The sequence below is a fragment of the Variovorax jilinensis genome, from assembly GCF_030316885.1.
Classification (GTDB): Bacteria; Pseudomonadota; Gammaproteobacteria; order Burkholderiales; family Burkholderiaceae_C; genus Variovorax; species Variovorax jilinensis.
Genome location: NZ_JASZYQ010000001.1, coordinates 668953 through 1115195 on the forward strand (window position 1 = coordinate 668953; position 446243 = coordinate 1115195).

Below are 446243 nucleotides of genomic sequence, written 5' to 3' on the forward strand. Positions count from 1 at the left end.
CCGGGACCAGTTCGCCGAGGCGGCGGAACAGGTGCTCGAGCCGAAGGTAGGTCCGGATGCGCTCGTTGAAGGGGTACTCGTAGAGGATCACGCGTGGTGGCTTCCGGTTGCGAATGATAGCTTCAAGAGTCTTTCGAGGGCGGGGCTGGCTGGGTCTTGCGCACCGCCTCGAGCATGCGCTTGCCGACAGCCAGTTGCCCGTGCATCGACAGGTGCGTGTCGTTGGGGAAATAGTAATCGCGAACCTGCTTCTTCTGCTCCTGCGAGAAGCCGAAAAGGTCGGGTCCCAGGCCGGACGCGCCCAGCGCTGTCACGAAGTCTTTCGAATGTTCCGGCTTGACATAGACCGTGGTCTTGTTGGGAATGACCATCCAGACGAGGGATCGCTTGGGATGCGCCTCGCCGATGGCGCGCATCTGCGCCACGTGCTGCGGCGTGAGTTCGCCGTTCTCGTCGTCCGCGGGCCAGAACGGCGCGCGGTCGCACAGGCGGCTGCTGAACATCGAGCAGCCATCGGCCACAGGGCGCACCAGGATGCGCTTGTTCGAGAGGAAGTCGCCCGTGGCCTTGCGCGCGCGTTCGGTGTTGCGATAGATGTTGAGGCCCGAGGTCAGCTTGCCGTCCCAGTTGACCGCCGGCGGCGGCACGTGGTCGAGCGGCGCGAAGAAGGGCTTGGTGCCGGCCGTGAAGGGCTTCTGCATCTTCTTGCAGTTCTGCGAGTTCGCCAGGCGCTCGGCCAGCAGGCGCTCGACGCTCTCGATCACCACGGTCTTGCCCTTGAAGCCGGCCTTGTCCAGCCATGCATCGAAGTCGCCGCAGAGGGCCTCGGCGATCTGGCCCCAGAAGATCGTGGTCACGCGCAGGCCGCTGCGCACCAGCTCGGACTGCCAGCGGTTGGACATCGAGAAGCTGTCGCCGATCACCAGCACGTCGGCTTCGCTGACCGGCACGGCCGCCAGGTACTGGTCGGGCACCTGTGGCGGCTCGATGGTCCAGCCGAAGGCGTTCTCGGACAGGAGCCCGATGCGGGTCATGTCGCCGAAGAAGGGCGGCGTCCTGAGTGTCACGATCAGGAGTCCGACGATCAGCACGAAGCCGGCCGCGAAGATCTTGAGCCAGAGCCGGGCAGGCCTCGGATCGGTGCCTCCGCGCGGGGCGGTAAACCAGGAAACAGTAGTGCCGCTCATGTCAGAACTGGAAGTAGAGGAAGGGGCTGTAGGAGCCCAGCTTCGAGACGCAGACGCCGAGCAGGATCACGGTGAACAGCGCCATGGCGGCGCTGAACACGAGGCTCAGCCGGGAACGGCCGGCCAGCGCCTGGGCCTGCGGAACCCAGCGCTGCAGCGTGATGGTCGGCGGCAGCGCGAGGCAGATGATCATGCCCACGAGCATCGTGTGGAAGAACTCGGGCTTGCGATAGGGGATGGAGCCGAACTCGCTGAAGATCGACTGCGTCATGCCGTTCATGCCCAGCATGCCCTTGTAGATCTCGGTGGCGGCCGCCATGCTTTCGGCGCGGAACACCACCCACGCGACCATCACGCAGACGAAGGTCAGCAGCCAGCCCAGCACGCGTCCGACCACGCCGGGCTTGGCATTGCGCCGCACCTTGGCATTCCAGAGGTGGTTCACCATCAGGTAGAAGCCGTGCAGCGCGCCCCAGATCACGAAGGTCCAGGCCGCGCCGTGCCACAGGCCGCCCAGCAGCATGGTCAGGAACAGGTTCAGGTAGCGCCGCGCCGGACCCTTGCGGTTGCCGCCCAGCGGCACGTAGAGATAGTCACGCAGGAAGGTCGACAGCGTGATGTGCCAGCGGCGCCAGAACTCGATGATGTTGGTCGACTTGTACGGCGAGTTGAAGTTGAGCGGAAGGTACACGCCCAGGCACAGCGAGAGGCCGATGGCCATGTCGGAGTAGCCCGAGAAGTCGAAATAGATCTGCAGCGTATAGGCCAGCACGCCGAACCAGGCGCTGGCGATGGTCGGGCTCACGCCGTTGTGCACGCCCGTGAACATCAGGTCGGCGTACTGGCCCATGGGGTCGCCGATCAGCAGCTTCTTCGAGAGCCCGAAGACGAAGATCGCGAGCCCGAGCGAGATCTTGTCGAAGTCGACGCGGTAGGTGGCCGGGTTGGCGAACTGCGGCATCATCTGCGCGTGATGCAGCACCGGACCCGCGATCAGGTGCGGGAAGTAGGTCACGAACAGCACGTAGTGCACGAAGCTGCGCTCGTGGACCTTGTCCTGCCAGCAGTCGACCAGGAAGGCGATCTGCGTGAAGGTGTAGAACGAGATGCCGATCGGCAGGGCCACGTGCAGCAGCGGCAGCGGCCCGATGCCGGCGGCCGACAGCCCCTCGTTCACGTTGCCGACGAAGAAGTCGGCGTACTTGAAGGTCGCGAGCGTGCCGAGGTTCACGACCAGCGCGAAGATCAGCATGCGCTTGCGCGCCGCATCGCTGCGGCCCGGGGCCCGCGTGAGCCGCAGGCCGGCCCAGTAGTTGAAGCAAATCGAGCCCACCAGCAGCGGCAGCGCCTGCACGCTCCACCAGCCGTAGAAGAACAGCGAGGCCAGAGCGAGGAAGCCGGCGGCGGCCCGCGTGCTTCGTCTGCCGATCAGGAAGAACCCGAACAGGACGATCGGGAAATAGATGAAGATGAACGCGTACGAATTGAAGAGCATCGAAGGAGGGGCAGCTGTGTCGCAGGGCAGGCCCGCGCCGCATTCTTGTTCTTGGGGCGCACGCACGCGCCGGCGGAGCGGGGATTATCGCGTGTCCGCGTCGACCCAACGTTTCCAAAGACTCCGCACTTCGACGGACAGTTCCGCCAGCGTCATTCGCTCGTTGAATATCAGCGCGTCGGCCGCGGCGCGCCGCAGGCTGCGCTCGGCCTGCTGGGCGATCACGGCGCGCACCGCATCCTCGGCCCAGCCCGAGCGCGCCACCACGCGTTCGAGCTGAACCGCCTCCGAGGCGTCGACCACCAGAACGCGGTCGACGATGGCACGCCAGCGCCTCGACTCGACCAGCAGCGGCACGTCGAAGACGATCGGCTGGCCGGGCGCGGCGCAGGCGGCCTGCCGCTCGCATTCGGCCCCGATCAGCGGATGCAGGATGCCTTCGAGGCGACGCTTGGCGGCCGGGTCGGCGAACACCAGCGTGCGCATGGCGGCCCGGTCCAGGCCACCGTCGGCGCCGATCACCGAGGGTCCGAATTCGGCCGCCAGCGCCGGCATCGCGGCCCCGCCGGGCTGCGCGATGGCGCGCGCGATGGCGTCGGTATCGACCAGCCAGGCGCCGAGCCCGACCAGCATCGACGCGACCGTGCTCTTGCCGCTGCCGATGCCGCCCGTGAGGCCGATGCGCATGGCCCGGCCCGCCCTCAGAGTCCGACCGCCCGCAGGATCGCGTCCGGGCCGAAGAACATGGCCGTGAAGCCCGCTCCGGCCAGGAAGGGCCCGAAGGGCACGTAGCCGCCTTCGCGCAGGCCGCTGTTGAACTTAAGCGCCAGGCCGATCACCACGCCGATCACCGAGGCCATCAGGATGATCGGCACCAGCGCTTGCCAGCCGAACCAGGCGCCCAGCGCCGCGAACAGCTTGAAGTCGCCGTAGCCCATGCCTTCCTTTCCGGTGGCGAGCTTGAACAGCCAGTAGACCGCCCACAGCGAGACGTAACCACCCACCGCGCCCCAGACCGCGTTCGCGAGCGACACGCCGGTGAAGCCCGCGATCGCGGCCAGCAGGCCCGCCCACAGCAACGGCAGCGTGATGTCGTCAGGCAGCAGCGTGGTGTCCCAGTCGATCAGGGCCAGCGCCAGCAGCGCGGCCGCGAAGCCGCACCAGGCCAGCGCGCCGTAGCTGCCCGGCATGCGCCAGACGCACCAGGCAAAGAGCGCACCGGTCGCCAGCTCGACCAGTGGGTAGCGCACGCTGATCGGCGCGCGGCAGGACGAGCATTTGCCGCGCAGCGCGAGCCAGCTGACGACAGGCACGTTCTCGTACCAGCGGATCGCATGGCCGCATCCCTGGCAACGGGAGTGCGGCACCATGAGGTTGAAGGGCTCGACCGGCTTGGCCTCGATGGCAGCGCTCGAGCCCGTGCCGCCTGCTGCGATCGCGCCCTCGGCGCTGGCCGCGAAGTCGGCGCACTCGGCGGCCCACTGCCGCTCGAGCATCTTCGGCAGCCGGTAGATCACCACGTTGAGGAAGCTGCCGATCAAGAGACCCAGCACGCCGGCCAACGCGGCGTCCACTCCCTGCGACACCAGCATCAGACGACCTGGCCGAGCTTGAAGATGGGCAGATACATCGACACCACGATGCCGCCGATGAGCACGCCCAGGAAGACGATGATGATCGGCTCCATCAGGCTCGACAGGCCTGCCACCATCTCGTCGACCTCGGCCTCGTAGAAGTCGGCCGCCTTGCCCAGCATGTGGTCGATCGAGCCCGATTCCTCGCCGATCGCCGTCATCTGGATGACCATCGAGGGGAACAGGTTGGCGTTGGTCATCGCGGTCGTGAGGCTGGTGCCGGTCGACACCTCGGCCTGGATCTTGGACGTCGCGTCGGCGTACACCGAATTGCCCGAGGCGCCACCGACGGAGTCGAGCGCCTCGACCAGCGGCACGCCGGCCGCGAACATCGTGGCCAGGGTACGGGTCCAGCGCGCCACGCAGGATTTCTCGATGAGCGCGCCGAAGATCGGGATTCTCAGCAGCAGGCGGTCCATGACCTTCTGCACCCGCTCGCTGCGCTTCCAGGCCTGCAGGAAGAAGTAGATGCCGCCACCCACCACACTGAAGATCAGCCACCAGTAGGAGACGAAGAATTCGCTGATAGCCATGACGATCAGCGTCGGTGCAGGCAGGTCGGCACCGAAGGACGTGAACACCTGCTTGAAGGCCGGAATCACGAAGATCATGATGATCGCGACCACCACGAAGGCCACCACCACGACCGAGATCGGATACATGAGCGCCGACTTGATCTTGCCCTTGATCGCCTCGGTCTTCTCCATGTATGTGGCGAGGCGATCGAGCAGCTCTTCAAGGATACCGGCGGCTTCACCGGCCTCCACCAGGTTGCAGTAGAGGCTGTCGAAGTACTTGGGAAACTTGCGGAAGGCCGACGACAGCGAGGTGCCGGTCTCGACGTCGCTGCGGATGTCGTTGAGCAGTTTGGCCACGCTCGGGTTGGCGTTGCCGCGGCCGACGATGTCGAACGATTGCAGCAGCGGCACGCCGGCCTTCATCATCGTGGCCAGCTGGCGCGTGAAGATCGCGATGTCCTTGGGCTTGATCGACTTGCCCGAGCGCATCCGCCGCTTCTTGATCTTGGTCGTGAGGATGCCCTGGCGCCGCAGGGCGGCCTGCACCTGGTTCTCGCCGGCCGCGCGCACTTCGCCGCGCACGGCCTTGCCGTTGCGGTCCTTGCCTTCCCACTCGTAGACGAATTCCTTGAGGGTCCGGGACGATGCTGTTGCCGTGGCCATGGGATCTCCGCTTCTGCCTTGCTGCTGCGCGTGCTGCTGCTGCTATTCGTTGGTGACTGCCAGCACTTCCTCGAGCGAGGTCAGTCCCTGCATGACTTTCTTCAGGCCCGACTGGCGCAACGATCGCACGCCCTCGGCCTCCGACTGCTTGGCGATATCGAGCGCGGTGCCGTCGCGCAGGATGATCATCTGGATCGCCTCGGTGATCGGCATGACCTGGTAGATGCCGACCCGGCCCTTGTAGCCGCTGTTGCAGGCCGAGCATCCGACCGGGTGGTAGGGCTTCCAGCTGCCGTCGAGGTCGGCTTCCTTGAAGCCGGCGTCGAGCAGCGCCTGCCGCGGAACCTCGACCGGCGCGCGGCAGACGGTGCACAGGCGCCGGGCCAGCCGCTGGGCCGTGATCAGGATCACGCTGGAGGCGATGTTGAAGGGCGCGATGCCCATGTTGCGCATCCGCGTGAGCGTGGTCGGCGCGTCGTTGGTGTGGAGCGTGGAGAGCACCAGGTGACCGGTCTGCGCCGCCTTGATGGAGATGTCCGCGGTCTCGATGTCGCGGATTTCGCCCACCATGATGATGTCCGGATCCTGCCGCAGGAAGGCGCGCAGCGCGGTCGCGAACGTGAGGCCGGCCTTCTCGTTGACGTTGACCTGGTTGACGCCCGGCAGGTTGATTTCCGACGGGTCCTCGGCGGTCGCGATGTTCACGCCAGGCTTGTTGAGCAGGTTCAGGCAGGTGTAGAGCGACACGGTCTTGCCCGAGCCCGTGGGCCCGGTGACCAGCACCATGCCGTAGGGTCGGCCGATGGCCGTGAGCAGGCGTTCCTTTTCGTCGGCGTCGTAGCCGAGCGCGTCGATGCCGAGGCGGGCGCTGCTCGGATCCAGGATCCGGATCACGATCTTCTCGCCGAACAGGGTCGGCAAGGTGCTGACGCGGAAGTCGATCACGCGGTCGGCGCCGATCTTGAGCTTCATGCGCCCGTCCTGCGGGATGCGCTTCTCCGAGATGTCCAGGCGCGAGATGACCTTGATGCGCGAGGCCAGCTTTTCCTTGATGACCGTGGGCGGGCTGGCGATCTCGCGCAGTTCGCCGTCGATGCGGAAGCGCACCCGGTAGTTGTGCTCGTAAGGCTCGAAGTGGATGTCCGAGGCCCGCATGCTGAAGGCGTCGAGCAGCATCTTGTGCAGGAAGCGAACCACCGGAGCGTCTTCGACCTCGGCAGCCGCCGGGTCGTTGCTTTCGGTCGCGGTATCGGCGGCGACGTCGTCGAATTCGAACTCGGCGCCGATCATGCTGTCGATGGTCTCGGAGGCCGAGACCGCCGCCGCCTCGATCATGCGCGAGAGCTTGTCGTATTCCGCGATGACCCAGTCCACGCCCATCTGCGACGCGAACTTGATCTTCTCGGCGGCCTGCTGGTCGGACGGGTCGGCCGTGGCGACGATGAGACGGTTGTTGCGCTTGCTCAGCACCACCACGCGGTAGGCCTGGCACAGCTTGGGGTCGAGCAGGTCCTTGGGCAGGCGCTGGGGATCGATGGCGTCGAGGTCGAGCAACGGAGCCCCGAATGCGCCCGACAGCGTGTGGGCCAGATCGGCTGCCGAGACGGCGCCGGTGCCGGTCAGTTCGGCGATGAAGCTGGTGCGGCCGCTGAGCGACTTCTGATAGATGTCTTCAGCGCTCTTCGCGGGCAGCTTACCGGCCGAAACCAACGCACGCGCCAGCCCTGGGAGGGCGATCGGCGAGCTTTCTTTGACGAGGGGTTCGGCTGCGGCCATTCAACGAATGTAAGAAACGTGAAAATTTGCTTCACGATCATCGCTGATCGCCCAAGCGCTGTAAACCGCTGCGCGGCAGCGGATCCGCGAAGCATTTGGCAATTACAGCCCTAAAAGGCTGGTCGGGGTGAGAGGATTCGAACCTCCGGCCTCTACGTCCCGAACGTAGCGCTCTACCAGGCTAAGCTACACCCCGATTTGGTGGTTGCAAGTACTGAGAAATCGTCCAAAAGTATCCACTTGCGTGGATTCGTCAGGCGCGTCGCTCAAGCAACTGAGCCGCCAATTGTAGCAAAGCCGCGGAGTGCGGATTTGCAGAAAAACCACGAAGTGCGTCGATGGCGCGTTGTGCTTCGGCTGCGGCAGCGGCGCGCGTGGCGTCGAGGGCGCCGGTTTCGCGCACGATCGCGACGATCTGCGGCAACTGGGCGGTGTCGCCGGCCTCGATCGCGGCCCGGATCAGCGCACTCTGTTCGGGCGTGCCGCGCTGCATCGCGAGGATCAGCGGCAGTGTGGTCTTGCCTTCGCGCAGGTCGTCGCCGACGTTCTTCCCGGTCTCGCTGGCATCGCCTGCGTAGTCGAGCACGTCGTCGATGACCTGGAAGGCGGTGCCCAGGGCCTGGCCGTATGCGCCGCAGGCCTGCTCGACCTCGGGACCGACGCCGGCCAGCACTGCGGCCAGGCGGGTGCTGGCCTCGAACAGCTTGGCGGTCTTGGAGCGGATCACGCGCAGGTACGCTTCCTCGTCGAGCGTGGCGTCGTGCATGTTCATGAGCTGCAGCACCTCGCCCTCGGCGATCACGTTGGTCGCCTCGGCCAGGATCTGCATCACGCGCACGTCGTCGGCGTCCAGCATCATCTGGAAGGCGCGCGAATAGAGGAAGTCGCCGACCAGCACGCTGGCGGGGTTTCCGAAGGACTCGTTTGCGGTCGGTCGGCCGCGCCGCAGGGTGGATTCGTCGACGACGTCGTCGTGCAGCAGGGTGGCGGTATGGATGAACTCCACCACCGCGGCCAGGTTGAAGCGTTGTTCGCCGCGGTAGCCGAGCGCGCCCGCCATCAGCAGCAGCAGGGCCGGCCGCAGCCGCTTGCCGCCGGCCGAGATGATGTACTTGGAGACCTGGGCGACCAGCGGGACGCCGCTGTCGAGCCGGCGCTCGATCACGCGGTCGACGCCAGCCATGTCATCGGCGATCAGATCGAGGGCGGCAGCGGCGGGGGAGGGATCGGCGGCGGGAACTGACAAGGGCGAGGGCGCTTGCGCGCTGCTGGAGGTGCGTCGATGGCGCTGGGGCCGGAATGCGGACAATTATAGGGACGCCGCCGGAGGCACTGCCCGCCGCCTGGCTCGGGGGTAGCCGAAAAGCGCCGGGATGCTATAATCGCGGGCTCTACGGAATTCGCCGTGGAGCTATCTACTTCGAAAGAAGTCTAAGAGGTCAATATGTACGCGGTCATAAAAACCGGTGGCAAGCAGTATCGCGTTGCTTCCGGCGAAAAAATTAAAGTAGAACAGATTGCTGCGGACGTGGGCCAGGAAATCGTGATCGATCAGGTGCTCGCAGTCGGAACCGGCAGCGAAATCAAGGTCGGCACGCCCCTGGTGTCCGGCGCCACAGTGACGGTCACGGTGCTGTCGCACGGCAAGCACGACAAGGTTCGCATCTTCAAGATGCGCCGTCGCAAGCACTATCAGAAACGTCAAGGCCATCGCCAGCAGTTCACGGAACTGCAAATCGGCGCGATCGCCGGCTAAGGAGAACATTCCATGGCACAGAAAAAAGGCGGCGGCTCAACGCGAAACGGGCGCGATTCCAAGCCCAAGATGCTCGGCGTGAAGCGCTTCGGCGGCGAACTGATCAGCGCAGGCTCGATCATCGTGCGCCAGCGCGGTACCCAGTTCCATCCCGGCGTCAACGTCGGCATCGGCAAGGACCACACGCTGTTCGCCCTGGTCGAGGGCCATGTGTCCTTCGGCACCAAGGGTGCACTCAACAAGCACACGGTCAACGTGACGCCGGCGTAAGCCAGTCACTTCGATCTGCTCGAAGCCCCGCTTTGTCGGGGCTTCTTTTTTTGGTGGCCTCCACGGGCGGTGACCCACTCGCGAGTGGGGCCCGTTGGCTTTTTGAATAGACTGGATATCTCATGAAGTTCGTGGACGAAGCCTTCATCGACGTTGCGGCCGGCGACGGCGGCAATGGCTGCGTGTCGTTCCGGCATGAGAAGTACAAGGAATTCGGCGGCCCCAACGGCGGTGACGGCGGTCGCGGCGGCCACGTGTTCGCGGTCGCGGACTCGAACCTCAACACGCTGGTCGACTTCCGCTATTCGCGCCGCCACGATGCCAAGCGCGGCCAGCACGGCATGGGCTCCGACATGTTCGGCGCGGCCGGCGACGACGTCACGCTCAAGATGCCGGTCGGCACCATCATTTCCGACGCCGAGACCGGCGAGGTACTGTTCGAGCTGCTGACGCCGGGCGAGGTGATCACGATCGCCAAGGGCGGCGACGGCGGTTTCGGCAACATGCGCTTCAAGAGCGCGATCAACCGTGCCCCGCGCCAGAAGACGCCCGGCTGGCCCGGCGAGAAGAGAAACCTCAAGCTTGAACTCAAGGTGCTGGCCGACGTCGGCCTGCTGGGCATGCCGAACGCCGGCAAGTCGACCCTGATCAGCGCCATCTCCAATGCGCGGCCGCGCATCGCCGACTACCCGTTCACCACGCTGCATCCGAACCTGGGCGTGGTGCGCGTGGGCCCGGAGCAGAGCTTCGTGGTCGCCGACCTGCCGGGGCTCATCGAGGGCGCGTCGGAAGGCGCGGGCCTGGGCCACCTGTTCCTGCGTCACCTGCAGCGCACGCGACTGCTGCTGCACGTGGTCGACCTGGCGCCCTTCGACGAGGGCGTGGATCCGGTCGCGCAGGCCAAGGCGATCGCGGGCGAACTCAAGAAGTACGACAAGGCGCTCTACGAGAAGCCGCGCTGGCTGGTGCTCAACAAGCTCGACATGGTGGCCGATGACGAGCGCGCCGCGCGCGTCAAGGACTTCGTCAAGCGGATGCGCTTCAAGGGTCCGGTGTTCGAGATCTCGGCGCTCACGCGCGAGGGCTGCGAGCCGCTCGTCCAGGCGATCTACCAGCACATCAAGGCCCAGCAGGTGGCCGAGCAACCGCCGGTCGAGGTCGATCCGCGGTTTCCGGACGCGCAATGACCGGCAGCACCGCATCCACGGCGCTGCGCGATGCACGCCGCATCGTCGTCAAGGTCGGCTCCAGCCTCGTCACCAACGAAGGCCGCGGCCTCGACGCGGCGGCCATCGGCGAGTGGTGCCGGCAACTGGCCACCCTGGTGCGCGACGGCCGCGAGGTCGTGATGGTCTCGAGCGGCGCGATCGCCGAGGGCATGAAGCGCCTGGGCTGGAGCACCCGTCCGCACGAGGTGCATGAGCTGCAGGCGGCCGCTGCGGTGGGCCAGATGGGCCTGGCGCAGATCTACGAGACCAAGCTGCGCGAGAACGGCCTCGGCAGCGCCCAGGTGCTGCTCACGCATGCCGACCTGGCCGACCGCGAGCGCTACCTCAATGCGCGCTCGACGCTGGTCACGCTGCTGCGTCTCGGCGTGGTGCCGGTCATCAACGAGAACGACACGGTGGTCAACGACGAGATCAAGTTCGGCGACAACGACACGCTCGGCGCACTGGTCGCCAATCTGGTCGAGGCCGACGCGCTCGTCATCCTGACCGACCAGAAGGGCCTGTTCAGCGCCGACCCGCGCAAGGACCCGCAAGCGCGCTTCATCCACGAGGCGGCAGCCGGCGAGCCCGAGCTCGAGGCGATGGCCGGCGGCGCGGGCAGCAGCATCGGGCGCGGCGGCATGATCACCAAGATCCTGGCCGCCAAGCGGGCAGCCGGCTCGGGGGCTTCGACCGTGATCGCCTGGGGTCGCGAACCCGATGCGCTGCTGCGTCTGGCGCGCGGCGAAGCGATCGGCACGCTGCTGGTGGCGCAGACCGCCAAGCACCAGGCCCGCAAGCGCTGGATGGCCGACCACCTCCAGTTGCGCGGTGCCGTGACCGTGGACCCGGGCGCGGCGGCCAAGCTGCGCTCGGAGGGCAAGAGCCTGCTGCCGATCGGCATGACCGCGGTGGAAGGCGACTTCTCGCGCGGCGACGTGATCGCGATCCGAGACGACAAGGGCGTGGAACTGGCGCGCGGTCTCGCGAACTATTCGAGTGTCGAGGCCCGCATGCTGTGCCGCAAGCCCTCGAGCGAGTTCGAGCGCCTGCTCGGCTATGCCGCCGAGCCCGAGATGGTCCACCGCGACAACATGGTGCTGCTGCCGGCCTGAGCGGCCGTGCGGCCTATTCGACCTCGCGCACCGGCGCCTTGAGGGAACGCACCATCTCGCCGACCGAGGCGCGCGGTGCATGGCCCCGGCACAGGCCCTGCTGGGCCAGCATCCGGGTGTAGCTCGAGTTGCGATCGGCGAAGCGCTTCCACTCCGGCGCGGGCGACACGTCCCACTTGCCGTTGGTGAAGCGCGCGTAGCTGCGGTATTCGTCGGTGGAGCAGCGCAGCCCCTCGTAGAAGGCATTGAAGCCGCCGCCTTCGCCATGCGTGGCCACCACCACATAGCGAACCACGCCGTCGCCGGTGATCTTGATCGTTGCCGGGTCGATGCCGAACTTGAGCGTCATGTAGCGCGGCATGTCGATCGGGATCAGTTTGTCCTGATCGAAGGAGGGCGGCGGCGGCACGTCGCTTTCCTTCCAGTCGGCGTCGGCGAAGAACTGCGCCTGCGCGAGGCCCCCGGCGCCCAGCAGGCAGGCGACCAGCAGGGCGCGGCTAGCGCGCGACGGGGGGCGGATCGATGGTCGGGAACGTGTCGTTGGCAAGATTGGCATTCGGATTGGGATCGAAGCTGGCGCCGGGCGGCAGCTCGAAGGTCGATTCATGGCCCGCACCGGAGGGATGGCGGTCGAATTCGCGGGCCCGCACATTGCTGCGCAGGAAGCGGTTGCGGAAGTCCTGCCGCGGCAGGTAGCGCGCGAGCTCGGTCAGCGCCATCTCGTAGACGCCACGCTTGAACTCCACCACCACGTCGAGCGGGACCCAGTAGTCGTGCCAGCGCCACGCATCGAATTCCGGATGGTCGGTGGCGCGCAGGTTCAGATCCCAGTCGTGGCCGGTGAGCTGCAGCAGATACCAGATCTGCTTCTGGCCCTTGTAATGGCCCCGTGCGTCACGGCGGATGAACCGATCCGGCACCTCGTAGCGCAACCAGTCGCGGGTACGGGCGACGATCCGCACATGCTCCGGATGGAGACCCACTTCCTCGTGCAGTTCCCGGAACATGGCTTGCTCGGGACTTTCGCCGCGGTCGATGCCGCCCTGCGGGAACTGCCAGGAATGGGTGCGGATGCGTTTGCCCCAGAAAACCTGGTTTCTCTGGTTGAGCAGGATGATGCCGACGTTGGGCCTGAAGCCGTCCCGGTCGAGCATAATCAAACCCCAATTTTTTGAACTGAGTCGATTATGCATGCCGGGTTCCCCACGGCAAGCGACCGGTTCCGGGAACCCTCCAGGCTTCCGTCCTTCCAACCCCCATTCCAGCCATCCCGCGACCGATGAAAGCTTCCAGATTCTTTGTCTCCACCCTCAAGGAAGCGCCTGCCGATGCGGAGGTCGCGAGCCACAGGCTCATGATGCGCGCCGGCATGATCAAGAAGCTTGGCACCGGCATCTATACCTACATGCCCATGGGCCTGCGCGTGATCCGCAAGGTCGAGGCGATCGTGCGGGAAGAGATGAACCGGGCGGGCGCGGTCGAACTCGCGATGCCGGTGGTGCAGCCGGCCGAGTTCTGGCAGGAGACCGGCCGCTTCGAGAAGATGGGTCCCGAGCTGCTGCGCATCAAGGATCGGCATGACCGCGACTTCGTCGTCCAGCCCACCAGCGAAGAGGTGGTGACCGACATCGCCCGCCAGGAGATCCGCAGCTACAAGCAGCTGCCGAAGAACTTCTACCAGATCCAGACCAAGTTCCGCGACGAGCGCCGGCCGCGCTTCGGCCTGATGCGCGGACGCGAGTTCATCATGAAGGACGCCTACAGCTTCGACCGCGACCTCGACGCGGCCAAGTCCAGCTACCAGGTCATGGCGCAGGCGTACCGCAACATCTTCGACCGCTTCGGCCTGCGCTACCGTGCCGTGGCCGCGGACAGCGGCGCCATCGGCGGCGACCTGAGCGAAGAGTTCCAGGTGATCGCCGCCACCGGCGAAGACGCCATCGTGTACTGCCCCGAAAGCGACTACGCCGCCAATATGGAGAAGGCCGAGGCCCTCGCCCCGGCCGGTCCGCGTCCCGCGGCGTCCAACGCGCTCGAGAAGACCCCGACGCCGGCCAAGAGCACCTGCGCCGACGTGGCCGAGCTGCTGGGCATCCCGCTCGCGACCACCGTCAAGTCGCTGGTGCTGGCCACCGACATCGTCGACGAAGGCGGCAACCCGAAGGGTTCGCAGGTCTGGCTGCTGCTGCTGCGCGGCGACCACGACATGAACGAGATCAAGGTCGCCAAGGTGCCGGGCCTGGACAACGGTTTCCGCTTCGCCACGCTCGCCGAGATCGACGACCACTTCGGCTGCAAGCCCGGCTACCTCGGCCCGCTGAACCTGAAGAAGCCCGTCAAACTGATCGCCGACCGCGAAGCTGCGGTTCTGGCCGACTGGGTCACCGGTGCCAACGAGGTCGACTTCCACATGACCGGCGTGAATTGGGGCCGCGACCTGCCCGAGCCCGATCTGGTGGCCGACCTGCGCAATGTCGTCGCGGGCGACGCCTCGCCCGACGGCAAGGGCGCGCTGGCCATCGAACGCGGCATCGAGGTGGGCCATGTCTTCGTGCTCGGCACCAAGTACAGCAAGGCCATGAACGCCACCTACCTGGACGAGGGCGGCAAGCCTCAATTCCTCGAGATGGGCTGCTACGGCATCGGCATCACGCGCCTGCCGGCCGCCGCCATCGAGCAGAACCACGACGAGCGCGGCATCATCTGGCCCGACGCCCTGGCGCCGTTCACCGTGGTGGTCTGCCCGATCGGCATGGACCGCAGCCCGGAGGTCAAGGTCGCGGCCGAGGCGCTCTACGAGCAGCTCCTGGCCAGTGGCGTCGACGTGCTGCTCGACGATCGGGGCGAGCGTCCGGGCGCGATGTTCGCGGACTGGGAGCTGATCGGCGTGCCGCACCGGGTGGTGATCTCCGACCGCGGCCTCAAGGAAGGCCAGCTCGAATACCAGCACCGCCGCGACACCGCAGCGACCAAGGTGCCTGCCGCGGGCATCGCGGAGTTCATCGCGGGCCGGCTGGCCGCGGCCTGAAGCCGTGAGCCTGGGCGCTTCCGGTCCGTCTCGGCGGCTGTGCCTCGGCGGTGCGGCCGCCGGTGCGCTGTCGCTGGCGCTGCCGCGCGCGGCCATGGCCGGCGCCCAGATCGAGGAGCCGCTGATCGACTCGGTGCGCACCGCGCTGAGTTCGGCGATCCAGAACAAGGCGCCGCCGGTGCCGGAGTTCGCGAGCACCGACGCGCGCATGGCCTACCTGCGCTGGCTCGGCGAGATGAGCGAGCGCCTCAAGAAGAAGATGCCCGACTGGCCGACCCGCAAGGAATTCCTGCAGACGGCCTGGTACGAGTCGCGGCGCTCGGGCCTCGACGTGAGCCTGGTGCTGGGCCTGGTCCAGGTCGAGAGCAACTTCCGGAAGTTCGCGGTGTCGAGCGCGGGCGCACGCGGCTACATGCAGGTGATGCCGTTCTGGACCCGCGTGATCGGCGACAGCGATCCGTCCAAGCTGTTCCACATGCAGACCAACATGCGCTTCGGCTGCGTGATCCTGCGCCACTACCTCGACCGCGAGCGCGGTGACCTGTTCATGACCCTCGGCCGCTACAACGGCAGCCGCGGCAAGTCGCCGTATCCGGATGCGGTGTTCGCGAACCAGCGCCTGTGGGTGTTCAAGGATCCCTTCGAAAAGGACCGCAAGGTCGAAGGCTGAGAGGCTCCGGCGCAGCGGAGCTGGGGCGAGTCAAAGCTTCGTCACCATCACCTGATCGATGCGGTAGCTGTCGACGTCCATCACCTCGAAGGTGTAGCCGGCCCAGGTCACGCTGTCGGTGCGCTTGGGCACGCGGCGCAGCATCACCATGAGGAATCCGGCCAGGGTCTCGTATTCGTCCTCGTGCGGCAGGGTCTCGATGTCGAGCGCGCGCTGCACGTCCTGGATCGGCGTGACGCCGTCGATCAGCCAGGAGTTCTCGTCGCGCCGGACGATCTGCTGCTCCTCGTCCTGGTCGCCCACGAGGTCGCCCATCACGGTGCTCATGACGTCGTTGAGCGTGATCACGCCCACCACGAGGCTGTATTCGTTGACCACGATCGCGAAGTCCTCGTGGGCCTGCTGGAACTGCTCGAGCACTTCGGTGAGCGACAGGCGGTCGGGGATCACGAGCGCCTTGTGCAGCGGCAGGCCCTGGTCGAACGCCAGCGGCTGGCCGCTCAGCACGCGCTGGAACATGTCCTTGGCGTCGACGTAGCCCAGCACGTGGTCGATGTCGCCGTCGCACACGGGGTAGGCCGAGAAGGGTTCGGCCACGATGCGCGCGCGCAGCACCGACTCGGGATCGTCGCGCAGGAACCAGGCGACGCGGTCGCGCGAGGTCATGACGCTGCTGACCAGCCGCGTGTCGAGCTCGAAGACGTTGGCGATGACCTGCTGTTCGCGCACCGCCAGCACGCCGGCACGGGCGCCGGCCTCGGTCATGGCGAGGATGTCGGCCGAGGTGATCTTCTCGTCACGCTGCAGGGGCATGCCGAGCAGCTTGAACAGCACGTCCGTGGAGACGGTGAAGAACCACACCAGCGGCTTGAAGGTAGTGATCAGAACCTGCATCGGACCGACCATGCGCACCGCGAGCAGCTCGGGGCTGCTCATGCCCAGGCGCTTGGGGAACAGGTCGGCGAACACCAGGAACACCGAGATGATGGTGACGAAGGAGGCCAGGAAGGCTGCTGTCTGCGCGCCGTCGACCGTCAGCCAGAGCTCGAACAGGCGCGCGAAGTACGGGCTCAGCGCGCCTTCGCCGACGACGCCGCCGAGAATCGCCACCGCATTGAGGCCGATCTGCACCACGGTGAAGTAGTGGCCGGGCTGCTCCTGGATGCGCAGCACGCGCTCGGCGCGCGGGTCGCCCTCGTCGGCCATCTGGCGCAGGCGAAGCCGGCGCGAGGCGGCCAGGGAGATTTCGGCCAGCGAGAAGAAGGCGCTGGTGGCGATCAGCGCGACGATGACGAGGAGGCTTTGGGTGAGGGTCATGGAACGGTCGGGGAAGCCCCCCATCGTGCCATGACCGCGAAGCGCATCGCTACTGGACGAAGCCGATGCGGCTGCGCGCCGCGTTGGCGCGAGGCAGATCCTCGATGCGGACCTCGTCGCGGCCGGCCAGGCGGGCATTGCCGAAGCCGGTCATGAGGGCGCGGCGCATCTCTCGAGGCGCCAGCGTTGCCAGCTGGTCCAGCACGTCGGGGCGCGGCGTTTCGGCCAGCAGCCGGCCCCAGTCGTGGTCGGCGCGGATGGCGCTGTAGAGCTGGTGCGCGATCTGGCGCGCCGCCTCGTGCGTGGGCGCATCGATCTCGAACACGTTCATGCGGTTGAGGATCGGCTCGGGAATGCCGCGTGCGTCGTTGGCCGTCGTGATCCAGATCACCTGGCTGGCATCGATGGCGACTTCGGCGAACTCGTCGACGAAGGCGTGGGCCGTGTCGTGCTCGAGCAGGTTGTAGAGCGCGCCGAGCGGGTCGTACTGGCTGTCGGCGCCGGCCTTGTCGATCTCGTCGATCACCATCACGGGATTGGCGTACTGGCCGTCGACCAGGGCCTCGAACACGCGGCCGGGCTTGGCGCCCTTCCACTGCGAGGAGGCGCCCGAGAGCAGCCAGCCGGCGGTCATGGAGTTCATCGGCACCAGCGACATGCCGGTGCCCAGCAGCTCGGCGAGCTTCTTGGCGAAATGGGTCTTGCCGATGCCGGGCGGGCCGAGCAGCAGCATCGGCGTCACCTCGAGGCCGTCGCGGCTGTCCTGCGCCAGCGCGACATGGCGGCGCACGTCGTCGAGCACCTCGGTGAAGTTGGGCAGCTGTGCATAGAGGGAGGCCATCTCCGGCACCCCGCTGGGCTTGACCTGGAAGCGGTCGGGGCCGCGCTCGAGCATGCGCTCGTAGGTGGTGCGCAGGTGTTCGTGGTCGCGGTCCGGCAGCTTGGCCAGCTTGCGCTCGACGTCGTGCGTCTGGAACACGCTGCGCAGGTTGGCGACCGGCAGCTGGAAGGTCGGCGACGCGGGGACGAGACTGCGGGAATCCATGGACACCTCCGGTTTCGAACACTTGGACACAGCATAAGCCGTGCCCAGGCGCGCCGGATGTCTATGTTTTCTCGTTTTCCGCGCTTTTGCCCGGATGTGGCGGCAGCCTCACACGCCGCCCTGCGGGTGGGTCGGGTCGACCCACAGCACCGATTCGGGCTTTTCGACCGGCTCGATGTCGAGGTTGATGGCCACGGCCTGGCCGTCGCTGCGGCAGAGCACGCATTCGAGCGCTTCGGTCTCGCTGGCGTTGATCTCCTGGTGCGGCACGTAGGGCGGCACGTAGATGAAGTCGCCGGGGCCGGCCTCGGCGGTGAATTCGAGCCGCTCGCCCCAGCGCATGCGCGCCTTGCCACGGACCACGTAGATCACCGATTCGAGATGGCCGTGGTGGTGGGCGCCGGTCTTGGCGTTGGCATGGATGGTCACGGTGCCGGCCCAGAGCTTCTGGGCGCCGACGCGCGCGAAGTCGATGGCGGCGGCCCGGTTCATGCCGGGGGTCTGCGCCGTATGGGTGTCGAGCCGGTCGGCCGGCACGACCCGCACGCCGTCGTGCTTCCAGGCGGGCTCGCCGTCGTGCGCGTGGTCGTGGTCGTGAGCGGCGGGGTCGTGGCTCATGGCCGCGCGGGGCTCAGGCGGGGCTGCTGTTGATCATCTCCTGCAGCTCGCCCGATTCGTACATCTCCATGAGGATGTCCGAGCCGCCGACGAATTCGCCCTTCACGTACAGCTGGGGGATGGTCGGCCAGTTGCTGTATTCCTTGATGCCCTGGCGCACTTCGGCGTCGTCCAGCACGTTGACCGTCTTGAGCGTGCGCGTGTCGACGCCGACGGCCTTGAGGATCTGGATCGCACGGCCCGAGAAGCCGCACATCGGGAAGCTGGCGTTGCCCTTCATGAAGAGCACGAGGTCGTTGGTCTTGACGAGTTCGTCGATGCGTTGCTGGGTGTCGGACATGGGGACTCCTGAAATTGGGCTGGGCGGATTATTTCACTGTGCGCCGAATTCCGCCCGAGCAGCGCGCGATGCCGGCGAGGTCGTCGCGGCTTTGCACCTCGGCGAAGCCCCGGGCAGCCAGCAGGTCGCGCACCGCCGCGGCCTGGTCGTGGCCGTGTTCCAGCAGCAGCCAGCCACCTTCGGCGAGGTGGCCCGGGGCCGCGGCGACGATGCGGCGGATGTCGTCCAGCCCGTCGGCGCCCGAGACCAGCGCCTGCTGCGGCTCGTGGCACAGGGCCTCCAGGTGCGGATCGCCGGCCACGATGTAGGGCGGATTCGAGACGATCAGATCGAAGCCGTGCCCGGCGCCCTCGAGCCAGTCGGCCTCGACGAAGTGCACGGGCAGGCCGAGGCGCTCGGCATTGGCGCGCGCCACGCCCAGCGCGGCGGCGCTGGCATCGACCGCCGTGAGTTCGGCGTCGGGCCGCGCGTGCCGGATCGCGAGCGCGATCGCGCCACTGCCGGTGCCGAGGTCGAGCACGCGCGGCGCGCTGCGTCCTTCCAGGCATTGCAGCGCCCAGTCCACCAGCGTCTCGGTGTCGGGCCGCGGCACCAGCACGCGGGCGTCGACCTGCAGGCCGAGGCCGTGGAACTCCTTCTCGCCGACCAGGTAGGCCACGGGCTCACCGGTCAGGCGACGTGCGCACAGGCGCTCGTAGGCCGGCCAGGCGGCTTCGGGCAGCGGGTCCGTGTCGTGCGCCAGCAGCCAGGCGCGCTCGGCCGAGGACCGGCCCAGCACGTGCAGCAGCAGCAGCTGGGCGTCCAGTCGGTCGACCTTGAGAGCGGCCGCCGCAGCCAGCATCTGGGCTGGGGTCGAATGCGTCATCGGGCGACCTTCGTGCAGCGGCGAGGACCTGGCGCGGCCCAGCCCAGGGATACCGCGGAACCGGCTTTGCCGGGCCGCTGGTATCGCCCCCTCGAGGGGGAGGCGCCGCAGGCGCTTCGGGGGTGTTTGTTCATGCGGGCAGGCTGGCTTCGAGCTCGGCCAGCTGCTCGGCCTCGCGTGCGGCCTGCAGTGCGGCCAGCACGTCGCCGAGGTCGCCTTCCATGATCGCGAGCAGCTTGTAGAGCGTGAGGTTGATCCGGTGGTCGGTCAGCCGGCCCTGGGGGAAGTTGTAGGTGCGGATGCGGTCCGAGCGGTCGCCGGTGCCGATCAGGCCCTTGCGCATGGCCGCATCCTTGGCCGCACGCTCGCTGCGGTCCTTCTCCTGGATGCGGGCCGACAGCACCTGCAGCGCCTTGGCCTTGTTGCGGTGCTGGCTGCGGTCGTCCTGGCATTCGGCGACGATGCCGGTCGGGATGTGCGTGATGCGCACCGCCGAATCGGTCTTGTTGATGTGCTGGCCGCCGGCGCCGCTCGCGCGGTAGGTGTCGATGCGCAGGTCGGCCGGGTTGATCTGCACGGCCTGCGCCTCATCGGGCTCGGCCAGCACCGCGACCGTGCAGGCGCTGGTGTGGATGCGGCCCTGGGTCTCGGTGGCCGGCACGCGCTGCACCCGGTGGCCGCCCGATTCGAAGCGCAGCTTGCCGAACACGTCATCGCCGACGATGCGCACCACGACTTCCTTGTAGCCGCCGAGCTCGCTCTCGCTTTCGCTCACGATCTCGCAGCGCCAGCCGGCGCGCTCGGCGTAGCGCGTGTACATGCGCAGGAGGTCGCCCGCGAACAGCGCCGATTCGTCGCCGCCGGTGCCGGCGCGGATTTCCAGGAAGGCGTTGCGGACGTCCTCCGGATCCTTCGGCAGCAGCAGGCGCTGCAGTTCGTCGTCGAGCTGCAGCAGCTCGGCCTCGGCGCTGGCGATTTCCTCCTGCGCCATCTCGGCCATGTCGGGGTCGTCGAGCATCTCGCGGGCGCTGGCGAGATCGGCCTCGCGCTGCAGGTAGCGCGCGTAGCGGCCCGCGATCTGGGTCACCTCGGCATGCTCGCGCGAGATCGTGCGGTATTGCGCCATGTCGGACATGATGTCCTCGCGCGAGAGCAGGAAGTCGAGTTCGGCCAGGCGTTGCGCGTAGCGCTCGAGTTGGTGACGCAGGAAGGTTTTCACGGGGATCGGCAAGGCCAGTTGGACGGGCCGCGCACGGGCGCGGCGATGGCGAAGGCGGCGCCGGCGGCGCCATGGCGACGGGCGTCGCTAATTCTCGCGCCGCGGCTCGCTGCGCAGGAAGAGTCGCGACACGGTCTGCGCGGTCTGCTCGCGTGCGGCGGCGTCGCCGGCATGCAGCTCGGCCAGCGCGCCGTGCAGCATCTTCTGCGTCAGGCCGCGCGAGAGCGCCTCCAGCACGGCATCGACGCTCTCGCCCTTGGCCAGCAGCTTGCGCGCGCGGGCCAGCTCGGTGGCGCGCCATTCGTCGGTCTGGGCGTTGAGCTGGCGGATCAGCGGCACCGTGCCGCGCTGGTCGAGCCAGTGCATGAAGCTCTGGACGCCGGCATCGATGATGACCTCGGCCTGCGCCACGGCAGCCTGCCGGTTGGCCTGGCCCTGCTGGACCACCTGGGCCAGGTCGTCGACCGTGTAGAGGTAGACGTCCTCGAGCGCCTTGACCTCGGGCTCGATGTCGCGCGGCACTGCGAGGTCGACCATGAACATCGGGCGGTGCTTGCGCGCCTTGAGCGCGCGCTCGACTGCGCCGAGGCCGATCAGCGGCAGCGTGCTCGCGGTGCAGCTCACGACGATGTCGAACTCCGCCAGGCGCGCGGGCAGGTCGGCCAGCCGCATCGCCTCGCCGCCGAAGCGCGAGGCCAGCTTCTCGCCACGCTCGAGCGTGCGGTTGGCGATGACGATCGACTTCGGCTGCCGGGCCGCGAAATGGGTGGCGGCGAGATCGATCATCTCGCCGGCGCCGACGAACAGCACGCGCGTGTGCCGCAGGTCTTCGAACAGCTGGGCGGCCAGGCGCACGGCGGCGGCCGCCATGCTGATCGAATGGGCGCCGATCTCGGTCGCGGTGCGGACTTCCTTGGCGACCGCGAAGGAGCGCTGGAACAGCTGGTTCAGCGTGCTGCCGAGCGCGCCCGCGGTTTCGGCGGCACGCACGGCGTCCTTCATCTGGCCGAGGATCTGGGCCTCGCCGAGCACCATCGAATCCAGGCCGCTGGCGACGCGGAAGGCGTGGCGCGCGGCATGGTCGTCGTGCAGCGTGTAGGCATGCGAGCGCAGCAGGACCGGTGCGACGCCGCCGCTCCTTGCCAGCCAGTCGACCGTGTGGTCGAGCGCGATGTGGTCGGCGGCGCAATAGATCTCGGTGCGGTTGCAGGTGGAGATGATCGCGGCCTCGACGCCGGGATGGCGCTGCGAGCCGAAGGAATGCCGCAGGCTCTGCAGCGTGGGCGCGATCTGGTCGAGGGCGAACGCAAAGCGACCGCGCAGGTCGAGCGGCGCGGTCGTGTGGTTCAACCCGAGGGCCCAGACTGACATAGCCCCTGATTATAAAATGTGCAGCGCCGGGATCGCCCGCGGGTCGAAAAAAGGCCGTGCGGCACGGCTCCACCCCACTCATGGCACCGTCGGATCTCGTCAACCACCTGCTGAACTTCGTCGCCCCGGCCTTCGCGGTCGGGTTCCTGTGCGCATTGCTGGGCCGCTTCTCCATGCGCAGGTCGGCCAGGGCGCCGGCCTTGTGGGTGCAGGGCGCGGTCAATGCGCTGGTCGGCGTCGCGGTGCTGGCAGGCGGCCTCGTCTACTTCGGCCGCGACGGGATGATGGCGACCTACGTCGCGCTGGTGCTTGCCTGCGCCACCAGCCAGTGGCTCGTGGCGGGCGGCTGGCGGTCCGCCTGACCGCTTATCCGGCCAGGCCCGGCAGGACCGGGGGCGGCGGCGGTGCCACCGGTGCCGGAACGCCCGGCGCTCCCGCCGATCCGGGATAGGCCGCGGTGCCGGGATAGGCCGCCATCGGCAGGTCGGCCGCGCGCAGGCCCTCGAGCATCGAGAACAGCACGTCGCTGCGCACGCCGCCGGCCAGCCGCGGGCTCTGGACGTAGGCCACGGCCTGGAAGATCAGGAAGCCGACCTCGACCCCCTCGAGCGTGACCGAAGGCGCCGGCGTCGCCAGCACGCCGGGGTGGTTCGCGAAGGCCGCCAGCATCACCTCGCGAGCCCGTGTCGCGTGCGTGGTGAGTGGCATCGGCAGACGGATCAGCACGCGGCCTTCGGCGTTCGACAGCGTCATGTTGCGCACGGTCTTGGTGATGAACTCCGAGTTCGGCACGATCATGGTCGAGCGGTCGCCGAGCTGGATCTCGGTGGCGCGCACGTTGATGCGGCGCACGTCGCCTTCGGCATTGCCGAGCACCACCCAGTCGCCGACCTTGACCGGCCGCTCCGCCAGCAGGATCAGCCCCGAGATGAAGTTCTGCACGATGGCCTGCAGGCCGAAGCCGATGCCGACCGACAGCGCGCTCGCCACCCAGGCGATGCGCTCGATGCCGATGCCGAGGGCCGAGAGGCCGAGCGCCACCACGAGAATGCCGCCGACGTAGCCGAGCAGCGTGGTGATCGAACTCTGCATGCCCGGCTCGAGCCCGGTGTGCGGCAGCAGGCTCTGCTCGAGCCAGCGCTTGAGCACGCGCAGCGCCAGGAAGCCGATCCCGAGCACCGCGGTGGCCGTGAAGATCGCGGTCGGAACGAGGACGATCTCGCCGACCTTGACGCCGCTGCCGAACTTGCCGCTGCGCTGGAACACCTCGCCGGGGCTGGTGCCGAGCGGCGTCGCCAGCGCGATCAGCATGTAGAAGAAGAGCGCCACGCGCGTCAGCCCCGACAGCACCACCGCCGCCTGGTCGAGGGTGCGCGCCTGCAGGCCGAAGCTCAGCTGCAGCCGCTGGCCGAATGGGCTTCGCGAGGACACGACCGCCGCGAACAGGTCGTCGGCGAACTTGAACAGCACGTAGAAGGCCGCGATCACGATGCCGGCCCAGTTGAGCTGGCTGGCCAGGAAGCTCGCCATCGCGAGATAGCCCGTGGCCACGAGGATCCAGATCGCGATCAGGATCAGCGTGACGACCGCCAGCAGGACGCCGACCCACATGGGGCGCTCGAGCACGCCAGGCGCCGAGGGCGTGGCGGGCGGAGCCAGGCCCGACCCATTGGCTGGCTGTTCCTTGTCGGCCTCGACCGGCGGCGGCTCGGCCACCGGCGTGCCCTGCAGCCGCAGCAGCATCGCGCCGATCATCGCGGTCAGGGCCAGCGCGGTGACCACATGGGTCGCGACCACCGCCGCGAAGCTCGCCTCGACCACCGCGTTGATCTGCGTCGGCGCCCAGACGACCGCCGCCACGATGCCCATGAGCCACGGGAAGGGCGCCAGCCGCGCGGCCAGCGCGTCCGAGATCGGCGGCAGCCGCCACGACGGCCGGGCGTTCGACAGCAGGGCCCGTCCGAGCCCGATGACGAAGGCAAGGAAGACGCTCGACTGCACGACGGCCATGCCGAGCTTGCGGGTCTGCGGGCCCCAGGCGCCGTGGGTCTCGAGCAGCGTGAAGACACCCTGCGCCGCGATCCCCACCAGCAGCACGTTGGTCGTGACGATGGCGATCACGAGCAGCGAACGCCGCAGCCGCCCGGCCGGCAGGAAGCGCACGGCCAGCCGCACCAGCGCCCGTTCGGCCAGCCAGTTGCCGAGCAGCGCGGCGAGCAGCGCGAGAACGACCGCGCCCGCCAGCTTGAGGGCACCGGAGCGCTCGCGAAGCGTCTGCAGTCCGACCTTGAGCTCGGCCGCGAGCTTCTTCAGCCTGTCCATGTCGCCTGGCCAGGCAGCGACGATGTCCTCCCAGAACTCCCCGGCGAGCGGGGTCGGCGCACGCTCCGTGAGCTGGGCCTCGAACAGCGCACGGCGCTTGGACAGCAGGTCCTTGGCGCGCTGCTGTGCGTCGACCGAGACCAGCTTGGCGAGCCGGATGTCGGCGTCGACCGTGTTGCGCTCCTTGGTCAGCGTATCGCGCCGGCGCGTGACGTCGGGGTTCTCGCTGGTGCCGGCAGCAGGCGGCGGGCCGAGTTCGCCGAGCCGCGCGTTGAGGTCGTTGAGATCGCTGCTGCGCTGGGCAATGAGCTTGTCGCTCGAGGCGCTGATCGCGTTGAGCTGCTCGACCACGCCGCGTACGTCGGCGTTGGTCTCGACCTTCTCCGGCAGTCCGTCGACGCGACTGCGCAGCGCGTTGACCGTGGGCAGGGCTTCGGCCCCCGTGGCGCCGCCCTGCGCGATCGCCGGGACGGTGCCGAGCAGGCCGGCCAGCAGCAGCACGGCCGCGCACAGCGGCGGGGTCAGGTGGCGCAGGAGGCGATGCATGGTCTTCATCATAGAAGCCCCGGTTTGCGGGCGGCCCGAGTCCGGTGTCGTGTCGCCGCGGGGCGGCATGCGCCCGTGCTCAGCCCGCGGGACTGAAGCGGTCGACCCGGTCGGTGATGATGCCGTCGGTGCCGAGCGCGATCAGCCGCTCGGCGGCCCATTCGTCGTTCACCGTGTAGCTCAGCGCCCGCAGGCCGGCCGCATGCGCCCGGGCCACGGTGGCGGCGTCCCAGAGCGCGTGGTTGCAGACGATCGCCACGCAGCCGAGCGCGAGCGCGGCCTCGAGCCAGTCGGTGGGCAGCGTGTCGAGAAGCAGGCCGCGCGGCAGCGATGGGGCGGCGCTGCGCGCGGCGTCCAGTGCCTCGCGCGAGAAGGACGTGAGAAACGGCGGCGGCAGGCTTGCGTCGTGCCACAGCGACGCGGCCTCGCGCGCCACCACCTCGCCGGTGGCGCGCTCGTGACCCGGCGTCGGCTTGATCTCGATGTTGAGCGCATGGCGGTTCGCGAGGCAGAAGCGGATCAGCCCTTCCAGGCGCGCGAGCGGTTCGCCGGCATGACGGCGCGAATGCCAGCCGCCGGCATCGAGCCCCGACAGCGTCGACCAGTCGTGTTCGCCGGCGACGCCGTGGCCATTGCTGGTGCGCTCGAGCGTGGCATCGTGCAGCAGGAAGGCGACGCCGTCGGCGCTGAGCTTGGCATCGCACTCGAACATCCGGAAGCCGTGCTCGGCACCGAGGCGAAAGGCCGCCAGCGTGTTCTCGGGCGCGAGCCGGCCGGCACCGCGGTGCGCGATCCAGCGGGGGTAGGGCCAGGGCTCCATGCGAACCGCCGCGTTCAGGCGCTGCGCTTGCCGGAGCCGGCGTCGAACCAGTGCAGCTTGTCCTGACGGGCAGCGATGCGCAGCGTGTCGCCGGCGGTCGGCGGCACATGGCTCTCGTCGACCCGCATGATCAGCTGCTCTTCGCCGATGCGGCCGTAGATCAGCCGCTCGGCGCCCAGCAGCTCCACGTGCTCGATCTGCACCGACCAGCCGTTCGGGTCGAGCGTCAGGTGCTCGGGACGGATGCCGAGGATCATGCCGGGACGCACGCCCGGGGCGTTGCGCAGTAGGTTCATCGGCGGCGAGCCGATGAAGCTCGCGACGAAGGTGGTGGCAGGGCGGGAATACACCTCGTCGGGCGTCGCGAACTGGTCCATCACGCCGCCGTTCATCACGATGATGCGCTGTGCGAGCGTCATCGCCTCGACCTGATCGTGGGTCACGAACAGCGAGGTGATGCCGAGCTCGCGGTGCAGCTTCTGGATCTCGAGCCGGGTCTGGGCGCGCAGCTTGGCGTCGAGGTTCGACAGCGGCTCGTCGAACAGGAACACCTTGGGCTGGCGGACGATGGCCCGCCCCATCGCGACGCGCTGGCGCTGCCCGCCCGACAGCTCGCGCGGCTTGCGCGCGAGCAGGTGGCCGAGCTCGAGGATGCCGGCCGCCTTGTCGACGCGGGTCTTGATCTCGGGCACCGGCACCTTGGCGATCTTCAGCCCGTAGGCCATGTTGTCGAACACCGTCATGTGCGGATAGAGCGCGTAGTTCTGGAACACCATCGCGATGTCGCGCTCGGCCGGTTCGAGGTCGTTGACGACGCGGTCGCCGATGCGGATCTCGCCGGCGCTGATCTCCTCGAGCCCCGCGACCATGCGCAGCAGCGTCGACTTGCCGCAGCCCGAGGGCCCGACGATGACGACGAACTCGTGGTCGGGAATCTCGGCGCTGACGCCGTGGATGACCTGGTTGGCCTTCGGGCCGTGCCCGTAGCGCTTGATGACGTTGCGCAGTGAAAGTGCTGCCATGTTTTTCTTCTCGGTTTTCCAATGGGACGCCTGGATGCGGCGTCACTTCTCCGTATCGACGAGGCCCTTGACGAACCACTTCTGCATCAGGATCACGACCACCGCGGGCGGCAGCATCGCAAGCAGCGCGGTGGCCATCACGATGTTCCATTCGTTCTGGCCGTCACCGCCCGCGATCATCCGCTTGATGCCGATCACGACCGGGTACATGTCCTCCGACGTGGTCGCGAGCAGCGGCCAAAGGTACTGGTTCCAGCCGTAGATGAACTGGATCACGAACAGCGCCGCGACCGACGTCTTCGACAGCGGCAGCAGAACGTCCCAGAAGAAGCGCATCGGCCCTGCCCCGTCCATGCGGGCGGCCTCGATCAGCTCGTCGGGCACCGTCAGGAAGAACTGGCGGAACAGGAAGGTGGCGGTCGCCGAGGCAATGAGCGGAACCGTGAGGCCGGCGTAGCTGTTGAGCATGCCGAGGTCGGAGACGACCTGGTAGGTCGGCCCGATGCGCACTTCCACCGGCAGCATCAGCGTGATGAAGATGGCCCAGAAGCACAGGCCCTTGAACGGAAAGCGGAAGTACACGACCGCGAAGGCCGACAGCAGCGAGATCGAGATCTTGCCGAAGGTGATGACCAGCGCCGACACCAGGCTGACCCACATCATGCGTGCCACGGGTGCGGTCGATCCGGCGCCGGACTCGCGGCCGAACAGCGCAGCCTTGTAGGTTTCCCAGAAATGGCCGCCCGGCAGCAGCGGCATCGGCGACTGCACGATCTCCTGCGCGGTGTGGGTCGAGGCCACGAAGGCCAGGTAGAGCGGGAAGGCGACGATCAGCACGCCGAAGATCATCACGGCGTGCGCGAGGATGCCCAGGGTGGGGTTTCTCTCGACCATGTCAGTGCGCCCCCGGGGGGCAGCGATGCGCGTGGAGGCTGTGCATCAGTAGTTCACTTTCTTTTCTACGTACCGGAACTGGACGACCGTCAGGACCACGACGATCGCCATCAGCACCACCGACTGGGCGGCCGAGCCGCCGAGGTCCATGGCCTTGAAGGCGTCGTAGTACACCTTGTAGACCAGGATGGAGGTCGCACGCCCCGGGCCGCCCTGCGTCGCGGTGTCGACGATCGCGAAGGTGTCGAAGAAGGCGTAGACCACGTTGATCACCAGCAGGAAGAAGGTGGTCGGCGACAGCAGCGGGAACTGCACGGTCCAGAAGCGCCTCCAGGGTCCGGCGCCATCGATGGAGGCAGCCTCGATCAGGGACCTCGGGATCGACTGCAGGCCGGCCAGGAAGAACAGGAAGTTGTAGGAGATCTGCTTCCAGACCGCAGCCATGACGATCAGCGTCATCGCGTGGGTCGAATTGAGCAGGTGGTTCCAGTCGAGGCCGAGCTTGCCGAGCGCATAGGCGACGACGCCGAGCGAGGGCGAGAACATGAAGAGCCACAGCACCGCGGCCACCGCCGGCGCCACCGCGTAGGGCAGGATCAACAGCGTCTTGTAGACCATCGCGCCGCGCACGATGCGGTCGGCAAAGACCGCCAGCACGAGCGAGATCGACAGTCCGAAGAAGGCCACCAGGACCGAGAACAGCGCTGTCGTCTCGAAGGACTGCACGTACTTCGGGTCGGCGAAGAGCTGCTTGAAGTTGTCGAGGCCGACCCATTCGGTCGATGTGCCGAAGGCGTCCTGCATCTGCATCGACTGCATCAGCGCCTGGCTTGCCGGCCAGAAGAAGAACACGCTGATGACGATCAATTGCGGCGCGAGCAGCGCCCACGGCAACCAGCCCGAGCGAAAGACGACGCGTTTTTCCATGGATCCCTCAAAAAGCAAAAAACCCCGCCGATTCTTGCGTCCGGCGGGGCTGCGAGTCTAACTGCCGCGAAGGCCCTCAGAACCCCGGCAGGAACCCTCCCCGCTCGGCGGGGAGGGCAGGCCGGGGTGCCAGCCTGTCAGCGAAGGCTGGCAAGAGCGTCAGCCCTTGTTCGCCTTCTGGAAGCGCTCGAGCTGTTCGTTGCCACGGGTCACGATGGCGTCGAGGGCTTCCTTGGCCGTCTTCTTGCCGCTCCAGACCTGCTCGAGCTCTTCGTCCTCGATGGCGCGGATCTGCACGTAGTTGCCCAGGCGGATGCCGCGGCTCTTGTCGGTCACCTTGCGGATCATCTGCGTCACGGCGACGTCGGTGCCCGGGTGCTCCTTGTAGAAGCCGGACTTGTCGGTGAGCTGGTAGGCGGCCGTGGTGATGGGCAGGTAGCCCGTGCGCTTGTGGCTGGCCGACTGCACTTCGGGCGTCGAGATGAAGTTGAAGAACTTCGCGATGCCCTTGTATTCCTCGGACTTCTTGCCCGCCATCACCCACAGGCTGGCGCCGCCGATGACCGTGTTCTGCGGCGCACCGGGCACGTCCGGGTAGTAGGGCAGTGCGGTCAGGCCGTAGGCGAACTTGGCGTTCTTCGCCACGTTGCCGTAGAAGCCCGACGAGGTCGCGATCATCGCGCACTCGCCCGAGACGAACGAGGCCTCGGGAATGTTCGAGCGGCCCTTGTAGACGAAGAGGCCCTGCTTGGCCATGCTCGCGAGGTTCTCGATATGGCGCTCATGCAGCGGCGAGTTGACCTTCAGGCGGGTGTCGGTGCCCGACAGGCCGTTGTTCTTGGTCGCGAACTCGACGTTGTGCCAGGCCGAGAAGCTCTCGAGCTGCGTCCAGTTCTGCCAGGCGGTCGTGAACGGGCACTTGTGGCCGCTGGCCTTGAGCTTGGCGGCCGCCGCGACCACTTCGGGCCAGGTCGTCGGCGCCTTGTCGGTCGGCAGGCCGGCGGCCTTGAAGGCGTCCTTGTTGAAATAGAAGATGGTGGTCGAGCTGTTGAACGGGAAGCTCAGCATCTGGCCGTTGGGCGCCGTGTAGTAGCCGGCGACCGCCGGGATGTAGCCCGACGGATCGAACTTCTCGCCCGCGTCCTTCATGACCTGGCCGACCGGCACGATCGCGCCCTTGCTGGCCATCATGGTCGCGGTGCCGACCTCGAACACCTGCAGGATGTGCGGGGCGTTGCCGGCGCGGAAGGCGGCGATGGCCGCGGTCATCGATTCGTCGTACTGGCCCTTGTAGGTCGGGACGATCTTGTATTCCTTCTGGCTCTCGTTGAACTGCCGGGCCAGGTCGTTGACCCATTCGCCGTTGACGGCGGTCATCGAATGCCACCATTGGATTTCGGTCTGGGCCAGCGCGGAAGTGGAAAGCGTGGCAGCCAGGGCCGATGCCAAGGCGAGCGTTTTGAATCGCATGAAGACTCCTGAGGGGAAATTGGGAAGCGCCAGAAAAGCGCGCGATGTTAGCTCGCGCACATGACAGGAAGGCGTCGGCCATTCTTGGCGCGCGCCTCGGCGCCGGCCAACCGGGGAAACCCTTTTGGGCGGGGCGCCGGCGGCGATGCTGCAGCGCACCATGCTAGCATCGCCGTCCGTCTTTCGGACACCGGCATGAGCAAGACTTCACTCGACAAAAGCAAGATCAAGTTCCTCCTGCTCGAGGGCATCCACCCTTCGGCCGTCGAGGTGCTGCAGGCCGCCGGCTACACCCAGATCGAATCGCTTGCGGGCGCCTTGCCCGATGCCGAACTCAAGGCCCGCATCGCCGATGTCCACTTCCTGGGCATCCGCTCGCGCACCCAGCTCACGGCCGAGGTCTTCGCCGAGGCCGGCAAGCTGGTCGCGGTGGGCGCCTTCTGCATCGGCACCAATCAGATCGATCTCGATGCCGCGCGCGAGCACGGCGTGGCGGTGTTCAACGCACCGTATTCCAATACGCGCTCGGTGGCCGAACTGGTGCTGGCCGAGGCCATCCTGCTGCTTCGCGGCGTACCCGAGAAGAGCGCGGTGGCGCATCGCGGGGGCTGGCTCAAGTCGGCCGAGAACGCCTTCGAGATCCGCGGCAAGACGCTCGGCATCGTGGGATACGGCTCGATCGGCGCCCAGTTGTCGGTGCTGGCCGAGGCGCTCGGCATGCAGGTCGCCTTCTTCGATGTCGTCACCAAGCTGCCGCTCGGCAACGCACGGCAGGTGCGCCTGCTGCCCGACCTGCTGGCGCAGAGCGACATCGTGAGCCTGCACGTCCCCGAGACGCAGGCCACGCAGTGGATGATCGGCGCCGCCGAGATCGCGGCCATGAAGCCCGGCGCGATCCTGATCAACGCCTCGCGCGGCACCGTGGTCGAGATCGAGTCGCTGGCCGAGGCACTCAAGGCGAAGAAGCTCCTCGGCGCGGCGATCGACGTTTTCCCGGTCGAGCCGCGAAGCAACAAGGACGAGTTCCAGTCACCGCTGCGCGGGCTCGACAACGTCATCCTGACACCCCACATCGGTGGCTCGACGATGGAAGCCCAGGCCAACATCGGCCTCGAGGTGGCAGAAAAGCTGGTCAAGTACAGCGACAACGGCACCTCGACCTCGTCGGTCAATTTCCCCGAGGTCGCGCTGCCGGCGCACCCGGGCAAGCACCGGCTGCTGCACATCCACCGCAACGTGCCCGGCGTGCTGTCGGAGATCAACAGGATCTTCTCGGACAACAGGATCAACATCGCCTCGCAGTTCCTGCAGACCAACGAGAAGGTCGGCTATGTCGTGACCGACATCGATGCCGCCTCGTCCGACCTCGCGCTCGAGAAGCTGGCGAAGGTGCCCGGCACGATCCGCAGCCGCGTGCTGTTCTAGCTCAGCGCACCCTCCGACTGTTGTTCCTGAGACGATTGAAGTCGCCCTTTTGTGAAAGGGTGTAAGGCCGTTGTGGTCTTTTTGACCGCCGTTGGCAACAACTTGGTTGCATTTTTAGCCAGTTGTCCTATCAGTGGCGCTTGAGCTCGGCGGGGAAAACGGTGCCAACTGGTAACCCCATGTACGAGCACAAAATGTAGGAAAAATCCTGCACATGACATGCATAAGCCTGAAAAATCATGTCAAGTGGAGGAATCAATCGTGAAAGTAATATCGAGAGGCCTGTGCCTCGTGGTGGCGGCCGTCCTGGCTGCCTGTGGCGGCGGAAGTGGTTCGGACGGTGGCGCACTCGCAGGTGCCTCCGGCATCGGTGACACGGCCGCGACGGCCACCACGGCCGGAACGACCAAGATGGTCGAGGCCGAATACGCAGGCGACGCAGTCGCCCTGGCCGCAACCGGATCCAAGCAGGCAGCCGCCGAGCAGAAGCTCGACGCCAGCTGGGTCCGGATCGCGTCCGAAGGTCAGTCGTTCACTCTCACCACGGCCACGACCGTGCGCTATGGCGCAGGCTCGAATTGGGTGGAAAAGACGGTGAGGGGGTCGGCGATCTGCAGCAATGCCTACTTCGGCCAGGACCCTTTGCCTGGCGTCATGAAAAAGTGCTTCGCGTCGAGCACCCCGACGACGCCTCCCCCGACGACGCCTCCCCCGACGACGACGCCCCCGACGACGACGGCACCGCCGGCTTCGTCCGCGTTGCTGGCGAATGAAGGAGGTTCATTCACCGTCGCCACGGCCACGGTCGTCAAGTACGGCGCGGGCTCGAAGTGGGTGGAGAAGACGGTCACGGGCACGGCGAGCTGCAGCAACGCCTACTTCGGCCAGGATCCGGTGCCTGGCACGCGCAAGGCCTGCTATTCGCTCGGCGCCGCAAGCGGCGGGGGCACGCCTCCGCCCTCCACGGGTGGCGGCAGCACGGGTGGCGGCAGCACGGGCGGTGGCAGCACCGGCGGTGGCAGCACGGGCGGCGGGTCTGCCGGCACCACCACCGGACCGGCGCTGCCCGGCGACGTGGTCGATGCCGGGGGCAGCGTCTCGGTGCCTGGCTACCAGGCCATGGCGACGCAGCTGAACAAGGCGGCGGGCATCGAGTACCGCTATGGCAAGGGGACCGCCGCGGCGGGGACGTCGACGACCTATGCCGGTCCGGCGGCCAACAAATACCCGGCCAGCTCGCGCTTCACCAACATGGTCTGGCAGGTCGGCTCGTACGACGGCAGCAGCGAGGGCGACTACTCCACCACCATGGGCCAGGTGTCCTGGCTGCCCGACAACCCGACCCAGTACCTGGGCGTGTCGACGTTCGAATTGCTGGCGCAGCGCAGCAACACCTTCTCGGAGTCGCCGCAGCTCAGCTGGGTGCTCGCCCCCGGTCTGGACGATCCGGCCACGAAGGCCTCGTACCGGTCGCTGATCCCGGCCGGCGTGCAGACCAACCCGGTGGCGATGGGCCGCTGCTACGGGCGCCTGACGTGGTGCGCGCAGACGATCATGGCCTTCCAGAACGGTCTGCTCGCCACCACCGGCAGCAACACGGCCGACAACCGCACCACCGCGCAACTGGGCGCCGGCAAGGTGCCGACCGCGGTGGCCGTCACCAACGGTGGTGAGTTCGCGCTGGTCACGGTGTGGGACACGGTGAACCTCAAGGGCCAGGTCGCGCTGGTCGCCCTGGCCGGCGGCTGCAAGCATTGCCCCCCGGGTGGCTCGTACTGGGGCGAGTGGACCTCGATCGTGCCCGGCCTGCCGAACCTGGGCAACATCGCGTTCATGAAGGTCATCGGCTACGTGGACCTGCCGGACATGATCGCGCCGACCGAGATCTCGGTCACCACCGGGATGGACAACGAGCAACTCCAGCGGGTGTACCCGCCGGGCCGTTGTGCCGATCCCTTCACTTCGCACGAGCAGCTGCCGCTGACCGTCGAGGCCAACCGCCAGACCTTCATGGCGGGCGCCTGCAACTACAACACCAATGCCCACGGCGGGGTGGCGGTGGTGGTGTCGAAGTCGGAGGGGAAGGTCTCGTTCGTGAACCTGAAGCCGCTGTTCGACTACTACCAGTCGATGTACTTCGGCACCAGCGCGAACTTCCAGAAGACCCTGACGGTGGGCCAGGAGCCTGCCCAGTGGCCGCTCACCTTCGAGCAGGCGCCGGTGCAGAAGCCGACCGTGATCAAGACGATCGTGCTTGCCGACAAGAAGCGCCCGACGGCGGTGAAGGCGGCGCTGTATTCGACCCAGCGTGCCTGGGTGGCGACCGAGGACGGCACGCTGCAGATCTACAGCCTGGGCAACTACGCGTCGAATGGTTCGGCGGTGCCGGGCGACATCGCGCTCACGGGCTCGGTGCCGATCGGGAAGAACCCGACGGCGCTGGCCTACGTGAAGCACGATCCCGCCGAGCGAACGGTGACGTTGAACAACAACGTGATCGTGGTCTCGCGCGGCGACAAGAAGATCCAGTGGGTGCACTTCAACGCCGACCGCAACAGCGGCTCGATCCGGCGCGAGTTCCAGGACTCGCGGCTCAAGGATCCGGTGTGGGCCGAAGACGCGGACAACCACGGGACCGAATCGTTCGTGCTGACGGTGGCCGACTACGAGGGCAGGCAGGTGTTGAACTACCGCTACGGGCCGGTCATCTTCTATACCAACACCGGTTCCGGCGCCGCCTGCCGGTCGCCGAACGGCTGTGGGATGTCACAGGAATTTGAGTTCGGCGGCGCCTATGCGTTGCCAGGCAAGGCCTACCAGATAACGGGCGCCAACGTGCCCTGACCTGATCGCTCCGGACAGCGATACGAGACGGCCCGCTTCATGCGGGCCGTTCTTCGTTCAGGGCCTGCAGCTGGCCATTGCTGTCGTAGCCCCGTTGCCCTGCGCCGGCACGGCCGGCCGGGCTGACTTAAAATCCACCCCCCGGTTCCAGGGCGCGCAGTGCCCGACCGAGGCGTTTCCCCCGATGAATGCTCCGACCGCGCTGACGGCGTTGTTGTCGCAGGCCGCAGAGCCCGCGCGACTTCGTGAGATCCCCTACAACTACACCAGCTTCTCCGATCGCGAGATCGTCATCCGCCTGCTGGGCGAACGTGGCTGGGAGCTGCTGCAGAGCCTGCGCTCGGAGCGCCGCACCGGCCGTTCGGCGCGCATGCTCTACGAGGTGCTGGGCGACATCTGGGTGGTTCAGCGCAACCCCTACCTGGTCGACGACCTGCTCGACAACCCGCGCCGCCGCGGCCAGCTGGTGGAGGCGCTCAACCATCGCCTGGGCGAGGTGCAGAAGCGCCGCACGCCCGCGAGCGACGCCCAGCGCGACGTCTCGGTCGGCGAGCTGACCGAGCTGGTCGCGCGCGCGGTCGGGGCCTTCGACGGCATGTTCCGCGAGGTGGCTGCACTGCGCCGCAAGGCCACGCGTGCTTTGGGGCGCCTGACCGCCAGGGACAACATCAAGTTCGACGGCCTGTCGCGTGTCTCGCACGTCACGGACGCCACCGACTGGCGCGTCGAATACCCCTTCGTGGTGCTGACGCCCGATACCGAGGCAGAGATGGCCGGCCTGGTCAAGGGCTGCATCGAGCTGGGCCTGACCATCGTGCCGCGTGGCGGCGGTACCGGCTACACCGGCGGCGCCATTCCCCTGACCTGGAACAGCGCGGTCATCAACACCGAGAAGCTCGAAGCCATGACCGAGGTCGAGATGCGTTCGCTTCCGGGGCTCGAGGCGCCGGTGCCGACCATCTGGACCGAGGCCGGCGTGGTCACGCAGCGCGTGGCCGATGCGGCCGAGCGCGGCGGCTTCGTGTTCGCGGTCGATCCCACGTCGGCGGAGGCCTCGTGCGTGGGCGGCAACGTGGCGATGAACGCGGGCGGCAAGAAGGCCGTGCTGTGGGGCACCGCGCTCGACAACCTGGCCTCCTGGCGCATGGTCACGCCCGATGCCGAATGGCTCGAGGTCACGCGCCTCGGCCACAACCTCGGCAAGATCCACGACGCCGAGAGCGCGGTCTTCGAGCTGGCCTACTTTGCCGCCGACGGCAGGACGCCGCTGCGCAGCGAGCGGCTCGAGATCCCCGGCCGCACCTTCCGCAAGGAGGGTCTCGGCAAGGACGTCACCGACAAGTTCCTCTCGGGTCTGCCCGGCATCCAGAAGGAAGGCTGCGACGGCCTGATCACCAGCTGCCGCTGGATCGTGCACCGCATGCCCGCGCACACGCGAACGGTCTGCCTCGAGTTCTTCGGCAATGCCAAGGACGCGGTGCCGAGCATCGTCGAGATCAAGGACTTCATGTTCGCGGAACAGAAGCGCTCGGGGGTCCTGTTGGCAGGCCTCGAACATCTCGACGACCGCTACCTCAAGGCGGTCGGCTACGCCACCAAGTCGAAGCGCCACGGCGGGCTGCCGAAGATGGTGCTGTTCGGCGACATCGCGGGCGACGACGCCGACGCGGTGGCGCGCGTCACCTCCGAGGTGGTGCGCATCGCCAATTCGCGCAGCGGCGAGGGCTTCATCGCGATCAGCCCCGAGGCGCGCAAGAAGTTCTGGCTCGACCGCAAGCGGACCGCCGCCATCAGCCGCCACACCAATGCCTTCAAGATCAACGAGGACGTGGTGATCCCGTTGCCGCGGATGGCCGAATACACCGACGGCATCGAACGCATCAACATCGAGCTGTCGCTTGCCAACAAGATCGCGCTGGCCGATGCGCTCGAGGACTTCCTCGCGCGCGGCAATCTGCCGCTCGGCAAGAGCGACGGCATCACCGAGCTGCCGTCGGCCGAGATGCTCGAGGAGCGCGTGGCCCAGGCCGTGGCGCTCGTGCGCGATGTGCGGGCGTTGTGGCAGGGCTGGCTGGCCGATGTCGACGCGCTGTTCCCCCAGCTGCAGGACCATTCCCTGCGCGCCAGCTGGAAGACCCAGCTGCGCGCGCCGCTGGCCGCGATCTTCACCGGCACCGAGTTCGCGCCGATCCTTGCCGAGTGCAACCAGATCCACCAGCGCGTGCTCAAGGGTCGCGTCTGGGTCGCGCTGCACATGCATGCCGGCGACGGCAACGTGCACACCAACATCCCCGTCAACAGCGACAACTACGAGATGCTGCAGACCGCCCATGCGGCCGTGGTGCGCATCATGGCGCTGGCGCGCCGGCTCGACGGCGTGATCTCTGGCGAGCACGGCATCGGCATCACCAAGCTCGAGTTCCTGAGCGACGCCGAGCTGCAGCCCTTCACCGACTACAAGAAGCGGGTCGACCCCGAAGGCCGCTTCAACAAGGGCAAGCTGCTGCGCGACGGCAGCCACCTGGGGCCCGATGGCCGGCCGCTGCATTCCGACCTGACCGATGCCTACACGCCGAGCTTCGGCCTCATGGGCCACGAGTCGATCATCATGCAGCAGAGCGACATCGGCGCCATTGCCGACAGCGTCAAGGACTGCCTGCGCTGCGGCAAGTGCAAGCCCGTGTGCGCCACGCACGTGCCGCGCGCCAACCTGCTCTATTCGCCGCGCAACAAGATCCTCGCGACCTCGCTGCTCGTTGAGGCCTTCCTGTACGAGGAGCAGACCCGGCGCGGCGTCAGCCTCAAGCATTGGGAGGAATTCGAGGACGTGGCCGACCACTGCACGGTCTGCCACAAGTGCCTGACGCCGTGCCCGGTCAACATCGACTTCGGCGACGTCTCGATGAACATGCGCAACCTGCTGCGCAAGATGGGGCAGAAGTCCTTCCGGCCCGGCAATGCCGCCGCGATGTTCTTCCTCAACGCCACCAGCCCGCAGACCATCAAGCTGATGCGAAGCGGCATGGTCGACATCGGCTTCAAGGCCCAGCGCCTGGCCAACGACCTGCTGCGCGGCCTCGCCAAGAAGCAGACCGCCGCGCCGCCGGCGACGCTGGGCCCGGCGCCGATCAAGGAGCAGGTGATCCACTTCATCAACAAGAAGATGCCGGGCGGCCTGCCCAAGAAGACGGCGCGCGCGCTGCTCGACATCGAGGATGCCGACTACGTGCCGATCATCCGCAACCCCGCGGCCACCACGCCCGAGACCGAGGCGGTGTTCTACTTTCCGGGTTGCGGCTCGGAGCGGCTGTTCTCGCAGGTCGGCCTGGCCACGCAGGCCATGCTGTGGCATGCCGGCGTGCAGACCGTGCTGCCACCGGGCTACCTGTGCTGCGGCTACCCGCAGCGCGGCAGCGGCCAGTTCGACAAGGCCGAGAAGATGATCACCGACAACCGGGTGCTCTTCCACCGCGTCGCCAATACGCTCAACTACCTCGACATCAAGACGGTGGTCGTGAGCTGCGGAACCTGCTACGACCAGTTGCAGGGCTACCAGTTCGACAAGATCTTCCCGGGCTGCCGGATCATCGACATCCACGAATACCTGCTCGAGAAGGGCATCACGCTGGGCGACATGGGCGGTGGCGGCTACCTCTACCACGACCCCTGCCACACGCCGATGAAGCTGCAGGACCCGATGAAGACCGTCAAGGCGCTGGTCGGCGACAACGTCATGAAGAACGACCGCTGCTGCGGCGAATCGGGCACGCTGGGCGTGACCCGGCCCGACATCTCGACCCAGATCCGCTTCCGCAAGGAAGAGGAACTGAAGAAGGGCGAAGCCGCGCTGCGCGCCACGGGCAAGGTCGGGCCCGAGGCCAACGTCAAGATCCTCACCAGCTGCCCGAGCTGCCTGCAGGGCCTGAGCCGCTACGGCAACGACCTCGACAACGGACTGCTCGAGGCCGACTACATCGTGGTCGAGATGGCCAACCGCATCCTCGGCGACGACTGGCTGCCGGCCTACGTGAAGGCCGCCAACCACGGCGGCATCGAGCGCGTGCTGGTATGAGTGCCAGCGTGCATCGGCCCGGTTGTCCGCTGTGCGATTCGGCGGGCGGCCGGCTCGTGTTCCAGGGCCGAAGGCTGCGGGTCATCCATGCCGACGAGGCGGGCTTTCCGGCCTTCTACCGCGTGGTCTGGAACGACCACGTTGCGGAGTGGTCGGACCTGTCGGCCGACGAGCGCGCGCTGTGCATGGAAGCCGTGGCCGTGGTCGAGCGTTGCCTGCGCGATGCGCTGGCGCCGACCAAGATCAACCTCGCCGCGCTCGGCAACATGGTGGCGCACCTGCACTGGCACGTGATCGCGCGCTTCGAGTGGGACAACCGCTTTCCGTCGCCCGTCTGGGCCGCCGAGCAGCGTGCGGGCGATCCGCAGCGCGAGCAGGCCGTCGCATTCGGCCTGCCGGCGCTCGAACGCGAGATGATCCGGCATCTGGCAACCGGAGGTTTCTGATGGCAGGTTTGCAGGCAGGCGCACCGACGCCCGTGTCGATCACGGTACATGGGCAGTCGCGCGTGCTCGAGGTGGGGTTCTCCGACGGCGCGAGCTTTAGGATTCCGTTCGAGCTCATGCGCATCTACTCGCCCTCCGCCGAGGTGCAGGGCCATGGCCCGGGGCAGGAGGTGCTGCAGACCGGCAAGCGCGAGATCGGCCTGGTCGACCTGCAGCCGGTCGGCAACTACGCGGTGCAGCCCCGATTCAGCGACGGCCACGAGAGCGGCATCTTCTCGTGGAACCTGCTCTACGACCTCGGCGCGCGCGAGGCCGAGCTGTGGGCCGACTACGAACGCCGGCTCGCCGCCGCGGGGATCGATCGCGATGCGCCGATGGCCGGCAAGGCCGGCGGTGGCGCAGGCCACGGCGGCCACGGCTGCGCCAGCCACTGAGCAGCGAAAGTCCGGGCCCGGAACGGGGTATCGGACTTGATGCGAGCGCTTCCGGCCTAACATCGGGTCCATGAGTACCACCCACTTCGGATTCGAATCGGTCGAGGAGAAAGACAAGGCGCAGCGCGTGCGCGGTGTCTTCGATTCGGTCGCATCGCGCTACGACCTCATGAACGACCTCATGTCGATGGGGCTGCACCGCGCCTGGAAGGCCTACACCGTGATGGTCGCCAACGTCGGCGAAGGCTCGAAGGTGCTGGACATCGCGGGCGGCACCGGCGACCTCGCGCTCGCGTTCGCGAAGAAGGTCGGCGCGAGCGGTGAGGTGATCCACACCGACATCAACGAGGCCATGCTGCGCACCGGCCGCGACCGCCTGCTGGATGCCGGTGTCGCCCTGCCCACGATGGTCTGCGACGCCGAGAAGCTGCCGTTCCCCGACCACCATTTCGATGTCGTGACCGTGGCCTTCGGGCTGCGCAACATGACGCACAAGGACCTGGCGCTCAAGGAGATGAACCGTGTGCTGAAGCCGCGCGGCAAGCTGCTGGTGCTCGAGTTCTCCAAGGTCGCGAAGCCGCTGCGCCGCGCCTACGACTGGTATTCGTTCAGCGTGCTGCCACGCCTGGGCAAGGTGGTCGCCGGCGACGACGCGAGCTACCGCTACCTGGCCGAATCGATCCGCATGCACCCGGCTCAGGAAGACCTCAAGACCCTCATGAAGGAGGGCGGTTTCGGGCATGTGGACTATCACAACATGACGGGCGGCGTTGTCGCTCTGCATGTTGGAATCAAATGTTGAAGCTTTTTGTTCGCCGTTGAGGAGACGTCATGAAGAATCTTGGTTCCTTGTTACTGGTGTGTGCGTTGGCCGTCGTGAGCATCGACGCCAGCGCGGCCCGCATGGGCGGCGGTAAATCCTTCGGCAAGCAGTCCGGCAACGTGACGCAGCGCCAGGCCACGCCACCCGCGGCCCCGGGCGCCCCTGCGCAGAACGTCAACAGTGCGGCCGCCGCCAAGCCCGCTGCCGCAGCGCCCGCCGCTGCCGCGGCCAAGCGGCCCTGGGCCGGCATGCTCGGCGGCCTCGCGGCCGGCCTGGGCCTGGCCTGGCTCGCGCATTCGCTGGGCCTGGGCGAAGCCTTCGGCAACATCCTGCTGATCGGCCTGCTGGTGCTCGCGGCCGTGGTGGTGTGGCGGATCTTCGCGGCCCGCTCGCGTGGCGCTGCGTCGCCCCGCGCCGGCGGCTTCGCGTTCCAGGGCGCTGGCAGCCCGGCCGACGCCACCGCGCCGCCGCAGTACAGCCCGCGCAACGTCGGCAACGACGCCTCGGCACGTCCCTGGGAAAGCAACACCGCTGCCTTCGACGCCCAGGCCCATCAGGCCGAGCATCCGGCCGCCGAGCGCGCCGGTGGCTCCTCGATGGCCGGCGCCGCTGCCGCTGGCGGCAGCATGATCGGCTCGGCGCTCGCGGGCTCGCAGGCCTGGGGCATTCCGGCCGGCTTCGACGCCGACGGCTTCCTGGCCGCCGCCAAGCGCAACTTCGTGACCCTGCAGGACGCCTGGGACCGCGCCGACATCGGCACCCTGCGCTCGATGATGACCGACGGCATGGTCGGCGAGATCCGCCAGCAGCTGGGCGAGCGCGAGACCCACACGGGCGGCCGGCCGAACAAGACCGAGGTCGTCATGCTCGACGCCAAGCTGCTCGGCATCGAGGAGATGCCCGACGCCTACATGGCCAGCGTGGAGTTCTCGGGCATGATCCGCGAAGACATGTCCGCAGGACCGAGCCCCTTCCGCGAGGTCTGGAACATGACCAAGACCACGGACGGCGGCAGCGGCTGGCTCGTCGCTGGCGTCCAGGCGCTGCAATAGACACCAACTAAGCCGCGTTGCGGTCGCAGGACCGCAGCAAGAGCGGGAATAATGGGGACATGGTTACACCATCGTCCCCTTTTTCGTTCCTGGATGACCTCGTCAACCGCGTCGGCAGCCGTCTGCAGCCGCCGGCATGGGCCGTCCACGAAATCCAGCACCGCGCAGTGCTGTTCCTCAACCACGTGCTGCAGCAGGAGCCCGAGGCCCAGCAGAGGCTGCTGCGGCTGCAGGGCCGCGTGGTGCAGTTCGAGTGGCGCTTCGTCACGATGAAGCTGATCGCGACGCCGGCTGGCCTGCTCGACCTGGCGCCCGAAGGCGCAGCGTCCGAACTGACGCTGGCCGTCACCGACGTCTCGCCGCTGAGCCTGGCCCGTGCCGCCTTCAAGGGCGAGAAGCCCGCGGTGCGCATCGAGGGCGACGTGCAGCTGGCGGCCGAGGTCAACTGGCTGGTCGATCACGTGCGCTGGGACGTCGAGGACGACCTTGCGCGCGCCATCGGCGACGTGCCGGCGCACACCGTCGCCTCTGGCGCCCGCCGCGTCGTCGAGGCGCTGCGGCAGTTCGTTGGCCAGAGTCGGAGCAAGCCCGGCGGGCCTGCAGCCGAATGAGGCGCTTCTACCGAGGCATCTTCATCGTCTGGGTCGCGCTGCGCTACGGCCTCGACGAGCTCGTCCTCACCAGCTTCCAAAAGCCATGGCTGCGCGTGGTCGCGCGCATCGTGTCGGTCGGGCGAAATCTCGACGCGCCGCGCGGCCAGCGGCTGCGCGAGGCACTCGAGCGGCTGGGCCCGATCTTCGTCAAGTTCGGCCAGGTGCTGTCCACCCGGCGCGACCTGCTGCCGCCCGACATCGCGGACGAGCTGGCCTGGCTGCAGGACCGCGTCCCGCCGTTTCCTTCTGCGGTCGCGATCGCCACCATCGAGCGCGCCTTCCGCCGGCCGGTCGGCGACATCTTCGTCCAGTTCGACGAGACCCCGGTGGCCAGCGCCTCGATCGCCCAGGTGCACTTCGCCACCGTGCGGCTGGCCGATGGCTCGGTGCGCGAGGCCGCGGTCAAGGTGCTGCGCCCGGGCATGCGCGGCGTGATCGAGAAGGACCTCGCGCTGATGGCCCTGATGGCCGGCTGGGTCGAGGGCATGTCGGCCGACGGCAAGCGCCTGAAGCCGCGCGAGGTGGTGGCCGAGTTCGACAAGTACCTGCACGACGAGCTCGACCTGGTGCGTGAGGCGGCCAACGCGGCGCAGCTGCGGCGCAACATGGAGAAGCTCGAGCTGGTGCTGATCCCCGAGATGTTCTGGGATTTCTGCCATCCCGAGGTGATGGTGATGGAGCGCATGAAGGGCGTGCCGATCGCGCAGCTCGACCGCCTGCGCGCGGCCGGTGTCGACATCCCGAAGCTGGCTCGCGACGGCGTCACGATCTTCTTCACCCAGGTGTTCCGCGACGGCTTTTTCCACGCCGACATGCACCCGGGCAACATCCAGGTCAGCCTCGAACCCGGGACTTTCGGGCGCTACATATCGCTCGACTTCGGCATCATCGGCACGCTCACCGAGTCGGACAAGGAATACCTGGCGCAGAACTTCGTGGCCTTCTTTCGCCGCGACTACAAGCGCGTCGCCGAGCTGCATCTCGAAAGCGGCTGGGTGCCCGTGGGCACGCGCATCGACGAGCTCGAGGCCGCGATCCGCACCGTCTGCGAGCCCTACTTCGACCGCCCCCTCAAGGAGATCTCGCTCGGCATGGTGCTGATGCGGCTGTTCCAGACCTCGCGCCGCTTCCATGTCGAGATCCAGCCGCAGCTGGTGCTGCTGCAGAAGACGCTGCTCAACATCGAGGGCCTGGGCCGCCAGCTCGACCCCGAGCTCGACCTCTGGCACACCGCCAAGCCCTTCCTCGAGAAGTGGATGAGCGACCAGATCGGGCCGCACAAGCTGTTCGAGCAGCTGCGCGCCGAAGCGCCGCGCTACGCCAAGCTGCTGCCGCAACTGCCGCGCCTCTTCCACGAATTCCTGGAGAATCGCCCGCCGGACCATCGACGCGAACTGCTGGAACTGCTGGCCGCCCAGAAGCGCACCAACCGGCTGCTGCAGGCCATCATCTACGGTGGCATGGGTTTTGTATTGGGATTGATCGTGATGCAGGTGCTGGTGCGCGTGCGTCTGTTCTGACAACAAAGGAATCGCTGCCGTGCTGCTGACGCTGGTCTTCGTCTATCTCCTGATCACCATCGCCATCGGCCTCTACGCGGCCCGGCGCGTCAAGAACACCACCGACTTCGCGATCGCGGGCAGGCACCTGCCGCTGTACATGATCGTGACCACCACCTTCGCGACCTGGTTCGGCTCCGAGACCGTCCTCGGCATTCCGGCCAAGTTCATCGAAGGCGGCCTGAACGGCGTGGTCGAGGACCCGTTCGGTGCCGGCACCTGCCTGATCCTGGTCGGCCTGTTCTTCGCCGGCAAGCTCTACCGCATGACGCTGCTGACCATCAGCGACTACTACCGCGAGCGCTACGGCCGCACCATCGAGGTGGCCTGCTCGCTGATCATCATGCTGAGCTACCTCGGCTGGGTCTCGGCCCAGGTCACGGCGCTGGGGCTGGTGTTCAACGTGCTCTCGGGGGGCGCCATCGGCATCTCGATGGGCATGGTGATCGGGGTGGTCTCGATCCTGGCCTACACGCTGTTCGGCGGCATGTGGTCGGTGGCCGTCACCGACTTCATCCAGGTGATCATCCTGGTGCTGGGCCTGGCCGTGATCGCGGTCTTCGCGGGCAACATGGCGGGCGGCGCCGACAAGGTGGTCGCATTCGCGGTCAGCAAGGACCTGTTCAAGTTCTGGCCCGAGCCCAACTACCGGGACATGGTGTTCTTCTTCGCCGCCGCGATCACCATGATGCTCGGCTCCATTCCGCAGCAGGACGTGTTCCAGCGCGTGATGTCGGCCAACAGCGTGAAGGCGGCCACGCGCGGGCCGGTGATCGGCGGCGCGGCCTACATCCTGTTCGCCTTCGTGCCGATGTTCCTGGTGGCCAGCGCGCTGCTGATCATGCCGACCGAGACCGCCGAGCTGCTCAAGGACGATCCGCAGAAGGTGCTGCCCACGCTGGTGCTGCAGAAGATGCCCTTCGTGATGCAGGTGCTGTTCTTCGGCGCGCTGCTGTCGGCCATCAAGTCGACCGCCTCGGCCACCCTGCTGGCGCCCAGCGTCACCTTCACCGAGAACATCTGGCGCCAGTTCCGCCCCTCGGGCAGCGATCGCGAGAACCTGCTGACCATGCGCATCACGGTGCTGCTGTTCAGCGTCGCGGTGCTGGCTTACGCGATCCGCATGCAGGGCACCCCGATCTACGAGCTGGTCTCGGGCGCCTACCAGGTGCCGCTGGTGGGGGCCTTCGTGCCGCTCGTGTGCGGGCTCTACTGGAAGCGTGCGACCACGCAGGGCGCGATGGCGTCGGTGCTGCTGGGCATCGGCACCTGGCTGCTGTTCCTGGCCCTGCCGTGGGGCGAGGCCTTCCCGGCCCAGCTCGCGGGTGTGCTGGCCTCGTTCGTCGGCATGCTGGCCGGTTCGCTGGCGCCGCAGTGGGTGACCGACACCCACACGCCGCACCGGCCGCTCGCCGTCGACCCGGCCTGAGCGGCCGAGCGGCCCGGCACGATCCGGAGCGAGGCCGCCGGGGCCGGGGCGGCCCTTATAATCGAGGGCTTTGCGAGCGGCCGCCGGCTGCTTCCTGTGCCCCCATCCCCATGCCTATCTACGCCTACAAGTGCGGCGCCTGCGGCTTTGCCAAGGACGCGCTGCAGAAAATGTCCGACGCGCCGCTCACCGTGTGCCCGTCCTGCGGGGCGAGTGCGTTCAGCAAGCAGCTGACCGCGGCCGGCTTCCAGCTCAAGGGCTCGGGCTGGTACGTGACCGACTTCCGCGACGGCAAGAAGGGCGCGGAAGGCGGCAAGAAATCCGAAGGCGGCGATGCCGCGCCGGCCGCCGGCGCCGACTCGGCCGCTGCTCCGGCTGCCGACCCGGCAACGTCCAAGCCCGCAGCGGTCGCACCGGCCAGCGCGCCGGCAGCGGCAGCGCCCGCGCCCGCGTCCTCGGGCGGCAGCAGCGACTGAGGGCAGGCCGATGCTCGCGCTGCGCAAATGGCTGCTCTCCGGCTTGCTGGTCATCGTGCCGCTGGTCATCACGCTGGGCGTGCTGAACTGGATCATCGGCACGCTCGACCAGACGCTGTGGCTGCTGCCGGAAGAATGGCAGAAGTACCTCACCGACCACAAGGTGCGCGGCCTTGGCGTGCTGCTGACGCTCGCCATCCTGCTGGCCGTCGGTGCCATCGCGAGCAACTTCGTCGGCAAGCGCCTGCTCGGCTGGGGCGACGCCGTGGTGCGCCGCATCCCGGTGGTGCGTTCCATCTACTCCAGCGTGAAGCAGGTCTCGGACACGCTGTTCTCCGAGAACGGCAACGCATTCCGCACCGCGGTGCTGATCGAGTGGCCGCGCCCGAACGCCTGGACCATCGCCTTCGTGACCGGCACCCCCGGCCATGAAGTCGTCGACCACCTGGGCGGTGGCGACTACCTCGGCGTCTACGTGCCGACCACGCCGAATCCCACCGGCGGCTATTTCGTGATGCTCAAGCGCAGCGACTGCATCGAACTCCGGATGAGCGTGGACGACGCGCTCAAGTACATCGTGTCGATGGGGGTGGTCGTTCCAGGCGGCCCCGCGGCGATCGCGACCAAGTAAAGAAGACAAGCACGCGCCCCTGCGGCGCCGGAATCCATCTATGGCCATGCGTTCAAACTATTGCGGTCTCGTGACCGAAGCCCTGCTGGGCCAAACCGTCACCCTCTGCGGCTGGGTCAATCGCCGGCGCGACCACGGCGGCGTGATCTTCATCGACCTGCGCGATCGCGAAGGCTACGTGCAGGTGGTGTGCGATCCCGACCGTGCCGCGCAGTTCGCCACCGCGGAAGGCCTGCGCAACGAGTTCTGCCTGCAGATCACGGGGCTGGTGCGCGCGCGTCCGGAAGGCACGGTCAACGACAACCTCAAGAGCGGCAAGATCGAGGTGCTGTGCCACGAGATGAAGGTGCTGAATCCTTCGGTCACGCCGCCCTTCCTGCTCGACGACGACAACCTGTCGGAGACCACGCGCCTCACGCACCGCGTGCTCGACCTGCGCCGTCCCGCGATGCAGCGCAACATGATGCTGCGCTACAAGGTCACGATGGAGGCGCGCAAGTTCCTCGACGCCAACGGCTTCATCGACATCGAGACGCCGATGCTCGGCAAGTCCACGCCCGAGGGCGCGCGCGACTACCTGGTGCCGAGCCGGGTGCACGACGGCAGCTTCTTCGCGCTGCCGCAATCGCCGCAGCTCTTCAAGCAGCTGCTGATGGTGGCGGGCTACGACCGCTACTACCAGATCGTCAAGTGCTTCCGCGACGAGGACCTTCGCGCCGACCGCCAGCCCGAATTCACGCAGATCGACATCGAGACCTCGTTCATGGCCGAGGAAGAGATCCGCGAGATGTTCGAAGGGATGATCCGCAAGGTGTTCCGCGCCGCGGCCGAGGTCGAGCTGCCGCCGTTCCCGGTCATGAGCTACGGCGACGCCATGTTCAAGTACGGCTCCGACAAGCCGGACCTGCGCGTCAAGCTCGAGTTCACCGAGCTCACCGACGTGATGCGCAATGTCGAGTTCAAGGTCTTCGCACAGGCGGCCGGCACGCCCGGCGGCCGCGTGGTCGCGCTGCGGGTTCCCGGTGGCGGTGGTGAAGGCGGACTCTCGCGCGGCGACATCGACGGCTACACCGAGTTCGTCAAGATCTACGGCGCCAAGGGCCTGGCCTACATCAAGGTCAACGACGCGGCGCTGGGCCGCGAGGGCCTGCAGAGCCCGATCGTCAAGAACCTCAACGATGCCTCGCTGGCCGAGATCATCGCCCGCACCGGCGCCCGCAACGGCGACATCCTGTTCTTCGGTGCCGACAAGGAAAAGGTCGTCAACGACGCCATCGGCGCGCTGCGCGTGAAGATCGGCCACAGCGCCTTCGGCAGGAAGAACGGCCTGTTCGACGACCGCTGGGCGCCGCTGTGGGTGGTCGACTTCCCGATGTTCGAGTTCGACGAGGAAGGCCAGCGCTGGTCGGCCGTGCACCATCCCTTCACCGCGCCCAAGGACGGCCATGAGGACCTGATGGACACGGCACCCGAGAAGTGCATCGCCAAGGCCTACGACATGGTGCTCAACGGCATCGAGATGGGCGGCGGCTCGGTCCGTATCCATCGCGAGGAAGTGCAGAGCAAGGTGTTCCGCGCGCTCAAGATCAACGCCGAGGATGCGCAGCACAAGTTCGGCTTCCTGCTCGACGCGCTGCAATACGGCGCGCCGCCACACGGCGGCATCGCGATCGGCCTCGACCGCCTGGTCATGCTGCTGACCGGCGCCGAATCGATCCGCGACGTGATCGCCTTCCCGAAGACCCAGCGCGCGCAGGACCTGCTCACGCAGGCGCCGAGCCCGGTCGACGAGAAGCAGCTGCGCGAGCTGCACATCCGCCTGCGCAACACGCCGCAGGCGGTCTGAGGCCGCCGGGGCGGCGCGGAGAACATGAGCCGCGCGCCCTGGAAGATCCCCGAGTCGGTGCTGGTCGTGATCCACACGCCGGCGCTCGAGGTGCTGCTGATCCGCCGCGCAGACAGCGACGAAGCGCTCTGGCAGTCGGTCACCGGCAGCAAGGACTTCGCCGACGAGGCGCCCGCCGCGACCGCGGCGCGCGAGGTGGCGGAAGAGACCGGCTTCGAATGCGGCCTGGGCGCGCCCCTTGCGCTGCAATTGCGCGACTGGCACGAGCAGCACGCCTTCGAGATCCTGCCGCGCTGGCGATCGCGCTATGCGCCCGACGTCACGCACAACACCGAGCACCTGTTCAGCCTCTGCCTGCCCGAGGTGCGCGAGCCGCGGCTCGATCCTTGCGAGCACACGGACTGGTGCTGGCTGCCGTTTCGCGACGCTGCGGCGCTGGCTTTTTCCTCGACCAACGCCGCAGCCATCCTGCGCCTGCCACAATTTGCGCGATGAATTCACAGGCGACGAACAGCTTCCGCGTGGCCACCTACAACATCCACAAGGGTGTGCAGGGCATCGGGCCCGCGCGGCGCCTCGAGATCCACAACCTCGGGCACGCGATCGAGCAGCTCGATGCCGACATCGTCTGCCTGCAGGAAGTGCGCAAGATGAACCGCCAGGCGGCCGCGCGCTTCAACCGCTGGCCCGAGCTGCCGCAGGCCGACTTCCTCGCGCCCGAGGGCTATACGGCGGTCTACGAGACCAATGCCATCACCAAGCATGGCGAACACGGCAATGCGTTGCTCACGCGCTGGCCCGTGCTGCGCAAGACGCACCTGGACATCTCCGATCACCGCTTCGAGCAGCGCGGGCTGCTGCACGTGGCGATCGACTTCGACGGCCAGCCGGTGCACACCATCGTGGTGCACCTCGGGCTGATCAAGGGCAGCCGCATCCGGCAGATCGCGCAGCTGCGCGAGTTCATCGAGCGCGAGATCCCGGCCGGCGAGGCGCTGGTCGTGGCCGGCGACTTCAACGACTGGGGTGCGCGCATGCGCTATGCGATGAACGCCATGGGCATGCGCGATTCCAGCGACCTGCGCGGGCCCCGCACGCTGACCTATCCCTCGCGGCTGCCCGTGGCACAGCTCGACTTCATCTATGGTCGCCAGGTCCAGCCGCTCTCGAGTTCGGTGCCGCGCGGGCCGGTCTGGGCCCGCATGTCCGACCACCTGCCGCTGGTGACCGACTTTGCGCTATCAAAACAATAGCTGAGTCGGCAGGCGGGGAGGCCCTGGCGGGCGCATGGCCGGAATTGCATTCGCTGATACGATGGGCGGATGCTCAGGACCATCGAAGCCGTACCGCGCCCCGCGCCAGGGGATGAAGACGAGGGCACGCCCGTCTCCCAGAAGATCCGCGAGCGAATCGTCGCCGCCCGCCGCCGCTTCAACGCCAACGACAACATCGCGGAGTTCATCCAGCCCGGCGAACTCGAAGGCCTGCTCGACGAGGTCGAGGTCAAGATGAAGGACGTGCTCGAGAGCCTCGTGATCGACCTCGAGAACGACCACAACACCGGCAACACCGCGCGCCGCGTCGCGAAGATGTATGTCAACGAGGTGTTCAAGGGGCGCTACGTGCCGCCACCCTCGCTGACCGAATTCCCGAACGCGGAGCATCTCAACGAGCTGATGATCGTCGGCCCGATCACGGTGCGCAGCGCCTGCTCGCACCACTTCTGCCCGATCATCGGCAAGCTCTGGATCGGCGTCATGCCGAACGAGAAGACCAACGTGATCGGCCTGTCCAAGTACGCGCGGCTGGCCGAATGGGTCATGGGCCGGCCCCAGATCCAGGAAGAAGCCGTGGTTCAGCTGGCCGACCTGATCCAGGAGAAGACCCAGCCCGACGGACTGGCCCTCGTGATGGAGGCCGAGCATTTCTGCATGCAGTGGCGCGGCGTCAAGGAAATGGACAGCAAGATGATCAACTCGGTCATGCGCGGTGTCTTCCTCAAGGACCCGAACCTGCGCCGCGAATTCCTCTCGCTGCTGCCGCGCAAGCGGGGCTAGCACGCCCCGCGTCGACCTCTCACCTGCACCTCACCTGCACCTCGACTGAGCTGAGCCCACACCATGCTCGTACGCCTTCTCTACGCCAGCCGCGCCGCCGACACCAGCCAGGCCGCCCTCGAGGCGATCCTCGCGCAGGCCCGCTCGCACAACACCGCCTGCGGCATCACGGGCATCCTCTGCCACGGCGCGGGCGTGTTCCTGCAGGCCATCGAAGGCGGGCGCACGGCCATCAGCGAGCTCTACGGCCACATCCAGCGCGACCCGCGGCACAAGGACGTGGTGCTGCTGCACTACGAAGAGATCTCCGAGCGCCGTTTCGGTGGCTGGACCATGGGCCAGGTCAACCTGTCGAAGCTCAACGCATCGACCCTGCTCAAGTATTCCGAGCGACCCGAACTCGATCCCTACGCGGTCTCGGGCAAGGTCTCGCTGGCGCTGCTCGAGGAACTGATGGCCACCGCCGCCATCGTCGGACGCCACTGAAGCCCGAACTGCTGCTCGGCTGCGATTTCTCGAGCGCGCCGAGCCCGCGCAAGCCCATCGTGGTCGCGCTCGGCGCGGCCCGTGGGACGGCCACCATCGCGCTCACGGGCTTCGTCGCCTTCCCCACGCTCGATGCCTGGGGCCGATGGCTCGCCGACACCCCGGCCTGGGTGGGCGGTTTCGACCTGCCGTTCGGACTCCCGCGCGAACTGGTGCTGCAGCTGGGATGGCCGCTCGAATGGGCGCCGCTCATCGACCACTACGCCAGCCTGGGCCGCGACGAGATCCGCGGCCGTTTCGCAGCCTTCTGCGCGGCGCGGCCGACCGGCGGCAAGTTCGCGCACCGGCGCACCGACGGACCGGCCGGTTCCAGCCCCTCGATGAAATGGGTGAATCCGCCGGTGGCGTTCATGCTGCACGCAGGCGTGCCGCGCCTGATCGCCGCCGGCGCCACGCTGCCCGGCCTGCATGCGCCGGCCGAGGGCGGGGCGCGCATTGCGCTCGAGGCCTATCCGGGGCTGCTTGCGCGTGAACTGATCGGGCGGCGCAGCTACAAGAGCGACGCCGGCGCGGCGCAGACCGAGGAGCGGCGGCAGGCACGCGTCGATCTGCTGGCTGCGCTCGAGCGCGGCTCGCCGCGACTGGGCTTGCGCCTCGCGATCGATGACGCTGCGCGCACCCTGTTGCTCGATGACGCGAAGGGCGACTGCCTCGACGCCGCCCTGTGCCTGCTCCAGGCCGGATGGGCGGCGGCGCGGCGGGAAAGCCATCCGGGACCGGGCTGGGGCCTGCCTGCGGACATCGATCCGCTCGAGGGCTGGATCGTGACGGCCTGACCTCCCGCTGTCCTACAGCAGGACAAGATGCTGCCCGCCCTCGGCGATGAGCCGAATCGATAGATTGAAATCAGTGGCTCACCCCGGGTCACGGTTTCATTCAACCTGAGAAGGGAAAGCACCATGAACAAGGATCAAGTGGCAGGCCGCGTCGACGAGGCCAAGGGCAAGATCAAGGAAGTCGCCGGCAAGGTGACCGGCAGCGAGAAGCTGCAGGCGGAAGGTGTCGTCGACCAGGCGAGCGGCAAGGTACAGAAGACCTACGGCGACGCCAAGGAAGACGCGAAGGACGCGATCAAGAAGGGCGCAGACAAGCTTTGACAGCGCGCATGCAAGGTCAGGCCCCGCATTTCGGAGCCCGGCCCTTTTCTTCCGAGAGGAGTACAGAGATGACCGAAACGAAGTTCCAGCTGCGCAGCGTCGCGGTGATCGCGCTGGCGGTTGCCGCATTGGGCATGGCAGGTTGCAACAGGAACGAGACTGCGGGCCAGAAGATGGACTCGGCAGTCGCCAAGACCGGCCAGGCGGCCGATACCGCAAAGGCCAAGACAGAGTCGGCGGCCTCCTCCGTGGCAGGCGCCATGGACGATGCCTCGATCACCGCCGCGGTCTCGACCGGCCTCGCGAAGGATCCGGACCTGAGCGCGATCAAGATCGATGTCGATACCAAGGGCGGGCGCGTGACGCTGACCGGACCGGCACCGAATCCGACCGCGAAGGCGCGTGCGGAGGAGATTGCGAAGTCCGTGCAGGGCGTGAGCGCGGTCGACAACAAGCTCGAAGTCAAGATGTGAGCTTGTCGGCAGGCGCCACGGAGCGCCTCGAAGCAACAAAGCCCGGCTGGTCCGGGCTTTTGCTTTGGGCATGCGGCCCCTGTCGGCGGGGGATCGGATTCAGTGTCTTCGCCGCGCCAGGAGCTGGAGTTTTAGGACACGTCCTTTGGCGGATGGGCATTCTTCTCCATCAGCGTGGTGACCATGTCTGCAACGTCCGAACTCTTGAGCAGGGCCGCCAGCACCGCCGTGATCGATAGCAGGCGCCACGGCTTGATCAGCACCACCAGCGCGCCGGTGGCCGCCGCTGCTGCGACCAGCTTGGCGGGTTCGTCGCGGGCATAGCGGTCGAGCAGCGGCCGCGCGAGCTGGCCTACCGCGTTGGCCGGATGACGGCGCCACCAGCGCCGGGCCACGCCGCGTGCGATCGAAGTCCAGGCGAACGGATGGGCGCCGCGAGGTTCATCGGCGCCATCTCCCGTGGCTTGGGTTTCGCCTTCGTCCGGCGGATAGGCATCGAATTCGTCGTCGCGCCGCGGGCGTCCGCCCTGCAACTGGTCGACCAGGGCCCGTCGGGAACGCGCGAGGCGCTGCTGGGGGGTCAGGACGGGTTCATCAATTGCCATGGCGATCTCCTGCGGCACGCAAGGCGTGCAGGTCGGCGTCGAGCTGCTCCCGCAGGTCGGCGAAACCATGGAAGGGGGATGGACGGGCCGCGATGTAGCCCGCTACGAGTGCGATCAGGACCGCGACACCCGGAACCGCTGCCAGCACCCAGTGAAAGCTCCCGTGCATCACGCCCAGCATCACGGCAACGCCGATGAGTGCCAGCGCGAGCATGGCGCTCACTGCGGCCAGCACGCCGGCAACCGCCCGTGCCACGATGCCGCGACTGGCCTCCTGGGCCTCCTGACGCACCAGGGCACCGTAATTGGCGAGATGCTCGGCGACGAGATCGGGGTGCCCGAGCACCGTTGAGAAGAGGGGATGGATCATGGTGCGGGGCAACCGGTGAAGCAAAGACAAGGCGGCCGTAGCCGCCTGGAATCAAAACGGCTTGGAGGCCGGGCTTCAGTAGTCGTCGCGGCGGCGGCTCGCGAGCACGATCAGCGCCGTGATCACGGCGCCGGCTGCGGCTGCCACCAGCACCGAGCGCACCGGCTGGTCGGAGATGTACTTGCCGGTGACGTCGGCCGCAGCTTCGAGGCGACGCTGCGCGCGGGCGCTGGTCGTCGATGCCGCATCGAGGCCGCGCTGAACTGCCTGCTGGACGCGGGCCGCCAGCTGTTCCACCGTGGGCTCTGCTTCGCGGCGCAGGTCGCGGACCTTCTCGCCGGCAGCGTTCACCGCGTTCTGGGCATAGGCGCGCGTGGCATCGATGGCCTCATGTGCCGTCTGACGTGCATCGTCGGCCAGTTGCGAGGCCGACTTGGTGGTTGTGTTCATGAGTTCAATTCCTTCTTGCTGAAAATTGGGATACCGGCCGCTCCATCGTAGCGGCTACCTGCGTCGCATCAAGCCCGCGATGAAGCTGGCAAGCGCCAGGACCAGGAAGATGACGAACAGGATCTTCGCGATGCCCACCGCACTGGCGGCGATGCCGCCGAAGCCAAACAGGGCGGCGACCAGCGCGATGACCAGGAAGACGACTGCGTAGTGCAACATGCTGATTCTCCTTGCAGATGGGTGGATACCGAGGGCACGCCCTTGTCGGGCGGCTTGGGCTCAACGATAGGAGCGCGGCGGGCGAAGCCCTGTCAGCAGCAGGGCGCGTGGGGCGTAGGAGAGGGCCCAAACCACCCGCGCCCCGTGGACCCCGCTCAGCCGCGCAGCGACGGCAGGATGGCGCTCAGGTGCGTGCCCTGGCCGGGCGTCGACGCAATCGTGAGCTTGCCCTTGGCTGCCTCCACGCGATGGCGCATGCCCGCGAGGCCGTGCGTGGATGGCCGAGCGCGCTGCGTGTCGAAACCCTTGCCGTTGTCCATCACCTCGATGACGGCATGGTTGCCGTAGTTCTTCATCACGATGCTGGCCTCGGTGGCCTGCGCGTACTTGCCGATGTTGGTGAGGCTCTCCTGCACCATGCGGTAGGCCGTGAGCTGGTTCGATTCGTCGAGGTCCACGGGCTCCAGCACCATTTCGACCTCCATGCCCGATTGCTCCGCGAACTCGCGTCCGAGGATCTCCAGCGAAGCCACCAGCCCGAGGTTGGACAGCGAGGACGGTCGCAGGTCCTCGATGATGCGGCGCTTGAGCGCGATGCCGCTGTTGAGGAGTTCGTTGAGATGTTGCAGCCGCTGGGCGGCGTCGGGCGCGTCGTTCAGCCTCGACTTGAGACGCGCCACGTCGAGCTTGGCGGCGGTGAGCAGCGAGCCGAGTTCGTCGTGCAGTTCGCGCGCCAGGAAGCCGCGCTCCGTCTCGCGCACCTGCTGCAGGTGCGTCGCCAGTTCGCCGAGCGTCGCGGTGCGTTCTCGAACCTCGCCTTCGAGCGCATTGCGTTCGCGCTGCAGCGCTTCCTGCTGCCGTTCGCCGATCGACCGCAGCGCGTGGGTCTGGCGCAGATAGAGATAGAAGGCCAGCAGGCCGGCCAGTGCCACCAGCGCGATGCCGATGCGCCCGAAACGCAGCGAGCTCGCGATCTGGGCCTGGCCGCGGTTGAGCTCCTCGTTGCTGCTCGAGATCAGCGCGCCGACCTGGTTGCGGATCGCGTCCATTTCCTCCCGCCCTACATCGGTCGTGATGACGAACTTCCAGGCGTCCTCGCTGCCGGCCTGGCGCAGGCGCACGCTCATCTCCATCTCGGCGAGCTTGCGGCTCACGTGCTTGGCAAGTTCGCCAAGCCGCGCCAGTTCGTTCGGGCGGCCCGCATAAAGCGCCTGCAGCGCCGCGAGGTTTCCGTCCACCTGCTTCACGGCCACGTCGTAGGGCTCGCGGTAGCGGGCTTCCCCGGTCAGCAGGAAGCCGCGCTGACCGGTTTCCGCATCGAGCACGTTCTGCAGCATGAGGTTGAGCACCGTGCGCGCCTGCTGCGCATCGCCGACTTCCTGCAGTGCCTGGTGCGATCGGCTGTAGCCCGCCTCGTTGATGCCGACCAGCGCCAGTGCCGCCAGTGCGGCAAGCGTGAGGCTGAGGGCCATCTTGGGAAAAGCTAACCAGCGCATGAGGTCTCGGAGCAATGCCAGCCGTTCAAATTCGGGAATAATCGGTGCCGATCAGGGACCGGCAATTCGCAACCCCCTCGGCCGCGATGCAACGACGAAGGTAACAGATGATCAAGATCGGAATTGTGGACGACCACGCCATCGTGCGTTCCGGCCTGCGCCAGTTTTTTTCTGAGCATGTCGACCTGCGCGTGGTGGGTGAGGCTGCCAGCGGCCGCGAGGCCATCGAACTCGTGCGCACCACGGAGCTCGACGTGCTCGTCATGGACCTCTCCATGCCGGGCCAGAGCGGTATCGACGCGCTGGCCATGATCCGCGCCAAGGCGCCCGACGTCGGCATCCTGATCCTCAGCGGCTATCCCGAGGAGCACTATGCGATGAACCTGATCCGCCAGGGTGCCAGCGGCTACCTCAACAAGGAATGCGATCCGATCGACATCGTCAACGCGATCCGCACCATTTCGCTGGGCCGGCGCTACATCACGCCCGCAGTGGCCGAGCTGCTGGCGCGGCAGCTCGACCGCAAGGACGACGCGGCGCCTCACGAGCAGTTGTCCGAGCGCGAGTTCCAGGTCTTCCTCAAGCTCGCCAAGGGCGAGACCGCGGGCGACATCGCCAAGACGCTGTCGCTGTCGGTGAAGACCGTGAGCACCTATCGCACGCGGCTCATGGAGAAGATGAATCTCTCGTCCAACAGCGACCTGACCTACTACGCACTCAAGAACAAGCTGATCGATTGAGCTGCAGGCCCCGGGCCTTGGCGGCCATCGGGCTTCAGCCGTGGCTGGGCGAACTGCGCAGGCGCGCTGCCTGCTCGATGCAGAAGTCGATCAGGGCATCGATCTCGTTCGACTTGTCGAACACGGCATCGACGCCGAACTGGGCGCAACGCTTGCGGATGTCGGGCGTGGCGTAGTTGCTCAGCACCACCACCTTCTGGTCGGGACGGCGATCGAGGCAGGCCTGCAGCACACCCAGGCCGCTGCCCTGCTTCAGGAAGAGATCGACGATGGCCAGTTCCCATTCGTCGGCGTGATCGCGCAGCCACAGGCTGGCATCGGCCTCGGTTTCCGCAAATCCGATGGCCGAAATGCAGGTGAGTTCCTCCAAGGTGCCGACGAGATTCTCTCGGATCGTGACGTTGTCTTCGACGATGTAGGTTTTCAATCTTGGGTCCATGAGAACCGCTGCCCCTTGACGAACCTGGCTGCCCGCAAGGAAAGCCGGCATCGCGATGCTAAAAGAATTACAGCCTGGATCATGACGTCTGGGGCGGCCTGAAGCTGTAGGCTGGTTCTTACGCGGACGGGCGATTGCAGCCGTAGGCAGTGCCCCACAGCCAATACGGCCGGTGACCGACCCTGCGATCACGCGGACTTTCCTAGCCTGTGAGGGTCGACGCGACAGTGGGTTGCGTTTCCTCTTCTTCCATCACTCGGGTGCCCGCATGAACTTCGTCTGGAGCTATGTCGCCGTCGGCGCTATCACCTTGGCAGCGGGCGCGGCGGTCGTCGCTGGAGAGCCGGCGATTGCCGAGCTTCGATTGGCCGAGGCCGCGACTTCGGCGGCCGCCTCCGGGGCGTCGATGGCGGTGCTGCTTGCCGAATCGGAACTGGAAGCTCGGCCACTCTCCATCCAGGTCGCCGCCCCGGCCGACTGACGACAGGGATCGCCATGCCGTCGACGACGCCTGCGTTCCTGAGCCACCCTGGCTTCTGGAAGAGATTTGCGGCCGTGGTGGTGGGCCTGCTGGTCGCGATCTGGCTGCTGCTCGCCTTCTTCCCCTGGGATCTGCTGCGTGAACCCATCAACCGCTACGTGAGCGAGCGCACAGGGCGCAAGTTCGAGATCACGCGCAAGCTCGATGTGAAGCTCGGCCTGCGCCAGGCGACCGTGATGTTCGATGGCATCGAGTTCGCCAACCCGGGCTGGGCACGCGAACCCTATCTCGTGCGCGCGCAGGGCGGGGAGTTCGACATCCGCTTCTGGCAACTGATCGCCAATCGCGTGGTTCTGCCGCGCGTCAAGCTCGACTCGCCGGCCATTGGCCTGCAGATGGAAGAGGACGGTCGTCGGACCTGGGCCTTCGACACCGAGGGCGACGGCTCCGGCACGGTGCCGACCATCGGACTGATCCAGGTCGACGGCGGCACCCTCGATTTTCTTGCGCCGGCGAAGCAGATGGACCTGCAGGCCGCCTTCAGCTTCGACAGCAGCCGCGGCGACATGCCGCTCGACTTCGAGATCAAGGGCCGCACTCGGGGCCAGCCGCTTTCGGCCAAGGGGCGGACCGGCAACGTCATGCAGCTGACCTCGGCCGGGCAGCCGCCGTTCCCGCTCGAGATCGACCTCAAGGTGGCGCAGACGCGACTGCAGGCCAAGGGAACCGTGGCCGAGTTGACAGAGCTAGACGGCCTCGATGCCCAGTTCGACATCCGCGGCCCCAATCTCGGACGCCTCTATCCGGCGCTCGGCATCGCGTTGCCGCAGACGCCGCCCTATGCGCTGAGCGGCAACCTGCGCAAGAACGCGGCCCTGTGGGAAGTCCGCGGCATGAAGGGCCGCCTGGGCCTCTCGGACATCGGCGGCGACATGCAGTTCGACAAGTCGCAGAAGATCCCCCACCTCGGCGGCACGCTGAAGTCCAAGGTCATGGACATGGACGACCTCGGCCCGCTGATCGGCCTGCCCCCCACCGAGCGCTCGGCCAACGCCGTCGAGGGGGTGGCGCCGCCGCCCACCATCGAGCAGGCGAAGCGTCCGGGCGGCAAGGTCCTGCCCGATGCCACGCTCGACTTCGAGCGCCTGCGCGCGATGAATGCCGACGTCAGCTACACCGCCGAACGCATCAAGAACGTGCGCGAGCTGCCGCTCGACCGTGGCAGTGTGCAGGTCAAGCTCAAGGACGGCGTACTGACGCTCGACCCGCTCGATCTTGGCGTGGCGAGCGGGAAGATCGCGGGCGCCATCCGCATCGATGCGACGCAGAATCCGGCCGACATCCGCGCCGCGCTCGAAGTGCGTGCGATGCAGCTCAACCGCCTGATTCCCAAGGTCGAGACCCTCAAGACCAGCTTCGGCAAGCTCGACGGTCGCATCCATCTTTCAGGACGGGGCAACTCGGTCGCGACCTGGCTCGGCAACGCCTCGGGAGACGTCGCGGCGATCACGGGGCGGGGCCAGTTCAGCAACCTGCTGCTCGAGTTTCTCGGCCTCGACGGCGGCGAGATCATCAAGTTCCTGCTCGAGGGCGACCACAACGTCGAGTTGCGCTGCGCTGCGCTGGCCTTCGATGTCGAGAAGGGCGTGATGAAAAGCCGCAGCGTGGTGTTCGACACCACCGACACGGTCTTCAATGCCACCGGCAACGTCAACCTCGGCAGCGAGAGCATGGACATCGTGATCCGCCAGCAGCCCAAGGACATGAGCATCCTCGCGCTTCGCACGCCGCTGCGCGTGCACGGCACCTTCGGCTCGCCGAAGGCCGGCGTGGAAGCGGCGCCGCTGGCGGCCCGTGGCGCGGCTGCCGTGGCCCTGGCGGCCATCAACCCGCTGCTGGCGCTGGCCGCGACGATCGAGACCGGTCCGGGCAAGGACGCCGATTGCGCCGCGGTGCTGGCGGAAGCCAGGAAGCCATCGGCCGGTGCGGCCGCAGCGGGTGCCGCCAAGGCCAGGCAGCAGCCGGCCAACGGCGGTTGAAGCAGCTGCGCCTCAGTCGGCAGGTTTGGGCAAGGGCCGGTGCCCGCAGACCCGGCAGCCGGGGTCGCGTGCCACGCCCAGCGTGTCGAATGCGGTGCGCCGGCCGTCGAACATCAGCAGCCGGCCCGCCATCGAGGGACCGATGCCCGCGAGCAGCTTGATCGCCTCGCTGGCCTGCAGCGTGCCGATGGTGCCGACCACCGGTCCCAGCACGCCGAGCACGGCGCAGCGTGTCTCTTCGAAATCGGCCTCGGGCGGGAAGATGCAGGCGTAGCAGGGCGAAACGGCGTCGCGCGTGTCGTAGACGCTCAGCTGGCCGTCGAAACGGATCGCCGCGCCCGCCACCAGCGGAACCGCATGCGCCACGCAGGCGCGATTCACCGCGTGGCGCGTGGCGAAGTTGTCGCTGCAGTCGAGCACCACGTCGGCACTCGCGACCAGCTGGCCGAGCAGGGCGTCGTCGGCGCGCAACCGGTGCGTATCGATGCGGATATCGGGATTGAGCTCGCGCATCGCGACGGCCGCCGAATCGACCTTGGCCAACCCGACCCGCGCCGTCGTGTGCGCCACCTGGCGCTGCAGGTTGGTGAGATCGAGCGTGTCGTCGTCGACCAGCGTGATCTGGCCGACACCGGCCGCGGCGAGGTAGAGCAGGGCCGGCGAGCCGAGTCCGCCGGCACCGATCACCAGCGCATGGGCGGCGCTCACGCGCGCCTGGCCGTCGATGCCGAATTCTTCCAGCAGGATGTGGCGCGAGTAGCGCAGCAGGTCCTGGTCTTCCATGCGCCGCGCGGAACCGATTCGACGGTCGCCCGGGCCGCACGGGCCCGGCGACTGCGCCGGATCAGTTGTCCTTCTTCTCTTCCTTGTTGTCGACGATGACCTGGGTCTTGCTCACGAGCACCGGCTGGCCCTTGAGGCTCTTGACGGCCTGCGCGAGCGCGAAGTCGTCGGTGGCGCCGAACTCGGGCACCTTGCGGTCCTGCGGCGGCTTCTTGGCCTCTTCCTCGAGGCGCTTGCGGGCCTCGTCGCGCGCCTTCTCGCGTTCCGGGTCCTTGCTCTCGGGGCCCTGGCCGCTGGCCAGGTGCTTCTCGAGGTCGGCCTCGCGCATCCGCAGCGCGGCGAAGGGGCTGCCTTCGGCGCTCTCGTCGACCAGCACGTTGGGCACGATGCCCTTGGCCTGGATCGAGGTGCCGCTCGGCGTGTAGTAGCGCGCGGTCGTGATCTTCAGGCCGGTGTCGGGGCCGAGCGGGCGCACGGTCTGCACCGAACCCTTGCCGAAGGTCTGGCTGCCCATGATGGTGGCGCGCTTGTGGTCCTGCAGGGCGCCCGCGACGATCTCGCTGGCCGAGGCCGAGCCTTCGTTCACGAGAACGACCAGCGGCACGGTCTTGAGCGCGGCCGGCAGGTTGCGCAGCGGGTCGCTGCCCGCGCGACGCTGGTAGAACTCGGGCGCGGCCTTGTAGATCGACTTGCTCTCAGCGAGCTGGCCGTCGGTCGACACGACCGTGACGTTCTCGGGCAGGAAGGCGGCCGAGATGGCAACTGCCGCGTCGAGCAGGCCGCCCGGGTCGTTGCGCAGGTCAAGCACCAGACCCTTGAGGTTCGGGTCCTGCTTGTAGATCTCCTCGACCTTCTTCACGAAGTCGTCGACCGTGCGTTCCTGGAACTGCGACAGTCGAATCCACGCGTAGCCCGGCTCCACGACCTTGCCGCGGACCGACTGCGTGCGGATTTCCTCGCGCGTGATGGTGACCGGGAAGGTGCGGTTCTCGTCCTTGCGGAAGATGGTCAGCAGCACCTTGGTGTTGGCCTCGCCGCGCATGCGCTTGACCGCCTCGTTGAGGGACAGGCCGCGCACGGCGGTGTCGTCGATCTTGGTGATCAGGTCGTTCGGCTTGAGGCCGGCACGGAAGGCCGGGGAGCCTTCGATCGGCGACACCAACTTAATCAGGCCGTCTTCCTGCGAGATCTCGATGCCGACGCCGACGAAGCGGCCGGTTGTGCCTTCGCGGAATTCCTTGAAGGACTTCTTGTCGAAATACTGGGAATGCGGATCGAGCCCCGCGACCATGCCGGAGATGGCATCCGAGATGAGCTTCTTCTCGTCCACCGGCTCGACGTAGTCGCTCTTGACCATGCCGAACACGGCAGCGAGTTGCTGCAGTTCCTCGAGCGGCAGGGGAGCCAGCGAGCCGCGAGCGACGGTTTGCAACGAAACGGTAGTCAGCACGCCGGCGCACACGCCTGCGGCAACCCAGCCGGTAATCTTCATTTTCTGGCCCATGTGTAGTGTCCTCAGTCGGCTGTCAAACCAATATACACATCTTGGAAGCAACTTGTCTGCCGGGGTTCCGCGAACCCGACCTGCAATCTCACAATTTCGTTACGCTTTGCCCTGGGAGGCCACGGCTGCAACCGCTTTCTCGGCGGCTTCGGCATCGCCCAGGTAGTAGTGGCGCAGCGGCTTGAGCTCGTCGTCGAGTTCGTAGACCAGCGGAATCCCGTTGGGGATGTTGAGGCCGACGATCTCGTCGTCGGAGATGCCGTCGAGATACTTCACGAGCGCGCGGATCGAATTGCCGTGCGCCGCCACCACCAGCCGGCGGCCGGCGCGGATCGCGGGCGCCATCGACTCGTTCCAGAACGGCAGCACGCGCGCCACCGTGTCCTTGAGGCACTCGGTCAGCGGCACCTGCTCGGGCGACAGCTTGGCATAGCGGACGTCGCCGCGCTCGCTGCGCGGGTCGTTCGGCTCGAGCGGCGGCGGCGGCGTGCCGTAGCTGCGGCGCCAGACCAGCACCTGCTCGTCGCCGTACTTCTTGGCCGTCTCGGCCTTGTTGAGCCCCTGCAGGCCGCCGTAGTGGCGTTCGTTCAGGCGCCAGGAATGGACCACCGGCAGCCAGGTGCGGTCGAGCTCGTCGAGGGTGTGCCACAGCGTGCGGGTGGCGCGCTTGAGCACGCTGGTGTAGGCGACGTCGAAGTCGTAGCCCTCGGCCTTGAGCAGCCGACCGGCCTGCTTGGCCTGCTCGACGCCGGTGGGCGTGAGGTCGACATCGGTCCAGCCGGTGAAGCGGTTTTCGAGATTCCAGGTCGATTCGCCGTGGCGGATCAGTACCAGTTTGTGCATGGGAGAAGCCTTTGGGAACGCGGTCGGAAAGCCGACATTCTAAAATCCAGGGTTTGCCACAGAAGGAACACCGTGAAATTCATTGTCGACAACTGGATGCTGATCCTGATTGCGCTCAGCTCGGGCGGCATGCTCGCCTGGCCGCTGCTGCGCGGCGCCAATGCCGGCTCGCTCACGGCGCAGGGGGCGGTGCAGCTCATCAACCGCGAGCGTGCGGTGGTGGTCGACGTGCGCGCGCCCGAGGAATTCGCTGCCGGCCACGTGACCGGCGCCCGCAACGTGCCGCTGGCCGAGCTCGAGCAGAAGCTGCCCGCCACGGTGAAGAACAAGTCGTTGCCACTGTTGCTTGTCTGCGCGACCGGCTCGCGCGCGCAGCGCGCCGTGGCGACCGCCAAGAAGCTCGGCTACGAACAGGCCCAAGCCGTGGCCGGCGGACTCAAATCCTGGAAAGACGCTAATCTGCCGCTTGAAAAGGCCTGAACCCTCACGAGATAGCCCAGATGCAAGCCGTCAAGATGTACACCACCGCCGTCTGCCCCTACTGCATACGAGCGAAGCAGATCCTCAAGTCCAAGGGCGTCGAGCAGATCCAGGAGATCCGCATCGACACCGATCCCCAGGCGCGCGCCACCATGATGGACCTGACACGCCGCCGCACCGTGCCGCAGATCTTCATCGGCGACACCCATGTCGGCGGCTGCGACGACCTGATCGCGCTCGACGGCCGCGGCGGCCTGGCGCCGCTGCTGCAGGGCGCCTGAAGCTACGGGCCGTCTCCGGCCGGTCTTGCAGCCGGGCGATAATCGCCGGCTACCTTCCCTGAAACCCGCTGCGGGATGTCTCGCGCGGGCCTCGTTTTGATCCTCGAAAGTTAGAGCCATGGCCGACCAGCAAGCACAAGACCCCGTTTTCCAGATCCAGCGCGTCTATCTCAAGGATCTCTCGCTCGAGCAGCCCAATTCGCCGGCCATCCTGCTCGAACAGGAACAACCCACGGTCGACATCCAGCTCGGCGTCGACGCCCAGCCCGTGACCGACGGCATCTACGAGATCACCGTGTCGGCCACCGTGCAGACCAAGATCGGCGACAAGACCGTGTTCCTGGTCGAAGCCAAGCAGGCCGGCATCTTCGAGATCCGCAACCTGCCGGAAGACCAGATGGCCCCGATCCTCGGCATCGCCTGCCCGCAGATCGTGTACCCCTACCTGCGCGGCAACGTGGCCGACGTCATCCAGCGCGGCGGCTTCCCGCCGGTGCACCTGGCTGAAATCAACTTCCAGGCCATGTTCGAGCAGCAGCAGGCCCAGGCCGCCGGCCAGGCCCCGCAGATCGTCACGCAGTAAGCCGGCCGCGCGGGCGCTTCCGATGAAGCTCTGCGTGCTCGGTGCCGGCGCCTGGGGCACGGCGCTGGCGCTCAATGCCGCCGGCCGTCACACGGTCGCGCTCTGGGCGCGCGATTCGGACCAGATCGCCGCCATGCAGGCCGCGCGCGAGAACGTGCGCTACCTGCCCGGTGCGGCGCTTCCCCCCTCTCTTTCGCTCGTTGGCGGCGACGCAACGGCCGCGGTGGCGGACGCCGAGCTCGTCATCGTTGCAACGCCGATGGCGGCGCTGCGCGAGCAATTGCAGCGCTTGAGCGCCCTCGGCTGCCCGGTCGCATGGCTGTCCAAGGGAGTCGAGCCGGCAGCGGCGGCGGCGGATTCCGACATGCCCGCGTTCGGGCTGCTGGCGCACGAAATCCAGGCCCAGGTGGCGCCCGGCCTGCGCGCGGGTGTCCTCAGCGGCCCCAGCTTCGCCCAGGAGGTCGCGCAGGCGCGACCGACCGCACTGGTCGCCGCCAGCGTCCACGCCGATGTGCGCGAGGCGCTGGTCGAGGCTTTCCACGGACCGGCATTGCGTGTCTACGCCAACGATGACATCGTCGGCGTGGAGGTGGGCGGCGCGGTCAAGAACGTGCTGGCGATCGCGACCGGGCTGGCCGACGGCCTCGGCCTGGGCCTCAACGCGCGCGCCGCGCTGATCACGCGTGGCCTGGCCGAGATGACCCGCTTCGGCGTCGCGCTCGGCGCGCGTGCCGAAACCTTCATGGGCCTCTCGGGTCTGGGCGACCTGGTGCTCACCTCGACCGGCGACCTGTCGCGCAACCGCAAGGTCGGGCTCCTGCTTGCCGAGGGCAAGTCCCTCGCGCAGGCGGTCGATTCGCTGGGCCACGTGGCCGAAGGCGTCTATTGCGCACGCACCGTCGTGCAGCGCGCGCGTCACCTGGGCATCGAGATGCCGATCGCCGCCGGCGTGGTGGGCGTGCTCGACGGCCATGTGCGGCCCGCCCAGGCCGTGGCCGAACTGATGGGGCGGGAGCCGGGCGTCGAGCGGGCTTGAGCGGCCATGGCGCCGGCGGTGCCCCGGCGGAGCCGGATTCAGGCCGACGCCGGGCCGCCCCAAGGCGGCCTGCGGCCCCCTCGGGGGGCAGCGACCCACACGGAGTGGGGGAGCGTGGGGGCCAGATCAGGCCGACGCCGGGCCGCCCCAAGGCGGCCTGCGGCCCCCTCGGGGGGCAGCGACCCACACGGAGTGGGGGAGCGTGGGGGCCAGGATCAGGCCGACGCCGGGCCGCCCCAAGGCGGCCTGCGGCCCCCTCGGGGGGCAGCGACCCACACGAAGTGGGGGAGCGTGGGGGCGATTTCAGGCCGGCGCGTAAGCCAGCCGCACGTAGATCGGCGCGAAGGCTTCCGCCTGCGTGATGTCGATCAGGGTTTCCTTGGCGAGCTCGAGCATCGCGATGAAGGTCACGATCAGCACCGGCACGCCGCGCGTGACGTCGAACAGCTTCTCGAACTCGACGAACTGCCGGCCCTGCAGGTGGCGCAGCACGATGCTCATGTGTTCGCGCACGCTGAGTTCCTCGCGCGAGATCTTGTGGTGCTGCACGAGCTTGGCGCGGCGCAGGATGTCGGCCCAGGCGTCGCGCAGATCGACCACGTTCATGTCCGGAAAGCGTGGCTTGAGCGACTGCTCGATGTAGACCTGGGCCTTCCAGAAGTCGCGCCCGGCCAGCGGCGTGGCGCTCAGCGCGGCGGCCTGCAGCTTGGTCTGTTCGTATTCGAGCAGGCGGCGAACGAGTTCGGCGCGCGGGTCCTCGGCTTCCTCGCCGTCGGCCGACTTCTTGGGCGGCAGCAGCATGCGCGACTTGATCTCGATCAGCATCGCGGCCATCAGGAGGTATTCCGCGGCGAGTTCGAGGTTGGTGTGGCGGATCTCCTCGACGTAGCTCAGGTACTGGCGCGTCACGCCCGCCATCGGGATGTCGAGGATGTTGAAGTTCTGCTTGCGGATCAGGTAGAGCAGCAGGTCGAGCGGGCCCTCGAAGGCCTCGAGGAAGACCTGCAGCGCTTCGGGCGGGATGTAGAGGTCGTTGGGCAGCGCGAACAGCGGCTCGCCATAGAGGCGCGCCAGCGCGACCTGGTCGATGACGTCGGGCATCGCGTCCGGGATCTGGCCGGTGCCGTCGTCGACGATGACCTCGTCGGACGTCGACCGGGCATCGTCGACGCTGGGCGAGCCGCCTTCGCCCTGGCGGCGCGCGCCGGAACCCGGGACGGCCCGAATGACCACCTTACTTGGCGCGGGTCTGGTAGACGTAGGGCTGCATCGGGATACGGCCTTCGCTGTATTCCTCGAGCAGGCTGCGGTCGAGGTGCTTGTCCCACAGCAGGGCGCGGCCGGCGCGCTGTTCGGCCTCGAGCGTCGGCTTCTTTTCCTTCATCTCGTCGATGAAGTTCGTGATCTCGGAGGTGTAGTGGGGGCGGGCGAAGAGGGACATGGCGGTGGGGACCTTTTGCCGCATTTTACCGGGTGGATTCCGCCTTGAAGGCGGCATCGGCATGCGTTAGCGTGGCGGCTCCCAACCATTCCAGGAGATTCGCCCATGAAGCGTCGACATTCGATGACCCTTGCTGCAGCGGCCGCTGCCGTCGTCCTGCTGGCGTCCTGCAGCACCAAGGGGCCGGACACGCCGCAGGGCAAGATGGGCTTCTTCGTGACGAGCAGCAACCCGGGCAAGGGCGCCGATTTCGGCGGACTCTCGGGCGCCGACCGCTTCTGCCAGAGCCTCGCGACCGCCGTCGGCGCGGGGGGGCGAACCTGGCGCGCCTACCTGAGCACCACTGCCACGCCCACCGCGCCGGCCGTCAATGCGCGCGACCGCATCGGCACCGGACCCTGGTACAGCGTGACGGGCCAGTTGATCGCCAGCAACGTCGACGGCCTGCATTCCGCCAGCAACGGACTGACCAAGCAGAGCGCCGTGACCGAGAAGGGCGCGACGATCAGCGGCCGCGGCGACCCGGTCAACCTGCACGACATCCTGACCGGCTCGTCGCCCGACGGGCGTGCGGCACCGGGCCCCAAGGACACGACCTGCGCCAACTGGACCTCGAGCGGCGACGGTTCGGCGATCGTCGGCCACCACGACCGCACCGGCCTCGACGAAAGCGCACCGGCCAAGTCCTGGAATTCGTCTCATGCCACGCAGGGCTGCAGCCTCGACGCGCTCAAGAGGACCGGCGGCGGCGGCCTGCTCTACTGTTTCGCTCAGAACTGAAGCCGCGCGGCCGGACCGAACAAATCGGTCGCGGCCTGCCGCCGGCGTGGGGACCTGAACTTCAGTCGTAGGCGACGGTCAGGATCGCGGCGCGGCGTGCACCATCGCCTGGCAGGGCCAGCGCCGCGATCGAGATCGTGCCGCCATTCGAATCGAGTACGCACCCGCCTGCAGCCGTGTGCCTGAGCTCGATGCAGCGCATGCCGATCTCCAACCCGTCTACGCCATCGGCGTGCACGTGCGCGCTCTGGCCGAGGCCGGCCGAGAAGTGCACATGAACGCCCGCCGCCGAAGCTGAATCGCTCGAGTGGGACGCCGCTGGCGCCAGGACAAGCGCATGAGGCGGGGCCACGATGGTCCCTGCGAAGTGGATGGTGCCGATGTTCGTTCCGGCGGCGCTCGCGGCCGCTGCGCCGCAGATCGAGAGCAGTGCGAGCCCTGCCAGCCGGTGGAAAGTTGCGTGATGTCGTGCCATGTCGAACTCCCTGTTGAAGCCGTCGCCGTGGCGGCCGACTGGCTCGTCAACCGACGTCAGGTTTCATTTGGACACGGTATCTAACACATCGAAACCTTGTCAATGACATTGTCTTTTCACGTCGCTTCGGGCGTTGCAAGGCTTGCGCAGCCTGTCAGCGCGGGTCCATCGAGGCACGCTGGCGGGCCGCGGTGAACAGCTGGTTGCGCGTGAGTTGCAGCGCCTGGCCGCGGCGTGCGCTCTCGGGCGAGGCCGCGGAGGTGACCGCCACCACCAGGTCGCCGGGCGGGAACACCCAGACCATCTGGCCGCCGAAGCCGCTCGCGAAGAAGGTGTTGCGCGCCGCCTTGGCATTGTTGGAAGGCACCACCCACCACAGGTAGCCGTAGGGCAGCGACACCGGCAGTCCGCCTGCGTTCTGCGGCTGCGAGGCGGCGGCCACGAACGCCTGCGGGACCAGCTGCCGGTCGCCCCAGCGCCCGTCCTGGAGGTAGAGCTGGCCCAGCTTCGCCATGTCCAGCGTGCGCAGCGAGAGGCCGTTGCGATAGCCCGGCTCGGCGAATCCCAGCGGCGCGACGAGTCGCTCGCGTGCGTAGTCGGCCAAGGGTGTGCCGGTGGCGCTCTCGACCAGCGCCGACAGCAGAGGCACCAGCGCGTTGTCGTAGGCGAAGAATTCGCCGGGCGCATGGCGCAGCGGCCGCGCCCAGGCCTTGGCGGGAGCCATTGCAGGCGCCGTGCCGGTCGGGTCGTTCACCTCGAAGCCAGCCGTCATGGTGAGCAGGTGGCGCAGGGTGATGCGGGCGGCACGCGGGTCGTCGTTGAGCGACGTCCACTCGGGCATCAGCGACAGTACCGGGACGTCGACGTTCGCGATCCTGCCCTCGCCGATGGCAGCGCCGACCAGCGATGCGAGCGCGCTCTTGGCGATCGAGTGCACCGGGCGCAGCGTGTCCGGGTTGCCGTCGCGATGGAAGCTGAACACCGCGCGCCCCCGCAGCACGACGACCGCGCTCTGGACGTCGGGCATGTCCTTCGTGATCGTGTCGCCGATGCCTGCGAACGCGGTGGCGTCCAGGGCCTGCTCGGCGGGCGTCGAGTCGCGCCAGTCGAGGCGGGCCTGCGCGTGGGCACTGGCAAATCCCAGCAGGGCCAGGGCGAGCGTCAGGCAGGGGATCCAGGAACGGCGCATCGGTCTTCCTCGCAGGCGAATCGATGCGGCAGTTTAGCGAGCGAGCGGGCCCTGGCCGCGCAGCGCCGACCGCTCAGTGCGCGGTGCCCGGCGCGGCCTCGGCGGCGCTGCCTTCGAGCTCCGCCGCGAAGCCCGATCGCTCGAACACTTCCTGCGGCTGCGCCTGCAGCGATTCGACCCGTAGCACACCGCCGCGCTCACGCACCGCCTTGTGCAGCTGGCGCAGCGCATCGAGGCCGGTGGCGTCGACCGAGATCAGCTGCATCGCATCGAGCACCACGGTCATGCCGCGAGGCGCACGCTCGACCGCGGTCACGACCGGATCGAGCTTGGCGGCGGCGCCGAAGAACAGCGCGCCATAGAGCCGGTAGGTCAGCACCGGTGGCTGCACTGCGACCAGTTCGATGCTGAACAGCGTGCTCATGCGCCGCACGAACAGCGCGCAGGCCAGCACGATGCCGACCTGTACTGCCACCGTGAGATCGAACACCACCGTGAGGAAGAAGGTGCCGAGCATCAGCAGTCGGTAGTGGCGGCTGAAGCGCCGCAGCATGCCCGGCGAGAACTCGCGCCATTCGCCCATGTTCCAGGCCACGAAGATCAGCACGCCCGCGAGCACCGCGAGCGGCACGTGCCGGGCCAGCGGCGCGGCCAGCAGCACCACCGCGAGCAGGGTGAGCGCATGCACCATGCCCGCGATCGGTGAGCTGGCGCCGGCACGCACGTTGGTCACGGTGCGCGCGATGGTGCCCGTGGCCGGCATGCCGCCGAAGAATGGCGTGACCGCGTTGGCGATGCCCTGCGCCATCAGCTCCTGGTTCGGGTCGTGACGCGGCAGGCCGCCGACCTGGTCGGCCACGCGTGCACACAGCAGCGATTCGATGGCGCCGAGCAGCGCGATCGTGAGCGTGGGCGTCACCAGCTGCTTGACCGTCTCCCACGAGAACGCCGGCAGCGCGAAGGTCGGCAGGCCCTCCGGAATGCCGCCGAAGCGCGTGCCGATGGTTTCCACCGGCAGCGCGAAGCCCCAGGACACCAGCGTCAGCGTGACCAGCGCCACCATCGGCCCCGGCAGGCGGGAGCCGGCCTGCGCTGCGCGCGAGCGGGCAGCGCGTCCGAACAGGCGGTGCACGCCGCGGCCGAGCCGGGTGGTCGCCAGCAGCAGCTGGGGCCAGGCGACGAGTCCGAGCACGCAGGCCAGGCCGAGCGCGAAGGCATTCGGATTGAAGCTGTCGAGGTGGCTGGCCAGCGCGTGCAGCTGCGAGAACATGTCGGCCGGCATCTTGGGGATCGACAGGCCGAGCCAGTCCTTCAACTGCGAGATCAGGATCAGCGCCGCGATGCCGTTGGTGAAGCCGACGACGATCGACAGCGGCACGAAGCGCACCAGCGTGCCGAGGCGGAACAGCCCCATGAGGAACAGCAGCACGCCGGCGCAGGCAGTCGCGATCAGGAGGTTCGCGACGCCGTAGCGCTCGACGATGCCGTAGACGATCACGATGTAGGCCCCGGCCGGGCCGCCGATCTGCACCGCCGAGCCGCCGAGCGCGGAGATCAGGAAGCCCGCGATGATCGCGGTCCAGATGCCGGCCTCGGGCTTGAGGCCCGAAGCGATGGCGAAGGCCATCGCCAGCGGCAGCGCCACGATGCCGACCGTGACGCCGGCGCCCACGTCCTTGAAGAAGCGCGTCCGGTCGTAGCCCGCCAGCGCCTCGATCAGTCGCGGACGGAAGGCTGCGAGCTTGAGCGGCGAGGACATGGGGCTATTGTGTACGCGCCCCCTCGCGGCTCAGTCCGCGTCGCCGGGCAGCACCGCATCGGCCGCTGCGCCGACCGCCTTGCCGGTGATGCGCACGGTGCCGATCGCGGCATCGGCGGCCAGGCCGACCGCGCCGGCGCCGACGCTGACCGCGGTGCTCGCGACACTGACGACCGCGCAGCCGCCGAGCGAGACGAGTGCCGCCAGCGCGGCCAGGCAGGCGAAGCGGTTCATGTCCGGTCCTTCGTTCGGGCGTGGTGCGTTCAGCGCACGCGCATGCCGGGGGTCGCGCCGGCCCAGGGCTCGAGCACGTGGATGCCCGGCTCGGCCTTCTCGTCGGCATGGCTGGCGGCCAGCACCATGCCTTCGGAGATGCCGAACTTCATCTTGCGCGGTGCCAGGTTAGCGACCAGCACCGTGAGCTTGCCCACCAGCTGATCGGGCCGGTAGGCCGAGGCGATGCCCGAGAAGACGTTGCGCGTGCGGCCTTCGCCGGCGTCGAGCGTGAGCTGCAGCAGCTTGGTCGAGCCTTCGACCTTCTGGCAGTCGACGATCTTCGCGATCCGCAGGTCGATCTTCGCGAAGTCGTCGATGGTGATCGTGGGCGCGATGGCTTCGCCGCCCGGCAGCACGGCGGCTGCTTCGGGTGCGGCGGCTTCGGCCACGGCCGGCTCGAACAGCTGGTCGAGCTGCTTGTCGTCGACCCGCTGCATCAGGTGGCTGTAGGCCTGGATCACGTGGCCGGCGCCGAGCAGGCGTCCGGCATCGGCGAACAGCAGCGGCTCGGTCGCGAGGAAGGCCTCGACCTGCTGCGCCAGCACCGGCAGCACCGGCTTCAGGTAGATCGTGAGCAGGCGGAAGGCTTCGATGCAGGTGGTGCAGACATCGTGCAGGCGGGCTTCCATGCCCTCCTTCTTGGCCAGTTCCCAGGGCTTGTTCTGGTCGACGTATTCGTTGACCTTGTCGGCCAGCGCCATGATCTCGCGCTGGGCGCGTGCGTAGTCGCGGCTGTCGTAGAGCGCCTGCATGGAGGCCGACGCCGCCTGCAGTGTGGCCAGCAGCGCCGCACCATCGGCCGTGGGCGCGCCGAGCCGGCCGCCGAAGCGCTTGGCGATGAAGCCCGCCGCGCGGCTCGCGATGTTGATGTACTTGCCGATCAGGTCGGCGTTGACGCGCGCCATGAAATCCTCGGCCGTGAAGTCGACGTCCTCGACCTTGGCGTTGAGCTTGGCCGCGATGTAGTAGCGCAGCCATTCGGGGTTCATGCCGATCGCCAGGTACTTGAGCGGGTCGATGCCGGTGCCGCGGCTCTTGCTCATCTTCTCGCCCGAGACCGTGATGAAGCCGTGCACGTTGACCTGGCTCGGCGTCTTGCGGCCGCTGAACTGCAGCATCGCGGGCCAGAACAGCGTGTGGAAGTAGACGATGTCCTTGCCGATGAAATGCACCTGCTCGACCGCGGGATCGGCGACGAACTCGTCGAAGCTCTGCGGGGTGCGCGAGGGCGCATGCCAATGGTCGGCCGCCTGGCCCTTGTCAAAGTGGTTCTTGAGGCTCGCGAGGTAGCCCACGGGCGCATCGAGCCAGACGTAGAAGTACTTGCCCGGCGCATCGGGAATCTCGATGCCGAAGTAGGGCGCCTCGCGCGAGATGTCCCAGTCGGCCATGCCGGCCTCGAACCATTCGCCGGCCTTGCGTGCCATCTCGGGCTGCAGCTTGCCGTCCTGCGTCCAGGCCTTGAGGAAGTCGACCACCTGCGGGTCGGACAGCTTGAAGAAGAAGTGCTCGGAGCTGCGCAGTTCGGGCGTCGCCCCGGTCAGCGTCGAATAGGGATTGATGAGCTCGGTCGGCGCGTAGACGCTGCTGCAGACCTCGCAGGCATCGCCGTACTGGTCCTTGGCGTGGCAGACGGGGCATTCGCCCTTGATGTAGCGGTCGGGCAGGAACATGCCCTTCACCGGATCGTAGAACTGCTCGATGGTGCGCGTGGCGATCATGCCGCCGGCCTTGAGCCTGCGGTAGATGCCCTGGGCCAGCTCGGTGTTCTCGGGGCTGTCGGTCGAATGCCAGTTGTCGAAGCGGATGTGGAAGCCGTCGAGGTACTCGCGGCGGCCGGCCGCGATCTCGCCGACGAACTGCTGCGGCGTCTTGCCGGCCTTCTCGGCCGCGATCATGATCGGCGCGCCATGCGCATCGTCGGCGCCCACGAAGTGAACCATGTGGCCCTGCATGCGCTGGAACCGCACCCAGATGTCGGCCTGGATGTATTCCATGATGTGGCCGACGTGGAACTTGCCGTTGGCATACGGCAGGGCGGTGGTGACGAAGAGTTTGCGCTGGGACATCGCGAGGGGCGCTTTCGGGAGAGAGACGAAACGGTGACGGAGCTGCCCTGGCGGCCGCGCCGGCGCAGGGAGATGCATTTTAGGCGGCGGGACTATAGTCGCTGCGCCAACCCGACTTCGCCGTGATCACCGAGCACGAAATCACTCTTGCACAGCCGGCCGATGCTGCGGCCATCGCGGTGTTGTCGCGCGATGCCATCGAGCAGGGGCTGTCGTGGCGCTGGACCGAGCGCCGCGTGCTGCGCTGCATGCAGGATGCGGCGTGCAATGTCGTCGTGGTGCGCCAGGCAGGTGCGCTGGCCGGATTCGCGATCATGCAGTACGGCGATACGGAGGCCCACATCTCGCTGTTCGCCGTGCAGGCGGCGCAGCGCCGCGCGGGCCTCGGCTCGGCGCTGCTGGCCTGGCTCGAGACCACGGCCGAGGTTGCCGGCCTGAGCGCGATCAAGCTCGAGGCGCGCGCCGGCAACGCGTCGGCCAAGTCCTTCTACCTGCGTCACGGCTTCACCGAGACCGGTCTCGCGCGCGGCTACTACGAGGATGTCGAGGACGCGGTGCGCATGGTCAAGCGCATCGGCGCGGCACCCGCGGAATGAGGCTCAGTCTCCCGCCGCATCCCAGCCGAAGAAGCGCTCGACCTCGGCACGCTGGCGCAGCGTGTCGGCGCGTCCCAGCGCCATCAGCTCGCGCGTGAAGCGCGATTCGAACAGCAGGTAGCTTGCGAAGGCCGCGCCCTTGACGGTCGCGGACGGGTCGGCGGCGAGTCCGCCGAACAGCCGCCGCACCGCGCCGGGCAGGGCATCGACATGTCGCGCCGCGATCGCGTCGATGCGCTGCGAGGGCGAGATCACGAGCAGGTCTAGCGGCCTCAGTGTGCTGGCATGCCGCGCCTCGGGCGGGATCAGGCTCAGCGTGTGGTTGATGCGGCGCAGGCGCTCGACATCCACCGCGAGTGCGTCGAGGAAGATGCTCGACAGCGCATGCCCCGCGATCTGCGCTACCGAGGGGTAGCCCGTGAGCGCGTTGGGCGGCACCTCGCTGCGCGGCTCGTGCATGCGGCCGGCGCCGATCGCCAGGATGCGCTCGGCACCCAGGTGGATGGCCGCCGCCATCGGTGCCGTCTGTCGCATCGAGCCGTCGCCGAAGTACTCGGCGCGTCCCTGGATGGGCAGCGCGGCCGCCGGGAAGATGAACGGGATCGCCGACGAGGCCATCAGGTGGGCATGCGTGATGCGGTCCGGCACCGCGCTGCGTTGCGAGCGCACCCATGGCGCGATCGGCGCCGCGCTGTCGTAGAAGGTGACGTGCTCGCCCGAGCTGTAGCTCGAGGCCGTGACCGCAAGCGCCCGCAAGTGGCCCGTTGCCATCAGCGAGGGCAGCCGCTCGAGCGGCACCAGGTGCGCGAGCAGCTCGGCCAGCGGCGCGTTGTCGAGCAGCGAACGCGGCCGGATGCGCAGCCAGCGCGTGATCAGCTGGCCGACGCCGAGCAGCAGGCGCCAGCGCGCCGCGGCGTCGAGCATCGCCAGCGAATCGGCGCGATAGACCTGGTCGGCGTGGAAGCGGCGCCAGACCCGGGCCATGCGCAGCACGGCGCGGTCGAAGTCGTCGGCGCCGCAGGCCAGCGCAGCGGCATTGATGGCGCCGGCCGAGGTGCCCGTGATGATCGGAAACGGGGCCGAGGCATCGGCCCGGCCCGGCCGGCGGCTCTGGCGGCGCAGCCGGGCGATCGCCTCGAGCACGCCGACCTGATAAGCGGCGCGCGCGCCGCCACCGGTCAGCACCAGGCCGGTGACGGGTGCGGCCTGGGCAGCGTGGGCTTGGCGGGCGAGCGGCATGCGTTCGAGCGTACCCGGCCCGGGTGGCGGCGTGGGGCCATCGGGCGTGCGCGCGGCACCTTCGCGGCGTCGAACCAGGGCCTGTTCACCCTACTTCCGGGGTCGCGAAGGTATGCCAGGGCGGGCCAATCAAGGCGCGCGACGCCGCATGTGCGTTGGCACATGCAAGCGGTGCAACGCGGAGTGGCCCGCCCTGGCATACCTTCCCTTCGGGTTGCCGAGCAAAGGGGCCGTCCGCGGCGTTGCCCGCGCTTGCAAGGCCAAAGCCTTGCTGCGCGCGGGCGCCTTGCATCCAGCCCCTTTGCTCGACAACGCGACCCCGGAAGTAGGATGAACAGGCCCTAGACTACCTGCCATTCAGGAGTCACCCATGTCCGTCACGCAGGAAGCGCTCGTGCAGGCGCTCGAGGCCGTTCTCGATCCCAACACCGGCCAGAGTTTCGTCGCCACGAAGGCGCTCAGGAACATCCAGATCCATCAAGGCGATGTCTCGTTCGACGTCGAGCTCGGCTACCCGGCGAAGAGCCAGATGCCGGCCATGCGCAGCGCGCTGGTGGCGGCTGCGAAGGCGGTCGCGGGGGTCGGCAACGTCTCGGTCCAGATCACGACCAAGGTCGTCAGCCATGCGGTTCAGCGCGGCGTGCAGCTGATGCCCAACGTCAGGAACATCATCGCGGTGGCCTCGGGCAAGGGCGGCGTCGGCAAGAGCACCACGGCCGCCAACCTCGCGCTCGCGCTGGCCGCCGAGGGCGCCAGCGTCGGCCTGCTCGATGCCGATATCTACGGTCCCAGCCTGCCCACCATGCTCGGCATCGAGGGCAAGCCCGCGAGCGAGGACGGCAAGACCATGGAGCCGATGCGCAACCATGGCGTGCAGGTGATGTCGATCGGGTTCCTGGTCGACCCCGACCAGGCCATGATCTGGCGCGGCCCGATGGCGACGCAGGCGCTCGACCAGCTGCTGCGCCAGACCAACTGGAAGGACCTCGACTACCTCGTGGTCGACATGCCGCCCGGCACCGGCGACATCCAGCTCACGCTGTCGCAGCGCGTGCCCATGACCGGCGCCGTGATCGTCACGACGCCGCAGGACATCGCGCTGCTCGACGCGCGCAAGGGCATCACGATGTTCGAGAAGGTGGGCGTGCCGATCCTCGGCATCGTCGAGAACATGGCGGTGCACGTGTGCTCGAACTGCGGTCACGTCGAGCACATCTTCGGCGCCGACGGCGGCCGCAGGATGGCCGAGCAGTACAAGACCGAATACCTCGGCGCGCTGCCTCTGGACATCCACATCCGGCTGCAGGCCGACAGCGGCAAGCCGACCGTGGCGGCCGAACCCGACGGCGAGCTGGCCGCCCTCTACAAGGCGGTGGCGCGGCGCGTGGCGGTCGGCATCGCCGAGAAGGCAAAGGATTTCTCGGCCAAGTTCCCGACCATCACGGTTTCCAAGGACACCTGATCCGGACATGGACAGCCTCGACCTGATCAAGACCTTCCGCGAGGTGGCCTCCCACGGCAGCTTCTCGCGGGCCGCCACGCGGCTCGATGTCTCGAAGGCCACGGTCAGCAAGTACATCGCCGAGCTCGAGACGCGCCTGGGCGTGCGGCTGCTCAACCGCTCCACGCGCGCCGTGAGCCTGACCGATGCCGGCGCGCTGCTGCTGGAGCGCAGCAAGCCGATGATGGAGCTGTTCGAGCTCACGCAGGCCGAGGTGCAGGAGCGTGCGAGCAAGCCCGCGGGCCGGCTGCGCATCTCGGCACCGGCGGGCGCCGGCCAGGGTGACCTGCCGAAGGCGCTGGGCCAGTTCATGGGCTTCTACCCGGATGTCAGCATCAGCCTCGAACTCACGAACCGCACGATCGACATGGCCGAGGACGGCATCGACCTCGCGCTGCACTTCGGTCCGATCGAGGACGAGAACCTGATCGTGCGCAAGCTGGCAAGGCGCAACCTGCTGGTCTGCGCCTCGCCGATCTACTGGAAGAAGCACGGCAAGCCGACGCATCCGGGCGAGCTGTCGACCCATGACGCGCTGACCCAGTCGCGCCAGGGCCAGCACCCGCACTGGCGCTTCGAGGTCGACGGCAAGCCCTTCGACGTCGCGGTGAAGAGCCGCATGGATGCGACCGAGAGCGCGCCGCTGATCCAGGTCGCGATGCAGGGCTTCGGCGTCATCTACATGGCCGACATGCTGGTGCAGCCGCACATCGACCAGGGCGAACTGGTGCCGGTGCTGCAGGACTTCACGCGCAGCGACATGTGGCTGTCGGTGGCCTACCTGCAGCGCCGCCTGAACAGCGCGGCGCTGCGCGTGCTGCTCGACTTCCTCGAGACCCGCTTCAAGTCCCGCGGGCGCCCGCCGGCCTGACGCCGACCGCTCCGCGGCATTTACGCGCGCGGCGCCCGGCCCTACATTCGGGCCGGCGGAGCACCGCACGACAACAACACGGAGACACCATGACCCTTCGCATTCCTTCGGCGCGCCCGCTCGCGCTCCTTGCCCTGGCCGCCTGCGCGGCGCTCTACGGCTGCAGCAGCACGCCGGGGGGCGGGGGGCAGCGCCAGCTCATGCTCGTCGCCAACGACGAGAAGCAGTCCTGGAACGATGCCGGGGCGGTGCAGCTCGCGCCGCACGGCCGCGACAGCGTGCAGATCCTCGACATCGGCAGCGATCCGCTGGCACCGCGCTCGGTCGGAACCCTGGCGCTCGACAACACGATCGCCGGGCCGCCGACCAACCTCGCGATCACGGCCGACGAGCGGCTGGCGCTGGTCGCCAATTCGCTCAACGTGGTGGAGGAGAACGGCGTGCGCAGGCAGGTGCCCGACAACCGCCTGTTCGTGATCGACCTCGCGGCCACGCCGCCGAAGCTGATCGATACCGTGCTGGTCGGCAAGCAGCCGTCGGGCCTGTCGATCAACCGCGCGGGCACCCTTGCGCTGGTTGCCAACCGGGCCGACAACTCGATCAGCGTGCTGCGCATCGCAGGCCAGAAGGTGACGCTGATCGACACCGTGGCGATGGGCGAATCGGTCTCGCACGTGCGCTTCACGCCCGACGGCCGGCGCGCGCTGGCGACCAAGTTCCCGAACCACAAGGTCGCGCTGCTCGAGGTCGACGGCGAGAAGGTGGTCTACAACAAGGTCGACCTGGCGGCCGGCCTGTGGCCCTACAACGTCGACGTCACGCCCGACGGCAAGCTCGCGCTGACCGCCGACAACGGCAACTCGGGTGCCTCCGACGGCCAGATCGACACCGTCAGCGTGATCGATCTCGAGGCCCAGCCGCCCCGCGTGATCGACAAGGTGGTGGTCGGCGACGGCCCCGAAGGCCTGGCCGTGAGCCCGACCGGCAAGCTGGCCGTGGCGGTGATCCTGCGCGGCAGCAATTCAGCGAAGAACGCCTACTTCTACAACCGCAGCGGCTCGGTGGTGGCGCTCAGGATCGACGGCAAGAAGGTCACGCGCGGCAACGAGGTGATCGTGCGCGGCCTGCCGGAAGGGGCGGTGTTCAGCGCCGACGGCAGGTACCTGTACGTGGGCAACTTCATCGATCAGGACATCTCGATCCTGCGGGTCGACGGCGACACGCTGGTCGACACGGGCAAGTCCTTCAGCCTGGGCGGCCATCCGGCGGCGATGCGAGGCCGGGTCACGCACTGAGTGCGGGCGCGGCCTGCCGGCTCGCGATCAGCCGGGCGGCCAGCTGGGCCGCCATCTCGATCTTCTTGAGATCGCGCGCCTCAAGGGCAGGATCGGGATTGAAGCTGTACGAATAGAAGGTGCCGTAGATGGCGCCATTGCCGAGCAGCACGGGTGCGCTGAGGTAGCAGCCGGCAGGCACCTTGGCGTTGAGCACCTGCTTGCAGAAGGCCAGCTCGAGCGGCTCGGCCTGCTCGTCGATGAACTGGGCCCGTCCCGAGGGCTGCTGGCGATGCGAGACCTGGCGGCCGTCGACGAACTCGCAGGCGAACGCGGCCTCCATCGCATGCTGCTCGCGCAGCAGCTTGAGCACCTGATGCACGGAAGGGTCGAGCAGCGGGTCGCTCATGTCGGGGGTCGCCATCAGCAGCTCCGACACGGTCACCTCGACGGAGGTCGGTGCGAGATCGTGGGGGTAGTAGCTCATGGGTGTCTCCGTTGGAAGGCCTTCATTGGAGCGCACCGAAGCCGGATTCCTGCAAAACGAGAACTATGGTTTCCATTTCATTCGGGACCTTTGTCACACAATCCGACCCCGATTGGCCCCGGACGAAGCCGTCGCGCCGAAATCCTTCCATTTCGCTGGCCGGCACCGGCTCGGCTATCGTCGGGCCATGAATGCTTTTCTCCGCCTCGGCTGGCGCACGCTCTGGCGCGACCTGCGCGCCGGCGAACTCCGTCTCCTGATCCTCGCGGTGGTGCTCGCGGTGGCAGCGCTGACCGCGGTGGGTTTCTTCGCCGACCGGATCAAGGGCGGACTGCACCGCGACGCCCGCCAGCTGATCGGCGGCGACGCCGTGCTCGCCAGCGACAACCCGACCCCGCCCGCGATCGCCGCGCAGGCCAGGGCGCTGGGGCTCGACACCATGAGCATCTACAGCTTTCCGACCATGGCGCGCGCGGACGACGCGCAGGGCGGCGCCAGCAAGCTGGTGGGCCTCAAGGCGGTCGCCCCCGGCTATCCGCTGCGCGGCGACCTGCAGGTGGCGACCGATCCGGAGGCGCCGGGCCAGCCGACGCGCGAGGTGCCGGCCGCAGGCGAGGCCTGGGTCGATCCGCCGCTGCTCGAATCGCTCGGCCTCAAGGTCGGCGACACGGTGCTGCTGGGCGATGCCGCCCTGCGGATTGCGCGCGTGATCAAGGTCGAGCCCGAGCGCGGCGGCGGCTTCATGAGCTTCGCGCCGCGCGTGATGCTGAATCAGGCCGACGTGGCGCGCACCGGCCTCGTGCAGCCGGCCAGCCGCATCAGCTATCGCTTCGCGGTGGCGGGGGAGCCGGCCGCCGTGAAGCGCTTCAGCGACGGCGTCGACGCCGCGATCAAGAAGGGCGAGCTGCGCGGCGTACGGCTCGAGACCTTCGAGGGCAGCCGACCGGAAATGGCGCAGACCCTCGACCGGGCGGAGAAATTCCTGAACCTCGTGGCGCTGCTGGCGGCGCTGCTGTCGGCGGTGGCGGTGGCGCTCGCGGCGCGCGGCTTCGCGGCCAGCCACCTCGACGACTGCGCGATGCTGCGCGTGCTGGGCCAGAGCCAGCGCACCATCGCCGGTGCCTATGCCTTCGAGTTCGCGGTGATCGGCCTGTTCGCGAGCGGTGTCGGCGTGGCGATCGGCTTCGGCGTGCACTATGCCTTCGTGCTGCTGCTCGCCGGGCTGGTCGATGGCTCGCTGCCGGCGCCGACGCTCTGGCCGGTGGCCTTCGGACTCGGCGTTGGCCTCACGCTGCTTTTCGCCTTCGGACTGCCGCCGGTGCTGCAGCTCGCGCGGGTGCCGCCGCTGCGCGTCATCCGGCGCGACGTCGGCAACCTGAAGCCGGCCTCGGCGGCGGTGCTCGGCATCGGCGTGGCGGGCTTCGCGGCGCTGCTGGTGGCGGCCAGCAGCGACCTCAAGCTCGGGCTGATCGCGGTCGGCGGCTTCGCGGTCGCGGTGGCGGTGTTCGCGGCGCTGAGCTGGCTGGCGGTGTGGGTGCTGCGTCGCAGCGTGCGGGAGACCACGGCGCCGCGCTGGCTGGTGCTCGCGACGCGGCAGATCTCGGCCCGCCCGGTCTACGCGGTGGTGCAGGTGAGCGCTCTTGCAGTCGGCCTGCTGGCGCTGATCCTGCTCGTGCTGCTGCGCACCGACCTGGTCTCGAGCTGGCGCAAGGCGACGCCGCCCGACGCGCCGAACCGATTCGTCATCAACGTCATGCCCGATCAGAGCGATGCCTTCCAGAAGAGCCTGCGCGACGGCGGCGTGGCCAAGTTCGACTGGTACCCGATGATCCGCGGCCGCCTGGTGGCGGTGAACGACAAGCCGATCTCGCCCGACGACTTCACCGAGGACCGCGCCAAGCGGCTGGTCGACCGCGAGTTCAACCTCAGCAATGCGGCCGAGGCACCGCCGCACAACACGATCACGGCCGGCGCCTGGAAGCCCGATGCGCCGGGCGAGGTGAGCGTCGAGGAAGGCCTCACCGAGACCCTCGGCCTCAAGCTCGGCGACAAGCTGCGCTTCGACATCGGCGGCATGCCGAGCGAGGCCCGCATCACCTCGCTGCGCAAGGTGGACTGGGCCTCGATGCATGCCAACTTCTTCGTCATGTACACCACCGCGTCGATGGGCGACGTGCCCGTCACCTACATGGGCGCCTTCCGCGCGCCCGAGGTCAAGGGCTTCGACAACGCGCTGGTGCGCAGCTATCCGAACGTCACCAACGTCGACATGAGCGCCACCATCGGCCAGGTGCAGCGCGTGCTCGACCAGGTGATCCGGGCGGTCGAGTTCCTGTTCGCCTTCACGCTCGCGGCCGGGCTGGTGGTGCTGTTCGCGGCCGTCACCGCCACGCGCGAGGAGCGCGCGCGCGAGTTCGCCGTGATGCGCGCGGTCGGCGCGCGGGCCAGCCTGTTGCGCCAGGTGCAGCGCGCGGAGCTGATCGGCGTCGGCCTGCTTGCGGGCTTCCTCGCGAGCGTGGTGGCTTCGGTCATCGGCTGGGCGCTGGCGCGCTGGGTGTTTGCCTTCGCCTGGACCGCCTCGCCGCTGGTGCTCGTGGTGGGAGCGCTCGCGGGGGCGGTGCTGGCGCTGGCCGCGGGCTGGTGGGGGCTGCGCGAAGTGCTGCGACGGCCCGTGGTCGCCACGCTGCGGCAGGCCGCGCAGTAGGGCGCCCAGCGGGCCTCGCGGTGGGCCGCGCAGGCCACCACGGCGCGGCTAGAGCACCTCGTCGCGCAGCTGCGGAAAGACCTTCGACACCTTGGCGAGCAGGTAGTCGCCGTAGCGGCCGTTGAAGGCGTGCACATTGGCGCGGTCCCAGCGCTCGGCGCTGTCGTCGAGCGCCGCGGCGCCCGCCAGGCCCTCGATCGGCCGCACCCGGGCCTCGAAGTCCGGATCGAAGAACAGCGGGAACGACAGCCGGTCGCGGCCCGAGGTGTTGCGCATCACGCGGTGCGGGGTCGACTTGTAGCGGCCGCCGGTCATGCGGTCGAGCATGTCGCCGATGTTGCAGACGAAGGAGCCGGGCACCGGCGGCGCATCGATCCAGCCCTGCGGCGTGCGCACCTGCAGCCCGCCCACCGTGTCCTGGTACAGCAGGGTGAGCAGGCCGTAGTCGGTGTGCTCGCCGACCCCCCAGTGCACGTCCATGCCTTCGGGCACCGGCTGCGTCGGGTAGTTGAAGAGCCGGAACAGGATCAGCGGGTCCGCCGTGTAGCGCTCGGCGAAATAGCCGGCGGGCAGGCCGAGGCTCAGCGCGATGCCTTCCATGACCCGGTGGCCCAGTCGCGTGACCGCGTCCATGTAGGCCAGCACGGTCTCGCGCAGACCTTCGATGTCGGGAAACAGATTGGGCCCGTGCACCGGCGTGCCTGCGCGCACACGCGGATGGTCGGCCGCCAGTTCGGTGCCGAGGTACAGGCCTTCCTTCCAGTCCGGACGGCCCGAGGTCAGCTCGCCTGCGAGCGGGAAGTAGCCGCGCCAGGCACGGCCGCCGAGTGCCATGCGCCAGCGCATCTTGGTCGCTTCGTCCTGGGCGAAGAAGCGACGGCTCAGGTCTTCGAGCCGCTGCACCAGCGCCGCGTCGACGCCGTGGCCGGTGACGTAGAAGAAGCCGTGGGCACGGCAGGCGGCGCCGATCCGGGCGGCGGCGAGTTCGCGATCGGGGCTGCCGGCGACCAGGGCCGAGACGTCGATCACGGGCAGGGCATCGGTCGAGGGGTTGGGGGATGAATCGGCCATGGCCGCGATGGTGCCGCAAGTCTTGGGACAATGACGGCCATGCAGATTTCCGACAAGCCACCCGTCGACACGCCTTTCGAATGGATCGGCGGCGAAGCCGCGGTCCATGCGCTGGTGGAGCGCTTCTACGACCTCATGGATCTCGAGCCGTCCTATGCGCAGCTGCGTTCGGTGCATGGCAGCACGCTCGACAACGCCCGCCAGCGCCTGTTCTGGTTCCTGTGCGGCTGGCTCGGTGGCCCGCAGCACTACACCGACCGTTTCGGCCACCCGATGCTGCGCGCGCGCCATCTGCCGCAGAGCATCGGCGGCCACACGATCGGCATCGCCGAGCGCGATCAGTGGCTGGCATGCATGGACCAGGCGATGGGCGAGACGGGCGTGCCCGAGGCGCTGCGCGAGCGCCTGCGCGCCTCGTTCTTCCAGACCGCCGACTGGATGCGCAATCGCGCGGAAGCGGTCAAGACGGGGCTTTGACTCGCCTCACGCACCTTCCGGTGCGCGCAGCCTTGCGCGCTCGAGGCGGCCATTTTGTAAGTTATGTATCAGTTCGTGTGATTTAGCACGCGGCCTGGAGGTCCGGGCGCGGGAGACTCGAGCGATGTCCATCGTCTGTCCCCAGTGCAACACCGAAAACCGCAGCATCGCCAAGTTCTGCATCGAATGCATCGGGACGCTGCCGCCTCCACGACCCCGCGCACCGATTGCGATGCCCTGGCAGCGCGGCGACGGGGAAGCCGGCGCCGCCGTGCCGTTCTCGAAGGGCCTGTGGGTCAGTGTCGCGGCGCTGACCGTGGCCCTGGTGGTCGGGGCTGCGGGCTGGCTGGTGGCCGGCGCCGGCGGCTGGTACCTGTATTCGGCCGGCAAGGCGCAGGTGCATCCGCTGCCTGAGCCCACCCCGGCCGCGCAGGTTGCGCCGCACTCGATCGCGGCAATGCCCGCGCCTACGCCCACACTCACGCCGACCGTCGAGTCACCGGTGACGCCGGCAGCCCCTCTCGCCCCTGTGGAGCGGGCCGTCGTCGCGCCGACGACAGTCGTCGAGAAGCCCAGCCAGGCCCCTGCAGCGGCAGCGGCACAGGCACCTCACCCCGTGCCGACGCCGATTCGCCGTGAGGCGCCCCCGACGACCCGGCCCCAGGCTGCATCGAGCGCGCCGAGCAGCGCCTGCACGGACAAGGGCTTCTTCGCCGAGTCGCGCTGCATGGCGCAGCAGTGCGAGAAGCCCCAGTTCAAGGCGCACGCCCAATGCGAGGAGGTTCGGCGCCGCCAGCGGCTCGAAGAAGAAAAGCGCAATCCGTACGCGCCGTAGCACGCGCGGGCCGCGGCCCGGCTGCTAGCGCCGCGACGGTGCCAGCAGCACCAGCAGGGCCCCGGCTCCGCCCTCCGCCGGCTTGGCCTGCACGAAGGCCAGGGTCTCGTTCTTCTGGATCAGCCAGCGCTGGACCTTGGCCTTGAGCACCGGCTGCCGGCCGGGCGAGCCCAGGCCCTTGCCGTGCACCACGCGCACGCAGCGCACGCCCTGCTTCCAGGCTTCGCGGATGAAGGCGCCGAGCGCTTCGCGGGCCTCGTCGCTGCGCATGCCGTGCAGGTCGAGCTGGCGCTGGATCGACCATTCGCCCGCGCGCAGCTTGCGCGTGACGTCGGTGCGGATGCCCGGGCGCCGGAAGCTCATCGCGTCGTCGGCATCGAGCAAGGTGGTGACGTCGAATTCGTCTGAAAGCGACTCGTGCAGCACGCGCTGCTCGTCGAGCTGGTGCTGAACGGGAATCGGCGCCGGAGGCTCGGGCGACAGGGCCACGGCGGCCGTCTTGCGCAAGGGCCGTGTGGCGCCGATGGCGCGCGCGAACAGGTCCTGCTCGGCCAGCCGCTTCTTCTCGGCAGCGGCGCGCGCCGCCTCGAGCGCCGCATCGCGCTCGCGCTGCTCGGCCAGGGAGCGCTGCACCTGCTTGAGGTCGGCGAGGCTCTTGAGGGAAGGGGGCTTGGACGGCATGGTCCGGTCGATTGTCCCGGATTGCCGTGGGTCACGATCAGATCAGGCCGGCGCCAGATCAGACCATTCCTCGCTCGGCCATCGACAGCGCGCGGCCAGGCGCCACGATGACGTGGTCGAGCACCCGCACGTCTATCAATGCCAGCGCGGACTTGAGCGCCCTCGTCAGCTGCTCGTCGGCGCGCGAGGGCTCGACCGTGCCGCTCGGATGGTTGTGGGCCAGCACCAGGGCGGCCGCGCCGTGGTGCAGTGCGCGCGTGACCACCTCGCGTGGATAGACGCTGGTCTGCGTGAGCGTGCCGCGGAACAGCTCCTCGAGCACGATCAGCCGGTGCTGGGCATCGAGGAAGAGGGCGGCGAAGACCTCGTGCGGCCGCGCCGCCAGGTGCGACTGCAGGAACTGCATCACGGTGGCGGGCGAATCGAAGACCGGGCGTTCCCTGAGCCGTTCGGCCAGCGCACGACGCGACAGCTCGAGCACCGCCGCCAGTTCGGCGCGCTTGGCGGTGCCGCCCAGGCCCTTGACGCTTCGCAGGTCGTCGGTGTGCGCGTGCAGCAGTCCGGCCACGCCGCCGAAGCGCTCGAGCAGCTCGTGGGCCAGCTGGAGCACGTTCTTGCCGGCGGTGCCGGTGCGCAGCAGCAACGCAAGCAACTCGACGTCGGCCAGCGCCGCGGCGCCGTGCGCGATGAGCTTCTCGCGCGGGCGCGCGCTCTCCGGCAGGTCCTTGAAAGACATGGCGTGCACGGGGTTCTGGCCCCACTCCCTAAAATACGTACCCCAGTCTAAAGGGACGCCACCTTGTCTTCGACCTCCATCGCCGCCGTCACCGCCGGATCCTTCCTCACGCTGCACTACCGTCTGGCCGGCCCTGCGGGCGACATCATCAACACCTTCAGCGACAAGCCCGCCACGCTGTCGCTGGGCACCGGCGAGCTGTCGCCGGCCGTCGAGCAGCGCCTGATCGGACTCGAGGAAGGCGCGCACGCCACCTTCGAACTGCCGGCCGGCGAGGCCTTCGGCGAGCGCAATCCCGAGATGCAGCAATGGGTGGCGCGCAAGCTGCTGCTGCAGATCGGCGATCCGGCCGAGCAGTACGCGGTCGGCGACGTCGTCGAGTTCCCGACGCCCGACGGCACCGGCAGCTACGCGGGCGCCGTGGTCGAGTCGAACGAGACCGCGGTCCGCTTCGACTTCAACCATCCGCTCGCAGGCCAGCCCGTGACCTTCGAGGTCCGCCTGATCGGCGTGTTGTGAAGAGGCTCGAAGAGGTCATCCTGGCCGAGCCGCGCGGCTTCTGCGCCGGCGTCGACCGCGCGATCGAGATCGTCGAGCGCGCCATCGCCAAGTTCGGCGCGCCGATCTACGTGCGCCACGAGATCGTGCACAACACCTACGTCGTCAACGAGCTCAAGGCCAAGGGCGCGATCTTCATCGAGGACCTGGCCGAGGTGCCGCCGGGCGCCACGCTGGTGTTCAGCGCGCACGGCGTCAGCAAGGCGGTGCAGGCCGAGGCACGCGAGCGCGGCTTCGACGTCTTCGACGCCACCTGCCCGCTCGTGACCAAGGTGCATGTCGAGGTGGCGAAGCTGGCCAAGGAGGGCTACGAGTTCATCATGATCGGCCACAAGGGGCATCCCGAGGTCGAAGGCACGATGGGCCAGCTGTCGAGCGGCATCCACCTGGTGGAACAGGTGAGCGATGTCGCCACCGTCGCGCCGGCACAGACCGAGAAGCTCGCGGTCGTGACGCAGACCACGCTGTCGGTCGACGATGCCGCCGAGATCTCGGCCGCCGTGCGGGCGCGCTTTCCCAGCGTGCGCGAGCCCAAGCAGCAGGACATCTGCTATGCAACGCAGAACCGGCAGGACGCCGTCAAGATGCTGAGTCCGCAGGTCGACCTGGTGATCGTGGTCGGCAGCCCCACCAGTTCCAACAGCAACCGGCTGCGCGAGCTCGCGCAGCGCCTGGGCACCGAGAGCTACATGATCGATTCGGCCTCCGAGCTGAAGCCCGAGTGGTTCGAGGGCAAGTCGCGCATCGGCCTCACGGCAGGCGCCTCGGCGCCCGAAGTGCTCGTGCGCGAGGTGATCGACCGCATCAAGGCGCTCGGCGCGGTGTCGATCCGCAAGATGGACGGCATCCAGGAAACCCTCAAGTTCCCGCTGCCCAAGGGCCTCAAGCTCGAGCACGTGCCGCCGCCGGGGCACATCTCTTGAGCCGGGCGACCATCGACTGGCGCGCCGACATCGAAGCCGCGGCGCAGCGCATCGAGGCGCGCGCGCCGGGCTTCCTGCGCGAGACGCCGCTGTGGCGGCTGCCTGGCGCCGCGTTGGGCGTGCAGACGCCCGGTGTCGAGATCTGGCTCAAGCTCGAGCAGTTGCAGACCAGCGGCAGCTTCAAGGCGCGCGGCATGATGAACCGCCTGCTGGCCAACGACATTCCGGCCGGCGGCGTGATCGTGGCTTCCGGCGGCAATGCCGGCATCGCGACCGCGGCCGCCGCCCAGGCGCTCGGCGTGCCCTGCGAGGTCTACCTGCCCGAGGTCTCGCCCGAGGCCAAGCGCGCCCGCCTGCGGGCCCTCGGCGCCACCGTGGTGGTCGGCGGCGCGGCGTACTCCGATGCGCTTGCGGCCTGTCTCGAGCGCCAGCGCACGACCGGCGCGCTGCTCACCCATGCGTACGACCAACCCGAGGTCGTCGCGGGCGCCGGCACGCTCGGGCGCGAGATCGAGCGACAGGCGGGTGGCCTGCCCGATGCGGTGCTGGTGAGCGTGGGCGGCGGCGGCCTGATCGGCGGCGTCGCGGCCTGGTTCGGCCAGCGCAGCCGCGTGGTGGCGCTCGAGCCCGAGCGCGCGCCGACGCTGTGGCGCGCACGCCAGGCCGGCGAACCGGTGGATGTGGACGTCAGTGGCATCGCGGCCGATTCGCTCGGCGCCAGGCGCATCGGCGCCATCGCCTGGGAGATCGCGCAGCGCCATGTGCCCGAGGCATTGCTGCTGACCGACGACGCGATCCGCGCCTCTCAGCAATGGATGTGGAAGGAGCTCAAGCTCGCGGTGGAGCCGGCCGCGGCGCTGCCGCTTGCCGCGCTGCAGTCGGGCGCGCATGTGCCGGGCGCGGGGCAGCGGATATGCCTCATCGTCTGCGGCGCCAACCTCGACCCCGCGACGCTGAACTAGGGCCGATCCGGCTCAGCCCTTGCCGGGCTCCTGCTCGCAGTTGACCATCCACGGCACGCCGAACCTGTCTTCGAGCATGCCGAAGCCCGCCGACCAGAAGGTGGCGGCATACGGCATCGTGACCTTGCCACCTGCGGCGAGCGCGTCGAAGAGCTTCCGGCCCTCGGGCACGTCCTTCGACTGCACCGAGAGCGAGAAGCCCTTGTAGCCCTCGAAGGCCATGCCGGGTGGCAGGTCGGAAGCCATGATCTGGTGGCCGCGCGCCTCGAGCGTGGCGTGCATGATCTTCTGCTTGAAGTCGGCCGGCGTCTGGTCCGCCATCGGGCTCTCGGCAAAGGTCATGCTGTAGAGGATCTTGCCGCCGAGCGCCTGGGCGTAGAAGGCCAGCGCCTCGGCCGCGTTGCCGTTGAATGACAGGTAGGCTTGCATCGCGATTCCTCGGAGTGGGTGAGCGAAAAGCGCGATCCTAGCGCGCACCTAAAATCACGCCATGCTCGATATCACTCTGTTACGCAAGGACCTCGCTTCGGTCGTTGCGCGCCTCGAAACCCGCAAGAAGAACCAGACCTTCCTCGATGTCGCGAGCTTCAGTGCGCTCGAAGCCGAGCGCAAGACGCTGCAGACCCGCACCGAGGAACTGCAGGCACGCCGCAACAGCCTCAACAAGCAGATCGGGCCGTTGAAGGCCAAGGGCGAATCGGTCGATGCGCTGATGACCGAGGTCAACGCGCTCAAGGCCGAGCAGGAATCCTCGGCCACGCGCCTCGATGCCCTGCAGCCCGAACTGCAGGCGCTGCTGCTTGCTGTGCCCAATCTGCCGCACGCCAGCGTGCCGGTGGGCGAGGACGAGCACGGCAACGTCGAGGTGCGGCGCTGGAGCCCGCAGGGCGGCGATGGCGGCTCGGCGTCGACGCTCGGCTTCGCGCCGCGCGACCACGTCGACCTCGGCGCGCCGCTGGGGCTCGACTTCGAGATGGGCGCCAAGCTCTCGGGCTCGCGCTTCACCGTCATGAAGGGCCCGATCGCTCGACTGCACCGTGCGCTCGCACAGTTCATGATCGACCTCCAGACCGGCCAGCACGGCTACACCGAGTGCTACGTGCCCTATGTCGTGAACGCCGATTCGATGCGCGGCACCGGCCAGCTGCCCAAGTTCGAGGGCGACCTGTTCGCCGCCAAGAAGGGCGGCCAGGATGGCGAGCCTGCGCCCGATCACGCGGCGCTCTACCTGATCCCGACCAGCGAGGTGCCGCTCACCAACTTCGTGCGCGATGAAGTGGTGGCCGAGTCGCAACTGCCCATCCGGCTCACGGCCCACACGCCGTGCTTCCGTTCCGAGGCCGGAAGTGCCGGTCGCGACACGCGCGGCATGATCCGCCAGCACCAGTTCGACAAGGTCGAGATGGTGCAGATCACGCATCCCGACCAGAGCTACGAAGCGCTCGAAGCCATGACCGGCCACGCCGAGGCGGTGCTCAAGGCGCTGGAACTGCCGTACCGCGTGGTGCTGCTGTGCACCGGCGACATGGGCTTCGGCTCGACCAAGACCTACGACCTCGAAGTCTGGCTGCCGGCGCAGGACACCTACCGCGAGATCAGCTCGGTCTCGAACTGCGAGGCCTTCCAGGCGCGCCGGCTGCAGGCTCGCTTCAAGAACGCGCAGGGCAAGAACGAACTGGTCCACACGCTCAACGGCTCGGGCCTGGCCGTGGGCCGCGCGCTCGTGGCGGTGCTCGAGAACCACCAGAACGAGGATGGCTCGATCCGCGTGCCGGCAGCGCTGCGGCCGTACCTGGGCGGTATCGAGGTGCTTCGCGGCTGAGAAAGAGCCCGAAATAGTTTGCTATAATCGCTGGCTCGACAGACACCGGAGAGGTGGCAGAGTGGTCGAATGTACCTGACTCGAAATCAGGCGTACTAGCGATAGTACCGAGGGTTCGAATCCCTCCCTCTCCTCCAGACGAAAGCCCAAGTGAGTGATTCACTTGGGCTTTTTTCTTTGGTGGTGTCCGTGCCCGAAGGGCGGTGCGAAATTTCCGATCAAGAAAGAGACGAGTCGGCCGCTCGATTCAGACGTTTCGCATATCGGCCCTGAGTCAGGCCTTTGACACTTCGATGCATCGATCCAATATCTGGAGACAATCATCGTGCAAGTGTCACGGTCGCTCTCTCGTCGTGCGGTCAATGACCGCAGGTTCGATCAGGAGCAGGTCTCCGAGGTGCTGCTGCGCTGGATCGAGGGCGCCACGATGCCGGCCGCCGCGGTGGAAGTCGCCGAGCTTCGCGACATCCAGGCCGATCTGTACAACTACCCCGGCCTCGGTTTCCGCCACATGACCCACGCGCAGTGGACCAGCCTGCCGCCGCGCAACAGGGGGTCATGGCTCGTCGGCGCACATGATGCGGACCGCGTGCCGCATCGGGTTCGCGTGGCGCTGCTCGAAAAGAAAAGCCTGGTGCCGGTCTTCCTGATCGACGCTGCGATCCGCGAGCCTTGCTTGCTGCGTCGCACATCGGCGTGAGCATCCCGTACCAGTGACCGCCCCTGCCGGTTCACCCTGGCATCGCAGCCGGATTGGGCCGTCGCGGTGGCCTCGGTGCACCGGCTCTCACTCGACGCGTGGTAGCCGGCTCGGCAGCAAGACGGATTGCGGCAGACGCGCTGGTGGCGGCTTCGCGGTCGTGCGGCACCACGAGGACGTCGGTCCTGCTGTGTCTGAGGACGCGCTTCGCGACGCTCCCGGCAATGAAGTCCGACATCGCCGACGCCGGATGCTTGCCGACGACGATCAGTTCGGCCCGGCTGTGCTGTTGCTGCACCACGGTCTGTCGGGCGGGGTCGCCATGGCCGATGTCGGACAGCACGCGGTTGCGCCGCGCGTCGTAGCTATCGGTCAGCCAGAACATCCGACCCTGCGCGTAGCGGCGGCACTCGTGCCGGTAGGCCAGGATGGCTTTCTCGGAAACGTCGGCGTACCGAAGCTTGCCCTCGTTGGCGGTGCTGATCGCATGGAAGAGTTCCACCTCGGCCGTCGTGTTGAGCGCGAATCCCAGATCGACCAGCGCGCGCGATGCCGGCGAGAAATCGACGGCAACCAGCAGGCTTGCATAGGGCCTGCTGGCCGGACGCCTCACGACGAGCACGGGACGGCGGCAGGCCCGCAGAAGGCCCTCCACCGGCTGGCCCACGAAGAGGGAGCGCAACCTGCGATCCGGCTCGGTGCCCCACACCACGAGGTCGGCGCAGCGGGTCTCGGCAAGCAGGTGCTCGACGCCGAAGGCAAGCCGGTTCGCGGCACCTGCGCGAATGCCGTGCCGCTGACCGAGCTGCTGTGCGTGGTGCCCGAGCCTGCAGGCGGCGTCCGGCGGCGGGGTGTGGCCAGGCGCCGCAAAGTAGGCGAGCCTGAGCGCGGCGCCATGCTCGGCGCACAGGTGCGCTGCGCGCGCGAGGGCATGGTCGCCCCGGGTGGAGAAGTCGGTGACGGCGAGGATGGTGTGTGGAGTCATGGTCAGGACTTTCGGGAATGGCTGGCGCGCGCCTCCAGGGCCGGTCGTGGACCGTGGGGCAGGCACGTTGGGCAAGACAGGTGCGCCCGCATGGCAAGCGCTCCGGGTCGACGGCTGGGTCGATGCAAGGCGTCGCCCTGGTCGGGCGGCGTCGCTACCGCGCTGGATGCTGGCCCGGCGGTGGATGGTTGCGCTGAAGGGGAGAGCGGACCGCCGGGCCTAGGAAAGTGCTGGCGTCTGATGACGACGAGCCAGCTTTGCGACCGCACGCGCGAAGGTCGCTGCAAGAAGCAGGACGGCCAGGGCGTGGGTGCAAGCAAGGGCGGTGGTCATGCCGACAGTGTAGGCAATCGCGCGCGAATGGCGGTCAATGGCCTCATGCTTCCTGCCAGATTGGCGGCTGTCGAGCAAGGCGGAACTCGATCCGTCTCGGCAAGCGACGCGAGTCAGCGCCGCCGCCCGCGCGGCACCGACGCAGCCGGCCGTTCCACCTGCTCGATCGGCAGCGCCACCTCCGACTTCACCTGCCTGAGCACGATGCTCGAGCGCACGTGGGTCACGCCGGGCAGGCTGAACAGGGTCTGGTGCAGGAAGCGCTCGTAGTGCTTCATGTCCTGCACGAGCACGGTGAGGATGTAGTCGGCCGGCCCGGTCGCCGATACGCAGCTGGTGATCTGCGGACTGGCCGCCACCGCTTCCTCGAAGCGCTGCACCTGCGATTCGCTGTGGCGGTCGAGATTGACCTCGGCCACGGCGGCGACGTGCAGGCCGACCTTCTCGCGGTCGATCACGGCCGTGTAGCCGCGGATCACGCCGGCCGCCTCCATGTCCTTGATGCGCTTCCAGCAAGGCGTCGGCGACAGTCCGACGGCTTCGGAGATCTGCTGCACCGTCTGCCGCGCATCGCGCTGGAGCTCGAAAAGAATCTTCAGGCTGTGCGCGTCAAGAAGAATGGAATCGACGTTCATGGCAATTTTGGAGAGTTTCATTCTCCAATCTGGGGGAATCGATAGTGTATTGAAGAAGCACTTCCTCGCCGCGCAGTGGAAGAATTTTGGAATGAAAGAACAAGATTCCCACGATGCGTCCATCCTGCCTCCCGACTACCGCCTGGCCGACAGCCTCTGGGCCTCCTCGGGCGCCGTCTTCCTGACCGGCACCCAGGCGCTGATCCGCATCCTGCTGATGCAGCGCCAGCGCGATGCGGCGCGTGGCCTCGACACCCAGGGTTTCGTGAGCGGCTACCGCGGCTCGCCGCTGGGCATGGTCGACCAGGCCATCTGGAAAGCCGGCAAGGGCTTCAAGGAATCCGGCATCCGCTTCGTGCCGGCCATCAACGAGGAACTGGCGGCCACGCAGGTGCTCGGCACGCAGCGGGTCGAATCCGATCCCGAGCGCACGGTCGAAGGCGTGTTCGCGATGTGGTACGGCAAGGGGCCGGGCGTCGACCGCGCGGGTGACGCGCTCAAGCACGGCAATGCCTACGGCTCGTCGCCGCACGGCGGCGTGCTGGTGGTCGCGGGCGACGACCACGGCTGCGTCTCGTCGTCGATGCCGCACCAGAGCGACCATGCCTTCGCCGCCTGGAGCATGCCGGTGCTGCAACCGGCCTCGGTGGCCGAATACCTCGAGTTCGGCCTCTACGGCTACGAGCTGTCGCGCTACTCGGGCGCCTGGGTCGGCATGGCGGCATTGTCGGAAGTCGTGGAGAGCGCGAGCACGGTCGATCTCGATCGCGTCGCCGCGCGGGTCGCGGCCTGGGCCGATGCCGACACGGTGCGCGCCGCCACCGGCCATGTCGCACCGGCCGATGGCTTGCACTACCGCTGGCCCGACCTGCCTTCGCTGCGCATCGAGTCGCGGCTGGCCGACAAGCTCGAGGCCGTGGCCGCCTTCACGCGCATCAACAGCGTCGACCGCCACGTGATCGAGAGCCCGCAGGCCCGGGTCGGCATCGTGACCTGCGGCAAGGCGCATTTCGATCTCATGGAGGTGTTGCGCCGGCTCGAGGTCACGCCCGAGGCGCTCGCGCGCGCGGGCGTGCGGCTCTACAAGGTGGGGCTGAGCTTTCCGATCGAGCAGACGCGCATCAAGGCCTTCGCAGAGGGCCTCGACGAGATCCTGATCGTGGAAGAGAAGGGCGCGATCGTCGAGACGCAGCTGCGCGACATCTTCTACAACGCGCCGCCCGGGGCCCGGCCGGCGCTGGTCGGCAAGCAGGACCGCAACGGCCGGCCGCTGGTGTCGGCGCTCGGCGAGCTGCGGCCCTCGCGCCTGATCGAGCTGGTCGCGCACTGGCTCGGCGAGCACTTCCCGAACAACGGCGAGCTCGGGGACCACCTGCAGCACGTGCGCGACTTCACGCCGCCCGAGCTGCTCAGCAACGATGCCGACGCGGTCAAGCGCATGCCGTACTTCTGCGCCGGCTGCCCCCACAACACGAGCACCAGGGTGCCCGCGGGATCGACCGCGCGTGCGGGCATCGGCTGCCACTTCATGGCCAACTGGATGGACCGCGACACGGCCGGCCTGATCCAGATGGGCGGCGAGGGCGTCGACTGGGTTTCGCACTCGATGTTCACGCGCACGCCGCACGTGTTCCAGAACCTCGGCGACGGCACCTACTACCACTCGGGCTACCTTGCGATCCGCCAGGCGGTGGCGGCCAAGGCCACGCTGACCTACAAGATCCTGTTCAACGACGCGGTGGCCATGACCGGCGGCCAGCCGGTCGACGGCATCATCAGCGTCGATGCGATCGCGCGCCAGGTGGAGTCCGAAGGCGTCAAGCAGGTGGTGGTCGTGAGCGACGCGATCGACAAGTACGACGCCATCAAGGGCAGGTTCCCGGCCGGCACCGAGTTCCACGACCGCGCCGAGCTCGACGACGTGCAGCGGCGGCTGCGCGAAGTGCCGGGCGTGACGGTGCTCATCTACGAACAGACTTGCGCGGCCGAGAAGCGGCGCCGCCGCAAGAAGGGCGAGATGGCCGATCCGGCCAGGCGCCTGTTCATCAACGAGGCGGTGTGCGAAGGCTGTGGCGACTGCGGCGTGCAGAGCAACTGCGTGGCGGTGCTGCCGCACGAGACCGCGTTGGGTCGCAAGCGCAAGATCGACCAGACCAGCTGCAACAAGGACTACTCGTGCGCCAAGGGCTTCTGCCCGAGCTTCGTCGGCGTCACGGGCGGCGCCCTGCGCAGGAAGAGTGGCGCGCTCGCGGCCGGCAAGGATGCCTTCCTGGCCCATGTGGCGGCGCTTCCGCGGCCCGCGCCCCATGGCTGGAGCGCGCCCTACGACCTGCTGGTCACCGGTGTCGGCGGCACCGGCGTGGTGACCGTGGGCGCGGTGATTGCCATGGCCGCGCATCTCGAGGGCAAGTCGGCCAGCGTGCTCGACTTCATGGGCTTCGCGCAGAAGGGCGGCGCGGTACTGAGCTTCGTGCGACTGGCCGACACGCCCGAGCGCCTGAATCAGGTGCGCATCGATACCCAGCAGGCCGACGCGATCCTGGCCTGCGACGTGGTGGTCGGTGCCTCGCCAGATGCGCTGCAGACCGTTCGCCACGGCCGCACGCGCATCCTCGCCAACATGCACGAGATTCCGGTGGCCGAATCCCTGCGCAACCCGGACGCCGACCTGAAGACCGCGCTGCTGCTCGAGAAGATGAAGTTCGTCGCCGGACGCGACCAGGTCCAGACCTTCGACGCCCAGACGCTGGCCGAGGAATTCCTCGGCGACACGCTGGCGTCGAACATCCTCGCGGCCGGCTTCGCCTGGCAGCGCGGCCTGATCCCGATCGGGCTGGAAGCCCTCACGCGTGCGATCGAGCTCAACGGCGTCGCGGTGGCCGCCAACCAGATGGCTTTCTCGCTCGGCCGCCTCGCGGCCGCCGATCCGCGAGCGATCGAGACCTTGCGCGATGCGCCGGCGGCCGTGGCCGTGGACGACTCGGCCGATGCGCTGATCGCGCGCGCCGCGGCCTTCCTCGCCGACTATCAGAACGCAGCCTGGGCACGGCGCTTCGAGCTGCGCCTCAAGGCGCTGCAGCAGCGGGAAGCCGCGCTTGCAGGCGGCGACGAGTCGCTGCCGTTGACGCGCAACGCGGCGCGCAGCCTGCAGAAGCTCATGAGCTACAAGGACGAGTACGAGGTGGCGCGTCTCTACAGCGACGGCAGCTTCCGCGAGAAGCTGGCCGAGCAGTTCGAGGGCGACCTGAAGCTCGAATTCCACATGGCGCCGCCGTTCCTTGCACGGCCCCGGAACGGCCAGCCGCCGGCCAAGATCCGGCTGGGTGGCTGGATGCTGCCGGCGATGAAGTGGCTGGCGCGCGGCAAGGTGCTTCGCGGGAGCGCCTTCGACGTCTTCGGCCGCACCGAGGAGCGTCGGCTCGAGCGCGAACTGATCGGCCGCTTCGAGGCCCGGCTCGACGAGCTCGCCGAAGGCCTGACGGTCGGCAACCAGAAGCTCGCAGCCCAGATCGCGGCGGTACCGCTGACCATCCGCGGCTACGGGCACGTCAAGCTCGCCAACCTCGCGCTGGCGCGTGGCCGCGAGGCCGAGCTGCTGCACCGATTCGCGCCCGAGCGCTATCCGCGTCCGGTGGGCGAGGCCAAGGCCGGCCAGATCCGCGGCATCGCGGTGGTTGCGAGCTGACGCGCGGCCACGCGCCGCGTCGCGGGCGTTGTGCGCACGCGACGTGGTGCCGGCTGTTTTGAGGCGCCGCCCTCCGGCACCCCATAAGATCGAGCGCTAGAGCGCCTGCTGCCCCCGGGGGGCGCGTGGCACGAAGCGGCGAGGCCGTCGTGCCGCACATTGCAGGGCCCCCTCGAGGGGCCTTTTTTGCGGCCCGCCAGGGCCTGAAAGACAGGGGCGTTTGAAGCCATGATCGGTAATTCGTCGTTTGCGGGACTGGGCAACTCGTCCTTCGCAAGCCTCACGCCGGCACCCGCCTCGGCGGATGAGGCCGAACCGTGGGTGCGCGGCGAGCTGATCCGCAGCCTCATGCGTGCGTCGCGCGGCTCCTACCTGCTGGCCGCCGCACTGATGCCGGCCATGGTGGGCCTGAGCTGGGGCCACGTGCCTTCCTGGCAGTTGCTGGTCTGGCTCGCGATCGGCCTCGGCGCCACCGGCTGCCGAATCTGGGGCGAGCAGGTCTACGCGCGCCACTATGCCGACCGCGATTCGGCGGCGCAGGAATTCTTCGTCGAGCGCTACCGATGGCTGTGGAGCGCCAGCGGCTTCGCCTGGGGCCTGTCGATCCTGATCTTCTTCGAGCGCGCGCCGCTCGTGAACCAGTTCATGTGCTGGCTGATCGTGGCGGGCGTGGCCACCTTCCCGCTCAACGGGCTGGCGCTGCACCCGCCGCTGCTCAGGCGTTACACCAACACGCTCTTCTTCACCATGCTCGCTTCGGTGGTCGTGCGCATGATCGAGCTGAAGTTCGAGCGGCCGAACTTCCACTTCGGCTTCCTGCTGCTGCCGATCCTGCACTGGTGGCTGCTGCTCAGGGCCGGCCGTCGCATCCACGAGACGGCGCGCAACAGCTTCGAGCTGCTTTTCCACAACCACATCCTGATCAATTCGCTGACCCAGCAGCGGCAGGCGGCGGTCTCGGCCGTGGCGATGAAGAACCGCTTCCTCGCCAGCGCAGCGCACGACATGCGCCAGCCCGTGCTGGCGCTCTCGCTCTACGCCGACTGGCTGCGCAACGAACCCGAACTGGTGGCCGAGATCGCGCCCAAGATCGTGCGCGCCACGCATGCGGTCAACGCGCTCTTCGATTCGCTGTTCGACCTGGCGCGCATCGATTCGGGCCAAGTGCGGCTGCATATCGAGCGGGTCGAGGTGGCCCAGCTGCTGCACGACCTGGAACTGCAGTACCGCCCCGTGGCCGAGGCCAAGGGGCTGGCGTTCAGGATGCACGTGAGCCCGGGCACCGTGCTGACCGACCCGATCCGGGTGCGGCGCATGATCGGCAACCTGCTGGCCAACGCGATCAAGTACACGGCCGAGGGCGGCATCCTGCTGGCCTCGCGCCAGACCCGCGACGGCCTGCGCGTGGAAGTGTGGGACACCGGCATCGGCATCGCGCGCGAGCACCTGCGCGACGTGTTCCTGGAGTTCTACAAGGTGGCCGACCATGCCGGCACCTCGGACGGCTTCGGGCTCGGCCTCGCGATCGTGGCGCGGCTGTCGCACGCGCTCGGTCATCCGGTCAGCGTGCGTTCGCGACTGGGCCGCGGCAGCGTGTTCCGCGTGGCGCTGTTCGACGCCGACGAGTCGCAGGCCCAGGCCCGGATCTCGGGCGCGGTGGGCTGAGCGCAGTTCTAGCGCCGCGCCCGGCGCGGCCGCACCGGGCTCAGTTCGACGACAGCAGGCCGTTGGTGCGCGCGTGGTGCAGCGCCTGCGTGCGGCTCTTGACGCCGAGACGGCGGAACAGGCGCCACAGGTGCACCTTGACCGTGTGCTCGCTGATGTCGAGTTCGGTCGCGATGTCGCGGTTGCTCATGCCCTGGTCGAGCATCGCGATCAGCTGGGTCTGACGCTTCGACAGCTTGCTGTTCGTGGCGGCGGCCGGCTCCTCGGCATCGCTGTCGGCCATCAGCAGGCCGCGCAGCGCGGCCGTGAGTTCGGCCGAGCTGGCCGATTTCTCGATGTAGGTGTCGGCGCCGGCCTCGATGCAGGCCTCTTCCATGTCGGCCGAGGGCGAAGCCGAGTACACCGCGATCGGCACGTCCGGGTAGCCCTGCTTGACCGCCTTCACGCCCGAGACGCCCGTGGTGTCGGGCAGCTTGAGGTCGAGGCAGAACAGGCCCGGCGCGCCGTGCTGCTTGACCGCGGCGGCCAGCTTGTCGAGGCGCTCGAGTTCGACGATGTTCTCGGCCGGACGAAGGCGGCGCAGCACCATCACGATGGCGTCGCGCATCAGGGGGTGGTCGTCGATGACATAGATACTCATGATTTGCTCGTGGTGTCCGCAGTTCGGGCTTCGCCCATCTCCGCGGTTGTCTTTCCTGTGTTGATCCGTTCCTGCTCAGTTGCCCGCGGCCGCTTCGGCCGCCAGCGCCTCGAGCGCGGCCGAGGCCGCGCGCACGCCTTCGTTGTCGAGCGGCTCGAGCTGCGCGGCGATTTCCGCCAGTGCGGCCCCGCGCTGCTGCCGCAGCGCGCCGATCGCCCGGCCTGCCTCCTGCGGCGTTGCGAACCCCCGGCTTTGTACCAGCAGTGACCCGCCCGCGTCGAGCAGCTTGAAGTAGAAGTTGCCGTCGCTCTCGCGGTATTGCTTGAAGCTCGGCTGGGCGACCTTGCTGCCCTTCGCACCCTTGCGCGCGGCGCCATTGTCCTGGCTGGCCAGGTTGCGCAGGCCGACGGCGTGGCGCAGATCGTCGAGGAAGGGCCTGGAGATGGCGCGCGCCTTCTCGGCGCCGGCGCGCAGCGTGAGTTCGATGCGGGACGGATCGTTGATCAGCGCCTCGTAGTGCGCGCGCATGGGCGCCACCTCGCGATCGATGCGCTCGAACAGCAGCTGCTTGGCGTCGCCCCAGCCGATGCCGTCGGCATAGGCCCGGCGCAGGGTCTCGGTTTCCTCGTCGTTGGCGAAGGCCTGGTAGATCTGGAACAGGGCCGAGCCTTCGGTGTCCTTGGGCTCCCCCGGGGCACGCGAGTCGGTCACGATGCCGTTGATCAGCTTCTGCAGCTGGGCGCGCGGGGTGAAGAGCGGGATCGTGTTGTCGTAGCTCTTGCTCATCTTGCGGCCGTCGAGGCCGGGCAGGGTGGCGACCGCCTCGTCGATCTCGGCCTCGGGCAGCGTGAAATGCTCGCCGTAGAGGTGGTTGAAGTGCTGCGCCATGTCGCGCGCCATCTCGATGTGCTGCACCTGGTCGCGGCCCACGGGCACCTTGTGGGCGTTGAACAGGAGGATGTCGGCGCCCATCAGTACCGGGTACATGAACAGCCCGGCGTTGACGTCCGCGTCCGGGTCCTCGCCCTTGGCGTTGTTCTTGTCCACCTGCGCCTTGTAGGCATGGGCGCGATTGAGCAGACCCTTGCCGGTGACGCAGGTCAGGAACCAGGTCAGCTCGGGAATCTCGGGAATGTCGGACTGGCGGTAGAAGGTGACGCGCTCGGGGTCGAGCCCGCAGGCCAGCCAGGTGGCGGCAATCTCGAGCGTCGAGCGCTGGATGCGCGCCGGCTCGCCGACCTTGATCAGGGCGTGGAAGTCGGCCAGGAAATAGAAGCTCTGGACGTCGTCGCGGCGGCTGAAGCGCACCGAATGACGCACCGAGCCGACGTAGTTGCCCAGGTGCGGCGTGCCGCTGGTCGTGATGCCCGTGAGGAAGCGGGTGGGGGTGTCGGGAAGGAGGGCCATGAAAGATTCAGCGAACGAGCGCGGTCAGCGGGCTCAGCAGGAGCGAGATGGCCTGGTAGCCGAAGCCCATCAGCGGGCTGAGCCAATAGGTGCCCACGATGCCGGCGATCACCAGGCCCATGACGATGAAGAAGCCGTAGGGCTCGATGCGGGCCAGCAGCTCCTGGGCACCGCCGCGCGGCAGCAGGCCGGCCAGCACCCGGCCGCCGTCGAGCGGCGGCAGCGGGAACAGGTTGAAGGCCCACATCACGAGGTTCACCAGGATGCCGCCCTGCGCCATCTTGAGGAAGAAGGTCTCGTCGATGCCTGCGCCGACGAGGCCGATCAGCAGCAGCGCCCAAAGAATGGCCTGGAAGAAGTTCGAGGCCGGGCCCGCCAGCGCGACCCAGACCATGTCGCGCTTGGGATGGCGCAGGCGGTTGAAGTTGACCGGCACCGGCTTGGCATAGCCGAAAAGGAAGGCGCCCGAAGTCGCGAAATACAGCAGGATCGGCATCAGGATGGTGCCGATGGGGTCGATGTGCTTGATCGGGTTGAGCGTCACGCGCCCCATGACATAGGCCGTGTTGTCGCCGAAGTAGCGCGCCACGTAGCCGTGGGCGGCTTCGTGGATGGTGATCGCGAAGATCACCGGCAACGCGTAGATCAGGACGGTTTGTACGAGATTTGAAATATCCACCGTGCGGATTGTCTCAGACCGCAACCGAGGCGCTCAGAGGCCCACGGCGGCGAGCGCGCCGCGGCCCTGGCGCACCAGCAGCGGATCGCCGCCGCTGCCCATGGGCGTCAGGTCGACCACGGTGGTGGGCTCGGAAGGGCAGGCGCCGGCGTCGATGACGGCGCCGATCTGCTTTTCGAAGCGCTCGCGGATCTCGGTGGCGTCGTTGAGCGCCTGGGTCTCGCCGGGCGGGATCAGGGTGGTGGCGAGCAGCGGCTCGCCGTGCAGCGCGAGCAGTTCGAGCAGCACGCGGTGGTCGGGCACCCGGAGGCCGATGGTCTTGCGCTGCGGATGGCTGACCCGGCGCGGCACTTCCTTGGTGGCCTCGAGCAGGAAGGTGTAGGGGCCCGGAGTGGCCGCCTTCAACAGCCGGTACTGCTTGTTGTCGACCCGGGCGTAGTTCGAGAGCTCGCTCAGGTCGCGGCAGATCAGCGTCAGATGGTGCTTGTCGTCGACCTGGCGGATGCGGCGCAGCTGGTCGACCGCATCCTTGTCGTCGAGGTGGCAGGCCAGCGCGTAGCTGGAGTCGGTCGGCACGGCGACGATCTCGCCGCGGGCGAGCAGCGCGACCGCCTGCTTGAGCAGCCGTTGCTGGGGGTTGTCGGGGTGGACTTCGAAGAACTGGGCCATGAGGTATTTTGGCAGGTACCAGGCCGTCGCCGGGCCGCCCCAAGGCGGCCTGCGGCCCCCTCGGGGGGCAGCGACCCACACGCAGTGGGGAAGCGTGGGGGCCTTATGACTCCGCGGGCTCGATCGGCACCCGGCGCTCGCGCACGGTCAGCCAGGCCCCGGCGGCGCCGCAGACGGCGATCAGGGCCATCCCGATCAGCGAAATGCGGTCCGGCACGTACGAGAACATGATCCAGCCGCCCAGCATCGCGAAGGCGATCTGGGCATAGAGGTAGGGCGTGAGCGTCGAGGCCGGTGCGCGCTGGTAGGCCAGGATCAGGATGAAATGGCCGACCGTGCCCAGAAAACCCATCAGGCACAGCAGCGCCCACCAGTGCCACGAAGGCAGCGCGGTCCAGACGAAGGGCAGTGCCAGCGAGGCCAGCAGCGCGCCGACCCAGCCGGTATAGAAGTGCATGGTGAGCGGGTCTTCGGTCCGTGCCAGCTTGCTCGTCAGCACCTGGAACCAGGCGTTGGTCATCACCAGGCTGATCGGCAGCAGCATGGCCCAGCTGAAGGCATCGCCACCGGGGCGCAGGATCACGAGCGTGCCGACGAAGCCACCGCCCACCAGCGACCAGCGCAGCGGCGACACGTGCTCCTTGAGCGTGGTGGCGGCCAGCAGCGTGATGACCAGCGGCGCCACCAGCACGATCGAGGTGAATTCCGCCAGCGGCATGTAGCGCAGGCTGAAGAAGGCCAGCGTGCTCGACGCCAGCAGCAGGGCGCCGCGCAGCAGCTGGTAGCGCGGATGGCGCGTGCGCAGCAGCGCGGTTCCGTGCCGCGGCAGCAGCACCAGCGTGGTCGCCACGGCCTGGAAGGCGTAGCGCACCCAGACGCCCATGAGGATCGGGACTGCGGCGGTCGAGAGCTTGGTGGCGGTGTCGAGCGAAGCGAAGCAGGCCACCGCGAGAAGCACCAGCCCGATGCCGGCCAGGATGCGCTCGGACTCGATGTCGCGCGTGCTTTTCTTGCTGGCGTCGGCGTCGGCGTTGGCGTCGGTCCCCGGCGCCATCACTGGATGCGGTGCGCGAGCAGTTCCCAGACCGGGGTCAGCTTGCCCGGCAGAGGCGGCAGGCGGCCGAGGTCGCAGTGGCTTTCGTCGGGGCTGTGGAAATCGCTGCCGCGCGAAGCCGCGAACTCGAACTCGAGGGCCTTGTCGGCATACTCGACGTATTCGGCCGGCGTGTGGCTGCCGGTCACGACCTCGATCGCCTGGCCGCCATGTGCCTTGAATTCGATGAAGAGGGCGTATTCCTCGTTGGCCGTGAACTTGTAGCGGCCGGGGTGCGCGATCACCGCGAGGCCCTTGGCGTTCGTGATCCACTGCACCGCGTCCTTGAGCGAGGCCCAGCGGTGCGGCACGTAGCCCGGCTTGCCTTCGGTCAGGAACTTGCGAAAAACTTCAGGCGTGTCGCGGCAGTGGCCGGCCTCGACCAGGAAGCGTGCGAAGTGGGTTCGCGAGATCAGCTCGGGATTGCCGACGAAGCGCAGCGCGCCTTCGTAGGCGCCATGGATGCCGACGCGGGCCAGGCCTTCGGCCATCTCCTGCGCACGCTTGCCACGCCCGCCGCGGGTCTCGTAGAGGCCTTGGCTGATCGCGGCGTCGTCGGGGTCGAAGCCCAGGCCCACGATGTGCACCGTCTCGCCGGCGAAGGTGACCGAGATCTCGGTGCCCGTGAGGTACTTGAGGCCGTTGGCGCGCGCCGCCTGCGCGGCGCGATGCTGGCCGCCGATCTCGTCGTGGTCCGTGAGGGCCCAGAGCTCGACGCCGTTGGCGGCCGCGCGGGCGGCCAGTTCCTCGGGCGTCAGCGTGCCGTCGGACACCACGGAGTGGCAGTGCAGATCGGCGTTGAGGATGGAGGACACCGCACGATCTTATTCGTTCTCGTTGCAGGGCGTCGGCGGCCCCTTGGGGGCACAGCGACCCACACGCAGTGGGGGAGCGTGGGGTCCCTAGCGCTTCTTGCGCAGGGCGACCCAGGCCGCGACGGCCGTGAAGCTCACCACGATCGCCACCACGACCCAGAAGCCATGGCCGTCCTCGGCGAGCGGAATGCCGCCCACGTTCATGCCGAACAGGCCGGCCAGGATGTTGATCGGCAGCGCCAGCACGGTCACGACCGTGAGCACGAACAGGCTGCGGTTGTTGTCCTCGTTGACGCCGGCCGCGATCTCCTCCTGCAGCAGCTTGATGCGTTCCTGCAGCGCCCCCATGTCGCGCAGCACCACCGAGAAGGCCTCGGTCGAGCCGCGCAGCTCCTGCACGTCGGGCTCGGTCATCCAGCTCGGCGGGCTCTGCAGCAGCCGGAACAACGCCGCCGGTTCGGGCGCCAGCAGTCGCTGCAGCCGCACCAGCACGCGTCGCAGGACGCCGAGCCGCATCCGCTTGTGGTCGAGCCGGCCGGCCAGCAGGTCGTCCTCGATGTCGTCGACCCGCAGGGTGACGCCGCGCACGACATTCACGAGCACGTCGGCCTGCATGCGCAACAGGTGCTCGAGCAGCTCGGTGCTCGAGCGCGGCGCGTCGCCGGCCTTGACCGCGGTGCGCAGCGCGTCGACCGAGCGCAGCGGCTGGGTGCGGGCCGTCACCACGAGACGCGGGCCGACGCTGATCCACAGCGTCGAGATGTCGGACGGCTCGAAGCTGAACTCGAAGTGCACGTCGTTGATCACCGCGATCAGGGAATCGTCGGCACGCTCGATGCGGGTCGAATGCAGGCCTTCGCGCAGCGTCTCGAAGAACAGCGGCGAAAGGCCGGCATGGCGCTGCAGCCAGCGTTCGGCCGGGGCCTGGCTCAGGTTGAAGTGCAGCCACAGGTAGGCGCCCGGCGGCGTGCCCGCGGCCAGCCAGTCGGCCGCCTGGGCGGAATCGACGGCCCGGGTCGGCTCGGGCGCGGCGGCGTCGAACAGCCAGCCGCAGATCAATCCGGCGTCGTCGCTGCCATAGGCGCCAGCGATCGAATTCATGGTGCGACGAGGGGCATGGTGCTTAAGCCGCCGGATGATCGCCGCGCCATGTGTCAGCCGTGTGACGACCCCGGGTCTGCGTACTTCCTGTCACGGGACGGTCATGCGGTGGCGTCAGGATCGCCTTTTGTTCGTCTTTCGAGTGCCACCATGACCCTTCCGAGTAATCTGCATGACCACGAAGACCTGATGGCGCGCCTGGCGCGCGACCTGGTCGACAGCTACGACGAGGAGATCGAACTCGAACTCGAGGACCGCAGCCTCGATGAACTCGACGGCGGCAGAGTCACCGACAAGGCAGCCCGCCAGGCCTATTTCAGGGAGCTGTTCCGGCTCCAGGGCGAACTGGTCGAACTGCAGGACTGGGTCCAGAGCAGCGGGCAGAAGGTCGTGATCCTGTTCGAGGGGCGCGACGCGGCCGGCAAGGGCGGCGTCATCAAGCGCATCACGCAGCGGCTCAATCCGCGCGTGGCGCGGGTGGCGGCGCTGCCCGCACCCAACGACCGCGAGCGCACGCAGTGGTACTTCCAGCGCTATGTGGCACATCTGCCCGCGGCCGGCGAGATGGTGCTGTTCGATCGCAGCTGGTACAACCGCGCCGGCGTCGAGCGCGTGATGGGCTTCTGCTCCGATGAGGAGTACGAGGAGTTCTTCCGCACCGTGCCCGACTTCGAGCGCATGCTGGTGCGTTCGGGCATCAAGCTCATCAAGTACTGGTTCTCGATCACCGACGAGGAGCAGCACATGCGCTTCCTCGGCCGCATTCACGATCCGCTCAAGCAATGGAAGCTGAGCCCGATGGACCTCGAGTCGCGCCGCCGCTGGGAGGAATACACCAAGGCCAAGGAGACGATGCTCGAGCGCACCCACATCCCCGAGGCGCCCTGGTGGGTGGTGCAGGCGGTCGACAAGAAGAAGGCGCGGCTCAACTGCATCAGCCACCTGCTGGATCAGCTGCCCTACCACGACGTGCCGCATCCACCGGTGGAGCTTCCGGCGCGCGTGCGCAACGCCGACTACCTGCGCCATCCGGTGCCGGCCAGCATGTACGTGCCCGAGAAATATTGACTGGCCCCGTGCGCGGGGATCGGGTGGATCGCGGGCGCCTAAGCTGCTACCGTGTCCGGACCCGCTCCCGCGCAAGTCCATGGCCCGCCGCACCCTTTCTTCCACGCTGACGCGCGCCTACAAGCGCAACCTCAAGGCGCTCACGAAAGCGACGCTGGGGAGCGGCAAGCGGATCGCGACCCAGGTGAAGCGCGCGGCGGTGAAGCAGTTGAAGCCGCCACCGGGGCGCGGCGACTGGCTGGCCGGTGCGGCGCTCGGCCCCGCGGGCGCGCGTCGCTGGCACCTCTACCGTCCGCCCGGTCTTCAGTTGGCACCCGGCGAGAAGCTGCCGCTCATGGTGATGCTGCACGGCTGCGGCCAGACCGGGCGCGACTTCGCGGTGAGCACGCGCATGAACCGGCTCGCCGATCGCGAGCGCTTCCTCGTCCTCTACCCTGAGCAGGACCGCATCGCGCACCCACAGGGCTGCTGGAACTGGTATGAGCGTCGTTCGGGCAAGGCCGATGCCGAGGCCTCGACGCTGATGGCCGCGGTCGACCAGGTGCTGCTGCTCTATCCGGCCGACCGCGAGCGCGTCGCGATCTGCGGGCTGTCGGCCGGCGCGAGCATGGCGGCCCTGGTCGCGACCCGCTATCCACTGCGCTTCAAGGCGGTGGCGATGCATTCGGGCGTGGCGCCCGGCGCCGCGAAGTCGCCGGCCACGGCGCTCGGCGCGATGCGGGGGCAGAACGTGCCGCCGATGCCCGCCACCGCGGTCGGCAAGGCGATGGGCGCCGCGGCCCAGTTCACGACGCTGCCGCCGCTGCTGGTGCTCCATGGCGATGCGGATGCCGTGGTGTCGGCCAGCAACGCGACCAGCACCGCCGCGGTCTGGGCCGCCGCGACCGGCGCGCGGCCCGGCGCGCCGAGGGTGCAGCAGCGCGGCAAGCGGCATCCGATGACCGTCACCGACTACACGCGCCGTGGCGCGACCGCGGTCACGTTGTGCGAGATCAAGGGCCTGGGCCATGCCTGGAGCGGCGGTGCGGCCAGCATGCTGTTCAGCGACGCCGCCGGCCCGGATGCCTCGAGGCTGGTGTGGGCCTTTGCGCAGCGGCAGTTCCGACTCGGCCAGGCGATCCTGCCGCCGCCATGAATGCAGGACCTCGCAGATGACCTCCTCGATCCCCTACGACGCCAGCCGCAGCGCCCTCTACACGCCCGAGCGGCGCGACACGGTGTTCGTGGCCGGCCGCAGCCACACGCCTGTCGAGTGGGCGGTCGAGGCGGCTCGGCTCACCTACTACCGGGCCGACGAATCGGCGACCGAGCTGGCGCGCCTGGCCGCGGCGCTTGCAGCCGCGGGCTTCGGTGCGCCCACGCTGTTCGCCGACGGCGCCACCTTCGCTTTCGGCTGCCTGCATGGCGGCGACGGCAGTGCGCTGGTGGCTTTCCGGGGCACGCAGCCGGACGAGATCCGCCACCTCGCGACCAACCTTCAGGCGCAGCAGACCGACTGGAACGAAAGTGGCGGCCGCGTGCACGCCGGCTTCGCCAAGGCCGCCCGCTCGGTGCTGCCGCAGATCGGTGCCTGGCTGGGCGGCCCGGCCCGCGAGCACGCCCGGCTGATCCTCGCCGGCCACAGCCTCGGCGCCGCACTCGCGACGCTGGCCGCGACGGTGCTGCGGCCGGCCCTGCTCGTGACGCTGGGTTCGCCGCGCGTCGGCGATTCGGATTTCGTGGCCGCGCTCGCGAAGCATCACGTGCTGCGCGTGGTCGACGGCTGCGACATCGTCACGCAGCTGCCGCCGGCGCTCTCGTTCTACGCCCACGCAGGCGCCGTCAACTACATCCGCTGTGTCGACGGCGTCTGCGTCGAGGAGCCGAGCCCGGCGGAGATCGACGCCGACCGCCTCGAGGGCCGGGCCCGCTACGCGACAGAGCATGCCTGGCGCAGCGGCTCGGTGCTGCTGCGCGAGCTGGCCGATCACGCGCCGATCAACTACGTGCGCGCCTTCTTCGACTAGCGCGCTTGCGTTGACCGGGCCGGGCGACCACCGTACGCCACCCGGCGTATTTCCGCGCCGACGCCCCATCCGCAGACTCCTTCCCATCGTTCACACCAACAGGAGAAGGTTTCCATGCAACGTCGATTCACACTCAAGGCGCTCACCGCCGCCGTCGCCCTCGCGGGCCTGACCGCCGTTCCTGCGTTCGCGCAGGACACCATCAAGGTCGGCGTGCTGCACTCGCTGTCCGGCACGATGGCGATCTCCGAGACCGTCCTCAAGGACACGGTGCTGATGGCGATCGACGAGATCAATGCCAAGGGCGGCCTGCTCGGCAAGAAGCTCGAGCCCGTGGTGGTCGACCCGGCCTCCAACTGGCCGCTGTTCGCCGAGAAGACCAAGCAGCTGCTGGGCCAGGACAAGGTTGCCGTGATCTTCGGCTGCTGGACCTCGGTGTCGCGCAAGTCGGCGCTGCCGGTGCTCGAGGAAATGAACGGCCTGCTGTTCTACCCCGTGCAGTACGAAGGCGAAGAGCTCAGCAAGAACGTGTTCTACACCGGTGCCGCGCCCAATCAGCAGGCGATTCCCGCGGTCGACTACCTGATGAGCAAGGAAGGTGGCGGCGCCAAGCGCTGGGTGCTGCTGGGCACCGACTACGTCTATCCGCGCACCACCAACAAGATCCTGCGCGCCTACCTCAAGAGCAAGGGCGTGAAGGATTCGGACATCGACGAGAAGTACACGCCCTTCGGCCACAGCGACTACCAGACCATCGTCGCCGACATCAAGAAGTTCTCGGCCGGCGGCAAGACCGCCGTGGTCTCGACCATCAACGGCGACTCCAACGTGCCCTTCTACAAGGAACTCGGCAACGCCGGCCTGAAGGCCAAGGACGTGCCGGTGGTTGCCTTCTCGGTGGGCGAGGAAGAGCTGCGCGGCGTCGACACCAAGCCGCTGGTCGGCCACCTGGCCGCCTGGAACTACTTCATGAGCCTCAAGAACCCGACCAACACGGCGTTCATCAAGCAGTGGAGCGACTACGCCAAGGCCAAGAACATCGCCGGCCACAAGGACAAGCCGCTGACCAACGATCCGATGGAAGCCACCTGGATCGGCGTCCACATGTGGGCGCAGGCGGTCGAGAAGGCCAAGAGCACCGACACCGACAAGGTGATCGCGGCGATGGCCGGCCAGACCTTCACCGCACCTTCGGGCATCGTCTCGAAGATGGACGAGAAGAACCATCACCTGCACAAGAGCGTGTTCATCGGCGAGATCAAGGCCGACGGCCAGTTCAACGTGGTGTGGAAGACGCCGGGCCCGGTCAAGGCCAAGCCGTGGAGCCCGTTCATCGAAGGCAACGACAAGAAGCCCGATCAGCCCGCCGGAAAATCGATGTAACTGGGCTCGCCCCCAGGTTGCCCGGCACTTCGTGTCCGGGCACCCACCCCCTACCGGGGAGGATGCAACCACCCCCGAACTCGCTCACTTCGTGTAGCGAGGTCCCCCTCGAGGGGGTAACACCAGCGGCCCGGCGAAGCCGGTTCCGCGGTGTTCCTGGATCAGATACGGAACGTCGCCAGTCTTCTCATTCCTATGCGCCTTATTCAATTCTGCCTGGCGGCGCTCATGCTGCTGTTGGCCCTTCCGGGTCACGCGCTCACCAACGAGGAAGCCAAGGCCATCGCCTCGGGCGAATCCGAGGAGCGCATCGCGGCCCTCAACAAGGCGGTGACCACTGCCGACGAGAAGACGGCGGCCTTCATCCAGGCGATGGCGGACGACGCGGTCAAGTTCACTGCGACGAAGGTGTTCGTCATCAAGGACGACAAGGCCTACGATCCCGTCACGGGCGCCGAGCAGACGCTGCCGGCCGACGCCGAGGACGTGGTCAACAACAACATGATGCGCGGCGCCCTCGATGCCGCGCAGGCAGCGCTCAAGCTCACGAGCAAGGACGACGCGCAGCGCTCCGAAGCGGCGCTGGCCCTGTTCAAGGAGCCCGACGAGTCGCGGCTGCCGATGGTCGAGAAGGCGCTGGCCGCCGAGACCAACCCGAAGATCAAGGCGCAGCTCGAACTGGTGCGCGCCGCCAGCATGCTCACGAGCACCGACAAGGGCAAGCGCCTCGCCGCCGCCACCGACCTCGGCGCCAGCCGCAGCCCCGACACCAAGCTGCTGCTGAACCAGCGGCTGGCCGACGAGACCGAGGCCGACGTCAAGGCCGCCATCGTGGCCTCGATCGCGAGCATCGACGGCTCGCTGGTCTGGGGCGACCGCATCAACGCCATCTTCAGCGGCATCAGCCTCGGCTCGGTACTGCTGCTGTCCGCGCTCGGCCTCGCCATCACCTACGGCCTGATGGGCGTCATCAACATGGCGCACGGCGAACTGATGATGATCGGCGCCTATGCGACCTACGTGGTGCAGGGCGTGTTCCAGCGCTACTTCCCCGAATCGGCCTTCGGCTGGTACCTGGTGGCGGCGATCCCCGTGGCCTTCATGGCCTCGGCGCTGGTCGGCGCAGTGCTCGAGCGCGGCGTGATCCGCTTCCTGTACGGCCGCCCGCTCGAGACGCTGCTGGCCACCTGGGGCATCTCGCTGGTGCTGCAGCAGCTGGTGCGCTCGATCTTTGGCGCCCAGAACGTCGGCGTCGAGAACCCGTCGTGGATGAGTGGCGGCCTGACCATGCTGAGCAACGTGGTGCTGCCGTGGAACCGCATCGGCATCATCATCTTCGCGGGACTGGTGCTGCTCGCGATGGCCTGGCTGATCGGCCGCACGCGGCTTGGCCTGTTCGTGCGCGGCGTGACGCAGAACCGCCCGATCGCCTCCTGCATGGGCGTCAACACCGCCCGCATCGATACCTATGCCTTCGCTCTCGGCTCGGGCATCGCGGGCCTGGCGGGCTGCGCGCTCTCGCAGATCGGCAACGTCGGCCCCGACCTCGGCCAGAGCTACATCGTCGACTCGTTCATGGTGGTCGTGATGGGCGGCGTCGGCCAGCTCGCGGGCACCGTGTACGCGGCCATGGGCCTGGGCATCCTCAACAAGTTCATCGAAGGCTGGGCCGGCGCGGTGCTCGCGAAGATCGCGGTGCTGGTCTTCATCATCATCTTCATCCAGAAGCGTCCGCAGGGCATCTTCGCCATGAAGGGCCGGAGCGCAGAAGCATGACCAAACTACCCACCAAGGGCCCGCTGCTGAGCGGCAAGGGCTGGACCGCCTTCTTCGTTGCCCTGATCGCGGTCTGCGCGCTGGCGCCGATGCTCAACATGCTGGTGCCCGAGGGCAGCGCGCTGCACATGAGCGACTACGCGGTGGCGCTGGTCGGCAAGATCATGTGCTACGCCATCTGCGCGCTGGCGATGGACCTGATCTGGGGCTACACCGGCATCCTCTCGCTCGGCCACGGCCTGTTCTTCGCGCTCGGCGGCTACGTGATGGGCATGTACCTCATGCGCCAGATCGGCCGCGACGGCAACTACAAGAGCGATCTGCCCGACTTCATGGTGTTCCTCGACTGGAAGACGCTGCCCTGGCACTGGACCTTCAGCGACAGCTTCATTGCCACGCTGATCATGATCGTCGCGGTGCCGGGCCTGATCGCCTTCGTATTCGGCTTCTTCGCCTTCCGCTCGCGCATCAAGGGCGTCTACTTCTCGATCATCACGCAGGCCATGACCTTCGCCGCGATGCTGCTGTTCTTCCGCAACGAGACCGGCTTCGGCGGCAACAACGGCTTCACCGACTTCAAGCGCATCCTGGGCATCCCGATGCAGACGCAGGAGATGCGCATGACGCTGTTTGCGCTCACCGGCCTCACGCTGCTGGGCTTCTTCCTGTTCTCGAAGTGGCTGATCGCGAGCAAGTTCGGCCGCGTGCTGCAGGCCATCCGCGATGCGGAGACCCGCGTCATGTTCTCGGGCTACAGCCCGCTCGGCTACAAGCTCACGATCTGGGTCATCTCGGCCATCATGTGCGGAGTGGCCGGCGCGCTCTACGTGCCGCAGGTCGGCATCATCAACCCGGGCGAGATGAGCGCGGCCAACTCGATCGAGATCGCGATCTGGGCCGCGGTCGGCGGCCGGGCCACGCTGATCGGGCCGATCATCGGCGCCTTCGTCGTCAACGGCGCGAAGAGCTGGCTCACGGTGGCCTATCCCGAGTACTGGCTGTACTTCCTGGGTGCGCTGTTCATCGCGGTCACGCTGTTCCTGCCCGACGGCATCGTCGGCCTGGTGAAGAAATGGAAGGCGCGCATCAAGGCACCGAGCGCGGGGCGGCGCGAGGCGCAGCGCTCGCTGGCGGCCGAACAGGGCGTCGAGGCCTCGGCCCTGGCACCGCTCGCGGTCGACGCCAAGGGAGCCCGCGCATGACGCCCGACCTGATGGAAGCCGGCGCCGAACGCATCGCGCGCCTGTCCGGCGAGCCGGGCCTCGTGCCGCAGACCGAATCGGGAGGCCGCTCGGCCGGCTACGGCCGCCACGCGAGCGGCGAGGTCGACGTCACGCACGGCCGCATCCTCTATCTCGAGGACGTCAGCGTGAGCTTCGACGGCTTCAAGGCCATCAACAAGCTGTCGCTCGACATCGCGCCGGGCGAGCTGCGCTGCATCATCGGCCCGAACGGCGCCGGCAAGACCACCATGATGGACATCATCACGGGCAAGACGCGGCCCGACGAAGGCACGGTGTTCTTCGGCAGCACGATCGACCTGCTGCGCCACAAGGAAAGCGAGATCGCGCAGCTCGGCATCGGACGCAAGTTCCAGAAGCCGACCGTGTTCGAGCATCTCACGGTGTTCGAGAACCTCGAGCTCGCGCTCAAGACCGACAAGGGCGTCAAGGCCTCGATGCTGTTCAGGCTCGACTCGGCCCAGTCCGACCGTCTGGCCGAGGTGCTGCACACGATCCATCTCGCGGACAGCGTGGAGCGGCTGGCGGGCAACCTGAGCCACGGCCAGAAGCAGTGGCTCGAGATCGGCATGCTGCTGATGCAGGACCCCAAGCTGCTGCTGCTGGACGAACCGGTGGCCGGCATGACCGACGAGGAAACCGCGCGCACGGCCGAGCTGTTTCTCACGCTCAAGGGCAAGCATTCGCTGATGGTGGTGGAGCACGACATGAGCTTCATCCGCACCATCTCGGAAATCGTCACGGTGCTGTGCGACGGCTCGGTGCTGGCGCAAGGCACGCTCGACGAGGTCCAGTCCGACGAGCGGGTGATCGAGGTCTACCTCGGCCGCTGATCCAGGGAAGAATGAACATGCTCAGCGTCAAGAACATCCAGCAGTACTACGGCGGCTCCCACATCCTGCGCGACGTGAGCTTCGAGGCCCGTCTCGGCAAGGTCACGGTACTGCTGGGCCGCAACGGCGTCGGCAAGACCACGCTGCTCAAGTCGCTCATGGGCCTGGTGCCGATCAAGAGCGGCAGCATCGAGTTCGACGGCGCGCAGATCCAGAAGTCCACGCCCTACGAGCGCGCCCGCGCCGGCATGGGATTCGTGCCGCAGGGCCGCGAGATCTTCGCGCGCCTCACGGTCGAGGAGAACCTGCGCATGGGGCTGGCCTACCGGTCGGGCTCGACGCCGATCCCGCCCGAGCTCTACGAGCTGTTCCCGGTGCTGAAGCAGATGCTGAACCGTCGCGGCGGCGATCTCTCGGGCGGACAGCAGCAGCAGCTCGCGATCGCGCGGGCCCTGGCGCCCAAGCCGAAGCTGCTGATCCTCGACGAGCCGACCGAGGGCATCCAGCCGAGCATCATCAAGGACATCGGCCGCGTGATCCGCATGCTGGCCGACCGCGGCGACATGGCGATCGTGCTGTGCGAGCAGTACTACGACTTCGCGCAGGAACTGGCCGACGACTACCTCGTCATGGAACGCGGCGAATTCATCGCGCGCGGCCTGGGCAAGGACATGGAAGCCGACGGCGTGCGCCAGCTGGTCGCCATCTGAGCTTCCGTCACAAGGCGGCGATCAACGCGCCGTGGGGTCGTCGCCAGAAGGCACCGATCCAAGCGGCGGCGCCACTTCCTCGAGCGGTCTGCGTTCGGCGTTCACCGCCCAACGCAGCGCCAGCAGGCCCGCGAAGATCACGAGCACCGCGCCCACCGCATAGCCGGCCGCCACCGCGCCGCGGCTGCCGGTCTCGATCAGCGCGCCGAACAGCACCGGCGCCACGAAGCCGCCGGCGCCGGTTCCCACCGCGTAGAAGATCGAGATCGAGATCGCGCGCATCTCGAGCGGAAACACCTCGCTGACCGTGAGGTAGGCCGAGCTGGCCGCCGCCGAGGCCAGGAAGAAGACGGCCGACCAGCACAGGGCCTGGCTGAGGGCATCCAGCCAGCCCTGCATGAAGGCCCAGCCCGTCAGGCCGAGCCCGATGCCCGACAGCACGTAGGTCAGCGCGATCATGCGGCGCCGGCCGATGCGGTCGAACAGCGGCCCCAGCAGCAGCGGCCCCAGCACGTTGCCGAGTGCGAACGGGAAGATGTAGAGCGCGACACGCCCCTCGGGCACGCCGTGGAAGCGCGTCAGCACCAGCGCATAGGTGAAGAAGATCGCGTTGTAGAAGAAGGCCTGCGAGACCATCAGCGCGAGCGCCACCGCGCTGCGTTTCGGATAGCGCCGCAGCAGCACCTGCGCCACCTCGCGCCAGCCTGGGCTTGCACGCTCGTCGAATTGCAGCGAGCCGACCGCCGCGGGCAGGGCGCCGTGTTGTGCGACGGCCTCGGCCTCGATGCGCTGCACGATGCGCTCGGCCTCTTCGGCGCGGCCGTGCGCGATCAGCCAGCGCGGGCTTTCCGGCAGGTCTCGCCGCACCAGCAGGATCGCCACCGCCAGCAGGGCGCCGAGCGCGAAGCCTGCGCGCCAGCCCCAGACCGGCCCAAGCACGCTGGGATCGAGCAGCCACAGGCTCAGGCCGGCGCCGAGCGCGGCACCGATCCAGAAGCTGCCGTTGATCGCGAGGTTCACGCGGCCGCGCACGCGCGCTGGAATCAGCTCGTCGATGGCCGAGTTGATGGCTGCGTACTCGCCGCCGATGCCCAGGCCGGTCGCGAAGCGGCACAGCGCGAAGAAGGCGAAGTCGGTCGAGAAGGCCGTGGCCAGCGTGGCGACTGCATAGACCGCGAGCGTGACGAGGAACAGCCGCTTGCGTCCCAGCCGGTCGGCGAGCCGGCCGAAGACCAGCGCGCCAACCACCGCGCCACCGATGTAGAGCGAGCCGGTCCAGCCGATCTGGGTGGCGCTGAGGCCCAGGGTGTCGGGCCGCTCGAGCACGCCGCCGAGCGAGCCGACCAGCGTCACCTCGAGTCCGTCGAGTACCCAGGCGACGCCCAGCGCGATCACCACGCGCCAGTGCCAGCGCGACCACGGAAGACGGTCCAGCCGGGCCGGTATGTCGGTGCGGGTCATCGGGCGCAGTCTAGGCACCGCGGCGGTGCGTCCCCGTCGGACGAGCGCCCGTTCGGCGGCCTACATCGACCAGATGCGCGGCGGCTCGCTGCTCATCCGCCAGAGCTCGGCGCGCCAGGCCTTCCAGACCTGCCGCAGCAGCCGCATCGCCGGCTCGACCACCGGTGCCAGCACGCGCAGCACGATGATTTCCGCATGCGGGCTGGTCGCTCCGGCGCTCGGCTGCAGTTCGTGCGCCTCGATCAGGGCGCGGGCGGCATCGAGTGCCGCATCGCGCCGCGCGCGCGCCAGCGGCGTCCCGGCGACGAAGAAGATCGACGCCAGGCAACGCTGCCCCGCAAGGCCGATCGGGCTCTGCAGCAGGCGCTGGTCGCTGGCGTCGATGCGGGCGCGCTCGAGCCAGGTGCCGGGCACCTCGATGTGCTGCCGCAGCGTGCCGGTCTCGAAGGGCTTGCCGGCGTTCGGCAGGCCCAGTGCCGTGACGTCCCAGCCGATCAGCTCGGCGTCCGGCGCGAGACGCATCGTGACCCGGTTCTCGGCCAGGCAGCCGTTGAAGCAGATCGCCTCGAGCGGCAGCCATTCGAGGCGGGCGCCGGCCTCGAGCGTGAGCTCGCTGCGCTGCAGTGCCAGTTCGCCGTCCGAGCGGTAGAAGCGCGAGGCGCCCGGCGTGGTGATCAGGCCGTGGCTGCCGGCGGCGGCGTGCACGCGGATGTCGAGCGTGTCGCCGCCGACCAGCCCGCCCGGTGGATGCACCAGCACGTTGTGGCAGACCGCGTCGCCCTCGGGGTAGAGGCTCTGCAGGATGCGCAGCGGTCCGTCGTGACGGAAGCGCGCGACGCTGCGCCGCGCTTCAAGCTGGTAGGAGAGATCGAGTCGGGCGTGCCAGGGCATGGCACGAGTGTAGGCAAAGCCCGCTCAGCTTTTCCAGGCCCCGACATGGGCTGCGCCGGCTTCGTCCACCAGCGCCGGGCCGATGCACTCGATCGCATGCGGCGAGGCACGGAACACGTCGCGGCAGGACAGCTCGGCATCGCGCTGGTCGCCGTGGTCGCCGCGGAACACGCGCAGGCGTTCGGCATCGATGCCGAACACCACGCGGCCGATGTTGGCCCAGAAGATCGCGCCCGCGCACATCACGCAGGGCTCGGCCGAGGAATAGATCGTGGCGCCGGCCAGCTCCTCGCGCGACAGCTTGCGTGTCGCGAGCATGCGGACCGCGTTGGTCTCGGCATGGGCCGTGACGTCGCCGGTCTCGGTCGTGCTGCAGTAGGCCTCGGCCAGCACCTCGCCCGCGGCCGAGACCACGACCGCGCCGAACGGCCGGTTGCCGCGGCGCCGACCGGCATGCGACCAGACGATCGCCTTGCGCAGGTAGCGGCCGTCGCGCTCGTCGAGCGAGGTTTCGGAAGGGAGTTTGGCGCTGGCTTGTGTGTTCATGCCTTGAGGCTGCGTTCGCTGCGCGGGGGCAGCATCGAGGTGTTGAAGATGGCGTCGGCCGAGGGCCTGGTCTTGAGGCCATAGACCTCGGCCACCTCGTCCACCTGCTGCTCGAGCGTGAGCTTGCGGATGTCGCCGAGGCCGTGGCTGCGGGTATCGGCGGCACCGACGTATTGTGCCGTGATGGCCCAGCGGTCCATCTCGATGCGGGCGTCGAGAATGGGTTCGCGCTGCCGCATCGCGGCAATGCTGGGCGCCGGATCGGCGAAGGTCTCGACGATCGCGCGGTTGGTGGCGCGCAGGAAGGCCGCCACCGCCTTCGGGTTCTGCGCGATCAGGTTGCTGCTGGCCAGGATCGCGTTGCCGTAGAGGTTCACGCCCGCATCCGAATACTTGAGCACCGACAGTTCCTCGCTCTTCATGCGGGCGAACAGCGAGACCGCCGAGTCGTGGAAGTAGGTGGCGGCATCGACGTCGCCGCGCACCATCACGTTGTCGCGGGCGCTGAAGTCGGTGGTCTGCCACAGCAGCGCGTCGGCCTTCATGCCCTGCTTGCGCGCCACCATCGGCCAGGCGCGGCGCGTCGATTCCACCGCCGCCGCCGCGACCCTCTTGCCCTGCAGGCTCTTGAAGTCGGCGCCGATGCCGCGGTCCTTGCGACCGATGATCACGAAGGGTGCGCGGTTGTAGTACTGGTAGACCGCCTGCACCACGGGCGTGCCCGGGTGCTGGGCATTGAACTCGACCAGCGAACTGATATCGCCGAGGCCGAGCTGGTAGACGCCGCTCGCGATGCGCGTGATCGAGGCCACCGAGCCGGCGCCGGTGTCGATCGTGACGTCGAGGCCCTCGTCCTTGTAGTAGCCCTTGCTCTCGGCCAGGAAGAAGGGCGCCGTCTGGCCGTTGATGCGGAAGTCGAGCGTGAACTTGAGCGGCGTGAGCTTCGCGCTGCCCTGCGCGAACACGGCGGGCGCGGCAAGCGAGGTGGCGCCGACGGTGGCGGCTGCGAGGAAGGTACGGCGTTGCATGGAAGATATCTCCGGAAGATCGTGGGTCTTGGAACGCCAGCGCCAACGGGCTGGGGCTTCAAGAGCAATTTCCGGGCGGCGCACCAACGGTGTGCGTGCGCTGCTGAACGCTTCTACTCTTGCACTCGTACATGCAGGAGCCATGCCAAGGTGATTCGCTCCGGTTCGCGACGCCGGCCTTGCCATGCATCGCAGGTGCGCGCGACAATCCGGGCGCGCAACTTGCTGCAAGTCTGGCGCAGAGTAGAAGCGTTCAGTCCGGCGTCCTGGTCTTCTCCAGGCCGTCCGCGACGGGAAATTGCTCTTTCATGTCGTTCCCACACGCACAACCGAAGGAGTCTTTTTCATGCTCGTCACGCAACAACCCGTCTTCCGCAAGTTCTGGCATGCCGTCATGCCGCTGGCCGACCTGCAGCAGGGCCCGAAGCCCTTCACGCTGCTCGGCGAGAACATCGTCCTGTTCCTCGATGCCGACGGCCAGCCCGCTGCGCTGCGCGACCGCTGCTGCCACCGCACCGCGAAGCTCTCCAAGGGCTGGTGCGTCGATGGCGAGGGCAAGGCCTGCGGACAGGGCGCGATTCAGTGCGGCTACCACGGCTGGACCTACGACCGCAGCGGCCAGGTGATCCGCATTCCGCAGTACGAACCCGAGCGCAGGATCTCGCCCGAGTACAAGACCACCGCCTACCACTGCAGCGCGCGCTACGGCTATGCCTGGGTCGCACTCGAAGATCCGATCGCCGAGATTCCCGCGATTCCCGAATTCGACGACGCGGGCTACCGCACCATCCACCAGTTCTACGAGGAGTGGCAGACGAGCCCGATGCGCGCGCTCGAGAACTCCTTCGACAACTCGCACTTCAGCTTCGTGCACCGTGCCACCTTCGGCGTTGCGGCCAGCCCCAAGCCGAGCAAGTACGAGCTGATCGAGACCGAGGGCGGCTTCCATGCCGAGACCGTGATCGAGGCGGTGAACCCGGCCAAGTTCCACGCGATCAGCGGCGTCACCGATGCGATCACCACGCGCCACATGCGCAATGCCTACTTCCTGCCGTTCTCGCGCCGGCTCGACATCGAGTACCCCTCGGGCATCCGCCACATCATCATCAACTGCTTCACGCCGATCGACGACGGCCGCATGCAGCTGTGCCAATGGCTGTTCCGCAACGACACCGAGGCCGACTGCCCGGCGCAGATGCTGATCGACTTCGACGAGGAGATCACGCGCGAGGACAAGGACATCCTCGAATCCACTGATCCCGATGCTTTGGTCGACACGCGGCGCCGCGGCGTCGAATACTCGATGGAATCCGACCGGCCCGGCATGCTGATCCGCAAGCACCTGATGCAGCTTCTGGCACGCCACGGCGAGGCCGAGGTGCACCGCGGGATGCGCGTGGTTCCGCTGGCGCAGACCGCCTGAGGTCATGATGCGTGTCGGGCGCCACGTCGGCGCCCGATCACTCGAACTTCAGGAGCAAGCATGAGCATCACGGTCCGACGCGACGGCGTCGCAGGCACCACGCGCCACGTCCTCAGGATTCGCGCCCACGAGATTCCGGTGGACGCCTCGCCCGAAGGCGGCGGCGCCGACGCGGGCCCGACGCCGCACGACCTCTACGACGCCTCGCTGGCGGCGTGCAAGGCGCTGACCGTGCTGCTCTATGCGCGGCGCAAGGGCATGCCGGTCGAGGAGATCGAGGTGGCCGTGGACCGCGACGACAGCGAGGAACGGCATGGCACCTATCGCCTCGACAGCACGCTGCGCGTGAGCGGGGCGCTGACCGAGGCGCAGCGCGCCGAACTGCTGAGGGTGGCCGGCAAATGCCCCATTCACCGGCTCATGACCGAGGTCAAGACCGAGATCGCGACGCGGCTGGCCGACTAGAACTCGTAACGCGCTAGCCGACCACCACTTCGCTGATCTGCATCACGGGCTGGATGTCGGTGTAGTTGGGAATGTCGCCCAGGATCTCCTTCGCATGCGGGCCGAACGCCGCCTGGAAGGACTCCACCGAATCGGCGAACACGTGGCACATGCCGACATAGGTCGGCGGCTGGCCGGGCGCGCCGCCGGCGAGGCCGCGGTCGATCGTGTAGGACTTGCAGGCATCACCCATGCGCGCCTTGAGCAGCGGCATGTGCTTGTCGCGGTAGTAGTCGTGGTCGAACCGGGCGCCGGGCTGGTGGGGGTACATCACGCTGACCTTGATCAAGTTCGTCTCCTTCAGGAAGTGAACCGTCGAGGATAGGCGCAACCGGCCCCCGCCGCCAGATCACTCGCCCTGCGAACCGCGGTGTGCCCAGCCGGTCGTGTGCTTCTCGATCGCGCTGAAGAGCTCGTACATGCCCATTGCCATCGCGCCGACCACCATCAGGCCGGCAAAGGCCAGGCCCATCTGCATCGACGAGCCGGCCGAGATCAGCAGGTAGCCGATGCCCTCGTTCGACGCCGTCATCTCCGACACCGTGGTGCCGACGAAGGCCAGCGTGATCGCGACCTTGAGCGACGCGTAGAAGTAGGGCAGCGAGCGCGGGAAGCCGATCTTCACGAGCACGTCCCAGCGCTTGGCCCCCAGCACGCGCAACACGTCCTCGAGCTCGGGCTCGAGCGTCGCCAGCCCGGTCGAGATGTTGACCATGATCGGGAAGAAGCTGATCAGGAAGGCCGTGAGGATCGCCGGGCCGACGCCGATGCCGAACCACACGACCAGGATCGGGATGAAGGCGGCCTTGGGCAGGGCGTTGAAGGCGGTCATCAGCGGGTACATGGCGGCGTAGGCCAGCCGCGAGCTCCCGATCACGAAGCCCAGCAGCACGCCCACCACGATCGCGAGGCCGAAGCCCGCCATCGTCACCCAGTAGGTGCGCCATGCGTGGCCCGCGATGACTTCCTTGAATTCCCAGAACTGGGTCCAGATGCGCCACGGGCTCGGAAAGATGAATTCCGAGACACCGAAGCCCGAGCAGATGATCTGCCACAGCACCAGGACCGCGATCAGCAGCAGCCAGGGCGACCAGCGTTCGATTTGCTTGTTGTTCTTCATGAATGGCTTATTGCGGGATCGCCACCGGCGCCTTGGCGGCGTCGGCGATGGCATTGCTGCGGATGGCGCCGATGTGGCTGCGCAGCTCAAGCACGATGTCGGTGAATTCCTTGGTGTAGGTGAGCTCGAGCTCGCGCGGGCGCGGCAGCTCGATGTCGCGCTTGACCACGAAGCGGCCCGGGCTCTTGCTCATCACGTACACCGTGTCGGCCAGGAACACCGATTCGCGCAGGTCGTGCGTGACGAGGATCACGTTGAACTGCTGCTCGGTCCAGAGGTCGCGCAGGATGCACCAGAGCTCCTCGCGCGTGAAGGCGTCGAGCGCGCCGAAGGGTTCGTCGAGCAGCAGCATCTTCGGCTCGTGGATCAGCGCGCGGCAGATGCTCGCGCGCTGCTGCATGCCGCCCGAGAGCTGCCACGGGAACTTGTCCTCGTAGCCGCCAAGGCCGACCTTCTGCAGCAGCCGGCGCGCGCGCTCGACGTATTCCTTTCGCTTGGCCTTGAAGGTCGAGCGATAGGGTTCGACGATCTCGAGCGGCAGCAGCACGTTGTCGACCGTGGTGCGCCAGGGCAGCAGCGAAGGCGCCTGGAAGGCCATGCCCGAGATCTTCAGCGGTCCGGTGACCGGTTCGCCGTCGATCCGGATCTTGCCCATCGACGGCATGCGCAGCCCGGTCGTGAGCTTCATGAAGGTCGACTTGCCGCAGCCCGAAGGCCCGACGATGGCAATGAATTCGCCGCGCTTGACCTTCAGGTCGATCGCCTCCACCGCGAAGTGGTTGGCGCGCAGCAGCTCCTCGTTGTAGGCAAGCCAGACGTCCTGGAAGTCGACGAAGGGCCTTTCCTGATCGGGCTGCGCCATCACTTGCGCAGGATGTTCAGTTCGGCTGCGCTCGGCAGCAGCGCGGGCGTCCAGACGGCGTCGGGGTTGACGCGCGTCTTCGTCGCGAAGGCGTCCGACACCTGCGAGGCCATCAGCGACAGGCGGCCGGCATTGACCTGGCCAAAGCCCTCGGCGCGGGCGTCCGGCGTGTTGACGACGGTATCGATCGCAAGCTTCAGGCGACGGGTCTCGAGCTCGCTGTTGACGATGCCGTCGCGCGCCTTGATCGACTCGATCGCGACGGCGGGATTGGCGATCACTTCCTTGGCGCCCTTGCTGAAGGCCTGCAGGAAGGCCTTGACCGCGGCCGGGTTCTCCTTGATGAGCTTGGGCGAGGCGATGATCGCGTTGCCGTACAGCTTCACGCCGAAGTCGGGATAGGGCAGGACCACGATGTCGGCCGCCTTGGCGCCACGCGATTCCAGGTTCAGCAGCGAAGTGAACGTGAAGCCGGTGATCGCATCGATGTCGCCGCGCAGCAGCATGGTCTCGCGCAGGGTCGGGTCCATCGCGGTCCAGTTCACGGCGCCGACGTTGTTGGCCTTGGCAAAGATCGGGAAGGCACGGCGGCCGGCGTCGAACACCGGCGCGCCTAGCTTCTTGCCGGTGAGGTCGGCCGGTTTCGTGATGCCGCTCTTCTTCAGCGCCATCACCGAGGCCGGCGTATTGTTGTAGACCATCATCACCGCGACCGGCTTGTTCGGGCTGTCGGGATTGTTGGCGTGGAATTCCATCAGCGCGGCCAGGTCGGCGAAGCCCATGTCGTAGGCGCCCGAGGCCACGCGCGTGACCGCGCCGCCCGAGCCGTTGCCGGCGTCGACCGTGACGTCGAGGCCGGCCTGCTTGAAGTAGCCCTTGGCGGCCGGATGCGTGAAGAATGCGCCCGGGCCCTCGAAGCGCCAGTCGAGCTGGAACTTGATCGGCGTCGGGGTCTGCGCGTGGGACTGGCCCAGTCCGAAGCACAGAGCAGAGGCGGCGAGGAAGGTCTGGAGCAGATGGCGCTTGTTCATTCGAGAATTCCGTGGATGAGGAGATAAGAGGTGCACGGGATTCAAGCAAAAACGGTGCCCGCACGCACTTGGTGCGAACCCTTCCGTGTGCACCACCCGAAGGCAGATACCGCCCATCCGGGTGCGCGCGCATGCTTCGTTAAAGTGCGTCTGGCGCCGCGAGCCATGAGCGGACGCCGCATTCGAATCCAATGACAGAAAGAGGGCTTGATGAAGAGGAAAACACTCACCGGCGTTGCTGCAGCGGTCGCCGTTCTCGTGGCGGTGTACATCGGCGCGACGGCCTATACCGGGCACAGGGTCGCGGCGGCCTACGAGGCCAGGCTGGACCAGGTCGGGAAGCAGCTGCCCTTTCAGCGCTTCGTCGAACGCACGGTCGACCGGGGACTGCTTTCCTCCACCTTCAGCACCGGCTTGCGTGTCGGCTGCGTCAACGCAGGCGCTGCGAAGGGCGATGGTTCGAACGCGCTCCCATCCTTCGAGGTCCACTTCGTGGACCATGTGCGCAACGGACCCTTCCCGGGGTTCGCGCGGTTCGGTGCGGCCACGATCGATTCGCAGGTCGTGCTTCCGGCGAACGCACCCGAGGCCCTGCGCAAGTATGTCGCGGGCCTGAAGCCCGAGGACATCCACACGCAGGTGGGCTACGGCGGCGACTACCGCACCGCGGTGCGGTTGCCGGCCGGCGAGATTCAGGCAGCCGGCGGCAAGCTGAGCTGGCCCGAGACGCGCCTGTCGAGCGCCGGCCTGGTGAACGGCGAGGCCAATGCGGTCGAGGCGACGCTGCCTGAGCTGGTCTTCCAGAGCGACGAGGCGAAGGGCAGCCGCTTCAGGCTCGCCGACCTGCAGCTGCGCAGCGAGAACCACGGCAGTGGCAGCCTCTGGATGCGTGCCGGCAACGGCGCCGTCAAGATCGGCAGCATCGAGTTGCAGACGCGGCTGGGCGAGCAGCCGATGTCGCTTCGGCTCTCGAAACTCGACTACACGACCGAGGTCGCCAACGACAAGGACCTCATGAGCGGCAGTCTCGCCATGCGAGCCGATGCGGCGCTGAGCCTGGGCGACGAGGCCACGCCGCTGCTGTTCGAGGACATCGAGCTCAAGGAGTCGTTCAAGCGCCTGCACGTGCCGACGATCCAGAAGTGGTTCGAGGGCGCGATGGCCGAGGTGTCGAATTGCGAGACCGATGCCGCACCGCCGGCCGAGCAGGCCGAGCGGGCGCGGCAGCAGGCCGAACAGCTGCTGCCGCTGCTCGCCCACGACCCGGACGTGGCGATCGAGAAGTTCGCCCTGACCCATGAAGGGCGCCGCGGCGAGCTCTCGTACTCGGCGGGCGTGCACGGCTTCAGGCTGGCCGAGGGCGAGGAATTCGCGGCGGCGCTGCCTCGCCTGGCCCAGGCCCTGACGCTGCGCGCCGATGCCCGGCTGCCCGTGGCCTGGGTCGAGAAGATAGGTGCCTTCGGCGCCGGCTCCGACCAGGCGCAACTGCGTGCCGTGCAGACCGAGGCGATGCTCGACCACGCGATCGGCCAGGGCTTCCTGGTGCGCGACGGCGACGACCTGACGGCCGCGCTGGTCTTCGAGCGAGGCACCCCGACCCTGAACGGCAAGCCGCTGGGGCCGCGGATGAAGTGAGCCTGTCGGGCTAGCGGTCGATGTTGGCGTCGGCCACCGCCAGCGCCGTCATGTTGACAACCCGCCGCACGGTTGACGAGGGCGTGAGGATGTGGGCCGAGCCCTTGGCGCCCATGAGGATCGGGCCCACGGTGACGCCGTTGCCGCCGGTCATCTTGAGCACGTTGAAGAGGATGTTCGCGGCATCGAGGTTGGGGCAGATCAGCAGGTTGGCCTCGCCGGTGAGCGAGGTCTCGGGCAGTGCCTTGAGCCGCACGTCCTCGGACAGTGCGGAGTCGCCGTGCATCTCGCCGTCGCACTCGATGTCGGGCGCTATCTTCGCGAACAGGTCGCGCGCGAGCCGCATCTTGCGCGCCGATCCGCGCTCCGACGATCCGAAATTGGAATGCGACAGGAAGGCCACCTTGGGCGGCAGCCCGAAGCGGCGCACCTCTTCGGCCGCCATCAGCGCGATGTTGGCGAGCGTCTCGGCACTCGGGTCTTCATGCACGTTGGTGTCGGCGATGAACAGCGTGTACTTCTCGAGCGTGAGCGCGTTGAGCGTCGCGAAGCCCGGCGCGCCGCGCTTCAGGCCCAGCACCTGGTGCAGGATCTTGAGATGGCTGTCGAAGCGCCCGACCAGGCCGCACAGCATGGCATCGGCATCGCCCAGGTGCAGCATCAGCGATGCGATCGTGGTGTTGGAGCGCCGCACCATGGCCTTGGAGGCTTCCGGCGTGATGCCGCGCCGGCCCATGATCTGGTGATAGGTTTCCCAGTAGGTGCGAAAGCGCGGATCGTCCTCGGGGTCGACGCATTCGACGTCCCTGCCAAGCGCGATGTGCAGCCCGGCCTTCTTGATGCGAGCCTCGATGACGGCGGGGCGGCCGACCAGGATCGGCCGGGCCAGGCCCTCGTCGACCGCGAGCTGGGCCGCGCGCAGCACGCGGTCGTCCTCGCCCTCGGCATAGGCCACGCGCTTGGCGCTGGCCAGCTTGGCGGCCGCGAACACCGGTCGCATGAACATGCCGGTCTGGTAGACGAAGCGCGTGAGGTGCTGGCGATAGGTGTCGAGGTCCTCGATCGGGCGAGTGGCCACGCCCGAGGCTTGCGCCGCCTTGGCGACCGCGGGCGCGATGCGCAGGATCAGGCGCGAGTCGAAGGGCTTGGGAATGATGTAGTCCGGGCCGAACGAAAGCTCCTGGCCGGCGTAGGCGGTGGCCACTTCCTCGCTGATGTCGGCCTTGGTGAGGTCGGCGATCTCGCGCACGCAGGCCAGCTTCATCTCCTCGGTGATCTTGCTGGCGCCGCAGTCGAGCGCGCCGCGGAAGATGTAGGGAAAGCACAGGACGTTGTTGACCTGGTTCGGGTAGTCCGAGCGGCCGGTCGCGATGATGCAGTCGGGACGCACGGCCTTCGCCAGTTCGGGCCGGATCTCCGGTTCGGGATTGGCCAGCGCGAGGATGATCGGCTGGCTGCCCATGCTCTTGACCATGTCCTGAGAGACCACGCCGGGCGCCGAGCAGCCGAGGAAGACGTCGGCATCCTTCATGACATCGGCCAGCGTGCGGGCGCCGGTGTCCTTCTGGGCGTAGCGGGTCTTCGAATCGTCGAAGCCGCCGGGGCGGCCGATGTAGATCAGGCCCTTGGAGTCGACCGCGTGGATGTTGGCCGCCTTGGCGCCGAGGCCCACCATGACGTCGAGGCAGGCGATGGCCGCGGCACCCGCGCCCGAGACCGCGATCTTCACGTCCTCGATCTTCTTGCCGACCAGTTCCAGCCCGTTGAGCAGCGCGGCGGCCGAGATGATGGCCGTGCCGTGCTGGTCGTCGTGGAACACCGGGATGTTCATGCGTTCGCGCAGCTTCTTCTCGATGTAGAAGCACTCGGGCGCCTTGATGTCCTCGAGGTTGATGCCGCCGAGCGTGGGCTCGAGCGCGGCAATGATCTCGACCAGCTTGTCGGGATCGTTCTCGGCCAGCTCGATGTCGAAGACGTCGATGCCCGCGAACTTCTTGAACAGGCAGCCCTTGCCTTCCATGACCGGCTTGCTGGCCAGAGGCCCGATGTTGCCCAGGCCCAGCACCGCCGTGCCGTTGGTGATCACGCCGACCAGGTTGCCGCGCGAGGTGTATTCCGCCGCCAGCGCCGGGTTGGCCTCGATGTCGAGGCAGGGATAGGCAACGCCGGGCGAGTAGGCCAGTGACAGGTCGCGCTGGTTCAGCAGCGGCTTGGTCGGAGAGATCGAGATCTTGCCTCGGACCGGCGAGCGGTGATAGTCGCGTGCGGCATCGCGCAGCGCTTCTTCGGCAGGGGAAAGGGTGGGGGCCATCGTTGTCTCCTTGCTGTCTTGGCTTCAGAGATAGAGGCTACCCCAAAGTGCGCTGTTGCAGGGAAGGTGGCGATCAATCCGTCTCGGGCGCCACCGGGTGCTGCGCCATCGCCTCCAGCGCCCGCACCAGCGCCGAATGGTCCTGCTGGCCATGGCCGAGCGCCACGCAGGCGTTCATGAGCTGGGCCGCGCTCGCCGTCTGCGGCAGCGCGACGCCGAGCGAGCGGGCGCCCTGCAGCGCGAGGTTCAGGTCCTTCTGGTGCAGCGCGATCCGGAAGCCGGGTGCGAAGCTGCGCTTGATCATGCGTTCGCCGTGCACCTCGAGGATGCGCGAGGACGCGAAGCCGCCCATCAGCGCGTTGCGCACCTTGGCCGGATCGGCCCCGGCCTTGGAGGCGAACACCAGCGCCTCGCCGACGGCCGCGATGTTGAGTGCGACGATGATCTGGTTCGCCACCTTGCACACCTGGCCGTCGCCGACGCCACCGACCAGCGTGATGTTCCTGCCCATCTTCTCGAGCAGCGGCCGCACGCGGCCGAAGTCGCCTTCGTCGCCGCCGCACATGATCGTGAGGCTGGCCGCCTTGGCACCCACCTCGCCGCCCGATACCGGCGCATCGACGTAGCCGCAGCCCAGCGCGGCGATCCGCGCGGCGAAGGCCCTGGTCGCGATCGGGTCGATCGAGCTGCAGTCGACCACCAGCTTGCCCCTGGACAGGCCGCCCGCCGCGCCGTCCTCGCCGAACAGCACGGCCTCGACGTCGGGCGTGTCCGGCACCATCACGAAGACGATGTCGGCCTCGCGCGCGACCTCGGCCGCATTCGCGCACACCATCGCCTGCGAGTCGAAGGGCTCGGGCATCTTGCCGCGCGTGTGGACGAACAGCCGATGGCCGGCCTCGAGCAGGTGGCCGGCCATGGGTGCACCCATGATGCCGAGGCCGATGAAGCCGATCTTCTGCTGCTGTTGTTGCGATGCGGTGTTGGAAGGCATTGCCCGGGGTCCCTTTTCGTCGTTGGTGTGTGAGGAAGAAATCTGGATCAGCGCGTGAGCGCCTCGCGCCAGCCCAGCCCTTCGACCGTGGCGCCGCGCGGCTTGTATTCGCAGCCGATCCAGCCTGCATAGCCGAGCGCGTCGATATGCCTGAACAGCCACGGGTAGTTGATCTCGCCGGTGCCGGGTTCGCCGCGGCCCGGGTTGTCGGCGAGCTGGATGTGACCGATTCGAGCGATCTGCTTCGTGAGCGTGGCGCCGAGCTCGCCCTCCATGCGCTGTGCGTGATAGATGTCGTACTGCAGCAGCAGGTTGGCCGAGCCGACCTCGTCGATCAGCGACAACGCCTGGTCGGTGCGCGTGAGGCAGAAGCCCGGGATGTCGAAGCTGTTGACCGGCTCGATCAGCAGGCGGATGCCGGCGGCCTCGAGTTCCTTCGCGGCGAAGCGCAGGTTTTCGACCACCACGCGGCGCGCGTCGCCGGCCGTGACGGCCTCGGGCAGCTTGCCGAGCAGGCAGTTGACCTGCGGGCAGCCGAGCGCGCTGGCGTAGTCGATGGCGCGTGCCACGCCTTCGCGGAACTCGGGCACACGATCGGGATGGCAGGCGATGCCTCGCTCGCCGCCCTCCCAGTTGCCGGCCGGCAGGTTGTGCAGGGCCTGCACCAGGCCGTTGTCGCGCAGCGCTGCGGCCAGCTCCTTCCGGTCGTAGGCATAGGGGAACAGGTATTCGACGGCCTCGAAGCCGGCCTTGGCGGCGGCCTCGAAGCGCTGCATGAACGGTAGCTCGTTGAACAGCATCGTGAGGTTGGCTGCGAACTTGGGCATGGTTGAAGGTCTCTCTGGTCGGTCGCGCAAGTCTCAATCGAGCATCGCCACGGCGATGGAAGTGGGCGCATCCTCGACGCTCTCGGCCAGCGCCTCGAACTCGTTGATGGCGTCGATCTCGGTGCCCATCGCGATGTTGGTGACGCGTTCGAGCATCACCTCGATCACCACCGGCACGCCGAACTCGGCCATGAGCGCTTCGGCGCGCTCGATCGCGGGCGTCATCTGCTCCTGCTTGTGCACGCGGATGGCCTTGCAGCCCAGGCCCTCGACCACCTTCATGTGGTCGACGCCGTAGCTGCGCTCGATGCCGGCGTCCTCGGCGGCGTTGATGTTGTCGAAGCCCAGCTGCACGCAGTAGTCCATCTCGAAGCCGCGCTGCGACTGGCGAATGAGGCCGAGATAGGAGTTGTTCACCACGATGTGGATGTAGGGCAGCTTGAACTGCGCGCCCACGGCGAGCTCCTCGATCATGAACTGGAAGTCGTAGTCGCCCGAGAGCGCGACGATCTTGCGCGTCGGGTCCGCGGCTCGCACCCCGAGCGCGGCCGGAATGGTCCAGCCCAGCGGGCCGGCCTGGCCGCAATTGATCCAGTGGCGCGGGTTGTAGACGTGCAGGAACTGCGCCGCCGCGATCTGCGACAGGCCGATCGTGCTGACGTAGCAGGTATCGTGGTCGAAGTTGTTGTTCATGCACTGGTAGACCCGCTGCGGCTTCATCGGCACGTCCGCGAAGTTGGTCTTGCGCAGCATCGTCTTCTTGCGGTCCCGGCAGTCGGCGGCCCAGCCGCTGCGGTCGGGCAGGCGGCCCGCGGCCTTCATCTCCTCGGCCACCTGGACGAACTGCTCCAGCGCCGCCCTGGCGTCCGAGACGATGCCGAAGTCCGGCGTGAAGACGCGGCCGATCTGCGTCGGTTCGATGTCGACGTGCACGAAGGTGCGGCCCTTGGTGTAGACATCGATCGACCCGGTATGCCGATTGGCCCAGCGGTTGCCGATGCCGAGCACGAAGTCCGAGGCCAGCAGCGTCGCGTTGCCGTAGCGGTGGCTGGTCTGCAGGCCGCACATGCCGGCCATCAGCGGATGGTCGTCGGGGATCGCGCCCCAGGCCATCAGCGTGGGGATCACCGGCACGCCGGTGGCCTCGGCGAAGCGCACCAGCAGGTCGCTCGCGTCGGCGTTGATGACGCCGCCGCCGGCCACGATCAGCGGGCGTTCGGCCGCGTTGAGCATCGTGATGGCCTTCTCGATCTGGGCCCGGGTCGCGGCCGGCTTGTAGGGAACGAGCGGCTGGTAGGTGTCGATGTCGAACTCGATCTGCGCCATCTGCACGTCGAAGGGCAGGTCGATCAGCACCGGGCCCGGGCGGCCCGAGCGCATCAGGTGGAAGGCCTGCTGGAACACCTGCGGCACCTGGCCCGGCTCCCGCACCGTGACCGACCACTTGGTGACGGGCTTGGAGATCGATTCGATGTCGACGGCCTGGAAGTCTTCCTTGTAGAGGCGCGCCCTCGGCGCCTGGCCCGTGATGCACAGGATGGGGATCGAATCGGCCCAGGCCGAGTAGAGGCCCGTGATCATGTCGGTGCCGGCCGGTCCCGAGGTGCCGATGCAGACGCCGATGTTGCCGGCCACGGCGCGCGTGTAGCCCTCGGCCATGTGCGAGGCGCCCTCGACGTGGCGCGCGAGGATGTGTCCGATGCCGCCGTGCTTGCGCAGCGCCGAGTACAGCGGATTGATGGCGGCGCCCGGCACGCCGAAGGCCTGGGTCACGCCTTCCTTTTCCATCACGAGTACGGCGGCCTGGGCCGCGGTCATCTTTGCCATGCGAAATCTCCTTGGGGGTTGGGCTCGACTGTAGGAATTCGAGTCCGTTGCCAGAAGAGGGCGCAGTGCCATATCGCCTATTCCTGCGTGGAATAAGTGACTACCATTCGCCCATGGACAGATTGCTCGCGATGGAGATGTTCGTGCGCGTGGTGGAGACCGGCAGCTTCTCCAAGGCGGCGCGCGAATTCAACACCACACAGCCCACCGTGACCAAGCAGGTGGCGGCCACCGAGACGCGCCTCAAGGCACGGCTGCTCAACCGCAACACGCGCGGCGTGAGCCTCACCGAAGCCGGCGCGCTCTACTACGAGAAGTGCAAGGCCATCGTGCGCGACGCCGAGGAAGCCGAGAGCATCGTCAAGCTGCGCCAGTCGCAGGCCCAGGGCCTGCTGCGCATCGGCACCTCGACCGCGTTCGGCCGCCGCGTGGTTGTTCCGCTGGCGCTCGAATTCATGGCGCGCCATCCCCAGGTGCAGGTCGACCTGAGCTTCGAGGACCGCTATGTCGATCTCGTGGCCCAGGGCATCGACGTCGCGATCCGCATGGGCAAGCTGGCCGATTCATCGCTCGGCGCGCGCTTCCTCGGCATGAATCCCTGGGTCATGGTGGCCGCGCCGGCCTACCTGAAGAAGCACGGCACGCCGAGAAAGGCCCAGGACCTGAGCGCCCACGTGGCGCTGATCTACAGCAGCGTGGTCGGCGACGACGTCTGGCACCTGCATACGCCGAGAGGCGAGGCACTCACGGTGCCGGTGTCGGGCCGGCTGCGCTCGAACAACGTCTCGGCCGTGCTCGCCGCCGCGCGCGCCGGCCTCGGCATCGCGCTGATGCCGCGTTACGTGGCGAGAGATTCGCTGGCGGCCGGGCAGGTGGTCGAGGTGCTGGCCGACCACGCGCTGGCCGAGCAGGAGATCCATGCGGTGTTTCCTTCGCCGAAGCTGGTTCCCGGCAAGGTGTCGGGCTTCGTGGCCTTTCTGCAGGGGCGCTTCGGGGAACAGTGGTGGCTGGGAGCCCGTTGACGGCTCGCCGCGAGCGGCGTTTCAGGGGGGCGGCGGCACGTTCTCACGATCGTCGCCCGATGACGCGAACAGATCCCAGGACGCCATGAACAGCGCGGCGATCAGCGGCCCGATCACGAAGCCGTTGATGCCGAACAGCGCGATGCCGCCGATGGTGGACATCAGCACGATGTAGTCGGGCATCTGCGTGTCCTTGCCCACCAGCAGCGGGCGCAGGATGTTGTCGACCAGGCCGATCACGAAGACCCCGACGAAGATCAGGATCAGCGCGTGGCCGATCTGGCCGACCGCCAGGTAGTAGATCGCCACCGGCCCCCAGATCAGTGCCGCGCCGACTGCGGGCAGCAGGGAGAGGAAGGCCATCAGCACACCCCACAGCAGTGCGCCCTGGAGCCCCATGAGCGAGAACGTGACGCCGCCGATGATGCCCTGCGCCGCCGCGACCGCGATGTTGCCCTTGATGGTGGCGCGGATGACGGTCGTGAACTTGTTCAGCAGGTAGTGCGTGTGCGGCTTGGCCAGCGGCAGCGATTCGCGCACCTTGCGCGACAGCTCGGTCCCGTCGCGCAGCAGGAAGAACAGCAGGTACAGCATGATGCCGAAGCTGATGACGAATTCGAAGGTGTTCTGGCCGATCGCGACCGCATGGGTGGCGATCACCTGGCTGCCGCGCGCCGCTGCCTGCGACAGCTGGTTGATCAGCCCTTCGACGTTGCCGAGTCCGAAGCGGTTGAGCAGGTCGAGCACCCACTTGGGAACCGCGTTGACCACCTGCTGGAAGTAGTTCGAGAAGCTGATGTCACCCGAGCGCACCATCTGCGACACCAGCGAGACTTCGTCGACCAGCGAGACCGTGATGAGGGTGAGCGGAATGACGACCACGATGGTCGCGAGCATCAGCGTCGCGAGCGCCGCGAGGTTGCGCCGGCCGCGCATCTTCTTGAGCAGGCGCCGGTAGATCGGCGTGAAGAGGATGGCCAGCGCGATGCCCCACATCACGGCACCGAAGAACGGCAGCAGCAGCCAGCCGAAGGCGATCGTGACGACTGCCAGCAGGAGAAGAAAGGTGCCGCGCTGGACGCCGGAGGTGTTCATGACCGAGTCGACTTTAGCCGAAACCCGGGCCTGAAAAAGCGCGATTCGTGTCAGCGAATGCCGCGTGGCAATGCCACCGGAGCCAGCGTGGCGCGCAGCCGCTCGTCGGCGTCGGGCGCCTGGGCCACCTCCACCTGCAATGCCTGCTCGACGTTGCCGATGTGGGCCAGCATCAGCGAGCGTGCGCGCCCGGTGTCGCCTGCCTCCAGCGCGGCGACGATCGCTGCATGCTCGTCGCAGGAGGCGGCAGCCTCGTGGCGCGACTGGAACAGCGTGGCGGCCAGCGTGGTGCGTGCCGTCAGGTCGCGCAGCACGTCGCACAGCAGCCGGTGGCCCATCTGCTCGGCCAGGCAGACATGGAAGTCCGCCAGCAGGAAGGCACGCGTGGCGGCATCGGCGCCCGCGATGGCGCGCTGCTCGTCGGCGATGTGCTCGCGCAGCTTGCGGATGACCTTCGAGAGCGGCCGACCGGCCTCGGCCAGGATGCCCGATTCGACGATGCGGCGCGCGGCGAAGGCATCGCGCGCCTCGTCGGCCGAGGGCTCCACCACGAACCAGCCGCGGCGCGACTGCACGGCGACGAAGCCGCGGGCCTGCAACTGCATCAGTGCCTCGCGCACCATGGTGCGGCTGACGTTGAAGTTCTCGGCCAGCGCCTGTTCGCCGAGCCGCTCGCCCGGGGCGAGCTTCTGCGCCAGGATGGCCTCGACCACGCGCTCGGCGATGCGGGTCGGCGAGACGTCGGTCATGGCCGCCTTCAATGGGCCGCCGCCGTGGTCGCCACCTCGGGCTCGGCCAGCGGTTCGTCTTCGGGCGAGTGGGTGCCGTTCAGCACCGCATGGGCACGTTCACGGTCGATGTCGCCTTCCCAGGCTGCGATCGCCACGGTGGCGACGCAGTTGCCGATCAGGTTGCCGAGCGCGCGGGCGATGCCCATGAACCAGTCGACCGACAGCACCAGCACCAGGCCGATGGCCGGGATCGCGGGAATGGCGTGCAGTGTCGCGGCCAGCACCACGATCGCCGAGCCCGGCACGCCGTGCGCGCCCTTCGACGTGACCAGCGCGATCGCGAGGATCGTCATCAGGTCGGCCATTCCGATCGGCGTGTTGGTGGCCTGGGCGATGAAGACCGCCGCCAGCGTGATGTAGATCGAGAAGGCGTCGAGATTGAACGAATAGCCGGTGGGAATCACGAGGCCCACGGTGGAGTCGCGGATGCCCATGTGGCGCAGCTTGGCCATGATCTGCGGCAGCACGCTGTCCGAGGACGTGGTGGCGAAGACGATGGTGAGCTCTTCGCGCAGGTAGCGCAGCAGCTTGATCAGGCTGAAGCCCGAGAGGCGCATCACGAGCCCGAGCACCACGAAGACGAACAGCAGCACCGCGACATAGAACAGTGCCACCAGCATGCCGAGCTGCTTGAGCGAGCCGACGCCGTACTGGCCGACCGTGAAGGCGATGGCACCGAGCACCCCCAGCGGCGCCAGCTTGATGATGATGCCCATGATCTTGAACAGCACCAGCGAGGTGGCGTCGATCACCGCCGCCACCGGGCGGCCGCGCTCGCCGAGCAGGGTGAGCGCACAGCCGAACAGCACCGCGAACAGCAGCACCTGCAGCACGTCCCCGGTGGCGAAGGCGTTCACCACCGTGCTCGGGATCAGCTTCATGAGGAAGTCGACCGTGCCGCCGCTGGTGAGCTTGTCGGCGTTCGATGCGTAGGCGCTCATGGCCGCAGGGTCGAGCTTCGACGGATCGACGTTCATGCCCACGCCGGGCTGGAACACGAAGGCCAGCGCCAGGCCCATCGCGAGCGCGATGGTGGTCAGCACCTCGAAGTAGATCAGCGCCTTGACGCCGACCCGGCCCACCCGCCGGAGGTCGCCGGCGCCGGCGATGCCGTGCACCACGACGCAGAAGACGAGCACCGGAATGATCATCTTGATCAGCTTGATGAAGCCGTCGCCGAGCGGCTTGAGCTTGACGGCGAACTCCGGGAAGAACAGGCCCGCCACGACGCCGAGCACCAGCGCGATGACCACCTGACCGAAGAGTGATTTGGCAAAACGTGGCATGGGACTTCCTTTGTGAAGTTGTATGCAAGCCTCACGTTGTCTTGCATGCAAGCAATGTAGGCAAGATTCACTCAGACGTTTTGAGGGTATTCCCGCGATCGGTGAGGCTTTACAAGTCGTGACGCGGCTGGGGGACCCACGGCGATGAAAGCCGCCCGGCGGCTCTCGAGCCGATGGCCTGCCTGGGAGGCGGCACGCGCGTTCGGCGCCCGCCGTCAGTCGAGCGCGCGATAGAAGAAGGTGGTGGCGCAGAGCCCGCCTGCGGGCAGCAGCGCGTAGCCCGGAACCAGGCCCACGCGCTGCCATCCGAGCCGCGCATAGAGGCGTTCGGCCGAATCGTCCGAGGTGTCGAGCACCAGCAGTGTCCGGCCGCATTCGCGTGCGGTCCGTTCGGCCTGACGCATCAGCGCTTCGCCCCAGCCTCGACGCCGCGCCCGCCGATGGACCAGCATCTTCGCCAGGTCTGCGCGGTGCGGCTGGTTCTCGGGCTGGTCGAGCACCAGTTGCACCGTGCCGCACAGCCCGTGTGCATCTTCGGCCACCAGCAGGGCGCGTTCGCCGCGCGCCACGCCGTCCGCGACGCGGGCCCAGAAGGCCAGGGCGCGCTCGAGCGTGAGCGGCAGCATGAAGCTCACCGAGGCGCCGCCCTCGACGCAGTCGATCAGCAGTTCGGCCAGCGCCTGCTGCTGCGCGGGTGACACGGTGGTCAGCCTTCGGACCTGGTCTTGCCGGTTCATTTCATCCCCATGTGCCGGACAGGGTGGCAATCACCACGGCGTAGCGCGTGAGACGGCGCGTGGGGTTGTGGTAGCTGACCGGGCGGTCCAGCACGTGGGCCAGGCAGTCGCCGGCCGCAAGCCGGTGAATCGCGTCGCCGACCGTGACCTCGATCGCGTTCTCGAGCACCCACACCTGCTGGTGGATGCGCGGCTCGCGCGCGCCGGTCTCGTAGGCCACGCGGGCCTTGGGCGGAAAAGCCACCTCGACGATCTGGATCGGCGACGCCACACCGGACGGCGACACGTTGCGCCGCACGTAGCCCGAGTGCGGATCGCGCCACGACGGCTGGTCGGCGAGCCTGGCCACGGGATCGCCCGCGGCCCGGGGCGGATCGAACAGCGACGCCAGCGCCACGCCGAGCCCGGTCGCGAGCTTCTCGAGCACCACCGCCGTGGGACTGCTCTCGCCGCGCTCGATCAGAGAGATCATCGAACGGCTGACCCCGCAGTGCGTGGCCAGTGCATCGAGCGACATGCCGCTCGAGGCGCGCAACTCGCGCACGCGCTCGGCAATGCGGTGGTTGAGACTGTCGGCCTGTTCCGTCATGGTGGAGTCAGTATCCTATATATTGGATGGATCGTCCAGCCATTGCGCGAAGGCGCGCGCCTTGGCATGGTGGGCGGCGGCCGCACCCCGCTTGCCCCCGACCACAAGGAACCCGCATGCATCAACTCGAACTCCCCGGCGCCGGCCGCATGCCTGCACTCGGACTCGGCACCTGGAAGATGGGCGAGTCGGCCGGCCGTCGCAGCGCCGAGGTCGCGGCCGTGCGCGCGGCGATCGAGATGGGCTACCGGCTCGTCGACACTGCCGAGATGTACGGCGAAGGCGGCGCCGAGGAGGTGGTCGGCCAGGCGCTGGCCGAGGCGCTGCGGGCCGGCGATGTCAGCCGCGAGGAACTCTTCGTGGTCAGCAAGGTGTATCCGCACAATGCGAGCCGCACTGTCACGGCCAAGGCCTGTGCGCGCAGCCTGTCGCGCCTCGGACTGGACCATGTCGACCTCTACCTGCTGCACTGGCGTGGATCGCACCCGCTGGACGCGACCTGCGACGCGCTGCGCGAACTGGTGCTGCAGGGGCGCATCCGCCATTGGGGCGTCAGCAACTTCGACACCGACGACATGGAGGAGCTCGCAGCGCTCGAGGGCGGCGCCGAATGTGCTGCGAACCAGGTCTATTACTCGCTCGCCGAGCGTGGCCCCGAGTTCAGCCTGCTGCCTTGGCAGCGCGAGCGCGGCATCCCGCTCATGGCCTACAGCCCGATCGACCAGGGTGCGCTGGCTGCCGACGCCGGCCTGCAGGCCATCGCCCGCGGTATCGGCATCAGCGCGGCGCAGCTCGCGCTGGCGTGGCTGCTGACGCAGGGCGGCGTCGCCGCCATCCCCAAGGCCATGCGCAAGGAGCACCTGGAAGAAAACCTCGCGGCGGCCGGCTTGCGGCTGTCGCCCGAGGTGCTGGCCGAGATCGATCGGCTGCATCCCGCGCCGCGGCGCAAGATGCCGCTCGCGATGATCTAGTGTGCTTCGGCCTGCTTGGCGGCGGCGATGATCGCCTGCTCGTCATGCTTGGCGCCGTTGAGGAACAGGTTCAGCAGCACCGCGGTGATCGACGCCAGCAGGATGCCCGATTCCACCAGCGAGTGGATCGCATGCGGCATCCACTGCTTGAAGTTGGGGGCGATCAGCGGAATCATGCCGATGCCGATCGCCACGGCGACGATCATCGCGTTATGGCGATTGTTCTTGAAATCCACGCCCGCGAGGATGCGGATGCCGGTGGCGGTCACCATGCCGAACATCACGAGGCCGGCGCCGCCCAGCACCACGGTCGGCAGCGATTCCACCAGCGCCGCCATCTTGGGCAGCAGGCCCAGCACCACCAGGATCACGCCGCCGGCCACGCAGACGTAGCGGCTCTTGATGCCCGTCACGGCCACCAGGCCGACGTTCTGCGAGAAGCTGGTGTACGGGAAGGTGTTGAAGATGCCGCCGATCAGCGTGCCGAGGCCGTCGGTCCGCAGGCCGCGCGCCAGGTCCTGCTGGCTGATCTTGCGGTCGGTCATCTCGCCGAGCGCGAGGAACATGCCGGTCGATTCGATCATCACGACGATCATGATCAGCGACATCGTGAGGATCAGGATCGGATCGAACTTCGGCAGGCCGAAGTGGAAGGGCAGGACGAGATCGAACCAGGCGGCGTTGCCGACCTTCTCGAAGGTCATGAAGCCGAAGATGCTGGCGACCACTGCGCCGATCACGATGCCCAGCAGCACCGAGATGTTGGCGATGAAGCCCTTGGCGTACTTGACGATCAGCAGGATCGAGACCAGCACCAGCGCCGCGATGCCGAGGCCGCCGAGGTCGGCGTAGCGCGGGTTGGGCACCGACGGCACGATCGACATGCCCTTGGGCACCGGCGGCACGGCGGAGCCCGGCGAGGTGACGTCGGCCAGCCACTTGGTATAGACCGGGTCGACCAGCGCGGGAGCGGTCGGGCCGACCGGGTTGCCGAAGATCCAGTTGATGCCCACGCGCATGAGGCTGATGCCGATCACCGCGATGATGGTGCCCGTGACCACCGGTGGAAAGAAGCGCAGCATGCGCGAGATCATCGGTGCGATCAGTATCGAGATGATGCCGGCGCCGATGATGGCGCCGAACAGCAGTTGCGCGCCGGACTGGCCCGGATTGGCGTTCGCGATCGACACCATCGGCGCAACCGAGGCGAAGGTCACGCCCATCATCACCGGCAGGCGAATGCCGAACCACTGGGTGGCACCGAGCGACTGGATGAGCGTAGCGATGCCGCAGCAGAACAGGTCGGCGGAGATCAGCAGTGCGACCTCCTGCGGCGTCAGCTTGAGCGCGCGCCCGACGATCAGCGGCACCGCCACGGCGCCCGCGTACATCACGAGCACGTGCTGAAGGCCCAGCGCCGTGAGCTTGCCGGCGGGCAATCGTTCGTCGACCGGATGGGTGGCGGAAGAGAGGGAAGCAGCCGTCATGTGTCGAATCTCCTGGAGCAGCGGGAGGAAGCTGGGCTGGCGTTCGACGATGTCCCCGTGCATCGTCTACCAAGGTGTACGCGAAACTGTATACAAATCCTATGCAGATTCGTATCGCGGAAAACCCGCGTTTCCTGCTCATGCAACTCGCGGGCCAGGCTCCCGTCGACCCGGCCGGGCACTCAGTGGCTGCTGCGGTCCATGCCTGCGGGTGCCAGCGAGAAGCTGCCCAGCAGTCCGGCGATCGGCTTGGGCAGCGGCCGTGCCAGTTCGCCGCGCTTGCTGGTGGCGAGCCGCAGGTTCACGAGCGACTCGACCAGCTGGATGCCGGCCGCGACGCCATCGATCACCGGCACACCGAGCGCCTGGCCGATGTCGGCGCACAGGTCGGCCATGCCTGCGCATCCGAGCACGATGGCGTCCGAGCCGTCTTCCTCGAGCGCGCGCCGGCATTCCTCGACGATGCGATTGCGCGCCGCCGAGCCCGGCTCCTCGAGCGCGAGCACAGGGATGTCGCAGGCCCTGACGTTGGCGCAGAAGCGCTTCATGCCATACGCCTCGGCCAGATGCCAGGCCTGGCCCACGGTGCGCTGCAGGGTGGTCACCACGCTGAAGCGGGTCGCGACCAGGCTCGCCAGGTGCATCGCGGCCTCGGCGATGCCGACCACCGGCACGCTCGCCAGTTCGCGCGCGGCCTTCAGGCCCGGGTCGCCGAAGCAGGCGATCACGTAGCCCGATGCGCCTTCCTGCTCGCCGAGCGCGATCTCGTGCAGCAGGCCCGGCACCGCCAGAGCCTCGTCGTAGTGACTCTCGATGGAGGCCGGACCCATCGGCGGGTTGACCGCCTCGATGCGGGTGCCGGGGCGTGCCACCGCGCGCGCGCAGGCCCCGATCTTCTCGGTCATGCGCCAGGTGGTGTTGGGGTTGATGATCTTGATGTGCATCTGCTTGATTCCCGGAAGGCCTTGCTCAGCGCCGGCGCGGTTGCAGCGCGATGTAGATCGCGAAGGCGAGCCCGGTGCCGATGAACCAGGCGTAGCTGGCAGCGCCCCGCAGGTCGGGAATCAGAACGCAGAGCATCGGCACCGCGGCGGCCGGCACCATGGCGCCGATGGCGCGGCGGTTGTAGCCGTTGGTGTACCAATAGGCGCCGCGCGGGTCGAGCGTGTAGAGCGCGTCGATGTCGACGCGCTGCTTCTGCACCAGGTAGTAGTCGGCGATCAGGATGCCGAACAGCGGGCCGATGAAGGCCCCCAGCACGTCGAGCGTGTAGTGGATCACCGCGGGGTTGTCGTAGAGGTTCCAGGGCGTGATGAAGATCGATGCGACGGCCGCGATCATGCCGCCCGTGCGCCAGCTGATGTGCTGCGGCGCCACGTTCGAGAAGTCGAAGGCCGGCGAGACGAAATTGGCAACGATGTTGATGCCTACGGTGGCGACGATGAAGGTCAGGGCGCCGATCACCACCGCGGTGCTGCTGTCGATTCGCGCCACGGTGTGGACCGGGTCGGTGATCAGTTCGCCGAACACGGGCAGCGTGGCGGCCGAGGTCACCACGGCCAGCAGCGAGAAGAACAGGAAGTTGACCGGCAGGCCCCAGAAGTTGCCTTTCCTGACCGCCTCGAAGCTGCGTCCGTAGCGCGAGAAGTCACCGAAGTTGAGCATCGGTCCGCTGAAGTAGCTGACCACCAGCGCGGTCGCGCCAAGCATCACGGGCAGTGCGTCCCAGCCTTCGAACCTGACGCCTCCGAGCCGCATGTCGATGTTCTGCCAGCCGGCCTTCCAGACCAGCCAGCCGCAAAGCGCGGCCATCACGACGTAGACCGCAGGGCCGGCCCAGTCGATGAAGCGGCGGATGGCCTCCATGCCGTGCCAGAACACGAAGGCCTGCAGCACCCACATCAGCATGAATGCGACCCAGCCGAGCATCGACAGGCCGAGGAAGCCGTGGCGTGCCACGTCCGCATAGGGTGCGAGGTCCGGCCGGAAGTGCAGGGCCAGAAGCAGGAAGGCGCCCGAGGCCAGATAGGTCTGGATGCCGTACCAGGCGACCGCGATCAGGCCGCGGATGACGGCCGGGATGTTGGCGCCGAGCACGCCGAAGGACGCGCGACAGATCACCGGATAGGGCGTGCCCGTCGCCTGGCTCGGCCTGGCCACCAGGTTGCAGAAGAACTGAACGATCAGGATGCCCGCCAGCAGCGACACCAGGACCTGCCAGCTCGACAGACCCAGCGCGAACAGGCTGCCGGCCGTGATGTAGCCCCCGACGCTGTGCACGTCGGACATCCAGAACGCGAAGATGTTGTACGGGCTCCAGGTCTGGCGCCGCAGGGGCGCGAGGTCTTCGTTGGTGAGCCGGGGGTCGTAGCCAGGCTTGATCAGCGCATTCGGTGCGATGGCCTGCCCGACAGCGGGATGGGGCAGCTCTGCGGCTGCCGTTGGGGCGGTGCTGTACACGGTGTTCTCCTCCTTGTTTCTCGGCGGTCCGGACCCGATGGGCCGGGCCGGTGGCGCCCCGTATTTGCGTGCAATGCAGGGGGCCTAAACAAGGCGAAGATTCCGAGAGTGGGGGCGTGTTTACCCTCGACGCTCGGGCCTCAGCTGCCGCCGAAACGCCCGTGGCGGCCAGCGCCTTGCGCGAAGCGCTCGGCGCCCGAGGCGCCTTCGGCGAAGACGATCGGCACCCCCGCCGCGCCCTCGGCGCGCAGCGCCTGCGCGAGCGACAACGACCACTGGTCGTAGGCCGAACGCCGGTCGGTCAGCATGCATTGCTGCGGGAAGGCTGCGATCTCGCGCGCCAGCGCCTGGGCGGCCGCCGTTGCCTCGCCGGTGGGCACGACGCGGTTGACCAGACCCATTGCCAGCGCCTCGGCCGCGCCCACCGGCCGGCCGGTCAGGATCATGTCGAGCGCGCGTCCCATGCCGATCAGGCGCGGCAGCCGCACCGTTCCGCCATCGATCAGCGGCACGCCCCAGCGGCGGCAGAAGACGCCGAGCACCGCCTCCTCGCCGGCCACGCGGAGGTCGGCCAGGAGGGCGAGCTCGAGGCCGCCGGCCACGGCATGGCCGTCGATGGCAGCGATCAGCGGCTTGCTCAGTGCGAGGCGCGTCGGTCCCATCGGCCCGCTGCCGCCGCCGTCGGGAGCCAGTTCGTTGCGCAGCGCCGGATCCGCCACCGCGGCGAGGTCGGCGCCAGCACAGAAGTGGCCACCCGATCCGGCCAGCACCGCGACCCGCAGGTCGCCATCGGCCTCGAATCGTTCGAAGGCCGATCGCAGCTCGGCCGCCATCGGACCATCGACCGCGTTGCGCTTGCCGGGGCGCTCCAGGCGGATGGTGCAGACCGGGCCGTCGCTCTCGAACGAGACATGGGGCATGACAGGAGCTCCTCGTGATGTCGTACGGCATGAAGAGTCGCGCGCGCATCGACGGTTGCGATCCTAAGCAGGCCGGCCGGGCGGGGTGAGAAAAAGCCGAGTCAATGCACGGAATGGTCGCGGATCGCGGCGTCGCGACGGAAACATCCGATCGATTTTAAGTTTAATCAATTGCAATTAATTCCAGATCAGCATTTTCTTGGGGGAATAATCATGTCGACATTTAATTCAATAAGAATAGTCTGAAATCTGAATAATTATTCGCATCAGGGTTTGCATATTTTGTCGCAATTTCACCGAATGAGATAAACTTTTTCGAGCGAATCATTCTCTGCTTATTCATGAACATCCTTAAAATTGAATTGAATTTGCAATCGAACTGCCCAACCAATTCCCCCACGAAGAAGGACCTGCCATGCACACAGTGATCGTCGTCGACGACCATCCCGCCATTCGACTGGCGGTCCGCTCGGCGCTCGAAGCAACCGGCAACATCAAGGTGATCGGTGAATCGAACGACGGCCCGTCGGCCCTGGCAGCCATCCGCGAACTGCGCCCCGACCTGGTCATCCTCGACCTCGACCTGCCGCGGCTGAGCGGGCTCGACCTGATCGACCGGGTACGCAAGTCCCAGCCTGCCACCCGGCTGCTGGTGCTGTCGGCGCAGCAGGAATCGATATTCGCGTCGCGCACGGTGCAGGCCGGCGCCAACGGATTCATGAGCAAGAGCGAGAACATGGCTGCCGTGGTGCAGGCGGTGCAGACCGTGCTGGCGGGCTACAGCATGTTTCCCTCCTCGGCGCTGTCGGCGCGAGCCGGCTCGGGCACTGCTGCCAGCGGCGACGCCCTGCTCAATACGCTGTCCGATCGGGAACTGACGGTCCTGCAATACCTGGCGCGCGGCCTGAGCAACAAGGAAATCGCCGAGACACTGCTCATCAGCAACAAGACGATCAGCAGCTACAAGACGCGCATCTTCGAGAAGCTCGGCATTTCGACGCTGGTCGAACTCGTCGACTTCACGCGCGCCCGCAATATCGTTTCCTGAGGGCCTGCACCGATGAACTCCGGCAACTGGGCCGTCGCGAGCCCCTGGTTCTTCGTGACCGTCGCAGCCGCGGCCATGTGCCTTGCGCTGGTCTGCCGGAATCGTGCGCTGACCGATGAACTGCGCAGGCGGATGCACATCAAGGCCACGTTGCGCGAGAAGCTGGCCTTCCAGAGCGCGATGCTCGACGGCATTCCCTATGCGGTCTGCGTACGAGACGCCGAGGCGCGGCTGATCTTCTGCAACGCCGCCTTCGAGCGCCTCTTCGACATCCGGCGCAGCGCGATGATCGGCAAGGCGGTCTCCGAAAGCGGCCTCGATTTCGTGGAACCCGCGCGCATGCGCGCTCTGCATCAGTGCTACCTGAAGCTGCTGAACGAGGGCGGCAACATCAGCCAGGACACCAGCGTCTCGCTGCACGGCGAGTCGCGCCGCCTCCTGCATTGGGCGACCTCGATCCCGCAACTCAGTGAGGCCGGCCCGCGCGCCCTGGTTGCGGGCGCGATCGACATCACGGACCGCCACCAGCTGATCCAGCAGATCGCCGAGGCGCTCGCCAAGGCCGAAGAGGCCAACCGCGCGAAGTCCAGCTTCCTCGCCACGATGAGCCACGAGATTCGTACGCCGATGAACGCCGTGATGGGCATGCTCGAACTGCTGGCGCGCCAGGGGCGCCTCGCCAGCCGGGATCAGGATTCGATCGAGGTGGCGCGCACGTCGGCGCGATCGCTGCTCGGGATCATCGACGACATCCTCGACATCTCGAAGATCGACGCCGGAGGCCTCGAGATCCACCCAGCGCCGGCACGGCTGCGCTCCATCGTCGACGAGGTCGTGCGCGTTTTCGCGAGCCTCGCGCAGCAGAGCGGCCTGGCGATCGAGGTCGAGCTCGATCCGGCGCTCGCCGAGTGGCACTCGATCGACGCCGTGCGCTTCAGGCAGATCGCCAGCAACCTGCTGAGCAACGCGATCAAGTACACCGACACCGGCCGGGTCACGGTGCGGTTGCGCAGTGCCGCCCGCGTCGCGGACATCGAGTCGATCGTGCTGGAAGTCGAGGACACCGGCATCGGCATCAAGCCCGACGACCTGGCCAACCTGTTCCGCCCCTTCTTCCAGGCCGAGTCGGCAGGGCCGCGCGCCATTGGCGGTACCGGCCTCGGCCTGCCGATCGTGCAGCGCCTGTGCGTGCTGATGGGCGGCAGCGTCAACGTCGCGAGCGAACTCGGCGTCGGCACGCGGGTGCGCGCAAGTTTCGATGTCCCGGCCGTCCCGGCCCCGCCCGATTGGGCAATCGCCACGCAAGCGGACGACCGTGCGATCGACGCCGCGCCGTCATGGCAAGGGCGCCGTGTGCTTGCGGTCGACGACCATCCTGCCAACCGCTTGCTGATGCAGCGCCAGCTCGAGCACCTGGGCCTCGCGTGCGACCTCGCGGAGAACGGCGAGTCCGCACTCGCGCTCTGGCGTGGAGGTGGCTTCGATCTCGTGATCACCGATTGCTCGATGCCGGTGATGGACGGCTACCGGCTCACGGCGGCGATACGCGAGGCCGAGCGCAGCGAAGGCCTGCAGCGCACGCCGATTCTGGGCTGCACCGCCCACGTGCAGGAGGAGGAAAGGCGCCACGCCCTGCAGGTCGGCATGGACGACTGCCTCATGAAGCCCTTCAGCCTTGGCGCGCTGTTGACGGCGTTGCACCGTCACCTGCCCGATGGTCCGTCGGGTGCGCCGGGGGCGTCTCCCGGCTCGGAAGCTCAGGGGCCGGTCCGGAAGGCGGCCTACGATCCGGCGGCACTGCGCAGCATCTCGGACGGCGACGTGCGGGTCGAGAAGCAATTCCTCCAGACCCTGCTGCGCACCAACCTGAGCGATCTGCGGGCCATCGTCGTCGGGTTCGGCAACGGCCATCGGGCCGAGGTCGCCGCGCTGGCTCACAAGATCAAGGGGGCGGCGCGCATGGTGCAGGCCTGGCGCGTGATCGAAGCCTGCGAGGCGCTCGAGCGCGCGATCGCCGACGAGCCCACGGCACCGCTCGACGAAGCGCTCGCGGAGCTGGTCGACAGCGTCGACGCGTTCGACGAGGCGATCCGCACCCAGCTGGCCGGCATGGACTGACCCCTGCGCCGCTGTGGCGGTGCAGCGGGCGATCGACCCGGCGCCTCAGGCCAGCAGATCGCTGAGCGTCCGAGCGATGACCTTGGTCGCGCGGCGCAGGTCCTCGAGCACCACGCGCTCGTCGTTGCGCTTGGCATGCGATTCGAGCACCGTGCGCGGGCCGGCGCCGTAGATCACGCCCGGGATGCCCGCTTCGCCATAGAGGCGAACGTCGGTGTAGAGCGGCGTTCCCATGGCCTTGATCGGCTCGCCGAACAGCGCTTGGCCATGCTTCTGGATCGCATCGACCAGAGGCTTGTTGCCGGCGAGCGGCTTCATCGAGTTGGCCAGCAGCATGCGCCGGATCTCGACCGTGATGCCGGGCATTTCCGCGGCCGCGTCGGCGATGACCTTGCGGATCGTCGCCTCGACCTCGACCGGGTTCTCTTCGGGAATCATGCGGCGGTCGAGCTTGAACACGACCTTGCCGGGCACGACGTTGGTGTTGGTGCCGCCTTCGATGCGGCCGACGTTGAGATAGGGGTGCGTGATGCCCTCGACCTTCGACGTCACCTGCTGGTAGAGCGTGTTCTGCGCATAGAGCGCGTTGAGGATGCGCACCGCGCCCTGCAGCGCGTCGACGCCGGTGCTAGGGATGGCCGCGTGCGCCATCTTGCCGTGCACGGTGACTTCCATCTGCAGGCAGCCGTTGTGCGCCGTGACCACCTCGTAGCTGAAGCCGGCCGCGATCATCAGGTCGGGCTTCGTCAGGCCGTTCTTGAGCAGCCAGCCCGGGCCCAGGATGCCGCCGAATTCCTCGTCGTAGGTGAAGTGCAGCTCGATGCTTCCCTGCGTGGGCCGGGCCACCGCCTCGAGTGCGCGCACCGCGAAGGTGAAGCTCGCGAAGTCGCTCTTGCTGACGGCGGCGGCGCGGCCATAGAGGCTGCCGTCCTCGATCTCGCCGCCGTAGGGGTCGTGGCTCCAGCCTTCGCCCGGCGGCACCACGTCGCCGTGGGCGTTGAGGGCCACGACCAGGCCTCGGCTGGGTCGTTCTCCTTCCTTGCGGCCGCCGGTTTCGCCGTAGTTGCGGCGCACGATCAGGTTGGTGATCGATTCGAGGCCGTAGTCTTTCACTTCCTGGGCCGGCACCGGGTGCTTCTCGGCTTCGAAGCCGAAGGCCTGGATCAGTTCGGCGGTGCGTTCCGCGTGCGGTGCGTTGTTGCCGGGTGGGGTGTCTGTCGGCACGCGGACGAGTTCCTGCAGGAAGCGCACTTCCTCGTCGAAATGGGCGTCGATCCAGGCGTCGAGTTGCTTGTAGTCGGTCATGGTTGGCTCTGCTCGGTGGCGAGGTTGTCGAGCAACAGCTGGAAGGCCTGCACCGCCAGCTGGATGTCGTCGTTGGTGCTCGATTCGAGCGGGTTGTGGCTGATGCCGGAGTTGATGCCGCGCACGAACAGCATGGCCTGCGGCATCACCTCGTGCAGCTTCATGGCGTCGTGGCCGGCGCCGCTTGGCATGCGGAACAGCGGCACGCCGAGCGCATCGACCGCACGTTCCCAGCGCTGCTGCCAGTCGGGCGCGCTCGGTGCGGCGGCGGCACGCATCGTTTCCTCGAGCACCAGCCGTACGCCGCGGCGCTCGCAGATGGCCTTGAGCGCGCTCAGCACGTCACCGGCCAGCGAATCGCGCTGTGCATTGTTGGGCGCGCGCAGGTCGAGGCTGAACTTGCAGCGGCCCGGCACCACGTTGATCGAGCCGTTCGGCACCTCGAGCATGCCGACGGTGGCGACCGAGTCGCCGTCCCTGGCGGCCCGTTGCTCGGCGAACAGGATCAGCTCGGCTACTGCGGCGGCGGCATCGCGGCGCCGATCCATCGGCGTGGTGCCGGCGTGGCTGGCCATGCCGATCACCTCGCCGACGTAGCGCACGCTGCCGTTGATCGAGGTCACGATGCCGAGCGGCAGGTCGAGCTCGGTGAGCACCGGCCCCTGCTCGATGTGGACCTCGACGAAGCCCAGGTACCTCGCGGGATCGCGCTGCTCGCCCGCGATCGCGTCGTCGTCGAGGCCGGCATTGCGGCGTGCCTCGCGCATCGTGATGCCGTCGGCGTCCTTCTGGTCGAGCCATTGCGGATCGAAGTGGCCGATCAGCGCGCCCGAGCCAAGGAAGGTGGCCTTGTAGCGCTGGCCTTCCTCCTCGGCGAAGCCGACCACCTCGAAGGCGTAGGGCAGGCGGCGATTCCGGCGCTTGAGCTCGCGCACGCAGGCGATCGGCACGAAGATGCCGAGCCGGCCGTCGTACTTGCCGCCGTTGCGAACGGTGTCGTAGTGCGAGCCCGTGAGCAGGGTCCTGGCCTCGGGCGTGGCGCCTTCATAGCGACCGACCACGTTGCCGACCGCGTCGATGCGCACGCTGTCGAAGCCGGCGTCGCGCATGTCCTGGGCGATCTGCGCGGCACAGGCACGGTGCGCGTCGGTCAGGTAGGTGACCGTGAGCTGGCCCTTCTCGGCGTAGCCCGGATCGGTATGGGCCGCGAGCTTCTCGTGCCAGTCCCAGACCTCGTTGCCGAGCGCGGGCTGGGCGTCGAACTTGTCGTCCAGGCGGATCTCGGCGATGCGGTGGATGTTTCGCAATGCCTCGCCGAGCTCGAAGTCGGGATGGTGGTGCAGGCGGCGCTCGAAGGTGTCGATGATCTCGCGCTTGGGCAGGCCGAGTCCGCGCGGGCCGCGGACCGCGAGGATGAAGGGAAAGCCGAACTTGGCGTTGTAGTCGGCATTGAGCTGCTGGATCTTCGCGAATTCGTCCGCCGTGCAGTCGGTCAGGCCGGCCTTGCTCTGCTCGTTGGTGGATTCGGCCGTGAGGCTCTTGCTGACCATCGCCTTGCCCGCGAGTTCGGGGTGGGCGCGGATCAGGCCGAGCTGCTCGTCCTTCGAGGCATGGGCGACGGCCTGCACCAGTGCGTGCTTGAGGTGCGGCAGGCTGCGGAACGGGCGCGCGCTCATCGCGCGAGCCGCGATCCAGGGCGAATGCTCGTAGACGCCGTCGAGCAGCGCGACGGCTGCCTCGGCCTCGGCCGCGTTGACTTGATCGATCGTGAGTGCCATGGAACCTCCGTGATGGCGTCAGGCGGCGGCGTTGGCGCCGAAGGGATGCACCTGCTTCCAGTGCCGGGCAATGTCGATGCGGCGGCAGATCCAGACTCGCTCATGGCCCTGGACGTAGTCCAGGAAGCGGCGCAGCGCGCCGATGCGGCCGGGCTTGCCGAGCAGCCGGCAATGCATGCCGATGCTCATCATCTTCGGTGCTTCCTCGCCTTCGGCGTAGAGGGCGTCGAAGCTGTCCTTCAGGTAGTTGAAGAAGTGCTCGCCCGTATTGAAACCCTGCGCCTGCACGAAGCGCATGTCGTTGCAGTCGAGCGAATAGGGCACGACCAGGTGCGGCGCCTTGCTGCCGTCGGTCTTCTCGACCTCCATCCAGAACGGCAGGTCGTCGCCGTAGTAGTCGCTGTCGTATTCGTAGCCGCCGTGGTCGACCACCAGCCGGCGCGTGTTGGGGCTGTCGCGGCCGGTGTACCAGCCGAGCGGCCACTGGCCGCCGGTCATGTCGCGCAGCACGTGGGTGCCGATGTCGATGTGGCGCTTCTCGGTCGCGATCGGCAGATTCTGGTAGTGGATCCAGCGCAGGCCGTGGTTGGCGATCTCGTAGCCGTTCTTCATGAAGGTCTCGAGCAGCTCGGGATAGCGCTGCAGGGCCATGCCGACGCCGAAGATGGTCATCGGCAGGCCGCGCGACTCGAACTCGCGCAGGATGCGCCAGACGCCGGCGCGCGAGCCGTACTCGTACATCGACTCCATGGTCATGTGTCGGTTCTCGTAGGCCTGCGCCGTGACCAGCTCCGACAGGAAGGTCTCGGAGGTCGGGTCGCCGTGCAGCACGTTGTTCTCGCCGCCTTCCTCGTAGTTGAGGACGAACTGCAGCGCGATCCTGGCCCGGCCGGGCCATTGCGCATGCGGCACATTGCGGCCGTAGCCGACGAGGTCGCGGGGGTAGGGGGTGCTGGCGTTGTCTGTCATGTGCGTGGCCTCATGCGAGGGCGAGGGAGATGTCGCTGGTGGGGACCTTGCGGTCGAAGGTGAGGTTGGCCTCGACGTTGTCGAGGTGTTCGGTCATGAGCTGCACGGCGCGTTCCTCGTCGCGTGCGGCGAGCGCCTTGACGATGTCGGCATGCTCGTCGTTCGAATGCTCGGCGGCCGTGGCGCTCTGGTACATCAGCGTGATGAGCGCGCAGCGCGAGATCAGCTCGCCGAGGATCTGCGCCAGCACCGCGTTGCCCATGAGCTCGGCCATGCGCACGTGGAAGTCGCCGAGCAGCTCGGTGCGGTCGGAGATGTCCTCGCCCGAGACCGCGGCCTTTTCCAGTGCGACGTGTTCCCTGAGCGCCTTGATCTTGGCCGGCGTCACGGTGCGCACGAAGGCGCGCGTCATCTCGGCCTCGAGCATGCGGCGCACCGCGAATACCTGACGCGCCTCGGCAACCTCGGGCGCGGCCACGAAGGCGCCGCGGGCCGGCTCGAGCCGGATCAGCTTGTTCTGCGAAAGCTGGAACAGCGCTTGCCTCACCAGCGTGCGAGAGACGCCGAAGTGATCCGCGAGCTTCTGCTCGGCCAGCTTGCTGCCCGGCTGCAGCCGGTGCTCTACGATGGCTTTCGTGAGTGCGTCGACGATGGCGCGGGTGGTGGTCGAGTCCATGTTTTTCATGATAGACCCAAAGCCAGGAACTGTATACACTTTTGTCGACCAGATTTTCCCCAATGCACCGAAGGAGCAGATCATGGGACTCAGCACCCACGTACTCGACACGATGAACGGCTGTCCGGCCGCCGGCATGGAGGTGGCACTGTTCACCACCGATGGCACCCGCGAGGACGCGCGCGCCACCTTGGTGCGTCGCTTCACGCTCAACGCCGATGGCCGCAGCGACGGGCCGCTCTACGACAACAGCACGATCAAGGCCGGCACCTACCGGCTGGTGTTCGATGTCGCGGGCTACTTCAAGGCGCGCGGTGCCGTGCTGCCCGAGCCCAACTTCCTCAACCGCGTGGCGCTGGATTTCGGCGTGGCCCACACCGACCAGCACTACCACGTGCCGCTGCTCGTGAGCCCCTGGAGCTACTCGACCTACCGCGGGTCCTGAGGCTGCAGTTGCCCTTCGCTGAGCGTGTCGAGCTGGAAATGGCCGCCTTCGTCCCACAGCCAGGTATCGGTCCAGGTCACCTTGCCCAACCGGGCCGGCACCGGGTAGGGCGCGGCCGCCAGCACCGTGCGTTCGATCTCGGCCACCACCTCGGGCGCATGGCTGGGCGCCCGCAGCCAGTTCATGGCCTGCACCTTGCCACCGGCATCGAGGTCGACCTGCAGCGTGCCCACCGCGTACAGCTCCGGCGGCAGCTTGCCTGCGTAGATGCGGTCCTTGTTGAGGTCGTAGACACGGCGCGCGGCGTCGCGCCGATAGTCGCGCGCAGTGGCGGCATCCGATGGCCGCGGCCTGGCGCGGCTGGCGTCGGCCGCCGCGGGCGGCCGGGCGTCGCTGAGCTGGCCCGGCACGGCGCCGCCCGAGGGCAGGCTGCCGCAGGCGGCGAGCAGCAGGCTGGAGACGATCGTTGCCGCGCATGCGATGCGGCGTGGCGTGGTGGAGAAATGCATCGGCGGGTTTATACCGTGCCGGCAAGAGCCCCGTGCGGCCACGGGTCGGCGGTGCCGATGCCAGGGAGCACGCGATGATCGCCGCGCTCGACGAACTGCTCGGGCGCCTTCGGCGCGAAGCCGGCGTGCTGGTGCAGGTGGTCGCCACCGAAGGCTCGGCCCCGCGAGAGGCGGGCACCTGGATGGCGGTCTGGGCGGAAGGCCTCACGGCCACCATCGGCGGCGGCCAGCTGGAGTTCCAGGCCATCGAGGAGGCGCGCGCCTGGCTTGAGGGCGGTACGGCGATCGAGGGTACGCGGCGCTATCCGCTCGGGCCCAGCCTGGGCCAGTGCTGCGGCGGCGTCATGTACCTGCGCTACCGCCGCATCGAGGCCGCCGACGCCGCGGCGCTGCAAGGCGAACTGTCGTCGCGGCTCGCGCCGGTGGCGCTGTTCGGTGGCGGCCACGTGGGTGCGGCGCTTGCGCGGCTCCTGGCCAGCCTGCCTTTCTCGGTGCGCTGGATCGACAGCCGCGACGGTGTCTTTCCGACGGCGCTGCCGGTGCGCATCGAGACCGAGCATTCCGAACCGGTGCAGCAGGCCGTCGCCGATCTCGTCCCCGGCTCGCGCGTGCTGATCATGAGCTTCAGCCATGCCGAGGATCTCGACATCGTGATCGCATGCCTGCGGCGCCTGCGCGAGCGCGACGACCTGCCCTACATCGGCCTGATCGGCAGCAAGACCAAATGGGCCACCTTCCGCCATCGGCTCGAGGCGCGCGGCTTCACGGCCGATGAAATGGCGCGCGTGACCTGCCCGATCGGCGTGCCCGGCATCGGCGGCAAGGAGCCCGAGGTGATCGCGGTCGCGGTGGCGGCACAGTTGTTGCAATCGACTTCGCCCAAGTGAGGGACTCAGGGTTTTCGAGCACGCCGGGTGCCTGCAAAACCCCGAAGGCCGCCGTCAAAAGTGTATACACTCCAGTCCACAAGCCGTAGCGGAGCCGGATTCCTCGCAGGATCTGCGTTCGCGGCACTATCTCTGCTTACAGCGCCCGCAGTGGTGAGCAGGCCGGAACCCCATCAAGGCGTCTCCACGCGCCGACAAGGTTGAGAGCGAATGGAAAGCTACTATCTCGACTGGGCCAACCTGCTGCTGCGCTGGGTCCACGTCATCACCGCCATCGCCTGGATCGGCGCCTCCTTCTACTTCGTGATGCTGGACAACAGCCTCGAGAAGCCGCAGGACCAGGAGTCGCTCGACAAGGGCGTGGGCGGCGAGCAATGGGCGGTGCACGGCGGCGGCTTCTACAACATGCAGAAGTACGCGCTGGCGCCCAAGAAGCTGCCCGACCACCTGCACTGGTCCTACTGGGAGAGCTACTCCACCTGGCTCACGGGCTTCGCGCTGTTCACGATGTCCTATCTGTGGAACGCGAGCACCTACCTGATCGACAAGTCGAAGATGGACTGGCAGCCCGGCGCCGCGATCGGCGTCGCGCTGGCCTTCTTCGTGGTCTTCTGGATGGTCTACGACGGCATCTGCCAGGTCTTCGGCCGGCGCAAGAACGGCGACACCATCGTCGGCGTGCTGATCGCGCTGTTCATCGTCTTCGCGACCTGGCTGGCCTGCCAGTGGTTCGCCGGCCGCGCGGCCTTCCTGCTGGTCGGCGCCATGATGGCCACCACGATGAGCGGCAACGTCTTCTTCTGGATCATTCCCGGCCAGCGCAAGAACGTCCAGGCGCTGCGCGAAGGCCGGCCGGTCGACCCGGTCCACGGCCAGCGCGGCAAGCAGCGCAGCGTGCACAACACCTACTTCACGCTGCCGGTGCTGTTCGCGATGCTGAGCAACCACTACAGCTTCACCTACACGCACAAGTACAACTGGATCGTGCTGCTGCTGATCATGCTCGGCGGCGCGGCGATCCGGCAGTTCTTCGTCGTGCGCCACCGCTTCAAGCTCGGCAATGCCCGCAATCCGATTCCCTATGCGCTGTTCGGCATCGCGGTGCTGGGCCTCACCATCGTCTGGATGAAGCCCGAGCCCGCCGCGGCGCCGGCGCCCGGTGCCGCGGTCCAGAAGGTGTCCTTCGGCGAAGTGCAGAAGGTGCTCGAGCAGCGCTGCTACATGTGCCACGGCGCGCAGGTGCAGATGAAGAACGTGCGGCTCGACACGCCCGATCAGGTCGCCGCCCATGCGCAGGCGGTCTACCAGCAGGTGGTGGTGACCAAGATCATGCCGATGAACAACTCGACCGGCATCACCGATGCCGAACGTGCATTGGTCGGCAAATGGTTCGAGGGTGGCGCTCCGACGAAGTAGACCGGCCCCGGGTTGGCTGTCGCTCGCTGCGTGCAGCCGCCGCCCACCCCCTGCCGAGGAGCAATACCGGCTGGGCGGGCAGACCGGTTCCGCGGTGTTCCACGAACCGCCCGTGCGTCTCGCGGCGCGACGGGCCGACCCGGAGACAATGGCGCAGGAGCCGATATGAACACACCGACACTGCAGCGGGCGCCTGACCCGCGTTTCGCACCGCGCGATTTCCTCGAACACCTCTACCGCGTCGCGGTCGATCGCGCGCTGCCGCTGCAGAGCATGGGCGCCTGCCTGCCCGCGCCCCCGAAGGGCCGCACGCTGGTGCTCGGGGCCGGCAAGGCCGGCGGCTCCATGGCGCAGGCGCTCGAGGCGCTGTGGCCGGCCGATGCACCGCTCGAAGGTCTGGTGGTCACGCGCTATGGGCACATTCCGCCGCGGCCCGAAGGGCTCGCGCAGCGCATCGAGGTGGTCGAGGCGGCCCATCCGGTGCCCGACCAGGCCGGGCTCGATGCCGCGCGCCGCATCCTCGCGCTGACCGAGGGCCTGACGGCCGACGACCTCGTGCTGTGCCTGATCTCGGGCGGCGGATCCTCGCTGCTCACGCTGCCGGCCGAGGGCATGACCCTGGCCGACAAGCAGCGCATCAACACCCAGCTGCTCGAATCGGGCGCCCATATCGGCGAGATGAACTGCGTGCGCAAGCACCTCTCGCGCATCAAGGGCGGCCGGCTCGCGGCTGCCTGTGCCCCGGCGCGGGTCGTGACGCTCACCATCAGCGACGTCCCCGGCGACGACCCGGCGGTCATCGCGAGCGGGCCCACGGTGCCCGATGCCAGCACCTGCGCGGATGCGCTCGCAATCCTCGCGCGCTATCGCATCGAGGTGCCGGCGCCCGTGCGCGCAGCGCTCGAGAACGGCACCCTCGAGACGCCGAAGCCCGGCGACGCCGTGTTCGACGGCCACGTGACGCACGTGATCGCGGCGCCGCAGCAGTCGCTCGAAGCGGCCGCCGACGCCGCCCGCGCAGCCGGCATCGACGCCCATGTGCTGAGCGACGAGATCGAAGGCGAGTCGCGCGAGGTGGGCAAGGTGCATGGTGCTCTGGCGCGCTCGGTGGCCCGGCGCGGCATGCCTTTCTCGAAGCCCTGCGTGATCCTCTCGGGCGGCGAGACCACGGTCACGATCCGGCCGCGCCAGCCCGGCCAGGCCAAGGGACGCGGAGGCCGCGCGGGCGAGTTCTGCATGGGCCTCGCGGGTGCACTCGCCGGCTGCGAGGGCGTCTGGGCGCTGGCCGCGGACACCGACGGCATCGATGGCGTCGAGGACAACGCGGGTGCGGTCGTCACGCCCGATACGCTGGCGCGTGCGGCCGCGGCCGGCGTCAAGCTGGCCGATCATCTCGATCGCAACGATGCCTATGGCTACTTCGAGGCCATCGGCGACCTGTTGATCACCGGGCCGACGCATACCAACGTCAACGATTTCCGTGCGCTGCTGATCCTCTAGGGGCCGGATGCGAGAATCGGCCGCAACGCCGAGCCTCATGCAGCCATCCCAAGATCCGCATCGCCCCGACCGCTGGAAGGCCGAGCTCTGGCTGCGGATGCGTCGCCACTTCCTGCTCAAGGTGATCGGGACCACGGCCTTCACCTGGGTCTTCTTCATCGGCTACTTCCACCTGCTTCGCGAGCCGGTCGGCACGGTGGCCGTGATGCCGCTGACCGCGCTCGACCATCTCGTCGCCTTCCAGCCGCAGATGCTGGTCGCCTACTTCTCGCTCTGGCTCTACGTGGGTGTCGCGCCGGGGCTGCAGCTGACCTTCAAGGCCTTGGTGGTGTACGCGCTCTGGGTCGGCGCGCTGTGCCTGACCGGCCTCTCCATCTTCTATCTGTGGCCGACCCGGATACCACCGCTGACCCTGCCGCCGACCGACTTTCCGGGCTTCGCGATCCTGCAGGGGGTGGATGCCGCCGGCAACGCGTGTCCGTCGATGCACGTGGCGATCGCGATCTTCACTGCGGTGTGGATCGAGCACATCCTGCGCCACGCGGGCGCCCCGATCGTGCTGCGCGTGCTCAACGCGCTGTGGTTCGCGGCCATTGCCTATTCGACGCTGGCGGTCAAGCAGCACGTGGTGCTTGACGTGCTGGCGGGGGCGCTGCTGGGCCTTGCCTTCGTGCCGCCTTCGCTGCGCTGGCGCCCTCGTGCGGGTGCCAGTTCGGCGGCCTGGAGCGGATATCATGAGTCGTCGCTGCCCGTGGGCCGATTCGGCGGCCGCGCCGGGAGGGGCTGAGCGGCGGACATCCATTCACAACATTGCCGTCTGCAGGGAGTGTCGACGGCCAGAAAAGACGACGGACATCGCACGATGAGTTCGCTCAAGGAATTGCAGGACCTGATCCACGAGAAGTACGGCATCGAAGCCTCGGCGCTGGATCCGCAGGCATCCATGCGGGAAAAGGGATTCGATTCGCTGGCGCTGGTCGAATTCGTGTTCGCAATCGAAGACCACTTCGGCATCACCATGCCCGACGACGACCCCGGCATCGACACGCTGGCCCAGCTTGCGGCCGTGGTCGACAAGGTGCGCGCGACGCAGACCACGTGAACACCGTCGTCGTCACGGGCCTCGGCGTCGTGGCGCCGCATGGCGACCAGCCCGATGCGCTGTTCGAGCGGCTGATGCGCGGCGAATCGGCGCTGGCCCCGGTCTTTCCCGAGCTTCCCAAGCCTGCCGTCGCAGCCCTGGCTTCCTTCGACGAATCGCGCTGGTTCACCAAGCTGCAGCTGGCCGGCGTCGACCGCGTGAGCCAGCTCGCGGTGGCGGCCGCCGACCTCGCCATGAAGGATGCGGGCGCGGTCGGCGAGCTCGACCCGGAGCGCATCGGCGTCTACGCGGGTTGCGGCATGGGCGGCGCCGCAGCCCTGGAGACCGCCTACCGCGGCGGCGGCCGCGTGCCGCCGCTGACGATCCCTGCCTTCATGCCGAGCGCGCCGGCCTCGCACGTCGCCATGCGCCAGGGCGTGCAGGGCCCGGTGCTGACCTATTCCGTGGCCTGCGCCTCGTCGTCGATCGCGATCGCCGAGGCCGCGCGCGCGGTGCAGCGCGGCGACGTCGATCTCGCGATCGCGGGCGGCAGCGAAGCCCTGATCGTGCCGGGCGTGGTGCTGGCGTGGCAGGCGATGCAGACACTGGCAGCCGTCAAGCCCGGCGAGGAGTCCAGGGCCGTGCGGCCTTTCGCCACCGATCGCAGCGGCTTTGCGCTCGGCGAGGGCGCGGCCTTCCTGGTGCTCGAGTCGGCCGAGCGCGCGCGTCGGCGCACGGCGCGCTGCTATGCGCAGCTGGCGGGCTGGGGCCTGAGCTGCGACGCCACGCACCTGACCAAGCCCGATGCGCCGGGCCAGGCGCGCGCGCTGCGCCAGGCATTGAAGCAGGCGGGTCTGCGACCGTCCGACATCGGCTACTGCAACGCCCACGGCACCGCCACACGGATCGGCGACGCGGTCGAGCGCGACGCGCTGGCGACGGTCTGGGGCGGCGATCTCGAGCGCCTGCAGGTCAGCTCGACCAAGGCACTGCACGGCCACCTGCTCGGCGCCGCGGGTGCGCTCGAGGCGCTGATCACCGTGCTGGCCGTGCACCGGCGCGAGCTTCCGCCCAACATGCACGGCGGCGCGACCGACCCCGCGTGCAGCCTCGACCTGGTGCCCGCCGGTGGCTGCGCGGCGCCTCGGCTGGAGGCCGCCATAAGCAACTCCTTCGCCTTCGGCGGCACGAATTCGGTGCTGCTGTTCAGCCGCGCCTGAACGCTAAACTGGCTGCATGCCGGCGCGCCGCGATCGGCTTCGAATCACTTGTTCATCGCATCGGGAACACCACCAATGATCGGACGTCGCTATGCTGCCCTGGGCCTCGCACTGCTGCTCGCGGGCTGCGCCACCGTCGGGGGCGCCCCCACGGTCAAGATCAACGTCGATCCGGCCGCCAACTTCTCCAGGGTGCGCACCTACAGCTGGGTCGCGCGGCCCGACGGCGGCACGCCGCTGATGCAGCAGCGCATCGTCGACGGGATCGACGCGCGGCTGCAGGCTCGCGGATGGAGGCCCGCGGCCAACGGCGACGTGCATGTCTCGGCGCACGTCTCGTCGTCCGAGAAGGAAAGCCTCAACAGCTACTACGCGCGCGTCGGCTACGTGGGCTGGGGCGGCTTCGGGCCGGCAACGCCCAACAGCCCGATGCCGCCCGAGACCTTCGAGGTCGGCACGCTGGTGGTCGATCTCGTCGACGCATCGAACAAGCGCTCGATGTGGCGCGGCAGCGCGAGCGGCACCGTGCATGACGATCCCGCACGCATGAACGCGATGCTTCAGACCGCGCTGGACAAGATGTTCGCGGGCCTGCCCCGCTAGTGGTTGTCCCGGGGAATGCCGAAGGTCGCGTGGATCTTCTGGTACTTCACCGCGGGCTTCAGCACCATGCCGGCGGACAGCTCGTCGACGATGCCGCGCTGGATCTCCTGCCACGGCGTCTGGCTCGGTGGATAGGGGTAGCCGCCCGCGGCGGCCAATGCGGCGCGGCGCTTTTCCAGTTCCTCTTCCGGCACCAGCATGTTGGCGGTGCGCTTCTTCAGGTCGATGCGCACGCGGTCGCCGGTCTTCACCAGCGCCAGCCCGCCGCCCGTGGCGGCCTCGGGCGAGGCGTTGAGGATGGACGGTGAGCCCGAGGTGCCCGACTGCCGGCCGTCGCCGATGCAGGGCAGGGCCGTGATGCCCTTCTTGATCAGGTAGGACGGTGCGCGCATGTTCACCACCTCGGCCGCACCCGGATAGCCCACCGGTCCGACACCGCGCATGAACAGCACGCTGTTCGGGCCGATCTTCATGTTCGGATCGTCGATGCGGTGGTGGTAGTCCTCGGGGCCGTCGAACACCACGGCGGTGCCCTCGAAGGCCATCGGGTCGTTCGGGTCCTGCAGGTAGCGGTCGTGGAATTCGGGCGTGATCACGCTGGTCTTCATGATCGCCGAGTCGAACAGGTTGCCCTTGAGGTTGAGGAAGCCGGCGTTCTTCTTCATCGGCTTTGCATAGGGCCAGATCACCTTGCGGTCGCTCGTGAACTGGCCTTCGCAGTTCTCGATCAGCGTCTTGCCGTTGGCCGTGAGCGCGGGCTGGATCTTGCCCCTGGCGATCAGCTCGGCCACCACCGCGGGCACGCCGCCCGCGCGGTAGTAGTCCTCGCCCAGGTACTCGCCGGCCGGCTGCAGGTTGACCAGCAGCGGCACCTTGTAGCCGTGCTTCTCCCAGTCGTCGGGCGTGAGCTCGACGCCGATGTGGCGCGCGATCGCGATCAGGTGCACCGGCGCATTGGTCGAGCCGCCGAGCGCGGAGTTGACCACGATCGCGTTCTCGAAGGCAGCGCGCGTAAGGATGTCGGAGGGCTTGAGGTCCTCGCGCACCATCTCGACGATGCGCTTGCCGGTCATGTAGGCCATCTCCTGGCGGTCCCGGTACGGGGCGGGAATCGCGGCGCTGCCGGGCAGCGTCATGCCGAGCGCCTCGGCCAGCGAATTCATGGTCGAGGCCGTGCCCATGGTGTTGCAGTGGCCGGTCGAGGGTGCCGATGAAGCCACCAGCTTGAGGAACTCCTGATAGCCGATCTCGCCCGCGGCCATCAGTTCGCGCGCCTTCCAGACGATGGTCCCCGAGCCGGTGCGCTCGCCCTGGTACCAGCCGTTGAGCATCGGCCCCGAGTTGAGCGCGATCGCGGGAATGTCGACGGTGGCCGCGGCCATCAGCTGGGCGGGCGTGGTCTTGTCGCAGCCGGTGGTGAGCACGACGCCGTCCAGCGGATAGCCGTAGAGCACCTCGACCAGCGACAGGTATTGCAGATTGCGGTCGAGCGCTGCGGTCGGCCGCTTGCAGGTTTCCTGGATCGGATGGATCGGGAACTCGAAGGCTATGCCGCCGGCGTCGCGGATGCCCTCGCGCACGCGCTCGGCCAGCACCAGGTGATGGCGATTGCAGGGGGCGATGTCGGAGCCCGACTGCGCGATGCCGATGATCGGACGACCCGACTGCAGCTCGTCGAAGCCGAGCCCGAAGTTCATCGTGCGCTCGAGGTAGAGCGCCGTCATGTCGGCGTTGTCGGGGTTGTCGAACCAGGCCTGCGAGCGCAGCGCGAGCGGCTTGGACTTCTGGCTCTTCGGGGTCTTCTTCTTCGCGGGGGCTTTCATCAGGACATTCCCTTCAAGGTCTGGTCGGCGTTCGGCAGGGCTGCGCAGTCGTCGATGTACTGGCGGACGATGTCGGCGAAATTCTCGTGCGGCAGCAGGCCCAGCCGCGCGGCGCGCTCGGCGGTGGCGCCACCCGGCCAGTTGGCGACGATGCCCGCGATCCGCTCGTCGCGCTCGAAGCGCACCAGCGCGCGCACCTTGGGACCGGCCACCTGCTCGAGTGCGTCGAGCATGTCGGCCACGCGCACGTTGAGCGCGGGCAGGTTGAGCGCGGTGCGGCCGCAGAAGGCTTCGCGCGTGGCCTCGTAGACCGCGATCAGGCCGTCGATGGTGCGCGAGGGCGAGGACATCGGATGCGACACCTCGGGCGAGACCGGGCAGATCGATTCGACCCCGGCGAGCGGCTCGCGGATGATGCCGCTGAAGAACGAGGAGGCCGCGCCGTTGGGCCGGCCCGGCCGTACCGTGACCGTCATGAGGCGAGCCGCCCGGCCGTCGACGTAGCCCTTGCGCGTGTAGTCGGCGATCAGGTGCTCGCAGATCAGCTTCTGCGTGCCGTAGGAAGTCTGGGGTGCGGGCAGCGTGGTGTCGCCGACGAGCTTGGGCAGCGGCACCGCGGGGTCCGGGCCGTAGACCGCGACCGAGCTCGAGAAGACCAGCCGTGCGACCTTGCCGCCGCCGTTGACGTGCGCGCGCAGCGCGTCGAGCAGCGCCCGCGTGCTGTCGAGGTTGGAGCGCATGCCGAGATCGAAATCGAGCTCGCATTCGCCCGACACCGCCGAGGCCAGGTGAAAGATGGCGTCGAAGGGCTCCTCTCGCAGCGCTTCGGTCTGGGCCAGCAGCGGCCCGGTGCGGGCCTCGACGCGGGCATCGGCCAGCAGGTCGGCCGGCGGTGGCGCGATGTCGGTCAGCACCATGCGCTCGATGCGCTGGCCGTCGAGGGTGCCGCGGGCCAGCAGGGTGCGCGCGAGGCGGGCGCCCACGAAGCCCCCGCCGCCGGTAATCATCAGTTTCATTCGGGTCTCCTTCAGTGCCTGGGTTTCTTTCGGATCGGTGGCGCAGCCACGCCGCGCGCAGCCCGTGCGGCGGCAAGGCGGCGCCGGCCGGCAATGACGCCGCCCTCGACCAGCCGCTGCTCGCCCCGGATCAGGTGTTCGTTGGCATGCAGCCGCGCTGCCACCGGGTCGCGGGCCGCGATGGCCTCGTAGATCGCGCGATGCTCCTCTTGCACCGCGTTCATGAAGTCGGTGCGCCGGGCCTCGTTGCCGCGCGTGATGCGCATGCCCTCGCGCAGGTATTGCTCGAGGAAGCCCAGCAGCAGCCGGAACTGCGGATTGCCCGTGGCTTCGCCGATCACGCGGTGGAAGGCCAGGTCCTCGGCCACGCCGTCGCGGCCTTCGGCCACGGCGGTGTCGATGGCCTCGAGTGCGCGCCGCAGCGCTGCAACCTGGCTGCGGGTGGCCCGCTCGGCGGCCAGCGCGGCGATCTCGCCTTCGAGCACGCGCCGGACCTCGACCACGTGGACCACGGCCTGCACCGAGGTCAGCACGGCCGGATCGAAGGCCAGCGGCTGGTTCACGGGACGCGCCGCCACGAACACGCCGGAGCCCTGGCGCGACTGCACCAAGGCCCTGGACTTGAGCTGATGCACGGCCTCGCGCACGACGGTGCGCGACACGCCATGGGCGGCCGCCAGCTGCTGCTCGGTGGGGAGCCGGTCGCCGGCCTGCAGAGTGCCGCCCTCGATCTGCGCGCCCAGCAGCGCAGCCAACCGGTCCGACAACCGGTCGACGACCAGCGGCTGCGGTTGGTGTGGGGGCTGGAGTTGGGCTGAGGCCCGCACGGCGTGGGGATGGCTGACGGCAGTTATCTGGTCATCATACAAATCTTTCGCGGGTTAATGCCTAACGGTTTGCCCTGATGCGCCGCGCGGTCGCGATGCCAATACTGCGCCCTGCGGCATGGAGCCCTCCATGGCCCGATGTCGACTTGCGACCTTTCAGGACTTCAGTGCATGGCCAGTGTCACGATCCAGTCAGTCAAGAAGAACTTCGGTGATGTCCCCATCCTCCATGGCGTGGACATCGACATCCAGGACGGTTCCTTCACCGTGCTGGTGGGGCCGTCGGGCTGCGGCAAGTCGACCCTGCTGCGCATGATCGCCGGGCTCGAGGAGATCAACGGCGGCGAGATCCGCATCGGCGACAAGCGGGTCAACGACCTGCCGCCGAAGGAACGCGACATCGCCATGGTGTTCCAGAACTACGCGCTCTATCCGCACATGACGGTGCGCGAGAACATGGCCTTCGCGCTGTCGCTCGCGAAGATGGACAAGTCGGCGATCGAGTCCAAGGTCGGGCGCGCGGCCGAAATCCTCGCGCTGGCACCCCTGCTCGACCGCTATCCGCGCCAGCTCTCGGGCGGCCAGCGGCAGCGCGTCGCGATGGGCCGCGCGATCGTGCGCGACCCCCAGGTGTTCCTGTTCGACGAGCCGCTCTCCAACCTCGACGCCAAGCTGCGCGTCGCGATGCGCAGCGAGATCAAGGAACTGCACCAGCGTCTCAAGACCACCTCGATCTACGTCACGCACGACCAGATCGAGGCCATGACCATGGGCGACAAGATCGTCGTCATGCGCGACGGCCGCATCGAGCAGACCGGCAGCCCGCTCGATCTCTACGACCGGCCGGCGAACCAGTTCGTGGCCGGTTTCATCGGCTCGCCGTCGATGAACTTCCTGCCCGGCACGCTGCACCGCTCGGGGGGCGCGGCGCGGGTCGTGCTGCCCGACGGCACGCAGCTCGATGCGCCGCACTCGGCCGGCGGCGCCGACGGCCAGGCGGTCGTCTACGGCACGCGGCCCGAACATCTGAGCCTGGCGCAGGACGGTGGCATTCCCGCCCGCGTGGCGGTGATGGAGCCGACCGGGATGGACACCTTCGTGGCCTGCCGGCACGAGGGCGTCGAACTGTCGGCCGTATTCCGCGAGCGCCACGACTTCGCGCCCGGAACCACCATCCACCTGCAGCCAGATCTTCAGCGCGCCCATCTGTTCGATGCGGCCTCGGGCCAGCGGCTCGTGGCCTGATTGCTTTCCCGCTGGTCGTTCAACAACAGGAGACAGGAATGAGTGATTTCAATCGCCGCAAGATTCTGAAGAGTTCGGCCGGCCTCGCGGCCGCCTCGATCGGCGTCGGCAGCGCCATCTTCGCGCCGCTCGCGGGCGCGCAGACGATGACCTTCAAGCCCGAGAAGGGCGCCAAGCTGCGCGTGCTGCGCTGGAGCCGCTTCGTGCAGGGCGACATCGATGCCTACATGGTCAACGTCAAGCGCTTCAGCGATGCCACCGGCATCGAGGTGCGCGTGGACAACGAAGGATGGGAGGACGTGCGGCCGAAGGCCGCGGTGGCCGCCAACACGGGCGCCGGTCCCGACATCATCCTGTCGACCAACGACGATGCGAACCTGTATCCGGACAAGCTGCTCGACGTCACCGACGTGGCCGAGTACCTGGGCAAGAAGTACGGCGGCTGGTACCCCGCGGCCGAGCTCTTCATGCGCCCCGACGGCAAGAAGTGGATCGGCCTGCCGCTGGGCGCTTCGGGCTCCCTGATCGTCTATCGGCAGAGCCTGGTCAAGGCCGCGGGCTTCGACACCTTCCCGAAGACCAACGACGACTTCCTCAAGCTCTACAAGGCGCTCAAGGAAAAGGGCACGCCGGGCGGAATGGCGCTCGGCAACGCGACCGGCGACAGCACCTGGACCAACTGGCTCATCTGGTCCTTCGGCGGCAAGCTGGTCGACAAGAACAACAAGGTGGTGATCGACAGCCCCGAGACGCTGAAGGCGCTCGAGTACGCCAAGGAGCTCTACGCCAACTTCATCCCGGGCACCCTGTCGTGGCTCGATCCGAACAACAACAAGGCCTTCCTCGACGGCCAGATCGCCGTCACGAACAACGGCATCTCGGTGTACTACGCGGCCAAGAATTCGCCCGACCCGAAGGTCAAGGAGATGGCGGCGGACATCAACCACGCCGTGTTCCCGGTGGGCCCGGTGGGCGTGCCGACCGAGTCGCACCTGTTCTTCAACCAGATGGCGATGAAGTACACGAAGTACCCGAACGCGGCCAAGGAGTTCCTGCGCTTCATGATGGAGCGGCCGCAGTTCGACGACTGGCTGCAGGGCGCGGGAGGCTACGTGGCACAGCCGCTGCGCGCCTACGAGGCCAATCCGATCTGGACCTCCGATCCGAAGAACACGCCATACCGCGATTCGGTCAAGAACCTGCGGCCGGCCGGCTACGAGGGCAAGCTGGGCTACGCCTCGGCAGGCGCGGCGGCCGACTTCATCATCCCGAACATGGTGGCCGAGGCCGCGAGCGGATCGAAGACGCCGAAGGAAGCCGCGGAGCGGGCGCAGAAGCGCGCCGAGCGCTACTACAAGGTCTGAAATGGAAGCTCTCCCCCAGGTTGGCTCACTTCGTGTAGCCGCCCACCCCCTCACCGGGGGCAACACCAGAGGCCCGGCAAAGCCGGTTCCTCGGTGTTCCTGGAAGGGAGCCCGCAGGGAACCGGCAATGTGCGCTCTATGACGCTGCTCACCCGGCTGCAGAACAGCCGCAACGCCCTCGGCTTCATCTTCATGTTGCCGGCGGCGGTGCTGCTGCTGCTGTTCCTTACCTATCCGCTGGGCCTGGGGACCTGGCTGGGCTTCACCGATACCAAGGTCGGCCGGCCCGGCGAGTGGATCGGCCTGGAGAACTACATCTTCCTGTGGGGCGACTCGGTCACGCGCCTGGCGCTCTTCAACACGCTCTTCTACACGACCGTCGCGAGCGTGTTCAAGTTCTTCCTCGGCCTCTGGCTCGCGGTGCTGCTCAACAAGAACATCCGCTTCAAGACCTTCTTCCGCGCGGTCATCCTGCTGCCCTACATCGTGCCGACCGCACTGTCGGCGATCGCCTTCTGGTGGATCTACGACTCGCAGTTCTCGATCATCAGCTGGGCGCTGGTCAAGATGGGGCTGATCGACACCTACATCGACTTCCTCGGCGAACCGTGGAATGCGCGCTTCGCGGTGATCGCGGCGAACGTCTGGCGCGGCGTGCCTTTCGTGGCGATCACGCTGCTGGCCGGGCTGCAGACCATCTCGCCGTCCTACTACGAGGCCTCGGCGATCGACGGCGCCACGCCGTGGCAGCAGTTCCGCTTTGTCACGCTGCCGCTGCTCACGCCGATCATCGCCGTGGTGATGACCTTCTCGGTGCTGTTCACCTTCACCGACTTCCAGCTGATCTACGTGATCACGCGCGGCGGGCCGCTTAACGCGACGCACCTGATGGCCACGCTGTCGTTCCAGCGCGCGATCTCGGGCGGTGCGCTCGGGGAAGGCGCGGCAATCGCGATCGCGATGGTGCCGTTCCTGCTGGGTTGCATCATGTTCAGCTTCTTCGGGCTGCAACGCAGGGCGTGGCAGAAATGACCGGACGCGAGGAGACTTCATGAGCAATGCCGGACAGGTCGACGTCGTCGGGATGAGCTACCTCGACACCGTGCCGCGCAAGATGGTCACGGTGTATCTGCCGCTGGTGGTGTTCCTGATCGTGCTGCTGTTCCCGTTCTACTGGATGGCGATCACGGCCGTGAAGCCCGAGGCCGAGCTGCTCTCGCGCGAGGGCAATCCGTTCTGGGTGATCGCGCCCACGCTCAACCATTTCCACAAGCTGCTGTTCGAGACCGCCTATCCGCAGTGGCTCTGGAACACGGTGCTGGTGTCGGTGGTGTCGACCTTCGCCTCGCTCGCGGTCTCGGTGCTGGCGGCGTATGCGATCGAGCGCCTGCGCTTCAACGGCTCGCGCCAGACCGGCCTCGCGATCTTCCTGGCCTACCTGGTGCCGCCGTCGATCCTGTTCATCCCGCTGGCCAGCGTGGTGTTCAACCTCGGCCTGTTCGACACGCGCTGGGCACTGATCCTGACCTATCCGACCTTCCTGATCCCGTTCTGCACCTGGCTGCTGATGGGCTACTTCCGCTCGATCCCGGCCGAGCTCGAGGAATGCGCGCTGATCGACGGCGCGAGCCGCTGGCAGATCCTCGTGAAGATCGTGCTGCCGCTTGCGGTGCCTGGCCTGATCTCGGCCGGCATCTTCGCCTTCACGCTGTCGTGGAACGAGTTCATCTACGCGCTGACCTTCATCTCGTCGTCCGAGATCAAGACGCTGCCGGTGGGCGTGGTGACCGAGCTCGTGCAGGGCGACGTCTACCAATGGGGTCCGCTGATGGCCGGCGCCTTGCTGGGCTCGCTGCCGGTGGCCTTCATCTATTCGTTCTTCGTGGAGTACTACGTCTCCGGCCTGACCGGTTCGGTCAAGGAGTGAGCCCGGCCGCGCGGCGAAGCAGCGGGTTGTCGATGTCGGTTGCGGCCAGTCTGGCCGCCGCGCCGCTCGCGCCGTCGCCGAGTGCGGCTGCGTGCAGGCCGGCACGCACTCCGAGTTCGCGCATGCCGGTGCGCGACGCCATGTGGCCCAGCGCCTCGATCCAGCCCGGTGCCTGCGCCAGCCGCTCGTCCACGGCAAGGCCGCACAGGGTCTCGAGCGCATAGGCCTTGCACCACAGGTAGGCGTCGGGCAGGCGCACCGCGCGCGCCATGGTGTCGACCAGGATCTCGACCGCGCGACCGGCCTCGCCACGGGCCAGCGCGATGCGGCCGAGCCCGCGCCCCGCGATGCCCTCCCAGCACGGGTCGCCGAGCTGGCATCCGAGCGCGAACGCGTGCTCGAAGCGCTCGGCCGCGGCGCCGACGTCGCCCCGAGCCAGGTCGACCTCGGCCCGCAGCGACTGCGGCCACGGCAGCAATGCGGTCCAGCCCTGCTCGGCGATCGCGACCGATCGGTCGAGCACGTCGGTGGCGCCCGCCAGATCGCCGCACAGCAGCAGTGCGCGGCCCTGCATCGACAGCGCATAGGCGATCTGCCTGCGGTCGCCGACGCCGCCCGCAAGCGCAGCGGCATGGCGCAGCATGGCGATCGCGTCCGCGTAGTGCGCGGTGTCGCTGAGCACCGCGCCATGCACGGTCGCAATGCGTGCCTGCTCGGCCGGCTCTCCTTCGGCGAGCAGCGCGGCGCGGCGCAGCCAGCCTGCCGCCCGTTCGTAGCGCCCGCGCAGGAACTCGACATAGCCGAGCTCGCGGCAGGCGGCCGCCGCGATCGAGGGCGACGCCCGCTCGCCGACCGCCAGTGCCTCGTGCAGCGCCGTTGCGCCTTCCTCGTCGCGCCCGCGTGCCGCGTGCACCAGGGCGCCGCCGAGCGCGACCCGCGTGCGGCCGCGCAGTTCGACATCGCCGTCGGCATCGGCTTCGGTGACGGCGCGCCGGAGGCAGTGGAGGCCGGCGTCGAGCGCACCCGCTGCGATCGCGGCCTCGCCGGCCTGCAGTTGAGCGACCGCGGCGGCGCGGCCCGTGGCCGGACGCGCGGTCGGTGCCGCCGTGGACGTGCGCAGCGCGGATTCGATCGCCGGCCCGGGCGCGACGCCGAGTTCGCGCAGGAACAGCTCGCGGCAGGCCGCGACCTGGCGCGCTGCAGCGACACCGTCGCCCGCGGCCGCGAGGCTGCGGATCAGCAGCGCCTGGAAATTCTCCTCGAGCGGGTTGAGCCGCACGAGGCGGGCCGCGAGGTCGGCCGCCTCGCCTGCGGCACCGGCGGCAAGGCGGGCCAGCGCGGCCTCGCGCAGCACGGCTTCGGCTGCGGCCTGCAGATGTCGCCGCTCGTTGGCCAGCCAGACCTCGAACGAAGGGCTGCTCGCGAAGCTCATGCCTTCGAGCAGCTCGTGGCCCAGCCCGGGCAGCCGAAGGGCTTCGGTCCAGCTGCCCGAGGCCACCACCGAGACGTCGATCGAGGTGGCGGGGTCGACCGCGGGCCGGGGCGGATCGCCGCGCAGCAGCGCGGGCCCGAGCAGGCGGCGCAGTTCGCTGAGGTTCCAGCGCAGCGCCGCGAGCGGGTCGTCCGCATCCTCGAACAGCAGCGCGGCGAGCTGCCGGCGGCTCGGCGGGCGTTCGCTGCGCAGCAGGCAGGCGAGCAAGGCCCAGGCCTTGTGCCCGCGCGGCGGGGGCAGCGGCAGGCCGTCGCGCAGCACCTGCGGCGCGCCGAGCAGACGGATCGAGAGGCCCATGGCGCGATGGTCGCGCAGGGCGTCACCGCCCGCAAGCAGTGCGCCGCCGCGTTGCGCCACCAAGCTCTCAGGCCTCGGCCGTGACCGGATCGACGATGGCCGTCACGCGGGCCACGCTGTCTGCCGGGAAGCCGCCGCGGCGTGCATGCTCGCGCACCAGCTCCTCGCTGGCGGCGTTGTAGATGCAGTACATCTTGTCGGCCGTGGCGTAGCTCTGCACCCACTGGACCCGGGTGCCCATCTCGTCCAGCACGCTGCAGGATTTCTGCGAAACCGCCTGCAGTTCGGCGGGCTTGAGGGCACCGAGCCCGGGGATGGAACGTTCGATCACATATTTCGGCATGGCGGACTCCTGTGGAGGTTGAAGGAGCCCCGACGATAGGCAGCGGACGTGTGAAGACGCGTGTAAGAATTCGAGAATGCCCGACATCGATTCATTGCCGCCCCAGGGCCTGCGACCCACGCAGGATCAGATGCTGCGCCACCTGCGCCGTTCGAACGAGGTCGCAAGACGCGCGGTCGGCCTCGGCCACCATCCCTTCGGCGCGGTGCTGGTCGGACCCGACCAGGAGACGGTGCTGCTCGAGCAGTGCAACATCGACACCGTCAACCATGCCGAGTCGACGCTGGCGCGCGTGGCCGCCACCAACTTCACGCCCGAGTTCCTCTGGAGCTGCACGCTCTACACCGCGGTCGAGCCCTGCTGCATGTGCGCCGGCACCGCCTACTGGGCCAACATCGGCCGCGTGGTGTTCGGCATGACCGAGGCGCAGCTGCTGGCCGAGACCGGCAGCCATGCCGAGAACCCGACCATGAGCGTGTCCTCGCGCTACGTCTTCGACCATTGCCAGAAGCCGGTCGAGCTGATCGGTCCGGTGCAGGAGATCGCGCAGGAGACCATCGCGATGCAGCGCGAGTTCTGGGCCACGCGCTGAGCGGAATCCGAAGGCAGTGCCGAGTCGCGAGCAGCCGATCACGCGTCATTCGGCCAGCGGCGCCTCCGGCCGCCCGGTGCGTGGCGTGCGGCCCGGCCTGAGCTGGCCGACCAGCGCCAGCAGCGCATCCGCCATGCGGCGGTAGCCGGGTCCGGCGCCGAGCAGGAAGCGGGCATCGAAGAGCACGGCGAGCATCTCCATGTGCTCGACCGTGCGGTCGACGTGGCGCACCTTCGGTCCGAGGTGCTCGATCGCATTGCGATACGCCACGAGCACCTCGTCGAGCGCCGCATCGCCCACCGCGCCGGCGGCGGCCAGGCTGCCGTCGCGCAGCCGCTCGACCAGCACCGCTTCGGGGCTCAGCACCACGTCCCATGGGTCGCCGCCGAGCGCATGCAGGCGCGATACCGCGAGGCCGCATTGCCGCGCGAGCGCCACGCCCGCGGCTGCCTCGTCGGCGAGGTTCCAGTCGTCCAGCACGATGCGCAGCGCCAGGCCGTGCAGCGCGGGGTAGGGCCTGAAGCTGTCGTCGCCGGGCGCGCCCTGGGCCCGTTCGTAGGCCAGCACGCCGGCCTGCGCCGACTCGCCCATGCCCTTGGTCCAGCGCTCGCGCTGCGCGGCGCTGCCGCCCGCGCGCAGGAGCTGCAGCGCGAACACCACGGCGCGCCGCTTGTGGCCGCTGGCCAGCAGCGCATAGCGGTCGCTGTTGACCGCGCTCGACACCCCCGGGGCCCCGAGTCCGGGCCCGGCCACCAGCTTGTCGAGCGACAGCAGCCGCTCGAGCCCCTGCTCGACCAGCGGCAGGCCCTCGGCGCTGCGGAAGTCCTGGCCCGCGCGCTCGGCACCGAGCTCGATCTCGACCGCGGCCAGCTGTTCGATGTCGCGGATCGGCACCCGGCCCTGCAGGTCGACCGCCTGGATCGCGGACATCAGGGCCTGTCGCGCCTGTTCGTGGCAGCCGAGTTCGCGCCAGGTGGCGCCCAACGCCGACTGCAATGCCGGCAGTCGCAGCCAGGCCGGCGGACAGCGCCGATCGCGGGCATCCTCGATCGCCCGGATGCGGGCCTGGCGGTCGCTGTCGAGCGGCCGGTCCGGCCGGCGCGAGGCCTCGACGCGGGCCCGCGCCAGTTCGTCGAGCATCTCGTCGAGCGAGACGAAGGCGCTGCGGCCCTTCGATGCGCCGCCGGCGCCGTCGGCCTCGGCTTCGGCCAGCCAGAGCGGATCGCCGTAGGCCTGGAACGCGCCCCAGGTCACGTTGTCGGGGCGCGCGGCCCAGAGCGCCTGGCGCGCCTCGAAAACCGCGGTGCCGAAGGGCCTGCGGTTCTGCAGCAGCGACTGGTAGAAGACCTCGCCGAACTGCTGGGCGAGCTTGTCGTCGACCGCCCAGCCGGCCACCACGACGCAGCGCACGCCGATGTCCATGAGCTCGCGCGCCACGCTGGCGGCCAGCTTGTTGCCGTCGCGCACGGTCGGGCCTGCCGCGCTGCCCGGATCGATGCGTCCGAGGTGGCAGCAGTTGAGGAACACCAGCTCGGGCACCGACTCCATCGCCGCGATCTCGGCCGCCGTGATCAGCAGGCCGCCCGACAGCACCACGCCGCTGCGGCGCAGGCCGTCGGCGTGCGGCTGCTCGAACACGCCGTGTGCCGACACGTGAAGGATGCGATAGGGCTTGCGGTAGAGCTTGGCCAGCACGTCGGTGGCCAGCTTGTCGGCGCCGATCGCGCGGCTCACGTCGTAGCCCATGTTGGCGAACAGCGTCGCGATCGCGGTGGCCTCGACCTCGGCGCCCGCGAGCGCGTCGGGGTCCTGGCGGCCGGGGTTGGCCGGATCCGGGAAGGCCAGGCCGAAGCCCTGCACCGAGGGATTGCCGATGACGTAGGCGTTGCGAGCCAGGCTCTGGCGCACGTCGCGCCGGAAGGTCGACGAGGACAGCTGCCGCACCACCGGCGTGCACAGCGCGAGCGGCAGCAGCGGGCCGTCGCCCTGGGCCTCGGGCGTGAACAGAGGGTCGGTCAGCATCAGCTCCCACGGCAGGTTCGCCGTGGCGCCGTCGACCACCAGGACGATGCGCTGCAGCTGCCGCGCCGCATCCTTGAAGTCGGGCGGCACGATGAGCTGGAACAGCATGCGGCCGAAGTCGGAATTCCAGCGGGTCTGGCTGATCTGCTGCTGCACCAGGGTCTCGATCAGGCTGGGCTGGCGCTGCTGCACCACGGTCTCGGCGCGCGCGCGCTGGCCCACGTAGAGGAAGCGCAGCCGGTTCGCGAGACGACTCGCGCCCTCGGGCCGGGCCACGCCGGGCTGGTCGTCGGCATCGGTGACCACCAGCCGCGGCCAGTAGCTCGCGCCGCGGGTGTCGAACAGGCGCTGGCGCAGCCCCACGCCCTGCAGCAGCTCGCCGCTGCAGGCCAGCACCGTGTCGCGGGCCGCCGCCGCATCGGCCAGGCGCGGTGCCAGCTGGCGCAGCTCGTAGACCGCGGTGATCGCGGTGTCGAGGTAGAGCTCGACGATGTCGAGCCGTGCCACGCGCACCGAGAGTCCCGTGGTGCGCTTGAACTTCTCGTTGGCATCGACGACGCCGCGCACGATGGCCTCGACCGAAGCCGCGATCGAGAGATTGGCCGACGAGTTGTAGCCCAGCAGCAGCGTGGCCAGCGGCACCTCGCGGTCCTCGCGGCCCATGACGTCGACCACCTGCAGCAGATAGCGCAGCACGCCCGTGCGCACGGCGAGCATCAGCGACTCCTGGCTCAGGTTGCCCTCGTAGCTGCCGAGACCGGTGACCACGGCGCCGGTCAGCACGCCGAGCCGGCGGTCGAGTGCGCTCGGCGCGCGCAGCACGACGGCTGCGGTGCCGAGCGGACCGGCATAGAGGTCGAGCGCCTTGCGTTGCGCGAGCTGGCCGTCCATGAGCTCGGCGTCGATCAGCGCCTCGGTGCCGGCCATCGAGTCGTTCTCGTAGTGGCCGACCATGATCGGGCAGGCCAGGAAGCGCAGGTCCATGGCCTTCATGTTGACCTCGAGCCGGAGCTTGCCGCGTGGCGTGATCCGGCTGCCCGGCGTGCCCCCGATCATCGCGGCCGCGAGGTTGATGTCGTCGATCGCGTTCGGCGGGCCCGGGTCGTAGCTCACGGGGCGCTCGGGCGCGGTCGCGCGCGTGGTCGGCGGATTGCGATCGAGTCGCGCGGTCGCGCCGGTGACCAGCAGCTCGCCGAGCGCGACGAAACCGTCGGGGGTCGAGAGCAGGTCGCCATGCACCGCGGGCAGGTAGTAGGTGCTGCCGACGTTGCCGATGCGGCCCGAGTCCCAGGTCACGGTGCCGTCGCCGCGCGCAGTCGACACCATGCGCAGCCGGGGCTTGCCGCCGCGTTCCTCCAGCCGCAGGCCGCAGGGCGTGTTGGGCGCGATGCCGCACACGTAGATGGCCTTGGGCTGGTAGTCGGCCGGCAGGCTCGGCGGCGTGCCGGCCTTGGCGTCCTCGGTCCAGAGCCAGCCGGCCTGCGCCAGCGTGTCTGCATCGGGCTGGCCGCAGCGCTGGTCGCCGAACCAGAGATCGGTGTTCTGCGACTTGAGCGTGGCCCAGGTGTCGGCCTCCCAGTAGGCGTGCGCCTGGCCGCCCTCGGGCTGGCCCTGGAAAGTGTCGACGAACCAGGGTGCTGGCAGCAGCTGCAGCGCGCCGCGGAATCCCGACACGATGTCGAGCACGTCCTGCATGTCGTGGCGGAAGTCGAGCCGCGCCAGCGAGCGCAGCGAATTGCCCTTGCCGAGCATGTTCTCGACCATCGAGTGCGAGCCCTGGTGCGGCGTGCCGGCCATGACGAGCCGGGCGCCGTCGCGCTTCATGAGCGCGTCCATGACCTCGCGACGGCGGTAGATGCAGGCCCGCACCACCAGCCCGCCCATGCTGTGCGCAAGCAGGCGCACGGGCTGCGCGGTCTGCCGCAGCAACTGCTCGAGGAAGGTGCCGAGCCGCTCGCCGAGCACGTCGAGCGGCTGGCGCCAGTCGTAGGGGAAGGGCAGCACCTGGTGGCTGGCCGAGAGGTGCTCGCAGATGTCGCCATAGGCCTTGCCGAACAGTTCGCCGGCCGTGACCTTGTCGGCGCCGAAGGCGATGTTCCGCAGGCCGCCGGCGGCCAGCGACAGCGGATCGAGCCAGACCCGCCGGCCATCGGCATCGAGGTAGGTGCCCATCACGCCGGGCAGCACGACCACGATCGGGCGGTCTGCTGGCGGCGTGCCCGCGCGCGACTTGCCGATGCCGGCGGCGTCGAGGTTGGTGAAGCCGACCGGGATCGGCCGGAAGGCGTCGAGGCGGTCGGTGTCGTCGTCGACGAGCCAGTCGCGCATCGCGCTGCGGGTCTCGAGATTGCCGAAGTAGTTGAAATGCGAGACATCGGCCGCCCGGTCGAACAGCACGCGGGCGTTGCTCTTCACGGCCACGCCCGCGAGCATGGCCGAGGTGTCGACCACGAGGTCGTTGTCGGTATTCTCGAACAGCAGGAAGTCGGTCAGCAGCACGCCCATGCGCATCAGCAGGTTGCCGCCCTGGATGTCGCCCGCGATCAGTGCCATGCGCAGCCCCGGCTGCACAGCGCCGTCGCGCAGCAGCGCTGCCATCGGCGAATCGGGCAGCATCGCCTCGAGGCCCGGTACCAGGTGCGGGTTGGTGCGGTTGCGGGCGATCTCGACCACCACGCGCTTGAAGGCTGCGTAGAGCGGGTTGCCGAAGAAGTAGGGCACGTGGCCGATCAGCGTCAGCAGGCCCGAGAGGAAGACGTCGAAGTTTCCGCTCGCGAGTTTGGTGCCCTGCGCCGGGCTTGCCACGCGAACGTAGCGATCGATCACGGGCGCCTTGTCGCGCAGCATCGTGAACAGGGCGTGGAGCTGCTCGCGGTGCTCGGCGTGGGCGGTGTCCAGGTCCTTGCGCACTTCGGTCTCGCGCCCTTGCGCATCGCCGACACCCTTGAAGGCGTAGCTGTAGCGGTCGATGTGCTGGTCGATGTCCTGCAGGCACATGAGGTCGCCGACCAGGCCGCCGCGCGAATGCGTCACCAGGCTGATGCGAGCGCCGCGCGGCAGCGCGGTGGCGAGCTGCAGCGCGTTCTCGATCGGGCTCTCGGACAGCGTGCGGTGCTCGAAGCCGTAGATGCCGCCCGGGAAGCGGCTCTCTAGCCGGGCCCAGAGGCCGCGGTCGCTGCGCTGCAGGTCGCCGAAGCTGCCGAGCGTGCTCGAGCCCGTGCCATGGATGAAGACCAGTGCGGGGCGCGGTTTGCCGTCGGCGTCGATCATGCGCGCGGTGTCGTCGGCGGTGCCGCCCTCGAGCTTCGAGGCGCCGTCGTCCCAGCGGTACAGGTGACCTGGCGGGCGCGCGAGCTTCTCCTCGACCGCCCACATCAGCGCCTTGGTTCCGAGCCAGCTCACGCCCAGGCCTTCGAGACCCGCGAGCCTGGCCTTGCCCTTGCTGCCGAGCAGCTCGCCGAGGCGGGTGCGGGCCAGGTCCATCAGCGCGTCCTGGCCCACGGCCAGCGAGATCACCTTGCTGACCAGACTGCCGGCGGTGCTCGTGAAGATGCCGCGCTGCATCACGGCACCCTCGGCATTCATGCGGTCGAACAGCACCCGGCCGTCGGCATCGACCAGATCGGGCCGGTTGCGCAGCAACGCCGCCTGCAGCCGCGCAGGGCTCGTGATCAGCGTGCCGCCGTCGGCCAGTTCGATCACCAGCACCTCGTCGGCATCGGCCTCGAGATCGGCCGTCCCGCCTTCGGGCTGTCCGCGCGCGGCGGCGCTCAGGTCGACGCTGTCCCGGGGCTCCAGCAGGCCCGGCGGCAGGAAGTCGTCGGGCGCAGCGCCGGGCGCACCCGTGCTGCGCGTGGCGCTGCGCAGCAACGAGGGCAGTTCGGGGTGCGCGCTGCGTTGTCCGGTGATGCGCAGGACGATCGCTTCTTCGGCCATCGCTGCGCGCCTCAAGCGAACACCGCGCGACGCACCGAGGCGCTGGCGCCCTGGATCTGCGGCTTCTGCGGATAGCGGGTGGAGGGCAGGTCGTCCGCCAGTGCCGCATGCCAGTCGGCGTAGCTGGCCTTCTCTGGCAACGTGCGCAGGGCCTTCAGTGCATAGAAGGTGAAGGCGCCGTTGGGACGGTTCATGAAATTGGCGTCGTAGCTGAAGTGGCCTTCGCCCTCTTCGCAGCCCGCGAGCAGCACGTCGCCCGCGTCGTCCTTGTCGTTCTTCGGCCTGAAGGCGGAACCGCCGCCGTGCGAGCCGGCCTTCGGCAGCGCCGCACCCTTCGGGCCCGCCGACGCGGCCCGCGCCTCCGGCAGCCAGGCCTGCATCGGCAGGAAGCGCGGCATGCGGTCGGCGTCGCGGTCGGCGGCGCTGGGCGGCGCGCGGTTGACGGTGCCCGAATGGCAGCTGTCGGAAATCAGCACCAGGTGCACGCCCTCGCGCCGGGTCTTGAAGATGGCGTGGATCTCGTCGTCGATCAGTGCGGCGCCGAGCTTGCGGATGTCGTGGGGACAGAGCGCCTCGTCGAGGCCGTCGGCCTCCTCGCCATCGGTGTCGTACTGGTAGGTGCCGTGGCCCGAGTAGGTGATGACCACCAGGTCACCCGCTGCGGCCTGCGAGATCACGCGCCGGAAGCCCTCCACCATGCCGGCCTTGGTGGCCTGTTCGTCGATCAGCTTGCTGACGCTGAAGCCGCGCCTGGCAAGCTCGGCGGCCCAGTCGCCGGCGTCGTTGACACAGCCCCGCAGGTCCATGTCGGTGCCGGGATAGTTGTTGATGCCGATGCACAGGGCGAGCTTCTTCATGCGATGCCTCCAGTCTTCTCCCGGCATTGGACACGCGGGGACCGCGGCTCGCGCCCACCAAAGGAGGTATAGCGCACGGCAGGGGCGCAGGGCGCCGACGGTGCGCGCTATTCGCAGAGGCGCCGGATCTCGGGCGGGATCGGCACCGCGCGGATGCCGCCACCCTCGCGCGCGGCGGCGAAGATGCGGACCTCCTCGCACTCGAGGATCAGGTCATCGCCACGCGTGACGCGATAGGTCTGGACGAAGCTCTTGTCGCGCCATTCGGTGATCGCCACCGCGATCTGCAGCGTGTCGCCGTAGCTCGCGCTCTTGACGAAGCGCGTGTGGGTGTCGACCAGCGGCGTGCCGATGACGCCCAGGGTGCGCGCAGTCTCCTCCCAGCGCGGCACGCCGCGCTCGGCGAAGAAGTGGCGCGAGGCGGCATCGATCCAGCGGAAGAAGTTCGGGAACCAGACGATGCCGGCGGGGTCGCAGTCGCCGAATTCGACCCGGACCGTGTAGGTGACTTGGATGCTCATCAGCCCATTTTCGTCGGCAGCCACAGCGCAATCACCGGGAACGCGATCAGGATCACCAGGCGGATGATGTCGGTCACGATGAAGGGCAGCACGCCCTTGAAGATGGTGGTGAAGCTCACGTCCTTCACCACGCTCTTGATCACGAACACGTTCATGCCCACGGGTGGATGGATCAGGCCAAGTTCCACCGTCATCACGATGATCACGCCGAACCAGATCGGATCGAAGCCCAGCGCCACGATCACCGGGAAGATGATCGGCACCGTGAGGATGATCATCGCCATCGCGTCCATCAGGCAGCCGAGCACCAGGTACATCAGCATGATCAGCGCCAGCACGCCGTAGCGGCCGATGCCCAGGCCGGTGAGGAACTCCGTGAGCTTCTGCGGGCTCTGCGTGATGGTCAGGAAGTAGCCGAACAGCAGCGCGCCGATCAGCACCGTGAAGACCGCGGCGGCGGTGCGCGTGGCCGACAGCAGCGCCTCGCGGATCTTCGGGCCATCGAGCTTGCGCCGCAGCACGCCGAGGATGAAGGCACCACTCGCCCCCACGCCGCCGGCCTCGGTGGGCGTGAAGAAGCCGCCGTAGAGGCCGCCGATGACGAACACGAACAGCACCAGCGGCGCCCAGACGTTCTTGAGGTCGGCCACCCGTTCGGACCACGGCCTGAGCGTGCCACCGGGCAGCCACGCGGGCCGCACGCGCACGATGATCGCGATCGTCAGCACGTACATCCCCATGGCCAGGATGCCGGGCACGATGCCGGCCATGAAGAGCTTGCCGATGTCCTGCTGCGTGAGGATGGCGTACACCGCGAGCACCGTGGAAGGCGGCAGGATGGCGCCCAGCGTGCCGCCGGCGGCGATCACGCCGGTCGAGAAGGACTGCGGGTAGTTGAAGCGGCGCATCTCGGGGTAGGCCACGGCCGAGAAGGTCGCGGCCGTGGCCACCGACGAGCCGCAGATCGCGGCAAAGCCGCCGCAGGCCAGCACCGTGGCCACGCCGAGCCCGCCGCGCAGGTGGCCGATCATCGAATTGGCGGCCTTGAACAGCTCGCGGCTCACGCCCGACACCGACACCAGCGCACCCATCAGCATGAACATCGGGATCACGCCGAAGGTGTAGTCGGTCACCGTGCGCATCGAGGTCTGGCCGACCAGCTTGAGCGCGGGGCCCGGGCCCACGATCCATGCATAGCCGGTGACGCCGACCAGGCCCATCGCCATGCCCACCGGCACGCGCAGCAGCATCAGGGCGAAGAGCACCACGAAGCCCAGTACCGCGATCGCATCGGTGCTCATGGGGCCCCCACGTTCGGCACTGTCGTGTCCTCACTGCCCCCCGAGGGGGCCTTCGCACCTTGGAGCGGTCCGGCGGTGCTCATTCATCAGCCTTCATTTCCGGCTTCTCGTCATGCAGCAGCTCGGGGTGGAAGATCAGCCTGTAGGTGCGGATCGCGATCAGCACCACGGCCGAGACGTCGCCGAGCCAGGCCACTGCGTAGAAGGGCCAGGTCGGGATGTTCATGTCGTAGGTCAGCACGTTATCGACGTAGGTGCTGCGCACCTTGTCGAACAGCATGGCGGTCTGCACCGCGACCACGAACAGCAGCACCAGCGTGGCGAAGACGTCGATCCAGCGCTTCATGCGCGGCCCGGCCGCGGTCCACACCAGGTCGACCGTGATGTGCCCGCCGCGGTAGCTGGTCGCCGCGATGCCCCAGAAGATCAGGATGCCCAGCAGCATGCGGCCGAAGTCGTAGGAATCGGGAATCGAGGTGTCGAAGAACTTGCGCAGCACCACCGCGAGGAAGATGTTGAGCGCGACGATGCCCACGAACATGGCGGCGAGCCACTCGATCGAGTTGATCATGCGGTCCATGAACCCGACGCGCGGCCTCGGCGTCTTCATCGCATCTCCGCTGGCCATCGTTCGTGCCTCGCCCGGGTCAGAGCGCCGACTTGTTCTTCGCCAGGCTGGCCTTGAGCGCGTCCATCACGGCCTTCGGATCCTGCCCGACCTTCTTCACGCCCTCGGCCCACTGGGCCTCGCCGGGGGCGGTGGCCTTGCGCCAGGCGTCGAGCTGCTCGGGCGTGAGCTTGTAGATCTCGTGGCCGGCCTGGCCCGCGATCTTGGCGCGGCCCGCGAACTCGAAATCGGCCCAGGGCGCCGCCACCTTCTCGGCCCATTCGCTGGTGCAGTGGTCGTCGATCACCTTCTTCTGCGCCGGCGACATGCTGTCGTACTTGCTCTGGTTCATGGCCCAGACGAAGGGCGTGACGTAGAGCGGCACGTCCATGTGATAGCTCACGACCTTGTCGATGCCGAACAGGCCGATCGAGCCCCACGGGAAGGTGATCGCATCGGCCACGCCGCGCTCGAGCATGTCGCGCGACTCGGGCGCGGAGGCCTGCACGTTGGTGCCGCCCAGCGAGGTGACCATCTGGCCGATGGTGCTCGTGGCAGGCCGGATCTTCATGCCCTTGATGTCGGTCGGCAGCGTGATCTTCTTGCGTGCGTGGAAGGTGCCGGGGTCGTGCACGAAGGCGAAGCAGAACTTGACGTCCTTCATCTCCTTGGCTGCGTACTGGCGGTACCACTCGTCGATCGCGGCCGAGCCGCCCTTGCCGTTGGCGAACAGGAAGGGCAGCGACGCGCCGGCCATGATCGGGAAGCGGCCCGGCTGGTAGCCGGGGTTGATGTAGGCGAAGTCGGCGATGCCGTCGCGCGCCATGTCGTAGTGGTCGAAGGCCTTGCCGAGCTGCTCGGAGGGGAACAGCGTGGCGGTGATGGTGCCGTTCGATGCCTTCTTGATGTCGTCCGCCCAGGCCTGCAGCGACGGGTTGAGCGGATGCTGCGCGGGCACCCAGCTCGACATCTTGAGGTTGACCGGCTTGTCCTGCGACAGCGCGGGCCCGGCGGCCAGCGCGAGGGCGGCGCAGAGTGCGAGGGCCGCTCGTCCGAGCGGCTGGGCGGAATGCAAAGTCATGGCTGTCTCCTGGCTGTTGTCGTTGAGTCTTCGAACCGGTACGCGCATGCAATCCGGTTATTTTTTATAAGAATCTGCAGCGCGTGCATCGGCATTTACCTTGAGTGGCGTTGCGCGCCCGCTCAACGCGGCGCGGCCTCCGGCCTGCGCTTCATCCAGCGGATCGGCTGTTCCTTCACGGGCCGCGGCGGCGCGCCATGGCGCACCAGTTCGGCATCGAGGGCGTTGCCGGCCTCGTCGGCCAGCGCGGCCTCACGCGCAGCTGCGATCGCGCGCGCTCGCGCCTCGGGCGCGCCGTCGGGCAGCGGCGCGATCGCGAGCTGGTCGATCACGTGCAGCAGGTTGGCCTTGCCGCGTTCGTTGGTGCTGCCGTAGCCCTTGATCAGGCGGCCGCAGAGCGCGATCTCGTGGCCCAGCCGCCAGTCGCTGCGGCAGCCTGCGATCACCGCGTCCAGCCAGCGGGCGATCAGCGCCTGCTCTTCGCCGAAGCGCTGGCCGCGCCTGCGCAGCCAGCGGAGCGACGCCAGCAAGCGCAGCGAGGCCATGCCCGCGACCGAGTGGCTGCCGACCTTGAGCGGCAGCGCCCACGGCGTCGCGCGGCGCCGGTCCCATGCCAGCAGGCGCCGTGCAAGCGCGGGCGGCAGCAGGGCCGCGAACTCGGGGGCGCCGGGCTTGAAGTGGTCCCAGACCTTGACGATGTCCGTCTCGCCGGCCTTGACCTCGGCGTGCACGCGGCGCGTGCGGCTCGCGCGGCTCTTGAGCTCTGCCACCCGCACGATGTCGTCGAAGGCCATCCAGAGCGCGAGCCAGCGCGCCATCTCGTGCGTCACGGCGAAGCCGCGGGCGCCGGCCGGATCGATGCTGCGCTCGGCCTCGAGCACCTGCTGCAGCCGCTCGACGTAGAGCGCGGCATAGGCCGGGTCCTGGTAGTCGAGCACGCGCGCATGGCCGAGCGAAAGCAGGCCGTGCAGCGCGGGAGGAAAGCGCGCGGCGACCTCGGCCGGCAGGGCAGGATTCAAGGGCAGGCCGCCTTCCGCCCGGTGCGCGGTCTCGTCGTCATCGGCCAGCAGGCGCGCGACCATCGCGGCCTGTTCACGCGGCCGTTGCACGGCGTCGAATGCGCTCGCGAAGCCGCGCAGGCTGGCGGCCGCCATCGCGCCGAGCTTCTCGGGCGCCTGCGTGTCGCTGCCACGCACCACGGCCTCGAAAGCCGCGCGCGGAAAAGGAAAGAGACCGCTGCCCGCGATCGCGCCGAGCATCACGGCGCTGACCACGGTGCCGGCCTCGCGCGCCGCGGCGCCCATGTCGAACAGGTGATGCTCGCGGCTGAAGGCCTTGACCACCTCGACGAACCGTGCGGCGTCGGCGCGGCCGTCGCCAGGCTGCATGCGTTCGGCGGTCGTCAGCGTGCGCCCGGTCGAGCTGATCACCAGCGTGCGCTGCGGCGCGCTCATGCCGTTGCCGATCTGGCGCACGGTCTCGAGCAGCTCGGACGAGACGATCGCGTCGAGCGCACCCGGCACCGGGCTCAGGCTGAAGACCGGCTTGCGCCCTGCGAGCCCGGCCAGCGGCAGCGGGAACACCTCGATGTAGTAGGTGGTCGCGCCCGTGCGCTGCGCGACGCCGGGGATCGAGGTGCTCTGCGCCGCGTAGCCCGCATGGCGCGCGATGTCGACCAGCCATTCGCTGAGCACGCCACCGCCTTCGCCGCCGAGCGCGCAGACGAGGAGGGTGATCGGTCGGGTGCCGTTTGCCATCTCAGGCGGGTTGCATGGCGCGCACCACGGCGCCGCGCAGGGCGTGCAGCAGTCGTTCGTGCCACTTCGCGTTCTGCACCACCTCGGCGCGGTAGAAGCTCGGGCACAGCGTGGCCGCATGCGCGTTGGCGCCGCACAGGCCGCAGCCCACGCAGCCGTCGATCACCACGGCCACCGGGTCGACCTTGAGCGGATCGGGGTTGTCCTTCACCGTGAGCGTCGGGCAGCCCGACAGCCGGATGCAGGCATGGTCGCCGTTGCAGACGTCCTCGTCGACGCCGTACCTGACGCGCACCACGCGCTCGCCGCGCCGCAGCAGGCCCGCGATCCAGGGCTTGATGCGGCGCTGCCGCTCGAGCTGGCATTCGCCTTCGGCAATGATCACCTTGAGGCCGTCGAAGTCGCTCGTGAAGGCCTCGTTGAGCGTCTTGCGCATCTTCGCCACGTCGTAGGTGTGGACCGTGCGCAGCCACTGCGCCCCGAGCCCCTTGAGGGTGGCCTCGATGGTCTGGTTCTTGTCGACCAGGCTCTGCTGCCTGTCGGCCGCGCGTTCCTTCACGTCGTCGCCGGGGGTCGAGATGATGTCCTGCGTGCCGGTGGCCGAGGTGTAGCCGTTCTTGAAGATCAGCAGTACCGCATCGTCGCCGTTGAAGAGCGCGCTCTGCACGCCCGTGAGCAGCCCGTTGTGCCAGAAGCCGCCGTCGCCCATGATCGACAGCGCGCGGCGCTGCATCATCGGCGACACGCCCGCGCGGCTCGCGAGGCTCATGCCGTAGCCCAGGATCGAATGCCCCATCGAGAAGGGCTCGAAGGTGCCGAAGGCATGGCAGCCGATGTCGGCCGCGATGTGCACCGGGCCGCTGTCCTGCTGCGCGAGCTTGAGCGCGGCGAACACCGGCCGCTCGGGGCAGCCGATGCAGAAGCTCGGCGGCCGGTTCGGCAGCGGCGCGCCGAGCCTGGCCGCCACCGCGGCGCGGCGCTCGCGGTTGCCATCGAGCCAGGCCTCGGCCGAATCGCGCGCATGGCCCGGCAGGTGGCGCTGCACGAAGAGGCCGAGCCCGGTGGCCAGCACCTCGACGCCGTATTCACCCGCGGGCGGCAGCAGGTCGCAGCCGTGCAGCGCGGTCCGGATGTCGCGGCGGCGCAGCAGCGTGGCGATCTCCTGCTCGATGTATTCGGGCTGGCCTTCCTCCACCACCAGCACGGCGAGCTTGTGCGCGCAGAAGTCCGCGACTTCCTCCGGCACCAGCGGATAGGCGACGTTGAGCACCAGCAGCGGGATGTCGGTGGCGCCGAAGGCGTCGGCCAGGCCCAGCTGCTGCAGGCTGCGGATCAGCGCGTTGTAGAGGCCGCCCTGCACCACGATGCCGAGCGATTCATGGCGCCCGGGGATCTGCTCGTTGAGCCGGTGCTCGGCGATGTAGCGGCGGGCCGCGGGCAGCCGCTCCTCGCCCTTGAGCTTCTCGTGGCGAAAGGTCACGGGCGGATGTGCGAGCCGCATGTAGTCGAAGCCGGCGGGCTCGGCCATCAGCGTGCGCGTGGAGATCGCGGGTGGCTGGTTGTCCTTGCATTCGAAGCTGCCGCGCACGTGGCAGGTGCGGATGCGCAGTTCCATCATGCAGGGCATGCTGGATGCCTCGGACAGCCGGAAGCCGTGCTCGACCATGTCCACCATCACGCCCAGGTCGGGCCGCGGGTCGAGCAGGCACATGCTGGACTTGAGCGCGTAGGCATGGGTGCGCTCCTGGATCACCGAGGCGCCTTCGCCGTAGTCCTCGCCGACCACGATCAGCACGCCGCCGCGCACGCCCGGCGACGACAGGTTCGACAGCGCGTCGGCCGCCACGTTGGTGCCGACGATCGACTTCCACGTCACCGCGCCGCGCAGCGGGTAGTGGATCGAGGCGCCGAGCATCGCGGCGGCCGAGGCTTCGTTCGAGCAGGCCTCCACGTGCACGCCGAGCTGGTCCATGTAGGGCTTGGCCTGGACCATCACGTCGAGCAGGTGCGACACCGGCGCGCCCTGGTAGCCGCCGACGTAGGCCACGCCCGATTGCAGCAGGCCCTTGGTGATCGCGAGGATGCCCTCGCCATGGAAGGTGTCGCCGGCGCCCAGGCGCAGGGCCTCGATCTCCTTGCTGAATGAGACTTCCAAGACCGGGTGCTCCTATTTGCCGCCGGGCGCGCCGCCCGGGCCCGGGAAGCGCGCGAGGTAGTAGGCGAGGGTGTCGAGGTCGGCGACCGGGATGCCGCTGAGTGCCGCGCCCATCGCCTGCGTGTAGCCCGGGCGCTTGCCCGTGCTGAATTCGCGCAGCGTGAGCTGCAGGTAGTCCTCGCGCTGCTGCGCGATGCGCGGCACCTGCTGGCCGCCGCTGAAATCCGCCCCGTGGCAGTTGACGCAGCGGTGCTCCTGCGCCAGCGCCTGGCCGCGCAGCATGCGGGCGGCGTCGGGCGGCGTGGCGGGCGGCGGCGCGGGCACCGGCGGCAGGGTTCCGATGTACTCGGAGAAGCCGCGCAGGTCGGCGTCGCTCATCGTCTTGGCAACGGCCGACATCGCCTCGTTGCCGCGCCGGCCCTCGCGGAACAGGAAGAGTTGCGTGATCGCGTAGAACGAATGCTGGCCTGCGAGCGCCGGCGTGCCCGGCATCTCGCTGCGGCCGTTGGCGCCGTGGCAGGCCGCGCACAGGGAGGCGAAGCGCTGCGCATAGGAAGCGGAGCCGGTGGCCGCGGGTGCGGCCGGTGCGGCCGCTGCAGGCTTGTTCTGGGCCTGCGGCTTCGGCTGCGCCTGGGACTGTGCGGGCAGCGGGATGCCGAGCCCGGCGGACAGCGTGGCCGCAAGCGCGCAGGTGATTGCCGCGGCCCGGCCCACGCGCCTCATTTGCCGCCGTAGCTGATGCGGTAGATGGCGCCTGCGTGGTCGTCGCTGACCAGCATCGAGCCGTCCCTGAGCACCAGGAAGTCGACCGGACGGCCCAGGTAGGCGTTGTTCTCGACGAAGCCGGTCATGAATGGCTCGACCCGCGCGCCGCCCTTGCCGTCGGGCCATGCGACGGCGATGTCGGCGTACTTGACCGAGCGGTTCCAGGGCCCGTGGCGGGCGATGAACATCGCGCCCTGGTACTTGGCCGGGAACATCTTGCCGCGGTAGAAGGTGAGGCCCAGCGCGCCGGCGTGCGGGCCCAGCAGCGCGGCCGGCTTCGCGAACTCGTCGCAGCTCTTGCCCCAGCCGAACTCGCTGTCGAGGATGTTGCCCTGGTGGCAGTACGGGAAGCCGAAGTGCTGGTCCTTGGCCGTGATCTGGTTGAGCTCGTCGTTGGGCAGCGATTCGCTGAACCAGTCGCGGCCGTTGTCGGTGAACCAGAGGTTGCCGGTCTTTGGATCGAAGTCGAAGCCCACCGTGTTGCGCACGCCGCGCGCCACGGTCTCGACGTTGCTGCCGTCGAGGTTCATGCGGAAGATGCGCGCATGCCGCTCGTCGGGGTCGCACAGGTTGCAGGGCGCGCCGACCGCGTAGTAGAGCTTGTCGCCGTGGATGCGCAGGTAGCGCCAGCTGTGGTCCTGGCCGCCCGGCAGCTTGTCGCTGAGCACCACCGGGGCGCCGAGCTTGTCGAGCTTGCCGGCCACGTTGTCGTAGCGCAGGATTTGCTTGTTGGTGGCGACGTACAGCGAGCCCTTGTTGTACTCGATGCCGGTCGCGAACTCCATCTTGTCGATCACGGTCTGCGGCGCGCGCTTGCCCTTCTCCTCGGCGATGGCGTAGACCTTGTTGCCGACGAACAGCGTGCTCACGAGCACGGTGCCGTCCGGGCCCTGGCGCAGCGCGCGTGCGTCCAGCACCCCGGGCGCCCAGGTCTCGACCTTGAAGCCCGGCGGCAGCTTGAACTTTGCGGTGGGCAGCTGGTCGGCCGCGGTCGGGATCGGGAACGCCGGCACCGGCGCCATGCGGCCGGCGGCCTCGGTCTTGGGGCGGCCCTTGGCCCACCCGGGCTCTTCGGCCGGCGGCTGCTGGGCCCACGCGGCAGAGGCCGCGCAAAAGAGGACGGCGAGTGCCGCGCGTTGACGCATCGTGCTCATGTGTTTGTCTCCTTCTCGTGGGTCGGCGCTGGGCCGGGTGCCAGTGTCGCGGCGCCGGATGCGGGCATCAATAAAATAATCGGACTAAGCAATATGAATGTCATGCATATCGATGCCATCGACCTGAACCTGCTGCGGCTCTTCGATGCGGTCTATCGCGCACGCAGCGTGAGCCGGGCCGCGGAGTCGCTCGGCCTGACTCAGCCGGCCGCCAGCCACGGCCTGGGCCGGCTGCGGCTGCTGCTCAACGACGCGCTGTTCACGCGCAGCCCGGGCGGCGTGGCGCCGACCCCGCGCGCCGACCGCCTGGCGGTCGCGGTGCAGGCGGCGCTGGGCACGCTCGAGGAAGCGCTCAACGAGCCCGACCGCTTCGAGCCCTCGGCCTCGCGCAAGGTCTTCCGCATCCACATGAGCGACATCGGCGAAGGCCGCTTCCTGCCGCTGCTGATGGCGCGGCTCGGCGCGCAGGCGCCCGGCGTGCGGCTGGAGACCCAGCCGCTGCAGCCGGCCGACATCGCGCCGGCGCTCGACAACGGGCGCATCGACTTCGCCTTCGGCTTCCTGCCCAAGGTGCGCGACACCCGGCGCGTCCATCTGCTCAAGGACCGCTACATCGTGCTGCTGCGCGAGGGCCATCCCTTCACGCGCGGAAGGCGTGGCAGCCGCGCGCTGCTCGACGCCTTGCAGACCCTGGAATACGTGGCGGTGCGCACCCATGCCGAGACGCTGCGCATCCTGCAGCTGCTCAATCTCGAGGACCGGGTGCGGCTCACGACCGAGCATTTCATGGTGCTGCCGGCGATCGTGCGGGCGACCGACCTGGCGGTGGTGATGCCGCGCAACATCGCGCGCGGCTTCGCGCAGGAGGGCGGCTACGCCATCGTCGAGCCGGCCTTTCCGCTGCGCGACTTCAGCGTCTCGCTGCACTGGAGCCGGCGCTTCGAGGCGGACGCTGCGAACCGCTGGCTGCGCGGGGTCATCCAGGAGCTGTTCGTGCAGGGCTGAGAACCGAGGGTTTTCCCACCCGTTACATACCGCTCGCCACATAGGCCCTATGGGGGCGAACATATGCCTCGGGCCGCGCCAGGCCCTAATGTCCGGTTGGCCCGTTTTTTGAACGTCACCCCGAGTCGCCCCACGAGATTGAGCATGACCCCGAACACCCAACCCATCCGCTTCTTCCACCGCGGCCGGATCGTCGACGTGAGCGGCGTTCACCCGACCCGCTCGGTGCTCGACTGGCTGCGCGAGGATGCGCGCTGCACCGGCACCAAAGAGGGTTGCAACGAGGGCGATTGCGGTGCATGCACCGTGGTGATCGGCGAGCTGGCCGAGCCCGGCGCCAAGGATGCCGTGGGCGGGCTGCGCCTGTCGACCGTCAACGCGTGCATCCAGTTCATGCCCACGCTGCACGGCAAGGCGCTGTTCACGGTGGAAGACCTCAAGCCCCAGTGCGGCAAGGCCAGCGACCCGGCCCAGAACGACAAGCACCCGGTGCAGCGCCTGCATCCGGTGCAGCAGGCACTGGTCGACTGCCACGGCTCGCAGTGCGGCTTCTGCACGCCGGGCTTCGTGATGTCACTGTGGTCCAGCTACGAGCATCACCAGGCCGAAGGCACGCGGCCCACGCGCCAGCAGCTGGCCGACGACCTCTCGGGCAACCTCTGCCGCTGTACCGGCTATCGCCCGATCCTCGACGCTGGCCAGCGGATGTTCGACCTGCCCGGCGTCCGGCTGGCGACCGAGCCGGTGGTGCAGGCGCTCGAGAGCCTGCGCCGCGACCGGACCTTCGAATACGCGGCGCCGCTGGGCCAGCGCATCGATCATTTCCATGCCCCGACCACGCTGGCCGAGCTGGCGGCGCTGCGCGAGGCCAGGCCGGCCGCCCAGCTGCTGGCGGGCTCGACCGACGTCGGCCTGTGGGTCAACAAGCAGTTCCGCGACCTCGGCGAGATCATCTTCGTCGGCGACGTGGCCGAGATGAAGACGATCGAGGAGCGCGCCGACGAGCTCTACATCGGCGCCGGTGCCTCGCTCGAGAGCGCCTTCGCCGCGCTGGTCGCACGCGTGCCCAGCCTGACCGACGTCTGGCTGCGCTTCGCCTCGCCGCCGATCCGCCATGCCGGCACCATGGGCGGCAACGTCGCCAACGGCTCGCCGATCGGCGATTCGCCGCCGGTGCTGATGGCGCTCGACGCCCAGATCGAGCTGCGTCGTGGCGATCGCGTGCGGCGCATGCCGCTGCCTGACTTCTACGTCGACTACATGAAGAACCGGCTCGAGCCCGGCGAGTTCGTGCAGGGCCTCGCACTGCCGCTCTCGGCCCTGCGGCGCCAGGTCCGGGCCTACAAGATCAGCAAGCGCTTCGACTGCGACATCTCGGCGCTGTGCGCGGGCTTCGCGATCGAGTTGGATGGTGACGTGGTCAGGGAAGTGCGCCTGGCCTTCGGCGGCATGGCGGCGACCGTCAAGCGCGGCGTGCAGGCCGAGGCCGCGCTGGTCGGCAAGCCCTGGAGCCAGGGCAGCGTCAATGCCGCCAAGCTCGCGCTGGCGCAGGACTTCAAGCCGCTCAGCGACATGCGCGCCAGTGCCGACTACCGCCTGCAGGTGGCGCAGAACCTGCTGCAGCGCCTGTGGCTCGAGACCCGCACGGCCGATCCGCTGCCCGTGGAAGCCACCAGCGTCTGGAGCGTGATGCCGCACGCCGCGGCCCGAGCCTGAAAAGGAGGCCTGAAATGAACAAACCCCTCGATCCCAGCCTGTTCCAGTCGGCCGAGGCCTTTGCCGACTACGTCGCCAACACGGCCGCGCGCATCGACGCCAAGGCCGAGGCGCGTGCGCACGATGGCGGCGCCCGCGTCGGCATCAGCCGGCCGCACGAATCGGCCCGGCTGCATGTGGCGGGCGAAGCCACCTACATCGACGACATCCCGGAACTCGCGGGCACGCTGCATTGCGCGCTGGGCCTCTCGCCGGTCGCCAACGGCCGGCTCAAGGGCATGGACCTGGCGGCGATCCGCGCGCTGCCGGGCGTGGTGGCGGTGCTGACCGCGAGCGACATCCCGGGCAGCAACGACTGCGGCTCGATCATCCACGACGATCCGATCCTCTGCGCGGGCGACATCCGCTACCTGGGCCAGCCGGTGTTCGCGGTGATCGCCGAGACGCGCGACATCGCGCGCCGGGCCGCGGCGCGTGCGAAGAGCGTGCTCGACATCGAGGCCGCGCCGCCGGTGCTGACGCCGCAGGACGCCCACGCCAGGGGCCAGTACGTGGTGCCGCCGATGCACCTGGTGCGCAGCACCGGCGAGGGCGGCGCCCAGGCCGCGATCGCGCGGGCGCCGCACCGTCACAAGGCGCAGCTCGACGTCGGCGGCCAGGAGCAGTTCTATCTCGAAGGCCAGATCAGCTACGCGATCCCGAAGGAGGGCGGCGCGATGCACGTGCATTGCTCGACCCAGCATCCGAGCGAGATGCAGCACCTGGTCGCGCACGCGCTGCATCTGCACGCCAACGAGGTGCAGGTCGAATGCAGGCGCATGGGCGGCGGCTTCGGCGGCAAGGAATCGCAGTCGGGCCTGTTCGCCTGCGTCGCCGCGGTGGCGGCCCACAAGCTGCAGCGCCCGGTCAAGCTGCGGCTGGACCGCGACGACGACTTCATGATCACGGGCCGCCGCCACTGCTTCTGGTACGAATACGAGGTCGGCTACGACGACGAGGGCCGCATCCTCGGCGCCGAGATCACGATGGTCTCGCGCGCCGGCCACTCGGCCGACCTGTCGGGTCCGGTCATGACGCGCGCGCTGTGCCACTTCGACAACGCCTACTGGCTGCCGGACGTGGCCATGCACGGGTTCTCGGGCAAGACCAACACGCAGAGCAACACCGCCTTCCGCGGCTTCGGCGGCCCCCAGGGCGCGATCGCGATCGAGAACATCCTCGACAGCGTGGCGCGCGAACTGGGCCGTGATCCGCTCGACGTGCGGCGCGCCAACTTCTACGGCAAGGGCGAGAACAACGTGACGCCCTACGGCCAGACGGTCAGCGACAACATCATCCACGAGCTGGTGGCCGAGCTGGAGCAGACCAGCGACTACCGCGCGCGGCGCGAAGAGGCCGCGGCCTTCAATGCCGCAAGCCCGGTGCTCAAGCGCGGCATCGCGCTGGCGCCGCTCAAGTTCGGCATTTCGTTCAACGTCAAGCACTTCAACCAGGCCGGGGCGCTGGTCCATGTCTACACCGACGGCTCGATCCTCGTGAACCACGGCGGCACCGAGATGGGGCAGGGCCTCAACACCAAGGTGGCGCAGGTGGTGGCGCACGAGCTCGGCGTGAGCTTCGACAGTGTCAAGGTGACGGCCACCGACACCCAGAAGGTCGCCAACACATCGGCCACCGCGGCATCGACCGGCGCCGACCTCAACGGCAAGGCGGCGCAGGATGCGGCGCGCCAGATCCGCGAACGGCTGGCCGCCTGCGCTGCCGCGCGCCACGGCGGCACGGCCGAGGAAGTCCGCTTCGCCAACGACAAGGTCGAGGTCGCCGGGCGCAGCCTGAGCTTCGCCACCGTGGTCGGCGAGGCCTACCTCGACCGCGTGCAGCTGTGGTCGGACGGCTTCTACGCCACGCCCGGCCTCTCGTGGGACAAGGACAGGATGTTCGGACGCCCCTTCTACTACTTCGCCTATGGCGCGGCGGTCAGCGAGGTCATCGTGGACACGCTCACGGGCGAATGGAAGCTGCTGCGCGCCGACATTCTGCACGACGCCGGCAAGTCGCTGAATCCCGCGGTCGACATCGGCCAGGTCGAGGGCGCATTCATCCAGGGCATGGGCTGGCTCACGACCGAGGAGCTGGTCTGGCACCCCAAGACCGGGCTGCTCACCACGCACGCGCCGAGCACCTACAAGATCCCGACCGCCAACGACTGCCCGCCGGTCTTCAACGTGCGGCTGTTCGATGGCCAGAACTTCGAGGATTCGATCCACCGCAGCAAGGCGGTCGGAGAGCCGCCGCTGCTGCTGCCGTTCTCGGTCTTCTTCGCCATCCGCGATGCGGTGTCGGCCGCGGGCGAGCACCGCAGCGATCCGCCGCTGTCGGCGCCGGCCACCAGCGAATCGATCCTGCGCGCCATCACCGCGGTGCAGCAGGCGGGCGCCTGAGGGATGGCCCATGTGAATGACGCGACGTGACTGTGTATAACTGCCCGCACTTTTCAGACCACGGTGGGCAGCCATGAGAGACCAGGCACTTCTAGACAAGATCGACCTTCACCTGATCCGGGTACTTCATACCGTGCTGACCGACCGCAGCGTTTCGCGAGCCGCCATCCGACTGGGGATGTACCAGCCCGCCGTCTCGGCCGCCCTCAAGCGGCTGCGCGAGCTGTCGGGCGATCCGCTGCTGGTGCGCTCGGGCTCGGGCATGGTCCCCACCGACGCCGGGCTGCGCATGATCGAGCCCGCGGCCGAGATCCTGCGTTCGGCCGAGGTGCTGTTCAGCGATGCGCGCGGCTTCGACCCGCAGACCGCCGCCACCACCTTCCGCATCGCCGCGAGCGACTACCTCGACCCGCAGTTCCTGCCGATGCTGGTGGCGCAGATCAAGAGCCAGGCGCCGCTGTGCCGCATCGAGATCCATGCGCTGTCTTCCGATTCGGACTACCACACGCACCTGTCGCTGGGGCAGTTCGACCTGGTCATCGGCAACTGGCTCAAGCCGCCCGAGGACCTGCACATGGCGCGGCTGTTCGGCGACGAGATCGTCTCGCTGGTCAACAAGGACCATCCCGCGGTGCGCCGCGGCTGGGACCTGGACAGCTGGCTCGCGGCCGAGCACATCGCGCCGACGCCGATGCATCCGGGCGGCCGCGGCATCATCGACCAGATGCTCGACGAGATGGGCCGGCAGCGAAACATCACGGCGCGCTGCGCGCACTTCGGCCTGATCCCCGACATGGTGGCCTCGAGCCTGCTGGTGCTGGTCACGGGCCGCCAGTATTGCGAGCGCTTTCTCGAGCGCCTGCCGGTGGCGATCCTCGACTGCCCGATCGCGCTGCCGCGGCTCATGTACTACCAGCTCTGGCACGAGCGCACCCATTCCTCGAGCTCGGCGCGCTGGCTGCGCGAGCGCATCAAGTCGGTGGCCGCTTCGCTCAGGCCACCGCCCGCCGCGATCGCATCGGCCGGCGCCGTCGCCCCCGCCGACCCGGGATAGGACGCACTTTTTCTCGCGCCGGCGTCGCGAGCTTCGACAGACACGCCACGGACCCCAAAAAATACGGAGACAAGAGACGATGAACCGGACAGAACAGGTGCTCGACCCGCGCGGGCAAGCCGAACCCGCGCGCGGCTGGATCGAGCGCATCTTCAAGCTCAGGGAGCACGGCACCACGGTGCGAACCGAGCTGGTGGCGGGCCTCACCACCTTCCTGACGATGGCCTACATCATCTTCGTCAACCCGTCGATCCTCGGCGACGCGGGCATGCCGAAGGAGGCGGTGTTCGTCGCCACATGCCTGATCGCCGCGCTCGGCACCGGCATCATGGCCTTCTACGCCAACTACCCGATCGCGCTGGCGCCCGGCATGGGGCTCAACGCCTACTTCGCCTACGTCGTGGTGGGCCAGATGGGCTTCACCTGGCAGGCGGCCCTGGGCGCGGTGTTCGTCTCGGGCTGCCTGTTCCTGCTGGTCACGGTCTTCAAGCTGCGCGAGCTGATCATCCGCGGCATCCCGCATTCGATCCGGATCGCGATCACGGTCGGCATCGGCCTGTTCCTCGCGATCATCGCGCTCAAGAGCGCGGGCATCGTGGCGGCATCGCCGGCCACCTTCGTCACGCTCGGCGACCTGCACACGCCGCAGGCCGTGCTCGCGGTGCTGGGCTTCTTCACCATCGTGGTGCTGGACCGCCTCAAGGTGCCCGGCGCAATCCTGATCGGCATCGTGGCGGTCACGGTGGCCTCGTTCTTCTTCGGCGGCAACATCTTCCGCGGCGTGTTCGCGATGCCGCCGTCGATCGCGCCGACCTTCCTGCAGCTCGACATCAAGGCCGCGCTCACGGGCGGCATCCTGAACGTGATCCTGGTGTTCTTCCTGGTCGAGCTGTTCGATGCCACCGGCACGCTGATGGGCGTGGCGCGGCGTGCCGGCCTGCTGGTGCCGGGCAAGATGGACCGGCTCAACAAGGCGCTGCTGGCCGACAGCGGCGCGATCTTCGCGGGCTCGCTGCTCGGCACCTCGAGCACCACGGCCTACGTGGAGAGCGCGGCCGGCGTGCAGGCCGGCGGCCGCACCGGGCTCACGGCGCTCACCGTGGCGGTGCTCTTCCTCGCCGCGCTGGTGATCTCGCCGCTGGCCGGCGCGGTGCCCGCCTATGCCACGGCGCCCGCGCTGCTGTTCGTGGCCTGTTTGATGCTTAGGGAATTGACCGAGCTCGACTGGAACGAAACCACCGAGGTCATTCCGGCCGCGATCACCGCGCTGGTGATGCCCTTCACGTATTCGATCGCCAACGGCCTGGCCTTCGGCTTCATCACCTACGCGGTGCTGAAGCTGTTCACCGGGCGCGCCCGCGAGGTCCACTGGATGGTGTGGCTGATCGGTGGCGTTTTCCTGTTCAAGTTCATTTACATCGGCGGACACTGACGACAATGCGTCGCTAAAAACGAAAAGGCCAGGCACAGGCATGACAATCCAAAGACTCCAGCTCGCGCACATCACCAAGCGCTACCCCGCGGTGGTCGCCAACAGCGATGTGTCGCTCACGGTTGCGCCGGGCGAGACCCACGCGGTGCTCGGCGAGAACGGCGCCGGCAAATCGACCCTGATGAAGATCATCTACGGCTCGGTCAAGCCCGACGAGGGCAGCGTGATGTTCAACGGCCAGCCGGTGAACGTGCGCAATCCGCAGGAGGCCCGTGCGCTCGGCATCAGCATGGTGTTCCAGCACTTCAGCCTGTTCGACACCCTGACCGTGGCCGAGAACGTATGGCTCGGCCTCGACAAGAGTCTGGCGCTGGCAGAGGTGGCGCGCCGGGTCCAGGCCAAGGCGGCGGAGTACGGCCTCGACATCGATCCCCAGCGGCCGGTGCACACGCTGTCGGTGGGCGAGATGCAGCGGGTCGAGATCATCCGCGCGCTGCTGACCGACCCCAAGCTGCTGATCCTCGACGAGCCGACCTCGGTGCTGACGCCGCAGGCAGTGCAGAAGCTGTTCGTGGTGCTCAAGAAGCTGGCTTCCGAGGGCTGCAGCATCCTCTACATCAGCCACAAGCTGCACGAGATCCGCGAGCTGTGCACCGCCTGCACCGTGCTGCGCGGCGGCAAGGTCACGGGCGTTTGCAATCCGCAGCAGGAATCGAACGAATCGCTGTCGCGGCTCATGATCGGCGCCGAACCGCCGCCGCTGCAGCACCGGCCCTCGAAGGTGGGCGGCGTGGCGCTGCGCGTGCAGGGACTGAGCCTGGCGCGCGAGGACCAGTTCGGTGTCGATCTCGAGGGCATCTCGCTCGACGTCCGGGCCGGCGAGGTGGTGGGCATCGCCGGCGTCTCGGGCAACGGTCAGAAGGAACTGCTCTATGCGCTCTCGGGCGAGGACACACGCGCCGAGGCCCGCATGATCGAGGTCTTCGGCGCACCGGCGGCGCACTTCCGGCCGCGGCGCAGGCGCGCGCTGGGCCTGCACTTCGTGCCCGAGGAACGGCTGGGACGCGGCGCCGTGCCGACGCTCGGTCTCGCGCAGAACATGCTGCTCACGCGCAGCAACGCAGTCGGCCGCGGCGGCTGGATTCGCACCGGCGCGCTGCAGCAGCACGCGAGCGAGATCATCCGCCGCTTCAACGTCAAGGCCGGTGGCCCGGGCGCGGCAGCGCGTTCGCTGTCGGGCGGCAACCTGCAGAAATTCATCGTCGGCCGCGAGATCGATGCGAATCCGAAGATCTTCATCGTCTCGCAGCCCACCTGGGGCGTGGACGTCGGCGCGGCGGCACTGATCCGCGGCGAGATCCTCGCGCTGCGCGATGCCGGCTGCGCGGTGCTGGTGGTCAGCGAGGAGCTCGACGAGCTGTTCGAGATCAGCGACCGGCTGCACGTGATCGCCAAGGGACGGCTGTCGCCCTCGATCGACCGCGCCGCGGCGACGGTGCCGCAGATCGGCGAATGGATGAGCGGCCTCTGGGACACTGCCTCCCACGCCGGCCGCGCAAGCCCGGAGGAGGTGGCCCATGCTTAAGCTCGAACCCCGCCCCCAGCTCTCGCGCTTCTGGAGCTACGGCTCGCCGATCCTCGCGCTGCTGATCACGGTGCTGATCGGCATGGCGCTGTTCGCGCTGCTCGGCAAGGACCCGATCAAGGGCCTCGCGGTCTTCTTCTGGGAGCCGATCAAGAGCGGCTACGCGCTCGGCGAGCTGATGGTCAAGGCGACGCCGCTGCTGATCATCGCGCTCGGCCTTGCGGTGTGCTTCCGCTCCAACGTCTGGAACATCGGCGCCGAAGGGCAGTTCGTGTTCGGCGCCATCGCGGCCGGCGGCGTCGCGCTCCTGGCCGACAAGTCGACCGGCGGCTGGATCGTGGGCGCGATCCTGGTCGCGGGCGTGCTGGGCGGCATGGTCTGGGCCGGCATCGTGGCCTTCCTGCGCGACAAGTTCAATGCCAACGAGATCCTCGTGAGCCTGATGCTGGTCTACGTGGCAGTGCTGCTGCTGGGCTACATGGTCTACGGCCCATGGAAGGACCCGCAGGGCTACAACTTCCCGCAGACCAAGACCTTCGATGCGGTGACGCAGATCCCGCGGCTCATCAAGGGTTCGCGCGTGAGCATCGGCCTCTTGATCGCGCTGGCCGGCTCGGCGGCGCTGTGGGTGTTCCTGTTCCGCACGCGCGCCGGCTTTGCCCAGCAGGTGGGCGGCCTGGCGCCGGCAGCCGCCCGCTACGCGGGCTTCTCGGCCCGGCGCGCGGTGTGGATCGCGCTGCTCACCTCGGGCGGCGCCGCCGGCCTCGCGGGGGCGCTCGAGGTCGCAGGCCCGATCGGCCAGCTCACGCCCTACGTGCCCGCCGGCTACGGCTTCGCCGCGATCATCGTGGCCTTCGTCGGCCGGCTGCATCCGGTCGGCATGATCTTCTCGGCCATCCTCATGAGCATGTTCTACATCGGCGGCGAACTGGCCCAGTCGCGGCTCGGTCTGCCCAAGTCGCTGACCGGCGTGTTCCAGGGCCTGCTGCTGTTCACGCTGCTGGCCTGCGACACGCTGATCGCCTATCGCATCAAGCGCAAGTCGGCGGTGAAGACCGCTGCGGCGGCGTCTTCTTCCGGCACCGGCTCACTTCAAGCGAGTACCCCACTCACCGCACCGGTGGCCCGTCCCACCGAAGGAGCCGCATGACCATGAACCCCCACGCTCATCACTTCGTGTATTCGCTGCCCCCCGAGGGGGCGCATGCCTCCCTAGCGGCGGCCCGTCGGGAGGCATGATGGAAAGCTACGCACTTCTGCTCGGCTCCACGCTGAGCGCCGGCACGGTCCTCGCCATCGCGGCGCTGGGCCTCCTGATCAACGAGAAGGCCGGCATCGTGAACCTCGGGGCCGAGGGCATGATGCTGTGCGCCGCGATCGCGGGGTTCGCCACCGTCGTGGTCACGCGCAACGCCTGGCTCGGCTTCCTGGCCGGCATGCTGGCCGGGGCGCTGCTCGCGGCCTTCTTCGGCGTGCTCGTGATCTGGCTCAACACCAACCAGTACGCGACCGGGCTCGCGCTGAGCCTGTTCGGCGTCGGCTTCTCGGCCTTCGTGGGCATCAACTTCGTGCAGGCCAAGCTGCCCGAGAGCATCTCGTACGCGCTGCCGGTGCTGGGCGACATCCCGCTGCTGGGCCCGGCGCTGTTCCGCCACCATCCGATGGTCTATTTCGCGGTCGTGCTCACGATCGGGCTGATCTGGTTCCTGTACCGCACGCGCTCCGGCCTGGTGCTGCGCTCCGTCGGCGAATCGCCCGAGTCCTCGCATGCGCTGGGCTATCCGGTGCGGCGCATCCGCTTCCTGGCGGTGATCGCGGGCGGCGCGCTATGCGGACTCTCGGGCGCCTACCTGTCGACGGTGTACACGCCGCTGTGGGTCGAGGGGATGGTGGCGGGCCGCGGCTGGATCGCGCTGGCCCTGACCACCTTCGCGACCTGGCGGCCGGTGCGGGTGCTGCTGGGCGCCTACCTGTTCGGCGGCGTCTCGATGCTGGGCTTCCACCTGCAGAGCACCGGTGTCAACATCCCGAGCCAGTTCCTGAGCATGCTGACCTACATCGCGCCGATCGTGGTGCTGGCCCTGATCTCGCGCAACCCGGCATTCATCCGCGTGAACATGCCGGCTTCTATCGGAAAACCGTTCTACCCCGGCTCATAATCTCGCGTTTCGTTTTGTTTCTCCGCCAACCTGTCCTTCGAGGATTCCAAACAATGATCGATCTGAACAAGCGTTCCCTGCTCAAGCTCGCCGCCCTGACCACCGTGGCTTCGGCCGCGCTCATCGGTTGCGGCAAGAAGGAAGAGGCGGCTGCCCCGGCCGCTGCGCCCGCAGCCCCGGCGCCCGCTGCCGCCGCACCGGCTCCGGCCGCGCCGCTCAACATCGCCTTCGCCTACGTCGGCCCGGTGGGCGACGGCGGCTGGTCCTTCGCGCACGACAACGCCCGCAAGGCGATCGAGAAGGAATTCGGCGACAAGATCAAGACCACCTTCGTCGAGAGCGTGCCCGAGAGCGCCGACGCCGAGCGCGTGTTCCGCGACATGGTGGGCCAGGGCAACAAGCTGATCTTCGGCACCACCTTCGGCTACATGGAGCCGATGCTCAAGGTCGCGGCCGACAACAAGGACGTGAAGTTCGAGCACGCCACCGGCTACAAGACGGCCGACAACATGCGCACCTACGACAGCCGCACCTACGAGGGTGCCTACATGGCCGGCGTGATCGCGGGCGCGATGACCAAGAGCAACACGCTCGGCGTAGTCGGCTCGGTGCCGATCCCCGAGGTGCTGCGCAACATCAACAGCTTCACGCTGGGCGCGCAGTCGGTCAACCCGAAGGTCACGACCAAGGTGGTGTGGGTCAACGAATGGTTCAGCCCGCCCAAGGAAACCGAGGCCGCCACGGCCCTGATCAACGGCGGCGCCGACGTGCTGTTCCAGAACACCGATTCCCCGGCCGTGCTCAAGACCGCGCAGGAAAAGGGCAAGCGCGCCTTCGGCTGGGATTCCGACATGACCGCCTACGGTCCCAAGGCCCACCTGGGCTCGGCCATCATCAACTGGACCCCGTACTACACCAAGGCCACGCAGGACATGCTGGACGGCAAGTGGGCCACGGGCCAGACCTGGTGGGGCGTCAAGGAAGGCGCGATCGACCTGGTGTCGATGGCCGAGGACATTCCGGCCGAGACCAAGGCCAAGGTCGAAGAGATCAAGAAGGGCCTGAAGGACGGCAGCTTCTCGATCTGGAAGGGCCCGATCGTCGACCAGGAAGGCAAGGAAGTGGTCGCGGCCGGTGCCGTGGCCGACGACAAGTTCCTCTCCGGCGTCAACTTCTACGTCAAGGGCGTCGAAGGCAAGGTGCCGGGCGGCGACAAGAAGTAAGCCGCGCTCCGGATATATTCCGGCGCAAAGGGTTGCCCCCGGGCAACCCTTTTTCGTTTGGGGCCCCACGATGATCGAAAGACAACTCTGGCACCCGGTGGTGCTGGCCGAGGAAGTCGCGGCGACGCCGCTGCCGGCGCGCCTGCTGGGCGAGAACCTGGTGCTGTGGCGCGACGAGGCCGCCCGGGTGCATGCCTGGGCCGACCGCTGCCCGCACCGCGGCGCGCAGCTCTCGCTCGGGCGCGTCGTCGACTGCAATGGCGCGAAGGCGCTCGAATGCCCGTATCACGGCTGGCGCTTCGAGGCCGGTGGCCGCTGCACCCATGTGCCCGCGCTGCCGGGCTTCGTGCCACCGGCCACGCACCGGGCCGTGGCGCACGAGGCGGTCGAGGCGCAGGGGCTGGTCTGGGTCCGGCTCGAGCCGCCGGCCGAGGCTGCCGCGCCGAGTGCGCTGCCGGCCTTTTCGGCCGAGGACGATGCGCGCATGCGCAAGATCAGCTGCGGCCCGTACGAGGTCGAGACCAGCGCGCCGCGGCTGGTCGAGAACTTCCTCGACATGGCGCACTTCGGCTTCGTGCACGAAGGCTGGCTTGGCGCGCGCCAGATGGCCGTGATCGACGACTACCGCGTCGAGGCCACGCCGGAGGGCCTGCGCGCCACCGGCTGCAAGGCCTGGCAGCCGCGCTCGACCGTTCATTCCACCGCGCCCGCGCAGGTCGAATACGCCTACGAGGTCACGGCGCCCTATGCGGCGGTGCTGACCAAGGTGCCCGAAGCCGCGAGCGTGGGCGGTGTCGATGGCTACCGTGAATCGATCGCGCTGCAGATCTGCCCGGTCGACCCGGAACGCTCGCGCGTCTGGTTCCGCTTCGCGACCTCGGACTTCGAGCGCGACGAGGCCTCGGTGCGCGCCTTCCAGGACACGATCTTCCTGCAGGACCGGCCGGTGCTCGAATCGCAGCGCCCCAGGGCGCTGCCGCTCGACCTGCGTGCCGAACTCCATACCGTGGCCGACAAGGCCTCGTCGACCTACCGCCGCCACCTCAGAATGCGTGGCATCACCTTCGGAGTCTGCTGATGACTACACCACCCACCTTGCCGGAGATCGCGCCCGAGCGGCTGCCGGCGCTGCTGCGCGCCATGCCCAAGGCCGAGCTTCACATCCACATCGAAGGCTCGCTCGAGCCCGAGCTGATCTTCGCGCTGGCGCAGCGCAACGGCGTCGCCATTCCCTATGCGAGCGTCGAGGACCTGCGCGCCGCCTATGCCTTCACCAACCTGCAGACCTTCCTCGACATCTACTACGCGGGCGCCAGCGTGCTGCTGAAGGAGCAGGACTTCTACGACATGGCCTGGGCCTACCTCGAACGCGCAGCGGCCGACAACGTGGTGCGCACCGAGATGTTCTTCGATCCGCAGACCCACACCGAGCGCGGCGTCGCGATGCAGACCGTGATCGACGGCCTGCATCGCGCCTGTGTCGATGCCAAGGCCAGGCTGGGCGTGGATGCCGAGCTGATCCTGTGCTTCCTGCGGCACCTGAGCGAAGAGGACGCCTTCGCCACCCTCGAACAGGCGCTGCCGTTTCGCGACAGCTTCATCGGCGTCGGCCTCGACTCGAGCGAACTCGGCCATCCGCCCGAGAAGTTCGCGCGCGTGTTCGCACGTTGCCGCGAACTGGGCTTCCACCTGGTCGCGCATGCGGGCGAGGAGGGCCCGCCGGCCTACGTGTGGAGCGCACTCGACGTGCTCAAGGTCGAGCGCATCGACCACGGCGTGCAAAGCACGAAGGACGCCGCCCTCATGAAGCGGCTCGCGCAGGACCGCATCCCGCTGACCGTCTGCCCGCTGTCCAATCTCAAGCTCTGCGTGTTCCCGGACCTGGCGCAGCACAACCTGCGCGCGCTGCTCGACGCCGGCCTGGTCGCCACCGTGAACTCGGACGATCCGGCCTACTTCGGCGGCTACATGAACCAGAACTTCACCGAGACCTTCGCCGCCACCGGGCTCAGCGCGCGGCATGCGTGGCAGCTGGCGGCCAACAGCTTCGAGGGCAGCTTCGCCGATGCCGCTGCCAAGCGCGCCTACATGGACCGTCTGAACGCCGCCTTCGCCACCTTCGCCTGAAGGCGGGCCGCCGGCATGCCGAATTCCTCGTTTCTCAGGGCGGCATTCGCAATGCACGGCGCGCGCCGGAGCCGGCAGCTGGTGTGGGTCGCGCTGGCCGCTCTCGTCGCCCTGCTGGCGGGCTGCGCGCAGTTGCCGCCGGTACGGCCCGACGCGCCTTCGTCGGCGATCCAGCCTGGCGCGCAGACCCGGCTGGGCGCCATCGCACGCGACTCGCTGCCCGCAGGCGACGCCGCCGTCATCTCGGGCTTCCGGCTGCTGCCCGAGGGCGGCACCGCCTTCAATGCGCGCATCGCGCTGACGCGCAATGCGCAGCAGTCCGTCGACGCGATGTACTACCTGATCGCCAGCGACCGCGTCGGCCTGCAGTTCCTGCGCGAGCTGCGCGACGCCGCCGCGCGCGGCGTGCGCGTGCGGCTTATCGTCGACGACATCTATGCCGGCGGGGAAGACCCGTTGCTGGCCGGCCTGGCCGCCTTCCCGAACGTCGAGGTGCGGCTGTTCAATCCGCTGCCCTCGCGCTCGTCCTCGCTGGTCTGGCGGGTGCTGCGCTCGGCCGACGATTTCGAACGCATCAACCGCCGCATGCACAACAAGCTCTTCGTGGCCGACAACGCAGTCTCGGTGTCGGGCGGGCGGAACATGGCGAATCCCTATTTCATGCAGAGCAGGGAGGCCAATTTCATCGATCTCGACGTGCTGTCCACGGGCGCCGTGGTGCCGAAGCTCTCGGCCGTCTTCGACAGCTTCTGGAACAGCCCGCAGGTGCGGCCGGTCGACCAACTGGCGGCACCGGCGTCGGCGGCCGAGCGGCGCGCGCGCTTCGATGCACTGGTGGCCCAGGCCGGCGAACCGGTCACCGAGAGGCCACGTGACATCCTCGGTGCGGTGCCGGTGGCGCAGCAGCTCGCGGCCGGGCGCCTGGTGCAGACGATCGCGACCGCGCGCGTCTTCGCGGACAGCCCGGCCAAGGCACTGGGCTTCACGCCCGCGGTGGCCGAGGTCAGCGTCAACCACCAGACCATGGCGCTGTTCGCCGAGGCGCGGGAACAGGTGCGGATCGTGTCGCCGTACTTCATCCCAGGCGAACGCGGCATGGCGATGATGCGCAAGGCCGGCGCGACGCAGGCCAACGGCCGCATCGTGCTGGTCACCAATTCGCTCGGTTCCACCGACGAACCGCTGGCCTATGCCGAATACGCGAAGTACCGCAAGGCCATGCTCGAGGCCGGCGTGCAGATCTTCGAGCTGGGCCCCGAGCTGAGCCGCATGACCGATGACCTGGGCGGGGCCTTCCACCAGTCGATCAGCCGGCTGCACGCCAAGGTGGCGGTGATCGACGAGCGCCTGGTCTTCATCGGGTCGATGAACCTCGATGGCCGCTCGGCGCTCGAGAACACCGAGATCGGCGTGGTCATCGACAGCCACGAGATCGCCTACACGGTCGCCGACCTGCTGGGGCAGCGGCTCGCGGCCGGCGCCTATCGGCTGCGGCTGTCGCCCGAGGGAAATCACACCGAATGGATCGCGACCGAAGCCGACGGCAGCCAGAAGATCCACCGCGTGGAGCCCGGCGACGACTGGCGCTACCGGCTGCAGTTCTGGCTGCTGCTGCCGCTGGTCAACCAGGACCTTTTCTGAGCCTCCGGGCCCTTCGGTAAAATGCGGGCCGGCGCCGCTGCCCCGCGGCGCCTCTTTCATTCCGGGGCCATGTAGAGGACTACCATGTATAAAAACCTCGCTGCCGCGCTCGCGGCCGCCTGTTTCTTCACGCCGACTTTTTCCCAGACTTCCCCGACTGCGCCGGCTCCGGCCGATCCGCTCCAGGTCGGCTTCGTGTACGTCTCGCCGGTCACCGACGCCGGCTGGACGCGCCAGCACGACGACGGCCGCAAGGCGGTCGAGGCCGCGCTCGGCGCCAAGGTCAAGACCACGTTCGTCGAGAACGTCGCCGAGGGTGCCGACGCAGAGCGCGTGATCCGCGACCTGGCACGGCAGGGCCATCGGCTCATCTTCACTTCCAGCTTCGGCTACATGGAGCCCACGCTGAAGGTCGCGCGCGACTTCCCGGACGTGAAGTTCGAGTCGATCACCGGCTACAAGACCGCGCCCAACGTGGCGATCGCCAACGCGCGCTACTACGAGGGCCGCTACCTGGCAGGCGTGGCGGCCGGCCGGATGTCCAAGACCCATGTCGCCGGCTACGTCGCCGGCTTCCCGATCCCCGAGGTGCTGCAGGGCATCAACGCCTTCACGCTGGGCATGCGCTCGGTCGATCCGAAGGCGCAGGTCAAGGTGGTCTGGCTCGACGTCTGGTTCGATCCGTCGAAGGAGCGCGAGGCTGCGATGGCCCTGTTCAACCAGGACGTCGACGTGATCGCCTTCCACACCGGCTCGACCGCCGTCATGGCGGCGGCGCAGGAACGCGGCAAGCTGGCCGTGGCCTACCACTCCGACATGCGCAAGGTGGCGCCCGACGCCCAGATCGCCGCGGTCACGCACCAGTGGGGCGGCTACTACACGCAGCGCGCCCGCGCGGTGCTCGACGGCAGCTGGAAGAGCGGCAGCGTCTGGGGCGGCGTCAAGGAGGGAATGATCCGGGTCGGCGACTTCGGCTCCAAGGTGCCGAAGGCGGTTCAGGACGAGGTGATGGCGCGCCAGCAGGACATCGCGGCAGGCCGGCTCAAGCCCTTCGCCGCGGTTGCTGCCGACGTGCGCGACAACGAGGGCCGGGTCGTGATCGCCAAGGGCCAGGGCCTGACCGACGAGCAGATCCTCAACATGAACTGGCTGGTCGACGGCGTGCAGGGCAAGGTGGCGCGCCGCGCGCCCTGACGCGCATCAGATCGACTGGCCGCCCGAGACCTCGATGCGCTGGCCCGTGACCCAGCGGTTGTCGGGCGCCAGCAGCATCGAGATCGCGCCGCCGATGTCGTCGGGCAGGCCCACCCGGCCGAGCGCGGTCTGCGCGGCGATCTGGCGGTTCATCTGTGCGTTGTCGCGCACGGCACCGCCGCCGAAGTCGGTCTCGACGGCGCCGGGCGCCACCGTGTTGACCGCGATGCCGCGCGGCCCCAGCTCCTTCGCGAGATAGCGCGTCAGCACCTCGATGCCGCCCTTCATGGCCGCATAGGCCGCAAAGCCGGGCAGCGTGAAGCGCGCCAGCCCCGTTGAGATGTTGACGATGCGGCCGCCATCCTCGATCAGCGGCAGCAGGCGCTGGGTCAGGAAGAACGGGCCCTTGAGGTGCGTCGCGACCAGCATGTCGAACTGCTCCTCCGTGGTCTCGGCGAAGGCCGCGTGCACGCCGACGCCCGCGTTGTTGACGAGGTAGTCGAAGCGTTCGCGCTGCCACGTGGCGGCGAGGCCCTCGCGCAGTCGCCCGGCAAAGTCCTCGAAACCCGCGCTGACTGCGACGTCGAGTCGAAGCGCGAGCGCGCGCCGGCCCATGGCCTCGGCGGCGGCCACCACTTCCTGCGCCTGCGCGGCCTGGTCGCGGTAGGTGATGACGAGGTCGACACCGCGTTCCGCGAGGTGCAGTGCGGTGGCCTTGCCGAGGCCGCGGCTGGCGCCGGTGACGAGGGCGATCGGGGTGGTGGCGTGAGGGGCGAAGGTCATGTCGGGCGGTCCTAGAGGGGAGGGAAGACCTGACTTTATTGCTGCATCGGACGGAAATAAATGAGATCATCAATAATCAATTATTTGGTCGAGAGTAATAATTGGTCATGGATCTCGACCTGCTCCGCATCTATGCGCGTGTCGCCACGCTGTCGAGTTTTGTGCGTGCCGCCGAGCAACTGGGCCTGACACCCGCGCGCGTCACGACCGGCGTGCAGCAACTCGAGACGCAGCTCGGCACCCGGCTGCTCCACCGCACCACGCGCAGCGTGCGCATGACGCCCGACGGCGAACAGTTCCTGCAGGCCTGCCAGGGCCTGCTGGCCGACGCCGAGGAACTCGCTTCCATGTTCGAGCGAACGCCGACCAGCCTGCGCGGCCGTCTGCGCGTGGACATGCCCAACGGCATCGCGCAGCTGGCCGTGATCCCGCGCCTGCCCGAGTTCTTCGCCGCGCACCCGCAGGTGGCGCTCGAGCTCAGCACCACCGACCGCCGAGTCGATCTGGTGCACGAGGGCTTCGACTGCGTGCTGCGCGTGGGCCGGCTCGGCGATTCCGAACTGGTCGCGCGGCCGCTCGGCACGATGGCGCTCGTCAATGCAGCCAGCCCTGCCTACCTGGAGCGATGCGGTGTACCGAAGGTGCTGGCCGACCTGGATCGCCACTGGATCGTCAACTATGCGCAGGCGCTCGGCGTCTCGCCGCTGGGCTGGGAATACCACGACGGCAAGCGGTGGCAGCTGCGGCCGATGGCGTCGCTGGTCACCGTGACCAACACCGATGCCTACAAGGCGGCCTGCATCGCGGGCCTGGGGCTGATCCAGTCGCCACGCCTGGGGCTGCGGGATGCACTGGCCGATGGCCGGCTGGTCGAGGTCATGCCCGAACTGCCGGGCGAGCCGATGCCGGTGTCGCTGGTCTATGCGAACCGGCGCCACCAGCCCAAGCGCGTCCTGGCCTTCATGGACTGGGTGGCCGGGGTGCTTCAGCCCTGGCTGCAGGCCTGATCCGGGCCTGTGCCTAGCGGGGCTGGCCGCCGCGCCGTTCCAGCGCGAGGGCGTAGGCCGCCACGTAGGCGGCGGCCATGCGGGACGGCGTGTAATGGGCCGCGTTCTCGAGGCCCAGGCGGCGCATTTCTTCCAGGCGCGGCGCGGCTTCCTCGATGGCCTGCGCCATCGCGACCGGGTCGCGGGCGTCGACATAGACCGCACCTTCGCCGCCGATTTCGTTCATCGGCGCGAAATTCGAGGTGAACACCGGACAGCCGCTGGCCTGGGCTTCGATCACCGGCCAGCCGAAGCCTTCCTGGAGCGAAGGAAAGAGCAGTGCGGTCGCGCCGCCGTAGACCGCGCGCAGCTCGGCGTGCGAAATGCCCTCCAGCGCCACGATGCGATCTGCGACGCCGTGCTTGCGGGCGGCGTCGAGCATCTCGCCTTCGGGCGGCGGGCCGACGAAGACCAGCCGCTCCATCACCGGCGCCCGTCCGGCCGCGGCGGCCCGCGCCTGGAGCGCGATGAAGGCATCGAGCACGCGCTCGCGGTTCTTGCGTGGATGCTGCATGCCCACGTGGAGCAGGTAGGACCCGGCCGGAACGCCGAGCCTGGCGAGGATGCTCGTCCGTTCCTGCGCAGGCATCGGCGCGAAATCGTCGTTGAGCCCGTTGTGGGCGCTGGTCACGCGCGACGGCTCGACGAGATTCAGCGCAAGCAGTTCGCGCCGCGTCAGCTCGGAGACGCAGGCCACGATGTCGGCATGCCCCAGGCCGCGCGCGATCAGCCGCTGGAACACGCGCCCCGTGAAGCCCACTTGCCAGCCTTCGGCATGGCCCTTCGCGGCCTGGATCGCGATCACGTCGTGGCAGGTCGCGACATTGGGCTTGCTCTCGATCCACGGGATGTACATGCCGTTCGAGTGGTCGGTCACGTGCACCACGTCGGCCCATCGCGCCGCGCGCCGGAGCGCGGGAATGAACAGGATGAACTTGTCGACGTAGCCGAACCACTTGCGCCAGCGCGCCGAGGGCGCGAAGCGCAGCACGCGTTCGGCCGGGGCGACCACGCGAACCTCGCAACCCTGGTGCGGCAACTCGCGTTCGAGCACGCGCCGGAAGGCGAGCATGCTGTTCTGCTGGTCGGGCACGTAGTTGGTGACGAGAAGCACTTTCATCGGTGGCGGGCGGGCCTGGCGGTGGCGCAGCGGTTCTTCATTCGGCGGGGTGGTGGAGTGGCGTCGGCGGATTATCGGGGTCGCCGGTCGCGCTGCCGGCACCCACGGCGCCGGCCGTCGCCAGCGTCCGTGACATATAGCCCTCATACGGGCACGCACATTGCGTCGCAGCCGGGCTGCCTTACCCTCGGTGCCATGCAAGCCTACCGCGCCTCCCTTCTGCGATTCGACGACGCCGGCCAGCCGGTCTACGACACCGACGGCCTGCTGGTGGTCGGGCCGGATGCCGACGGCCGGCAGCGCGTGCAGGACGCCGGCGCCCATGCCGAGGTGGCGGCCCGCCATCCGCATGTGGCGGTCACGCACCTGCCCGGACGCATCCTGGCACCGGGTTTCGTCGACATGCACATCCACTTCCCGCAGACGGACATCATCGGCGCGCCCGCCGAGGGGCTCCTGCCCTGGCTCGAGAACTACACCTTCCCTGCGGAGAGCCGCTTTGCCGATCCGGCCCATTCGGCCTCGGTGGCCGAGTTCTTCCTCGACGAGATGCTGCGCAACGGGGTGACGACCTCGCTCACCTTCGCGACCTCGCATCCGCAGTCGGTCGATGCCTTTTTCGAGGCGGCCCGACGCCGCCGGCTGCGCATGATCAGCGGCAAGGTGCTGCAGGACCGCCATTCGCCCGACGGCGTGCGCGATGAGACCGAGCAGAGCCTGGCCGACACCGAATCGCTGATCCGCCGCTGGCACAACCACGATCGCCTGGGCTATGCGATCACGCCGCGCTTCGCGCCCACCAGCACCGATGCGCAGCTGCGCGGGGCCGGCGAGCTGGCGGCGAAGTACCCCGACACCTGGATCCACTCGCACGTGGCGGAGAACCGCGACGAGGTCAAATGGGCGCGCGAACTGTTCCCGCAGGCGCGTTCCTATCTCGATGTCTACGCCGGCTTCGGCCTGATGCGCGAGCGCGCGGTCTATGCCCACTGCATCTGGCTCGACGATGCCGACCGGCAGCTGATGCAGCAGACTGGCACCGCCGCCGCCGTCAGCCCGACCAGCAACCTGTTCCTCGGCAGCGGCTTCTTCGACTTCGAGGGCGCCGATCGCATCGGCAACCGCTACGGCCTGGCCAGCGACGTCGGCGGCGGCACCAGCTTCAGCCCCTTCGCGACCATGATGGCGGCCTACTACGTGGGCCGCGAGGGGCAGACCAAGAAGGGCGTCAGCATCGCGCCGTCGCAGCTGTGGTGGCGCCACACGGGCGGCGCCGCGCGCGCGCTCGGCCTCGACGGCGTGATCGGCAACCTGCAGCCGGGCTGCGAGGCGGATTTCCTGGTGATCGACCCGAAGGCCACGCCGCTGCTGGCGCGCAAGACCGCACTCGCGAACAACCTCGAGGAACTGCTGTTCTCGCTGATCGTGCTGGGCGACGACCGCCTGATCGAGCGTACGGTCATCTCCCAGCAGGCCGGTGCCGCCTGAGCCGGACGGGCGTCGCTTCTAGAATGGCGGCCCCAGCAAGGACCTGAAATGAGCATCAAGAGCGACAAGTGGATCCGGCGCATGGCCGAGAAGAACGGCATGATCGAGCCCTTCGAGCCGGGCCAGATCCGCGAACAGGACGGCCACAAGATCATCAGCTACGGCACCTCGAGCTACGGCTACGACATCCGCTGCGCGCCAGAGTTCAAGGTCTTCACGAACATCCACAGCACGGTGGTCGATCCGAAGAACTTCGACGAGAAGAGCTTCGTCGACTTCCATGGCGACAGCTGCATCATCCCGCCCAACAGCTTCGCGCTGGCGCGCACGGTCGAGTACTTCCGCATCCCGCGCAACGTGCTGACCATCTGCCTGGGCAAGAGCACCTACGCGCGCTGCGGCATCATCGTCAACGTGACTCCCTTCGAGCCCGAATGGGAAGGGTACGTGACGCTCGAGTTCAGCAACACCACGCCGCTGCCGGCCAAGATCTACGCCGGCGAGGGCTGTGCGCAGGTGCTGTTCTTCGAGAGCGACGAGGTCTGCGAGGTCAGCTACAAGGACCGCGGCGGCAAGTACCAGGGCCAGCGCGGCGTCACGCTTCCCAAAGCCTGAGGCGCGGCTTCGGCGCGGTCCTACAGCGTCTCGGGCGCGCCACGGCCTGCGCACCGGCAGGGCCGCCGGCAACATTTCGTTCCATCCCGCGTGCTTCGGCGCGGGCCCAAGGAGCGAGAACATGACGACGCCGATCTTCGACAGCGCACCCGAGACCAGTCCACTGCGGTGGCTGTTGATCGCCACTCTGGCCGCCATCGCGTTGGCCTTGAGCGTATCGATGGCCCTGGTGACGCAATCGCAGGTGCGCAAGGCCGAGGCGCACTACGCCGCGGAACGCACCGCCGCTGCCAGTGCCGCGCCGGCGCCGTCGTCGAAGGCTGCGTCGGTCACGCCGACGGCGCAGCGCGCCACGGCTGGCGGTGTCATGAACGTGGGCTACCTGGTGAACCGTTGACCGCGTACCATTCCGCGACGGCTGCCCATCGGGTGGCGAGGAGCGAGCCATGAGGTGGGAAGGCAACGAGCAGTCCGACAACGTCGAGGACCGCCGCAACGGCGGTGGCAGGGGCATCGGCCTCCCGATCGGGGGCCGCAGCGTCGGCATCGGCACGGTCGCGGTGGCGCTGATCGCGGGCTGGATCTTCGGCATCAACCCGCTCACCATGCTCGGCATGCTGGCCGGCGGAGGCGGCGATCCGTCACCACAGGTGCAGCAGGGTCCGGCACCCAAGCCGCCGCCGGAAGACCGAGAGGCGGCCTTCGTCTCGACCGTGCTCAAGAACACCGAGGTGGTCTGGACCGATGTCTTCCGGCAGAACGGCAGCACCTACCAGCCCTCGCGCCTGGTGCTCTTCCGCGGCGCCACGCCGACCGCCTGCGGCACCGGCCAGTCGGCCATGGGGCCCTTCTATTGCCCGGGCGACCAGAAGGTCTACATCGACCTCGGCTTCTTCGACACCTTGAAGAACCAGCTCGGCGCGCCCGGCGTGTTCGCCCAGGCCTATGTGATCGCCCACGAGATCGGCCATCACGTGCAGGACCAGCTCGGCATCACCGGCAAGGTCGACCAGATGCGCGGGCGCCTGAGCCAGGCCCAGAACAATGCGCTGAGCGTGCGCGTCGAGCTGCAGGCCGACTGCCTGGCCGGCGTCTGGGCCCATCACTCGCAGCAATCGAAGCAGTGGCTGGACCCGGGCGACATCGAGGCCGCGATGAACGCGGCCCAGAAGATCGGCGACGACGCACTGCAGCGTTCGGCCGGCCGCGCCGTGGTGCCCGACAGCTTCACGCACGGCACCAGCGCCCAGCGCCAGCGCTGGTTCGGCGCCGGCTTCAAGTCGGGCAACATGCGCGACTGCGACACCTTCGCGGCCAAGACGCTGTAGCCGGAAACCCGCCCGCCGGGGAGCCGAAGGGCCCCGGCGTGGGCGCGGAAATCCCTCGTCACGGGCCTGTCATGGCCGATTTTCGCCAAAGTGCGACAATCGAGGGCTTCATGACAAGCTCCTTCTCCAATCTTTCCCTGTCCGAACCTCTCGCGCGCGCCGTAGCCGAAATGGGCTACGAGACCATGACGCCGATCCAGGAACAGGCCATTCCGGTGGTTCTTTCGGGCCAGGACGTGATGGGTGCGGCGCAGACCGGCACCGGCAAGACCGCGGCCTTCTCGCTGCCGCTGCTGCAGCGCATGCTCAAGCACGAGAACAGCTCGACCTCCCCGGCGCGCCATCCGGTGCGGGCGCTGGTGCTGCTGCCCACGCGCGAGCTGGCCGACCAGGTCGCGCAGCAGGTCAAGCTCTACGCCAAGTACACCAACCTGCGCAGCGCGGTGGTGTTCGGCGGCATCGACATGAAGCCGCAGACGCTCGAACTCAAGAAGGGCGTCGAGGTGCTGGTTGCCACGCCGGGCCGCCTGCTCGACCACATCGAGGCCAAGAACGCGGTGCTCAACCAGGTCGAGTACGTGGTGCTCGACGAAGCCGACCGCATGCTCGACATCGGCTTCCTGCCCGACCTGCAGCGCATCCTGTCCTACCTGCCCAAGCAGCGCACCACGTTGCTGTTCTCTGCCACCTTCTCGCCCGAGATCAAGCGGCTGGCCGGCAGCTACCTGCAGAACCCGGTGACGATCGAGGTCGCGCGGCCCAACGAGACCGCCTCCACGGTCGAGCAGCGCTTCTTCAGCGTCAGCGACGACGACAAGCGGCGCGCGCTCAAGCAGATCATCCGCCAACGCGGCATCACGCAGGCCTTCGTCTTCGTCAACAGCAAGCTCGGCTGTGCGCGGCTCGCGCGCTCGCTCGAGCGCGAAGGCCTCAAGACCACCGCGCTGCACGGCGACAAGAGCCAGGACGAGCGCCTCAAGGCGCTGGCCGCCTTCAAGGCCGGCGAGGTCGACCTGCTGGTGGCGACCGACGTCGCGGCGCGCGGCCTCGACATCAAGGACGTGCCCGCGGTCTTCAACTTCGACATCCCGTTCAATGCCGAGGACTACGTGCACCGCATCGGCCGCACCGGCCGCGCCGGTGCCTCGGGCCTGGCGGTGAGCTTCGCGAGCGGCGGCAACGACGTCCGACTCGTGGCCGACATCGAGAAGCTGATCAAGAAGAAGATCGAGCTCGAGGCGATCGAGTTCGACGAAGACCGCCCGCGCGGCCGCATCAACGACGGTCGCCGCCACTGGCGCGAAGAGGGAGAGGCCGGCGATGCACGCGACGTGCTCGACACGCTCGACCGTCCGCGCGAGCGCAGCAGCACCGAATCGCGCCCGGTTCGCAGCACGCGGCCGCACCGCGCGCCCGCGGCATCGCGCGACCCCTTCTTCGAGCAGCCTTACGAGGCACCGGTCGAGCGCGAGGCCACGCCGGCCTGGGAATCCGCCGCCAAGGCCGCGCCGGCGCGCGGCATCTCGGCCAACATCAAGACCAAGCGCAAGGTGGCAGCCCTGTTCAAGGCCACCACCCCCGCTGCGCCCAGCACCGAGACCTCGTCGAACTGACGATCAGCCGGGTCGCTGCGCCTGCGGGCAGTCGACCTGGATCAGTTCGCGCTGCTGCAGCGTGGCGCCGATGCGCACCGCGCTGAGGCAGCCGCCCCAGACGCAGCCGGTATCGGTCGACAGCAGATCGGGCCGCGACAGCCAGCCCAGCGTCGACCAGTGGCCGAAGGCCACCGAGGCGGCCGCGGTGCGCCGGCCCGGCACGTCGAACCACGGCATGAAGCCCGCGGGCGGGGCGCCTGCGCTGTCCTTGGTGTCGAACTCCATCACGCCCTCGGCCGAGCAGAAGCGCAGCCGGGTCAGCGCGTTGACGATGACGCGAAGCCGGGCGCTGCCCGTGAGCGCATCGCTCCATTGCGCGGGCTCGTCGCCGTACATCGTCTGAAGGAAATCGCCCAGCGCGGGCCCGCGAAGCACCGACTCGACTTCGTCCGCGCGCGCCCGCACGTCGCCCACGCTCCATTGCGGCAGTACGCCCGCATGCACCATCAGCAGGTCGGCGCCGGCCACGCTGCGATGCAGTGCCATGTGCTGGTGGCGCAGCCAGTCGAGCATGGCCGCGGCATCGGGCGCATCGAGGACGGCCGCCATCGTGTCCTTGCGTCCGCGCCTGCGCACGCCGTGCGCGACCCCGAGCAGGTGCAGGTCGTGGTTGCCGAGCAGGCTGCTCGCGGACGCGCCCAGCCGTTGCACGCGGCGCAGCACGGCGGCCGACGCCGGACCGCGATTGACGAGGTCGCCGAGCAGCACGAGCGTGTCGCGGCTGGCCGAGAAGTCGATGCGGTCGAGCAGACGGCCCAGGGGTTCGTCGCAGCCCTGCACGTCGCCGATCAAGTAAAGTGCCATGTTCCCATTCTCTCCCCCCTTCATGGATGTCTTCCTGCTGGCCTTGCTGACCACGCTCAACGCGTTGTTCGCAATGTCCGAAATGGCCCTCTCGGTCAGCCGCCGCGCGCGCCTCGCGGCCTTGGCCGAAACCGGTGATGCAGGTGCCGCCGCGGCGCTCAAGCTGATGGAGGATCCGACTCAGTTTCTCTCGAGCGTGCAGATCGGCATCACGTCGATCGGCATGCTGAGCGGCATCGTCGGCGAAGCCGCCTTCGCCGAGCCGCTGGCCGTGGTGATGCACGGATGGGGGCTGGGAGAAGGCACCGCGAGCATCGTGTCGACCGCGGTGGTCGTGACCTGCATCACCTTCTTCACGATCATCTTCGGCGAGCTGGTGCCCAAGCGCATCGGCCAGCTCTATCCGGAATCGGTGGCGCGCTACGTGGCGCGGCCGATGCGCGGTCTCGCCACCGCGGCGAAGCCCTTCGTGCTGCTGCTCTCGGGCGTCACCGCGGCCACGCTGAAGCTGCTGCGCATCGACTCGAACACGGCCCGCACCGTGACCGAGGAAGAGATCTCGGCCAGCCTCGAGGAGGGCGTGGACGCCGGCGTGATCGAGATGCACGAGCACCAGATGGTGCGCAACGTGTTCCATCTCGACGACCGTCGCCTGAGCTCGCTGATGATCCCGCGCGCCGACATCGAGTGGCTCGACGCCGCATGGAGCGTGGCCGAGAGCCTGCAGAAGGTGTCGGCAGCCGGCGCCCTGAACCTCGTGCACTCGTGGTACCCCGTGTGCCGCGGATCGCTCGACGACGTGGTCGGCGTGATCAGTGTGGCCCACCTGCTGCGCCTCGGGCCCGCGCACGAGGGCACCATCGAACAGGCGGCCCAGGGGGCCGTGTTCGTGCCCGAGACGCTGACCGGCATGGAGCTGCTCGAACAGTTCCGCTCGCAGGCCGGCCGGCTGGTCTTCGTGGTCGACGAATACGGCGTGGTGCAGGGCCTCATGACGCCGCGCGACCTGCTCGAGGCCATCACGGGCGAACTGCAGGTGGCCACCCATGCCGAGGCCTGGGCGCGCGAGCGGCCCGACGGCGTCTGGGAGCTCGATGGCCTGATGCCGGTGTCGGAGCTGCGCGCGCGCCTCGGCATCCGCGAGCTCCCCGACGAGGACCGCGACCGCTACAACACGGTCGCGGGGCTGCTGATGCTGGTCTCGGGCCATCTGCCCGAGGTCGGCGAGCGCATCGACTGCGCGGGCTGGTGCTTCGAGGTGGCGGCGCTCGAGGGCAAGCGCATCGATCGCGTGCTGGCCTACCCCGACGCCGGCGCGGCCGACCTGGCGCCCTGAGCAGGGCTTTGAAGTCCAGCCGTGTGGCCGGCTGGCTGCTGCCGTTGCCTGACAGCGAAGCGCCCGCGCAGGCCTCCTATACTGGCCCGCCCCAGCCCCCCAGCCTGCCCAGGAGACCGCCATGACCCTTCCCGCCACCACGCTGCAGATCCACTCCCTCGTGAGCCGCCAGGGCGAGCTCACGCTCTCGCTGGCCGAAGTGCCGCTCGCGCCTCCGGGGGCCGACGAGGTGGTCGTGCGCGTCGAGGCAGCGCCGATGAACCCTTCCGACCTCGGCCTGCTGTTCGGCGCCGCCGACCTCGGCACGGTAGTGGCTTCGGGGACCGCGAGCCGCCCGGTGGTGGTCGCGAAGGTTCCGCAAGCGGCGCTGAAGAGCATGGCGGCACGGCTCGACCAGCCGATGCCGGTGGGCAACGAAGGTGCCGGCACCGTGGTGGCAGCCGGCAGCTCGCCCGCGACGCAGGCGCTGCTGGGGCGCACCGTGGCAGTGCTCGGCGGCGCCATGTACACGCAGTACCGCACGATCGCCGCGGCCCAGTGCCTGCCGCTGCCCGAGGGCACGACGGCGGCCGAAGGCGCCTCGGCCTTCGTCAATCCGCTGACCGCGCTCGGCATGGTCGAGACGATGCGGCGCGAAGGACACAAGGCGCTGGTGCACACCGCGGCGGCCTCCAACCTCGGCCAGATGCTCAACCGCATCTGCATCGCCGACGGCGTCGGCCTCGTGAACATCGTGCGCCGCCAGGAGCAGGCCGAACTGCTGCGCGGCCTCGGCGCCGTGCACGTCTGCGATGCCAGTGCGCCCGACTTCATGGCGACGCTGGTCGAGGCCCTGGTCGCCACCGGCGCCACGCTGGCCTTCGATGCCATCGGCGGCGGCAAGCTCGCGGGGCAGATCCTCACGGCGATGGAGGTCGCGCTCAACCGGACCGCCACCGAGTACAGCCGCTATGGATCGACCACCCACAAGCAGGTCTACATCTACGGAGGCCTCGACCGCGGGCCGACCGAGTTCGCGCGCAATTTCGGCATGACCTGGGGCATGGGCGGCTGGCTGCTGTTCCCCTTCCTGCAGAAGATCGGGCCCGAAGGGCAGGCGCGGCTCAGGGCGCGCGTGGCGGCCGAGCTCAAGACCACCTTCGCGAGCCGCTACACGAGCGAGGTCTCGATGGCCGAGGCGCTCACGCCCGAGCGCATCGCGGTGTATTCGCGCCACGCCACGGGCGAAAAGTACCTGCTCAATCCCGCCAGGTAGCGTCGGCCCACCAATCATCCTCCGGCCTGAACCAGGCGTGCCGGCCGGCTACGCGACCTGGGCCTGCGCCTCAGCTTCTGACCGCGCTGTCGGCCGGCCGTGCAGGCAGTCGCGCAGAGAGCGCCGCGAGTTGCCGATCGTGCGGGCGCGAGAGCAGCAACAGCGCCGCGATCGCACCGATCAGCGCCATGAACATGTCCGATTGCGTGTCCCACGGATCGCCCTGGGTGCCGAGGAACTCGTCGGCGCCCTGACCCATTGCGAGGGCGGCGCCCCATTCGATCAGCTCGTAGCTCGCGCTGATCGCCAGCACGATGCACACGACCACGAAGGCCAGCATCCGGCGTCCGCGCACGTAGTCGCCGCGCAGCAGGATCTCGCGTGCCGCGATCGCAGGCACCAGCCCCTGCATGAAGTGGCCGATCTTGTCGTAGGGATTGCGGTGAAGCTGCAGCAGCTCCTGCAGCCAGAAGCCCAGCGGCACGCGGGCATAGCTGTAGGCGCCGCCGAGCATCAGCACGCCGCAGTGGACGAAGACCAGTGCATAGAGCAGCGGCGTGAGCGGATAGCGGCCGTGCGTGAACCACAGCAGCGGCAGCACGATCAGCACCGGCGCCACCTCCATCCACCAGGTGGCGCGGTCGTACGGGCGCAGGCCCGAGAGCACGAGCAGCGCGATGAGCACCGCCGAGGCGAGGAGGAGCGCGGTGGGCGCCGTGTGGCGTTGGACGGGCATGTGGCGGCTGAAGGTGCGGTGGACCCGCGAGTATCGCGGAGCCGGCCGCCCCGCCTCATGCCGCCAGGAAGCGCTCTGCCAGCAAGACCCAGTAGGCCGACCCGATTGCCACGTTGGCATCGTTGAAGTCGTAGCCCGGGTTGTGCACCATGCAGGCGCCGGCACTGTCGCCGTCGCCGTTGCCGATGAAGAGGTAGCTGCCCGGCACGCGCTCGAGCATGAAGGCGAAGTCCTCGCTGCCCGGCAGCGCCGGACCCTGCAGCTCGACCTGGTCGGCGCCGACCAGCTCGAGCGCCACCTTGCGCGCGAAGTCGGTCTCGGCGGGCGTGTTGACCAGCACTGCGTAGCCGGGGCGCCAGTCGATGCGGGCCGTGACGCCGAAGCTCTCGGCCTGCGCAGCAATCACCGTCTTGACGCGCTGTTCCAGCCTGGCGCGCACCTCGCGGTCGAGCGCTCGAATGCTGATCTCGAGCGTCGCGCTCTGCGGGATCACGTTGTTGGCCTTGCCCGCATGCAGCGCGCCGACCGTGACCACCGCCATCTGCAGCGGATCGATGTTGCGCGAGACCACGGTCTGCAGCGCCATCACGATGCTCGCGGCCGCCACCACCGGATCGGCTGCGCGATGCGGCATCGCGCCATGGCCGCCGACGCCCGTGAGCGTGACGGTGGCGTAGTCCGACGAGGCCATCGCCGCACCTTCTCGCAGCACCAGCCGACCCTGCGGCATGCCGGGCATGTTGTGCATGGCAAATACCGCGTCGCAGGGATAGCGCTCGAACAGGCCGTCCTCCATCATGCGCAGCGCGCCGCCGCCGCCTTCCTCGGCCGGCTGGAAGATCAGGTTCAGCGTGCCCGAGAAGCGGCCGTGCTCTGCCAGGTGGTGCGCCGCGGCCAGCAGCATCGCGGTGTGGCCGTCGTGCCCGCAGGCATGCATCACGCCCGCATGGCTGCTTGCGTAGTGCAGGCCGGTGGCTTCGTCGATCGGCAGCGCGTCCATGTCGGCGCGCACGCCGAGCCGCTTCGTGCCGTCGCCGCGCACCAGCTGGCCCACCAGGCCCGTGCCGCCGAGGCCGCGCTGCACCTGGTAGCCCCAGGCCTGCAGCTTCTCGGCCACAAGGGCCGAGGTACGGTGCTCGTCGAAGGCCAGTTCGGGATGGCGGTGGATGTCGCGGCGCAGGTCGATGAACTCGTCGGCCTGGCCATGGAGGCGGTCCAGTAGTGCGCTCATGCGGGGTTCCTCATTGCGGTTGCAGGTTGATCGATTTCGCGATCGCGCGGTAGCGGGCGGTCTCGCTCTCGTAGAACTTTGCCGCCTCGGCCAGCGACATCGGCGGCGCCGCGAGCTGCGTCTGGGCAGCCAGCTGGGCACGGACGTTCGGGTCCTTCAACGTGGCGCCGATGGCATCGTGCAGCCGCTGCACGACCGGCTCGGGCGTGGTCTTCGGCACCATGAAGCCGCTCCAGATCTGGAACGCGAAATCCTTCAGCTCCTTGCCCTCGCTCACGGTCGGCAGGTTCTTGAGCAGCTCCGAGCGCCTGGCGCCGAGCTGGCCGATGACCTTGAGCCGGCCCTGCTCGGCCATGGCGCCCATGCCGGCACTGTAGACCAGCACCGCGAAATCGACCTGGCTGCCGCCGATGTCCTGCAGCAGCGGCGCGTTGCCCTTGTAGGGTGCGTGAATCAGCTGGATGCCGGCGCGGCGCTGCACGTCCTCGAGGATCAGGTGGTAGAGCGAGCCGACGCCGACGCTGCCGTAGGTGAGCGGCTTGTCGGCCGACTTGCGCGCCAGCGCGATCAGCTCGTCCATGCTGTTGGCCGGCAGGTCCTTGCGCGCCACCACCACCATGACCGCATCGGTCACCGGATGCACCAGGCGGAAGTCCTCGGCCTTGAGCTTGACCGCGGCGTTGGCGAGCGGCGCGAGGATGACCTCGTTGGGCGAACCCTGGAACAGGTAGTAGCCGTCCGCCGGCGCCGCCAGCACCTTCTGCGCCGCCAGCGCGCCGGCCACGCCGCCGAGGTTCTCGACGATCACCTGCTGGCCGAGCTCCTTGCCGAGCGGCACCGTGAAGATGCGCGCGGCCGCGTCGGAGGGCCCTCCCGCCGGGTAGGGCACCATCAGCGACACGGGCTTGTTCGGGTAACCCTGGGCACAGGCGGCGGCTGCGGCCAGCAGCAACAGGCCGGCGGCGATCGAACGTTGGATCAGCGGCTTCATGGAGCTCCTCGATGACGTGGGGGTGGATCGCATGCTAGGAGCACCGGCTGCGAACATCCAATGCATTGTTGTGCGCGTTACCATTCTTTCAATGCATGCATGAAAGGCCGCCGCCATGACGCTGGTTCAACTCAGGCACCTCATCTCTCTGGCCGAGAGCGGGTCCTTCAGCAAGTCGGCACAGGCCATGTGCATCACGCAACCGGCCTTCAGCCGCAGCATCCGCGCGCTCGAGGACGAGCTCGGTGCGCCGCTGTTCGATCGCATCGGCCGCCGCAGCGAGCTCACGCCTCTCGGCCGCGACGTGGTGGTGCGCGCAGGCCAGCTGGTGCTGGAGGCCGGCGAGCTGCGCGACAGCGCGCGCCGCATGCACGAGGGGCAGGGCGGTGCGATCCGCATCGGCATGGGCTCGGGCCCCGGCGCGATGCTCATGACCCCGCTGCTGATGCACATGGCGAAGCACCATCCCAAGGTGCGCGTGACGGTGGCGCGCGGTGCCACCGAGCTGCTGACCCAGGCCCTGCGCGCGCGCACGCTCGATGCGCTGGTGGTGGACGCCCGCTCGCTGGTGCCCGGTGTCGATCTGGAGATCGACACCTTCTGCGAGATGCGCGGCGTCTTCATGTGCCGCAAGGGGCATCCGCTGGCTCGCAAGCGCAGCGCCATCCGCTTCGATGCGCTGAAGCCCTATCCGATCGCATCGACGCCCCTGAGCGACGAGGTGGCGCGCAGCCTGGTCGAGGCCTATGGCCCGGACGCCCATCCGGCGCAGTGCGTGACGCTGCAATGCGAGGAACTGGCGAGTCTGGTCGACGTGGCGCGCAGCAGCGATGCGGTGCTGCTCGCGATCAGGGCCGCGGCGCCCGATCTCGTCGAGCTGAAGCTGCAGTCCGCACACCTGCGGGTGGCGCGCTTCGGGCTGGTGACGCTGCGGCGGCGCACGCAGGCACCTGGCCTTGCGATCGTGCGCGAGCTGATGCGGCAGCTGATGCACGACTGAGCGCGTGCGACTCGAAACCGGGCCTGGCCCTAGTCGTGGACCAGCGCCTGGGCCCGCGCCGCGAGCTGGGTGCGGTTCTCGACGCGCAGCTTGCGAAAGGCGTTGGCGAGATGGAAGCGCACGGTGGGCAGGCCGACTGCCATGTTGCGCGCGATCTGCTTGTCGGGGCAGCCCGAGAGCACCAGTGCCACCGCCTCCGCTTCGCGGTGGCTCAAGGCCGAGCGCCGCTGCAGCAGTTCGGTGACGCTCTCGCGCGCCGGTGCCGACAGCAGTGGGTCTGCCTCCCACTGGAAGCGCGCAAGCGCGGCGGCAAAGGCGGGCTCGACCAGGCGCAGCGCATCGATCGCGTTGCTCTCGAAGTTGCCGCGCTCGCGCCGACGCCAGATCCGCATGTCGCCGGTGCACTCGCCCTGCGCGAACACGTAGACGTTGACGCCTCAGTGCATGTGGTCGCGGGCCAGGAAGTCGTTGAAGAACTCGGTGCGCGACAGGTCGCTCTGGCAGAGGATCTGGGTAGCCAGCGTGGGATGGCGGCGCTCCATCATCGGGAAGGTGAGCGGGTCGATGAAGCGGTAGTACTCGTCCCAGCTGCGCAGGTTCTCGACCGACATGTTGAGCGCCTTGACGCGATCGAAGCGATGGGCGGCCTTGTCCCAGGTGAAGGAGACGTAGGTGTCGGCGCGCAGCAGGTCGAGCATGGGCAGCGCGAGATCGCCGCGGAGGGTGTCGGCGGGCGCCGCGTCGCCAGCCCTCGGAAGCTGCGTCTCAGCGCGCGCCTGTCGCCGCCTCGGCCACCCGTCGCGGCACCATCACGGTCGCATCCAGCAGCATCTGCGCCATCCCCTTGCCCAGCGGGTCCATGCGCATCGACGACGGACCGCCGCCGTCGAGTGCATCGTGCAGCAGCAGGTTCATCGAAACGGTGCCGGGCAGGTGGAAGCGCTCGACCTTGCCGTGCACCAGGTGCGCGAAATAGCTGCGCACGAAATCCGGCGTGATGCGCGACCACAGCAGCGACATCCATTCGGGGCGGCGTGCGACGAGGCCGATGTTCGAGAGATTGCCCTTGTCGCCGCTGCGGGCCCAGGCCAGGTCGATGAGGCGCAGCGCCACCTGTTCCTCGTCGTCGCCGGTGAAGGGCTGCGGATCGGCCGCTGCGGCCGCCGGGCCGCTCGAACGCGCCGCGGCCGGCAGCGCCACCGCATGGCGTTCGCCGTCGAGCACGAAGGCGGTCGGCACCTCGGACTTGGCGAGCGTGAAGGCGAAGGGCTTGATCAGCGGCGACACCGCGGGTCGGCCGCCACCCGGGCTCGTGGTGCCGGGTGCCCACGAGGTGCCCGAAGGCGCGATCTCGCGCGCGAACATCGCGAGCGCCGCCTTCTGCGGATGATTGGCGACCACGCGCATCGTCACCTCGCGGACCTGGCGCGTGCGCGAATGCGGGCCGTACAGCCACTCGGAGCCGATGACCTCGATGAAGGTCGAACTGAAGGGCGGCAGGCCCATCTGCTGCAGGATCTCGCCGGTGCGCTCGATGATGGCCTCGGCCGTGCGCACCGCCTTTTTCTCGGCATCGATGCCGATGAAGATCATGCTGCCGGCGCAGCGGAAGCCGTCGAGCTGGGTGGCCGAGACCTTGTAGCTGGCCGGCGGCGCGTAGCCTCGGGCCGGGCCCACGCGCACGCGGTCGGGGCCGACCTGCTCGATCACGACCTCGCGGAAGTCGCAGCTCACGTCGGGCAGCAGGTAGGCGCCGGGGTCGCCGATCTCGTAGAGCAGCTGCTCGATCACGTTGGCGCGGATCACCTTGCCACCGGTGCCTTCGGGCTTGGTGACGACGAAGCTGCCGTCCGCCTGGCATTCGACGATCGGGTAGCCCATGTGGGCCCAGTCGGGAATGTCTTCCCAGTCGGTGTGCAGGCCGCCGGTGGCCTGGCAGCCGCATTCGATGATGTGGCCCGCGAGGCTGCCCGAGGCCAGCAGGTCGAAGTCGTCGCTCGTCCAGCCGAACTCGTGCATGAGCGGGCCCAGCGTCACGGCGCTGTCGACGCAGCGGCCGGTGATGACCACGTCCGCGCCCGCGGCCAGTGCGGCGGCGATCGGCAGTGCGCCCAGGTAGGCGTTGGCGCTCAGCACCTTCTCGGGCAGTGCCTCGCCGGTGAACATGTCGCGCGTGCCGTTCTCGCGCAGCTGCGGCATCTGCGTGCTGACGTCGTCGCCTTCGACCACCGCGATGCGCAGCGCGATGCCCTCGGCCTCTGCCAGCGCCTGCAGAGCGGCGGCACAGCCGTGAGGGTTGATGCCGCCCGCGTTGCTCACGACCTTGACGCCCTGGCGCTTGACCTCGGCCAGCACGGACTTCATGGCGATCTCGACGAAATCGGTGGCGTAGCCCATCTCGGGCTTCCTGGCGCGCGCGGAGGCGAGGATCGACATCGTGGTCTCGGCCAGGAAGTCGAACACCAGGTAGTCGAGCCGGCCCAGCTTCACGAGCTGCGGCGCGGCGACCATGCTGTCGCCCCAGAAGCCCGAGGCGCCTCCGATGCGGACGGTGGTCTTCTTCGGCGCGGGCTGGGGCTCGGAGGTGGTCATGTCGGTTCGCTTCTCGGTCGCAACGGGACTACGAGCTTAGCCACGAGGGGCGCAAAACGCTTGCGCCAAGTCGCTGCCGGCGCCGCGGCCTGGCCTCAGAGCCGGCGTGCCTGCGTCGGCTGGCGCGACCAGTAGATGCCGTCGAGCCGGTCGAGCCGCACCTCGCCGCCTGTCGAGGGCGCATGCACGAAGCGGCCTTCGCCCACGTAGATGCCGGCATGCGAGGGTGTCGCCGCGCCGAACAGCACGAGATCGCCGGTGCGCAGGCTGGCCATGGGCACCGGGCGCCCGAAGCCCGTCATGCGCGCCACCGTGCGCGGCGTGGCCTGGCCGGCCCCCTGGCGGTAGGCGTAGCCGATCAGGCCGCTGCAGTCGAAGCCGCCCTGGGGCGTGTTGCCCCCATAGCGGTACGGCGTGCCGACCAGGCCCAGCGCCTGGATCGCGATGTCGTTCGATTGCTCGGCGGTCAGCGCGCCCGGATAGCTGTCGAACGACGCGGCGGGAGGGCGGGTGGCACAGCCCGCGGTGAGCAGCAGGCCGGCGGCGAGCGGTGCCGAGCACAGCAGACGCCTGCGGGCGGCGCAGGCGGATGAGGCGGCGAGGACGTGATGAGGCATCGAAGCGGTTCGCGCGGTCGGCTGTGGGGACGGCGTGCATTCTGCACCCGCAGGCGGGCAGCCACTAGGCACAAGACCCCGCGCCGGCGCCGGGCTAGCCTCGCGCCCACAGGAGACACCATGGAATTCCTAGAGGCCCCACCGCTGCCGTTCTATTTCACGCCCGAGCACGAGCAGTTCCGCGCCGGCCTGCGCGAGTTCATCGCGCGCGAGATCACGCCCTTCGTCGCCGAGTGGGACGAGGCCGAGACCTTTCCGCGCGAACTCTACGTGCGCGCGGCCGAGATGGGGGTGCAGGGGCTGGGTTATCCCGAGGCCTATGGCGGAACGCCGGCCGACGTGTTCTTCCAGCTCATCGTGGCCGAGGAATTCGCACGCTGCGGCGGCGGCGGGCTGCAGGCCTCGCTCAATTCGCACAGCATCGCGCTGCCGCCGATCCTGCATGCCGGCAGCGACGCGCTCAAGCAACGCGTCATTCCGCCGGTGCTGGCCGGCCGGAAGATCGCGGCGCTGGCGGTCACCGAGCCTTCGGGCGGCTCCGACGTGGCGGCGCTGAAGACCACCGCGATCCGCGACGGCGACCACTACGTGGTCAATGGCGAGAAGACCTTCATCACCTCGGGCATGCGCGCGGACTTCATCACCACCGCGGTGCGGACCGATCCTTCGATCAAGGGCGCGGGCGGCATCTCGGTGCTGTTGATCGACGGCGACACGCCGGGCCTCAGCCGCACCGCGCTCAAGAAGATGGGCTGGTGGAGTTCCGACACCGCCCACCTCCGCTTCGACGACTGCCGCGTGCCGTTGGTCAATCTCGTGGGGGTGGAGAACAAGGGCTTCAAGACCTTCATGAACAACTTCAACACCGAGCGCCTGTTCATGGCCACGCTGGCCTGCGGCTTCGCCGAGGTCTGCCTCGAGGAGGCGGTCGACTGGACGCGCCAGCGCACTTCCTTCGGCATGCCGCTGTCGGAACGCCAGGTGGTGCGCCACAAGGTCATGGACATGACGATGCGCATCGATGCCGCCCGCACGCTGATCTACGACCTGGCCTACCGCATCGAGCACAAGCTGGCCGATCCGGCACGGCTGGTGGCGCGGGTCTGCCTGGCCAAGGTGCAGGCCACGCAGGCGATGCAGTTCTGCGCCGACCAGGCCGTGCAGCTGCTCGGCGGCATGGGCTTCATGCGCGGCACGCGCAGCGAGCGCATCTACCGCGAGGTCAAGGTCATGATGATCGGCGGCGGATCGGAGGAGGTCATGAAGGACCTCGCGGCGCGCCAGCTCGGGCTCTGAACTCGGCGCAGCCACTTCGCGCAAGACCGGCACCGAGCCGGTCCCTAAGCTCGAACCACACCACCTCCAGCGACCATGGCCATCATCGAATCCACCATCTCCCCGGGCAGCGAGGCCTTCAAGTCGAATGCCGATGGCATGCTCGCACTGCTCGAGCGCGTGCGCGGCTACGAACGCCGCAGCGTCGCGACCTCGGCCAGGTCGCGCGAGCGCTTCGAGAAGCGCGGCCAGCTGCTGCCGCGCGAGCGCCTGTCGCTGCTGCTCGATCCGGGCTCACCCTTCCTCGAGATCTCGTCGCTGGCCGGGCTCGGCCTCGACAACCCCGACCTCGAGAAGAGCGTGCCGGGCGGCGGCGTGATCGGCGGCATCGGCTGGGTCTCGGGCGTGCGCGCGATGATCAACGCCTCCGATTCCGGCATCGACGCCGGTGCGCTGCAGCCCATGGGCATTCCCAAGCAGCTGCGCATGCAGGAACTCGCGCTCGAGAACAAGCTGCCCTACATCCAGCTGGTCGAGAGCGCGGGTGCCAACCTCATGACCTACAAGGTCGAGGAGTTCGTCACGGGCGGCAGCCTGTTTCGCAACCTCGCACGCATCTCGGCCGCGGGGCTGCCGGTGGTCACCGTCACGCACGGCTCGTCGACCGCGGGCGGCGCCTACCAGACCGGGCTGTCGGACTACATCGTGATGGTGCGCGGACGCTCGCGGGCCTTCCTCGCGGGCCCGCCGCTGCTGAAGGCCGCGACCGGCGAGATCGCCACCGAGGAGGAACTCGGCGGCGCCGTCATGCACACCTCGATCTCGGGCCTGGGCGACTACCTGGCCGAGGACGACCGCGACGCGATCCGCATCGCGCGCGAGATCCTCGCCAAAATCGACTGGAACCGCGACCTGCGGGTGGAGCCGCCGCGCGCCTTCAAGCCGCCGCGCCACGATGCCGAGGAACTGCTCGGCATCATGCCGATGGACCACAAGCGTCCGGTCGACATGAAGCAGGTCATCGCGCGCATCGCCGACGATTCCGAGTTCCTCGAGTTCGGCGAGAACTACGGCGGCGCGACCGTGGTCGGCCACATCAAGATCGAGGGTCTGCCGCTGGGCGTCATCACCAACAACGGCCCGATCGACCCGGCCGGCGCCACCAAGGCCACGCACTTCATCCAGGCCTGCTGCCAGTCGAGGACGCCGATCCTCTACCTCAACAACACGACCGGCTACATGGTCGGGCGCGATTACGAGGAGGCCGGCATGATCAAGCATGGCTCCAAGATGATCCAGGCCGTGACCAACGCCACGGTGCCGCAGATCACGATCTACTGCGGCGCCTCGTTCGGCGCCGGCAACTACGGCATGTGCGGGCGTGGCTTTCATCCGCGCTTCTGCTTTTCCTGGCCCAACGCCAAGACCGCCGTGATGGGCGGCGAGCAGGCCGCGCAGACCATGGTCAACGTGACCGAGGCTGCCATGAAGCGCAAGGGGGGCGAGGTCGACCGCGAGAAGCTCGACGAGATGGAGCGCCGCATCGTCGAGCGCTTCGACAGCCAGATGAGCGTCTTCACGACCAGCGCGCGCCTGCTCGACGACGGCGTGATCGATCCGCGCGACACGCGCACCGTGCTCTCGAAGGTGCTGTCGATCTGCCGCGACGCCGAGCTGCGCGAGCCGCACCGGATGCAGTTCTCGGTTGCTCGCCCCTGAAGCCGAAAGCGCCTGCAAATGACCCACGACACCATTCCGGCCGGGACCGCCACGCCCTTCCACAAGATCCTGATCGCGAACCGCGGCGAGATCGCGCTGCGCGTGATCCGCAGCGCGCGCGCCATGGGCTACCGCACGGTGGCGGTTCACTCCACGGCCGATGCCGATGCGCGCCATGTGCAGGAGGCCGACCAGGCGGTGTGCATCGGCGAACCGCTGCCTGCGCAGTCCTACCTTCGCATCGAGGCCATCATCGAGGCCGCGCGCCTGAGCGGCGCCGATGCGGTGCACCCGGGCTACGGCTTCCTGGCCGAGAACGAAGATTTCGCGCAGGCCTGCAAGGACGCGGGCCTGGTCTTCATCGGGCCCTCGGCCGAGGCCATCGTCTCGATGGGCAACAAGGCCGGCGCCAAGACCTTGATGCAGGCGGCCGGCGTGCCCTGCATTCCGGGCTACCAGGGTGAGGACCAGGGCGAAGAGCGCCTGGCCCGGGAAGCCGCGCGCATCGGCTTCCCCGTGATGATCAAGGCCACGGCGGGCGGTGGCGGACGCGGCATGCGGCTGGTGCCGTCGGCGGCCGAGTTTGCCGAGCTGCTGCGCAGCGCGCGTTCGGAAGCGCAAAGTGCCTTCGGCGACCCCGAGGTGATCCTCGAGCGTGCGATCGTCGAGCCGCGCCACATCGAGATCCAGATCTTCGCCGACCGCCACGGCAATGCGATCCACCTGGGCGAGCGCGACTGCTCGGTGCAGCGCCGCCACCAGAAGCTGATCGAGGAGGCGCCGTCGCCCGCGGTCGATGCCGCCTTGCGCGAGCGCATGGGCGCGACCGCGGTGGCGGCCGTGAAGGCGATCCGCTACGAAGGTGCGGGCACGCTCGAGTTCCTGCTCGACCGCGAGGGAAACTTCTACTTCATGGAGATGAACACGCGGCTGCAGGTCGAGCATCCCGTGACCGAGGCCGTGACCGGGCTCGATCTGGTCGAGTTGCAGCTGCGCGTGGCGGCCGGCGAGGCCCTGCCGCTGACGCAGGCACAGGTTCGCTTCGAGGGCCATGCGATCGAGGTGCGCCTGTGCGCCGAGGATGCCGACCAGAACTTCATGCCGCAAAGCGGCACGGTGGCGCTGTGGAAGATGCCGACCCGGCTGCGGATCGAGGATGCGCTGTGCTCGGGCGCCGAGATTCCTCCGTACTACGACTCGATGATCGCCAAGCTCATCAGCCACGGCCGCACGCGCGACGAAGCCAGGCGCAAGCTTGCCGCCGGGCTGGAAGACGCCGTGGCGCTCGGCGTCACCACCAACCAGGCCTTCCTGCGCAGTTGCCTCGCGCATCCGGTGTTCGCCGCCGGCGGCGCGACCACGGCCTTCATCGGCCAGCACCAGGCGGAACTGCTGGCATCCGACGATGCGGCCCGTGCCCGCGCGGCAGCGCTGGCCGCGGTGCTGCTCTACGAGACCACGGGAGCGCGCGGGCCTCGCGCGGCGGGCCGGCGGCTCTTGCACAACCTGCCGATCTCGCTGCGCTTCGAGCTCGGCGGCAAGGCGCAGGCCGCAAGCGTGACCCTGCCCCGGCAAGGCCGTTTCGAGGTCGCGCTCGATGAGCGACGCTTCGCGATCGAAGGCCTGGTGCTCGGCGAGGACAGCGTGCGCTTCGTCTGCGACGGATTGCAGGAGCATGCGACCTGGTTCCGCGACGGCGCCACGCTGCTGCTGCAGTACCGCGGCCTGGCGCTGCGCATCGAGGACAAGACCCGGGCGGCCTCCGCGCGCCAGGGCGACTCGGGCGGCGACGGCAAGCTGCGTGCTTCCATGAACGGCCGCGTGGTGGCCGTGCTCGCGGCGGTCGGCGACACCGTCGCGGCCGGCCAGCCCATCGTCACGCTCGAAGCCATGAAGATGGAGCACGTGCACACGGCACCGGTCGCGGGACGCCTGTCGGCGCTGCATGTGTCGATGGGTGAGCAGGTCGGGGCGAGCCGCGTGGTGGCCGAGATCGAGGTGGCGGAGGCGGCGCCTGCGTGACCCTGAGCCCGGCCCTCGGGCCGGCCGCCCGGCGCGCGAAGCCAAGAACGACCCAGCAGCCGAAGGAGACTCATGACCGACCCCACCGACGCCGTTCTCCACGAGAGGCGCGACCACGCCTTCTGGGTCACGATCAACCGCCCCGACAAGCGCAACGCGATCAACAAGGACGTGATCGCGGGCATTCGCGAAGGCTACCGGCAGGCGCACGCGGATCCGCAGATCCGGGTGATCGTGCTGACCGCGGCGGGCGACAAGGCCTTCTGCGCGGGTGGCGACCTGCAGCCGGGCGCGGGCTTCGCGTTCGATCTGTCGCGGCCCAACATCGACTACGCCGACATGCTGCGCGAGGCGCAGGATTCGACCTTGCCGAGCATCGCGCGCATCAACGGCGTGTGCATGGCGGGCGGCCTCGGCCTGCTGTGCATGACCGACATGGCGGTCGCCGCCGATCACGTCCAGTTCGGCCTGCCCGAGGTGAAGATCGGGCTCTTTCCGATGCAGGTGCTGAGCCTGCTGCAGCGCATCGCGCCGCGCCGCGTCGTGCGCGAATGGTGCCTCACGGGCGAGCCCTTCGACGCCGCCGAAGCCAAGCTGCACGGCCTGCTCAACCACGTGGTGCCGGCGTCCGAACTCGACGCCAAGACCCAGTGGCTGATCGACCGGCTGGCCGGCAAGTCGCCGACCGCGATCCGGCGTGGCAAGTACGCGATGCGAGCGCTCGAGGCCATGTCCTTCGACGAAGGCATCGCCTACACCGAGAGCCAGATCGCACTGCTCGCGATGACCGAGGACGCCAGGGAAGGCCTGGCGTCGTTCAACGAGAAGCGCAGGCCCACGTGGACCGGGCGCTGAGGCATCCGCCCCTCAGGGCCGCGCGCGGCGCCTCGCCCTTGGCTTCGGCACCGGCCGGAGGTCCTGCGCGGTCAGCCGGAACTCGTCGTTGTCGGCAAGTCGCTCGGCCGCCAGGTCGATGAAGGCTCGCACGCGCGCGGGCTGCCCGACGCGACTGCCGTAGTAGACGTAGAGCCCCAGGTGGTCCGTCACGTGCTCGACCAGCAGGGGCACCACCTGGCCCGAGCGCACCAGCGGTGCCGCGGTCGCGCCGACCAGCTGTCCGACGACCTGGCCCGCCACCACGGCGCGGGCCTCGAGGTCGACATCGTTGGTGCACAGCGCGGGCGCAACGTTGCGTTGCACGGTCTCTTCGCCGACCTTGAACTCCCACGGCATCACGCGGCCGCTGGTCGGGTGCCGAAAGCAGCTGCAGCGGTGCCGGGCCAGGTCATCGATGGTGGCCGGGGCGCCGTGGCGCGCGAGGTAGGCCGGCGCGGCGCAGACCACCAGCTGCACCGGCATCAGGCGGCGCGCGATCAGGCCTTCCTCGGGCGCGATGCCGACCCGGAATCCGATGTCGACCCGGTCCTCGACCCAGTTCCCGATGCGGTCGTCGAGCTGGACGTCGGGCTCCACCTGCGGATGCAGGCGGCAGAACTCCTCGAGCAGAGGCCACAGCACCTGCAGCATGGTGGCGCGCGGCGCGACGATGCGCAGCGGCCCAGCGATCTCCTCGCGCCCGCGCCGCGCGCCGTGCAGCGCGCGCTGCAGGGAAGCCAGGCCCGGTTGCGCGGCCTCGAGGAAGCGACCGCCTTCCTCGGTCAGGCTCAGGCGCCGCGTGGTGCGGTGGAAGAGCCGCACGCCCAGGTGCGCTTCGAGCTGGCCCAGGGCCTGGCTCGCGGCCTGCGGCGTGATGGCCTGGGCCGCGGCGGCCTGGCGCAGGCTGCCGAGCTCGGCAGCCTGGATGAAGGTGGAGATGGCGCGCAGTTCGTTGAATGCCATGAAGGATTATCACGATCGGCTTGTGAATGAAGCATTGGATTGTGGGCTAGTTGCTTATCAATCGGAAACCTACATTGCCCTCACCGCAACGCATTCATCCACCTCTCCCGAAAGGAATCACCATGGTCACCCCTTCTTCCGAATTCAAGCGCGTCTGGTTCGTCACCGGCGCCTCGCGCGGCATCGGCGCACGCATCGTCGAGGCCGCGCTGGCCCACGGCGATGCCGTGGTCGCGACGGCGCGCGATGCCGCCTCGCTCACCGGGCGCTTCGGCGAAAGTCCGGCGTTGTTGGCTGTTTCTCTCGATGTCACGAACGAGTCTCAGGCTGCCGACGCTGCGCGGGCCGCGATCGCGCGCTTCGGCCGCATCGACGTGCTGGTCAACAACGCCGGCTTCGGTCTGCTCGGAGCGATCGAGGAGGCCACGGCCGACGAGGTGCGCAGGCTCTACGAGACCAACGTCTTCGGCCTGCTCAACGTCACGCGCGCGGTGCTGCCGTCGATGCGCGCGCGGCGCAGCGGCCACGTGGTCAACATCTCGTCGTTGGGCGGCTATCAGTCGGGGCCGGGCTTCGGCGTCTATTGCTCGACCAAGTTCGCGGTCGAGGGCCTGACCGAGGGCCTGCATGCCGAACTGGCACCGCTCGGCATCCACGCCACCGTGGTCGAGCCCGGCTACTTCCGCACCGACTTTCTCGACGGCAGCTCGCTGGGCATCTCGCCGCTCGAGATCGAGGACTACGCCGAGAGCGCTGGCCGCGTGCGCGAGGCCGCAAGGCAGATCAGCCACAACCAGCCCGGAGACCCGGTGCGGCTCGCGCAGGCGCTGATCACGCTGGTGGAGGCGCCGGTGCCGCCGCTGCGGCTGCCGCTCGGCACCGACGCGCTCGCGGTGATCCACAGCAAGCATGCCTTCGTGGAACAGGAAACCGCGGCGTGGCAGGCGCTCGCCGCATCGACGGACTTCCCGATGCGCTGACAGGTCCTAGTAGGTCTGTGTCGGCTTCGACGGGCCGGTACGGCTTTCGGCGGCGGGCGGCATCGCGGTGTCGCCCTCGCGCACCTTGGCCCTGGCCCTGAAGATGTCCGGCGCCTCGAGTCGATCGAGCGAGCTCTCGGTCACCGGTTTGCCGGGATGCTGGCCCACGGTGGGCGCATCGCAGCCGCGGTCGCTCATCGTCACGCGGCCGCGCTCGTCCTTGCACTGGATGAGCCGCTGCTCGGCGTTCGCGGCGGTCATGAGGCCCAGCAGGGCCATGCAAGAAAGTAAGCGAAAGGTATTCATGATGCCGCATGTTACGGCGTCCGGTTTCCGGCGTCCAGCGCCGCGCGGGCGCAAGCGGCGAGGCCTTTGCTAGAGGCCCGGATCGCCGAGCTCGCCGGCCAGGACCTTGCGCCCCTTCGGTGTGATCGCGAGCACCTGGGCCGGGCTGTCGGGATCACCGCCGGCCTGCATCTGTTCGGCCGGCGGAGGCACCCAGGCCGTGACCAGGCCGGCGGTGCGCAACGCACGCAAGCGGTCGATGTCGGCGGCCGCGTAGAGGGTGTAGGGCAGTCGTCGTCCGGCAATCCGGCGCAGAAGCTCCATCGGCATGAGCGCTCCTTTCGAGCAAGGGTTGCACTCGCATACGCAAGTCCCGTGCGCGCTTCGCCCGGCGCGGCCGTTCGCAGCCGGTGCGTGGCGCGGCGCCGTTGCGTTGCTACTTGCGGACCACCGCGGCGCCCCTGGGTCCTGCGCAGCCGGCGCGGTACACGCCGTCGACGCACTTGACGCCGCCGCGGTACACCGGTGGCGGCGGCGGCGGGGGGCGCGCCACGACCGCGGCGCCGTTCGGGCCGACGCAGCCGGCCCGGTAGACGCCCTTGGCGCAGGCGACGGCGCCGGCTTCCAGCGGGACCAGGCCGAGCAGGGCCACCGCGGCCGAAGCGGCCAGCAGGCCGGCCTTCGCGCTCAATGCTTCGAGTGAGGTCACGGGATCATCCTTTCCGGATGGGCACGGAAACCGTGCATCTTCAGGTTGGCGGGGCGTCACGCCGGGCCTGCAGCAGATGCCAGAACCGACGCCGCGAGCGCGATTGTGCGACCGCGCGCCGGCGCTGTCACTGATCCCTCAGCGGCCCATGAAGCCGATCACGAGTGCGTTCACGAGATCGATGAAGAAGCCGCAGACCAGCGGCACCACGATGAAGGCGCGCGGCGCGGCGCCGTGCTCGCGCGTGACTGCGGTCATGTTCGCGATGGCGGTGGCGGTCGAGCCCAGCGCGATGCCTCCGAAGCCGGCGCAGATCACGGCCGACTCGTAGTCGCGCCCCATGACGTAATAGACCACGAAGACCGTGAAGGCGATCGCCATCAGGATCTGCAGGGCCGCCGCGGTCAGCACGAAGAGCGCCACGCCGTTCATCTGCCAGACCTGCAGGCCCATCAGGGCCATGGTCAGGAAGACGCCGAGACAGACGTCCGAGATCAGCGCCACGCCCGGACGCATGCGGTCCCAGTGCCACAGCTGGCCGCGCTGCTTGGTGAATCGGGCGCTGACGTTGCGCAGCACGATGCCGGCGATCAGGCTACCCACGAAGTCGGGCAGGCGCAGGCCGGTCATCGCGATCGCGCTGCTCACGCCGCGGCCCAGGATCAGCGCGAGGTTGAGCCACAGCAGTGCCAGCAGCACGCTGTGGTAGTCGAGCCGCGCATGCGACTCGTCCTCGTGGCGAACGCTGATCTCGAGCGCGCCATCGGTCGACGAGGCCAGGCGGTGTCGGCGCATCAGCCAGGTGGCGATCGGGCCGCCGATCGCGCAGGCGGCGATCAGGCCCGCCATGTTGGCGGCCAGGCCGATGGCCTCGGCATTGAGGATGCCGAGGTCCTTCACGAAATGCGGTGCCCATGCCAGCGTGGTGCCGACCCCGCCCGTGAGCGAGATCGAGCCCACCAGCAGTCCTGCGCGCTCGTCGAGCCCGAAGCTGCGCGCCACGCCCATGCCGAGCAGGTTCTGCATGACCATGAACACGCTGGCGACCACGGCAAGGATCACCAGCGGCCGCCCGCCCTTCGCCAGCGTGCGGATGTCCGAGCCGAGACCGATCGCGGCAAAGAAGTAGAGCAGCAGCACGTCGCGCGCGCCGAGCTGGAAGTCCAGCTTGAGGCCGAACACCAGGTACAGCGTGCTGACCACCGCGATGCATGCCAGGCCGCCGATCACGGGCTCGGGGATGCTGTAGCGGCGCAGCACCTCGAAGCGGCGCGTGCAGGCCTTGCCCACGAACAGCAGCAGGATGGCCAGCGTGAAGCTGACGTAGGCATCGAGATGGAGATCGTGCTGCAAGGCGGGCGGTCCGGTGGTCTGCGGGCCCCGAGCATAGCCGCGCGCGCAGGCAACTCGGGGAAACCCGATACGTAATTTCACTCGCCGGATCGTCAGATTCCCATCAGCGACGCCGCCAGACCATCGCACGGTTCGACAACACCACAGGCGACACCGCGTCCCCGCAAATGAACCGAAATCTAGTCAGAGGCTTCTTCCTCGTGGCGATATCGCTGGCCTTCGGGCTGACGGCGCTGCGCTATCCGATAGGCGATTTCAGCCGCGCGGGCCCGGGCCTGTTTCCAGCGCTGATCAGCGGCTTCCTGCTGATCATCGGCGTCTCGACCGTGATCCGTTCCTTCTACGTGGAGCGCGTGCGGCTCGACATCAATCTCCGGAACATCGCGATCATCCTCGGCAGCCTGTGCGGCCTGGCGCTGATCTCGACCTACCTGAACATGGTCCTCGGGATCGTCTTCATGGTGTTCTTCTCGACGCTGGCGGGGAGCTCCTACTCGTGGTGGCGCAACGTCAAGATCTGCGCCGGCCTGCTGCTCATGGCCCTGGCCCTGCAGAAACTCCTCGGCCTCAACCTGCCGCTCTACTGAGATGTTGGACGTCCTCAACAACCTGGCGTTCGGCTTCTCGCACGCCCTGACCCTGCAGAACCTCATGTTCTGCGCCATCGGCTGCACGGTGGGCACGCTGGTCGGCCTGCTGCCCGGCCTGGGCCCGCTCGCCACCATCAGCCTGCTGCTGCCGCTGACCTACTCGATCCCGACCACCGGCGCGCTGATCATGCTGGCCGGCATCTACTACGGCGCGCAGTACGGCGACAGCGTGAGCGCGATCACGATGAAGATCCCGCATGCGAGCAGCATCGTGGCCTGCATCGACGGCTACCAGATGACGCTCAAGGGGCAGACGGGGCTGGCGCTGTTCACGGCGGGCTTCTCGAGCTTCATCGGCGGCACGGTGGCGATCCTGGTGCTCTCGTTCCTGGCGCCGTCGCTCGGCGAGGTGGCCTTCCTGTTCGGTCCGGCCGACTACGTGGCGATGATGCTCGTGGGCTTCGTCTGCGTGAGCTTCGTGACCACCGGCAGCCTGCTCAACGGCCTGGCGATGTGCATGATCGGCGTGCTGCTCGGCACCATCGGCACCGACGTCAACAGCGGCGCGCAGCGCTTCACGATGGACCTGCCCTTCCTGGCCGACGGCGTCGGCATCGTGAGCATCGCGCTGGGCTGCTTCGGCATCGCCGAGATCACGAAGAACCTCGACTCGCGCGAGGAGCGCTCGCCCTTCAACGGCAAGATCAACCTGATCCCGACCTGGTCCGAGTTCAAGCGCATCATCCCGAGCGCGCTGCGCGGCAGCGTGGTGGGTTCCTTCCTGGGCATCCTGCCCGGCGGTGGACCGACGATCGCGCAGTTCGCGGCCTACGCGCTCGACAAGAAGGTCAGCAAGTACAAGGACGAGATCGGCAGCGGCGTGATCGAGGGCGTGGCGGGCCAGGCCGCAGCCGACGAGGCGGCCGCGCGCACCAGCTTCATTCCGCTGATGAGCATCGGCATCCCCGAGAACGCGGTCATGGCGCTGATGCTCGCCGCCTTCATCATCAAGGGCATCCAGCCGGGGCCGAACATGATCGCGAGCCACCCCGAATTGTTCTGGGGGCTGGTCGCGAGCATGTGGATCGGCAACGTGTTCCTGCTGGTGCTCAACGTGCCGCTGGTGCGCTACTGGCTGTCGGTGTTCAAGATCCCCTACAGCGTGCTGTTCCCGTCGATCCTGTTCTTCTGCTGCATCGGCACCTACAGCGTCAACAACAACATGGAGGACATCTACATCACGGCGGCCTTCGGCTTCCTGGGCTACATGTTCATGAAGCTCGAACTCGATGCCGCGCCATTGATGCTGGGCTTCATCCTCGGGCCGATGCTCGAGGAGAACTTCCGCCGCGCGCTGCTCCTGAGCCGCGGCAGCTTCGGAATCTTCTTCTCGCGGCCGATCAGCGGCAGCCTGATGGCGCTGATCGCCGTCTTCATCACCTGGCAGGTGGTGGCCTTCGTGTTCAGGGCCCACAAGCGGCGCTCGCTCGGCGCATCGCCGGCGCCGGAACCCGTGGCGTTGGCGGAGTGAACGCATAACACATCCGCAACCGCGATCTTCCCGGACGAAGGCGGCTGCTGCTTTGGGAGGCACCGTGTCGGAAGCCGCGCCAGGCAACGATTTCCCGCCCATTCATGGCGGTTGTCCCCAAAGTTTTCCCCAGTAAGCAGGGAGAACTTCGGGCAACTTTTTTTTGCCTGTCCGGGTGGGTCATGCCGCTTCGGGCGACCGGCGGTTCCCCCAGCTACCCGATCTGCGCTACGCGGAGCAGTTCAAGACCCCTCCGATGGCGCATCGCGACCGGGAACTGTTCGACATGGTCCCGGCCGAGCTGCAGCGCCTTGGACGATGTCATCGGATCAGGGACGGCTGGCCGCCGAGATCACGATCTCGACGCGGCGGTTCTTGGCCTTGCCCTGCGGCGTCGCGTTGCTGGCCACGGGGCGCGCTTCGCCGAAGCCCTGGGCCGAGATGGTCGCGGCCGGCACGCCCTTGGCCGTGAGATAGCGCACGACGTCGTCGGCGCGCGCGGACGACAGCTCGAGATTGGACGGGAACCGGCGCCGCAGCTCGGGCCCGATCGGCTCGTTGTCCGTGAAGCCCTGGACGATGATCTGCTGGCCCGGCAGGTTGGCGAGCGTCGGCGCGATCTTCGTGAGCGTCGCTTCGCCCTTGGGGCTCAGGCGCCAGCCGCCCTCGGGGAACAGGATCTCGTTGACCAGCGTCACCTTGAGCTCGTTCTGCAGTTGCGTGATCTGGGCCTGGTCGGCACTCAGTTCGCTCGTCAGTTGCGTGTTGAGCGCAGCGTAGTTGTTCGCCTTCTGGACCTCGGTGTTGTAGGTGCCCTTGGTGACGCATCCGGTCGCGAGGACGAGCGCGCACAGCGCGATGGCGAGCTTGTTGAGTTTCATGATGGATCCTTTGCGTTGAATGAGACGTTGAGACCGCGTTTGGCGAGGCCATCTTGAGCCTGCCGTCCTGCGAAGGGAATCGGGGAGGGGGGCAAGCCGGCTGCCCGAAAGGGCAGTCCATCGCAACGAGACGCGCGTGGCGCAGACGCGCACGCCGTGGTCTTCAGCGGCCGTGCCAACGGCCGTGCAGGATCCGGTTGACGATGCTGCGGAATACCAGGTAGGGCAGCACGGCCAGCAGCATTGCGATCATGAGGGCCTGGAACGGATAGAACCAGTGCAGCTCGATCGCCTGGTAGATGGCATCGGCGAGCAGCGCGACCAGGAACACCTTGCCGATCTGGCGCCAGCCTTCGCGCAGCAGCCGGCGGCGATGGGCCGGGTCGCTGACCAGGGCCCAGAAATAGTAGGGCCGACCGGCGCGGGCGTCAGCGAGTCCGGCGCGCCAGGCGAAGAAGGCCGCGACGCAAGGCTGCAGCACGAACCTGAAGGCCAGCGGCACGTGGCGGCCGCTCGTGATGTCGGCCCAGGTGCGCACGAAGGGCTCGAAGATTTCCATGGCTCAGATGACGCGGCGCAGGATGCTGAAGAACATCACCAGGCCCGCCACCGACATGATCAGCGCGATCACGAGCGAGGGCTGGGCCAGGCGGAATTGCCGGCTCCGGTTGAGCGCCTTGAGCCGGGCCCAGTATTCGATCGTGCCGACGACGATGCTGACCGTGCCGAGCCCGGTCAGGAACAGGCCGACGTTGCGTGCCGTGTTGAGGTTGTGGAGCTGGCCGCCCTGCTGCTGGAAGGCCTCGAGCAACTTGTAGATCGTGAAGCCGAAGCTGATCATCGACAGGCCCGTGCGTACCCAGGCCATGAGCGAGCGGTCGGCGGCCATCAGCGTGCGTTCGACCGCGAGGTCGGTGCGGATCTGCGCCAGCTCGTCGGAGGTCTTGGGGTGCGGCGGCTCGGAGCCGGTCGGGGAAGGGGAAGTCGCAGGGTTCATGGTCTGTCCACCACTATGCATGGCGCGAACGCCGGCGTCCATGCATCGGAGCGAGAAACGACACCGGTTGCCCTTTAGGGCAATCGCCTTGCCCGTTGGCCCTATTTGCAGCGCTGGCCACGGCTGTCAGGATGGGTGGCGCAACTGGACCCAACCCCGGAGAGAAGCCCATGGCTGCGAAAGCCCCCAACATCATCATGATCATGGCCGACGACGTCGGCATCTGGAACCTGAGCGCCTACCACCGCGGCATGATGGGCGGCAGCACGCCCAACATCGACCGCCTCGCGAAGGAGGGCGCGCTGTTCACCGACTACTACGGCCAGCAGTCGTGCACCGCGGGCCGGGCCGCCTTCATCCTCGGACAGACGCCGTTCCGCACCGGCCTGCTCAAGGTCGGCATGCCCGCCGCCAAGCAGGGCCTGCAGGACAAGGACCCGACCATCGCCGAGCTGCTCAAGCCGCTCGGCTACGCCACTGCGCAGATCGGCAAGAACCACCTGGGCGACCGCAACGAATACCTGCCCACCGTGCATGGCTTCGACGAGTTCTACGGCATCCTGTACCACCTCAACGCGATGGAAGAGCCCTACGACGGCGAGTATCCGAAGGTGCCGGGCTTCCACGAGCAGTTCGGCCCGCGCAACGTCATCGAGTCCTTCGCCACCGACGTGGACGACCCGACCGAAGAGCCGCGCTGGGGCCGCGTCGGCAAGCAGAAGATCAACGACTGCGGCCCGCTGCCGCCGCATCCGGGCATGGACCCGGCGGCCAAGTTCAACATGGAGGACGTTGACGCCGAGCTGGTGCGCCGCTCGCTCGACTTCATCGATCGCTCGGTGAAGGCCGACAAGCCCTTCTTCCTGTGGCACAACTCCACGCGCTGCCACGTCTGGACCCACCTGTCCGAGAAATGGAAGGACAAGAGCGGCTTCGGCCTCTATGCCGACGCGATGATGGAGCTCGACTGGATCGTCGGCGAGATCCTGAAGAAGCTCGATGACGAGGGCATCGCCGACAACACGATCGTGATGTTCACGAGCGACAACGGCGCCGAGATCTTCAGCTGGCCCGATGGCGGCAACCATCCGTTCCGCGGCGAGAAGGGCACCGTGTTCGAGGGCGGCTTCCGCGTCCCGATGCTGGCCAAGTGGCCCGGCGTGATCGAGCCCGGCACCATCGTCAACGAGATCATGGCGGCCGAGGACTGGCTGCCGACGCTGGTCGCCGCAGCCGGCGAGCCCGAGGTCAAGGAGAAGCTCCTGACCGGCTACAAGGCCGGCGAGAAGACCTTCAAGAACCATCTCGACGGCTACAACTTCAAGCCCTTCTTCCAGGGCGGTTGCCAGGGCCCGGGCCCGCGCCACGAGTTCTTCTACTTCAGCGACAACGCCGACCTGATGGCGCTGCGCTACAACGCCTGGAAGGTGAGCTTCAAGACCATCGAGGGCAACCTCTTCAATGGCAAGCCCGACTCCACCAACGTGCCGCTCGTGACCAACCTGCGCCAGGACCCGTGGGAGCGTTACCAGAGCGAAAGCCTCTTGTACGGCCGCTGGTGGGGCGAGAAGCTCTGGACCATGATTCCCGCGGTGGGCATCGTCGGGCGCTTCCTCGGCACGTTCAAGGACTACCCGCCGAGCCAGGTCTCGGGCTCGCTGAGCGTGGAGAAGGCGCTGCAGCTGCTGCAGGAAGGCAGCCGAGGCAGCGGCACCTGAGATGGAACCTGCAGCAGCGCCGCCGCCAAAGCCGCCGTGGCGCCGTCGTGCGATCGACGAGGCGCTGGAGATCGGCGTCCTCACGGCCTACCTGTTCATCACGATCGGCGCCGTGAACGTCATGAAGGCCGCCGTGCTGCACGACCACGGCGTGCACGTGGCCTACTGGGGCGTGGCCATCGTCAAGGCAGCACTGCTCGCCAAGTTCGTGCTGCTGGGCAAGGCGCTCAAGGTCGGGGAGCACAACAAGAACAGCCCGCTGATCTGGCCCACGCTGCACAAGGCCTTCGCCTTCCTGGTGCTGCTGTTCGTGCTGACCGTGCTCGAGGAGATCGTCACGGGCTGGTTCCACCATATGACGGTGGCCGAGTCGATGGCAGAGCTGTTCGGCATGCGACTGCCCGAGACGCTGGCCGGCGTGCTCGTGCTGCTGCTGGTGCTGATTCCGTACTTTGCATTCGAGATGCTGGCCGAGACGCTCGGCGAAGGAAGGCTGGTGCGGATGTTCCTCACCGATCGCCACGCCTTCCACGAAACGCGGCCCGGCGGTCCTCCGGCCTGAGGGCGGGCCGCCCGAGCCGGGCCGCCCGAGCCGGGCGCTACGGTGCCGGCACCACCTCGTAGTAGACGCCGCTGGAGCCGAAGTACGGCTTGTACCAGGTCGGTCCGGCCTGGTAGTAGTTGACGCCGTTGACCACCATGCTGCGCGCGCCGCCCGGCAGGGCCGCGATCTGGGTGCCGATGGGCATGCTGCCCTGGACCACGTAGGCCGGCGGCGGCTGCACGATCACGGCCGGCTGCTGCACCACCACGGTGGCGGGCCGGCTTGCATCGGCAATCGCCGCGCCCACGGCCATGCCCGCGACCGCGCCCACGGCGGCGCCGCAGCCATAGCAGCCCGAGGGCCGGTAGTAGGGGTGGTAGCCGCCGACCGCGACCGCGCCGCCGCGCCAGCCACCCGCGGCCGCGACCCAGGCGTTGGCGTTCGCGAGCGGAACGAGTGCGCCAGCCATGACGGCGGCGCCGAGGGCGAGGGACTTGAAATGCTTCATGGCATGGCTCCTGGTCGCGGTCACTTGGAGGGACCCATTGGCTTGAAATCGAGCTTTACGGCGCCCGGCGGGATCGCGGCGACGAAGGTCTTGGCGGGCACCGGCGCATCGAGCTTCCAGTCCGAGAACTCGGCCGTGAAGGTCGGCTGGCGATCGCCCGTGCGGTAGGAGATGACCATCAGGCGCGGCAGCCTGTCGGCCGAGCCGATCCAGACCTCCCAGTCGAGCCCCGGTGCCGTGAAGGCCAGGTGCTCGGTCTTGACGCCGCCGACGGTCGACTGCCCGACCCAGAAGGCGCTGGTGAAGTCCTTCGTGAGGAATGCGTAGGGATCGGTCACGAGCAGATCCAGGAAAGGCGCCGTGGCGTCGGAGCCCGGCTGCACGCTCTTCATCAGCGCCTCGACTGCACTGCCCGCGGCAGCCTGCCGTGTATAGAACCTGCGGTCGGCGCCGATCACGGTCACGTTCTTGCCGTCGTAGTAGCTGTCGCTCGGGAACAGGTCGCCGCGGGCCTCGACGAACAGCTTGTCGGGCCGCTGCATCACCACGCGCGACGAGGCGAACAGGCTCACGTACTGGCCGTTGGGCGCGGGCGTCGGCACGATGCCGCGCACCTTGAAGCTCAGGGTCTTGGCACCCGCGAGCCTGTCGCTCATGCCCTTGAGCAGAGCCAGCGCGCGCTCGTCCTTCACGGGAGCGGCGGCGGTTGCGGGCTTGGAGGCGTCCTGTGCCCATGCAATCCGGTCGGCGCCCAGCAGCGCGGTGGCCACGAGCAGCGTGATCCCGGCCTGGCGGCCGAATCGGTGAAGGGGAAGTTTCATTGGAGATGCTCCATAAGGGAATCCATGGGACGAGGGCGCGCGCTCAGCGCAGCTTACCCTCGGTGCGCTGCCGCGAGAAGACCACGTCGAAGGTCTGCTTCGCGACGGCCTGGTAGTACTCGCCGACCAGCCGATCGCTCGCGGGGTCGTAGCGCAGCGCATAGGTCGAGCCACCATATCCGCCGGCCTGCAGTTCGAAGGCCGCGCGCACGCTGCCGCCCTCCTGCACCGCCTGCGCCTTCGCGAAGGGCAGGGGGTTCGGGTTGAAGTACGAGGCGGTGAGCTCGCCGTTCCTGCCGGCCTCTCGGATCAGGATGATGTAGTTGCCGTCGCTGCGCTTCCATGCACCCACCAGGGCCTCGAGGCCGGCCTTGGCCGGCCCGGTGCCGGAGCCCGTGCCCTGTGCGAAGGCCGGGCCCGCGCCGGCGAGCAGTCCCGCGAGCAGCAGGCCGAGGCCTGTCGATGTCCATGGCTGGCGCATCAGTCGCGGGCCTTGGCGACCATGTGCTCGGTCTGGCGCTGCTCCTCGGCCGTCAACTGCGACTTGCCCAGGGTGACGACGAGCTTGTTGATCTTGCCGTTGAAGGCGAAGGGGAGGGTGTAGTCCTTGGCGTTCAGCTCGGTATACAGGTCGGTGCCCACGTCGAAGGTCTCGTCGGACACCTGCAGGAAGGCGATGGAGTTGGGCTGCTTGCCGGTGGCCACCACCTTGCCATCGACCTTGAGCACCCCGCTGCCGCCCTTGGCAATGCCGGGGCCGTCGTAGGTGTAGTCGAACTCGATCGTGTGCTTGCCGGGCGACAGCGCCTCCTGGCCGACCCAGCGGTAGTGCGCGAGGATCAGCATGTTGTAGTCGAAGATGGGCTTGCCATCGACGATGTACAGGCCCCATCCGCCCCATCGACCACCCAGCGTGGCGAGCACGCCCTTGCCGCCGCCCTGCGGGATGTCGACGTCGGCCGTGATGTTGTACGACTTGCCCAGGATGTTCGGCGCGTTGGCGACCGGAATGCCGGGGTTCATGCCGGTGTAGGTGAACACCGAACGGCCCGCGGTCGTGCTCGGACGGGGCTCGACCGCGCGCGCGAACGAGCGGTTGTCCAGCGGCAGCACCTGGTACTTGGCGGCTTCCTGCACGAACAGGGCCTGCATCTCCTTGAGCTTGTCCGGCATCGCTGCCGCGAGGTCGTTGGCCTGCGAGTAGTCCTCCTTGATGTTGTAGAGCTCCCACTTGTAGTCGGCGATCGGAGGCAGCGGTGCATTCAGGATCCAGGGGCCGTGCGGCGGCGTCGTGTTGGCGTACCAGCCGTCGCTGTAGATACCGCGGTTGGCGATCATCTCGAAGTACTGCGTCTTGCGCGTCGAGGCGACGTTGGCATTGGCCTTGTCCCACGTGTAGGCCATGCTGGTGCCTTCGATCGGCTTCTGCCTGATGCCGTTGACCATCTCGGGGGCCTTGATGCCGGTGGCTTCGAGAATGGTCGGCACGATGTCGATCACGTGGTGGAACTGCGTTCGGATGCCGCCAGCATCCTTGATGCGGTTGGGCCACGAGATGGCGAGGCCCTGGCGCGTGCCGCCGAAGTGCGAGCCGATCTGCTTGGTCCACTTGAAGGGTGTGTCGAAGGCCCAGGACCATGCCACCGCCATGTGCGGATAGGTCGCGGCCGACCCCCAGGCCTCGTAGAACTTCAGCTGCTCGGCCACCGGGAAATCGAGGATGCCGTTGTACGAGGTCCACTGGTTCGGGGTGCCGCTCAACGTGCCCTCGGGGCTGGTGCCGTTGTCGCCGACGATGTAGATGATCAGCGTGTTGTCGAGCTGGCCCATGTCCTCGACCTGCTGGATCACGCGCCCGATCTCGAAGTCGGTGTAGGCCGCGTAGCCCGCGAACACCTCGGCCTGGCGCGCGAACAGCTTCTTCTGGTCGGCGCTGAGGCTTTCCCACTTCGGCAGGCTGTCGGGCCAGTCGGTGAGCTTGGCGTTCTCCGGTATCACACCCAACCGCTTCTGGTTGGCGAAGATTTCCTCGCGCAAGGCATTCCAGCCCTTGTCGAACTTGCCCTTGAACGGGGCCACGAATTCAGGCTTGGGGTTGTGTGGCGAATGGGTGCCGCCCGGCGCGTAGTAGACGAACCATGGCGAGGCGGGGGCCTCGGCCTTGACGCTCTGCATGTAGTTGATCGCCTCGTCCGCCATGTCGGTGATCAGGTTGTAGCCCTGCTTTCCGATCCACGGGAAGATCTGCCGGTTGTTCTGGAACAGGTACGGGGTCCACTGGTCGGTCTCGCCGCCCTGGAAGCCGTAGAAATAGTCGAAGCCCATGCCCGAAGGCCACTGGTCGAAGGGGCCGGCCTTGCTGTACTGGAAGTCCGGCGTGTTGTGGTTCTTGCCGAACCACGAGGTGGCATAGCCGTTGCCCTTGAGCAGGGCGCCGATGGTCGCGTTGTCGGGGCCGATGATCGAGTCGTAGCCCGGGAAGCCGGTAGACAGCTCGGTGATGACGCCGAAGCCCACCGAATGATGGTTGCGTCCGGTGAGCAGCGCGGCCCGCGTGGGGGAGCACAGTGCCGTGGAGTTGAACTGCGTATAGCGCAGGCCGGCCTTGGCCACGCGGTCGAGTGCCGGTGTGGGCACCACGCCGCCGAAGGTGCCGCTGACGCCATAGCCCTGGTCGTCCGTCATGATCAGCAGCACGTTGGGCGCCCCCTTGGGCGGCACGACGCGCGGCGCCCAGAAGGTCTTGGACCCCGCGAGCGTGTCCTTGATGACGCCGCCGAAGGGAAACTCGGGTGCCGGGATCTGATTGCCGGGAATCGTCATGGTCGCGCTCGGCTGGCCGAGGTCGCCGGTGATGACTTGCGCACCGGCAGGCACCGTGACCAGCGCCGCGGCGAGCACCGCGGCCTGCACGCCGCCCAGTGGGAACATTCGAACTTTTTTCATTCGACCTCCATCGATTGTTGAAGTTGACCAGGGAAAAAGCGGTGTTTTGGAATGACTCGCCATCGGGTTCACGGCGGCGGCCGGCCCTTGACTGCGCGCTCGATCGCGTCGAGCAGGTCGGCGCTGCGAAACGGCTTCGCGAGGTAACCGGTGGCGCCGCGGCGCATCGCCTCCTCTCGCAGATCGATGGAATCGTGGGCCGTGACGACGATCGTGGGCGGCTTGAAGCCGCGCGTGCGCAACTCGCTCAGAAGGTCGAGCCCGGACATGCCCGGCAGCTTGTAGTCGCTTACCAGGCAGGCCGCGAAGGCGGCCCGGCCGTCGGCCAGGAGCGCCTCGGCCGAGGCATAGGCCTCGGTCTTGAAGCCGGCCGCGTTGAGCAGCCGCTGGATCGCCTGGCGCATGCTGTCGTCGTCGTCCACCACGAGGATCACACCGGTGAGGGACAGTGGCATGGTGGGCGATCGTTCTTCGGCCGTGGGAGCTTCGTTCATTCCCAGGCGAAGATCCGCTTCCAATCGTTCTTCATGCTGATCACCACCCAGTCGCGCTTCTTCGCCTCGGCGCCGAGGGCGTCGGTGAAGGTGCCGACCTTCGACCTGGGACCGTAGGCGTACTCGCGCGCTGCGTCGTCGTGATGAACCAGCACCATGAGCCGCGCGCCCTCGCCGGCCTGCACGTATTCGAGCATCTGCTGGTCGCCGACCGAATTGCCAAAGGCCGCCACCGGCCGGCGGCCGATCATCTGGTGGATCGCGATCGGCTTGCCGGCCTTGTCGTCCACGTAGAGCATCTTGTGGGTCTTGGTCAGCACGGCCCGGCCGTCCTTCGTGTAGCCGAAGGAGGTGTCGGCGGCCGAGCCGATCACCTGCTCGGGCGGAATGCCGTAGACCTTCTCGGCGTACTCGCGCACGAAGTCCTGGCCTCCGCCGGTGGCGAAATAGGTCTTGTAGCCATTCGCGCGCATGTACTGCATCACCTCGAGCATCGGCTGGAACACGAGCTCGGTGTAGGGCCGCTTGAAGCGCGGGTGCTTCGCACTTGCGAGCCAGTCGCCAACGATCTTGCGGAACTCGTCCACCGTCATGCCGCTGTGCGTGAGCGCGGCCGCGACCTTGAGAAGGTCCTCGTTGGTCAGCTTCGCGATCGCCGCCTGGTTGCCCGACATGATCGTCTTGAAGGGCTCCACAAGCTTGAGCCGGGGGTGCTTGTCGAGCTCGATCGCCACGCGGTCGAAGGCGAACATGGCCTCGGCGTAGTTGGGCTGCTCGACCCAGGTCGTGCCGTCCTGGTCGAATGTGACGATGCGCGCCTCGGGCGCCACGAACTTCGGGCTCGCCTTGTCGGTCGTCTCCTTGACGAAGGCGACGATCGCGCGCTTCGCGGCACCGTCGTTCCACGAGGGCAGCGGATCGGTCTGGGCCCGTGCGAGCGGGGCCACGAACACCAAGAGCGCGCCGAGCGCCCAGCCGCTCAGCCGGCGGCGAACGACCGCGCGCATCGGTGCTGCGGCGCAGGCACTGCGGCTGGGATGGCGGTCGTGCGCTTGCATGGCTTGGTCTGGTCGTGAGTTGCGCCGAGGATGTGTGCAGATCATTGCGCGCGGACCCCTGCAATGAAACCGGGTCGAAGGGCAGAACCGTTGCCCGAAAGGGAAGCGCGCGCGATGGCGACTCAGGGCTCCTGGCGCGCGCTGTGAATCAGCAGCGCCGCAAGCACCGCATGCAGCACGACCGCAGGCCACAGCAGCGGCCCGGCTGGCCCGTGTGCGAAGCCCAGCCACGCGAGGTACAGCGCCGCCGCGGCGTTGTAGGCCAGCATGGCACGCGTGCCGTTGGAGGCGATGAACGAGGCGCGGCGGCCCGGCCAGCAGGACCAGCCGAGCATCGCGAGTGCGATGCCGCACAACCTTGCAATGGCCAGCGTCACGCCTGCGGATGCGGCGCCAAGCAGCAGGGCGATCACGAGCGCGGGCACCAGCAGCAGCGCGAGGCCGGTGGTGATCTCGATGATCGAGGCCACCGCGAGGATCGTGGCAAGCCGGCCGCGCGGGGTGCGCGTCATCCGCCCAGCCCCTCGCGGACCACGCAACGAAATCCCAGGTGCGAGGTCGAGGTGTCGATCGGCTGCGGCATGCGTGCGGCCGGCCGGTAGCGGCGGCAGTAGTTGGGTGCGCACAGGTGCGAGCCGCCCTTCATGACCTTGCGCGGAATCGGCAGCTGCGGCATGCCGGGATCGAAGCTCTGCTCCCTGGCGGCGCCGCGCGGGTTCACGGGAATGCAGCAGGCCTTGGGCTTCTCGTCGGGATGGCGCGGCGCATACCAGCTCCCGGTCCATTCCCATACGTTGCCGGTCATGTCGAAGAGGCCCCAACCGTTGGCCGCGTAGCTGCCGACCGGCGAGGTGCCTTTGAAGCCGTCCTCGGCCAGGTTCTGCCACGGGAACTCGCCCTGCCAGGTGTTGGCCTGGTGCACGCCGCCGGGAGCGAGCTCGTCGCCCCAGGCGTATTCGGCGCCCTCCAGCCCGCCGCGCGCGGCGAACTCCCACTCGGCCTCGGTCGGGATGTCCTTGCCGGCCCATTGCGCATAGGCTTGCACGTCGCTCCAGGCCACGTGCACCACCGGATGATCGTCCTTGCCCTCGATGCTGCTGCCCGGGCCCTGCGGTTGCCGCCAGTGGGCATCGGGGACGAAGCCCCACCAGCGGAAGTGGTCGCGCAGGCTCACGCGTCCGGGCGGCGGCACGAAGACCGAGGACGCGGCCCTGAGCATCTCGGGCAAGGCGCCCGGATAGTCCTTGGGGTCGGGCGGGATCTCGCAGAAGGTGACGTGACCCGTGGCCTCGACGAAGGTCCTGAACTGTGCGTTGGTGACCGGGGTCGCATCCATCCAGAAGCCGTCGACCGTCACGCGATGTGCGGGCTTCTCCTCGGGGTAGTGGTGGTCCGAACCCATGCGGAAGGTGCCGCCGGGTATCCACAGCATGCCGGGATGCGGCGCGGCCGCGGGGGCGGCAGCGATCGCTTCGGAAGTGTCGATCGTCATGCGCGGTGTCAGAACCTGAACCCGGCCCCGAAGTACAGGCCACCCATCGCCACCTTTTCCAGCAGCGCGTCGTCGCGCCGGTAGTCGAGGTAGCGGTAGCCGAACTTCAGCGAGGTGGTGGGCGAGTATTGGTAGCTCGCGCCGGCGATGGCCTGCCAGCTCGAGCTCGAGCCGCCTTCGCCGACGTCGAGGTAGCCCAGCAGCGACCACTTGTCGCCGACAGGCACGATCGCCCGCACGCCGACGATGCCGTTGGCCGCGCCGCCCGACTCATCGAGATAGCGGCTGAAGCCGGGCGGCCTCGGCGTGATCTGGACATTCGTCTTCGCATCGACATAGCGAACACCGGCCAGCAGGTCGACCGCCACCGCCGGGCCTTCGACCACACGGTAGAAGCCCGCGAGGGTCGCGATGGTCTGCTCGAACTTGACGTTGTAGCCGCCCAGCAGGCCACCCGCGTACTGGTTGCCGACGCCCAGCTTGACGTACTGCACATCGAGCATGCCGCCCCAGGCGCCCTTGCGCGCCTCGAGCGTGCCCATGGCGCCGAAGTCCAGCGCCTCGAGGACGTTCTTGGAGCTCACGCTCAGCGTGCTGCCCGGCAAGGGGCCGAGCTTCAGGTCCGACTTGATGCCCGCGAGCCAGAGGTACGGCACGAACTCGAACTGCCAGTCGTTGGTCGAGGCCAGCGTCGTCTGCGCCGCGGCGGGCAGGCAGGCCAGCGCGGTGGCGCAGGCGGCCAGCGTCTTCATGAAGTGCTTCGGGGTGCTCATTGCGGTGATTGGGTCTTGAGTTCGGCCAGTCGGCGCGCGAAGGCGGCCGACCACTTGTTGAAGGCGTCCTGGGCGTAGCTCCAGGCCGTGAAGGAACTGACGTAGCCGTTCATCCAGGCCTCGGCCGCGGTGGTGGCGTCACCCTTGAGGTCGGCCGCGTACTTCAGGCCGATCTGGGTGTCGGCGCATTCGGCCAGCACGTTGCCGGTGGCGCCGTCGCGGAACTGGGCCTCGAGCCCGGTCTTGCCCAGGTAGGGCGTGGAGCCGGGCGGCCGGCCCGTGGCCGCGCCCGAACCCATCTCGGCCACGAAGCCGTAGGGCACCGCGGTGCCCGCCAGGCTGGCCAGCTGGTTGGTCGGCACCAGCGAGGTCAAGGCGAGCCTCACGCGCAGCACGCCGGGGCCGGGCGCATCGACGATCTTGACGGTGGGCGACAGGTTCTTCACCAGCGCGCTGTGGAAGTAGTCGATCAGCGCCTTCAGGTCGCTCGGATCGATCGGGCTCTGATCGCTGGCGGGCGTCACATACACCTTGATGCGCTCGATCATGACCTTGTCGTAGACCCGCCAGTCGACGCCGGCCTGGCGCCAGCACAGGAAGCCGCCGTTGGCGGGCTGCGCACGCAGCTTGCCCGGGTCCGAGAGGAAGCCCACGTTCGACACCTTGGCGACGTTGTTCTCGGAAGCCGTGATGTTGGCGTTGCCCGAACCCGGTGCGGCGCAGCCGGTGGCGAGAAGCGCGAACGCCGCTGCCGCGAGGCAGGCCGGGAGCGAAGCACGCTGGAAGCGGAATTTCATCGAGGTCCTTCGTGGTTGCTGGATGCGACGGTCGCTCGTCATGGTGCACCGACGACCGTGTAGTAGACGCCGTTGGCGCCATAGAAAGGCCGGAACCAGCTGTCGCCGACCTGGTAGTAGTCGGTGCCGTAGCGGTTGACCATCACCGCGCCGGCCGGCACCGTGGCGTAGCTCACACCCATCGGGTAGACGGCGCGGTTGGCGGCGGTCGCGACGGCCGCACCGGCCGCCACGCCGACCACCGCGCCGGCGGCCACCGCGCCCGCGCAGTCGTAGCAGCCCGCGTGGTAGTAGGGCACCGCCACCGGTGCGTGGTAAGGCGCGTAGCCGGCATAGCCGTAGGCCGGGGGGCGGTAGGCGCTGTAGCCGCCCGCGGTGGTGTGGACCGCGCCGTAGCCGGCCACGCCCGTGGTGGTGCCGCCGTACATGTTGGTATGGCTGGTGGCGCCGTCCCAGCTGTGCGATGTGCTGCCGCCCCAGGCGTTGGTGTGCTCGGCGCCGCCCCAGCCGCCCGAGGAATGGCCGCCGAAGCGGTTCGCGCTGGCCCAGGCGTTGGCCTGGCCATGGAAGCCGGCGCCGATCAGCAGCGCGGCCAGCAGCGGCAACAGGGTCTTGCGTGTCGAGGTGTGGGTCATGGTGTTCACCGTGTGGGGGGCTGGTGCGCCTATTTCGCCTTGGCGGCCGCGGGCTTGCTGCCGGCCTTGCGCGCGGGCGCGGCCGGTTTGGGCGCCGCGAAGGCGATCTTCTTCGCGTTGGCCGCGTTCATTGCCGCGAACGCCTCGGCCGCGATCACCGGGTCGAGCTTCCAGTTCGACAGCTCGACCTGGTGGCGCAGCTGCAGCGGGTCGCCGCGGAACACCGCGCGCATCTTGCGCGGCAGCTTGTCCTCGGCGCCGATCCAGATCTGCATGAAGAGCTGGTCGCTCGCGATCGCGACCATGTCGGTGGTGGTGCCGCCGACCACCTTCGACTGGCCGATGTAGAAGGCCTTGCCGAGGCCGTCGGTGAGCAGCCGGTACGGGTCGCTGCCCAGGATGTCGGCGAACGGGAAGTAGATCGCCGCGTCGTCGAAGGCCTGCTTGAGCATGGCGTCGATGGTCGGCGGCGCCGGGGCCACCGCGACCAGGTTCTCGGCCGGCGCGAAGGCCGTGAGGGTCTTGCCGTCGTAGTAGAACTCGGAGGCCGGGCCGTCGCCGAGCGTCACGACGCGCAGCCGGTCGGGGCGCTGCAGCAGCACCTCGGAGGTGGTGGCATAGGCCAGCGCCGGGCCCACGCTGCTCGGGCTCTCGTAGGTGCTGACGGCCGTGAAGGCCAGCGACTTCGCGCCCGTGAGCGTGCTGCCCATCGCGCGCAGCAGTTCCAAGGCGCGGGCCTCGAGCTGCGGTGCCTTGGGCTGGCCCTTGGCGGCCGTGCGCGCGGGCTTCGAGGCTTGCGCAGGCGCGGCGTTCTGGGCGACGGCTCCCGCGGCGAACAGGGTGGCTGCGGCGAGCACCAGCGCGGCAGCGAGACGGGACCGGATCATGAGAGGCTCCTTGGAGTAAGCAACGAAAAGCCGGCGGCCCTGCGGTCACCCTCGGGCGACCATCATCCGCACCGCGGTGCGGAACGTGAATCGGGTGCAGGGGCAACTCGATTGCCCGAAGGGGAAGTGCCGCGGCGGCCGGCCGCGGTTAGAGTGGGCCGACCCGAGAAAGCTGCCCTGGATGGCACCATGACCGAGTCGACGAAGCCGCGCAGTCGTCCGCGCGCCTGGGCGGGCACCTGCCTCGCCGCCTGCGCGGGCCTGTTGCTGGCCGGCTGCGCATCGCGGCCGGTCAATCCGCCGCTGGCCCAGGCCGACCCGCAACGCGGCTATCGATTCGAGACCCGACCGGCCCCCGAGCGCGAGAAGGAAAACCTCGTCATCCTCGCCTTCTCGGGCGGCGGCACGCGCGCCGCCGCCTTCTCGTACGGCGTGCTGGAGTTCCTGCGCCGCACCGAGGTGGTCGGCCCGCGCGGGCAGAAGGGCCGGCTGATCGACCAGGTCGACATCATCACGGGCGTGTCCGGCGGCAGCTTCACGGCGCTGGCCTATGGCCTGTACGGCGATCGGCTGTTCGACGACTACGTGCAGCGCTTCCTCAAGCGCGATGTGCAGGGCGACCTGATCGCGCGCGCCTTCAAGCCCGACTACTGGGTCGATCTGGGCTCGACCGGCTGGGGGCGCTCGGAGCTCGCGGCCCAGCTGTACGACGAGATCCTCTTCAAGGGCGCCACCTTCGGCGATCTGGCTCGCGGCAAGGGTCCGCTGGTTCTGGCCTCGGCCACCGACATCTCGACCGGCGCGCGGCTGGTGTTCCAGCAGGGCGTGTTCGACGTAATGTGCTCGGACCTCGGCGCGGTGTCGCTGTCGCGCGCCGCGGCGGCATCGTCGGCAGTGCCGGTCGTGCTGTCGCCGGTCACGCTGAACAACTACGGCGGCACCTGCGGCTACCGCCTGCCGCCTTGGGCCAGGACCTTCAACGGCGAGGTGGCGCCGCCACGGCCGGCCGCACGTGCGATCCGCTCGATCGACTCGATGGCAGCGCTCGGCGATGGCGCCGAGCGGCCCTTCGTGCACCTGGTGGACGGCGGTGTCTCCGACAACGTCGGCATGCGCGGCGTGCTCGACGCGCTGGAGCTGCTCGAGGCCCTGCACGAGGCCGGCATGCCGACCCCGCTCGATCATGTGCGGCGCGTGGTGGTCTTCATCGTCAACTCGCTGTCGACGCCGCCCACGAACTGGGACCGGTCGGCGACGCCGCCCGGCAGCGTCGAGATCCTGCTGAAGGCGAGCGGCGTGCCGATCGACCACAACTCGTATGAGGCGGTCGAGCTGCTGCGCGACACCGCGGCGCGCTGGCAGACGATGAAGCGTATCCGCGAGTCGACCGCCATGGCCGCCAACAAGGACCCCGCGATCGCCGAGCTCATGCGCATGCCCGATGCCGAGATCTATGCGATCGACGTGTCCTTCGCCGCGCTGAAGGACCGCGCCGAACGCAGCTACCTCAACAGCCAGCCGACCAGCCTTCACCTGCCCGACGAGGCGGTCGACCGGCTGCGCGCGGCCGCCTCGACGCTGATCCTCGAGTCGCCCGAGTTCGCGCGGCTGCTGAAGGACGCAGGCAGCACGCTGGTGCCGCACGCACCCTAGTCCGAGGCGGCCTGGCGCAGCCGCTCGTCGAGCCGGCCGAGTTCGGCCGCGGAATCGGCGCCGAGCTTCTGCATGAGCTGCGAGCGCTGCGTCTTCACGGTGCGCTCGCTGGTGTCGAGCTCGTCGGCGATCTGCTTGTTGAGCTTGCCCGCGACGATGCGGTCGAAAACGTCGCGCTCGCGTGGCGTCAGCGTGGCGAACAGCGCCTTGAGCCGCCGCTGCTCCTCGCGCGCAGCCCGCGACGTGGCGTCGCGCGCGAGGGCCCGCTCGATGGCCGCGATCAGCGCCTCGCTCTGCACCGGCTTCTGCAGGAAGTCGACTGCGCCGGCCTTCATCGCCCGCACGCTGGAGGGGATGTCGGAGCGGCCGCTCAGGAACACCACCGGCAGCAGGCAACCGTGCTGCTGCAGCACCTCCTGCAGCTCGAGGCCCGAAGGGCCGGGCAGGTTGACGTCGAGCAGCAGGCAGCCGGGCCGGTCGGGCAGCGGATGCAGCAGGAACTCGCCGGTGTCGGCGTAGCCTCGCGTCTCGTGGCCCGTGGCGTCGAGCAGCCGGGTCAGCGCCACGCGCAGCGAATGGTCGTCGTCGACGACGTGGATCAGCGGCTTCATGTCCATCGGTATTCCTTCGGTGCCGTGCCGTCGGGCCGGAGCGAGGGCAGATCGACGTGGAAGACGGTGCCCTTGCCGGGCGTGCTCTCGACGCGCAGGCGACCCGCGTGCGCCTCCACGATCGAGCGCGAGATCGACAGGCCGAGCCCCATGCCCCGGCTCTTGGTACTGAAGAAGGAATCGAACAGGCGGGGCAGGTGCTCGGGCGCGATGCCGTGGCCGCGGTCGCTCACGCTCAGCGTGACGTGGTCCGGGTGGCGGTCGGTCGAGACCACGATCGTGCGCCGGCTCTCGGGCAGCTCGCCCACCGCATCCATGGCGTTGAGCACCAGATTGATCAGGACCTGCTGGATCTGGATCTGGTCGCCGACTATCGGCAGCGGACTCGGGCCGGGCCGCACCGCGAGCTCGATCGCGCGCCGGCGTGCCTCGGCGTCGAGCAGTGCGCAACCCTGCGCGATCGCCTCGTTGAGCTCGATCGGCTGGCGCGCGACCGCATGCCTGGCAAGCAGCGAGCGCAGCCGCGCGATGACGTCGCTCGCGCGCAGGTCGTCGCGGCGTATGTCGGCGAGGATGTTGCCGATGACCTCGGGCTTCTGCATGCCCGACTTCATCATGAGCTCGGCCGCTTCGGTGTTGGCCAGGATCGCCGCCAGGGGCTGGTTGATCTCGTGCGCGATCGATGCGGTCAGCTCGCCCGCGATCGCGAGCCGCGAGGCGTGCGCGAGTTCGCTGCCGCGCTGCACCAGCGTGCCCTCGGCCTTGAGGCGGCGCCGGTGCTCGAGCATCAGCGCGGCGATCAGCGCGCTCTGGAGCAGGATCACGCCGCCGCCGATCAGCGCTGCGGTGCGATAGACCTCCCAGAACGTGGGCTGCCTGAACTCCACGTATGCGTCGGCCGGGATGTCGCGGTCGGCGATGCCCCAGCGCCGGGTCTGCCGCTGGTCGACGCTCAGGGTGTTGCGCGTGCGCTCGGGCAGTTCGAGCGATGACGGTACGGTGCCGTCGAGCAGGGCATTGACGATGTCCCCGGCCTGCCGGCCCATCGCTTCGAAGCGGGGCACGACGCCGCCGACCACCCCCGTGCCGAGGAAGGAGCTGAAGGTGCCATACACCGGAACGGCCGATTTCTGCGCGACCAGCGCGGCCGCGTCGCGCGGCGTGAAGCGCAGCGCGTCGCCGCTCTGGTAGAAGCCCGCCGTGAAGACCAGCGTGCGAGCGTCGAGCTCGGCCAGGCGCTGGCTCAGCGCATCGATCGGCAGGCCCGCGAGGAACTCGACCTTGACCTGCGGCGGCAAGGCCGTGGCCGTGGAGCGAAACAGTCTCTCCCACTCGAGGTCTCGCGGCGTGCTGCCGGTCACGAACACCATCCGGTCGGTCTTCGGATGCCATCGCAGCGCCTGGTCGATGGTGCCCGCGATCTCGTAGCCGACCGGCACGCCGACGACGTCGGCGGGCAGCGGCCCTACGGGCTTCGGAAACGAGTTGAACACCGCCGCGTGGACCACCGGCACGCCGGGAAACAGCTCGTCGCGATGGCGCAGCACGAAGTCCAGCGATTCCCGCGCGACCGCGACGATGACCGAAGGCGGGTGGCCGACGTACTTGTCGCGCAGGTAGGTCGTCATCGTGCGCTCGTAGCCGTCGCCCGTGAACTCGGGGTTGTCGAGGAATTCGGTGAAGACCACGACCGGACGCCCGGCGCTGCTCTCGATCGTGCTGCGCAGTCCGGCCTCGACCGAGACGTTGCCGGGCACCAGTCGGCCGTTGGAATACAGCACGAGCACGCTGCGGCTGTCGGCCGCCACGGCGCCGCCGCCGGACAGCGCCAGCAGGCACAACACGAAAAGCGGGAATCGGACCCAGCGGGCGATCGGCGACTTCAAGAACTCTCCGGCTTCGGCATGGCGCTTTCGTTGGTGGCGCGCGAACGTTAATACATTCCGACTCAGGTCGGCTTGACATATTGGGCCACGCACACCAGCATACGGCGTATTTCGAAGGGCGACTCCCGATGGCCGGATCGGTCCCGAGCGCTTGGCTCCCGCCTGTCGCGGGCGCGTCGAGCGACGACCAGGGCAGCGTGCGGATCGCGGCCCTCGCGGGCGTGCCCGAGGTGCTGCGCGAAAGAGGTGTCGACCTGGCGCAGCTGCTCGCCGAGACCGGACTGGCTGCCGCGACCTTCGATCGTCCCGACAACCGCATCAGCTATCGCGCCGGCGGACGGCTGCTGCTGCGCGCGGCGGAAGCCACCGGCTGTCCTCACTTCGGCCTGCTGGCGGGGCAGCACGCGCATCCCGGTTCGCTCGGCCAGCTCGGCGAACTGATCCAGCGTTCGCGCACCGTCGAAGCGGCGCTGCACAGCCTGATCGCGCATCTGCATCTGCAGACCCGCGGCGGCGTGCCCACGCATGCGATCGAGGGGCTGCACGCCACCTTCGGCTATGCGATCTACCTGCGCGACATGCCGGGCACCGCGCAGGCCTACGACCTCGTGGCCGCATTCGAGTTCAACATCCTGCGGGCACTCTGCGGTCCGCGCTGGTCGCCGGTCGAGGTGAGCTTCGCGCACGGCCGGCCCAAGGACATCGGCCCCTACCGCAGGCTGTTCGGATGTCGCCTGGTGTTCGACGCCGACCGCACCGAGCTGCGTTTCGAGCGCCGCTGGCTCGCGCAGCCGCCGCTGGCATCGGACGCCGAACGCCATCGCCATCTGCAGCGCGAGATCCTCGCGCAAGAAAGCGTGGCGCCCCACGCGCTGGTGCACCACATCACGGCCACGCTGCGCCGCATGGTGGCCGAGGGGCGAGCGAGCGAAAGCCTGCTGTGCGACCGGCTCTCGATGCCGCGGCGCACGCTGCACCGCAGGCTGGCCGAGCAGGGCACCAGCATGCGCGTGCTGCTCGAGGATGTGCGCTACGAGTTTGCACGCCAGCTCCTGCTCGACACCGACCTGACGACGGCCGGCGTGGCGGCCGCGCTCGACTACGCGGATGCGAGCGCGTTCAACCGCGCATTCCGGCGCTGGACCGACACCACGCCCGCGGCATGGCGGGCCCAGGCGGCCGCGGCTTCCCCGGCGGCGGCTTCGCGAGCTCAAGGACACCGCATCCGATGAGCCCGATCGCCTCACCGTCGCTCGATGCACTGACCGAGATCAGCCTGGCAGACCTGCTGGATTCGGCCGGGCTGCTGCGGCTGCGCCACACGCCCCTGCGCCGGCTGTTCCGGCCCGCGGCCCGCCGCTTCGCCCTCGCGGCGCACGAGTTCGATCTGCGCGTCGGTGCCGAGGGCCTCGCGCCCGGCAGCGCCTGGCTGGTGAGCCGGATGACGGGCGGCATCGTCACCTCGGGCGCGGAGCACGTCCCGGCCGAAGGGCCGGTCGTGGTGCTCGCCAACCATCCCGGAATGGTGGACACGGTCGCGCTCTTCACCAGCCTTGCCTCGCGCCCCGAATTGCGGGTGATCGCCTCGGACCGCCCGTTCCTTCGTGCCTTGCCCCATGTGGCGCAGCGGCTGATCTTCCTGCCCGACGAGGGCGGCGGGCGCATGGCCGCGATGCGGGCCGCCGCCAGGCATCTGAAGGACGGCGGTGCGCTGCTGACCTTTCCGGCCGGCGAGATCGAACCCGATCCGGCGACCTTCGGCGCACGGCGGGCAACGGATTCGCTGCGGAACTGGTCCGACAGCTATGCCTTGTTCGCGCGGCTCGTTCCCGGGACGCGCTTCGTGCCCGCACTGGTGAGCCACGTCATTTCGCCGGAGGCACAGCGGCATCCGGCGACCCTGCTGCGCCGCACCGCACGCGACAGGGAGAAGCTCGCCGCCGCCTTGCAGGTGGCCCTGCCGCGCTATCGCCGGCTGGTGGCCAGGGTCGCGTTCGGAAGGCCCCCGGAACTCGCGGCGGAAGATGCGCTCGCTGCAGCCGTCACGGCGCGGATGCGCGAACTGATCCTTGCGGATGGTGCGATGCCGGCAGCGCATGCGTCGTCGGCCACGCGTCCGGCGATCCGGGACCTGCCCAACCGGGCGTAGCCGGCGAGGGCAAGCGCCACGAAGGCGCGGCAGCTCACTTCGGGATGCTGATGACCTGCGCCTGCGTGACCGCCTTCAGGCCTTCGGTGCCGAACTCCACGCCCCAGCCCGAGCGCTTGACGCCGCCGAAAGGCACCATCGGATGGATCGCGCCGAGCTGGGTGTGTAGGCGCACCGCTTTTCATCGGGCAGGGCGGCCCAGGCCGGCTGCGCCGACCGGGCGGCGGCCACCGCTTCGGCGATCTGGGCCGGCTCGGAATGCGGCACCAGCCCGATCGTTTCGCCGGTCGACGGATTCTTCGACTCGAAGCTCGTGGCCGATGCGACGGCGCGGCCGTCGAGGGTGTTGGTGAATGTTTTCATTGGCTGCGGATCTCCACCTGCATCTGCGTCTCCACCCACCGGACCAGCTCGCTCACGCTGACGCCCGGACCGCGCGCCAGGCTGGCGGCCTGCCAGAGCTGCTGACCGGCGCTGCTGATCGGCGCCGGCATGCCCTGCTGGCGTGCCAGGTCGACCGCGATGCCCATGTCCTTGAGCATCAGTTCGAGCTTGAAGGGATCGTCGAAGCTGCGGTTCAGCACCCGCTGGTGGATGTGGGTGCGCGTGATCCACGAACCGGCGGTGCTCTCGTTCATGACCTCGGTCATCACGGCCGGATCGAGACCGGCGCGCGTGCCGATCGCCAGGCCTTCGGCCGTGGCGGTGAGCGTGATCGCGGTGACCAGGTTGTTCAGGCACTTCATCGTGTGACCCGCGCCGAGCGGACCCAGATGGAAGGTGGCGCGGCCCATGGCGTCGAGCAGCGGACGCACGCGCTCGACCGCGGCCTGGTCCCCTCCGACCATGAAGACTAGTTCCGCCGCCTGGGCCCCCCAGGCCGCGCCGGAGACCGGGGCGTCGACCATCGCGATGCCGCGTTCCTCCAGGCGCGCGGCCGTCTCGCGCGTGATCCACGGCTCGGCCGACGATGTGTCCAGCAGCAGCGCGCCGGCCTTCCAGCCGGCCAGCAGGCCGTCGTCGTCGAACACCACGTCGCGCACCACGCGCCCGTTCGGGAGCATGGTCACGACGATGTCGCTGTGGCGGGCGACCTCCGCCGGTGTCGGTCGCGCCGTGATGTCGGCTTGTGCGTCGGCAAGCGCCTGCGAAGTACTGGCCAGGGCGTCGAACACGGACACCGCGTAGCCGGCCTTCTCGAGATGGCCGGCCATCGGGCCGCCCATCACGCCGAGACCGATGAAGCCGAGCCTGGGTAGGGAAGACGTGCTCATCTTTAGTCGAGCCTGACGCCGGAGCTCTTGATGACTTCGCCCCAGTGCGCGCTCTCGCTGCGCGCGAGGTCTCGGAATTCCTTCGGTGTGCCGGGCAGCGCCTCGAAGCCCCATTCGCCGAACACCTGCTGGATGCGCGGCGCCTGCATGGCCTTGCGCAGCTCGGCGTTGAGCCGGTCGACGATCTCGGGCGGCATGCCCGCGGGGCCGATCAGGCCGTGGAACGCGAAGGCGTTGACCTGCGGGTAGCCGAGTTCGGCAAAGGTGGGCACATCGGGCAGCGCCTTGGCGCGTTGCGGCAGCGCGATGGCCAGCGCACGCAGCTTGCCGGCCTTGAGGTAGGGCAGCGCGGCCGTGAGGTCGAGCATCATGACCTGCACCTGGCCGCCCATCATGTCCTGCATCGCGGGTGCGCCGCCCTTGTAGGCCACGTGCGTCAGGCCGAGGCCGGCCTTCTGCTTGAACAGCTCCATGGCCATCTGGTGCGGCGTGCCGACACCGGGCGACGCGTAGTTGAGCTTGTCGGGGTTGGCCTTCACGTAGCTCACGAACTCGCCGAGCGACTTCCCGCCCGTGAAGTCGGGCCGCACCACGAGCGCCAGCGGGATCCGGCCGATGGCGCCGATGTAGGTGAAGTCGCTTGCGGGCTTGTACGGCAGCTTGCCGAACATGTGCTCGTTGAAGAGCAGTGCCGCGTTCTCGGCCTGCATGATCGTGTAGCCGTCGGGCTTGGCCTGCATCAGCGTCGCGACCGCGATGTTGGTGGAGGCGCCGGGCTTGTTGTCGATCACGATCGGCTGGCCCAGCGACTGCTGCATGACCTCGGCCAGCTGGCGCGCGATGCTGTCGGTGCCGCCGCCGGCCGAGTAGGGCACCAGCCACTTGATCGGCTGGTTCGGGAAGGCGCCCTGCGCAAGCGCGGTGGTGGCGGCGGCGGCCAGCAGCAGGCCGGACGCCAGCAGGCGGATCAGGTTCTTCATGGGTTCAGTCTCTCGGTCGTTGGTGGATGGATTGATGGGATGGCCGGAAGCCGCTCAGCCGCGCAGCACCTGCCAGAGTTCACGGTCGCGTTCGGCCGTCCAGACGACGGGATGCTCGATGCCGCTGAGCTCGTCGAAGGCGCGCGAGACGTCGAAGGGCAGCACGTGCTGGAACACCGGCCAGCTGCCGAAGCGCGGCGTCATCGCCGCTTCGGCGCGTTCGAAGCAGGCGCGCAGGCCCTCGCCGCGGTCGACGCCGGCCTTCACGCTGTCGAGCAGGGTGGTGATGAAGTCCTTGGTCAGCGCGATCGCCTCGGCGCAGGCGGCCTCGCCGCGCAGCACCGCGCCGCGGCCCGGCACCAGCGTGCGGGGCCGGAGCGCGAGCGTGGCGTCGAGCGTGCCGCGCCAGTCGTGCAGGTAGGCGTCGCCGGCATAGACGCCGCAGTGGTTCTCGACCACGTCGCCCGAGAACAGCACGCCGCAGTCGGGCAGCCAGGCCACCGTGTCGCCGCCCGAGTGGCCGCGGCCCAGGCCCATCAGGCGCAGCTCGCGCTGGCCCAGCCAGAGGCTCATCTCGCTCTCGAAGGTCAGCGTGGGGATCGTGAGGCCCGGCACTTCCTCGACACCCGCGAACAGGCGCGGGAAGCGGCCGACCTCGGAGTCGAAGTCGGCCTGGCCGCGCTCGCGCACCCAGCCCGCCGTGCCGTTGCTGGCGATGATGGCCTGGGCATCGGTGAAGGCGCTGGCGCCCATCACGCGCACTGCGTGGTAGTGCGTCAGAACGATGAAGCGGACCGGCTTGTCGGTCACGGTGCGGATGTCGGCGATGAAGTCGCGCGCCATGCGTGGCGTGGGCCGCGTATCGATCACCACCACGTGGTCGTCGCCGACCACGAAGCCGCAGTTGGGATCGAAGTCGCTGATGTAGCCGAAGACGCCCGAGGCCAGCTCCTGGACCTGGGGTTTCTGTTCGCGGTTGTCGGAGGCGGAAGCGAAGGAGGTCGTGGAAGTCGTGGTCATGTGTTCGATGCTTCTGAGGGGGCGGAATGGATCGGCAGGCCGCTCGCGCGTGCCTCTTCGATGCAGGCCAGCAGCGTGGCCTGATTGCCGCACTGGTTGGCCAGCAGCAGCACCAGCCGTGCGTTGAAGTCGGCGCTGCCCGGGTCGTCGAGGCCTTCCTGCGCCGACAGCCAGGCGCTGTAGAAGCCGTCGGGGTCGGGAATGTTCGCTTCGGTCTTCATGGGGTCTCCGTGGCGCTGATGGCGCGCGCGAGGGCGTGGTCGATGCGCGCTGGGGTAGCGTGGGGCAGCAGCGCGGCGCGGTAGGCGTCGGGCCGGATCAGGCAGAAGCTGCCCGGCGCTTCGAGTCCGAGATGCCGCAGCAGCGTGTCGTCGGCCTGCAGCCTCGGCAATGGGGCGTCCGCAGCATCGCCGCCGACCGCGAGCAGGCGGATCGGCCGTCCGGCCAGCGAATCGGCCGCTGCTGCCGCGTCGGCACGCGAGGGCTCCCGCCAGATGCCGACGAAGTGCGTGCCGCCGGCCAGCCATTGCATCAGCGTGCGCGCTTCTGCGGCTTGCCCGTCGCCGGGCCGCAGCAGCAGGTTCTGCACGGTGCGCGCACCCTCGGGCAGGTGCGGCGCCGGCGGATAGGCGTTGGCGACCGCCATGCGCCCGGTGTTCACGAGGCCGCGCGCAAAGGCATGGCGCGAGGCGAGTGCCACCACGGCGCGGCGCATCGTGTGCTCGGCCGGCGAGCGCGGCGCGAGAAAGCGCGCCGAGCGGCTGGTGACCTCGAGGTTCTCGACCGCCGCGGGGCGGCGCTCGGCGTCGTAGCTGTCGAGCAGGGCATCGGCCGCCTCGCCGCGCACCACCAGCGCCAGCTTCCATGCCAGGTTGGCGGCATCCTGGATGCCGTTGTTGCCGCCGCGCGCGCCGAAGGGGCTGACGACGTGCGCCGAGTCGCCGATGAAGATCACGCGGCCATGCCGGAAGCGCTCGAGCAGGTGGTCGCGGTAGCCGTAGGGCCCGATCCAGACGAACTCGAACTCGACATCCGGGCCGAGCTGCTCGCGCAGGCGGGCGCCGGCCACCTCGGGGCGGCTGATCTCCTCCGGGTCGCAGTCCTCGGGCATCTGGTAGTCGATGCGCCAGACCCCGTCGGCCATCAGGTGCTGCCAGACGCCGCGGCCCTGGTTGAAGGGCGCGTCGACCCAGGTCCAGCGCTCGATCGGCAGCGGCTTCTTGAAGCGCACGTCGCTGATGCACCAGCGGTCGGTGCTGCGCGAGGCATGCGCGGGCACGCCGAGCTGTGCGCGCAACGGGCTGTTGGCACCGGTGGCGTCGATGAGGTGATCGGCTTCCAGGGAGTAGCTGCCGGCCGGCGTCTCGATCTCCAGGCGCACGCCGTCGGCCAGCGCCTCGATGCGGGTCGCCCGGCTCTTCCAGCGCACATCGGTCAGGCCCAGTTCGAGGATGCGGTCGACCAGGAACCACTCGACGTAGAACTGCTGCAGGTTGATGAAGGGCGGCTGCTTCGAGACGCTGTCGGTCTGCAGGTTGAACTGGTAGACCTCCCGCTCGCCCGAGAAGGTGCGTCCGAATGACCAGGTGATGCCCTTCGCGGCGATGCGCTCGTAGATGCCGAGGCGTTCGAAGGTCTCGAGGCTCTTCTGCGCATAGCAGATGCCGCGCGACGATGCGCCGCGGACGCCGACCGTGTCGTCTTCATCGATCAGCACCGAGCGCACGCCCCGGCTCGCGAGATCGCAGGCCAGCGTGAGGCCAGCCGGCCCGGCGCCGACGATCACGATCGGATGACGGGTGCGCGCGCCCTCGGTCAGTTCCGCGGGCGGCTCGAAGGGCCATCGGGGCAGTTCGTAGGCGGGGGCGAAGGTGTAGGTTTCCATCGTTGGTGCTGTCTCTCGTTCTTGTCGCGATGCGCCGCGTGGTGGGCGCCGCCGTCGTGTCTGCGGCCGGCTCTTCAGAGGGCGTGTGCCCATTCGGCGATGGCGTCCGCCGCCTGCTGTACCAGTTGCGGCTGGCCCGCCAGGTAGTGGTTACCGCCCACGATGTCGACATTGCGGATGCGCGGGCCGCCGGCCGCGAGCCATGCATCGCGGGTGCTCGGGAAGGTCGACTGGTCGCCGGTGTAGGTCAGCAGCAGTTGCGGCACGGTGCAACGCGCGAGGTTCGAGGGTCCGTCGGCCTGCGACAGCGACGACCACTGCGACAGGAAGGCGGTCAGCGAGGTGGTACGACCCATCGCGTTGGCCGAGTAGTTGACCTGGCGCGCATCGCCCCAGACGCTGCCGGGCGCGCGGTCGTTGCGATCGATCGTGAGGTCGACGCAGCGCGGATCGGCGTGCGTGCGGTAGACGATGAAGGCCTGGTCGCGGGGCGCGCCCGGCGTGGCGCGCAGCAGGCGCAGCCGGTCGAGCGCCCAGCCCTCGATGCGGTCCAGCCGGGCCTTCTGGGCGGCGCCGAAGCGTGCCAGGAAGTCGGCGTCGTAGGGGCGCGCGTGCCGCAGGTCGTACATGTCGAGCGCGGGATCGACCGCCAGCGGGTCGTGCTCGTCGGTGACCGAGGGATCGATCCAGTCGCGCATCAGCTTCGAGCGCCCCTGGTGCGCGGCGCACAGTGCGATGCCGTCCACGCGCGGCAGGTCGTCCGGATGCAGGTGGGTCGGCTCGCCGTCGGCGAAATGATGGGCCGTGAGGCGCTCGGCCTGCGACTGGTAGAAGCTCGCGAGCGCGGCCCCGCCCGAGTTGCCGATCAGCAGCACGCGCTCGTAGCCGGCCGCACGCAGGAACTTGACGCCCGCGCCCAGGTCCTGGATCGCGCGTTCCATCAGCAGCACCGTGTCGTTGCCCATGTAGCGCGAGTTGAGGCCCATGCAGCAGATGCCCCGCTCGGCCAGCGGGTCGATCAGGTAGTGGCCCATGAAGTTGCTGGTCGGGTGCATCACGATGGCCGCGACCCGCTTCGGGCCTGCGGGCGCGCGCCAGGCGCCGTAGATGCGCGGGCGCAGCATCTGCAGCCCCGACTGGCTCTCGAGCGTGGCGCCGGGCTTGACGTCGATGACCGCGAGTTGCAGATCGCTCATGCGGTATCCCCGGTGCGGGCGGCCTCGGCCGTTCGGGCCGCATCGCGCTGCAGCTGCGCCTTGCGCACGGTCCAGGCGTCGAGGTCTGCGCGCGCATGCAGCGCGTGGGCGTCCATCTCGGCCTGAGGCACCGTGGGCGTGGTCAGTTCGACCCGGATGCCATTGGGGTCGAAGAAATAGATCGACTCGATGATGTGGTGGTCGGTCAGCCCGAGCACCTCGACGCCGGCCGCCTGCAGGCGTGCCTTGGCCGCGAGTAGGTCGGCATGCGAGTCGACCCGCAGCGCGATGTGGTTGACCCACGACGGCGTGTTGGGAGAGGGCAGGGCCGCGATGTCGTCGCCGAGATCGAAGAAGGCGATGTACGAGCCGTCGCGCATCTGGAAGAAGATGTGGACGTAGGGGCAGTACTCGCCGGTGCTCGGCACGTGGTCGCTCTTGATCACGTGCACCAGCGGCAGGCCGAGCAGGTCTTCGTAGAAACGGCGGGTCTCCTCGCTGTCGCGGCAGCGCCAGGCGAAGTGGTGCAGGCCGCGCACCGGGACGGGTGCTGTTGCTGGCGCGATCGGGGAAGCTGGCGTCATGAATGGATGTCTCTGCGTCTTCGGGTGGGACGAGGCGATTGGACGCTGCATGCTCGTATGATTCAATCGAAAAAATTTCATCGATTGATGAGCCATTCATATGAATCTCACATTGCGGCAGCTCCGGGCCTTCGACGCCGTCGCCGAGACCGGCAGCTTCACCGCTGCGGCCAAGGCGCTCCACCTGACGCAGTCGGCGCTCAGCGTGCTGGTGCGGGAACTCGAGCGCGAGACCGGCGTGCAGCTGTTCGATCGCCATACGCGGCGCGTGCTGCTCTCGGACGCGGGGCGCACCTTCCAGCCGCTGATCCAGCGCCTGCTGGCCGACCTGGCTAGCGCCGTCGCCGACCTCGGCGACCTGCGCGACAAGAAGACGGGCCTGCTGCGGCTTGCGGCGCCGCAGCTGATGGCCTGCACGCTGATGCCGCGCGTCATCGCGGCATGGCGCGAGCGCTACCCCGGCGTTGCGGTCAACCTCATCGACACGCTGCCCGAGCACCTGCTGGCCGGCCTGGCGACCGGCGAGGCAGAGCTTGCGGTCGGCCAGGATGTCGAGGTCGATGCCACGATCGACAGGCGCATCCTGTTTCGCGACCGCCACTGGCTGATCTGCCCGGCGGATCACCGCTTCGCGAACCGCCGCAAGGTGCGCTGGAGCGAACTCGCACCCTACACCTTCATCGCCCCCACGCGCGACTTCCGCCAGCGCGTGATGCCCGAGCTCCCGGCCGAGGTGCGCGCCTGGATGCAGCGCAGCGAAACCCTGGAGGTGTCGTACATGACGACCGCGCTCGGCATGGTCGCCAACGGCCTCGGCCTGACCGTCTGCCCCTCGTACTCGGCGTCACTGGTGCGTGCCCACGGCTTGCGCATGGTGCGCCTGGACGCGCCGGATTTCCACCGCGAGGTCTGCGTCTACAGCGCCGCCGACCGATCGCTCTCGCCGGCGGCGGCGAGCTTCGTGGAGATGCTGGAGGGCTTTGCCAGGCGCGAGGGCGGCCGCACCTCCATGGATCGATGAATGCGGAGCGCGCCCCTGCAGGCAGGTGGCGCATTCAGTCCATCAATCCACGCGCTGCAGCTGTGGCGCCTTCCACTTGCCGTTCAAGGCTTCCTGCTTCGGCCAATACAGGCGCATGGCGGCCACGAAGGGGCCCGATGGGGCCGGCAGCCAGTTCGATTCCCTCTCGGCCCCGGGCGATGCGTTCTGCAGATGGAGCGTGACACCGCCGTCGGCGTCCTTCTTCAGCTGCGGAAGCATCGGCGAGTTGACGAGGTAGCGGTGGATCGGGTTGGCCACGAGCAGGCTTTCTGGCATGCGATACATCGTGACCGACCAGAATGCATGGACCGGCGGCAGCTGTCCGGGCGCGAAGCGCAGCGTGTAGGCGTGCGAGCCGTCCAGCCGCCGGCCCTTGGAATCGAGGGCCAGGACGGGGTAGATCGCCTCGTCCTTCGAGTTGCCGTAGATGCCCGCCACGGCGGCGGTCATGCGGTACTGGTAGTTGTTCTTCAGGAAGGCGCGCGTGCCGAAGAGGTCGCCGCTGCTGATCTGATGCGTATCGAGCCGTTGCTTCGTCGCTTCGTTGGACTTCCAGGCGTCGGCGATGCCGTCCCGGACCGCTTGCTTGAGCTCCGGCGACAGCGCCGCGAAGTCGAAGCGCTGTCCCGGGCCGATGCCGAGCTTGGCGAAGCGCGCCATCAGTGCCTTCTCGGACGGGTTGACCGGCGAAAGGCCCAGGATGAAGTTGAGCGTCGAGAAGAGCTCGGGTGAGCTGCGCTCGTCCTGCGCGCCCAGCGGTTTCGGGAAGGCGAGCGCCGGCGCGGCGGCGGGCGCCGGCTTGCCGAGGAAGGCCGACAGCGGCTGCGCCTTGTAGCCGGCCTGGATCTTCTTGACCTTCTCCAGATCGTCCGGCCCGAACAGCTGCGTGCGGTAGATCGCGTTGATGAGCTGCGTCTCGCTGCGGATGACGGCGTCGATTCCGGCCGGCTTGCCGCCCTTCCAGCCCGGACCGGCGACCATGTAGGTGCCACCGCCGTTGCCGGTGGCGCGGCTGCCCAGGTAGGCGAAGTTGAAGGTGTAGGCGTCGATGAGCTGGACCGAGAAATAGCGCCCCTTCTCGATCGGCGGGATGGTCAGCACGATCGGCTCGGCGCGCAGGTCCATGCCGATGAACGAATAGGGCGTGTCGGAGTTGGGCGTCTGGATGGTGGTGTCCGCCGGCGTGAACACGCGCGCGGTGCTGGCGATCTCGTTCCAGGGGGCCTTGAACTCGGGTCCGCTCCGGTCGACGTTGTAGGCGTACTGGATCCGGTAGCTGTCCACCATCGGAAAGCCGTACACGTAGGCCTTCTTGGCGATCGCGCGCGCCTCGGCGGCGCCGGGCGGCTGGGCCGAGGCCGTCGCCGCGAGGATCGACAGCGCGACCACAGGCGCGGCTCGCCGGACGAAGGACAGATGCATCTTCATGAGGTCTCCAGGGTGGACGAACGGGCATGCTGCGACATGGGGCGACCGGCCGCGGCGCATCGCCGTCGGACGCTGGCGGGCTGCCAAATCCTACTAAGCTTCGCCGGTCACCGCTTCACGGACCGGTTTCGACCATGAGCACCTTCGAATGGATCATCGCGCTGCTGCTGGGCGCAGCGCTGCTGGCCGAACTCGCGCGCCGCGTGGGGGCGCCGTATCCGACCTTCCTGGCCCTGGGTGGGGTGCTGCTGGCCTTCGTGCCGTCGAGCCCCCGCTGGACGCTCGATCCGCACCTGGCGCTCACGCTGTTCGTCGCGCCGGTGCTCGGGCGGGCCGCCTATGACACCTCGCTGCGCGACCTGCGCGCCAACTGGCGGCCGATCGCCGGGCTGGTGCTGGCCGCGGTCGGCACCACCGTGCTGGCGGTCGCGGTCGCGGTCCGCTGGCTGGTGCCCGACATGCCGTGGGCGATCGCGATCGCGCTCGGCGCCATCGTCGCGCCGCCGGACGCTGCGGCAGCGACCGCGGTCATGCGCCAGCTCAAGCTGCCGCACCGGCTGCTCAAGATCATCGAAGGCGAGAGCCTGCTCAACGATGCGAGCGCACTGCTGGTCTACAGGCTCGCGATCATGACCGTGCTGGCCGGCCACCTGGGCTTCGCGAGCTTCGCGCCGGTGTTCCTCCTGACCGTGTTCGGCAGCCTCGCGGTGGGCGTGGGGCTGGCCCGCGTGGCGCGGCCGCTCGCGATCGGCGTGCGCGACGTGCCGACCGCGCTGATCATGCAGTTCGTGTTCACCTTCGGCGTCTGGATCGCGGCCGAGGCGGTCGGCCTGTCCGGCATCCTGACGCTGGTCGCCTACGGCATGACGCTCGCGCGGCGCAGCGGCAAGCTCATGCCGGCCCACATGCGGGTGCCGATCTTCGCGGTCTGGGAGACCGCCGTCTTCGTGCTGAACGCCTTCGCCTTCGTGCTGATCGGCATGCAGCTGCGGCCGATCTGGGAGCGCCTGACCATCGACGGCGGCCGCGACACGGCCTTCGTCACCGCGCTGGTCGTTCTGCTCGTCACCATCGCGGCGCGCTTCGTCTGGGTCATGGGCCACAACACCCTGATGCGGTGGCGGATGGCGCGCCGCGGGCCGGCCGACGGCACCGGTCCGGCGCGGCCCCGGATCGCCAACGGCATCCTGCTGTCATGGTCCGGCATGCGCGGCATCGTGACGTTGGCGGCCGCCTTCGCCATTCCCGAGATGCTGCCCGACGGCTCGCCCTTTCCCTACCGGGACCTGATTCTGCTGTGCGCCTTCGCGGTGGTGCTGGGCACGCTGGTGTTGCAGGGCCTGACGCTCAAGCCGCTGATTCGCCGCCTGGACCTTAGCGACGACGACCCGGTGGCGAGCGAGATCCGGCTCGGTCGCACGCATGCCTACGCCGCCTTGCTGGAGGCGATCAAGGACGACGACACGCACGAGGGCAAGCTGCTGCGCAAGCAGTACGGCGCCGTCATCGACCTCAACGCCAGCGCGCCGCGCGATGCGCCGCTGCACGAGGTGCCCGGCGGGCCGTTGCGGCGGCGGGCGATCGCGGTCGCCCGCGAGCGCGCCTTCGAGATGCGGCGCGACGACATCATCGGCGACGACGCCTACTGGGTGCTGATCCAGGAGCTCGACTGGGCGGAACTGAGCGCGGGCGGCGGCCGGTCGCCTTGACGGACGAGGCGAGGGCGGCGGCGCGGCGGTGAATCGCCGCCTTGCGGGCCGGCAGAAGACAAAGAAGCCCGCCATCTTTTGGATGGCGGGCTTCTTCTTGCTGACATTGGTGCCGGAGAGATGAATCGAACACCCGACCTTCTCATTACGAATGAGCTGCTCTACCGACTGAGCTACACCGGCTTAGCCTTCGATTATACCTTATCGTGGTAGCCCGTCAGGCGCTCGACTTCGTTCCTGGATCCGAGCAACACCGCGACGCGCTCGTGCAGCTTGGACGGCTCGAGGTCCATGATGCGCTGGCGCCCGTTGGTGGAGGCGCCGCCGGCCTGCTCGACCAGCCAGCTCATCGGGTTGGCCTCGTACATCAGGCGCAGCTTGCCGGCCTTCTCGGGCTCGCGCTTGTCCCAGGGGTACATGAACACGCCGCCGCGCATCAGGATGCGGTGCACGTCGGCCACCATGCTGGCGATCCAGCGCATGTTGAAGTCCTTGCCGCGCGGGCCTTCCTTGCCCTGCAGGCATTCGTCGATGTAGCGCTTCACCGGCTGGTCCCAGTGACGCATGTTGCTCATGTTGATCGCGAACTCCCGGGTGTCGGCCGGGATCTGGATGTCTTCCTGCGTGAGCATGAACGAGCCCTGTTCGCGGTCGAGCGTGAACATCGCCACGCCGCTGCCCACGGTCAGCACCAGCGTGGTCTGCGGGCCGTAGATGCAGTAGCCGGCCGCGACCTGCCTGTTGCCGGCCTGCAGGAAGTCGGCCTCCTGCACGCCGGGCGTGTCGTCGGGCTTCTTGAGCACGCTGAAGATGGTGCCGATGCTGACGTTGACGTCGATGTTGCTCGAGCCGTCCAGCGGATCGAAAAGCAGCAGGTATTCGCCCTGCGGATAGCGGTTGGGCACCACGTAGATGCTGTCCATCTCCTCGCTGGCCATGGCCGCGAGGTGGCCGCCCCATTCGTTGGCCTCGATCAGCACCTCGTTGGCGATGATGTCGAGTTTCTTCTGCACCTCGCCCTGCACGTTCTCGCTCTCGGCGCTGCCGAGCACGCCGCCGAGCGCGCCCTTGTTGACCGCCTGGCTGATGCTCTTGCAGGCGCGGGCCACCACTTCGAGCAGCAGGCGCAGCTGGCCGGGGATGAGGCCGTCGGCGCGTTGCTGCTCGACCAGGTAGCGGGTGAGGGATATCTTGGATTGGGCCATGTAGAGGGGTCCTTGGATGCTTAGATGGACAGCGCGCGGGTCACGACTTCGAGCGTGTCCTTGCTGAGGTCCGGGCGCGCCGCGACGCGTGCGATCGCCTCGCGGGCCGCGCTGCGATAGGGCTCGGCCAGCTTGCTCCAGCGGTCGAGTGCCCGTGCGAGTCGAGCGGCGACTTGCGGGTTGATGGCGTCGAGCTCGATCACGCGGTCGCTCCAGAACACGTAGCCGGCTGCGTCGGCGCGGTGCAGGGCGCCCGGGTTGCCGCTGCAGTAGCTGAAGATCACGCTGCGCGCGCGGTTCGGGTTCTTGATCGAGAAGTCGGGGTGCTTCATGAGCTGCTTGACCAGCGGCAGGATGTCGCCGCCGCGGTCGGGCGAGCCGGCCTGCAGCGAGAACCACTTGTCGATGACCAGCGCCTCGTCCTTGAAGATCTGGTGGAAGCGTGCGAGCGCCTGCGCCGCGAGCGCATGGCCCGAGGACACCAGCGCGCTCAGCGCGTTGAAGCGGTCGGTCATGTTGCCGGCGTCCTTGAAGCGCTGCAGCGTCTTGCCCGGCCACACGCTGTCGCCCGAGGCGCGAGCCGCCAGGCACAGGTGGGTGAGGGCGATGCCCGCGAGCGCGCGGCGCCCCGACGAGACCGGATCGGGCACGTAGGCGCCGGTGTCCCGGTTCTGCTCGTAGGCCTGCTCCCATTCGGTGAAGAGGGCGGTCGCGAGCTGGGCGCGCATGGCTTCGCGCACCACGTGCACGCGCTGCGGATCGACCGTCTCGAGCTGTTCGGCGATGTAGGTCTCCGAGGGCAGCGTGAGCACCAGTTCCTTGAAGGCCGCATCGAGCTGCGGGTGGCCCAGCACGCTGCGCATCGCGTCGATGAAGGCTGCGCCGAGCGGTTGCTCTCCGGCCGCGGCCGGCTCGGCGATCGCGCGCAGCGCGGCACGCAGCGCCAGGCGCTGGCCCGCTTCCCAGCGGTTGAACGGATCGGGATCGTTCGCGAGCAGCGTGAGCAGCTGGGCGTCGGTGTACTGGTAGTCGAGGATCACCGGCGCGCTGAAGCCGCGCAGGATCGAGGGCACGGGCTCGGCATCGAGGCCGACGAAGGTGAACTGCTCGCCGGCGCGCGTGAGCACCAGCGTGCGCGTGCCCGAGGTGGCCTCAGCCTCGCCTTCGAGCTGTACCGGCAGCTCGCGGCCGTCGGCGCTCAGGAGCCCGAGGTTGACCGGGATCACGAACGGGTCCTTGACCGGCTGGCCCGGGGTCGGCGGGCAGCTCTGCACGAAGCTCAGCGTGTAGCTGCGCGAGGCCGCGTCGTAGACGCCGTGGGCGGCCAGGCGCGGCGTGCCGGCCTGGGCATACCAGCGCTTGAACTGCGGCAGCAGGCGCGCGAGCTCGGTGCCGGGGTTGGCGTCGGCGATCGCCTGCGCGAAGTCGTCGCAGGTCACGGCCTGGCCGTCGTGGCGCTCGAAGTACAGCGTGATGCCGCGCTCGAAGCCCTTGCGGCCGACCAGCGTCTGCATCATGCGCACCACCTCGGCACCCTTCTCGTAGATGGTGACGGTGTAGAAGTTGCTGATCTCGATGTAGCTGTCGGGGCGCACGGGATGCGCCATCGGGCCCGCATCCTCGGGGAACTGGGCGGTGCGCAGAACGCGCACGTCCTCGATGCGCTTGACTGCGCGCGCCGAGGCCTCGGCGCACAGGTCCTGGCTGAACTCCTGGTCGCGGAACACCGTGAGGCCTTCCTTGAGCGAGAGCTGGAACCAGTCGCGGCAGGTGACGCGGTCGCCGCTCCAGTTGTGGAAGTACTCGTGGCCGACCACGCTCTCGATGTTGCCGTAGTCGGCATCGGTGGCGGTGGCCTGGTTGGCCAGCACGTACTTGGTGTTGAAGATGTTGAGGCCCTTGTTCTCCATCGCGCCCATGTTGAAGTCGCTGGTGGCGACGATCATGAAGCGGTCGAGGTCGAGCGGCAGGCCGAAGCGGGCCTCGTCCCACAGCACCGAGTTGATCAGCGAGTTCATCGCGTGCTCGGTCTTGTCGAGGTCGCCCGCGCGCACGTACACCTGCAGCAGGTGCTCGCGGCCGTTGCGCGCCTTGATGCGCTGCTCGCGCGCCACCAGCTTGCCGGCGACCAGCGCGAACAGGTAGCTGGGCTTGCGGAAGGGATCGACCCATTTCGCGAAATGGCGGCCCTCGGGCAGGTCGCCCGACTCGACCAGGTTGCCGTTCGACAGCAGCACCGGATAGGCGGCCTTGGCGGCACGCAGCGTCACGGTGTAGTTCGCCATCACGTCGGGGCGGTCGAGGAAGTAGGTGATGCGGCGGAAGCCCTCGGCCTCGCACTGCGTGAAGAAGGTGTCTTCGCTGACGAACAGGCCCATCAGCTTGGTGTTCTTGGCCGGGCAGCAGGTCGTGAAGATCTCGAGCTCGAAGGTGTCGGGCAGATTGTCGATCACCAGCTGGTCGACATCCATGCGGAACGAGGCGCCCTGGCCGTCGACCAGCACGCGCGCGAGATTGAGCTCGTCGCCGTCCAGGCGCAGCGGCTCGGGTGCGACGTCGGGATTGCGGCGCAGCCGCATGCGGTTGAGCACGCGGGTCTTGGCGGGATCGAGGTCGAAGGTGAGCTCGACCGTGTCGATCCAGTAGGCCGGCGCGCTGTAGTCCTCGCGACGGATCGCGATCGGTTGGCCTTGGGCATCACGAAACAGCATCGAGTGTCTCCAGGAAGTTTGAGTTGTTCAGATCGTCGTAGTCACGCACGGCCGCGATCACGTGCGGCCCCGCGAGTTCGGAGGCCGAATGAGTGGTGCAGATCGCGACCGCCAGCATGCCGCCGCGGCGCGCGGCTTCGATGCCGAAGGGCGCGTCCTCGAACACGATGCAGCGCGAGGGCGCCACGCCGATGCGGCGTGCCGCCTCGAGGAAGATCGCCGGCTGCGGCTTGCCGGGCAGGCCCTCGTCGCCGCCCACGATGGCCAGCGGCGCCGGGTCGGGCCGCAGGTTGGCCATGGTGAAGGCGATGTTGTGCCGGTCTCCCGCGGTGCCGACCGCGACCTTGAGGCCGCGTGCCACCGCGGCGCGGTAGAAGGGCGTGAAGCCGGACACCTCTCGGAACCGGGCGCCGAAGAGCTCGCGGTAGATCGATTCCTTGCGATGCGTGATCTCGGCGCTCTCGGCCTCGGTCACTTCGCGGCCCATCAGTTCGCAGGCGCATTCGAAGGCGGTGCGGCCGGTGGTCTGGCGCATGAACCTCGGCACGTCGATCTCGACGCCGTGGCGCACGCCGTATTCGATCCATGCCTTGGCGTGCCAGGGCATGGAGTCGACCATCGTGCCGTCCATGTCGAAGATCAGGGCTTCCACCCGCCGTGTCGAGGCCTGCATCAGACGCCCTGTTTCAGCGAGGCTTCGATGAAGACGTCGAGGTCGCCGTCGAGCACCTTCTGCGTGGCCGAGACCTCGACGTTGGTGCGCAGGTCCTTGATGCGGCTGTTGTCCAGCACGTAGCTGCGGATCTGGTGGCCCCAGCCGACGTCGGTCTTGCTGTCCTCGAGCTTCTGCTGCTCTTCCTGGCGCTTGCGCATCTCGTGGTCGTACAGGCGCGAGCGCAGCCGCTTCCAGGCGACGTCGCGGTTGCTGTGCTGGCTGCGGCCGTCCTGGCACTGCACCACGATGCCGGTCGGGATGTGCGTGAGCCGCACCGCCGAGTCGGTCTTGTTGATGTGCTGGCCGCCGGCGCCGCTGGCGCGGAAGGTGTCGGTGCGCACGTCGGCCGGATTGATGTCGATCTCGATCGAGTCGTCGATCTCGGGGTAGACGAAGATGCTCGCGAAGCTCGTGTGGCGCCCGCCTGAGGAGTCAAAGGGCGACTTGCGCACCAGGCGGTGCACGCCGGTCTCGGTGCGCAGCAGGCCGAAGGCGTAGTCGCCCTCGACCTTGATGGTCGCGCCCTTGATGCCCGCGGTGTCGCCCGGCGTCTCGTCCTCGATCTGGGTCTTGAAGCCCTTGCGCTCGGCGTACTTGAGGTACTGGCGCAGCAGCATGCTCGCCCAGTCGCAGGCCTCGGTGCCGCCGGCGCCGGCCTGGATGTCGACGAAGGCGTTCAGCGGGTCGGCCGGGTTGTTGAACATCCGGCGGAACTCGAGCTGCTTGATGTCGGCCTCGAGCAGGGCGGCGTCATCGGCGATGGCCTGCAGGCCGTCCATGTCGCCGTCTTCCTTCGACATCTCGAACAGTTCGGTGTTGTCCGAGAGGCCGCTGGTGAGGCGGTCGAGCGTGACCACGACGTCGTCGAGCGACTTCTTCTCGCGGCCCAGTTCCTGCGCCTTCTTGGGGTCGTTCCAGACGTTGGGGTCTTCGAGCGAGGCGTTGACCGTCCTCAGGCGTTCGGCTTTGGCATCGTAGTCAAAGATACCTCCGTAAATCGACCGTGCGGGCGCTCAGGTCCGCGAGGGTTGCGCCGATTTGGTTGATTTGCTCTGCATCCATGGGGTGTCCTGACGGTGTTCGGGGAAACCTCGCATTTTCTCACGGGATGCAGGGTGCGCCCGGGCGCGCGCTTTCAGCCGTGCGTCAGGTGGTGAATTCCTCGATCAGCCGTGCCACGCGCAGCGGCTGGTCGTGGTGCAGCATGTGGCCGGAATCGGGCAATGCCTCGATGCGCACCGAGGGCACCGACCGCAGCCGCTCGTGGAATTCCTCCAGCGTGTAGCGGTGCTTCCACCAGCCCGAGAGGCTGTCGTCCGAGGCCTCGACCATCAGCGTCGGCGCCGTGATGCGGGCATAGAGCGCGAGCGTCTCGTCGACGCGGAAGATGTGGGCGTTGACGATCTTGTGCGCCGGGTCGCCGAGGATGTGCCAGCGCGCGCTGCCGTCGGGTTGCGCGTCGCTGGCGGCCCAGTGGCCCGCGAGCCAGTTCGCCTTGTCGGCCGTCAGGCGCGGGTTGGTCTTCATGAGCCGGCGCGCCACGCCCTCGACGCCGGGATAGGCCGCCAGCGCCTTCTCGCCGCGGTGCAGGCTCTTGAGCTCGTCGATCCACTGGCCGTAGCGCGCGGGCGCCTCGTCGGGCTTGCGAAAGGGCATGCCGAAGCCTTCGAGGTTGATGAGCCGGCGGATGCGCTGCGGCCGCACGCCCGCGTAGTGCATCACGACGTTGCCGCCCATGCTGTGGCCGACCAGGTCGACCGGACGCGCGGCATCGCCGGCGCCCGTGTAGTGATCGAGCAGCCATTCGAGGTCCGCCATGTAGTCGGCCAGCCAGTAGTTGTCGACGCCGCCGCCATCGGTGAGGCCGAAGCCGCGCCAGTCGGGCGCGAGGACGAAGCGGTCGTCGGCCAGCGCATCCACCACGAATTGCCACGATGCGCCGACGTCCATCCATCCGTGCAGCAGCACCAGCGCGGGCCGCGGATCGGACGGATCGCCCCACAGGCGCACGTGGTAGCTGAGATTGCGCACGGGCACGAATTCGCTGCGCGAGGGACGAAGGACTTGGTACATGGACGCCGATGATAAGGAGCGGCGCCGGCGGCCGCAGTCCGCCGCACGACAGTCCGCAAAGCGCGCTAGCATCCCGCGCATGAAAAAGATCCAACTCGGTCGCAGCGACCTGCACGTCACCCCGATCTGCCTCGGCACCATGACCTTCGGCGAGCAGGTCGACGAGGCCACCGCCCACGCCATCCTCGACCGCTCGCTCGAACGCGGCGTCGATTTCATCGATACGGCCGAGATGTATGCCGTGCCCGCGCGCCGCGAAACCTTCGGCGCCACAGAGACCATCATCGGCAACTGGTTCGACAAGAATCCGGGCGCTCGGGGCAAGCTCGTGCTCGCGACCAAGGTGGCGGGCCCGTCGCGTGGCATGCCCTGGGTGCGCGAGGGCAGCGGCATGACGGCGGCGGACATCACGGCCTCGTGCGAGGCCAGCCTCAGGCGCCTGAAGACCGACGCCATCGACCTCTACCAGATCCATTGGCCCGAGCGCCACGTGCCGGCCTTCGGACAGCTCTACTACGACCCGCAGAAGGAGACCTCGGCGACGCCGATCCACGAGCAGCTCGAAGCGCTCGGCAAGCTGGTCGCGGCCGGCAAGGTGCGCGCCATCGGGCTCTCGAACGAGACACCCTACGGCGTGCACGAGTTCGTCCGCCTGGCCGAGCAGCACGGTCTGCCGCGCGTCGCGAGCGTGCAGAACGTCTATTGCCTGGTCAGCCGCGCGCTGGAGAACGGCCTCGACGAGACCATGCACCGGCTCGACGTGTCGCTGCTGGCCTACTCGCCGCTGGCCTTCGGCCTTCTGACCGGCAAGTACGACCAGAGCGGCACCGAGGGCCCCGATGCGCCCAAGGGTGCGCGCATCTCGAGCTACGAATCGGTGCGCAAGCAGCGCTGGGGCCGGCCCGATGCCCTCAAGGCCGCGCGCCGCTACAACGCGCTGGCCATCGAGCACGGCCTGACGCCGGCGCAGATGGCGCTGGCCTTCTGCTACACCAAGTGGCAGGTGGCAAGCACCATCATCGGCGTGACCTCGGTGGCGCAGCTCGACCAGGACCTCGACGCCTGGGGCACCACGCTGTCGGCCGAAGTGCTGGCCGAGATCGACAAGATCCGCTGGGAACTGCGCGACCCGGCATCTTGAGACCTTGCGGGACAGACCAAGAAACCGCGTAGCGGTTTTTGCTCTGTCCTCAACTGACTGAAGACCCGTGGCCAAGAAACCCCACGTCTCGGAAACTCCCGCCACCCAGCTGCTGCGGGCGCGCGGTGTCGCCTTCACCGAGCATCCCTACGAGTACCTCGAGCACGGCGGCGCCCAGCACAGCGCCGAGGTGCTCGGCCTCGACCCCTTCACGGTGGTCAAGACGCTCGTCATGCAGGACCAGGACGCCAAGCCGCTGATCGTGCTGATGCACGGCAATCGCACGGTATCGACCAAGAACCTCGCGCGCCAGATCGGTGCCAAGTCGGTCGAGCCGTGCAAGCCCGAGGTCGCGAACCGGCACAGCGGCTACCTGGTCGGCGGCACCTCGCCCTTCGGCACGCGGCGGGCGATGCCGGTCTACATCGAGTCGACCATCCTCGAGCTGCCGCGCATCGCGATCAACGGCGGGCGGCGCGGCTACCTGGTGGGGATCGATCCGCGGCTGTGCCTGAGCCTGCTCGACGCCCGTCCGGTGCAGTGCGCGCTGGCAGAATAGCCGGTTGCCCCGTTTCGGGCCTCGCCGCCGGGTCGCCCGGCGCCATCGACAACCAGAGCCTTGCCCGTGAGTTCCTTCATTCCCCCGCTGATCGCGGTCTTGCTGTCCTATCTGCTGGGTTCGCTGTCCTTCGCGGTCATCGTCAGCAAGTCCCTCGGCATGGCCGATCCCCGCAGCTACGGCAGCAAGAATCCGGGCGCCACCAACGTGCTGCGCTCGGGCAACAAGGGCGCCGCGCTCGCGACGCTGCTGCTCGATGCGCTCAAGGGCTGGCTGCCGGTGTTCCTGGTGCAGCAGTTCGGCGCTGCCTGGGGCATGGACGCCGGTGTCGCGGCGGTGTGCGGCCTGGCCGCCTTCCTGGGCCACCTGTATCCGGTGTTCTTCGGCTTCCAGGGGGGCAAGGGCGTGGCGACCGCGGCCGGCGCGCTGTTCGGCATCGGCCCGCTGCTCGGGCTTGCGACTGCGCTCACCTGGCTGATCATCGCGGTGTTCTTCCGCTACTCGTCGCTCGCCTCGATCGTGGCCGCCTTCTTCGCGCCGGCCTACTACCTGATCGGCGGCCAGATCGCCTGGCCGCTCGACCTCTGGGTGCTGCTGGCGCTGGTCTCGATCAGCCTGCTGCTGGTCTGGCGCCACCGCGAGAACATCCGTCGGCTCGCGACCGGGACCGAGTCGCGGCTCGGCGCCAAGGCCAAACCCGGCAATTGATTCACAGGGGACAACGACATGGCAGATATCCAGCGCTTTCACGTCGGACCGCGGCTCAGCGAGATCGCGATCCACAACGGCACCGTCTACCTGGCCGGCCAGGTGCCGGACGACCTGTCGCAGGACATCCGGGGCCAGACCGCGCAGGTGCTCGGCATGGTCGAGCGCCTGCTGGAAGAGGCCGGCAGCGACAAGTCGCGCATCCTCATGACGCAGATATTCCTGTCCGACATCACGGACATCACGGCCATGAACGACGTCTGGGACGCCTGGATCCCGGCCGGAAACACGCCGCCGCGTGCCACCGTGCAGGCCGCGATGGCCAAGCAGGGCTACAAGATCGAGATCGTGGTGACTGCGGCCGCGGCCTGAGTCAGAACCGTTTTTCCAGCACCATCTGGTCGGCGTCGCGGCGCATCGAGAAGCGGCTGATGAAGCTGTTGCCGAGCAGGATGAAGGGCATCGGCTGCTGCGAGACGATGGCCTCGACGTCGTAGACCTCGACGTCGCCCACCCGCACCGAATCGAGTCGCACGCGATAGCCCTGCGCCACGCCGTTGGCGGTGTTCATGCGCACCGGCTGGCCCTTGCTGAAGTCGAGCCCGATGCGCTGCGCATCGGCGGCCGACATCGCGACCGTGGTGGCACCGGTGTCGAGCATGAAGGACACCGCGCGCCCGTTGATCGCGCCCTGCGCCATGAAATGGCCGCCGCTCGACACCGGCAGCACGATGCGCGTGCCGCCTGCGCCCGAGGCGCCGCCGCCGCCGATGCTCACCGGCGTGTCCATGCGAAGCACCGCGCGCTTGCCGGCGGCCTCGACGGTCGCCGTCTCGCCTTGCAGCGACACCAGCCTGACGCCCTGGAAGGTCTCGCCGACCGCCAGCGTCTTGGGCGCGCCGGAGTTCACGATCAGGATCGCGCGGCTGCCGATGGTGCCGGTCAGCGTGACCGACTGGGCGTGGACGAGGCCGCAGGCGGCGGCCAGCAGCAGCGCGAGGAATGCCTTCATGGGAAGGCGATCAATCGCGGAAGTTGTTGAAGGTGAGTGGCAGGTCCGGGACGTCCTTCTTGATCAGCGCCATCGCGGCCTGGAGGTCGTCGCGCTTGGCGCCCGTGACGCGCACCGCGTCGCCCTGGATCGCGGCCTGCACCTTGAGCTTGCTGTCCTTGATCAGGCGCTGGATCTTCTTCGAGGTCTCGGTCTCGATGCCGCTGCGGACCTTGACCACCTGCTTGACCTTGTCGCCGCCGATCTTCTGGACGTCGCCCTTGTCGAGGAAGCGGACGTCGACGCTGCGCTTGGTCAGCTTGTTGCGCAGGATTTCCTCGACCTGCACGAGCTGGAACTCGGCGTCGCCGATCATGGTGATTTCCTTGTCCTTGAGCTCGACCGCCGCCGCCGTGCCCTTGAAGTCGAAGCGCGTGCCGATCTCCTTGGCGGTGTTCTCGACCGCGTTCTTGACCTCGGGCAGGTTGGGTTCACAGACGGTGTCGAAGGACGGCATGTAGGAGGCTCCGGAAACGAAAAGGAATGTGCAGCGCACCGTGTTGCGCGGCGTGCGAATGCGACAATTCTCCCATGATCGTGGAGTCCAACGTCGCCCTGCAGCAGCACAACAGCTTCGGCATCGTCGCGCGCGCGCAGCATCTGGCGCGCATCGCCGGCGAGGCCGACGTGGCGGCGCTGCTGGCCGACGCCCGCTGGCGCGATGCACCCAAGTTCGTGCTCGGCGGCGGCAGCAATATCGTCCTGACCGGCGACGTCAAGCCGCTCGTGCTCAAGGTCGAGATCAAGGGCCTGCGCCTGGTCGAGGAGACGCCGCGGGCCTGGATCGTCGAGGCCGGCGCCGGCGAGGTCTGGCACGATACGGTGCGCTGGACGCTCGCGCAGGGCTTCCCCGGCCTCGAGAACCTCGCGCTGATCCCGGGCACGGTGGGCGGCTCGCCGGTGCAGAACATCGGTGCCTACGGGGTCGAGCTGCAAGACCGCTTCGATTCGCTCGACGCCATCGATCTGCGCAGCGGCCGCGCCTTCACGCTCGACGCGGCCGAATGCGCGTTCGGCTACCGCGATTCGGTGTTCAAGCATGCGGCCAGTGGCGACAACGATTTCGGGCTGGCGGGCCGGGCGCTGATCACGCGCGTGCGCTTTCGCCTGCCCAAGCCATGGAAGCCGGTGCTCGGCTACCTCGACCTCGAGCGCAAGATGGACGAGACCGGCAACTTCCAGCCCACGGCGACCGAGATCTTCGACTGGATCTGCGCCATCCGCCGCGCCAAGCTGCCCGACTGGCGCGTGCTGGGCAATGCGGGCAGCTTCTTCAAGAACCCGACCGTGACACCCGAGCAGTGCGCCGACATCATCGCGCGCGATCCCAAGATCGTTCACTACCCGATGGCCGACGGCAGCATCAAGCTCGCAGCCGGCTGGCTCATCGATGCCTGCGGCTGGAAGGGCAAGTCGGTCGGCAATGCTGGCGTGTACGAGCGCCAGGCACTGGTGCTGGTCAACCGCGGCGGCAGCACCAACCCGGTGACTGGCGGCGAGGTCATGACACTGGCCAAGGCGATCCAGACCAGCGTCTACGAACGATTCGGCATCCGGCTGGAGCCCGAGCCGGTCGTGGTGTGAATCGCGGCCGGCGCAGCCAGGCCTGTTCGTGAAACACCGCGGAACCGGCTTTGCCGGGCCGCTGGTGTTGCCCCGGCGGGGGTGGGCGCCCGGACACGAAGTGCTGGGGAACCCGGGGGCGAGCCTACTTTTCGTCGTTCTTGAGCCGGGGCAGCGAAGCCCCTTGCGTCGTCGACAGCAGGCCGGCCTGCGTGTAGATGCCGAGCTTGGCGCGCGTGTCGACGATGTCGAGGTTGCGCATCGTCAGCTGGCCGATGCGGTCGAGCGGACTGAAGGGCGCGTCCTCGACCTTTTCCATCGACAGGCGCTCGGGTGCGTAGGTGAGGTTGGGGCTCTCGGTATTCAGGATCGAGTAGTCGTTGCCGCGGCGCAATTCGATCGTGACCTCGCCGGTGACCGCACGCGCCACCCAGCGCTGTGCGGTCTCGCGCAGCATGATCGCCTGCGGGTCGAACCAGCGGCCCTGATAGAGCAGGCGGCCCAGGCGGCGTCCGTGGTCGCGGTACTGCTCGATCGTGTCCTCGTTGTGGATGCCGGTCACGAGCCGTTCGTAGGCGATGAACAGCAGCGCGAGGCCGGGCGCCTCGTAGATGCCGCGGCTCTTGGCTTCGATGATGCGGTTCTCGATCTGGTCGCTCATGCCCAGGCCGTGGCGGCCGCCGACCTTGTTGGCTTCGAGGATCAGCTCGACAAGGTTCGGGTATTCGACGCCGTTGATCGCCACCGGGCGGCCTTCCTCGAAGCGCACCGTGACCTCTTCGCGCTTGACCTCGACCTCGTCCTTCCAGAAGGCGACGCCCATGATCGGCTGCACGATCTTCATGCCGCTGTTCAGGAACTCGAGGTCCTTGGCCTCGTGCGTGGCGCCGAGCATGTTGGAGTCGGTCGAATAGGCCTTCTCGCTCGACATCTTGTAGGCGAAGCCGGCCTTCTGCATGAACTCCGACATCTCCTTGCGGCCGCCGAGCTCGTCGATGAAGGTCTGGTCGAGCCAGGGCTTGTAGATCTTGAGCGCCGGGTTGGTGAGCAGGCCGTAGCGATAGAAGCGCTCGATGTCGTTGCCCTTGAAGGTGCTGCCGTCGCCCCAGATGTGGACGTCGTCTTCCTTCATCGCCGACACCAGCATGGTGCCGGTCACGGCGCGGCCCAGCGGCGTCGTGTTGAAGTAGGTCAGGCCCGCGGTCGTGACGTGGAAGGCGCCGGCCTGCAGGGCGGCGAGCCCTTCGGCGGCGAGCTGCGTGCGGCAGTCGATCAGCCGCGCCAGTTCGGCGCCGTAGAGCATCGCCTTGCGCGGGATCTCTTCGTAGTCGGGTTCGTCGGGCTGGCCGAGGTTGGCGGTGTAGGCGTAGGGCACGGCGCCCTTGTTGCGCATCCAGTGCAGCGCGGCACTGGTGTCGAGGCCGCCCGAGAAGGCGATACCGACCTTCTGGCCGGCGGGAACGCTCTGGAGAATCGTGGACATGCTCGGAATCCGGTTCAGCCGAAGTGGCAGATGTAGCTGTAGGGTTCGCCGCTCACGCGGATCTGGAAGCTCGCGTTGCCGGGGATGCTGAACTTCTGGCCCGCGCCCGAGGACTGCCATTCGGTGCTGCCCGCGAGCAGGTATTCGCAGCTGCCGCCCACGCCCTCCATGATCTCGGGCGCGCCCGTGTTGAAGGTCAGGGTCGAGGGCAGGATCACGCCCACCGATTTCTTGCTGCCGTCGGCCAGCGTGAGGTTGTGGCTCACGCACTTGCCGTCGAAGTAGACGTTGGCCTTGGCCGAGACCGTGGCGTTGGGGAGGGATTCGGTAGTGCTCATGGTAGGAAGCTGGCGCGGTGCAAAGCCCGTGATTTTAGGCTTGCCGACCCGCTTCCCCGCCCGGACGGGCGTTTCAGCGCCAGCCGCGCGAGTAGCCGAAGCCCAGCGAGATGCCGATCGGCGGGAAGGCGTAGGCCGGCTGCGGGTAGTAGGCCGGGGCGCTGTAGTAGACCGGGGCCGGCTGCACGTAGACCGGCGCCGGCGCATAGACCGCGGGTGGCGGCGTGTAGACCTGCGCCGGCTGGGCGTAGACCGGGGCGCCGCCGCCCGAGACCACCACGCCCGGCTCGGGCACCACGTTCTGCCAGGACTGCTGCGGCATCGGCTGCATCTGCTGCATCTGCTGCGGAGCATCGACCGGTGCCGTGGCGATCTGCGGCTGGGGCGCCACCGGCGACGGAGTGGCGAGCCCGTAGGCCGTGGAATCGACCCAGATGCTGGCGCCCGGCGGGTTCGCGACCGTGGTGTTGTACTGGCGGCCGGCGTATTCGTAGACGACGTTGTAGCGGATGTTGCCGTTCGAGTTGGTCACGGGCGAACTCGTGATCACGCGGGCCTGCACCTGCTCGGCTTGGGCCGCCGTGCCGAAGGCGGCCAGTGCAGTCAGCAGCGACAGGGCGGAAAGGGTGCGGATGCTCGTTCGGGTCATGTCTTTTCTCCTGGATTTCCCGGGGCGGAACCGCCCCTCGCAACGCGGTTGGATGAATTCGGCCCCTGGGGGTTCCGGCAAATTGCAGGTAGAAGCCGCCTTGCCGGTCTCAGACGTGATTTTTCCACGCATCGGCGTCGAATCCGGTCGTAACGTCCCGGGCTGCGCCCCAGTTGACCACCGGCCGCTTGATCAGGCTGGGGTTCTCGAGCAGCACCGCGCGGGCCGAGGCGGCATCGACCACCGACGCCCGCGTGGCGTCGTCGAGCCGGCGCCAGGTCGTGCCGCGCCGGTTGACCAGAGCCTCCCAGCCCGGCGCCTGCAGCCAGCGGTCGAGCTCGGCCTCGGGCACGCCGGCCTTCTTGAAATCGTGGAAGGTGTAGGCCACGCCGTGCGCGTCGAGCCAGGTGCGGGCGCGCTTCACCGTGTCGCAGTTCGGAATGCCGTAGAGGGTCGTCGTCATGCGCCGATGATGCCCGCGCGGCCGGTCGGCGACAATTCCGGCCTCCATGAAAACCCTAGACGACTGGCTGGCGCACGCCGAGCACCTGCATCCCAAGAACATCGAGCTGGGCCTCGATCGCATCCGCGCGGTGGCGCAGCGCCTGGGCCTGGCCTTCGACTGCCCGGTCATCACGGTGGCCGGCACCAACGGCAAGGGCTCGACCTGCGCCATGCTCGAGTCGATCCTGGGCCATGCGGGCTACCGGACCGCGGTCTTCACCTCGCCGCATCTCGTGCGTTTCGAGGAGCGGCTGCGCCTCGCAGGCGAGGCCGTGGCCGGCGACCGGCTGGCCCCCTTCTTCGAGCAGGTGGAGCAGGGCCGCGGCGACGTCGCGCTGACCTACTTCGAATTCACCACGCTCGCCATCCTGCTGTGCAGCGCGGCCGCCAGGCCCGACGTCGCGATCCTCGAGGTCGGCCTGGGCGGCCGGCTCGACGCCGTCAACATCGTCGATGCCGACTGTGCGGTCATCACGAGCATCGACCTCGACCACATGGAGTTCCTCGGGCCCGACCGCGAAAGCATCGGCTTCGAGAAGGCTGGCGTGATGCGCGCCGGCAAGCCCGTGATCGTCAGCGATCCGGTGCCGCCGCAGAGCGTGATCGACCATGCAGAGGCGATCGGCGCCGACCTCTGGCGCGTCGGGCGCGACTTCAACGTGATGGGCGACCAGCAGCAATGGGGCTGGAGCGGCCGCGGCCGGCGCTACAGCGGGCTGGCCTATCCGGCGCTGCGCGGCGCCAACCAGCTGGTGAACGCGGCCGGGGTGCTGGCGGCGCTCGAGGCGCTGCGCCAGAAGCTGCCGGTCACGGCCCAGGCGGTGCGCACCGGCCTCGCGATGGTCGAGCTGCCGGGGCGCTTCCAGATCGTGCCCGGCGAGCCGACGCTCGTGCTCGACGTGGCGCACAACCCGCACGCGGTCGCGGCGCTGGCCGAGAACCTCGACGCCATGGGCTTCTATCCCACCACCCATGCGGTGTTCGGCGTGATGGCGGACAAGGACCTGGCGCCGATGTTCGCGCGCATCGGGCCGATGATCGACCGCTGGTATTTCACCGATCTGCCGGTCGCGAGGGCGGCAAAGGCCGACGACCTGATCGTTCGCTGGCAGGCTCAGAATCGGCGCAAGGACGTCGCCGCGAGCGTGCACGGCGGGCCCATGGAGGCGCTGCAGGCGGCCATCGATCGCGCGGACCCCACTGATAGAATCGTGGTCTTCGGATCGTTCTTCACCGTGGGTGGTGTGCTCGAGCACGGAACACCCCGTCTGGGAGCCAGGCACCTGTCTCCGGGCCCCTGAAAACCGCCTGATTCACGGCGCCTTCCTTTCCGTTTCAACCGCACGCTGCACCCTCCAGGACAACGAAATTCATGGCGTTCTTCAAGTTCCGCAACCGCGGTCCTCAGGGCAACGAAGGCCGCAGCGCCGCGGCCACTGCGCCACCGGCGGAAAGCATCGAGGCGCTGCGCCGCCGGGCCCGCCACCGGCTGCTCGGCGCGGCCGTGCTGGTGCTGATCGGCGTGGTCGGGTTTCCGCTTCTGTTCGACACCCAGCCGCGACCGATCTCGGTCGACATCCCGATCGAGATTCCCGATCGCAACAAGGCCAAGCCGCTGGTACTGCCGACGCCGCCCGTGGCCGCCAATGACAAGGCCGCAGCGCCGCCCGCTGCCACGCCGGCGCCCGCGCCGGCCCCTGCCCATTCGGGCAGCGCCGGGATGATCACCGAATCCGCCGACGGCTCGGAGATTCCGGCCGGCAAGCTGGCCGCCAGCGAAACGGCGACCGCAACCCGCTCCGAACCGGCCCCCGAGACCAAGGCGGCCCCCAAGCCCGAACCCCGCAAGGCCGAGATCAAGGCCGAAGCCAAGCCCGAGCCGAAGCCCGAAGCCAAGCCCGCCGCGCCGAAGCCGGCGCCGCTCGACGACGCCGCGCGGGCACGCGCCCTGCTGGAAGGCAAGTCCGCCCCGGTCGCGGCCGCCGCGGCAGCCACCGCCGCGGCAGCCACCGCGCCGACCGCCAAGCCGTCCGACGAGAACGGCCGTTTCGTGGTCCAGGTCGGTGCCTTCGCCGATGCCGACAAGGCGCGCGAGGTGCGCCAGAAGCTCGAGAAGTCGGGCCTGAAGACCTACACGAGCGTAGCCAAGACGGCTGACGGCGAACGCACACGCGTGCGGGTCGGCCCCTTCGCCTCGCGTGCCGAGGCCGACAAGGCGGCGGGCAAGGTCAAGGGCTTGTCTTTGCCGGCTGCCGTCCTCAGCTTGTAGGCTCGCAGCCGACGTGGCCACGCTCGACTGGATCGCCGTCGCGCTGCTGCTGGTGTCGATGCTGCTGGGCCTGGTGCGCGGGCTGGTGTTCGAAGTGATCTCGCTGGCCGGCTGGGTGCTGGCTTTCGTGGCGGCGCAGTGGCTCGCCGAAGACGTCGGCCGCTGGCTGCCGCTCGGCGATCCGGCCGGAAGCTGGCGCTACGCGGCGGGCTTCGTGCTCGTGTTCGTGGCCGTGGCGTTCGGGGTCGGCCTGATGGCGGCGCTGACGCGCAAGCTGATCGCGGCGATCGGCCTGCGGCCGGTGGACCGGATCCTCGGCGGCGTGTTCGGCGTGGCGCGCGGCGCGGTGGCGCTGCTGGCGGTCGCGGTGGTTGTTCATTTGCTGGCGTTGAGCGACAGTGCCTGGTGGCACGATTCGCGCAGCGCCGTTGTTCTCGATGCGGCATTGCAGGGCCTGAAACCCGCGCTGCCTGATAAGTTGGCAAGCTACCTGCCCTGAGAGGATCTCTTCATGTGTGGAATCGTCGGCGTCGTCAGCAACGCCCCCGTCAATCAACTGCTCTACGACGCATTGCTGCTGCTGCAGCATCGCGGCCAGGATGCGGCGGGCATCGTCACGCTGCTCGAGCGCAAGTTCTTCATGCACAAGGCCAAGGGCATGGTGCGCGACGTCTTTCGCACCCGCAACATGCGCGGCCTGCCGGGCAATGTCGGCCTCGGGCAGGTGCGCTACCCGACCGCGGGCAACGCCTACAGCGAGGAAGAGGCCCAGCCCTTCTACGTCAACGCGCCCTTCGGCATCGTGCTGGTGCACAACGGCAACCTGACCAACGCGCACGCGCTGCGCGCCGAGCTGTTCTCCACCGACCATCGCCACACCAACACCGAGAGCGACTCCGAGGTGCTGCTGAACGTGCTCGCGCACGAGCTCGATCGCGCCACGCGCGGCGGCATGCTCAATTCGGCCACCGTGTTCGAAGCGGTGCGCAGCATGCAGCGGCGCCTGCGCGGCTCGTACGCGGTGGTGGCGCTGATTGCCGGCCACGGCCTGCTGGCCTTCCGCGATCCCTACGGCATCCGCCCGCTGGCCATGGGCCGCGGCGCCGACGGCACCGTGATGGTGGCCAGCGAGTCGGTGGCGCTCGAAGGTTCGGGCCACGTGTTCGAACGCAACATCGCGCCCGGCGAGGCGGTCTTCATCGACCTCGCGGGCCAGGTCCATGCCGAGCAGTGCGCCGACGCGCCGTCGCTCCACCCCTGCATCTTCGAGTTCGTGTACCTCGCGCGTCCCGACTCGGTGCTCGACGGCATCTCGGTCTACCAGGCGCGGCTGAACCTCGGCGAGACGCTGGCCAAGCGCGTGGTCTCGACCGTGCCGCCCAAGGACATCGACGTCATCATCCCGATCCCCGAATCGAGCCGGCCGAGCGCCACGCAGCTCGCGCACCTGCTGGGCATTCCGTACCGCGAAGGCTTCGTGAAGAACCGCTACGTCGGCCGCACCTTCATCATGCCGGGGCAGGGCGTTCGCAAGAAGTCTGTGCGCCAGAAGCTCAACGTGATCGCGAGCGAGTTCAAGGGCCGCAACGTGCTGCTGGTCGACGACTCCATCGTCCGCGGCACCACCAGCCGCGAGATCGTGCAGATGGCGCGCGACGCCGGTGCGCGCAAGGTCTACCTCGCGAGCGCCGCGCCGCCGGTGCGCTATCCCAACGTCTACGGCATCGACATGCCGACCAAGGACGAGCTGGTGGCGCACGACCGCACGGTCGACGAGATCCGCGAACTGATCGGCTGCGACGCGCTGATCTACCAGGATGTCGATGCGATGAAGCGCGCCATCGGCTCGCTCAATCCGAAGATCGACGGTTTCGATGCATCCTGCTTCGATGGCGTCTACGTGACGGGCGACATCGACACCGAGGCCATCTTGCGCATGAACGGCTCGCGTCCGCGCGTCGAGGAGAACGAGGAAGATTCCTCGCGTCTCGCGCTGCCCAACCTGGCGGAGTGAGCGCGTGACCGACCGATCCCTGCCCGCCGGCCTGCACCGTGACACGCTCGCGGTGCGCACCGCGCTCGAGCGCAGCCAGTACGGCGAGAACTCCGAGGCGCTGTTCCTCACGAGCAGCTTCGTGCAGCCCGATGCCGAGACTTCGGCGCGCCGCTTCGCAGGCACCGAGGAAGGCTTCACCTACACGCGCACCTCGAACCCGACGGTCGCGAGCTTCGAGCAGCGGCTGGCCGCGCTCGAGGGCACCGAGGCGGCCATCGGCGCCTCGAGCGGCATGGGCGCGATCCTCATGATGTGCATGGGGCTGCTGCGCGCGGGCGACCATGTCGTGTGCTCGCGTTCGGTGTTCGGCTCCACGCTCAACCTGATCGGGCGCGAGTTCGCCAAGTTCGGCGTCGAGACCACCTTCGTCTCGCAGACCGACGTCGCCGAATGGCAGGCCGCGGTCCGCCCGAGCACGAAGCTGCTGTTCGCCGAGACGCCGACCAATCCGCTGACCGATGTCTGCGACATCCGCGCGCTGGCCGATCTGGCGCACGGCGCGGGCGCGCTGCTGGCGGTCGACAACTGCTTCTGCTCGCCGGCACTGCAGCGGCCGGTCGAGCTCGGCGCCGACCTGATCATCCATTCGGGCACCAAGTACCTCGAAGGGCAGGGGCGCGTGCTGGCCGGCGCGATCTGCGGCTCGGCCAAGCTGGTCAACGAGGTCTTCGGCCCCGTGGTGCGCACCGCGGGCATGGCGCTGTCGCCGTTCAACGCCTGGGTGGTGCTCAAGGGCCTCGAGACGCTGGGCATCCGCATGCAGGCGCATTGCGCCGGCGCGCTGGCGCTCGCGCAGTGGCTCGAGACCCAGCCCGGTGTGGCGCGTGTCTACTACCCGGGCCTGGCCTCGCATCCGCAGCATGCGCTCGCGATGCGGCAGCAGTCGGGCCTCGGCGGCGCGGTCGTGTCCTTCGACGTCGAGGGCGACGGCCCCGAGGCATCGCGCGCGAACGCCTTCCACGTGATCGACAGCACGCGCGTGCTGAGCATCACGGCCAACCTCGGCGACACCAAGACCACCATCACCCATCCGGCCACCACCTCGCACGGGCGCCTGACCGAAGCGCAGCGCCAGGCGGCCGGCATCGGCCAGGGCCTGATCCGCGTCGCGGTGGGCCTCGACCATATCGACGACATCAAGGCCGACCTGCTGCGCGGGCTCGGCACGCTCGCATGACCACCCTGAAGACCCGTACCCGTTTCGCGCCGTCACCGACCGGCTTCATCCACCTCGGCAACATCCGTTCGGCCCTCTATCCATGGGCCTTCGCGCGCTCCACGGGGGGCGACTTCATCCTGCGCATCGAGGACACCGACGTCGAGCGCTCGACGCAGGCCGCGGTCGACGTGATCCTCGAGGGCATGGCCTGGCTCGGTCTCGACCACGACGAGGGGCCGTTCTATCAGATGCAGCGCATGGACCGCTACAAGGCGGTGCTGGCCGAACTGCAGGCGGCGGACCAGGTCTACCCCTGCTACATGAGCATGGCCGAGCTCGACGCGCTGCGCGAGAAGCAGATGGCCGCCAAGGAGAAGCCGCGCTACGACGGCACCTGGCGTCCCGAGCCCGGCAAGACGCTGCCGCCGGTGCCCGAGCGCGTGCAGCCGGTGCTGCGCTTTCGCAATCCGCAGGGCGGTGTGGTCGCCTGGGACGACAAGGTCAAGGGCCGCATCGAGATCGGCAACGACGAGCTCGACGATCTCGTGATCGCGCGGCCCGACGGCACGCCCACCTACAACTTCTGCGTCGTGGTCGACGACATCGACATGGCGATCACGCACGTGATCCGCGGTGACGACCACGTCAACAACACGCCGCGGCAGATCAACATCTTCCGTGCGCTCGGCAAGGAACCGCCGGTGTACGCGCACCTGCCCACCGTGCTCAACGAGCAGGGCGAGAAGATGAGCAAGCGCAACGGCGCCAAGCCCGTGACGCAGTTTCGCGACGAAGGCTTCCTGCCCGAGGCGATGGTCAACTACCTCGCGCGCCTGGGCTGGAGCCACGGCGACGACGAGATCTTCTCGCGCGCGCAGTTCGTCGAGTGGTTCAACCTCGACCACCTGGGCCGCAGCGCCGCGCAGTTCGACGAGACCAAGCTGCGCTGGGTCAACGCGCAGCACCTGAAGGCGATGGCCGACGATGCCCTGGCGCCGCTGGTGGCCGCGCAGCTGCACAAGGCCCACGGCATCGTGGCGGACGATCGCCTGCCGGCCATCTGCGGCCTTTTCAAGGACCGCTGCGACACCACGGCCGCGCTGGCCGGATGGGCCGCGGCCTTCTACGCCGACGTGAAGGCGAGCGATGCCGATCGCGCGCAGCACCTGACCGATGCGGTGCGCCCGGCGGTCGCTGCGCTTGCGGATAAACTATCGACCGTCGCCTGGGACAAGGCAGCGATCGCAACGGCCATCAAGGAAGTGCTGGTCGCGCAAGGTCTCAAGATGCCGGTACTGGCCATGCCGGTGCGGGTGCTCGTGATGGGCACGCCGCAGACGCCATCCCTCGATTCGGTGCTCGCGCTTTTTTCTCGCGAAACTGTTTTGAAGAGATTGAAAGAGGCCTGATTTTCAGGCTATAATTTGAGGCTCGACACCCAGGGGGGTATAGCTCAGCTGGGAGAGCGCTTGCATGGCATGCAAGAGGTCAGCGGTTCGATCCCGCTTACCTCCACCAACAATGGTGTCGAGAAGAGTTTGAAGAAGAAACAAGCGCTGATCGCAGCGCGGTTCCTAAGGTTTTGACCCTATCGTCTAGAGGCCTAGGACACCACCCTTTCACGGTGGCTACCGGGGTTCGAATCCCCGTAGGGTCGCCAGTTTCATCGCAAGATGAAGCCGGCACGAGTCGCAGCACTCGGCTCCGCAAGGAGCGAACGTTGTCTACCAGGAGTGGTAGTTCAGTTGGTTAGAATACCGGCCTGTCACGCCGGGGGTCGCGGGTTCGAGTCCCGTCCACTCCGCCAGATCGAAACCCTTGCGAGTCAACGACTTGCAAGGGTTTTTCTCTTTCTGGGGCGCTCTCGCAAGTCATCCTGTACCGGCTTCTCCAGCGCCCCCATCAGTGGCCGCGCTCCTCGGTCTTGAACAATCCCCGGATGTTCAGCGCTGCAAGGCATATCTGCAGCGCGATGAGCGCCCACGCTGCACTGTGAACGCCCCAGACGATCCAGAGCACGTTGCTGCCGAGAAAGATCCAGAAGCCCGCATTGCGCCGGCTTTGCGAATTGGATGCCACCAGCCAGGCGGCGGCGACGGACGCGGCGAAGGCGGGCCATTGCACAAGATCGAGCATCGAGCGGCTTTCTCTTCGTTACCGGGCGCTGGCGCACGGCTACTTGGGCCGGGGCCGCTTCAAGGACCTGTCGGGCATGCTGAGCCTGCCAGCGCGCAGTTCGCCCACGGCGCGGGCGACGGCGCGCGCCACGTTGCGTGTCTCTTCCTGCACGTCCGTATCCTTGTCGAGTGCATCGTGGCTCGTGGCGTAGGGCTCGTAGTAGCCGATGTAGCGGTCGAGCCGCGCCTGCACGCCAGCGTCGACAAGCCCCATCCAGTCGAGCCAGTCGCACAGGTTACGTCGCAGACTTTCGATGCCGGCCACGTCGCCGTGGACGAGCACGCCATAGACGCGGCCGTCCAGATGCTTCGGGAAATGCCAGCCGTCGCCGTCGAGTTCGAGCGCCTTGGCCTCGTCGGCCTTCTTGCCGTGCGTGCTCGTGGGATCGGGGTTGCCGCCATCGGCGCATACGAGCCGGTCGATCATGAGCTTGAGCGGGCTGGTTGCCTGGTACCAGTGCGTGGGCGTGATGAGGATCACGCCGTGTGCCGCCACCCAGCGCTCGTAGATGTCGTTCATCCAGTCGCCGGTCTGGCGCAGCGAATGATTGGGGTAGCAGCTGCAGGGCCAGTGGCACAGCGGCATGGCCGTGGACACGCAGCTCTTGCAAGGGTGGATCTGCTTGCCGTATTCCGAGGTGACGAGGCTCAGGTCGAGCACGTCGGCCTCGATGCCGTCGGCTGCGAGCACTTCACGCGCGAGCTCCGTCAAGCGCCATGACTTCGACATCTCGCCGGGGCATGTGCCGTCGTTGCGCGGTGAACCGTTGACCAGCAACACGCGCGATCGCGTCTCGGGACGGCCCCATGCCGCCTGCGCCGCATCGATGCGCGCCTTTGCATCGAGCCAGTCGACGGAGAGGTCGTAGTCGGGGTCCGCATAGCCCGGACCGGCCTTGCGCGTCACGGGCGCCTTGCGCCCCTCGTGATAGGCCTCCCAGGCGACGATTTCGATGCGGCGCAGCGACTCGGCCTCGGCCTGGAAGGCCGGGTCTTGATAGTTCTGCATGAAGCGCTCGTGGAACTCGGCGCGCTCCAGTTCGCCTGGCGCCTGTCCTTTTCGGATCGTCGGTGTCATGCCGCAACGTAGCTCTGTGCTGCGAAACCGGCACGCGGCGCCAAGGCCGAGTTTCGGTAGGCGCGCAACTACGTTGTTGGCGAGTGTCCGACAGCCACGCCGACGCGGAGCGTTGTCGCGGGCAGGCGGATCTCGCGGCACTTCTGCTGCTCGGGGCCGCACGCAGTTTGACCTCACTGTCAGTTGCGGCTCCAATCTGCGCAGATCGGGCGGTTCGCCCGGCCGCGCAGAGGAGTGCATCCCCGATGAGTCAACTCCGGACGACCTTCACACGCGCTCTTGCCGCGCTCCTTGCCTTCGGCTTGCCGATCGTCGGCGCGATCCTCATTGCACGCCATCTCGCAGCCGAAGAACTCGAGGCCGAGACCCGCTCGCTGGCCGCAGAAGTCGTACGCCGCTCGGACCAGGCGCTGGAGCAGTTCGAGCACGGCATCGCCCAACTGAAGCTGGATCCAGGCATCGATCGATGCTCCGAAGCCGATGTCACTCGAATGCGCGAGATCACCTTGCGTGCGCTCCACTTCGATGCCATGGGCCGCGTGTCGGGCGATTTTCTCGAATGCTCGTCGTTCGGGGAGCAGGCCTCCCCCTATCTTCTCGGCCCGACCGATCTCGTGTCGGACAGCGGCCTCGCGATACGGCGCCGCGTGCTGCTGCCCATTGCACCCAACGTGCCCTTCGTGGTTGCCGTGAAGGATGGCTATGCCATGCTCGTTCGACACAGCGTGGCCAGCGACATCTTTGCCGACGACCGCGCAGCTTCGTTCGGTACGTTCACTCTCAAGGATGGCCATCCGATCTGGGAGCAGGGCCGTTTCGACTCGAAGTGGAACCGCGCATTGGGCAACGGGCCCGAGGCTGTGTTCCGGGGCGATGGCAACGTGGTCGCAGTGCAGCGCTCGACGCGCTATGAATTCGGTGGCTTCGCCGCCCTTCCGCTGCGCTACCTGGACGCAGCTACGCACTATTTTTCACGCACGCTCGCACCTGCCGGAGCCGGCGCAGGCATCCTGCTGGTGCTGGCACTCGATCGGCTTCGCCGCCATCGGGGTTCGGTGCCGGCGATGCTGCGCGGCGCACTCAGGAGGAACGAGTTCTTCGTGCTCTACCAGCCTACGATCGACCTTCGGACCCGGCGCTGCATCGGAGCCGAGGCACTGATCCGCTGGCGGCAGGCGAACGGCAATCTGGTGCGCCCCGATCTCTTCATTCCGGTGGCCGAGGAATGCGGCCTGATTGAAAGAATCACGGAACGGGTGGTGTCGATCGTCGCGCGCGACACTGCGGCGTTGCTGCTCGCGCATCCCGAATGCCATGTCGCCATCAACCTGTCTCCGGCCGACCTGCAATCCGCGTCGACAGCCCCCATGCTGCGTGCACGCTTCGCGGCGGTGGGTGTCGAATCATCCCGTATCGTGGTCGAGGCGACCGAGCGCGGCATGCTCAATCTCGATGCCGCGCGCGGCATCCTGGACGAACTGCATTCGATGGGAATACGCGTGGCGATCGACGATTTCGGTACCGGGCACTCGAGCCTCTCCTATCTTTCGAACCTCAAGTTCGACTATCTGAAGATCGACAAATCCTTCGTCGATGCGATCGACCAGAATGCGGCCACCAGCCATGTCGTCAATCACATCATCGACATGGCCGCGACGCTGCGCATGACCGTGATCGCCGAAGGCGTCGAGACCGAAGCGCAGGCCGTGACGCTGCTGAGCTGGGGCGTCCCCTATGCCCAAGGCTGGTTGTTCGACAAGCCGTTGACGGTCGATGCGTGGGCGGCGCGACTTGCGGCAGACCATCAAAACACTTGACTGCGACGTCTGGATGTCGTCTGCTCGCCCACACAAGAGGAGACAGCATGCAGAATGACAATGCGGAAACCGCCGGAACGATCCCCGTGGGACGCAATCGCTGGCGGGACGCTGCCGGCATTGCGGGCGGACTGGCACCGTGTTTCTTCATGGCGCATGCAAGTGCCCAGACGGTGGGGCCGGGCTCCGTCACCGCCACCATCAACGTCGGCAGCGGCATCACCACGGTAGTCGGTGGAACGACAGTGCAGACGCCGGGCAGCGCGGCTCTCGTGACCGGTGGCAGGCTGCAGCTCGAACCTGCAAGTCCGACCCGGGGGGCGATCGCACTCAATGCAACGGCCTACAACGCATTTGCCATCTACGCCACGGGCGGCATCGTCGACATGCAGAACGGTGCGACCTCTCTGTTCACCACCGGCGGTGCAGCGGCCGCACTCTGGACCCAGAATCGAGGCGTCTCAGCGAGTTCGGCGGGCAATGCGACCCTGCGTACCACCGGCAGCTACGGCCTGGTCAACGGGTTGCCGGTCGGGTCCTACGGTGCGGTGGCCAGCCACAACAGCCAGATATCCCTGGCCAATGCGAGCATCCTGACCGAGGGCCTCGGATCGGCCGCCGCCTATGCGTTCGGCGGCCGGGTCACTCTGGATGGCGTGGCCGTCGAGACGCGCGCGGGCTCGTACAGCTACGGCGGAGTCAACTACGGCGCCTACGCCGCGATAGCCGCTTCGCTCGACGGCGTACGCGGCACCATGCAGCTGACGGGCGGCTCGCTGCGCACGTCCGGCAACATCGCCTACGGCATCTTCGGGCTTGCCTCCGACCTCACCGTCGACGGCACGACCATCAACACCACCGGCAGCAGCGCCCACGCGATCATTGCGCGCACCACCTCGACGGTCAGTGCCGCCAACCTGGTGGCGAACGTGTCGGGCAGCGGCGCCTACGGCGCCTGGGCAGACGCCGGATCGACGATCAGCATTCGCGACTCGCGCTTCGACGTCGTCGGCACGAACGGCTACGGCCTGCTGAGCTATGGCGCGGGCGCGCGACTCAATGCCACCAACGTCGCCGTTCTGGCAGCCCAGGCACCCGGCCTGACGGCATGGGCCGTGAACCCAACCGACAACGTGCAGGCCAGCTTCACCGGGGGCAGCGTCCAGACGCAGGCCGACAACGCGTACGGCCTTTATGCACGTGGCCCGCTGGCGAGCCTCACGGTCGATGGCGCCACGGTGACGACGAACGGCCAGGGCGCCATGGCCGGCCGGGTGGCCGACGGCACGCTCACCGTGACCAACACCGCGTTGCAAGCGAACGGCGCAGATGCCGCGGGCCTCGGCCTGAGCAGCGGCGCAGGACAGACCGCGCGCGTCGTGCTGAGCGGGGGCTCCGTGCGCAGCGCGCAGTCCGACGCCATCGCCGTGAATGGCGGGGCCGCCGATGTCAGCATCTCCGGCACCCAGGTGACCGGCGCCGTCAACTGGCTGCGCGTGATGGGTGGCACCGCCGCGGCGTCGGACAGATTTGCCGCACCGGACGAAATCACGACGTTCAGCACGTCGAGCGCAGGCCTGTCGGGTGTCGGCGTCACCATTGCACCGGGTGTGGTTGCAGCGCCGCTGGCTGCGCCCGTGAGCGCGGTGAACGTCACGGCCTCTGCCGCCCAGCTCAACGGCGCTGCGCTGACCGAGCCCGGCGCGACATCGACGGTGTCACTTGCCAACGGCACGGTGTGGAACATGACGGCCAGTTCCAACGTCACCGCGTTGACCAACAGTGCCAGCCAGATCCTTTTCGCCGCACCGGCGGCGGGCGCGTTCAAGACCCTGACCGTCGTCAACTACGCGGGCGCCGCAGGCGTCATCGGCCTCAACACGCGGCTGGGTGGCGACGGCTCACCGTCGGATCGGCTGCTGCTCGACGGCGGCGGCGCCACCGGGCTGACCAGCCTGCGGATCACCAATGCCGGCGGCAGCGGTGCCCTGACGCTGGCCAACGGCATCCAGGTGGTCGACACGGTGAACGGCGGCACGACCGCGCCTGGCGCGTTCACGCTCGCGAGCCGCGTGGTGGGTGGGCCCTACGAGTACCTGCTGTACCGCGGCAGCGTCGACGCGTCGAACGCGCAGGGCTGGTACCTGCGCTCAGAGCAGCCGCCCGTTCCGCCGCCTCCGCCGGTCCCGCCGCCGCCGGTCCCTCCCGCGCCGCCGCCCGGACCGCCTGCACCCGAGCCACCGCCACCCGCTCCCGCGCCCGCGCCCGCGCCGATCCCGGACGTGGTGCCGCCAGGTCCGAAGCGTCCGCTGTATCGGCCCGAGGTCGGGGCCTACCTGTCCAACCAGCGCCAGGCAAGCGGCATGTTCCTGCACAGCCTGCACGACCGGCTCGGTGAGCCGCAGTGGGTGGAGACCCAGTCCTTCGACAACGCGGACGACAAGCGCCGCTCGGCCTGGGTGCGCGTGGTGGGCAAGGATGGCAGGGCGACCAGTCGCGACGGAAACTTCGGCGTCGATACCGACAGCACGCTGATCCAGGGAGGCGGCGACATCGCGCAATGGTCGCTCGCGAAGGGCCAGGCAGCCGGTCCCGCCGACCGGCTGCATCTGGGCCTGATGCTCGGCTACGGCAAGGCCAACAGCGACGCCAGCGCGGACGGAAACCGGGCGCGCGCCAAGGGCGAGTCCGAAGGCTGGAGTGTCGGCGGCTACGGCACCTGGTACCAGAACGACGAGAACCGGCTCGGCTGGTATGCCGACGTATGGGGCAGCTACGGCTGGTTCGACAACAAGGTGCGTGGCGACACGCTGCCCGAAGTGGAATACCACGCCAAGGCGCTCACGCTTTCCGGCGAGGTCGGCTACGCGATGAAGCTCGGCAGCACCGACTGGGTGGTGGAACCGCAGGCGCAACTGGCGTACATCCGGTACAGCGAAGACGACATCGACGAGCCCAACGGCACGCGCATCAGCGGAGGCGAAGGCAGCGGATGGATCTCTCGGCTCGGGGTTCGCACACAGCGCACCTGGGTCCGCGAAGACGGCCGCAAGCTTCAGCCGTACCTGACCCTGAACTGGTGGCACGACAAGCTCGACAACGCAGCGACCTTCAACCAGGTGGTGCTCGGCGGCATGTATCCGTCGAACCGCTACGAGGTCAAGCTGGGCCTCAATGCGGACCTGAGTCGGGGCTGGGCCGGCTGGGGCAATCTGGGTTACCAGTGGGGCAGCCAGGACTTCCGGAACACCACGCTGCGCCTCGGCGCGAAGTACACGTGGTAGCGCACGCCGGCCGACGGTTTCCATCCGCGGGTGCCGTGCCCTCCGGCTCGCTCAGAATCACCGCCAATGAATGCAGCACCCTTTGTCAGCCGCGTGGCCCTGTTGCGTGATCGGGTCGAGTCCTTCGATCGCTATCCATTCAACCTGCCCGCGCTGCGCGGCTTCGATCGGCTCGAGCTCCATCCGCGGGTGAACTTCTTCGTCGGCGAGAACGGATCGGGCAAGTCGACGCTGCTCGAGGCGATGGCCGTGTCGCTGGGCTTCAACGCCGAGGGCGGCAGCCGCAACTTCAACTTCGGCACCCGGCGTTCGCACTCCGAACTGCATGCCTGCCTGCGCCTTTCCAAGGGGATCAGGCGGCCGCGCGATGGCTATTTCCTGCGCGCCGAGAGCTTCTTCAACGTGGCCACGGAAATCGAGCAGCTCGACGCCGCGCCTTCGTTCGGGCCGCCGGTGATCGAGTCGTACGGCGGGCGGTCATTGCATGAACAGTCGCACGGCGAATCCTTCATGGCGCTCCTGACCGAGCGCTTCGGCGGCCAGGGCCTCTACATCCTCGACGAGCCCGAGGCCGCGCTGTCCCCGCAGAGGCAACTGGCCGTGCTGTCGCGCATGCACGACCTGGTGCGCGACGGATCGCAATTCATCATCGCGACGCATTCGCCGATCCTCATGGCCTATCCGGACGCCTGCATCTACCAATTCGGCGCCGAGGGCGTGTCGAAGGTGGCATACGAGGCGACCCAGCATTTCAGGGTGACGCGTGATTTCCTTGCCAGCCCCGAACGCATGCTCCGGGTGCTGCTCGAGCGCGAGCCCGGCGACGGATCGCTCAGCGACCCTGGCTGAGCCTTTCGCGCCCCTGCAGGGTCAGCAGCTTGCTGCCGTGGGGGTCGATGGCCACGAAGCCGTTCGACCACAGGCGGTCAGGCACCTGGATGCCGGCGGTAGCCGCCTGCCGGGAGGCCGCTTCGAGCAGGAACTGAAGCGTCTTCCACTGTTCGTCGTTGAGCTGGATCTTCTTCACCATGGCAGCTCCTGGGGTTGTGTTCGCACGGGGCGAACTTTGCCAGCAGGATCCGCGCGGCGATGTGCGTTTGCGCACAGGTCTCGCGAACCTGGCGTCGGGCCCGCTCCCGGTGGAGCGGCCGTTGCGCAAGTCAGCAGCGATGCAGATGGCCGCCATGCAGGGCGACGTAGTGCACGTAGTTGCGCCATGCTTCCTGCGCGGCTCGGGCGCTTGCTTTGGCCTCGTCGACGGCCTGGTCGGGCGAAGCGGCACCGTCGTCGCGCAGGAAGACGTGGAAGGCTTCGTTTGCTGCGCGCTGCGAACGCCGGGCCAGGGCATCGGCGCGGGTTGCGGCGGCCCGCAGGCGGGCGGCATCATCGGTGAACGGCTCCATGGGGCACCTCCGTGTAAATCAAAAGGTTTCAGTTTGCTACGAAGGTCAGTGTATGTAGCCGGCGCGTCCTGCAAAGACGACAGAAGTGCTAGGCAGGATGGGATAGCCCCGCCGGCAGCGGCACTGTGCGCCGGAAGCAGGCGGCGGCAACCAATGAAAAAGCCCGCGCGGGGCGGGCTTTATCTGGGGAGCTTGCGGCAGCAGGCCGAGGCTCTGGATGTTGGTCGTGGGCACTCACGCGGCCCACGTTACGGCAAATGTTCACTTGCGGAAGTCAGCTCTTGTTTTTCTCGTCGTTCTGACTTCGACGCGCCGGCGTGAGATGCGGCTTGCCTGCGCAGGCAACCACCGAAAGAGGCCTGGGGCATTTCGGGGACCGTGAATCATAACAGAAAATCATAACGAGCCGGCCGAACTGCTTCGATGCAACACCAAGGCCCCTTCCCAGCGAATTCTGCGCAAAAAGCCTCGAAAGCTTTGGGGCTACGCCTTCCGGACTGCTTGTAACCAAAAGTGTTAATAGTCATAATGGATTACATGCGATCCAACCGAGATTCCACCAAGCAATGGACCCCCAAGGCCATCCTGGCCCTGCTGCGATCCAGCCTGCCCAGGGCCGGCGCACAGGCATCCAGGCCTGCCGCTGCGCCTGTCGCGCGCGCGCTCACCGATCCGCCCGAGCCGCTCAGTGTCGAGGAACTCGGCGAGGTGGCGAAGAACTGGCGCAGCCGTTCCGATGAGGAAGATGGCCGCGCCGACACGGTCGCCCAGGCGCTCGAATCGCTGGCCGACTACCGTCGCGCCGCAGCGCGGCCGCGCAGCCGCGCCAGCGCCGTCGGCCAGCGCCTGTCGGACTTCATGCGCATCTAGGCAGCGACCCCGATTCATCGCGTCGGCGCGGCGCGCCTCGGCTAGCGAGGCTAGGGCGTCACGATGTTGAAGTAGGGATCGAAGGTCTGCACGTTCGAGAACACGGCCGCCAGCACGCGCGGATCGCCCTCGACCTTCACCTGGCCCGCCTGCACCAGCTCGGGCAGCTTCCTGCCCTGCAGCAGCATCGACAGGAAGACCGGGCGCGTGAGCGTGAGCTTGACGTCGGGATTCTTCAGCACGCGCCCCTTCGTGTTGTTGAGCACCGAGTTCGACAGCTCGAGCGCCCAGGTCTCCTTGAGGTCGGTGAACTCCATGCTGATGCCGGCCTTCACGCCGTCGAGCTTCTGGTGATCGAGCCGCAGTGCGATGTAGTCGAACAGCAGTTCCTGGTTCATGCCGCGCACCACGTCCGGACCCTGCGTCGATGTCGGCGGCTTGAGCACGCCGTCGCGCAGTTCGCGCGCACCCACCAGGTAGGCATTGCGCCAGGTGCCGGCCTCGGCTTGGTAGCCGAGCTGCTCCAGCGTGTCGGCCTGCAGCGCACGTGCCGCCGCGTTGTCGGGGTTGGCGAACACGACGTGGTTCGTCAATTCGGCTACCCAGCGGTAGTCGCCGGCATCGAAGGCCTTGCGCGCAGTGGCGAGCACCGCGGCCTCGCCACCCATCGCGGCGACGTAGCGCTTCGCGGTCTCGGCCGGCGGCAGGCGGTTCAGGCTCGCGGGGTTGCCGTCGTAGTAGCCGAGGTAGAAGTTGTAGACCGCACGCAGGTTGTGGCTCAGCGTGCCGTAGTAGCCGCGCGAGCCGGCATCGGCGGCGAGGCCCTTGGGGAAGAAGGTGGCATCGCCGATCTCGTCCATCACCTGGCCCTTGTTGGCGAGATTCATCGCCTGGTCGTGGATGAAGCGGTAGGTGTCGCGCTGCCTGGCCATGTAGGCGCGGATGTTGTCGCTGCCCCAGGTCGGCCAGTGGTGGCTCGCGAACGCGACCTCGGCCTCGGGGAACATGTCGAGTGCCTCGTTGGCGTACTTGCTCCAGCCCAGCGCGTCGCGCATCTTCGCGCCGCGGATGGTGTAGACGTTGTGCATGTGCTTGGTCATCACCTCCGACAGGCACAGCGCCTTGCGGCCTGGAAAATAGAACATCATCTCGGACGGCGCCTCCGAGCCCTGCGCCATCTGGAACACGATGCGCACGCCATCGACCGTCATCTCCTGGCCGGACTTGGAGACGATGTCGGTCGGCGGGATCAGGCCCACGGTGCCGCTGCTCAGCGCCTTGCCGAGTCCGCTGCCCACGCCCTGTCGCTCGTTGGCGTCGAGCCCGGCGCCGAACTGGTAGACCGCCCGGCGCGTCATCGCATTGCCCGCGAGCACGTTCTCGGCCACGGCGCTGTCCATGAAGCCTTCGGGCGCGATCACCCGGACCTTGCCGGCCCGCACGTCGGCCTCGTCGACCACGCCGCGCACGCCACCATAGTGGTCGGCATGGCTGTGGGTGTAGATCACGGCCACCACCGGCTTCGTGCTGCCGAGCTTGTCGAGTGCGAAGGCCAGCGTGGCACGCGAGATCTCGGCCGTGAGCAGGGTGTCGATCACGATCCAGCCGGTCTTGCCTTCGACCAGCGTCATGTTGGCGATGTCGTAGCCGCGGATCTGGTAGATGCCGTCGGTCACCTTGAAAAGGCCGCGCGCGTTGTTGAGCTTCTCCTGCCGCCAGAGGCTTGGATTGACCGTGGCGGGCGCATCACCCTTCACGAAGTCGAAGCGGTTGGCATCCCACACCAGCTTGCCGTCCGCGCTCCTCACCAGCGGGTCGGGCAGGGTGGCGATCAGGCCGCGCGTGGCGTCGGCGAAGTCGCGTGCATCGTCGAGCGCGAGGCTGCGGCCCACGGCCTGGTTGGCGCGCACGGTGGTTTCCGTGGCGGGTTTCGGTGGCGTGGCCTGGGTCGTGCCGGCCGGCGTGGCGTCGGCACCGGGCGCGGTCGAGGTGGCGCAGCCGCTGGCGAAGGCGGCGGCGACGAGGCAGGCAATGAGGCTGCGCGGGCGGGTGTTCATGGAGGTCTCGTTGTCGTTGTCGTGAATCTGGAAAGCGTCAGGCCTGCGCGTCGGCGCGGATCATGTCCGCGGCCTTCTCGCCGATCATGACGGTCGGTGCGTTGGTGTTGCCGCCGCACAGCACCGGCATGATCGAGGCATCGACCACGCGCAGGCCGGCGATGCCGTGCACGCGCAGCCGTGCATCGACCACCGCCATCGGATCGTCGTCGCGGCCCATCTTGCAGGTGCCCACGGGGTGGTACTGGGTGTCGGCGCGGTTGCGGATGTCCTCCGCGATCGCGGCGCTGTCGTTGCGGTCCACCGGGTAGAGCATGCTGCCGCGCCAGCGATCGAAGGGCGGGCTCGCCATCATGTCCATCTGCAGCTGGACCCCCTTCACCAGCAGGGCGAGGTCGCGCTCGTCGGCCAGGAAGTTGGGGTCGATGAGCGGTGCGGCGCGCGGATCGGGGCTGGCCAGGCGCACGCTGCCGCGGCTGTGCGGGCGCAGAACCTCGATGTGGCACGAGTAGCCGTGGCCCCAGTGCATCTTGCGGTTGTGATCGTCGACCAGCGCCACCACGAACACCATCTGCAGGTCCGGCACCTCGACGTCGGGCGCGGAGCGCACGAAGGCGCCCGACTCGGCGAAATTCGATGTGACGAGTCCGGTGCGCTCGCGCCGCCATTGGCCCATGGCCTTCGTGATCGCCATGCCGCCGCGCAGCGAGAAGCCGAAGGTCGGCGAATCGCTGCGCGCGCGCCAGCCCTGCACGTGGTCGATGTGATCGTGCAGGTTCTCGCCCACTCCGGGCAGGTGGTGCAGCACAGGGATGCCAAGCGCCTGCAGCGCCGGGCCGTCGCCGATGCCCGACAGCATCAGCAGCTGCGGCGAGCCGAAGGCGCCCGAGGAGACGATCACCTCGCGCTGCGCCCGCACCTGCTGTGTCCGGCCCCCGTGCACGAATTCGACAGCACAGGCGCGTCGGCCTTCGAAGAGCACGCGAGAGGACTGCGCGCCGGTCTTCACGCACAGGTTGGGGCGCGCCAGGTGCGGCGTGAGGTAGCCCTTGGCGACGCTGCAGCGCTCGCCGTTCTTCTGCGTCACCTGGTACATGAAGGCGCCGAACTGGTCGGGCCCGTTGTAGTCGGCCACCGGCGGCACGCCGTGCAGCGCGGCTGCCGCGATGAAGGCCTGGTTCAGCGGGCTCGGGCAGCGCAGTTCGGCGACGTTGAGCGGCCCGCCCGTGCCGTGGTAGAGGCCTTCGGCGTGGGTCTCGTTGTGTTCTGCGCGCCTGAAACAGGGCAGCACCTCGTCGTAGGACCACCCCGGATTGCCGAGCGCGGCCCAGTGGTCGTAGTCGCTGCGGTGACCGCGAACGTAGAGCATGGCGTTGGTCGAGCTCGATCCGCCCAGCACCTTCCCGCGCGGCTGGTAGCCCCGGCGGCCGTTGAGCCCCTTCTGCGGCACGGTCTTGAAGGCCCAGTTCTTGAACGGACCGGGCAGCGTCGCAGCCACGCCCGCGGGCGCCTGGATGAAGACGCTGGCGTCGCTGCCGCCGGCCTCCAGCAGGCAGACCGAGACGCGCGGGTCCTCGCTCAGACGCGAGGCGAGCACGCAGCCGGCCGAGCCGCCGCCGACGACGACGTAGTCGAACGTCTGCGCGCTCATCGCGACTTCGGCGGGCTGGCCGGCACCTGCTGGTCCGGCCTGGCGGCGAGCGAAGGGTCCGGGCGTCCGAGGAAGAAGCGCAGCGCGAATTTCTGCAGCCGGCTGCCGTACGGCGGGTAGAAGAGGCCGATCGGAAAGAAGCGCTGGCGCTGGAACACGGTGCGCGCATGGGAGAGCTCGCGGAAGCCTTCCTCGCCGTGGTAGGTCCCCATGCCCGAATTGCCGATGCCGCCGAAGGGCGCGTCGTGGTTCACCACCTGCCAGCCCCAGTCGTTGACCGCGACGCCGCCCGAGTGGGTGCGCGCCAGCACATCGTCGCGCTCGGCGCCGTCGTGGCTGAAGCAGTAGAGCGCGAGCGGGCGCGGGCGTGCGTGGACGAAGGCCAGCGCATCGTCGAGGGTGTCGTAGGGCACCACTGGCAGGATCGGGCCGAACAGCTCCTCGCCGAGCAGGCGCATGTCGGGCCGGAGGCCGGTCACGATGTGCAGCGGCATCTGGCGGCCGCTGCCGACCGGTGCGCAGGCCTCGACCGTCGCGCCCTTGGCACGCGCATCGTCGAGCAGCGCCTGCAGGCGATCGAACTGGCGCTGGTTGACGATCGCCGTGTAGTCGGCATTGCCGTCGGTGCGGCCGTCGTAGAAGCGCCGGTAGGTGCTGCGCACGCCGGCGATGAATTCCTCGGTGCGCTCGCGCGGCACCAGCGCGTAGTCGGGCGACACGCAGATCTGCCCCGCATTGGCCGACTTGCCGTGCGTGATGCGCATGGCCGCGTCGGCCACCGGATAGTTGCGCGTCACGATCGCCGGCGACTTGCCGCCGAGCTCGAGCGTCACGGGCGTGAGGTTCTCGGCTGCGGTGCGCATCACGATCCGGCCCACGGCCGGCGAGCCGGTGAAGACGATGTGGTCGAAGGGCAGGGCGGTGAAGACGCCCGGGTCCTGCAGTTCCTCGCCGACCACCGCCACAAGGTCCTCCGCGAAGACCTCGGCCAGCAGGCGGCGCAGCACCGCATTGGTGGCCGGCGTCGTCTCGGGCATCTTGACGAGCACGCGGTTGCCCGCGGCCAGTGCTGCGATCAGCGGGCCCAGCGCGAGGTAGATCGGGAAGTTCCACGGCACGATCACGCCGACCACGCCCTTGGGCTGGTAGCGCACCTCGACGCTGTTGCTGATGAAGAGCAGCTCGGTCGAGCGCCGGCTCGGCGCCATCCAGCGCTTCAGGTGCGAGATCGTGTGGTTGAGGTCGAGCATGCTGCCGAGCAGGTCGAGCATCTTCGACTCGTCGTGCGAGCGGTAGCCGAAATCGCTGCTCATGGCCTCGGCCAGCAGGTCCTGGTAGCGCTGCACCTGCTGCTTGAGGCTGCGGAGCCGGGCGCGACGCAGCGCTGCAGGGGCGGCCGGCTCGAGCGCGAAGGCCGCGCGCTGCGCCGCGAAAAGGCGCTGCACGCGCTCGTTGGCGGCACTGGCCGCGGCCGCGTGCCGCAGGTCGGTGGTGTCGTTCATCGCTGTCTCCTGGATGCGCTCGCCGGCCGTGGCGGGCAGCGATGCGCGGTGCCTGCGAATTTAGGGCTTCGCAAGGGTGAAGCCTAGGTTCAACTCCGACAGTTCAGGGTGAAAATCTGCCAACCTTCCGATTTGCCCACCGTGCCGCATCTTCATTCCACGGCCCGCAAGCCCCCCGTCTCGCGCCTGGCGCTGCGCTACGGCAACGACCTCGACGCGCCGATCCACAGCATGCTCGGGCTGGGCGTGCTGGTCGACACGCTGGCCGGCTTCGGCGTCTCGCCGGCCGTTCTGTTCGAGGGCACCGGCATCGCGCCGGCTGCCCTGTCGGACCCCGAGGCGCGCATCTCCCACCGGCAGAAGATCGCGCTGTTCGCCAACGTGCACCGGCTCAGCCCCGAGCCCGCGATCGGGCTGATCGCGGGACGGCGACAACGCATCTCGGACTTCGGCGTCTTCGGTTACGCGGTGCTCAGCAGCGCCACGCTGGGCGATGCGGTGAGCTTCGGCATGCAGCACCTGCGGCTGGCCGGACCGGTGCTCGAGAAGAGCTTTCGCATCGAAGGCGAACAGGCGGTCTTCGAGGGCCACGACGTGATCGACCTCGGGCCGCTGCTGCCACTCGCCACCGAGTTCTGGTTCAGCTCGATCCATGCGCTCATGAGCCATGCGCTCGAACGGCCCGACAACGAGGGCGGGGTGTTGCTGCTCCCCTATCCCGCGCCGGCCCACGCGGCGCGCTACGAGGAGCTGCTGCACTGCCGGGTGCAATTCGATGCCGGCGTGCTGCAGTGGCGCTTCGACGCCGCACTGCTGGACCTGCCGCTGCCGAACGCGAACCCGATCACGGCCGAGGCCAGCGCGAGCTTCTGCGCCCGCATGCTCGAGCGGATCGACGGCGAGCCCCAGCTCGTGAAGACCATCAAGGAGGCTTGCCTCAACAGCCTGGCCCAGCTGCCGCGCGCCGAGCAGATGGCCGAGCAGCTGCATCTGTCGACCCGCACGCTGCACCGGCGGCTGGTCGATGCCGGCACCAGCTACCAGCAGATCATCGACGGCCTGCGCGAGCGGCTGGCGATCGAGTTCCTCGAACGCACCGATCTCTCGGTGCAGGAGATCGCCGAGCGCAGCGGCTATTCGGACGTCTCCAACTTCCGCAAGGCATTCCGCAAGTGGACCGGCCTGACGCCGGCCCACTTCCGGGATCGCGAGCGCACGCGCTGAGGCTCACCGCGCGCGACCGGCGCGGCACTCCGCCTGCTCCCCCGCCCGACGCGCTTCAGTTGCCGCCCGGCCTGGGCGTCACGCTCCCCTTGGCCGCGGCCAGCGTGGCGCAATCGCTGCCCGGCTCGACCGAGTCGAAGCGCTCGACCACGAGCTGTTCGCGCGGCGGGCCTTCCATCGACTCGCGCACCTCGAGCCGGCCCTCGAAGTTCACGAGCAGCGGGGTCGCAGGCGCCTTCTGCCACTTGAGGTAGCTGCGCTGCAGAGCCACCATGTCGCCCGCCATCGCGACCGGCCAGCGCTTGCCGCTCGCACAGTCGGTGAACTGCGCAGCATCGGCGAAGTAGACGAAATCGCCGCGCCAATGGCTGTTGGCGGGCGTCTGTGCGCTCGCTGCATGCATGCCGCATGCGGCGAGCGGGACGAGCAGGGCAATGAGGGTCTTGGTCGCGGTCATCCGGAGCCTTTCAGTTCGAGGCCCATTCTGCCCGCGTGATCCGATGCCTGCGGGCGGGTTCGCATTGCCCCGGTGGGTCGCTTGCGGCGGGTTCGCGATGACCCGGTCGTTGCATGGCAGGACGCTGGGTCCCCAAACAAATCAAGCACTTGCGAACCCCGGGCCGGTGGCACGCGATTCGCATTGACGAGCCCATGACCATGCCTGGAGATCGCATTGCTCGAAGGGTCGGCGGAAAGCAGGGCGCAGCGCGCGAGCCAGGCCATCGAGGCCTATCTCGCCCGCTGGCCGCAGGCTGCCGACACCGAGGAGGGCATCGCGCGCTGGTGGTTGCCGCGCATGGGCGTGGACCTGCCGCTGTCCGACGTGCGGGCCGCGCTCGAACGGCTGGTGCAGCTGCGCGTGATGACGCGCACCCATCTGCCCGAGGGCAGCGTGATCTTTCGCGCCGCGGCGCAACCGCCGGCGCCCGGTGGCGCCACGGGCCAAGGCCGCACTGAGTCCTGAGCGACCATGGCGAACATCCAGGCAATCCACTCGGTCGGCGCATCCCTCGCGACCTTCCTGCGCAACACCTATCCGGCCGTCGTGGGCGATCAGCCGATGCCTCAGTGCGATTTCGCGCTGGTGTCGTCGGGCGAACTGGCCGGCACCATCGACGAGGCCACGCGCATCACGCTGTACCTCTACCGCGTGACCGCCAACGAGCACAACCGCCAGCAGCGTCCGGGCCTGATGTCGCCGCAGCAGCAGGCGCCGCTCGGGCTCGACCTGCACTTCCTGCTGAGCGCCTGGGCCGGCACCGCGCAGGACGAGCTGCTGCCCTTTGCCTGGGCCTTGCGCCAGCTGTACCTGCATCCCATCCTCGATGCCTCCTCGCTGTCGCCCGAGGCTGGCTGGAGCACCGAGGAAGTGATCCAGATCATTCCGTCCGAACTGCCGGTCGAGGACATGATGCGCATCTGGGATGCGCTCACGCCCCCCTACCGGTTGTCGGTGTCGTACGTGGCGCGGCTCGTGCGGCTGGACCCCGATGCCTTCGACGACGCCGGGCCGGTGGTCGCGACCCGCTTCGGCTGGGGCACGGCGCAGAAGGTCGGAGGCGCGCCATGACGCTCGCGATCCGCCAGCTCGAGCAGATCGACGCCCGGGTTCTCGGCGCGCTGCGCTGCGTCGATGCGGGCACGCGCAGCGCGATCGATCTGCCGCTCGCGGTGCGCATCGAGGGCGCGCGCGTGCGGCGCAACCGCAGCGGCCTGCACGTCATCACCGAGGCCGACGGGCTGGCTGCGCACGCATCGGCCTTCGAGGACGCACCGGCCGAGCCGGCGCTCGGGTCGGTGGCACTGACCGCCTCGCTGATCGATCCGAGCGGCGCCTACCTGCCGCGCATCGCGACGATTGCGCTGCCGCGCGATGCGGCGCCTGCGAACGCAAGCGCAGCCGGATCGCTGTTCCGCCCGATCGAGATCGCGATGTATCCGGGCGCCACCGCGGCGCTCGGCGTCAACTGGGCGGTGCTGCGCGTCTCCCTCACCGAGGCGGCCAGCGGCGATGCGCTCGGCGGTGCCTTGCTGCTGGTGCGCAGCGGCACCCGCGTGCTGGCCCGCGGCCTCAGCGACTGGCGCGGCGAGGCCCTGGTGCCGGTGCCCGGCGTGCCGGTCACGACCTGGTCCGACGAGGCCGAGGCGGTGGTCGTCAGCGAGACCGCGGCCCGGCTCGAACTGGTCTGGGACCCGGCCGCGGGCCTGCGCGTGCCGGCCGCCGACGTGCGCGCCGGCCGCGCACCCGCGCGGCTGCCGCAGGTCGACCCGGACCGGCTCGAGGCCGAGCGCGCCGACCTGCCCGGCGCCGTCGTCGACCTGCAGCTGCGGGCCGGCCGCTCGCAAACCCTTTCCCTCGCGCTCGCATTGCCATGAAGGCCCCGCGAGTCCTCCGTCGTCCCATACCTGCAAGCTTCATGCAAAGGAGATAGGCCATGCCCGAATACCTGGCACCCGGCGTCTACGTCGAAGAAACCAGCTTCCGCGCCAAGTCGATCGAAGGCGTCGGCACCAGCACCACCGCCTTCGTCGGACCCACGCGCCGCGGGCCGGTGGGCGGCGTGCCGGAGCTGGTCACGAGCCTGCCCGACTTCGAGCGCATCTACGGCAGCCTCGAGAACCTCGACCTCGACGACGTGACCGACGCAGCGCGCCGGCTCAACTTCGTGGGCCATGCGGCGCGTGCGTATTTCGACAATGGCGGCTCGCGGCTCTACGTGGTGCGCGCGCTCAATGCGGCGGACACGGCCAGCGGCGTGCTGCTGAACGGCGGTGCCGATGCCGAGAACGCCACGATTCGCGCGCGCTTCGCGGGTGCGGCCTACAACGGCCGCGTGCTGTTCCGCGAAGCGGCGCGACCCGCCACCGTTCGCACGCTCGGAACGGCACCGGCCGGCAGCCTGCTGAGCATCCGGGTCGACGACGCCGAGACGCTCTACGTCGGCAGCGGAACGGCATGGCTGACCAGCGGCAACACGGCGCTGGCGCTCGACGGCCTGGCGCCCGAGGCCACGCCGGGTCCGGCCGACGCGGTCGCCAACATCGTGACGCTCGCGGTCGATGTCGTCGATGCCGACGGCTACGCGCAATCGTGGGACGACCTGGGCTTCGCACCGGGTCATCCGCGCTTCATCGGCACGGTGCTGGCGCAGGAGCCGGCCAACCGCGCCGATGCACTGTCGAACCTCGTGGCGGCGCAGATCGGCACCGGGGTCAGCGGCTTCGAGCTGGCGGCCGCGGTGCGCGCGCTGCCGGCCGTGGTCGGCGACACCGATGGCCGGCGATTGCTGACCCTGGCCGGCGGCAGCGACGGCAGCGCCCCGATCACGGGCGCCGAGGGAACGGCCGGCAGCTATGCCGATGCGCTGGCCACGCTGTCCGGGCTGGAGGACATCTCGATCGTCGCGGCACCGGGCAGCAGCGCCTACGCGGACGGCCCGGCGGTCCAGGGCGCGCTGATCGTGCATGCCGAGCGCCGGCGCGCCTACCGCATCGCGGTGCTCGACTGCGCGCCGAACCAGACGCCCGGCGACATGCGGATCGCGCGCGGCCGCATCGACTCGAAGTACGCGGCGCTCTACTACCCGTGGGTGATCGTCTCGAACCCGCTCGCGCGGCCCGGTCGCGAAGACATCCCGCGCGAGATCTCGCTGCCGCCCTCGGGCTTCGTGGCCGGCATCTACGCGCGCAACGACACGCAGCGCGGCGTCTACAAGGCGCCGGCCAACGAGGTGGTCGCGGGCGCGTTGCGCTTCGAGACCGACATCAACTTCGCGCAGCAGGAAGTGCTGAACCCGATCGGCGTGAACTGCCTGCGCTACCTGTCGGGCCGCGGCTATCGCGTCTGGGGCGCGCGGCTGGCCTCCAGCGATCCCGAGTGGAAATACGTCTCGGACCGGCGCTACTTCAACTACCTCGAATCGTCGATCGACCGCGGCACGCAATGGGCCGTGTTCGAGCCCAACGGCGAGCGGCTCTGGGCCAACGTGCGCCAGACCATCTCGGACTACCTCTACAACGAATGGCGCGGCGGGGCGCTGCTGGGCAGCACCACCGAGGAAGCCTTCTTCGTGCGCTGCGACCGCACGACGATGACGCAGAACGACCTCGACAACGGACGGCTGATCTGCCTCATCGGCGTGGCGATCATCAAGCCGGCCGAGTTCGTCATCTTCCGCATCGGCCAGAAGACCGCCGACGCAAGAGCCTGACCTGATCCAAGGGGAACCACATGGCCAATCGCACCACGCCCTACGGCGCCTTCAACTTCGTCGTCAACTTCGACGGCGGCGAGACCTTCGGCGGCTTTTCCGACGTCTCGGGCATCGGCACCGAGCTCACCATCGCCGAGTACCGCAATGGCAACGACCGCGAGAACCACGTGCGCAAGGTCGGCGGCGTGCACAAGGTGAGCGATGTCACGCTCAAGCGCGGCATCGTCAACTCGATCTCGCTGTTCCAGTGGATCAAGGACTCGCGCACCAAGGGGCCGGACGCGAAGAAGAGCATCACGATCCTGCTGCTCGACGAATCGCAGAAGCCGGTGCAGACCTGGGTGCTGCGCGGCGTGCTGCCGATGAAGTACACAGGCCCGACGCTGGCGGCCAAGGGCGGCGGCGACGTCGCGATGGAAGAGCTGGTGCTTTCGTCCGAAGCGCTCGAGATGGAAGCCTGAGCGCCATCCAACGGCCCGCCGCACCATGAGCCTGCTGTTCGAGACCGCTGCCCCGCCGCTGGCCGCCGACCTGCGGCGTGCCGACGTCGCCTGCTTCGTCGGCCATGTGGCACGGCGCAGCGCGGTGCCGCTGCCCGATGCGGTGCGTGCGCAACTGCGCGAGGGGGGCTGGATCGACGGCATCCGGGCCCGGCCGTCCGCGGAGGTCGAGTCGCTGCTGAACCTGCCGGTGGTGATCGACAGCTGGGCCCGCTTCGATGCGCTGTTCGCCTGGGAGGCGCGGCCGCTTCGAGCCGACCCGGCCGATACCGACACCGGCATCGCCGTCTGCGCGACCTACCTGGGTGCCGCGGTGCGCAGCTTCTTCGCGCGCGGCGGCCGGCGTGCCGTGGTGGTGCGGGTCGGCGATCCGTGGCCCTACATCGAGACCCTGGCCGACCCGGCCGCGGCACGGCGCGAACGGCTGCGCCGGATGGTGCCGGACTTCGCCGACCGCAGCAACGCGGCGCGCCTCTTCGTGCCCACCGAGCCCTCGACCTGGCAGGGCATCCACCACCTGTACGGCCTGCGCGACGTGAGCCTGGTGCTGCTGCCCGACCTCGCCGACGCCTGCTGCGTCACCGAGGCCGCACCGCGCACCGAACTGCCGCCGCCCGCGGTGCCGACCGGCTTCGTCGAATGCAGCGCCAACGACGCGCCGCCCGACGACAGCACGCTGCGCCGCGTGCCCGCGCCGCGGCTCGACAGCGACGGCTACCTGGCGTGGCAGCTCGCACTGGTGGCGGTGCGCGCCTTTCTCGCGCGCCACCAGCGCGAGGTGATGCTGCTGGCGGCGCTACCGCTGCCCCAGCCCGACACGCAGCGCGTGAGCGGCGACGGCCAGGTGCATGCGCAGGCCGCGATGCTGGCCTACCTTCAGCGCATCGGCATCGTGCCGCCGTCGCCGATCCCTTCCGACCAGGACGCGGGCGCTGCGAGCGCCTTCGTGCAGCTGGCCTGGCCCTGGTTGCGCACCCACGCCGCGGCCGACCTGCCCGAATGGCTGGAGTCGCCCGACGGCGTGCTGGCGGGCCTGGTGGCCGCGGGTGCGACCGCGCGCGGCAGCTTCCGCTCGGTGGCCGGCGACTTCTCGGTGCCGCGCCTGCGCGATGTGGCCGACGCCGAGCCGCGGCCTTCGTGGGGCCTCGGCGACGACAGCCCCGATGCGCAGCTGGCGCGCCATGTCTGCCTGTTCGCGCAGCAGCCCGACGGCTGGGCGCTCCAGTCGGACGTCACGCTGTCTTCGCATGAAGGCTGGCGCTTCGGAGGCAGCTCGCGGCTCATGGGCACCCTCCTGCGGTCCGCGCGTGCGGCCGGCGACAGCCTGGTCTTCGACCTCAACGGCCCGGCCACCTGGGCTGGCCTGCGGCGTGCCATCGAGCGCCTCCTGACGGGCTTCTGGAACGAGGGTGCCTTCGCCGGTGCCACGCTGGCCGATGCCTTCGCTGTGCGCTGCGACCGTTCCACCATGACCCAGGCCGATCTCGATGCGGGCCGCCTGGTCGTCGAGATCACGGTGCGTCCGGCGGCATCGATCGAGCGCATCACGGTGGTGCTCGACCTCAACAACGCGAGCGGCGCCCAGGCGCTGCGGGAGGCCGCCTGATGCCTGCGCGCGACCTGCCCGAGAACCTGCTGCAGCCGCTGCATGCGTTCCGCTTCCACGTGAGCTTCTCGAACGCGAACGGCGGCGATGCAGTGGACATCTGCAGCGGTGCCTTCGCCGAGTGCACCGGTCTCGAGGCCACCATGGAACCCAAGGTGATCAAGGCCGGCGGCGCCAACTACGGCGCGGCCCAGCGACCCGGTCGCGTGAGCTTCGCGACCGTGGTGCTCAAGCGCGGCATGACCACCACGCGCGATGCCTTCAAGTGGTTCCAGCTGGTGGCCGGCGGCGCCTATGCGTACCGGCTCTCGGCCGAGATCCAGATGCAGGATTCGGCCGGCGAGACGGTGCTGACATGGGGCCTGGACCACTGCATGCCGGTCAAGTTCAAGGCCTCGGACCTCAGCGCCAGGAACAACGAGATCGGCGTCGAGGAACTGCACCTGGCGCACGAGGGGCTGCGGCTGGTGGTCGAGGGAGCAGGCTGATGGCACGGCTGCCCGACGCACCCAGCGTGGCGAGCGCGACCTTCGAAGTCATCGAGGGGCCGGGCGCGGGCGGCGGCGCGGTCGCGGTGCAGTTCAACCCGGTGTCGCTCGAGTACACCATCGCCAACGAGTTCGACGATCGCAACGGCAACAACGGCGCGCGCCAGTTCGTCAAGAAGAGCACCGCCAGGCTGTCGATGACGCTGGTCTACGACAGCACCGACGACGGAAGCGACGTGCGCATCCAGACCGAGACCATCTCGGGCCTGATGGAGCCCGCGCGCGACGGCCGCAAGAAGTACGCGCCCAAGGTCGAGTTCGGCTGGGGCACCTACAGCTTCAAGGGCGTGATCGAGCAGTACAAGGAAACGATCGACTTCTTCGCGGCCAGCGGCGTGCCGCTGCGCGCCAGCATCGCACTCACGCTGGCGGCGCAGGAGGTCGAGTTCCAGAGCAGCAAGAACCCGGACGCCAGCGTCGACGGCAGCCTCTCGCCCGACCCGGTCGACCTGCCGCCCGGCGCGGCGCCGGCCGCGGTCGCCAATGCGCTCGGCGACCCGCGCGCCGCGCGTGCGATCGCATCGGCCAATGCCTCGGCCAGCCTGCGCTTCGGTGCCGGTGCCTCGTTGTCGGTGGGCGGCGCCGTGGGCATCGGCGCGCCGGTGGCCTTTTCCGCGGGCGCTGCCGGCGGCGCGGGTGCAGGCATCGGTCTGTCGTTCGGCGCCAGCGGGAGTCTCGGCATCGGCGCCACCGCGGGCGCCGCGTTCGCGGGCCTGCGCGCGGGCTCCGGTGGCCGTGCGCTGGCGGTCGACAGCGCCGCCGCGCGCGCCGCCTTGCTGCCGGCCGCGGGCACGAGCGGCGCCGTCTCCTTCGGTCCCGGCGGCCGCGCGACCGCGAGCGGCGGTGCCAGCCTCTCGGCCGACGTCGGTGCCGGCGCCGACCTTCATGCCCGCATCGGATTCGGAGGCGCCTGAACATGCCCATCACATTCGACGAAGTCTCGGCCGAGATCGAGCGCGATCCCGAACAAGGCACGGGCGGAGCCGGCAGCGCGGCCGCGCCCGCTGCACCGGCGCCCGATCCGCGCGAGCAGTTCGAGCGCGAACTGCGCATCCATGCCGAGCGCCGCATGCGGCTCTCGGACCACTGATGAAGGAGGCACGCGCATGGCCGAAACCAGCCTGAGCCAGTCGGCGATCTTCAGCGCCCGCCCCGTGGTGCACGTGGGCGGCCAGGCGGTCGAGCGCGTGAGCGCGCTGCTGAGCGCGATGCGCATGGAGGAATCCGAGGGCGGCATGAGCACGCTCGAGCTGCGCCTCTCGAACTGGGTCGCGACCGGCGGCGGTGGTGCCGAACTGGCCTTCGATGGGCAGTCGCCGCTCCGGCTCGGCGCCGAACTCCTGGTGGGCACCGGCGACGAGGCAGCGCCGAACGAGATCTTTCGCGGCAAGGTGAGCGCGCTCGAGATGGTCTGCAGCTACGGTCAGCCGCCCGAGCTCGTGGTGCTGGCCGAGGATGCGCTGACAGCCGCGCGGCGGGCGCGCCGCACCAAGGTCTATGCGGACATGTCGCCGGCCGAGGTGATTCGCGCCGTTGCCGGCAACCTGGCGCTGTCGCCGACCGTCACCGGCCTCGACGCACCGCACGGCACGTGGGTGCAGCTCGACGAGACCGACCTGGGCTTCCTGCGCCGGCTCGCGGCCCGCTTCGAGGCCGACCTGCAGGTCAGCGGCACGGCGCTCGCGGTGGCACCGCGCCAGGAAGTGCAGCGCGGCACCATCGAGCTCACGCTCAACAGCCAGCTGGCGCGCGTCCGCATCACGGCCGATCTCGCCGACCAGGTCACGGCGGTCACGGCCGCGGGCTGGAACCCGGCCGATGGCAGTCCGGTCAGCGGCTCGGCCACCGGCATCACGCACGGCGGTCCGGGCAGCGGCAGGAGCGGCCTCGCATGGGCGGAGGAAGTGTTCGGAGCCCGCAGCGAACACCTGGGCAACCCGGTGGCCTCCACCGATGCCGAGGCCCAGGCGCTGGCCGAGGCCGCGCTCGACCAGCGCGCGCGCCGCTTCGTCCGCGCCGAGGGCACGGCCGAGGGCAACGCGCGCATGCGCGTCGGCGCCCAGGTGCGGCTGGCTGGCATCTCGGCCCAGTTCGACAACAGCTACTACGTGATCGAGGCGCGGCACCTGTTCGACATGCGGCAGGGCTATCGCACCGAGTTCCGCGCCGAGTGCGCCTACCTGGGCAACTGACATCCACGCCATGCAACGCGACGCCGTCTTCACGAACCCCGCGGGCTGGATGCAGTCGGGCTTTCTTGCGCGCGTCGTCTCGCTCGACGATCCCGAGGGGCGCAGCCGGGTCCAGGTCAAGCTGCTGTCGTTCGCGGACGTGGCCGAACAGGACTCGACCATGTGGGCGCGCGTGGTGTGCCCGTTCGCGGGCAGCGACCGTGGCGTCTTCTTCCTGCCCGAGGTCGACGACGAGGTGCTCGTGGTCTTCGTGCAGGGCGACCCTCGCCATCCGCTCGTGATCGGCGGCCTGTGGAACGGCTCGGCGGCGCCGCCGGCGGCGATCGAATCGGGCGGGCGCAACCGCCTCAAGCGCATCCAGTCGAAGAACGGCATCGTCATCACGCTCGACGACCAGAGCGGCCAGGAGATGCTCGAGCTGAAGACGCCCGGCGGCCAGATGCTCACGCTCAGGGACGGCCCCGGCAGCGTGACGATCGAGGACAGCAACGGCAATTCGATCACGCTAGAGAGCGCGGGAATCACGGTGCAGGCCGCGGCCAAGGTCAAGGTGCAGGCCTCGACGGTCGAGGTCACGGCCGGCATGGTCACGGTCGACGCCGCGATGTCGAAGTTCTCGGGCATCGTCAAGTGCGAGGTGCTGCAGACCAATGCGGTGATCTCGACCAGCTACACGCCCGGCGCGGGCAACGTCTGGTAGGGCAGGGGAGCCACATGCACGACATCCGCATCGGGTCCCCGCGCGACATGCAGGCCACGGCCCGGCCCGTGCTCCTGCAGCGCAGCGACGAGGACTTCATCCAGTCCACGCTCGACGAGCTCCGCAGTGCCGAGGGGCGGCAGGCGCTGGCCACGCGGCGCGCCAGGGCGGTCGACGGGCAGGGCACGCTGAAGCTGTTCCAGCCGATCCAGCGCCAGTTCCATCTGGCACTGATCGAGGCCTGGTGCGATACGCCCGGCGGGCCGCGCATCGATCCTTCTCGCGTCGACTCGGCTGGCCTCGTGGTGCGGCGGCTCGATGCCAATGGCCAGCCGCAGGGCTGGATGCGCTCGAACGGCCGTGTTCGCGGCTGGGTGCCGCTGACGCGGGTCGGCAGTGCCGTCACCGACCCGATGCCGAAGCACCGGCTGCAGCGCCGCCTCACGGGGGTCGCCGACATCGATCGCCAGCTCGGCGGCTTCGCGCTGCAGCAGCCCGACAACCTGCTCGAAGAGGACGTGGTGCCGATGTTCATCGCACCGCCCGACGTCTGCGCCGATGCCGGCAAGAGCGTGTTCTACGGCATGGTGCCCACCGTCAGCAGCGAGCTCAGCGAGGCCCCGCCGGCCGCGAGCGCGCCCGACGCGGTGGATTTCGGACCGGACTCGAGCGCCTTCCGCACCCATCTGGTGGCGCCGCTGCGCGGCCTCGAGACACCGTTCCCCTTCGCCGGCGCGACCGTCGCCGCCGGCTGGTTCGACGCCAGCGAGGCACCGGGCGCGGTGCGGCCGGCCGACATCACGGACGCGCAGTTCGCGGCCCTGAGCCTGCCGCTCGAGGACAGCGATACGCCGGCCCAGCCGGCCGGCCAGATGCGCGTCTTCCTGCTGCTGCTGCGCCAGCTCGCGAGCGAGTTCAATGCCTTCGACGGCGGCGCCGAGGCCGACGCGCTGCGCCATGCACTGGCCGCGGTGCAGCTGCCGCTGGTGCTGAGGGAAGGGCAGCTGGCGCCGGACCATGTGCGCGCCGACATCTTCCTTTCCGACGCCTGCAAGGTGCTGCTCAAGAAGGAGGCCGTCGCGGCGCCGCTCGAGATGCCCGAGCGCTGGCCTGCGCTCGACGAGGCCCGCACCCGGGCGCTCGCGCAGGCGATGCATTCGGCGATGCAGGCGCGCGCCGCCACGCTGATGCCGCAGAGCGGCCGCTACGACGAACCCGGCGCCCGCTACCAGGTGCGCGCCTTCGTGCGCATCAAGGCCGAGGGCGCCTGCCCGGTGCGCATCGTCTGGAGCCAGGAAAGCGAACCCTTCGTGATCGCGCCCTGGTACGAGAGCGCCGATGCGCGGCCGCCGGTCCAGATCCCGCTGCCCGATGCAAGCGACCGCCACATGCTCCGACAGCTCAAGCCCAACGTCGCCTTCGTGGTGCCGCCGTCGATGCAGAACCTGCTGTCGGGCAAGGCGAAGGACCTGATGGAAGGCAAGGCCAGCACGGGCTCGCTCGGCATCAGCTGGATCTGCGGCTTCAACATCCCGGTCATCACGATCTGCGCCTTCATCGTGCTGAACATCTTCCTCACGCTGTTCAACCTGATCTTCGGCTGGCTGTTCTTCATCAAGATCTGCGTGCCGTTTCCGAAGCTCGGCAACAAGGCGCCGGCGAAGCCGCCCTTTTCGACATGAGCGCAGGGCACACATGAGCGGCTTTCCATTGCTTCCACTGCCCGACGCGAACGGCACCCTCGCGTGGCCCGATCTCGCGCAGTCGGTGCGCGACGGCATCCGGCTGATCCTGTCGACGCGCCCCGGCGAGCAGCTCATGCGGCCCGACTTCGGCGGCGGCCTCGACCGCCTCCTGCACGCGCCCAACACGGTCGCGACCCGGCGCCAGATCCGCGACCTGGTGCGGGATGCGCTCACGCGCTGGGAGCGCCGCATCCTGCTCGATGCGGTCGAGGTCTGGGAGGTCGAGGGCGAGCCCGGCGCGCTGCGGGTCGAGATCGTGTTCCGGCTCGCGCGCACCGGTGCCCCGGGCGCCATGAACGTGACCGTGCAACTGGAAGGCTGAACCATGCCCATCCTGCCGCCTTCGCTCGACGACCGCCGCTTCGACGATCTGGTCGAGGACCTGATCGCCCGCATTCCCGCCCACACGCCGGAATGGACGAACCCCCGCCTCGGCGATCCCGGCCGCACGCTGATCGAGCTGTTCGCCTGGCTCGGCGATGCGCTGCTGTACCGCGCCAACCTGATTCCCGAGCGGCAGCGGCTGGTGTTCCTCAAGCTGCTCGGCATGGGCCTGAAGCCTGCGCTGCCGGCGCGTGCCATCGTCAGCCTGGCCTATGCGCAGCCCACCGAGCTCGGCGCGCACACGCTGGCGCCGCATGGCAGCGTGAAGGCCGCTCAGCCCTTCGAGACGCTGGCCGAGACCACGGTGCTGCCGCTCGTGGGCGAGGCCTACATCAAGCGCCGCCTGACGCCGCAGGAGCGCGCCGACCGCTCCGAGCTGCTGCAGGGGCTCGCGCGCATCCACGGCCTCGCGGGCCTGCCGCAGGGCTACGAGACCACGCCGGTGTTCGCCGAGGGCAGGGCCGTGCCCGGTGGCATCGACGTCTTCGGCCGGAGCGCCGACCGCGCGCTGTGGGTCGCGCTGCTGGCGCCGGTGGCGCCGAGGCCGGTCGACCAGCCTTCGGTCAACGCCGCCGCCACGCTCGCCATGGGCACCGGCGGCGGCGGGCTGCCGGCGCTGCTGTCGGTCGGGGTGGTGCCGGCACTCGCCATGCCCGCGCTGTTCGAGGCGGTGGCCGTGCCGGTGCCGGTGCCCGTGCTGTGGGAGCTCACGACCCAGGGCGCGAGCGGCTTCGCCACCGACTACCTGACGCTCGGCGTGCAGCCCGGCAGCGACAGCAGCAACGGCCTGGCGCGGGCCGGCACACTGCGGCTGCAGCTGCCCGGACAGCGCGAGATCTGGGCCCCGCCCAACGACGTCGGCCTCAATCCGCTGGCCGGTGTCGGCGATGCGCCGCCGCGGCTCGACGACCCGGACCGCGCCAGCCGGCTCGTGGCCTGGCTGCGGCTGCGGCCCAAGCCCGGCGAGAGCATCGAGTCGCTCAAGCTGGCCTGGGTCGGCATCAACGCGGCCGAGGTCGACCAGCGCACGACGGTCACGGCCCGCGTGCTCGGCGTCTCGACCGGTGCCGGTTCGCAGAGCTTCGCGCTGCCTTCGGGATCGGTGGACCCGGCCTCGCTGCAGGTGCAGGTCGAGGAGCCCGGGCTCGGCTATCGCGACTGGCATGCCGTAGGCGACCTGGCCGCGATCAGCGCCGATGCGGCCGAGGCGCGCGAGGCACGCGTCTTCCAGCTCGACGCCGAGGCTGGCACCCTGCTGTTCGGCGACGGCGTTCGCGGCCGCGTGCCCGAGCGCGAGATGCGCGTGCGGCTCGCGATCGGACGCTTCGGGGGCGGCCGTGCGGGCAACCTGCCGCCCGGCAGCATGGGCGAGCTGCGCGCGCTGCGCATCGACGGCCGCGCCGCGCCCGCGATCGCGGTGCAGCAGCCGCTCGCGGCCGATGGCGGCGAGGACGCCGAGACGCTCGCGCTGGCCGAGCACCGCATTCCCGCGATGCTCCGGCACCGCGATCGCGCGGTCACCGAGGAGGACTACCGCCGGCTCTCTGCCGAGGCGCCCGGCATCGACGTCGGCCGCATCGAGGTGCTGCCGCGCTTCAAGCCCGCCGACCGGCGCTTCGACGTGCCCGGCGTGGTCAGCGTGATGGGCCTGCCGGACGCGCCGCTGCAGCCGGCGCCCAACCCGCGGCCCGACCGGCCCTTCATCGAGCGCCTGCATGCGCACCTGGCGGCGCGCGTGCCGCTGGCCACCGAGCTGTACGTGATCGGCTGCGACTACGTGGCGCTCGGCATCGCGGTGGCGGTGCGGCTGCGCGACGGCCATGCGCGCGACAAGGTGCTGCTCGAGGTCCGCGAGGCGCTGCGCCGGCTGCTGTGGCCGCTGGCGCCGGGCGGCCTCGACCGCAAGGGCTGGCCGCTGGGCCGCGCGGTGCGCAGCCGCGAACTCGAGGTCGAGGTCTCGCGCGTCGACGGCGTCGACGAGTTGCGGGGCATCACGCTGTTCCAGCGCAATGGCGAGGCGTGGCAGGCGCTGCCGTCGATCGCGTCGGACGGCGCGCAGGTCCTGGCGCTGCTGCAGTGGCAGCTGCCCGAGTTGCTGGCCGTGGTGGCGGTGGAAGGCGATGCGCCGCCCACCGACCTGTCGGCCGTGCCGAACCCGTTCGCGGACGACAACGCGGTGGCGGTGCCCGTGGTGCCCGAGGTCTGCTGATGGACGCCAACGGCCTGCGCTTCTGGCAGCTCGCGGATCGCACCGCATGGCCCGACCTGCGGCATGCGGGCGTGCAGGGCGAGTGCGCCGCGCTGCGGCTGGCTTCGGAGCGCACGCTGCAGCCCGCGCTGGCGCCGGCGGCGGCCTTCGCGGCGGCGCAGGCCGCGCTCGACGAAGTGCCGCGCGCGGTCGACGCGCTCGAATGCGTCGCGAGCTGGGACGGTGGCCTGCGCGGCATCGTCGTGCACGGCCCGCTGCCCGACGACGTGCTGCTGCGCGAACTCGACGAGCCGCCGAGCGACCTCTGCGTGGCGCACGACGGCGTGCTGCTGGCGGCGCTCGCGGGCCGCGTGCTGCTGCACGACCTGCGCGACCGCTGGGCCGATGCGTTCGCGGCGCTCGAGGGCTTCCAGCCGTGGCGCCTGGCGCCCATCGCAGGCCATGGCGACCATGAGGGCGGCGGCGCCTGGGTGCTCGAGCGCGGCAGCGGCCGCGTTGCGCGGCTGTCCGGCAGGCCCCTGCGCGCGCAGACGCCGACCACCGACATGTACGGGCCGCAGGTGTTCCGACCGCAGCCGGAGAACGCCTGCCCGCCCACGCTCGCGCTGTTCGCGAGCGTGGTGCAGGGGGCCAGCGAGCGCGTGCTCGCGATCGCCGACGACCGGGCCACGGGCGGCCCGATGCTCCTGTGCTGGCTCGACGGCGAAGGCTCGGCGGCCGTGCGGTGCTGGAATGCGGCCGAGGCTCGTTTCGATGCGCCGTTGCGCCTTGCCGGCGCCGCCTACGGCTATTCGCTCGCGCAGCTCGAAGGCGATCGCATCGCCGTGCGCGTGCCGGGCCGGCGCGACGCACCGGCCTTCGACCTCGCGGCGGCCGACGCGGCGCGCGCCGTGACGCCGCTCGGCGAGGTGTATCCGCTGCATGCCGAGGCCCGCGAGGCGCCGTTCTGCGGCGGCGTGCGCGAGGCCGGCCGGCCGCCTCACTATCCGGTGGCGGCGCGGCACGCGGAGCCCCTGCATTCGTTGTCCTACCAGACCTCGGCCCGGCGAGGCGAGGCGCGCAACTACCGGCTCGCGGCCGAGAACGATTTGCGTGCCTCGATGATCGACAGCGGCGACACCACGACGCTCTGGCACCGGCTCAACGCCGAGGCCGCGATCCCGCCGCACTGTGCCTTCGTGGTCTGGCTGGCCGCCACCAACGTCGCGCGGCCGCCCCCCGACGACGACGGCACGCAATGGCATCCGCATGCCTTCGGCAGCGAAGCCGCGGTGGTCGACGAGGCCGCGCGCGGCCCGCAGGTGCCGCAGGCCGCATGGGACCGCGCACCGAGCGAGCTCGCGGGACATCCGGGCCTGCTCGCGGGTGAGCGCATCCCGGATCGGCGCGGCCTGTTCGGCGTGCTCGTGCAGGCCAGCCGCCGGCGCGTGCGCAACCTGCAGGGCCGCTACCTGTGGCTGCGCGTCGTGCTCACGGGCGACGGCCGCGCCAGCCCCGAGATCGTGGCGCTGCGCGCGTGGGCCAGCCGCTTCTCCTACGTCGAGCGGTACCTGCCGCGGGTCTACCGCGAGAGCCTGTTCGGCGATGCGGCGCTCGCGCCCGGCATCGGCGCGGGCCGGATCGAGATCGCCCATGCGGCCGCGCTCGATGCCGGTGGCCCGCTGGACGACACGCTGCGTGCGCGTCTCATGCTCGCGGGCCTGCGGCCCGGCGCCGCGGCCAGCGTGACAGTGGAGCGCAGTGGACAGGCATGGCTGCTGCGCGAAGCGGGCGATGCGGCCGGCGCCTGGCGGCTGCGGCGCGAGAGCGAACCGCGGCCGGACGGCAGCCGCCTCGACTTCGTCGCGATCTACCAGCCGCAAGCCACGCCGGCCGATTTCAACGCGCGCCTGGTCGCGAACTTCGAAGGCGTGCTCACGCAGCTCGAGGATCGGGTCGCGGCGGCACACCTGATGAGCGACCCGCAGGCGGTGCCCGAGCCGAACCTCGAATGGCTGGGCAGCTGGATCGGCGTTGCCTTCGATGCTGCGTTGCCGCCCGAGCGCCGCCGCGAGTGGCTGCGCGCCGCGCCCGAGCTGGCACGCCGCCACGGCACGCGCGATGGCCTGCGGCTGGCGCTCGATGTCGCGAGCGGGGGCGGGGTGCGCGGCGGCGAGATCGTCGTGATCGAGGACTTCCGGCTGCGCCGCATCCTGGCGACGCTGCTCGGCGTCGACATGAGCGACGCGCACGATCCCTTGCTGCCGGGCCTGCACCAGAGCGGCAACTCGATCGTCGGCGACACGCTGTTCGTCGGCAGCAGCGAGGGCGCCGAGCTGGCCGCGCTCTATGCCGACGTCGCCACGACCGACGCCGAGGACGTCTCGGCACGCGAGTTCCTCGGTCGCCTGGCCTATCGCGCGACGGTGCTGGTGCACCAGGAGATCGCGCCGCAAGACTTCGCGCTGATCCGCCGCATCGCGCAACTCGAGGCGCCGGCCCATGTGATCGTGCGCGTGGTCGGCGCCACCTGGCCGCTGCTGGTCGGCATCGCGAGCCTGGTCGGCGTCGACACCTATCTGGGTCCGCCGCGTCGTCCACGGCCGGTACGCGTGGGTGTTTCGGCGGTGGGGCTTGGCGATCGCCTGATCGGCCCCGGCGTGCTCGACCCGCGACTGGCCGGCAACACGGGCGTTCTCACGGGCCCGCCCGTGGCCGACGCCGGAGCGAATCGCAGCGTGCCCGCGGGCGCCAGCTTCGAGCTCGACGGCAGCGCGTCGCGCGCGGCCTCGGGGCGTCGCATCACCGAATACCGGTGGCGGCTGCTGCCGCCGCAAGAGGGTTGAGGCCAAGGCGCACCCACCGCAAACGCCCAGTCATCCCCCCGTTCAACCCAAGGAGAAACCACATGGCTGAATTCGTGATCGGTACCGACATCAGCACCGACGAAGCGGTGATCGAAGTCACAGTGAACCCCGACCGGCCCTTGCCCGTCGGGCGGCAGTTCTTCCGGCTCGTCGTGGTCGACGACTCGGGCAACGAATCCAAGCCCGACCAGATCGTCGTCATCGTCGCCGACCAGGGCGCGCCGACCGCCGTGCTCGCCGGGCCGCAGACCGTGGCATCGGGCGCCAGCTTCAAGCTCAGCGGCGAGAAGTCCTTCGACGTCGGTGGCGGCAAGGTCGTGAAGTACATCTGGACCTACGTCGGCCCGGCCACCTGAGGCCGCGAGCGGAGTCCGCGCATGGTCGCCTTCGTCATCGGCAAGCCGGTCACCACCGATGTCCCGGGCATCGAGGTGGACGGCATGTCCGCGGGCAGCCATCGCTTCCAGCTCGTGGTGGAGGACAACGACGGCGTGCGCTCGCAGCCCGACACCATCGTCGTCGTCGTGCGCGGCCGCATCGTTCGGCCGCCCGTCGGCCCGCCGGTCGTGGTTCGGCCGCCCGTCGATCCGCCGGTCGTGGTGCGTCCGCCTGTCGGTCCGCCGATCGTCGTCGTGCGCCCGCCGATCAGCGGGCCCGCCGTCGATCCCGTGGGGCCGCCGGTGACCGGACCGGTCATTGCGGGTCCCGTCGTCGCGGGCCCGGTCGTGTCGCCGGTGATCGTGCGCAAGCCCGTGCCCGTGCCCCCGCCGCCCAAGCCGCCGACCGCCGCACGCAAGAGCAAGAGGAGAAAGCCATGAGCATCCTGGCCACCAGTGCCGATCCCCTGTATGCCCAGCCGCGCGCCGAGCGGCCCGCCTATGCCACCGGCATGCTGCTCGACGCGCAGGACTTCAGCGACGAGCAGACCTACCATCGCGGCCGGCTTGCGCTCGCGCTGTCGATGCTGGCCGGCGGCGGCACGCTGGCCGGGCTCGCGGTCGAGCACCGGCCGCAGAGCCCGACCCAGGCCGAGGAAGTGCTCGTGCAGCCCGGCGTCGCGGTCGACAGGCTGGGCCGCCTGGTCGAGCTGCCGCGCCCGGCCTGCCGCGCGCTGGCCGACTGGTTCGCCGACGTCGCGGCGGCCGATGGCGGCGACACGCTGCGCACCAGCGCCTACGACCAGCTGCAGCGCTTCCTGTCGCCGCGCTTCCTGGCCGCCGGCCCCGCGCTGCCCGCGCGCGCGATCGTCGCCGACGTCTTCGTGCGTTTCGCGCAATGCGCGGTCGGCCTCACGCCGAGCTTCGCCGCAGGCCCCTTCGATGCGCTCAATGCAGTCTCGACCTCGCGCATCCGCGATGCCTACGAGCTCGTGATGGTGCCGCGCACCGGCCTGTCCGACACCCAGGCCGGGCTGCCGCTGCCGCCCGCCGATCCGCTGCTCGGGACCGGCAGCGCCGACGAACGCCGCGCCGCCGCGCAGGATGCGGTGCTCGGTGGCTACGTGACCAGCGGCCACGTGGGTGGCACCGCGCAGGGCCTGCCGCCCGGGCCCGAGCATCCGCCGAACCTCGACACCAGCGCGGTCTTCGTCGCGCGCGTGCTGCTGCCCGTCGGGGCGGCCAATCCCCCGCAGCGCACGAGCGACTTGCCGCTGGTCGACAACTTCGCGCGCCGCTTCCTGCCCTCGGGGCCGCTGCTGTGGCAGTCGGCCGGCCTCTCCTGATTCGTCACCGACCCACTTTCCACGCAACGGAGCTTCGCCATGGCCACCTCATTCCTCGACACGCGCAGCGCCAATTTCTCGAATGTCGCGCGCGGCGCCTCGCGCGAGCAGATCGCCCTGGAGGAGGTGCGTCGCCTGCGCAGCAGCGGCGTGCTGGTCGAGGATGGGCGGCGCGAGCGACCGCGCTACTTCGACGGCCGCTTCCTCGCAGCCCGCGATCTCATCAAGGACCAGCAATATTTCCTCACGCGCGAAGCGGACCTGGGGCGCGCGGCGGGCTCGGGCGTCGCGAGCGGCCTGCAGGTCGACATCGGCGACGGTGCCTCACAGCTGGTGATCGGCGCCGGCCAGGGGATCACGCCGAGCGGCGAACTGGTGCTGCTGCCGGCCGACCTGCGCATCAACCTCGGCGACCTGCCGCTGGCCGAGCAGCTGTCGGCGCGCTTCGGGCTCGGCCGGATTCCGGCGGCACCGATGCGCAGCCGCACCGGCCTGTTCGTGCTCGCGCTGCGGCCGGTGGAATACACGGCCAATCCGATCGGCGCCTATCCGACGACGCTGACCGGACCACGCACCGTGGAGGACGGCGACGTGGTCGAGGCCACGGCCGTCACGCTGGTGCCGTGGCAGGACGACGGCGCCGCCGATGCGCTGCAGGCGCGGCGTTCGCATGCCGCGCGGTCGATCTTCGTGCAGGGCGGCAACGCCGCGGTGGCCTCGGGACTGCTGCCGCTCGCGATGCTCGCTCTCGAGGGCAACATGCTGGTCTGGATCGACGAGGCGATGGTGCGGCGCGAGCTCGGCGCCGACCGCGGCGACCTGCCGGGCCTGGGCTTCGCGCCGCGCGCGCTGCGGCTCGCGCACCTGATGCAGCACACGACGCATCTGGAAGACGTGACGCGCCAGCTCGGCGGCCGCAGCTTTCCCGCCGCCACGCAGTTCGAGGCGCTGCCGCCGGCCGGTCCGCTGCCGCCCGGCATCATCGCCACCAACGATTTCACGCAACGCTACTTTCCCTCCGAGGTCGATGTCGACTTCTCGGTGATCCCCGAGGACGAATTGCCGGCGCTGGTCGAGGAGTCGCTCGCGCTGCCGCCGATCGACCTGCAGGACGAGGAGGCGGCGCTGGACCGCACGGCGGTGCTGGTCCTGGCGCCGGTGCCGCGCGCCGAATGGCGAGCCGTGATCGCCCGGCTCGAGTCGCGCGTGCGCACGCTGCGTCCGGCGGCTCCGAACCAGGTCGCGCTGCGCAAGCCGCTCGAGATCCTCACGCGGCTGCGCCTGCCGCTGCCGGTACCCGCGCCGGCCCCGTCGGATGCCGAGTGGACGCGGCTCGCGAACCTGCCGCGCCTGTGGTACGTGCGTCGCCGCAACCTCGCGTACCGCGACGACCTCGCCGGCACGCCGCTGCCCGTGATCGGCGGACCGGTGCCGGCGCCGCCACCGCCATCGCCACCTGCGCCGGCCGCGCCGCGTCCGGTGCCACGCACCCCCGCGCGGGCCAAGCCCGCGGCCAAGGCCGCAGCCAGGCCGGCAGCCGCGGGGAAGACGGCCACCAGGGCGCCCGCCAGGAAGACCGCGGCGCCGAAGAAGCCGGCCGCGAAGGCGACGAGGAAGAGCGCCTGATCCCATTGCCGCGCATGCCGCGCACGCCACAAGGAATCCGCCATGGCCATCCGTCCCATCGCCACGCCGCTCGCGGGTGAAAGAGTGATCGCGCTGTCGCCCGAGAACGCGACCGACGCCTCCACCTTCTGGCAGCGTCGGCTCAATCTCTTCGCGGGCCGTGCGCTTTCGGCCGGCGCGCTCGCCCAGCGCCAGGCGTGGCAGGCCGGACACATCGCGCAGCGCGGCCAGGACCGGGTGCCCGGCACGGTCGACGGCCTGGAGGCGCTGTTGCGCGGCCCCGCGGGCGCGACGCGCTTCGCCGACGTCGAGCTGCGCATCGGCGCCGGACGCGGCCTCGCGGTGACCGGCGAGGACGCAGTGCTGCGGCAGCCGCTGTCGACCACGCTCGCGAGCGTCCCGGTGATCGCGCCGCCGGGCTTCTTCGTCGACGGCAGCGGCGTCGGTGCGCCGACCGCCGACGGCTCGCTGAACCCGCGCGCGATCGGTGCTGCGCTGGGGGAGCTGCCGGCGGCCGCACGCGCCACGCTGCCTTCGGTCGGCGTGCTGCTGCTGCAGCCCGCGCTGGCCGACACCTCGGCCTTCGATCCGCAGGACCCCTGCGAGCGCTCGGCCTGCGACGAAGGCGCGACCGGCGACCCGAGCGTGTTCGAGGACTGGCGCATCGGCGATGCGGTGCGCCTGCTCTGGTACGTGTGGCCGAGCGAATGGCGCGCGCTGCCCGCGCCCGGCGCCGGCATGCGCAATGCGCTGGCCTGGACCGTCTTCGAGGCCGAGGCGCAGCTGCCGGCCGCGGGCGCGCTGCCATGGGAGGGCTGGGGCGTGCCGGTGGCGCTGGTGCAGCTCGACCTCGCGACCGAGCAGCCGCTGTGGGTCGATCGAGCGAGCGTGGTGCGCCGTGGCGGCTTGGCGCGCAATGCGCGGCTGCAGCTCGCGAGCGGGACCGAAGGCGCGCCGCTGCTGGTCGCGAGCAGCCGCCTGCCTTCGCTGCAGCAGGCGCGCATCGAGCAGTTCGCGGAAGAGGTCGCGGCGCTGTCGGCCGTCGAGGCGCTGCCGCCCGAACAGCTCGCGCAGTCGTTCACCGACTTCCTGCCGCCGATGGGCCTGCTGCCGCGCAACTGCTACGAGCCCGTGACGCGGCACAGCGGCTTCTTCCCGGCCGGCTTCGACATCGATGCGGTGCCGGTGCCGGTCGAGCAGCTCGACATCGCCGTGCGCGCGAACGCTTCGCTCGCGCCGCTCGACATGCGCGGGCCGGCCGAGAGCGTCCGCTTGCTGGTGCCGGTGCCGCTGGCCTCGTGGGAACCGCGCCTGCTGATCACCGACGAGAAGCCCGACGCGGAATTCCAGCGCACGCTCGACCGCTTCCTGCTCACGCGCGCGCGCACGCTGGGTCTTCGACAGGGCCTGCGGGTGCGCCAGTCGGTGCTCGCGCACGGACTCGACGGCCGGGCCGCCGATGTGGTCGCGTGGGATGACGACGACGACGCGGTGGAAGCCGAGTTCCTCTCGCCCTGGGGTCCGCCGCCGGCCGGTGGCGGGCATCGCAGCAGGCTCATGCCCGGGGTGCACCAGCACTTCTTCGATCGCGCCACCGATGTGCTGGTGCCGCGCGGGGAGCCGCTCTTTGCCTGGGTGCATCTCGATCCCGACAACCCGCCGCGCACGCTGATGCTGCAGTGGCATGTGGCAGGGGGCGACTGGGAGCATCGCGCCTACTGGGGCGAGAACCTGATCGGCTTCGGCGCCGACGGCACGCAGGCACGAAGGCGCATGGGCGAGCTTCCGCCGGCCGGGGGCTGGCTGCGCATCGAGGTGCCTTCCGCCGACCTGGGCCTGGCCGACGCGACCATCGACGGGATGGCCTTCACCCTGTTCGACGGCCGTGCCGCCTGGAGCACGGCAGGCAGCGGCAGCGCCGGAAAGGAGCGCGCCTGGTTCGGCAATCTGCTGCCGGCCGGCGCCCAGGCCTTCGGCGAAGACGGCTGGGAGATGCTCGCCGACAACGATCTGTGGACGCCCTTCGAGCCTGCGCTCGGCGTGCTGCCCGCGACGCCCGAAAAGCCCACCTTCGATTCGGGCGCCCATGCCGACGCGCCCGCTCAGGGCCTGCATTTCCACAGCTACGACATCGCGCTGGCACCGACGCCGCGGCCGCCGGCCTTCGCCGTGCAGGCGGCGGAAAGCCTGTATGCCTGGGTCTATCTCGACCCCAACGATCCGCCGCGCCAGATCCTGCTGCAATGGCGCGTGCGCGACGGCAACATCGCGCGCCGTGCCTTCTGGGGCTGGGACCGCATCAGCGTTCCGAGCAGCGCCGACACCCATCCCGGCGTGCATGCGGGTTCGCTGCCGCAACCCGGTCGATGGGCGCGCCTGTCGGTTCCGCTGGCGGCGCTCGACCTGCCGAACGGCGCATCTTTCACGGCGCTCGACTTCATGCAGTTCGACGGTTTCGCGGTCTTCGGGCCGAGCGGCGCCCTGACCGCTGACGCGACGGGCGTGCCGTCCACCGAGCGGCCGTGGATCACTGTCGCCGATGCCGCAGGCGGCGGCCCGACCACCAACCCGGGCTGGAATTTGCTGACCGCCGCGCAGCTGCGCGCACCCACCGCCGCATCGACGAGTGGCCGCGTGGCGGCGCTCGACGACCTGTTCGTGCATCCGGCCCTGCAGGTGCTGTCGACGAACGAGAGGCTGCAGCTCTACCTGCTCGGTGTCGAAGGCTTCGCGGCCTATCTCAAGTCGCGCACCGACCGGGCGGACGACCTGGTCGACTACGGCTTCGTCAAGGTGCAGACCGACGTCTATCGCGTACGCCAGCTGATGCTCGGCACCACCGCAGCAACACGTCTCGCGGTCTCTCCGGTGCTTGCGACCATTGCCCAGGCCGAGACCGCCACCGCCTCGCAGGAACAGATCTCGAGCTTCATCGCCGATCTGCGCAAGAAGGTGGTCGTGACCACGCCGCCGCCGGCACCGGCCGCGCCGGTTCGCGCGGTCTCGCGTGCAGCCGCCGCCACCGCGATCGGCGCGCGCGCCGGCAGCAGCCTCAGGCTGTCGCCGCTTTCCACGCGCATCGACACCGGCGTGATCTCGGTCGGCGGCAGCGTCGGCACGCGCATCGGCAGCGGCGTGATCGGCACCACGCTGGGAGACACGGCCTCGGTCAAGGTGCCGATCTCGACCGGGCTCGCGGGCAGCCTCGCGGGCTCCGTGGCCGGCAGCGTCGCGGGCAGCCGGGCCGAACTGCTCGACAAGCGCACGCTCGGCGACATCAAGGTGATCGGCGTGGGCGGCGGCAAGGCCGTGCCGGCACCGCCGTCGCCGACCGACGTCTCGAACGCCGAGCCGTTGACCGGCAGCGCCTTCATCCGCACGACCACCATCGCCAAGCGGCTCGAGGATCCGAAGTCGAAGGAGGCGCGCGACTACGCGACCTCGTCGCGCTACGAGGCCGTGCTGTCGCTGGTGCGCCTGGCCGACACGCTGACCGCGGAGGACGGCGGCGTCACGCCGGGCCTGTTCGAGGACGTGTCGATGCGGGGCCTCGAGGGCGACACCTTCCTCGACGACCTGGCGACGCCCGAGGGCGGGCTGAAGCCGCTCGAGCGGCCCTTCACCGACTTCCTGCTCAAGCGGCCCCTGCTCGGCGCGCTGCTGAAGGTGCCGACGCGACTGCCCGCGGGCCAGACCACGGGCGACCCCGACGAGGGCGCGATGTTCTCCGACAGCACCGACCTGTCGGACCACGTGGTGGCGCTGATGCGCAAGATGGAAGGGCGCATCAAGCTCTACCGCGATGCGATCGCGGTCTGCAACGCCGCGGCCACCGGCGTTCGCAGCGCCTTCGGTGCGGTCGGCACGCGGCTGGTCGCGGTGGCCGACGAACTGGCCGAGGCGCGGCACGACGTGAGCGTGGCGCGCTCGCTGCTGGCCGAGGAAACCGGACGGCTCGACGCGGTCAACGCCAACCGGATCCGCGTGCTGGCGGACGAAGTCAAGTTCCTCGCCTTCGTGCGGCCGCGCGAGGTCGAGAACCTGCTCGCGACGCCCACCCATTCGATCGATCCGGGCCTGCTGGAGGCGCCCGTGCCGGCCTGCCTGCGCGAGCATCCCGACGTGCCGGACGAGATCGCCGACATGATGCGCGTGGTGCGCGAGGCACCGGCCACCTGGTTCGTCGGCGCACCGCCGATCCTGCGGCGACTGGACCGCTCCGAGCCGCTGCTGCGCATGGTGCAGGTGGCCAAGGTGCGCGCGCTGTCCGGTCTCGCGACGCCGATCGTGGCGGCCAGCGCGGGCCTGACGAAGATCAGCCAGGCGATCGCGGGCGTCGCGACGCGCCAGGTGCAGGCGCTGGCACCGCGCATCGCGGCGATGCAGACGCTCGACCTCGGGGCGCTGTCCGGCCTCACCTGGCAGGGCCAGCGCGTGCAGGCCGAGCAGGTGGTGTCCTTCGCCGACCTGGCCGATGGCGGCCACGGCCGTGCCGACGTGGCGCGTGCGGCCGCCACCGAACTCGAGAACATCCGCAGCATCGTGGTCTGTCTGCATGCCGAGTTCTCGGCGCTGCTGCCAGCGCTGCGGCTGCAATGGGCCGAGACGCTGTCGGAATTCGACGCCGCGCCCAACCTGCGCAACCTCGCGAGCCTGCCGCGCTGGTCCGGGATCGGCTTCGAGGACCGGCGCCAGATGCAGGCCTACGTCGACTGGCTGTTCGGCCAGATCGAGCCCGGCAAGCCCGAGGCCGTGGCGCTGGTCAACGACGTGGTGCGCATGTGCCTGCTGCTCGCGAGCCACGCGCCGGTGGACCGCATCGTCACGGGCCGCCTGGCGCGGCCGATGCCTGCGGTCGTGGTCGGCACGCGCATCCCTCTGCTGGCGATCGATTTCTCGAAGCTTCGCGTCGGCATGCAGGCCGTGGCCTATCGAGGCGAGCAGGTGGTGGCGCGCGCGCTGGTGGAGGACATCGGCCAGGCCGAGGTTTCGGCGCGCGTGGTGCAGACCATGGCGGTGCAGGTCGAGCTCGGCACCGACGTGCGCGTGCATTTCGAGGACGCTGCGATGCTGAGCCTGAAGGCCGCGAGCGCGACGCGCACGCTGTTCGGCCGCTGACGGCCACGCGGGACGAAAGCGATGGCATTGCCGCAACGTCACGCGAGGCGCCTGCGGCTGATGGCCGCCAGCGACGAGGCGGCGCATGCCGCGGTGCCACGCCTCGAGGACGCCCTGCGCTGTGCGAGCCTGCCCGATGCCGGCGCGAGATTCATGCTGGTGCGCCGACTCTCGCTCGGCCGTATTCCGGCGCAGGGTTCGACGCAATCGCTCGCGCGCCTGATCGAGCGGCGGCTCGACCTGCAGGCGGTGCGCTGGACCGAGGGCGCCATCGGCGATGCCCGCGATGCCTCGCACGTCGTATTCGCGAGCGCCTGGCATGCACGGGTGGCACTGGCGCGCCGCCTGCTGCGTGACCACGCCTGCACTGCCTGGTATTGGCCGCTCGCCGTGCCCGGGTTCCGCGCTGCCGAAGACGTGGCCGCCAACCTGAGCGCGATCGCGCGCGGCCTGGCGCTGTCCGAGGAGGCGAGGGTGGCGCTGCCGGCCTGGGCGTGCGCACTGGCAAGCGATGGCCTCGCGCCGCGGCTCGCGGCGGTGCTGCCGGAGCCCTTCGGCGTCGCACTCGTGGAACAGGCCGGGCTGCGCATGCGCGTGCCTTCATCGCAAGGCATCGGGCGCGATGTTTCATCGAGCGTGCGTCTGCCGGCCTGGCTCGACAGCGTGCTCGACGCGGGCGGCGGGCCGGTGCGGCAGTACGCCGATGCATCGGCGCAGGTTCGCGGCGGGACGGCATCGATGCCGAGTGCCGGGCCGGCCTTGCACCTGGCCACGCCGCCGATGGCGAAAGTGCCCGGTTCCGCTGCAACACTCGGGCAGCAGCGCGCGCCGGCCGATGACGGGGAGCGCGGCGTCGATCGGGTTCGCGCGCTTGAATCGGCGACGGGGTCTGTCGACTTCGAAGGTCCCGCAGTGGCGATCGATGCCGCGCTGGGTCGGGCCACCGATGTCGAGCCGATGGCGCCTGCAGGCGGTGATCGCGGCGAGGACTTCGCATTGCTGGCCGCGATGCCCACGCGCGCTGCGGGCCTGCTGTTCCTGCTGCCCGTGCTCGACCGGCTGGGGCTGCCGCGTCGCGCGGAGCGCGCGGGCGGCGATGCGGCGGCGTGGACGCGCGCGATCCTGTGCGCGGTGCTCGATCGCCTGCGCTTGGCCGCGGACGATCCGATCCGCGCGCTCGTGGGCGACGCGGCGCCGCTCCTGCCGCACGCGTTGCGGGGCTGGCTGGCCGAGCTTCGCGGCTGGCTGCGACGCCATGCGGGCATCGGACTCGCGCGACTGGTGTTGCGGCCCGGAGGGCTCGGCCTCACGCCGACGCATGCCGATCTGCACTTCGGCATCGACGCGGTCGATCTGCGCGTGCGCCGCATCGGGCTCGACATCGATCCGGGCTGGCTGCCCTGGTTCGGTCGGGTCGTGACCTTCCACTACGGCGACGCGCCGAGATCGCCATGAGCGCGTCGGAGCCGCTGACCGCGCGAGCCGCTGCCGCACCGGCAGGCACGTCCACGGCGGCGGCTGCGAAACCTGCCGTGCCGCCGCTGCACATGCTCGCGCTCGCGACGCTGGCCGACACCGAATCGCACGGCGCCGAGGCCGACTGGCTGCGGGCCCGGGCGCAGCTGGCGGGCGGCTGGACGCTGGCCGACTGGCTGCGTGGGCCGCCCGAGAGCGACGCACGAGTGCATGCGCTCGCGGGCGCCTTCGGCCTGGCCGAGGCCGAATGCATTGCGGTCGCGCTCGCCGCGGCGGTGGAGTTCGATCCGATGGCCGGGCGGGTGCTCGCCTGGCTGCAGGCGCCCACCGGCGTGGCGCGCCCCACCATCGGCTTGGTGCTGACGCTGGCTGCACGGCTCGGCCTGCCCGATGCGCTCGCGGCCCTGGTCGACGGACCGGCGCGCGCCTGCGGCCTGCTCGTGGTCGACGACGACAGGCATCCGCTGCCCGAGCAGGCCTTGCAGATGCCGGTGCCGATCGTGCTTGCGTTGCGCGGTGCGGGCGGCTCGCGCGGCCTGTGGCCCGGCGTGCGCATCGGGCCGGTGCCGGCCGATGCGCCGGCCTCGCTGCGCGAGGCGGCTTCCCGGCAGGCCTCGGCCCTGCGCCATGCGGCCACGGGCGCCAGCGTGCTCGCGGTGCGCAGCGGCCATCCGCGCGAGGCGCAGGGTGCAGCCGCGCTGGTGGCGACCGCGCTCGGCCTGCAGCCGGCCTTCGTCGATGGCGAGCTGCCGCGCGGGCTGGCGCCCTGGCTCTGGCTGCGCCGCGCGGCGCCGGTGCTGTGCACCGAGCTGGCGCCCGGCGAGTCGCGCCGGCTGCCCGAACTGCCGGGTCATCGGGGCCCCCTGCTGCTCGCTTGCGGCATCGACGGCAGCTTCGAGCGCGACGGCGACGCCGTGGGCAGCTGGCGCGTGCCGCTGCCGCTGCCCGACGAGCGCGTGGCGCTGTGGCAGGCGCACCTCGATCCGGCCGCCGCCGAGCGCATCGGCCGCACCCATCGGCACGCGCCTGCCCACGTCGCGCATCTGGTGCGGGCGGCGCGGCACCAGGCGCGGCTGGCCGGTGACGAGACGCTGTCCGAGCACCACGTCAAGCAGGCGGCGCGCCTGGGCGCGGCCGGCGAGCTCGGAACGCTCGCGCAGCGGGTGCCCGACGAGGTGCCCGACGAGGCCCTCGTGATGCCGCCCGAGCTGCAGGCCGCACTGCAGGCGCTGTGCCGGCGCTGCATGCGGCGCGAGGGGCTCGCCGATGCGCTCGGGCCCTCGGCGCGCACGCGCTACCGGCCCGGCGTGCGGGCGCTGCTGGTGGGCGCGTCCGGCACCGGCAAGACCCTTGCCGTCGCCTGGCTGGCCTCGCAGCTCGGCCTGCCGCTCTACCGTGTGGACCTGGCCTCGGTGGCGAGCAAGTACATCGGCGAGACCGAGAAGAACCTCGCGCAGCTGTTCGCGCGCGCCGAGCATGCCGAGGTGGTGCTGCTGTTCGACGAGGCCGATTCCCTCTTCGGCAAGCGCACCGACGTCAAGGACGCCAACGACCGCTTCGCCAACCAGCAGACCAACTATCTGCTGCAGCGCATCGAATCCTTCGACGGCATTGCGGTGCTGACCAGCAACAGCCGCTCGCGCTTCGACAGCGCCTTCACGCGGCGGCTCGACGCGATCATCGAGTTCCCGATGCCGGGGCCGCAGGAGCGGCGCGCGCTGTGGCTCGCGCATCTGGGCACGCACCACGGCCTCGAGATCGCGCAGGTCAACCGGATCGCGGCTTCCTGCGATCTCGCGGGCGGGCATATCCGAAATGCGACGTTGGCCGCCGCAGCCGATGCCGGCACGGGTGCGATCGACTATGCAACGCTGCGCAGCGCGATCGAGGCCGAATACCGCAAGCTCGGGCGCCAGATGCCCGCGGGAATCTAGCGTGCCGGCCCGCTGCAGCTTGCGCTGGTGCGCGTTCCGGAAGATGCTGCAAGGTCGTGTTGCTGCGCGCGCGTGGCGCGGCCGTCAGGGCTTCACCGGAGAGCGACGATGACCCCGAGGAAACTGCCATGAGACATGTGAACGGACGCATGAGCACAGCGCCGGCCAGGCACGACAACGCGGCCGCGAATCCCGGCGTGCGAAAGGCCGCGACCCGCACGGGCAGCGGCGTGCAGCGCTTCCTGCAGGTGCCGCTGGGACGCGAGGCCGACGCCCGTGAGCGCGAGGCCGACGCACACGCGGCGCGCGCGGGCCTGGCGCCGCTTGCGCTGGGGCAGGGCGCGCCGCCGGCGGTTGCAGCGTCGTCCGCGCCATCGTCCATCGCCGAGCAGGCCGGCTCGACCGGCGCGGCGCTCGACGGCCGTACGCGCGCCGCGATGGAGGCGCGGCTGGGCGCCGACTTCGGTGCCGTCCGCACGCACACGGGGCCGCAGGCCGCGCTGCTCGCGCGCGACATCGGCGCCGATGCCTTCACCCACGGCCACGACGTCTTCTTCGGCGCCGGCCATGCGCCGGCCGACGATGCGCTGACCACCCATGAGCTCTCGCACGTGGTGCAGCAGTCGGGCGGCGGGCCGGGCCTCGGTGCGGCGCCGAATGCGATCCAGCGCAGCCGCAACGGCAGCTTCGCGGTCGCGAACGGCGGCTTCGAGATCGACCTCCAGACCCGCGAAGGCGCGGTCGACACGCCGCCGACCGCGAGCGGCCTCGACGGCTACATCCGCTTCGTGCCGGGCGAGGATGCGCCGCTCTCGAACCAGATCGAGATGGTGCAGATCGTGAAGCTCACCGACCTCACGGGCGCCGACGTGGCGCCCGCCACCATGCCGGCCGACCGGGCGGCGCGCGGTGCGCTCGGCAAGCCCGGCATCCTGACCGAGGACAACGCCGCAGCGGGCGTCGAAGGCGGCTTCTTCACCGACGTGCACCACCAGGGCAACGTCGGCGCGCCGGCCGCGCCCGCGCGCCAGGGGCTGTCGACCGCCTTTCCCTTCGAGCCCGCCGGGCCGGGCATCACCGGTGCCGTGGGGCAGGTCGCGCAGCCCGACTTCTACGGCGGCGGCATCGGCGGCGTGATGGGCCACACGCCGGGCTTCAAGCGCTCCAACGATGCGGCCGACATCCGCTCGGCCGCGCTCTACGACACGCCCGGCGTGGCCAGCACCTCGTTCAACCTCGACTTCGAATTCGAGTCGGTCGCGATGGCGCAGGACAAGGGCATCGAGCTCGGTGCCGTCCACTGGGGCTTCGGCCTGCGCGCGGGCCGCGTGACCGACGAGCATCTCTCGGTGGCCGACACGGCCAGCGCCACCTTCGGCGAGACGCTCGAGCGGCATCGCGACTTCTATGTCCACGAGCCCGTGAGCTTCTACTTCGATTTCGACAGCGACCTGCTCGCTGCCGGTGAGGCCGCGCGCATCGACGACTTCATGCCCTACCTGCAGCGCCATGGCGACGTCACCGTCTCGCTCGAGGGCTTCGCCGACCAGGTGGGCGGCCGGGGTGCCTACAACGCGGCGCTCTCGATGCGGCGGGTCGATGCGGTGCAGGCGGCGCTGATGGCGCGCGGCCTCGCTGCCGGGCGCTTCGATGCGATCTCCCTGGGCCACGGCGCCTCGACCGCCGCCACCGCCGACGCCGGCACGGGCGACCAGGGCGGCGACGCGGCGCTCGGGGCCGACCAGTCGCGCGAGGCCAACCGCTGGGCCAACCGGCGCGTGGTCGTGAGCTTCTCGCGACCGGCCACTGCGCCGGCGGCTGGGCCATGAGCCGCACGAATACCGAAGCGCTGCCGAGAGGACGTATGTCATGAGCAGCACCAGCGCCGAGTTCGGCGGACTCGATGCCGCCTCCGCGACCGAACGCGCGAGCGCCCTCGCGGCGCTCGTGGTGGCCGGCCGCGCCTCCACCCCGACCTTGCTGCGCGCGCTCGCAAGCGCCGACCCCGAGGTGCGCGAGAAGGCCGCGCAGGGGCTGGCCGAGATCGCCGACCCGCGCGCCGCCGACGCGCTGGCCGCAGCGCTCGCCGATGCCGAGCCGAAGGTGCGCGGCCGTGCGGCGCAGGGCCTGGCCTCGATCGGCGATCCGCGCGCCCTCGATGCGCTGGTGCGCACCATCGACGATTTCCCCGACCTGCTGCATGCGCCGCATACCGTGGCCACCTACGTGCTGATCGCGCGCGGCCGCGACGTGCTGCCGTCGGTCGCGCCGCTGCTCGACGCGCCGCTGCCGATGACGCGCCAGCGCGCCTTCGCGGTGGTGCAGGCGCTGGTGTCGGCGATGCCGGATGCCGGCGACTGGGCGACGTTGTGGCGGTCGCTGGGTTCCTACGATCCGAATGGCGCCGACGAGACGGCCCGAAGGGCCGCCGCGGCACAGTGGGCGCGATGGATCGCCGTCCATTGCCCATAGCGGCCGTGGCGGCGAATCGCAGCCCGTAGAATCGGCGGATGTCCCGCGTTCGCGTGTTCCTCATGTGCCTGCTGATGTTCGCCGTGCCCCTGCAGGGGTATGCGGCCGCATCGATGGCGCTGTGCGCGGGGCCGCAGCAGGCAGCCGCCGCGGCCGCACCGATGGCGGTGGACCACGATATGGCCACGCACGCGCACCATGGCCATGCCGACGGCGCCGCCCTCGATGCCGCTTCCGCCGATGCACACGCCGCCGCGTCGCACCACGCGTCCGCCGACGAATCCCACCCCTGCGCCAACTGCGCCGCCTGCCATGCGGTTGCGCTGACCAGCGTGCTGCCGGCCGTCCCGGCCCATCTGCTGCCGGCGGCCGATCTGGCCGAGCCGGCCCGCGCGCTCGCGACCCGCGCGCCGCGCGTCCCCGACAAGCCTCCTCGCGCCTGATCGCGTCCTGCCTCCGGCGGCTGTCGAAGCCGCCGGCGGGCGTCGACGCACGTCCATGCATCGCTCGCCGTCCGGCCTCGTCGAGGCCTGCCGACGCCACGTTCATGTTCCTTGCGAGGCTTCCATGCTCTCTCGTCCGCCGGCCCGATGGCCGGTCCTTTCCCTCGTGCTCGCGGCCACGCTGCTCGCAGCCGGCTGCGGCACCGTCGACATCGACCAGGCCCTGCGCGACACCGATGCGCGCACTGCCGCATTCACCCGCGGCGATCTCTCGCTCGCGCGCACGCCGGAGCAGCGCGCGGCTCGCGCTGCGCTGGCCGATTCGCTGCTGTCCGCGCCGCTGTCCGAAGACGACGCGGTGCGCCTGGCGCTGGTCAACAGCCCCGCGCTGCAGGCGCTGCTGGCCGAGCGCTGGGCCGAGCTGGCGGCGGCCGACCAGGCCGGACGGCCGGTCAATCCGCTGTTCAAGTTCGAGCGCCTGCGGCTCGGCGACGAGCTCGAGATCGGCCGGCTGCTGTCGGTGGGCCTCGTCGACCTCCTGCTGCTGCCGCAACGGCTCTCGCTCTCGAAGAGCCTGAGCGAGCAGGCCCGGCTGCAACTGGCGGCCAGCGTGGTCGACCAGGTGACGCAGGTGCGACAGGCCTGGGTGCGTGCGGTCGCGGCGGGGCAGTCGCTGGCCTATGCGAAGCAGGTGGCGGAGGCTGCGGATGCCGGCGCCGAACTGGCGCGCCGCATGCAGCAGGCCGGCAACTTCAGCCGCCTGCAGCAGGCGCGCCAGCAGGTGTTCGAGGCCGATGCGGGCATCCAGCGCACGCAGGCCGAGCAGGCCGCGGTCGCGAGCCGCGAGGCGCTGGTTCGGGTACTGGGCCTCGACGATGCGCAGGCCGCGCGGCTGGTTCTGCCGCCCCGCCTGCCCGAGCTGCCGCGCAAGCTGCGCGATGCCCTGGCGCTGGCGGCCGATGCCGGTTCGCAGCGCATCGACCTGCAGCTTGCGCGCGCGCGCCTCGATGCCGCGGCGAAGTCGCAGGGTCTCGATCTGGTGCCGAGCTTCGTCGATGCCGAGCTCGGCGGCCGCCACGACAGCGTCTTCGCGGGCGACACGCGCGCGACCCGCAGCGGCTGGGAGCTCGACATCCGGCTGCCGCTGTTCGACCTCGGCACGAGCCGGCGCGACGCACTCGATGCGCAGGCGCTCGCGGCGCTGAATCGCTACCAGGCCACCGCGCGCGGCGCCGCATCGCAGCTGCGCGAGGATTACGCCGGCTATCGCAGCGCATGGGCGCTCGCGCAGCGCCACCGCGACGAGATCCTGCCGCTGCGCCAGCGCATCGCCGAGGAGAACCTGCTGCGCTACAACGGCATGCTGATCGGCGTCTTCGAGCTGCTGGCCGAGACGCGTGAGCAGATCGCAGGCGTGCGCGCCGCGATCGATGCCGAGCAGCAGTTCTGGCTCGCCGATGCCGCACTCGCGGCTTCCCTGATCGGACGTCCGCCGACGTCCACCACCACCTTCGAGACCCCATGAACCCCCGACGCAAATTCCTCAGCGGCGCCGGCGCGATCGCGGGCGCCATGGCCACCGCCTCGGTCGCGCGCGCCGCGATGGCCGCGCTGCCCGAGCCGGTGCTGCAGACACGGCCCGACACCATGCCGCCGCTGCAGCCGGCCAGCGGCCGCCCCTACAACCCCGTGGTCACGCTCAACGGCTGGACCCTCCCCTGGCGCATGAACCAGGGCGTGAAGGAGTTCCACCTGGTGGCCGAGCCGGTCGTGCGCGAGATGGCGCCGGGCTTCAAGGCCAGGCTGTGGGGCTACAACGGGCAGTCGCCCGGTCCCACGATCGAGGTGGTGGAGGGCGATCGGGTGCGCATCTTCGTCACCAACCGGCTGCCCGAGGCCACCAGCATCCACTGGCACGGCCAGCGGCTACCGAACGGCATGGACGGCGTGTCGGGTCTCACGCAGCCGGCCATCGCGCCCGGCAAGACCTTCGTCTACGAGTTCGTCGCGCGCCGGCCCGGCACCTTCATGTACCACCCGCATGCCGACGAGATGGTGCAGATGGCCATGGGCATGATGGGTTCGTGGATCACGCATCCCAGGGCGCCGAACCCGCTGATCGAGGCGGTCGACCGCGACTACGTTCTGCTGCTCAACGCCTACGACATCGAGCCCGGCAGCGCGACGCCGAAGATCGCGACCATGCTCGACTTCAACCTCTGGTCGTGGAACAGCCGCGTCTTCCCGGGCATCGATCCGCTGGTCGCGCGGCAGGGCGACAGGGTCCGCATCCGGGTCGGCAACCTCACGATGACCAACCATCCGATGCACCTGCACGGCCACGAGTTCACTGTCACGGGCGGTGACGGCGGCCCGCGGCCGCTCGCGGCGCGCTGGCCCGAGGTGACGGCCGACGTCGCGGTGGGCCAGATGCGGCAGCTCGAGTTCGTGGCCGACGAGGAGGGCGACTGGGCCTTCCACTGCCACAAGAGCCATCACACGATGAACGCCATGGGCCACGATGTGCCCAACATGCTCGGCGTCGACCAGCGCGACCTGGCGGGCAAGTTGGCGCGGCTGGTACCGGGCTACATGGCGATGGGCGAGCGCGGCATGCACGAGATGAGCGAGATGGAGATGCCGCTGCCCGACAACACGCTGCCGATGATGGCCGGCGACGGGCCCTTCGGCCCGATCGGCATGGGCGGCATGTTCAGCGTGCTCAAGGTGCGCCGTGGCCAGCGTCGCGGCGACTACGCCGATCCGGGCTGGTTCCGGCATCCGCCCGGCACGCAGGCGCGCGAGGTGGCCGGACCGCCGCAGCCTGCGCCGCGCGCGCCCGATGCCACGTCCGACGCCCGCCCGGCGCGCGCCGGCGACACCGAGGTGCGGGTCCGCAAGCCGGGTCCGCATGCGGGCCATTGATCTGCCATCCATTCAACGAAGCACATTGCCATGAACACGTTCCCGAAGATGATCCTCGCGGCCGCCGCCGCCCTGATGCTCGCCGGCGCCGCCCACGCGCAGGCCGCCGCCGCCATGCCGCTCAGCGAGGGCGAAGTCCGCAAGGTCGACAAGGAGGCCGGCCGTCTGACGCTCGCGCACGGTCCGCTCGAAAACCTCGACATGCCCGGCATGACGATGGTGTTCCGGGTTGCCGACGGCGCCATGCTCGACGCGGTCCGACCCGGCGACAAGGTACGCTTCCACGCCGAGCAGATCCAGGGGCGACTCACAGTGACGCGGATCGAAGCGGCGCGCTGACGGCGCGGGCGGGTGCCGGGTACAGTCGCAGGCATCCCATCGACCTGTCGGAAGTCTGTTCATGCGTCGTGCCGCATCCCTGTTTCTCGTCGTTCTGGTCGCTGCATGCACCACTTTGGCCATCGACCGCTTCGACCAGCTCTACGGCCCTTCGGACCCCAAGCGCTTCGACCATCCCCTGGTGCCTGCGGCCGGCGAGTCCTATGCCCAGACGATCCAGCCGATCCTGGACCGGCGTTGCGTGGTCTGCCACGCCTGCTACGACGCGCCGTGCCAGCTCAAGACGACCGCCTGGGAAGGCCTGGCGCGCGGCGCCAGCCAGACGCCGGTCTACGACGCTTCGCGGCTGCTCGCGGCGCAGCCGACGCGGCTCTTCGTCGATGCGCAGCAGCCTTCGGAATGGCGCGACCTGGGCTTCTTCCCGGTGCTCAACGAGCATGCGCCGACCGCCGAGGCCAATCGTGCCGCGAGCCTCATGCACCGCCTGCTGGTGCTGAAGGAGAAGAACCCGCTGCCCACGCACGGCGTGGTCGGCGGCGGGCTCGATTTCACGATCGACCGCGAGGCGATGTGCCCGGTCGGCGCCCAGATCGACGACTACGAACGCAAGATGCCGCTGGCCGGCATGCCTTTCGGACTGCCCGGGCTGGCGCCGGTCGAGCAGGACGTGCTCAAGCGCTGGATCGAACGCGGCGCGCCGTTCGAGGGCCCGCCCGCGCTGACGCCGCTGGCGCTGCAGCGCATCGCGATGTGGGAGCGCTTCTTCAACGGCGATTCGATGAAGGACCGGCTCTTCAGCCGCTACGCCTACGAGCACCTGTTCCTGGCGCACCTGTATTTCGACGACGACGCCGGGCGCCAGTTCTTCAAGCTGGTGCGTTCGGTCACGCCGCCGGGCCAGCCGGTGCAACTGATCGCGAGCCGGCGGCCGGTGGACGATCCCGGCGTCGAGCGCGTGTACTACCGCCTGGTGCCGGAGCGCGAGACCATCGTCGCCAAGACCCACATGCCCTATGCGCTCGGTGCCGCGCGCATGGCCCGCTGGCGCGCGCTGTTCCACGATGCGCCGTTCACGGTCGACCGGCTGCCGGGCTACAGCGCCGACACCGCGGCCAATCCGTTCTCGACCTTCGCGGCGCTGCCGGTGGACGCGCGCTACCGCTTCATGCTGGACGAGGCCGAGTTCACGATCATGGGCTTCATCAAGGGGCCCGTGTGCCGCGGCCAGATGGCGCTCGACGTCATCGAGGATCGCTTCTGGGTCACCTTCGCGGCACCTGGCAGCCGTGCCGACAGCGAACAGGCCGAACTGCTGTCGCGCGACCGCAACCTGCTGCGGCTGCCCACCGGCAGCAGCAACGAGCGGGTCCTGGCGCCGTGGCTCGAATACGCGCGGCTCGAGAACCAGTACCTGCGCGTGAAGACCGACTTCCTTGCGCGTGCCCTGAGTGGGCCCGAGAAGCTCGACCTGCGCCTGATGTGGGACGGCGACGGCCGCAACGACAACGCCGGACTCACGGTCTTCAGGCACTTCGACAGCGCCAGCGTGGTGAAGGGCCTGGTCGGCGATGCGCCCAAGACCGCCTGGGTCATCGGCTATCCGCTGCTCGAGCGCATCCACTACCTGCTGGTGGCCAACTACGACGTCTTCGGCAACGTCGGCCACCAGCTCAACTCGCGTCTCTACATGGACTTCCTGCGCATGGAGGGCGAGTTCAACTTCCTGATCCTGCTGCCCCAGGCGCAGCGCATCGCGACGCGCGATCAGTGGTACCGCGCCGACAGCCAGGCCACACGCGAGCAGGTCTACGGCGGGCCGTCGACCACGCTGCCGGTCGAAAGCGGCATCCGCTACCAGACCGCCGACCCGCGGCTCGAACTGCTCGGCATGATGAAGGCGCGCCTCGCGCCGGTGCTGGCGACGAACTTCGCGCTCGACCGCGCGCCGCCGGCGCTGCAGCCGTCGTTGCGCCAGGTCGAGGCGGTGCGCGGTCCGGGGCTGCAGTGGCTGCCCGAGGAAGCCGCGCTGGTGGTCGAAGGCCCTGGCGTCGCGCCCGCCACCTACAGCCTGCTGCGCAACACGGCGCATGCCACCGTGTCGCACCTGGTCGGCGAGCGCAAGGAACTGCTTCCCGACGAGAACACGCTGACCCTGGTGCCCGGCGTCATCGGCGCCTATCCGAATGCCTTCTACCGTGTGAGTCCGGCGCAGCTGCCCGCGCTGGCCGAGGCGATCGGCAAGCTGCGTTCCGAGGCCGACTACGCGGCCTTCTCCGAACGCTTCGCGGTGCGCCGCACCAACCCCGAGTTCTGGGCGGTCAGCGACGGGCTGGTCGAGCGCTACCGGCGCGACCAGCCACTGCAGGCCGGCATCCTGGACTTGAACCGCTTCGAGAACCGCTGAGGGAACGCGGCGCCTTCGCGCTCAGGACCCCAGCTCGTCGAGGATCGGGCAATCCGGCCGATGGTCGCCGTGGCAGCAGTCGGCGAGCCGCTCCAGCGTGCGCTTCATGGCGCTCATCTGCTCGATGCGGTGATGCAGGTCCTGCGCATGGGCGAGCGCGATGCGCTTCACGTCGGCGCTGGCGCGCTCCTTGTTCTGCCACAGCTTCAGCAGCTCGGCGATCTCGGCCATGCTGAATCCGAGGTCGCGCGCGCGCCGGATGAAGCGCAGCGTGTGGACGTTGCTGTCCGTGTATTGCCGGTAGCCCGCATCGGTGCGGGCCACCTCGGGCAGCAGGCCCAGCGATTCGTAGTGCCGGACCATCTTGGCCGACACGCCCGAGCGCGCCGCCGCGGTGCCGATGTTGAACGGTTCCATGCTCAGTGTCCCTTTCCCTTCCAGCGCCGCAGCAGCAGCGCGTTGCCGACCACGCTCACGCTGCTGAAGGCCATCGCGGCGCCCGCGATCACCGGGCTCAGCAGCCCGAAGGCGGCCAGCGGAATGCCGACCACGTTGTAGGCGAAGGCCCAGAACAGGTTCTGCCGGATCTTCGCGTAGGTGCGGCGCGAGATCTCGATCGCATCGCCGACCAGCGACGGATCGCCGCGCATCAGCGTGATGCCGGCCGCGTGCATCGCGACATCCGTGCCGGTGGACATCGCGATGCCGACGTCGGCCGCTGCCAACGCGGGCGCATCGTTGATGCCGTCACCGACCATGGCGACCTTGCGGCCCTCGGCCTTGAATGCCGCGACGATGCTCGCCTTGTCCTCGGGCAGGACCTCGGCGCGCACCGTGCCGATGCCGAGCAGCCGCGCGACCGCCTCGGCGCTGCCGCGGTTGTCGCCCGAGACCAGGGCGGTGCGGATGCCCTGCGCATGCAGGTGCCCGATGGCCGCCGCGGCGCCTTCCTTGAGCTGGTCGCCGAAGGCCAGCAGGCCGAGCAGGGTCGGCGGCGTGCCGACGTCGGCCAGCCACGAGACCGTGCGCCCCTCGTCCTGCAACTGCCGTGCACGCGCGGCCAGTGCGCCGATCGGCACCGAGAGTTCCTGCATGTAGCGACCGCTCCCGAGCCGCAGCGCGCGGCCCTCGACCGTGGCCGCAACGCCGCGGCCCGCCACTGCCTTGAGCTCGCTCGCGCGCGGCGGCTCGATGCCATCTCGGTGCGCGGCCTTCAGCACCGCGCGCGCCAGCGGATGCTCGCTGCCGGCCTGGATCGCGGCGCTCGCGCGCAGCAGCGACCGGGTGTCGCCGTCGACCGCCTCGCAGGCGACCAGCTCGGGGCGGCCCTCGGTCAGCGTGCCGGTCTTGTCGAATGCCACGATGCCGACCGCATGCGCGAGCTCCAGAGCCTCGGCGTCCTTGATCAGCACGCCCTGGCGCGCCGCGGCGCCGGTGCCGGCCATGATCGCGGCCGGCGTGGCCAGGCCGAGGGCGCACGGGCAGGCGATCACCAGCACCGCGACCGCATTGAGGATCGCGTCTTCCCAGCGGCCTGTCCCGAGGCCCCAGCCCAGCAGCGTGAGCAGGGCGATGCCGATCACCACCGGCACGAAGACGGCGCTCACCTTGTCGACCAGTCGCTGGATCGGCGCCTTCTTCGCCTGCGCCGACTCCACCAGCCGCACGATGCGCGCCAGCGTCGATTCGGCGCCGATGGCGGTGGTCTCCACCAGCAGCAGTCCTTCGCCGTTGACCGCGCCGCCGGTCACCCGGGCGCCGGGCTGCTTGGCCACGGGCAGGCTCTCGCCGCTGATGAGCGATTCGTCGACCTCGCTCGTGCCTTCGGCGACCCGGCCATCGACCGGCACGCGCTCCCCGGGCCGCACGACGACCATGTCGCCGATGCGCACCTGCGCCAGCGGCAGTTCCTGGTCGACACCCCCGCGCCGCACCAGGGCGTGGTCGGGTCGCAGCGCCTGCAGCGCGCGGATGGCTTCGGTGGTCTGGCGCTTGGCGCGGGCCTCGAGCCACTTGCCGAGCAGCACCAGCGTGATGACGACGGCCGAGGCCTCGAAGTACAGGTGCGGCGGCATGCCGTGGCCGTCGTGCGCGATCAGCAGGTAGAGGCTCAGGCCGTAGGCCGCACTGGTGCCGAGCGCCACCAGCAGGTCCATGTTGCCGGCGCCCGCGCGCAGGGCCGCCCAGCCCGCGCGGTAGAAGCGCGCGCCGAGCCAGAACTGCACCGGCGTCGCGAGCAGCAGTTGCACCCAACCCGGCAGCATCCAGTCGTGGCCCGCCAGCATGCCGAACATCGGCAGCGCGAGCGGTGCCGACAACAGCGCCGCCCATGCCACCCGACGGCCCGCACGGGCGCGCGGCGGCGCCGATGCGTGCGCGGCCTCGAGCGTGTCGGCATCCGGCTCCTGGCCCTCGAGGTGGGCCTCGCCGACCGTGTAGCCGGCCTTCTCGATGGCGGCGCGCAGCCTGTCGAGGCCGATCGAGCCGTCGGTGTGCACGCTGGCGGCTTCGGTCGCGAGGTTGACGCTGGCATCGCTGACGCCTTGCAGCGCGACCAGCGCCTTCTCGACGCGCGTCACGCACGAGGCGCAGCTCATGCCTTCGATCGGCAGCGACCAGGCCTGGGGGCCGGTGGCGACCGGCGGGAATGCAGCAAGGGAACTCATCTTGAAAGGGGTCCTTCCGGCCGCGATGCGTGCGGCTTCGGAAGAAGTGTCAACCTTACCATCATGGAAAGGTCAACCCTTTCGGCGACGCGATGGCGTCGCGCGTCAGCGCCGGAGCATGTCGCTCGCCGTGACCATCGGCGCGGCATTGCCCCAGGCGCCGCGCACGAAGCTCAGCACGGCGGCCACGTCCTCGTCGTCGAGCACCTGGTTGAACGGCGGCATGCCGTAGGGCCGTGGATTGCCCGCAGTGGCCGGCAGGAAGCCGCCGTGCCGCACGATCTGGATCAGGTTGACCGGCGAATCCATCAGCACCGCGCGATTGCCGGCGAGCGGCGGGTAGGCGCCCTCGGCACCCTGGCCGACGTCGCCGTGGCAGTAGGCGCAGCGCTGGTCGTAGACCTTCTCGCCGCGCGCCATCACCCGCGGGTCGCGCGGTCCGGCCGCAGCCCTCGATCGCCCCGGCGCGGCGGCAGCAGCATCGGCATCGGCCTCGGGCAGAGCCTTCAGGTAGCCGGCCATCGCCCGCAGGTCGGCCTCGTCGAGGTGCTGGGTGCTGCGGAACACCACGTCGGCCATCGGCCCCATGACCGAGCCGCGGGCCGAGGTGCCGGTCTTGAGCAGCGCGACGATGTCGTGCGGGTTCCATCCCGCCACGCCGGCCTCGCGCGCCGAGGCCAGCGAGGGCGCATACCAGTTCTCGACCGGGATCAGGCCGCCCGAGAGGCCCAGCCTTTCCTGCGTGGCGCCGAGCACGTTGCGCGTGCCGTGGCAGGCGATGCAGTGGCCCAGGCCCTCGACCAGGTAGGCGCCGCGGTTCCATTCGGCCGGCTGCGCCGGATCGGGCGCGAAGCTGCCCGGCTTGAACGACAGTGCCCGCCACACGGCAAGCGCGGCCTGCGTGTCGTAGGGAAAGCGCAGCCGGTGCGGCGGATTCGGCGACGCGTCCGGCGGCAGGCTGCGCAGGTACGCGAAGATCGCGTCCGAATCCTCGCGCGTCACGCGCGTGAAGCTCGGGTACGGAAAGGCCGGGTAGAGCAGGCGCCCGTCCTTCGAGCGGCCGTTGTGCATCGCGCGCCAGAAGTGCGCTGCGTTCCAGCTGCCGATGCCGGCCTTCGGGTCGGGCGTGAGGTTGCTCGAGAACACGGTGCCGAAGGGCGTCTCGATGCCGACACCGCCCGCATAGTCGGCGCCGCCGCGTGCCGTGTGGCAGCCCGCGCAGTTGCCTGCCAGCGCGAGGTAGCGGCCGCGCTCGACGGTCGCCGCGTCGGGCTTCCATTCGGCGGCTGCGGCCGCAGGGTCGGGCAGCGGGTCCTCGCCGCGCAGGTTCAGCGCCACGACGGCGACCAGCACCGCGATGGCCAGCGCCACGATGAAGATCAGCAGTTGGAAAGGACGTCGCATGGGCGTTCAGCGCGGCATCGCGCTGCAGGGCTGCGGCAGCGGACCCGGCAGGGCCGCGACCGCGTGGGAATCGGCGGGAACCGGCTGCAGCGCGAGCCAGCTGGTCACGGCGTTGATGTCGGCGGTGGAGAGCTTGCGTCCCACCTCGGCCATGCAGTCGGGCGCGGGCGCGCGCCGGTCGTGCGTGAGCCAGGCGCCGAGCTGCGACGAGAGGTAGAGGCGCGGCAGCCCGAGCAGGCCCGGAATGCCCGGCTGCACGCCCGTGAGCGCCTGCCCGTGGCACTGCGTGCAGGCCGGGATGCCGCGTTGCGCATCGCCCTCGAAGACCAGGGCACGGCCGCGCGCGAGCATGGCGGCGGAGGCGTCGCTGTCAGCGGGCACGCGCGGATAGGGCAGGTCCAGCCCGGCGAAATAGGCTGCGAGCTCGCGCAGGTAGTCGTCCGACAGGTGCTGCACCATGCGGGTCATGTCGGCATTGAAGCGCCGCCCGTCGCGAAAGCTCTGCAGCTGGTTGAAAAGGTAGCCCGCGGGCTTGCCCGACAGTCGCGGGAAATAGCCGCCGTCGGTGCTCGCGCCCTCGCGGCCGTGGCAGGCGATGCAGGCCGCGGCGCGCTGGGCGATGGTGTCGGGGAGCTGCATCGGCGGGGTGGCGGCAGACGACGCCGTCGCGCCGGCCACCGCGAGCAGCAGCAACGGCAGCGCCAGGCAGCGCCACGACGATGGCAGGAAGCGGAAATGGATCATGAGCTGCGACTGTCGGCGATGGGCGGGCAAAAGAACAGGGTCAGTGCTGCGTGATTCGACCGGATCAGTTGCGCACGCGAGCGGCTACAGTCGCCCGATGCACTTCCGATACGTCCAGATGCCCGGCTGGGCCCGCCTGCTGATCAGCGCCGCGATCGGCCTCGCGCTGGGCTTCGGGCTGGGTCTGCTGCCGAATCCTTCGGACGGCGTGGCGCGCGGCCTGATCGGATGGTGCGCGGGTGCCGCGGCCTACCTGCTGCCGGCCTGGTGGCTGGCCGAGCATTCCAACGCCGAGCGCACGCGCTCGCGGGCCCAGTCGCAGGACCAGCCGAGCGCGCTGATCCTGGCCATCATGGTCAGCGTCATCGCGGTCAGCATGGGCGTGATCGCGATGCTGCTGCAGCGCGTGCCCCAGCTTTGCGGCGCAGAGCGGGCGGGCCATATCGCGCTCGGGCTGCTGGCGCTCGGCGGCTCGTGGCTGATGATCCACACGATCTACGCCTTCCACTACGCGCACCGCTACTACCAGTCCGAGATGGACCCGGCGACCGAAGGGCCGGGCCTGCAGTTCCCGGGCAAGCTCGAGCCCGACTATTTCGACTTTCTCTACCATTCCTTCGTGGTCGGCATGACCTCGCAGGTGTCGGACGTGCAGGTCAGCTCGCGCGAGATGCGGCGCATCACGCTGGTCCATGGCGTGCTGTCGTTCGTGTTCAACCTGCTGGTGCTGGCCATGTCGATCAACGTCGTCGCATCGCTGATGCAGAACTCGGGGGACGGCGGCTCATCGGGCGGCGGCACGACGGCCCAGCTTCACCAGTCCTGTCGATAGCGCCACGCCGCAGACGATCACCACGGCGCACAGCAGCATCCACGCCGTCACGTGCTCGCCGAGGAACACCACGCCGTAGAAGATCGCGAATACCGGCACCAGGAAGGTCACGGTCAGCGCGCGCGCGGGCCCGGCCCGCTCGATCAGGCGGAAGAACAGGATGTAGGCCAGGCCGGTGCAGGCGGTGCCCAGGGCCACCAGCGCGAGCCAGGCCCGAAGGCTCGGCATCTGGGTGGGCCACAGCCAGGCGGCCGGCAGGGCAAGCGCCAGCGTGGCGCCGACCTGGCTGCCGGTGGCGGTCGCGAGCGCTGGCACGCCGGAGAGGTAACGGCGCGTGAGGTTGGCCGAGAACGCATAGCAGATGCAGGCCGCGAGGCAGGCGCCGATCGCCCACAGCACCGCGCTTTCATCGGCGCCCGAATGGAAGCCCGCGCTGCGGCCGGCCAGCATCGCGACGCCCGTGAAGCCGATCACCAGCCCGAGGATGCGCGAGCCGTCCGGGCGGTCGTTGAACAGGGCCCAGGCGACCAGCGCGCCGAACATCGGCACGGTGGCGTTCAGCACCGCCCCGAGCCCGCTCGTGAGCGTGAGCAGGGCGAAGGCGAAGAACGCGAAGGGCAGGCCCGAGTTCAGGATGCCGATGCTCAGCGCCGGCTTCCAGTGCTGGCGCAGCGCGGCCCACTGGCCACGCAGCAGCAGCAGCGGCAGCAGGAACAGCATCGCGACCCCGACCCGCACCGCGGCGGTCGGCAGGGCGCCGAACTCGGCCGCGCCGATGCGCATGAACAGGAAGGACGCGCCCCACAGCGCGCCGAGCAGGACCAGGTCGATCAGCCAGGCGCGGCTGGCGCGCGGAGCGATGACGGGCGGGGACGTGGCGGTCGGTGCTTCGGTGGCGTTGCCGGTGTTCTCGCTCACAGCGCACCCTCGAGCGCGAGCAGCGCGGACTTGCGCTCGAGCCCGCCCGCATAGCCGGTGAGCGAGCCGTTGGCGCCGAGCACGCGGTGGCAGGGCACGATCACGCTGATCGGGTTGCGGCCGACCGCGGCCCCCACCGCGCGCACCGCGGCCGGCTTGCCGACACCGGCGCTGAGCGCGCCGTAGCTGGTGGTCTGGCCGCGCGGGATCGCAAGCAGCGCCTGCCACACCGACTGCTGGAAGGCGGTGCCGTGCGCGAGGTCGAGCGGCAGGTCGAAATGCGCGCGCCGGCCCGCGAAATAGTCGCCGAGCTGGGCGGCGGCCTGGCGCAGCACCGGGTGGGCGTCGTCGTTCGACCAGCCCGTGGTGTCGGGCCAGTGGCGCTGGCGCTCGAACCAGGCGCCGGCCAGGCCGCGATCGGTGGCGGCGAGCAGCAGCGGCCCGAGCGGGCTGTCGATGGTGGTGCAGTGCAGGGACGTGGTCTTGAATTTCATGGCTGTCTGGCGCTGGCGCACGCATCGGCTGCCGGCGCGGGTAGGGGTGTGGGATGGTGCCAGGCGCGCAGCACGGCATAGCCGCGCCACGGACGCCAGGCCCGGGAAGCCTCGGCCGCTGCGCGCGCCGTCGTGACGCCGAGCGCCTTCTGCAGCGCGACGTCGCCGGCCGGAAAGGCATCGGGCCAGCGCAGTGCGCGCATCGCGATGTATTGCGCTGTCCAGTCGCCGATGCCGGGCAGCGCCTGCAGCGCAGCCAGCGTGGCGGGCACGTCGGCACCGGGATGCAGCGCGAGCCGGCCCGAACCGACCTCGTTGGCGATCGCGAGCAGCGCCGCCTGCCGCTGGCGCACGATGCCGAGCCGGCCCAGCGCATCGCCGCTCGCTGCCGCGATCGCCGCGGGCGTGGGGAACAGTCGATCGAGGCCTTCGATGGGTGTCGCGATCGGCTCGCCGAAGGCCTCGACCAGCCGGCTGCCGAGCGTGCGCGCGGCGGCTACCGTGATCTGCTGGCCCAGCACTGCGCGCACCGCGAGCTCGAAGCCGTCGACCGTGCCCGGCACGCGCAGGCCGTCGCCCTGCGGAAAGCTGGCATGCAGTGCAGCGTTGATCGCCATCGGGTCGGCGTCGAGGTCGAGCATGGCGCGCACGCGGCTGATCACGGTCGGCAGCATGGCCGCGAGCCGATGGTCGACGCGCAGCAGCAGCTGGTCGCGCCCGGCATCGAAGCGCAGCTGCAGCCAGCCGGTCAGCGTGTGCTTGCCGTGCGCCACGCGCAGCGAGCGGGCGAAGGAGGGCGTTTGCGCATCTGTGTCGTCGATCGCTTCCATGCCGCGCAGCGCGCGGCGCTCGAAGAAGGCCAACATCGCGCGATGGTCGTAGGGCGGCCGGAAACCCAGCCGCACCTCGACCGAGTCGGCCGTGCGGGCGTCGCGCGAGGCGCCGGCGCGCCGCAGCGCGCTCGGGTTGAGGCCGTAGTGCCCCAGGAAGGCGGCGTTGAAGCGCCGCACGCTCGCGAAGCCGCTGGCCAGCGCCACCTGGGTCATCGGCAGGCGGGTGTCGGCGATCAGCTGCTTGGCGGCCAGCAGGCGGCGGGTCTGCAGGTATTGCAGCGGCGAGACGCCGAACTGCGATTCGAAGATGCGCCGCAGATGGCGGTCGCTGACGCCCAGCCGCTCGGCGATGCGGGCGGCGCCCGGGCCGTCCGCGGACCAGGCGTCGGGTTCGTCGATCAGGCGCGCGGCCTGCAGGGCCAGGATGCGCGAGGCGTCCTCGGTCGACCAGCTCGCGGCGCGCGGTGCCAGTTCGGGCCGGCAGCGCAGGCAGGGCCGGAAGCCCGCGGCCTCGGCCTGCGCCGCGTGGCGAAAGAAGCAGCAGTTCTCGCGCCGCGGCAGCCTGACGCGGCAGACCGGCCGGCAGTAGATGCCGGTGGATGTCACGCCCGTGAAGAACGAACCGTCGAAGCGTGCGTCGTGCGCCTTCATCGCCAGGTAGCAGGCGTCGCTCTCGAGTCCGGCGGTGGTGGCGGGGGCGGTGGACATGGGCACGATGATACGGCCGCGATCGTGCAGGAATAGCCATTTCCGGACATCTGGCACCCTGGGCCGATGCCTACAATGTTCTACGTTTTTGGAACTTCCAGAGGTTGTTTTCCCATGCAGCTCAGCGCATCGATCTTCAAGGCCTATGACATCCGGGGCGTGGTGCCCGCCACGCTCGACGCCGAGGTCGCCGAGGCGCTCGGACGGGCCTTCGGCAGCGCCGCACGCGCGGCCGGCGAGACCTCGGTGGCCGTGGGCCGCGACGGCCGCCTGTCGGGCCCGACGCTCGCGGGCGCCCTGATCAAGGGCCTCGTCGCGACCGGCATCGAGGTCATCGACGTCGGCGCCGTCACCACGCCGATGCTGTACTTCGCCGCCCACACGCTGTCGCGCAGCGGCATCCAGGTCACGGGCAGCCACAACCCCAAGGACTACAACGGCTTCAAGATGGTGCTGGCCGGCCGCGCCATCTACGGCGACGAGATCCAGGGCCTGCGCCGCGTGATGGAAGACGGCAGCGCCAAGCTGGCGCCCGGCGGCAGCGTGCGCCAGGTCGACGTCACCGAGGCCTATACGCAGCGCATCGTGGGCGACATCAGGCTCGCGCGGCCGCTGAAGATCGTGGTCGATTCGGGCAACGGCATCGCGGGCGCCACGGCACCGTCGATCCTGCGGGCCATCGGCTGCGAGGTCACCGAGCTGTTCAGCGAAGTCGACGGCGACTTCCCGAACCACCATCCCGATCCCAGCAAGCCCGAGAACCTCAAGGACCTGATCGCCGCGCTGAAGTCCGGCGACGCCGAACTCGGCCTGGCCTTCGACGGCGACGGCGACCGCCTGGGCATCGTCACGCGCGAGGGCAACAACATCTACCCGGACCGGCAGATGATGCTGTTCGCGCAGGACGTGCTGTCGCGCGTGCCGGGCGGCACCATCGTCTACGACGTCAAGTGCTCGCAGCGCCTGGGCCCGGCGATCGAGGCGGCGGGCGGCAAGCCGCTGATCTTCAAGACCGGCCATTCGCTGATCAAGGCCAAGATGAAGGAGATCGACTCCCCGCTCGGCGGCGAGATGAGCGGCCACATCTTCTTCAAGGAGCGCTGGTTCGGCTTCGACGACGGCACCTATGCCGGCTGCCGCCTGCTCGAGATCCTCAGCAAGAGCCCGAACGCGAGCACGGTGCTCGACGGCCTGCCGACCAGCTTCTCGACGCCCGAGCTCAACGTGGCCTGCGCCGAGGGCGAGCCGCATGCGGTGGTCGCCCAGCTGGTCGAGCGCGCGAAGTTCGCGCCGCCGGCCCAGGTCTCGACCATCGACGGCGTGCGGGTCGACTGGCCCGACGGCTTCGGCCTGGTGCGGGCGTCGAACACCACGCCGGTGCTGGTGCTGCGCTTCGAGGGCCAGACCGAGGCCGCGCTGCACCGCATCGAGGCCGAGATGCTCGCGCTGCTGCGCAGCGTGAAGTCCGACGCCCAGCTCGCGGCCGCCGCGCACTGAGGCTGTCAAGAGCGTGCGTTCGCTGCTGCTGCGCCTGTATGGCGCCTTCACCACCCTGGCCCAGCCGCTGGTGCGGCGCAAGCTGCGCCGCCGCGCCGTCGCCGAGCCCGGCTACGCGCATGCGGTCGAGGAACGCTTCGGCCACTACGACGCAGCTGCCACCGGCACCGGCTGGTGCTGGATCCATGCGGTCTCGCTCGGCGAGGCCCGCGCCGCGGGCATCCTGATCGCCGAGCTGCGGCGGCAATACCCGGGCATCCCGATCCTGCTCACCAACGGCACCGCCACCGGCCGCGAGGAAGGCGCCAAGCTGCTCGAGGAAGGCGATCTGCAGGTCTGGCAACCGTGGGACGCGCCCGGTGCGGTGGCGCGCTTTCTCGACCGTTTCCGTCCGCGCATCGGTGTGCTGATGGAAACCGAGGTCTGGCCCGAGATGACGGCTGCCTGCACCGAGCGAGGCATTCCGCTGGTGCTGGCCAACGCGCGGCTCAACGAGCGGTCGCTCGCCAACGCCGAGCGCCTGGCCTGGCTCGCACGGCCCGCCTACTCGGCGCTGGCCGCCGTGTGGGCCCAGACCGAGGCCGATTCGCATCGGCTGGTGTCGCTCGGTGCCAAGGTGGCGGGCGTCTACGGCAACCTCAAGTTCGACGCCACGCCCGATGTGCGCCAGCTCAACGCGGCTGCCAGGCTGCGCGGACAGCTGCCGCGCCCGATCGTGGTGTTCGCGAGTTCGCGCGACGGCGAGGAGCGGCAGCTGCTCGAGGTGCTCAAGCGCTTCGGTGCGCTGGCGCCGGTGCCGCCCGAGCAGGAAGCGGTGCGCTCGATCGTGCGGCGCGTGCACGACGTGCAATGGATGATCGTGCCGCGCCATCCCCAGCGCTTCGACGAGGTGGCTGCGCTGGTCGAGGCGCACGGCTTCGCGGTGGCGCGCCGCAGCGCCGCGGGTGCGCCGGCCGAGGCCGAGATCTGGCTCGGCGATTCGCTCGGCGAGATGGCGCTCTACTACGGGCTGGCAGACGTCGCCTTGCTGGGCGGAAGCTTCGAGCCGCTCGGCGGCCAGAACCTGATCGAGGCCGCGGCCTGCGGCTGCCCGGTGATCATGGGCCCCTCGACCTTCAATTTCGCCGAGGCGGCCGAACTGTCGCTCGCGGCCGGCGCCTCGCTGCGTGTGCAGGACCTGGAACACGCGGTGACGGCGGCTCTCAAGCTCACCGAGAACCCGGAGCGCCGCGAGGCGATGTCGCAGGCCGCGCTGGCATTTGCATCGGCCAACCGGGGTGCGGCGGAGCGCACGGCGACCGCGCTGCTGGCGATTGCGGAGAAGGCGTCGCCGGTGGGTGAGGGGGAGAGGGCGGAGCCGAGCCTGGAGTGAGTCGATGCGCATCGAACACATCGCCCTCTGGACCACCGACCTCGATCGCTTCAAGCGCTTCTACGTCGACTACTTCGGCGCCAGCGCCGGCAGCGGCTACGTCAACGCGGCCAAGGGCTTCGAATCCTGCTTCCTGAGCTTCGGCGACGGCGCACGCATCGAGGCCATGACGACCACGACGCTGCGGCCGCTCGCGATCGAGCCCGGCGCGCAGCGCATGGGCCTGACCCATTTCGCGGTGTCGCTGGGCTCCGAAGATGCGGTCGACCGGCTCACCGAGCGGCTGCGCGGCGACGGCCATCCGGTGCTCGACGGACCGCGTCGCACCGGCGACGGCTACTACGAGAGCGTGGTGCTGGACCCGGACGGGAATCGGGTGGAGATCACGGCCTGAGGGTTTTCAGACGTCCAGCTTGCTTGAATGGGTTCTTTCCCGCTGGCTTGGATTTTTTGCTGACGTCGAGCGTGGTCGGGAGCTTGCCGATGGGGGAAGCGTTGTGTGACGGCCTGCGGTTGCGCGGCGCGGCTGGGGCTGTGGGTCGCGGGCTCCTGCCGTGGCGGTCGGCGCGTAGCGCCGACTCCGTTGCGGTGCTCGCCTGCGGACGGTGTCGCGGAACTCGTTGCGTGCCCCTTCGGTGCACGCCACTCGGACAGCCGCGACAAGCCAGACAACGAAGCGCGTGTCTTCGCACGCGCCCGCCCGCAGGCTGCGCTCCTCACCGCCCCGGAAGTCGCCCGCGCCCCACACCCCCAGCCACGCCGCGCCGGGACGCCTTGCTTGATCGAAGAACCCGTCTCGGCCTTCGGCCATCGGGTGCGCAGTGCGCCCTGGCGTCACCTCGGTGGGGTCCCCGGTCGTTGATCGCGCCCTGAAACCGCCACACCGCCACCACAGCCGGGGTGTCTGCCGGTGGGCGGCGGTGCGCCTGTGGGGCGCCGAGGAGCGCAGCGTGGCCGGCTGCGCGTGCGAAGACACGCGCATCAACATCTAGCTTGCCGCAGCTGTTTGAACGGAGTGCACCGAAGGGGCACGCAGTGAGTTCTGCGGCACAGCCGGCCGCGCGAGCACCGCAGGGCAGTCGGTGCGCAGCACCGACCGCCCCACCGAAGCACCGACGCCCACCGGCAGAGACGTCGGCTGCGCACCCCAAGTGGTCGATCGCCTCGGCCAAGCCGCTCGTGGCCGACTACCGTCCAGCCCTGAACAGCGCGTTCAGCTCGTTCCCCGAAGCCGCATCTGTAAAACCGTCGAAGCGTCCCGAATCGGCGATGCCGCGCGCGGCGCGGATGAAGCCGCCCCAGGCCGCGCGTGCCATCGCGCCGCCGACGCTGACGCGACGCACGCCGAGCGCCTCGATGTCGGCCAGCGTGAGTTCGCTGGCCGATCCGACCAGCAGGTTGACCGGCTTGGGCGCCACGGCGGCGACCACGGCCGCGATCTGCTGGCGCGTGCCGATGCCCGGCGCGTAGAGGCAATCGGCGCCGGCCTCGGCATAGGCGCGGAGGCGCACGATCGTGTCGTCGAGGTCGGGCCGGCCGGCGAAGAAGTTCTCGGCCCGTCCCACCAGCAGGACCTGAACTTCGGCTTCGTCGATGGCGTCGCGGGCGGCGCGCAGCCGCGCCACGGCGGTGTCGATGTCGAACAGGGGGTTCGCCGGATCGCCGGTGGAGTCCTCGATCGACAAGCCGGCCACACCGGTGTCGATCGCCATGCGCACGCTCTGGGCAACGCCCCCCGCATCGTTCGCGAAGCCGTTCTCGAAATCGGCGTTCACGGGCAGGTCGGTGGCCGCCACGATGTCGCGCAGATGGGCCAGCACCGCCTCGCGCGACATCGCGCCATCGGGCAGGCCCCGCGACCATGCGCAGCCCGAACTGGTGGTGGCGAGGGCCTTGAAACCCAGGCCCTGCAGGTAGCGCGCGCTGCCCACGTCCCAGGGGTTGGGCAGAACGAAGCAGCCCTGGTCGTGAAGGATGCGGAAGTCGGCGCGGCGTTCGGCGAGTGTGCGTGTCATGAAAGCCTCCAGGCGCGCCATTCTGCGCCCCTACCGCCCGGTAGGAGCGCGAGTCCCCAAGGCGACGCGACCCCGGGAGAAACCTTAACCTGCCGCCGCGAACGCGCTTCCACAATGCATCGGTGCGTTCGATGCGGCCCCCGCCGCATCCCTTCGGCTCGATGCGAGGAATCACGTGGAAATGTTCTTTCAGCAGCTCCTCAACGGTCTCACCGTCGGGGGCGTCTACAGCCTGGTGGCCCTGGGCCTGACACTGGTGTACGGCATCCTGCACGTGCCGAACTTCGCGCACGGCGCGTTCTACATGTCGGGCGCCTTCGCGGGTTACTACCTGATGGCCAAGCTGGGCCTCAACTACTGGCTCGCGATGGCCGGCGCCGCGGCGCTGGTGGCCGTGATCTCGATGCTCACGCAGCGGCTGGTGTTCCATCCGCTGCGCAACGCGCCCGAGCTGCACGACATGATCGCGGCCATCGGCGTGCTGCTGTTCCTCGAGGCCGGCGCCCAGGCCCTCTTCGGTGCCGACTTCCATCGCATGCCCACGCCCTATGGCCAGGTGGTCGAGGTCTTCGGCCTCACGGCACCGCTGCAGCGTCTCCTGATCATCGCGGGCGCCTTCGGCCTCATGGTGCTGCTGCACCTGTTCCTCAATCACACGGTGGTCGGCTCGACCATCATCGCGATGGCGCAGAACCGGGACGGCGCGGCGCTGGTCGGCATCGATGCCACCCGCGTGACGCTGCTGGTGTTCGCGATCTCGGGCGCGCTGGCGGCCGTGGCCGCGGTGCTCTACGCGCCGATCAACCTGGTCTATCCCGCGATGGGCAACCTGGTCATCACGAAGGCCTTCGTGATCATCATCCTGGGCGGCATGGGCAGCTTCCCGGGCGCCATCGTCGGCGGCCTGATCATCGGCATGGCCGAGAGCTTCGGCGGCTTCTACTTCTCGACCGACTACAAGGACATCATCGCCTTCGTGCTGCTGGTCGTGATCCTCTCGTTCCGGCCGCAGGGCCTGTTCGTGCCGAAAGGGGCGCGCTGATGACCCGGCTGCTGCAAGGCAAGACCGGCTGGGCGCTGCTCGCGGTGCTGGCGCTGGCGTTCCCGCTGTTCGTGCAGAACAACTACCTGATCTCGGTCGCGACGCAGGCCTTCATCATGGCGATCGCGGCACTGGGGCTCAACCTGATCACGGGCTACACGGGGCAGTTCAACCTCGCGCACGGCGCCTTCATGGCGGTCGGGGCCTACACGGTCGGCATCCTCACGGTCGACCACCACGTGCCGTTCTGGATCGCCTTCCTGGCGGCCGGCGTCGTGACCGCGGTGCTCGGCTACTTCATCGGCCTGCTGTCGCTGCGCCTGCGCGGCCACTATTTCTCGATCTTCACGCTGTGCGTGAGCTACATCATGTTCCTGCTGATCGAGAAGTGGGAGAGCCTCACGCACGGGCCGGTGGGCATCATGGGCATCCCGTCGCCGACCGGCATCGGTCCGCTGCAGTTCGGCACGCCGCTCTCGCAGTACTACCTGGTGCTGGCCTTCCTGGCGCTCGGACTGTGGATCATGTCGCGCATCGTGCATTCGCTGCTGGGCCGCAGCTTCATGGCGGTGCGCAACAGCGACGACCTGGCCGAGGCGCTCGGGGTCGACCTGATGCGCACCAAGACGCTTTCATTCGTGCTGTCGGTAATCTATGCGGGCTTCGCGGGCGCGCTGTATGCGGGGCAGGTGCGCTTCCTCGGCCCCGACCTCGCGAGCGAGGCCGTGACCTTCGACCTCGTGATGTTCGTGCTGGTGGGCGGCATCGGCACCCTGCTGGGCCCGCTGGTCGGCACCTTCCTCGTCACCTGGCTCACGCAGAGCCTGCAGTTCCTGCAGGACTACCGCATGGTGGTGTTCGGGCCGGTGCTGATCGCGCTGATCATCTTCCTGCCCGACGGCATCGTCGGCACCTGGCTCAAGCGCCGCGCCCAGCGCGCCGATGCCGCGAGGGCGCAGCAGCAGCAACGCGCGCAGACACACGACGAGGCAACGGGCGACCCGGTCGCGCAGGAGGGAGGCCGCCATGCTTGAGATCGAATCGCTGACCAAGCTGTTCTTCGGCCTGACCGCGGTCGACCATGTCTCGACCCGCTTCGAGCGCGGCCAGGTCAGCGCCATCATCGGACCCAACGGCGCCGGCAAGACCACCTTCTTCAACCTGGTCGCGGGCACCCACAAGCCGAGCTCGGGCCGCATCCGCTTCAAGGGCCAGGACGTGACCGGCATGCGGCCCGATCACGTGGCCAGGCTCGGCATCGCGCGCACCTTCCAGACCACGCACCTGTTCGACAACGCGACCGTGCTCGACAACCTGATCGTCGGCCACCGCCTGCGCACCCGATCGGGCCTGTGGGACGTGCTTGCGAACACGCGCCGGCTGCAGGACGAGGAGCGCCTGTGCCGCGAGAAGGCGCGCGAGGCGCTCGACTTCGTCGGGCTCTCGCACATCGCCCACCGCATCGCGGCCGACATCACGCAGGAGGAGCGCAAGCGCGTCGCCTTCGCGCTGGCGCTCGCGACCGACCCCGAGCTGCTGCTGCTCGACGAGCCGGCCGGCGGCGTCAATCCCGAGGAAACCGTCGGTCTTGCGGCGCTGATCCGCAAGCTGGTGGACCACGGCAAGACCGTGTGCCTGATCGAGCACAAGATGGACATGATCATGCGACTGGCCGACCGCATCGTGGTGCTCAACAACGGCGCCAAGATCGCCGAGGGCACGCCAGAGCAGATCCGCCGCGATCCGCAGGTGATCGAGGCCTACCTGGGAGCCGACCATGTTGCGGTTTGAGGGCGTCGACCTGCACTACGGCAGCTTCCGTGCGCTGTCGGGCGTCACGCTGCATGCAGCGCCCGGCGAGCTGGTGGTGCTGCTGGGCGCCAACGGCGCGGGCAAGACCTCGATCTTCATGGCGGCCAGCGGCATCCACAAGCCCAGCGCGGGCAGCATCCGCTTCGGGGAGCGCGAGCTGGTCGGCCTGCGGCCGGCCCAGATCGTGGCCTCGGGCCTCGTGCATTGCCCGGAAGGCCGCAAGCTGTTCCCGATGATGACCGTGAAGAAGAACCTCACGCTCGGCGCCTACGTGCACCGGCGCGACGCGGCCGGCATCCAGCGTTCGCTCGACGAGGTGTTCGAGCTGTTCCCGATCCTCGCTCAGAAGCAGGACCATCCGGCCGGCTCGCTCTCGGGCGGCCAGCAGCAGATGGTGGCGATCGGCCGCGCGCTGCTCGGCCGGCCCAGGCTGCTGCTGCTCGACGAGCCCTCGCTCGGTCTCGCGCCGCTGATCGTCAAGCAGGTGTTCGAGGTCATCCAGCGCATCAACAAGGCCGGCACCACGGTGCTGCTGGCCGAGCAGAACGCCTATTCGGCACTGGCCATCGCAGACCGTGCTTACGTGATCGAGCGCGGCCGCATCGCGCTCGAGGGCGATCGCGATTCGCTGCTGCACAACGAGGCCGTTCGTGCCGCCTACATAGGCGCCTGAGGCCTCGAGATTTCTTCAACCCACCACCGGAGACAAACCGAAATGAAAAAAGACTTCCGCACCCATCGCGTCATGCTGCCGCTCGCCCTGGCCTGCGCGGCTGCCTTCGGCGCCGGCAGCGCCTTCGCGCAGGAGACCGTCAAGATCGGCTTCACGGGCCCGTTGAGCGGCGGTGCCGCTCTCTACGGCAAGAACGTGGTCAACGGCATGGAGATGGCGATCAAGGAGGTCAATGCGGCCGGCCTCGAGGTCGCGGGCAAAAAGGTCAAGCTCGAGCTGGTGGCGCTCGACGACAAGTACGCGCCGGCCGAGGCCGCGATCAATGCGCGCCGGCTGGTGCAGCAGTACCAGACGCCGGCGGTCTTCGTGCCGCACTCGGGCGGCATCTACGCGATGCAGGCCTTCAACGAGCAGGAGAAGTTCATCGTGATGGCGTACTCCAGCACGCCGAAGATCACGGAGACCGGCAACAAGCTCACGATCCGCATTCCGCCGACCTTCAACACCTACATCGAGCCCTTCACCAGCTACGAGATGAAGAAGTTCGGCAAGAAGGTCGGCATGCTGCCGGGCGACCACGAGTACGCGAAGAACTGGACCCAGCTGTTCGGCCCGGCCTGGGAGAAGGCCGGCGGCACGATCGTCTCGAACAACCCGATGTCCTACAACCGCTCGGCCGACTTCTACAGCGGCGTGAGCCGCGTGCTGGCCGAGAAGCCCGAGGTGCTGTTCGTCGGCGGCCCGTCGGAGCCGACCGCGCTGGTGGTCAAGCAGGCGCGCGAGCTTGGCTTCAAGGGCGGCTTCCTCATCATGGACCAGGCCAAGCTCGACGAGATGGCCAAGGTGACCGGTGGCCTGGCGCCGCTCGAAGGCTCGATCGGCGTGCTGCCGGTGTCCTATGACGAGCGCGTCGGCCCCAAGACCTTCGCGGCGGCCTACCGCAAGGCCTATGGTGCCGACAAGGACCCGACGACCGAGTCTTCGTACAACTACACGCTGGTCCACGCACTCGCGAGCGCGATGAAGATGGCTGGCACCACCACCGACGCCGCCGCGATCCGCGCCAAGATGGGCGACGCGCTGGCCAAGCTGCCGACCGACATCAATGCCGGCGGCTTCAAGGGCGTCGATGCGGTAGGCGGAACGCTGGTCGACCCGCTCGTCGCCACCGTCGAGGGCGGCAAGATCAAGCCGGTGAACCTCAGCGACCTCAAGTAGCGTCCGCGGCCGGGCCGTTCAGGGCTCGACGACGTTGAACATCGGTTCGAACTCGTCGAGCATCCCGAGCAGCGCGGACACCTTGGCGCGATCGCCGTCGACCGCGATCTGGCCGGCCTGCATGCCGGCGTCGATCGCCGCCGCGATGCCCGATTCGTGCGCGAGCAGGCGGGCCAGGCCGTCGCGGCTGACCGCGATGGATGCGTCCGCGACCGCTGCGCTGTCGGCGGGGTTGCCGGGGCGGTAGGTCAGCGCGGCGTTGTCCAGGGTCAGCGTCCAGTGCTCGCGGGCATCGACGATGTGCCAGTCCAGGCGCATGCGATGGCCGCTTGCGCGCTCGGCCACCAGCCGGATCGCGAGGCAGTCGAGGAACATCTCCATCGGCACGGCCTTGAGCAGGTCGTAGCTCATGCTGCGGCGGCGCGCCGCCGGCACGCCCACGCGCAGCTCGCGCGCGGCGAGCAGGTAGGCATTGCGCCAGGTGGCCGATTCGCTGGCGAAGCCGAGTGCCTCGAGCGATGCCGCGCACAGCGCGCGCGCCGGCTGGTTGCCCGGCTCGGCGAACACCAGGTGGCTCGTGACCTCGGCCACCCACCGGTGGTCGCCGCGCTCGAAGTCGGCCTGCGCCCGTGCGAGCAGGGCTTCGGCCCCGCCCATGTAGGCCACGTAGCGCGTGCCGGCCTCGACAGGCGGCAACGCGTGCAGCCGCGACGGGTTGCCGTCGTACCAGCCGAGGTAGTGCTGCACCACGGCCTTGACGTTATGCACCAGCGTGCCGTAGTAGCCCTGCGCATGCGGCACGTCGACCAGTTCCGGCGGCAGCCGCAGCACCTCGGCGATCTCGATCGCGGTCAGGCCCGTGTTCATGAGCCGCACGGTCTGGTCGTGCACGTACTTGTAGAGGTCGCGCTGCTGCGCGATGAATCCGGTCAGCGCCTCGCGGCCCCAGGTCGGCCAGTTGTGCTGCGCGAAGACCACATCCGAATGCGGGGCGAACTCGTGCAGCGCCTCGTCGAGGTAGCGCGACCACAGCCGCGCATCGCGCACCTGCGCGCCGCGCAGCGGGCACAGGTTGTGCATCGTGTGCTGGCCCAGCTCGGCCAGGTTGAGCGCGCGCAACTGGGGAAAGAAGAAGAACATCTCCGAGGGCGCCTCGCTCTCGGGTGCCAGCGCGAAGACGATCTCGATGCCGTCGACGACGTGCCGCTCGCGCTCCTTCTCGATCGTGCGCGTGGGCGGAATCAGCGTCACGGTGCCGTTCGGCAGGCTCTTGCCGAGCCCGCAGTCGACCTGGCCGCACACGCCGCGCGGCAGCGTGTTGCCGAACTGGAACTGCGATCGGCGCGACATCGCGTTGCCCGCGATCATGTTCTCGGCCACGGTGTGCCAGACGAAGCCCGCGGGCGCGATGATCGGCACGCCGCGGCGGATCGCATCCTGCTCGTCGATCACGCCGCGCACGCCGCCGAAGTGGTCGACGTGGCTGTGGCTGTAGATGACGGCAGTCACGGGCCGTTCGCCGCGCTGTTCGCGATACAGCTTGAGCGCCGCGGCAGCGGTCTCGGCGCAGGTGAGGGGGTCGATGATGACGATGCCGCGTTCGCCCTCGATGATCGTCATGTTCGCGAGGTCGAAGCCGCGCACCTGGTAGATGCGTTCGCAGACTTTGAAAAGGCCGTGCGCCATGTTGCGGCGGGCCTGCTGCCAGAGGCCCGGATGCACCGTAGGCGCTGCTTCCTCGGCCTCCAGGAATTCGTAGCCGGCGAGGGTCCAGACCACGCGCCCGTCGGCGCCGCGGATCTCTGCATTCGGCCAGGTCGCGATGAAGCCGCGGGTGGCCGGCTCGTCGGTGGCCGGCGCTTTGAGTGTTGCTGCGTTGGGTTGCATGTCGTCAGTCCAGCTTGGCTCCGGAGACCTTCACCAAGCGCTCCCACACGGGCCAGTCGGCGTCGTAGTTCCTGCGCGATTGCTCGGCGCTGGTGCCCATGGGCACCATGCCCAGCAGCTCGAAGCGCTTGAGCAGGTCGGGTGCCGACAGCGACTGCTGCGCCGCGCGCTGCAGCTTCGCGACGATCGGTGCCGGCGTGCCGTGCGGCACCGCGAGCGCGAGCCAGCCCGACATGCGGAATTCGGGATCCGCGAAGCCGGCCTCGGTGAAGGTCGGAACGGCCGCGAGGACCGGCAGCCGCTCCTCACCGGTGATCGCGATCGCGCGCAACTTGCCGCCATCGAGATAGGGCTTGGCCGAGACGATGCTCGCGAAGGTGAAATCGAGCTGGCCGCCCGCCAGGTCCTGCAGCATCGGTGCCTCACCCTTGTAGGCCACGTGCGTAAGCCTGGTCTTCCAGCTCGATGCCATGTGGGCGCAGGCCAGGTGCGGGTAGGAGCCCGCGCCCCACGAGCCGCAGTTGCCGCCATTGGCCAAGGCGCGCATCTCGCGCTTCAGGTCGGCCACGTTCTGGGCCTTGGAGCCGGCCGGCACCAGCAGCAGCAGCGGGGCGGTCGCGATCTGCGTCACCAGCGTGAGTTCGCGGCGCGGGTCGTAGCCCAGCTTGTCGTAGAGGAACTGGTTCGTCAGCAGCGACTGCGTCAGGCCCACCAGCAGCGTGTAGCCGTCCGGCGCCGCCTTGGCCACCGCCTGGGTGCCGAGGATGCCGCTCGCACCCGGCTTGTTGTCGATGATCACGGGCTGCCCCAGTTGCCGCGCCATCTGCTCGGCGAGCGCGCGCGCCACCACGTCGGTGCCGCCGCCGGCCGCATAGGGCACGACCACGGTGACGGCCTTGGCCGGGTAGTCCTGCGCCTGGGCCTGGGCGTGGCATGCGAGCAGGGCCATCAGCGCCCAGGCCCACTGCCGCTTGGTTGAAATGTTCATCGGGTGTCTCCGTCTTGGCATCGTGTGCGCCATTCTCGGCAGCATGCAATATGAAAGCCAATGCAAAATATGGCGTTCAATCTGTACTCGAACGCAAAAATGCAGCTTCGTCAGCTCCGTCACCTGCTGGCCCTTGCCGAACAGGGCAGCTTCGGCCGCGCCGCCGAGGCCGTGCACCTGTCGCAGCCCGCTCTCTCGCGCAGCATCGAGAAGCTGGAGGAAGACATTCAGGCGCGCCTGGTCGACCGCGCCTACGGCCAGGTGCGCTTCACGGCGGCCGGCGACCTGGTCCTGGCGCGTGCGCGCGAGTTGCTGGCCGACGCCGACCAGGTGCAGCGGGACGTCCTGCTGCTGCAGGGCCTCGCAACCGGAAGCCTGCAGGTGGGGCTCGGGCCCTTCGCCGCGGGCATGCTGGGCCGGCCGGCGCTGTCGCTCATGGCACAGCGGCATCCGAAGCTCACGGTGCGCATCGACATGGCCGACCCGGCCACGCTCGGCGAGCGGCTGCATCGGCGCCAGCTCGACCTGTTCATCGCCGACTCGCGCGACTTGAAGCGGCAACCGGGCCTGCAGTTCAAGCGACTGCCCAACGTCGACGTGTCCTTCTTCGTGCGCGCCGGACATCCGCTGCTGGCCCACGAAGGCGTCACGCTCGAGCAGGCGATGGATTTCCCTGTTGCGAGCCCGAACCTGCCAGCGGCCGTGGCGGCGTACTTCGAGCGCCAGGTCAGGCGCAGCGACCGGCCCGTCTTCAACCTCGTCTGCGACGACCTGGGCACGCTGCGCCACCTGGCGCTCAGCGCCGATGCCGTGATCCTCGCGCCCGATGCGGTCGGACTCAATCACGGCACGGAATCACTCGAGCGACTGGTCATCAAGCGCTTCACGCGCATGCAGACGCACTACAGCATCGTGCTACCGGCGAATCGAACCATGTCGCCGGCTGCGCTGGCCTTCACGCGTCTGGTGCACGAGATGATGGCGCCGGCGGGGGGGAAGGCGGTCAAGGCCGTGTAGCGTGCGCCATCGTGGACGCAGCCGGGGTGCCTGCCAGTGGGCGTCGGTGCTTCGGTGGGGCGGCCGGTGCTGCGCACCGACCGCCCCACACCCTCAGCCGCGCCGCGCCACCCCAGCCCGCAACACCACACCTTTACAGCGCCGCAGCCCAAAAACGCCCATAGCCCAAGACCGCGGCGCGCTCAGCGCGTGCGCTGCGGCAGTTGCTCGATGACGGGCGGTGGCGGCGGCACCGGCATCGCGGGCGCCTGCGGACTGAAGGGCGGCGTCACGACGGGCGGTACCACCGGGATCGCAGAGGTGCCGGCCGGGCTCGGCAGCACCGGCGGCGGCACCGGCACCGGGCTCTGCGTCGCGGCCGAGGGCCGCGTCGGCGAAGCTTCGCTCTGCACGTTCGCGCGTCCGCCGAGCGCGAGCGTGGCGTTGACGGCCTCGAGGTCGGCCGCGGTCAGCGTGCCGTTGGCCTGGCGCAGCCTGAGGTTGCCCACCAGCACGTTGTAGCGCGCCACGGCGAGGTCGCGCCGGGTCTGGAACAGCTGGCTCTGCGAATTGAGCACGTCGATGTTGATGCGCACGCCGACCTCGTAGCCGAGCCGGTTGGCCTCAAGCGCGCTCTGGCTCGACGCCTCCGCGGCCTCGAGCGCCTTGACCTGCCCCGCGCCCGAGACCAGCCCCAGGTAGGCGGTGCGCGTGGCCTGCGAGACGCTGCGGCGCGTCGATTCGAGCTGCTGGCGCTGCTGCTCCTCGAGCGCCAGCGTTTCCTTGATGCGGTTCTCGGTCGCGAAGCCCGCGAACAGCGGCATGTTGAACACCACCGCGATGCTGGCGGCGTTCACGCGCACCTTGCCGGTGGTGGTGCTGGTGGTGCTGCCGTTGGGATTGTTCGTGACGTTGTAGCCGAGCTGCGCATCGAGCGTGGGCTTGTGGCCGGCCTGGGCCTTCTCGACCTCGAGCCGCGCCACCTCCACGCCCAGGCGCGCCTGCTCGATCGCGGGGTGGGTGTCCTCGGCCTGCGTGACCCAGGCGTTCATGTCGGCCGGCTGAACCACGGGCAGCACCACCGGCGCGGCCAGCGGCACCGGCTGGCTGTTGGGCTGGCCGACCAGCAGGTCGAGCGCGATCTTCTTGACCTGCAGGTCGTTCTCGGCCGCGATCTCCTGCGCCAGTACGAGGTCGAAGCGGGCCTGGGCCTCGCGCGTGTCGGTGATGGTCGAGGTGCCGACCTCGAAGTTGCGCTTGGCCGAGGCGAGCTGCTCGGCCACGCCGAGCTTCTGCTGGCGCACCAGCGCGAGCGTGTCCTGGCTCGAGAGCACGTCGAAGTAGGCCTGGCTCACGCGCACCACGAGGTCCTGCTCGGCGATCCTGAGCACGTCGCCTGCGATGTCGACCTGGCGCTTGCTCTGTTCGTAGGTCGCCCAGTTGGCGGGGCGGTAGAGCGGCTGCGTGGCGTTGACGCCCGCGGCCTGGGTGGGGATGCCGCGGGTCAGCGACACGCTGTCGGCCGACAGCTCCTGGTGCGTGGCAGTGGCGTTGCCCGACAGCCCGACCGCCGGCAGGATGCCGGCCTTGGCCTGCGCGGCGCGCGCCAGGCTGGCGTCGTACTGCGCGCGGGCGCCCTGGTAGGTGGCGTCGTAGCCGCGCGCGGCGTCATAGAGTTGGATCAGGCTCTGGCCATGGGCCGGCAGCGCGAGCGTCGCGACGAACAGGGTCGCGAGCGCTGCCGAAAGGGGGGTAGGCCGGAGCACGGGCATGAAGCGTCCTTGGGGATTCGAAATCTGTGACGGGTGGCGCGCGGGAAGATCAATAGCGCGGGACCGCGGGGTCCTGCTGGGCCGACCAGGCGTCGATGCCGCCCGCGATGTTGGCCACCTCGTCGAAGCCGTTCTGCACCAGGAAGGCGGCCACGCGCTGGCTGCGTGCGCCGTGGTGGCAGAGGCAGGCGATGCGCTGGGCCGGGTCGAGCTCGCCGAGCCGCGCAGGCACCTCGTTCATCGGAATCGCGACCAGCGTGAAGCCGCTCGGCGTCACGCTCGCGGTCTGCAGTTCCCACGGCTCGCGAACGTCGAGCAACACCGGCTTGGCGCCGGGATTGCGGGCCAGCCAGTCGGCAAGTTCGGTGGGGCGGATCTGATCGATCATGGGGTGGCGCGCCGGGTCAGAAGTTGAAGCGCGACGGCACGGGGAAGTTCAGGAGGCGCGGCGCCACCGTGTCCCAGGGCTGGATCGTGTCCCACTTCCCTTCGCCGGTGCGGGTCACGAAGTGGGCGCGCATCATCGGTTCGTCGCCGACCACGGCCGCGAGGCGGCCGCCCGGCTTGAGCGAGCCCAGCAGGCCCTGCGGAATGCGCGCGACCGAACCGCTCAGCACGATGACGTCGAAGGTCGGCCCGCTCGGCAACGGCGAGGCGCCGTCGGCGTTGCGCACCTCGACGTTCATCACGCCGTTGCGACGCAGGTTCTGGGTCGCGAAGGCCGCCAGGCCCGGATCGATCTCGAGCGACAGCACCTGGGCCGCGCGGTCGGCCAGCAGGGCCGCCATGAATCCGCTGCCGGTACCGATCTCGAGCACGGTCTCGTGCTTCTGGATGTGCAGGTCCTGCAGCATGCGGGCCTCGACCTTGGGCGAGAGCATGCATTGGCCGGGCTCGGAAGCCGTGCTCGCGCCTTCGAGCGGGAGCTCCATGTCGAAGAAGGCCAGCGCGCGATGTGCCTCGGGCACGTAGTCCTCGCGCCGGATGCGTGCCAGCAGGTCGAGGATGTCGAGGTCGAGCACGTCCCAGGGGCGGATCTGCTGCTCGATCATGTTGAAGCGCAGGCGCTCCAGGGTGGGGGTGGGATTCATGGGACGGCTCTCCTTGCTGCGGGATTCAGGACAAACCCTTAATTTTAGGGGGCGTGACGGGCGACGCATCCGCGGCCTGTCTGGGCTGGCCGGCCCAGCGGCGGCGTGCCCAGTTGGCGAGGTCGTCCATGTAGCAATAGACCACCGGCACCACCACCAGCGTGAGCAGCGAGGACGTGATGACGCCGCCGATCACGGCCTGCCCCATCGGCGCGCGCTGCTCCGAGCCTTCGCTGACCGCGAAGGCCAGCGGCACCATGCCGAAGATCATCGCCAGCGTGGTCATGAGGATCGGGCGCAGCCGCACGCGGGCTGCCATCAGCAGCGCCTCGGCGCGCGGCAGGCCGGGCACGGGCGTGACGCCGTCCTCGGCCACGCCGGGTTCGCGCGCACGGATCGCGAAATCCACCAGCAGGATCGCGTTCTTGGTCACCAGGCCCATCAGCATCACGACGCCGATGATCGAGAACATCGACAGCGTCGAGCGGAAGATCAAGAGCGCCAGCACCACGCCGATCAGCGTCAGCGGCAGCGAGGTCATGAGCGCGAGCGGCTGCAGGAAGCTCCTGAACTGGCTGGCCAGGATCATGTAGATGAAGATCACCGCGAGCGCCAGCGCCGACACGGCGTAGCCGAACGATTCCTGCATGTTCTTGGTCGAGCCGCTGAACTGCCAGCCGTAGCCGGGCGGGAAACTGATCCCGGCCAGCGCGGTGCGGATGTCGGCCGAGATCTCGCCGGCCGAACGTCCGTCGACGTTGGCGTTGATGCTGACCTCGCGCGCCAGTGCGCGCCGGTTGATCTGGTTCGGGCCGGTGGATTCGCGCACCTCGGCTACCTGCGCCAGCCGCACGATGCGGCTCGAGCCATCGGCATTGGCACCCACCGCGGTGCTCACGAAGGGCAGGCGCGCGAGGTCGGCCGGCGAGTTGCGCACATCCGGCGCCAGCCGCACGTTGACGTCGTAGGTCTGGTCGTCGGGCGCCCGCCAGTTGCCCACAGTGGTGCCGGCCACCAGCGTGCGCAGCGAGGCCGCGATCGGCGCCACGCCGAGGCCGAGGTCGGAAGCGGCATCGCGCCGCACCACCACGCTGACAGTCGGCTTGTCGGGCTTCAGGCTCGAGTCGAGGTCGACCAGGCCCGGGATCGGGCGGATCGCCTCCATCACGCGCCACGTGAGGCGCTCGAGCTCCTTGAGGTCCGGTCCCTGGAGCGAGAACTCGATCGGCTTGTTGCCGCCCACCGAATCGCGCAGCCCGACGTGCGTGACCGTGATGCCCGGCACCGACCGGAGCCGCTCGCGCAGCACGCCCGACATCTGGTCGACGCTGCGGTTTCGGGCACGACGGTCGACCAGCCGCACGTAGATGCTCGCGTAGATCTTGCCCTGGGCATCGCCGCTGTTGATGGTGGTGAGCGTGTAGCGCACCTCGGGCATCTCGCGCAGCACCGCCTCGACCTGGCGCGCACGCGCCTCCGTGACCTCGAGCGACGAGCCCACGGGCGTGTAGAAGTTGATCGCGGTCTCGGAGAAGTCGGCCTTGGGCACGAACTCGGTGCCCAGCAGCGGCACCATGAAGATGCTGCCGACGAAGATCGCGAAGGCCGCGATCACCGTGGCGAGCTTGTGCACCAGGGCCCAGCGCAGGATGCCCTGGTAGCCCTCGGCCAGGCGCTCGGTGCCGCGGTCGAACCAGCCGGTGACGCGGCCGATGGTCTTGTCGTAGAAGCTGACCGGGGCTTCGTTCTTGCCGTGCTTGTCGATGGCCGGGTCGTGCCAGATGCTCGACATCATCGGGTCGAGCGTGAAGCTCACGAACATCGAGATCATCACGGCCGCCACGATCGTGATGCCGAACTCGTGAAAGAACTTGCCGATGATGCCTTCCATGAAGCCGATCGGCAGGAACACCGCGACGATCGACAGCGTGGTCGCCAGCACCGCGAGGCCGATCTCCTGCGTGCCGTCGAGCGAGGCCTTGTAGGGCGTCTTGCCCATCTGCACGTGGCGCACGATGTTTTCGCGCACCACGATCGCGTCGTCGATCAGAAGGCCCACGCACAGCGACAGCGCCATCAGCGTGATCATGTTGATCGTGAAGCCGAACATCGCCATGAACCAGAAGGTGCCGATCAGCGCGATCGGCAGCGTCAGGCCCGTGATCACGGTCGATCGCCACGAGTTGAGGAACAGGAACACGATCAGCACGGTGAGCACCGCGCCCTCGATCAGCGTCTGGCGCACGTTCTGCACCGCCACGCGGATCGGGCGCGAGGCGTCGCCGATCGGCTCCAGCCGCACGCCCGGCGGCAGTTGCGGCTTGATCTCGGCGATGGCCTTCACGAGGCCGTCGACCACCTGGATGGTGTTCTCGTCCTGCGCCTTCTGCACCGACAGCAGCAGCGTGCGCTGGCCGTTGTAGAGCGCGAGGCTGTCGATCTCCTGGGCGCCGTCGCTCACGCGCGCCACCTGGTCGATGCGGATCGGCGCGCCGCCCTTGCGCGCCACGATGATGCGGCCGAAGTCCTCGGGGCGCTCCATGCGGGCGTCGATCTGCACCACGCGGTCCTGCTCGAGCGAGCGCACCGAGCCGACCGGCAGCGCCTGGTTCTCGGTGCGCACCGCATCCACCACCTGGCTGGCGCTGACGCCGAAGGCCTCCATGGCCTGCGGGTTCAGGTAGATGTTGATCTCGCGCTTGGTGCCGCCGACCAGCGTGACCGAGCCGACACCGCGCACGTTCTCGAGCCGCTTCTTGAGCACCTGGTCGGCCCAGTTCGTGAGCTCGACCGCGCTCGGCTGGTTCGCCTTGTCGCCATCGGGCAGCACCGCCACCGACCACACGGCGCGCGAGGCCGGGTCGAAGCGCAGCACGCGCGGGTCCTTCACCTCGTCACGAAACAGCGGCCGCACCGCGGCCACCTTCTCGCGCACGTCCTCTGCCGCCTTGCGGCCATCGACGTAGAGCTGGAACTCGATGATGACGACCGACTGGCCTTCGTAGCTGCGCGAGGTCAGCGCGTTGATGCCGGCGATCGAGTTGACCGCTTCCTCGATCTTCTTGGTGACCTCGCTCTCGACGATCTCGGGCGAGGCGCCCGGGTACTCGGTGATCACCACCACCACCGGGAAGTCGATGTTCGGGAACTGGTCGACCTGCAGGCGCTGGTACGAGAAGGCGCCCAGCACGACGAGCGCGAGCATCAGCATGGTCGCGAAGACCGGGTTCTTGAGACTGACGCGCGTGAACCACATGCGGGCGGGCCCTCAGGGCGCGCTGCGCGCCGAGGGGGCTGCGGCCGCGGTCGGGGAGGGCGCAGCCACGGTGGCCGCTGCCGGTGCCGAAGTCGGTGCGAGGCGGACCGCGGTGCCCTGGCGCAGCGGTCCGAGGCTGCCGGCCACGACCACCGCGCCTTCGTCGAGGCCGCGCACCGCAACCAGCGCCTGGCCGTCGGCCGTGCCGCGCAGGCCGGGTTCGACCGCGCGGTGCTCGATGCGGCCGTCGACCACCATCTGCACGTAGGGCGCCGGCTTGTCGGTGCGCACTGCGGTCAGCGGCAGGGCCAGCGTGTCGGTGCGGCCGACGTCGATCGTGCCCTGCGCGAACAGGCCCTGGCGGAAGCCCGTGCTGCGGTCAAGCCGCAGGTAGACCAGCACGCTGCGGCTGCCGGCCTGCGCGCTCGGGTTGACCCGCACCACGCTGGCGCCGACCGTGCGCTCGCCGCTCTTGGGATCGGCAACGCCGCCGCCCTCGATCTGCAGCGTCGCGCGCTGGCCGACGCGCACCGCGACCGAATCGGCGGCCGCCAGCGCCGCCTCGACCTCGATGCGGCTCAGGTCGACCACCTCGATGATCTTGGTGTCGATGCCCACGCGCTCGCCCGATTGCGCGAGCCGCTGCGAGACCTGGCCCGCGATCGGGCTCTTGAGCACCGTGTCGTCGAGCGACTTGCGCGTCATCTCGACCGCCGCGAGCGCGGCCCGGTGGGTGGAGAGCGCGGCGTCGAGATTCGACTGCGAGGTCTCGAGCGCGTTCTTCGAGATGAAGCCCTGCGCGACCAGCGCCTTGTTGTTGTCGAAGGTGCGCTGCGCCACCTCGGCCTGCGAGCGTGCCGAATCGGCCTGCTCCTGGGCCTGGCGCAGGCGCGACCGGAACTCGATCGGGTCGATGCGCGCGATCACCTGCCCGGCCGCGACCGTGTCGCCTTCCCGTACCGAGAGACCGGTCAGCTCGCCCGCGACGCGCGCCTTGACCTGCGCCGAATCGACCGCGCGCAATGTGCCCGACACCGGCAGCGTCTCGGCGAGTTCGCGGCGTGCCACGCGCACCACGTCGCCAGGGGCGAGTTCCACCACGGTCTCGGAGGCACTGCCGGCCGCCGCCAGTCGCGCCTGCTCGGCCTTGCGTGCGCCGATCGACCGCATGGCGCCAGCCACCAGCAGCGCCAGCACCAGGGCCGCAATGGCCCACTTCATCGTTCTTTTCATGGGGCGGCCTTGGGCGCCGCGCAGAGGCCGTGAAGCACGGTCTCGGCCTGAAGCGCCAGGTATTGCTCGGGGTCGATGTCCGACATGTCGTCGACACAGATCGAGGGCGAATGCTTCATGAGCATCAGGAAGATCATCGGCGCGATGACGGTGTAGATGGCGAGGTTGATGTCGACCGGTGCGAACTCGCCGCTGTCGATGCCGCGCTTCAGGATGCGCCGGAGCAGCTGATGCGCCGGCTGCACCACTTCGCGGCGGTAGAACTCGGTCAGTTCGGGAAAGTTCCGTCCCTCGCTCATCATGAGCTTGGTCAGGCCCGAGGCCTTGGTGGTGCCGACGCGCTCCCACCAGACGCGCATGCAGTAGCGCAGCATCTCGGCGGTCGAGCCTTCGAATTCCTCGAACTCGCGGTTCCACTGCGGGAAGCGGCCGCCGAGGTTTTCCATCACGACCGCCTTGAACAGCTCTTCCTTGCTCTGGAAATAGAGGAAGAGGGTGCCCTTCGAGACGCCCGCCCGGGTCGCGACCTCTTCCGATCGGGTGGCCGCAAAGCCCTTGTCGACGAACAGATCGAGCGCCGCCTCGAGCAGTTCGCCCGGGCGCGCCTCCTTGCGCCGCTCGCGCTTGGCGCTCACCGGGCAGAGCTTGTCCTTGAGGAATCTGGGGGCGGGCATGTTTTTAATGACTGACGGGTTAGTAATGTAGTCAGGCGGCTTCCAGGCGTCAAGCCGGCACAATGCGCAGTTCGCCAGAAATTGCCGGAGCCGCCATGTCATCCCCAACCACGCCCACAGAAACCATCGTCCTCGGCGGCGGCTGCTTCTGGTGCACCGAAGCCGTGTTCGACCGCGTGCAGGGCGTGGTCGACGTCGAATCGGGGTACAGCAACGGCCAGGTCAGCAACCCCAGCTACGAGCAGGTCTGCACGGGCCGCACCGGCGTGGCCGAGGTGGTTCGCGTGGCGTTCGATCCGGCGCAGATCTCGCTGCACGAGATCCTCGAGATCTTCTTCGTCGTGCACGACCCCACCACGCTGAACCGCCAGGGCAACGACGTCGGCACCCAATACCGCAGCGGCATCTACTACACGAACGAGGCGCAAAAGCAGGTCGCCCAGGACGTGATCCGCGAGATCGGCGAGAGCAGGACCTACAGCGCGCCGATCGTGACCGAGCTGGCGCCGCTCGCCAACTACTCGACCGCCGAGGCCTACCACCAGGACTACTTCCTGAACAACCCGAACCAGGGCTACTGCGCCTTCGTGGTCGGGCCCAAGGTCGAGAAGTTCCAGAAGACCTTCGCGGCACGCGTCAAGGCCTGACCGGTTCGCTTCGAAATGCATTTCGTCGCCCAGCGCTCCCTTCGCAGCCGCTCACTCCTGTGCGTGCTGGCGTTCGCGCTGTGGATGGCGACCACGCTCGGCATGGTGCACCGCGTGCTGCACGTCGGCGCGCCCGCGACGGCCGCGGGCGGGGCAACGGTCGGCGCGTTGCATGCCGACAAGCCGGCCGCCGCCCACGCCCACGGCATCGCGGCGCTGTTCGGCGACCACACCGAAGCCGAGTGCCGGCTCTACGACCAGTTGTCCCACGGCTCGGCCGCGCCCTGCGTGCCGCCCGTCCTGATGCCGGTGCTGCTGCCGGCCGCCAGCTTCGTCTGGCTCGAGGGCGAAGTCTTCGCCCGCTGGATCGCGCTGTTCGACGCGCGCGGTCCGCCTTCCACTCGCTGAACCCCCGTCTTCCGGTTGCTGCGCCCGTCTCGTTGTCGATGGGCGCGCGGCCGAGCCCGGCCATTCAACGAGTGTTTCCCATCCCATGTCATTTCCTCTTCATCGCCACGGCGTCGGCGCCGCGGTGCTCGCTCTCATCGCCTGCACGCCCGGCGCCAGCTGGGCGCAAGCCGGCGCCGCCTCCACCGCCCCCGCCACCACGAGCGACGCATCCGCCCCGTCCCTGGGCGAGGTGACCGTCACCGGCAATCCGCTCGGCGCCACCGACCTGATCGCCCCGACCAGTTCGCTGGCCAACGATGCGCTGCTGCTGCGCTCGCAATCCACGCTCGGCGAGACGCTCAACGGGCTGCCCGGTGTCGGCAGCACCTACTTCGGTCCCAATGCCAGCCGGCCCACGATCCGCGGCCAGGACGGCGACCGCATCCGCATCCTGCAGAACGGCGGCAGCGCGCCCGATGCCTCTGCGCTCAGCTACGACCATTCGGTGCCGGTCGATGCGCTGGTGACCGAACGCATCGAAGTGCTGCGCGGCCCGGCCGCGCTGCAGTACGGCGGCAGCGCGGTCGGCGGCGTCGTCAACGTGATCGACAACCGCATCCCGACCGAGCCGATCGATGGCTTCGGCGGGCGCGCCGACCTCGGCTATGCCACCGGCAACCGCGAGAAGTCGGGCGGGGTGGTGCTCGAGGGCGGCAACGACCGCTATGCGTTGCACGTCGATGCCTTCCGTCGCGACTCCGACGATGTCTCGGTGCCGATCGAGCTCGGCTGCGAGAACCCGCATCGGCCCGGCTTCGCGCGCAAGATCTGCAATTCGGCCAACGAGGCCGACGGCGGTGCCTTCGGCGGCACGCTGTTCTTCGACCAGGGCTGGCTCGGTGCGTCGGCCAGCACCTACCGCAGCAACTACGGCACCGTGGCCGAGGACGACGTCACCATCGGCATGAAGTCCGATCGCTACGCGCTCGAGGGCGAGTGGCGGCCCGGCGGTTTCTTCACGAACGTGCATGCCAAGCTGAGCCGTACCGAGTACCGCCATACCGAGTACGAAGGCCCGCTGCCCGGCACCACCTTCAGGAACGACAGCAACGACCTGCGCATCGAGGCCCGGCACCAGAAGATCGGCAACCTGGAAGGCATGGTGGGCTTCACCAGCGAACGCGGCCGCTTCTCGGCCACCGGCGAGGAGGCCTTCGCGCCGAACAGCCGCACGCAGTCGAACGCGCTGTTCCTGCACGAGGAGCTCGGCACCTCGTGGGGGCGCCTGAGCTTCGGCGCGCGCACCGAGCAGGTCGACGTGCAGTCCCTCGGCGATCCAGGCAATCCGGCCAATTCGCGCTTCTTCGTCGGCGATCGCGACTTCCATCCGAGCAGCGCGGCCTTGGGCGGGCTGGTGAACCTCACGCCGCAATGGCAGCTGAGTTCCAACCTGGCCTACACCGAACGCGCGCCCAAGGACTACGAGCTGTTCGCCAACGGTCCGCACGTCGCGACCGCGGCCTGGGAGACCGGCGACCCGAACCTCAAGGTCGAGAAGTCGACCGGCCTGGACCTCGGCGCGCAATGGAAGCAGGGCGCCAACACGGCCAGGTTCAATGCCTACGTCACCCGCTTCAGCAACTACATCGGCCTCACGGCGACCGGCAACGTGCGCGGCGCCGATGGCGAACTGAACCCGCCGCCGATCGAGCTCCCCGATGGCCTGCTGATCGAACCCGAGACCTTCGCCGACTACGTCTACCACGGCGTGCGTGCGCGCTTCCGGGGCCTGGAGGCCAGCGGCAACCTGCAACTGCTCGGTGCCGACGGTTTCTCGCGTCCTGCCGATGGCTCCACGCTGGACCTCGAATGGCGCGGCGACCTGGTGCGGGCGACCAACACCGACACCGGCGAGCCGCTGCCGCGCATCGCGCCCTGGCGCATCGGCAGCACGCTGGCCTACGGCAACGGCCCCTGGACCGCACGAGTCGGCTTCGACTACAACGCCGCGCAGAACCGCGTGCCGCCGCTGGGCGACCGCGCGACCGAGGCCTACACGCTGTGGAACGCGTCGCTCAACTACCGCATGCGGGTGCAGAACGCCAACCTCACCTGGTATGCGCGGATCGACAACATCGGCAACACGCTCGCCTACAGCGCGACCTCGATCCTCACGACCACGGTGTATCCCGACGCGCCGCTGCCGGGCCGCAGCCTGAAGGTGGGGTTGCGGGCGACGTTCTAGGGCTCTGCCGCGCCGGGCGGCAGCAGGGAGAGGTCGACTATTCTCGACCGCACATGAATGGCCCCGTCATCTCCTCTCTGCTGCCTGTCGTCTTCCTGATCGCGGTCGGCTTTCTGGCTGGCAAGCGACGCTGGATCCAGGGCGCCGCGGTGAGCGATCTGTCGAACCTGGTGTTCCTGCTGCTGGCGCCGCCGCTGCTGTTTCGCTCGATGAGCACGGTGCGCATCGAGCAGCTGCGCCTCGAGCCGGTGGCAGCCTACTTTGTCGCTGCAGGCCTCATCTTCGCGGCGACGCTCGTGTGGCGCGGCTTCGGCCGCACCGGCGTCGTGCTCGCGCTCGCCAACACCTACAGCAACACCGTGATGATCGGCATCGCGCTCGTCGGCCTGGCCTACGGGCCCGAGGGCATGGTGGTGCTGCTGACGCTGATCTCGCTGCACTCGCTGGTGCTGCTGACCAGCGCCACCGTCTTCCTGGAACTCGCAGTTGCCCGCGAGGAAGCACTGCGGATCGGCGCCGACCAGGGCCGGCCCGGCATGGCGCGCACCGTCGGCCGGGCGCTGCGCAACGCCATCATCCATCCGGTGCAGGCGCCGATCCTGCTCGGCCTGCTCTTCGCCCAGACCGGGCTCGCGATTCCCGAAGTCATCGACAAGCCGCTGGCGCTGCTCGGCCATGCCTTCAGCCCGGTCGCACTGATGCTGGTCGGCATCACGCTGGCACTCACGCCGGTCGGCCTGCACTGGCGCAACGCGCTCGCGCAGGCGCTGGTCAAGAACCTGGTGCATCCGGCGCTGGTGGCCGGCCTGGGCTGGCTGTTCGGCCTGCGCGGCCTGCCGCTCACGGTGATGGTGGTGGCTGCGGCGCTGCCGATCGGTGCCAATGTCTTCCTGTTCGCGCAGCGCTACCGCACCTCGGAGGAACTGGTCACCGCGAGCGTGGTCGTCTCGACCGTGCTGGCGCTGTTCAGCCTTTCGATCGTGATGTCGCTCGTCGGCGGATTCTGAGGAAGGCGCAGTCCCGCGTCCGGGTCAGGGCGCCAGCCGCTCGCGCACCCAGGCGCCGCCTTCGCTGCGATAGCGCAGCCGGTCGTGCAGCCGGCTCCTGCGGCCCTGCCAGAACTCCCAGCGATCAGGCACGAGACGAAATCCGCCCCAGTGCGGCGGCCGCGGCGGCGACAGCAGGTGCCGTGCCGCCTGCACCGCGACGTTCTTCACGAGCACGTCGCGGCCGGCGATCACCTCGCTCTGCGGGCTCGCCCAGGCGCCGATGCGCGAATCGAGCGGGCGGCTCGCGAAGTAGGCATCGCTCTCGGCCTCGTCGACCTTGTGCACCCGGCCCTCGATGCGCACCACGCGCTCGAGCTCGACCCAGTGGAACTGCAGCGCGGCATTCGGGTTGCCGGCCAGCTCGCGGCCCTTGCGGCTCTCGTAGTTGGTGTACCAGACGATGCCGCGCGCGTCGAAGCCCTTGATCAGCACGATGCGCGTCGAGGGCCGCAGATCGCCGCCCACCGTTGCGAGCGTCATGGCGTTGGGTTCGGGCAGGCGGGCGTCGATCGCCTCGGCCAGCCAGCGCTCGAACTGGGCCAGCGGGTCGGCGGCGCTGCGGGTTTCGTCGAGCTCGGCGCGCTCGTAGCTCTTGCGCAGGGCGGCCAGCGATTCGTTGGGAGAACTCATGGCGCCATTGTTGCGCAAGCGAAGCATGGATACTGCGCGCCATGGATGCAGCAGCCGAACCACGCCCGCCCATGGTCATCGTCCTCGCCTCGGGCCGTGGCGAGCGCTTTCGCGCGGCCGGCGGTGCCGGCCACAAGCTGCAGGCGCCACTGGCCGGGGACACGGTGCTCGGGCACACGCTGGCCGCCGTGCGTGCGAGCGGCCTGCCGTGGCACCTGGAAGACGTCGGCCATCCCGGCATGGGCGACTCGATCGCCGCGGCGGTGCGCGCCACGCCCCAGGCGGCGGGCTGGCTGATCCTGCCGGCCGATCTGCCGCTGGTGCAGCCGGCCACGCTCCGAATGGTGGCGCAGGCGCTCGCCGGACCGCAGGTGCAAGCGGCACAGCCGCACTACCGCGACCAGCGCGGGCATCCGGTCGCCTTCGCCGCGACCTGCCGCGAGGCGCTCGAGGCGCTGGCGGGCAATCTGGGCGCGGCGCCGGTGTTGCGCACGCTGCGCGAAGCGGGGCAGGTGGCGGACGTGGAGGTCGATGACGTCGGCATCGTGACCGACATCGACACGCCCGAGGAACTGGCGCGTGCCGAGGCGCTGATGCGCGCGCGGCAGGACGCTGCCTGAAGCGTTGCCCGGCTAGCTGCGCGCAATCACCCCGCAGGCGATGCGCGGGCCCGAGTTGCCGGCCGGCTGGGTCGTGAAGTCGTCGCGGTCGCGGTGCACGACCACGGCGCGGCCGATGACGTTGTTGGCCGCGCCTTCGGTCAGCGACAGCGTGTGGACGTCGACGCTGAAGCGCGCGACGCCCGCGGCGTCGGCCACCAGGCTCGGCAGTTCGCCTGCATGGCTGCCCGGCGCGGCGAACTTGCCATGGGTGCCGCCGGCCGGGTTGAAGTGGCCGCCAGAGGCGTCGCCGTTGTTGCCGCAATCGCCCTTCTCGTGGATGTGGAAGCCGTGCTCGGTGCCCGGCTGCAGGCCGCGTACCTCGCCCTTCACCCGCACGCCGTGGTCGAGCGCCGTGAAGCTCACGCGGCCCATGGTCGGGTTCGGCGAGACGGCTGCCGTCGGCGCCAGGTCGGCACCGGCGCCGGCCTTCGGCCCCATGGTGCCGCAGGCGGCGAGCAGGCCGGCCGCGCAGACGGCGAAGGCGGGGGCGATGAGGCGTTGGCGCATGGTCGGACTACTCCTTGGATCCGTGGTTCGAGGTCGAATCAGGAGGGTATACCGGAGACTTCGATGCGCCGCTGTCGGCCTGAGCCGACAAGCGGCTTTCCGCGAGCTTGATCAGACGCGCCAGCGCGGCGTCGTGGATCGCATGGCGGCGCAGCTCGAGCAGCGTCTGGTGGGCGTAGTCGAGCGAGCTGCCGTAGCGCCCCACCGCGCTCTCGAAGATCTGCGCGTAGCGCTCGTCGCTGAGCTCGCCCGTGAAGTTGGGGCTGCGCCGCGACAGCGTGAATGCCAGCGCGCGCACGGTCGAATGCGGCGTGACGCATTCGAGCCAGCGCGGGTCGTAGACGCCGGTCGGCATCTCGCGCAGCCAGAGCCGGCCCAGCGTCTCGAGGCCATCCGCGGCCGGCACGCGGAACACCATGCCGCGGCAGCAGCCGCCCGACAGCAGCCCGAACACCAGGCCCGGGTTCTCGACCGTGCCGCGGTTGACGCGGCTCCACATCTTCAAGGCGCGATGCCAGCCGTGCACGCGCGCCGGCTGGCGTTCGACGAAGCCGAAGTCCGGGCGCCAGATCAGCGAGCCGTAGCCGAACAGCCACAGGTCGTCGTGGCCGCCCCATTCGGCGATCACGCGGTCGAGCATCGGCTTGGGGTCGCGCAGCGGCGCGGGCAGGGGGTCCAGGCCCGGTGGGCCCGGATCGCTGGTGGCGCCGGTGTCACGGGCGCCCCCTACAATTTGGCGGTCATGGTTCACCGCACCATTATTTACCGACCCCTCAATTACGGAGACCCTCCCATGTCCGCGAACAGTGATGACGAAGGCCAACAGAATTTCATCCTTGCCTTCCTGCTCGGCCTGATCGCGCTCGTGATCCTGTTCGTGATCGGCATCGTGCTCTATGCGCGCAGCCACATGATGGGCCCGACGCCGCCGCCCGCCGCTGCCGCCGCGTCCGGTGCGCCGGTCACGCTGGCGGTCGTGACCGAGACCGTCACGGTCGTGATTCCCGACGGCGCCAGCATCCGCGTGCTGGGCGGCGTCGTGAACTTCTATTTCGCCACCGCCAGCGCCGACCTGGCGCCAGGCGCCGCCGAGGCGCTCGCCGTGGTGATCAAGGGCGTCGAGGGCGGCCGCAAGGCGGTCGTCTCGGGCTTCCACGACACCACCGGCGATCCGGCGGTCAACGAGGCGCTGGCCAAGAAGCGCGCCGAAACGGTGCGCGACGTGCTGGTCGGACTCGGCGTTCCGGGCTCCAAGGTCGACATGCAGAAACCCGCCGTCACCGCCGGCAGCGGCAACAACGCCGAGGCGCGCCGGGTCGAGGTCAAGCTGATCGACTGAGGTCGGCGGCAGGTACGCTGCACTGCAACAAAAAACCCGGCTCGGCCGGGTTTTTGCTTGGGGGAGTTGCTACCATGCACGGAACCGAGCCGGCCCACGACGGCTCATCGGCAGAGCGACAAGGCCCATGACCCTCCATTCCACCGTCCGCGCTGTCACCGAGCGCATCCGTGCGCGCAGCCAGACGCTGCGCAGCGCCTACCTGCAGGACGTCGCCGAGACGCGCAACCGGGACCGCGGCTCCGACCGCATGGGCTGCGCCAACGTGGCTCACGCCGTGGCCGGCATCCCGGCCAACGACAAGTTCCGGGTCGTGAGCGAGCGGGCGCCGAACATCGGCATCGTCACCGCCTACAACGACATGCTGTCGGCCCATGCGCCGTACCAGGGCTATCCCGACATCGTCAAGCACGAGGCACGCCGGCTCGGCGCCACGGCCCAGGTGGCGGGTGGCGTGCCCGCCATGTGCGACGGCGTCACGCAGGGCACGCCGGGCATGGAGCTCAGTCTCTTCAGCCGCGACGTGATCGCCATGGGGACCGCGGTCGCGCTGACGCACGACATGTTCGATGCCGCCCTGCTGCTCGGCGTCTGCGACAAGATCGTGCCGGGCCTGCTGATTGGCGCGCTGCATTTCGGCCATCTGCCGACCGTCTTCGTGCCGGCCGGTCCCATGCCCTCGGGCTTGTCGAACACCGCCAAGTCGAAGGTGCGCGAGCAGGCGGCACAGGGCCTGGTCGGCCGCCAGGGCCTTCTCGATGCCGAGATGCAGGCCTATCACGCGCAGGGCACCTGCACCTTCTACGGCACCGCCAACAGCAACCAGATGCTGCTCGAGGCCATGGGCCTGCACGTGCCGGGATCGGCCTTCATCCAGCCCGGCGACGACATGCGCGAGGCGCTCACGCGCGAGGCCGTGCGCACCGTGCTGGGCCGCGCCGGCGATTCGGCCTTCGCGGTGCCGCCGATCGGCGAGCTGGTCGACGAGCGCGTCATCGTCAACGCCATGTCGGCGCTGCTGGCGACCGGTGGCTCGACCAACCACCTGATCCACTGGGTCGCGGTGGCGCGCGCGGCCGGCATCCTGATCGACTGGAACGACTTCGCCGAGCTGTCCGAGGTGGTGCCGCTGCTGACGCGCGTCTATCCCAACGGCACGGCCGACGTCAACGGCTTCCAGGAAGCGGGCGGCCCGGGCTTCGTGATCGGCGAGCTGCTCGACGCCGGCCTCATGCACGCCGACGTGCTCAGCGTGCGTGCGGGCGGCATCCGCGAATTCGCCGGCATCCCGGTGCTCGACGGCCAGCCCTCGGGCGAGCGGCCGCTGCGGTGGGTGTCGGCCGCGCCGTCGAAGGACGACACGGTGGCCCGCCCGGTGTCTGCGCCCTTCAGCGCCACCGGCGGCCTCAAGCTGCTGCAGGGCAACCTGGGGCGCAGCGTGATCAAGATCTCGTCGGTGCCCGCCGATCGCCACGTGATCGAGGCGCCCGCGCGCGTGTTCGATTCGCAGGCCGAACTGCAACAGGCCTTCACCGCGGGCGAGCTCGAGCGCGACGTGGTCTGCGTGGTGCGCTGGCAGGGTCCGCAGGCCAACGGCATGCCCGAGCTGCACAAGCTCACGCCGCCGCTGTCGGTGCTGCAGGGCAAGGGATTCCGCGTGGCGCTCGTCACCGACGGCCGCATGAGCGGTGCCTCGGGCAAGATTCCCGCGGCCATCCACGTATCGCCAGAGGCGGCCGCGGGCGGTCCGCTGGCCAAGGTGCGCGACGGCGATCTGATCCGGCTCGACGGCGTCGCCGGCACGCTCACCGTGCTGCTGCCCGAAGATGAATGGGCGGCGCGCGAGAATGCCGTCATGCCCGACGCCGCGCGTGCCGCCAATGGCCGCGGCCTCGGGCGCGACCTGTTCGCCGGAATGCGGCGCAATGCACTGACTGCTGAAGAAGGAGCCTGTTCATGGCTGTGAATGAAACCCTCACCGCGCTCGACGTGATGCGCGACGCGCCGGTGATTCCGGTGATCGTGCTGCACGACGTCAAGGACGCCGTGCCGCTGGCGCGCGCGCTGGTGGCGGGCGGCATCCGCATGCTCGAGGTCACGCTGCGCACGCGCGAGGCACTCGAATGCATCGAGCTGATCGCCAAGGAAGTGCCCGAAGCCGTGGCCGGTGCGGGCACGATACGCAGCGCTGCCGATGCCCAGGCCTCGGCGCTGGCCGGTGCGCGCTTCGGCGTCAGCCCGGGCTACACGCGGGCCGTCGGCAAGGCCTGCCACGACCTCGGCCTGCCGCTGCTGCCCGGCGTCGCCACTGGCAGCGAGATCATGATGGCGCAGGAAGACGGCCTGACCGAGCTCAAGTTCTTCCCGGCCGTGCAGGCCGGCGGGCTGGCGATGCTCAAGGCGTGGCAGGGCCCGTTCGGCGAGGTCAGGTTCTGCCCCACGGGCGGCGTGCATGCGGGCAACGCGGCCGAATTCCTTGCGCTGTCCAACGTGGCGTGCGTGGGCGGCTCGTGGATCGTGCCGACCGACGCCATCGCGGCCGGCGACTGGAAGCGCATCGAGGCGCTCGCACGCGAGGCCTGCCAGCTGGCCCGCTGACGAAGACGAAGACGAGGGAGCAGCCCGCATGCCGACGAGCGACGCGACGACCGACCTCGGCGACCTGAAGGTCATCGCCTTCGACGTCTTCGGCACGGTCGTCGACTGGCATTCGGGCATCGCGGCCGAGGCCGAGCGCATCGTCCCCGGCATCGACGGCAGTGCCTTCGCGCTGGCCTGGCGTGCCGGCTACCAGCCAGCAATGAAGGGCGTGATGGAACGGCTGGCGGCCGGCGAGGGCGGCTTCACGCTGCTCGACGAACTGCACATGGGCATCCTCGGCGGCGTGCTGCGCGAGTTCGGCGTCGTCGACCTCGACCCCGCGAAGAAGCGCGAACTCAACACCGCCTGGCATCGCCTGCCGGCCTGGCCCGACGCGGTCGACGGCCTCGCGCGGCTCAAGCGCAGGTTCACCATCTGCCCGCTCTCGAACGGCAACATCGGCCTGCTGACCGAGATGGCCAAGCGCGCCGGCCTGCCATGGGATTGCGTGCTGTCGGCCGAGGTGTTCAAGGCCTACAAGCCCGACCCGCGCACCTACCTCGGCGTGGCGGCGGTGTTCGACGTCACCCCCGGACAGGTGATGCTGGCCGCGGCGCACCACGACGACCTCGCCGCGGCACGCGCCTGCGGCCTGCGCACCGGCTACATCGAGCGGCCGCTCGAGTTCGGCACGAAGCAGCCGAAGGATGTGTCGCCGCATGCGGACAACACCTTGCATGCGCGGGACATCGTCGCCTTGGCCGACTTGCTCGGCTGTTGAAGACGCGGGGCTCGCAGCGGCCTTGAGTCTGCAAGGACTGGCCGAGACACGGTAAGGCTGTGGGCGCAGCCGGGGTGTCAGCCGATGCGCGGCGGAGCTTCGGTGGAGCGGTCGGTGCTGCGCACCGACTTCCCTGCGGTGCTCGCGTGGCCGGCTGTGCCGCAGAACTCGCTTCGCGCTCCTTTGGCGCGCTGCGCTCAGACAGCTGCGGCAAGTCAGAGGTTGATGCGCGTGTCTTCGCACGCGCAGCCGGCCACGCTGCGCTCCTCGGCGCCCCACAGGCGCACCGCCGCGCATCGGCTGACACCCCGGCTGTGGACATGTTGCGTCGGTCTTGACGCGCGATTTGACAGCCAGGGAATGACTTGAGCGCGTATGCCCTTGTCGAGTGCGGAGGCCGTGCTGTCGCGCTTCGGCGTCGAACAGGCACAACGTCCCGGCGCAGCGCGGTAGGGGCTGTGGGGCGCGGGCGACTTCCGGGGCGGTGAGGAGCGGAGCCTGTGGGCGGGAGCGTGCGTAGCACGCGCATCAACTCTGACTCGTCGCGGCTGTTTGAGCGGAGTGCACCGAAGGGGCACGCAGCGAGTTCCGCGACGCCGCCCGCAGGCGAGAACCGCAACGGAGTCGGCGCGCAGCGCCGACCGCCCCGGCAGGAGCTTGCGTCACGCAGCCCCTACCGCGTTGCGCAGCCTCGGCCGTGAAGCCATACCTTCTGCCGCGTAGTCCGGCCGCAATGTGCAGGCGCCTGACGAAGCTCGAGGTCACTGCAAAGTCCAGCGAGCGCCGGAACCATTCCGCTGCCTTGCTCTTGAGGACGCGCGTCAGCGCAGTCCACCTCCGGCCGCACCTTCCGCCCGCTGTATCAACTCGATCTTGTACCCATCCGGATCCGTCACGAACGCGATCACGGTGCTGCCGCCCTTCACCGGTCCGGCTTCGCGCGTGACGTTGCCGCCTGCGGCCTTGATCTTGTCGCAGGCCGCGTAGGCGTCTGGCACGCCGAGCGCGATGTGGCCGTAGGCAGTGCCCATCTCGTAGCCGTCGGTGCCCCAGTTGTAGGTCAGTTCGATCTCGGCCTGGGCCGGGTTGCCCTCGTAGCCGACGAAGGCCAGGCTGTACTTGTACTCGGGGTTCTCGGAGGTGCGCAGCAATTGCATGCCCAGCACCTTCGTGTAGAAGTCGATCGAGCGCTGCAGGTCGCCGACGCGCAGCATGGTGTGGAGGAGTCGCATATCGTGGTCGTCGTCAGTTGTCGTGGGCGTCATTCTCGCCCCGACGCGATCGCTATGGGCGCGAAGGGGCGTCCCAGCGGCTCAGGCGGCCGTCGTGCATCACGCCGATGCGATCGGCCATCGCATGGGCCTCGGCCTCGTTGTGCGTGACCAGCACCGCGGTCTGGCCTGCGGCCTTCAGGATCTTGCGGACATCGGCGGTCAGGCGCTCGCGGGTGGCGCCGTCGAGGTTCGAGAACGGCTCGTCGAGCAGCAGCAGGGCCGGTGCGGGTGCCAGCGCGCGGGCCAGCGCGATGCGCTGCTGCTGGCCGCCCGACAACTCGTGCGGATGGCGATCGCCGGCCTCCGGCAGGCCCACCAGCGCGAGCATGGCCGCGACGCGACGCAGTTGCTCGGCGCGCGGCAGGCGACGCAGGCCGAAGCCGACGTTCTGCGCGGCGCTCAGGTGCGGGAACAGCGCGTAGTCCTGGAACATCATGCCGACGCGGCGGCGCTCGGGCGCCAGGTGCACCTGCGTGGAAGAGAGCAGGGCGTCGCCGAGCCGGATGCTGCCCGCGCGTGCCGGCTCGAAGCCCGCGATCGCGCGCAGCACCGTGGATTTTCCGCAGCCCGAAGGGCCGAGCAGGCAGCCGATCTCGCCCGCAGCGAGCCCGAGCGAGAAGCCATCGACCACCGTGTGCGTGCCGCGCGGCCCCTCGTAGGCCAGGCGCAGGTCTTCGATGGCGAGCGCCGCGCTGGCTGCAGCAGGTCCGCGCTGCAGTGCTTCGGCATTCGCTTCGGTGGCGGGCGTCCGGCTCATGCCGTGGTCTCCGACAGGCCGTTGCGCGCCAGCAGCACCACCGGCAGCAGCCCCGCCAGCACGATCGCCAGTGCGGCGATGGCGCCTTCCTCGTAAGTGCCGCGCGCCGCTTCCGCATAGAGCGAGGTCGCGAGGGTCTCGAAGTTGGCGGGCCGCAGCAGCAGCGTGGCCGGCAGTTCCTTCATGGCGTCGACGAAGACCAGCAGCGCGCTGGCAGCGATCGCCGGCCGCAGCAGGGGCAGGTGCACGCGGCGCAGCGTGCCGCCAGGGCTCTCGCCCAGCAGGCGGGCCGATTGCTCGAGGGCCGGCGGGATGCGCGCCAGGCCGGCCTCGATGCCTCCCACCGGCATCGCGAGGAAGCGGATCGCGCAGGCCACCACCAGCACCACGCCGGCGCCCATGAGCGGCAGGCCCGGATGGCCGATCAGCGAGGCCAGGGCGGCATCGGCGGCCAGCGCGGGCGTCAGCAGGCCGATCGCCAGCACGGTGCCCGGCACCGCGTAGCCCAGCGTTGTGGCGCGGCCCTGCCAGCGGTCGCGTCCGGGTGTCGAACCCTGCGCACGCACCGCCCAGGCAACGACGAGGCCGGCCGCGAGCGCCACCGCGGTGACGCCGGTGGCCACGCCCAGCGTGTTGAGCAGGCTGTCGATCAGGCCGCGCGAGATGCCGCTGCCTTGCCGCAGCCGCTGGGCTGTCTCCCACACGAGATAGAGAGCCGGCGCCACGAACCCGATGAGCACCGGCAGGGCGGCCGCGGCGGTGGCGAGCCATGCCGCGGCGCCGTGCAGCGGTCGCGGCCGGATCGCGCGCATGCGCTGCACCGAGCCGAAGCGCTGGTGGCGCCGCCCGTGGCGCTCGAGCAGCACCAGCGCCACCACCACGAACAGCATCGCGCAGGCGATCTGCGCGGCGCCCGCGAGGTCCGAGCGCGTGACCCAGGTGGTGTAGACCGCGACCGTCAGCGTACGGATGCCGAGGAACTCGGAGGCGCCGATGTCGTTGAGCGTCTCGAGCAGCGCCAGGCTCAGGCCCACCGCGAGCGCGGGGCGAGCCAGCGGCAGCGCGACACGAAAGAAGGCGCCGGTCCGGCTCTCGCCAAGCGAACGCGCGGCTTCCATCAGATGGGCCGGCTGGGTCATGAACATGGCGCGTGCTGTCATGTAGACATAAGGGTAGAGCACGAAGCCCAGCAGCAACGTGGCGCCCGGCATCGATCGAAGGTCGGGCAGGCGGAACTGGCGCGGGCTGTCGAAGCCCAGCAGCCAGCGCAGCGCACCCTGCACCGGGCCGAGCGGATGCAGCAGGTCGAGGTAGGCGAAGGCGACGATGTAGGTCGGCATGGCGAGCGGCAGCAGCAGTGCCCAGTGCAGCACGCCGCGGCCGGGGAAATCGCAGGCGGTCACCAGCCAGGCGCAGCCGGTGCCGATCACGAGCACCAGCAGGCCCACGCCGGCCAGCAGGATGGCTGTGTCGAGCGCCGCCTGCGGCAGCACGTGGCGTGCCAGATGTGCCCAATGGCCGAGGCCCGACCCGAAGGCCAGCCACAGCAGGCTCGCCACCGGCGCCAGCACGCCGAGCGCGATCAGCAGCGTGGTGGCCTGCCAGAGCCGGCCGACCGGCCGCAGCCGAGTCACTGGTCGAACGCGACCTTGTCGACCAGGGCGCTGGCCTGCTTGCGGTACTTGGCGATCTCGGCGATCGGCAGCGGATCGACCTTCAGTTCGCCGATGCTGCGCGCGATGATCGGGTCGAGCGCGACGCCCTTGCGCACCGGGTATTCGTAGTTGGCCTCGGCGTAGAGCACCTGGGCCGAGGGCGAGACCAGGAACTCGAGCAGCTTGACCGCGTTGTCGCGATGCGGCGCGTTCTTCGCCACGGCAGCGCCGCTGATGTTGACGTGCGTGCCGCCACCCTTGGCGAAGGTGGGTTTCACGACCTTGATCGCATCGCCCCACTTGCGCGCGTCGGTGCCTTCCTTGGCGCCCTTGAGCTGGCCGACGTAGTAGGAGTTCGCGAGGCCGACATCGCAGATGCCGCCGAGGATGTCGCGCGCCACGTCGCGATCGCCCCCGGTGGCCTTGCGGCCTAGGTTGGCCTTCACGCCGCGCAGCCACTGCTCGGTCTTGGCCTCGCCGTCGTGCGCGAGCATGGCCGACACCAGCCCGACGTTGTACGGGTGCTGGCCCGAACGGATGCAGACCTTGCCCTTGTACCTGGGGTCGGCGAAGTCCTCGTAGCGCAGCGACGCGATTGGCAGGTCCTTGTCGGCATAGGCCACGCGCGCGCGCATCGAGAGGCCGTACCACTGGCCGTCGGCGGCGCGCAGGTTGGACGGGATCGCGGATTCGAGCGCCGCCGACTTCACGGGCTGCGTGACGCCGCCGTCGACCAGGTCGACGAGGTTGCCGATGTCGACGGTCATGAGCAGGTCGGCCGGCGAGCGTGCGCCTTCGGCCTTGACGCGCTCGAGCAGTCCGTCCTTGACGAACACGGTGTTGACCTTGACGTCGTTCTGGGCGCTGAAGGCCGCCAGCAGCGGCTGGATCAGGCCGGGCTCGCGCGTGGTGTAGACCGTGACCTCGCCGGCCGCATGGGCGGGCAGGGCGGTGGCGAGCAGCGCGAGGGCCGTGGCGCCGAGCGCGAGGGTGGCGCGGGCGGGCGCGCGAAGGCGTGCGGTCATGAGGATCTCCCGGATGCGATGTGGAATGGTTCTTGACGCTGTCGCGCATGCGTGCGCGCGCGCCAATGCGAATCATTCCAGGGTCCGGGGCCGTGCCGAATCCAAACACGCATGGATTGCAGGCCTAATCCGCGGTTGACCGGTGCCCGCCCGGTTGCGTTGACCGGGCGCATCCGCCTGCCCATACTGATCCATTCGCCATGTCCCAGATATCCGACCGTCTTGCCGTCCTTCGAATCGAGTTGCCGGCGCCGCTGCGGCTTCCGCCCGGCGTGGTGCTGCCGTTTCCGATGGTGCGGATCGTGGGGTCGAGGGCGTTGATCTCCGGCCATGGGCCTACCAACCTCGACGGATCGCTCGCCATGCCGCTGGGCAAGGTCGGCCTCGACGTGACCGAACGGGAGGCCCACGAGGCGGCGCGGCTCACGGGCCTCGCCATCCTCGGCAGCCTGCAGCGGCAGCTCGGCGACCTCGACCGCATCGTGGCCTGGACCCGGATCTTCGGCATGGTGAATTCCGCGCCCGGCTACCATCGGCAGCCTGCCGTGATCAACGGGTTCACGGAACTGATCCAGGAGGTCTTCGGGCCCGAGGTGGGCGCCCATGCGCGCAGCGCGGTGGGTGTCGCGGAACTGCCATTCGGCATTCCCGTCGAGATCGAGGGCGAAGTCGAACTCGCCAGCAGCTCCGCCTGACCCGGCCGCTGTCAGCGCTTGGGCAACTCGAACACCAGGCATGTGGTGGTCGCGTGCGCATACAGCGTGCCGTCGGCGCCGACGATGCGAGCCTCGGCGGTGGCCAGTTGCCGGCCGCAATGGATCACCTTGCCTTCGGCGCGCACGCGCTGCACCTTTGGCGTGATGGCCTTGACGAGGTTCACGCCGAGCTCGGCCGTGGTATAGCTCCGGCCCGCCGGCATCAGGGTGTGGACCGCGCAGCCGAGCGCGGAGTCGAGCAGCGTGGCGAACCAGCCACCGTGGATGCTGCCGAGCGGATTCAGGTGCTCCGGCAGCGGCCGGCCCTGGAACACGGCGCGGCCCGGGCTGACCTCGATGATCTGGAACGAAAGCGTCTTGGCGATCGCGGCGTACGGGATCTCGGCGTTGATCATCATCTGCATCATCTCGAGCCCGGTCTTGCCGGCGATCTGCTCGGGGTGTGCGACACCCGGCCCGGGGCCGGCGTCGAGCCTTGCCTTGATCACTTCTTCCTCGGCGATCCAGGCGGCGAGAAGGTCGGACGGATTCATCTGGTTTCCTCTTACAGTTGCATATGCATTGATTGTAGCTACAATCTTTCGCATGGATGCCATCGTCAAGCCGCAAGGCTGTACCAATTTCCGGCTGCGGCGACTGCTGCGGCTGGTCGCCCGTCACTATGACGCCGAGGTCGTGAAGAGCGGCCTCAAGACCACCCAGTACTCGCTGCTCACGCACGTGCAGCATCTGGGGCCGCTGCGGCCGGTCGATCTCGCGCAGGCGATGAGCATCGACGCCTCGACGCTCTCGCGCAATCTCAAGCCGATGCTCGAGGCCGGCTGGCTGCTGCAGGGCGAGGGGCCCGACGCACGCAGCCGCATGGTGTCGATCACCGAGGAAGGCCGCAGGAAGCGCACCGAGGCGCAGCGCCACTGGCGCGTCGCACAGGAAAAGCTCAATGCGCAGCTCGGTGTCGAGCGCGTGCTGGCACTGCATGCGCTGATCGACGAGAGCATCGCGATCCTGCAACCCGAAGGCGAAGACAACGAGGCGGAACGCGATGACTGACAACACCATTTCCCCCGGCACGGGCCCGCGTGCCGCTGCGGTCATCAGGCGCCACGCCTTCTGGCTCGTGATGCTGGCGGCCGGCGGCACCTTCGCTCTGACCATGGGCGTGCGGCAGAGCATGGGGCTCTTCCTGTCGTCTCTCAACACCTCGACCGGCCTGGGCATCGGCAGCATCAGCCTGGCCTTCGCCTTCGGGCAGCTCTGGTGGGGCCTCACGCAGCCGTTCGCCGGTGCGGTGGCGGATCGCATCGGCACCGGGCGCGTGGTCTTCATCGGCGTGCTGCTGGTGGCGCTCGGCACCTTCATCACCCCGTTCATGACCAGCACCGCCGGTCTGATCTTCGCGATCGGCGTGCTGGCAGCGGGAGGGGCGGGCATGGCCGGCCCCTCGGTGCTGATGGCGACCGCGACGCGCCTGGTGGCGCCCGAGAAGCGCGGCCTCGCGACCGGCATCGTCAATGCCGGCGGCTCGTTCGGGCAGTTCGCGATGGCGCCGATCGCGATCGGCCTGATGGCCGGCGTGGGCTGGGCCAGCGCGATGCAATGGATGGGCGTGCTGATCCTGCTGGCGCTGCCGGCGGTGTTCATCCTCCAGGGCAACTCGAAGGCGCTCGCGGCGCAGTCGGCGGCCGCGAGCGGCACCCGGCAGCTCACCGCGCGCCAGGCTATCGGCCAGGCGCTCGCGACACCGAGCTACCGCTACCTGAGCCTGGGCTTCCTGGTCTGCGGCTTCCACGTCGCCTTCCTGGCCACCCACCTCCCCGGCGTCGTGGCCGCCTGCGGGCTGCCGCCCGAGATCGGCGGCTGGGCGCTCGCCATCATCGGCCTGTTCAACATCGTCGGCAGCCTGCTGATGGGCTGGGCGGTCGGCCGCTGGCGCATGAAGTCGCTGCTGTCGCTGCTCTACGCGACGCGCGGCCTCGCGGTGCTGGTGTTCCTGCTGGCGCCGAAGACGCCGGCCGTGATGCTGGTGTTCGCGGCCGTCATGGGCATCACCTTCCTGTCGACCGTGCCGCCCACGGCGGGCCTGGTGGCGAAGATGTTCGGCCCGGCCAACATGGCGATGCTGTTCGGCGTCGTGATGCTCGCGCATCAGGTCGGCGGCTTCCTCGGTGCCTTCCTGGGTGGCTACGTGTTCCAGGCCACCGGCAGCTACGACATCGTCTGGTACATCGACATCGCGCTGGCCGCGGGCGCCGCGCTGATCAACCTGCCCATCCGCGAAGCGCGGCCGGGTCTGGTGGCGAAGCCGGCCTGACGCCATGGCCGACACCGACATCGATCCACGCACCCGGCGCCTGCTCGAGGCACCGATCGTGCCGACGCTGCTGCGCCTCGCCGCGCCCAACGTGCTCGTGATGGTCGCGCAGGCGGCGGTCGGGCTCATCGAGACCTACTTCGTCGGCAAGCTCGGCACCGACGCGCTGGCCGGCATGGCGCTGGTCTTCCCGATCGTGATGCTGATGCAGATGACCTCGGCCGGCGCCATGGGCGGCGGCATCGCATCGGCCATCGCACGGGCGCTCGGCGCACGGCGGCGCGAGGATGGGGATGCGCTGGTGCTGCACGCGATGGCGATCGCGGTCGGCTTCGGGCTGCTCTTCACGGTGGCGATGCTGCTGGGCGGTCGTGCGTTGTTCACGCTGATGGGCGGTACCGGCGCTTCGCTCGAGGCGGCGCTGGTCTATTCGCACGTGGTGTTCGCAGGCGCGATTCTGGTCTGGTTGTTCAACTCGCTGGCGGCGGTGATCCGCGGCACCGGCAACATGGCGGTCCCGGCCAACATCACGGTGGCGGGCGTCGTGGTGCTGATCCCCCTGTCGCCGCTGCTGATCTTCGGCTGGGGTCCGATACCGGGCATGGGCATCGCGGGCGGCGCGGCGGCGCTGCTGGCCTACTACCTCGGCGGCACGATCGCGCTGTGGGTCTACCTGCGTTCCTCGCGCAGCCTGCTGAAGCCCACGTGGGCCGGCATGCGCTTTCGCTGGCCGCTGTTTCGCGACATCCTGCGCATCGGACTGGTAGGTGCGATCGCGACCGTGTCGACCAATCTCTCGATCGGCATCGCGACCGCGCTCAGCGGCCATTTCGGGCCCAACGCGATCGCGGGCTACGGCACGGCCTCGCGGCTCGAGTATCTGCTGGTGCCGATGGTGTTCGGCCTCGGTGCGCCGCTGCTCGCGATGGTCGGCACCTGCATCGGCGCCGGCCAGCGCGAGCGGGCGCTGCGCGCCACCTGGGCCGGCGCCGGCCTGGCCTTCCTGCTGTCGGGATCGATCGGTCTTGCGGCGGCCCTGTTCCCGCGCCCCTGGCTCATGCTGTTCGGCAGCGATCCCGCGATGCTCGAGGCCGGCACGCAGTACCTGCGCGCAGTCGGGCCCTTCTACGGCTTCTTCGGCGTCGGCCTGGTGCTGTACTTCGCCTCGCAGGGCGCAGGCCGGCTGCTGTGGCCCGTGATCGGCAACCTCATGCGCCTGGCGGTGGCCGGCCTCGGCGGCTGGCTCGCGCTGCGCTGGGGCGGCCAGCTGGTGCAGGTCTTCTACGCCCAGGCCGCGGCGCTGGTGGTGTACGGCATCGTCATCGCCTCGGCGATCGCGGGCGGGGCCTGGTTCGGCCGCGTCGGCTGGCCGCGCACGCCGCACGGGCTGCTGCGCCGGCTGCAGGCCACCTGATCTCTTTCCTCTCCATTCGAAAGCTCGTCATGCAACTCAAGGACTCCGTCGTCTTCATCACCGGTGCCAATCGCGGGCTCGGCCTGGCGTTTGCGCGCGCTGCGCTGGCTGCCGGCGCCAGGAAGGTCTACGCCGCCGCGCGCGACCCCAGGACCATCACGCTGGCCGGCGTACATGCCGTGGCGCTCGACGTGACGCAGCCCGGTCAGGCCGAGGCGGCCGCGCGCGAATGCGGCGACGTCACGCTGCTGATCAACAACGCGGGCATCTCGCGCGGCACGGGCCTGCTGGGCGGCGGCGATGCGGCCGAGGCCTTCGCTTCCGCCCGCGCGGAGCTCGAGACCAACTTCTTCGGACCATGGGCCCTGAGCCGCGCCTTCGCGCCGGTGCTGGCCCGCAACGGCGGCGGCGCGATCGTCAACGTGCTGTCCGTCCTGAGCTGGCTGAGCCTGCCGGGCGCCGCCACCTACAGCGCCTCGAAGTCGGCCGCCTGGTCGCTCAGCAACGGCCTGCGCGACGCGCTGCGCGAGCAGGGCACGCAGGTGCTGAGCCTGCACGTGGCCTTCATGGACACCGACATGACGAGCAAGATCCCGGGCCCCAAGGCCTCACCCGACGACGTGGTCGCGCAGACCTTCGCGGCGCTGGAGGCGGGGCACTTCGAGGTGCTGGCCGATCCGCTGACGCGCCAGGTCAAGCAGGGGCTGTCGGCCGAGGCCCCGCCCTACGCCGCAGCGCGCGCCGGCTGAAGCGAACGCGGGGCCGGCAGCAGCCGCCGCAGCGCCTCGAAGAACAGGTCGGACTGCTCGCGCTCGCCCTGGATCTGCGCCGCCACGTGCGCGGCGAGCGCGGCATCGACGGGCAGCAGCGGCCGCCCGGTCGACTGCGCGATCACCTGGTGCAGGCAGGCGCGCTCGAGGTAGTAGAGGTCGTCGTAGGCATGGGCGATGCTTGCCCCGGCCACGACCACGCCGTGGTTCGCAAGGAATGCCACGTCCTTGCCGAGCATGGCGTTGGCAATGCGTTCGCCTTCGCGATCGTCGAGCGCGAGGCCGTTGTAGCGCGCGTTGATCGCGATCCGGTTCATGAAGCGCATGGCGTTCTGGCTCAGCGTCGGATCGAGCGCGCGCTCGGCCGTGAGCGTGAGCGCGGTGGCATAGGGCATGTGGCAATGCAGGACCACCGCGTGGCCGGTGATGCGATGCACGGCGCCGTGGATGAAGAGGGCGGTCGGCTCGACCCGGTGGCGGCCCGCGAGCACCTCGCCGCGGACGTCGATCAGCACGATGTCGTCGGGTCCGATCTCGCTCCAGTGCAGGCCGCGCGGGTTGATCAGGTAGCGGTCGGAGATGCCGCCCGCGGCCGGCAGCGCGACGCTGAAATGGTTGCAGACCCCCTCCGAGAGGCCGTGGTGGGCGGCAGCGCGCAAGGCGAGGGCGAGGTCCTGGCGCAGCGTGCGCACGGCGGGGCTGGCGTAGTCGGCGTCGGCAGAGGGCATGTCGTCTCCAGGTGTGGGGTTCGTGGTGGTTTCAGGCGCGCACGGCGCCGGTCCATGCGGCGACGAAGTCCAGCGCCGACTGGCGTACCGCGGCGGCGCTCTTGCCGGGCTTGTAGAGTGCCGACCCGATGCCGAAGCCGGCCGCGCCGGCCGCGCGCCAGGCCTGCATGTTGTCGGGCGCGATGCCGCCGACCGGCATCACCGGCGTGCCCGCGGGCAGTACCGCGAGCAGCGCCTTGACCATGGCCGGCGAGGCCAGTTCGGCCGGAAACAGCTTGAGGCCGCTGGCGCCCGCCGCGAGCGCGCCGAAGGCCTCGGTCGGCGTCATGACGCCGGGCAGGCAGACGAGGCCCAGGCGCGCAGCCTCGGCGACCACGCCGGCATCGAAGTTGGGTGAGACGATCAGCTGCCCGCCGGCATCGTTCACCTCGCGCACCTGCAGTGCACTCAGAACCGTTCCGGCGCCCACCAGCGCATCGGGAAAGCGCTGGCGCATCAGCGCGATGCTCGCGAAGGGGTGCGGCGAATTCAGCGGCACCTCGAGCAGGCGGAAGCCCGACTCGACGATCGCATCGCCGACATCGGGTGCCTCCTCCGGCGTCAGGCCGCGCAGGATCGCGACCAGCGGCAACTGCTGCATGGCGGCGGAAAACTTGGAATGGGGCGTGCTCATGGCGTGGTCTCGTCGTCGGGGGTGGAAAGGGCGTGCAGGCCGGCCCAGGTGGCTTCGGCGCCGAGCGTGCGGGCCTCGATGCCTGCGGCATGCAGGGCCAGCGCGTAGCGCAGCGTGAGGGCCTCGGAGCCGATCAGCACCACGTCCGTGGCGGCGTGGATCGATTGCGTGCGCAGTTCCTCTCCGATCAGCACGCCCGACAAGTAGCTCGACAGTTCGCGCGCCGGCATGCGGCCGAACAGCGCGAGGGTGCGCGCGCCGAAGGCGTTGTGCATCACGCCCTGGCCGTTGTCGGACTGCGCCACGCCCTGGAGAAAGGCGGCCTCGTCGAGCGGCGCGTCGGCGTCGATGGTGCGCGACAGGAGCGAATGCTGGCTCAGGAGCGCGTAGAACTCGCCCGTCATGAAGGTCCGGAAGCCGGTGACCGTGCCCTTGTTGACGCGGGCCCACTTGTTGTGGGTGCCCGGCAGCACGAACAGGCCGTCGCGCAGGCCGGTGAGCGCCATGGCGCCGAAGATCTGCACTTCCTCGCCGCGCATCACGTCGGGCACGCCGTCGTGCATGTCGCTCAGGCCCGGCACGATCGAGATGCGGCCCGGCTCGATCTCGAGGACCCGACGCCGCACCTCGGCCGCGCCCGCGGGGCAGGCGCAATAGGGCGCCTCGACCCAGCCCTGCTTGCTGCCCGCCATGCCCGAGATCAGGCAACGCGTGCCTGCAGGAAGCATCCAGTCGCCGAACAGCGTCTCGAACACCTGCGTGAAGGCGCCGGGCTCGACGCTGAGGATGCCGCGCGCATGGCTCTGCGACTCGAGCACGCGGCCGTCCGCGTCGAGCAGGGCGCCACGCAGCGAGGTCGTGCCCCAGTCGATGGCCACCAGGCGATTCATCATTCGGTCCTTTGGTACGCTGTCCTGCGCCGAGAATAATCCACATCGTTCCTGCCATGACAACCGACACGACCCTCGACCACAGAAGCAAGAGCTATCCGATCGGCGCCACGCCCTGCGAGGCCGCGCGGATCGGCGAGCATGGCTGGCACGTGCTCGACGACGCGCTGCCCTATCCGCTGGCGACCCTCAGCCGCTCCGCCCTGGCGCACAACATCGCGTGGATGCAGGACTACGCGCGCCGCAAGGGCGTGCTGCTGGCGCCGCACGGCAAGACGACCATGTCGCCCGAGCTTTTCGCCATGCAGCTGGCCGGCGGCGCCTGGGGCCTGACCTTCGCGACCGTGTTCCAGCTGGCGGTGGGCGTGGAGGCCGGCGTGCGGCGCGCCATCATCGCCAACCAGGTGCTCGGTGGCGCCGATCTCGATGGACTCGACCTGCTGCTCACGCGCCACGATGGCCTGCGCGTGTGGTTCCTCGTCGATTCATCCGCACAGCTCGCGGTGATCGAGGACTGGCAGCGCCGTCGCCGCTCGGCACGCCGCTTCGACGTGCTGCTCGAGATCGGCATCGAGGGCCAGCGCACGGGCTGCCGCACGCACGAAGAGGCGCTTGCGCTGGCCGGTGCGATCGCTGCTTCACCGGCGGTGCGGCTCGGCGGCATCGAATGCTACGAAGGCGGGCTCGCGCGCTGCGACAGTGCACACGACGCGCGCGAAGTGACCGCACTCGTCGAGCGTGTGCTCGCGGCTGCGCGCGCCTGCGATGCGCGCGGCCTGTTCGGCGACGAGCACCTGCTGCTGAGCGCCGGCGGATCGGCGGTGTTCGATCTCGTCGTGCCGCTGCTGCGTGCGCAGGGCCTTTCGCGCCCGGTGCAGGGCGTGCTGCGCTCGGGCTGCTACGTCACGCACGACCACGGCAACTACGCGCGCTTCCTGCGGCAGGTCGAGCAGCGCGAAGGTCTCGAGAGCTCACTGCGTGCGGCGCTCGAGGTCTGGTCGATGGTGCAGTCGGTGCCCGAGCCCGGCCTGGCGCTGCTGAGCTGCGGCCGGCGCGACATTTCCTTCGACATCGACATGCCGATCCCGGTGCGCCATGCGCGCCGCGGCGAACGCGTGGCATCGAAGGCGCCGGCCGGCTGGCACGTGAGCGCGCTCAACGACCAGCATGCCTACCTGCGTTTCGATCCGGGCGCGATCACGCCGCAGGTCGGCGACCGCGTGGCCCTGGGCATCTCGCATCCGTGCACCACCTTCGACAAGTGGCGCTGGATGGCGCTGGTCGAGGACGACGGCGCGGTGACCGGCGCCATCCATACACGTTTCTGAAAGTTTCAGGCGGCTGACGCGGACGCTCCGGAGCGGTGAGCGATGGCGCGCCGGTGGCCTCCGGGGTGCGTTCGGGCACTCAGGGTTTGTCCTGCGCGAGGCGCAATTCAATCATCATATGATTTGATTCAGACCCGGCCAGAGAGCCGCGCATCGAACGGCCCCGTGGCCGTCCGGACCCATCGCAGGAGACAACTTTTCATGCGCATTCCCTCGAACGTCAGCCGCCGTCGCGTGCTGCAAGGTCTCGGTGCCGCGGCACTGCTGCCGACGGCCTGGTCGGTCCATGCCGAGGACTATCCGACCAAGCCTGTCGAGCTGGTCGTGCCGGCATCCGCAGGTGGCGGTACCGATGCCCTGGCGCGTGCCTTCGCCGAGGCCGCCAAGACCCACATCTCCCAGCCGCTGGTGGTCAACGACCGGCCCGGCGCGAGCGGCGTGGTCGGCATGAGCGACGTGCTCAACGGCAAGCCCGATGGCTCGAAGGTGTGCGTCGTGATCGCCGAGCTCGTGATCCTGCCGCACCTGGGCCTCGCCAAGTTCAGCTATGCCGACTTCCAGCCCATCGCGCGGCTCAATGCCGATCCGGCCGCGATCACGGTGCGCGCCGATGCGCCCTGGAACACCATCGAGGAATTCATCGCGGCCGCCAAGGCCAAGCCCGACGAGATGAAGGTCGGCAACTCCGGCAACGGCTCGATCTGGCATCTGGCGGCCGCCGGCCTCGAGGACAAGACCGGCACCAGGTTCAACCACGTGCCGTTCCAGGGCGCCGCGCCCGGCGTGGTGGCACTGCTCGGCGGCCACATCGACGCGGTGGCCGTGAGCCCCGGCGAGGTCGCGGTCCACGTGCAGAGCGGCAAGCTCAAGATGCTGGCCGTGATGGCCGACCAGCGGCTCAAGGCCTTCGACAAGGTGCCCACGCTCAAGGAGCGAAAGATCGATCTCTCGATCGGCACCTGGCGCGGCCTGGCGGTGCACAAGGCCACGCCGGCGAACATTTCCACCGTGCTGCGCAACACCGCGCGCAAGGGCGCCGACGAGCCGCAGTTCCGCGAGCAGCTCGAGAAGCTCAACCTCGGCTTCGCCTACCTCGACGCCGATGATTTCGGCAAGGCGATGCAGCGCGACCACGACTACTTCAAACAGCTGGTGCAGAAGCTCGGCATCAAGGTGTGAGCAAGCCATGAGTCTTCCGGACGTACTGGTCGTCGCCCCGCTGATGCCCTTCCTGATGGAAGCGCTGCGCGGCAGGTTCACGGTGCACGACCGCATCCACGCTAGCGACCCGGCCGCCTTCGCGGCGGTGGCGCCGCGCATCCGCGGCGTGGTCGCCAACGGCGAGGCCAAGGTGCCGCGCGAACTGATCGCGCAGCTGCCGGCGCTCGAGGTCATCACGGTCTTCGGCGTCGGCTACGACGGCGTCGACGTGGCGGCCGCGCACGAGCGCGGCGTTCCCGTCACCAACACGCCCGACGTGCTCAACGACGACGTGGCCGACCTCGCGATCGGTCTGCTGATCTCCGTCGCTCGACGCATACCGCAGGCCGACCGCTTCGTGCGCGCCGGCGAATGGACGAGCGGCCCGTTCACGCTGAGCCGCAAGGTCAGCGGCGCGAAGCTCGGCATCGTCGGAATGGGCCGCATCGGCCAGGCCATCGCGCACCGCGCCACCGCCTTCGGCATGCAGATCGCCTACACCGCGCGCTCGCCGCGGGCCGGCGTCGGCTATGGCTATCACCCCGACGCCGTGTCGCTGGCCGCGGCGAGCGACTTCCTGGTCGTCATCACGCCGGGCGGCGCGGGCACGCTCGGCATGATCGATGCGGACGTGCTCAAGGCGCTCGGCCCCGACGGCTACCTGGTCAACGTCGCGCGCGGCACCGTGGTCGACCAGCCGGCGCTGGTCGATGCGCTGCAGGGCGGCATCATCGCGGGCGCCGCACTCGATGTCTTCGTCGGCGAGCCGAACGTGCCCGAGTCGTTGCGCAACATGCCCAACGTGGTGCTGACGCCGCACATCGGCAGCGGCACGCGGCAGACGCGCGAGGCGATGGCCCGCCTCACCTTCGACAACCTGTGCGCGCATTTCGCGGGACAGCCGCTGCTGACTCCCGTCGACGCCTGAACGCGGCATGACCAAGAACACGCACGGCCGCACGCTCGACCTGCTCGGCGAGGCCATCGTCTCGCGCCGCTATGCAGTCGGCACCCCGATGCCGGCCGAGCCGATCCTGTGCGAATCGCTGGGTGTGAGCCGCACCGTGGTGCGTGAGGCCGTGAAGTCGCTGGTGGCCAAGGGCCTGATCATCACGGGCCCCAAGCTCGGCACCCGCGTCCTGCCGGACGAGCACTGGAACTGGTTCGATCCCGACGTCATCACCTGGCAGGCGCGTGCCGGCCTGACGCCCGAGTTCCTGCGCGACCTGCAGGACCTCCGCCGGGCCGTCGAGCCGGCCGCCGTGCGCCTGGCGGCCGAACGCGCCACCGATGCCGACATCGAGGAGATCGAGGCCGCCTACGCGGGCATGAAGCACGCGGTCGAGTTCGGCGGCGACTACGTCACCTACGACCTGCGCTTCCACAACGGGCTGCTGCGCAGCGCGCGCAACCGCATGCTGGCGCAGATGAGCAAGGCGCTGCATGCCCTGCTGCGCACCAGCTTCGAGATCTCCACCATCAAGAAGGATGGCCCGGCGCAATCGCTGCCGATGCACCGCGCGGTGCTCGATGCCGTCATCGCACGCAATCCGGCGCGTGCCGAGCGCGCGATCATCAAGCTCATCGACGGCGCCCGCGAGGACATCGACGAGGTGCTGGGCTCGCGCCGACGCCTGCCGCGCCTGTCCCGACCGCCACAACACATTCGCGCGACCGCCTGAGGCCGCGCGCCGACCCGTTTCGTTTCCCACCCCCCGCTCGAAGCATCGAGCAGACCGTTGCAAGAAGAAGGAGACCAGAGACATGAAACTCAAAGCAATCGTGGTTCCGGCGCTGATGGCCCTGGGCCTGGTCGTCGCCGGGCAGGCTTCGGCGCAGGAGAAGCTCACCATCTGGTGGGTCAAGGGCTTCTACAAGGCCGAGGACGATGCGCTGTTCGCGGCGATCAAGAAGTTCGAGGACAAGCACAAGGGCGTGAAGGTCGAGCTGTCGCAGTATCCGGTGCAGGACATGATCCCGAAGACCGTCTCGGCGCTCGATTCCGGCAGCCCGCCCGACGTTGCGTACGCCGACGTCTACGACTTCCAGGTCACGGGCAAGTGGGCCTACGACGACAAGCTCGAGGACATCACGAGCGTGATGGCGCCGATCGCCTCGCGCTTCTCGCCCAACACCATCGAGACCACCTTCCTCTACAACGACAAGACCAAGTCCAAGGCCTACTACGCCTTCCCGATCAAGCAGCAGACGATGCACGTCGAGTACTGGATCGACATGCTCAACGAGGCAGGATTCAAGGAATCGGACATCCCGACCAACTGGAAGGACTACTGGTCGTTCTGGTGCGAGAAGGTGCAGCCCGCGAGCCGGCAGAAGAGCGGCAAGCGCAACTTCGGCATCGGCATGCCGATGGGCGTGGACTCGAGCGATGCGTTCTATTCGTTCCTGACCTTCGCCGATGCCTACAACGTGAAGCTGGTGAGCGACAGCGGCAAGCTGATGGTCGACGACCCGGCCGTGCGCGCCGGCCTGATCGCGGCCATGACCGACTACACCAAGCCCTACCTGACGGGCTGCACGCCGCCGTCGTCGACCAGCTGGAAGGACCCGGACAACAATGTCGCCTTCCACAACAAGACCACCGTGATGACGCACAACGCGACCATCTCGTTGCCGGCCAAGTGGCTCGATGATTCCAACAACGCGTCGCTCACGCCCGAGCAGCGCGAGGAAGCCCGGAAGAACTACACCGAGCGCATCCGCACCGCCGGCTTCCCGAGCAAGCCCGACGGCAGCAAGATGGTCTATCGCACGGCCGTGAAGACCGGCGTGGTGTTCAAGGAAGCCAAGAACAAGCAGCGCGCCAAGGAATTCGTGGCCTTCCTGCTGCAGGAGGAGAACCTCACGCCGTACGTCGAAGGCTCGCTGGGACGCTGGTTCCCCGTGACCAAGGCCGGCCAGGCGAGCCCGTTCTGGCAGGCCGACGCGCACCGCAAGTCGGTCTACAACCAGTACGCGGCAGGCACCGTGACCTTCGAGTTCACGAAGAACTACAAGTTCACGATCCTCAACAACGAGAACGTCTGGGCCAAGGCGATGAACCGGGTCGTGAGCGACAAGGTGCCGGTGGACAAGGCGGTCGACGAGATGATCGAGCGCATCAAGGTCGTCGCGGGACGCTGACCCGAGGCGGTGCCCGACATGAGTTCCAACGCAAGCGCAGTGGCCGCTGCCGGGCCCGCCGCGATCCCCGCCACGAAGCTCGGACGCTGGCAGTTCTGGGGCCGGATGATGGCCATCCCCTACCTGCTGGTGTTCGCCATCTTCGTGCTCTACCCGGTGTGCTACGGGCTCTGGCTGGCACGCCATCCGCAGAGCTACGTGCACCTGGTGGAAGACCCGATCTTCTTCCGCTCGGTGCTCAACACCATCATCTTCCTGGTGGTCGCCATCAACGTGAAGATGGGGGTGGCGCTGGTGCTCTCGGGCTTCTTCGTGCGCTCGCGCTGGTGGATCAAGATCCTCGCGGGGATCTTCATCCTGCCGTGGGCCTTGCCGTCGATCCCGACCATCCTCTCGGTGCGCTTCATGCTGAATCCCGAGTGGGGCGTGATCAACTCCACCATCTTCCGGCTGACCGGTCTCGACGGCCCCAACTGGCTCAACGACCCGACGCTGGCACTGATCTTCGCGATGCTGATGCACATCTGGAAGTCGCTGCCGTTCTGGACCCTGATCCTGGTCGCCGGCCGACTTGCGATCCCGGGCGAGCAGTACGAGGCGGCATCGGTCGACGGCGCGAGCTCCTGGCAGAAGTTCCGCTTCATCAGCTGGCCGGCGCTGCGCACGCTCTACGTGACCTCGCTGATCCTGTCGATGATCTGGACCCTCGGCGACTTCAACAGCGTCTACCTGCTGACCGGCGGCGGGCCGGCCGACCTCACGCATGTGCTCGCCACGCTCGGCATCCGCTACCTGCGGCTCGACCAGGTCGACCTGTCGATGGCCTCGATCGTGGTTGCCATGCCGCTGGTGCTGCCGCTGGTGTATTTCATGATGAAGAGGTTGTCGAAATGAGCCGCAAGCGCTGGACCCTCAAGGCCGTCGGCAACGAGGCCAAGCTGCTGCTGATCGGCATCCCGGTGCTGCTGTGGACGCTGATCCCGGTCTACCACATGGTGCTGTTCGCGATCTCGCCGCGCGGCACCGCGACCAGCGGACGCCTGTGGCCCGATTCGCCGACCTTCGACAACTTCAGCACCGTGTTCCAGCAGAAGCACTTCTACCTCGACCACTTCTGGGTGCAGCTCGGCAACTCGCTGTTCATCGCGGTGGCGGTCGGTGCGATCACGCTGTTCGTCGCCACCACGGCCGCCTTCGCGATCAGCCGGCTGCGCGTGCGCGGTGGCCGCACGGTGATGAACATGGCGCTCTTCACCTACTTCATCCCCGCGGCCTTCCTCGCGGTGCCGATGTACAAGACCATGGGCAACTACGGCCTGCTCAACAGCCAGTGGGCACTGATCCTCGCGATGGTGACCATCGCCTCGCCCTACTGCATCTGGGTGCTCAAGCAGGCCTCGGACAAGCTGCCCTACGAGCTCGACGAGGCTGCGCGCATGGACGGCGCCTCGCCGCTGCAGCTGTTCCGGCTGGTCTACCTGCCGCTCATGGTGCCGTCGCTGGTGGCGGTGGGAACCTACGCACTGCTGCTGGCCTGGAACGAGTACCTCTACGCCTTCCTGCTGCTGTCGAACGACCGCAGCGTGACGCTCGCCGTGGCGCTCGGCAACTTCCTCGCGGCCGACGACTCGCCGTGGGAGCTGCTCATGGCGACCGGGATCATCTACGCGCTGCCGCCGGCGGCCATCTACTACACCTTTAAGCGCTACATGGTCGGCGGCATCACGGCCGGAGCGGTCAAGAGCTGACCCCCAGGTTGCCCGGCACTTCGTGTCCGGGCGCCCACCCCCTTTCAGGGGGCGACACCTGCGGCCCGGCAAAGCCGGTTCCGCGGTGTCCCCCGAACGGGCCCGGGCTTCGCCGGGCCAACAGAGAGAAAGAGAAGCAACATGGCCTCAGTGACCTTCAAGGACGTCCAGAAGTCCTACGGCAAGACCCGCATCATCGAGCGGCTGGGCTTCGAGATCGAGGACGGCGAGTTCGTGGTGCTGGTTGGGCCCTCGGGCTGCGGCAAGTCGACCCTGCTGCGCATGCTGGCGGGCCTCGAGGAGATCAGCGGCGGCGAGATCATGATCGACGGCCGGGTGGTCAACGAGCTCGAATCGAAGGACCGCGACATCGCGATGGTGTTCCAGAGCTACGCGCTCTATCCGCACATGACGGTCGGCGAGAACATGGGCTTCAGCCTGCGGCTGCGCAAGGCCGAGAAGGCGCTGACCGAGCAGCGCGTCGCCGATGCCGCGAAGATCCTCAACCTCGGCCCGCTGCTCGGGCGCTACCCGCGCGAGCTCTCGGGCGGCCAGCGGCAGCGCGTGGCCATGGGACGCGCCATCGTGCGCGACCCCAAGGTGTTCCTGTTCGACGAGCCGCTGTCGAACCTCGATGCCAAGCTGCGGGTCGCGATGCGGGCCGAGATCAAGGCCCTGCACCAGCGCCTCAAGACCACCACCGTCTATGTCACGCACGACCAGATCGAGGCCATGACCATGGCCGATCGCATCGTGGTGATGCACGACGGCGCGGTCGAGCAGATCGGCACGCCGCTCGAGCTCTACGACCGCCCCGACAACCTGTTCGTGGCCCAGTTCATCGGCTCGCCCTCGATGAACGTGCTCGAGGGCACGGTGCGGCGCACCGGCGGCGAGTGTCGGGTCGAGGCCCAGGGCGCCTCCTGGCCGGCTCCGGCCGCCGGTAGCGCAGCCGACGGCCAGCCGGTGCACTACGGCGTGCGTCCGGGAGACATCGCGCTTGCCGAGGCCGGCAACGGCGTGCCGGCGAAGGTGATCGTGGTCGAGCCCACGGGCGCCGAGACCGAGCTGCTGGTGCAGGTCGGCGAAGCCCAGCTCACGCTCACGGTGCATGGCCGGGTCGACGTCGGGCCCGACCAGATCGTGGGGCTCGTGATCGGCGCCGAGAGCGTTCACCTGTTCGACCGCCAGAGCGGCAAGCGCCTGAGCTGAAACGCGCGCGCCGTGTCGGCGCGGCGGATGTCAGGCGTTGCGCGCGGACGGCAGCAGCCTGGCCGCGATCGCGCGTGCCAGCCGCCACGAGAGCCACAGCAGCACCACGGGCAGCATCACGGTCTGCAGCACGAACAGCGCGATCAGCTTGACGATGGTTCGGCTCCAGTCGGCCGCCGCCTTGAGCATGGCGTCGTAGCTGGCGCGCAGCTCCGTCAGGTCGGGCACCCACTGGCGGATGCGGGCGCCCAGGCTGTCGTCCACCGGCGCCTTGTCCGCGGCCTTGCCGAGAACCGTGGCGGGCGAGCGTTCGATGCTCGCGAGCTCGGCGCGGTATTCCTCCTCCATGAAGACGCGATGCAGCACGCCGTTGGCCAGCGCGGTCATCGGCACCGCGAAGCGCAGCACGATCAGCAGCACCAGCAGCGGGCGCAGCCAGCGCCCCGCACCCGGGCGGCCGCGCCAGCCGAGGAGGGCGGCCGCCAGCACCGCGGCCGAGAGCAGTGCCGACACCGTCCAGTGGCTGCCGATCTCGAGCAGCAGCAGCTGGATGCCGAAGGACACGCTGGCCACCAGCATCACGGTGGAGAATTGGTCGATCAGCGCGTTGATCGGCTGCAGCGCTTGGCCCGGTGCGAGGCTCACGCCGACCCCCACGGGCTTGACGTCGAGCTGCGTGCCCTGCGCCACCGAGATCACGGCGCCGAGCGCGCGCGCGGCGGCGAACACCGCGAGCGAGCGCTGCAGGCCCGACGTCATCTGCTCGCGCGCGGCGCGGTCCGTGGGCGACCACCAGCTGGCCGCAAGGAGGGCGGCCGCCAGCAGGGTCAGGAGAGCGAGGCGCAGCTTCGAGGCGTTCATGGCATGCAGCTTATCGTCTGCGGCAGCACCATGAAAAAAGGGTGCCGAGGCACCCTTCTTGAACTGGCCGGGCGCCGATGCGCTCAGCGGCCGAACGAACGGCCACCGCCGCCACCGCCGTAGCCGCCGCCACCCGAACGGCCACCGCCGCCGCCGTAGCCGCCGCCCGAGCGGCCACCGCCGCCACCGCCGGAACGGTTGCCGCCGAAGCCGCCACCGCCGCCGCGACGACCGCGACCGCCGCCGAGGCTGTCGACGCTGGTGCGCAACGGATCCGGCTGACCCTCGCCGCCTGCGACCGCTTCGGCGCGCAGATGCGCCACCGCGTCGGCCTGGGTCGGGCTGTGGCTGTTGCCATGATGGCGCGGCTGGCGCTCTTCATGCGGCAGGTGATGGGCCGGCGCATGGTGCGGCGTGCGTGCCGGACCTTGCGACGAGCGCGCCGGGCCCTGGCCACGGCCGCCCTGGCCGCGCCCACCCTGGCCGCCGCCATTGCCACCGCGACCTGCCGGGGCGCCCTGGCCGTTGCCGGCTCCGCCACCGCGGCGCTGGCCACCGCCGTTGCCGCCGCCACCACCGCCGCCGCCCGGGCGTTCGCCCTGGCCGGCCTTGTTGTCGCGGATGCGCTGCATCATCTCGCTGCGTGCCGCCTTGGCCGCAGCCTGCATGACCTCGCGGCTCGGCGGACGACCGGCGCCGCCCCAGATGGTCTGGCGGCCCATGGCGATCGGTTCGGCGCGCTCGCCCTCTTCGGGACCGAAACCATCGATCACCTGGACCGGGATCGTCTGCTTCGTGAAGCGTTCGATCTCCTGCATGAAGCCTTCCTCGTCGAGGCAGACGAAGCTCACGGCCTCGCCGCTCGAGCCCGCGCGGCCGGTGCGGCCGATGCGGTGCACGTAGTCTTCGCTGACGTTCGGGATCTCGTAGTTGACGACGTGCGGCAGCTCGTCGATGTCGATGCCGCGGGCCGCGATGTCGGTCGCGACCAGGGCACGGATGTCGCCGCTCTTGAAGCCGGCCAGCGCCTGGGTGCGTGCGCTCTGGCTCTTGTTGCCGTGCAGCGCCATCGCCTCGATGCCGTTCTTGGTCAGGAACTCGGCGACGTTGTTGGCGCCGAACTTGGTGCGCGTGAAGACCAGCACCTGGCTCCACTTGTGCTCGTTGATGATGTGCGCGAGCAGCGCCTTCTTCTTGCCGCGGCCGACCGGGTGGATCACCTGCGTGATGCGCTGCACCGTGGTATTGCGTGGCGTGACCTGGATGCTCTGCGGGTTCTTGAGCAGCGTGGCCGCGAGGTCGCGGATCTCGTCGCTGAAGGTGGCCGAGAACAGCAGGCTCTGCTTTTCACGGGGCACCAGCGCGAGGATCTTCTTGACGTCGTGGATGAAGCCCATGTCGAGCATGCGGTCGGCCTCGTCGAGCACCAGCATCTGCACCTGCGACAGGTCGAGCATGCCTTGCTGCTGGAGGTCGAGCAGGCGGCCGGGCGTGGCGACCAGGATGTCGATGCCGCTCTTGAGCTTGCTGATCTGCGGGTTCATGCCGACGCCGCCGAAGATCACGGTCGAGCTCAGCTGCAGGTACTTGCCGTAGGTGCGGATCGATTCCTCGACCTGGGCCGCGAGTTCCCGCGTGGGGGTCAGCACCAGCGCACGGATGCCGGTGCCGCCGAACTTGTTGGTGGCGCTGCGGCTCATCGAGAGCTTGTGCAGCAGGGGGAGGGTGAAGGCAGCGGTCTTGCCGGTGCCGGTCTGGGCGCCGCCCAGCAGGTCGTGGCCGTCGAGCACGGCCGGAATGGCCTGGGCCTGGATCGGCGTCGGCGTTTCGTAGCCTTGCTCATGCACGGCCTTCAAGATGGCCGGGGCCAGCTTCAGTTCATCAAAGTTCATTGAGTTCAATAAGCGCCCTACACGGCGCAGTGGTATCCACCCGCTCGGGCGTCATGCGGACGTCGAGCCAGTAAGGGCGGATGAAGGTCAGGGGTGGGAGCCCGAATGCCTGTCTTCAGAGTGAGGAAAGGCCTTCTTCGTCCCCGGCAGAGAGCCGGCGTTGCGGGCAACTGGACCCGGCAACAGGCCCTATTGTCGCATGAGTCGATAATCGGTGTTCCGCCGCGCCCGCTCCGGGTGCCCGCGCAGCCCCTCTCACCTCTGAAATGCAAGCAATCTGATGGCCCAGTACGTCTACACCATGAACAAGGTCAGCAAGACCGTGCCGCCCAAGCGGCAGATCTTGAAGGACATTTCGCTGTCGTTCTTCCCGGGCGCCAAGATCGGCGTCCTGGGCTTGAACGGCTCGGGCAAGTCTTCGCTCCTGAAGATCATGGCCGGCATCGACAAGGAGATCGAAGGCGAGGCACTGCCGATGCCCGGCCTCACGATCGGCTACCTCGAGCAGGAACCCAAGCTCAACGCCGCGCATACCGTGCGCGAGTCGGTCGAGGAGGCCATGGGCGCGGTCTACGCGGCCAAGGCACGCCTCGAGGAGGTCTACGTGGCCTACGGCGCCGAGGACGCCGACTTCGACGCGCTGGCCGCCGAGCAGGCCGAACTCGAGGCCATCATCGCCACCGCCGGCACCGATTCCGAGCACCAGCTCGAGATTGCCGCCGACGCGCTGCGCCTGCCGCCCTGGGACGCCAACATCGGCGTGCTGTCGGGCGGCGAGAAGCGCCGCGTGGCGCTGTGCCGCCTGCTGCTGTCCAAGCCCGACATGCTGCTGCTCGACGAACCCACCAACCACCTGGACGCCGAATCGGTCGAGTGGCTCGAGGTGTTCCTGCAGCGCTTTCCGGGCACCGTGGTCGCGATCACCCACGATCGCTACTTCCTCGACAACGCGGCCGAGTGGATCCTGGAACTCGACCGCGGCCGTGGCATTCCCTGGAAGGGCAACTACAGCACCTGGCTCGAGCAGAAGGGCGAACGCCTGGCGCAGGAGCAGAAGAGCGAGGAAGCCCACGCCAAGGCCCTGAAGAAGGAACTCGAATGGTCGCGCCAGAACCCGAAGGCACGCCAGGCGAAGAGCAAGTCGCGTCTGGCCCGCTTCGAGGAGCTGAGCGACTTCGAATACCAGAAGCGCAACGAGACGCAGGAAATCTTCATTCCGGTCGCCGAGCGCCTCGGCAACCAGGTGATCGAATTCAAGAACGTCACCAAGTCCTTCGGCGACCGCGTGCTGATCGACAACCTGAGCTTCGAGATCCCGGCCGGCGCGATCGTCGGCATCATCGGCCCGAATGGCGCCGGCAAGTCGACGCTGTTCAAGCTGATCGCCGGCAAGGAGACGCCCGATACCGGCGAGGTCGTGATCGGCTCGACCGTCAAGATGGCCTTCGTCGACCAGAGCCGCGATGCACTCGGCAACGAGAAGACCGTGTGGGAAGACATCTCGAACGGCCTCGACATCATCAACGTCGGCAAGTTCCAGATGGCCAGCCGGGCCTACGCCGGGCGCTTCAACTTCAACGGCGCCGACCAGCAGAAGAAGGTCGGCACGCTGTCGGGCGGTGAACGCGGCCGGCTGCACCTGGCCAAGACCCTGATCGCGGGCGGCAACGTGCTGATGCTCGACGAACCGTCGAACGACCTCGACGTCGAGACGCTGCGCGCACTGGAAGACGCGCTGCTCGAGTTCGCGGGCTCGGTGCTGGTCATCAGCCACGACCGCTGGTTTCTCGACCGGATCGCGACCCACATCCTGGCCGCAGAAGGCGACAGCCAGTGGACCTTCTTCAACGGCAACTACCAGGAGTACGAGGCCGACAAGAAGAAGCGCCTGGGCGAAGAGGGCGCGAAGCCGCACCGCATGCGCTTCAAGGCGCTCAAGTAGCAAGGCGTTCAACCCGCTTTCCGCGCGCGGCCGCGGCTGGCAAACTGGCGCTCCATCGACAACCGAGCGCCGGGCGCTCGAAGGAGCGTGCAGTGAAAGCCTCGATCGCTTGCGTGCCGGCCCTGTCGGCCTCCGGCCTGATGGCGCTGGCCGGCCTCGCGGTGCTCTCGGGCTGCGGTGGCGGGGGCGGCGGCGTCAATGTCGCGGTTTCCGCCTTCGGCGTCGGCGCAACCTCCACGCCGACGCCCGCGGTGGTGCCGTCCCAGCCCGACATCACGGTCACGACGCAGGCCACCGGACCGGCCGCGCCGGCCCCGACCCCGACCCCGACCCCGACCCCGATGCAGTTCAAGGTGACCGAACTCGCCACCGGACTCGACACGCCCTGGGGCCTGGCCTTTCTGCCCGATGGCCGGATGCTGATCACCCAGCGCGGCGGCCAGCTTCGGCTGCGCAATGCCGACGGCAGTGCAGCCAACGGTGGCGCCGACCAGATCGCGGGCCTGCCCGCGGTCGCGGCCAGCGGGCAGGGCGGGCTGCTCGACGTGGCGGTCGATCCGGCCTTCGCGAGCAACCGCCGCATCTACTTCAGCTTTGCCGAGAGCGACGGCACCAACCCGAGCCTCAACGGCACGGCGGTGGCGCGGGCCGAGCTCGATGCGGCGAGCCACACGCTGTCGAACCTTGCCGTCATCTACCGCCAGTTGCCCAAGGTCGCGAGCAGCGCGCACTTCGGTTCGCGGCTGGTGTTCGATCGCAACGGCTACCTGTTCGTCACGCTTGGCGAGCGCCTGCTGCCCGGTGAGCGCGGCTTCGCGCAGGACCTCACGCGCGGCAACGGCAAGGTGATGCGGATCACGACCGATGGCGCCGCGGCGCCCGGCAATCCCTTCGCGGCCGGACCGGCCGGCGCGCAGCCGGCGATCTGGAGCTACGGCCACCGCAACCCGCAGGGCGCGGCCCTGCATCCCGTGACCGGTGAACTGTGGACCAGCGAGCACGGTCCGCAGGGCGGCGACGAGGTCAACCTCACGCTGCCCGGCCGCAACTACGGCTGGCCCGTGATCAGCTACGGCCAGGAATACGGCACGCTGACGCAGATCGGCGAGGGCACGGCCAAGGCCGGCCTGGAACAGCCGCTGGCCTGGTGGGAGCGGGCCGACGGCTCGGCCTGGACGCCCGGCACCGCCAAGTCTTCCATCGCGCCGAGCGGGATGGCGTTCTACACCGGCGACCAGCTGCCCGCGTGGAAGGGCAATCTCTTCGTCGGCGCGCTGGCCGGCACCGCGCTGTGGCGGCTCACGCTGAACGGCGACACGGTCTCGGCACGCGAACGGCTCCTGGCCGAGCGCGGCGAACGCATCCGTGACGTGCGCCAGGGCCCCGACGGCTGGCTCTACCTGCTGACCGACGGCAGCAACGGCAAGCTGCTGCGCCTGCAGACGCCCTGAAGGCCGGCGCGGCGATCAGGCTGCGGCCACCACTGCCTCGCCGCCCGGCGCCCGCGCCTGGACGCGCTTTCGCACCGCGTGGATGTTGTTGCGCAGGGCGTAGAGTTCGTCCGCATAGGAAAGCGGCACCGCGACCTTGTTGACCACGCGGTCGAGATCGGCGAGCTCCTTCAGCAGCCCTTCGGTGTCGGCGCTGCCGGCCTCCAGCCGGTGCTCGACCTCGCGCAGCCGCGCATACCAGCGGAAGACGCGGCGCCGCACGCGGAACTGGTAGAGCGGCGGCACGATGCGCGACAGAGGCAGCATCAGCACCAGCAGGCCGCCGAGCACCAGCCACATGCGCTCGACGAGATTGCTGGCCCAGAAGGGCAGGTAGCGCTGCCAGAAGGGTGGCGTGCCGTTGATCGCGCGATCGCCCTCGGGGCTCACCGGCAGTTCGCTGGTGCGCGTGTTGGGGAAGTCGCGTGCGCGGTGGAACCAGCCGGCGCCGCTGTGCAGCGTCTGGGCAGTCTGCGCGAACAGCTGGCGCAGGGCCGGGTGGGTCTCCTCGCGCGACAGCAGCGAGGTGGTGGCGGCCAGCAGCGAGACGTCCTGTGCCGGCAGGTCGGCCGCCAGGTCGACCACGCCGCGCGGCAGCGTCACGGGCTGCAGGAAACTGAAGCGGCGCGAATAGGCATCGCTCTGCGCGAAGTCCATGAGCTGGATGTCGGGGGAACGCAGCAGCTTCTGCACCAGCGGCGACTGCGGCGCCGAAGCCAGCACGATGACGTCGAGCAGGCCGGCCTGCAGGGCCTCCGTGGCGGGCGTCTGCTCGAGGTTCGACAGGTTCAGCGTCGACGGGTCCATGTGGTTGGCGCGGAACATCCGGTCCATGATGTCCGGCACGCCGCTGCCAGCCTTGTCGACGTTGATGCGCAGGTCCTTGAGCTGCGTCAGCGTGCTGAGCTTGCCGGTCTTGCGGTCTACCTGCCGCGCTGCATCGGTGCGGTAGAAGAACCACAGCGGCTCGTAGAACAGGCTGCCGAGCGAGGTCAGGCCCTCGGCCTCGTCCTTCACGGGATCGGCGCTGCCGCCGCGCACGAAGGCCACGTCGGCGCCGCCGCTGCGCAGCAGCTCGAGGTTGTCGAGCGAGCCGTCGGTGGGCTTGAGCTCGACCTCGATGCCGTCGTGCCCGAGCGCTGCGGCATAGCGCTTGCCGAACTCGGCGTAGGCGCTGCCCGCCGGCCCGGTGGCGAGCGTCACGCGCTTGGGCGGCTGCGGCTGCAGCCACCAGTAGGCAGCGACCAGCAGGCCGACGACGAGGAGGATGACCGGCCCCGCGGAGGCGATCAGGTCACGGATGGACAGCAGGAACAGGCGAATGGCTTGGGGCATGCGGCGACGACGATCAGGGCGGACAACGACGGTCGGCTGACCGCTGCAGCGGCATTCTCTTTGCTTTCGGGCGCGGCCTCGTTACAAAGCGCTCGCTGGCGCCGTCACGCCTTCAGGCCAGGTCGGCGGCGGCCGGAAACCAGCTGTCGCCGATGCGCACAGAACGCGCGGCACGCACGGCGCGCAGCGTGGCGACCGCCACCACCTCGGCCGCCATGGCGCCGAGTGCGCTCATGCCCGGCGCATCGCCCTCGAGCGCGACGCGCCCGGTGGCGAGCGCGAAGAGGGTGTCGCCGTCGCTCATGGTGTGCACCGGATTGATCGCGCGGGCCAGGCCGTCGTGCGCCACGGTCGCGAGCCGGTTGGCCTGCACCTTGGTCAGCACCGCGTCGGTGGCGATCACGCCGAGCGTGGTGTTGGTGCCGGCCAGCAGCGGCTGCGGGAGGTCGCCGCGCAGCAGCGCGCGCCGGGTGTCGAGCAGCGCGCTGCCGTCTTCGGTGCGCGCGCCCGCGATCACCCGGGCGGTATGCGGGTCCAGCACGTCGCCCAGGGCGTTGCAGGCGATCAGCGCGCCCACCGTGACGCCCTTGACCGTGACCGAGGCGGTGCCGATGCCGCCCTTCATCGCGCGGTGCAGACCAAACAGCTTTCCCACCAGCGCGCCGCTGCCGGCGCCGACGTTGCCCTCGGCCGGTGCGGCGCGCGACGCCGCTGCACAGGCCGCGTAGCCCGCATCGGCCCCGGGCCGGATGCGCGCATCGCCGACCGGCAGGTCGAACAACACGGCCGCGGGCACGATCGGCAGGATGCCGAAGCGCACGTCGAGGCCGATGCCCTGTTCCTCGAGCCAGCGCATGGCGCCGTCGGCTGCCGCCAGGCCCCAGGCGCTGCCGCCCGCGAGCATTACGGCGTGCACTTCCTGCACCAGGTTGCCCGGTGCCAGCAGGTCGGTCTCGCGCGTGCCGGGCGCGGCACCGCGCACGTCGACGCCGCCGACGGCGCCTTCGCGCGCGAGGATCACGGTGCAGCCCGTAGGCCGGCGCGGGTCGCTGAAATGGCCGACCTCGATGCCGGCGACGTCGGTGATGGCGCCGGCGTGCGGCAGGTCGGAGAAAAGGTGATCGGGCATCGCCCGCGATTATCGACCGCGGCGCCGGCTTGCCCCCGGCGCGCGCCGCTGCGATGATGTCCTAGCTTTGAGTTGCTTGAAGGTTTCGCGATGAATTCCACACCTGATCTCCCAGGCGTCTCGGCCTATCGCATCGGCGATGCCGCGGCCCGCAGCGGCGTGACCGCGGCCAACATCCGCTATTACGAGAAGGAGGGCCTGATCGAGCCGCCGAGCCGCGGCGACAACAGCTACCGCTTCTACGGCGACGGCGACGTCCACCGGCTGCGCTTCATCCGGCTGTGCCGGGCCATGGACATGTCGCTCGACGAGGTGCGCACCCTGCTGGCGCTCGACCTGCGCAGCAAGGCCGACTGCGACGCGGCCTGCGTCGCGCTCGATGCCCACCTGGGCCACGTGCGGGAGCGCCTGCGGGAGCTGCGTTCGCTCGAGAAGGACCTGATCGCGCTGCGCGACTGCTGCGACGGCACCGATGCGCAGTGCCACATCATCGAGACCCTGCATGCGAGGGCCGACCGGCAGCCAGCGACGCAGCCGCAGCGTGGGCGTGCGGCGCGGCACGTCTGAGGCTTGGCCCCAGGCCGGCGCCGGGCCGCCAGCGCGGCGAAGTCCGCGCTTTGGGCGAACGGGCGGCCTGCGGCTTCCCCCTCGGGGGGCAGCGACCACACGAAGTGAGGGAGCGTGGGGGCCCTATTTCCCCGGGGTCGGCAGCGTGGCACCGCGAGCGGCCAGCACCTCGCGCAGCAGCGCGGGGTCGTCGGTGATGATGCCGTCGACGCCCCAGTCGAGCAGGCGCGTCATGTCGGCGCGCTGGTTCACGGTCCACGGCAGCACGGCGAGGCCCAGCGCATGGGCCTCCTGCAGCAGTGCCGGCGTCAGCTCCGCATGGGCCGGCGACCAGATCACGCGGCCCTTGCCGTCGCCCGCGGCGGCCTTCACGAGCCGCGGGGCCGAGCCGAAGTCCTCGATGCGCAGTCCCGCCGTCCAGCGGCTGTCCTTGAGCGTGCGGGCGCTCGTGAGGTAGGCCCGCGGCAGCCGCGGCGCCTGCTGGCCGACCAGCGCCAGCGAGCGCCAGTCGAAACTCTGGACCGTCACGCGTCCGGCCATGCCGGCCTTGTCGATCTCGGCCAGCAATGCGCGCACCATCTGTTCGGGTGTGGCGGTTTCCTCGGGACGCGAGGGATCGAGCTTGGTCTCGATGTTGAACAGCACCTTGCGCGCGTCGAGCGCGTCGACGCGCGCGAACAGCGCGGCCAGCGTCGGGATGCGTTCGCCGTCGCGCGACAGCTGGTGCGGAAAGGGCTTGCCGTAGCTGCTCGCGGGATCGATCAGGCCGACGTCGTAGCCCTGCAGCTGCGCCACCGTCAGCGAACGGATCGACGGCCCCTTGGCCTTCAGGAAGGCGCCCGAGGCATCGCGCGTGTGGTCGGGGTTCAGCACCGTGTCGTGCGAGATCACGACCACGTCGTCGGCGCTCAGGCCGATGTCGAGCTCGAGGGTGGTGACGCCGAGCGCGATCGCGTTGGAGAAGGCTGCCAGCGTGTTCTCGGGCGCCAGCGCGCGGCCGCCGCGGTGGGCCTGCAGGTCGAAGGACTGCGAACCGGCGCCGCGCTGCACGGTGCAGCCGGCCAGGAGTGCCAGCGGCAGCAGAATCAACAGCGCGATACGGCGCGGCCGCATCGGGTGCGGGATCGATCGAAGAAGACTCATTTGAGCTCCACCGTGATGCCGTCCTGCTGGACGGTGATGGCGCCGATCTCGTAGGTCTTGCGCCCGACCGTGAGTTCCTCGGGCCTGAAGGTGCGCAGCGGCTGGTCGCGCAGCAGTTCCTCGGCCACGATCGCGCCGATCTGCTGCAGCCGCTCGGCGTCCCGGCCGCCCAGGCCTTGCAGCTCGATGCGGTCGGCCTGCGGGCGATCGAGCCGCAGGGCGCGGTTGGCGGCGTCGTACTTGAGCGCGCTGCTGACCGTGACCACGCCCTCGACCGACTGCTGCCTGAGCAGAGGGCTCGCGATCGACAGCACCGCCGTGATCGCGGCCCGATTGCTGCGTGCATCGAGCGCGAGCTGCGGATCGCGCAACGCCACCGTGAAGAGCTCCGCATAGCGCTGCTGCACCGGAAAGCGCTTGGCGACCTGCGCCTGCAACTCGTCGCGGCTGGCCGTGTATTCGCTGGTGAAGAAATTGAAGCCGGCCCATGCGGCGAGCGGCGCGGGCAGTGCGGCAGCGCCGATCAGGGCCCGCAGGAGCAGGCGGCGCGCAGTGCCGGTAGGGGAGGAGGACGTGCGGTCATGCATGGAACTCCGAGCTTGCCACAGCACGCGGGGTTCCCTGCCGATCGAGGCTCAGTCCTGCAGCGATGAAAGAAACTGTTGCAGTTCCGGTGTGCGCGGGTTGCCGAAGAGTTCCGCGGGCGGCCCCATCTCGTGCACGCGGCCCTGGTGCATGAAGATCACGCGGTCGCTCACCTTGCGTGCGAAATGCATTTCGTGCGTCACCATCAGCAGCGTCATGCCCTCGACCGCCAGCGACTCGACCACGCGAAGCACCTCGCCCACGAGCTCGGGGTCGAGTGCCGAGGTGATCTCGTCGCACAGCAGAACGGCCGGTTCCATCGCGAGCGCGCGCGCGATCGCGACCCGCTGCTGCTGGCCGCCCGACAACTGGTCGGGCATGGCGTCGAACTTCTCGGCCAGGCCCACGCGCGCGAGCAGCTTGCGCGCCTGCGAGGCGGCCTCGATGCCGCTGCGCTTCTTGACCAGGGTGGGCGCCAGCATGACGTTGCGGCCCACCGTCAGGTGGGGAAAGAGATTGAAGCCCTGGAAGATCATGCCCACGTGCTGGCGCAGCTCGCGCATCGCCATCGCACTGTCGTGCAGCAGCGGCTTGCCGTCGACCGTGAGCGAGCCTTCCTGGAACACCTCGAGCCCGTTGATGCAGCGCAGCAGCGTGCTCTTGCCCGAACCGCTCTTGCCGATGATCGCGATCACCTCGCCGCGCTTGACCTCGAGGTCGATGCCCTTGAGCACCTCGTTGGTCCCGTAGGACTTGCGCAGCGCCGTGATGCGCACGATGGGCGCCGCGGTCGGCGAGAGCGTGCGGGCGGTTCCGGACACGGGGGCTTCAGCGACGAGCGACATTGATTTTCCTCTCGAGGTTTCTGGCGTAGAGGCTTACGGGAAAGCACAGCACGAAGTAAAGAAGGGCGACGCAACTGAACACCACGAAGGGCTTGAAGGTGGCGTTGGAGATCATGCTGCCGGCCTTGGTGAGCTCGATGAAGCCGATCACCGAGGCCAGCGCCGTGCCCTTGATGACCTGCACCAGGAAGCCCACGGTGGGCGCCACCGCGATGCGCTTGGCCTGCGGCAGGATCACGTGGCGCATCTGCTCGCGAAAGCTCAGCGCGAGGCTGCTGGAGGCTTCCCACTGGCCCTTGGGGATCGAGGCGACGCAGCCGCGCCAGATCTCGGCCAGGTAGGCGCTGGTGTAGAGCGTGAGCGCCAGCGAGGCCGCGGTCCAGGCCGAGACGTCGATGCCGAACAGCGCCAGGCCGAAGTAGGCCAGGAACAGCTGCATCAGCAGCGGCGTGCCCTGGAAGACCTGCACGTAGAGGCCGATCAGCCGGTCGACCACCGGGCCGCCCGACAGCCGCGCGAACAGCAGCAGGGCGCCGACCAGGCCGCCGCCGACGAAGGCGATCATCGACAGCACGACGGTCCAGCGCAGCGCCAGCAGCAGATTGCGCAGGATGTCCCAGAGGGAGAAATCGTTCATGTGCGCCTCACCGTCCGAAGAAGTACCTGGGCCCGACCCAGTTCAACAGGCGCCGCGCGCCGACCGACAGGGCAAGGTAGATCACCGTGGCGATGATGAAGGCCTCGAAGGCGCGGAAGTTGCGGCTCTGGATCAGGTTCGCGGCGTAGCTCAGCTCCTCGGTCGAGATCTGGCTGCACACGGCGGAGCCCAGCATCACGATGATGATCTGGCTCACCATCGACGGCCACACCTTCTTCATCGCGGGCGGCAGCACCACCCGCATGAACACCTGCAGCTTGTTGAGTGCCAGGCTCACGGCGGCTTCGATCTGCCCGCGCGGCGTGGCCTCGATGCCGGCCCGGATGATCTCGGTCGCGTAGGCGCCGAGGTTCAGCACCATCGCGATCACCGAGGCGACCTCGGGCGAAAGCTTGAAGCCGGCCGCGGGCAGTCCGAAGAAGATGAAGAACAGCTGCACGATGAAGGGCGTGTTGCGGATCAGCTCGACGTAGCTGCCGACCACCCAGCGCAGCCATGTCGGCCCGTTCGCGCGCGACCAGGCGCAGGCGACGCCGACCACCATGCCGATCACGGTCGAGACCGCCGTCAGGCCCAGGGTCCAGAGCACGCCCCTGACGATCAGGGGCCACTCGCCGAGGACGGCGCCGAAGTCGAATTCGATGCCCATCTGGGGCCGATCAGACCGGCAGGTCGCCGATGGGGCGGCCGAGCCACTTCTTCGACATCGTGTCGAGCGTGCCGTCCTTGCGCGCTTCGGCAATGATCTCGTTGACCTTGGCCTTCAGCGGATCCTCGCCCTTGGCGATGCCGACGAAGCAGGGGCTGTCCTTGAGCAGCAGCTTGTACTCGGCGCCGAGCTTCGGATTCTTTTCCATCATGTCGCCCGCGACCGCGGCGCTGGTGGCCAGGGTCTGGGTCTGGCCGGCCACGAAGGCCGCGATGGTGGCGTTGTTGTCCTCGAAGCGCTTGTATTCGAGGGTGGCCGGCGCGACCTTGGCGAGTTCCTGGTCCTCCATCGCGCCGCGGGTCACGGCCACGGTCTTGCCGCCGAGGTCGGCGAAGCTCTTGATGGCAACCGTCTTGGGCCCGTACACGGCCTGGAAGAAGGGCGCGTAGGCGGACGAGAAGTCGATCACCTTCTCGCGCTCCGCGTTCTTGCCCAGGGTGGAGATCACGAGATCGGCCTTGCGGGTCTGCAGGTAGGGGATGCGGTTGGCGCTGGTCACGGGCACCAGCTCGACCTTGACGCCGAGTTTCTTGGCGATCAGCTGTGCCATCTCGACGTCCAGACCCTGCGGCGTCATGGTCTTGTCGACCGAACCGTAGGGCGGGTAGTCGACCGGTACCGCGATCTTGATCACCTTGGCCTTCATCACGTTGTCGAGCGCGCTCTGGGCGTGCGAGAGGCCTGTGGCGAACAGGGCGGCAGTGGCGAGGGCGAAAGCGAGCGTGCGCTGGGTGGGCTTCATAACAGGGCTCCTAGGTAGGTCGATGAATCGTCTGGGGATGGGTCGGGTGCGGGGGATTTGCGGGCGCGCCTGGAGGAGGCGGTACGCAAGAGCTGTGCCTCTGGCCTGGCAGGTGCGGTGGCGCCCTGCATCGGTGCCAGTGCATCGCGCAGCTGCGCGAGCGGATCGGTCTGGGTCTGCACGCGCAGTGCCGACTGCACGGTGCCGATGTGCGCGCTCATGAGCGCCTCGGCCTCGGCGGTGTCGCCGCGCTCGAGCGCGGCGACGATGCGCACGTGGTCCTCGCAGGACTGCGCGGCGTCGTGCGAGGACTGGTAGAGCATCGCGATCAGCGTCGTGCGCGCCGTGAAGTCGCGCAGCGTGTCGGCCAGCAGCGAATTGCCCAGGCATTCGGCCAGGCAGACGTGGAAGTCACCGAGCAGATAGCTGCGCGTGCCGACGTCGCTGTCCTTGAGCGCCGCCTTCTCGCGCTTGAGGTGCTCCTTGAGCGAGCGCAGCGCCTTCTTGTCGATCGTGCCGACGCTGCGGATCAGGCCGGACTCGATCACGCGTCGTGCCTCGAAGGCCTCGCGCGCCTCGTCGTGCGAAGGCTCGATCACGAACCAGCCACGGCGCGCGCTGACGGTGACGATGCCGCGGGCCGCGAGCCGGGTCAACGCCTCGCGCACGATCGTGCGGCTGCAGTCGAACAGCATCGCCAGCTGCTGCTCGCCGAGGCGGGCGCCGGGCGCGAGCTTCTGCGCCATCACCGCTTCGACGATGCGTGCACTGATTTCGGGAGCGGTGATGGACATGCCTGCACATCAGCAGCTTTCATGCCATCTTGTATGCAAGAGTTTGGTGCAAGGCTGGGCGACAGGCCGAAAAAAAGGCCCGCACGAGGCGGGCCGAACCTTGATTGCACTTGCAGCAATAACTAGCGAGGTGATTTTCGCGCTGTTGCGCCTCGTTGTGTGTGAATAAGTCGACGATCGCTGACTGTTACCTGACGCAACGTACTTCTTTGGCTTTCATTTCGCACCGATCAGAGGCCCATGAACTCGGAAATCCGCTGCACCACGGTTTTCGGCCGCCGGGCAACGGGCGTTGGCACCGGTTCGGGCGCGCGCCGCGCGGCCAGGTCCTCGAGGACTTCGGCGACCCTCAGCGACGAACCGTCCGCGCGCCGGCGCCAGGCCTGGGCGACCTGCGCCATTTCCGCGGGCGTCAGGGGCGAGGGCGGACGTTCGCGTGCGGCGGTCGACACGCTGCTGCCCGCCTGCTGCTCGGGAGGCAGGCGCAGGCGCCGCATGCCGAACAGCCCATCGGTGTCGACCTCGCGTCGGCCGGAGAAGTTCAGGTGTTCCATGTAAGGCATTCTGTTTACATGAAACGCATCGGGGAAGCTGTCGAAAGTTGTAGGCCTTCGAGCCTCCCGGCGGCTCAATCCATCTTCGCGCCAGAGGCCTTGACGGCCTTCGCCCAGCGCGGCGTTTCGGCGACCAGGAATCTCGCGAAATCGTCGCTGCCGAGGAAGGCCGGGTCCGCGCCCTGGCTCACCATGCGCTCGCGCACCTCGGGGCTGGTCAGCACGGTCCTGAAGGCGTCGCTGAGCTTCGCGATCACGTCCTTCGGCGTGCCGGCGGGCGCAAGGAAGCCATAGAAGCCGACCACCTCGAAGCCCTTGATGCCGGATTCGATGACGGTGGGCACGTCGGGCAACGCCGGGTTGCGCGTGGCGCTGGTCACGGCCAGGGCGCGCACCTTGCCCTGCTTGTGATAGTTGGCGGCCTGCGGGATCGACTCGGCCATGAACTGCACCTGGCCGCCCATGAGGTCGGTGAACGCCGGTGCGCTGCCGCGGTAGGGGATGTGGACCATGAAGAGGCCGGTCGCGCTCTTGAACATCTCGGGCACCAGGTGGCTGATGCCGCCGTTGCCGGCCGATCCGTAGTTGAGCTGGCCGGGGCGGCTGCGTGCGTAGTCCACGAACTGCCGCAGGTCGGTGACCGGCAGCTTGGGCGTGACGAGCAACGCCAGCGGCTGCATCGCGGTGCGCGCGATCGGCGTGAAGTCGCGCAGTGTGTCGTAGGGCAGCTTGGTGTAGAGCGCGCCGTTGATCACGGCGACGCCGGTGTTGGCGAGCATCAGCGTGTAGCCGTCGGGCGCGCTCTTGGCCACCGACTCGGCGCCGACCGAGCCACCGGCGCCGGGCTTGTAGTCGATCACGATCGGCTGGCCCAGCACGGCCTGCAGCCGGTCGGTCAGCAGGCGCGCATGCTGGTCCAGCGGACCCCCGGCCGGAAAGCCGATGACCACCTTGATGGGCTTGTCGGGAAATGCAGCCAGGGCGCCGGCCGAAGCCGCGAGCCCCAGCAATGCAGCGGCGATGCCTTTGCGGGCGATGTTCATGTCGTCTCCTGTTCTTGTGGCGACGATCATAAGCAGCGCCGCCCGCGCTGCCGTCTCAGCTCTTGAGCGTGGCCTTGAAGCTGATCTCGGGTACGCTCGCGAGCGCCTTCGACAGCGGGCAGCCTTCCTTGGCGCCCTTGGCGAGTTCCTGGAACTTTGCCTCGTCGATGCCGGGCACCACGGCCTCGAGCTCGAGCTGGATGCGGTCGATCTTGAAGCCCGGGCCGTCCTTGGCCAGGCGCACCGCGGCCTTGGTGTCGATCGATGTCGCCGTGATGCCGGCGCCTTCGAGCGCGAACGCGAAGGCCATCGTGAGGCAGCCGGCATGCGCGGCGCCGAGGATCTCCTCGGGATTGGTGCCGCGCCGGTCGTCCTCGAAGCGGCTGGCGAAGCCGTAGGGGTAGTCCTTGAGCGCCCCGGTCTCGGTGGAGATCAGGCCCTTGCCGGTCTTGCCGGCGCCTTCCCAGTGAACGCTCGCGTGCTTGTCTGCTGCCATGGAAGCTCCTCGGTGGTGGTGGATGAAAGTCTGCGGTTGTACGGCAGATCGGCCGCCGCGTCTGTCGGCCGAAGGGGGCAATTCCGGTGCGCTCCATCGGCCGCGCCTTCGCGCGCGAGTCGCGGAGGTGACCTTGTGCGGGCTTCCCCGGTGCAGCGGGCGGCGAGCGCCAAGTACCCTCGGTCGCTCTCTGGAGACTGTATGGATCGCCCGCATTACAAGTTCTGGCCTCAGCGCCTGCCTCATTCGATCACCGTGCCCGCCACGTCGCTGTGGCACAACCTCGCGGTCAACGCCGCGCGCTATCCCGACAAGGCTGCGCTGGTCTTCTTCGGCAGCGAGATCAGCTATGCCGAGTTCGAGTCGCAGGCCGAGCGCCTGGCCGGCACGCTGCATGCGCTGGGCGTGAAGCGCGGCGACCGCGTGATCCTCGACATGCAGAACTGCCCGCAGCTCGTGATCGCGCATTTCGCGATCCTGCGCGCCAACGCGGTGGTCGTGCCCGTGAACCCGATGAACCGGGCCGAGGAGCTCAAGCACTACATCACCGACCCCGACGCCAGGTTCGCGATCACCACGGGCGACCTCGCGCCCGAGCTGGCCAAGGCCAGCAACGCGCTCGATCCGAAGGACCGGCTCGCGCACATGATCGTCACGCAGTTCACCGACGCCTTCGATCCCGCGATCGAGGGCGACGAGGCGCCGGCCGCCGCCTGGCGCGAATGGCTGCTCACGCGCCATCCATTGCCGACGCTGCAGGATGGCGCCGTCATGAGCTGGACCGACGCGCTCGGCGCCGGCCATGCGCCGCCCGAGCACGTGGTGGGCGCCAACGACATGGCGCTGCTGCCCTACACCAGCGGCACCACCGGTCTGCCCAAGGGCTGCATCCACAACCATTCGAGCCTGATGCACAACGCCTGCGCGGGCCAGCTCTGGGGCCTGGGGTCGGCCGACATGGTGGTGCTCGCGGTGGTGCCGATGTTCCACATCACGGGCGTGGTCAGCATGATGCACACGGCCGTGCTGGTCGGCGGCACGCTGGTCATCATGCCGCGCTGGGACCGCGACGTGGCGGGCCGCCTGATCTCGCGCCGCAAGGTCACGAGCTGGACCAACATCCCGACCATGGTGATCGATCTCATGGCGAGTCCGAATTTCGCCAGCTACGACCTCGGCAGCCTCGTCTACATCGGCGGCGGGGGCGCCGCGATGCCCCAGGCCGTGGCGCAGCGCCTGCTGGAGCAGTTCGGCCTCAAGTACCAGGAAGGCTACGGCCTCACCGAGACGGCAGCGCCCTCGCATGCCAACCCCTTCGAGAACCCCAAGCAGCAGTGCCTGGGCATTCCCTACATGAGCACCGACGCGCGCGTGATCGACCCCGATACGCTGGTCGAGGTGCCGGTCGGCGAATCGGGCGAGATCATCATGCGCGGCCCGGGCGTCTTCGAGGGCTACTGGAAGCGGCCCGACGCGACCGCGGCGGCCTTCATCGACTTCGAGGGCCAGCGCTTCTTCCGCTCCGGCGACATGGGCCGCATGGACGAGGACGGCTACTTCTTCATCACCGACCGGCTCAAGCGCATGATCAACGCGAGCGGCTTCAAGGTCTGGCCGGCCGAGGTGGAGCTGCTGATGTTCCGCCATCCCGCGATCCAGGAAGCCTGCGTGATCTCGATGAAGGACGACTACCGCGGCGAGTCGGTCAAGGCCGTGGTGGTGCTGCGCCAGACGCATAAGGACACGACCGCGCAAGAGATCATGGACTGGTGCCGCGAGAACATGGCGGTCTACAAGATTCCGCGTGCGGTCCAGTTCGTCGACGCGCTGCCGAAGAGCGGCAGCGGCAAGGTGATGTGGCGGCTGCTGCAGGAGGCCGAAGGCAAGGGCTGAGGCCGAGCGCTAGTCCTTGCGCGGCGCCTGCACGTCTGCCACCACCCGTGCGTGGCGCTGGAAGCTCCAGTAGGCGCTGGCCCAGTCCATCAGCACCACGAATCGGTTGCGAAAGCCGATCAGGAAGTAGATGTGGGCGAACAGCCAGAACAGCCACGCGAGCTTGCCCGAGAAACGCAGCGGGCCGAAGGGCGAGCCGATGTCGACCACCGCCGAGTTGCGGCCGATGGTCGCGAGGCTGCCGTAGTCGCGGTAGCGGAAGGGCTCGGTAGGCTGGCCCGCGATGCGGCGCAGCACGTTGGCCGCTGCCGCGCGCCCCATCTGCTTGGCGCCGGGCGACACGCCGGGCACCGGCTTCGGTTCCTTGCCGGGCGCATGGCTCATGGCGGCCGCGAGGTCGCCGACCACGCTGATGTCGGGCCGGCCGGGCAGGCTCAAGTCGGGCTGCACCTTCACGCGGCCTGCGCGGTCGGTCTCGGCGCCGGTGGCGGCGGCCAGCAGGCGGCCCAGCGGCGAGGCGGCGACGCCCGCGGCCCAGATCACGCAGCCGCAGTCGATGCGGTGGCTGCCCAGCCCGGCGCCGCCGTCGCTGAACGGTGAGCTCACGACCAGGCCGGTCTCGTCGATCGCCGTGACGCGCGCGTTGAGCCGCACCTGCACGCCCAGCTTCTGCAACTGCTCGAGGGCCTTCTGGCTCAGCGACTCCGGCATGGCCTGCAGTACGCGCGGGCCGCCCTCGATCAGCAGCACCTCGGCGCTGCCGGGATCGATGTTGCGGAACTCGCCCTCGAGCGTGTGGTGCGCGATCTCCGACAGCGTGCCGGCCATCTCGACGCCCGTGGGCCCGGCGCCGATCACGGCGAAGGTCAGCAGCGCGCGGCGCCTGGCCGGATCGGTCTCGATCTCGGCCGCCTCGAAGCTCACGAGCACGCGGCGCCTGACCTCGAAGGCATCGGCCAGCGTCTTGAGGCCGGGCGCCATCGGCTCCCAGGCGTCGTTGCCGAAATAGTTGTCCGTGGCGCCGGCCGCCACGATCAGGTGGTCCCAGGCCAGCTGGGTACCGTCCGCCAGTTCGACCTTCCTTGCCGCCGGGTCGATGCCGACGACCTCGCCGAGCAGGGTCGTGATGTTGGGCTGGCGCCGGAACAGCAGCCGGATCGGCGCGGCGATCGAGGGTGCCGCGAGGCCGGCGGTCGCCACCTGGTAGAGCAGGGGCTGGAACAGGTGATGGTTGGTCTTGTCGACGATCGTGACGTCGACGCCGGTCTTCTGGAGTTCGCGTGCCGCTTCCAGGCCACCGAAGCCGCAGCCGATGATCAGGACCTGGGGGCGGCCGTTGGCCTGCGACGCCGGGGATGTGCTCATCGGCGGATGATACGCAGCCGGCCAGCAGAAAGATTCCGGCTGTGCCAAAGTGGCCGATTCGCCGCACAGCCCGCCGCCACCGGTGGGACGGCGGTCCGCGCCGCGGCGCGATCTTGTCCTACGGGCTGGGCGCGTCGACGTGGGCTAAATGTGCAAAAGTCCGAAAACCTGGAGGCTCCATGAACCTGACCCGACCGGATCAGCCGGCGGCAGAAGCGCTGCGCGATCGTTTCGTCGCGGTGCGAACGCACAGCCTTTCGCTCGCGGCGCCTTTGTCCCCCGAAGACCAGTGCATCCAGTCGATGCCCGATGCCAGCCCGACCAAGTGGCACCTGGCCCATACCACCTGGTTCTTCGAGACGGTGCTTCTGCAGCCCCATGCGAGCGGCTACCTTGGCTTCGACCCGCGTTTCCAGTACCTCTTCAACTCCTACTACGAAGCGCTCGGACCGCGCCATCCGAGACCGCAACGCGGGCTGCTGACGCGGCCTTCGATCGACCAGGTTCACGACTACCGCCGTCATGTCGACCATGCCGTGCTGCAGCTGCTGGAGCAGGCCGAAGGCTCGGCGCAATGGGCCGTGATCGAGCCCATCCTCACGCTCGGGCTGCATCACGAGCAGCAGCACCAGGAGCTGATCCTCACCGACATCCTGCATGCGCTGTCGTGCAATCCGCTGCTGCCGGCCTATCGCGCGCCCGCCGGCCCTGCGCTGCGGCTCGCCGGTTCGACGCCCGCGATGAAGTGGCTGGAGCAGCCCGGCGGCGTGGTCGAGGTCGGCCATGACGGTGCGGGCTTCGCGTTCGACAACGAGCTGCCGCGCCACGAGGCACTGCTGCGTCCGCACGCGATCGCCGACCGGCTCGTCAACTGCGGCGACTATGCGCAGTTCGTGGCCGACGGCGGCTACCAGCGCCCCGAGCTGTGGCTGTCCGACGGCTGGGCCGCGGTGCAGTCGCAGGGCTGGCGAGCGCCTGCCTACTGGCTGGCGCCGGACGACCCGCGTCGGGCTCACGAGGGCGGCCCCGCGGGCTGGCAGGTGTTCGGCCTGCACGGCCTGCGTCCGCTCGAGCCCGAGGCACCGGTGTCGCAGCTCAGCTTCTTCGAGGCAGCGGCCTATGCCGAATGGGCCGGCGCCCGTCTGCCGACCGAATTCGAATGGGAGGCCGCGCACGACCTGCCCGGCATCCGGCAGATGAGCGGACACGTGTGGCAATGGACGCGCTCGTCCTACGACCCGTATCCGGGCTTCCGTCCGCTCCCGGGCGTGGCGGCCGAATACAACGGCAAGTTCATGGTCGGCCAGCTGGTGCTGCGTGGCGGCAGCGTCGCGACGCCCGAAGGGCACACGCGCCGCAGCTACCGCAACTTCTTTCCGCCGGCCGCGCGCTGGCAATTCTCGGGGCTGCGGCTCGCGAAGGACCTCTGATGGGCACTCCCGCATTCAACCTCCACGCCTTTCGCGCCGCACAGCGCGCCGCGCCGCTGTCGGATTTCGCACGCGAACTGCATGCCGGCCTCAGCCTCGAGACACGCAGCATCTCGCCCAAGTTCTTCTACGACGTCGAGGGCTCGGCGCTGTTCGACCGCATCTGCGAGCTGCCCGAGTACTACCCGACGCGCACCGAGCTGCGCATCCTCACCGAATCGGCGGAAGAGATCGCCGGGCAGATCGGTCCCGACGCCGAGATCATCGAGTTCGGCGCGGGCTCGCTGACCAAGGTGCGGCTGCTGCTCGATGCGCTCGAGGCGCCACGGCGCTACGTGCCGATCGACATCTCGGGCGAACATCTCGAGGCGGCGGCCGCACGCCTTCGCACCGACTATCCGCGCCTCGCGGTGCAGCCCGTGGTGGCGGACTACACGATGCCGCTGGTGCTGCCGCCCGCGCGCGAGAAGGGCGCCGGTCAGCGCGTGGGCTTCTTTCCGGGCTCGACGCTCGGGAACTTCACGCCCAACGAGGCGCTGGCCTTTCTGCAGCTCGCGCAGCGCCTGCTGCGCGGCGGCGGACTGCTGATCGGCGTCGATCTCGTGAAGGACCCGGCCCTGCTGCATGCCGCCTACAACGATGCCGAAGGCGTCACCGCAGCCTTCAACCTCAACCTGCTGCGGCGGGCCAACCGCGAACTCGGTTGCGACTTCGACCTCGACGGCTTCACGCACGCGGCCTTCTACAACTCGCCGCAGCGCCGCATCGAGATGCACCTCGTGAGCCGCCGCCCGCAGACCGTGACGCTCGACGGCCAGGCCTTCGACTTCGCGGAGGGCGAGACGCTGCATACCGAGAACTCGCACAAGTTCACGATCGACAGCCTGCGCTCGCTGGCGCTCAAGGCAGGCTTCCGGCCGGGCGCGGTGTGGACCGATCCCGACCGGCTGTTCTCCGTCCATTGGCTGCAGGCACCCGCGGCACAATAGCGGCACGCCCCCACTGTGGCGGGCACCGGAGAACCTCGAATGAAAGCAGTCTGGAACGGCGTCACCGTGGCCGAGAGCGACGACACGGTACTGGTCGAAGGCAATCACTACTTCCCGATGGATTCGCTCAACCGCGACTACGTGACCTTCAGCAACCACAAGACCACCTGCCCCTGGAAGGGCACCGCAAGCTACTACTCGCTGCTGGTGAACGGAGAGCTGCACACCGATGCCGCCTGGTACTACGCCGATCCCAAGCCCGCGGCGGAAGAAGTCAAGAACCGCGTCGCCTTCTGGAAGGACGTGAAGGTGACGCAGTGAATGCTGCGTTCAGTCCGCCTTTTACTCCCCCCGACCGACTCGTTGCCACGCTGCGCCAGGACGGCTATGCGGTGCTCAGCCCGCAGGGCGTCGCCGAATGGCTCGGGGCGCCGCTCGCCCAACTCGAGGCGCTGCACGGCGACTGGGGCCGGCTTCCCCCCGATGACTATCTGAAGGACGGCGGCCGCTACCGCACGCGGCGCCATGCGTGCTTCCGTGCGGACGGCGAGGCGCTGGAGCAGGTTCCGCATCGCGCCCACTGGCAACCGGTCGAATACAACGCGCTGCACGGTGGCATGCAGCGCTGGTTCGCGCCGATGGAGGCCGGCACCGTGGCGACGCCGGTCTGGCAGGCGTTGATGCGCTCGCTGGGCGGCGCCGCCAGCGGCCTGCGCGACGCCCAGCCCTGGTTCGTCGAGGCGCACCAGTTTCGGATCGACACCACCGACGGCATCGGCCGGCCGACGCCCGAGGGCGCGCACCGCGATGGGGTCGACCTGGTGGCGGTGGCGCTCGTCGGCCGTCACAACGTCAAGGGAGGCGAGACGCGGGTGTTCGAGGCGGAGGGCCGGCGCGGCGAACGCTTCACGCTCACCGAACCATGGACGCTGCTGCTGCTGGACGACGCGCGCGTGATCCACGAGTCGACGCCGATCCAGCCGCTGGTAGAGGGCGAGCCGGGCTGGCGCGACACGCTGGTCGTGACCTGCCGGGCGAACGGCTTCCAGGGCGATTGAGCAACCGCGCGCCGTTCGCGGGCGTCCTACAGCCGCCGCCTGCGGCTTGGATGTAAATTCGGGTCCCGACTCGCTTCCGGCGAGCCCTGTAGAGAATCAAAGAGGTCTGCCATGTTCAATCACATCCTGGTCCCGATCGACGGGTCCGACACCTCGATGCTCGCGGTCAGCAAGGCCAGCGGGCTGGCGCTGGCGTTCGGCAGCCGCATCACGCTCATCCATGTGGTGGACAACTACCCCTTCATCGGCGTCGGCGCGGACTATGCGCTGGGCCAGAACGAATATCTCGCGGCCGCCACCAGCAGCGCCAACGCGGCGCTCGCGCGCGGTGTCGCGGCGCTGGCCGCCGAGGGCCTGCACAGCGACCAACGCGTGATCGACGGCCACGTGGTGCACGAAGGCATCGTCGACACCGCGATCGCCATCGGCGCCGACCTGATCGTGATGGGCTCGCACGGACGCACGGGCATCGAGAAGCTGCTGCTCGGCAGCGTCACGCAGCGCGTGCTGCAGGAAGCCCGCTGCCCGGTGCTCGTGGTGCGCGGCGATCTGAACTGACGCGAACGCAAGCGACTCAGGCGAACTCAGCAAAAGGGCGGCGCACTCTCGAAGCACATCGGCCTGCCGTCCGCCGGATGCTCGAAGCCGAGCCGGCTCGCATGCAGCAGGAGGCGCGGCGCGCGAGCGCGTATGTCATCGTTTCCGTACAACGCATCGCCGAGGATCGGATGGCCGATCGACAGCAGGTGCACGCGCAGCTGGTGGCTGCGGCCGGTCAGCGGCTCGAGCCACAGATGGCTTGCATGGCGCTCCGGCAGTGCACGCGCGAGCCGCCACAGGGTCTGGCTGGGCTTGCCCGCGGCATCGACCTTCTGCAGCGGCCGGCGCGGCCAGTCGGCCGCCAGCGGCGCGTCGATGAGCGACCACTCGCCGTGGTCCGGCAACAGCCCGTCGACGATCGCGTCATAGCGCTTGTGCACGCGCCGCGTGGCGAAGGCGTCGCCGAGGGCGCGCTGCATCTGCGGGCTGCGCGCCATCAGCACGAGCCCGCTGGTCGCCATGTCGAGCCGGTGCACCACCAGCGCATCGGGCCACTGTCGCTGGGCACGGGCGCTCAGGCAGTCCTGCTTGTCCTCGCCGCGGCCCGGCACGCAGAGCAGGCCGGCCGGCTTCTCGAGCACCAGCAGGTGAGGGTCTACGTGGAGGGCTTGCAGGTCGGTCATCGCGAGGCTGGAGTCTAGGTCCGAACCCGCTCGGCTATCCTCGTCGCGATGCCTGCCGCGCCCGATTCCCAGACCCCCGCAACCTTCTCGGACCTCACGCGCGAGCGGCCCTTCATGCGTCTGTGGGTGGCGCGCCTGTTCGGCACCGCGGCCAGCCAGATGATGATGGTGGCGATCGGCTGGCACATGTACGAACTCACGGCGAGCGCCTGGGACCTGGGCCTGGTCGGCCTCTACCAGTTCGTGCCGGCGCTGCTGCTGGCGCTGCTCGCGGGCCACGTGGTCGACCGCCGCCATCGCGGCCGCATCGTCGCGGCCTGTTTCGCGACCCAGGGCGCGGTGGCGCTGGTCCTGCTGCTGGCGGTGGCCTTCGGACACGACACGCGCACGCTGCTGCTCGGCCTGTCCCTGGTGCTGGGCGCGGTGCGCGCCTTCCAGATGCCGGCCCAGCAGGCGCTGACGCCGCTGCTGGTGCCGCCGCTGATGCTCCCGCGCGCCATGGCCTTCAGCTCGGCCGGGATGCAGGGCGCGATCATCGGCGGGCCCGCGCTCGGCGGGCTGCTCTTCGTGGCCGGGATGGGCGTGGTCTACGGCGCCTCGCTGGCCTTCTTCGTCCTGGCGGCTGCGCTCGTGCTGCGGCTGCGCTATGGGCACACGGCACCGCCACGCGAGCCGGTGACGGTGGCCACGGTGCTGGCCGGCGTCGATTTCATCTGGAAGCGCAAGCCGGTGCTCGGCGCGGTTTCGCTCGACCTGTTCGCGGTGCTGCTGGGCGGCGCGGTGGCGCTGCTGCCGATCTACGCCAAGGACATCCTGAACACCGGCCCCTGGGGGCTGGGCCTGCTGCGCGGCGCGCCGGCCGTGGGCGCGCTCGCGATGTCGATCCTGCTCACGCGAAGGCCGGTCGAGCGCCACGTGGGCCGCACGCTGCTGCTGGCGGTGGGCGTGTTCGGCCTCTGCATGGTGGTCTTCGGACTGTCGCGCAGCTTCGTGCTCTCGCTGATCGCGCTCGCGATCTCGGGGGGCGCCGACATGGTCAATGTCGTGATCCGCCAGACGCTGGTGCAGCTCGAGACGCCCGACGCGATGCGAGGCCGCGTGAGCGCGGTCAATTCGATCTTCATCGGCGCCAGCAACCAGCTCGGCGAATTCGAGTCGGGCGCCACCGCCGCGCTGCTCGGGCCGGTCGGCTCGGTGGTCCTGGGCGGCGTAGGCACGGTGATCGTGGCGCTGGCCTGGTTCCGGCTCTTTCCGTCGCTGGCGCAGCGGGACAGGTTGGTGCGGCCCGGCTAGCGACGCCGCCGGGTGTCGCCGCCGTGTGCCCCTCGTCAGAAGACGGTGAACGCGTGCGGCACGTCGAGCGTCACGTCGCCCAGGGGCTCGGCCACGCACGGGAGGATCCAGCCTTCGGCCTTCTCGTCGGCGCTCACGCCGGGCCACTCAATGCGGTAGCGGATCTCGCCCGCCGCCAGCTGGCAGATGCAGGTGCGGCAGGTGCCGTTGCGGCACGAGCTCGGCAGTTCGATGCCGGCCGCCTCGGCCGATTGCAGCAGCGTGGCACCGGCTTCGGTGGCAAAGTCGAAGCCGCCGGGCGTGATGTGGGCCTTCATTCGCCGCGGGTGCGCGACGCCGCCTGCTGCCGACGCTCTTCGCGCAGCATGAACAGGTAGAGGCTCTCGACCTTTTCGCGCGCCCAGGGGGTCTTGCGCAGGAACTTCAGGCTCGACGCCACGCTCGGGTCGCTCGTGAAGCAGCGCACCGGGATGCGCTCACCGAGCCCGGCCCAGCCGTAGTGCGCGGCGAGCGCGGTCACGATGGCCTCGAGCGTGAGACCGTGCAACGGGTTGCGCGGCTGCTTCGCGGCGGCCGCGCCGGGCTCGCCGGCCTGGGTCACTTGTTCTTGAGCTTGCCGCGCGGGATCACCGCCGTGGTGATCGTGCGCACGGGTTCGATGCCGGCGCCGACCGGTTTCGGCGGTGTCGTGTCCTTCTTGGGCTTCTTGGCTTCCTTGGTGCTGCGCTGCTGACTCTTGGCCATGAGGTTCTCCGGGGATGATGCAAATGCAAATGTGGAGGCAAGTTTAGCCCGCACCTCCGGCGCGGCGACAATACGGCATCCAACGTTTCTGTTCTGCCGCATTCATGTCCGATTACGAAGTTCGCCCCGCCACTCTTCGCGATGCCAAGGCCGTCGCCGAAGTCCACGCTGCTGCCGCCCGCGCGGCCTACGACGGTATCCTGCCCGACGACGAACTGCGCGCGCTGGCTCCCGCCACCCGCGAGGCCAAGTGGCGCGAGGCGATCGAATTCAGCGAACCGCAGGTGCAGGTCGCCGAACTCGACGGCGAGATCGTCGGCTTCGTCGGCTTCGACCGCTCGCGCGACCCCAAGACGCCTTCGACCACCGGCGAGATCTGGGCTCTCCATGTCAAGCCCGAGCACTGGGGCAAGGGCGTGGGCGTGGCCCTGTGGGACGCCGCGCGCGACGGGCTCGAGGAAGAGGGCTGCACCGTGGTCACGATCTGGGTCCCGCTGCGAAACGACCGCGCCATGCGCTTCATCGAGCTCGCCGGCTTCAAGCGAGAAATGAAGACGGCCAAGACCACGGCCATCGGAAGCGTGAAGATCGAAGAGATCCGACTCAAGCGCAGCGTCTGAGCGGCCAAGCACCATGGCCACCAGTCTGCTGCTGCTGCTCGACGACATCGCGACGGTCCTGGACGACGTCTCGGTCCTGACCAAGGTGGCGGCCAAGAAGACCGCCGGGGTGCTTGGCGACGACCTTGCGCTCAATGCCCAGCAGGTTTCCGGCGTCAAGGCCGACCGCGAACTGCCGGTGGTGTGGGCGGTGTGCAAGGGTTCCTTCGTCAACAAGGCGATCCTGGTGCCTGCCGCACTGGCGATCGGCACCTGGCTCCCATGGCTGGTGACGCCGCTGCTGATGGTGGGCGGCGCCTTCCTGTGCTTCGAGGGCTTCGAGAAGCTGGCCCACAAGTACCTGCACAAGGCTGATCATGCCGCCGACACGGCCCGCCACGAGCAGGCCGTGGCCGACCCGCCGGTGGATGTCGGGGCGGTCGAGAAGCAGAAGATCAAGGGTGCCGTGCGCACCGACTTCATCCTGTCGGCCGAGATCATCGCGATCACGCTCGGCACGGTGCAGGGTCAGCCTTTCGTGACCCAACTCACCGTGCTGGTGGGCATCGCGCTCGCAATGACCGTGGGCGTCTACGGCCTGGTTGCGGGCATCGTGAAGCTCGACGATGCCGGCCTCTATCTCAGCCAGCGTGACGGTGCGGGCGCACAGGCCCTGGGCCGCGGCATCCTCGCCACCGCGCCCTGGCTCATGAAGGGCCTGTCGATCGCGGGCACGGCCGCCATGTTCCTGGTCGGTGGCGGCATCCTGGTTCACGGCGTGCCGGCGCTCGCGCATGCGGTGGAAGGCTGGGCCGCCACGCTCGGCGGCTTCGGCGGCTCTCTGGCGTCGATGGCGGCCAATGCCGGGATCGGCATCGTTGCCGGCGCCATCGTGCTGGCAGTGGTCGAGGGCGTGAAGAAGCTGCGCCGCAAGGGCTGAGCGCGGCTTCGGCAGCCGGTGCACAGCCGAGTGGCTGAGCCGAGAACCCGACAAGCCGACAAGCCGAAAAGCCGAGTGCCCCGGCCTCAGCGGCGCGGAGCCCTCACTCGCTGGATCAGCGCCACCACCACCAGCGCCACACCGAGCACCAGGGCGAACCAGCCCACCACGTTGGCGCCCGCCACCGTCTCCCGCCAGCCCGGCGATGTGAGGAAGCTCGGAGCGATCAGCACCGCCGCGCCGATCAGGATGCAGAGCAGGCCGCGCTCGAGCATGCGCGGTCCGCGGGAGGGTCGCTGGGGGGCCATTGCCCGAGTTTAGGGCCTGCACACGGCCGCTTCCTGCGTCATGGCCGCGTCACAACCGCTGACATCCCGCTGCCACAGCCCTGTCATTCGCACTGAAATCGTGCCTCAGGCTCAAAACCCACACCGGATTTGCCCCGCTTGCTATGCGAACCATAGCGTTTTTTAAGAGTTCCGCCTTAAATTCGTGCGTTTCGTGAACTTGTTCTTCTCGAAAAAGAATACTAGTGGCTTACATTCGTAAGTACTAGTTACGGCTTCGGTCACATATTTCTTTCGAAAAGAGCAACCGCATGAATCGCGTTTTCAGTGTCGTTTGGAACTCCTCCCTGCAAGTCTGGGCCGTGGCGTCCGAGCTTGCCGGCAAGGGCCGCCAGTCCGGCACCCTGTCCCGAGGCGTGTCGGGCCACCCGGTCCGGCTGGCTGCCCTGCACATCGCCATGGCTGCGGGCCTGGCGGGCTTCGGTGGCGCGGCGCAGGCCGCCTGCACGACGTCAGGCGCCGTGATCACCTGCGCCGCGGACAGCGTGCAGACCACCATCGTGGGCGACGGACCCGCCATGCCTGCAGGCACCCTGGTGAACGTGCTGCCGAATGCGATCCTCAACACCGGCGACAACACCGCGATCAGCATCGGCGACGGTTCGACCATTGCGATCGGCAACGACGCGCTGGTACAGAACACCGTCACGTCGACGACAGGCGGCAACTTCGGCACGGGCGCCAACACGATCGAGATGGGCAGCAACAACACGGTGACCATCGGCGCGGGTGCCCAGGTGCGTTCCGAGGGCACGGCGTTCAACGCCGAGGCGATCAACATGGTCGGCACCGGCAACACGCTGACCAATTACGGCACGATCTTCTCGAACGCCGGCGGCGCAGCCTTCTGGCTCGAGCAGCCCGACGGCAAAAACACGATCATCAACGAAGTCGGCGGCACGATCCAGTACGCCAGCGGTGCCAGCATCCTCGGCATGTCCGGCGCGATGGCGACGGTGGACTTCACGAACAAGGGCACGATCACGGGTTCGCTGACCTTTACCGACGGCGACGACCGGCTGCGCATCGACACCGGCTCGAGCATCAGCGGCACGATCGACGGCGGCGGCGGCAGCAACACGCTGGAACTCAACGGCGCGGGCACAGACACCTTCGTGAAGCCGTTCTCGAATTTCCAGTCGCTGATCAAGGCCGGCACCGGCACCTGGACCTTCCAGGACTCGCTGCAGGCCTCCGGCATCACGGCCACGACGGTGCAGAGCGGCACGCTGATCCTGGGTGCAGACGAGAGCGGCTACAGCAGTACCGGCACCATGACCGTGGCGCCCGACGGCATCCTGCAGACCTCGGGCGCGTTTGCACCCAAGGTCATCACGGACAACGGCCTCGTGCGCTTCGAGCAGACCGCCAACGGCAGTTACGACGGCCTGCTGAGCGGCAGCGGCGGCATCGAAAAGACCGGCGCAGCGACGCTCACGCTGCTCACGGACCAGGCCATCACCGGCACCACCACCATCAGCGCCGGCACGCTGCAGCTCGGCGCGGGCGGCACGGCGGGCATGGTCACGGGCCCGATCGTCAACAACGCGGCGCTGGCCATCGATCGCTCCGACACGGTCACGTTCGCGTCGCCCATTACCGGCAGCGGCAGCGTCACTCAGCAGGGCGCGGGCACGACCATCTTCACGGCCGACAACACCTATGCAGGCAGCACCACCATCAGCGCCGGCACCTTGCAGCTCGGCGCGGGCGGCACCACGGGCGGCGTGACGGGCCCGATCCTGAACAACGCGGCGCTGGTGATCGACCGCTCGAACGCGATCACGCTGGCCGGGCCGATCACCGGCAGCGGCAGCGTGACCCAGCAGGGCGCGGGCACGACCACCTTCACGGCCGACAACAGCTACGGCGGCGGCACCACGATCAGCGCCGGTACCCTGCAGCTCGGCGCCGGTGGCACCACGGGCAGCGTGACCGGTCCGATCCTCAACAACGCGGCGCTGGTGATCGACCGCTCGAACGCGCTGACGCTGGCGGCGCCCATCACCGGCAGCGGCAGCGTGACCCAGCAGGGCGCCGGCACAACGACTTTCACGGCGGACAACAGCTATGTAGGCACTACGACGATCGCGGCCGGCGTCCTGCAGCTCGGCGCCGGCGGCACCACGGGCAGCGTGACGGGCCCGATCCTCAACAACGCTTCGCTGGTGATCGACCGCTCGAACGCCTTGACGCTGGCGGCGCCGATCACCGGCAGCGGCAGCGTGACGCAGCAGGGCGCCGGCACGACCACCTTCACGGCCGACAACACCTATGCAGGCGGCACCACGATCAGCGCCGGCACCCTGCAGCTCGGCGCGGGCGGCACCAGCGGCGCGATCGTGGGCGACGTGCTGAACAACGGCACGCTGCGCATCGATCGCTCGAACGCGCTGCAACTCGATGGCGCGATCAGCGGCACGGGTGCGCTGGTCCAGGCCGGCAGCGGCAGCACGGTGCTGACCGGTGCCAACAGCTACTTGGGACCCACCACGGTGGCGGCCGGGGCGCTCAGGGCGGGCGCAGCCAATGCGTTCAGCGCTTCTTCGGCCCATGCGGTCGCAGCCGGTGCCACGCTCGACACGGGCGGCTTCAACCAGACCGTCGCCAGCCTGAGCAATGCCGGCACCGTCAACCTGCTGAGCGGCGCGGCCGGCAGCACGTTGACCGTGAACGGCGCCTATGTCGGCAACAACGGCGTGCTGAATCTCGGCACCGTGCTGGCCGGCAGCAGCAGCCTCAGCGATCGCCTGGTGCTGAACGGCAGCGCGGCCAGCGCCACCGGCAACACCACGGTTCGCATCACGAACCTCGGTGGCCTCGGTGCGCTCACCACCGGCAACGGCATCGAGGTCGTGACCGCCCAGAACGGCGCCACCACCACCGCCCAGACCACGCGCAACGCCTTCGCGCTGGCCAACGGCCATGTCGATGCCGGCGCCTTCGAGTACCGCCTCTATGCGGCCGATGCCAGCGGCGCGGGAGAGAACTGGTACCTGCGCTCGACCACCACCGTGCCGCCGGTCGACCCGGTGCCGCCGGTCAATCCGGTCGACCCGACCAAGCCGGTCGACCCCGGCGCCGTTCCCGTGCCGACCTACCGGCTCGAGGTGCCGTTGTTCGCAGCCCTGCCGGCGCAACTGCGCCAGACCGACCTGTCGATGCTGGGCAACCTGCATCGCCGCGTCGGCGACCAAACCGCGCCTGCGGCTTCCGCCAGCGGCGAGGGCGTGCGCCAGGCCTGGGCCCGCGCGGTCTACAGCGACCTCGACATCCGCCAGAAGGGCCTGGCCAATGCCAGGAGCGACGGCCACGTGAGCGGGCTTCAGGCCGGCACCGACCTGCTGGCGAGCGGCAACTGGCGCGCCGGCATCTATGTCGGCATGCTGGACGGCAATGCCGATGTCAGCGGCAACGCACGCGGCCTGATCGGCACGGTCGGCAGCAACGACATCGATGCACGCTACGTCGGCGCCTATGCGACCTGGATGGGCGCCGACGGCATGTATGCCGACTCGGTGCTGCAGGGCGGCCGCCACGACTACACGGTTCGACCGCTCGGCAATCCGAGCATCGACGGCAAGGCCACCAGCCTGACCGCCTCGATCGAGATCGGCAAGGCCTTCCCGCTGGCCGAGAACTGGAGCATCGAGCCCCAGGCGCAGTTGATCCGCCAGAGCAGCCGCTTCGACAACGTGCTGATCGGTGGCGCAATCGTGGGCCAGGACGCCGACGGCGGCTGGATCGGGCGCCTCGGGGTGCGCGTCAAGGGCGACCTCGCCACTGCCGCCGGTCGGCTGCAGCCCTATGCCCGCCTGAACGTCTACAACGGCGGCTCGGGCACCGACATCGCGACCTTCGTCGGCCCGGCCGGCAGCACCGCGATTGCCAGCGCGACCGGCTACACCTCGACCGAGCTCGCGGCGGGCATGACGCTCAAGCTGACGCCGGTGGCCACGCTGTACGGCGAAGTCGGACAGCTCTACAGCAACGGCGGCGACGCGCGCGTGAAATCGTCGGTACAGGGCTCGATCGGCATGCGCCTGAGCTGGTAGCAGGGGGGGTCCGGGTTTCGGTTCAAATACGGGCTTCGCGGCCGCCGGACCTCGGGCGGCCTTCGACGCCACCGCACGACCGCCAAGCCATGGACCTTCCTCGCATTCGTCTTCTCGCCTCTTCGCTGCGCGCCTCTGCGCCGCTGGTGCTCTGTGCAGCGGCATCGCTCGCCGCGGCACAGGACGCCAGCCAGTTCCCGGCGGCCGCGGTGCGCTTCCTGGGGACGGAGATGCCGGCCATGGAAGCCGCCGTCGCGGCCCGCGATCGCGACTATTTCGAGGACGCGATGGGCCGCATGCTCGACTTCTCGGACCGGTGGGGCTTCAAGTCGCGCGACAACCCGGCGCTGGCCCGGTATTCGATGTGCACCGACGCCGTGTCCGACTTTCTCGTGGTTGGCATGTGCCGCATCATGACCACCAGCTCGGCCTGCGAACCCGGCATGGCCGCCAAGTTCGACAGCAACCTGCAGCAGTGCCGCGAGCTCGCGGCCAGGCGCTGACGCCTTCGGAGGACCCTCCATGGACTACAGCCGCTACCACAGCCTCGCGATCACCCGCCGCGGCACCGCCGGCGGCGTGCTCGACATCCAGATGCGAGCGCCCAACGGCAAGCTGCCGACCGCGGGCCACGAAGGCCATCGCGAGCTGGCCGAAATCTGGCGCGACGTGTCGGCCGACGACAGCGTGCGCTGCGCCGTGCTGCGCGGAGAAGGCATGGGCTTCTCGGGCGGCGGCGACCTGGCACTGGTCGAGCAGATGGCGACCGACGATGCGGTGCGCCTGCGCGTCTGGAAGGAGGCGCGCGACCTGGTCTACAACCTCGTCAACTGCGACAAGCCGATCGTCAGCGCCATGCATGGCCCGGCCGTGGGCGCGGGCCTGGTGGCTGGCCTGCTGGCCGACATCTCGATCGCGGCGCGCAGCGCGAAGATCGTCGACGGCCACACGCGGCTCGGCGTGGCCGCGGGCGACCATGCCGCGATCGTCTGGCCGCTCCTGTGCGGCATGGCCAAGGCCAAGTACCACCTGCTGCTGTGCGAGCCCGTGAGCGGCGAGGAGGCCGAGCGCATCGGCCTGGTGTCGCTCGCGGTCGAGGATGCCGAACTGCTGCCGCGTGCCTACGAGGTGGCGGACCGGCTCGCGGCCGGCAGCCAGAGCGCGATCCGCTTCACCAAGTACGCGCTCAACAACTGGCTGCGCCAGGCCGGGCCGACCTTCGACGCTTCGCTCGCGCTCGAGTTCATGGGCTTCGCGGGGCCCGACGTGCGCGAAGGCGTGGCCTCGCTGCGCGAACGGCGCGCACCCCGCTTTCCCTGAAACGCGGCTTCAGCAGGCCTTGAGGCCAAGCAGCGTCTGCAGCAGCACGACGCGCGTCTGGCCCAGCACCATGCCCTTCCATTCGTCGTTGTCGCAGTAGAAGGCGTCGCGCAGGTCCTGGCGGATCGCGCGCTGCTGTGCCTCCGGTGCCTCGGGATGGCGCCGCAGCCAGGTGTCGGCGCGCAGCCGGGTCAGGACCTCCATGTCGGGCAGGGTGCCGAACTCCAGGCCCATGAGCGATGCGTTGGCCTGCGGACATTCGTCGTAGACCGTGGACACCACGGGACCCGAGACGTCGGCCGAGGCCGAAGTGCCTTCGAAGGGGGCGAACACGTCGGCACCCCACCAGGCCCGGGCGCGTGCCAGGTCGGGTGCCGCATTGCGGCCCGGATAGATCTTCTCGCCGTGGCCGTAGGGTCCGAGCCCGGTGTGGATGTCGATCCACGCGATGTCGCGCGCGGCCTGCGCATGCTGGCGCAGGATCGCCCGGATCGTGCGGTTGCTCCAGGACGGGCTGGTGCCGCCGTAGAACACGCCGTCGGGCGAGGTGTACTGGCCGGTGGTGACCGCCGCACGCCAGGCGCGCAAGCCCTTGCGTTCGATGTAGTCGGCGATCGCGGCCTCGTCGGCGGGGCCCGGGGGCCAGCCCTGCGGCAGCACGAGGGGCTCGACCTCGGCATAGGCCGCGTTGACGGGCAGCGGCGCTGCGAAGTCGATGTGGTTGCGGTTGAGGTCGATGTTGTGCTCGTTGGTGCGGTGCAGATGCGAGAAGCCGTGCGGATTGATCGCGTGCACCAGCAGCAGCGCGACCCCGGCCTCTGCGAGCCGGGCCAGCAGGTCGGCGTCGTGCAGCGTCGCGACCTGGCAGCCCGAGCCGCAGAAGCCTTCGGGCCCGTGCGTGCCCGAACTGACGATCAGGAGGCGCGTGGCCTCGGGCGCGCCGAGGCGCGCGACGTCGGTGGCCAGCGCCTCGCCGAACGCGCCGCGGTGGCTATCGAGTTCGAAGCTTTCGATATCGGCGCCTGCGTTGCGCGCGGCATCGAGGAACTTGTTGCGGGCTTCGGCGTAGCTGCCCGAGAAATGACGGGTGGCGGAGGTACTGTGCATGGGGTCCTTTTCTTCCTTCAGACCCCGATGATCGCCGCGCCGGCGAGGATGCGAAAGGGCGACCCTAGCCGAGGAGCTTCGCGATGGCGGACGCCGCCTCCCGCGCTTCGCGCTCCGAATGCACTTCGGCCGCCAGCAGCCGGCCATCGGCCGCCACCGAGATCGCGATCGCCTTCTTCGGACACAGCCCGAGGCAACTGCACTGCACCACGCGCAGGCGCACCGGCAGCCGATGCAGTTCGGCCTTCAGCAGCTTGCGAACCTGCCTGGCATCGATTTTCGAAGGCCCGCTGCTGCGCTCCTCGCAGTCGCCGCAGACCAGCGCCACGCCGCCGAACTTCGGCTTCACGAAGGGGGCCGCGCGCGCGGGGCTGTCGTCGGATGAGCTCACTGCATTTCCTTTGGCTTTTCCCTGGTGCAAGCAGCGATGCTAGGCGCGAACGGCACGCGGCCGAGTCAGCCAACCCGCCGTCCTGCCGGTGGCGACGGTGCTTTCTGCGGTAACTTCGGGGACATGCCAAATCCTCCCATCGAAATCGAAACCGCCCCGAATCCGACCGCCACGGTCCTCGTCATGCATGGCCTGGGCGCCGATGGCAACGACTTCGTGCCGATCGCCAAGGAACTCAGGCTGGCCGAGGTCGGCCCCGTGCGCTTCGTGTTCCCGAACGCGCCGCTGCTGCCGGTGACGATCAACGGCGGCTACCGCATGCCGGCCTGGTACGACATCCTGGGCCCCGGCGCACCCGAAGACGAAGCGGGCCTGCGCGCCTCGCAGGCCGCGATCGAGGCCTTGATCGCCGCCGAGAAGGCGCGCGGCATCCCGGCTTCGCGCATCGTCGTGGCCGGCTTCTCGCAGGGGTGCGCGATGTCGTTCATGACCGGCCTGCGCCATCCCGAGAAGCTGGCCGGCATCGTCGGCCTCTCGGGCTACCTGCCGCTGGCCGACAAGATCGCCGCCGAGCGGAGCCCGGCCAACCAGAAGACTCCGATCTTCCAGGCCCACGGCCAGCGCGACGGCGTGGTGCCGCTGGCGCGCGCGGCCTATGGCCGGGACGCGCTGCTGGCCCTGGGCTACGACATCGAGTGGCACGAATACCCCATGGAGCACTCGGTCTGCATGGAGGAAATCGCCGACCTGAACGGCTTCCTGCTGCGGGTCCTGGCCTGAGCCACGGCTTTTTTCGGCGCTGCTGCGAGACTTCGGCGCCCGTGCTACCTTCCAGCCCCACGAAAGAACGATGGGTCATATGGATACGAGCAAGATCAAGGAGCGCCTCGAAGCGCTCTCGCCCGCGCGGCTGAAGGGAGTCCGGCGCGGGATCGAGAAGGAGAGCCTGCGCGCGCAGCCTGACGGCAAGCTGGCATTGACACCGCATCCCCTGGCGCTGGGCTCGGCGCTGACCCATCCGCACATCACGACCGACTTCAGCGAGTCTCAGCTCGAGCTGATCACGGGCGTCCATTCCGACGTCGAGGCTGCGCTCCAGGAGCTGGTCGACGTCCACCGCTTCACCTACGGCGTACTCGACCAGGCCGGCAACGAGCGGCTCTGGGTCTCGAGCATGCCCTGCGGCCTGCCGACCGACGAGACCATCCCGATCGGCCGCTACGGCTCCTCCAACGTGGGCCGCGCCAAGAGCGTCTACCGCATGGGCCTGAGCCACCGCTATGGCCGGCGCATGCAGACCATTTCGGGCATCCACTACAACTGGTCGCTGCCCGAGGTGTCGAGCGAGCAGTATTTCGCCCTGATCCGCAACTTCCGCCGCCACGCCTTCCTGCTGCTGTACCTTTTCGGCGCCTCGCCGGCGCTGTGTTCGAGCTTCGTCGACGGCCGCCCGCACGAACTGCAGCCGCTCGGCGAGGGCAGCATGCACATGCCCCACGGCACCTCGCTGCGCATGGGGCGGCTCGGCTACCAGAGCGAGGCGCAGGCCTCGCTGGCCGTGAGCTACAACAGCCTCGACGGCTACGGCGCCTCGCTGCAGGACGCGCTGACCCGGCCATGGCCGGCCTACGAGGCCATCGGCATCCGCAACCTCGGCGGCGACTACAACCAGCTCGCCACCAGCCTGCTGCAGATCGAGAACGAGTTCTACGGCACGATCCGCCCCAAGCGCGTGATCTACCCGGGCGAGCGGCCGCTGCATGCGCTGCGCGAGCGTGGCGTCGAATACGTCGAGGTCCGGTTGATGGACCTCGACCCCTTCGAGCCGGTCGGCATCAACGCCCAGACCATGCGCTTCCTGGACGTCTTCCTGCTGCATTGCCTGATCACCGACAGTCCGCCCGACACCCGCGCGGAGATCGCCGACCTGGCCCACAACCAGCACCTGACCGCAGCGCGCGGGCGTGAGCCCGGCCTCGCGCTGCGGCGCAATGGCCGCGACGAGACGCTGAGCGTTTGGGGCGCCGAACTGCTGGCCGAGTTCGAGCCGATCGCCGCAGCGCTCGACGCCGCGCATGGCGGCTCCCACCATGCCGAGGCAGTACGGTCGGCCGCGGCCGCGCTGCGCGAGCCGGCGCTGCTGCCTTCGGCCCGGGTGCTCGAGGCGATGAAGTCGCACGGCGACTCCTTCGTCGCCTTCCTGCGCGCGCGCTCCGAGGAAACCCGCGCCACGCTGCTCGCGCTGCCGCTGGCCGAGGCCCGGCGCGAAGCCTTCGAGCGCATGACGCAGGCGTCGATCGCGGCCCAGCAGCGCATCGAGGCCAGCGACAGCATGCCGTTCGAGATCTACCGCGAGCAATACGTGTCGCCGGCCCGCCTGGGCTTCAAGAACCACTGGGCCGAAACGCCGGGCGAAGCAGCCGTGAGCCAGCGCGCGGCGCTCTGAGGGCTGGCGCGTCTCGCGCCGTCGGAGGAGGGTAGGCCTGAACCTACCCTCATTGGCCGCCTCCGCCCACCCGGCAGGCTCGGCGAATGCGGATGATCGGAACTCATGCGAGACAGACACTTGCCAGCTTCCGACCGGACCCGCCTTCCCATGACCTTCAAGACCTACCTGGTCGAAGACAACCCCGTGATTCGCGAGAACCTGATCGGCTTTCTCGAGGACATCGTCGATGCCACGATCGTGGCCCATGCCAGTGGCGAGGACGAGGCCGTGGCCTGGCTCGACAGCCATCGCGACGGTTGGGACGTTGCCATCGTCGACCTGTTCCTCGACCAGGGCAACGGGCTCGGCGTGGTCGACGCCTGTCGCCGGCGTGCCCCGCACCAGAAAGTGATCGTGGTCAGCAACTACGCCACGCCCGACGTCCGGGCCCGCTCCAAGGCCATGGGCGCCGACGCCTTCTTCGACAAGTCGGCCGAGATCGACCTCTTCCTCGACTACTGCGAACGGCTGAGTCGCCGAAACGACTGAGCGATTCGCCGCGCCGGCCGGGCGCCCTGCTTTTCTGATGTAAAACGCGTCGCGTCAACTTTCAGGAAAGCATCCAGCATGAGCAGCACTATCGATTTCAAGGGTCGCGTCGCCATCGTCACGGGCGCCGGCGGCGGCCTCGGCCGCGAGCACGCCCTGGCCCTGGCCGCGCGAGGCGCCAAGGTCCTGGTCAACGATCTCGGCGGCGCGCGCGACGGCTCGGGCGGATCAGTCAGCGCCGCGCAGGCAGTGGTGGACGAGATTCGCGCGGCCGGCGGCGAAGCCATCGCCAACGGCGCGTCGGTCACCGACTTCGATGCCGTGCAGGCGATGGTCGCCCAGGCCGTGGAGGCCTGGGGCCGCGTCGACATCCTCGTGAACAACGCCGGCATCCTGCGCGACAAGAGCTTCGCGAAGATGGAGGTGGCCGACTTCCGCCTCGTGGTGGACGTTCACCTGATGGGTGCCGTGCATTGCACCAAGGCCGTCTGGCCGCACATGAACGCGCAGAAGTACGGGCGCATCCTCATGACGACCTCGTCCTCGGGGCTCTACGGCAACTTCGGCCAGAGCAACTACGGCGCCGCCAAGATGGCGCTCGTGGGCCTGATGCAGACGCTCTCGATCGAGGGTGCGAAGAACGACATCCGCGTCAACTGCCTGGCGCCCACCGCGGCCACGCGCATGACCGAAGACCTGATGCCCGAGGCCGTGCTGAAGGCCTTGCGGCCGGAGGCCGTGGTGCCGGCCATGCTGGTGCTGGTGTCCGAAGGGGCGCCGAACCGCACCATCCTGTGCGCCGGCGCCGGCACCTTCGAGGCCGCGAACATCACGCTGACCGGCGGCAGCTGGATCGGCCTCGTGGCCGACGCCCCAGAACAGCTTGCGGCGCGCCTGGCCGAGGTGACCGATCGCTCGGGCGAGATCGTGCCGCAGAGCGGCGCCGCGCAGGGCAGCAACGAGGTCGGCAAGGCGATGGCCAACGCCGGCCAACGCTGAGCCCGACCTAGCTCGCCTGCCGCACCGCGCCCGGCGGCGCGTGCTGCAGCGCCGAAGGCAGGCGCGCATCGAGGAGGCCGAACTGCCACACCAGCAGCGTGGCCACCGCGACCAGCGCCAGCGCGGCGAGCGCGGTCGCAAGGCCGCGCCGATCGGCGAAGGGGTCGTGGAGGATGCGGCTCGCGCGGCGCGGGACCTGCGCCGTCTTCGACAGCGAGGCGCCGAGCCGGACGTTGACCTTCATGCGGCCGTTGATGGCCCAGCCGCTGGCGTCGAGGATCGGGCCCAGGCTGCGCTGATGCAGCTTGAGCCAGGCGATCAGCATGCTGGGTCCCGAGATCGCGAGCACCATGCCGACGATCGCGATCGGTATCCACTGGCCGAGGTCGATGAACTTGCTGAACAGCGCCACCAGCACTGCGCTGATGCTGCCCATCGCGACGCCGATCGCAGCCACCGTGCCGACGTCGATGCGGCCCTGAGGAAGCGGCCGGATTGCAGGAGCAGCCGCCGGTGCGGCCACCGCGGCGCCGGCAGGCGGCGGCGCGCCCGCATGGGCCAGTGTGCTCGCGAGCGTTCCGAGCGTGCCCTGCGCACTGGCCTCGCTCGCCGCGGCACGCTTGGCCACCTGCTCCTCGATCATGCGGACGAACTTCTTGTAGGGCGAGAAGAAGGCCTGCGCCACGCTGGTCGGGTTCTCGATCAGGCGCGTGATGGTGGCATCCCAGTCATGGCCCTGGCGGTCGTAGAAGAGGCCGTTGCGGCCGACGAAGAGGAAGTCGACGTCGCCGGCCGTGAAGGCCGCGACGATGCCCATCTTGCGGCCCTCGCGCGTGCATTCGCAATAAGCCAGACAGGTCTTGGCGAGGCCCGCCAAGACTGCGTGCTGCTTGGCATCGGCGACCTGCACGGTGAGATCGCAGCTGCGACCGTCCAGGTACAGCGTTCCGGCCTGGAAGATCGCACCGACCCGGCGGTAGAAGTCGCTGAACGAGACGAAGTTGTTCAGCAGGCGCACGAGGTCGCGCTTGAAGCGCAGCAGCTTCTCGAGGTCGACCAGCCGGGCGTTGTGGCGCTCGACGCTCTCGTCCTCGGCAATCAGCGCCATCAGCGCCCCGCGCGTGTCGAGCAGTGTGGCGATGGCATCGACATCCTCGCCCGCCAGCGCACTGGCAGGCTTGCGTTCGAGCCACTGCTGGCTCGGTTCCAGCCGTTGCAGCAGGTCGTTCCACGCAGCCTCGTCGAGCACCTCGAGCGTGTCGCCGAGCACCGGCGCAACCGCCTGCTCGTGCAAGGCATCGAGCGCGTCGGCCCAGGCCGGGTTGGCGCCCTCGCGCAGCGGCAGGCTGCGTCCGGGCCGGATCGCGGCCAGGGGCAGGGCGGCAATGCCGTCGGTCTGCAGGTGAAGCGACTGCGCACCGAGCGCCTCGTAGTTCTCGCTCGAGGCATTGAGGGCGGCCACGGCCTGCGGATCGAAGGCAGCGACACGGCAGCGCGCGAAGAAGTCGTCGACCTTTTCGCGCACCGCATTCACGGCCTCGGCGGCGGCGAGCAGCACGGGGTCGTGCCCACCCGGCGCACCTTCGCCGGCATGCCACGCACGAAGCGCCTCGGCCTCGGCGAAGAAGGCCTCGGCGCGCATGCGGTCGATGCCGTCGATGCCGTTGCGGTCCTTCACGCTGCCGTGGGTCTGCACGATGCGAAGCAGGGTCGCGCGCACGGCCGCATCGTCCTTCGAGGTCTCGGGCGTGACGACGCCGTCGCCATTGAAGCGCATGGCGGTCAGCAGCTCGGTGCGCTGCACGACGTCGGCGAGCGCGATCATCTCGGCCCCTTCCTTGCCGGCCAGCGCGAGCACGCGTCGCGCCTCGTCCGCCAGCGTGATCGTCTCGTCGGGCTCGTCGGCGATGTCGGTGAGGGCGATCGCGTCGCTGCCTTCCATGAGGACGTCGGGATCGCGCAGGCGGGCGCAGGTCCATCGGCATGCCGCGATCAGCTCGGGCGCCCGGATGCGGCCGTCATGGTCGGTGTCGATCAGGTCGAGCGTGCGGGTGTCGAATTCCAGGCCGCGCGTGGGGCATGCCAGGGCCACCCACAGCTTCTGGTCGAGTTCGCCGATGTGGCGGACATCGGCGCCGTTGCGGATCACGACCTGGTCGACGCCTCCGGCTCGAAAGAACTGCCACTGATGTTGCTCCGACATTCGTGCGGCGCCCTCATTCGAGCGCCGCGTCGGCGTCCTTGCGGATCGAGTCGCGGTCGCGGTGGTCGAGGAGCCGGCCCAGCGTGCTGTCGAGCGAGCGCTTGAGCTTGTCCGAGGCTCCCCGGAAGGCCTCGTCGATGGTGGCGCCGTCGTGGCTGACGGCCAGGGGCTGATGGCCCGCGAGCCGCGCCTCCATGGTGCAGCGCTTGTCGGCGGCGCCGCCGCGGCGGCTGTTCTCGTCGCTCAGGTGGATCTCGACCCGCGTCACCTCGCCCGCGAAGCGCGACAGGTTCTGGCGCATCTCGCCATCGGCCCATTGTTCGAGTGTTTCCTTGTTCTCGATGCCGTTGCTGGTGTTGACCTGGATCTGCATGGAATTCCCTTCTTTCGGTGCGAGTCGTACGAGTCCTCACTGTGCGCCCTCGGGACGCCGGCGTGCGTAAGCATTTGGGCAAAGTGGTCGAGGTCGGAATGACCACATGCGCGTCCCGGCGACAATCGGACCTGCGATTTGCAAGAAAGTGAAAGAGTTTTCCGATGGCCATCCAGTGGTTCCCCGGTCACATGCACCTGACCCAGAAGGCCATTGCCGAGCGGATCAAGGACATCGACGTCGTGATCGAGCTGCTCGACGCCCGGCTGCCGGGCTCGAGCGCCAATCCCATGCTGGCCGAGCTGACCGGTCACAAGCCGGGGCTGAAGGTGCTCAACAAGCAGGACCTGGCCGACCCCGAGCGCACCGCACTCTGGCTTGCGCACTACAACGCCTTGCCCGACACGCGCGCCATCGGCCTCGACGCCAGCCTGACCACGCCTGCGCGCCAGCTGATCGAGGCCTGCCATGCGCTGGCGCCGTCGCGCGGCGGCATGGCGAAGCCGATGCGGGTGCTGATCTGCGGCATTCCCAACGTCGGCAAGTCGACCCTCATCAACACGCTGACCGGCAGCCGCAAGGCCAAGACCGGCGACGAGGCCGGCATCACCAAGCTCGAGCAGCGCATCGTGCTGGCCGACGACTTCTATCTCTGGGACACGCCCGGCATGCTGTGGCCGCGCATCATCGTGGCGCGCAGCGGCTTCAACCTGGCGGCCAGCGGCGCCATCGGGCGCAATGCCTTCGACGAGGAGGAGGTCGCGCTCGAACTGCTGGCCTACCTCAAGGGCCACTACGCGGGCCTGATCGAAGCCCGCTTCAAGATCGATCCCATCGGCGCGGCCACCGAAGACGAGGTGCTGGATGCCATCGGCCGCAAGCGCGGCGCGTTGCTGGGACGCGGCCGCGTCAACCTGCAGAAGGCGGCCGAGATCGTGATGAACGAGTTCCGCAGCGGCAACATCGGCCGCATCACGCTCGAGACGCCCGACGAGTTCGCCCGGTGGCTCGCAGCCGGCCAGCATGCCGATGCCGAGCGCGCGGCGAAGAAGGCGGCGCGCGGGCGCAAGAAGGGCTCGGGCCGGCGCGAGGACGCATCGGCACCGCCGGACCCCGAAGCCGCGCCCGACTAGGCGCCGCAAGGGCGCCTGCAGGAATCCGGGCGCCGGCCTATGCTCGCGGGCTGCCCGCGCCGCGTGCCGGGCTTCCCCAACCAAGGAGTTCCTGCATGCGACACCATTCCCTCGGCCGCACCGGCCTGTTCGTTTCCGAGCTCTGCCTGGGCACCATGACCTTCGGCGGCAGCGACGGCATCTGGAGCCAGATCGGCGACCTGCAGCAGGCCGACGCCGAACGGCTCGTGGGTCAGTCGCTCGATGCCGGCATCAACTTCATCGACACCGCGGACATCTATTCGGGCGGCGAGTCGGAGCGGATCACGGGCCGGGCCTTGCGCAACCTCAAGGTGCCGCGCGAGCAGGTCGTGATCGCGACCAAGGTCTTCGGCGAGGCGGGCCCCGGCCCCAACATGCGCGGGGCCTCCCGCGGCCACATCATGGACGGCGTGAAGGCCAGCCTGCAGCGCCTGCAGCTCGACCACATCGACCTTTACCAGATCCACGGTTTCGACCCGGCGACGCCGATCGAGGAGACGGTGCGGGCGCTCGACCAGCTGGTGCGCCACGGCCACGTGCGCTACGTGGGCGTGTCGAACTGGGCGGCCTGGCAGATCGCCAAGGCGCTCGGCATCTCCGAGCGGCTCGGCCTCGCGCGCTTCGAATCGCTGCAGGCCTACTACACCGTCGCCGGGCGCGACCTGGAGCGCGAGCTGATCCCTATGCTGCAGAGCGAAGGCCTGGGGCTGATGGTCTGGAGTCCGCTCGCGGGCGGCCTGCTGAGCGGCAAGTACGGGCGCGAGCAGCAGGGCGAGACCGGCAGCCGGCGCGTGAGCTTCGATTTCCCGCCGGTCGACAAGGAACGGGCCTGGGACTGCGTCGACGCCATGCGCCCGATCGCCGAGGCGCGCGGCGTCTCGGTCGCGCAGGTGGCGCTGGCCTGGCTGCTGCATCAGCCGCAGGTGACCAGCGTCATCGTCGGCGCCCGCCGTCCCGAGCAGCTGGCCGACAACCTCGCGGCCACGGCGCTCGCGCTCGACGCCGGCGAGCTGGCGCAGATCGATGCCGCCAGCCGCCTGCCGGCCGAATACCCGGGCTGGATGTTCGCGCGCCAGGGCGAGAACCGCCGCAAGCAGCTGGCCGAACGCCGCGCCTGAATGCGGAGGCGCGGCGGCCTGCCGGCCGCATCCTTGTGGCGACTTTAGGGTTGTCACTCTCCAGGGGGCGGGGTGGTTTCGCTTATGTTCGTCAGGCATTTCACCCCCCAAATCTGGAGACATTTCGATGCTCGTGCGTTTCAAGCTTCTTGCGGTGGCCGGCGCCATCGCCTTTTCCGCCGGCGCCTTCGCTGCCGATCCGATCAAGATCGGCGTCGACGGCCCGTTCACCGGCGGTTCGTCCTCGATGGGCGTCAGCATGCGCGACGGCGTTCGCCTCGCGGCCGAGGAAATCAACAAGAGCGGCGGCGTGCTGGGCCGTCCGATCCTGCTGGTGGAGCGCGACGACGAAGCCAAGAACGAGCGCGGCGTGCAGATCGCCCAGGAATTCATCAACAAGGAAAAGGTCGTGGCCGTGGTCGGCTACATCAACACCGGCGTCGCGCTGGCGTCGCAGCGCTTCTTCCAGGAAGCCAAGATCCCGGTGATGAACAACGTCGCGACCGGCTCGATCATCACGCGCCAGTTCGACAAGGAGCCCGACAACTACGTGTTCCGCAATGCCGCGCACGACAGCATCCAGGCGCCGATGATCGTGCAGGAGGCGGTGACCCGCCGCGGCTACAAGAAGGTCGCGATCCTGGCCGACTCGACCAACTACGGCCAGCTCGGCCGCGAAGACCTCGAGAAGGCGCTCAAGGCCAAGGGCATCACGCCCGTCGCGGTCGAGAAGTTCAACATCAAGGACGTCGACATGACGGCCCAGTTGCTCAAGGCCAAGGAAGCCGGCGCCGAAGCCGTGCTGACCTACGGCATCGGCCCCGAGCTGGCCCAGATCGCCAACGGCATGACCAAGCTGGGCTGGAAGGTGCCGATCATCGGCAGCTGGACGCTCTCGATGGCCAACTTCATCGACAACGCAGGCCCCGGCGGCGACGGTGCGCGCATGCCGCAGACCTTCATCCAGGAAGGCACGACGCCCAAGCGCAAGGAGTTCATCGCGAGCTACCTCAAGACCTTCAAGCCCAAGAACGACCGCATCGACTCGCCGGTGTCGGCGGCGCAGGGCTACGACTCCATCTACCTGCTGGCCGCCGCGATGAAGCAGGCCAACAGCACCGAAGGCCCGAAGATCAAGGCCGCGCTGGAAGACCTGCAGGCACCGGTCGCGGGCGTGGTCACGACCTACAACAAGCCCTTCTCGAAGACCGACCATGACGCGATCACGGCCAACATCCCGGTGTTCGGCGAAGTCAAGGGCGGGCGCGTGGTGTATGCCAACCCCGACGACATGAAGAATGCCGCACAGGTCCGCGTGAAGGACGTGGCGGCCAACGACGCCCTGCTGAAGCAGTAACCGCGCTGATGCGCCGGCGCCGCCCTGGGTCCTGCCCGCGGCGGCGCCTTTTCATGTCCAAAGCCATGCGGAAACCGCCATGCAAATCCTGACCCAACTTATCTTCAGCGGCATTGCGCTGGGCATGATCTATGCCGTCATCGCCTTCGGCTATCAGCTCACCTTCGCCACTTCGGACACACTCAATTTCGGCCAGGGCGATGCGCTGATGCTCGGCGCCCTGGTCGGCCTCACGCTCGTCACGCTGGGCGTGAACTACTGGCTCATGATCCCGATCGTCTGCCTGTTCGGCGCGATCCAGGGCGCCGTGGTGGAGCGCATCGGCGTGCGGCCCGCCATCAAGATCAAGTCGGAGTTCGGCTGGATCATGTCGACCATCGCGCTCGGCATCATCTTCAAGAACGTGGCCGAGAACGTCTGGGGCCGCGACGACCTCAAGTTCCCGTCGCCGCTGCCGGAAGCGCCGATCAAGTTCCTCAACGCCAACGTGCTGCCGATGGAAATCCTCGTGGTGGTCGGCGCCGTCCTCATGATGCTGGCGGTGGAAGTGTTCAACCGCCGCTCGATCTACGGCAAGGCCGTGGTCGCGACCTTCAACGACCGCGACGCGGCCAAGCTGATGGGCATCAACACCGGGCTCGTGATCACCTTCTCGTACGCGCTGTCGTCGATGACCGCCGCCTTCGCTGGCGTGCTGATCGCGCCGCTGACGCT

419 protein-coding genes, 6 tRNA genes and 1 pseudogene (2 of these 426 only partly in view) are annotated in these 446243 nt (G+C 69.0%); 217 read left to right on the top strand and 209 right to left on the bottom strand.

Annotated elements, in window-relative coordinates; genetic code table 11:
* The 9 genes from zapD to QTH87_RS03285 all read right to left on the bottom strand — a co-directional run.
* Positions 1 to 91, bottom strand: the beginning of a protein-coding gene (gene zapD / locus QTH87_RS03245) for a cell division protein ZapD (RefSeq protein ID WP_286606821.1). 665 nt of this gene lie to the left of the window's left edge; only the first 91 of its 756 coding nucleotides appear in the window; its start codon is at positions 89 to 91; its stop codon lies off the left edge, out of view.
* 31 nt (positions 92 to 122) lie between these two features.
* Positions 123 to 1187 carry an alginate O-acetyltransferase AlgX-related protein gene (locus QTH87_RS03250; RefSeq protein WP_286606822.1) on the bottom strand — a complete coding sequence of 355 codons (1065 nt, stop codon included), beginning with the start codon at positions 1185 to 1187 and terminating at the stop codon, positions 123 to 125.
* Position 1188: 1 nt separating this feature from the next.
* Positions 1189 to 2682 (bottom strand): MBOAT family O-acyltransferase, encoded by a 1494-nt coding sequence (locus QTH87_RS03255; RefSeq protein ID WP_286606823.1) that lies wholly within the window; start codon positions 2680 to 2682, stop codon positions 1189 to 1191.
* A gap of 84 nt (positions 2683 to 2766) precedes the next feature.
* Positions 2767 to 3369, bottom strand: coding sequence for a dephospho-CoA kinase (gene coaE, locus QTH87_RS03260; protein ID WP_286606824.1), 603 nt, complete (start codon positions 3367 to 3369; stop codon positions 2767 to 2769).
* Positions 3370 to 3383: 14 nt separating this feature from the next.
* Positions 3384 to 4274: a prepilin peptidase gene (locus QTH87_RS03265; protein ID WP_286606825.1), complete on the bottom strand. Its 891-nt coding sequence runs from the start codon at positions 4272 to 4274 to the stop codon at positions 3384 to 3386.
* On the bottom strand, positions 4274 to 5497 hold the full coding sequence (locus tag QTH87_RS03270) for a type II secretion system F family protein (protein WP_286606827.1): 1224 nt from the start codon (positions 5495 to 5497) through the stop codon (positions 4274 to 4276). The genes QTH87_RS03265 and QTH87_RS03270 overlap by 1 nt, the downstream gene beginning before the upstream one ends.
* Before the next feature lie 42 nt (positions 5498 to 5539).
* The gene (pilB, locus tag QTH87_RS03275; RefSeq protein WP_286606828.1) at positions 5540 to 7273 is read right to left on the bottom strand and encodes a type IV-A pilus assembly ATPase PilB; all 1734 of its coding nucleotides are present in this window, start codon (positions 7271 to 7273) and stop codon (positions 5540 to 5542) included.
* 119 nt (positions 7274 to 7392) lie between these two features.
* Positions 7393 to 7469, bottom strand: a tRNA-Pro gene (locus QTH87_RS03280).
* A 57-nt stretch (positions 7470 to 7526) separates the two neighbouring features.
* Positions 7527 to 8519 carry a polyprenyl synthetase family protein gene (locus tag QTH87_RS03285; RefSeq protein ID WP_286606829.1) on the bottom strand — a complete coding sequence of 331 codons (993 nt, stop codon included), beginning with the start codon at positions 8517 to 8519 and terminating at the stop codon, positions 7527 to 7529.
* Positions 8520 to 8717: 198 nt separating this feature from the next.
* Between QTH87_RS03285 and rplU the strand changes: the two genes are divergently transcribed.
* From rplU to proB, 4 genes are all read left to right on the top strand, one after another.
* Positions 8718 to 9029: a 50S ribosomal protein L21 gene (gene rplU, locus QTH87_RS03290; protein ID WP_286369298.1), complete on the top strand. Its 312-nt coding sequence runs from the start codon at positions 8718 to 8720 to the stop codon at positions 9027 to 9029.
* Between the two features lie 12 nt (positions 9030 to 9041).
* Positions 9042 to 9299, top strand: coding sequence for a 50S ribosomal protein L27 (gene rpmA, locus QTH87_RS03295; RefSeq protein WP_158722371.1), 258 nt, complete (start codon positions 9042 to 9044; stop codon positions 9297 to 9299).
* A gap of 122 nt (positions 9300 to 9421) precedes the next feature.
* Positions 9422 to 10486 (top strand): Obg family GTPase CgtA, encoded by a 1065-nt coding sequence (gene cgtA / locus QTH87_RS03300; protein ID WP_286606831.1) that lies wholly within the window; start codon positions 9422 to 9424, stop codon positions 10484 to 10486.
* The gene (gene proB, locus QTH87_RS03305) at positions 10483 to 11622 is read left to right on the top strand and encodes a glutamate 5-kinase (protein ID WP_286606832.1); all 1140 of its coding nucleotides are present in this window, start codon (positions 10483 to 10485) and stop codon (positions 11620 to 11622) included. Before cgtA ends, proB begins: the two co-directional genes overlap by 4 nt.
* Positions 11623 to 11635: 13 nt before the next feature.
* On the opposite strand, the gene QTH87_RS03310 is transcribed toward proB, so the two are convergent.
* Together QTH87_RS03310 and QTH87_RS03315 are read right to left on the bottom strand one after the other, a co-directional pair.
* Complete coding sequence (locus QTH87_RS03310) at positions 11636 to 12178, bottom strand: CNP1-like family protein (protein ID WP_286606834.1); 543 nt, start codon at positions 12176 to 12178, stop codon at positions 11636 to 11638.
* A complete protein-coding gene (locus tag QTH87_RS03315; RefSeq protein ID WP_286606836.1) occupies positions 12120 to 12776 on the bottom strand; it encodes an RNA pyrophosphohydrolase in 657 nt (218 codons plus the stop codon). Before QTH87_RS03315 ends, QTH87_RS03310 begins: the two co-directional genes overlap by 59 nt.
* A 125-nt stretch (positions 12777 to 12901) precedes the next feature.
* Here QTH87_RS03315 and QTH87_RS03320 point away from each other — a divergent pair, with 125 nt between their 5' ends.
* Complete coding sequence (locus QTH87_RS03320; RefSeq protein WP_286606837.1) at positions 12902 to 14650, top strand: proline--tRNA ligase; 1749 nt, start codon at positions 12902 to 12904, stop codon at positions 14648 to 14650.
* Between the two features lie 4 nt (positions 14651 to 14654).
* Complete coding sequence (locus tag QTH87_RS03325) at positions 14655 to 15320, top strand: lytic transglycosylase domain-containing protein (RefSeq protein ID WP_286606838.1); 666 nt, start codon at positions 14655 to 14657, stop codon at positions 15318 to 15320.
* 30 nt (positions 15321 to 15350) lie between these two features.
* Here QTH87_RS03325 and paeA read toward each other — a convergent pair whose 3' ends face one another.
* The 7 genes from paeA to hemA form a co-directional block, all read right to left on the bottom strand.
* Positions 15351 to 16637, bottom strand: coding sequence for a polyamine export protein PaeA (gene paeA, locus QTH87_RS03330; protein ID WP_286606840.1), 1287 nt, complete (start codon positions 16635 to 16637; stop codon positions 15351 to 15353).
* A 49-nt stretch (positions 16638 to 16686) separates the two neighbouring features.
* On the bottom strand, positions 16687 to 17682 hold the full coding sequence (locus QTH87_RS03335; protein WP_286606843.1) for an AAA family ATPase: 996 nt from the start codon (positions 17680 to 17682) through the stop codon (positions 16687 to 16689).
* Between the two features lie 108 nt (positions 17683 to 17790).
* Positions 17791 to 18300, bottom strand: coding sequence for a cupin domain-containing protein (locus QTH87_RS03340; protein ID WP_286606845.1), 510 nt, complete (start codon positions 18298 to 18300; stop codon positions 17791 to 17793).
* A 13-nt stretch (positions 18301 to 18313) separates the two neighbouring features.
* Entirely contained in the window at positions 18314 to 18640 is a 327-nt protein-coding gene (gene grxD / locus QTH87_RS03345) for a Grx4 family monothiol glutaredoxin (RefSeq protein WP_286606847.1), read from the bottom strand.
* 28 nt (positions 18641 to 18668) lie between these two features.
* Positions 18669 to 19505, bottom strand: a complete 837-nt coding sequence (prmC, locus tag QTH87_RS03350; RefSeq protein WP_286606848.1) for a peptide chain release factor N(5)-glutamine methyltransferase — start codon at positions 19503 to 19505, stop codon at positions 18669 to 18671.
* Between the two features lie 130 nt (positions 19506 to 19635).
* Positions 19636 to 20724: a peptide chain release factor 1 gene (gene prfA, locus QTH87_RS03355; RefSeq protein ID WP_286606850.1), complete on the bottom strand. Its 1089-nt coding sequence runs from the start codon at positions 20722 to 20724 to the stop codon at positions 19636 to 19638.
* 87 nt (positions 20725 to 20811) lie between these two features.
* Positions 20812 to 22095 (bottom strand): glutamyl-tRNA reductase, encoded by a 1284-nt coding sequence (gene hemA / locus QTH87_RS03360; RefSeq protein WP_286606851.1) that lies wholly within the window; start codon positions 22093 to 22095, stop codon positions 20812 to 20814.
* Positions 22096 to 22175: 80 nt separating this feature from the next.
* On the opposite strand from hemA, the gene QTH87_RS03365 reads away from it, so the two are divergent.
* Positions 22176 to 22457 carry a hypothetical protein gene (locus tag QTH87_RS03365; protein WP_286606855.1) on the top strand — a complete coding sequence of 94 codons (282 nt, stop codon included), beginning with the start codon at positions 22176 to 22178 and terminating at the stop codon, positions 22455 to 22457.
* A gap of 4 nt (positions 22458 to 22461) precedes the next feature.
* On the opposite strand, the gene QTH87_RS03370 is transcribed toward QTH87_RS03365, so the two are convergent.
* The 6 genes from QTH87_RS03370 to ugpB form a co-directional block, all read right to left on the bottom strand.
* Positions 22462 to 24963, bottom strand: a complete 2502-nt coding sequence (locus QTH87_RS03370) for a DUF3772 domain-containing protein (RefSeq protein WP_286606858.1) — start codon at positions 24961 to 24963, stop codon at positions 22462 to 22464.
* 79 nt (positions 24964 to 25042) lie between these two features.
* Positions 25043 to 25783 carry a glycerophosphodiester phosphodiesterase gene (gene ugpQ, locus QTH87_RS03375; RefSeq protein ID WP_286606859.1) on the bottom strand — a complete coding sequence of 247 codons (741 nt, stop codon included), beginning with the start codon at positions 25781 to 25783 and terminating at the stop codon, positions 25043 to 25045.
* A 14-nt stretch (positions 25784 to 25797) separates the two neighbouring features.
* Positions 25798 to 26805, bottom strand: coding sequence for a sn-glycerol-3-phosphate ABC transporter ATP-binding protein UgpC (gene ugpC, locus QTH87_RS03380; RefSeq protein ID WP_286606861.1), 1008 nt, complete (start codon positions 26803 to 26805; stop codon positions 25798 to 25800).
* A 42-nt stretch (positions 26806 to 26847) separates the two neighbouring features.
* On the bottom strand, positions 26848 to 27699 hold the full coding sequence (gene ugpE / locus QTH87_RS03385; RefSeq protein ID WP_286606863.1) for a sn-glycerol-3-phosphate ABC transporter permease UgpE: 852 nt from the start codon (positions 27697 to 27699) through the stop codon (positions 26848 to 26850).
* A gap of 45 nt (positions 27700 to 27744) precedes the next feature.
* Positions 27745 to 28626, bottom strand: coding sequence for a sn-glycerol-3-phosphate ABC transporter permease UgpA (gene ugpA / locus QTH87_RS03390; RefSeq protein ID WP_286606864.1), 882 nt, complete (start codon positions 28624 to 28626; stop codon positions 27745 to 27747).
* Positions 28627 to 28785: 159 nt separating this feature from the next.
* Positions 28786 to 30096, bottom strand: coding sequence for a sn-glycerol-3-phosphate ABC transporter substrate-binding protein UgpB (gene ugpB / locus QTH87_RS03395; protein WP_286606865.1), 1311 nt, complete (start codon positions 30094 to 30096; stop codon positions 28786 to 28788).
* A 195-nt stretch (positions 30097 to 30291) separates the two neighbouring features.
* On the opposite strand from ugpB, the gene serA reads away from it, so the two are divergent.
* The 20 genes from serA (at position 30292) to QTH87_RS03495 (ending at position 51959) form a co-directional block, all read left to right on the top strand.
* Positions 30292 to 31521 (top strand): phosphoglycerate dehydrogenase, encoded by a 1230-nt coding sequence (serA, locus tag QTH87_RS03400; protein ID WP_286606867.1) that lies wholly within the window; start codon positions 30292 to 30294, stop codon positions 31519 to 31521.
* A 261-nt stretch (positions 31522 to 31782) separates the two neighbouring features.
* Positions 31783 to 34365 (top strand): hypothetical protein, encoded by a 2583-nt coding sequence (locus QTH87_RS03405; protein WP_286606870.1) that lies wholly within the window; start codon positions 31783 to 31785, stop codon positions 34363 to 34365.
* 184 nt (positions 34366 to 34549) lie between these two features.
* Positions 34550 to 38437 carry a DUF3683 domain-containing protein gene (locus QTH87_RS03410; protein WP_286606871.1) on the top strand — a complete coding sequence of 1296 codons (3888 nt, stop codon included), beginning with the start codon at positions 34550 to 34552 and terminating at the stop codon, positions 38435 to 38437.
* Positions 38434 to 38883, top strand: coding sequence for an HIT family protein (locus QTH87_RS03415; RefSeq protein WP_286606873.1), 450 nt, complete (start codon positions 38434 to 38436; stop codon positions 38881 to 38883). The genes QTH87_RS03410 and QTH87_RS03415 overlap by 4 nt, the downstream gene beginning before the upstream one ends.
* Positions 38883 to 39317, top strand: coding sequence for a gamma-butyrobetaine hydroxylase family protein (locus QTH87_RS03420; RefSeq protein WP_286606874.1), 435 nt, complete (start codon positions 38883 to 38885; stop codon positions 39315 to 39317). The genes QTH87_RS03415 and QTH87_RS03420 overlap by 1 nt, the downstream gene beginning before the upstream one ends.
* Positions 39318 to 39387: 70 nt before the next feature.
* The gene (gene ubiE / locus QTH87_RS03425) at positions 39388 to 40119 is read left to right on the top strand and encodes a bifunctional demethylmenaquinone methyltransferase/2-methoxy-6-polyprenyl-1,4-benzoquinol methylase UbiE (RefSeq protein ID WP_286606875.1); all 732 of its coding nucleotides are present in this window, start codon (positions 39388 to 39390) and stop codon (positions 40117 to 40119) included.
* A 29-nt stretch (positions 40120 to 40148) separates the two neighbouring features.
* Complete coding sequence (locus QTH87_RS03430; protein WP_286606876.1) at positions 40149 to 41192, top strand: Tim44 domain-containing protein; 1044 nt, start codon at positions 40149 to 40151, stop codon at positions 41190 to 41192.
* Positions 41193 to 41251: 59 nt separating this feature from the next.
* Positions 41252 to 41803: a ubiquinone biosynthesis accessory factor UbiJ gene (locus tag QTH87_RS03435; protein WP_286606878.1), complete on the top strand. Its 552-nt coding sequence runs from the start codon at positions 41252 to 41254 to the stop codon at positions 41801 to 41803.
* Positions 41800 to 43365, top strand: a complete 1566-nt coding sequence (gene ubiB / locus QTH87_RS03440; protein ID WP_286606879.1) for a ubiquinone biosynthesis regulatory protein kinase UbiB — start codon at positions 41800 to 41802, stop codon at positions 43363 to 43365. Before QTH87_RS03435 ends, ubiB begins: the two co-directional genes overlap by 4 nt.
* Before the next feature lie 19 nt (positions 43366 to 43384).
* Positions 43385 to 44833: a high affinity choline transporter 1 gene (locus QTH87_RS03445; RefSeq protein WP_286606883.1), complete on the top strand. Its 1449-nt coding sequence runs from the start codon at positions 43385 to 43387 to the stop codon at positions 44831 to 44833.
* 110 nt (positions 44834 to 44943) lie between these two features.
* A complete protein-coding gene (locus tag QTH87_RS03450; protein WP_286606885.1) occupies positions 44944 to 45309 on the top strand; it encodes an FmdB family zinc ribbon protein in 366 nt (121 codons plus the stop codon).
* A gap of 10 nt (positions 45310 to 45319) precedes the next feature.
* Positions 45320 to 45940 carry a DUF502 domain-containing protein gene (locus tag QTH87_RS03455; RefSeq protein ID WP_286606886.1) on the top strand — a complete coding sequence of 207 codons (621 nt, stop codon included), beginning with the start codon at positions 45320 to 45322 and terminating at the stop codon, positions 45938 to 45940.
* A gap of 40 nt (positions 45941 to 45980) precedes the next feature.
* Positions 45981 to 47786 carry an aspartate--tRNA ligase gene (gene aspS, locus QTH87_RS03460; RefSeq protein WP_286606888.1) on the top strand — a complete coding sequence of 602 codons (1806 nt, stop codon included), beginning with the start codon at positions 45981 to 45983 and terminating at the stop codon, positions 47784 to 47786.
* A gap of 24 nt (positions 47787 to 47810) precedes the next feature.
* Complete coding sequence (gene nudB, locus QTH87_RS03465; RefSeq protein WP_286606891.1) at positions 47811 to 48281, top strand: dihydroneopterin triphosphate diphosphatase; 471 nt, start codon at positions 47811 to 47813, stop codon at positions 48279 to 48281.
* Entirely contained in the window at positions 48278 to 49039 is a 762-nt protein-coding gene (locus QTH87_RS03470; protein ID WP_286606893.1) for an endonuclease/exonuclease/phosphatase family protein, read from the top strand. The genes nudB and QTH87_RS03470 overlap by 4 nt, the downstream gene beginning before the upstream one ends.
* A gap of 69 nt (positions 49040 to 49108) precedes the next feature.
* Complete coding sequence (folE, locus tag QTH87_RS03475) at positions 49109 to 49843, top strand: GTP cyclohydrolase I (protein WP_286606895.1); 735 nt, start codon at positions 49109 to 49111, stop codon at positions 49841 to 49843.
* Positions 49844 to 49906: 63 nt separating this feature from the next.
* Positions 49907 to 50329, top strand: a complete 423-nt coding sequence (locus QTH87_RS03480) for a BLUF domain-containing protein (RefSeq protein WP_286606896.1) — start codon at positions 49907 to 49909, stop codon at positions 50327 to 50329.
* Positions 50330 to 50385: 56 nt separating this feature from the next.
* The gene (locus tag QTH87_RS03485; protein WP_286608014.1) at positions 50386 to 51165 is read left to right on the top strand and encodes a DUF429 domain-containing protein; all 780 of its coding nucleotides are present in this window, start codon (positions 50386 to 50388) and stop codon (positions 51163 to 51165) included.
* Positions 51166 to 51288: 123 nt separating this feature from the next.
* Positions 51289 to 51486: a CsbD family protein gene (locus tag QTH87_RS03490; RefSeq protein WP_286606898.1), complete on the top strand. Its 198-nt coding sequence runs from the start codon at positions 51289 to 51291 to the stop codon at positions 51484 to 51486.
* A gap of 68 nt (positions 51487 to 51554) precedes the next feature.
* The gene (locus QTH87_RS03495; RefSeq protein WP_286606900.1) at positions 51555 to 51959 is read left to right on the top strand and encodes a BON domain-containing protein; all 405 of its coding nucleotides are present in this window, start codon (positions 51555 to 51557) and stop codon (positions 51957 to 51959) included.
* Between the two features lie 131 nt (positions 51960 to 52090).
* Here the strand turns inward: QTH87_RS03495 and QTH87_RS03500 are convergent, their stop codons facing one another.
* From QTH87_RS03500 to QTH87_RS03520, 5 genes are all read right to left on the bottom strand, one after another.
* Positions 52091 to 52564: a hypothetical protein gene (locus QTH87_RS03500; protein WP_286606903.1), complete on the bottom strand. Its 474-nt coding sequence runs from the start codon at positions 52562 to 52564 to the stop codon at positions 52091 to 52093.
* The gene (locus QTH87_RS03505) at positions 52554 to 52934 is read right to left on the bottom strand and encodes a hypothetical protein (protein ID WP_286606906.1); all 381 of its coding nucleotides are present in this window, start codon (positions 52932 to 52934) and stop codon (positions 52554 to 52556) included. Before QTH87_RS03505 ends, QTH87_RS03500 begins: the two co-directional genes overlap by 11 nt.
* Before the next feature lie 75 nt (positions 52935 to 53009).
* Entirely contained in the window at positions 53010 to 53384 is a 375-nt protein-coding gene (locus QTH87_RS03510) for a hypothetical protein (RefSeq protein ID WP_286606907.1), read from the bottom strand.
* A gap of 54 nt (positions 53385 to 53438) precedes the next feature.
* A complete protein-coding gene (locus QTH87_RS03515; RefSeq protein ID WP_286606909.1) occupies positions 53439 to 53603 on the bottom strand; it encodes a DUF1328 domain-containing protein in 165 nt (54 codons plus the stop codon).
* 155 nt (positions 53604 to 53758) lie between these two features.
* Positions 53759 to 55075, bottom strand: coding sequence for a CHASE3 domain-containing protein (locus QTH87_RS03520; RefSeq protein WP_286606910.1), 1317 nt, complete (start codon positions 55073 to 55075; stop codon positions 53759 to 53761).
* 131 nt (positions 55076 to 55206) lie between these two features.
* On the opposite strand from QTH87_RS03520, the gene QTH87_RS03525 reads away from it, so the two are divergent.
* The gene (locus QTH87_RS03525) at positions 55207 to 55839 is read left to right on the top strand and encodes a response regulator (protein ID WP_286606912.1); all 633 of its coding nucleotides are present in this window, start codon (positions 55207 to 55209) and stop codon (positions 55837 to 55839) included.
* 34 nt (positions 55840 to 55873) lie between these two features.
* On the opposite strand, the gene QTH87_RS03530 is transcribed toward QTH87_RS03525, so the two are convergent.
* A complete protein-coding gene (locus QTH87_RS03530) occupies positions 55874 to 56278 on the bottom strand; it encodes a response regulator (protein WP_286606914.1) in 405 nt (134 codons plus the stop codon).
* Positions 56279 to 56546: 268 nt separating this feature from the next.
* Between QTH87_RS03530 and QTH87_RS03535 the strand changes: the two genes are divergently transcribed.
* Positions 56547 to 56759, top strand: coding sequence for a hypothetical protein (locus QTH87_RS03535; protein WP_286606916.1), 213 nt, complete (start codon positions 56547 to 56549; stop codon positions 56757 to 56759).
* Positions 56760 to 56773: 14 nt separating this feature from the next.
* Complete coding sequence (locus QTH87_RS03540; protein WP_286606919.1) at positions 56774 to 58798, top strand: AsmA family protein; 2025 nt, start codon at positions 56774 to 56776, stop codon at positions 58796 to 58798.
* 12 nt (positions 58799 to 58810) lie between these two features.
* Here the strand turns inward: QTH87_RS03540 and QTH87_RS03545 are convergent, their stop codons facing one another.
* The 3 genes from QTH87_RS03545 to gpmA all read right to left on the bottom strand — a co-directional run bounded on the left by QTH87_RS03545 (position 58811) and on the right by gpmA (position 61928).
* The gene (locus QTH87_RS03545; protein ID WP_286606921.1) at positions 58811 to 59581 is read right to left on the bottom strand and encodes a HesA/MoeB/ThiF family protein; all 771 of its coding nucleotides are present in this window, start codon (positions 59579 to 59581) and stop codon (positions 58811 to 58813) included.
* Between the two features lie 61 nt (positions 59582 to 59642).
* Positions 59643 to 61085, bottom strand: coding sequence for a S41 family peptidase (locus tag QTH87_RS03550; protein WP_286606924.1), 1443 nt, complete (start codon positions 61083 to 61085; stop codon positions 59643 to 59645).
* Positions 61086 to 61184: 99 nt separating this feature from the next.
* Positions 61185 to 61928: a 2,3-diphosphoglycerate-dependent phosphoglycerate mutase gene (gene gpmA, locus QTH87_RS03555; protein WP_286606926.1), complete on the bottom strand. Its 744-nt coding sequence runs from the start codon at positions 61926 to 61928 to the stop codon at positions 61185 to 61187.
* Positions 61929 to 62000: 72 nt separating this feature from the next.
* Between gpmA and QTH87_RS03560 the strand changes: the two genes are divergently transcribed.
* The 4 genes from QTH87_RS03560 to QTH87_RS03575 all read left to right on the top strand — a co-directional run bounded on the left by QTH87_RS03560 (position 62001) and on the right by QTH87_RS03575 (position 64308).
* Positions 62001 to 62408 (top strand): rhodanese-like domain-containing protein, encoded by a 408-nt coding sequence (locus QTH87_RS03560; protein ID WP_286606928.1) that lies wholly within the window; start codon positions 62001 to 62003, stop codon positions 62406 to 62408.
* Positions 62409 to 62428: 20 nt separating this feature from the next.
* Positions 62429 to 62689 (top strand): glutaredoxin 3, encoded by a 261-nt coding sequence (gene grxC / locus QTH87_RS03565; RefSeq protein WP_286606931.1) that lies wholly within the window; start codon positions 62429 to 62431, stop codon positions 62687 to 62689.
* A gap of 118 nt (positions 62690 to 62807) precedes the next feature.
* Positions 62808 to 63272: a protein-export chaperone SecB gene (gene secB / locus QTH87_RS03570; protein WP_286606933.1), complete on the top strand. Its 465-nt coding sequence runs from the start codon at positions 62808 to 62810 to the stop codon at positions 63270 to 63272.
* A 22-nt stretch (positions 63273 to 63294) separates the two neighbouring features.
* On the top strand, positions 63295 to 64308 hold the full coding sequence (locus QTH87_RS03575) for an NAD(P)H-dependent glycerol-3-phosphate dehydrogenase (RefSeq protein WP_286606935.1): 1014 nt from the start codon (positions 63295 to 63297) through the stop codon (positions 64306 to 64308).
* Between the two features lie 303 nt (positions 64309 to 64611).
* On the opposite strand, the gene QTH87_RS03580 is transcribed toward QTH87_RS03575, so the two are convergent.
* Together QTH87_RS03580 and QTH87_RS03585 are read right to left on the bottom strand one after the other, a co-directional pair.
* Entirely contained in the window at positions 64612 to 65409 is a 798-nt protein-coding gene (locus tag QTH87_RS03580) for a segregation and condensation protein A (RefSeq protein ID WP_286608016.1), read from the bottom strand.
* Between the two features lie 133 nt (positions 65410 to 65542).
* The gene (locus QTH87_RS03585) at positions 65543 to 65749 is read right to left on the bottom strand and encodes a DUF3460 family protein (protein ID WP_286606938.1); all 207 of its coding nucleotides are present in this window, start codon (positions 65747 to 65749) and stop codon (positions 65543 to 65545) included.
* Between the two features lie 105 nt (positions 65750 to 65854).
* Between QTH87_RS03585 and QTH87_RS03590 the strand changes: the two genes are divergently transcribed.
* The gene (locus QTH87_RS03590; protein ID WP_286606939.1) at positions 65855 to 66529 is read left to right on the top strand and encodes a hypothetical protein; all 675 of its coding nucleotides are present in this window, start codon (positions 65855 to 65857) and stop codon (positions 66527 to 66529) included.
* Between the two features lie 61 nt (positions 66530 to 66590).
* Here the strand turns inward: QTH87_RS03590 and QTH87_RS03595 are convergent, their stop codons facing one another.
* From QTH87_RS03595 to metG, 5 genes are all read right to left on the bottom strand, one after another.
* Positions 66591 to 67004, bottom strand: a complete 414-nt coding sequence (locus QTH87_RS03595; protein WP_286606941.1) for a hypothetical protein — start codon at positions 67002 to 67004, stop codon at positions 66591 to 66593.
* A gap of 154 nt (positions 67005 to 67158) precedes the next feature.
* On the bottom strand, positions 67159 to 68193 hold the full coding sequence (locus QTH87_RS03600) for a serine hydrolase domain-containing protein (RefSeq protein WP_286606943.1): 1035 nt from the start codon (positions 68191 to 68193) through the stop codon (positions 67159 to 67161).
* A gap of 73 nt (positions 68194 to 68266) precedes the next feature.
* Positions 68267 to 69952, bottom strand: a complete 1686-nt coding sequence (locus QTH87_RS03605) for a SulP family inorganic anion transporter (RefSeq protein WP_286606945.1) — start codon at positions 69950 to 69952, stop codon at positions 68267 to 68269.
* A gap of 30 nt (positions 69953 to 69982) precedes the next feature.
* Complete coding sequence (locus tag QTH87_RS03610) at positions 69983 to 70186, bottom strand: hypothetical protein (protein WP_286606948.1); 204 nt, start codon at positions 70184 to 70186, stop codon at positions 69983 to 69985.
* A gap of 29 nt (positions 70187 to 70215) precedes the next feature.
* Positions 70216 to 72297 carry a methionine--tRNA ligase gene (gene metG, locus QTH87_RS03615; protein ID WP_286606950.1) on the bottom strand — a complete coding sequence of 694 codons (2082 nt, stop codon included), beginning with the start codon at positions 72295 to 72297 and terminating at the stop codon, positions 70216 to 70218.
* Between the two features lie 122 nt (positions 72298 to 72419).
* Between metG and QTH87_RS03620 the strand changes: the two genes are divergently transcribed.
* Positions 72420 to 72893 (top strand): GNAT family N-acetyltransferase, encoded by a 474-nt coding sequence (locus tag QTH87_RS03620; protein ID WP_286606952.1) that lies wholly within the window; start codon positions 72420 to 72422, stop codon positions 72891 to 72893.
* A 3-nt stretch (positions 72894 to 72896) separates the two neighbouring features.
* Here the strand turns inward: QTH87_RS03620 and QTH87_RS03625 are convergent, their stop codons facing one another.
* A complete protein-coding gene (locus tag QTH87_RS03625; protein WP_286606954.1) occupies positions 72897 to 74132 on the bottom strand; it encodes a patatin-like phospholipase family protein in 1236 nt (411 codons plus the stop codon).
* 370 nt (positions 74133 to 74502) lie between these two features.
* On the opposite strand from QTH87_RS03625, the gene apbC reads away from it, so the two are divergent.
* The 3 genes from apbC to QTH87_RS03640 all read left to right on the top strand — a co-directional run bounded on the left by apbC (position 74503) and on the right by QTH87_RS03640 (position 77799).
* Entirely contained in the window at positions 74503 to 75594 is a 1092-nt protein-coding gene (gene apbC / locus QTH87_RS03630; RefSeq protein WP_286606956.1) for an iron-sulfur cluster carrier protein ApbC, read from the top strand.
* A 7-nt stretch (positions 75595 to 75601) separates the two neighbouring features.
* Complete coding sequence (locus tag QTH87_RS03635) at positions 75602 to 76504, top strand: LysR family transcriptional regulator (protein ID WP_286606959.1); 903 nt, start codon at positions 75602 to 75604, stop codon at positions 76502 to 76504.
* 89 nt (positions 76505 to 76593) lie between these two features.
* A complete protein-coding gene (locus QTH87_RS03640; protein ID WP_286606960.1) occupies positions 76594 to 77799 on the top strand; it encodes a YncE family protein in 1206 nt (401 codons plus the stop codon).
* Here the strand turns inward: QTH87_RS03640 and QTH87_RS03645 are convergent.
* Entirely contained in the window at positions 77789 to 78265 is a 477-nt protein-coding gene (locus tag QTH87_RS03645; protein WP_286606962.1) for a hypothetical protein, read from the bottom strand. The two genes, QTH87_RS03640 and QTH87_RS03645, sit on opposite strands and share 11 nt — an antisense overlap.
* A 187-nt stretch (positions 78266 to 78452) precedes the next feature.
* Here QTH87_RS03645 and QTH87_RS03650 point away from each other — a divergent pair, with 187 nt between their 5' ends.
* The gene (locus tag QTH87_RS03650) at positions 78453 to 80969 is read left to right on the top strand and encodes an ABC transporter permease (protein ID WP_286606964.1); all 2517 of its coding nucleotides are present in this window, start codon (positions 78453 to 78455) and stop codon (positions 80967 to 80969) included.
* Positions 80970 to 81017: 48 nt separating this feature from the next.
* On the opposite strand, the gene QTH87_RS03655 is transcribed toward QTH87_RS03650, so the two are convergent.
* The gene (locus tag QTH87_RS03655; protein WP_286606965.1) at positions 81018 to 82040 is read right to left on the bottom strand and encodes an isopenicillin N synthase family dioxygenase; all 1023 of its coding nucleotides are present in this window, start codon (positions 82038 to 82040) and stop codon (positions 81018 to 81020) included.
* Positions 82041 to 82079: 39 nt separating this feature from the next.
* On the opposite strand from QTH87_RS03655, the gene QTH87_RS03660 reads away from it, so the two are divergent.
* On the top strand, positions 82080 to 82517 hold the full coding sequence (locus QTH87_RS03660) for a group II truncated hemoglobin (protein WP_286606967.1): 438 nt from the start codon (positions 82080 to 82082) through the stop codon (positions 82515 to 82517).
* Between the two features lie 124 nt (positions 82518 to 82641).
* Complete coding sequence (locus QTH87_RS03665) at positions 82642 to 83352, top strand: hypothetical protein (RefSeq protein ID WP_286606969.1); 711 nt, start codon at positions 82642 to 82644, stop codon at positions 83350 to 83352.
* Between the two features lie 24 nt (positions 83353 to 83376).
* On the opposite strand, the gene QTH87_RS03670 is transcribed toward QTH87_RS03665, so the two are convergent.
* Together QTH87_RS03670 and radC are read right to left on the bottom strand one after the other, a co-directional pair.
* Positions 83377 to 84033 (bottom strand): Smr/MutS family protein, encoded by a 657-nt coding sequence (locus QTH87_RS03670; RefSeq protein WP_286606970.1) that lies wholly within the window; start codon positions 84031 to 84033, stop codon positions 83377 to 83379.
* 58 nt (positions 84034 to 84091) lie between these two features.
* Positions 84092 to 84769: a RadC family protein gene (radC, locus tag QTH87_RS03675; RefSeq protein ID WP_286606971.1), complete on the bottom strand. Its 678-nt coding sequence runs from the start codon at positions 84767 to 84769 to the stop codon at positions 84092 to 84094.
* Positions 84770 to 84832: 63 nt separating this feature from the next.
* On the opposite strand from radC, the gene QTH87_RS03680 reads away from it, so the two are divergent.
* From QTH87_RS03680 to QTH87_RS03690, 3 genes are read left to right on the top strand one after another with little or no spacing between them, the layout of a single operon-like run.
* Positions 84833 to 85288 (top strand): FKBP-type peptidyl-prolyl cis-trans isomerase, encoded by a 456-nt coding sequence (locus QTH87_RS03680; RefSeq protein WP_286606973.1) that lies wholly within the window; start codon positions 84833 to 84835, stop codon positions 85286 to 85288.
* The gene (gene ispH / locus QTH87_RS03685) at positions 85285 to 86250 is read left to right on the top strand and encodes a 4-hydroxy-3-methylbut-2-enyl diphosphate reductase (RefSeq protein ID WP_286606975.1); all 966 of its coding nucleotides are present in this window, start codon (positions 85285 to 85287) and stop codon (positions 86248 to 86250) included. The genes QTH87_RS03680 and ispH overlap by 4 nt, the downstream gene beginning before the upstream one ends.
* Entirely contained in the window at positions 86247 to 87212 is a 966-nt protein-coding gene (locus QTH87_RS03690) for a threonine/serine dehydratase (protein WP_286606976.1), read from the top strand. Before ispH ends, QTH87_RS03690 begins: the two co-directional genes overlap by 4 nt.
* 12 nt (positions 87213 to 87224) lie before the next feature.
* Here the strand turns inward: QTH87_RS03690 and QTH87_RS03695 are convergent, their stop codons facing one another.
* Positions 87225 to 87641 carry a VOC family protein gene (locus QTH87_RS03695; protein ID WP_286606980.1) on the bottom strand — a complete coding sequence of 139 codons (417 nt, stop codon included), beginning with the start codon at positions 87639 to 87641 and terminating at the stop codon, positions 87225 to 87227.
* A gap of 61 nt (positions 87642 to 87702) precedes the next feature.
* Between QTH87_RS03695 and serS the strand changes: the two genes are divergently transcribed.
* From serS to QTH87_RS03710, 3 genes are all read left to right on the top strand, one after another.
* Complete coding sequence (gene serS / locus QTH87_RS03700) at positions 87703 to 89034, top strand: serine--tRNA ligase (RefSeq protein ID WP_286606981.1); 1332 nt, start codon at positions 87703 to 87705, stop codon at positions 89032 to 89034.
* Positions 89035 to 89081: 47 nt separating this feature from the next.
* Positions 89082 to 89171: transfer RNA gene (locus tag QTH87_RS03705), tRNA-Ser, on the top strand.
* A 194-nt stretch (positions 89172 to 89365) separates the two neighbouring features.
* The gene (locus QTH87_RS03710) at positions 89366 to 89734 is read left to right on the top strand and encodes a hypothetical protein (protein WP_286606986.1); all 369 of its coding nucleotides are present in this window, start codon (positions 89366 to 89368) and stop codon (positions 89732 to 89734) included.
* Between the two features lie 31 nt (positions 89735 to 89765).
* On the opposite strand, the gene QTH87_RS03715 is transcribed toward QTH87_RS03710, so the two are convergent.
* Both QTH87_RS03715 and QTH87_RS03720 read right to left on the bottom strand, forming a co-directional pair.
* Complete coding sequence (locus QTH87_RS03715; protein ID WP_286606988.1) at positions 89766 to 90719, bottom strand: universal stress protein; 954 nt, start codon at positions 90717 to 90719, stop codon at positions 89766 to 89768.
* A gap of 446 nt (positions 90720 to 91165) precedes the next feature.
* The gene (locus QTH87_RS03720; RefSeq protein ID WP_286608017.1) at positions 91166 to 91687 is read right to left on the bottom strand and encodes an Lrp/AsnC family transcriptional regulator; all 522 of its coding nucleotides are present in this window, start codon (positions 91685 to 91687) and stop codon (positions 91166 to 91168) included.
* Positions 91688 to 91778: 91 nt separating this feature from the next.
* Between QTH87_RS03720 and QTH87_RS03725 the strand changes: the two genes are divergently transcribed.
* Together QTH87_RS03725 and shkS are read left to right on the top strand one after the other, a co-directional pair.
* Positions 91779 to 95372 carry an indolepyruvate ferredoxin oxidoreductase family protein gene (locus QTH87_RS03725; RefSeq protein WP_286606990.1) on the top strand — a complete coding sequence of 1198 codons (3594 nt, stop codon included), beginning with the start codon at positions 91779 to 91781 and terminating at the stop codon, positions 95370 to 95372.
* 228 nt (positions 95373 to 95600) lie between these two features.
* Complete coding sequence (shkS, locus tag QTH87_RS03730) at positions 95601 to 97037, top strand: surface-behavior sensor histidine kinase ShkS (RefSeq protein WP_286606992.1); 1437 nt, start codon at positions 95601 to 95603, stop codon at positions 97035 to 97037.
* A gap of 40 nt (positions 97038 to 97077) precedes the next feature.
* Here the strand turns inward: shkS and QTH87_RS03735 are convergent, their stop codons facing one another.
* The 7 genes from QTH87_RS03735 to QTH87_RS03765 form a co-directional block, all read right to left on the bottom strand.
* Positions 97078 to 97677, bottom strand: coding sequence for a response regulator transcription factor (locus QTH87_RS03735; RefSeq protein ID WP_286606993.1), 600 nt, complete (start codon positions 97675 to 97677; stop codon positions 97078 to 97080).
* Positions 97678 to 97752: 75 nt separating this feature from the next.
* Entirely contained in the window at positions 97753 to 99084 is a 1332-nt protein-coding gene (locus QTH87_RS03740; RefSeq protein WP_286606994.1) for a tryptophan--tRNA ligase, read from the bottom strand.
* Positions 99085 to 99091: 7 nt separating this feature from the next.
* On the bottom strand, positions 99092 to 99763 hold the full coding sequence (locus QTH87_RS03745) for a site-2 protease family protein (protein ID WP_286606995.1): 672 nt from the start codon (positions 99761 to 99763) through the stop codon (positions 99092 to 99094).
* A 33-nt stretch (positions 99764 to 99796) separates the two neighbouring features.
* Positions 99797 to 100432, bottom strand: a complete 636-nt coding sequence (locus tag QTH87_RS03750) for an L-threonylcarbamoyladenylate synthase (protein ID WP_286606997.1) — start codon at positions 100430 to 100432, stop codon at positions 99797 to 99799.
* Between the two features lie 103 nt (positions 100433 to 100535).
* Positions 100536 to 101486, bottom strand: coding sequence for a DMT family transporter (locus QTH87_RS03755; RefSeq protein ID WP_286606999.1), 951 nt, complete (start codon positions 101484 to 101486; stop codon positions 100536 to 100538).
* Positions 101486 to 102340, bottom strand: a complete 855-nt coding sequence (locus QTH87_RS03760) for a 3',5'-nucleoside bisphosphate phosphatase (RefSeq protein WP_286607001.1) — start codon at positions 102338 to 102340, stop codon at positions 101486 to 101488. The genes QTH87_RS03755 and QTH87_RS03760 overlap by 1 nt, the downstream gene beginning before the upstream one ends.
* 87 nt (positions 102341 to 102427) lie before the next feature.
* Positions 102428 to 103441, bottom strand: coding sequence for a transporter (locus QTH87_RS03765; protein WP_286607004.1), 1014 nt, complete (start codon positions 103439 to 103441; stop codon positions 102428 to 102430).
* 150 nt (positions 103442 to 103591) lie between these two features.
* On the opposite strand from QTH87_RS03765, the gene ppk2 reads away from it, so the two are divergent.
* From ppk2 to urtE, 8 genes are all read left to right on the top strand, one after another.
* Complete coding sequence (ppk2, locus tag QTH87_RS03770) at positions 103592 to 104509, top strand: polyphosphate kinase 2 (protein ID WP_286607005.1); 918 nt, start codon at positions 103592 to 103594, stop codon at positions 104507 to 104509.
* A gap of 79 nt (positions 104510 to 104588) precedes the next feature.
* Positions 104589 to 105644, top strand: a complete 1056-nt coding sequence (locus QTH87_RS03775; protein WP_286607007.1) for an extracellular catalytic domain type 1 short-chain-length polyhydroxyalkanoate depolymerase — start codon at positions 104589 to 104591, stop codon at positions 105642 to 105644.
* Positions 105645 to 105660: 16 nt separating this feature from the next.
* Positions 105661 to 106515: a lipase family protein gene (locus QTH87_RS03780; protein ID WP_286607009.1), complete on the top strand. Its 855-nt coding sequence runs from the start codon at positions 105661 to 105663 to the stop codon at positions 106513 to 106515.
* Between the two features lie 114 nt (positions 106516 to 106629).
* Positions 106630 to 107898: an urea ABC transporter substrate-binding protein gene (urtA, locus tag QTH87_RS03785; RefSeq protein WP_286607010.1), complete on the top strand. Its 1269-nt coding sequence runs from the start codon at positions 106630 to 106632 to the stop codon at positions 107896 to 107898.
* Positions 107899 to 108126: 228 nt separating this feature from the next.
* Positions 108127 to 109674, top strand: a complete 1548-nt coding sequence (gene urtB, locus QTH87_RS03790; RefSeq protein WP_286608018.1) for an urea ABC transporter permease subunit UrtB — start codon at positions 108127 to 108129, stop codon at positions 109672 to 109674.
* Positions 109671 to 110876 carry an urea ABC transporter permease subunit UrtC gene (gene urtC, locus QTH87_RS03795; protein ID WP_286607011.1) on the top strand — a complete coding sequence of 402 codons (1206 nt, stop codon included), beginning with the start codon at positions 109671 to 109673 and terminating at the stop codon, positions 110874 to 110876. The genes urtB and urtC overlap by 4 nt, the downstream gene beginning before the upstream one ends.
* Complete coding sequence (gene urtD / locus QTH87_RS03800) at positions 110873 to 111748, top strand: urea ABC transporter ATP-binding protein UrtD (RefSeq protein WP_286607013.1); 876 nt, start codon at positions 110873 to 110875, stop codon at positions 111746 to 111748. Before urtC ends, urtD begins: the two co-directional genes overlap by 4 nt.
* 17 nt (positions 111749 to 111765) lie before the next feature.
* Positions 111766 to 112458 carry an urea ABC transporter ATP-binding subunit UrtE gene (urtE, locus tag QTH87_RS03805; protein WP_286607014.1) on the top strand — a complete coding sequence of 231 codons (693 nt, stop codon included), beginning with the start codon at positions 111766 to 111768 and terminating at the stop codon, positions 112456 to 112458.
* 21 nt (positions 112459 to 112479) lie between these two features.
* Here urtE and QTH87_RS03810 read toward each other — a convergent pair whose 3' ends face one another.
* From QTH87_RS03810 to QTH87_RS03825, 4 genes are read right to left on the bottom strand one after another with little or no spacing between them, the layout of a single operon-like run.
* Complete coding sequence (locus QTH87_RS03810; protein ID WP_286607031.1) at positions 112480 to 113919, bottom strand: MFS transporter; 1440 nt, start codon at positions 113917 to 113919, stop codon at positions 112480 to 112482.
* A 60-nt stretch (positions 113920 to 113979) separates the two neighbouring features.
* Complete coding sequence (locus tag QTH87_RS03815) at positions 113980 to 114810, bottom strand: urease accessory protein UreD (protein WP_286607032.1); 831 nt, start codon at positions 114808 to 114810, stop codon at positions 113980 to 113982.
* Between the two features lie 24 nt (positions 114811 to 114834).
* Positions 114835 to 115356 carry a nucleoside deaminase gene (locus QTH87_RS03820; RefSeq protein ID WP_286607036.1) on the bottom strand — a complete coding sequence of 174 codons (522 nt, stop codon included), beginning with the start codon at positions 115354 to 115356 and terminating at the stop codon, positions 114835 to 114837.
* The gene (locus tag QTH87_RS03825; RefSeq protein WP_286607037.1) at positions 115353 to 116384 is read right to left on the bottom strand and encodes an ABC transporter substrate-binding protein; all 1032 of its coding nucleotides are present in this window, start codon (positions 116382 to 116384) and stop codon (positions 115353 to 115355) included. Before QTH87_RS03825 ends, QTH87_RS03820 begins: the two co-directional genes overlap by 4 nt.
* A 346-nt stretch (positions 116385 to 116730) precedes the next feature.
* Here QTH87_RS03825 and QTH87_RS03830 point away from each other — a divergent pair, with 346 nt between their 5' ends.
* Both QTH87_RS03830 and QTH87_RS03835 read left to right on the top strand, forming a co-directional pair.
* Entirely contained in the window at positions 116731 to 117807 is a 1077-nt protein-coding gene (locus tag QTH87_RS03830) for an aromatic ring-hydroxylating dioxygenase subunit alpha (protein WP_286607038.1), read from the top strand.
* Between the two features lie 60 nt (positions 117808 to 117867).
* Positions 117868 to 118272 (top strand): OsmC family protein, encoded by a 405-nt coding sequence (locus QTH87_RS03835; protein WP_286607039.1) that lies wholly within the window; start codon positions 117868 to 117870, stop codon positions 118270 to 118272.
* 13 nt (positions 118273 to 118285) lie between these two features.
* On the opposite strand, the gene QTH87_RS03840 is transcribed toward QTH87_RS03835, so the two are convergent.
* From QTH87_RS03840 to QTH87_RS03855, 4 genes are read right to left on the bottom strand one after another with little or no spacing between them, the layout of a single operon-like run.
* Positions 118286 to 118600, bottom strand: coding sequence for an EthD family reductase (locus QTH87_RS03840; RefSeq protein ID WP_286607040.1), 315 nt, complete (start codon positions 118598 to 118600; stop codon positions 118286 to 118288).
* A 60-nt stretch (positions 118601 to 118660) separates the two neighbouring features.
* The gene (locus QTH87_RS03845) at positions 118661 to 119431 is read right to left on the bottom strand and encodes an ABC transporter permease (protein ID WP_286607041.1); all 771 of its coding nucleotides are present in this window, start codon (positions 119429 to 119431) and stop codon (positions 118661 to 118663) included.
* Positions 119432 to 119438: 7 nt separating this feature from the next.
* Complete coding sequence (locus tag QTH87_RS03850; protein ID WP_286607042.1) at positions 119439 to 120293, bottom strand: ABC transporter ATP-binding protein; 855 nt, start codon at positions 120291 to 120293, stop codon at positions 119439 to 119441.
* Positions 120293 to 121324, bottom strand: a complete 1032-nt coding sequence (locus QTH87_RS03855) for an ABC transporter substrate-binding protein (RefSeq protein ID WP_286607043.1) — start codon at positions 121322 to 121324, stop codon at positions 120293 to 120295. Before QTH87_RS03855 ends, QTH87_RS03850 begins: the two co-directional genes overlap by 1 nt.
* Positions 121325 to 121534: 210 nt before the next feature.
* Between QTH87_RS03855 and QTH87_RS03860 the strand changes: the two genes are divergently transcribed.
* Positions 121535 to 122959: a YdgA family protein gene (locus QTH87_RS03860; protein WP_286607044.1), complete on the top strand. Its 1425-nt coding sequence runs from the start codon at positions 121535 to 121537 to the stop codon at positions 122957 to 122959.
* Between the two features lie 10 nt (positions 122960 to 122969).
* Here the strand turns inward: QTH87_RS03860 and QTH87_RS03865 are convergent, their stop codons facing one another.
* From QTH87_RS03865 to gcl, 4 genes are all read right to left on the bottom strand, one after another.
* Positions 122970 to 125270, bottom strand: a complete 2301-nt coding sequence (locus QTH87_RS03865; protein ID WP_286607045.1) for an NADP-dependent malic enzyme — start codon at positions 125268 to 125270, stop codon at positions 122970 to 122972.
* Positions 125271 to 125343: 73 nt separating this feature from the next.
* On the bottom strand, positions 125344 to 126264 hold the full coding sequence (locus tag QTH87_RS03870; RefSeq protein WP_286607046.1) for a 2-hydroxy-3-oxopropionate reductase: 921 nt from the start codon (positions 126262 to 126264) through the stop codon (positions 125344 to 125346).
* A gap of 47 nt (positions 126265 to 126311) precedes the next feature.
* Positions 126312 to 127091, bottom strand: a complete 780-nt coding sequence (gene hyi / locus QTH87_RS03875) for a hydroxypyruvate isomerase (protein WP_286607047.1) — start codon at positions 127089 to 127091, stop codon at positions 126312 to 126314.
* A 33-nt stretch (positions 127092 to 127124) separates the two neighbouring features.
* Positions 127125 to 128918 carry a glyoxylate carboligase gene (gcl, locus tag QTH87_RS03880; RefSeq protein ID WP_286607048.1) on the bottom strand — a complete coding sequence of 598 codons (1794 nt, stop codon included), beginning with the start codon at positions 128916 to 128918 and terminating at the stop codon, positions 127125 to 127127.
* A 113-nt stretch (positions 128919 to 129031) separates the two neighbouring features.
* On the opposite strand from gcl, the gene QTH87_RS03885 reads away from it, so the two are divergent.
* Positions 129032 to 129940 carry a LysR family transcriptional regulator gene (locus tag QTH87_RS03885; protein ID WP_286607049.1) on the top strand — a complete coding sequence of 303 codons (909 nt, stop codon included), beginning with the start codon at positions 129032 to 129034 and terminating at the stop codon, positions 129938 to 129940.
* A gap of 21 nt (positions 129941 to 129961) precedes the next feature.
* Here QTH87_RS03885 and QTH87_RS03890 read toward each other — a convergent pair whose 3' ends face one another.
* The 5 genes from QTH87_RS03890 to QTH87_RS03910 form a co-directional block, all read right to left on the bottom strand.
* Positions 129962 to 131035, bottom strand: a complete 1074-nt coding sequence (locus tag QTH87_RS03890; RefSeq protein ID WP_286607050.1) for an AI-2E family transporter — start codon at positions 131033 to 131035, stop codon at positions 129962 to 129964.
* A gap of 50 nt (positions 131036 to 131085) precedes the next feature.
* A complete protein-coding gene (locus QTH87_RS03895) occupies positions 131086 to 131784 on the bottom strand; it encodes a GntR family transcriptional regulator (RefSeq protein WP_286607051.1) in 699 nt (232 codons plus the stop codon).
* A gap of 8 nt (positions 131785 to 131792) precedes the next feature.
* Positions 131793 to 133112: a C4-dicarboxylate transporter DctA gene (locus QTH87_RS03900; protein WP_286607052.1), complete on the bottom strand. Its 1320-nt coding sequence runs from the start codon at positions 133110 to 133112 to the stop codon at positions 131793 to 131795.
* A 215-nt stretch (positions 133113 to 133327) separates the two neighbouring features.
* The gene (locus QTH87_RS03905) at positions 133328 to 133849 is read right to left on the bottom strand and encodes a GNAT family N-acetyltransferase (RefSeq protein ID WP_286607053.1); all 522 of its coding nucleotides are present in this window, start codon (positions 133847 to 133849) and stop codon (positions 133328 to 133330) included.
* Position 133850: 1 nt separating this feature from the next.
* The gene (locus QTH87_RS03910; protein WP_286607054.1) at positions 133851 to 134438 is read right to left on the bottom strand and encodes a helix-turn-helix domain-containing protein; all 588 of its coding nucleotides are present in this window, start codon (positions 134436 to 134438) and stop codon (positions 133851 to 133853) included.
* 116 nt (positions 134439 to 134554) lie between these two features.
* Here QTH87_RS03910 and QTH87_RS03915 point away from each other — a divergent pair, with 116 nt between their 5' ends.
* On the top strand, positions 134555 to 135409 hold the full coding sequence (locus QTH87_RS03915) for an aldo/keto reductase (protein WP_286607055.1): 855 nt from the start codon (positions 134555 to 134557) through the stop codon (positions 135407 to 135409).
* Here QTH87_RS03915 and QTH87_RS03920 read toward each other — a convergent pair.
* From QTH87_RS03920 to QTH87_RS03935, 4 genes are all read right to left on the bottom strand, one after another.
* Positions 135406 to 136896: a nucleobase:cation symporter-2 family protein gene (locus QTH87_RS03920; protein ID WP_286607056.1), complete on the bottom strand. Its 1491-nt coding sequence runs from the start codon at positions 136894 to 136896 to the stop codon at positions 135406 to 135408. The two genes, QTH87_RS03915 and QTH87_RS03920, sit on opposite strands and share 4 nt — an antisense overlap.
* A gap of 182 nt (positions 136897 to 137078) precedes the next feature.
* Positions 137079 to 137840 (bottom strand): aspartate/glutamate racemase family protein, encoded by a 762-nt coding sequence (locus tag QTH87_RS03925; RefSeq protein WP_286607057.1) that lies wholly within the window; start codon positions 137838 to 137840, stop codon positions 137079 to 137081.
* Positions 137841 to 137865: 25 nt separating this feature from the next.
* Positions 137866 to 139356, bottom strand: coding sequence for an NCS1 family nucleobase:cation symporter-1 (locus QTH87_RS03930; protein WP_444812735.1), 1491 nt, complete (start codon positions 139354 to 139356; stop codon positions 137866 to 137868).
* A 140-nt stretch (positions 139357 to 139496) separates the two neighbouring features.
* Complete coding sequence (locus tag QTH87_RS03935) at positions 139497 to 140276, bottom strand: crotonase/enoyl-CoA hydratase family protein (RefSeq protein WP_286607058.1); 780 nt, start codon at positions 140274 to 140276, stop codon at positions 139497 to 139499.
* Positions 140277 to 140691: 415 nt separating this feature from the next.
* Here QTH87_RS03935 and QTH87_RS03940 point away from each other — a divergent pair, with 415 nt between their 5' ends.
* Positions 140692 to 141324, top strand: a complete 633-nt coding sequence (locus QTH87_RS03940; RefSeq protein WP_286607059.1) for a response regulator transcription factor — start codon at positions 140692 to 140694, stop codon at positions 141322 to 141324.
* Positions 141325 to 141336: 12 nt separating this feature from the next.
* Positions 141337 to 143442, top strand: a complete 2106-nt coding sequence (locus QTH87_RS03945) for an ATP-binding protein (protein WP_286607060.1) — start codon at positions 141337 to 141339, stop codon at positions 143440 to 143442.
* Between the two features lie 45 nt (positions 143443 to 143487).
* Here QTH87_RS03945 and QTH87_RS03950 read toward each other — a convergent pair whose 3' ends face one another.
* The 4 genes from QTH87_RS03950 to QTH87_RS03965 are packed head-to-tail and all read right to left on the bottom strand — an operon-like array spanning position 143488 to position 148179.
* Positions 143488 to 144747 (bottom strand): M20 family metallopeptidase, encoded by a 1260-nt coding sequence (locus QTH87_RS03950; protein ID WP_286607061.1) that lies wholly within the window; start codon positions 144745 to 144747, stop codon positions 143488 to 143490.
* Positions 144744 to 146525 (bottom strand): 2-oxo-4-hydroxy-4-carboxy-5-ureidoimidazoline decarboxylase, encoded by a 1782-nt coding sequence (gene uraD, locus QTH87_RS03955; RefSeq protein ID WP_286607062.1) that lies wholly within the window; start codon positions 146523 to 146525, stop codon positions 144744 to 144746. Before uraD ends, QTH87_RS03950 begins: the two co-directional genes overlap by 4 nt.
* Before the next feature lie 18 nt (positions 146526 to 146543).
* Positions 146544 to 147494 (bottom strand): allantoinase PuuE, encoded by a 951-nt coding sequence (puuE, locus tag QTH87_RS03960; protein ID WP_286607063.1) that lies wholly within the window; start codon positions 147492 to 147494, stop codon positions 146544 to 146546.
* Between the two features lie 10 nt (positions 147495 to 147504).
* Entirely contained in the window at positions 147505 to 148179 is a 675-nt protein-coding gene (locus tag QTH87_RS03965) for a GntR family transcriptional regulator (RefSeq protein ID WP_444812736.1), read from the bottom strand.
* A gap of 73 nt (positions 148180 to 148252) precedes the next feature.
* On the opposite strand from QTH87_RS03965, the gene uraH reads away from it, so the two are divergent.
* Positions 148253 to 148615, top strand: coding sequence for a hydroxyisourate hydrolase (gene uraH / locus QTH87_RS03970; RefSeq protein WP_286607065.1), 363 nt, complete (start codon positions 148253 to 148255; stop codon positions 148613 to 148615).
* On the opposite strand, the gene QTH87_RS03975 is transcribed toward uraH, so the two are convergent.
* Positions 148600 to 149124 carry a hypothetical protein gene (locus QTH87_RS03975; protein ID WP_286607066.1) on the bottom strand — a complete coding sequence of 175 codons (525 nt, stop codon included), beginning with the start codon at positions 149122 to 149124 and terminating at the stop codon, positions 148600 to 148602. The genes uraH and QTH87_RS03975 overlap by 16 nt on opposite strands.
* A gap of 74 nt (positions 149125 to 149198) precedes the next feature.
* Between QTH87_RS03975 and xdhC the strand changes: the two genes are divergently transcribed.
* From xdhC to QTH87_RS04010, 7 genes are all read left to right on the top strand, one after another.
* Entirely contained in the window at positions 149199 to 150011 is an 813-nt protein-coding gene (gene xdhC, locus QTH87_RS03980; RefSeq protein WP_286607067.1) for a xanthine dehydrogenase accessory protein XdhC, read from the top strand.
* A 210-nt stretch (positions 150012 to 150221) separates the two neighbouring features.
* Positions 150222 to 151427, top strand: coding sequence for a urate hydroxylase PuuD (locus tag QTH87_RS03985; protein ID WP_286607068.1), 1206 nt, complete (start codon positions 150222 to 150224; stop codon positions 151425 to 151427).
* Between the two features lie 165 nt (positions 151428 to 151592).
* Positions 151593 to 152927: a glycerate kinase type-2 family protein gene (locus QTH87_RS03990; protein WP_286607069.1), complete on the top strand. Its 1335-nt coding sequence runs from the start codon at positions 151593 to 151595 to the stop codon at positions 152925 to 152927.
* A 37-nt stretch (positions 152928 to 152964) separates the two neighbouring features.
* Positions 152965 to 153714 (top strand): phosphatase PAP2 family protein, encoded by a 750-nt coding sequence (locus QTH87_RS03995; protein ID WP_286607072.1) that lies wholly within the window; start codon positions 152965 to 152967, stop codon positions 153712 to 153714.
* A gap of 75 nt (positions 153715 to 153789) precedes the next feature.
* Positions 153790 to 154029, top strand: coding sequence for an acyl carrier protein (locus tag QTH87_RS04000; protein WP_286607074.1), 240 nt, complete (start codon positions 153790 to 153792; stop codon positions 154027 to 154029).
* A complete protein-coding gene (locus QTH87_RS04005; RefSeq protein WP_286607075.1) occupies positions 154026 to 155228 on the top strand; it encodes a beta-ketoacyl-[acyl-carrier-protein] synthase family protein in 1203 nt (400 codons plus the stop codon). The genes QTH87_RS04000 and QTH87_RS04005 overlap by 4 nt, the downstream gene beginning before the upstream one ends.
* Positions 155229 to 155303: 75 nt before the next feature.
* Positions 155304 to 155831, top strand: a complete 528-nt coding sequence (locus QTH87_RS04010; protein ID WP_286607076.1) for a DUF4136 domain-containing protein — start codon at positions 155304 to 155306, stop codon at positions 155829 to 155831.
* On the opposite strand, the gene QTH87_RS04015 is transcribed toward QTH87_RS04010, so the two are convergent.
* From QTH87_RS04015 to QTH87_RS04025, 3 genes are read right to left on the bottom strand one after another with little or no spacing between them, the layout of a single operon-like run.
* Positions 155828 to 157654, bottom strand: a complete 1827-nt coding sequence (locus QTH87_RS04015; RefSeq protein ID WP_286607078.1) for an IlvD/Edd family dehydratase — start codon at positions 157652 to 157654, stop codon at positions 155828 to 155830. The two genes, QTH87_RS04010 and QTH87_RS04015, sit on opposite strands and share 4 nt — an antisense overlap.
* On the bottom strand, positions 157654 to 158670 hold the full coding sequence (denD, locus tag QTH87_RS04020; protein ID WP_286607080.1) for a D-erythronate dehydrogenase: 1017 nt from the start codon (positions 158668 to 158670) through the stop codon (positions 157654 to 157656). Before denD ends, QTH87_RS04015 begins: the two co-directional genes overlap by 1 nt.
* 11 nt (positions 158671 to 158681) lie before the next feature.
* Positions 158682 to 159497, bottom strand: a complete 816-nt coding sequence (locus tag QTH87_RS04025; RefSeq protein ID WP_286607082.1) for a FadR/GntR family transcriptional regulator — start codon at positions 159495 to 159497, stop codon at positions 158682 to 158684.
* A gap of 171 nt (positions 159498 to 159668) precedes the next feature.
* Here QTH87_RS04025 and QTH87_RS04030 point away from each other — a divergent pair, with 171 nt between their 5' ends.
* The 4 genes from QTH87_RS04030 (at position 159669) to QTH87_RS04045 (ending at position 164033) form a co-directional block, all read left to right on the top strand.
* Complete coding sequence (locus QTH87_RS04030) at positions 159669 to 160742, top strand: ABC transporter ATP-binding protein (RefSeq protein WP_286607083.1); 1074 nt, start codon at positions 159669 to 159671, stop codon at positions 160740 to 160742.
* Positions 160743 to 160780: 38 nt separating this feature from the next.
* Positions 160781 to 162106 (top strand): ABC transporter substrate-binding protein, encoded by a 1326-nt coding sequence (locus QTH87_RS04035; RefSeq protein ID WP_286607084.1) that lies wholly within the window; start codon positions 160781 to 160783, stop codon positions 162104 to 162106.
* Positions 162107 to 162250: 144 nt separating this feature from the next.
* Entirely contained in the window at positions 162251 to 163138 is an 888-nt protein-coding gene (locus QTH87_RS04040) for a carbohydrate ABC transporter permease (RefSeq protein WP_286608020.1), read from the top strand.
* Between the two features lie 19 nt (positions 163139 to 163157).
* Complete coding sequence (locus tag QTH87_RS04045) at positions 163158 to 164033, top strand: carbohydrate ABC transporter permease (protein WP_286607086.1); 876 nt, start codon at positions 163158 to 163160, stop codon at positions 164031 to 164033.
* Here the strand turns inward: QTH87_RS04045 and QTH87_RS04050 are convergent.
* Both QTH87_RS04050 and QTH87_RS04055 read right to left on the bottom strand, forming a co-directional pair.
* A complete protein-coding gene (locus QTH87_RS04050; RefSeq protein ID WP_286608022.1) occupies positions 164023 to 165882 on the bottom strand; it encodes an AfsR/SARP family transcriptional regulator in 1860 nt (619 codons plus the stop codon). The genes QTH87_RS04045 and QTH87_RS04050 overlap by 11 nt on opposite strands.
* Before the next feature lie 7 nt (positions 165883 to 165889).
* Entirely contained in the window at positions 165890 to 166165 is a 276-nt protein-coding gene (locus tag QTH87_RS04055) for a DUF4242 domain-containing protein (protein WP_286607087.1), read from the bottom strand.
* Between the two features lie 76 nt (positions 166166 to 166241).
* On the opposite strand from QTH87_RS04055, the gene QTH87_RS04060 reads away from it, so the two are divergent.
* Positions 166242 to 166757 carry a nucleoside deaminase gene (locus QTH87_RS04060; RefSeq protein WP_286607088.1) on the top strand — a complete coding sequence of 172 codons (516 nt, stop codon included), beginning with the start codon at positions 166242 to 166244 and terminating at the stop codon, positions 166755 to 166757.
* 45 nt (positions 166758 to 166802) lie between these two features.
* Here QTH87_RS04060 and QTH87_RS04065 read toward each other — a convergent pair whose 3' ends face one another.
* The 10 genes from QTH87_RS04065 to QTH87_RS04110 form a co-directional block, all read right to left on the bottom strand.
* The gene (locus QTH87_RS04065) at positions 166803 to 172715 is read right to left on the bottom strand and encodes a DUF7379 domain-containing protein (RefSeq protein ID WP_286607089.1); all 5913 of its coding nucleotides are present in this window, start codon (positions 172713 to 172715) and stop codon (positions 166803 to 166805) included.
* Positions 172716 to 172726: 11 nt separating this feature from the next.
* Entirely contained in the window at positions 172727 to 173572 is an 846-nt protein-coding gene (locus QTH87_RS04070; protein ID WP_286607091.1) for a caspase family protein, read from the bottom strand.
* A gap of 107 nt (positions 173573 to 173679) precedes the next feature.
* On the bottom strand, positions 173680 to 174093 hold the full coding sequence (locus QTH87_RS04075; protein ID WP_286607092.1) for an acyl-CoA thioesterase: 414 nt from the start codon (positions 174091 to 174093) through the stop codon (positions 173680 to 173682).
* Positions 174093 to 175394, bottom strand: coding sequence for a TRAP transporter large permease (locus tag QTH87_RS04080; RefSeq protein ID WP_286607093.1), 1302 nt, complete (start codon positions 175392 to 175394; stop codon positions 174093 to 174095). Before QTH87_RS04080 ends, QTH87_RS04075 begins: the two co-directional genes overlap by 1 nt.
* Before the next feature lie 79 nt (positions 175395 to 175473).
* Positions 175474 to 176004, bottom strand: coding sequence for a TRAP transporter small permease (locus tag QTH87_RS04085; protein WP_286607095.1), 531 nt, complete (start codon positions 176002 to 176004; stop codon positions 175474 to 175476).
* 37 nt (positions 176005 to 176041) lie between these two features.
* On the bottom strand, positions 176042 to 177082 hold the full coding sequence (locus QTH87_RS04090) for a TRAP transporter substrate-binding protein (RefSeq protein ID WP_286607097.1): 1041 nt from the start codon (positions 177080 to 177082) through the stop codon (positions 176042 to 176044).
* A 122-nt stretch (positions 177083 to 177204) separates the two neighbouring features.
* Positions 177205 to 178839: an indolepyruvate oxidoreductase subunit beta family protein gene (locus QTH87_RS04095; protein WP_286607098.1), complete on the bottom strand. Its 1635-nt coding sequence runs from the start codon at positions 178837 to 178839 to the stop codon at positions 177205 to 177207.
* Between the two features lies 1 nt (position 178840).
* The gene (locus tag QTH87_RS04100) at positions 178841 to 180994 is read right to left on the bottom strand and encodes a thiamine pyrophosphate-dependent enzyme (protein WP_286607100.1); all 2154 of its coding nucleotides are present in this window, start codon (positions 180992 to 180994) and stop codon (positions 178841 to 178843) included.
* Between the two features lie 12 nt (positions 180995 to 181006).
* Positions 181007 to 181717, bottom strand: a complete 711-nt coding sequence (locus QTH87_RS04105) for a c-type cytochrome (RefSeq protein ID WP_286607102.1) — start codon at positions 181715 to 181717, stop codon at positions 181007 to 181009.
* Positions 181714 to 182913, bottom strand: coding sequence for a PQQ-dependent sugar dehydrogenase (locus tag QTH87_RS04110; protein WP_286607103.1), 1200 nt, complete (start codon positions 182911 to 182913; stop codon positions 181714 to 181716). The genes QTH87_RS04105 and QTH87_RS04110 overlap by 4 nt, the downstream gene beginning before the upstream one ends.
* 93 nt (positions 182914 to 183006) lie before the next feature.
* Here QTH87_RS04110 and QTH87_RS04115 point away from each other — a divergent pair, with 93 nt between their 5' ends.
* The 13 genes from QTH87_RS04115 (at position 183007) to QTH87_RS04175 (ending at position 200490) form a co-directional block, all read left to right on the top strand.
* Entirely contained in the window at positions 183007 to 183918 is a 912-nt protein-coding gene (locus QTH87_RS04115; RefSeq protein ID WP_286607105.1) for a LysR family transcriptional regulator, read from the top strand.
* A gap of 144 nt (positions 183919 to 184062) precedes the next feature.
* A complete protein-coding gene (gene xdhA, locus QTH87_RS04120) occupies positions 184063 to 185634 on the top strand; it encodes a xanthine dehydrogenase small subunit (protein WP_444812737.1) in 1572 nt (523 codons plus the stop codon).
* A gap of 14 nt (positions 185635 to 185648) precedes the next feature.
* A complete protein-coding gene (gene xdhB / locus QTH87_RS04125; protein WP_286607109.1) occupies positions 185649 to 188075 on the top strand; it encodes a xanthine dehydrogenase molybdopterin binding subunit in 2427 nt (808 codons plus the stop codon).
* Between the two features lie 73 nt (positions 188076 to 188148).
* Positions 188149 to 189129, top strand: a complete 981-nt coding sequence (locus tag QTH87_RS04130) for a LysR family transcriptional regulator (RefSeq protein ID WP_286607110.1) — start codon at positions 188149 to 188151, stop codon at positions 189127 to 189129.
* A 79-nt stretch (positions 189130 to 189208) separates the two neighbouring features.
* Positions 189209 to 190561, top strand: coding sequence for an NCS2 family permease (locus QTH87_RS04135; protein ID WP_286607112.1), 1353 nt, complete (start codon positions 189209 to 189211; stop codon positions 190559 to 190561).
* A gap of 40 nt (positions 190562 to 190601) precedes the next feature.
* The gene (locus QTH87_RS04140; protein WP_286607114.1) at positions 190602 to 192146 is read left to right on the top strand and encodes an ABC transporter ATP-binding protein; all 1545 of its coding nucleotides are present in this window, start codon (positions 190602 to 190604) and stop codon (positions 192144 to 192146) included.
* Positions 192139 to 193296, top strand: coding sequence for an ABC transporter permease (locus QTH87_RS04145; protein ID WP_286607117.1), 1158 nt, complete (start codon positions 192139 to 192141; stop codon positions 193294 to 193296). The genes QTH87_RS04140 and QTH87_RS04145 overlap by 8 nt, the downstream gene beginning before the upstream one ends.
* A gap of 88 nt (positions 193297 to 193384) precedes the next feature.
* Entirely contained in the window at positions 193385 to 194305 is a 921-nt protein-coding gene (locus tag QTH87_RS04150; protein WP_286607119.1) for an ABC transporter permease, read from the top strand.
* 53 nt (positions 194306 to 194358) lie between these two features.
* Positions 194359 to 195528, top strand: a complete 1170-nt coding sequence (locus QTH87_RS04155) for a BMP family ABC transporter substrate-binding protein (RefSeq protein ID WP_286607121.1) — start codon at positions 194359 to 194361, stop codon at positions 195526 to 195528.
* 70 nt (positions 195529 to 195598) lie between these two features.
* Positions 195599 to 196606 carry a Rieske 2Fe-2S domain-containing protein gene (locus tag QTH87_RS04160; RefSeq protein ID WP_286607124.1) on the top strand — a complete coding sequence of 336 codons (1008 nt, stop codon included), beginning with the start codon at positions 195599 to 195601 and terminating at the stop codon, positions 196604 to 196606.
* A complete protein-coding gene (locus QTH87_RS04165) occupies positions 196606 to 197655 on the top strand; it encodes an adenosine deaminase (protein ID WP_286607125.1) in 1050 nt (349 codons plus the stop codon). Before QTH87_RS04160 ends, QTH87_RS04165 begins: the two co-directional genes overlap by 1 nt.
* Positions 197656 to 197670: 15 nt before the next feature.
* A complete protein-coding gene (locus QTH87_RS04170; protein WP_286607127.1) occupies positions 197671 to 199296 on the top strand; it encodes a phospholipase D-like domain-containing protein in 1626 nt (541 codons plus the stop codon).
* A gap of 84 nt (positions 199297 to 199380) precedes the next feature.
* Positions 199381 to 200490 carry a BMP family ABC transporter substrate-binding protein gene (locus tag QTH87_RS04175; protein WP_286607129.1) on the top strand — a complete coding sequence of 370 codons (1110 nt, stop codon included), beginning with the start codon at positions 199381 to 199383 and terminating at the stop codon, positions 200488 to 200490.
* A gap of 6 nt (positions 200491 to 200496) precedes the next feature.
* On the opposite strand, the gene QTH87_RS04180 is transcribed toward QTH87_RS04175, so the two are convergent.
* Positions 200497 to 201273 (bottom strand): SDR family NAD(P)-dependent oxidoreductase, encoded by a 777-nt coding sequence (locus QTH87_RS04180; RefSeq protein ID WP_286607130.1) that lies wholly within the window; start codon positions 201271 to 201273, stop codon positions 200497 to 200499.
* Positions 201274 to 201380: 107 nt separating this feature from the next.
* On the opposite strand from QTH87_RS04180, the gene QTH87_RS04185 reads away from it, so the two are divergent.
* Positions 201381 to 202280, top strand: a complete 900-nt coding sequence (locus tag QTH87_RS04185) for a LysR family transcriptional regulator (RefSeq protein WP_286607132.1) — start codon at positions 201381 to 201383, stop codon at positions 202278 to 202280.
* A gap of 13 nt (positions 202281 to 202293) precedes the next feature.
* Here the strand turns inward: QTH87_RS04185 and QTH87_RS04190 are convergent, their stop codons facing one another.
* Positions 202294 to 203439 carry a glycosyltransferase family 4 protein gene (locus QTH87_RS04190; RefSeq protein WP_286607134.1) on the bottom strand — a complete coding sequence of 382 codons (1146 nt, stop codon included), beginning with the start codon at positions 203437 to 203439 and terminating at the stop codon, positions 202294 to 202296.
* A 195-nt stretch (positions 203440 to 203634) separates the two neighbouring features.
* On the opposite strand from QTH87_RS04190, the gene guaD reads away from it, so the two are divergent.
* The 5 genes from guaD (at position 203635) to QTH87_RS04215 (ending at position 208483) form a co-directional block, all read left to right on the top strand.
* Positions 203635 to 204927 carry a guanine deaminase gene (gene guaD / locus QTH87_RS04195; protein WP_286607136.1) on the top strand — a complete coding sequence of 431 codons (1293 nt, stop codon included), beginning with the start codon at positions 203635 to 203637 and terminating at the stop codon, positions 204925 to 204927.
* Positions 204928 to 204975: 48 nt separating this feature from the next.
* Positions 204976 to 205542, top strand: a complete 567-nt coding sequence (gene dcd, locus QTH87_RS04200; protein WP_286371529.1) for a dCTP deaminase — start codon at positions 204976 to 204978, stop codon at positions 205540 to 205542.
* 121 nt (positions 205543 to 205663) lie between these two features.
* Positions 205664 to 205939 (top strand): hypothetical protein, encoded by a 276-nt coding sequence (locus tag QTH87_RS04205; RefSeq protein ID WP_286607139.1) that lies wholly within the window; start codon positions 205664 to 205666, stop codon positions 205937 to 205939.
* A 49-nt stretch (positions 205940 to 205988) separates the two neighbouring features.
* Positions 205989 to 206870 (top strand): KPN_02809 family neutral zinc metallopeptidase, encoded by an 882-nt coding sequence (gene ypfJ, locus QTH87_RS04210; RefSeq protein ID WP_286607140.1) that lies wholly within the window; start codon positions 205989 to 205991, stop codon positions 206868 to 206870.
* A 110-nt stretch (positions 206871 to 206980) separates the two neighbouring features.
* The gene (locus QTH87_RS04215; protein WP_286607142.1) at positions 206981 to 208483 is read left to right on the top strand and encodes a DEAD/DEAH box helicase; all 1503 of its coding nucleotides are present in this window, start codon (positions 206981 to 206983) and stop codon (positions 208481 to 208483) included.
* 3 nt (positions 208484 to 208486) lie between these two features.
* Here the strand turns inward: QTH87_RS04215 and QTH87_RS04220 are convergent, their stop codons facing one another.
* Positions 208487 to 209329: a symmetrical bis(5'-nucleosyl)-tetraphosphatase gene (locus QTH87_RS04220; protein ID WP_286607144.1), complete on the bottom strand. Its 843-nt coding sequence runs from the start codon at positions 209327 to 209329 to the stop codon at positions 208487 to 208489.
* A gap of 22 nt (positions 209330 to 209351) precedes the next feature.
* Between QTH87_RS04220 and QTH87_RS04225 the strand changes: the two genes are divergently transcribed.
* Both QTH87_RS04225 and QTH87_RS04230 read left to right on the top strand, forming a co-directional pair.
* Entirely contained in the window at positions 209352 to 210665 is a 1314-nt protein-coding gene (locus QTH87_RS04225; RefSeq protein WP_286608023.1) for a hemolysin family protein, read from the top strand.
* Positions 210666 to 210786: 121 nt separating this feature from the next.
* On the top strand, positions 210787 to 211920 hold the full coding sequence (locus QTH87_RS04230) for a zinc-binding dehydrogenase (protein ID WP_286607145.1): 1134 nt from the start codon (positions 210787 to 210789) through the stop codon (positions 211918 to 211920).
* A gap of 70 nt (positions 211921 to 211990) precedes the next feature.
* Here the strand turns inward: QTH87_RS04230 and QTH87_RS04235 are convergent, their stop codons facing one another.
* The 3 genes from QTH87_RS04235 to QTH87_RS04245 are packed head-to-tail and all read right to left on the bottom strand — an operon-like array spanning position 211991 to position 214878.
* Complete coding sequence (locus QTH87_RS04235; RefSeq protein ID WP_286607146.1) at positions 211991 to 212656, bottom strand: DUF2238 domain-containing protein; 666 nt, start codon at positions 212654 to 212656, stop codon at positions 211991 to 211993.
* Between the two features lie 55 nt (positions 212657 to 212711).
* A complete protein-coding gene (locus QTH87_RS04240) occupies positions 212712 to 213887 on the bottom strand; it encodes a M20 aminoacylase family protein (RefSeq protein ID WP_286607148.1) in 1176 nt (391 codons plus the stop codon).
* A gap of 10 nt (positions 213888 to 213897) precedes the next feature.
* On the bottom strand, positions 213898 to 214878 hold the full coding sequence (locus QTH87_RS04245; protein WP_286607150.1) for a tripartite tricarboxylate transporter substrate binding protein: 981 nt from the start codon (positions 214876 to 214878) through the stop codon (positions 213898 to 213900).
* Between the two features lie 115 nt (positions 214879 to 214993).
* On the opposite strand from QTH87_RS04245, the gene QTH87_RS04250 reads away from it, so the two are divergent.
* A complete protein-coding gene (locus tag QTH87_RS04250) occupies positions 214994 to 215878 on the top strand; it encodes a LysR family transcriptional regulator (RefSeq protein ID WP_286607152.1) in 885 nt (294 codons plus the stop codon).
* Positions 215879 to 215907: 29 nt separating this feature from the next.
* On the opposite strand, the gene QTH87_RS04255 is transcribed toward QTH87_RS04250, so the two are convergent.
* The 4 genes from QTH87_RS04255 to QTH87_RS04270 all read right to left on the bottom strand — a co-directional run bounded on the left by QTH87_RS04255 (position 215908) and on the right by QTH87_RS04270 (position 219087).
* Complete coding sequence (locus QTH87_RS04255) at positions 215908 to 216300, bottom strand: helix-turn-helix domain-containing protein (RefSeq protein ID WP_286607154.1); 393 nt, start codon at positions 216298 to 216300, stop codon at positions 215908 to 215910.
* A 15-nt stretch (positions 216301 to 216315) separates the two neighbouring features.
* Entirely contained in the window at positions 216316 to 216576 is a 261-nt protein-coding gene (locus QTH87_RS04260) for a hypothetical protein (protein ID WP_286607156.1), read from the bottom strand.
* Positions 216577 to 216643: 67 nt separating this feature from the next.
* Positions 216644 to 218470: an acyclic terpene utilization AtuA family protein gene (locus QTH87_RS04265; protein WP_286607159.1), complete on the bottom strand. Its 1827-nt coding sequence runs from the start codon at positions 218468 to 218470 to the stop codon at positions 216644 to 216646.
* Positions 218471 to 218565: 95 nt separating this feature from the next.
* Entirely contained in the window at positions 218566 to 219087 is a 522-nt protein-coding gene (locus QTH87_RS04270) for a C40 family peptidase (protein WP_286607161.1), read from the bottom strand.
* Between the two features lie 120 nt (positions 219088 to 219207).
* Here QTH87_RS04270 and QTH87_RS04275 point away from each other — a divergent pair, with 120 nt between their 5' ends.
* The 4 genes from QTH87_RS04275 (at position 219208) to QTH87_RS04290 (ending at position 224958) form a co-directional block, all read left to right on the top strand.
* Positions 219208 to 220383, top strand: coding sequence for an acyl-CoA dehydrogenase family protein (locus tag QTH87_RS04275; RefSeq protein WP_286607162.1), 1176 nt, complete (start codon positions 219208 to 219210; stop codon positions 220381 to 220383).
* Between the two features lie 75 nt (positions 220384 to 220458).
* A complete protein-coding gene (locus QTH87_RS04280) occupies positions 220459 to 222081 on the top strand; it encodes an acyl-CoA carboxylase subunit beta (protein WP_286607164.1) in 1623 nt (540 codons plus the stop codon).
* A gap of 18 nt (positions 222082 to 222099) precedes the next feature.
* Positions 222100 to 224103 carry an acetyl/propionyl/methylcrotonyl-CoA carboxylase subunit alpha gene (locus tag QTH87_RS04285; RefSeq protein WP_286607166.1) on the top strand — a complete coding sequence of 668 codons (2004 nt, stop codon included), beginning with the start codon at positions 222100 to 222102 and terminating at the stop codon, positions 224101 to 224103.
* A gap of 72 nt (positions 224104 to 224175) precedes the next feature.
* The gene (locus QTH87_RS04290) at positions 224176 to 224958 is read left to right on the top strand and encodes an enoyl-CoA hydratase/isomerase family protein (protein ID WP_286607168.1); all 783 of its coding nucleotides are present in this window, start codon (positions 224176 to 224178) and stop codon (positions 224956 to 224958) included.
* A 12-nt stretch (positions 224959 to 224970) separates the two neighbouring features.
* Here QTH87_RS04290 and QTH87_RS04295 read toward each other — a convergent pair whose 3' ends face one another.
* Positions 224971 to 225942: a LysR family transcriptional regulator gene (locus QTH87_RS04295; protein ID WP_286607169.1), complete on the bottom strand. Its 972-nt coding sequence runs from the start codon at positions 225940 to 225942 to the stop codon at positions 224971 to 224973.
* A 122-nt stretch (positions 225943 to 226064) separates the two neighbouring features.
* Here QTH87_RS04295 and QTH87_RS04300 point away from each other — a divergent pair, with 122 nt between their 5' ends.
* On the top strand, positions 226065 to 226922 hold the full coding sequence (locus QTH87_RS04300) for an oxidoreductase (RefSeq protein ID WP_286607171.1): 858 nt from the start codon (positions 226065 to 226067) through the stop codon (positions 226920 to 226922).
* A 6-nt stretch (positions 226923 to 226928) separates the two neighbouring features.
* Here QTH87_RS04300 and QTH87_RS04305 read toward each other — a convergent pair whose 3' ends face one another.
* The 4 genes from QTH87_RS04305 to gltS form a co-directional block, all read right to left on the bottom strand.
* On the bottom strand, positions 226929 to 227201 hold the full coding sequence (locus tag QTH87_RS04305) for a DUF4124 domain-containing protein (protein ID WP_286607174.1): 273 nt from the start codon (positions 227199 to 227201) through the stop codon (positions 226929 to 226931).
* 96 nt (positions 227202 to 227297) lie between these two features.
* Positions 227298 to 227537 (bottom strand): hypothetical protein, encoded by a 240-nt coding sequence (locus tag QTH87_RS04310; protein WP_286607176.1) that lies wholly within the window; start codon positions 227535 to 227537, stop codon positions 227298 to 227300.
* Positions 227538 to 227643: 106 nt separating this feature from the next.
* Entirely contained in the window at positions 227644 to 227916 is a 273-nt protein-coding gene (locus tag QTH87_RS04315) for a hypothetical protein (RefSeq protein ID WP_286607177.1), read from the bottom strand.
* Between the two features lie 138 nt (positions 227917 to 228054).
* Positions 228055 to 229269, bottom strand: coding sequence for a sodium/glutamate symporter (gltS, locus tag QTH87_RS04320; protein WP_286607179.1), 1215 nt, complete (start codon positions 229267 to 229269; stop codon positions 228055 to 228057).
* A gap of 167 nt (positions 229270 to 229436) precedes the next feature.
* Here gltS and QTH87_RS04325 point away from each other — a divergent pair, with 167 nt between their 5' ends.
* A complete protein-coding gene (locus QTH87_RS04325) occupies positions 229437 to 229856 on the top strand; it encodes a tripartite tricarboxylate transporter TctB family protein (protein WP_286607181.1) in 420 nt (139 codons plus the stop codon).
* Between the two features lie 4 nt (positions 229857 to 229860).
* Positions 229861 to 231390: a tripartite tricarboxylate transporter permease gene (locus QTH87_RS04330; protein WP_286608025.1), complete on the top strand. Its 1530-nt coding sequence runs from the start codon at positions 229861 to 229863 to the stop codon at positions 231388 to 231390.
* A gap of 329 nt (positions 231391 to 231719) precedes the next feature.
* On the opposite strand, the gene QTH87_RS04335 is transcribed toward QTH87_RS04330, so the two are convergent.
* The 3 genes from QTH87_RS04335 to QTH87_RS04345 form a co-directional block, all read right to left on the bottom strand.
* Positions 231720 to 232271 carry an OmpA/MotB family protein gene (locus tag QTH87_RS04335; protein WP_286607183.1) on the bottom strand — a complete coding sequence of 184 codons (552 nt, stop codon included), beginning with the start codon at positions 232269 to 232271 and terminating at the stop codon, positions 231720 to 231722.
* A 163-nt stretch (positions 232272 to 232434) separates the two neighbouring features.
* Positions 232435 to 232830 (bottom strand): hypothetical protein, encoded by a 396-nt coding sequence (locus tag QTH87_RS04340; protein ID WP_286607185.1) that lies wholly within the window; start codon positions 232828 to 232830, stop codon positions 232435 to 232437.
* A 3-nt stretch (positions 232831 to 232833) separates the two neighbouring features.
* Positions 232834 to 233268, bottom strand: coding sequence for a YidH family protein (locus tag QTH87_RS04345; RefSeq protein ID WP_286607187.1), 435 nt, complete (start codon positions 233266 to 233268; stop codon positions 232834 to 232836).
* A gap of 170 nt (positions 233269 to 233438) precedes the next feature.
* On the opposite strand from QTH87_RS04345, the gene QTH87_RS04350 reads away from it, so the two are divergent.
* Positions 233439 to 234986 (top strand): arylsulfatase, encoded by a 1548-nt coding sequence (locus QTH87_RS04350; protein WP_286607189.1) that lies wholly within the window; start codon positions 233439 to 233441, stop codon positions 234984 to 234986.
* A 1-nt stretch (position 234987) separates the two neighbouring features.
* Positions 234988 to 235548 (top strand): hypothetical protein, encoded by a 561-nt coding sequence (locus QTH87_RS04355; RefSeq protein WP_286607191.1) that lies wholly within the window; start codon positions 234988 to 234990, stop codon positions 235546 to 235548.
* Between the two features lie 37 nt (positions 235549 to 235585).
* Here the strand turns inward: QTH87_RS04355 and QTH87_RS04360 are convergent, their stop codons facing one another.
* The 12 genes from QTH87_RS04360 to QTH87_RS04415 all read right to left on the bottom strand — a co-directional run bounded on the left by QTH87_RS04360 (position 235586) and on the right by QTH87_RS04415 (position 245941).
* Positions 235586 to 236038: a hypothetical protein gene (locus QTH87_RS04360; RefSeq protein WP_286607193.1), complete on the bottom strand. Its 453-nt coding sequence runs from the start codon at positions 236036 to 236038 to the stop codon at positions 235586 to 235588.
* A gap of 20 nt (positions 236039 to 236058) precedes the next feature.
* Positions 236059 to 236859: a DUF2092 domain-containing protein gene (locus QTH87_RS04365; protein ID WP_286607194.1), complete on the bottom strand. Its 801-nt coding sequence runs from the start codon at positions 236857 to 236859 to the stop codon at positions 236059 to 236061.
* Between the two features lie 43 nt (positions 236860 to 236902).
* Positions 236903 to 237340: a hypothetical protein gene (locus QTH87_RS04370; RefSeq protein WP_286607196.1), complete on the bottom strand. Its 438-nt coding sequence runs from the start codon at positions 237338 to 237340 to the stop codon at positions 236903 to 236905.
* Positions 237340 to 239805, bottom strand: coding sequence for an arylsulfatase (locus QTH87_RS04375; RefSeq protein ID WP_286607197.1), 2466 nt, complete (start codon positions 239803 to 239805; stop codon positions 237340 to 237342). The genes QTH87_RS04370 and QTH87_RS04375 overlap by 1 nt, the downstream gene beginning before the upstream one ends.
* Before the next feature lie 68 nt (positions 239806 to 239873).
* The gene (locus QTH87_RS04380) at positions 239874 to 240260 is read right to left on the bottom strand and encodes a response regulator transcription factor (RefSeq protein WP_286607199.1); all 387 of its coding nucleotides are present in this window, start codon (positions 240258 to 240260) and stop codon (positions 239874 to 239876) included.
* A gap of 35 nt (positions 240261 to 240295) precedes the next feature.
* The gene (locus QTH87_RS04385) at positions 240296 to 241357 is read right to left on the bottom strand and encodes an HAD family hydrolase (RefSeq protein WP_286607201.1); all 1062 of its coding nucleotides are present in this window, start codon (positions 241355 to 241357) and stop codon (positions 240296 to 240298) included.
* Positions 241358 to 241479: 122 nt separating this feature from the next.
* Positions 241480 to 241869, bottom strand: a complete 390-nt coding sequence (locus QTH87_RS04390) for a hypothetical protein (RefSeq protein ID WP_286607203.1) — start codon at positions 241867 to 241869, stop codon at positions 241480 to 241482.
* Positions 241866 to 242849 carry a formylglycine-generating enzyme family protein gene (locus QTH87_RS04395; protein ID WP_286607205.1) on the bottom strand — a complete coding sequence of 328 codons (984 nt, stop codon included), beginning with the start codon at positions 242847 to 242849 and terminating at the stop codon, positions 241866 to 241868. The genes QTH87_RS04390 and QTH87_RS04395 overlap by 4 nt, the downstream gene beginning before the upstream one ends.
* A gap of 8 nt (positions 242850 to 242857) precedes the next feature.
* Complete coding sequence (locus QTH87_RS04400) at positions 242858 to 243622, bottom strand: YfaZ family protein (RefSeq protein WP_286607207.1); 765 nt, start codon at positions 243620 to 243622, stop codon at positions 242858 to 242860.
* The gene (locus QTH87_RS04405; protein WP_286607209.1) at positions 243619 to 244419 is read right to left on the bottom strand and encodes a DUF3313 domain-containing protein; all 801 of its coding nucleotides are present in this window, start codon (positions 244417 to 244419) and stop codon (positions 243619 to 243621) included. The genes QTH87_RS04400 and QTH87_RS04405 overlap by 4 nt, the downstream gene beginning before the upstream one ends.
* A gap of 38 nt (positions 244420 to 244457) precedes the next feature.
* Positions 244458 to 245054 carry a hypothetical protein gene (locus QTH87_RS04410; protein WP_286607210.1) on the bottom strand — a complete coding sequence of 199 codons (597 nt, stop codon included), beginning with the start codon at positions 245052 to 245054 and terminating at the stop codon, positions 244458 to 244460.
* A gap of 29 nt (positions 245055 to 245083) precedes the next feature.
* Complete coding sequence (locus QTH87_RS04415; RefSeq protein WP_286607212.1) at positions 245084 to 245941, bottom strand: DUF2092 domain-containing protein; 858 nt, start codon at positions 245939 to 245941, stop codon at positions 245084 to 245086.
* A gap of 189 nt (positions 245942 to 246130) precedes the next feature.
* Here QTH87_RS04415 and QTH87_RS04420 point away from each other — a divergent pair, with 189 nt between their 5' ends.
* Positions 246131 to 247594, top strand: a complete 1464-nt coding sequence (locus tag QTH87_RS04420) for a patatin-like phospholipase family protein (RefSeq protein ID WP_286607213.1) — start codon at positions 246131 to 246133, stop codon at positions 247592 to 247594.
* Here the strand turns inward: QTH87_RS04420 and QTH87_RS04425 are convergent.
* Both QTH87_RS04425 and QTH87_RS04430 read right to left on the bottom strand, forming a co-directional pair.
* Positions 247591 to 248205: a response regulator transcription factor gene (locus QTH87_RS04425; RefSeq protein ID WP_286607214.1), complete on the bottom strand. Its 615-nt coding sequence runs from the start codon at positions 248203 to 248205 to the stop codon at positions 247591 to 247593. The genes QTH87_RS04420 and QTH87_RS04425 overlap by 4 nt on opposite strands.
* Positions 248202 to 250091, bottom strand: coding sequence for a sensor histidine kinase (locus QTH87_RS04430; protein ID WP_286607215.1), 1890 nt, complete (start codon positions 250089 to 250091; stop codon positions 248202 to 248204). Before QTH87_RS04430 ends, QTH87_RS04425 begins: the two co-directional genes overlap by 4 nt.
* Before the next feature lie 128 nt (positions 250092 to 250219).
* On the opposite strand from QTH87_RS04430, the gene QTH87_RS04435 reads away from it, so the two are divergent.
* On the top strand, positions 250220 to 251323 hold the full coding sequence (locus QTH87_RS04435) for an AraC family transcriptional regulator (protein ID WP_286607218.1): 1104 nt from the start codon (positions 250220 to 250222) through the stop codon (positions 251321 to 251323).
* Entirely contained in the window at positions 251320 to 252240 is a 921-nt protein-coding gene (locus QTH87_RS04440; RefSeq protein ID WP_286607219.1) for a 1-acyl-sn-glycerol-3-phosphate acyltransferase, read from the top strand. The genes QTH87_RS04435 and QTH87_RS04440 overlap by 4 nt, the downstream gene beginning before the upstream one ends.
* 34 nt (positions 252241 to 252274) lie before the next feature.
* Here QTH87_RS04440 and QTH87_RS04445 read toward each other — a convergent pair whose 3' ends face one another.
* The 9 genes and pseudogenes from QTH87_RS04445 to QTH87_RS04485 all read right to left on the bottom strand — a co-directional run bounded on the left by QTH87_RS04445 (position 252275) and on the right by QTH87_RS04485 (position 259179).
* Positions 252275 to 252415 carry a hypothetical protein gene (locus QTH87_RS04445; protein WP_286608063.1) on the bottom strand — a complete coding sequence of 47 codons (141 nt, stop codon included), beginning with the start codon at positions 252413 to 252415 and terminating at the stop codon, positions 252275 to 252277.
* 47 nt (positions 252416 to 252462) lie between these two features.
* Positions 252463 to 252603, bottom strand: a pseudogene (locus tag QTH87_RS04450) (hypothetical protein); the annotation flags it as partial.
* Positions 252600 to 253514 carry an NAD(P)-dependent oxidoreductase gene (locus tag QTH87_RS04455; protein WP_286607221.1) on the bottom strand — a complete coding sequence of 305 codons (915 nt, stop codon included), beginning with the start codon at positions 253512 to 253514 and terminating at the stop codon, positions 252600 to 252602. The pseudogene QTH87_RS04450 and the gene QTH87_RS04455, both read right to left, overlap by 4 nt.
* Before the next feature lie 2 nt (positions 253515 to 253516).
* A complete protein-coding gene (locus tag QTH87_RS04460) occupies positions 253517 to 254494 on the bottom strand; it encodes a Bug family tripartite tricarboxylate transporter substrate binding protein (protein ID WP_286607222.1) in 978 nt (325 codons plus the stop codon).
* A gap of 54 nt (positions 254495 to 254548) precedes the next feature.
* Positions 254549 to 255514: an MBL fold metallo-hydrolase gene (locus tag QTH87_RS04465; protein ID WP_286607223.1), complete on the bottom strand. Its 966-nt coding sequence runs from the start codon at positions 255512 to 255514 to the stop codon at positions 254549 to 254551.
* Entirely contained in the window at positions 255511 to 255735 is a 225-nt protein-coding gene (locus tag QTH87_RS04470; protein ID WP_286607224.1) for a DUF2783 domain-containing protein, read from the bottom strand. Before QTH87_RS04470 ends, QTH87_RS04465 begins: the two co-directional genes overlap by 4 nt.
* Complete coding sequence (locus tag QTH87_RS04475) at positions 255732 to 257399, bottom strand: FAD-dependent monooxygenase (protein ID WP_286607226.1); 1668 nt, start codon at positions 257397 to 257399, stop codon at positions 255732 to 255734. Before QTH87_RS04475 ends, QTH87_RS04470 begins: the two co-directional genes overlap by 4 nt.
* A 74-nt stretch (positions 257400 to 257473) precedes the next feature.
* On the bottom strand, positions 257474 to 258595 hold the full coding sequence (locus tag QTH87_RS04480; RefSeq protein ID WP_286607228.1) for an alpha/beta hydrolase family protein: 1122 nt from the start codon (positions 258593 to 258595) through the stop codon (positions 257474 to 257476).
* Positions 258592 to 259179, bottom strand: coding sequence for a VOC family protein (locus tag QTH87_RS04485; protein ID WP_286607230.1), 588 nt, complete (start codon positions 259177 to 259179; stop codon positions 258592 to 258594). The genes QTH87_RS04480 and QTH87_RS04485 overlap by 4 nt, the downstream gene beginning before the upstream one ends.
* Positions 259180 to 259279: 100 nt before the next feature.
* On the opposite strand from QTH87_RS04485, the gene QTH87_RS04490 reads away from it, so the two are divergent.
* Positions 259280 to 260200 carry a LysR family transcriptional regulator gene (locus QTH87_RS04490; RefSeq protein WP_286607232.1) on the top strand — a complete coding sequence of 307 codons (921 nt, stop codon included), beginning with the start codon at positions 259280 to 259282 and terminating at the stop codon, positions 260198 to 260200.
* Between the two features lie 42 nt (positions 260201 to 260242).
* On the opposite strand, the gene QTH87_RS04495 is transcribed toward QTH87_RS04490, so the two are convergent.
* Positions 260243 to 261649, bottom strand: a complete 1407-nt coding sequence (locus tag QTH87_RS04495) for a DUF1254 domain-containing protein (RefSeq protein WP_286607234.1) — start codon at positions 261647 to 261649, stop codon at positions 260243 to 260245.
* A 134-nt stretch (positions 261650 to 261783) separates the two neighbouring features.
* Here QTH87_RS04495 and QTH87_RS04500 point away from each other — a divergent pair, with 134 nt between their 5' ends.
* Entirely contained in the window at positions 261784 to 263358 is a 1575-nt protein-coding gene (locus QTH87_RS04500) for a cation:proton antiporter (protein WP_286607236.1), read from the top strand.
* A gap of 107 nt (positions 263359 to 263465) precedes the next feature.
* On the opposite strand, the gene QTH87_RS04505 is transcribed toward QTH87_RS04500, so the two are convergent.
* The 6 genes from QTH87_RS04505 to QTH87_RS04530 form a co-directional block, all read right to left on the bottom strand.
* A tRNA-Thr gene (locus QTH87_RS04505) sits at positions 263466 to 263541 on the bottom strand.
* Positions 263542 to 263552: 11 nt separating this feature from the next.
* Complete coding sequence (locus QTH87_RS04510) at positions 263553 to 264563, bottom strand: class 1 fructose-bisphosphatase (RefSeq protein WP_286607238.1); 1011 nt, start codon at positions 264561 to 264563, stop codon at positions 263553 to 263555.
* 20 nt (positions 264564 to 264583) lie between these two features.
* Positions 264584 to 267274 (bottom strand): aminopeptidase N, encoded by a 2691-nt coding sequence (gene pepN, locus QTH87_RS04515; RefSeq protein ID WP_286607240.1) that lies wholly within the window; start codon positions 267272 to 267274, stop codon positions 264584 to 264586.
* The gene (locus QTH87_RS04520; RefSeq protein ID WP_286607242.1) at positions 267261 to 267947 is read right to left on the bottom strand and encodes an HAD family hydrolase; all 687 of its coding nucleotides are present in this window, start codon (positions 267945 to 267947) and stop codon (positions 267261 to 267263) included. The genes pepN and QTH87_RS04520 overlap by 14 nt, the downstream gene beginning before the upstream one ends.
* Positions 267947 to 269051, bottom strand: a protein-coding gene (prfB, locus tag QTH87_RS04525) for a peptide chain release factor 2 (protein WP_286607243.1) whose coding sequence is annotated in 2 segments (ribosomal slippage) — positions 267947 to 268969 and positions 268971 to 269051 — 1104 coding nt in all. Because the reading frame shifts where the segments join, the coding sequence is not laid out codon by codon here. Before prfB ends, QTH87_RS04520 begins: the two co-directional genes overlap by 1 nt.
* An 84-nt stretch (positions 269052 to 269135) precedes the next feature.
* Positions 269136 to 270062 carry an alpha/beta fold hydrolase gene (locus QTH87_RS04530; protein ID WP_286607244.1) on the bottom strand — a complete coding sequence of 309 codons (927 nt, stop codon included), beginning with the start codon at positions 270060 to 270062 and terminating at the stop codon, positions 269136 to 269138.
* Between the two features lie 79 nt (positions 270063 to 270141).
* Here QTH87_RS04530 and QTH87_RS04535 point away from each other — a divergent pair, with 79 nt between their 5' ends.
* The 4 genes from QTH87_RS04535 to QTH87_RS04550 all read left to right on the top strand — a co-directional run bounded on the left by QTH87_RS04535 (position 270142) and on the right by QTH87_RS04550 (position 272842).
* On the top strand, positions 270142 to 271203 hold the full coding sequence (locus QTH87_RS04535; RefSeq protein WP_286607245.1) for an aldo/keto reductase: 1062 nt from the start codon (positions 270142 to 270144) through the stop codon (positions 271201 to 271203).
* 67 nt (positions 271204 to 271270) lie between these two features.
* On the top strand, positions 271271 to 271762 hold the full coding sequence (locus QTH87_RS04540) for an aminoacyl-tRNA deacylase (protein WP_286607246.1): 492 nt from the start codon (positions 271271 to 271273) through the stop codon (positions 271760 to 271762).
* Positions 271763 to 271828: 66 nt separating this feature from the next.
* On the top strand, positions 271829 to 272470 hold the full coding sequence (plsY, locus tag QTH87_RS04545; protein WP_286607248.1) for a glycerol-3-phosphate 1-O-acyltransferase PlsY: 642 nt from the start codon (positions 271829 to 271831) through the stop codon (positions 272468 to 272470).
* A gap of 18 nt (positions 272471 to 272488) precedes the next feature.
* The gene (locus QTH87_RS04550) at positions 272489 to 272842 is read left to right on the top strand and encodes a RidA family protein (protein WP_286607250.1); all 354 of its coding nucleotides are present in this window, start codon (positions 272489 to 272491) and stop codon (positions 272840 to 272842) included.
* A gap of 1 nt (position 272843) precedes the next feature.
* On the opposite strand, the gene QTH87_RS04555 is transcribed toward QTH87_RS04550, so the two are convergent.
* Both QTH87_RS04555 and QTH87_RS04560 read right to left on the bottom strand, forming a co-directional pair.
* Positions 272844 to 273482: a retropepsin-like aspartic protease family protein gene (locus tag QTH87_RS04555; RefSeq protein ID WP_286607252.1), complete on the bottom strand. Its 639-nt coding sequence runs from the start codon at positions 273480 to 273482 to the stop codon at positions 272844 to 272846.
* Positions 273483 to 273492: 10 nt separating this feature from the next.
* Positions 273493 to 273978 carry a YajQ family cyclic di-GMP-binding protein gene (locus tag QTH87_RS04560; protein ID WP_286607253.1) on the bottom strand — a complete coding sequence of 162 codons (486 nt, stop codon included), beginning with the start codon at positions 273976 to 273978 and terminating at the stop codon, positions 273493 to 273495.
* 74 nt (positions 273979 to 274052) lie between these two features.
* Here QTH87_RS04560 and murB point away from each other — a divergent pair, with 74 nt between their 5' ends.
* Complete coding sequence (murB, locus tag QTH87_RS04565) at positions 274053 to 275105, top strand: UDP-N-acetylmuramate dehydrogenase (RefSeq protein WP_286607255.1); 1053 nt, start codon at positions 274053 to 274055, stop codon at positions 275103 to 275105.
* 124 nt (positions 275106 to 275229) lie between these two features.
* On the opposite strand, the gene argG is transcribed toward murB, so the two are convergent.
* From argG to QTH87_RS04585, 4 genes are all read right to left on the bottom strand, one after another.
* Positions 275230 to 276567, bottom strand: coding sequence for an argininosuccinate synthase (gene argG, locus QTH87_RS04570; protein WP_286607256.1), 1338 nt, complete (start codon positions 276565 to 276567; stop codon positions 275230 to 275232).
* Between the two features lie 14 nt (positions 276568 to 276581).
* The gene (gene ppnP / locus QTH87_RS04575; RefSeq protein ID WP_286607257.1) at positions 276582 to 276905 is read right to left on the bottom strand and encodes a pyrimidine/purine nucleoside phosphorylase; all 324 of its coding nucleotides are present in this window, start codon (positions 276903 to 276905) and stop codon (positions 276582 to 276584) included.
* A gap of 73 nt (positions 276906 to 276978) precedes the next feature.
* Entirely contained in the window at positions 276979 to 277554 is a 576-nt protein-coding gene (locus tag QTH87_RS04580) for a hypothetical protein (protein WP_286607260.1), read from the bottom strand.
* Between the two features lie 109 nt (positions 277555 to 277663).
* Positions 277664 to 278017 carry an ArsC family reductase gene (locus QTH87_RS04585; RefSeq protein WP_286607262.1) on the bottom strand — a complete coding sequence of 118 codons (354 nt, stop codon included), beginning with the start codon at positions 278015 to 278017 and terminating at the stop codon, positions 277664 to 277666.
* Positions 278018 to 278051: 34 nt separating this feature from the next.
* Here QTH87_RS04585 and folC point away from each other — a divergent pair, with 34 nt between their 5' ends.
* The 9 genes from folC (at position 278052) to QTH87_RS04630 (ending at position 285349) form a co-directional block, all read left to right on the top strand.
* Positions 278052 to 279359 (top strand): bifunctional tetrahydrofolate synthase/dihydrofolate synthase, encoded by a 1308-nt coding sequence (gene folC / locus QTH87_RS04590; protein WP_444812751.1) that lies wholly within the window; start codon positions 278052 to 278054, stop codon positions 279357 to 279359.
* A 71-nt stretch (positions 279360 to 279430) separates the two neighbouring features.
* On the top strand, positions 279431 to 280327 hold the full coding sequence (locus tag QTH87_RS04595) for an SPOR domain-containing protein (protein ID WP_286607264.1): 897 nt from the start codon (positions 279431 to 279433) through the stop codon (positions 280325 to 280327).
* 13 nt (positions 280328 to 280340) lie between these two features.
* Positions 280341 to 280826, top strand: a complete 486-nt coding sequence (locus tag QTH87_RS04600; RefSeq protein ID WP_286607266.1) for a CvpA family protein — start codon at positions 280341 to 280343, stop codon at positions 280824 to 280826.
* 12 nt (positions 280827 to 280838) lie between these two features.
* Positions 280839 to 282341 carry an amidophosphoribosyltransferase gene (gene purF / locus QTH87_RS04605; RefSeq protein ID WP_286607267.1) on the top strand — a complete coding sequence of 501 codons (1503 nt, stop codon included), beginning with the start codon at positions 280839 to 280841 and terminating at the stop codon, positions 282339 to 282341.
* Between the two features lie 4 nt (positions 282342 to 282345).
* The gene (locus QTH87_RS04610; RefSeq protein ID WP_286607268.1) at positions 282346 to 283560 is read left to right on the top strand and encodes an O-succinylhomoserine sulfhydrylase; all 1215 of its coding nucleotides are present in this window, start codon (positions 282346 to 282348) and stop codon (positions 283558 to 283560) included.
* Entirely contained in the window at positions 283557 to 284951 is a 1395-nt protein-coding gene (gene gltX / locus QTH87_RS04615) for a glutamate--tRNA ligase (RefSeq protein ID WP_286607270.1), read from the top strand. Before QTH87_RS04610 ends, gltX begins: the two co-directional genes overlap by 4 nt.
* 33 nt (positions 284952 to 284984) lie before the next feature.
* Positions 284985 to 285060 (top strand) — tRNA-Ala (locus QTH87_RS04620).
* Positions 285061 to 285126: 66 nt separating this feature from the next.
* A tRNA-Glu gene (locus QTH87_RS04625) sits at positions 285127 to 285202 on the top strand.
* Between the two features lie 70 nt (positions 285203 to 285272).
* Positions 285273 to 285349: transfer RNA gene (locus QTH87_RS04630), tRNA-Asp, on the top strand.
* Between the two features lie 95 nt (positions 285350 to 285444).
* Here the strand turns inward: QTH87_RS04630 and QTH87_RS04635 are convergent.
* Positions 285445 to 285678: a hypothetical protein gene (locus tag QTH87_RS04635; protein ID WP_286607272.1), complete on the bottom strand. Its 234-nt coding sequence runs from the start codon at positions 285676 to 285678 to the stop codon at positions 285445 to 285447.
* 39 nt (positions 285679 to 285717) lie between these two features.
* Positions 285718 to 286797 carry a flavodoxin family protein gene (locus QTH87_RS04640; protein ID WP_286607273.1) on the bottom strand — a complete coding sequence of 360 codons (1080 nt, stop codon included), beginning with the start codon at positions 286795 to 286797 and terminating at the stop codon, positions 285718 to 285720.
* A 245-nt stretch (positions 286798 to 287042) separates the two neighbouring features.
* On the opposite strand from QTH87_RS04640, the gene QTH87_RS04645 reads away from it, so the two are divergent.
* From QTH87_RS04645 to QTH87_RS04655, 3 genes are all read left to right on the top strand, one after another.
* Positions 287043 to 288614 (top strand): EAL domain-containing protein, encoded by a 1572-nt coding sequence (locus QTH87_RS04645; protein ID WP_286607276.1) that lies wholly within the window; start codon positions 287043 to 287045, stop codon positions 288612 to 288614.
* 47 nt (positions 288615 to 288661) lie between these two features.
* On the top strand, positions 288662 to 291898 hold the full coding sequence (locus QTH87_RS04650; protein ID WP_286607277.1) for an autotransporter family protein: 3237 nt from the start codon (positions 288662 to 288664) through the stop codon (positions 291896 to 291898).
* Positions 291899 to 291964: 66 nt separating this feature from the next.
* A complete protein-coding gene (locus QTH87_RS04655; RefSeq protein ID WP_286607279.1) occupies positions 291965 to 292747 on the top strand; it encodes an AAA family ATPase in 783 nt (260 codons plus the stop codon).
* Here QTH87_RS04655 and QTH87_RS04660 read toward each other — a convergent pair.
* Both QTH87_RS04660 and QTH87_RS04665 read right to left on the bottom strand, forming a co-directional pair.
* The gene (locus tag QTH87_RS04660; RefSeq protein ID WP_286607280.1) at positions 292731 to 292928 is read right to left on the bottom strand and encodes a hypothetical protein; all 198 of its coding nucleotides are present in this window, start codon (positions 292926 to 292928) and stop codon (positions 292731 to 292733) included. The genes QTH87_RS04655 and QTH87_RS04660 overlap by 17 nt on opposite strands.
* A gap of 130 nt (positions 292929 to 293058) precedes the next feature.
* Positions 293059 to 293301 (bottom strand): hypothetical protein, encoded by a 243-nt coding sequence (locus QTH87_RS04665; protein WP_286607281.1) that lies wholly within the window; start codon positions 293299 to 293301, stop codon positions 293059 to 293061.
* 537 nt (positions 293302 to 293838) lie between these two features.
* On the opposite strand from QTH87_RS04665, the gene QTH87_RS04670 reads away from it, so the two are divergent.
* A complete protein-coding gene (locus QTH87_RS04670; protein ID WP_286607283.1) occupies positions 293839 to 294171 on the top strand; it encodes a hypothetical protein in 333 nt (110 codons plus the stop codon).
* A gap of 50 nt (positions 294172 to 294221) precedes the next feature.
* On the opposite strand, the gene QTH87_RS04675 is transcribed toward QTH87_RS04670, so the two are convergent.
* The 3 genes from QTH87_RS04675 to QTH87_RS04685 are packed head-to-tail and all read right to left on the bottom strand — an operon-like array spanning position 294222 to position 299381.
* On the bottom strand, positions 294222 to 296228 hold the full coding sequence (locus QTH87_RS04675) for an alkyl/aryl-sulfatase (protein ID WP_286607285.1): 2007 nt from the start codon (positions 296226 to 296228) through the stop codon (positions 294222 to 294224).
* A 37-nt stretch (positions 296229 to 296265) separates the two neighbouring features.
* A complete protein-coding gene (locus QTH87_RS04680) occupies positions 296266 to 297879 on the bottom strand; it encodes a GMC family oxidoreductase (RefSeq protein ID WP_286607287.1) in 1614 nt (537 codons plus the stop codon).
* The gene (locus QTH87_RS04685) at positions 297876 to 299381 is read right to left on the bottom strand and encodes a coniferyl aldehyde dehydrogenase (RefSeq protein ID WP_286607289.1); all 1506 of its coding nucleotides are present in this window, start codon (positions 299379 to 299381) and stop codon (positions 297876 to 297878) included. The genes QTH87_RS04680 and QTH87_RS04685 overlap by 4 nt, the downstream gene beginning before the upstream one ends.
* 141 nt (positions 299382 to 299522) lie before the next feature.
* On the opposite strand from QTH87_RS04685, the gene QTH87_RS04690 reads away from it, so the two are divergent.
* Positions 299523 to 300605 (top strand): AraC family transcriptional regulator, encoded by a 1083-nt coding sequence (locus QTH87_RS04690; protein WP_286607291.1) that lies wholly within the window; start codon positions 299523 to 299525, stop codon positions 300603 to 300605.
* 55 nt (positions 300606 to 300660) lie between these two features.
* Here the strand turns inward: QTH87_RS04690 and QTH87_RS04695 are convergent, their stop codons facing one another.
* Positions 300661 to 301062: a hypothetical protein gene (locus tag QTH87_RS04695; RefSeq protein WP_286607294.1), complete on the bottom strand. Its 402-nt coding sequence runs from the start codon at positions 301060 to 301062 to the stop codon at positions 300661 to 300663.
* Positions 301063 to 301278: 216 nt separating this feature from the next.
* Between QTH87_RS04695 and QTH87_RS04700 the strand changes: the two genes are divergently transcribed.
* From QTH87_RS04700 to QTH87_RS04840, 29 genes are all read left to right on the top strand, one after another.
* The gene (locus tag QTH87_RS04700) at positions 301279 to 301569 is read left to right on the top strand and encodes a hypothetical protein (protein WP_286607296.1); all 291 of its coding nucleotides are present in this window, start codon (positions 301279 to 301281) and stop codon (positions 301567 to 301569) included.
* Between the two features lie 6 nt (positions 301570 to 301575).
* On the top strand, positions 301576 to 302175 hold the full coding sequence (locus tag QTH87_RS04705) for a Pvc16 family protein (RefSeq protein ID WP_286607298.1): 600 nt from the start codon (positions 301576 to 301578) through the stop codon (positions 302173 to 302175).
* Entirely contained in the window at positions 302172 to 302981 is an 810-nt protein-coding gene (locus tag QTH87_RS04710) for a hypothetical protein (protein WP_286607299.1), read from the top strand. The genes QTH87_RS04705 and QTH87_RS04710 overlap by 4 nt, the downstream gene beginning before the upstream one ends.
* 59 nt (positions 302982 to 303040) lie before the next feature.
* On the top strand, positions 303041 to 304816 hold the full coding sequence (locus QTH87_RS04715; RefSeq protein ID WP_286607301.1) for a phage tail sheath subtilisin-like domain-containing protein: 1776 nt from the start codon (positions 303041 to 303043) through the stop codon (positions 304814 to 304816).
* 20 nt (positions 304817 to 304836) lie between these two features.
* Positions 304837 to 305280: a phage tail protein gene (locus tag QTH87_RS04720; protein WP_286607303.1), complete on the top strand. Its 444-nt coding sequence runs from the start codon at positions 304837 to 304839 to the stop codon at positions 305278 to 305280.
* A 25-nt stretch (positions 305281 to 305305) separates the two neighbouring features.
* Positions 305306 to 306925, top strand: coding sequence for a phage tail protein (locus QTH87_RS04725; protein WP_286607305.1), 1620 nt, complete (start codon positions 305306 to 305308; stop codon positions 306923 to 306925).
* Positions 306925 to 307413 (top strand): phage tail protein, encoded by a 489-nt coding sequence (locus QTH87_RS04730; RefSeq protein ID WP_286607306.1) that lies wholly within the window; start codon positions 306925 to 306927, stop codon positions 307411 to 307413. Before QTH87_RS04725 ends, QTH87_RS04730 begins: the two co-directional genes overlap by 1 nt.
* On the top strand, positions 307413 to 308387 hold the full coding sequence (locus tag QTH87_RS04735; protein ID WP_286607308.1) for a CIS tube protein: 975 nt from the start codon (positions 307413 to 307415) through the stop codon (positions 308385 to 308387). Before QTH87_RS04730 ends, QTH87_RS04735 begins: the two co-directional genes overlap by 1 nt.
* Positions 308388 to 308389: 2 nt before the next feature.
* Positions 308390 to 308563, top strand: a complete 174-nt coding sequence (locus QTH87_RS04740) for a hypothetical protein (protein ID WP_286607310.1) — start codon at positions 308390 to 308392, stop codon at positions 308561 to 308563.
* A 16-nt stretch (positions 308564 to 308579) separates the two neighbouring features.
* A complete protein-coding gene (locus QTH87_RS04745; RefSeq protein WP_286607312.1) occupies positions 308580 to 309665 on the top strand; it encodes a phage late control D family protein in 1086 nt (361 codons plus the stop codon).
* A gap of 10 nt (positions 309666 to 309675) precedes the next feature.
* Positions 309676 to 310365, top strand: coding sequence for a phage baseplate assembly protein V (locus QTH87_RS04750; RefSeq protein WP_286607314.1), 690 nt, complete (start codon positions 309676 to 309678; stop codon positions 310363 to 310365).
* 14 nt (positions 310366 to 310379) lie between these two features.
* Positions 310380 to 312047 carry a hypothetical protein gene (locus QTH87_RS04755; protein ID WP_286607316.1) on the top strand — a complete coding sequence of 556 codons (1668 nt, stop codon included), beginning with the start codon at positions 310380 to 310382 and terminating at the stop codon, positions 312045 to 312047.
* Positions 312048 to 312060: 13 nt separating this feature from the next.
* Positions 312061 to 312432: a GPW/gp25 family protein gene (locus QTH87_RS04760; protein ID WP_286607318.1), complete on the top strand. Its 372-nt coding sequence runs from the start codon at positions 312061 to 312063 to the stop codon at positions 312430 to 312432.
* Between the two features lie 3 nt (positions 312433 to 312435).
* Positions 312436 to 314703 (top strand): baseplate J/gp47 family protein, encoded by a 2268-nt coding sequence (locus tag QTH87_RS04765; protein WP_286607321.1) that lies wholly within the window; start codon positions 312436 to 312438, stop codon positions 314701 to 314703.
* Positions 314703 to 317528: a phage tail protein gene (locus QTH87_RS04770; protein ID WP_286607323.1), complete on the top strand. Its 2826-nt coding sequence runs from the start codon at positions 314703 to 314705 to the stop codon at positions 317526 to 317528. The genes QTH87_RS04765 and QTH87_RS04770 overlap by 1 nt, the downstream gene beginning before the upstream one ends.
* Before the next feature lie 62 nt (positions 317529 to 317590).
* The gene (locus QTH87_RS04775; protein WP_286607324.1) at positions 317591 to 317905 is read left to right on the top strand and encodes a hypothetical protein; all 315 of its coding nucleotides are present in this window, start codon (positions 317591 to 317593) and stop codon (positions 317903 to 317905) included.
* Positions 317906 to 317926: 21 nt separating this feature from the next.
* Positions 317927 to 318367, top strand: coding sequence for a hypothetical protein (locus QTH87_RS04780; protein WP_286607326.1), 441 nt, complete (start codon positions 317927 to 317929; stop codon positions 318365 to 318367).
* Positions 318364 to 319272, top strand: a complete 909-nt coding sequence (locus tag QTH87_RS04785; RefSeq protein WP_286607328.1) for a hypothetical protein — start codon at positions 318364 to 318366, stop codon at positions 319270 to 319272. The genes QTH87_RS04780 and QTH87_RS04785 overlap by 4 nt, the downstream gene beginning before the upstream one ends.
* 39 nt (positions 319273 to 319311) lie before the next feature.
* Positions 319312 to 320898, top strand: coding sequence for a hypothetical protein (locus QTH87_RS04790; RefSeq protein WP_286607330.1), 1587 nt, complete (start codon positions 319312 to 319314; stop codon positions 320896 to 320898).
* Positions 320899 to 320940: 42 nt separating this feature from the next.
* Positions 320941 to 326016, top strand: coding sequence for a hypothetical protein (locus QTH87_RS04795; protein WP_286607332.1), 5076 nt, complete (start codon positions 320941 to 320943; stop codon positions 326014 to 326016).
* Positions 326017 to 326037: 21 nt separating this feature from the next.
* Positions 326038 to 327471 (top strand): hypothetical protein, encoded by a 1434-nt coding sequence (locus QTH87_RS04800; protein ID WP_286607334.1) that lies wholly within the window; start codon positions 326038 to 326040, stop codon positions 327469 to 327471.
* The gene (locus QTH87_RS04805) at positions 327468 to 329426 is read left to right on the top strand and encodes an AAA family ATPase (protein WP_286607336.1); all 1959 of its coding nucleotides are present in this window, start codon (positions 327468 to 327470) and stop codon (positions 329424 to 329426) included. Before QTH87_RS04800 ends, QTH87_RS04805 begins: the two co-directional genes overlap by 4 nt.
* Positions 329427 to 329575: 149 nt before the next feature.
* Positions 329576 to 331255, top strand: a complete 1680-nt coding sequence (locus QTH87_RS04810) for an eCIS core domain-containing protein (RefSeq protein ID WP_286607338.1) — start codon at positions 329576 to 329578, stop codon at positions 331253 to 331255.
* 40 nt (positions 331256 to 331295) lie between these two features.
* Positions 331296 to 331898, top strand: coding sequence for a HEAT repeat domain-containing protein (locus QTH87_RS04815; RefSeq protein WP_286607339.1), 603 nt, complete (start codon positions 331296 to 331298; stop codon positions 331896 to 331898).
* Between the two features lie 38 nt (positions 331899 to 331936).
* Positions 331937 to 332341 (top strand): hypothetical protein, encoded by a 405-nt coding sequence (locus QTH87_RS04820; protein ID WP_286607340.1) that lies wholly within the window; start codon positions 331937 to 331939, stop codon positions 332339 to 332341.
* A 124-nt stretch (positions 332342 to 332465) separates the two neighbouring features.
* Positions 332466 to 333866 (top strand): TolC family protein, encoded by a 1401-nt coding sequence (locus tag QTH87_RS04825; RefSeq protein WP_286607342.1) that lies wholly within the window; start codon positions 332466 to 332468, stop codon positions 333864 to 333866.
* Positions 333863 to 335266 carry a multicopper oxidase domain-containing protein gene (locus QTH87_RS04830; RefSeq protein WP_286607343.1) on the top strand — a complete coding sequence of 468 codons (1404 nt, stop codon included), beginning with the start codon at positions 333863 to 333865 and terminating at the stop codon, positions 335264 to 335266. Before QTH87_RS04825 ends, QTH87_RS04830 begins: the two co-directional genes overlap by 4 nt.
* A gap of 30 nt (positions 335267 to 335296) precedes the next feature.
* Positions 335297 to 335605: a copper-binding protein gene (locus QTH87_RS04835; protein WP_286607344.1), complete on the top strand. Its 309-nt coding sequence runs from the start codon at positions 335297 to 335299 to the stop codon at positions 335603 to 335605.
* 61 nt (positions 335606 to 335666) lie between these two features.
* Positions 335667 to 338009 (top strand): fatty acid cis/trans isomerase, encoded by a 2343-nt coding sequence (locus QTH87_RS04840; protein ID WP_286607345.1) that lies wholly within the window; start codon positions 335667 to 335669, stop codon positions 338007 to 338009.
* A gap of 21 nt (positions 338010 to 338030) precedes the next feature.
* Here QTH87_RS04840 and cueR read toward each other — a convergent pair whose 3' ends face one another.
* The 4 genes from cueR to QTH87_RS04860 form a co-directional block, all read right to left on the bottom strand.
* A complete protein-coding gene (gene cueR, locus QTH87_RS04845) occupies positions 338031 to 338426 on the bottom strand; it encodes a Cu(I)-responsive transcriptional regulator (protein ID WP_286607346.1) in 396 nt (131 codons plus the stop codon).
* Between the two features lie 2 nt (positions 338427 to 338428).
* Positions 338429 to 340675, bottom strand: a complete 2247-nt coding sequence (locus QTH87_RS04850; RefSeq protein WP_286607347.1) for a heavy metal translocating P-type ATPase — start codon at positions 340673 to 340675, stop codon at positions 338429 to 338431.
* 105 nt (positions 340676 to 340780) lie between these two features.
* Entirely contained in the window at positions 340781 to 342079 is a 1299-nt protein-coding gene (locus tag QTH87_RS04855; protein ID WP_286607349.1) for a c-type cytochrome, read from the bottom strand.
* 6 nt (positions 342080 to 342085) lie between these two features.
* Positions 342086 to 342823: a c-type cytochrome gene (locus tag QTH87_RS04860; RefSeq protein ID WP_286607350.1), complete on the bottom strand. Its 738-nt coding sequence runs from the start codon at positions 342821 to 342823 to the stop codon at positions 342086 to 342088.
* Positions 342824 to 342920: 97 nt separating this feature from the next.
* On the opposite strand from QTH87_RS04860, the gene QTH87_RS04865 reads away from it, so the two are divergent.
* Positions 342921 to 343655, top strand: coding sequence for a DUF1345 domain-containing protein (locus QTH87_RS04865; RefSeq protein WP_286607351.1), 735 nt, complete (start codon positions 342921 to 342923; stop codon positions 343653 to 343655).
* On the opposite strand, the gene QTH87_RS04870 is transcribed toward QTH87_RS04865, so the two are convergent.
* The 3 genes from QTH87_RS04870 to QTH87_RS04880 are packed head-to-tail and all read right to left on the bottom strand — an operon-like array spanning position 343608 to position 346608.
* On the bottom strand, positions 343608 to 344516 hold the full coding sequence (locus tag QTH87_RS04870) for a DMT family transporter (RefSeq protein ID WP_286608027.1): 909 nt from the start codon (positions 344514 to 344516) through the stop codon (positions 343608 to 343610). The genes QTH87_RS04865 and QTH87_RS04870 overlap by 48 nt on opposite strands.
* Positions 344517 to 344569: 53 nt before the next feature.
* Positions 344570 to 345067 (bottom strand): methylated-DNA--[protein]-cysteine S-methyltransferase, encoded by a 498-nt coding sequence (locus QTH87_RS04875; protein ID WP_286607353.1) that lies wholly within the window; start codon positions 345065 to 345067, stop codon positions 344570 to 344572.
* The gene (locus QTH87_RS04880) at positions 345064 to 346608 is read right to left on the bottom strand and encodes a DNA-3-methyladenine glycosylase 2 family protein (RefSeq protein WP_286607354.1); all 1545 of its coding nucleotides are present in this window, start codon (positions 346606 to 346608) and stop codon (positions 345064 to 345066) included. Before QTH87_RS04880 ends, QTH87_RS04875 begins: the two co-directional genes overlap by 4 nt.
* A 114-nt stretch (positions 346609 to 346722) precedes the next feature.
* On the opposite strand from QTH87_RS04880, the gene QTH87_RS04885 reads away from it, so the two are divergent.
* Genes QTH87_RS04885 through QTH87_RS04895 form a run of 3 tightly spaced genes read left to right on the top strand, consistent with a single transcriptional unit; the run spans position 346723 to position 349871 of the window.
* Positions 346723 to 348105: a phosphomannomutase/phosphoglucomutase gene (locus tag QTH87_RS04885; protein WP_286607357.1), complete on the top strand. Its 1383-nt coding sequence runs from the start codon at positions 346723 to 346725 to the stop codon at positions 348103 to 348105.
* 13 nt (positions 348106 to 348118) lie between these two features.
* A complete protein-coding gene (locus tag QTH87_RS04890) occupies positions 348119 to 349477 on the top strand; it encodes a 3-deoxy-D-manno-octulosonic acid transferase (protein WP_286607360.1) in 1359 nt (452 codons plus the stop codon).
* 4 nt (positions 349478 to 349481) lie between these two features.
* Positions 349482 to 349871, top strand: coding sequence for a VOC family protein (locus tag QTH87_RS04895; RefSeq protein WP_286607362.1), 390 nt, complete (start codon positions 349482 to 349484; stop codon positions 349869 to 349871).
* A gap of 793 nt (positions 349872 to 350664) precedes the next feature.
* Here the strand turns inward: QTH87_RS04895 and QTH87_RS04900 are convergent.
* Positions 350665 to 351492 carry an isocitrate lyase/PEP mutase family protein gene (locus QTH87_RS04900; RefSeq protein WP_286607363.1) on the bottom strand — a complete coding sequence of 276 codons (828 nt, stop codon included), beginning with the start codon at positions 351490 to 351492 and terminating at the stop codon, positions 350665 to 350667.
* 175 nt (positions 351493 to 351667) lie between these two features.
* Here QTH87_RS04900 and QTH87_RS04905 point away from each other — a divergent pair, with 175 nt between their 5' ends.
* Genes QTH87_RS04905 through QTH87_RS04925 form a run of 5 tightly spaced genes read left to right on the top strand, consistent with a single transcriptional unit; the run spans position 351668 to position 356237 of the window.
* Positions 351668 to 352534, top strand: a complete 867-nt coding sequence (locus QTH87_RS04905) for a branched-chain amino acid ABC transporter permease (protein WP_286607365.1) — start codon at positions 351668 to 351670, stop codon at positions 352532 to 352534.
* Positions 352534 to 353568, top strand: coding sequence for a branched-chain amino acid ABC transporter permease (locus QTH87_RS04910; protein ID WP_286607367.1), 1035 nt, complete (start codon positions 352534 to 352536; stop codon positions 353566 to 353568). The genes QTH87_RS04905 and QTH87_RS04910 overlap by 1 nt, the downstream gene beginning before the upstream one ends.
* Complete coding sequence (locus tag QTH87_RS04915; protein ID WP_286607368.1) at positions 353561 to 354325, top strand: ABC transporter ATP-binding protein; 765 nt, start codon at positions 353561 to 353563, stop codon at positions 354323 to 354325. Before QTH87_RS04910 ends, QTH87_RS04915 begins: the two co-directional genes overlap by 8 nt.
* Complete coding sequence (locus QTH87_RS04920) at positions 354312 to 355019, top strand: ABC transporter ATP-binding protein (protein WP_286607371.1); 708 nt, start codon at positions 354312 to 354314, stop codon at positions 355017 to 355019. Before QTH87_RS04915 ends, QTH87_RS04920 begins: the two co-directional genes overlap by 14 nt.
* Positions 355020 to 355061: 42 nt before the next feature.
* Complete coding sequence (locus tag QTH87_RS04925) at positions 355062 to 356237, top strand: ABC transporter substrate-binding protein (protein ID WP_444812738.1); 1176 nt, start codon at positions 355062 to 355064, stop codon at positions 356235 to 356237.
* A gap of 18 nt (positions 356238 to 356255) precedes the next feature.
* Here QTH87_RS04925 and QTH87_RS04930 read toward each other — a convergent pair whose 3' ends face one another.
* Together QTH87_RS04930 and QTH87_RS04935 are read right to left on the bottom strand one after the other, a co-directional pair.
* Positions 356256 to 358124, bottom strand: a complete 1869-nt coding sequence (locus tag QTH87_RS04930; RefSeq protein WP_286607372.1) for an alkyl/aryl-sulfatase — start codon at positions 358122 to 358124, stop codon at positions 356256 to 356258.
* Positions 358125 to 358128: 4 nt separating this feature from the next.
* Positions 358129 to 359112 carry a Bug family tripartite tricarboxylate transporter substrate binding protein gene (locus QTH87_RS04935; RefSeq protein WP_286607373.1) on the bottom strand — a complete coding sequence of 328 codons (984 nt, stop codon included), beginning with the start codon at positions 359110 to 359112 and terminating at the stop codon, positions 358129 to 358131.
* 99 nt (positions 359113 to 359211) lie between these two features.
* On the opposite strand from QTH87_RS04935, the gene QTH87_RS04940 reads away from it, so the two are divergent.
* On the top strand, positions 359212 to 360129 hold the full coding sequence (locus tag QTH87_RS04940; RefSeq protein ID WP_286607374.1) for a LysR family transcriptional regulator: 918 nt from the start codon (positions 359212 to 359214) through the stop codon (positions 360127 to 360129).
* 182 nt (positions 360130 to 360311) lie between these two features.
* Here QTH87_RS04940 and QTH87_RS04945 read toward each other — a convergent pair whose 3' ends face one another.
* The 6 genes from QTH87_RS04945 to QTH87_RS04970 are packed head-to-tail and all read right to left on the bottom strand — an operon-like array spanning position 360312 to position 368134.
* Positions 360312 to 361880 (bottom strand): TolC family outer membrane protein, encoded by a 1569-nt coding sequence (locus QTH87_RS04945; protein ID WP_286607376.1) that lies wholly within the window; start codon positions 361878 to 361880, stop codon positions 360312 to 360314.
* Between the two features lie 49 nt (positions 361881 to 361929).
* A complete protein-coding gene (locus QTH87_RS04950; protein ID WP_286607377.1) occupies positions 361930 to 362268 on the bottom strand; it encodes a rhodanese-like domain-containing protein in 339 nt (112 codons plus the stop codon).
* Between the two features lie 16 nt (positions 362269 to 362284).
* Complete coding sequence (locus QTH87_RS04955) at positions 362285 to 362971, bottom strand: protein-L-isoaspartate O-methyltransferase family protein (protein WP_286607380.1); 687 nt, start codon at positions 362969 to 362971, stop codon at positions 362285 to 362287.
* A gap of 25 nt (positions 362972 to 362996) precedes the next feature.
* Positions 362997 to 366227 carry an efflux RND transporter permease subunit gene (locus tag QTH87_RS04960; RefSeq protein WP_286607382.1) on the bottom strand — a complete coding sequence of 1077 codons (3231 nt, stop codon included), beginning with the start codon at positions 366225 to 366227 and terminating at the stop codon, positions 362997 to 362999.
* A gap of 12 nt (positions 366228 to 366239) precedes the next feature.
* Positions 366240 to 367460, bottom strand: a complete 1221-nt coding sequence (locus QTH87_RS04965; RefSeq protein ID WP_286607384.1) for an efflux RND transporter periplasmic adaptor subunit — start codon at positions 367458 to 367460, stop codon at positions 366240 to 366242.
* A complete protein-coding gene (locus QTH87_RS04970; RefSeq protein ID WP_286607385.1) occupies positions 367457 to 368134 on the bottom strand; it encodes a TetR/AcrR family transcriptional regulator in 678 nt (225 codons plus the stop codon). The genes QTH87_RS04965 and QTH87_RS04970 overlap by 4 nt, the downstream gene beginning before the upstream one ends.
* Before the next feature lie 95 nt (positions 368135 to 368229).
* Here QTH87_RS04970 and msrA point away from each other — a divergent pair, with 95 nt between their 5' ends.
* The 4 genes from msrA to QTH87_RS04990 all read left to right on the top strand — a co-directional run bounded on the left by msrA (position 368230) and on the right by QTH87_RS04990 (position 372423).
* Positions 368230 to 368781: a peptide-methionine (S)-S-oxide reductase MsrA gene (msrA, locus tag QTH87_RS04975; protein ID WP_286607387.1), complete on the top strand. Its 552-nt coding sequence runs from the start codon at positions 368230 to 368232 to the stop codon at positions 368779 to 368781.
* A gap of 15 nt (positions 368782 to 368796) precedes the next feature.
* Complete coding sequence (locus QTH87_RS04980; protein ID WP_286607388.1) at positions 368797 to 369189, top strand: hypothetical protein; 393 nt, start codon at positions 368797 to 368799, stop codon at positions 369187 to 369189.
* An 85-nt stretch (positions 369190 to 369274) separates the two neighbouring features.
* The gene (locus QTH87_RS04985) at positions 369275 to 371416 is read left to right on the top strand and encodes a TonB-dependent receptor (protein ID WP_286607389.1); all 2142 of its coding nucleotides are present in this window, start codon (positions 369275 to 369277) and stop codon (positions 371414 to 371416) included.
* A gap of 53 nt (positions 371417 to 371469) precedes the next feature.
* Entirely contained in the window at positions 371470 to 372423 is a 954-nt protein-coding gene (locus QTH87_RS04990) for an AEC family transporter (RefSeq protein WP_286607391.1), read from the top strand.
* A gap of 24 nt (positions 372424 to 372447) precedes the next feature.
* Here the strand turns inward: QTH87_RS04990 and pdxH are convergent, their stop codons facing one another.
* The gene (gene pdxH / locus QTH87_RS04995) at positions 372448 to 373122 is read right to left on the bottom strand and encodes a pyridoxamine 5'-phosphate oxidase (protein ID WP_444812739.1); all 675 of its coding nucleotides are present in this window, start codon (positions 373120 to 373122) and stop codon (positions 372448 to 372450) included.
* Positions 373123 to 373166: 44 nt separating this feature from the next.
* Here pdxH and QTH87_RS05000 point away from each other — a divergent pair, with 44 nt between their 5' ends.
* Positions 373167 to 373715 (top strand): nucleotidyltransferase family protein, encoded by a 549-nt coding sequence (locus QTH87_RS05000; RefSeq protein ID WP_286607395.1) that lies wholly within the window; start codon positions 373167 to 373169, stop codon positions 373713 to 373715.
* A 12-nt stretch (positions 373716 to 373727) separates the two neighbouring features.
* Here QTH87_RS05000 and QTH87_RS05005 read toward each other — a convergent pair whose 3' ends face one another.
* Together QTH87_RS05005 and QTH87_RS05010 are read right to left on the bottom strand one after the other, a co-directional pair.
* The gene (locus QTH87_RS05005; protein WP_286607397.1) at positions 373728 to 374264 is read right to left on the bottom strand and encodes a superoxide dismutase family protein; all 537 of its coding nucleotides are present in this window, start codon (positions 374262 to 374264) and stop codon (positions 373728 to 373730) included.
* A 7-nt stretch (positions 374265 to 374271) separates the two neighbouring features.
* The gene (locus QTH87_RS05010; RefSeq protein WP_286608030.1) at positions 374272 to 374943 is read right to left on the bottom strand and encodes a gamma-glutamylcyclotransferase; all 672 of its coding nucleotides are present in this window, start codon (positions 374941 to 374943) and stop codon (positions 374272 to 374274) included.
* 114 nt (positions 374944 to 375057) lie between these two features.
* Between QTH87_RS05010 and QTH87_RS05015 the strand changes: the two genes are divergently transcribed.
* From QTH87_RS05015 to QTH87_RS05030, 4 genes are all read left to right on the top strand, one after another.
* Positions 375058 to 375603 (top strand): OmpA family protein, encoded by a 546-nt coding sequence (locus tag QTH87_RS05015; RefSeq protein WP_286607398.1) that lies wholly within the window; start codon positions 375058 to 375060, stop codon positions 375601 to 375603.
* A gap of 127 nt (positions 375604 to 375730) precedes the next feature.
* The gene (gene edd, locus QTH87_RS05020) at positions 375731 to 377569 is read left to right on the top strand and encodes a phosphogluconate dehydratase (RefSeq protein ID WP_286607399.1); all 1839 of its coding nucleotides are present in this window, start codon (positions 375731 to 375733) and stop codon (positions 377567 to 377569) included.
* Positions 377560 to 378201: a bifunctional 4-hydroxy-2-oxoglutarate aldolase/2-dehydro-3-deoxy-phosphogluconate aldolase gene (eda, locus tag QTH87_RS05025; protein ID WP_286607402.1), complete on the top strand. Its 642-nt coding sequence runs from the start codon at positions 377560 to 377562 to the stop codon at positions 378199 to 378201. The genes edd and eda overlap by 10 nt, the downstream gene beginning before the upstream one ends.
* Positions 378202 to 378229: 28 nt before the next feature.
* Complete coding sequence (locus QTH87_RS05030) at positions 378230 to 378964, top strand: haloacid dehalogenase type II (RefSeq protein WP_286607404.1); 735 nt, start codon at positions 378230 to 378232, stop codon at positions 378962 to 378964.
* Between the two features lie 821 nt (positions 378965 to 379785).
* On the opposite strand, the gene gloA is transcribed toward QTH87_RS05030, so the two are convergent.
* Genes gloA through QTH87_RS05050 form a run of 4 tightly spaced genes read right to left on the bottom strand, consistent with a single transcriptional unit; the run spans position 379786 to position 383675 of the window.
* Positions 379786 to 380196: a lactoylglutathione lyase gene (gene gloA, locus QTH87_RS05035; RefSeq protein WP_286607406.1), complete on the bottom strand. Its 411-nt coding sequence runs from the start codon at positions 380194 to 380196 to the stop codon at positions 379786 to 379788.
* Positions 380197 to 380248: 52 nt separating this feature from the next.
* The gene (locus QTH87_RS05040; RefSeq protein ID WP_286607407.1) at positions 380249 to 380995 is read right to left on the bottom strand and encodes an ABC transporter ATP-binding protein; all 747 of its coding nucleotides are present in this window, start codon (positions 380993 to 380995) and stop codon (positions 380249 to 380251) included.
* A complete protein-coding gene (locus QTH87_RS05045; protein WP_286607408.1) occupies positions 380992 to 382629 on the bottom strand; it encodes an ABC transporter permease in 1638 nt (545 codons plus the stop codon). The genes QTH87_RS05040 and QTH87_RS05045 overlap by 4 nt, the downstream gene beginning before the upstream one ends.
* Positions 382626 to 383675, bottom strand: coding sequence for an extracellular solute-binding protein (locus QTH87_RS05050; protein WP_286607410.1), 1050 nt, complete (start codon positions 383673 to 383675; stop codon positions 382626 to 382628). The genes QTH87_RS05045 and QTH87_RS05050 overlap by 4 nt, the downstream gene beginning before the upstream one ends.
* Positions 383676 to 383875: 200 nt before the next feature.
* On the opposite strand from QTH87_RS05050, the gene QTH87_RS05055 reads away from it, so the two are divergent.
* Positions 383876 to 384370 carry a RidA family protein gene (locus QTH87_RS05055; RefSeq protein ID WP_286607411.1) on the top strand — a complete coding sequence of 165 codons (495 nt, stop codon included), beginning with the start codon at positions 383876 to 383878 and terminating at the stop codon, positions 384368 to 384370.
* Positions 384371 to 384381: 11 nt separating this feature from the next.
* On the opposite strand, the gene QTH87_RS05060 is transcribed toward QTH87_RS05055, so the two are convergent.
* On the bottom strand, positions 384382 to 384924 hold the full coding sequence (locus QTH87_RS05060) for a PaaI family thioesterase (protein WP_286607412.1): 543 nt from the start codon (positions 384922 to 384924) through the stop codon (positions 384382 to 384384).
* A gap of 52 nt (positions 384925 to 384976) precedes the next feature.
* Between QTH87_RS05060 and QTH87_RS05065 the strand changes: the two genes are divergently transcribed.
* From QTH87_RS05065 to QTH87_RS05080, 4 genes are read left to right on the top strand one after another with little or no spacing between them, the layout of a single operon-like run.
* Positions 384977 to 385441, top strand: coding sequence for a MarR family winged helix-turn-helix transcriptional regulator (locus QTH87_RS05065; protein WP_286607413.1), 465 nt, complete (start codon positions 384977 to 384979; stop codon positions 385439 to 385441).
* Positions 385434 to 386702 carry an MFS transporter gene (locus QTH87_RS05070; protein ID WP_286607415.1) on the top strand — a complete coding sequence of 423 codons (1269 nt, stop codon included), beginning with the start codon at positions 385434 to 385436 and terminating at the stop codon, positions 386700 to 386702. Before QTH87_RS05065 ends, QTH87_RS05070 begins: the two co-directional genes overlap by 8 nt.
* 4 nt (positions 386703 to 386706) lie before the next feature.
* Positions 386707 to 388116, top strand: a complete 1410-nt coding sequence (locus QTH87_RS05075; RefSeq protein ID WP_286607417.1) for an MATE family efflux transporter — start codon at positions 386707 to 386709, stop codon at positions 388114 to 388116.
* A gap of 29 nt (positions 388117 to 388145) precedes the next feature.
* On the top strand, positions 388146 to 388865 hold the full coding sequence (locus QTH87_RS05080) for an SDR family oxidoreductase (RefSeq protein WP_286607419.1): 720 nt from the start codon (positions 388146 to 388148) through the stop codon (positions 388863 to 388865).
* Here QTH87_RS05080 and QTH87_RS05085 read toward each other — a convergent pair.
* Genes QTH87_RS05085 through QTH87_RS05095 form a run of 3 tightly spaced genes read right to left on the bottom strand, consistent with a single transcriptional unit; the run spans position 388841 to position 391177 of the window.
* Complete coding sequence (locus tag QTH87_RS05085) at positions 388841 to 389614, bottom strand: aldolase (protein ID WP_286607420.1); 774 nt, start codon at positions 389612 to 389614, stop codon at positions 388841 to 388843. The two genes, QTH87_RS05080 and QTH87_RS05085, sit on opposite strands and share 25 nt — an antisense overlap.
* A 31-nt stretch (positions 389615 to 389645) precedes the next feature.
* Positions 389646 to 390287, bottom strand: a complete 642-nt coding sequence (locus QTH87_RS05090; RefSeq protein WP_286607421.1) for a 2-dehydro-3-deoxy-6-phosphogalactonate aldolase — start codon at positions 390285 to 390287, stop codon at positions 389646 to 389648.
* On the bottom strand, positions 390284 to 391177 hold the full coding sequence (locus QTH87_RS05095; protein ID WP_286607422.1) for a 2-dehydro-3-deoxygalactonokinase: 894 nt from the start codon (positions 391175 to 391177) through the stop codon (positions 390284 to 390286). Before QTH87_RS05095 ends, QTH87_RS05090 begins: the two co-directional genes overlap by 4 nt.
* Before the next feature lie 56 nt (positions 391178 to 391233).
* Between QTH87_RS05095 and QTH87_RS05100 the strand changes: the two genes are divergently transcribed.
* The 8 genes from QTH87_RS05100 (at position 391234) to QTH87_RS05135 (ending at position 399809) form a co-directional block, all read left to right on the top strand.
* The gene (locus tag QTH87_RS05100; protein ID WP_286607424.1) at positions 391234 to 392505 is read left to right on the top strand and encodes an amino acid deaminase; all 1272 of its coding nucleotides are present in this window, start codon (positions 391234 to 391236) and stop codon (positions 392503 to 392505) included.
* 201 nt (positions 392506 to 392706) lie between these two features.
* Positions 392707 to 393684, top strand: a complete 978-nt coding sequence (locus QTH87_RS05105; RefSeq protein WP_286607425.1) for a Bug family tripartite tricarboxylate transporter substrate binding protein — start codon at positions 392707 to 392709, stop codon at positions 393682 to 393684.
* A gap of 7 nt (positions 393685 to 393691) precedes the next feature.
* Positions 393692 to 394633 (top strand): 2-hydroxyacid dehydrogenase, encoded by a 942-nt coding sequence (locus tag QTH87_RS05110; protein WP_286607426.1) that lies wholly within the window; start codon positions 393692 to 393694, stop codon positions 394631 to 394633.
* Between the two features lie 7 nt (positions 394634 to 394640).
* Positions 394641 to 395387 carry a FadR/GntR family transcriptional regulator gene (locus QTH87_RS05115; protein WP_286607430.1) on the top strand — a complete coding sequence of 249 codons (747 nt, stop codon included), beginning with the start codon at positions 394641 to 394643 and terminating at the stop codon, positions 395385 to 395387.
* A gap of 82 nt (positions 395388 to 395469) precedes the next feature.
* Positions 395470 to 396849 (top strand): ABC transporter substrate-binding protein, encoded by a 1380-nt coding sequence (locus QTH87_RS05120; RefSeq protein ID WP_286607431.1) that lies wholly within the window; start codon positions 395470 to 395472, stop codon positions 396847 to 396849.
* Between the two features lie 18 nt (positions 396850 to 396867).
* Positions 396868 to 397743: a carbohydrate ABC transporter permease gene (locus QTH87_RS05125; protein WP_286607432.1), complete on the top strand. Its 876-nt coding sequence runs from the start codon at positions 396868 to 396870 to the stop codon at positions 397741 to 397743.
* Positions 397740 to 398597, top strand: coding sequence for a carbohydrate ABC transporter permease (locus tag QTH87_RS05130; protein ID WP_286607433.1), 858 nt, complete (start codon positions 397740 to 397742; stop codon positions 398595 to 398597). The genes QTH87_RS05125 and QTH87_RS05130 overlap by 4 nt, the downstream gene beginning before the upstream one ends.
* Before the next feature lie 141 nt (positions 398598 to 398738).
* On the top strand, positions 398739 to 399809 hold the full coding sequence (locus QTH87_RS05135; protein WP_286607434.1) for an ABC transporter ATP-binding protein: 1071 nt from the start codon (positions 398739 to 398741) through the stop codon (positions 399807 to 399809).
* A gap of 30 nt (positions 399810 to 399839) precedes the next feature.
* Here QTH87_RS05135 and QTH87_RS05140 read toward each other — a convergent pair whose 3' ends face one another.
* The gene (locus tag QTH87_RS05140; protein WP_286607435.1) at positions 399840 to 400670 is read right to left on the bottom strand and encodes a hypothetical protein; all 831 of its coding nucleotides are present in this window, start codon (positions 400668 to 400670) and stop codon (positions 399840 to 399842) included.
* An 83-nt stretch (positions 400671 to 400753) separates the two neighbouring features.
* Positions 400754 to 402562 (bottom strand): DEAD/DEAH box helicase, encoded by a 1809-nt coding sequence (locus tag QTH87_RS05145; RefSeq protein WP_286607436.1) that lies wholly within the window; start codon positions 402560 to 402562, stop codon positions 400754 to 400756.
* Between the two features lie 280 nt (positions 402563 to 402842).
* Between QTH87_RS05145 and ettA the strand changes: the two genes are divergently transcribed.
* Together ettA and QTH87_RS05155 are read left to right on the top strand one after the other, a co-directional pair.
* Positions 402843 to 404504: an energy-dependent translational throttle protein EttA gene (gene ettA / locus QTH87_RS05150; RefSeq protein ID WP_286607437.1), complete on the top strand. Its 1662-nt coding sequence runs from the start codon at positions 402843 to 402845 to the stop codon at positions 404502 to 404504.
* A 92-nt stretch (positions 404505 to 404596) separates the two neighbouring features.
* Positions 404597 to 405955: a PQQ-dependent sugar dehydrogenase gene (locus QTH87_RS05155; protein WP_286607438.1), complete on the top strand. Its 1359-nt coding sequence runs from the start codon at positions 404597 to 404599 to the stop codon at positions 405953 to 405955.
* Positions 405956 to 405970: 15 nt separating this feature from the next.
* Here QTH87_RS05155 and QTH87_RS05160 read toward each other — a convergent pair whose 3' ends face one another.
* Positions 405971 to 407329: a TAXI family TRAP transporter solute-binding subunit gene (locus QTH87_RS05160; RefSeq protein WP_286607439.1), complete on the bottom strand. Its 1359-nt coding sequence runs from the start codon at positions 407327 to 407329 to the stop codon at positions 405971 to 405973.
* Positions 407330 to 407441: 112 nt separating this feature from the next.
* A complete protein-coding gene (locus QTH87_RS05165) occupies positions 407442 to 408458 on the bottom strand; it encodes a P1 family peptidase (protein WP_286607441.1) in 1017 nt (338 codons plus the stop codon).
* A gap of 90 nt (positions 408459 to 408548) precedes the next feature.
* On the opposite strand from QTH87_RS05165, the gene QTH87_RS05170 reads away from it, so the two are divergent.
* Positions 408549 to 409025: a Cd(II)/Pb(II)-responsive transcriptional regulator gene (locus QTH87_RS05170; RefSeq protein ID WP_286607442.1), complete on the top strand. Its 477-nt coding sequence runs from the start codon at positions 408549 to 408551 to the stop codon at positions 409023 to 409025.
* A 123-nt stretch (positions 409026 to 409148) separates the two neighbouring features.
* Here the strand turns inward: QTH87_RS05170 and QTH87_RS05175 are convergent, their stop codons facing one another.
* From QTH87_RS05175 to QTH87_RS05220, 10 genes are all read right to left on the bottom strand, one after another.
* Positions 409149 to 410168, bottom strand: coding sequence for a glycerophosphodiester phosphodiesterase (locus tag QTH87_RS05175; protein WP_286607443.1), 1020 nt, complete (start codon positions 410166 to 410168; stop codon positions 409149 to 409151).
* On the bottom strand, positions 410165 to 410755 hold the full coding sequence (locus QTH87_RS05180) for a YceB family lipoprotein (protein WP_286607445.1): 591 nt from the start codon (positions 410753 to 410755) through the stop codon (positions 410165 to 410167). The genes QTH87_RS05175 and QTH87_RS05180 overlap by 4 nt, the downstream gene beginning before the upstream one ends.
* A 48-nt stretch (positions 410756 to 410803) precedes the next feature.
* Positions 410804 to 411598, bottom strand: a complete 795-nt coding sequence (locus QTH87_RS05185; protein ID WP_286607447.1) for an amino acid ABC transporter ATP-binding protein — start codon at positions 411596 to 411598, stop codon at positions 410804 to 410806.
* A complete protein-coding gene (locus tag QTH87_RS05190) occupies positions 411582 to 412235 on the bottom strand; it encodes an amino acid ABC transporter permease (RefSeq protein WP_286607448.1) in 654 nt (217 codons plus the stop codon). The genes QTH87_RS05185 and QTH87_RS05190 overlap by 17 nt, the downstream gene beginning before the upstream one ends.
* Before the next feature lie 7 nt (positions 412236 to 412242).
* Entirely contained in the window at positions 412243 to 412905 is a 663-nt protein-coding gene (locus QTH87_RS05195) for an amino acid ABC transporter permease (protein WP_286607450.1), read from the bottom strand.
* A gap of 10 nt (positions 412906 to 412915) precedes the next feature.
* Positions 412916 to 413707, bottom strand: coding sequence for a transporter substrate-binding domain-containing protein (locus QTH87_RS05200; protein WP_286607452.1), 792 nt, complete (start codon positions 413705 to 413707; stop codon positions 412916 to 412918).
* The gene (locus tag QTH87_RS05205; protein WP_286607455.1) at positions 413704 to 414501 is read right to left on the bottom strand and encodes a GntR family transcriptional regulator; all 798 of its coding nucleotides are present in this window, start codon (positions 414499 to 414501) and stop codon (positions 413704 to 413706) included. The genes QTH87_RS05200 and QTH87_RS05205 overlap by 4 nt, the downstream gene beginning before the upstream one ends.
* Positions 414502 to 414731: 230 nt before the next feature.
* The gene (locus tag QTH87_RS05210) at positions 414732 to 415055 is read right to left on the bottom strand and encodes a hypothetical protein (protein WP_286607456.1); all 324 of its coding nucleotides are present in this window, start codon (positions 415053 to 415055) and stop codon (positions 414732 to 414734) included.
* A gap of 74 nt (positions 415056 to 415129) precedes the next feature.
* Entirely contained in the window at positions 415130 to 416098 is a 969-nt protein-coding gene (locus QTH87_RS05215) for a Bug family tripartite tricarboxylate transporter substrate binding protein (RefSeq protein ID WP_286607459.1), read from the bottom strand.
* 55 nt (positions 416099 to 416153) lie between these two features.
* Complete coding sequence (locus tag QTH87_RS05220) at positions 416154 to 416594, bottom strand: OsmC family protein (protein WP_286607460.1); 441 nt, start codon at positions 416592 to 416594, stop codon at positions 416154 to 416156.
* Positions 416595 to 416795: 201 nt separating this feature from the next.
* Here QTH87_RS05220 and QTH87_RS05225 point away from each other — a divergent pair, with 201 nt between their 5' ends.
* Positions 416796 to 418487, top strand: coding sequence for a long-chain fatty acid--CoA ligase (locus QTH87_RS05225; protein WP_286607461.1), 1692 nt, complete (start codon positions 416796 to 416798; stop codon positions 418485 to 418487).
* Between the two features lie 9 nt (positions 418488 to 418496).
* On the opposite strand, the gene QTH87_RS05230 is transcribed toward QTH87_RS05225, so the two are convergent.
* Complete coding sequence (locus tag QTH87_RS05230; protein ID WP_286607463.1) at positions 418497 to 419852, bottom strand: NAD(P)/FAD-dependent oxidoreductase; 1356 nt, start codon at positions 419850 to 419852, stop codon at positions 418497 to 418499.
* A gap of 179 nt (positions 419853 to 420031) precedes the next feature.
* On the opposite strand from QTH87_RS05230, the gene egtB reads away from it, so the two are divergent.
* The 5 genes from egtB (at position 420032) to QTH87_RS05255 (ending at position 423887) form a co-directional block, all read left to right on the top strand.
* The gene (egtB, locus tag QTH87_RS05235; protein WP_286607465.1) at positions 420032 to 421282 is read left to right on the top strand and encodes an ergothioneine biosynthesis protein EgtB; all 1251 of its coding nucleotides are present in this window, start codon (positions 420032 to 420034) and stop codon (positions 421280 to 421282) included.
* Positions 421282 to 422271 (top strand): L-histidine N(alpha)-methyltransferase, encoded by a 990-nt coding sequence (egtD, locus tag QTH87_RS05240; protein WP_286607467.1) that lies wholly within the window; start codon positions 421282 to 421284, stop codon positions 422269 to 422271. Before egtB ends, egtD begins: the two co-directional genes overlap by 1 nt.
* 39 nt (positions 422272 to 422310) lie before the next feature.
* Positions 422311 to 422592 (top strand): DUF427 domain-containing protein, encoded by a 282-nt coding sequence (locus QTH87_RS05245; protein WP_286607468.1) that lies wholly within the window; start codon positions 422311 to 422313, stop codon positions 422590 to 422592.
* The gene (locus QTH87_RS05250; RefSeq protein ID WP_286607469.1) at positions 422589 to 423329 is read left to right on the top strand and encodes a 2OG-Fe dioxygenase family protein; all 741 of its coding nucleotides are present in this window, start codon (positions 422589 to 422591) and stop codon (positions 423327 to 423329) included. The genes QTH87_RS05245 and QTH87_RS05250 overlap by 4 nt, the downstream gene beginning before the upstream one ends.
* A 111-nt stretch (positions 423330 to 423440) precedes the next feature.
* Entirely contained in the window at positions 423441 to 423887 is a 447-nt protein-coding gene (locus tag QTH87_RS05255; RefSeq protein ID WP_286607470.1) for a universal stress protein, read from the top strand.
* Between the two features lie 26 nt (positions 423888 to 423913).
* On the opposite strand, the gene QTH87_RS05260 is transcribed toward QTH87_RS05255, so the two are convergent.
* Complete coding sequence (locus tag QTH87_RS05260) at positions 423914 to 424552, bottom strand: RluA family pseudouridine synthase (protein ID WP_286607471.1); 639 nt, start codon at positions 424550 to 424552, stop codon at positions 423914 to 423916.
* 114 nt (positions 424553 to 424666) lie between these two features.
* Between QTH87_RS05260 and QTH87_RS05265 the strand changes: the two genes are divergently transcribed.
* Complete coding sequence (locus QTH87_RS05265) at positions 424667 to 425845, top strand: MFS transporter (protein WP_444812752.1); 1179 nt, start codon at positions 424667 to 424669, stop codon at positions 425843 to 425845.
* Between the two features lie 35 nt (positions 425846 to 425880).
* Here the strand turns inward: QTH87_RS05265 and QTH87_RS05270 are convergent, their stop codons facing one another.
* The 3 genes from QTH87_RS05270 to QTH87_RS05280 are packed head-to-tail and all read right to left on the bottom strand — an operon-like array spanning position 425881 to position 426589.
* A complete protein-coding gene (locus QTH87_RS05270; RefSeq protein WP_286607474.1) occupies positions 425881 to 426162 on the bottom strand; it encodes a 2Fe-2S iron-sulfur cluster-binding protein in 282 nt (93 codons plus the stop codon).
* The gene (locus QTH87_RS05275; RefSeq protein ID WP_286607475.1) at positions 426159 to 426446 is read right to left on the bottom strand and encodes a VF530 family protein; all 288 of its coding nucleotides are present in this window, start codon (positions 426444 to 426446) and stop codon (positions 426159 to 426161) included. The genes QTH87_RS05270 and QTH87_RS05275 overlap by 4 nt, the downstream gene beginning before the upstream one ends.
* Entirely contained in the window at positions 426443 to 426589 is a 147-nt protein-coding gene (locus QTH87_RS05280; RefSeq protein ID WP_286607476.1) for a hypothetical protein, read from the bottom strand. The genes QTH87_RS05275 and QTH87_RS05280 overlap by 4 nt, the downstream gene beginning before the upstream one ends.
* A gap of 104 nt (positions 426590 to 426693) precedes the next feature.
* Between QTH87_RS05280 and QTH87_RS05285 the strand changes: the two genes are divergently transcribed.
* Complete coding sequence (locus QTH87_RS05285) at positions 426694 to 427209, top strand: GNAT family N-acetyltransferase (RefSeq protein ID WP_286607477.1); 516 nt, start codon at positions 426694 to 426696, stop codon at positions 427207 to 427209.
* A 13-nt stretch (positions 427210 to 427222) separates the two neighbouring features.
* On the top strand, positions 427223 to 428128 hold the full coding sequence (locus QTH87_RS05290) for a DUF808 domain-containing protein (protein ID WP_286607479.1): 906 nt from the start codon (positions 427223 to 427225) through the stop codon (positions 428126 to 428128).
* Between the two features lie 86 nt (positions 428129 to 428214).
* Here the strand turns inward: QTH87_RS05290 and QTH87_RS05295 are convergent, their stop codons facing one another.
* On the bottom strand, positions 428215 to 428436 hold the full coding sequence (locus tag QTH87_RS05295; protein WP_286607480.1) for a hypothetical protein: 222 nt from the start codon (positions 428434 to 428436) through the stop codon (positions 428215 to 428217).
* A gap of 290 nt (positions 428437 to 428726) precedes the next feature.
* On the opposite strand from QTH87_RS05295, the gene QTH87_RS05300 reads away from it, so the two are divergent.
* The 3 genes from QTH87_RS05300 to QTH87_RS05310 all read left to right on the top strand — a co-directional run bounded on the left by QTH87_RS05300 (position 428727) and on the right by QTH87_RS05310 (position 433850).
* Positions 428727 to 432530 carry an autotransporter outer membrane beta-barrel domain-containing protein gene (locus QTH87_RS05300; protein WP_286607481.1) on the top strand — a complete coding sequence of 1268 codons (3804 nt, stop codon included), beginning with the start codon at positions 428727 to 428729 and terminating at the stop codon, positions 432528 to 432530.
* 89 nt (positions 432531 to 432619) lie between these two features.
* A complete protein-coding gene (locus QTH87_RS05305) occupies positions 432620 to 433033 on the top strand; it encodes a hypothetical protein (protein ID WP_286607482.1) in 414 nt (137 codons plus the stop codon).
* Between the two features lie 19 nt (positions 433034 to 433052).
* Positions 433053 to 433850, top strand: a complete 798-nt coding sequence (locus QTH87_RS05310) for an enoyl-CoA hydratase/isomerase family protein (RefSeq protein WP_286607484.1) — start codon at positions 433053 to 433055, stop codon at positions 433848 to 433850.
* Positions 433851 to 433859: 9 nt separating this feature from the next.
* On the opposite strand, the gene QTH87_RS05315 is transcribed toward QTH87_RS05310, so the two are convergent.
* Both QTH87_RS05315 and QTH87_RS05320 read right to left on the bottom strand, forming a co-directional pair.
* Positions 433860 to 434957, bottom strand: coding sequence for a M14 family metallopeptidase (locus QTH87_RS05315; RefSeq protein WP_286607485.1), 1098 nt, complete (start codon positions 434955 to 434957; stop codon positions 433860 to 433862).
* Between the two features lie 64 nt (positions 434958 to 435021).
* Positions 435022 to 435348, bottom strand: coding sequence for a hypothetical protein (locus tag QTH87_RS05320; protein ID WP_286607487.1), 327 nt, complete (start codon positions 435346 to 435348; stop codon positions 435022 to 435024).
* Between the two features lie 123 nt (positions 435349 to 435471).
* Between QTH87_RS05320 and QTH87_RS05325 the strand changes: the two genes are divergently transcribed.
* The 4 genes from QTH87_RS05325 (at position 435472) to QTH87_RS05340 (ending at position 439324) form a co-directional block, all read left to right on the top strand.
* Entirely contained in the window at positions 435472 to 436128 is a 657-nt protein-coding gene (locus QTH87_RS05325; RefSeq protein ID WP_286607488.1) for an alpha/beta hydrolase, read from the top strand.
* A 70-nt stretch (positions 436129 to 436198) separates the two neighbouring features.
* Positions 436199 to 437794 (top strand): glutamate--cysteine ligase, encoded by a 1596-nt coding sequence (gene gshA, locus QTH87_RS05330; protein ID WP_286607489.1) that lies wholly within the window; start codon positions 436199 to 436201, stop codon positions 437792 to 437794.
* 150 nt (positions 437795 to 437944) lie between these two features.
* Positions 437945 to 438325 (top strand): response regulator, encoded by a 381-nt coding sequence (locus QTH87_RS05335; RefSeq protein ID WP_286607490.1) that lies wholly within the window; start codon positions 437945 to 437947, stop codon positions 438323 to 438325.
* Positions 438326 to 438403: 78 nt separating this feature from the next.
* Positions 438404 to 439324 (top strand): SDR family NAD(P)-dependent oxidoreductase, encoded by a 921-nt coding sequence (locus tag QTH87_RS05340; protein WP_286607491.1) that lies wholly within the window; start codon positions 438404 to 438406, stop codon positions 439322 to 439324.
* A 7-nt stretch (positions 439325 to 439331) separates the two neighbouring features.
* Here QTH87_RS05340 and QTH87_RS05345 read toward each other — a convergent pair whose 3' ends face one another.
* Together QTH87_RS05345 and QTH87_RS05350 are read right to left on the bottom strand one after the other, a co-directional pair.
* On the bottom strand, positions 439332 to 441527 hold the full coding sequence (locus QTH87_RS05345) for a hypothetical protein (protein ID WP_286607492.1): 2196 nt from the start codon (positions 441525 to 441527) through the stop codon (positions 439332 to 439334).
* Positions 441528 to 441540: 13 nt separating this feature from the next.
* Positions 441541 to 441900 carry an HPF/RaiA family ribosome-associated protein gene (locus tag QTH87_RS05350; protein ID WP_286607493.1) on the bottom strand — a complete coding sequence of 120 codons (360 nt, stop codon included), beginning with the start codon at positions 441898 to 441900 and terminating at the stop codon, positions 441541 to 441543.
* A 164-nt stretch (positions 441901 to 442064) separates the two neighbouring features.
* Here QTH87_RS05350 and ylqF point away from each other — a divergent pair, with 164 nt between their 5' ends.
* The 4 genes from ylqF to QTH87_RS05370 all read left to right on the top strand — a co-directional run.
* The gene (gene ylqF, locus QTH87_RS05355) at positions 442065 to 443033 is read left to right on the top strand and encodes a ribosome biogenesis GTPase YlqF (RefSeq protein ID WP_286607494.1); all 969 of its coding nucleotides are present in this window, start codon (positions 442065 to 442067) and stop codon (positions 443031 to 443033) included.
* 95 nt (positions 443034 to 443128) lie between these two features.
* Positions 443129 to 444172 carry an aldo/keto reductase gene (locus QTH87_RS05360; RefSeq protein ID WP_286607495.1) on the top strand — a complete coding sequence of 348 codons (1044 nt, stop codon included), beginning with the start codon at positions 443129 to 443131 and terminating at the stop codon, positions 444170 to 444172.
* A gap of 127 nt (positions 444173 to 444299) precedes the next feature.
* Positions 444300 to 445529 carry an ABC transporter substrate-binding protein gene (locus QTH87_RS05365; RefSeq protein ID WP_286607496.1) on the top strand — a complete coding sequence of 410 codons (1230 nt, stop codon included), beginning with the start codon at positions 444300 to 444302 and terminating at the stop codon, positions 445527 to 445529.
* Positions 445530 to 445608: 79 nt separating this feature from the next.
* A protein-coding gene (locus QTH87_RS05370) for a branched-chain amino acid ABC transporter permease (protein WP_286607497.1) crosses the window boundary here: on the top strand, positions 445609 to 446243 show its 5' portion. The gene runs 241 nt beyond the window's last position; only the first 635 of its 876 coding nucleotides appear in the window; its start codon is at positions 445609 to 445611; its stop codon lies off the right edge, out of view.

Excerpts from the sequence above, each read along its gene's own strand:
- radC (WP_286606971.1), bottom strand. The coding sequence starts at position 84,769 with ATGTCTTTCAAGGACCTGCCGGAGAGCGCGCGCCCGCGCGAGAAGCTC.
- QTH87_RS04915 (WP_286607368.1), top strand. The coding sequence starts at position 353,561 with ATGCTTGAGATCGAATCGCTGACCAAGCTGTTCTTCGGCCTGACCGCG.
- QTH87_RS04925 (WP_444812738.1), top strand. The coding sequence starts at position 355,062 with ATGAAAAAAGACTTCCGCACCCATCGCGTCATGCTGCCGCTCGCCCTG.
- QTH87_RS03855 (WP_286607043.1), bottom strand. The coding sequence starts at position 121,324 with ATGAACAAGCGCCATCTGCTCCAGACCTTCCTCGCCGCCTCTGCTCTG.
- QTH87_RS04260 (WP_286607156.1), bottom strand. The coding sequence starts at position 216,576 with ATGCTCGACCTGCTGCGCGCCGACACCTACGTCTCCTTCACCTGGGAC.
- QTH87_RS04115 (WP_286607105.1), top strand. The coding sequence starts at position 183,007 with ATGAATGTCATGCATATCGATGCCATCGACCTGAACCTGCTGCGGCTC.
- QTH87_RS04740 (WP_286607310.1), top strand. The coding sequence starts at position 308,390 with ATGCCCATCACATTCGACGAAGTCTCGGCCGAGATCGAGCGCGATCCC.
- QTH87_RS03845 (WP_286607041.1), bottom strand. The coding sequence starts at position 119,431 with ATGAAGAACAACAAGCAAATCGAACGCTGGTCGCCCTGGCTGCTGCTG.
- QTH87_RS04230 (WP_286607145.1), top strand. The coding sequence starts at position 210,787 with ATGACCCTTCCCGCCACCACGCTGCAGATCCACTCCCTCGTGAGCCGC.
- QTH87_RS05140 (WP_286607435.1), bottom strand. The coding sequence starts at position 400,670 with ATGAACGCCTCGAAGCTGCGCCTCGCTCTCCTGACCCTGCTGGCGGCC.
- QTH87_RS03825 (WP_286607037.1), bottom strand. The coding sequence starts at position 116,384 with ATGCAACGCCGTACCTTCCTCGCAGCCGCCACCGTCGGCGCCACCTCG.
- QTH87_RS04070 (WP_286607091.1), bottom strand. The coding sequence starts at position 173,572 with ATGAAGAAGCTCGCCCTGTGCATCGGCATCAACAACTATCCCGGCACC.
- QTH87_RS05345 (WP_286607492.1), bottom strand. The coding sequence starts at position 441,527 with ATGTCGGAGCAACATCAGTGGCAGTTCTTTCGAGCCGGAGGCGTCGAC.
- QTH87_RS04235 (WP_286607146.1), bottom strand. The coding sequence starts at position 212,656 with ATGCCCGTCCAACGCCACACGGCGCCCACCGCGCTCCTCCTCGCCTCG.
- QTH87_RS05220 (WP_286607460.1), bottom strand. The coding sequence starts at position 416,594 with ATGGCAGCAGACAAGCACGCGAGCGTTCACTGGGAAGGCGCCGGCAAG.
- folE (WP_286606895.1), top strand. The coding sequence starts at position 49,109 with ATGCTCAGGACCATCGAAGCCGTACCGCGCCCCGCGCCAGGGGATGAA.
- QTH87_RS03270 (WP_286606827.1), bottom strand. The coding sequence starts at position 5,497 with ATGGCCACGGCAACAGCATCGTCCCGGACCCTCAAGGAATTCGTCTAC.
- serS (WP_286606981.1), top strand. The coding sequence starts at position 87,703 with ATGCTCGATATCACTCTGTTACGCAAGGACCTCGCTTCGGTCGTTGCG.
- QTH87_RS03310 (WP_286606834.1), bottom strand. The coding sequence starts at position 12,178 with ATGCCAATCTTGCCAACGACACGTTCCCGACCATCGATCCGCCCCCCG.
- serA (WP_286606867.1), top strand. The coding sequence starts at position 30,292 with ATGAGCAAGACTTCACTCGACAAAAGCAAGATCAAGTTCCTCCTGCTC.
- QTH87_RS05280 (WP_286607476.1), bottom strand. The coding sequence starts at position 426,589 with ATGGCCAAGAGTCAGCAGCGCAGCACCAAGGAAGCCAAGAAGCCCAAG.
- QTH87_RS03850 (WP_286607042.1), bottom strand. The coding sequence starts at position 120,293 with ATGGCGCAGCCCGATCAGGAAAGGCCCTTCGTCGACTTCCAGGACGTC.
- ugpC (WP_286606861.1), bottom strand. The coding sequence starts at position 26,805 with ATGGCAGCACTTTCACTGCGCAACGTCATCAAGCGCTACGGGCACGGC.
- QTH87_RS05360 (WP_286607495.1), top strand. The coding sequence starts at position 443,129 with ATGCGACACCATTCCCTCGGCCGCACCGGCCTGTTCGTTTCCGAGCTC.
- QTH87_RS04695 (WP_286607294.1), bottom strand. The coding sequence starts at position 301,062 with ATGACCGCGACCAAGACCCTCATTGCCCTGCTCGTCCCGCTCGCCGCA.
- QTH87_RS04745 (WP_286607312.1), top strand. The coding sequence starts at position 308,580 with ATGGCCGAAACCAGCCTGAGCCAGTCGGCGATCTTCAGCGCCCGCCCC.
- QTH87_RS04370 (WP_286607196.1), bottom strand. The coding sequence starts at position 237,340 with ATGCGCCAGCCATGGACATCGACAGGCCTCGGCCTGCTGCTCGCGGGA.
- QTH87_RS04635 (WP_286607272.1), bottom strand. The coding sequence starts at position 285,678 with ATGCTCGATCTTGTGCAATGGCCCGCCTTCGCCGCGTCCGTCGCCGCC.
- grxC (WP_286606931.1), top strand. The coding sequence starts at position 62,429 with ATGCAAGCCGTCAAGATGTACACCACCGCCGTCTGCCCCTACTGCATA.
- QTH87_RS04010 (WP_286607076.1), top strand. The coding sequence starts at position 155,304 with ATGATCGGACGTCGCTATGCTGCCCTGGGCCTCGCACTGCTGCTCGCG.
- QTH87_RS04135 (WP_286607112.1), top strand. The coding sequence starts at position 189,209 with ATGAACCGGACAGAACAGGTGCTCGACCCGCGCGGGCAAGCCGAACCC.
- gshA (WP_286607489.1), top strand. The coding sequence starts at position 436,199 with ATGGGTCATATGGATACGAGCAAGATCAAGGAGCGCCTCGAAGCGCTC.
- QTH87_RS04460 (WP_286607222.1), bottom strand. The coding sequence starts at position 254,494 with ATGAAGAACCTGATCCGCCTGCTGGCGTCCGGCCTGCTGCTGGCCGCC.
- QTH87_RS03740 (WP_286606994.1), bottom strand. The coding sequence starts at position 99,084 with ATGGCCCTCCTTCCCGACACCCCCACCCGCTTCCTCACGGGCATCACG.
- QTH87_RS03600 (WP_286606943.1), bottom strand. The coding sequence starts at position 68,193 with ATGCGCCGTTCCTGGATCCCCTGCCTGACGCTCGCCCTGGCCCTGCTG.
- QTH87_RS03860 (WP_286607044.1), top strand. The coding sequence starts at position 121,535 with ATGAAGAGGAAAACACTCACCGGCGTTGCTGCAGCGGTCGCCGTTCTC.
- QTH87_RS04490 (WP_286607232.1), top strand. The coding sequence starts at position 259,280 with ATGAATCTCACATTGCGGCAGCTCCGGGCCTTCGACGCCGTCGCCGAG.
- QTH87_RS04655 (WP_286607279.1), top strand. The coding sequence starts at position 291,965 with ATGAATGCAGCACCCTTTGTCAGCCGCGTGGCCCTGTTGCGTGATCGG.
- prmC (WP_286606848.1), bottom strand. The coding sequence starts at position 19,505 with ATGACGCATTCGACCCCAGCCCAGATGCTGGCTGCGGCGGCCGCTCTC.
- QTH87_RS04345 (WP_286607187.1), bottom strand. The coding sequence starts at position 233,268 with ATGAACCCTGCGACTTCCCCTTCCCCGACCGGCTCCGAGCCGCCGCAC.
- QTH87_RS04455 (WP_286607221.1), bottom strand. The coding sequence starts at position 253,514 with ATGAGCACGTCTTCCCTACCCAGGCTCGGCTTCATCGGTCTCGGCGTG.
- QTH87_RS05105 (WP_286607425.1), top strand. The coding sequence starts at position 392,707 with ATGCGCATTCCCTCGAACGTCAGCCGCCGTCGCGTGCTGCAAGGTCTC.
- QTH87_RS03525 (WP_286606912.1), top strand. The coding sequence starts at position 55,207 with ATGATCAAGATCGGAATTGTGGACGACCACGCCATCGTGCGTTCCGGC.
- QTH87_RS04650 (WP_286607277.1), top strand. The coding sequence starts at position 288,662 with ATGCAGAATGACAATGCGGAAACCGCCGGAACGATCCCCGTGGGACGC.
- uraD (WP_286607062.1), bottom strand. The coding sequence starts at position 146,525 with ATGGCACTCACGATCGATCAAGTCAACGCGGCCGAGGCCGAGGCAGCC.
- QTH87_RS04130 (WP_286607110.1), top strand. The coding sequence starts at position 188,149 with ATGAGAGACCAGGCACTTCTAGACAAGATCGACCTTCACCTGATCCGG.
- QTH87_RS04910 (WP_286607367.1), top strand. The coding sequence starts at position 352,534 with ATGACCCGGCTGCTGCAAGGCAAGACCGGCTGGGCGCTGCTCGCGGTG.
- QTH87_RS04280 (WP_286607164.1), top strand. The coding sequence starts at position 220,459 with ATGGCCATCATCGAATCCACCATCTCCCCGGGCAGCGAGGCCTTCAAG.
- QTH87_RS04855 (WP_286607349.1), bottom strand. The coding sequence starts at position 342,079 with ATGCGACGTCCTTTCCAACTGCTGATCTTCATCGTGGCGCTGGCCATC.
- QTH87_RS03895 (WP_286607051.1), bottom strand. The coding sequence starts at position 131,784 with ATGACCGACGTCTCGCCGACCCGCATCGCCGAGCGCGTGGTCGAGGCC.
- hemA (WP_286606851.1), bottom strand. The coding sequence starts at position 22,095 with ATGTCAGTCTGGGCCCTCGGGTTGAACCACACGACCGCGCCGCTCGAC.
- QTH87_RS03975 (WP_286607066.1), bottom strand. The coding sequence starts at position 149,124 with ATGCATTTCTCCACCACGCCACGCCGCATCGCATGCGCGGCAACGATC.
- QTH87_RS05350 (WP_286607493.1), bottom strand. The coding sequence starts at position 441,900 with ATGCAGATCCAGGTCAACACCAGCAACGGCATCGAGAACAAGGAAACA.
- murB (WP_286607255.1), top strand. The coding sequence starts at position 274,053 with ATGATCGTGGAGTCCAACGTCGCCCTGCAGCAGCACAACAGCTTCGGC.
- ugpA (WP_286606864.1), bottom strand. The coding sequence starts at position 28,626 with ATGGAAAAACGCGTCGTCTTTCGCTCGGGCTGGTTGCCGTGGGCGCTG.
- QTH87_RS04990 (WP_286607391.1), top strand. The coding sequence starts at position 371,470 with ATGAATGGCCCCGTCATCTCCTCTCTGCTGCCTGTCGTCTTCCTGATC.
- QTH87_RS03900 (WP_286607052.1), bottom strand. The coding sequence starts at position 133,112 with ATGCCACGTTTTGCCAAATCACTCTTCGGTCAGGTGGTCATCGCGCTG.
- QTH87_RS04770 (WP_286607323.1), top strand. The coding sequence starts at position 314,703 with ATGGACGCCAACGGCCTGCGCTTCTGGCAGCTCGCGGATCGCACCGCA.
- QTH87_RS03495 (WP_286606900.1), top strand. The coding sequence starts at position 51,555 with ATGACCGAAACGAAGTTCCAGCTGCGCAGCGTCGCGGTGATCGCGCTG.
- QTH87_RS05005 (WP_286607397.1), bottom strand. The coding sequence starts at position 374,264 with ATGCGCCAACGCCTCATCGCCCCCGCCTTCGCCGTCTGCGCGGCCGGC.
- QTH87_RS04900 (WP_286607363.1), bottom strand. The coding sequence starts at position 351,492 with ATGACACGCACACTCGCCGAACGCCGCGCCGACTTCCGCATCCTTCAC.
- QTH87_RS03580 (WP_286608016.1), bottom strand. The coding sequence starts at position 65,409 with ATGCCCGACGTCATCGACCAGGTCGCGCTGGCGCGCCTCTATGGCGAG.
- ppk2 (WP_286607005.1), top strand. The coding sequence starts at position 103,592 with ATGACCCTTCCGAGTAATCTGCATGACCACGAAGACCTGATGGCGCGC.
- QTH87_RS05170 (WP_286607442.1), top strand. The coding sequence starts at position 408,549 with ATGAATTCCACACCTGATCTCCCAGGCGTCTCGGCCTATCGCATCGGC.
- QTH87_RS04340 (WP_286607185.1), bottom strand. The coding sequence starts at position 232,830 with ATGGAAATCTTCGAGCCCTTCGTGCGCACCTGGGCCGACATCACGAGC.
- QTH87_RS04735 (WP_286607308.1), top strand. The coding sequence starts at position 307,413 with ATGGCACGGCTGCCCGACGCACCCAGCGTGGCGAGCGCGACCTTCGAA.
- QTH87_RS04425 (WP_286607214.1), bottom strand. The coding sequence starts at position 248,205 with ATGAAGCCGCTGATCCACGTCGTCGACGACGACCATTCGCTGCGCGTG.
- QTH87_RS04410 (WP_286607210.1), bottom strand. The coding sequence starts at position 245,054 with ATGACCCACACCTCGACACGCAAGACCCTGTTGCCGCTGCTGGCCGCG.
- QTH87_RS04285 (WP_286607166.1), top strand. The coding sequence starts at position 222,100 with ATGACCCACGACACCATTCCGGCCGGGACCGCCACGCCCTTCCACAAG.
- QTH87_RS04935 (WP_286607373.1), bottom strand. The coding sequence starts at position 359,112 with ATGAACATTTCAACCAAGCGGCAGTGGGCCTGGGCGCTGATGGCCCTG.
- QTH87_RS03665 (WP_286606969.1), top strand. The coding sequence starts at position 82,642 with ATGTCCATCGTCTGTCCCCAGTGCAACACCGAAAACCGCAGCATCGCC.
- QTH87_RS05060 (WP_286607412.1), bottom strand. The coding sequence starts at position 384,924 with ATGAATCCGTCCGACCTTCTCGCCGCCTGGATCGCCGAGGAAGAAGTG.
- QTH87_RS04520 (WP_286607242.1), bottom strand. The coding sequence starts at position 267,947 with ATGCAGGCCTCGACACGGCGGGTGGAAGCCCTGATCTTCGACATGGAC.
- QTH87_RS04190 (WP_286607134.1), bottom strand. The coding sequence starts at position 203,439 with ATGAAAGTGCTTCTCGTCACCAACTACGTGCCCGACCAGCAGAACAGC.
- QTH87_RS05290 (WP_286607479.1), top strand. The coding sequence starts at position 427,223 with ATGGCCACCAGTCTGCTGCTGCTGCTCGACGACATCGCGACGGTCCTG.
- QTH87_RS04865 (WP_286607351.1), top strand. The coding sequence starts at position 342,921 with ATGCACTTCCGATACGTCCAGATGCCCGGCTGGGCCCGCCTGCTGATC.
- secB (WP_286606933.1), top strand. The coding sequence starts at position 62,808 with ATGGCCGACCAGCAAGCACAAGACCCCGTTTTCCAGATCCAGCGCGTC.
- QTH87_RS05180 (WP_286607445.1), bottom strand. The coding sequence starts at position 410,755 with ATGCATGACCGCACGTCCTCCTCCCCTACCGGCACTGCGCGCCGCCTG.
- QTH87_RS05145 (WP_286607436.1), bottom strand. The coding sequence starts at position 402,562 with ATGAACTTTGATGAACTGAAGCTGGCCCCGGCCATCTTGAAGGCCGTG.
- urtD (WP_286607013.1), top strand. The coding sequence starts at position 110,873 with ATGACGCCCGACCTGATGGAAGCCGGCGCCGAACGCATCGCGCGCCTG.
- QTH87_RS04325 (WP_286607181.1), top strand. The coding sequence starts at position 229,437 with ATGAACCGAAATCTAGTCAGAGGCTTCTTCCTCGTGGCGATATCGCTG.
- ugpB (WP_286606865.1), bottom strand. The coding sequence starts at position 30,096 with ATGCGATTCAAAACGCTCGCCTTGGCATCGGCCCTGGCTGCCACGCTT.
- QTH87_RS04405 (WP_286607209.1), bottom strand. The coding sequence starts at position 244,419 with ATGAAATTCCGCTTCCAGCGTGCTTCGCTCCCGGCCTGCCTCGCGGCA.
- QTH87_RS03640 (WP_286606960.1), top strand. The coding sequence starts at position 76,594 with ATGACCCTTCGCATTCCTTCGGCGCGCCCGCTCGCGCTCCTTGCCCTG.
- QTH87_RS03775 (WP_286607007.1), top strand. The coding sequence starts at position 104,589 with ATGGCCCGCCGCACCCTTTCTTCCACGCTGACGCGCGCCTACAAGCGC.
- QTH87_RS04030 (WP_286607083.1), top strand. The coding sequence starts at position 159,669 with ATGGCCAGTGTCACGATCCAGTCAGTCAAGAAGAACTTCGGTGATGTC.
- QTH87_RS03650 (WP_286606964.1), top strand. The coding sequence starts at position 78,453 with ATGAATGCTTTTCTCCGCCTCGGCTGGCGCACGCTCTGGCGCGACCTG.
- QTH87_RS04785 (WP_286607328.1), top strand. The coding sequence starts at position 318,364 with ATGAGCATCCTGGCCACCAGTGCCGATCCCCTGTATGCCCAGCCGCGC.
- QTH87_RS05120 (WP_286607431.1), top strand. The coding sequence starts at position 395,470 with ATGAAACTCAAAGCAATCGTGGTTCCGGCGCTGATGGCCCTGGGCCTG.
- QTH87_RS04985 (WP_286607389.1), top strand. The coding sequence starts at position 369,275 with ATGTCATTTCCTCTTCATCGCCACGGCGTCGGCGCCGCGGTGCTCGCT.
- QTH87_RS03365 (WP_286606855.1), top strand. The coding sequence starts at position 22,176 with ATGGCACCGTCGGATCTCGTCAACCACCTGCTGAACTTCGTCGCCCCG.
- QTH87_RS04795 (WP_286607332.1), top strand. The coding sequence starts at position 320,941 with ATGGCCATCCGTCCCATCGCCACGCCGCTCGCGGGTGAAAGAGTGATC.
- QTH87_RS03540 (WP_286606919.1), top strand. The coding sequence starts at position 56,774 with ATGCCGTCGACGACGCCTGCGTTCCTGAGCCACCCTGGCTTCTGGAAG.
- QTH87_RS05200 (WP_286607452.1), bottom strand. The coding sequence starts at position 413,707 with ATGAAGCCCACCCAGCGCACGCTCGCTTTCGCCCTCGCCACTGCCGCC.
- QTH87_RS03500 (WP_286606903.1), bottom strand. The coding sequence starts at position 52,564 with ATGGCAATTGATGAACCCGTCCTGACCCCCCAGCAGCGCCTCGCGCGT.
- QTH87_RS04500 (WP_286607236.1), top strand. The coding sequence starts at position 261,784 with ATGAGCACCTTCGAATGGATCATCGCGCTGCTGCTGGGCGCAGCGCTG.
- QTH87_RS04550 (WP_286607250.1), top strand. The coding sequence starts at position 272,489 with ATGGCAGATATCCAGCGCTTTCACGTCGGACCGCGGCTCAGCGAGATC.
- QTH87_RS05165 (WP_286607441.1), bottom strand. The coding sequence starts at position 408,458 with ATGCCCGATCACCTTTTCTCCGACCTGCCGCACGCCGGCGCCATCACC.
- QTH87_RS04805 (WP_286607336.1), top strand. The coding sequence starts at position 327,468 with ATGAGCGCGTCGGAGCCGCTGACCGCGCGAGCCGCTGCCGCACCGGCA.
- QTH87_RS03780 (WP_286607009.1), top strand. The coding sequence starts at position 105,661 with ATGACCTCCTCGATCCCCTACGACGCCAGCCGCAGCGCCCTCTACACG.
- QTH87_RS05030 (WP_286607404.1), top strand. The coding sequence starts at position 378,230 with ATGCCGACGAGCGACGCGACGACCGACCTCGGCGACCTGAAGGTCATC.
- QTH87_RS03810 (WP_286607031.1), bottom strand. The coding sequence starts at position 113,919 with ATGACCCGCACCGACATACCGGCCCGGCTGGACCGTCTTCCGTGGTCG.
- QTH87_RS04225 (WP_286608023.1), top strand. The coding sequence starts at position 209,352 with ATGGATGTCTTCCTGCTGGCCTTGCTGACCACGCTCAACGCGTTGTTC.
- QTH87_RS04185 (WP_286607132.1), top strand. The coding sequence starts at position 201,381 with ATGGATCTCGACCTGCTCCGCATCTATGCGCGTGTCGCCACGCTGTCG.
- QTH87_RS04875 (WP_286607353.1), bottom strand. The coding sequence starts at position 345,067 with ATGAAATTCAAGACCACGTCCCTGCACTGCACCACCATCGACAGCCCG.
- QTH87_RS03985 (WP_286607068.1), top strand. The coding sequence starts at position 150,222 with ATGGAAAGCTACTATCTCGACTGGGCCAACCTGCTGCTGCGCTGGGTC.
- QTH87_RS03605 (WP_286606945.1), bottom strand. The coding sequence starts at position 69,952 with ATGTCCTCGCCGCTCAAGCTCGCAGCCTTCCGTCCGCGACTGATCGAG.
- ugpQ (WP_286606859.1), bottom strand. The coding sequence starts at position 25,783 with ATGGAGCCCTGGCCCTACCCCCGCTGGATCGCGCACCGCGGTGCCGGC.
- QTH87_RS05245 (WP_286607468.1), top strand. The coding sequence starts at position 422,311 with ATGAAAGCAGTCTGGAACGGCGTCACCGTGGCCGAGAGCGACGACACG.
- rplU (WP_286369298.1), top strand. The coding sequence starts at position 8,718 with ATGTACGCGGTCATAAAAACCGGTGGCAAGCAGTATCGCGTTGCTTCC.
- QTH87_RS04880 (WP_286607354.1), bottom strand. The coding sequence starts at position 346,608 with ATGTCCACCGCCCCCGCCACCACCGCCGGACTCGAGAGCGACGCCTGC.
- QTH87_RS04815 (WP_286607339.1), top strand. The coding sequence starts at position 331,296 with ATGAGCAGCACCAGCGCCGAGTTCGGCGGACTCGATGCCGCCTCCGCG.
- ettA (WP_286607437.1), top strand. The coding sequence starts at position 402,843 with ATGGCCCAGTACGTCTACACCATGAACAAGGTCAGCAAGACCGTGCCG.
- QTH87_RS03370 (WP_286606858.1), bottom strand. The coding sequence starts at position 24,963 with ATGCATCGCCTCCTGCGCCACCTGACCCCGCCGCTGTGCGCGGCCGTG.
- gcl (WP_286607048.1), bottom strand. The coding sequence starts at position 128,918 with ATGGCAAAGATGACCGCGGCCCAGGCCGCCGTACTCGTGATGGAAAAG.
- QTH87_RS04080 (WP_286607093.1), bottom strand. The coding sequence starts at position 175,394 with ATGAGCACCGATGCGATCGCGGTACTGGGCTTCGTGGTGCTCTTCGCC.
- QTH87_RS05100 (WP_286607424.1), top strand. The coding sequence starts at position 391,234 with ATGACAACCGACACGACCCTCGACCACAGAAGCAAGAGCTATCCGATC.
- QTH87_RS05325 (WP_286607488.1), top strand. The coding sequence starts at position 435,472 with ATGCCAAATCCTCCCATCGAAATCGAAACCGCCCCGAATCCGACCGCC.
- QTH87_RS05050 (WP_286607410.1), bottom strand. The coding sequence starts at position 383,675 with ATGACCGCACGCCTTCGCGCGCCCGCCCGCGCCACCCTCGCGCTCGGC.
- QTH87_RS05205 (WP_286607455.1), bottom strand. The coding sequence starts at position 414,501 with ATGTCCATCACCGCTCCCGAAATCAGTGCACGCATCGTCGAAGCGGTG.
- QTH87_RS04810 (WP_286607338.1), top strand. The coding sequence starts at position 329,576 with ATGAGCACAGCGCCGGCCAGGCACGACAACGCGGCCGCGAATCCCGGC.
- QTH87_RS03920 (WP_286607056.1), bottom strand. The coding sequence starts at position 136,896 with ATGACGGCTGCTTCCCTCTCTTCCGCCACCCATCCGGTCGACGAACGA.
- QTH87_RS05270 (WP_286607474.1), bottom strand. The coding sequence starts at position 426,162 with ATGAAGGCCCACATCACGCCCGGCGGCTTCGACTTTGCCACCGAAGCC.
- QTH87_RS04220 (WP_286607144.1), bottom strand. The coding sequence starts at position 209,329 with ATGGCACTTTACTTGATCGGCGACGTGCAGGGCTGCGACGAACCCCTG.
- QTH87_RS04065 (WP_286607089.1), bottom strand. The coding sequence starts at position 172,715 with ATGGCCGAAGAAGCGATCGTCCTGCGCATCACCGGACAACGCAGCGCG.
- QTH87_RS03995 (WP_286607072.1), top strand. The coding sequence starts at position 152,965 with ATGCAGCCATCCCAAGATCCGCATCGCCCCGACCGCTGGAAGGCCGAG.
- QTH87_RS03905 (WP_286607053.1), bottom strand. The coding sequence starts at position 133,849 with ATGAACCGGCAAGACCAGGTCCGAAGGCTGACCACCGTGTCACCCGCG.
- QTH87_RS05095 (WP_286607422.1), bottom strand. The coding sequence starts at position 391,177 with ATGAATCGCCTGGTGGCCATCGACTGGGGCACGACCTCGCTGCGTGGC.
- QTH87_RS04440 (WP_286607219.1), top strand. The coding sequence starts at position 251,320 with ATGAGCCCGATCGCCTCACCGTCGCTCGATGCACTGACCGAGATCAGC.
- QTH87_RS04060 (WP_286607088.1), top strand. The coding sequence starts at position 166,242 with ATGCCCGACATCGATTCATTGCCGCCCCAGGGCCTGCGACCCACGCAG.
- QTH87_RS05160 (WP_286607439.1), bottom strand. The coding sequence starts at position 407,329 with ATGCCCCAAGCCATTCGCCTGTTCCTGCTGTCCATCCGTGACCTGATC.
- QTH87_RS05125 (WP_286607432.1), top strand. The coding sequence starts at position 396,868 with ATGAGTTCCAACGCAAGCGCAGTGGCCGCTGCCGGGCCCGCCGCGATC.
- QTH87_RS04145 (WP_286607117.1), top strand. The coding sequence starts at position 192,139 with ATGCTTAAGCTCGAACCCCGCCCCCAGCTCTCGCGCTTCTGGAGCTAC.
- QTH87_RS04640 (WP_286607273.1), bottom strand. The coding sequence starts at position 286,797 with ATGACACCGACGATCCGAAAAGGACAGGCGCCAGGCGAACTGGAGCGC.
- QTH87_RS05075 (WP_286607417.1), top strand. The coding sequence starts at position 386,707 with ATGGCCGACACCGACATCGATCCACGCACCCGGCGCCTGCTCGAGGCA.
- QTH87_RS03335 (WP_286606843.1), bottom strand. The coding sequence starts at position 17,682 with ATGGATTCCCGCAGTCTCGTCCCCGCGTCGCCGACCTTCCAGCTGCCG.
- QTH87_RS04470 (WP_286607224.1), bottom strand. The coding sequence starts at position 255,735 with ATGAAGACCGAAGCGAACATTCCCGACCCCGACGGCTTCTACAGCGCC.
- QTH87_RS03480 (WP_286606896.1), top strand. The coding sequence starts at position 49,907 with ATGCTCGTACGCCTTCTCTACGCCAGCCGCGCCGCCGACACCAGCCAG.
- QTH87_RS05210 (WP_286607456.1), bottom strand. The coding sequence starts at position 415,055 with ATGGAACACCTGAACTTCTCCGGCCGACGCGAGGTCGACACCGATGGG.
- gpmA (WP_286606926.1), bottom strand. The coding sequence starts at position 61,928 with ATGCACAAACTGGTACTGATCCGCCACGGCGAATCGACCTGGAATCTC.
- QTH87_RS04110 (WP_286607103.1), bottom strand. The coding sequence starts at position 182,913 with ATGAGCACGATGCGTCAACGCGCGGCACTCGCCGTCCTCTTTTGCGCG.
- QTH87_RS03965 (WP_444812736.1), bottom strand. The coding sequence starts at position 148,179 with ATGAAAAACATGGACTCGACCACCACCCGCGCCATCGTCGACGCACTC.
- xdhB (WP_286607109.1), top strand. The coding sequence starts at position 185,649 with ATGAACAAACCCCTCGATCCCAGCCTGTTCCAGTCGGCCGAGGCCTTT.
- QTH87_RS04670 (WP_286607283.1), top strand. The coding sequence starts at position 293,839 with ATGCGATCCAACCGAGATTCCACCAAGCAATGGACCCCCAAGGCCATC.
- QTH87_RS04660 (WP_286607280.1), bottom strand. The coding sequence starts at position 292,928 with ATGGTGAAGAAGATCCAGCTCAACGACGAACAGTGGAAGACGCTTCAG.
- QTH87_RS04860 (WP_286607350.1), bottom strand. The coding sequence starts at position 342,823 with ATGATCCATTTCCGCTTCCTGCCATCGTCGTGGCGCTGCCTGGCGCTG.
- grxD (WP_286606847.1), bottom strand. The coding sequence starts at position 18,640 with ATGTCCGACACCCAGCAACGCATCGACGAACTCGTCAAGACCAACGAC.
- QTH87_RS03725 (WP_286606990.1), top strand. The coding sequence starts at position 91,779 with ATGAAAGAACAAGATTCCCACGATGCGTCCATCCTGCCTCCCGACTAC.
- QTH87_RS04750 (WP_286607314.1), top strand. The coding sequence starts at position 309,676 with ATGCAACGCGACGCCGTCTTCACGAACCCCGCGGGCTGGATGCAGTCG.
- QTH87_RS04305 (WP_286607174.1), bottom strand. The coding sequence starts at position 227,201 with ATGGCCCTGCTGGGCCTCATGACCGCCGCGAACGCCGAGCAGCGGCTC.
- QTH87_RS03255 (WP_286606823.1), bottom strand. The coding sequence starts at position 2,682 with ATGCTCTTCAATTCGTACGCGTTCATCTTCATCTATTTCCCGATCGTC.
- paeA (WP_286606840.1), bottom strand. The coding sequence starts at position 16,637 with ATGACCCTCACCCAAAGCCTCCTCGTCATCGTCGCGCTGATCGCCACC.
- QTH87_RS05195 (WP_286607450.1), bottom strand. The coding sequence starts at position 412,905 with ATGGGCATCGAATTCGACTTCGGCGCCGTCCTCGGCGAGTGGCCCCTG.
- QTH87_RS03340 (WP_286606845.1), bottom strand. The coding sequence starts at position 18,300 with ATGAGCCACGACCCCGCCGCTCACGACCACGACCACGCGCACGACGGC.
- guaD (WP_286607136.1), top strand. The coding sequence starts at position 203,635 with ATGCAAGCCTACCGCGCCTCCCTTCTGCGATTCGACGACGCCGGCCAG.
- QTH87_RS04090 (WP_286607097.1), bottom strand. The coding sequence starts at position 177,082 with ATGACTTTGCATTCCGCCCAGCCGCTCGGACGAGCGGCCCTCGCACTC.
- QTH87_RS04800 (WP_286607334.1), top strand. The coding sequence starts at position 326,038 with ATGGCATTGCCGCAACGTCACGCGAGGCGCCTGCGGCTGATGGCCGCC.
- apbC (WP_286606956.1), top strand. The coding sequence starts at position 74,503 with ATGTCCGTCACGCAGGAAGCGCTCGTGCAGGCGCTCGAGGCCGTTCTC.
- QTH87_RS05065 (WP_286607413.1), top strand. The coding sequence starts at position 384,977 with ATGGATGCCATCGTCAAGCCGCAAGGCTGTACCAATTTCCGGCTGCGG.
- QTH87_RS03830 (WP_286607038.1), top strand. The coding sequence starts at position 116,731 with ATGCTCGTCACGCAACAACCCGTCTTCCGCAAGTTCTGGCATGCCGTC.
- QTH87_RS04790 (WP_286607330.1), top strand. The coding sequence starts at position 319,312 with ATGGCCACCTCATTCCTCGACACGCGCAGCGCCAATTTCTCGAATGTC.
- QTH87_RS05300 (WP_286607481.1), top strand. The coding sequence starts at position 428,727 with ATGAATCGCGTTTTCAGTGTCGTTTGGAACTCCTCCCTGCAAGTCTGG.
- cgtA (WP_286606831.1), top strand. The coding sequence starts at position 9,422 with ATGAAGTTCGTGGACGAAGCCTTCATCGACGTTGCGGCCGGCGACGGC.
- QTH87_RS03535 (WP_286606916.1), top strand. The coding sequence starts at position 56,547 with ATGAACTTCGTCTGGAGCTATGTCGCCGTCGGCGCTATCACCTTGGCA.
- ugpE (WP_286606863.1), bottom strand. The coding sequence starts at position 27,699 with ATGGTCGAGAGAAACCCCACCCTGGGCATCCTCGCGCACGCCGTGATG.
- purF (WP_286607267.1), top strand. The coding sequence starts at position 280,839 with ATGTGTGGAATCGTCGGCGTCGTCAGCAACGCCCCCGTCAATCAACTG.
- QTH87_RS04945 (WP_286607376.1), bottom strand. The coding sequence starts at position 361,880 with ATGCCCGTGCTCCGGCCTACCCCCCTTTCGGCAGCGCTCGCGACCCTG.
- QTH87_RS04840 (WP_286607345.1), top strand. The coding sequence starts at position 335,667 with ATGCGTCGTGCCGCATCCCTGTTTCTCGTCGTTCTGGTCGCTGCATGC.
- QTH87_RS04665 (WP_286607281.1), bottom strand. The coding sequence starts at position 293,301 with ATGGAGCCGTTCACCGATGATGCCGCCCGCCTGCGGGCCGCCGCAACC.
- QTH87_RS05340 (WP_286607491.1), top strand. The coding sequence starts at position 438,404 with ATGAGCAGCACTATCGATTTCAAGGGTCGCGTCGCCATCGTCACGGGC.
- QTH87_RS04175 (WP_286607129.1), top strand. The coding sequence starts at position 199,381 with ATGTATAAAAACCTCGCTGCCGCGCTCGCGGCCGCCTGTTTCTTCACG.
- QTH87_RS03510 (WP_286606907.1), bottom strand. The coding sequence starts at position 53,384 with ATGAACACAACCACCAAGTCGGCCTCGCAACTGGCCGACGATGCACGT.
- QTH87_RS04755 (WP_286607316.1), top strand. The coding sequence starts at position 310,380 with ATGCACGACATCCGCATCGGGTCCCCGCGCGACATGCAGGCCACGGCC.
- QTH87_RS03950 (WP_286607061.1), bottom strand. The coding sequence starts at position 144,747 with ATGACCGACTACAAGCAACTCGACGCCTGGATCGACGCCCATTTCGAC.
- QTH87_RS04045 (WP_286607086.1), top strand. The coding sequence starts at position 163,158 with ATGAGCAATGCCGGACAGGTCGACGTCGTCGGGATGAGCTACCTCGAC.
- QTH87_RS04510 (WP_286607238.1), bottom strand. The coding sequence starts at position 264,563 with ATGGCCCAATCCAAGATATCCCTCACCCGCTACCTGGTCGAGCAGCAA.
- QTH87_RS03645 (WP_286606962.1), bottom strand. The coding sequence starts at position 78,265 with ATGAGCTACTACCCCCACGATCTCGCACCGACCTCCGTCGAGGTGACC.
- QTH87_RS04275 (WP_286607162.1), top strand. The coding sequence starts at position 219,208 with ATGGAATTCCTAGAGGCCCCACCGCTGCCGTTCTATTTCACGCCCGAG.
- QTH87_RS03265 (WP_286606825.1), bottom strand. The coding sequence starts at position 4,274 with ATGCTGGTGTCGCAGGGAGTGGACGCCGCGTTGGCCGGCGTGCTGGGT.
- egtB (WP_286607465.1), top strand. The coding sequence starts at position 420,032 with ATGAACCTGACCCGACCGGATCAGCCGGCGGCAGAAGCGCTGCGCGAT.
- QTH87_RS03450 (WP_286606885.1), top strand. The coding sequence starts at position 44,944 with ATGCCTATCTACGCCTACAAGTGCGGCGCCTGCGGCTTTGCCAAGGAC.
- QTH87_RS04680 (WP_286607287.1), bottom strand. The coding sequence starts at position 297,879 with ATGAGCGCGCAGACGTTCGACTACGTCGTCGTCGGCGGCGGCTCGGCC.
- QTH87_RS03575 (WP_286606935.1), top strand. The coding sequence starts at position 63,295 with ATGAAGCTCTGCGTGCTCGGTGCCGGCGCCTGGGGCACGGCGCTGGCG.
- puuE (WP_286607063.1), bottom strand. The coding sequence starts at position 147,494 with ATGACAGACAACGCCAGCACCCCCTACCCCCGCGACCTCGTCGGCTAC.
- hyi (WP_286607047.1), bottom strand. The coding sequence starts at position 127,091 with ATGCCCAAGTTCGCAGCCAACCTCACGATGCTGTTCAACGAGCTACCG.
- QTH87_RS04250 (WP_286607152.1), top strand. The coding sequence starts at position 214,994 with ATGACGCTGGTTCAACTCAGGCACCTCATCTCTCTGGCCGAGAGCGGG.
- eda (WP_286607402.1), top strand. The coding sequence starts at position 377,560 with ATGGCTGTGAATGAAACCCTCACCGCGCTCGACGTGATGCGCGACGCG.
- QTH87_RS03765 (WP_286607004.1), bottom strand. The coding sequence starts at position 103,441 with ATGAATTCGATCGCTGGCGCCTATGGCAGCGACGACGCCGGATTGATC.
- QTH87_RS05255 (WP_286607470.1), top strand. The coding sequence starts at position 423,441 with ATGTTCAATCACATCCTGGTCCCGATCGACGGGTCCGACACCTCGATG.
- QTH87_RS03885 (WP_286607049.1), top strand. The coding sequence starts at position 129,032 with ATGGACAGATTGCTCGCGATGGAGATGTTCGTGCGCGTGGTGGAGACC.
- QTH87_RS05230 (WP_286607463.1), bottom strand. The coding sequence starts at position 419,852 with ATGAGCACATCCCCGGCGTCGCAGGCCAACGGCCGCCCCCAGGTCCTG.
- urtC (WP_286607011.1), top strand. The coding sequence starts at position 109,671 with ATGACCAAACTACCCACCAAGGGCCCGCTGCTGAGCGGCAAGGGCTGG.
- QTH87_RS04095 (WP_286607098.1), bottom strand. The coding sequence starts at position 178,839 with ATGGCAAACGGCACCCGACCGATCACCCTCCTCGTCTGCGCGCTCGGC.
- edd (WP_286607399.1), top strand. The coding sequence starts at position 375,731 with ATGACCCTCCATTCCACCGTCCGCGCTGTCACCGAGCGCATCCGTGCG.
- QTH87_RS04475 (WP_286607226.1), bottom strand. The coding sequence starts at position 257,399 with ATGGAAACCTACACCTTCGCCCCCGCCTACGAACTGCCCCGATGGCCC.
- QTH87_RS03670 (WP_286606970.1), bottom strand. The coding sequence starts at position 84,033 with ATGCCGTCCAAGCCCCCTTCCCTCAAGAGCCTCGCCGACCTCAAGCAG.
- QTH87_RS03925 (WP_286607057.1), bottom strand. The coding sequence starts at position 137,840 with ATGCACATCAAGATCATCAACCCCAACACCACCTGGCGCATGACCGAG.
- QTH87_RS04675 (WP_286607285.1), bottom strand. The coding sequence starts at position 296,228 with ATGAACACCCGCCCGCGCAGCCTCATTGCCTGCCTCGTCGCCGCCGCC.
- QTH87_RS03625 (WP_286606954.1), bottom strand. The coding sequence starts at position 74,132 with ATGCCGCTCGCCCGCCAAGCCCACGCTGCCCAGGCCGCACCCGTCACC.
- QTH87_RS04205 (WP_286607139.1), top strand. The coding sequence starts at position 205,664 with ATGACGACGCCGATCTTCGACAGCGCACCCGAGACCAGTCCACTGCGG.
- QTH87_RS04685 (WP_286607289.1), bottom strand. The coding sequence starts at position 299,381 with ATGAACGACACCACCGACCTGCGGCACGCGGCCGCGGCCAGTGCCGCC.
- QTH87_RS04160 (WP_286607124.1), top strand. The coding sequence starts at position 195,599 with ATGATCGAAAGACAACTCTGGCACCCGGTGGTGCTGGCCGAGGAAGTC.
- QTH87_RS03490 (WP_286606898.1), top strand. The coding sequence starts at position 51,289 with ATGAACAAGGATCAAGTGGCAGGCCGCGTCGACGAGGCCAAGGGCAAG.
- QTH87_RS04730 (WP_286607306.1), top strand. The coding sequence starts at position 306,925 with ATGCCTGCGCGCGACCTGCCCGAGAACCTGCTGCAGCCGCTGCATGCG.
- QTH87_RS03530 (WP_286606914.1), bottom strand. The coding sequence starts at position 56,278 with ATGGACCCAAGATTGAAAACCTACATCGTCGAAGACAACGTCACGATC.
- xdhA (WP_444812737.1), top strand. The coding sequence starts at position 184,063 with ATGACCCCGAACACCCAACCCATCCGCTTCTTCCACCGCGGCCGGATC.
- pepN (WP_286607240.1), bottom strand. The coding sequence starts at position 267,274 with ATGCTGTTTCGTGATGCCCAAGGCCAACCGATCGCGATCCGTCGCGAG.
- QTH87_RS04760 (WP_286607318.1), top strand. The coding sequence starts at position 312,061 with ATGAGCGGCTTTCCATTGCTTCCACTGCCCGACGCGAACGGCACCCTC.
- QTH87_RS03410 (WP_286606871.1), top strand. The coding sequence starts at position 34,550 with ATGAATGCTCCGACCGCGCTGACGGCGTTGTTGTCGCAGGCCGCAGAG.
- urtB (WP_286608018.1), top strand. The coding sequence starts at position 108,127 with ATGCTGCTGTTGGCCCTTCCGGGTCACGCGCTCACCAACGAGGAAGCC.
- QTH87_RS05315 (WP_286607485.1), bottom strand. The coding sequence starts at position 434,957 with ATGCACAGTACCTCCGCCACCCGTCATTTCTCGGGCAGCTACGCCGAA.
- QTH87_RS04485 (WP_286607230.1), bottom strand. The coding sequence starts at position 259,179 with ATGACGCCAGCTTCCCCGATCGCGCCAGCAACAGCACCCGTCCCGGTG.
- QTH87_RS03890 (WP_286607050.1), bottom strand. The coding sequence starts at position 131,035 with ATGAACACCTCCGGCGTCCAGCGCGGCACCTTTCTTCTCCTGCTGGCA.
- QTH87_RS03820 (WP_286607036.1), bottom strand. The coding sequence starts at position 115,356 with ATGAACACACAAGCCAGCGCCAAACTCCCTTCCGAAACCTCGCTCGAC.
- QTH87_RS04720 (WP_286607303.1), top strand. The coding sequence starts at position 304,837 with ATGGCCAATCGCACCACGCCCTACGGCGCCTTCAACTTCGTCGTCAAC.
- QTH87_RS03455 (WP_286606886.1), top strand. The coding sequence starts at position 45,320 with ATGCTCGCGCTGCGCAAATGGCTGCTCTCCGGCTTGCTGGTCATCGTG.
- QTH87_RS05015 (WP_286607398.1), top strand. The coding sequence starts at position 375,058 with ATGTCCGCGAACAGTGATGACGAAGGCCAACAGAATTTCATCCTTGCC.
- QTH87_RS04245 (WP_286607150.1), bottom strand. The coding sequence starts at position 214,878 with ATGAAGCCGCTGATCCAACGTTCGATCGCCGCCGGCCTGTTGCTGCTG.
- QTH87_RS04415 (WP_286607212.1), bottom strand. The coding sequence starts at position 245,941 with ATGATCCGGTCCCGTCTCGCTGCCGCGCTGGTGCTCGCCGCAGCCACC.
- QTH87_RS05055 (WP_286607411.1), top strand. The coding sequence starts at position 383,876 with ATGTCCCAGATATCCGACCGTCTTGCCGTCCTTCGAATCGAGTTGCCG.
- QTH87_RS04830 (WP_286607343.1), top strand. The coding sequence starts at position 333,863 with ATGAACCCCCGACGCAAATTCCTCAGCGGCGCCGGCGCGATCGCGGGC.
- QTH87_RS04385 (WP_286607201.1), bottom strand. The coding sequence starts at position 241,357 with ATGCAAGCGCACGACCGCCATCCCAGCCGCAGTGCCTGCGCCGCAGCA.
- QTH87_RS04150 (WP_286607119.1), top strand. The coding sequence starts at position 193,385 with ATGGAAAGCTACGCACTTCTGCTCGGCTCCACGCTGAGCGCCGGCACG.
- QTH87_RS04825 (WP_286607342.1), top strand. The coding sequence starts at position 332,466 with ATGCTCTCTCGTCCGCCGGCCCGATGGCCGGTCCTTTCCCTCGTGCTC.
- QTH87_RS04105 (WP_286607102.1), bottom strand. The coding sequence starts at position 181,717 with ATGAGGCGCGTGGGCCGGGCCGCGGCAATCACCTGCGCGCTTGCGGCC.
- QTH87_RS04435 (WP_286607218.1), top strand. The coding sequence starts at position 250,220 with ATGGCCGGATCGGTCCCGAGCGCTTGGCTCCCGCCTGTCGCGGGCGCG.
- QTH87_RS05285 (WP_286607477.1), top strand. The coding sequence starts at position 426,694 with ATGTCCGATTACGAAGTTCGCCCCGCCACTCTTCGCGATGCCAAGGCC.
- nudB (WP_286606891.1), top strand. The coding sequence starts at position 47,811 with ATGAGCCGCGCGCCCTGGAAGATCCCCGAGTCGGTGCTGGTCGTGATC.
- xdhC (WP_286607067.1), top strand. The coding sequence starts at position 149,199 with ATGATCGCCGCGCTCGACGAACTGCTCGGGCGCCTTCGGCGCGAAGCC.
- QTH87_RS03870 (WP_286607046.1), bottom strand. The coding sequence starts at position 126,264 with ATGCCTTCCAACACCGCATCGCAACAACAGCAGCAGAAGATCGGCTTC.
- QTH87_RS04850 (WP_286607347.1), bottom strand. The coding sequence starts at position 340,675 with ATGAGTTCCCTTGCTGCATTCCCGCCGGTCGCCACCGGCCCCCAGGCC.
- QTH87_RS04400 (WP_286607207.1), bottom strand. The coding sequence starts at position 243,622 with ATGAGCACCCCGAAGCACTTCATGAAGACGCTGGCCGCCTGCGCCACC.
- cueR (WP_286607346.1), bottom strand. The coding sequence starts at position 338,426 with ATGGAACCGTTCAACATCGGCACCGCGGCGGCGCGCTCGGGCGTGTCG.
- QTH87_RS03470 (WP_286606893.1), top strand. The coding sequence starts at position 48,278 with ATGAATTCACAGGCGACGAACAGCTTCCGCGTGGCCACCTACAACATC.
- QTH87_RS04585 (WP_286607262.1), bottom strand. The coding sequence starts at position 278,017 with ATGACGACGACCCTCTACGGCATTCCGAACTGCGACACGGTGAAGCGC.
- QTH87_RS04705 (WP_286607298.1), top strand. The coding sequence starts at position 301,576 with ATGGCGAACATCCAGGCAATCCACTCGGTCGGCGCATCCCTCGCGACC.
- QTH87_RS05080 (WP_286607419.1), top strand. The coding sequence starts at position 388,146 with ATGCAACTCAAGGACTCCGTCGTCTTCATCACCGGTGCCAATCGCGGG.
- argG (WP_286607256.1), bottom strand. The coding sequence starts at position 276,567 with ATGTCCACGATTCTCCAGAGCGTTCCCGCCGGCCAGAAGGTCGGTATC.
- QTH87_RS04930 (WP_286607372.1), bottom strand. The coding sequence starts at position 358,124 with ATGCAACCCAACGCAGCAACACTCAAAGCGCCGGCCACCGACGAGCCG.
- QTH87_RS04560 (WP_286607253.1), bottom strand. The coding sequence starts at position 273,978 with ATGCCGTCCTTCGACACCGTCTGTGAACCCAACCTGCCCGAGGTCAAG.
- ypfJ (WP_286607140.1), top strand. The coding sequence starts at position 205,989 with ATGAGGTGGGAAGGCAACGAGCAGTCCGACAACGTCGAGGACCGCCGC.
- QTH87_RS04165 (WP_286607125.1), top strand. The coding sequence starts at position 196,606 with ATGACTACACCACCCACCTTGCCGGAGATCGCGCCCGAGCGGCTGCCG.
- QTH87_RS05305 (WP_286607482.1), top strand. The coding sequence starts at position 432,620 with ATGGACCTTCCTCGCATTCGTCTTCTCGCCTCTTCGCTGCGCGCCTCT.
- QTH87_RS05190 (WP_286607448.1), bottom strand. The coding sequence starts at position 412,235 with ATGAACGATTTCTCCCTCTGGGACATCCTGCGCAATCTGCTGCTGGCG.
- QTH87_RS04075 (WP_286607092.1), bottom strand. The coding sequence starts at position 174,093 with ATGAGCATCCAAGTCACCTACACGGTCCGGGTCGAATTCGGCGACTGC.
- QTH87_RS05310 (WP_286607484.1), top strand. The coding sequence starts at position 433,053 with ATGGACTACAGCCGCTACCACAGCCTCGCGATCACCCGCCGCGGCACC.
- QTH87_RS05130 (WP_286607433.1), top strand. The coding sequence starts at position 397,740 with ATGAGCCGCAAGCGCTGGACCCTCAAGGCCGTCGGCAACGAGGCCAAG.
- QTH87_RS05215 (WP_286607459.1), bottom strand. The coding sequence starts at position 416,098 with ATGAACATCGCCCGCAAAGGCATCGCCGCTGCATTGCTGGGGCTCGCG.
- QTH87_RS04170 (WP_286607127.1), top strand. The coding sequence starts at position 197,671 with ATGCCGAATTCCTCGTTTCTCAGGGCGGCATTCGCAATGCACGGCGCG.
- QTH87_RS04180 (WP_286607130.1), bottom strand. The coding sequence starts at position 201,273 with ATGACCTTCGCCCCTCACGCCACCACCCCGATCGCCCTCGTCACCGGC.
- gloA (WP_286607406.1), bottom strand. The coding sequence starts at position 380,196 with ATGCGACTCCTCCACACCATGCTGCGCGTCGGCGACCTGCAGCGCTCG.
- ubiB (WP_286606879.1), top strand. The coding sequence starts at position 41,800 with ATGAGGCGCTTCTACCGAGGCATCTTCATCGTCTGGGTCGCGCTGCGC.
- QTH87_RS05175 (WP_286607443.1), bottom strand. The coding sequence starts at position 410,168 with ATGAGTCTTCTTCGATCGATCCCGCACCCGATGCGGCCGCGCCGTATC.
- QTH87_RS03655 (WP_286606965.1), bottom strand. The coding sequence starts at position 82,040 with ATGGCCGATTCATCCCCCAACCCCTCGACCGATGCCCTGCCCGTGATC.
- QTH87_RS03420 (WP_286606874.1), top strand. The coding sequence starts at position 38,883 with ATGGCAGGTTTGCAGGCAGGCGCACCGACGCCCGTGTCGATCACGGTA.
- QTH87_RS05070 (WP_286607415.1), top strand. The coding sequence starts at position 385,434 with ATGACTGACAACACCATTTCCCCCGGCACGGGCCCGCGTGCCGCTGCG.
- QTH87_RS03720 (WP_286608017.1), bottom strand. The coding sequence starts at position 91,687 with ATGAACGTCGATTCCATTCTTCTTGACGCGCACAGCCTGAAGATTCTT.
- QTH87_RS04085 (WP_286607095.1), bottom strand. The coding sequence starts at position 176,004 with ATGAAGACGCCGAGGCCGCGCGTCGGGTTCATGGACCGCATGATCAAC.
- QTH87_RS05365 (WP_286607496.1), top strand. The coding sequence starts at position 444,300 with ATGCTCGTGCGTTTCAAGCTTCTTGCGGTGGCCGGCGCCATCGCCTTT.
- uraH (WP_286607065.1), top strand. The coding sequence starts at position 148,253 with ATGGGACTCAGCACCCACGTACTCGACACGATGAACGGCTGTCCGGCC.
- QTH87_RS03590 (WP_286606939.1), top strand. The coding sequence starts at position 65,855 with ATGAAGCGTCGACATTCGATGACCCTTGCTGCAGCGGCCGCTGCCGTC.
- QTH87_RS04480 (WP_286607228.1), bottom strand. The coding sequence starts at position 258,595 with ATGAGCGATCTGCAACTCGCGGTCATCGACGTCAAGCCCGGCGCCACG.
- QTH87_RS04335 (WP_286607183.1), bottom strand. The coding sequence starts at position 232,271 with ATGAAACTCAACAAGCTCGCCATCGCGCTGTGCGCGCTCGTCCTCGCG.
- QTH87_RS04835 (WP_286607344.1), top strand. The coding sequence starts at position 335,297 with ATGAACACGTTCCCGAAGATGATCCTCGCGGCCGCCGCCGCCCTGATG.
- QTH87_RS04035 (WP_286607084.1), top strand. The coding sequence starts at position 160,781 with ATGAGTGATTTCAATCGCCGCAAGATTCTGAAGAGTTCGGCCGGCCTC.
- QTH87_RS04365 (WP_286607194.1), bottom strand. The coding sequence starts at position 236,859 with ATGAAACTTCCCCTTCACCGATTCGGCCGCCAGGCCGGGATCACGCTG.
- QTH87_RS04310 (WP_286607176.1), bottom strand. The coding sequence starts at position 227,537 with ATGCCGATGGAGCTTCTGCGCCGGATTGCCGGACGACGACTGCCCTAC.
- coaE (WP_286606824.1), bottom strand. The coding sequence starts at position 3,369 with ATGCGCATCGGCCTCACGGGCGGCATCGGCAGCGGCAAGAGCACGGTC.
- QTH87_RS04535 (WP_286607245.1), top strand. The coding sequence starts at position 270,142 with ATGAAAAAGATCCAACTCGGTCGCAGCGACCTGCACGTCACCCCGATC.
- QTH87_RS04350 (WP_286607189.1), top strand. The coding sequence starts at position 233,439 with ATGGCTGCGAAAGCCCCCAACATCATCATGATCATGGCCGACGACGTC.
- QTH87_RS05265 (WP_444812752.1), top strand. The coding sequence starts at position 424,667 with ATGCGTCTGTGGGTGGCGCGCCTGTTCGGCACCGCGGCCAGCCAGATG.
- QTH87_RS03320 (WP_286606837.1), top strand. The coding sequence starts at position 12,902 with ATGAAAGCTTCCAGATTCTTTGTCTCCACCCTCAAGGAAGCGCCTGCC.
- QTH87_RS05135 (WP_286607434.1), top strand. The coding sequence starts at position 398,739 with ATGGCCTCAGTGACCTTCAAGGACGTCCAGAAGTCCTACGGCAAGACC.
- QTH87_RS05225 (WP_286607461.1), top strand. The coding sequence starts at position 416,796 with ATGGATCGCCCGCATTACAAGTTCTGGCCTCAGCGCCTGCCTCATTCG.
- QTH87_RS04595 (WP_286607264.1), top strand. The coding sequence starts at position 279,431 with ATGGCGTTCTTCAAGTTCCGCAACCGCGGTCCTCAGGGCAACGAAGGC.
- QTH87_RS04780 (WP_286607326.1), top strand. The coding sequence starts at position 317,927 with ATGGTCGCCTTCGTCATCGGCAAGCCGGTCACCACCGATGTCCCGGGC.
- aspS (WP_286606888.1), top strand. The coding sequence starts at position 45,981 with ATGGCCATGCGTTCAAACTATTGCGGTCTCGTGACCGAAGCCCTGCTG.
- pilB (WP_286606828.1), bottom strand. The coding sequence starts at position 7,273 with ATGGCCGCAGCCGAACCCCTCGTCAAAGAAAGCTCGCCGATCGCCCTC.
- QTH87_RS04725 (WP_286607305.1), top strand. The coding sequence starts at position 305,306 with ATGAGCCTGCTGTTCGAGACCGCTGCCCCGCCGCTGGCCGCCGACCTG.
- QTH87_RS04240 (WP_286607148.1), bottom strand. The coding sequence starts at position 213,887 with ATGAGCGCACTACTGGACCGCCTCCATGGCCAGGCCGACGAGTTCATC.
- QTH87_RS04645 (WP_286607276.1), top strand. The coding sequence starts at position 287,043 with ATGAGTCAACTCCGGACGACCTTCACACGCGCTCTTGCCGCGCTCCTT.
- QTH87_RS03545 (WP_286606921.1), bottom strand. The coding sequence starts at position 59,581 with ATGGAAGACCAGGACCTGCTGCGCTACTCGCGCCACATCCTGCTGGAA.
- QTH87_RS03755 (WP_286606999.1), bottom strand. The coding sequence starts at position 101,486 with ATGGCGCCGGGGACCGACGCCAACGCCGACGCCGACGCCAGCAAGAAA.
- proB (WP_286606832.1), top strand. The coding sequence starts at position 10,483 with ATGACCGGCAGCACCGCATCCACGGCGCTGCGCGATGCACGCCGCATC.
- QTH87_RS04765 (WP_286607321.1), top strand. The coding sequence starts at position 312,436 with ATGCCCATCCTGCCGCCTTCGCTCGACGACCGCCGCTTCGACGATCTG.
- QTH87_RS03695 (WP_286606980.1), bottom strand. The coding sequence starts at position 87,641 with ATGCAAGCCTACCTGTCATTCAACGGCAACGCGGCCGAGGCGCTGGCC.
- QTH87_RS04530 (WP_286607244.1), bottom strand. The coding sequence starts at position 270,062 with ATGTACCAAGTCCTTCGTCCCTCGCGCAGCGAATTCGTGCCCGTGCGC.
- QTH87_RS03940 (WP_286607059.1), top strand. The coding sequence starts at position 140,692 with ATGCACACAGTGATCGTCGTCGACGACCATCCCGCCATTCGACTGGCG.
- QTH87_RS03715 (WP_286606988.1), bottom strand. The coding sequence starts at position 90,719 with ATGACTCCACACACCATCCTCGCCGTCACCGACTTCTCCACCCGGGGC.
- QTH87_RS03610 (WP_286606948.1), bottom strand. The coding sequence starts at position 70,186 with ATGAACCGCTTCGCCTGCCTGGCCGCGCTGGCGGCACTCGTCTCGCTC.
- QTH87_RS04465 (WP_286607223.1), bottom strand. The coding sequence starts at position 255,514 with ATGACCACGACTTCCACGACCTCCTTCGCTTCCGCCTCCGACAACCGC.
- QTH87_RS04140 (WP_286607114.1), top strand. The coding sequence starts at position 190,602 with ATGACAATCCAAAGACTCCAGCTCGCGCACATCACCAAGCGCTACCCC.
- QTH87_RS03585 (WP_286606938.1), bottom strand. The coding sequence starts at position 65,749 with ATGTCCCTCTTCGCCCGCCCCCACTACACCTCCGAGATCACGAACTTC.
- QTH87_RS04580 (WP_286607260.1), bottom strand. The coding sequence starts at position 277,554 with ATGACCCGAACGAGCATCCGCACCCTTTCCGCCCTGTCGCTGCTGACT.
- QTH87_RS03815 (WP_286607032.1), bottom strand. The coding sequence starts at position 114,810 with ATGCCCTGGCACGCCCGACTCGATCTCTCCTACCAGCTTGAAGCGCGG.
- QTH87_RS05110 (WP_286607426.1), top strand. The coding sequence starts at position 393,692 with ATGAGTCTTCCGGACGTACTGGTCGTCGCCCCGCTGATGCCCTTCCTG.
- QTH87_RS04980 (WP_286607388.1), top strand. The coding sequence starts at position 368,797 with ATGCATTTCGTCGCCCAGCGCTCCCTTCGCAGCCGCTCACTCCTGTGC.
- QTH87_RS05260 (WP_286607471.1), bottom strand. The coding sequence starts at position 424,552 with ATGACCGACCTGCAAGCCCTCCACGTAGACCCTCACCTGCTGGTGCTC.
- QTH87_RS04375 (WP_286607197.1), bottom strand. The coding sequence starts at position 239,805 with ATGAAAAAAGTTCGAATGTTCCCACTGGGCGGCGTGCAGGCCGCGGTG.
- QTH87_RS05085 (WP_286607420.1), bottom strand. The coding sequence starts at position 389,614 with ATGCCCTCTGCCGACGCCGACTACGCCAGCCCCGCCGTGCGCACGCTG.
- QTH87_RS03435 (WP_286606878.1), top strand. The coding sequence starts at position 41,252 with ATGGTTACACCATCGTCCCCTTTTTCGTTCCTGGATGACCTCGTCAAC.
- egtD (WP_286607467.1), top strand. The coding sequence starts at position 421,282 with ATGGGCACTCCCGCATTCAACCTCCACGCCTTTCGCGCCGCACAGCGC.
- QTH87_RS04950 (WP_286607377.1), bottom strand. The coding sequence starts at position 362,268 with ATGATCGATCAGATCCGCCCCACCGAACTTGCCGACTGGCTGGCCCGC.
- QTH87_RS03865 (WP_286607045.1), bottom strand. The coding sequence starts at position 125,270 with ATGGCCCCCACCCTTTCCCCTGCCGAAGAAGCGCTGCGCGATGCCGCA.
- QTH87_RS04055 (WP_286607087.1), bottom strand. The coding sequence starts at position 166,165 with ATGCCGAAATATGTGATCGAACGTTCCATCCCCGGGCTCGGTGCCCTC.
- QTH87_RS03505 (WP_286606906.1), bottom strand. The coding sequence starts at position 52,934 with ATGATCCATCCCCTCTTCTCAACGGTGCTCGGGCACCCCGATCTCGTC.
- QTH87_RS04290 (WP_286607168.1), top strand. The coding sequence starts at position 224,176 with ATGACCGACCCCACCGACGCCGTTCTCCACGAGAGGCGCGACCACGCC.
- QTH87_RS03835 (WP_286607039.1), top strand. The coding sequence starts at position 117,868 with ATGAGCATCACGGTCCGACGCGACGGCGTCGCAGGCACCACGCGCCAC.
- QTH87_RS04155 (WP_286607121.1), top strand. The coding sequence starts at position 194,359 with ATGATCGATCTGAACAAGCGTTCCCTGCTCAAGCTCGCCGCCCTGACC.
- QTH87_RS04420 (WP_286607213.1), top strand. The coding sequence starts at position 246,131 with ATGACCGAGTCGACGAAGCCGCGCAGTCGTCCGCGCGCCTGGGCGGGC.
- QTH87_RS03935 (WP_286607058.1), bottom strand. The coding sequence starts at position 140,276 with ATGCCCCATGTCTCGTTCGAGAGCGACGGCCCGGTCTGCACCATCCGC.
- QTH87_RS03635 (WP_286606959.1), top strand. The coding sequence starts at position 75,602 with ATGGACAGCCTCGACCTGATCAAGACCTTCCGCGAGGTGGCCTCCCAC.
- metG (WP_286606950.1), bottom strand. The coding sequence starts at position 72,297 with ATGTCCCAGCGCAAACTCTTCGTCACCACCGCCCTGCCGTATGCCAAC.
- QTH87_RS04295 (WP_286607169.1), bottom strand. The coding sequence starts at position 225,942 with ATGGCATTCAACGAACTGCGCGCCATCTCCACCTTCATCCAGGCTGCC.
- gltX (WP_286607270.1), top strand. The coding sequence starts at position 283,557 with ATGACCACCCTGAAGACCCGTACCCGTTTCGCGCCGTCACCGACCGGC.
- QTH87_RS03520 (WP_286606910.1), bottom strand. The coding sequence starts at position 55,075 with ATGGCCCTCAGCCTCACGCTTGCCGCACTGGCGGCACTGGCGCTGGTC.
- QTH87_RS04300 (WP_286607171.1), top strand. The coding sequence starts at position 226,065 with ATGGTCACCCCTTCTTCCGAATTCAAGCGCGTCTGGTTCGTCACCGGC.
- QTH87_RS04775 (WP_286607324.1), top strand. The coding sequence starts at position 317,591 with ATGGCTGAATTCGTGATCGGTACCGACATCAGCACCGACGAAGCGGTG.
- QTH87_RS04355 (WP_286607191.1), top strand. The coding sequence starts at position 234,988 with ATGGAACCTGCAGCAGCGCCGCCGCCAAAGCCGCCGTGGCGCCGTCGT.
- denD (WP_286607080.1), bottom strand. The coding sequence starts at position 158,670 with ATGAAACTGATGATTACCGGCGGCGGGGGCTTCGTGGGCGCCCGCCTC.
- urtE (WP_286607014.1), top strand. The coding sequence starts at position 111,766 with ATGCTCAGCGTCAAGAACATCCAGCAGTACTACGGCGGCTCCCACATC.
- rpmA (WP_158722371.1), top strand. The coding sequence starts at position 9,042 with ATGGCACAGAAAAAAGGCGGCGGCTCAACGCGAAACGGGCGCGATTCC.
- QTH87_RS04895 (WP_286607362.1), top strand. The coding sequence starts at position 349,482 with ATGCGCATCGAACACATCGCCCTCTGGACCACCGACCTCGATCGCTTC.
- QTH87_RS03250 (WP_286606822.1), bottom strand. The coding sequence starts at position 1,187 with ATGAGCGGCACTACTGTTTCCTGGTTTACCGCCCCGCGCGGAGGCACC.
- QTH87_RS04390 (WP_286607203.1), bottom strand. The coding sequence starts at position 241,869 with ATGACGCGCACCCCGCGCGGCCGGCTTGCCACGATCCTCGCGGTGGCC.
- QTH87_RS05185 (WP_286607447.1), bottom strand. The coding sequence starts at position 411,598 with ATGTCGCTCGTCGCTGAAGCCCCCGTGTCCGGAACCGCCCGCACGCTC.
- QTH87_RS04395 (WP_286607205.1), bottom strand. The coding sequence starts at position 242,849 with ATGACGATCGACACTTCCGAAGCGATCGCTGCCGCCCCCGCGGCCGCG.
- QTH87_RS04965 (WP_286607384.1), bottom strand. The coding sequence starts at position 367,460 with ATGAAAAGAACGATGAAGTGGGCCATTGCGGCCCTGGTGCTGGCGCTG.
- QTH87_RS03910 (WP_286607054.1), bottom strand. The coding sequence starts at position 134,438 with ATGACGGAACAGGCCGACAGTCTCAACCACCGCATTGCCGAGCGCGTG.
- pdxH (WP_444812739.1), bottom strand. The coding sequence starts at position 373,122 with ATGCTTCGCTTGCGCAACAATGGCGCCATGAGTTCTCCCAACGAATCG.
- QTH87_RS04270 (WP_286607161.1), bottom strand. The coding sequence starts at position 219,087 with ATGCCTCATCACGTCCTCGCCGCCTCATCCGCCTGCGCCGCCCGCAGG.
- QTH87_RS03990 (WP_286607069.1), top strand. The coding sequence starts at position 151,593 with ATGAACACACCGACACTGCAGCGGGCGCCTGACCCGCGTTTCGCACCG.
- QTH87_RS04940 (WP_286607374.1), top strand. The coding sequence starts at position 359,212 with ATGCAGCTTCGTCAGCTCCGTCACCTGCTGGCCCTTGCCGAACAGGGC.
- dcd (WP_286371529.1), top strand. The coding sequence starts at position 204,976 with ATGAGCATCAAGAGCGACAAGTGGATCCGGCGCATGGCCGAGAAGAAC.
- QTH87_RS04495 (WP_286607234.1), bottom strand. The coding sequence starts at position 261,649 with ATGAAGATGCATCTGTCCTTCGTCCGGCGAGCCGCGCCTGTGGTCGCG.
- shkS (WP_286606992.1), top strand. The coding sequence starts at position 95,601 with ATGATCGGTAATTCGTCGTTTGCGGGACTGGGCAACTCGTCCTTCGCA.
- QTH87_RS03915 (WP_286607055.1), top strand. The coding sequence starts at position 134,555 with ATGCATCAACTCGAACTCCCCGGCGCCGGCCGCATGCCTGCACTCGGA.
- QTH87_RS04885 (WP_286607357.1), top strand. The coding sequence starts at position 346,723 with ATGCAGCTCAGCGCATCGATCTTCAAGGCCTATGACATCCGGGGCGTG.
- QTH87_RS05335 (WP_286607490.1), top strand. The coding sequence starts at position 437,945 with ATGACCTTCAAGACCTACCTGGTCGAAGACAACCCCGTGATTCGCGAG.
- QTH87_RS05000 (WP_286607395.1), top strand. The coding sequence starts at position 373,167 with ATGGTCATCGTCCTCGCCTCGGGCCGTGGCGAGCGCTTTCGCGCGGCC.
- QTH87_RS03750 (WP_286606997.1), bottom strand. The coding sequence starts at position 100,432 with ATGGCCCAGTTCTTCGAAGTCCACCCCGACAACCCCCAGCAACGGCTG.
- QTH87_RS03595 (WP_286606941.1), bottom strand. The coding sequence starts at position 67,004 with ATGGCACGACATCACGCAACTTTCCACCGGCTGGCAGGGCTCGCACTG.
- QTH87_RS04015 (WP_286607078.1), bottom strand. The coding sequence starts at position 157,654 with ATGAAAGCCCCCGCGAAGAAGAAGACCCCGAAGAGCCAGAAGTCCAAG.
- QTH87_RS05115 (WP_286607430.1), top strand. The coding sequence starts at position 394,641 with ATGACCAAGAACACGCACGGCCGCACGCTCGACCTGCTCGGCGAGGCC.
- QTH87_RS04265 (WP_286607159.1), bottom strand. The coding sequence starts at position 218,470 with ATGACCACCTCCGAGCCCCAGCCCGCGCCGAAGAAGACCACCGTCCGC.
- QTH87_RS05090 (WP_286607421.1), bottom strand. The coding sequence starts at position 390,287 with ATGAGCACGCCCCATTCCAAGTTTTCCGCCGCCATGCAGCAGTTGCCG.
- QTH87_RS04955 (WP_286607380.1), bottom strand. The coding sequence starts at position 362,971 with ATGAATCCCACCCCCACCCTGGAGCGCCTGCGCTTCAACATGATCGAG.
- QTH87_RS03735 (WP_286606993.1), bottom strand. The coding sequence starts at position 97,677 with ATGAGTATCTATGTCATCGACGACCACCCCCTGATGCGCGACGCCATC.
- QTH87_RS03945 (WP_286607060.1), top strand. The coding sequence starts at position 141,337 with ATGAACTCCGGCAACTGGGCCGTCGCGAGCCCCTGGTTCTTCGTGACC.
- QTH87_RS05040 (WP_286607407.1), bottom strand. The coding sequence starts at position 380,995 with ATGAGCCGGACGCCCGCCACCGAAGCGAATGCCGAAGCACTGCAGCGC.
- QTH87_RS03550 (WP_286606924.1), bottom strand. The coding sequence starts at position 61,085 with ATGGGCCAGAAAATGAAGATTACCGGCTGGGTTGCCGCAGGCGTGTGC.
- QTH87_RS04000 (WP_286607074.1), top strand. The coding sequence starts at position 153,790 with ATGAGTTCGCTCAAGGAATTGCAGGACCTGATCCACGAGAAGTACGGC.
- QTH87_RS04970 (WP_286607385.1), bottom strand. The coding sequence starts at position 368,134 with ATGCCCGCCCCCAGATTCCTCAAGGACAAGCTCTGCCCGGTGAGCGCC.
- QTH87_RS04215 (WP_286607142.1), top strand. The coding sequence starts at position 206,981 with ATGACAAGCTCCTTCTCCAATCTTTCCCTGTCCGAACCTCTCGCGCGC.
- QTH87_RS03430 (WP_286606876.1), top strand. The coding sequence starts at position 40,149 with ATGAAGAATCTTGGTTCCTTGTTACTGGTGTGTGCGTTGGCCGTCGTG.
- urtA (WP_286607010.1), top strand. The coding sequence starts at position 106,630 with ATGCAACGTCGATTCACACTCAAGGCGCTCACCGCCGCCGTCGCCCTC.
- QTH87_RS04360 (WP_286607193.1), bottom strand. The coding sequence starts at position 236,038 with ATGAAGCATTTCAAGTCCCTCGCCCTCGGCGCCGCCGTCATGGCTGGC.
- ylqF (WP_286607494.1), top strand. The coding sequence starts at position 442,065 with ATGGCCATCCAGTGGTTCCCCGGTCACATGCACCTGACCCAGAAGGCC.
- QTH87_RS04960 (WP_286607382.1), bottom strand. The coding sequence starts at position 366,227 with ATGTGGTTCACGCGCGTCAGTCTCAAGAACCCGGTCTTCGCGACCATG.
- QTH87_RS03415 (WP_286606873.1), top strand. The coding sequence starts at position 38,434 with ATGAGTGCCAGCGTGCATCGGCCCGGTTGTCCGCTGTGCGATTCGGCG.
- ubiE (WP_286606875.1), top strand. The coding sequence starts at position 39,388 with ATGAGTACCACCCACTTCGGATTCGAATCGGTCGAGGAGAAAGACAAG.
- QTH87_RS03315 (WP_286606836.1), bottom strand. The coding sequence starts at position 12,776 with ATGCTCGACCGGGACGGCTTCAGGCCCAACGTCGGCATCATCCTGCTC.
- QTH87_RS04715 (WP_286607301.1), top strand. The coding sequence starts at position 303,041 with ATGCCCGAATACCTGGCACCCGGCGTCTACGTCGAAGAAACCAGCTTC.
- msrA (WP_286607387.1), top strand. The coding sequence starts at position 368,230 with ATGTCATCCCCAACCACGCCCACAGAAACCATCGTCCTCGGCGGCGGC.
- QTH87_RS04710 (WP_286607299.1), top strand. The coding sequence starts at position 302,172 with ATGACGCTCGCGATCCGCCAGCTCGAGCAGATCGACGCCCGGGTTCTC.
- QTH87_RS04380 (WP_286607199.1), bottom strand. The coding sequence starts at position 240,260 with ATGCCACTGTCCCTCACCGGTGTGATCCTCGTGGTGGACGACGACGAC.
- QTH87_RS03660 (WP_286606967.1), top strand. The coding sequence starts at position 82,080 with ATGCAGATTTCCGACAAGCCACCCGTCGACACGCCTTTCGAATGGATC.
- QTH87_RS04920 (WP_286607371.1), top strand. The coding sequence starts at position 354,312 with ATGTTGCGGTTTGAGGGCGTCGACCTGCACTACGGCAGCTTCCGTGCG.
- QTH87_RS04555 (WP_286607252.1), bottom strand. The coding sequence starts at position 273,482 with ATGAAGGCATTCCTCGCGCTGCTGCTGGCCGCCGCCTGCGGCCTCGTC.
- ppnP (WP_286607257.1), bottom strand. The coding sequence starts at position 276,905 with ATGAGCACTACCGAATCCCTCCCCAACGCCACGGTCTCGGCCAAGGCC.
- QTH87_RS05295 (WP_286607480.1), bottom strand. The coding sequence starts at position 428,436 with ATGGCCCCCCAGCGACCCTCCCGCGGACCGCGCATGCTCGAGCGCGGC.
- QTH87_RS03515 (WP_286606909.1), bottom strand. The coding sequence starts at position 53,603 with ATGTTGCACTACGCAGTCGTCTTCCTGGTCATCGCGCTGGTCGCCGCC.
- QTH87_RS04820 (WP_286607340.1), top strand. The coding sequence starts at position 331,937 with ATGTCCCGCGTTCGCGTGTTCCTCATGTGCCTGCTGATGTTCGCCGTG.